The sequence below is a fragment of the Sulfurovum lithotrophicum genome (assembly GCF_000987835.1).
GTDB lineage: Bacteria > Campylobacterota > Campylobacteria > Campylobacterales > Sulfurovaceae > Sulfurovum > Sulfurovum lithotrophicum.
Genome location: NZ_CP011308.1, coordinates 519,043 through 980,415, shown reverse-complemented (window position 1 = coordinate 980,415; position 461,373 = coordinate 519,043). Strand labels below are relative to the sequence as shown.

445 protein-coding genes, 13 tRNA genes, 4 pseudogenes and 2 riboswitches (1 of these 464 only partly in view) are annotated in these 461,373 nt (G+C 43.9%); of the genes and pseudogenes, 163 read left to right on the top strand and 299 right to left on the bottom strand.

The features are described 5' to 3' along the window. The first annotated feature begins 46 nt into the window (after window positions 1-46). Entirely contained in the window at window positions 47-1,033 is a 987-nt protein-coding gene (locus YH65_RS04750) for a DUF438 domain-containing protein (protein ID WP_046550859.1), read from the top strand. 112 nt (window positions 1,034-1,145) lie between these two features. Next, window positions 1,146-2,033, top strand: coding sequence for a radical SAM protein (locus tag YH65_RS04745; protein ID WP_245609228.1), 888 nt, complete (start codon window positions 1,146-1,148; stop codon window positions 2,031-2,033). Window positions 2,034-2,082: 49 nt separating this feature from the next. Here the strand turns inward: YH65_RS04745 and YH65_RS04740 are convergent. Then, a protein-coding gene (locus tag YH65_RS04740) for an IS3 family transposase (protein ID WP_154806503.1) occupies window positions 2,083-3,173 on the bottom strand; the annotation gives its coding sequence in 2 pieces (ribosomal slippage) (window positions 2,083-2,912 and window positions 2,912-3,173; 1,092 coding nt in all). A 70-nt stretch (window positions 3,174-3,243) separates the two neighbouring features. Here YH65_RS04740 and YH65_RS04730 point away from each other — a divergent pair. Then, window positions 3,244-4,209, top strand: a pseudogene (locus tag YH65_RS04730) (radical SAM protein); the annotation flags it as partial. A gap of 22 nt (window positions 4,210-4,231) precedes the next feature. Here YH65_RS04730 and YH65_RS04725 read toward each other — a convergent pair. From YH65_RS04725 to YH65_RS04670, 12 genes are all read right to left on the bottom strand, one after another. Further along, a complete protein-coding gene (locus tag YH65_RS04725; protein WP_046550858.1) occupies window positions 4,232-5,236 on the bottom strand; it encodes an AAA family ATPase in 1,005 nt (334 codons plus the stop codon). 84 nt (window positions 5,237-5,320) lie between these two features. Next, complete coding sequence (locus YH65_RS04720; protein ID WP_046550857.1) at window positions 5,321-6,727, bottom strand: hypothetical protein; 1,407 nt, start codon at window positions 6,725-6,727, stop codon at window positions 5,321-5,323. Window positions 6,728-6,852: 125 nt separating this feature from the next. Next, entirely contained in the window at window positions 6,853-8,787 is a 1,935-nt protein-coding gene (mrdA, locus tag YH65_RS04715) for a penicillin-binding protein 2 (protein WP_046550856.1), read from the bottom strand. Then, window positions 8,784-9,245 carry a hypothetical protein gene (locus YH65_RS04710; protein ID WP_046550855.1) on the bottom strand — a complete coding sequence of 154 codons (462 nt, stop codon included), beginning with the start codon at window positions 9,243-9,245 and terminating at the stop codon, window positions 8,784-8,786. Before YH65_RS04710 ends, mrdA begins: the two co-directional genes overlap by 4 nt. Next, window positions 9,242-9,706 carry an N-acetyltransferase gene (locus tag YH65_RS04705; RefSeq protein WP_046550854.1) on the bottom strand — a complete coding sequence of 155 codons (465 nt, stop codon included), beginning with the start codon at window positions 9,704-9,706 and terminating at the stop codon, window positions 9,242-9,244. Before YH65_RS04705 ends, YH65_RS04710 begins: the two co-directional genes overlap by 4 nt. Beyond that, the gene (yihA, locus tag YH65_RS04700) at window positions 9,703-10,323 is read right to left on the bottom strand and encodes a ribosome biogenesis GTP-binding protein YihA/YsxC (protein WP_046550853.1); all 621 of its coding nucleotides are present in this window, start codon (window positions 10,321-10,323) and stop codon (window positions 9,703-9,705) included. Before yihA ends, YH65_RS04705 begins: the two co-directional genes overlap by 4 nt. Further along, on the bottom strand, window positions 10,320-10,799 hold the full coding sequence (gene lptA, locus YH65_RS04695; protein WP_046550852.1) for a lipopolysaccharide transport periplasmic protein LptA: 480 nt from the start codon (window positions 10,797-10,799) through the stop codon (window positions 10,320-10,322). Before lptA ends, yihA begins: the two co-directional genes overlap by 4 nt. Window positions 10,800-10,840: 41 nt before the next feature. Next, window positions 10,841-11,353 carry a hypothetical protein gene (locus tag YH65_RS04690; RefSeq protein WP_046550851.1) on the bottom strand — a complete coding sequence of 171 codons (513 nt, stop codon included), beginning with the start codon at window positions 11,351-11,353 and terminating at the stop codon, window positions 10,841-10,843. Then, window positions 11,344-11,841: a KdsC family phosphatase gene (locus tag YH65_RS04685; RefSeq protein WP_084722027.1), complete on the bottom strand. Its 498-nt coding sequence runs from the start codon at window positions 11,839-11,841 to the stop codon at window positions 11,344-11,346. Before YH65_RS04685 ends, YH65_RS04690 begins: the two co-directional genes overlap by 10 nt. Next, window positions 11,838-12,410 carry an imidazoleglycerol-phosphate dehydratase HisB gene (hisB, locus tag YH65_RS04680; RefSeq protein WP_046550850.1) on the bottom strand — a complete coding sequence of 191 codons (573 nt, stop codon included), beginning with the start codon at window positions 12,408-12,410 and terminating at the stop codon, window positions 11,838-11,840. The genes YH65_RS04685 and hisB overlap by 4 nt, the downstream gene beginning before the upstream one ends. 14 nt (window positions 12,411-12,424) lie before the next feature. Then, window positions 12,425-13,210, bottom strand: a complete 786-nt coding sequence (locus YH65_RS04675) for a septal ring lytic transglycosylase RlpA family protein (protein ID WP_046550849.1) — start codon at window positions 13,208-13,210, stop codon at window positions 12,425-12,427. 185 nt (window positions 13,211-13,395) lie between these two features. Continuing rightward, window positions 13,396-14,166: a TatD family hydrolase gene (locus tag YH65_RS04670; protein WP_046550848.1), complete on the bottom strand. Its 771-nt coding sequence runs from the start codon at window positions 14,164-14,166 to the stop codon at window positions 13,396-13,398. Window positions 14,167-14,318: 152 nt separating this feature from the next. On the opposite strand from YH65_RS04670, the gene YH65_RS11210 reads away from it, so the two are divergent. Next, a complete protein-coding gene (locus YH65_RS11210; protein ID WP_052746093.1) occupies window positions 14,319-15,236 on the top strand; it encodes an Hpt domain-containing protein in 918 nt (305 codons plus the stop codon). On the opposite strand, the gene YH65_RS04660 is transcribed toward YH65_RS11210, so the two are convergent. Both YH65_RS04660 and YH65_RS04655 read right to left on the bottom strand, forming a co-directional pair. Further along, on the bottom strand, window positions 15,217-16,755 hold the full coding sequence (locus YH65_RS04660) for a DNA repair protein RecN (protein WP_046550847.1): 1,539 nt from the start codon (window positions 16,753-16,755) through the stop codon (window positions 15,217-15,219). The genes YH65_RS11210 and YH65_RS04660 overlap by 20 nt on opposite strands. After that, the gene (locus YH65_RS04655) at window positions 16,749-17,627 is read right to left on the bottom strand and encodes an NAD(+)/NADH kinase (RefSeq protein WP_084722026.1); all 879 of its coding nucleotides are present in this window, start codon (window positions 17,625-17,627) and stop codon (window positions 16,749-16,751) included. Before YH65_RS04655 ends, YH65_RS04660 begins: the two co-directional genes overlap by 7 nt. Before the next feature lie 228 nt (window positions 17,628-17,855). On the opposite strand from YH65_RS04655, the gene YH65_RS04650 reads away from it, so the two are divergent. From YH65_RS04650 to YH65_RS04635, 4 genes are all read left to right on the top strand, one after another. Next, on the top strand, window positions 17,856-18,878 hold the full coding sequence (locus YH65_RS04650; protein ID WP_046550845.1) for a cytochrome-c peroxidase: 1,023 nt from the start codon (window positions 17,856-17,858) through the stop codon (window positions 18,876-18,878). Window positions 18,879-18,982: 104 nt separating this feature from the next. Then, entirely contained in the window at window positions 18,983-20,170 is a 1,188-nt protein-coding gene (locus tag YH65_RS04645) for an NnrS family protein (RefSeq protein ID WP_052746092.1), read from the top strand. A 228-nt stretch (window positions 20,171-20,398) separates the two neighbouring features. After that, window positions 20,399-21,133: a hypothetical protein gene (locus tag YH65_RS04640; protein ID WP_154806466.1), complete on the top strand. Its 735-nt coding sequence runs from the start codon at window positions 20,399-20,401 to the stop codon at window positions 21,131-21,133. A gap of 3 nt (window positions 21,134-21,136) precedes the next feature. Further along, entirely contained in the window at window positions 21,137-21,955 is an 819-nt protein-coding gene (locus YH65_RS04635) for an HAD hydrolase family protein (RefSeq protein ID WP_046550843.1), read from the top strand. A 12-nt stretch (window positions 21,956-21,967) separates the two neighbouring features. Here YH65_RS04635 and murU read toward each other — a convergent pair whose 3' ends face one another. The 3 genes from murU to YH65_RS04620 are packed head-to-tail and all read right to left on the bottom strand — an operon-like array spanning window position 21,968 to window position 24,706. Then, on the bottom strand, window positions 21,968-22,636 hold the full coding sequence (murU, locus tag YH65_RS04630; protein ID WP_046550842.1) for an N-acetylmuramate alpha-1-phosphate uridylyltransferase MurU: 669 nt from the start codon (window positions 22,634-22,636) through the stop codon (window positions 21,968-21,970). A 50-nt stretch (window positions 22,637-22,686) separates the two neighbouring features. Further along, window positions 22,687-23,634: an aminoglycoside phosphotransferase family protein gene (locus YH65_RS04625; protein WP_046550841.1), complete on the bottom strand. Its 948-nt coding sequence runs from the start codon at window positions 23,632-23,634 to the stop codon at window positions 22,687-22,689. Continuing rightward, window positions 23,627-24,706, bottom strand: coding sequence for an anhydro-N-acetylmuramic acid kinase (locus YH65_RS04620; RefSeq protein WP_046550840.1), 1,080 nt, complete (start codon window positions 24,704-24,706; stop codon window positions 23,627-23,629). The genes YH65_RS04625 and YH65_RS04620 overlap by 8 nt, the downstream gene beginning before the upstream one ends. A 140-nt stretch (window positions 24,707-24,846) precedes the next feature. Here YH65_RS04620 and YH65_RS04615 point away from each other — a divergent pair, with 140 nt between their 5' ends. Next, a complete protein-coding gene (locus YH65_RS04615; protein WP_046550839.1) occupies window positions 24,847-25,392 on the top strand; it encodes a hypothetical protein in 546 nt (181 codons plus the stop codon). Here YH65_RS04615 and YH65_RS04610 read toward each other — a convergent pair. The 4 genes from YH65_RS04610 to YH65_RS04595 form a co-directional block, all read right to left on the bottom strand. Next, window positions 25,374-26,891, bottom strand: a complete 1,518-nt coding sequence (locus YH65_RS04610) for a sodium:solute symporter (RefSeq protein ID WP_046550838.1) — start codon at window positions 26,889-26,891, stop codon at window positions 25,374-25,376. The two genes, YH65_RS04615 and YH65_RS04610, sit on opposite strands and share 19 nt — an antisense overlap. Beyond that, window positions 26,891-27,604, bottom strand: a complete 714-nt coding sequence (locus tag YH65_RS04605; protein WP_046550837.1) for an N-acetylmuramoyl-L-alanine amidase — start codon at window positions 27,602-27,604, stop codon at window positions 26,891-26,893. Before YH65_RS04605 ends, YH65_RS04610 begins: the two co-directional genes overlap by 1 nt. Window positions 27,605-27,630: 26 nt before the next feature. After that, window positions 27,631-28,179, bottom strand: a complete 549-nt coding sequence (locus YH65_RS04600) for a hypothetical protein (protein WP_046550836.1) — start codon at window positions 28,177-28,179, stop codon at window positions 27,631-27,633. A gap of 133 nt (window positions 28,180-28,312) precedes the next feature. Further along, window positions 28,313-28,621 carry an AtpZ/AtpI family protein gene (locus YH65_RS04595; protein ID WP_046550835.1) on the bottom strand — a complete coding sequence of 103 codons (309 nt, stop codon included), beginning with the start codon at window positions 28,619-28,621 and terminating at the stop codon, window positions 28,313-28,315. A 154-nt stretch (window positions 28,622-28,775) separates the two neighbouring features. On the opposite strand from YH65_RS04595, the gene YH65_RS04590 reads away from it, so the two are divergent. Both YH65_RS04590 and YH65_RS04585 read left to right on the top strand, forming a co-directional pair. Beyond that, complete coding sequence (locus YH65_RS04590; protein WP_046550834.1) at window positions 28,776-29,279, top strand: YeeE/YedE thiosulfate transporter family protein; 504 nt, start codon at window positions 28,776-28,778, stop codon at window positions 29,277-29,279. Continuing rightward, window positions 29,279-29,938 (top strand): YeeE/YedE thiosulfate transporter family protein, encoded by a 660-nt coding sequence (locus tag YH65_RS04585; protein WP_046550833.1) that lies wholly within the window; start codon window positions 29,279-29,281, stop codon window positions 29,936-29,938. Before YH65_RS04590 ends, YH65_RS04585 begins: the two co-directional genes overlap by 1 nt. A gap of 399 nt (window positions 29,939-30,337) precedes the next feature. On the opposite strand, the gene YH65_RS04575 is transcribed toward YH65_RS04585, so the two are convergent. The 7 genes from YH65_RS04575 to hemL form a co-directional block, all read right to left on the bottom strand. After that, entirely contained in the window at window positions 30,338-30,853 is a 516-nt protein-coding gene (locus tag YH65_RS04575) for a hypothetical protein (RefSeq protein ID WP_046550831.1), read from the bottom strand. Window positions 30,854-30,867: 14 nt separating this feature from the next. Further along, a complete protein-coding gene (locus tag YH65_RS11205) occupies window positions 30,868-33,573 on the bottom strand; it encodes a vWA domain-containing protein (RefSeq protein ID WP_084722025.1) in 2,706 nt (901 codons plus the stop codon). Between the two features lie 12 nt (window positions 33,574-33,585). Continuing rightward, window positions 33,586-34,242, bottom strand: a complete 657-nt coding sequence (locus tag YH65_RS04565; RefSeq protein ID WP_046550830.1) for a hypothetical protein — start codon at window positions 34,240-34,242, stop codon at window positions 33,586-33,588. Then, the gene (locus YH65_RS04560) at window positions 34,239-34,781 is read right to left on the bottom strand and encodes a hypothetical protein (RefSeq protein ID WP_046550829.1); all 543 of its coding nucleotides are present in this window, start codon (window positions 34,779-34,781) and stop codon (window positions 34,239-34,241) included. Before YH65_RS04560 ends, YH65_RS04565 begins: the two co-directional genes overlap by 4 nt. 108 nt (window positions 34,782-34,889) lie before the next feature. Continuing rightward, complete coding sequence (locus YH65_RS04555; protein ID WP_154806465.1) at window positions 34,890-35,549, bottom strand: hypothetical protein; 660 nt, start codon at window positions 35,547-35,549, stop codon at window positions 34,890-34,892. Window positions 35,550-35,728: 179 nt separating this feature from the next. Continuing rightward, window positions 35,729-36,190 (bottom strand): YchJ family protein, encoded by a 462-nt coding sequence (locus tag YH65_RS04550; protein ID WP_046550827.1) that lies wholly within the window; start codon window positions 36,188-36,190, stop codon window positions 35,729-35,731. 8 nt (window positions 36,191-36,198) lie between these two features. Beyond that, on the bottom strand, window positions 36,199-37,491 hold the full coding sequence (gene hemL / locus YH65_RS04545; RefSeq protein WP_046550826.1) for a glutamate-1-semialdehyde 2,1-aminomutase: 1,293 nt from the start codon (window positions 37,489-37,491) through the stop codon (window positions 36,199-36,201). An 86-nt stretch (window positions 37,492-37,577) separates the two neighbouring features. Here hemL and YH65_RS04540 point away from each other — a divergent pair, with 86 nt between their 5' ends. Genes YH65_RS04540 through YH65_RS04530 form a run of 3 tightly spaced genes read left to right on the top strand, consistent with a single transcriptional unit; the run spans window position 37,578 to window position 40,526 of the window. Continuing rightward, window positions 37,578-38,540 carry an energy transducer TonB gene (locus YH65_RS04540; RefSeq protein WP_084722024.1) on the top strand — a complete coding sequence of 321 codons (963 nt, stop codon included), beginning with the start codon at window positions 37,578-37,580 and terminating at the stop codon, window positions 38,538-38,540. Window positions 38,541-38,555: 15 nt separating this feature from the next. Continuing rightward, window positions 38,556-40,034, top strand: a complete 1,479-nt coding sequence (locus tag YH65_RS04535; protein WP_052746090.1) for an alpha/beta hydrolase — start codon at window positions 38,556-38,558, stop codon at window positions 40,032-40,034. 54 nt (window positions 40,035-40,088) lie between these two features. After that, window positions 40,089-40,526 carry a hemerythrin domain-containing protein gene (locus tag YH65_RS04530; protein WP_046550824.1) on the top strand — a complete coding sequence of 146 codons (438 nt, stop codon included), beginning with the start codon at window positions 40,089-40,091 and terminating at the stop codon, window positions 40,524-40,526. Here YH65_RS04530 and YH65_RS04525 read toward each other — a convergent pair whose 3' ends face one another. Then, window positions 40,527-41,231 carry a L,D-transpeptidase family protein gene (locus YH65_RS04525; RefSeq protein WP_046550823.1) on the bottom strand — a complete coding sequence of 235 codons (705 nt, stop codon included), beginning with the start codon at window positions 41,229-41,231 and terminating at the stop codon, window positions 40,527-40,529. A 42-nt stretch (window positions 41,232-41,273) separates the two neighbouring features. Between YH65_RS04525 and YH65_RS04520 the strand changes: the two genes are divergently transcribed. From YH65_RS04520 to upp, 15 genes are all read left to right on the top strand, one after another. Beyond that, the gene (locus YH65_RS04520) at window positions 41,274-42,653 is read left to right on the top strand and encodes a Na+/H+ antiporter NhaC family protein (RefSeq protein ID WP_084722023.1); all 1,380 of its coding nucleotides are present in this window, start codon (window positions 41,274-41,276) and stop codon (window positions 42,651-42,653) included. Between the two features lie 129 nt (window positions 42,654-42,782). Further along, window positions 42,783-43,712, top strand: a complete 930-nt coding sequence (locus tag YH65_RS04515; protein ID WP_046550822.1) for a hypothetical protein — start codon at window positions 42,783-42,785, stop codon at window positions 43,710-43,712. 46 nt (window positions 43,713-43,758) lie between these two features. Next, the gene (locus tag YH65_RS04510; RefSeq protein WP_046550821.1) at window positions 43,759-44,445 is read left to right on the top strand and encodes a rhodanese-like domain-containing protein; all 687 of its coding nucleotides are present in this window, start codon (window positions 43,759-43,761) and stop codon (window positions 44,443-44,445) included. 49 nt (window positions 44,446-44,494) lie between these two features. Continuing rightward, complete coding sequence (gene lpxB, locus YH65_RS04505; RefSeq protein WP_046550820.1) at window positions 44,495-45,553, top strand: lipid-A-disaccharide synthase; 1,059 nt, start codon at window positions 44,495-44,497, stop codon at window positions 45,551-45,553. After that, window positions 45,547-46,626 carry an epoxyqueuosine reductase QueH gene (locus YH65_RS04500; protein ID WP_046550819.1) on the top strand — a complete coding sequence of 360 codons (1,080 nt, stop codon included), beginning with the start codon at window positions 45,547-45,549 and terminating at the stop codon, window positions 46,624-46,626. The genes lpxB and YH65_RS04500 overlap by 7 nt, the downstream gene beginning before the upstream one ends. Window positions 46,627-46,681: 55 nt before the next feature. Further along, window positions 46,682-47,131 carry a 3-hydroxyacyl-ACP dehydratase FabZ gene (gene fabZ, locus YH65_RS04495; protein ID WP_046550818.1) on the top strand — a complete coding sequence of 150 codons (450 nt, stop codon included), beginning with the start codon at window positions 46,682-46,684 and terminating at the stop codon, window positions 47,129-47,131. A 16-nt stretch (window positions 47,132-47,147) separates the two neighbouring features. Continuing rightward, the gene (lpxA, locus tag YH65_RS04490; RefSeq protein WP_046550817.1) at window positions 47,148-47,930 is read left to right on the top strand and encodes an acyl-ACP--UDP-N-acetylglucosamine O-acyltransferase; all 783 of its coding nucleotides are present in this window, start codon (window positions 47,148-47,150) and stop codon (window positions 47,928-47,930) included. Window positions 47,931-47,956: 26 nt separating this feature from the next. After that, on the top strand, window positions 47,957-49,177 hold the full coding sequence (gene clpX / locus YH65_RS04485) for an ATP-dependent Clp protease ATP-binding subunit ClpX (protein ID WP_046550816.1): 1,221 nt from the start codon (window positions 47,957-47,959) through the stop codon (window positions 49,175-49,177). 30 nt (window positions 49,178-49,207) lie between these two features. Further along, window positions 49,208-50,242, top strand: coding sequence for a rod shape-determining protein (locus YH65_RS04480; RefSeq protein WP_046550815.1), 1,035 nt, complete (start codon window positions 49,208-49,210; stop codon window positions 50,240-50,242). After that, complete coding sequence (gene mreC, locus YH65_RS04475) at window positions 50,232-51,341, top strand: rod shape-determining protein MreC (RefSeq protein ID WP_046550814.1); 1,110 nt, start codon at window positions 50,232-50,234, stop codon at window positions 51,339-51,341. The genes YH65_RS04480 and mreC overlap by 11 nt, the downstream gene beginning before the upstream one ends. A gap of 73 nt (window positions 51,342-51,414) precedes the next feature. Further along, complete coding sequence (gene carB / locus YH65_RS04470) at window positions 51,415-54,690, top strand: carbamoyl-phosphate synthase large subunit (RefSeq protein WP_046550813.1); 3,276 nt, start codon at window positions 51,415-51,417, stop codon at window positions 54,688-54,690. A 111-nt stretch (window positions 54,691-54,801) separates the two neighbouring features. Further along, window positions 54,802-55,200, top strand: a complete 399-nt coding sequence (locus YH65_RS04465) for a hypothetical protein (RefSeq protein ID WP_046550812.1) — start codon at window positions 54,802-54,804, stop codon at window positions 55,198-55,200. Continuing rightward, window positions 55,197-55,658, top strand: coding sequence for a Sua5/YciO/YrdC/YwlC family protein (locus YH65_RS04460; RefSeq protein ID WP_342666064.1), 462 nt, complete (start codon window positions 55,197-55,199; stop codon window positions 55,656-55,658). The genes YH65_RS04465 and YH65_RS04460 overlap by 4 nt, the downstream gene beginning before the upstream one ends. Next, window positions 55,658-56,029, top strand: coding sequence for an HIT family protein (locus YH65_RS04455; RefSeq protein ID WP_046550811.1), 372 nt, complete (start codon window positions 55,658-55,660; stop codon window positions 56,027-56,029). The genes YH65_RS04460 and YH65_RS04455 overlap by 1 nt, the downstream gene beginning before the upstream one ends. A 73-nt stretch (window positions 56,030-56,102) precedes the next feature. Beyond that, window positions 56,103-56,729, top strand: a complete 627-nt coding sequence (gene upp, locus YH65_RS04450) for a uracil phosphoribosyltransferase (RefSeq protein WP_046550810.1) — start codon at window positions 56,103-56,105, stop codon at window positions 56,727-56,729. Between the two features lie 8 nt (window positions 56,730-56,737). On the opposite strand, the gene YH65_RS04445 is transcribed toward upp, so the two are convergent. From YH65_RS04445 to YH65_RS04435, 3 genes are read right to left on the bottom strand one after another with little or no spacing between them, the layout of a single operon-like run. Further along, window positions 56,738-57,643 (bottom strand): CHAD domain-containing protein, encoded by a 906-nt coding sequence (locus tag YH65_RS04445; RefSeq protein ID WP_046550809.1) that lies wholly within the window; start codon window positions 57,641-57,643, stop codon window positions 56,738-56,740. A gap of 54 nt (window positions 57,644-57,697) precedes the next feature. Further along, a complete protein-coding gene (locus YH65_RS04440; protein ID WP_046550808.1) occupies window positions 57,698-58,345 on the bottom strand; it encodes a TrmH family RNA methyltransferase in 648 nt (215 codons plus the stop codon). 8 nt (window positions 58,346-58,353) lie between these two features. After that, complete coding sequence (locus YH65_RS04435; RefSeq protein WP_046550807.1) at window positions 58,354-59,700, bottom strand: AAA family ATPase; 1,347 nt, start codon at window positions 59,698-59,700, stop codon at window positions 58,354-58,356. A 294-nt stretch (window positions 59,701-59,994) separates the two neighbouring features. Between YH65_RS04435 and YH65_RS04430 the strand changes: the two genes are divergently transcribed. Genes YH65_RS04430 through YH65_RS04420 form a run of 3 tightly spaced genes read left to right on the top strand, consistent with a single transcriptional unit; the run spans window position 59,995 to window position 61,146 of the window. Then, window positions 59,995-60,492, top strand: a complete 498-nt coding sequence (locus YH65_RS04430) for a hypothetical protein (RefSeq protein WP_046550806.1) — start codon at window positions 59,995-59,997, stop codon at window positions 60,490-60,492. Window position 60,493: 1 nt separating this feature from the next. Further along, window positions 60,494-60,694 carry a YwbE family protein gene (locus tag YH65_RS04425; protein WP_046550805.1) on the top strand — a complete coding sequence of 67 codons (201 nt, stop codon included), beginning with the start codon at window positions 60,494-60,496 and terminating at the stop codon, window positions 60,692-60,694. Next, window positions 60,691-61,146 (top strand): YaiI/YqxD family protein, encoded by a 456-nt coding sequence (locus YH65_RS04420; RefSeq protein WP_046550804.1) that lies wholly within the window; start codon window positions 60,691-60,693, stop codon window positions 61,144-61,146. The genes YH65_RS04425 and YH65_RS04420 overlap by 4 nt, the downstream gene beginning before the upstream one ends. Here YH65_RS04420 and YH65_RS04415 read toward each other — a convergent pair. The 11 genes and pseudogenes from YH65_RS04415 to glmS form a co-directional block, all read right to left on the bottom strand. Further along, a complete protein-coding gene (locus tag YH65_RS04415) occupies window positions 61,141-61,389 on the bottom strand; it encodes a hypothetical protein (protein ID WP_046550803.1) in 249 nt (82 codons plus the stop codon). The genes YH65_RS04420 and YH65_RS04415 overlap by 6 nt on opposite strands. A 21-nt stretch (window positions 61,390-61,410) precedes the next feature. After that, window positions 61,411-61,686, bottom strand: a complete 276-nt coding sequence (locus YH65_RS04410; RefSeq protein WP_046550802.1) for a DUF503 family protein — start codon at window positions 61,684-61,686, stop codon at window positions 61,411-61,413. 150 nt (window positions 61,687-61,836) lie between these two features. Continuing rightward, entirely contained in the window at window positions 61,837-62,307 is a 471-nt protein-coding gene (locus YH65_RS04405; protein ID WP_046550801.1) for an REP-associated tyrosine transposase, read from the bottom strand. Window positions 62,308-62,708: 401 nt separating this feature from the next. Then, window positions 62,709-63,774 (bottom strand): annotated as a pseudogene (locus tag YH65_RS04400) (Fic family protein). Beyond that, a complete protein-coding gene (locus YH65_RS04395; protein ID WP_046550800.1) occupies window positions 63,764-65,578 on the bottom strand; it encodes an AAA family ATPase in 1,815 nt (604 codons plus the stop codon). The pseudogene YH65_RS04400 and the gene YH65_RS04395 overlap by 11 nt, the downstream one beginning before the upstream one ends. Before the next feature lie 60 nt (window positions 65,579-65,638). Beyond that, on the bottom strand, window positions 65,639-65,863 hold the full coding sequence (locus YH65_RS04390; RefSeq protein WP_046550799.1) for a hypothetical protein: 225 nt from the start codon (window positions 65,861-65,863) through the stop codon (window positions 65,639-65,641). 192 nt (window positions 65,864-66,055) lie between these two features. After that, complete coding sequence (locus YH65_RS04385) at window positions 66,056-66,691, bottom strand: class I SAM-dependent methyltransferase (RefSeq protein ID WP_052746089.1); 636 nt, start codon at window positions 66,689-66,691, stop codon at window positions 66,056-66,058. Window positions 66,692-66,701: 10 nt separating this feature from the next. Next, window positions 66,702-68,270, bottom strand: coding sequence for an AMP-binding protein (locus YH65_RS04380; RefSeq protein WP_046550798.1), 1,569 nt, complete (start codon window positions 68,268-68,270; stop codon window positions 66,702-66,704). 2 nt (window positions 68,271-68,272) lie between these two features. Continuing rightward, window positions 68,273-69,466: a glutamate mutase L gene (locus YH65_RS04375; protein WP_046550797.1), complete on the bottom strand. Its 1,194-nt coding sequence runs from the start codon at window positions 69,464-69,466 to the stop codon at window positions 68,273-68,275. Further along, the gene (locus tag YH65_RS04370) at window positions 69,463-70,824 is read right to left on the bottom strand and encodes a methylaspartate mutase (protein WP_011980776.1); all 1,362 of its coding nucleotides are present in this window, start codon (window positions 70,822-70,824) and stop codon (window positions 69,463-69,465) included. The genes YH65_RS04375 and YH65_RS04370 overlap by 4 nt, the downstream gene beginning before the upstream one ends. Then, the gene (gene glmS, locus YH65_RS04365; RefSeq protein ID WP_011980775.1) at window positions 70,821-71,225 is read right to left on the bottom strand and encodes a methylaspartate mutase subunit S; all 405 of its coding nucleotides are present in this window, start codon (window positions 71,223-71,225) and stop codon (window positions 70,821-70,823) included. The genes YH65_RS04370 and glmS overlap by 4 nt, the downstream gene beginning before the upstream one ends. Before the next feature lie 194 nt (window positions 71,226-71,419). Between glmS and rraA the strand changes: the two genes are divergently transcribed. Further along, window positions 71,420-71,902: a ribonuclease E activity regulator RraA gene (rraA, locus tag YH65_RS04360; protein ID WP_046550796.1), complete on the top strand. Its 483-nt coding sequence runs from the start codon at window positions 71,420-71,422 to the stop codon at window positions 71,900-71,902. Between the two features lie 34 nt (window positions 71,903-71,936). Here the strand turns inward: rraA and YH65_RS11530 are convergent, their stop codons facing one another. Further along, window positions 71,937-72,104: a hypothetical protein gene (locus YH65_RS11530; protein WP_169745660.1), complete on the bottom strand. Its 168-nt coding sequence runs from the start codon at window positions 72,102-72,104 to the stop codon at window positions 71,937-71,939. 108 nt (window positions 72,105-72,212) lie between these two features. On the opposite strand from YH65_RS11530, the gene mltG (YH65_RS04355) reads away from it, so the two are divergent. Beyond that, window positions 72,213-73,250 carry an endolytic transglycosylase MltG gene (mltG, locus tag YH65_RS04355; RefSeq protein WP_046550795.1) on the top strand — a complete coding sequence of 346 codons (1,038 nt, stop codon included), beginning with the start codon at window positions 72,213-72,215 and terminating at the stop codon, window positions 73,248-73,250. Here the strand turns inward: mltG (YH65_RS04355) and YH65_RS04350 are convergent. Together YH65_RS04350 and YH65_RS04345 are read right to left on the bottom strand one after the other, a co-directional pair. Then, entirely contained in the window at window positions 73,247-73,837 is a 591-nt protein-coding gene (locus YH65_RS04350; RefSeq protein ID WP_046550794.1) for a flavin reductase family protein, read from the bottom strand. The genes mltG (YH65_RS04355) and YH65_RS04350 overlap by 4 nt on opposite strands. An 18-nt stretch (window positions 73,838-73,855) precedes the next feature. After that, complete coding sequence (locus YH65_RS04345; RefSeq protein ID WP_046550793.1) at window positions 73,856-75,451, bottom strand: ABC-F family ATP-binding cassette domain-containing protein; 1,596 nt, start codon at window positions 75,449-75,451, stop codon at window positions 73,856-73,858. A gap of 155 nt (window positions 75,452-75,606) precedes the next feature. Between YH65_RS04345 and YH65_RS04340 the strand changes: the two genes are divergently transcribed. Together YH65_RS04340 and YH65_RS04335 are read left to right on the top strand one after the other, a co-directional pair. Further along, complete coding sequence (locus tag YH65_RS04340) at window positions 75,607-76,815, top strand: molybdopterin-dependent oxidoreductase (protein ID WP_046552025.1); 1,209 nt, start codon at window positions 75,607-75,609, stop codon at window positions 76,813-76,815. Next, window positions 76,812-77,141 (top strand): hypothetical protein, encoded by a 330-nt coding sequence (locus YH65_RS04335; RefSeq protein WP_046550792.1) that lies wholly within the window; start codon window positions 76,812-76,814, stop codon window positions 77,139-77,141. The genes YH65_RS04340 and YH65_RS04335 overlap by 4 nt, the downstream gene beginning before the upstream one ends. Window positions 77,142-77,260: 119 nt before the next feature. Here the strand turns inward: YH65_RS04335 and arsC are convergent, their stop codons facing one another. The 3 genes from arsC to lolA are packed head-to-tail and all read right to left on the bottom strand — an operon-like array spanning window position 77,261 to window position 79,696. Beyond that, entirely contained in the window at window positions 77,261-77,626 is a 366-nt protein-coding gene (gene arsC, locus YH65_RS04330; RefSeq protein ID WP_046550791.1) for an arsenate reductase (glutaredoxin), read from the bottom strand. Then, the gene (locus YH65_RS04325) at window positions 77,626-79,170 is read right to left on the bottom strand and encodes a DNA recombination protein RmuC (protein ID WP_052746088.1); all 1,545 of its coding nucleotides are present in this window, start codon (window positions 79,168-79,170) and stop codon (window positions 77,626-77,628) included. Before YH65_RS04325 ends, arsC begins: the two co-directional genes overlap by 1 nt. A 1-nt stretch (window position 79,171) precedes the next feature. Continuing rightward, window positions 79,172-79,696, bottom strand: coding sequence for a LolA-like outer membrane lipoprotein chaperone (gene lolA, locus YH65_RS04320; protein WP_046550790.1), 525 nt, complete (start codon window positions 79,694-79,696; stop codon window positions 79,172-79,174). A gap of 170 nt (window positions 79,697-79,866) precedes the next feature. Between lolA and secA the strand changes: the two genes are divergently transcribed. Together secA and YH65_RS04310 are read left to right on the top strand one after the other, a co-directional pair. Next, window positions 79,867-82,506 (top strand): preprotein translocase subunit SecA, encoded by a 2,640-nt coding sequence (gene secA / locus YH65_RS04315; RefSeq protein WP_046550789.1) that lies wholly within the window; start codon window positions 79,867-79,869, stop codon window positions 82,504-82,506. Continuing rightward, window positions 82,507-83,733 (top strand): ABC transporter permease, encoded by a 1,227-nt coding sequence (locus tag YH65_RS04310; protein WP_046550788.1) that lies wholly within the window; start codon window positions 82,507-82,509, stop codon window positions 83,731-83,733. Here the strand turns inward: YH65_RS04310 and YH65_RS04305 are convergent, their stop codons facing one another. Next, window positions 83,734-86,397, bottom strand: a complete 2,664-nt coding sequence (locus tag YH65_RS04305; protein ID WP_084722021.1) for a YhdP family protein — start codon at window positions 86,395-86,397, stop codon at window positions 83,734-83,736. On the opposite strand from YH65_RS04305, the gene mltG (YH65_RS04300) reads away from it, so the two are divergent. Then, a complete protein-coding gene (gene mltG, locus YH65_RS04300; RefSeq protein WP_052746086.1) occupies window positions 86,324-87,277 on the top strand; it encodes an endolytic transglycosylase MltG in 954 nt (317 codons plus the stop codon). The genes YH65_RS04305 and mltG (YH65_RS04300) overlap by 74 nt on opposite strands. Before the next feature lie 93 nt (window positions 87,278-87,370). Then, on the top strand, window positions 87,371-89,383 hold the full coding sequence (locus tag YH65_RS04295) for a patatin-like phospholipase family protein (RefSeq protein WP_046550786.1): 2,013 nt from the start codon (window positions 87,371-87,373) through the stop codon (window positions 89,381-89,383). 45 nt (window positions 89,384-89,428) lie between these two features. Here the strand turns inward: YH65_RS04295 and YH65_RS04290 are convergent, their stop codons facing one another. The 3 genes from YH65_RS04290 to YH65_RS04280 form a co-directional block, all read right to left on the bottom strand. Beyond that, complete coding sequence (locus YH65_RS04290) at window positions 89,429-91,063, bottom strand: bifunctional protein-serine/threonine kinase/phosphatase (RefSeq protein WP_046552022.1); 1,635 nt, start codon at window positions 91,061-91,063, stop codon at window positions 89,429-89,431. 31 nt (window positions 91,064-91,094) lie between these two features. After that, window positions 91,095-93,098 carry an ATP-binding response regulator gene (locus YH65_RS04285; protein WP_084722020.1) on the bottom strand — a complete coding sequence of 668 codons (2,004 nt, stop codon included), beginning with the start codon at window positions 93,096-93,098 and terminating at the stop codon, window positions 91,095-91,097. A 66-nt stretch (window positions 93,099-93,164) separates the two neighbouring features. Next, the gene (locus YH65_RS04280; protein ID WP_046550784.1) at window positions 93,165-94,445 is read right to left on the bottom strand and encodes an MFS transporter; all 1,281 of its coding nucleotides are present in this window, start codon (window positions 94,443-94,445) and stop codon (window positions 93,165-93,167) included. Window positions 94,446-94,676: 231 nt separating this feature from the next. Between YH65_RS04280 and YH65_RS04275 the strand changes: the two genes are divergently transcribed. The 8 genes from YH65_RS04275 to YH65_RS11200 all read left to right on the top strand — a co-directional run bounded on the left by YH65_RS04275 (window position 94,677) and on the right by YH65_RS11200 (window position 105,711). After that, a complete protein-coding gene (locus YH65_RS04275) occupies window positions 94,677-96,596 on the top strand; it encodes a nitrite/sulfite reductase (RefSeq protein WP_046550783.1) in 1,920 nt (639 codons plus the stop codon). Between the two features lies 1 nt (window position 96,597). Then, window positions 96,598-98,199: a DmsC/YnfH family molybdoenzyme membrane anchor subunit gene (locus YH65_RS04270; protein WP_046550782.1), complete on the top strand. Its 1,602-nt coding sequence runs from the start codon at window positions 96,598-96,600 to the stop codon at window positions 98,197-98,199. Between the two features lie 314 nt (window positions 98,200-98,513). After that, entirely contained in the window at window positions 98,514-98,717 is a 204-nt protein-coding gene (locus YH65_RS04260; RefSeq protein ID WP_046550780.1) for a KTSC domain-containing protein, read from the top strand. 150 nt (window positions 98,718-98,867) lie between these two features. Then, on the top strand, window positions 98,868-99,800 hold the full coding sequence (locus YH65_RS04255) for a hypothetical protein (protein ID WP_046550779.1): 933 nt from the start codon (window positions 98,868-98,870) through the stop codon (window positions 99,798-99,800). Between the two features lie 577 nt (window positions 99,801-100,377). Next, the gene (locus tag YH65_RS04250; protein WP_046550778.1) at window positions 100,378-101,367 is read left to right on the top strand and encodes a PDDEXK-like family protein; all 990 of its coding nucleotides are present in this window, start codon (window positions 100,378-100,380) and stop codon (window positions 101,365-101,367) included. Between the two features lie 66 nt (window positions 101,368-101,433). Continuing rightward, window positions 101,434-101,973, top strand: a complete 540-nt coding sequence (locus YH65_RS04245; protein ID WP_046550777.1) for a hypothetical protein — start codon at window positions 101,434-101,436, stop codon at window positions 101,971-101,973. A 179-nt stretch (window positions 101,974-102,152) separates the two neighbouring features. Beyond that, entirely contained in the window at window positions 102,153-104,477 is a 2,325-nt protein-coding gene (locus tag YH65_RS04240) for a molybdopterin oxidoreductase family protein (protein WP_046550776.1), read from the top strand. 52 nt (window positions 104,478-104,529) lie between these two features. Then, window positions 104,530-105,711: a L,D-transpeptidase family protein gene (locus tag YH65_RS11200; RefSeq protein WP_052746085.1), complete on the top strand. Its 1,182-nt coding sequence runs from the start codon at window positions 104,530-104,532 to the stop codon at window positions 105,709-105,711. A 23-nt stretch (window positions 105,712-105,734) separates the two neighbouring features. Here YH65_RS11200 and YH65_RS11460 read toward each other — a convergent pair whose 3' ends face one another. The 4 genes from YH65_RS11460 to YH65_RS04220 are packed head-to-tail and all read right to left on the bottom strand — an operon-like array spanning window position 105,735 to window position 109,399. Next, complete coding sequence (locus YH65_RS11460; protein WP_154806464.1) at window positions 105,735-105,896, bottom strand: hypothetical protein; 162 nt, start codon at window positions 105,894-105,896, stop codon at window positions 105,735-105,737. Then, window positions 105,886-107,040 (bottom strand): OmpA family protein, encoded by a 1,155-nt coding sequence (locus tag YH65_RS04230; RefSeq protein WP_046550775.1) that lies wholly within the window; start codon window positions 107,038-107,040, stop codon window positions 105,886-105,888. Before YH65_RS04230 ends, YH65_RS11460 begins: the two co-directional genes overlap by 11 nt. A gap of 4 nt (window positions 107,041-107,044) precedes the next feature. Then, the gene (locus YH65_RS04225; RefSeq protein ID WP_046550774.1) at window positions 107,045-108,151 is read right to left on the bottom strand and encodes a MotA/TolQ/ExbB proton channel family protein; all 1,107 of its coding nucleotides are present in this window, start codon (window positions 108,149-108,151) and stop codon (window positions 107,045-107,047) included. Between the two features lie 57 nt (window positions 108,152-108,208). Continuing rightward, window positions 108,209-109,399, bottom strand: a complete 1,191-nt coding sequence (locus YH65_RS04220; protein WP_046550773.1) for a vWA domain-containing protein — start codon at window positions 109,397-109,399, stop codon at window positions 108,209-108,211. A gap of 69 nt (window positions 109,400-109,468) precedes the next feature. Between YH65_RS04220 and YH65_RS04215 the strand changes: the two genes are divergently transcribed. The 5 genes from YH65_RS04215 to YH65_RS04195 all read left to right on the top strand — a co-directional run bounded on the left by YH65_RS04215 (window position 109,469) and on the right by YH65_RS04195 (window position 114,999). Beyond that, the gene (locus YH65_RS04215; protein WP_046550772.1) at window positions 109,469-109,915 is read left to right on the top strand and encodes a phosphoribosyltransferase; all 447 of its coding nucleotides are present in this window, start codon (window positions 109,469-109,471) and stop codon (window positions 109,913-109,915) included. A 107-nt stretch (window positions 109,916-110,022) separates the two neighbouring features. Beyond that, entirely contained in the window at window positions 110,023-111,777 is a 1,755-nt protein-coding gene (gene aspS, locus YH65_RS04210) for an aspartate--tRNA ligase (protein ID WP_046550771.1), read from the top strand. Between the two features lie 134 nt (window positions 111,778-111,911). Continuing rightward, window positions 111,912-112,505 carry an adenylate kinase gene (locus YH65_RS04205; RefSeq protein ID WP_046550770.1) on the top strand — a complete coding sequence of 198 codons (594 nt, stop codon included), beginning with the start codon at window positions 111,912-111,914 and terminating at the stop codon, window positions 112,503-112,505. 228 nt (window positions 112,506-112,733) lie between these two features. Beyond that, complete coding sequence (locus YH65_RS04200; RefSeq protein WP_046550769.1) at window positions 112,734-113,987, top strand: OmpP1/FadL family transporter; 1,254 nt, start codon at window positions 112,734-112,736, stop codon at window positions 113,985-113,987. Between the two features lie 166 nt (window positions 113,988-114,153). Then, complete coding sequence (locus YH65_RS04195) at window positions 114,154-114,999, top strand: efflux RND transporter periplasmic adaptor subunit (RefSeq protein ID WP_046550768.1); 846 nt, start codon at window positions 114,154-114,156, stop codon at window positions 114,997-114,999. Between the two features lie 329 nt (window positions 115,000-115,328). Here the strand turns inward: YH65_RS04195 and YH65_RS11720 are convergent, their stop codons facing one another. The 4 genes from YH65_RS11720 to YH65_RS04175 all read right to left on the bottom strand — a co-directional run bounded on the left by YH65_RS11720 (window position 115,329) and on the right by YH65_RS04175 (window position 120,127). Next, window positions 115,329-117,140, bottom strand: coding sequence for an efflux RND transporter permease subunit (locus tag YH65_RS11720; RefSeq protein WP_046550767.1), 1,812 nt, complete (start codon window positions 117,138-117,140; stop codon window positions 115,329-115,331). Beyond that, window positions 117,137-118,855: an efflux RND transporter permease subunit gene (locus YH65_RS11715; protein ID WP_046550766.1), complete on the bottom strand. Its 1,719-nt coding sequence runs from the start codon at window positions 118,853-118,855 to the stop codon at window positions 117,137-117,139. Before YH65_RS11715 ends, YH65_RS11720 begins: the two co-directional genes overlap by 4 nt. 64 nt (window positions 118,856-118,919) lie before the next feature. Continuing rightward, the gene (locus YH65_RS04180; protein WP_046550765.1) at window positions 118,920-119,843 is read right to left on the bottom strand and encodes a histone deacetylase family protein; all 924 of its coding nucleotides are present in this window, start codon (window positions 119,841-119,843) and stop codon (window positions 118,920-118,922) included. After that, the gene (locus tag YH65_RS04175; protein WP_046550764.1) at window positions 119,840-120,127 is read right to left on the bottom strand and encodes a hypothetical protein; all 288 of its coding nucleotides are present in this window, start codon (window positions 120,125-120,127) and stop codon (window positions 119,840-119,842) included. Before YH65_RS04175 ends, YH65_RS04180 begins: the two co-directional genes overlap by 4 nt. A gap of 83 nt (window positions 120,128-120,210) precedes the next feature. Here YH65_RS04175 and YH65_RS04170 point away from each other — a divergent pair, with 83 nt between their 5' ends. Then, a complete protein-coding gene (locus YH65_RS04170; protein ID WP_046550763.1) occupies window positions 120,211-120,762 on the top strand; it encodes a lipid-binding SYLF domain-containing protein in 552 nt (183 codons plus the stop codon). Window positions 120,763-120,840: 78 nt separating this feature from the next. Here YH65_RS04170 and YH65_RS04165 read toward each other — a convergent pair whose 3' ends face one another. From YH65_RS04165 to YH65_RS04095, 15 genes are all read right to left on the bottom strand, one after another. Further along, window positions 120,841-121,713 (bottom strand): radical SAM/SPASM domain-containing protein, encoded by an 873-nt coding sequence (locus YH65_RS04165; RefSeq protein WP_046550762.1) that lies wholly within the window; start codon window positions 121,711-121,713, stop codon window positions 120,841-120,843. Next, the gene (locus YH65_RS04160; RefSeq protein ID WP_046550761.1) at window positions 121,710-122,759 is read right to left on the bottom strand and encodes a hypothetical protein; all 1,050 of its coding nucleotides are present in this window, start codon (window positions 122,757-122,759) and stop codon (window positions 121,710-121,712) included. The genes YH65_RS04165 and YH65_RS04160 overlap by 4 nt, the downstream gene beginning before the upstream one ends. Before the next feature lie 106 nt (window positions 122,760-122,865). After that, the gene (locus YH65_RS04155) at window positions 122,866-124,140 is read right to left on the bottom strand and encodes a TMEM43 family protein (RefSeq protein WP_046550760.1); all 1,275 of its coding nucleotides are present in this window, start codon (window positions 124,138-124,140) and stop codon (window positions 122,866-122,868) included. A gap of 12 nt (window positions 124,141-124,152) precedes the next feature. After that, on the bottom strand, window positions 124,153-125,187 hold the full coding sequence (locus YH65_RS04150) for an AIM24 family protein (protein WP_046550759.1): 1,035 nt from the start codon (window positions 125,185-125,187) through the stop codon (window positions 124,153-124,155). Between the two features lie 28 nt (window positions 125,188-125,215). Beyond that, a complete protein-coding gene (locus YH65_RS04145; RefSeq protein WP_046550758.1) occupies window positions 125,216-126,268 on the bottom strand; it encodes an SH3 domain-containing protein in 1,053 nt (350 codons plus the stop codon). Between the two features lie 408 nt (window positions 126,269-126,676). Then, window positions 126,677-130,270 (bottom strand): ATP-binding protein, encoded by a 3,594-nt coding sequence (locus tag YH65_RS04140; protein ID WP_046550757.1) that lies wholly within the window; start codon window positions 130,268-130,270, stop codon window positions 126,677-126,679. Next, window positions 130,267-130,830 carry a condensin complex protein MksE gene (locus YH65_RS04135; RefSeq protein WP_046550756.1) on the bottom strand — a complete coding sequence of 188 codons (564 nt, stop codon included), beginning with the start codon at window positions 130,828-130,830 and terminating at the stop codon, window positions 130,267-130,269. Before YH65_RS04135 ends, YH65_RS04140 begins: the two co-directional genes overlap by 4 nt. Then, window positions 130,821-131,933 carry a hypothetical protein gene (locus YH65_RS04130; RefSeq protein WP_046550755.1) on the bottom strand — a complete coding sequence of 371 codons (1,113 nt, stop codon included), beginning with the start codon at window positions 131,931-131,933 and terminating at the stop codon, window positions 130,821-130,823. Before YH65_RS04130 ends, YH65_RS04135 begins: the two co-directional genes overlap by 10 nt. Before the next feature lies 1 nt (window position 131,934). Further along, window positions 131,935-132,555, bottom strand: coding sequence for a hypothetical protein (locus tag YH65_RS04125; RefSeq protein WP_046550754.1), 621 nt, complete (start codon window positions 132,553-132,555; stop codon window positions 131,935-131,937). A 173-nt stretch (window positions 132,556-132,728) separates the two neighbouring features. Beyond that, window positions 132,729-133,742, bottom strand: a complete 1,014-nt coding sequence (locus YH65_RS04120; protein ID WP_046550753.1) for a hypothetical protein — start codon at window positions 133,740-133,742, stop codon at window positions 132,729-132,731. Further along, the gene (locus YH65_RS04115) at window positions 133,739-135,772 is read right to left on the bottom strand and encodes an AAA family ATPase (RefSeq protein WP_046550752.1); all 2,034 of its coding nucleotides are present in this window, start codon (window positions 135,770-135,772) and stop codon (window positions 133,739-133,741) included. The genes YH65_RS04120 and YH65_RS04115 overlap by 4 nt, the downstream gene beginning before the upstream one ends. Before the next feature lies 1 nt (window position 135,773). Further along, window positions 135,774-136,364 (bottom strand): hypothetical protein, encoded by a 591-nt coding sequence (locus tag YH65_RS04110; protein ID WP_046550751.1) that lies wholly within the window; start codon window positions 136,362-136,364, stop codon window positions 135,774-135,776. Between the two features lie 16 nt (window positions 136,365-136,380). Then, window positions 136,381-138,216, bottom strand: a complete 1,836-nt coding sequence (locus YH65_RS04105; RefSeq protein ID WP_052746084.1) for an ATP-binding protein — start codon at window positions 138,214-138,216, stop codon at window positions 136,381-136,383. 29 nt (window positions 138,217-138,245) lie between these two features. Further along, window positions 138,246-141,158, bottom strand: a complete 2,913-nt coding sequence (locus YH65_RS04100; protein WP_046550750.1) for a type III restriction-modification system endonuclease — start codon at window positions 141,156-141,158, stop codon at window positions 138,246-138,248. A 1-nt stretch (window position 141,159) separates the two neighbouring features. Further along, window positions 141,160-143,181, bottom strand: a complete 2,022-nt coding sequence (locus tag YH65_RS04095; protein WP_046550749.1) for a site-specific DNA-methyltransferase — start codon at window positions 143,179-143,181, stop codon at window positions 141,160-141,162. 88 nt (window positions 143,182-143,269) lie between these two features. Between YH65_RS04095 and YH65_RS11630 the strand changes: the two genes are divergently transcribed. Further along, window positions 143,270-143,521: a tyrosine-type recombinase/integrase gene (locus YH65_RS11630; RefSeq protein WP_084722018.1), complete on the top strand. Its 252-nt coding sequence runs from the start codon at window positions 143,270-143,272 to the stop codon at window positions 143,519-143,521. Further along, the gene (locus YH65_RS04090; protein ID WP_046550748.1) at window positions 143,518-143,898 is read left to right on the top strand and encodes a YbgC/FadM family acyl-CoA thioesterase; all 381 of its coding nucleotides are present in this window, start codon (window positions 143,518-143,520) and stop codon (window positions 143,896-143,898) included. The genes YH65_RS11630 and YH65_RS04090 overlap by 4 nt, the downstream gene beginning before the upstream one ends. Before the next feature lie 112 nt (window positions 143,899-144,010). Here YH65_RS04090 and YH65_RS04085 read toward each other — a convergent pair whose 3' ends face one another. The 3 genes from YH65_RS04085 to YH65_RS04075 form a co-directional block, all read right to left on the bottom strand. Continuing rightward, on the bottom strand, window positions 144,011-144,589 hold the full coding sequence (locus YH65_RS04085) for a L,D-transpeptidase (protein ID WP_046550747.1): 579 nt from the start codon (window positions 144,587-144,589) through the stop codon (window positions 144,011-144,013). Between the two features lie 96 nt (window positions 144,590-144,685). Continuing rightward, window positions 144,686-147,256: a bifunctional aconitate hydratase 2/2-methylisocitrate dehydratase gene (gene acnB, locus YH65_RS04080; protein ID WP_046550746.1), complete on the bottom strand. Its 2,571-nt coding sequence runs from the start codon at window positions 147,254-147,256 to the stop codon at window positions 144,686-144,688. A 159-nt stretch (window positions 147,257-147,415) separates the two neighbouring features. After that, entirely contained in the window at window positions 147,416-149,695 is a 2,280-nt protein-coding gene (locus YH65_RS04075; RefSeq protein WP_179944243.1) for an FtsK/SpoIIIE family DNA translocase, read from the bottom strand. Window positions 149,696-149,860: 165 nt separating this feature from the next. On the opposite strand from YH65_RS04075, the gene YH65_RS04070 reads away from it, so the two are divergent. The 3 genes from YH65_RS04070 (at window position 149,861) to YH65_RS04060 (ending at window position 150,160) form a co-directional block, all read left to right on the top strand. Then, window positions 149,861-149,945 (top strand) — tRNA-Leu (locus YH65_RS04070). A 41-nt stretch (window positions 149,946-149,986) separates the two neighbouring features. Further along, window positions 149,987-150,063, top strand: a tRNA-Gly gene (locus tag YH65_RS04065). Window positions 150,064-150,085: 22 nt separating this feature from the next. Then, window positions 150,086-150,160: transfer RNA gene (locus tag YH65_RS04060), tRNA-Gly, on the top strand. A 299-nt stretch (window positions 150,161-150,459) separates the two neighbouring features. Here YH65_RS04060 and YH65_RS04055 read toward each other — a convergent pair. The 3 genes from YH65_RS04055 to YH65_RS04045 all read right to left on the bottom strand — a co-directional run bounded on the left by YH65_RS04055 (window position 150,460) and on the right by YH65_RS04045 (window position 155,510). Then, complete coding sequence (locus YH65_RS04055) at window positions 150,460-153,039, bottom strand: M14 family metallopeptidase (RefSeq protein ID WP_046550745.1); 2,580 nt, start codon at window positions 153,037-153,039, stop codon at window positions 150,460-150,462. Window positions 153,040-153,160: 121 nt separating this feature from the next. Continuing rightward, window positions 153,161-154,591 carry an ATP-grasp domain-containing protein gene (locus YH65_RS04050; protein ID WP_046550744.1) on the bottom strand — a complete coding sequence of 477 codons (1,431 nt, stop codon included), beginning with the start codon at window positions 154,589-154,591 and terminating at the stop codon, window positions 153,161-153,163. Between the two features lie 19 nt (window positions 154,592-154,610). Next, window positions 154,611-155,510 carry an ATP-grasp domain-containing protein gene (locus tag YH65_RS04045; RefSeq protein ID WP_046550743.1) on the bottom strand — a complete coding sequence of 300 codons (900 nt, stop codon included), beginning with the start codon at window positions 155,508-155,510 and terminating at the stop codon, window positions 154,611-154,613. A 104-nt stretch (window positions 155,511-155,614) separates the two neighbouring features. On the opposite strand from YH65_RS04045, the gene YH65_RS04040 reads away from it, so the two are divergent. Further along, complete coding sequence (locus YH65_RS04040) at window positions 155,615-156,718, top strand: M20 family metallopeptidase (protein WP_046550742.1); 1,104 nt, start codon at window positions 155,615-155,617, stop codon at window positions 156,716-156,718. Here YH65_RS04040 and YH65_RS04035 read toward each other — a convergent pair. Together YH65_RS04035 and YH65_RS04030 are read right to left on the bottom strand one after the other, a co-directional pair. Continuing rightward, window positions 156,715-157,323 carry a phosphoribosyltransferase gene (locus YH65_RS04035; RefSeq protein WP_046550741.1) on the bottom strand — a complete coding sequence of 203 codons (609 nt, stop codon included), beginning with the start codon at window positions 157,321-157,323 and terminating at the stop codon, window positions 156,715-156,717. The genes YH65_RS04040 and YH65_RS04035 overlap by 4 nt on opposite strands. Before the next feature lie 34 nt (window positions 157,324-157,357). Next, window positions 157,358-158,173, bottom strand: a complete 816-nt coding sequence (locus YH65_RS04030) for an SIR2 family NAD-dependent protein deacylase (protein ID WP_046550740.1) — start codon at window positions 158,171-158,173, stop codon at window positions 157,358-157,360. Between the two features lie 46 nt (window positions 158,174-158,219). Here YH65_RS04030 and YH65_RS11705 point away from each other — a divergent pair, with 46 nt between their 5' ends. After that, entirely contained in the window at window positions 158,220-158,348 is a 129-nt protein-coding gene (locus YH65_RS11705) for a hypothetical protein (RefSeq protein WP_281175047.1), read from the top strand. On the opposite strand, the gene YH65_RS04025 is transcribed toward YH65_RS11705, so the two are convergent. From YH65_RS04025 to YH65_RS04015, 3 genes are all read right to left on the bottom strand, one after another. Beyond that, window positions 158,345-158,806 (bottom strand): hypothetical protein, encoded by a 462-nt coding sequence (locus YH65_RS04025; RefSeq protein WP_046550739.1) that lies wholly within the window; start codon window positions 158,804-158,806, stop codon window positions 158,345-158,347. The genes YH65_RS11705 and YH65_RS04025 overlap by 4 nt on opposite strands. Window position 158,807: 1 nt before the next feature. Continuing rightward, window positions 158,808-160,619 (bottom strand): translation elongation factor 4, encoded by a 1,812-nt coding sequence (gene lepA, locus YH65_RS04020; RefSeq protein WP_046550738.1) that lies wholly within the window; start codon window positions 160,617-160,619, stop codon window positions 158,808-158,810. 128 nt (window positions 160,620-160,747) lie between these two features. Continuing rightward, window positions 160,748-161,683: a ribose-phosphate pyrophosphokinase gene (locus tag YH65_RS04015; RefSeq protein ID WP_046550737.1), complete on the bottom strand. Its 936-nt coding sequence runs from the start codon at window positions 161,681-161,683 to the stop codon at window positions 160,748-160,750. Window positions 161,684-161,810: 127 nt separating this feature from the next. On the opposite strand from YH65_RS04015, the gene YH65_RS04010 reads away from it, so the two are divergent. Further along, on the top strand, window positions 161,811-162,422 hold the full coding sequence (locus tag YH65_RS04010; RefSeq protein WP_046550736.1) for a DUF2062 domain-containing protein: 612 nt from the start codon (window positions 161,811-161,813) through the stop codon (window positions 162,420-162,422). A 43-nt stretch (window positions 162,423-162,465) separates the two neighbouring features. On the opposite strand, the gene mnmA is transcribed toward YH65_RS04010, so the two are convergent. From mnmA to YH65_RS03965, 9 genes are all read right to left on the bottom strand, one after another. Next, entirely contained in the window at window positions 162,466-163,488 is a 1,023-nt protein-coding gene (mnmA, locus tag YH65_RS04005) for a tRNA 2-thiouridine(34) synthase MnmA (protein WP_046550735.1), read from the bottom strand. Further along, on the bottom strand, window positions 163,485-163,961 hold the full coding sequence (locus tag YH65_RS04000) for a FliM/FliN family flagellar motor switch protein (protein ID WP_046550734.1): 477 nt from the start codon (window positions 163,959-163,961) through the stop codon (window positions 163,485-163,487). Before YH65_RS04000 ends, mnmA begins: the two co-directional genes overlap by 4 nt. After that, window positions 163,951-165,036, bottom strand: a complete 1,086-nt coding sequence (locus YH65_RS03995) for a flagellar biosynthesis protein FlhF (RefSeq protein WP_046550733.1) — start codon at window positions 165,034-165,036, stop codon at window positions 163,951-163,953. The genes YH65_RS04000 and YH65_RS03995 overlap by 11 nt, the downstream gene beginning before the upstream one ends. After that, window positions 165,036-165,533 (bottom strand): 2-amino-4-hydroxy-6-hydroxymethyldihydropteridine diphosphokinase, encoded by a 498-nt coding sequence (gene folK / locus YH65_RS03990; protein WP_046550732.1) that lies wholly within the window; start codon window positions 165,531-165,533, stop codon window positions 165,036-165,038. Before folK ends, YH65_RS03995 begins: the two co-directional genes overlap by 1 nt. A 19-nt stretch (window positions 165,534-165,552) precedes the next feature. After that, window positions 165,553-166,572 (bottom strand): M24 family metallopeptidase, encoded by a 1,020-nt coding sequence (locus YH65_RS03985; protein ID WP_179944242.1) that lies wholly within the window; start codon window positions 166,570-166,572, stop codon window positions 165,553-165,555. Window positions 166,573-166,687: 115 nt separating this feature from the next. Continuing rightward, window positions 166,688-167,176 carry a type II 3-dehydroquinate dehydratase gene (aroQ, locus tag YH65_RS03980; protein WP_046550731.1) on the bottom strand — a complete coding sequence of 163 codons (489 nt, stop codon included), beginning with the start codon at window positions 167,174-167,176 and terminating at the stop codon, window positions 166,688-166,690. A 278-nt stretch (window positions 167,177-167,454) separates the two neighbouring features. After that, entirely contained in the window at window positions 167,455-169,332 is a 1,878-nt protein-coding gene (locus tag YH65_RS03975) for an EAL domain-containing protein (protein ID WP_046550730.1), read from the bottom strand. 175 nt (window positions 169,333-169,507) lie between these two features. Beyond that, window positions 169,508-171,325, bottom strand: coding sequence for a PAS domain-containing hybrid sensor histidine kinase/response regulator (locus YH65_RS03970; RefSeq protein WP_169745659.1), 1,818 nt, complete (start codon window positions 171,323-171,325; stop codon window positions 169,508-169,510). A gap of 514 nt (window positions 171,326-171,839) precedes the next feature. Beyond that, the gene (locus YH65_RS03965; RefSeq protein ID WP_046550729.1) at window positions 171,840-172,553 is read right to left on the bottom strand and encodes a hypothetical protein; all 714 of its coding nucleotides are present in this window, start codon (window positions 172,551-172,553) and stop codon (window positions 171,840-171,842) included. A gap of 298 nt (window positions 172,554-172,851) precedes the next feature. Here YH65_RS03965 and mqnF point away from each other — a divergent pair, with 298 nt between their 5' ends. The 4 genes from mqnF to ppk2 (YH65_RS03945) all read left to right on the top strand — a co-directional run bounded on the left by mqnF (window position 172,852) and on the right by ppk2 (YH65_RS03945) (window position 176,341). Beyond that, complete coding sequence (mqnF, locus tag YH65_RS03960; protein ID WP_046550728.1) at window positions 172,852-174,066, top strand: aminofutalosine deaminase family hydrolase; 1,215 nt, start codon at window positions 172,852-172,854, stop codon at window positions 174,064-174,066. Continuing rightward, complete coding sequence (gene sppA / locus YH65_RS03955; protein WP_046550727.1) at window positions 174,059-174,916, top strand: signal peptide peptidase SppA; 858 nt, start codon at window positions 174,059-174,061, stop codon at window positions 174,914-174,916. The genes mqnF and sppA overlap by 8 nt, the downstream gene beginning before the upstream one ends. 82 nt (window positions 174,917-174,998) lie before the next feature. Next, a complete protein-coding gene (locus YH65_RS03950) occupies window positions 174,999-175,346 on the top strand; it encodes a hypothetical protein (RefSeq protein ID WP_046550726.1) in 348 nt (115 codons plus the stop codon). Between the two features lie 107 nt (window positions 175,347-175,453). Then, the gene (gene ppk2 / locus YH65_RS03945; RefSeq protein ID WP_179944241.1) at window positions 175,454-176,341 is read left to right on the top strand and encodes a polyphosphate kinase 2; all 888 of its coding nucleotides are present in this window, start codon (window positions 175,454-175,456) and stop codon (window positions 176,339-176,341) included. Between the two features lie 3 nt (window positions 176,342-176,344). On the opposite strand, the gene YH65_RS03940 is transcribed toward ppk2 (YH65_RS03945), so the two are convergent. From YH65_RS03940 to YH65_RS03930, 3 genes are read right to left on the bottom strand one after another with little or no spacing between them, the layout of a single operon-like run. Then, window positions 176,345-177,550 carry a CAP domain-containing protein gene (locus YH65_RS03940; RefSeq protein ID WP_046550725.1) on the bottom strand — a complete coding sequence of 402 codons (1,206 nt, stop codon included), beginning with the start codon at window positions 177,548-177,550 and terminating at the stop codon, window positions 176,345-176,347. 12 nt (window positions 177,551-177,562) lie between these two features. Further along, on the bottom strand, window positions 177,563-178,816 hold the full coding sequence (locus YH65_RS03935) for a PLP-dependent transferase (RefSeq protein WP_046550724.1): 1,254 nt from the start codon (window positions 178,814-178,816) through the stop codon (window positions 177,563-177,565). 9 nt (window positions 178,817-178,825) lie between these two features. Continuing rightward, a complete protein-coding gene (locus YH65_RS03930) occupies window positions 178,826-179,239 on the bottom strand; it encodes an RrF2 family transcriptional regulator (RefSeq protein WP_046550723.1) in 414 nt (137 codons plus the stop codon). A gap of 163 nt (window positions 179,240-179,402) precedes the next feature. On the opposite strand from YH65_RS03930, the gene YH65_RS03925 reads away from it, so the two are divergent. The 4 genes from YH65_RS03925 to YH65_RS03910 all read left to right on the top strand — a co-directional run bounded on the left by YH65_RS03925 (window position 179,403) and on the right by YH65_RS03910 (window position 185,472). Then, window positions 179,403-180,602 (top strand): TolC family protein, encoded by a 1,200-nt coding sequence (locus YH65_RS03925; protein ID WP_046550722.1) that lies wholly within the window; start codon window positions 179,403-179,405, stop codon window positions 180,600-180,602. Continuing rightward, complete coding sequence (locus YH65_RS03920) at window positions 180,602-181,804, top strand: efflux RND transporter periplasmic adaptor subunit (RefSeq protein WP_052746081.1); 1,203 nt, start codon at window positions 180,602-180,604, stop codon at window positions 181,802-181,804. The genes YH65_RS03925 and YH65_RS03920 overlap by 1 nt, the downstream gene beginning before the upstream one ends. Before the next feature lie 8 nt (window positions 181,805-181,812). Further along, window positions 181,813-184,926, top strand: a complete 3,114-nt coding sequence (locus YH65_RS03915; protein ID WP_046550721.1) for an efflux RND transporter permease subunit — start codon at window positions 181,813-181,815, stop codon at window positions 184,924-184,926. Between the two features lie 99 nt (window positions 184,927-185,025). Further along, window positions 185,026-185,472, top strand: coding sequence for a hypothetical protein (locus YH65_RS03910; protein WP_046550720.1), 447 nt, complete (start codon window positions 185,026-185,028; stop codon window positions 185,470-185,472). Between the two features lie 96 nt (window positions 185,473-185,568). Here the strand turns inward: YH65_RS03910 and YH65_RS03905 are convergent, their stop codons facing one another. The 7 genes from YH65_RS03905 to trxC form a co-directional block, all read right to left on the bottom strand. After that, window positions 185,569-185,865, bottom strand: a complete 297-nt coding sequence (locus tag YH65_RS03905; RefSeq protein WP_046550719.1) for a c-type cytochrome — start codon at window positions 185,863-185,865, stop codon at window positions 185,569-185,571. A gap of 123 nt (window positions 185,866-185,988) precedes the next feature. Continuing rightward, a complete protein-coding gene (locus tag YH65_RS03900) occupies window positions 185,989-186,303 on the bottom strand; it encodes a cytochrome c (protein ID WP_046550718.1) in 315 nt (104 codons plus the stop codon). Between the two features lie 161 nt (window positions 186,304-186,464). Next, window positions 186,465-186,791, bottom strand: a complete 327-nt coding sequence (locus YH65_RS03895) for a hypothetical protein (protein WP_046550717.1) — start codon at window positions 186,789-186,791, stop codon at window positions 186,465-186,467. 49 nt (window positions 186,792-186,840) lie between these two features. After that, window positions 186,841-187,182 (bottom strand): hypothetical protein, encoded by a 342-nt coding sequence (locus YH65_RS03890; protein ID WP_245609224.1) that lies wholly within the window; start codon window positions 187,180-187,182, stop codon window positions 186,841-186,843. 239 nt (window positions 187,183-187,421) lie between these two features. Beyond that, window positions 187,422-188,540, bottom strand: a complete 1,119-nt coding sequence (locus YH65_RS03885; RefSeq protein ID WP_084722089.1) for a sensor histidine kinase — start codon at window positions 188,538-188,540, stop codon at window positions 187,422-187,424. A gap of 22 nt (window positions 188,541-188,562) precedes the next feature. Further along, entirely contained in the window at window positions 188,563-189,234 is a 672-nt protein-coding gene (locus YH65_RS03880; protein WP_046550715.1) for a response regulator transcription factor, read from the bottom strand. Continuing rightward, window positions 189,227-189,655 carry a thioredoxin TrxC gene (gene trxC / locus YH65_RS03875; RefSeq protein ID WP_046550714.1) on the bottom strand — a complete coding sequence of 143 codons (429 nt, stop codon included), beginning with the start codon at window positions 189,653-189,655 and terminating at the stop codon, window positions 189,227-189,229. Before trxC ends, YH65_RS03880 begins: the two co-directional genes overlap by 8 nt. 115 nt (window positions 189,656-189,770) lie before the next feature. Between trxC and msrA the strand changes: the two genes are divergently transcribed. Beyond that, window positions 189,771-190,298 carry a peptide-methionine (S)-S-oxide reductase MsrA gene (gene msrA, locus YH65_RS03870; RefSeq protein WP_046550713.1) on the top strand — a complete coding sequence of 176 codons (528 nt, stop codon included), beginning with the start codon at window positions 189,771-189,773 and terminating at the stop codon, window positions 190,296-190,298. Here msrA and YH65_RS03865 read toward each other — a convergent pair whose 3' ends face one another. The 3 genes from YH65_RS03865 to YH65_RS03855 all read right to left on the bottom strand — a co-directional run bounded on the left by YH65_RS03865 (window position 190,299) and on the right by YH65_RS03855 (window position 191,412). After that, entirely contained in the window at window positions 190,299-190,499 is a 201-nt protein-coding gene (locus YH65_RS03865) for a hypothetical protein (protein WP_046550712.1), read from the bottom strand. It lies immediately after the preceding gene. A 197-nt stretch (window positions 190,500-190,696) separates the two neighbouring features. Continuing rightward, window positions 190,697-190,972: an acylphosphatase gene (locus YH65_RS03860; protein WP_046550711.1), complete on the bottom strand. Its 276-nt coding sequence runs from the start codon at window positions 190,970-190,972 to the stop codon at window positions 190,697-190,699. A 2-nt stretch (window positions 190,973-190,974) separates the two neighbouring features. After that, window positions 190,975-191,412, bottom strand: coding sequence for a hypothetical protein (locus YH65_RS03855; RefSeq protein WP_046550710.1), 438 nt, complete (start codon window positions 191,410-191,412; stop codon window positions 190,975-190,977). Between the two features lie 101 nt (window positions 191,413-191,513). Here YH65_RS03855 and YH65_RS03850 point away from each other — a divergent pair, with 101 nt between their 5' ends. After that, window positions 191,514-192,299 carry a sulfite exporter TauE/SafE family protein gene (locus YH65_RS03850; RefSeq protein WP_046550709.1) on the top strand — a complete coding sequence of 262 codons (786 nt, stop codon included), beginning with the start codon at window positions 191,514-191,516 and terminating at the stop codon, window positions 192,297-192,299. 9 nt (window positions 192,300-192,308) lie between these two features. Here YH65_RS03850 and YH65_RS03845 read toward each other — a convergent pair whose 3' ends face one another. After that, window positions 192,309-193,097, bottom strand: coding sequence for a DUF7477 domain-containing protein (locus tag YH65_RS03845; RefSeq protein ID WP_046550708.1), 789 nt, complete (start codon window positions 193,095-193,097; stop codon window positions 192,309-192,311). Window positions 193,098-193,248: 151 nt separating this feature from the next. Here YH65_RS03845 and YH65_RS03840 point away from each other — a divergent pair, with 151 nt between their 5' ends. Further along, window positions 193,249-194,337, top strand: coding sequence for a tRNA pseudouridine(13) synthase TruD (locus YH65_RS03840; RefSeq protein ID WP_046552013.1), 1,089 nt, complete (start codon window positions 193,249-193,251; stop codon window positions 194,335-194,337). On the opposite strand, the gene queC is transcribed toward YH65_RS03840, so the two are convergent. Next, window positions 194,338-195,006 (bottom strand): 7-cyano-7-deazaguanine synthase QueC, encoded by a 669-nt coding sequence (gene queC / locus YH65_RS03835; RefSeq protein WP_046550707.1) that lies wholly within the window; start codon window positions 195,004-195,006, stop codon window positions 194,338-194,340. Between the two features lie 54 nt (window positions 195,007-195,060). On the opposite strand from queC, the gene ybeY reads away from it, so the two are divergent. Beyond that, the gene (gene ybeY / locus YH65_RS03830; protein WP_011980952.1) at window positions 195,061-195,504 is read left to right on the top strand and encodes an rRNA maturation RNase YbeY; all 444 of its coding nucleotides are present in this window, start codon (window positions 195,061-195,063) and stop codon (window positions 195,502-195,504) included. Window positions 195,505-195,513: 9 nt separating this feature from the next. Beyond that, window positions 195,514-196,446, top strand: coding sequence for a calcium/sodium antiporter (locus YH65_RS03825; RefSeq protein ID WP_046550706.1), 933 nt, complete (start codon window positions 195,514-195,516; stop codon window positions 196,444-196,446). 307 nt (window positions 196,447-196,753) lie between these two features. Here the strand turns inward: YH65_RS03825 and YH65_RS03820 are convergent, their stop codons facing one another. The 15 genes from YH65_RS03820 to gyrA all read right to left on the bottom strand — a co-directional run bounded on the left by YH65_RS03820 (window position 196,754) and on the right by gyrA (window position 214,869). Continuing rightward, window positions 196,754-197,545: a 3'-5' exonuclease gene (locus tag YH65_RS03820; RefSeq protein ID WP_245609234.1), complete on the bottom strand. Its 792-nt coding sequence runs from the start codon at window positions 197,543-197,545 to the stop codon at window positions 196,754-196,756. Between the two features lie 5 nt (window positions 197,546-197,550). Then, entirely contained in the window at window positions 197,551-198,021 is a 471-nt protein-coding gene (locus tag YH65_RS03815; RefSeq protein ID WP_245609223.1) for a transglycosylase SLT domain-containing protein, read from the bottom strand. Window positions 198,022-198,190: 169 nt separating this feature from the next. Further along, window positions 198,191-200,293, bottom strand: a complete 2,103-nt coding sequence (locus tag YH65_RS03810; RefSeq protein WP_046550703.1) for a helix-hairpin-helix domain-containing protein — start codon at window positions 200,291-200,293, stop codon at window positions 198,191-198,193. A gap of 210 nt (window positions 200,294-200,503) precedes the next feature. After that, the gene (locus tag YH65_RS03805) at window positions 200,504-201,142 is read right to left on the bottom strand and encodes a hypothetical protein (protein WP_046550702.1); all 639 of its coding nucleotides are present in this window, start codon (window positions 201,140-201,142) and stop codon (window positions 200,504-200,506) included. Between the two features lie 8 nt (window positions 201,143-201,150). Then, a complete protein-coding gene (locus YH65_RS03800; protein WP_046550701.1) occupies window positions 201,151-201,546 on the bottom strand; it encodes a hypothetical protein in 396 nt (131 codons plus the stop codon). Window positions 201,547-201,647: 101 nt separating this feature from the next. After that, a tRNA-Asn gene (locus tag YH65_RS03795) sits at window positions 201,648-201,722 on the bottom strand. Between the two features lie 76 nt (window positions 201,723-201,798). Next, window positions 201,799-202,713 carry a radical SAM protein gene (locus tag YH65_RS03790; RefSeq protein ID WP_046550700.1) on the bottom strand — a complete coding sequence of 305 codons (915 nt, stop codon included), beginning with the start codon at window positions 202,711-202,713 and terminating at the stop codon, window positions 201,799-201,801. Window positions 202,714-202,734: 21 nt separating this feature from the next. Continuing rightward, window positions 202,735-203,958 carry a type II toxin-antitoxin system HipA family toxin gene (locus YH65_RS03785; protein WP_046550699.1) on the bottom strand — a complete coding sequence of 408 codons (1,224 nt, stop codon included), beginning with the start codon at window positions 203,956-203,958 and terminating at the stop codon, window positions 202,735-202,737. Continuing rightward, window positions 203,958-208,265, bottom strand: coding sequence for an NACHT domain-containing protein (locus tag YH65_RS03780; RefSeq protein ID WP_052746079.1), 4,308 nt, complete (start codon window positions 208,263-208,265; stop codon window positions 203,958-203,960). The genes YH65_RS03785 and YH65_RS03780 overlap by 1 nt, the downstream gene beginning before the upstream one ends. An 88-nt stretch (window positions 208,266-208,353) precedes the next feature. Beyond that, window positions 208,354-209,214 carry a virulence RhuM family protein gene (locus YH65_RS03775; RefSeq protein WP_046550698.1) on the bottom strand — a complete coding sequence of 287 codons (861 nt, stop codon included), beginning with the start codon at window positions 209,212-209,214 and terminating at the stop codon, window positions 208,354-208,356. Window positions 209,215-209,326: 112 nt separating this feature from the next. After that, a complete protein-coding gene (locus YH65_RS03770) occupies window positions 209,327-209,611 on the bottom strand; it encodes a helix-turn-helix domain-containing protein (RefSeq protein WP_046550697.1) in 285 nt (94 codons plus the stop codon). Between the two features lie 130 nt (window positions 209,612-209,741). Continuing rightward, entirely contained in the window at window positions 209,742-210,782 is a 1,041-nt protein-coding gene (hemE, locus tag YH65_RS03765) for a uroporphyrinogen decarboxylase (RefSeq protein ID WP_046550696.1), read from the bottom strand. Next, on the bottom strand, window positions 210,782-211,303 hold the full coding sequence (locus tag YH65_RS03760) for a YqhA family protein (protein ID WP_179944240.1): 522 nt from the start codon (window positions 211,301-211,303) through the stop codon (window positions 210,782-210,784). The genes hemE and YH65_RS03760 overlap by 1 nt, the downstream gene beginning before the upstream one ends. Next, window positions 211,303-212,343: an aspartate-semialdehyde dehydrogenase gene (locus YH65_RS03755; protein ID WP_046550695.1), complete on the bottom strand. Its 1,041-nt coding sequence runs from the start codon at window positions 212,341-212,343 to the stop codon at window positions 211,303-211,305. The genes YH65_RS03760 and YH65_RS03755 overlap by 1 nt, the downstream gene beginning before the upstream one ends. Before the next feature lie 3 nt (window positions 212,344-212,346). Next, on the bottom strand, window positions 212,347-214,869 hold the full coding sequence (gene gyrA / locus YH65_RS03750) for a DNA gyrase subunit A (RefSeq protein WP_046550694.1): 2,523 nt from the start codon (window positions 214,867-214,869) through the stop codon (window positions 212,347-212,349). Between the two features lie 246 nt (window positions 214,870-215,115). Here gyrA and exbB point away from each other — a divergent pair, with 246 nt between their 5' ends. Then, window positions 215,116-215,541, top strand: a complete 426-nt coding sequence (exbB, locus tag YH65_RS03745) for a TonB-system energizer ExbB (protein ID WP_046552010.1) — start codon at window positions 215,116-215,118, stop codon at window positions 215,539-215,541. Window positions 215,542-215,550: 9 nt separating this feature from the next. Further along, entirely contained in the window at window positions 215,551-215,928 is a 378-nt protein-coding gene (locus YH65_RS03740) for an ExbD/TolR family protein (RefSeq protein WP_046550693.1), read from the top strand. Window positions 215,929-216,164: 236 nt separating this feature from the next. Here the strand turns inward: YH65_RS03740 and YH65_RS03735 are convergent, their stop codons facing one another. Continuing rightward, on the bottom strand, window positions 216,165-216,482 hold the full coding sequence (locus YH65_RS03735) for a thioredoxin family protein (protein WP_046550692.1): 318 nt from the start codon (window positions 216,480-216,482) through the stop codon (window positions 216,165-216,167). 193 nt (window positions 216,483-216,675) lie between these two features. Here YH65_RS03735 and YH65_RS03730 point away from each other — a divergent pair, with 193 nt between their 5' ends. Beyond that, window positions 216,676-217,203 carry a DUF2603 domain-containing protein gene (locus YH65_RS03730; RefSeq protein ID WP_046550691.1) on the top strand — a complete coding sequence of 176 codons (528 nt, stop codon included), beginning with the start codon at window positions 216,676-216,678 and terminating at the stop codon, window positions 217,201-217,203. Between the two features lie 5 nt (window positions 217,204-217,208). Here the strand turns inward: YH65_RS03730 and YH65_RS03725 are convergent, their stop codons facing one another. Further along, complete coding sequence (locus YH65_RS03725) at window positions 217,209-217,538, bottom strand: hypothetical protein (RefSeq protein WP_046550690.1); 330 nt, start codon at window positions 217,536-217,538, stop codon at window positions 217,209-217,211. A 60-nt stretch (window positions 217,539-217,598) separates the two neighbouring features. Then, entirely contained in the window at window positions 217,599-219,035 is a 1,437-nt protein-coding gene (locus YH65_RS03720) for a protein adenylyltransferase SelO (protein ID WP_046550689.1), read from the bottom strand. A gap of 188 nt (window positions 219,036-219,223) precedes the next feature. On the opposite strand from YH65_RS03720, the gene YH65_RS03715 reads away from it, so the two are divergent. Next, window positions 219,224-219,961 (top strand): YebC/PmpR family DNA-binding transcriptional regulator, encoded by a 738-nt coding sequence (locus tag YH65_RS03715; protein ID WP_046550688.1) that lies wholly within the window; start codon window positions 219,224-219,226, stop codon window positions 219,959-219,961. 27 nt (window positions 219,962-219,988) lie between these two features. On the opposite strand, the gene YH65_RS11370 is transcribed toward YH65_RS03715, so the two are convergent. From YH65_RS11370 to YH65_RS03675, 8 genes are all read right to left on the bottom strand, one after another. After that, on the bottom strand, window positions 219,989-221,188 hold the full coding sequence (locus YH65_RS11370; RefSeq protein ID WP_084722088.1) for a LysM peptidoglycan-binding domain-containing protein: 1,200 nt from the start codon (window positions 221,186-221,188) through the stop codon (window positions 219,989-219,991). A gap of 16 nt (window positions 221,189-221,204) precedes the next feature. Beyond that, a complete protein-coding gene (gene thrC / locus YH65_RS03705; protein ID WP_046550687.1) occupies window positions 221,205-222,671 on the bottom strand; it encodes a threonine synthase in 1,467 nt (488 codons plus the stop codon). Between the two features lie 89 nt (window positions 222,672-222,760). Next, entirely contained in the window at window positions 222,761-223,960 is a 1,200-nt protein-coding gene (locus YH65_RS03700; RefSeq protein WP_046550686.1) for a hypothetical protein, read from the bottom strand. Window positions 223,961-223,997: 37 nt separating this feature from the next. Next, a complete protein-coding gene (locus tag YH65_RS11195) occupies window positions 223,998-226,874 on the bottom strand; it encodes an EAL domain-containing protein (RefSeq protein ID WP_052746078.1) in 2,877 nt (958 codons plus the stop codon). Between the two features lie 2 nt (window positions 226,875-226,876). Beyond that, on the bottom strand, window positions 226,877-227,803 hold the full coding sequence (locus YH65_RS03690; protein ID WP_084722014.1) for a cytochrome-c peroxidase: 927 nt from the start codon (window positions 227,801-227,803) through the stop codon (window positions 226,877-226,879). A gap of 21 nt (window positions 227,804-227,824) precedes the next feature. Then, window positions 227,825-228,676, bottom strand: coding sequence for an acetylglutamate kinase (gene argB, locus YH65_RS03685; RefSeq protein WP_046550685.1), 852 nt, complete (start codon window positions 228,674-228,676; stop codon window positions 227,825-227,827). 25 nt (window positions 228,677-228,701) lie between these two features. Then, window positions 228,702-229,619 carry a tetraacyldisaccharide 4'-kinase gene (locus YH65_RS03680; RefSeq protein WP_245609222.1) on the bottom strand — a complete coding sequence of 306 codons (918 nt, stop codon included), beginning with the start codon at window positions 229,617-229,619 and terminating at the stop codon, window positions 228,702-228,704. Further along, window positions 229,610-230,422, bottom strand: coding sequence for a ferritin-like domain-containing protein (locus YH65_RS03675; RefSeq protein ID WP_046550684.1), 813 nt, complete (start codon window positions 230,420-230,422; stop codon window positions 229,610-229,612). Before YH65_RS03675 ends, YH65_RS03680 begins: the two co-directional genes overlap by 10 nt. Window positions 230,423-230,438: 16 nt before the next feature. Between YH65_RS03675 and YH65_RS03670 the strand changes: the two genes are divergently transcribed. Continuing rightward, complete coding sequence (locus YH65_RS03670) at window positions 230,439-231,044, top strand: MBL fold metallo-hydrolase (protein ID WP_046550683.1); 606 nt, start codon at window positions 230,439-230,441, stop codon at window positions 231,042-231,044. 183 nt (window positions 231,045-231,227) lie between these two features. Here YH65_RS03670 and YH65_RS03665 read toward each other — a convergent pair whose 3' ends face one another. Next, on the bottom strand, window positions 231,228-231,887 hold the full coding sequence (locus YH65_RS03665; RefSeq protein ID WP_041673031.1) for a response regulator transcription factor: 660 nt from the start codon (window positions 231,885-231,887) through the stop codon (window positions 231,228-231,230). 164 nt (window positions 231,888-232,051) lie between these two features. Next, on the bottom strand, window positions 232,052-232,855 hold the full coding sequence (locus YH65_RS03660) for a DUF234 domain-containing protein (protein WP_046550682.1): 804 nt from the start codon (window positions 232,853-232,855) through the stop codon (window positions 232,052-232,054). 205 nt (window positions 232,856-233,060) lie between these two features. On the opposite strand from YH65_RS03660, the gene YH65_RS03655 reads away from it, so the two are divergent. From YH65_RS03655 to YH65_RS03630, 6 genes are all read left to right on the top strand, one after another. Further along, entirely contained in the window at window positions 233,061-233,795 is a 735-nt protein-coding gene (locus tag YH65_RS03655; protein ID WP_046550681.1) for a helix-turn-helix domain-containing protein, read from the top strand. After that, a complete protein-coding gene (locus tag YH65_RS03650) occupies window positions 233,776-234,477 on the top strand; it encodes a hypothetical protein (RefSeq protein WP_046550680.1) in 702 nt (233 codons plus the stop codon). Before YH65_RS03655 ends, YH65_RS03650 begins: the two co-directional genes overlap by 20 nt. A gap of 105 nt (window positions 234,478-234,582) precedes the next feature. After that, window positions 234,583-235,890, top strand: a complete 1,308-nt coding sequence (locus YH65_RS03645) for an ammonium transporter (protein WP_046550679.1) — start codon at window positions 234,583-234,585, stop codon at window positions 235,888-235,890. Between the two features lie 101 nt (window positions 235,891-235,991). Further along, the gene (locus tag YH65_RS03640) at window positions 235,992-236,333 is read left to right on the top strand and encodes a P-II family nitrogen regulator (protein ID WP_046550678.1); all 342 of its coding nucleotides are present in this window, start codon (window positions 235,992-235,994) and stop codon (window positions 236,331-236,333) included. Between the two features lie 185 nt (window positions 236,334-236,518). Then, window positions 236,519-237,691 (top strand): ammonium transporter, encoded by a 1,173-nt coding sequence (locus tag YH65_RS03635; protein ID WP_046550677.1) that lies wholly within the window; start codon window positions 236,519-236,521, stop codon window positions 237,689-237,691. A gap of 12 nt (window positions 237,692-237,703) precedes the next feature. After that, window positions 237,704-238,045 (top strand): P-II family nitrogen regulator, encoded by a 342-nt coding sequence (locus tag YH65_RS03630; RefSeq protein ID WP_046550676.1) that lies wholly within the window; start codon window positions 237,704-237,706, stop codon window positions 238,043-238,045. 45 nt (window positions 238,046-238,090) lie between these two features. Here YH65_RS03630 and YH65_RS03625 read toward each other — a convergent pair whose 3' ends face one another. Genes YH65_RS03625 through hemH form a run of 3 tightly spaced genes read right to left on the bottom strand, consistent with a single transcriptional unit; the run spans window position 238,091 to window position 239,919 of the window. Continuing rightward, window positions 238,091-238,642 (bottom strand): IMPACT family protein, encoded by a 552-nt coding sequence (locus tag YH65_RS03625; RefSeq protein WP_046550675.1) that lies wholly within the window; start codon window positions 238,640-238,642, stop codon window positions 238,091-238,093. Further along, window positions 238,629-238,997 carry a VanZ family protein gene (locus tag YH65_RS03620; protein WP_052746077.1) on the bottom strand — a complete coding sequence of 123 codons (369 nt, stop codon included), beginning with the start codon at window positions 238,995-238,997 and terminating at the stop codon, window positions 238,629-238,631. The genes YH65_RS03625 and YH65_RS03620 overlap by 14 nt, the downstream gene beginning before the upstream one ends. After that, entirely contained in the window at window positions 238,969-239,919 is a 951-nt protein-coding gene (hemH, locus tag YH65_RS03615; protein ID WP_084722013.1) for a ferrochelatase, read from the bottom strand. Before hemH ends, YH65_RS03620 begins: the two co-directional genes overlap by 29 nt. A 342-nt stretch (window positions 239,920-240,261) precedes the next feature. Here hemH and kdsB point away from each other — a divergent pair, with 342 nt between their 5' ends. Next, entirely contained in the window at window positions 240,262-240,981 is a 720-nt protein-coding gene (kdsB, locus tag YH65_RS03610; RefSeq protein ID WP_046550674.1) for a 3-deoxy-manno-octulosonate cytidylyltransferase, read from the top strand. A gap of 52 nt (window positions 240,982-241,033) precedes the next feature. On the opposite strand, the gene YH65_RS03605 is transcribed toward kdsB, so the two are convergent. The 12 genes from YH65_RS03605 to rplI form a co-directional block, all read right to left on the bottom strand. Continuing rightward, window positions 241,034-242,284, bottom strand: coding sequence for a type II secretion system F family protein (locus YH65_RS03605; RefSeq protein ID WP_342666061.1), 1,251 nt, complete (start codon window positions 242,282-242,284; stop codon window positions 241,034-241,036). Further along, on the bottom strand, window positions 242,281-244,020 hold the full coding sequence (locus YH65_RS03600) for a GspE/PulE family protein (RefSeq protein WP_046550672.1): 1,740 nt from the start codon (window positions 244,018-244,020) through the stop codon (window positions 242,281-242,283). Before YH65_RS03600 ends, YH65_RS03605 begins: the two co-directional genes overlap by 4 nt. A 63-nt stretch (window positions 244,021-244,083) precedes the next feature. After that, on the bottom strand, window positions 244,084-244,830 hold the full coding sequence (locus YH65_RS11190) for a CDC27 family protein (protein ID WP_052746076.1): 747 nt from the start codon (window positions 244,828-244,830) through the stop codon (window positions 244,084-244,086). Beyond that, on the bottom strand, window positions 244,823-245,635 hold the full coding sequence (locus YH65_RS03590) for an ATP-binding protein (protein ID WP_046550671.1): 813 nt from the start codon (window positions 245,633-245,635) through the stop codon (window positions 244,823-244,825). Before YH65_RS03590 ends, YH65_RS11190 begins: the two co-directional genes overlap by 8 nt. Continuing rightward, window positions 245,625-247,220 (bottom strand): pilus (MSHA type) biogenesis protein MshL, encoded by a 1,596-nt coding sequence (gene mshL / locus YH65_RS03585; protein ID WP_046550670.1) that lies wholly within the window; start codon window positions 247,218-247,220, stop codon window positions 245,625-245,627. The genes YH65_RS03590 and mshL overlap by 11 nt, the downstream gene beginning before the upstream one ends. A gap of 1 nt (window position 247,221) precedes the next feature. Next, on the bottom strand, window positions 247,222-247,635 hold the full coding sequence (locus tag YH65_RS03580) for a hypothetical protein (RefSeq protein ID WP_046550669.1): 414 nt from the start codon (window positions 247,633-247,635) through the stop codon (window positions 247,222-247,224). Next, window positions 247,635-248,288, bottom strand: coding sequence for a hypothetical protein (locus YH65_RS03575; RefSeq protein ID WP_046550668.1), 654 nt, complete (start codon window positions 248,286-248,288; stop codon window positions 247,635-247,637). Before YH65_RS03575 ends, YH65_RS03580 begins: the two co-directional genes overlap by 1 nt. Then, window positions 248,285-249,712, bottom strand: a complete 1,428-nt coding sequence (locus YH65_RS03570; RefSeq protein WP_245609221.1) for a hypothetical protein — start codon at window positions 249,710-249,712, stop codon at window positions 248,285-248,287. The genes YH65_RS03575 and YH65_RS03570 overlap by 4 nt, the downstream gene beginning before the upstream one ends. Window positions 249,713-249,971: 259 nt before the next feature. Beyond that, on the bottom strand, window positions 249,972-250,874 hold the full coding sequence (gene era, locus YH65_RS03565; RefSeq protein WP_046550666.1) for a GTPase Era: 903 nt from the start codon (window positions 250,872-250,874) through the stop codon (window positions 249,972-249,974). A 72-nt stretch (window positions 250,875-250,946) separates the two neighbouring features. After that, complete coding sequence (gene hslU, locus YH65_RS03560) at window positions 250,947-252,275, bottom strand: ATP-dependent protease ATPase subunit HslU (protein WP_046550665.1); 1,329 nt, start codon at window positions 252,273-252,275, stop codon at window positions 250,947-250,949. Between the two features lie 11 nt (window positions 252,276-252,286). Continuing rightward, a complete protein-coding gene (gene hslV / locus YH65_RS03555; protein WP_046550664.1) occupies window positions 252,287-252,817 on the bottom strand; it encodes an ATP-dependent protease subunit HslV in 531 nt (176 codons plus the stop codon). Between the two features lie 2 nt (window positions 252,818-252,819). Further along, on the bottom strand, window positions 252,820-253,263 hold the full coding sequence (rplI, locus tag YH65_RS03550) for a 50S ribosomal protein L9 (protein ID WP_046550663.1): 444 nt from the start codon (window positions 253,261-253,263) through the stop codon (window positions 252,820-252,822). 112 nt (window positions 253,264-253,375) lie between these two features. Between rplI and YH65_RS03545 the strand changes: the two genes are divergently transcribed. Together YH65_RS03545 and YH65_RS03540 are read left to right on the top strand one after the other, a co-directional pair. After that, window positions 253,376-255,325 carry a M3 family metallopeptidase gene (locus YH65_RS03545; protein ID WP_046550662.1) on the top strand — a complete coding sequence of 650 codons (1,950 nt, stop codon included), beginning with the start codon at window positions 253,376-253,378 and terminating at the stop codon, window positions 255,323-255,325. Window positions 255,326-255,360: 35 nt separating this feature from the next. Next, window positions 255,361-255,882, top strand: coding sequence for a hypothetical protein (locus tag YH65_RS03540; RefSeq protein ID WP_046550661.1), 522 nt, complete (start codon window positions 255,361-255,363; stop codon window positions 255,880-255,882). 18 nt (window positions 255,883-255,900) lie between these two features. Here the strand turns inward: YH65_RS03540 and YH65_RS03535 are convergent, their stop codons facing one another. Both YH65_RS03535 and YH65_RS03530 read right to left on the bottom strand, forming a co-directional pair. Further along, window positions 255,901-257,244, bottom strand: coding sequence for an argininosuccinate synthase (locus tag YH65_RS03535; protein ID WP_046550660.1), 1,344 nt, complete (start codon window positions 257,242-257,244; stop codon window positions 255,901-255,903). 54 nt (window positions 257,245-257,298) lie between these two features. Then, a complete protein-coding gene (locus YH65_RS03530) occupies window positions 257,299-257,637 on the bottom strand; it encodes a thioredoxin family protein (RefSeq protein ID WP_046550659.1) in 339 nt (112 codons plus the stop codon). A gap of 94 nt (window positions 257,638-257,731) precedes the next feature. Here YH65_RS03530 and YH65_RS03525 point away from each other — a divergent pair, with 94 nt between their 5' ends. Both YH65_RS03525 and pdxA read left to right on the top strand, forming a co-directional pair. Continuing rightward, on the top strand, window positions 257,732-258,514 hold the full coding sequence (locus YH65_RS03525) for a pyridoxine 5'-phosphate synthase (protein ID WP_046550658.1): 783 nt from the start codon (window positions 257,732-257,734) through the stop codon (window positions 258,512-258,514). A 92-nt stretch (window positions 258,515-258,606) separates the two neighbouring features. Continuing rightward, window positions 258,607-259,539, top strand: coding sequence for a 4-hydroxythreonine-4-phosphate dehydrogenase (gene pdxA, locus YH65_RS03520; RefSeq protein ID WP_046550657.1), 933 nt, complete (start codon window positions 258,607-258,609; stop codon window positions 259,537-259,539). Window positions 259,540-259,642: 103 nt separating this feature from the next. Here pdxA and YH65_RS03515 read toward each other — a convergent pair whose 3' ends face one another. Together YH65_RS03515 and YH65_RS03510 are read right to left on the bottom strand one after the other, a co-directional pair. Further along, window positions 259,643-259,870, bottom strand: a complete 228-nt coding sequence (locus YH65_RS03515) for a hypothetical protein (RefSeq protein ID WP_046550656.1) — start codon at window positions 259,868-259,870, stop codon at window positions 259,643-259,645. Continuing rightward, window positions 259,867-260,508, bottom strand: coding sequence for a tetratricopeptide repeat protein (locus YH65_RS03510; protein WP_046550655.1), 642 nt, complete (start codon window positions 260,506-260,508; stop codon window positions 259,867-259,869). Before YH65_RS03510 ends, YH65_RS03515 begins: the two co-directional genes overlap by 4 nt. Window positions 260,509-260,604: 96 nt before the next feature. Between YH65_RS03510 and msrB the strand changes: the two genes are divergently transcribed. Beyond that, entirely contained in the window at window positions 260,605-261,000 is a 396-nt protein-coding gene (msrB, locus tag YH65_RS03505; protein ID WP_046550654.1) for a peptide-methionine (R)-S-oxide reductase MsrB, read from the top strand. Window positions 261,001-261,197: 197 nt separating this feature from the next. On the opposite strand, the gene YH65_RS03500 is transcribed toward msrB, so the two are convergent. Then, the gene (locus YH65_RS03500) at window positions 261,198-262,004 is read right to left on the bottom strand and encodes a DUF7477 domain-containing protein (protein ID WP_046550653.1); all 807 of its coding nucleotides are present in this window, start codon (window positions 262,002-262,004) and stop codon (window positions 261,198-261,200) included. Between the two features lie 15 nt (window positions 262,005-262,019). After that, window positions 262,020-262,286, bottom strand: a complete 267-nt coding sequence (locus tag YH65_RS03495; RefSeq protein ID WP_046550652.1) for a hypothetical protein — start codon at window positions 262,284-262,286, stop codon at window positions 262,020-262,022. 46 nt (window positions 262,287-262,332) lie between these two features. On the opposite strand from YH65_RS03495, the gene YH65_RS03490 reads away from it, so the two are divergent. Further along, window positions 262,333-262,776, top strand: a complete 444-nt coding sequence (locus YH65_RS03490) for a GatB/YqeY domain-containing protein (protein WP_046550651.1) — start codon at window positions 262,333-262,335, stop codon at window positions 262,774-262,776. Between the two features lie 90 nt (window positions 262,777-262,866). Here the strand turns inward: YH65_RS03490 and trpC are convergent, their stop codons facing one another. The 4 genes from trpC to YH65_RS03470 all read right to left on the bottom strand — a co-directional run bounded on the left by trpC (window position 262,867) and on the right by YH65_RS03470 (window position 266,149). Further along, window positions 262,867-263,661, bottom strand: a complete 795-nt coding sequence (trpC, locus tag YH65_RS03485; protein ID WP_046550650.1) for an indole-3-glycerol phosphate synthase TrpC — start codon at window positions 263,659-263,661, stop codon at window positions 262,867-262,869. A gap of 46 nt (window positions 263,662-263,707) precedes the next feature. After that, window positions 263,708-264,934 carry a tetratricopeptide repeat protein gene (locus YH65_RS03480; RefSeq protein WP_245609220.1) on the bottom strand — a complete coding sequence of 409 codons (1,227 nt, stop codon included), beginning with the start codon at window positions 264,932-264,934 and terminating at the stop codon, window positions 263,708-263,710. Window positions 264,935-264,957: 23 nt separating this feature from the next. Next, a complete protein-coding gene (locus tag YH65_RS03475) occupies window positions 264,958-265,338 on the bottom strand; it encodes a YkgJ family cysteine cluster protein (RefSeq protein WP_046550648.1) in 381 nt (126 codons plus the stop codon). Between the two features lie 61 nt (window positions 265,339-265,399). Further along, window positions 265,400-266,149: a tRNA1(Val) (adenine(37)-N6)-methyltransferase gene (locus YH65_RS03470; RefSeq protein WP_046550647.1), complete on the bottom strand. Its 750-nt coding sequence runs from the start codon at window positions 266,147-266,149 to the stop codon at window positions 265,400-265,402. Between the two features lie 63 nt (window positions 266,150-266,212). Between YH65_RS03470 and YH65_RS03465 the strand changes: the two genes are divergently transcribed. Further along, window positions 266,213-266,968 carry an arginyltransferase gene (locus YH65_RS03465; RefSeq protein WP_046552002.1) on the top strand — a complete coding sequence of 252 codons (756 nt, stop codon included), beginning with the start codon at window positions 266,213-266,215 and terminating at the stop codon, window positions 266,966-266,968. A gap of 135 nt (window positions 266,969-267,103) precedes the next feature. Here YH65_RS03465 and mnmC1 read toward each other — a convergent pair whose 3' ends face one another. The 7 genes from mnmC1 to YH65_RS03435 form a co-directional block, all read right to left on the bottom strand. Then, window positions 267,104-268,225, bottom strand: a complete 1,122-nt coding sequence (gene mnmC1 / locus YH65_RS03460) for an FAD-dependent 5-carboxymethylaminomethyl-2-thiouridine(34) oxidoreductase MnmC1 (protein ID WP_046550646.1) — start codon at window positions 268,223-268,225, stop codon at window positions 267,104-267,106. Between the two features lie 6 nt (window positions 268,226-268,231). Further along, entirely contained in the window at window positions 268,232-270,280 is a 2,049-nt protein-coding gene (glyS, locus tag YH65_RS03455; protein ID WP_046550645.1) for a glycine--tRNA ligase subunit beta, read from the bottom strand. A gap of 62 nt (window positions 270,281-270,342) precedes the next feature. Then, on the bottom strand, window positions 270,343-270,504 hold the full coding sequence (locus YH65_RS11525; protein WP_012083462.1) for a hypothetical protein: 162 nt from the start codon (window positions 270,502-270,504) through the stop codon (window positions 270,343-270,345). 1 nt (window position 270,505) lies between these two features. After that, complete coding sequence (locus YH65_RS03450) at window positions 270,506-271,000, bottom strand: tRNA (cytidine(34)-2'-O)-methyltransferase (protein ID WP_046550644.1); 495 nt, start codon at window positions 270,998-271,000, stop codon at window positions 270,506-270,508. A 3-nt stretch (window positions 271,001-271,003) separates the two neighbouring features. Beyond that, complete coding sequence (purU, locus tag YH65_RS03445) at window positions 271,004-271,840, bottom strand: formyltetrahydrofolate deformylase (protein WP_046550643.1); 837 nt, start codon at window positions 271,838-271,840, stop codon at window positions 271,004-271,006. A gap of 6 nt (window positions 271,841-271,846) precedes the next feature. Further along, window positions 271,847-272,914: a 3-isopropylmalate dehydrogenase gene (gene leuB, locus YH65_RS03440; protein ID WP_046550642.1), complete on the bottom strand. Its 1,068-nt coding sequence runs from the start codon at window positions 272,912-272,914 to the stop codon at window positions 271,847-271,849. Further along, complete coding sequence (locus YH65_RS03435) at window positions 272,914-273,408, bottom strand: 3-isopropylmalate dehydratase small subunit (protein WP_046550641.1); 495 nt, start codon at window positions 273,406-273,408, stop codon at window positions 272,914-272,916. The genes leuB and YH65_RS03435 overlap by 1 nt, the downstream gene beginning before the upstream one ends. A 150-nt stretch (window positions 273,409-273,558) precedes the next feature. Here YH65_RS03435 and rpoD point away from each other — a divergent pair. Continuing rightward, a pseudogene (gene rpoD, locus YH65_RS03430) lies at window positions 273,559-275,406 on the top strand (RNA polymerase sigma factor RpoD); the annotation flags it as partial. Window positions 275,407-275,570: 164 nt separating this feature from the next. Here the strand turns inward: rpoD and YH65_RS03425 are convergent. Further along, complete coding sequence (locus tag YH65_RS03425; RefSeq protein WP_046550639.1) at window positions 275,571-276,374, bottom strand: lysophospholipid acyltransferase family protein; 804 nt, start codon at window positions 276,372-276,374, stop codon at window positions 275,571-275,573. A 158-nt stretch (window positions 276,375-276,532) separates the two neighbouring features. Here YH65_RS03425 and YH65_RS03420 point away from each other — a divergent pair, with 158 nt between their 5' ends. From YH65_RS03420 to YH65_RS03400, 5 genes are all read left to right on the top strand, one after another. Further along, a complete protein-coding gene (locus YH65_RS03420; protein WP_046550638.1) occupies window positions 276,533-278,410 on the top strand; it encodes a TonB-dependent receptor in 1,878 nt (625 codons plus the stop codon). Continuing rightward, entirely contained in the window at window positions 278,407-278,850 is a 444-nt protein-coding gene (locus YH65_RS03415) for a hypothetical protein (protein WP_046550637.1), read from the top strand. The genes YH65_RS03420 and YH65_RS03415 overlap by 4 nt, the downstream gene beginning before the upstream one ends. Continuing rightward, a complete protein-coding gene (locus YH65_RS03410; RefSeq protein WP_046550636.1) occupies window positions 278,847-280,727 on the top strand; it encodes a bifunctional diguanylate cyclase/phosphodiesterase in 1,881 nt (626 codons plus the stop codon). Before YH65_RS03415 ends, YH65_RS03410 begins: the two co-directional genes overlap by 4 nt. A 264-nt stretch (window positions 280,728-280,991) precedes the next feature. Continuing rightward, window positions 280,992-281,744 (top strand): competence/damage-inducible protein A, encoded by a 753-nt coding sequence (locus YH65_RS03405; RefSeq protein WP_046550635.1) that lies wholly within the window; start codon window positions 280,992-280,994, stop codon window positions 281,742-281,744. Between the two features lie 8 nt (window positions 281,745-281,752). Further along, complete coding sequence (locus tag YH65_RS03400; protein WP_046550634.1) at window positions 281,753-282,937, top strand: MFS transporter; 1,185 nt, start codon at window positions 281,753-281,755, stop codon at window positions 282,935-282,937. Here YH65_RS03400 and YH65_RS03395 read toward each other — a convergent pair. From YH65_RS03395 to fabD, 20 genes are all read right to left on the bottom strand, one after another. Then, on the bottom strand, window positions 282,932-283,444 hold the full coding sequence (locus YH65_RS03395; RefSeq protein ID WP_046550633.1) for a YtfJ family protein: 513 nt from the start codon (window positions 283,442-283,444) through the stop codon (window positions 282,932-282,934). The two genes, YH65_RS03400 and YH65_RS03395, sit on opposite strands and share 6 nt — an antisense overlap. A 134-nt stretch (window positions 283,445-283,578) precedes the next feature. Then, on the bottom strand, window positions 283,579-284,352 hold the full coding sequence (locus tag YH65_RS03390; protein WP_046550632.1) for an N-acetylmuramoyl-L-alanine amidase family protein: 774 nt from the start codon (window positions 284,350-284,352) through the stop codon (window positions 283,579-283,581). 64 nt (window positions 284,353-284,416) lie between these two features. Continuing rightward, window positions 284,417-285,652 (bottom strand): N-acetylmuramoyl-L-alanine amidase, encoded by a 1,236-nt coding sequence (locus YH65_RS03385; RefSeq protein ID WP_046550631.1) that lies wholly within the window; start codon window positions 285,650-285,652, stop codon window positions 284,417-284,419. 1 nt (window position 285,653) lies between these two features. Continuing rightward, window positions 285,654-286,763 carry a nitronate monooxygenase gene (locus tag YH65_RS03380; protein ID WP_046550630.1) on the bottom strand — a complete coding sequence of 370 codons (1,110 nt, stop codon included), beginning with the start codon at window positions 286,761-286,763 and terminating at the stop codon, window positions 285,654-285,656. After that, complete coding sequence (gene tyrS / locus YH65_RS03375) at window positions 286,763-287,962, bottom strand: tyrosine--tRNA ligase (protein ID WP_046550629.1); 1,200 nt, start codon at window positions 287,960-287,962, stop codon at window positions 286,763-286,765. The genes YH65_RS03380 and tyrS overlap by 1 nt, the downstream gene beginning before the upstream one ends. 24 nt (window positions 287,963-287,986) lie before the next feature. Then, on the bottom strand, window positions 287,987-290,140 hold the full coding sequence (locus YH65_RS03370; RefSeq protein WP_046550628.1) for a RelA/SpoT family protein: 2,154 nt from the start codon (window positions 290,138-290,140) through the stop codon (window positions 287,987-287,989). A 6-nt stretch (window positions 290,141-290,146) separates the two neighbouring features. After that, window positions 290,147-290,353, bottom strand: coding sequence for a DNA-directed RNA polymerase subunit omega (locus YH65_RS03365; RefSeq protein ID WP_046550627.1), 207 nt, complete (start codon window positions 290,351-290,353; stop codon window positions 290,147-290,149). 126 nt (window positions 290,354-290,479) lie between these two features. Further along, entirely contained in the window at window positions 290,480-291,187 is a 708-nt protein-coding gene (gene pyrH, locus YH65_RS03360; protein ID WP_046550626.1) for a UMP kinase, read from the bottom strand. Between the two features lie 56 nt (window positions 291,188-291,243). Then, complete coding sequence (locus YH65_RS03355) at window positions 291,244-292,626, bottom strand: murein hydrolase activator EnvC family protein (protein ID WP_046550625.1); 1,383 nt, start codon at window positions 292,624-292,626, stop codon at window positions 291,244-291,246. Then, window positions 292,623-293,438: a hypothetical protein gene (locus YH65_RS03350; RefSeq protein ID WP_046550624.1), complete on the bottom strand. Its 816-nt coding sequence runs from the start codon at window positions 293,436-293,438 to the stop codon at window positions 292,623-292,625. Before YH65_RS03350 ends, YH65_RS03355 begins: the two co-directional genes overlap by 4 nt. Next, entirely contained in the window at window positions 293,425-294,099 is a 675-nt protein-coding gene (locus YH65_RS03345; protein WP_046550623.1) for a cell division ATP-binding protein FtsE, read from the bottom strand. The genes YH65_RS03350 and YH65_RS03345 overlap by 14 nt, the downstream gene beginning before the upstream one ends. Further along, window positions 294,092-295,279, bottom strand: a complete 1,188-nt coding sequence (trmB, locus tag YH65_RS03340; RefSeq protein WP_046550622.1) for a tRNA (guanosine(46)-N7)-methyltransferase TrmB — start codon at window positions 295,277-295,279, stop codon at window positions 294,092-294,094. Before trmB ends, YH65_RS03345 begins: the two co-directional genes overlap by 8 nt. 16 nt (window positions 295,280-295,295) lie before the next feature. Further along, window positions 295,296-295,973, bottom strand: a complete 678-nt coding sequence (locus YH65_RS03335) for a fibronectin type III domain-containing protein (RefSeq protein ID WP_245609219.1) — start codon at window positions 295,971-295,973, stop codon at window positions 295,296-295,298. Next, window positions 295,924-296,877 carry an RluA family pseudouridine synthase gene (locus tag YH65_RS03330; RefSeq protein ID WP_046550621.1) on the bottom strand — a complete coding sequence of 318 codons (954 nt, stop codon included), beginning with the start codon at window positions 296,875-296,877 and terminating at the stop codon, window positions 295,924-295,926. The genes YH65_RS03335 and YH65_RS03330 overlap by 50 nt, the downstream gene beginning before the upstream one ends. Then, window positions 296,874-297,395: a hypothetical protein gene (locus YH65_RS03325; RefSeq protein ID WP_245609218.1), complete on the bottom strand. Its 522-nt coding sequence runs from the start codon at window positions 297,393-297,395 to the stop codon at window positions 296,874-296,876. The genes YH65_RS03330 and YH65_RS03325 overlap by 4 nt, the downstream gene beginning before the upstream one ends. 20 nt (window positions 297,396-297,415) lie before the next feature. Further along, the gene (locus tag YH65_RS03320; protein WP_046550619.1) at window positions 297,416-297,745 is read right to left on the bottom strand and encodes a helix-turn-helix domain-containing protein; all 330 of its coding nucleotides are present in this window, start codon (window positions 297,743-297,745) and stop codon (window positions 297,416-297,418) included. Between the two features lie 118 nt (window positions 297,746-297,863). After that, entirely contained in the window at window positions 297,864-298,118 is a 255-nt protein-coding gene (locus YH65_RS03315) for a hypothetical protein (protein WP_046550618.1), read from the bottom strand. A gap of 67 nt (window positions 298,119-298,185) precedes the next feature. Further along, window positions 298,186-298,995: a tRNA 2-thiocytidine biosynthesis TtcA family protein gene (locus YH65_RS03310; RefSeq protein ID WP_046550617.1), complete on the bottom strand. Its 810-nt coding sequence runs from the start codon at window positions 298,993-298,995 to the stop codon at window positions 298,186-298,188. A gap of 2 nt (window positions 298,996-298,997) precedes the next feature. Continuing rightward, window positions 298,998-299,732, bottom strand: coding sequence for a 5'-methylthioadenosine/adenosylhomocysteine nucleosidase (locus YH65_RS03305; RefSeq protein ID WP_046550616.1), 735 nt, complete (start codon window positions 299,730-299,732; stop codon window positions 298,998-299,000). Window position 299,733: 1 nt separating this feature from the next. Then, on the bottom strand, window positions 299,734-300,678 hold the full coding sequence (gene fabD / locus YH65_RS03300; protein ID WP_046550615.1) for an ACP S-malonyltransferase: 945 nt from the start codon (window positions 300,676-300,678) through the stop codon (window positions 299,734-299,736). A 113-nt stretch (window positions 300,679-300,791) separates the two neighbouring features. On the opposite strand from fabD, the gene rd reads away from it, so the two are divergent. Next, entirely contained in the window at window positions 300,792-300,959 is a 168-nt protein-coding gene (rd, locus tag YH65_RS03295) for a rubredoxin (protein WP_046550614.1), read from the top strand. Between the two features lie 3 nt (window positions 300,960-300,962). Here the strand turns inward: rd and YH65_RS03290 are convergent, their stop codons facing one another. The 3 genes from YH65_RS03290 to YH65_RS03280 all read right to left on the bottom strand — a co-directional run bounded on the left by YH65_RS03290 (window position 300,963) and on the right by YH65_RS03280 (window position 304,289). Further along, the gene (locus tag YH65_RS03290; RefSeq protein ID WP_046550613.1) at window positions 300,963-302,279 is read right to left on the bottom strand and encodes a hypothetical protein; all 1,317 of its coding nucleotides are present in this window, start codon (window positions 302,277-302,279) and stop codon (window positions 300,963-300,965) included. A gap of 198 nt (window positions 302,280-302,477) precedes the next feature. Next, on the bottom strand, window positions 302,478-302,984 hold the full coding sequence (locus tag YH65_RS03285) for an FKBP-type peptidyl-prolyl cis-trans isomerase (RefSeq protein WP_046550612.1): 507 nt from the start codon (window positions 302,982-302,984) through the stop codon (window positions 302,478-302,480). A gap of 72 nt (window positions 302,985-303,056) precedes the next feature. After that, on the bottom strand, window positions 303,057-304,289 hold the full coding sequence (locus YH65_RS03280) for a glutamate-5-semialdehyde dehydrogenase (RefSeq protein WP_046550611.1): 1,233 nt from the start codon (window positions 304,287-304,289) through the stop codon (window positions 303,057-303,059). A 116-nt stretch (window positions 304,290-304,405) separates the two neighbouring features. Here YH65_RS03280 and YH65_RS03275 point away from each other — a divergent pair, with 116 nt between their 5' ends. Further along, window positions 304,406-305,164: a pyrroline-5-carboxylate reductase gene (locus YH65_RS03275; protein ID WP_046552000.1), complete on the top strand. Its 759-nt coding sequence runs from the start codon at window positions 304,406-304,408 to the stop codon at window positions 305,162-305,164. Window positions 305,165-305,166: 2 nt separating this feature from the next. Here YH65_RS03275 and YH65_RS03270 read toward each other — a convergent pair whose 3' ends face one another. Genes YH65_RS03270 through tolB form a run of 3 tightly spaced genes read right to left on the bottom strand, consistent with a single transcriptional unit; the run spans window position 305,167 to window position 307,801 of the window. Next, window positions 305,167-306,015, bottom strand: coding sequence for a tetratricopeptide repeat protein (locus YH65_RS03270; RefSeq protein WP_046550610.1), 849 nt, complete (start codon window positions 306,013-306,015; stop codon window positions 305,167-305,169). Window positions 306,016-306,021: 6 nt separating this feature from the next. Continuing rightward, entirely contained in the window at window positions 306,022-306,540 is a 519-nt protein-coding gene (locus YH65_RS03265) for an OmpA family protein (RefSeq protein WP_046550609.1), read from the bottom strand. Between the two features lie 22 nt (window positions 306,541-306,562). Then, window positions 306,563-307,801, bottom strand: a complete 1,239-nt coding sequence (gene tolB / locus YH65_RS03260; protein WP_046550608.1) for a Tol-Pal system protein TolB — start codon at window positions 307,799-307,801, stop codon at window positions 306,563-306,565. Between the two features lie 163 nt (window positions 307,802-307,964). Here tolB and amrA point away from each other — a divergent pair, with 163 nt between their 5' ends. Both amrA and amrB read left to right on the top strand, forming a co-directional pair. After that, on the top strand, window positions 307,965-308,519 hold the full coding sequence (amrA, locus tag YH65_RS03255; RefSeq protein WP_046550607.1) for an AmmeMemoRadiSam system protein A: 555 nt from the start codon (window positions 307,965-307,967) through the stop codon (window positions 308,517-308,519). After that, window positions 308,519-309,337 carry an AmmeMemoRadiSam system protein B gene (gene amrB / locus YH65_RS03250; protein WP_046550606.1) on the top strand — a complete coding sequence of 273 codons (819 nt, stop codon included), beginning with the start codon at window positions 308,519-308,521 and terminating at the stop codon, window positions 309,335-309,337. Before amrA ends, amrB begins: the two co-directional genes overlap by 1 nt. On the opposite strand, the gene YH65_RS03245 is transcribed toward amrB, so the two are convergent. The 16 genes from YH65_RS03245 to obgE all read right to left on the bottom strand — a co-directional run bounded on the left by YH65_RS03245 (window position 309,327) and on the right by obgE (window position 321,998). Further along, entirely contained in the window at window positions 309,327-310,103 is a 777-nt protein-coding gene (locus YH65_RS03245; RefSeq protein WP_046550605.1) for a TonB C-terminal domain-containing protein, read from the bottom strand. The two genes, amrB and YH65_RS03245, sit on opposite strands and share 11 nt — an antisense overlap. Continuing rightward, window positions 310,100-310,486, bottom strand: coding sequence for a biopolymer transporter ExbD (locus YH65_RS03240; protein WP_046550604.1), 387 nt, complete (start codon window positions 310,484-310,486; stop codon window positions 310,100-310,102). Before YH65_RS03240 ends, YH65_RS03245 begins: the two co-directional genes overlap by 4 nt. Before the next feature lie 7 nt (window positions 310,487-310,493). Next, window positions 310,494-311,066 carry a MotA/TolQ/ExbB proton channel family protein gene (locus YH65_RS03235; protein ID WP_046550603.1) on the bottom strand — a complete coding sequence of 191 codons (573 nt, stop codon included), beginning with the start codon at window positions 311,064-311,066 and terminating at the stop codon, window positions 310,494-310,496. Between the two features lies 1 nt (window position 311,067). Continuing rightward, a complete protein-coding gene (atpC, locus tag YH65_RS03230; RefSeq protein WP_046550602.1) occupies window positions 311,068-311,454 on the bottom strand; it encodes an ATP synthase F1 subunit epsilon in 387 nt (128 codons plus the stop codon). Window positions 311,455-311,483: 29 nt separating this feature from the next. Continuing rightward, the gene (gene atpD / locus YH65_RS03225; protein ID WP_046550601.1) at window positions 311,484-312,884 is read right to left on the bottom strand and encodes a F0F1 ATP synthase subunit beta; all 1,401 of its coding nucleotides are present in this window, start codon (window positions 312,882-312,884) and stop codon (window positions 311,484-311,486) included. 14 nt (window positions 312,885-312,898) lie between these two features. Further along, window positions 312,899-313,786, bottom strand: coding sequence for an ATP synthase F1 subunit gamma (gene atpG / locus YH65_RS03220; protein WP_046550600.1), 888 nt, complete (start codon window positions 313,784-313,786; stop codon window positions 312,899-312,901). Between the two features lie 12 nt (window positions 313,787-313,798). Beyond that, window positions 313,799-315,313: a F0F1 ATP synthase subunit alpha gene (gene atpA, locus YH65_RS03215; protein ID WP_046550599.1), complete on the bottom strand. Its 1,515-nt coding sequence runs from the start codon at window positions 315,311-315,313 to the stop codon at window positions 313,799-313,801. Window positions 315,314-315,337: 24 nt separating this feature from the next. After that, on the bottom strand, window positions 315,338-315,865 hold the full coding sequence (locus tag YH65_RS03210; RefSeq protein WP_046550598.1) for a F0F1 ATP synthase subunit delta: 528 nt from the start codon (window positions 315,863-315,865) through the stop codon (window positions 315,338-315,340). Between the two features lies 1 nt (window position 315,866). Beyond that, entirely contained in the window at window positions 315,867-316,412 is a 546-nt protein-coding gene (locus YH65_RS03205) for a F0F1 ATP synthase subunit B family protein (RefSeq protein WP_052746074.1), read from the bottom strand. A gap of 13 nt (window positions 316,413-316,425) precedes the next feature. Further along, complete coding sequence (locus YH65_RS03200; protein ID WP_046550597.1) at window positions 316,426-316,848, bottom strand: F0F1 ATP synthase subunit B family protein; 423 nt, start codon at window positions 316,846-316,848, stop codon at window positions 316,426-316,428. Window positions 316,849-316,910: 62 nt separating this feature from the next. Next, complete coding sequence (locus YH65_RS03195; protein ID WP_046550596.1) at window positions 316,911-317,783, bottom strand: ParB/RepB/Spo0J family partition protein; 873 nt, start codon at window positions 317,781-317,783, stop codon at window positions 316,911-316,913. 1 nt (window position 317,784) lies between these two features. Beyond that, on the bottom strand, window positions 317,785-318,570 hold the full coding sequence (locus YH65_RS03190) for a ParA family protein (RefSeq protein ID WP_046550595.1): 786 nt from the start codon (window positions 318,568-318,570) through the stop codon (window positions 317,785-317,787). Then, complete coding sequence (locus tag YH65_RS03185) at window positions 318,567-319,202, bottom strand: biotin--[acetyl-CoA-carboxylase] ligase (protein WP_046550594.1); 636 nt, start codon at window positions 319,200-319,202, stop codon at window positions 318,567-318,569. Before YH65_RS03185 ends, YH65_RS03190 begins: the two co-directional genes overlap by 4 nt. Next, window positions 319,183-320,097 carry a methionyl-tRNA formyltransferase gene (gene fmt / locus YH65_RS03180; protein WP_046550593.1) on the bottom strand — a complete coding sequence of 305 codons (915 nt, stop codon included), beginning with the start codon at window positions 320,095-320,097 and terminating at the stop codon, window positions 319,183-319,185. The genes YH65_RS03185 and fmt overlap by 20 nt, the downstream gene beginning before the upstream one ends. Next, window positions 320,098-320,871, bottom strand: a complete 774-nt coding sequence (gene proB / locus YH65_RS03175; RefSeq protein WP_046550592.1) for a glutamate 5-kinase — start codon at window positions 320,869-320,871, stop codon at window positions 320,098-320,100. It lies immediately after the preceding gene. A gap of 5 nt (window positions 320,872-320,876) precedes the next feature. Further along, window positions 320,877-321,998, bottom strand: coding sequence for a GTPase ObgE (gene obgE, locus YH65_RS03170; protein WP_046550591.1), 1,122 nt, complete (start codon window positions 321,996-321,998; stop codon window positions 320,877-320,879). Window positions 321,999-322,293: 295 nt separating this feature from the next. Between obgE and YH65_RS03165 the strand changes: the two genes are divergently transcribed. Beyond that, window positions 322,294-322,611 carry a hypothetical protein gene (locus tag YH65_RS03165; RefSeq protein WP_046550590.1) on the top strand — a complete coding sequence of 106 codons (318 nt, stop codon included), beginning with the start codon at window positions 322,294-322,296 and terminating at the stop codon, window positions 322,609-322,611. 103 nt (window positions 322,612-322,714) lie between these two features. On the opposite strand, the gene rpmA is transcribed toward YH65_RS03165, so the two are convergent. The 13 genes from rpmA to ileS all read right to left on the bottom strand — a co-directional run bounded on the left by rpmA (window position 322,715) and on the right by ileS (window position 334,433). Further along, window positions 322,715-322,969 carry a 50S ribosomal protein L27 gene (rpmA, locus tag YH65_RS03160; RefSeq protein ID WP_012083540.1) on the bottom strand — a complete coding sequence of 85 codons (255 nt, stop codon included), beginning with the start codon at window positions 322,967-322,969 and terminating at the stop codon, window positions 322,715-322,717. Between the two features lie 19 nt (window positions 322,970-322,988). Continuing rightward, window positions 322,989-323,294, bottom strand: a complete 306-nt coding sequence (gene rplU / locus YH65_RS03155) for a 50S ribosomal protein L21 (RefSeq protein WP_012083541.1) — start codon at window positions 323,292-323,294, stop codon at window positions 322,989-322,991. Window positions 323,295-323,378: 84 nt separating this feature from the next. Then, complete coding sequence (locus YH65_RS03150) at window positions 323,379-323,774, bottom strand: RidA family protein (protein WP_046550589.1); 396 nt, start codon at window positions 323,772-323,774, stop codon at window positions 323,379-323,381. Between the two features lie 10 nt (window positions 323,775-323,784). Next, window positions 323,785-324,126 (bottom strand): hypothetical protein, encoded by a 342-nt coding sequence (locus tag YH65_RS03145; RefSeq protein WP_046550588.1) that lies wholly within the window; start codon window positions 324,124-324,126, stop codon window positions 323,785-323,787. 37 nt (window positions 324,127-324,163) lie between these two features. Further along, complete coding sequence (locus tag YH65_RS03140; protein ID WP_425427565.1) at window positions 324,164-324,853, bottom strand: HesA/MoeB/ThiF family protein; 690 nt, start codon at window positions 324,851-324,853, stop codon at window positions 324,164-324,166. A gap of 12 nt (window positions 324,854-324,865) precedes the next feature. Continuing rightward, window positions 324,866-325,687 (bottom strand): carbon-nitrogen hydrolase family protein, encoded by an 822-nt coding sequence (locus tag YH65_RS03135; protein WP_046550586.1) that lies wholly within the window; start codon window positions 325,685-325,687, stop codon window positions 324,866-324,868. Continuing rightward, the gene (xseB, locus tag YH65_RS03130) at window positions 325,687-325,899 is read right to left on the bottom strand and encodes an exodeoxyribonuclease VII small subunit (protein ID WP_046550585.1); all 213 of its coding nucleotides are present in this window, start codon (window positions 325,897-325,899) and stop codon (window positions 325,687-325,689) included. The genes YH65_RS03135 and xseB overlap by 1 nt, the downstream gene beginning before the upstream one ends. Window positions 325,900-325,939: 40 nt before the next feature. Further along, complete coding sequence (gene metX, locus YH65_RS03125) at window positions 325,940-327,040, bottom strand: homoserine O-acetyltransferase MetX (protein ID WP_046550584.1); 1,101 nt, start codon at window positions 327,038-327,040, stop codon at window positions 325,940-325,942. Between the two features lie 327 nt (window positions 327,041-327,367). Beyond that, on the bottom strand, window positions 327,368-328,630 hold the full coding sequence (locus tag YH65_RS03120; RefSeq protein ID WP_046550583.1) for an O-acetylhomoserine aminocarboxypropyltransferase/cysteine synthase family protein: 1,263 nt from the start codon (window positions 328,628-328,630) through the stop codon (window positions 327,368-327,370). Between the two features lie 108 nt (window positions 328,631-328,738). Next, window positions 328,739-330,184: an IMP dehydrogenase gene (gene guaB / locus YH65_RS03115; protein ID WP_046550582.1), complete on the bottom strand. Its 1,446-nt coding sequence runs from the start codon at window positions 330,182-330,184 to the stop codon at window positions 328,739-328,741. Between the two features lie 18 nt (window positions 330,185-330,202). Next, window positions 330,203-331,546 (bottom strand): Asp-tRNA(Asn)/Glu-tRNA(Gln) amidotransferase subunit GatA, encoded by a 1,344-nt coding sequence (gene gatA / locus YH65_RS03110; RefSeq protein WP_046550581.1) that lies wholly within the window; start codon window positions 331,544-331,546, stop codon window positions 330,203-330,205. Further along, window positions 331,546-331,677: a hypothetical protein gene (locus tag YH65_RS11700; RefSeq protein ID WP_281175043.1), complete on the bottom strand. Its 132-nt coding sequence runs from the start codon at window positions 331,675-331,677 to the stop codon at window positions 331,546-331,548. Before YH65_RS11700 ends, gatA begins: the two co-directional genes overlap by 1 nt. Next, window positions 331,677-334,433 carry an isoleucine--tRNA ligase gene (gene ileS, locus YH65_RS03105; protein WP_046550580.1) on the bottom strand — a complete coding sequence of 919 codons (2,757 nt, stop codon included), beginning with the start codon at window positions 334,431-334,433 and terminating at the stop codon, window positions 331,677-331,679. Before ileS ends, YH65_RS11700 begins: the two co-directional genes overlap by 1 nt. Before the next feature lie 93 nt (window positions 334,434-334,526). On the opposite strand from ileS, the gene YH65_RS03100 reads away from it, so the two are divergent. The 9 genes from YH65_RS03100 (at window position 334,527) to YH65_RS03060 (ending at window position 336,014) form a co-directional block, all read left to right on the top strand. Further along, entirely contained in the window at window positions 334,527-335,009 is a 483-nt protein-coding gene (locus tag YH65_RS03100) for a CinA family protein (RefSeq protein WP_046550579.1), read from the top strand. A gap of 82 nt (window positions 335,010-335,091) precedes the next feature. Then, window positions 335,092-335,167 (top strand) — tRNA-Lys (locus YH65_RS03095). Between the two features lie 17 nt (window positions 335,168-335,184). After that, a tRNA-Asp gene (locus YH65_RS03090) sits at window positions 335,185-335,261 on the top strand. Between the two features lie 24 nt (window positions 335,262-335,285). Beyond that, a tRNA-Lys gene (locus tag YH65_RS03085) sits at window positions 335,286-335,361 on the top strand. A gap of 20 nt (window positions 335,362-335,381) precedes the next feature. Next, a tRNA-Val gene (locus YH65_RS03080) sits at window positions 335,382-335,457 on the top strand. A 27-nt stretch (window positions 335,458-335,484) separates the two neighbouring features. Then, window positions 335,485-335,560: transfer RNA gene (locus tag YH65_RS03075), tRNA-Glu, on the top strand. 23 nt (window positions 335,561-335,583) lie between these two features. Beyond that, a tRNA-Val gene (locus tag YH65_RS03070) sits at window positions 335,584-335,659 on the top strand. Window positions 335,660-335,810: 151 nt separating this feature from the next. After that, window positions 335,811-335,887: transfer RNA gene (locus YH65_RS03065), tRNA-Asp, on the top strand. Window positions 335,888-335,927: 40 nt separating this feature from the next. After that, window positions 335,928-336,014 (top strand) — tRNA-Leu (locus tag YH65_RS03060). 120 nt (window positions 336,015-336,134) lie between these two features. Here YH65_RS03060 and YH65_RS03055 read toward each other — a convergent pair. The 7 genes from YH65_RS03055 to YH65_RS11625 form a co-directional block, all read right to left on the bottom strand. Further along, window positions 336,135-336,653, bottom strand: coding sequence for a DUF805 domain-containing protein (locus YH65_RS03055; RefSeq protein ID WP_046550578.1), 519 nt, complete (start codon window positions 336,651-336,653; stop codon window positions 336,135-336,137). A 15-nt stretch (window positions 336,654-336,668) separates the two neighbouring features. Next, a complete protein-coding gene (gene hisD, locus YH65_RS03050) occupies window positions 336,669-337,961 on the bottom strand; it encodes a histidinol dehydrogenase (protein WP_046550577.1) in 1,293 nt (430 codons plus the stop codon). Window positions 337,962-338,000: 39 nt separating this feature from the next. Beyond that, entirely contained in the window at window positions 338,001-338,918 is a 918-nt protein-coding gene (locus tag YH65_RS03045) for a 1-aminocyclopropane-1-carboxylate deaminase/D-cysteine desulfhydrase (protein WP_046550576.1), read from the bottom strand. 92 nt (window positions 338,919-339,010) lie between these two features. Continuing rightward, the gene (gene fbaA, locus YH65_RS03040; RefSeq protein WP_046550575.1) at window positions 339,011-340,084 is read right to left on the bottom strand and encodes a class II fructose-bisphosphate aldolase; all 1,074 of its coding nucleotides are present in this window, start codon (window positions 340,082-340,084) and stop codon (window positions 339,011-339,013) included. Between the two features lie 21 nt (window positions 340,085-340,105). Then, window positions 340,106-340,588 (bottom strand): hypothetical protein, encoded by a 483-nt coding sequence (locus tag YH65_RS03035; RefSeq protein ID WP_046550574.1) that lies wholly within the window; start codon window positions 340,586-340,588, stop codon window positions 340,106-340,108. A 57-nt stretch (window positions 340,589-340,645) separates the two neighbouring features. Then, on the bottom strand, window positions 340,646-341,293 hold the full coding sequence (locus YH65_RS03030) for a hypothetical protein (protein WP_046550573.1): 648 nt from the start codon (window positions 341,291-341,293) through the stop codon (window positions 340,646-340,648). 34 nt (window positions 341,294-341,327) lie between these two features. Beyond that, on the bottom strand, window positions 341,328-342,176 hold the full coding sequence (locus YH65_RS11625; protein ID WP_046550572.1) for a peptidylprolyl isomerase: 849 nt from the start codon (window positions 342,174-342,176) through the stop codon (window positions 341,328-341,330). 116 nt (window positions 342,177-342,292) lie between these two features. On the opposite strand from YH65_RS11625, the gene nth reads away from it, so the two are divergent. Continuing rightward, window positions 342,293-342,943, top strand: a complete 651-nt coding sequence (nth, locus tag YH65_RS03020) for an endonuclease III (protein ID WP_179944239.1) — start codon at window positions 342,293-342,295, stop codon at window positions 342,941-342,943. A 6-nt stretch (window positions 342,944-342,949) separates the two neighbouring features. On the opposite strand, the gene ppk2 (YH65_RS03015) is transcribed toward nth, so the two are convergent. Further along, entirely contained in the window at window positions 342,950-343,858 is a 909-nt protein-coding gene (ppk2, locus tag YH65_RS03015; protein WP_084722012.1) for a polyphosphate kinase 2, read from the bottom strand. Window positions 343,859-343,931: 73 nt separating this feature from the next. Then, window positions 343,932-345,203 carry a M20/M25/M40 family metallo-hydrolase gene (locus tag YH65_RS03010; RefSeq protein WP_046550571.1) on the bottom strand — a complete coding sequence of 424 codons (1,272 nt, stop codon included), beginning with the start codon at window positions 345,201-345,203 and terminating at the stop codon, window positions 343,932-343,934. A gap of 266 nt (window positions 345,204-345,469) precedes the next feature. On the opposite strand from YH65_RS03010, the gene YH65_RS03005 reads away from it, so the two are divergent. Together YH65_RS03005 and YH65_RS03000 are read left to right on the top strand one after the other, a co-directional pair. Beyond that, window positions 345,470-345,688: a hypothetical protein gene (locus YH65_RS03005; RefSeq protein WP_046550570.1), complete on the top strand. Its 219-nt coding sequence runs from the start codon at window positions 345,470-345,472 to the stop codon at window positions 345,686-345,688. Beyond that, window positions 345,688-345,870, top strand: a complete 183-nt coding sequence (locus YH65_RS03000) for a zinc ribbon domain-containing protein (protein ID WP_084722011.1) — start codon at window positions 345,688-345,690, stop codon at window positions 345,868-345,870. The genes YH65_RS03005 and YH65_RS03000 overlap by 1 nt, the downstream gene beginning before the upstream one ends. 196 nt (window positions 345,871-346,066) lie before the next feature. On the opposite strand, the gene YH65_RS02995 is transcribed toward YH65_RS03000, so the two are convergent. After that, window positions 346,067-347,098: a phosphagen kinase gene (locus YH65_RS02995; protein WP_046550568.1), complete on the bottom strand. Its 1,032-nt coding sequence runs from the start codon at window positions 347,096-347,098 to the stop codon at window positions 346,067-346,069. A 154-nt stretch (window positions 347,099-347,252) separates the two neighbouring features. On the opposite strand from YH65_RS02995, the gene trpB reads away from it, so the two are divergent. Then, window positions 347,253-348,476 (top strand): tryptophan synthase subunit beta, encoded by a 1,224-nt coding sequence (gene trpB, locus YH65_RS02990; RefSeq protein WP_046550567.1) that lies wholly within the window; start codon window positions 347,253-347,255, stop codon window positions 348,474-348,476. 97 nt (window positions 348,477-348,573) lie between these two features. Next, the gene (locus YH65_RS02985; protein ID WP_046550566.1) at window positions 348,574-350,409 is read left to right on the top strand and encodes an ABC-F family ATP-binding cassette domain-containing protein; all 1,836 of its coding nucleotides are present in this window, start codon (window positions 348,574-348,576) and stop codon (window positions 350,407-350,409) included. Window positions 350,410-350,789: 380 nt separating this feature from the next. Here the strand turns inward: YH65_RS02985 and metH are convergent, their stop codons facing one another. After that, on the bottom strand, window positions 350,790-354,299 hold the full coding sequence (gene metH / locus YH65_RS02980) for a methionine synthase (protein ID WP_046550565.1): 3,510 nt from the start codon (window positions 354,297-354,299) through the stop codon (window positions 350,790-350,792). Between the two features lie 135 nt (window positions 354,300-354,434). Further along, window positions 354,435-354,509, top strand: a riboswitch (cyclic di-GMP riboswitch). A 59-nt stretch (window positions 354,510-354,568) separates the two neighbouring features. On the opposite strand from metH, the gene YH65_RS02975 reads away from it, so the two are divergent. Then, window positions 354,569-355,018 (top strand): PAS domain-containing protein, encoded by a 450-nt coding sequence (locus YH65_RS02975; protein WP_046550564.1) that lies wholly within the window; start codon window positions 354,569-354,571, stop codon window positions 355,016-355,018. Window positions 355,019-355,045: 27 nt separating this feature from the next. Here the strand turns inward: YH65_RS02975 and YH65_RS02970 are convergent, their stop codons facing one another. The 4 genes from YH65_RS02970 to YH65_RS02955 form a co-directional block, all read right to left on the bottom strand. Beyond that, window positions 355,046-355,276 carry a hypothetical protein gene (locus YH65_RS02970; protein WP_046550563.1) on the bottom strand — a complete coding sequence of 77 codons (231 nt, stop codon included), beginning with the start codon at window positions 355,274-355,276 and terminating at the stop codon, window positions 355,046-355,048. A 53-nt stretch (window positions 355,277-355,329) separates the two neighbouring features. Next, entirely contained in the window at window positions 355,330-356,289 is a 960-nt protein-coding gene (gene lpxD / locus YH65_RS02965; RefSeq protein WP_046550562.1) for a UDP-3-O-(3-hydroxymyristoyl)glucosamine N-acyltransferase, read from the bottom strand. Window positions 356,290-356,369: 80 nt separating this feature from the next. Next, complete coding sequence (gene ilvN / locus YH65_RS02960) at window positions 356,370-356,849, bottom strand: acetolactate synthase small subunit (RefSeq protein ID WP_046550561.1); 480 nt, start codon at window positions 356,847-356,849, stop codon at window positions 356,370-356,372. Continuing rightward, window positions 356,849-358,558: an acetolactate synthase large subunit gene (locus tag YH65_RS02955; RefSeq protein WP_046550560.1), complete on the bottom strand. Its 1,710-nt coding sequence runs from the start codon at window positions 358,556-358,558 to the stop codon at window positions 356,849-356,851. The genes ilvN and YH65_RS02955 overlap by 1 nt, the downstream gene beginning before the upstream one ends. A 142-nt stretch (window positions 358,559-358,700) precedes the next feature. Between YH65_RS02955 and YH65_RS02950 the strand changes: the two genes are divergently transcribed. Continuing rightward, window positions 358,701-360,251 (top strand): oxygen-binding di-iron domain-containing protein, encoded by a 1,551-nt coding sequence (locus YH65_RS02950; RefSeq protein WP_046550559.1) that lies wholly within the window; start codon window positions 358,701-358,703, stop codon window positions 360,249-360,251. Beyond that, complete coding sequence (locus YH65_RS02945; RefSeq protein WP_046550558.1) at window positions 360,229-360,918, top strand: response regulator transcription factor; 690 nt, start codon at window positions 360,229-360,231, stop codon at window positions 360,916-360,918. The genes YH65_RS02950 and YH65_RS02945 overlap by 23 nt, the downstream gene beginning before the upstream one ends. Before the next feature lie 205 nt (window positions 360,919-361,123). Here the strand turns inward: YH65_RS02945 and YH65_RS02940 are convergent, their stop codons facing one another. Genes YH65_RS02940 through selD form a run of 4 tightly spaced genes read right to left on the bottom strand, consistent with a single transcriptional unit; the run spans window position 361,124 to window position 365,462 of the window. After that, window positions 361,124-362,041, bottom strand: a complete 918-nt coding sequence (locus tag YH65_RS02940) for a Ppx/GppA phosphatase family protein (RefSeq protein ID WP_046550557.1) — start codon at window positions 362,039-362,041, stop codon at window positions 361,124-361,126. Between the two features lie 26 nt (window positions 362,042-362,067). Continuing rightward, window positions 362,068-363,279, bottom strand: a complete 1,212-nt coding sequence (gene ilvA / locus YH65_RS02935; protein WP_046550556.1) for a threonine ammonia-lyase — start codon at window positions 363,277-363,279, stop codon at window positions 362,068-362,070. Window positions 363,280-363,335: 56 nt separating this feature from the next. Next, the gene (mnmH, locus tag YH65_RS02930) at window positions 363,336-364,430 is read right to left on the bottom strand and encodes a tRNA 2-selenouridine(34) synthase MnmH (protein WP_046550555.1); all 1,095 of its coding nucleotides are present in this window, start codon (window positions 364,428-364,430) and stop codon (window positions 363,336-363,338) included. Then, complete coding sequence (gene selD / locus YH65_RS02925) at window positions 364,431-365,462, bottom strand: selenide, water dikinase SelD (RefSeq protein WP_046550554.1); 1,032 nt, start codon at window positions 365,460-365,462, stop codon at window positions 364,431-364,433. It lies immediately after the preceding gene. A gap of 72 nt (window positions 365,463-365,534) precedes the next feature. Here selD and YH65_RS02920 point away from each other — a divergent pair, with 72 nt between their 5' ends. Both YH65_RS02920 and YH65_RS02915 read left to right on the top strand, forming a co-directional pair. Further along, a complete protein-coding gene (locus tag YH65_RS02920) occupies window positions 365,535-365,999 on the top strand; it encodes an HAD family hydrolase (RefSeq protein ID WP_046550553.1) in 465 nt (154 codons plus the stop codon). A 39-nt stretch (window positions 366,000-366,038) separates the two neighbouring features. Next, window positions 366,039-366,467, top strand: a complete 429-nt coding sequence (locus tag YH65_RS02915) for a CoA-binding protein (RefSeq protein WP_046550552.1) — start codon at window positions 366,039-366,041, stop codon at window positions 366,465-366,467. A gap of 123 nt (window positions 366,468-366,590) precedes the next feature. Here YH65_RS02915 and YH65_RS02910 read toward each other — a convergent pair whose 3' ends face one another. Together YH65_RS02910 and trmA are read right to left on the bottom strand one after the other, a co-directional pair. Then, the gene (locus YH65_RS02910) at window positions 366,591-367,886 is read right to left on the bottom strand and encodes an SAM-dependent methyltransferase (protein WP_046550551.1); all 1,296 of its coding nucleotides are present in this window, start codon (window positions 367,884-367,886) and stop codon (window positions 366,591-366,593) included. Between the two features lie 292 nt (window positions 367,887-368,178). Next, complete coding sequence (gene trmA / locus YH65_RS02905) at window positions 368,179-369,294, bottom strand: tRNA (uridine(54)-C5)-methyltransferase TrmA (protein WP_046550550.1); 1,116 nt, start codon at window positions 369,292-369,294, stop codon at window positions 368,179-368,181. 82 nt (window positions 369,295-369,376) lie between these two features. Between trmA and glmU the strand changes: the two genes are divergently transcribed. From glmU to truA, 6 genes are read left to right on the top strand one after another with little or no spacing between them, the layout of a single operon-like run. Then, on the top strand, window positions 369,377-370,669 hold the full coding sequence (gene glmU, locus YH65_RS02900) for a bifunctional UDP-N-acetylglucosamine diphosphorylase/glucosamine-1-phosphate N-acetyltransferase GlmU (protein WP_046550549.1): 1,293 nt from the start codon (window positions 369,377-369,379) through the stop codon (window positions 370,667-370,669). Between the two features lies 1 nt (window position 370,670). Continuing rightward, window positions 370,671-371,939, top strand: a complete 1,269-nt coding sequence (coaBC, locus tag YH65_RS02895; protein WP_046550548.1) for a bifunctional phosphopantothenoylcysteine decarboxylase/phosphopantothenate--cysteine ligase CoaBC — start codon at window positions 370,671-370,673, stop codon at window positions 371,937-371,939. Continuing rightward, entirely contained in the window at window positions 371,932-372,621 is a 690-nt protein-coding gene (uppS, locus tag YH65_RS02890) for a polyprenyl diphosphate synthase (RefSeq protein WP_046550547.1), read from the top strand. The genes coaBC and uppS overlap by 8 nt, the downstream gene beginning before the upstream one ends. Continuing rightward, on the top strand, window positions 372,618-373,358 hold the full coding sequence (locus YH65_RS02885; protein WP_052746073.1) for a prepilin peptidase: 741 nt from the start codon (window positions 372,618-372,620) through the stop codon (window positions 373,356-373,358). Before uppS ends, YH65_RS02885 begins: the two co-directional genes overlap by 4 nt. After that, a complete protein-coding gene (locus YH65_RS02880; RefSeq protein WP_046550546.1) occupies window positions 373,351-374,376 on the top strand; it encodes an LptF/LptG family permease in 1,026 nt (341 codons plus the stop codon). Before YH65_RS02885 ends, YH65_RS02880 begins: the two co-directional genes overlap by 8 nt. A 10-nt stretch (window positions 374,377-374,386) precedes the next feature. After that, window positions 374,387-375,109 (top strand): tRNA pseudouridine(38-40) synthase TruA, encoded by a 723-nt coding sequence (gene truA, locus YH65_RS02875; protein ID WP_046550545.1) that lies wholly within the window; start codon window positions 374,387-374,389, stop codon window positions 375,107-375,109. Here truA and YH65_RS02870 read toward each other — a convergent pair. The 5 genes from YH65_RS02870 to YH65_RS02850 are packed head-to-tail and all read right to left on the bottom strand — an operon-like array spanning window position 375,101 to window position 381,506. Further along, window positions 375,101-378,298 (bottom strand): response regulator, encoded by a 3,198-nt coding sequence (locus YH65_RS02870; RefSeq protein ID WP_046550544.1) that lies wholly within the window; start codon window positions 378,296-378,298, stop codon window positions 375,101-375,103. The two genes, truA and YH65_RS02870, sit on opposite strands and share 9 nt — an antisense overlap. Window positions 378,299-378,310: 12 nt before the next feature. Then, complete coding sequence (locus YH65_RS02865; RefSeq protein WP_046550543.1) at window positions 378,311-379,111, bottom strand: hypothetical protein; 801 nt, start codon at window positions 379,109-379,111, stop codon at window positions 378,311-378,313. Window positions 379,112-379,141: 30 nt separating this feature from the next. Next, a complete protein-coding gene (locus YH65_RS02860) occupies window positions 379,142-379,966 on the bottom strand; it encodes a type IV pili methyl-accepting chemotaxis transducer N-terminal domain-containing protein (protein WP_052746072.1) in 825 nt (274 codons plus the stop codon). A 13-nt stretch (window positions 379,967-379,979) separates the two neighbouring features. Then, the gene (locus YH65_RS02855) at window positions 379,980-380,759 is read right to left on the bottom strand and encodes a type IV pili methyl-accepting chemotaxis transducer N-terminal domain-containing protein (protein ID WP_046550542.1); all 780 of its coding nucleotides are present in this window, start codon (window positions 380,757-380,759) and stop codon (window positions 379,980-379,982) included. Window positions 380,760-380,765: 6 nt separating this feature from the next. Beyond that, window positions 380,766-381,506, bottom strand: a complete 741-nt coding sequence (locus YH65_RS02850; RefSeq protein WP_046551994.1) for a type IV pili methyl-accepting chemotaxis transducer N-terminal domain-containing protein — start codon at window positions 381,504-381,506, stop codon at window positions 380,766-380,768. A 110-nt stretch (window positions 381,507-381,616) separates the two neighbouring features. Then, window positions 381,617-381,697: riboswitch (cyclic di-GMP riboswitch) on the bottom strand. Window positions 381,698-381,832: 135 nt separating this feature from the next. Here YH65_RS02850 and YH65_RS02845 point away from each other — a divergent pair. Further along, window positions 381,833-382,189 carry a c-type cytochrome gene (locus tag YH65_RS02845; protein WP_046550541.1) on the top strand — a complete coding sequence of 119 codons (357 nt, stop codon included), beginning with the start codon at window positions 381,833-381,835 and terminating at the stop codon, window positions 382,187-382,189. 33 nt (window positions 382,190-382,222) lie between these two features. On the opposite strand, the gene YH65_RS11185 is transcribed toward YH65_RS02845, so the two are convergent. The 6 genes from YH65_RS11185 to dsbD form a co-directional block, all read right to left on the bottom strand. Next, window positions 382,223-383,062 (bottom strand): DUF2231 domain-containing protein, encoded by an 840-nt coding sequence (locus YH65_RS11185; RefSeq protein WP_052746070.1) that lies wholly within the window; start codon window positions 383,060-383,062, stop codon window positions 382,223-382,225. A gap of 60 nt (window positions 383,063-383,122) precedes the next feature. Next, window positions 383,123-383,557, bottom strand: coding sequence for a protoporphyrinogen oxidase HemJ (gene hemJ, locus YH65_RS02835; protein WP_046550540.1), 435 nt, complete (start codon window positions 383,555-383,557; stop codon window positions 383,123-383,125). A 3-nt stretch (window positions 383,558-383,560) separates the two neighbouring features. Beyond that, window positions 383,561-385,108: an endonuclease/exonuclease/phosphatase family protein gene (locus tag YH65_RS02830; protein ID WP_245609217.1), complete on the bottom strand. Its 1,548-nt coding sequence runs from the start codon at window positions 385,106-385,108 to the stop codon at window positions 383,561-383,563. A gap of 38 nt (window positions 385,109-385,146) precedes the next feature. Then, entirely contained in the window at window positions 385,147-385,923 is a 777-nt protein-coding gene (locus YH65_RS02825) for a thioredoxin family protein (protein WP_046550539.1), read from the bottom strand. An 8-nt stretch (window positions 385,924-385,931) separates the two neighbouring features. After that, window positions 385,932-386,795 (bottom strand): CvfB family protein, encoded by an 864-nt coding sequence (locus tag YH65_RS02820; protein ID WP_046550538.1) that lies wholly within the window; start codon window positions 386,793-386,795, stop codon window positions 385,932-385,934. Between the two features lie 78 nt (window positions 386,796-386,873). Next, window positions 386,874-388,655, bottom strand: a complete 1,782-nt coding sequence (gene dsbD / locus YH65_RS02815; RefSeq protein WP_052746069.1) for a protein-disulfide reductase DsbD — start codon at window positions 388,653-388,655, stop codon at window positions 386,874-386,876. A 108-nt stretch (window positions 388,656-388,763) separates the two neighbouring features. On the opposite strand from dsbD, the gene YH65_RS02810 reads away from it, so the two are divergent. Next, window positions 388,764-390,698 carry a thioredoxin domain-containing protein gene (locus YH65_RS02810; protein ID WP_046550537.1) on the top strand — a complete coding sequence of 645 codons (1,935 nt, stop codon included), beginning with the start codon at window positions 388,764-388,766 and terminating at the stop codon, window positions 390,696-390,698. Beyond that, window positions 390,695-391,639, top strand: a complete 945-nt coding sequence (locus tag YH65_RS02805; protein ID WP_052746068.1) for an FAD:protein FMN transferase — start codon at window positions 390,695-390,697, stop codon at window positions 391,637-391,639. Before YH65_RS02810 ends, YH65_RS02805 begins: the two co-directional genes overlap by 4 nt. A gap of 25 nt (window positions 391,640-391,664) precedes the next feature. Here YH65_RS02805 and YH65_RS02800 read toward each other — a convergent pair whose 3' ends face one another. Genes YH65_RS02800 through YH65_RS02785 form a run of 4 tightly spaced genes read right to left on the bottom strand, consistent with a single transcriptional unit; the run spans window position 391,665 to window position 394,376 of the window. Beyond that, a complete protein-coding gene (locus YH65_RS02800) occupies window positions 391,665-392,108 on the bottom strand; it encodes a hypothetical protein (protein ID WP_046550536.1) in 444 nt (147 codons plus the stop codon). After that, entirely contained in the window at window positions 392,105-392,578 is a 474-nt protein-coding gene (locus YH65_RS02795) for a hypothetical protein (protein WP_046550535.1), read from the bottom strand. Before YH65_RS02795 ends, YH65_RS02800 begins: the two co-directional genes overlap by 4 nt. 4 nt (window positions 392,579-392,582) lie before the next feature. After that, window positions 392,583-393,110, bottom strand: coding sequence for an FMN-binding protein (locus YH65_RS02790; protein ID WP_046550534.1), 528 nt, complete (start codon window positions 393,108-393,110; stop codon window positions 392,583-392,585). Between the two features lie 27 nt (window positions 393,111-393,137). Continuing rightward, window positions 393,138-394,376, bottom strand: a complete 1,239-nt coding sequence (locus YH65_RS02785; RefSeq protein ID WP_046550533.1) for a hypothetical protein — start codon at window positions 394,374-394,376, stop codon at window positions 393,138-393,140. Between the two features lie 205 nt (window positions 394,377-394,581). Here YH65_RS02785 and YH65_RS02780 point away from each other — a divergent pair, with 205 nt between their 5' ends. Genes YH65_RS02780 through YH65_RS02770 form a run of 3 tightly spaced genes read left to right on the top strand, consistent with a single transcriptional unit; the run spans window position 394,582 to window position 396,867 of the window. Beyond that, a complete protein-coding gene (locus YH65_RS02780; protein ID WP_046550532.1) occupies window positions 394,582-396,111 on the top strand; it encodes a DUF1538 domain-containing protein in 1,530 nt (509 codons plus the stop codon). Next, a complete protein-coding gene (locus tag YH65_RS11620) occupies window positions 396,108-396,458 on the top strand; it encodes a hypothetical protein (protein WP_046550531.1) in 351 nt (116 codons plus the stop codon). The genes YH65_RS02780 and YH65_RS11620 overlap by 4 nt, the downstream gene beginning before the upstream one ends. A gap of 10 nt (window positions 396,459-396,468) precedes the next feature. Continuing rightward, a complete protein-coding gene (locus tag YH65_RS02770; RefSeq protein ID WP_046550530.1) occupies window positions 396,469-396,867 on the top strand; it encodes a CBS domain-containing protein in 399 nt (132 codons plus the stop codon). Between the two features lie 3 nt (window positions 396,868-396,870). Here YH65_RS02770 and YH65_RS02765 read toward each other — a convergent pair whose 3' ends face one another. Both YH65_RS02765 and YH65_RS02760 read right to left on the bottom strand, forming a co-directional pair. Continuing rightward, entirely contained in the window at window positions 396,871-398,070 is a 1,200-nt protein-coding gene (locus YH65_RS02765; protein WP_046550529.1) for a sensor histidine kinase, read from the bottom strand. Then, window positions 398,027-398,680 carry a response regulator transcription factor gene (locus tag YH65_RS02760; RefSeq protein WP_046550528.1) on the bottom strand — a complete coding sequence of 218 codons (654 nt, stop codon included), beginning with the start codon at window positions 398,678-398,680 and terminating at the stop codon, window positions 398,027-398,029. Before YH65_RS02760 ends, YH65_RS02765 begins: the two co-directional genes overlap by 44 nt. 113 nt (window positions 398,681-398,793) lie before the next feature. On the opposite strand from YH65_RS02760, the gene YH65_RS11760 reads away from it, so the two are divergent. Continuing rightward, window positions 398,794-398,997 carry a putative periplasmic lipoprotein gene (locus YH65_RS11760; protein WP_046550527.1) on the top strand — a complete coding sequence of 68 codons (204 nt, stop codon included), beginning with the start codon at window positions 398,794-398,796 and terminating at the stop codon, window positions 398,995-398,997. A 5-nt stretch (window positions 398,998-399,002) separates the two neighbouring features. Here YH65_RS11760 and YH65_RS02750 read toward each other — a convergent pair whose 3' ends face one another. Beyond that, complete coding sequence (locus YH65_RS02750; RefSeq protein ID WP_084722009.1) at window positions 399,003-399,302, bottom strand: chorismate mutase; 300 nt, start codon at window positions 399,300-399,302, stop codon at window positions 399,003-399,005. A gap of 178 nt (window positions 399,303-399,480) precedes the next feature. On the opposite strand from YH65_RS02750, the gene YH65_RS02745 reads away from it, so the two are divergent. Next, complete coding sequence (locus tag YH65_RS02745) at window positions 399,481-400,401, top strand: outer membrane protein (protein WP_046550526.1); 921 nt, start codon at window positions 399,481-399,483, stop codon at window positions 400,399-400,401. A gap of 117 nt (window positions 400,402-400,518) precedes the next feature. Here the strand turns inward: YH65_RS02745 and dnaK are convergent, their stop codons facing one another. The 3 genes and pseudogenes from dnaK to rpsO form a co-directional block, all read right to left on the bottom strand. Next, a complete protein-coding gene (gene dnaK, locus YH65_RS02740) occupies window positions 400,519-402,402 on the bottom strand; it encodes a molecular chaperone DnaK (RefSeq protein WP_046550525.1) in 1,884 nt (627 codons plus the stop codon). A gap of 190 nt (window positions 402,403-402,592) precedes the next feature. Beyond that, window positions 402,593-403,147: pseudogene (gene grpE / locus YH65_RS02735) on the bottom strand (nucleotide exchange factor GrpE); the annotation flags it as partial. A gap of 323 nt (window positions 403,148-403,470) precedes the next feature. Beyond that, entirely contained in the window at window positions 403,471-403,740 is a 270-nt protein-coding gene (rpsO, locus tag YH65_RS02730) for a 30S ribosomal protein S15 (RefSeq protein ID WP_046550523.1), read from the bottom strand. Window positions 403,741-403,909: 169 nt separating this feature from the next. On the opposite strand from rpsO, the gene YH65_RS02725 reads away from it, so the two are divergent. Continuing rightward, window positions 403,910-404,308: an RrF2 family transcriptional regulator gene (locus tag YH65_RS02725; protein WP_046550522.1), complete on the top strand. Its 399-nt coding sequence runs from the start codon at window positions 403,910-403,912 to the stop codon at window positions 404,306-404,308. Between the two features lie 97 nt (window positions 404,309-404,405). Beyond that, window positions 404,406-405,452: a DHH family phosphoesterase gene (locus tag YH65_RS02720; protein WP_046550521.1), complete on the top strand. Its 1,047-nt coding sequence runs from the start codon at window positions 404,406-404,408 to the stop codon at window positions 405,450-405,452. 187 nt (window positions 405,453-405,639) lie between these two features. Here the strand turns inward: YH65_RS02720 and recR are convergent, their stop codons facing one another. Together recR and YH65_RS02710 are read right to left on the bottom strand one after the other, a co-directional pair. After that, window positions 405,640-406,209: a recombination mediator RecR gene (gene recR / locus YH65_RS02715; protein WP_046550520.1), complete on the bottom strand. Its 570-nt coding sequence runs from the start codon at window positions 406,207-406,209 to the stop codon at window positions 405,640-405,642. 36 nt (window positions 406,210-406,245) lie between these two features. Further along, window positions 406,246-406,539 (bottom strand): Dabb family protein, encoded by a 294-nt coding sequence (locus YH65_RS02710; protein ID WP_046550519.1) that lies wholly within the window; start codon window positions 406,537-406,539, stop codon window positions 406,246-406,248. 83 nt (window positions 406,540-406,622) lie between these two features. On the opposite strand from YH65_RS02710, the gene dnaJ reads away from it, so the two are divergent. Together dnaJ and YH65_RS02700 are read left to right on the top strand one after the other, a co-directional pair. Continuing rightward, window positions 406,623-407,756, top strand: a complete 1,134-nt coding sequence (gene dnaJ / locus YH65_RS02705) for a molecular chaperone DnaJ (RefSeq protein WP_046550518.1) — start codon at window positions 406,623-406,625, stop codon at window positions 407,754-407,756. 244 nt (window positions 407,757-408,000) lie between these two features. Continuing rightward, entirely contained in the window at window positions 408,001-408,657 is a 657-nt protein-coding gene (locus YH65_RS02700; protein ID WP_046550517.1) for a ferritin family protein, read from the top strand. 10 nt (window positions 408,658-408,667) lie between these two features. Here the strand turns inward: YH65_RS02700 and YH65_RS02695 are convergent, their stop codons facing one another. Next, window positions 408,668-409,465 (bottom strand): DUF5718 family protein, encoded by a 798-nt coding sequence (locus YH65_RS02695; RefSeq protein WP_046550516.1) that lies wholly within the window; start codon window positions 409,463-409,465, stop codon window positions 408,668-408,670. 86 nt (window positions 409,466-409,551) lie between these two features. On the opposite strand from YH65_RS02695, the gene YH65_RS02690 reads away from it, so the two are divergent. Further along, window positions 409,552-409,782, top strand: a complete 231-nt coding sequence (locus YH65_RS02690; protein WP_046550515.1) for a hypothetical protein — start codon at window positions 409,552-409,554, stop codon at window positions 409,780-409,782. A gap of 4 nt (window positions 409,783-409,786) precedes the next feature. Here YH65_RS02690 and YH65_RS02685 read toward each other — a convergent pair whose 3' ends face one another. From YH65_RS02685 to htpG, 12 genes are all read right to left on the bottom strand, one after another. Beyond that, a complete protein-coding gene (locus YH65_RS02685) occupies window positions 409,787-410,068 on the bottom strand; it encodes an HU family DNA-binding protein (RefSeq protein WP_046550514.1) in 282 nt (93 codons plus the stop codon). A 184-nt stretch (window positions 410,069-410,252) separates the two neighbouring features. After that, window positions 410,253-410,337, bottom strand: a tRNA-Leu gene (locus YH65_RS02680). A gap of 98 nt (window positions 410,338-410,435) precedes the next feature. Next, window positions 410,436-410,741 carry a F0F1 ATP synthase subunit C gene (locus YH65_RS02675; RefSeq protein WP_012083643.1) on the bottom strand — a complete coding sequence of 102 codons (306 nt, stop codon included), beginning with the start codon at window positions 410,739-410,741 and terminating at the stop codon, window positions 410,436-410,438. A gap of 183 nt (window positions 410,742-410,924) precedes the next feature. Further along, window positions 410,925-413,114, bottom strand: a complete 2,190-nt coding sequence (locus tag YH65_RS02670) for a polyribonucleotide nucleotidyltransferase (protein ID WP_046550513.1) — start codon at window positions 413,112-413,114, stop codon at window positions 410,925-410,927. 41 nt (window positions 413,115-413,155) lie between these two features. After that, the gene (locus YH65_RS02665; RefSeq protein WP_245609216.1) at window positions 413,156-413,710 is read right to left on the bottom strand and encodes a phosphoribosyltransferase; all 555 of its coding nucleotides are present in this window, start codon (window positions 413,708-413,710) and stop codon (window positions 413,156-413,158) included. Between the two features lie 98 nt (window positions 413,711-413,808). Further along, a complete protein-coding gene (locus tag YH65_RS02660; protein WP_046550512.1) occupies window positions 413,809-414,078 on the bottom strand; it encodes a DnaJ domain-containing protein in 270 nt (89 codons plus the stop codon). Next, window positions 414,078-416,168: an LPS-assembly protein LptD gene (locus YH65_RS02655; protein ID WP_046550511.1), complete on the bottom strand. Its 2,091-nt coding sequence runs from the start codon at window positions 416,166-416,168 to the stop codon at window positions 414,078-414,080. The genes YH65_RS02660 and YH65_RS02655 overlap by 1 nt, the downstream gene beginning before the upstream one ends. Beyond that, entirely contained in the window at window positions 416,161-416,616 is a 456-nt protein-coding gene (locus YH65_RS02650) for an RDD family protein (protein ID WP_245609215.1), read from the bottom strand. Before YH65_RS02650 ends, YH65_RS02655 begins: the two co-directional genes overlap by 8 nt. A gap of 5 nt (window positions 416,617-416,621) precedes the next feature. Further along, window positions 416,622-417,890 (bottom strand): phosphoribosylamine--glycine ligase, encoded by a 1,269-nt coding sequence (purD, locus tag YH65_RS02645; protein ID WP_046550510.1) that lies wholly within the window; start codon window positions 417,888-417,890, stop codon window positions 416,622-416,624. A gap of 398 nt (window positions 417,891-418,288) precedes the next feature. Further along, window positions 418,289-418,945 (bottom strand): uroporphyrinogen-III synthase, encoded by a 657-nt coding sequence (locus YH65_RS02640; RefSeq protein ID WP_046550509.1) that lies wholly within the window; start codon window positions 418,943-418,945, stop codon window positions 418,289-418,291. Continuing rightward, on the bottom strand, window positions 418,945-419,883 hold the full coding sequence (locus tag YH65_RS02635) for a cation diffusion facilitator family transporter (protein ID WP_483855305.1): 939 nt from the start codon (window positions 419,881-419,883) through the stop codon (window positions 418,945-418,947). The genes YH65_RS02640 and YH65_RS02635 overlap by 1 nt, the downstream gene beginning before the upstream one ends. Before the next feature lie 86 nt (window positions 419,884-419,969). Then, complete coding sequence (gene htpG, locus YH65_RS02630; RefSeq protein ID WP_046550508.1) at window positions 419,970-421,832, bottom strand: molecular chaperone HtpG; 1,863 nt, start codon at window positions 421,830-421,832, stop codon at window positions 419,970-419,972. A gap of 144 nt (window positions 421,833-421,976) precedes the next feature. On the opposite strand from htpG, the gene YH65_RS02625 reads away from it, so the two are divergent. Continuing rightward, window positions 421,977-422,468: a SixA phosphatase family protein gene (locus tag YH65_RS02625; protein WP_046551986.1), complete on the top strand. Its 492-nt coding sequence runs from the start codon at window positions 421,977-421,979 to the stop codon at window positions 422,466-422,468. 4 nt (window positions 422,469-422,472) lie between these two features. On the opposite strand, the gene YH65_RS02620 is transcribed toward YH65_RS02625, so the two are convergent. Then, the gene (locus YH65_RS02620) at window positions 422,473-422,808 is read right to left on the bottom strand and encodes a hypothetical protein (RefSeq protein WP_046550507.1); all 336 of its coding nucleotides are present in this window, start codon (window positions 422,806-422,808) and stop codon (window positions 422,473-422,475) included. 288 nt (window positions 422,809-423,096) lie between these two features. Between YH65_RS02620 and YH65_RS02615 the strand changes: the two genes are divergently transcribed. The 7 genes from YH65_RS02615 to YH65_RS02585 are packed head-to-tail and all read left to right on the top strand — an operon-like array spanning window position 423,097 to window position 429,828. After that, window positions 423,097-423,336, top strand: a complete 240-nt coding sequence (locus tag YH65_RS02615) for a PqqD family protein (protein ID WP_046550506.1) — start codon at window positions 423,097-423,099, stop codon at window positions 423,334-423,336. Further along, complete coding sequence (locus tag YH65_RS02610) at window positions 423,333-424,346, top strand: ATP-grasp domain-containing protein (RefSeq protein WP_046550505.1); 1,014 nt, start codon at window positions 423,333-423,335, stop codon at window positions 424,344-424,346. The genes YH65_RS02615 and YH65_RS02610 overlap by 4 nt, the downstream gene beginning before the upstream one ends. Before the next feature lies 1 nt (window position 424,347). After that, window positions 424,348-425,676 carry an alanine racemase gene (locus tag YH65_RS02605; RefSeq protein WP_046550504.1) on the top strand — a complete coding sequence of 443 codons (1,329 nt, stop codon included), beginning with the start codon at window positions 424,348-424,350 and terminating at the stop codon, window positions 425,674-425,676. Window positions 425,677-425,684: 8 nt separating this feature from the next. Further along, window positions 425,685-427,718, top strand: coding sequence for an urea transporter (locus tag YH65_RS02600; RefSeq protein ID WP_046550503.1), 2,034 nt, complete (start codon window positions 425,685-425,687; stop codon window positions 427,716-427,718). Continuing rightward, window positions 427,719-428,615 carry a hypothetical protein gene (locus YH65_RS02595; protein WP_046550502.1) on the top strand — a complete coding sequence of 299 codons (897 nt, stop codon included), beginning with the start codon at window positions 427,719-427,721 and terminating at the stop codon, window positions 428,613-428,615. It begins immediately after the preceding gene. Between the two features lie 2 nt (window positions 428,616-428,617). After that, window positions 428,618-429,214, top strand: a complete 597-nt coding sequence (locus tag YH65_RS02590) for a tetratricopeptide repeat protein (RefSeq protein ID WP_046550501.1) — start codon at window positions 428,618-428,620, stop codon at window positions 429,212-429,214. 2 nt (window positions 429,215-429,216) lie between these two features. Beyond that, a complete protein-coding gene (locus YH65_RS02585) occupies window positions 429,217-429,828 on the top strand; it encodes a response regulator transcription factor (RefSeq protein ID WP_046550500.1) in 612 nt (203 codons plus the stop codon). Window positions 429,829-429,990: 162 nt separating this feature from the next. Here YH65_RS02585 and guaA read toward each other — a convergent pair whose 3' ends face one another. The 3 genes from guaA to nadB form a co-directional block, all read right to left on the bottom strand. Continuing rightward, window positions 429,991-431,532 carry a glutamine-hydrolyzing GMP synthase gene (gene guaA / locus YH65_RS02580; RefSeq protein WP_012083660.1) on the bottom strand — a complete coding sequence of 514 codons (1,542 nt, stop codon included), beginning with the start codon at window positions 431,530-431,532 and terminating at the stop codon, window positions 429,991-429,993. 134 nt (window positions 431,533-431,666) lie between these two features. Beyond that, window positions 431,667-433,010 (bottom strand): sodium:proton antiporter NhaD, encoded by a 1,344-nt coding sequence (nhaD, locus tag YH65_RS02575; protein WP_012083661.1) that lies wholly within the window; start codon window positions 433,008-433,010, stop codon window positions 431,667-431,669. A 43-nt stretch (window positions 433,011-433,053) separates the two neighbouring features. Continuing rightward, window positions 433,054-434,505 carry an L-aspartate oxidase gene (gene nadB / locus YH65_RS02570; protein ID WP_012083662.1) on the bottom strand — a complete coding sequence of 484 codons (1,452 nt, stop codon included), beginning with the start codon at window positions 434,503-434,505 and terminating at the stop codon, window positions 433,054-433,056. A gap of 124 nt (window positions 434,506-434,629) precedes the next feature. Here nadB and YH65_RS02565 point away from each other — a divergent pair, with 124 nt between their 5' ends. The 7 genes from YH65_RS02565 to YH65_RS11750 all read left to right on the top strand — a co-directional run bounded on the left by YH65_RS02565 (window position 434,630) and on the right by YH65_RS11750 (window position 442,303). Next, window positions 434,630-435,094, top strand: coding sequence for a DciA family protein (locus YH65_RS02565; RefSeq protein ID WP_046550499.1), 465 nt, complete (start codon window positions 434,630-434,632; stop codon window positions 435,092-435,094). After that, complete coding sequence (gene uvrC, locus YH65_RS02560) at window positions 435,091-436,887, top strand: excinuclease ABC subunit UvrC (RefSeq protein WP_046550498.1); 1,797 nt, start codon at window positions 435,091-435,093, stop codon at window positions 436,885-436,887. The genes YH65_RS02565 and uvrC overlap by 4 nt, the downstream gene beginning before the upstream one ends. An 84-nt stretch (window positions 436,888-436,971) precedes the next feature. Then, the gene (locus YH65_RS02555) at window positions 436,972-437,442 is read left to right on the top strand and encodes a PAS domain-containing protein (RefSeq protein ID WP_245609214.1); all 471 of its coding nucleotides are present in this window, start codon (window positions 436,972-436,974) and stop codon (window positions 437,440-437,442) included. A 19-nt stretch (window positions 437,443-437,461) separates the two neighbouring features. Then, window positions 437,462-438,739, top strand: coding sequence for an Hpt domain-containing protein (locus YH65_RS02550; RefSeq protein ID WP_046550496.1), 1,278 nt, complete (start codon window positions 437,462-437,464; stop codon window positions 438,737-438,739). 3 nt (window positions 438,740-438,742) lie between these two features. Further along, complete coding sequence (locus YH65_RS02545; RefSeq protein WP_046550495.1) at window positions 438,743-441,931, top strand: ATP-binding protein; 3,189 nt, start codon at window positions 438,743-438,745, stop codon at window positions 441,929-441,931. 5 nt (window positions 441,932-441,936) lie between these two features. Further along, complete coding sequence (locus YH65_RS11755; protein WP_342666060.1) at window positions 441,937-442,134, top strand: response regulator transcription factor; 198 nt, start codon at window positions 441,937-441,939, stop codon at window positions 442,132-442,134. Then, the gene (locus tag YH65_RS11750) at window positions 442,109-442,303 is read left to right on the top strand and encodes a response regulator (protein WP_342666059.1); all 195 of its coding nucleotides are present in this window, start codon (window positions 442,109-442,111) and stop codon (window positions 442,301-442,303) included. The genes YH65_RS11755 and YH65_RS11750 overlap by 26 nt, the downstream gene beginning before the upstream one ends. Before the next feature lie 62 nt (window positions 442,304-442,365). Here YH65_RS11750 and lon read toward each other — a convergent pair whose 3' ends face one another. The 3 genes from lon to YH65_RS02525 form a co-directional block, all read right to left on the bottom strand. Further along, complete coding sequence (gene lon, locus YH65_RS02535; protein WP_046550494.1) at window positions 442,366-444,786, bottom strand: endopeptidase La; 2,421 nt, start codon at window positions 444,784-444,786, stop codon at window positions 442,366-442,368. A gap of 149 nt (window positions 444,787-444,935) precedes the next feature. Next, window positions 444,936-445,586: an outer membrane protein assembly factor BamD gene (locus tag YH65_RS02530; protein WP_052746193.1), complete on the bottom strand. Its 651-nt coding sequence runs from the start codon at window positions 445,584-445,586 to the stop codon at window positions 444,936-444,938. 401 nt (window positions 445,587-445,987) lie between these two features. Continuing rightward, entirely contained in the window at window positions 445,988-446,656 is a 669-nt protein-coding gene (locus YH65_RS02525; RefSeq protein WP_046550492.1) for a pilus assembly FimT family protein, read from the bottom strand. A gap of 730 nt (window positions 446,657-447,386) precedes the next feature. Between YH65_RS02525 and YH65_RS02520 the strand changes: the two genes are divergently transcribed. The 5 genes from YH65_RS02520 to hpf all read left to right on the top strand — a co-directional run bounded on the left by YH65_RS02520 (window position 447,387) and on the right by hpf (window position 454,843). Then, the gene (locus YH65_RS02520; protein ID WP_046550491.1) at window positions 447,387-451,931 is read left to right on the top strand and encodes an Ig-like domain-containing protein; all 4,545 of its coding nucleotides are present in this window, start codon (window positions 447,387-447,389) and stop codon (window positions 451,929-451,931) included. Between the two features lie 50 nt (window positions 451,932-451,981). After that, on the top strand, window positions 451,982-452,707 hold the full coding sequence (locus YH65_RS02515; RefSeq protein WP_154806460.1) for a hypothetical protein: 726 nt from the start codon (window positions 451,982-451,984) through the stop codon (window positions 452,705-452,707). Between the two features lie 20 nt (window positions 452,708-452,727). Continuing rightward, on the top strand, window positions 452,728-453,675 hold the full coding sequence (locus tag YH65_RS02510) for a type II secretion system protein (protein ID WP_169745658.1): 948 nt from the start codon (window positions 452,728-452,730) through the stop codon (window positions 453,673-453,675). Continuing rightward, entirely contained in the window at window positions 453,672-454,205 is a 534-nt protein-coding gene (locus tag YH65_RS02505) for a hypothetical protein (RefSeq protein WP_046550488.1), read from the top strand. Before YH65_RS02510 ends, YH65_RS02505 begins: the two co-directional genes overlap by 4 nt. Before the next feature lie 104 nt (window positions 454,206-454,309). Beyond that, window positions 454,310-454,843 carry a ribosome hibernation-promoting factor, HPF/YfiA family gene (gene hpf / locus YH65_RS02500; RefSeq protein ID WP_046550487.1) on the top strand — a complete coding sequence of 178 codons (534 nt, stop codon included), beginning with the start codon at window positions 454,310-454,312 and terminating at the stop codon, window positions 454,841-454,843. A gap of 107 nt (window positions 454,844-454,950) precedes the next feature. Here hpf and recG read toward each other — a convergent pair whose 3' ends face one another. The 7 genes from recG to YH65_RS02465 all read right to left on the bottom strand — a co-directional run. Beyond that, window positions 454,951-456,753 carry an ATP-dependent DNA helicase RecG gene (gene recG, locus YH65_RS02495; RefSeq protein ID WP_046550486.1) on the bottom strand — a complete coding sequence of 601 codons (1,803 nt, stop codon included), beginning with the start codon at window positions 456,751-456,753 and terminating at the stop codon, window positions 454,951-454,953. A gap of 158 nt (window positions 456,754-456,911) precedes the next feature. After that, window positions 456,912-458,150 carry a M16 family metallopeptidase gene (locus YH65_RS02490; protein ID WP_046550485.1) on the bottom strand — a complete coding sequence of 413 codons (1,239 nt, stop codon included), beginning with the start codon at window positions 458,148-458,150 and terminating at the stop codon, window positions 456,912-456,914. A gap of 171 nt (window positions 458,151-458,321) precedes the next feature. Further along, a complete protein-coding gene (locus tag YH65_RS02485; protein ID WP_046551984.1) occupies window positions 458,322-459,377 on the bottom strand; it encodes a dehypoxanthine futalosine cyclase in 1,056 nt (351 codons plus the stop codon). A 71-nt stretch (window positions 459,378-459,448) separates the two neighbouring features. Next, window positions 459,449-459,841 (bottom strand): transcription antitermination factor NusB, encoded by a 393-nt coding sequence (nusB, locus tag YH65_RS02480; RefSeq protein ID WP_046550484.1) that lies wholly within the window; start codon window positions 459,839-459,841, stop codon window positions 459,449-459,451. Between the two features lie 81 nt (window positions 459,842-459,922). Next, the gene (gene ribH / locus YH65_RS02475) at window positions 459,923-460,393 is read right to left on the bottom strand and encodes a 6,7-dimethyl-8-ribityllumazine synthase (protein WP_046550483.1); all 471 of its coding nucleotides are present in this window, start codon (window positions 460,391-460,393) and stop codon (window positions 459,923-459,925) included. 45 nt (window positions 460,394-460,438) lie between these two features. Further along, on the bottom strand, window positions 460,439-461,239 hold the full coding sequence (gene kdsA / locus YH65_RS02470; protein WP_046550482.1) for a 3-deoxy-8-phosphooctulonate synthase: 801 nt from the start codon (window positions 461,237-461,239) through the stop codon (window positions 460,439-460,441). Between the two features lie 18 nt (window positions 461,240-461,257). Further along, window positions 461,258-461,373 carry the 3' portion of a DMT family transporter gene (locus tag YH65_RS02465; protein ID WP_046550481.1) on the bottom strand. 787 nt of this gene lie beyond the right edge of the window, so the window shows 116 of its 903 coding nt (coding positions 788-903); the start codon falls outside the window, past its right edge; it ends in the stop codon at window positions 461,258-461,260.

Below are 461,373 nucleotides of genomic sequence, written 5' to 3'. Positions count from 1 at the left end.
TCGCCAAATATTACTGTAGCAGTAAAAAAATCAAGAACGGAATATCATGAGTGAATTTTTAAGCAACAAGCAATCTCCTTTTGAGGGGAAATACCCTGACGGGCATCCGGTACGTACCTACCTCGAAGAGAACCTGCTCATCCGCAGTCTCATCAATGAAATGCAATCGATCAACATTCAGGAGAACTTCGAATTTTTCAAAGAACTTTTCAACAAACTGGGTAAAGTGGAACTGCATTTTGCACGTAAGGAGAATCAGCTCTTCCCCTACCTTGAAAAGCACGGCTGGACCAGTCCTTCACAGAATATGTGGGCGTTCCACGACCAGATACGTGAAGAGATAAAAGAGACAAGAAAGGCCATAGAAGCAGAGAACATGACAGCGGTCATGATGAACGCCCAGCAGGTCTTCCGTTCTCTGGAACACATTATGCAGGTGGAGGAAGGCAGGCTTCTTCCCAATGCCATGCAGATGCTCAGTGAAGAGGAGTGGAAAGAGTTCAAAGAGGGGGACAGAGAGATAGGCTGGATGTTCGATACACCACCTGCACCCTACCCTGAAGATGCCTACATCCATCCTGGAGAAGATACCCAAAGAAAAAAACTGCCTTTCGGTACTGAGGACAAAACACATTACGACGAAGGCTGGCTGACACCAGAACAGGTAAACTCCATCTTCAGGATCCTTCCTGTAGACATCACCTATGTGAACGAAAATGACCAGGTGGTCTTCTACAATCGTGGAGAGGACCGTGTCTTCCCCAGAAGTGCGGGGATCATCGGGCGGGAGGTCAAGTTCTGCCATCCGCCTAAAAGTGTCGACCAGGTACTTCGCATTCTCGAAGAGTTCAAAGCCGGCAGGCAGGACCTGGCCGAGTTCTGGATACAGTTCAAAGGAAGGTTCGTCCACATCCAGTACTTCGCTGTGCGGGACCCGGACGGAACCTACCGAGGTGTCATAGAGATGAGCCAGGATGTGACCCATGTACGCGAACTCGAAGGAGAACAGCGCCTGCTTGACTGGGACTCATAGATCAGATAATGGGCACCTCTAAAAACCCCAGATGCTCATAATGGGTTTTTAGAGGTGCCCTAATATTATTACTCCCCATTATGCACACCTGGTAACAAAGCAAAGGATACCCATGTTTTTACCTACAACCCAAAAAGAACTTGAACAGCTGGGCTGGGAACAGCTCGATGTCATACTTGTAAGCGGGGACACTTATGTGGATACCCCCTATAATGGTATCGCTATCGTGGGTAAACTGCTTGTCGATGCCGGCTACCGCGTAGGGGTGATCGCCCAGCCCGACATTGAGAGCGGCAAAGATATTACGAGACTGGGAGAGCCTTTGCTCTACTGGGGTATCAGCGGCGGTCTGGTCGACAGTATGGTAGCCAACTACACCGCAACCAAAAAGTTCAGAAAAAGCGATGACTTCACTCCCGGAGCAGTGAACAACAGACGGCCGGACAGAGCCGTGATGAAATATGCCAACCTCATACGCCAACACTTCAAGGGTACCGTACCTCTGGTACTTGGCGGTGTAGAAGCAAGTTTGAGGCGCGTAGCCCACTACGACTTCTGGACCAACAAGGTCAGACGCTCCATTCTGTTCGATGCCAAAGCAGATGTACTGGTTTACGGCATGGCTGAAAAGGCCGTACTCGAACTGACCGCTGCCTACAGAGACAAACAACCCATAGAAGAGATCCTGGGTATCTGCTACATAGCCAAAGAGCCCAAAGCGGGCTACTTTGAACTGCCAGGCTATGAGGAGTGTGCCAGGGACAAGCATGCCTTCATCTCTATGTTCCATCACTTCTATGCCAACAATGAACCCGACATCTCCAAAGGACTCTGCCAGGAGCACAGTGGACGCTGGCTCATTCAGAACCCTCCCCAGCCAAGCATAACCCAGGAAGAGATAGACCATGTCTATGACATAAGGTATGAACGTGATGTACACCCCTACTACAAAGCCCAGGGAGAAGTACGCGGCCTGCAGACCATCCAGTTCTCCGTCTGACCTGCCCCAAAAAATAGATCTATTCCCAAAGTTAGACTTTGATTGTATATCAAGCAGCATTTTGTCTGCCTGAAACTTTTGATGGTGGCTGGTTATCCAGTGCACTGTGAGGTCGTTCATGATTATAGCTGTAACGCCACTTTTCTATGATGACCTGTGCTTCTTTTCTGTTTAGGAACCACTCTCTGCTCAAACACTCATCCCGGAACTTTCCATTGAAGCTTTCAACATAGGCATTTTGCCAGGGAGAGCCGGGTTTGATGAATGCAGGACCGATATTGTGCTCTGTCAGCCATTTGATCAGTGCTTTTGCTGTAAACTCCGGACCATTGTCCGAACGGATAAACTTTGGTCTACCATACAGTGTCATCAGCCTTCCAAGGGTTTTAATGAGATGGTTGGCTCTGATCGATGTGGCTACTTCAAGTGCCAGGCATTCTCTGGTATATTCATCTACCACCACAAGGATCTTCAGTTTCTGGCCATTGGCAGCACGGTCACTGATAAAGTCATAACTCCATACATGGTTTGTATGTTGGGAGAGCAGCTTCATGGGATCGGTACCGGGTCTTTTCCTTCGTGGCCGTCTCTTTGGCAGTTGGAGGTTTAGCATCTTCCATATCCTGTATACCCGTTTGACGTTCACATGTTCTTCTGGTTGTTGCCAACCCAGCATTACGGCAATACGTCTGTAACCGAACCGTGGATAGGTTTCGCTAAGGCTTTTGACCGATTCCATCAAAGGCCTGTCTTTTGCTGGCTGCTTTGGCTCATAGACCAATAGAGAACGGCTCAGGCCGATCTCTTTGCACGCCCGCCGCTGGGATATCTGATGATCCATCATCATTCTGACAGCTTCACGTCTTGCAGCAGGCGTTACCACTTTTTTTCCGTGATCTCCTTGAGTGCTTCATTGACAAGCATCTGTTCGGCCAAAAGCTTTTTCAGTTTGGCATTCTCTTTTTCCAGCTCTTTGAGTCGTTTTACTTCGGAAACACTCATACCGCCATAGGTACGTTTCCACTTATAAAAAGTCTGTTCACTGATATTGTACTTTCGGATAATCTCTCGTTGGGTATCCGCTATCTGAGCCTCTTGCAAAATCTTGACGATCTGCTCTTCGCTGAATCGTTTCTTCATCTTGTCCTCCAGTAGTATTGACATTATAGTCTAACTCTGGTTTTGGCTCAAATTTTGGGGAGCAGGTCACGTCACCACACACCATGGCTGTTACGGAGAGTGCAACTTCTGCGCCATCACCGTGCATCAGGGGCGTACCATACGAAGCAGAAGCCAGGACTCCATCGTCAATGAGATAGACAGGTTCAAGGAACACAAGGATTTCAAAGGCATCATCAACGATGTGGGCGGAGCCACGGCAAACATGTACGGTTTCGAATGTGACAAAAAGCTTAAAAGCGGTGTCTGCCAGGACATTCCCTGCACCAGCTCACAGGTCTGCCCCATCCTGCGTCCAAACCACGGCCCGCAGATAGAGCTGCTTGGCAAAGTACGCAAACTTCCCCATGTCAAAAAAGCCTTTGTCAACAGCGGTATACGCTATGACCTCATACAGGAGGACAAGACCCATGGCAAGCAGTACCTCAAAACGCTGGTCGACCACCATATCTCGGGACAGATGAAAGTTGCCCCGGAACACATCGACGACAAAGTACTCAAACTCATGAACAAGCCGGACAAAGCCACACTCATGAAATTCAAGGCAGACTTCGATGACTTGAACAAAAAGTCAGGCAAAAAACAGTTCCTCACCTATTATCTCATCGCTGCCCACCCCGGTAGCCAGCTTGAAGACATGCAGAACCTCAAAGCATTCGCCAACCAGGAGCTGCACCTGAATCCCGAGCAGGTACAGGTCTTCATCCCTACTCCATCAACCTACTCGGCTCTCATGTACTATACAGAGATGGAGCCCTGGACAAGAGAGCCTGTTTTCGTAGAGAAGGACCCTGCACGCAAACAGAAACAAAAAGATGTCGTGACACAGAAAGAACCTGTAAAACAGAAGCATCACGGCAAAGAGCCGTTCAAAAAAGATGCACATAGAAAAAGAAAAAAAACGGCGCAGAAAAAGCAGATCAGAGAGACAAAGCCTGCCAACTATAAAGAGTATAAAACTTTACACAAGGTGAGAAAGAATTACTCAGAAGAGTGAGGCAATTTAAGGTAAATACCTGTCAGGAGAGAAGATACGCAAACTTCCTTACCCACTCGCCCCATTCTGAGGAACCCTCCACATCGATGCCGTTCTGCTGCATATCTTTGACCAGCATGATGGAGAATTCACCCGGAAGCTCCAATGAGAATTTCAGTACATTATCGATGGCCTCATCACTCTGATCTTCTTTGACGGCATTGACCAGTCCGATGGCCAGTGCCATCATCACCTTCGGGTCATCTTCTTCAAGCTCCGTCAGCGTACCGTTAAGCACTTCATTGAGATCGGGAAGCTCCTTCATTACCTTCTTGAAACTCAGGTACCCTACTGCCGCTTCACGCCCTACCGCTCCGCTGATACTATCTAATATCAATTTTGTATCTATACCCGATTTAATGATACTGTCCACATACTCCCACGATCTGGGCGTAGCGAAACTTTTCTCATTTGAAAGAGGATCGAAAGTGAAGAGCATCGACTTGTCATAGGCGAGGAATGCGATGATGGCACTCTCTATGCCTTGACTGTATGCCCAGTTCTTCCAGTCCGTAAAATCGACCTCCATCTCGAAGTGCACGAAACGGTTGGCAAGCGGCGGCGGCATTTTATAGACCACCCCTCTGTCGTTCTCCCGGTTACCGGCAGCTACGATACTCCAGCCTTTTGGCAGTTCATACTCCCCTACCCGTCTGTCGAGGATAAGCTGGTAGGCTGAAGCCTGTACCGCCGGGGGCGCCGTGTTGATCTCATCGAGGAAAAGGATACCTCTGCTCCCAGGATCGGAAGGCAGAAAACTCGGTTTTGCCCAGACACCTTCATTGGTATCGGCTTTAAAGAACGGGATACCTTTCAGGTCAGTCGGGTCAAGCAGAGAGAGTCTAAGGTCAAGGAACTCCAGCTCCTTTTCCGCGGCAATCTGCTTGACAATGGAGGATTTACCGATGCCCGGTGCTCCCCAGATAAAGACTGGCAATTGACGGTCTATGAGTTTATCGACTACTTTGGTGATATTGGATGCTTTCATTGTTTTCTAACCTTTTTGGGTGCGTGGTTGTGCACCTTACATTATTGGCATTGCATCGCAATGCAAACCTTCATTCAACATTTATCAAACGTTCATCATCACTTTATTCTGCTTCAATACCTCTTCATACGATTTCAGCAGGTTCTCATTCTTTGCCAACTCGTTCTGCAGTCGTGTATCTACTTTAAGAATATCCAGAAGTTCCAGAGGTAAAGCGGCATTGCTTGCCAAACCTTTATTGATGGAAAGTTCATCTCTCTCAAACAGTTCCCGGAGTATCCTTTCAGGCAGGGACGGGTTGTGTGCCAGTGCCGCAAGAATTTCCGGGCTCTCCATATTCTCTTCATAAAGTGCCTGAAGAATCCACAGCGGTGTGGAGGGGTTCCGTGCCAGATGCACAAAATCCTCTACCTCATCATGCTGGTAAATAAGCTCCAGAACATCAGATGATACTGCTTTGTTCCCGCTCAGGGCTTCCAACAGCTCCACATTCCCTTTTTCCAACAGTTTGCTGATCACCCTCATTGCAAGAGAACTGTTATGCCCTATCAGCACAAAAAGATGCTCGTTCACTCCATATTTTTCAATCAGTTCGAGACGCTCAGTGTCAATAGGCTGATGTATCAGCAGCAATGAAATGACCTCGTTTTCCTTCTCCAATAAAGCAGAAAAGAGCTCATTATCGATGGAAGGGTTGGTTGCCAGAGCTTTGTTTATCTGTGTATCATTCCTCTCAAGCAGAAATTTCAAAACCTCACTCCCCGCAGAATGGTTCCCTGCCAGTGCTACATTGACCTTGGTCTCTCTGAGAGAGAGCAGTTTGCGAATGAGCTCTTCACTTAAAGCAGGATTCCTTGCTATAGTCTCATGCAGTGTCACCTTCTCTTTTCCCCGTACCAGAAATTCAAAATTCGGAAAGCCCAGCAAAGCCATAAGCAGCTGGGAATCAGTTGCTTCCGTTGCAAGACGTCTGAGTGTCAGGTAGCTATAGAGTAGGTCCTCTTCATTGGGCCTGATATCGATGTAACGGCGCAGTGTATACATAATGACATCACGGTCCTGACGGTTATCCTCTTCTTCTTCATCAAAGCGGTACATTTTAAGCAGTCTGACAAAGAGTTCATCTGTAAGGTGTTCATTCCCAAGCAGCCTGATGAGCCGTTCCTGGTCATTTCCCAGCCTGATAGCCATCAGTAATGCATCATCATCTATCTCTTCAGAGAGAAGCTGCTCGAATTCGTTCAGCTTGAAAAGAGGCAGTTTGCGATCATAGGCATCGTTGGAGATATCTTCTTCGAGAGGGTTGAGCCTGTGGTATTCCACCACACCTACCACATCCTCTTCAAGATATTTGGTCGCCGTGATCTTGTACTTTTTTAGAAAACGTGCTACCTCTTTTTCAGTAAAGATCCCTTCTTTTCCAAGAAAAAGCAGTTTTTTACCTTCTGAAACTTCAAGCAGTTGTTTGAGTGTTGGTTTTTCATTCATCATGGTTTTAGTATAGCATAGTGGGTTTTAAATAGGAGTTAATTGGTCTTATTTGCAAAGATGAACCTGTACAGGTTATCACGAATCTTTTCAATGGATTTGTAAGAAATCATCCCTCCTAACAGCTTTTAAAAGAGAGACAACCCTTCACTGCTTTTCTTTCTGAGCTCTTCATTCCGCTTTCTGATCTTCTCTTTTTTCTTCTTTATTTCAACACTCTCCTGTGCTTCCATTCCAACCGCTGTATCTATGTTTTTTTGTAGTTCGCTTGTAATATATCCATTCTTGTAGAGCCACCGGTAGATATCACCTGCCATGGGTGCAGAAGTACTGCCCCCGTGCCCCCCGTGCTCGATAAGAACCGCCACAACGTACTGGGGATTATCATACGGTGCATAAGTCGTGATCCATGCATGTGAACGGTGGAAGTAGGCCAGTTCCGACTCTTTAAGACGACGTCCCATTCCCTGCGGAATAGATGTTACCTGGGATGTACCGGTTTTACCCGCTACTTTAACAGGAAGGTCATGCATCAGTCTGTACGCGGTACCGCCCAGTGTATTACAAACATCGTACATTCCTTTACGTACCTCTGAGATCGACCATGGGTTGAACTTTATCGGTACACTCGTTATATTAACATCCACCCCGTCAATACGCTTTGCCACACGCGGTGTCACAAGGTTACCTGTCGCTACTAATGCCGTGTAGCGTGCTATCTGAAGCGGTGTAACAAGGTCATACCCCTGTCCGATAGCGGCAATAACTGTCTCTCCCAGGAACCACGGCTTCTTGAAACGTTTCATTTTCCATGTTTTGTCAGGGATAACACCGTTGTACTCTCTTGGAAGGTCCACACCGGTCTTCACTCCCAGACCGAATGAGCGCAGATTTTTCGCCATAGCATCGATACCGACCTGAAGGCTTTTTTTGTAGAAGTAGACATCACAGCTCTGCATGATCGCTTTACGCAAATAAACCGTGCCGTGCCCGCTGTGTTTCCAGCAGCGGAACTTGTGTTTGCTGTTCCCGATAGTCATAAATCCCGGACAGTATTCACTCTTTTGGAGGATACCAGGCTTGGCTTTATCAAATGCCAGAGCCATTCCCGGTTTGATGGAAGACCCGGGAGGATAGGTCCCGTGGGTAATCTTGTTGGTGAAAGGGTGTGCCAGGTCTTCCTGCAGTGCTTTCCAGTCTTTAGAGCTGATCCCTCCGACAAAAAGATTGGGGTCGTAGGCAGGGTAACTTACAGCTGCAATGATCTCGCCTGTCGTTTTCATGACGATCGCCACACCGGTCGCATCACCAAAATGCTCATAGATCATCTTCTGCAGGTCAATATCGATATTGAGCTCAAGATTTCGGTTGTCTTTGGGCAGCATCTTTTCAAGCACATCGATGGCTCTGTTCCTTGCGGTCACTTTATTGATCTGATATCCCAGTTCACCTTGAAGAAAAGTGTTGTAATACTTTTCAAGTCCGCTTTTTCCCACTTTCCCAACGATATCGACCACTTCGTCCGCTTCATTCTCTTTCCTATTCGATCTCCCGGTATAGCCGATGAGATGTGCCGCATATTTTCCGTATGGGTAGTACCGTTTCGTTTCGGCTTCTATTTTAATACCGTCATACATACTTAGTTTGGGGTAGGCACTCATCATATTCGCATAGTGTATAAAGTCGACCACTTTGATATATTTGTGGTTGTAGGGAGAGCTCTTCTTCTTATAGACCTTCATCATCACCGTTTTGTTCAGATCAGGGAAAGTTTCAAGCAGAATGTCCACCGCCTGCTCCAGTTCACTCTTCTTCCCTTCTACATTCTTTGTAGAGAGATGCGGCTTGATGGAGAGTGAAAAACCGATCTGGTTCATGGCCAGAAGATTCCCGTTACGGTCGGTGATCTCGCCTCTTACAGGCTTGATGTACTCTTTTCTCTCTATATTCGCCTTGGCAAGACCTTCATAATAGAAGTTGGATTTGACGCTGACATGGTAAAGACGGATGATCATACCTGCCCATACCAGAATGAAAAGCAGCAGTGTTATCTTATATCTCATATCACCACCACTACAAGCAGATCGACGATCAGCGAATAGAGCAGGATCGTATCGAGCATGATACTGTGTGTACTGAAGATAAAATCATAGGCGAGCAGTACACCGAGATAGACCAGGTCGATCAGCAAAACAGTAAGGATCGGTATACATATCCTGCATTTTTTCAAATGGCTCAGGGTACCGTAGAAAGTCATATAAACAATAAGCACCGAAATAAGTATCAGAAAGAACGGCAGAGAAAGGTTCACCTCAAGGTTGATGAAATAGATCAGGGCAATCAGTACATATCCCCACTTCCCCCGATCGATGCCGCTGATAAAAAGATAGCCCATGACACCTATGAGCAGAGGCAGGAAAACATAAAATGAGATCAACATAGGATAAAAGAGAACGAAGAAAAGAAGCAAACCCCAGAAAAGCAGTTTCATCAGATATTTTGACAAAGTGGGGTTTCTCATGAGATTTTGTATACCAGCGCCACTTCGTTACAGACAGGGAAATGGATACATTTGATACAGTCCGTCCAGATCTTGTGCTCGGGGATCGCCTCTTTGTTGATCTCCCTGAAACCGAGTTTCTCAAAAAATCCGGGGGTATAGGTCAAGACCAATACTTCCTCCTGCACCTTCAGGACTTTTGCTTCTTCCACAGCGAATTCAACCAGTTTTTGCCCGATCCTCTTCCCACGGTACGCTGCATCGACAATGAGGCTCCGTATTTCCGCTACTCTTCTGGAGTGGATGTGCAGTGCCGTATAGCCTATCAGCTTCTCTCCCTCTTTCGCCAGTACATAGGAGCGTATATTCGTGGCCACCTCATCTTCGCTTCGGTTCAGGATCACCCCCTCTTTCACCTCTGAGACCACCAGGGCCTGCATCGCAGGAATATCTGCCAGGTTCGCTTTTACCAGAGTGATCAAACCGTTTTCTCCTCATCGACACCGAAGATCGTACTGAGTATTTCGTAATGTACCCTGTCGTGTCCGTTCTTCTTCATGTTCGACACCGTAATGGAACCGGGGAATTCCCGTTTGAGCTTGGCCCGCTCTTTCTGATTGAGTTTGTCGATCTTGGTAAAGACGGTCAGGTAACGCTGATCGGGACGGATGAACTCGGAAATGTACGCTTCCACATCATCATCTATTTTGGCATGGGGATGCCGTGCGTCACGCAAATGGATAAAAAGCCTGATGGAGACACGGTGTTCGATGAACTCGACCAGATTCTTCTGCCAGACCTCTTTAAGTGACTTTGAGACCTTGGCATATCCAAAACCAGGCAGATCGACAAAGCGTACAGGATAACTCTCTTCATTGAAAAGATAGCGTGTTTCAAAGAAGTTGATCAGTTGTGTTTTTCCCGGTGTGGCAGAGCTTTTTGCCAGGTTCTTACGCTGTGTCAGAGAGTTGAGTGTTGAGCTTTTGCCTACATTGGAGCGCCCCAGAAAGACCACTTCACTCATATCTTCAGGAAGAGAATCAGCGATACTCTGGGCAGACTTTATAAAAGATGCTTCTACGATACGTGGTGCACTCACTTCTTCTCCTTCATATCAAAAATAAACTTGACCGGTTTTTTTCTGCTGCCTTTGACTATCGCATTTCCAGTGATCATGTCCAACGTAATGACATCTCCGTTAACGTGTCGTTTATTCAGAAGGTCATCAATGACGGCTTTGCCTGTCAGGACATACTTGGACGTAACAGGATAATACTTTACATTGAGTGCACTTCCTTTGTAAAATCCCTTTTTCTCTTTAACTTCAAAGGTCACTGTTTTCTCTTTGCCTATCGCCTGGGCTTCATACATCTTCGTCTTGTTGTTCTCATCGAAATAAACGACCACTTTGTCACCATGCAGCCAACTGTCATGCTGTTTCACCTTGACATTCCCGATGAAATGTACCTCTTTTTTCATCTCTTCGGCCTTCATGGAATCAGAGGAGACTTCCACCTTTTGGGCATACAATGCAAACAGCATGAAAAAAGGGAGCAGCAGTTTGATAAAATTCACAATGTAGCCTTCTTAAAATTTAATATTTATTATACCATTTATTACTTTTCAGCCGTATAAACTACCGCATGGATCTTTTTGGCAAAAAGTATTTTTTTACGCGTATCGTACCAGCCTGTATTACCGTGTATCGTATTTTTATCCATCAGTGCAGTAAAAGTTGAAGTGATTGTGAGTATCTCCGTCTTTTTGTCATATATGACATGTTCAGCATAATAGTTAAAGCCCTCTTTTTGTTTCACACTGATATTTCCATCCAGATACGCCTTATCGGCAAAATATCGTCCTTTGTCTGCCAGCAGCAGCTCAATGGTATCGCTGTGATAGATGACATTGTCCACACTCAAGATACCTTTCTGACGGGTACCATGCGTACTGAACAGTACTGAAAGCAGTCTCTTTGTATCGACTTCGGTAAAAGTCGTATCGGTGAATTCCATCTCTTTTCGGGAACGCTCTTTCGTTGTGACATCATCGACAAGCTTCACATTATAGGCTATAGCAAGCATTACCACGATCAGTATGCCAAGCAGTAGTTCTAACTTTAATCCCATAGTCCCAGATACTCTTTTTCCAGCCCCTCTTTGACGATAAGATACTCTATCATTTCTCTCACCGCACCATCCCCTCCTTTTTTAGAGAGGACAACCGTAGCGATCCTGTCTACATGTACAGAGGCATCCCTTGGCACAAAAGAGATCTCGGCCGCCTTGAGCATACTGAGGTCATTGAGGTCATCACCTATGGCTGCTACATGCTTCATACTGATATCCAGTCTTTCCAAAAGCGCATCGAGGACCTCTTTTTTGTTTTCGACCCCCTGATAGAAATGCTCTATACGCAGCTCTTTGGCACGGCGTTCGACAATAGCCGACTTCCTGCCGGTAATAATGGCCACCTGTTTCCCCAGTTTTCTCCAGCTGGCGATCGCCAAACCATCCTTGACGTTAAAAGACTTTATTTCATCACCGGTCTGTGAATAGGTAATACGGCTGTCAGTCATAGTACCGTCCACATCGAGTACGATCAGTTCAATGCTCACAGTACACCTTTTGTACTCGGTATACCTGCATTCTCATTGATGGCTACTGCACGTCTCAGTGACACAGCCAGGGCTTTAAAAGCCGCTTCGATGATGTGGTGTTTGTTCTTTCCGCGGTTGTAGATCAGGTGCAGCGTCAATGGAAGGTTGAAGGCGAAAGCCCGGAAGAACTCTTCGACCAGTTCTACATCGAACTCTCCCACCTTACCGCCGATAGGCAGTTCAAATACAAGGAATCCGCGGTTGGAAAGATCTATATCGCAGGTCACACTTGCTTCATCCATCACGACCGTGGCATTCCCGAAACGCTCGATACTCTTGACAGGGTAGATCGCTTTTCGCAAAGCCTGACCGATCACAATGCCCACATCTTCAACCGTATGGTGGTCGTCAATATGCGTATCGCCGCTACAGGATATTTCCATATCGATGTGTGCATGTTTGGTGAATGCTTCGAGCATATGGTCGAAGAATCCGACACCCGTGTCTATCTTCGCCTGTCCCTTCCCGTAAAGGTTCAGTTTTACCGAGATCTGTGTCTCTTTTGTCTCTCTTGTTACTTCAATCATTTTATCCCCTCATCTTAATTTCGTACAATGAATGCGCCCGGCATATCATTACAGTTTTTAAAGTCACGTGCTTCTTCTTCCGAGTTGAAGCCCATCAGCCATACACGGTACAGTGGTGCACCGTCCACATCCGCAAACTTCCTGATGACCGACTTGTATTTCGGATAGCGTCCGGCATATTTCTGCCGATAGATCTTCGCGCCTTCATAACGTCTGAACGCACCCACCTGTACACCGAAGTCCGTCAGTTTCACACGCGCTTGTGTATTGGTCCTGCGCGCTCTGGAAATAGCAGCATCAGACTGCACTTTTCCGGAAAAACCGACCACTTCTATCTGCACTTTTGCAATGCCCATTCTGTCAAGACCGATCTCTTTGCCCGCTTTGTAGGAACAGTCTATGATTCGCCCTCTGACGAACGGCCCCCTGTCATTGATACGCACGATCGTACTTTTCCCGTTCTGCAGATTGTGTACCCTTACCATCGTGTCCATGGGCCAGGTCTTGTGTGCAGCCGTTCTGGCATACATGTTGTAATGTTCACCGTTACTGGTGTATTTTCCGTGAAAATTGGGCCCGTACCAACTCGAGACACCATTCATCTTCTGTCCTACTTTCACATAGGTAGGATTATAACGCTTCCCCCATACCGTATAACAGCGCATAGTAGACTTCTGTCTTGCCGCTGATGTATGGCCTGATGCTTTATAGACATGCTTTTGCTTACCGGCACATCCCGTAAACAACATAGTCGAAAAGAAGAAAACCGCAAGCAGTAGAAGTATGGAAGATCGTCTCAAACAGGTCCCCGATTATTTTTAGATATTATCTCTTTATTTCTCTTTATCTACGCTTGCCCTTTTACAGAGTACGCAGCATCTTTTCGAAGGTTTTTCTGCTGACAGGTACGAGTAGAATGGAATCGAGCTCAAGAAAATCATCTTCAAGAAAGGTAGATAAAAAGGTCGGAAAAGCCCTTTATGCCTTATATCCCAAACAACCTGACGGCATTCTCTGTCGTCAGTGTTTCCATCTTTTCACAAGGCATACCACTGAGTTCACTCATCTTTTCTGCCACAAAAGTACAGTATGCAGGTTCATTGCGTTCTCCACGGTGCGGATGCGGTGTCAGGTAAGGCGCATCCGTTTCAATGAGGAGTTTCTCCTGCGGGATCTTTGGGTAGACATTGATGAGTTTCCTTGCATTCTTGAATGTCAGTACCCCACCGATACCATAGTAAAAATTCCTGTCAGCAAGTTTCAGCAGAGATTCGTCCGCATTGTAACAATGCAGTACCCCACCCTCCTCTCCGGCATACTTTTGCAGCAGTTCGAGAGAATCTGCACTTGCATCACGGATGTGGACAATGAGCGGTTTCTTTTGCTCTTTTGCCAAAAGGATCTGGTCTATAAAAACCTCTTTCTGGCGTTTCTTTTCAGCTGTGATCTCCTCTTCAGATTCCGGAAGCCTGAAGTAATCAAGACCACATTCACCGATGGCGACACATTTGGGATGCTCAACGAACTTTTCAAGATAGCTGCGGTTATAATGTCCGGCATCATAGGGGTGTACCCCTACGGCAAAATAGACAGAGTCATGCTGCTCCGCGATCTGCACAGCACGCTCCAGGCTCTGCGGATCGGCACCTGGTATAATGAATTTCTCCACACCGTTCTGCCGGGCTCTGTGTATCACATCATCAAGATCGTCATTGTAACGCATATCATCCAAATGGCAATGTGTATCTATGATCATCGGTAATACCTGCCTTTTTAAGATGGATTATAGCAAAAAATCACAGAATCAGGGAATGGAATCCAAAAACAGAAGCGGGAAACTTTCTCTAATCTTAAATAAGATATAGTTTATATATTAAAAAGGGAATTTCTAAGTAGGAGGCTTTTCTCATGGCTGCATATATTATACTCTTTATTATTTTTCTAATCCTCGTACTACTTGTCTACAGCGAAAGCAAAACCACAAAACCCCCTGTAAACAAAGAAGAAACGAAACGAAAAATTGACAAAGCCGCAGAAAAAAGAGCAGCCAAAAAAGCTGCCAGAACCAAGGCAAAAGAAAAAGCAGAACTAAAAAAGGCTACTGAACTACAGAAAGAAAGAGCCAGACAGAGAGCTGAAAAAGAAGCTAGAAGAACTGAAGAGGCACGCCGAAACAGAGAAGAAGAAGCACGGAAAAAAGCAGAAGAAAAAGCTGCCAGAGAAGCATCTGAAGCAAAAGAAGAAGCCGAAAAAGCTGCCGAGAAGGAAGCACAAAGAGCCGAAGCAGAAAGAAAAACTCTCGAAGAGACAGAAGCCAAAAGAAAAGCCCAGAAAGAGAAAGCTGCCAGGGAGACTGCCCAGGCAGAAGCTAAAAAACAAGCCGAGGAAGAGGCGCAAAGAATTGAAGCGGCACGCAAAGCACATGAAGAAGCCGAAGCAAAAAGGAAAGCAGAAGAGGAAGAGGCAGCCAAAAAAGCTAAAGAAGCAAAGGCCCTTCCAGCCTATCCCGACTTCGATCATTCAAGACTGGTTGAGATGGGACTCTCCGATGAAGAAGCGAAAGATTTCGTCAAAGAGCTTATCCCCCAGATAGAAGAGCAGTTGCCTCTCATAGAAAAAGCCCTACAAGAGGGGGATTTTCATCAGATGGAGCGACTGACACACAGCATCAAAGGTTCCTCGACCAATATCGGTACAGGCGGTGTAGCCGATCTGCTTGTAGACTGCAACACCTATCTTAAAACAGGAACTGACCCTCTAATTGCAAAATCCTACTATAAAGAACTGAAGATTCAGCTGGGTAACCTCAAGGCGCAGTATCTCTAAGCTTCTGGGCAAATGCCACCGCCTGTTCGGTCGGTTTCTCTCCGGAGATGATACGTGCGATCTCGTCGATACGGCCTGAATTATCCAGCACTTCCGCTCTGCTTTCACTCCCTTCTTTTGTGACCACGATATGCTGATCCGCCTTTGCAGAGAGATGCGGCTGATGGGAAATGGCAAATATCTGATAGACTGACGAGAGTTGGGCAATCATCGTAGCGATGGCGATGGACTCATCTCCACTGACATTGGCATCGATCTCATCGAGTATCAGAACTCCCTGTTTCTGTGTACTCTCTCCAATACTGACTGCCATCAGTGCCAGTCGAAGACGGTTGAATTCCCCGCCGCTGAGCGTTGTGGCACTTGAAGAGCCAAGCCTCACCTCAACTTCATCCATGCCCCCTCTATTCAGGGAAATAGAGTTGAACCGCAACTGCATCGGAGGCAGTTTCAGATCCTCCAGATACCCTGCCAGCCTCTTTTCTATTGCCAAAGCTTCTTTCTTGCGTGCCTGAGATATCTTGCCTGCAAGAATACCAAGCTCACTCTCTTCAAGCATTAAAAACTGCTCCAGCATACTCTTGTCTCGTTCAATATTCTCATAACCTGCAAGCTCCGCTTTTTTGGCCTCTTTGTATGCCAGGGCTTCTTCGATCGAACCGTAACGGTTTTTCAATGCTGTCAGTTCACTCAACCTGTCAAGCACTTCTTCAACATTCACTTCTTCAAGCTCTTCGGCAAGCATCTCGGTATCTTCAAAGTCTGCTCTTAGCTGATTCATCGCTTCAGTAAAGAGGTCACTCTTTTTGTCCAGCAGTCGATAAATCTCTTCCACACTGCTTTCAAAACGGAAGATCTCAGAAGCGTTCTCAAGCGCCTCCTTTATCTTGTCTATACGTGAAAGCTGCTGTTTGATTCCAAAAAGCTCCTCTTCCTCACCCACCTGGGGATTGACAGTTTCAATCTTTTCTATTTCATAGGTGGCAAACTCTATCAGCTCCGCCAGTCTGGCCTCATCTTCCCTGATCTTTGCAAGCTCCTTTGCTTTATCCCTGTAATTACTGTAACGTTTCCTGTATTCTTTCAGGAGCTTTCTGTACGTCTTGTCTTTGCCTGTCAATGTACTGTCTATCAGTTCCAGGAGCGCTTCGGACTCAAAACCGCCTTTGTCACGAACACTCAGATAGCGTACATAGGGGGAAAAGAGTTCCGACAATGTCTTTTTGGAAATGTTCTGCCCGTCGATAAAGTAGCGCAGTTTCTCTTTTTTCATTGTCTTGACAGTAAGTTCTTCTTCAAGAAGGTATGCTTCGCTGGAGAGTTTTGGCGGCTTGAGCACATTGAGTTCGCAGAGTGCTGCCGCCCCCTGTGTGGCGTAGCCGAAACTGGAAAGAATGGCAGACATCAACACTGACTTTCCCGCACCGCTGGGCCCGGTAAAGACCACAAGCCCCTGCTCGAATTCAAGCTCGAGTGCCTGAAAGGTCACCAGGTCACGAAGATAGAGACGCTCTACCAATTTCGGTCTCCCCAGTGAAGTTTTTCACGAAGTACAGAGAAGTAGTTGTGTTCCATCCTGTGAATCAGCTTTGCACCTTTTTTGGCACCGGCAATGTAGAGCACATCCCCCTCTTCGAGTTCATACACTTCCTGTCCGTCTATAGAAGCGATGGCACGGTACTTCTCCGCATCCAGTTCAATACTGAAATCTGCCGGTACGACCAGAGGACGCTGATTGGCCAGAGAGTGTGCCAGTACAGGCGTAATGATGAATGCCTGTGTCAACGGGTAGACAATGGGGCCTCCTGCTGAAAGGTTGTAGGCCGTCGATCCCGTAGGGGTGGAGATGATAAGCCCGTCTCCCGTGTAGCTGTTGAAACGTTCCCCGCCGATCGAGGCATTGACTTTTACCATTTTGGAAGGCTCGGGAGAGGTAATGACCACATCGTTGAAGGCAATGAACTCTTTCTTTTCACCTGATCTTTTTGCAATATATCCTTTGATCATCATACGGTCATCTATCCGGTACTCTCCGGAAAGCAGGCGTCCCAGAAAGGCATCTACATCATCCAGGGTAATGTCGGCCAGAAAACCCAGATTGCCGGCATTGATACCGACAACCGGTTTATGGTAGCCGTAGCTGCGTCGTACAAGAGACAGCAGTGTCCCGTCCCCTCCCAGGGAAACAAGGAAGTCCGCCTTGGCACACATCACTTCAAAAGGCATACCGTTCAGTCCTATCATCCTTGCAGACTTTTCAGAAAGCATTACATCGATACCTTTGGCTTCAAACTGCGCTTTGATCTTCTCATAAAGCGGTTTTATCTCCGGAGAGTCAGGTTTCAGAATGAATCCGGCTGTTTTTATCTGTATAAGTTTCTCGTTGCTCATTGTTTTCCTGATAGGGTTTTGTATAGTATTGGATCTAGAGTATCATAATCTTGCTTTTGAGGATTAAAAAACTATCGAATTGTCAGGTTTATTCGTTCAGACTGTATAGAGAATAAACATTCTCTGTAAAAAACTTAAAGAATAATAATTATTATTTTATAATTTTAATTGTTATTAAGCATTTCTTCTTTATAATACGATTATCAAAAACTTTAGGAGTGTGTATAGATGAAAATCATTAAATTTATGGGAATGTCGTTGTTGGCATCTTCACTGCTGCTTGGTGCAGCATCAGTTGCAGACAAAGCCAAAAATGCAGGTCTCAAAGCGATCCCTACGGACAAAGCGGAGCTGATGAAGCTTATCGATCCAAATAAGACCATTAGCCCGGAAAGGCTTAAACTGGGTAAAAAACTCTATTTTGAACCAAGACTCTCAAAGAGCGGTATCATTTCATGTAACACCTGCCACAACCTTGGTCTGGGCGGTGTAGACGGTGTACCTGCCGCGACAGGCCACAACTGGACGGCAAACCCGCATCACCTCAATTCACCGACAGTCTACAATGCGGTATTCTTCGACAAACAGTTCTGGGATGGACGAAGCCCAGACCTTGAGGACCAGGCACAGGGTCCTATGCAGGCGGCACCGGAAATGGCTGCAGCACCTTCACTGGTAGAAGCAAGAGTCAATTCCATCCCTGCGTATGTGGATGAATTCAAAAAAGCGTACGGAAAGGATGTCAAAGTAGATTTTGTTACCATCACAAAAACCATCGGTATCTTTGAAAGAACACTTGTAACACCTTCAAGATTTGATGACTACCTCAACGGGAAAGAAGATGCGTTGAGCGATGCCGAAAAAGCAGGTCTTGCTACATTCATCGACAAAGGATGTACTTCCTGCCATACGGGTATTGCTCTGGGTGGGAGTATGCAGCCTTTCCCTGCTGTAGGCAAATTTAAATATGCCAATGTAGGTGACTTCAAGGGTGATAAGAACGGTATGGTTAAAACACCGACACTCAGAAACATTACCGAAACAGCACCCTACTTCCATAACGGTACTGTATGGGATCTGAAAGAAGCGGTCAAGATCATGGGTGAAACACAGCTTGGAATGAAGATCTCCGATGAAGATGCTGCCAAGATCGTAACATTCTTCAAGGCACTTGATGGGAAAAAACCTGAAATCGTTTACCCTCAGTTCCCGGAAAGTACACTCAAAACACCGAAGCCAGACTTCAAGTAATCTCTCCTGTCGCCCCTTTTCGGGGCAGGACCCCTTTTTTTCAAACTCTTTTGTTATGATAATGTTTTAAAATTTCTTTCCTAATAAAAACAAAAGGTATCTTCATGCATATGAAATTCTCGGAAGAGTCTGAAAACAGCTATTTCTTTTCACAGCCTCACCAGCCATTTTTTATTCTGGCATTCATCTCCGCCCTAGCAGGGATGCTGATATTCATGCTTGCCTACAAAGGTGTACTGCATATGCCTGTCTCTCCGGTCAGCTTCCATGTCTACGTATTCACTTACCTGATGTTTACTCCAGCCTTTTTCGGTTTTCTTTTTACGACATTCCCACGCTTCACAGCCACTCCGCTCATCGAAAAAAGTACCTATATGCGTGTTTTCGGTTTCTACTACATCGGCGCAACACTCGTGCTGCTTGGCAGTATCGTGACCCCTGTCTTTTCGGGTATCGGCATGGCCGTAGTGTTCATCGGACACCTGATGGGAACCGATATCCTCAGGAATATCTACAACAGAACCACTATGGATGACAAACACGATGTCTACTGGATACTCACAGCGATGAAGATGGGGGTACTGGCACATTTTCTCTTCATCATTGCTGCATTCTTCTACTCACCGCTTATGGGACTTTCCACGGAGATATCCACCTATCTCTTCCTCTTTTTTCTGACCTTTTCAGTAGCTCAGAGAATGGTTCCTTTTTTCTCACACAGCATGGCGGGACGAAATGACTACCTGATGAAGACTATTTTCGTACTACTGATCCTGCATGTATTGCTTGAAGGTATCTACACCAACAGTTCATTCATCGCAGACCTGCTGATCGGTCTATTCACAGGCAAAGAAATTCTTAGATGGAAACTGCCCTTCCCCAACCCAAATCCTCTACTCTGGATACTGCATATCGCACTCTTGTGGATACCTGTTGCATTTATGCTTTCCGCACTGGTAAATCTCACAACACTGCTAAGCGGCGTGAACTTTCTGGCACTCGATATCCATATGCTTGTTCTGGGCTTTGTCTTTACCATCATGATCGGTTTCGGCACCCGAGTGACCATCGGACACTCAGGCAATGTTATGCAATCAGACAAATGGGTTACCCTCCTTTTCTACTGGACACAGGTTGTCGTAGCCTTGCGTATACTTGTTTCCCTCACAGCAGCACTGGGATGGAACTTCATGGTCCTCTTTGACGTCTCTGCAACGGCATGGCTTATCATGTTCACTGCCTGGGCTGTGCGTTTCTTCGCCGTTCTTATCAACGGGAAAAAGCTGAGTTGAATCTTTGTGTCTAAAAGCCCAAATCTCGAAATAGAATTCTTGTAATCTTTGTCATGCTCGTGTCCATGGGATTTGTTTTCATGTTTGAGGCGCACCCGTAGGTGCGGTGATGAATATGAAGCAAAGGCCATGGGCATGATGATGGCGAGGAGTGCTGAATTTCTATTTCGGGATTTGGGAAAAGGTGCGTGGCTACGCACCCTGCATTTCTATGCTATAATCCCATTTATGAAAAAGTTACTCTATGCCATACTTCTATCGACACTGCTCTTCTCCGCCACACCTGAACAGGTAGAGCAATATCTCTCCGTCTCCTACTCCGAAGAACAGCTGCTTGAACTCGAAAAACAGTTCTCAATGATGCAGAACAACCTCAGCGAGAATAATGAAACAAGCAACTACGATATGCAAATGCTCCCCATACGGTTCAGAGAATACCTTCAGAAAAACCTGAGCGAAGATGAGATGGATGAGATCATTAAACAGTACCGCAACGTACTGCTTATGCGCTTCATCTCGGCACAGAACGATTCGGAATATGACCCGAAGCTGGCAGAGTCCTACGTGAAGCGAATACAGCAGGATTCTGATGAGTCAGCCCGTATTGAGCTGGCAGAGAAGATCGGGGAAGCCCTCTATACAAAAGATTCTATAGGCATTCTCTTTGACAACCTGATGAAACCACTGATGCAGAACAGTATCGGTGGTGCCAAAATGAATGAAGAGAGCATGAAAAAAAGCCGGGAGAGGTACATAAAAATGATGATGGAGACAGGGAAGATCGAAACAGTCTACGCTACCAAAGAGTTCACCATCGGAGAGCTCGAAGAATTGCGCAAGATCGTCAAAACACCTGTCATGGATCATGAATCAAAAGCGGTATTTGGTGCGACTGCCTATGCGCTCAAAGAGTTCTTTCTCTCCATCGCCAGCCGTTACGACCTATCCAAGCATCAAAGATAAACAATGAAACCCATCTATATTACGGACCTGGACCATACTTTTCTGCACACAGACCTGAGCATCAGCCCTTTCAGCATAGAAGCATGGAACACAAAAGCGCAAGATGCCTTCATGAGCGTGGCCACAGCACGGAGTTTCACCAAGGCAAAAGAATTGCTGAGCCAACTGCAGATCAATACTCCCATGATACTGCTGGACGGTTCCATCATCATCACTCCTGAACAGGAGATCATAGACATCAAGACCATCGGGAAAATACTGGGAGATGCCATTGTGGAAGTGGGTATGGCACATGAGATAGACCCATTCATCATTGGGATGAAGGACAGTAACATCAATGAATCTTTTTTATACCCGAGAAAGCTCAATGATTATCAGCGTGATGTCCTCAAAGGCTATAAAGATGATCCTCGTATGCAGTTCAACCCAGACAATAGAACGATGGAACAGAATCTGAAGATCGTCTATTTTGGGTATGAAAAACAGCTGAGACCACTTTATGAAGCCCTTAAAAATATATTTGGAAATGAGATAGAAGCGAAACTCTCTCCGGAGAAATACGGTGGAGGCTGGTTTCTCACCTTACTGCATCCCGAAGGTGACAAGGCCCATGCACTCAAGAAAGTTATGGAATACCTTGAGCGCGATCCTTCCGATGTCACAGTTTTTGGGGATTCCGTCAATGACATAGGGATGTTCAGGCTTGCAGGGACATCAATCGCAGTCTCAAACGCTTTGGATGAAGTAAAGAATGTAGCGGATATCGTACTGCCACACAGCAATGATGAGGATGCTGTGGCACAATACCTTTCCGGGCTGTGATATTCAGAAGATTTAATTACTATTGAAAAGCTGGGCATTCAAGAGTTCAAGTCTTTCAGGCGTACCGATGTCAAGCCACTCTCCCTCATAGAGTTCTCCCGTGACCCTTCCCTCTTTCATAGCTGCTTTGAGAAGCGGGACGATACTGCGTTTCCCATAGGGAACACCTTCGAAGAGTTTCGGAGAGTAGTACCCTATACCCGCAAAGGTATATTCTTTTGCATCGACCACTTTTCCCTCGAGCAGGGCAAAGTCTCCTTCAGGATTGTGCTCGGGGTTGGGTACCAGCACAAGATGCGCCAAAATACCTTCAGGGAGTCCTTTCCTGGAATCAAAATCATAATCGGTAAAGATATCTCCGTTCACAACTAAAAAAGTATCCTCACCAAGCAGAGGTAAAGCCTTGATGATCCCCCCGGCACTCTCCAGACACCCCTCTTCCTGCTCATCGGAGTAAGAGATATGCACACCCCACTCGGAACCGTCGCGCAAAGCCTCTTTTATCTTGTACCCCAGGTGCGCTACATTGATGACAACCTCTCTAAAACCGTCATGCTCAAGACGCTCAAGGTGCCAAACGATCAGAGGAATACCTCCTACCTCCAAAAGTGGTTTAGGGGTGTGGTCCGTCAAAGGGCGCATACGTGTTCCAAGGCCGGCTGCAAGTATCATTGCTTTCATAATATAAACTTCCTTTCAGTGCGTAGTTACGCACCCTACAATCCCATTAATCAATCAGCTAAACTCTTTAACATTGTAGCCAAATCCTGAGTCTCCGGGTACCTGGAAGCCGTTTCCAGCACATACTTCAATGTTAACGGTATATCCTTCAGATATCCGTCTTTCCCATCCCTCAGGGAAAGCCGAGAGAAGATCCCCAGTACCTTGATATGCCGCTGCAACCCCATAAAGTCGAACCACTTCAAAAATGCTGCATCATCCACATTCAATCCTGCCTGGTCTCTATAATATAGAGCCAACTCTTCCACCGCCTCTTTGGGCCATTCGATATAACAGTCTTTCAGAAGGGAGACCAGATCATAGGTGCCCGCCCCTGCTCTTGCATCCTGAAAATCAATCACACCCACTTCGTTGCCGGGTGCCAGCATGATATTCCTTGAATGGTAATCACGGTGCACAAAAACACCCTGCGGCTGTTCCAGTACCGTGTCAGCTATAATATCCAGCGTCTCTCTGATAATTTTCTGCTGATCCTCAGAAATTGATATTTGTAAATATTTACCGAGGTACCACTCCTCCATCAGATCCATTTCAAACAGGAGGAACGTTCTGTCGTACAGAGGCAATCCCTCTGTGTCTGCCCTCTGCATTTTGACGATCTCATCGATGGCTTTCATATAAAGTTCACGATAATTGTCCTCATTCAGCACATCAAGATAATGGGTACTGCCAAAGTTTTCAAGTATCAGGTATCCTAATTTAATATTCTTTACTATGATAGAAGGTACATGTACATCAACTGCACTAAGTCTTTCATTCATCTCTACGAAAGGAGGCAGGCTTTCAGGCATCAAAGAACTGTCCATAAGGATAAACGTCTCAGCATGACGTTGTCTTTTAAGCCTGTAGTAGGACCTGAAACTTGCATCGGCTGAAGCCACTTCGATCTCCCAATCCCCCCAGCCGATACTCTCGAGCCATACTTTGATCTTATACATAGACACCTCCAAGAACGGCATTTCGCCTTGCTCCCGTCACATCTTTGAGATCCACGTGTTCATTGTGCAGGCGTTTGTACGCCAGCCAGGCGAAGGTCATCGCTTCAAGTGTGTCTGCGTTTTCCATGACACCAACCTGTATATTCGGCATCAAAGCTGCCAGTCGCTCCACTAGAAAACTGTTCTTTGCACCGCCACCACAGAGCATCAGCAGGTCAGGATTGAATTTCAGCACTTCATTGGAGATGCTGATAGCGGTCAGTTCCAACAATGTACGCTGTATATCCTGCGGCTGTAATGTTGGATTTAGACCTTTTTCAAGCCAGGATTTATTGAACTTTTCTCTCCCTGTGCTTTTGGGGTAAGGCTGAGAGAAGTAGGGGTCTTCCAGCATTGCCTCCAAAAGCGGGTAGATCACCTCTCCGCTTCGTGCCCATTCACCGTTTCTGTCATAAGTAACATCTTTATGCTCTGCGATCCACATATCCATCAGCACATTTCCCGGGCCTGTATCGTAGCCCAAGAGTGTTTTTCCCAAAACAGTGATGTTTGCCATGCCCCCCATGTTCAAAATGCTTACATAAGATTCTGTGGCTTCTGTATTCCCGAAAAGAAAGGCATGGAACGCCGGAGCAAAAGGTGCCCCCTGCCCTCCAAGTGCCATATCTTTCTGTCTGAAATCTGCTACGACCTTGATGCCGGTCCTGACCGTGATCGTAGAAGGGTCTCCCAACTGCATGGAGAAAGGGTACATTCCCTCGGGTTCATGCCAAAGTGTCTGTCCGTGCGAACCGATAGCTTTGATACTTTGGGGGTCTATATGCTCTTGTTCCAGCAGGGTATTGACCGCATCGGAAAAAAGTATTGCCAGTCTGACATCTACTGTGCCGACTTCGGCAAGAGTACACTCCCCGCTGATCATCGAATGCATCTCATCTTTCAGATCAGAAGGGAACGGATACTCAAGAGATGCTTTGAGCAGGCAGGATTGCTTGTCTATTTCGCACAGCACCACATCCACGCCATCCATTGATGTACCCGACATAATACCGATATAGTGTTCTTTATTCATCTTTTTCCTGTAAGGTGATCTGTCAGTGTATTTTAGCATACTTTACGCCCTCTTCCTCTTCACAATAACTCCACGATGGCATCACAAAATCTCCACAAAGTTGTTTTATAATTGCCTATCTACAATTTAAGGAGTCAGAAATGAAACAGACCATATTCAAACTACTTGCCGTCATCGGCTTTGTTTTTCTTGGCAGTACCCTGCTGTATGCCCAGAAAGAACCGCAGCACATGAGTGAAACAAAGATTCGGCAGCTTGACAGAAAACTAACCTTGCATGAAGCAAAACAAAGGGAATTCAATTCAAAATCCGAATTTGAACGCCATAGAAGCTATTATCGCGGAAAATATCCTGGCCAACATACCCTTGGCAGATATAGTAGAAGAAGTTATTATACAGATATTTACTATTACCGTATACCTCCGTACTACGGCAGAGTATTTGCACGAGGACACAGACATCCAAAAAGAGGTTGGAACTTAGCCTATCGTTATGATCGGGCGGCTTTTTATGACCGTAACGGATTCTACTACGGCTACTTCAACCGTTACGGCTATTTCTTTGAAGGGGTGTTCTATCGTTATGACAGATTTTATACCTACCGTGACAGAGTAAGAGGAAAGGGACTGTTCGACAGACTTTTCTATCCACCGGCAAACTATCGGTATTATGGCTTCTGCAGGTAACTCCTGCCTGTCATCATAATGGCAAACGCTACGATCGTTCCTATGAGTATCTGCCATGCAAACCCAAGCTTGAAATCGAACACGGCACCCAGTACATAGGGTTGAAGCAGAAGTACGGTCATAAAACCGCCTATAAGAGAAAGCGGTACGGTTGTTGCACTGCCGCGTTTGGTAAATATGGCCGCAGCATAGACCCCCAACAGTCCGGTATAGGCAAAAGCCATGACACCCAGCGCAAAACTGAGCAGCGGCAGTTCGGTGTAGCGCTGCCAGTAGTAGCTGATCATCGCCATAGCCGAGAGGGCCACGGCAAAGAGCAATACAGCCGCCCTGCCCGCTTTGACAAAATGCATCTCATCCACATCACTTCTTTTGCGCTTCCAGGGTTTATAAAGGTCTTCAATAGCCACGGAAGACATGGCACCCAATACGGAGTTGGAGGAAGAGAGGGCCGCAGCAACCGCTCCGACCGTCACCAGTCCACGCATCCCTTCAGGCATCTCATGCAAAATATAGTACATGAATATCGTGATCTTCTCACCGTCGAATTTCTGTACCACTTCGGTATTGAGTCCAGAGAGTTCGGGGTGTTGGTAGAAGAGATAAAGCAGCAGCCCTATACACAGGAACAAAATAGCCACGGGGATCGTCATATAGATCGAGAACATCAGGGAGTTCTGCGCCTCTTTGGTATCTTTACAGGTCAAAGCCCGTTGCGTCATATCCTGGTCCAGCCCATAGGCAGCGATGTTCAACAGCAGCCATCCGCCAAGCAGTGCCCAGACCGAGAATCCGCCGCTCAAAGACCAGTCAAGCAGTTTGAGTTTGTGCTCTGCCTGCAGTGTCGAGACGATCGTACCCATATCGGCATTCATACTCATATAGAGGTAGATCAGTACCGCAATCCCTGCCCCGATGTAGGTGGCTGCCTGAATAATATCGGAAAAAATGACCGACTTTACCCCGCCAAAATAGACATAGGCCAGTGCACCCAGCATCAAAACGGCAATGGAAATGGCCACATGAGCGGCTGCAATATCCAGAAAAAGGATCATCGATATGGCCAACGCCCCTATGTACAGCCGTGCTCCCGAAGCAAACAGGCGCCCTACAAGGAACATGACACCAGCCTGCTTCTTTGCAGATGCACCGTAACGCTTCTCAAGCAGTTCATAAACTGTCACAGCTTTAATGGCATAGAAACGGGGAATGAGCACTTTGGCCACAAACACAACAGCCAAAAAGGCAGAGAGGTAAAATCCGATAAAGGTCAGATCTTTGCTATAGGCGTATTCCGGGCCGCCCAGAAAGGTGGCTGCCGACTGCGAAGTGGCCAGTACCGAGATAGCTGCAGCCCACATCGGAACGGTATTGCTTCCTACAAAATAGTCTCGGGTATTTCTGATCTTTCCTTGGCTTAAAAGAACGGATGTAACGATTAATACCAAAAAATATGAAGAAAAGACCGCCCAGTCCAGCGTGGAGAAAGCCGAATGCATTATCTGCCTCGGGGAGGCATCTTCAGATGCAGGTCTTTTACATTTTTTCGTACAGAGGACATGAACTTCCTGCCCGGGTCGTTCTTGACCGTTCGGTAGCCTTTGTCCTTCTCAAGCCAGAGAGAAGTATGCTCCATCTGTCTGTACTCATAGTGGCCTATCAGGTATTTTATAGTTGGGTATTTTGCCTTGAGGTAACGCACCAGTGCGATGTTGGAGCGCAGCTGCGCAGGGGTAAGGTCTTCTGCCTTGTTCCCCTTTCCTCCTATATTCTCTATGCCGATACTTGAATAGTTCAGGCCAATGACATGGCGCGCCATCCAGTTCTCAGGCATCAAACGGTAGATGGTCCCGTCACGGTCCACGAGAAACTGCGCGGAGACATTGAGTGCCGAAGCTTTGGCGATGTCTTTCCTGTCTGTCAGCAGTCTTTGCGGTTTAAGCCGGTTAAAGGACTTTTTGAGATCCATCTCCGCCGTCCAGTGCAGTACGATGATACGGGGGGTAATGGTAATATTCTTCACTTTTTTCCCATAATGCTGCCTGATGTACGCTTTGGTCATATTGACACGTTCTTTGCCAAAATCAATAGGTTTGTCTATAATATGCAAAGGTGGCTGGATGGGTTTTGTAGAACATTTGAAATTGTCAGACTGTACAGGCTGCAAAGCCAGTATCAACAACGCAAGTGCGCCCAATATAGTTTTTGTCATGGAAATATTCCCTTCTCTGAGATGTTCTATTCTACCGCATCTTGACTTTTATTGCGAATAAGGATCGTCACAATGATCACAGGAGGGAGTCCCAGTGCGATGACATAGCTCGGCATATGCAGCAGTCCGTGTCTGTGCAGATAGAGAAATCCCAGTATCAGCACAGCATACGCTCCGAGCCGATAGATGGAAAGCGCCGCTTTGGTATCTTTGAGTACCTGAAAGAGTGTGCGTTTATTCTCTTTGAGTTTCTTCTTCTCCTCTTTGACGACTTCTGCAAACTCCTTTTCATCACTCTCTTCAGCCTTGATCTCCTCACTGTAGAGGTCATAGGGGTCTTCAAGTTTATCGATGACATCTTTATCGATATCCGTTGTGATCACTTCATTTTCAACTCTTGTATTGACCATACGGCGGTAGCTTATCATCGAAGCGATCATCACGAGTGTTGCGGAGATGAAACCTATCTGAGTATTCCAAAGTGTTTTTATATCAAAAAATATTAAGGAGACCCCTGCAAGAAGGAGATCCGCCGTAATGAGAAGTTTGAGTATTTTTAGGTTTGTATTTTTCATGCTGAAATATATCTTTTTATTTTGATTGTTTATCCTTCGTGGCTACGCTCTGCTTCGCACCCCAAGGGCATTTCCTCCCGTTGGTCAGGGCACCACTCCGGTTCCGAACCTATAAAAGCAAAGCAGTTTGCTTTTATTTACGGTTCTCATCCTCATCATCGTCTGCCGTATATTTTTTTTGATGTCTATAGCGCGGATCGTTCGCCAGTTCATCCAGTGACCTCTTCTGCTTATCATAGGCTTTATAGACATTCAAAACCGCTGCAGCTATGCCGACAAAGACACCTATCCAAAGTGTCCACATCGCACCGGTAAGTTTCTGCAACCCCAGCCCTATACCAACCCCTATCAGCACGGCCACGACTATAGAGATACCCAGGCTCAGTCCGTCAGCGGCATCTACGATCTTTTTGAATTTCGGATCATCTTCTTTTCTTTGCATATTTTTATCCTTGTAATTGTTGAAAGTATAACAAAACCGTACTTTATATCACTCTTTCAAAAAAAATGTACATAATCATAAAATAATTTAATTTTATAAATGTGATATCTTTTTGTTATAATATTGGAATAAAAACCACAATTAAAGGATTACAATGGCTCGATTACCCTGGTGGATGGGCGGCATATTGATGTCCATGCTTCTTCTGATGACATTTTCCGTATTCGGAGCGGACAGACCTATAGGCGCGTCTACCTATGTACCTTACTTTGCAGACCTCATCTTCGATCTTGACCCCGAAAAGTACTCTTATCTCAAAGAGATACAGAATCCCGGTGCCTGGGAAGGCGTGATGCTCATGGGAGCACTCTTTGGCGGGTTCGTCACCTCTGTGTTCATTACAAAAAGTTTCAGGTTCTCCCTGATCCCGACAGGCTGGAAGAGATACAAGAACAACTCCGTACTCTCCAGACTGCTATGGAGCTTTTTTGCAGGATTTGTCATGATCATCGGTGCAAGACTGGCAGGCGGATGCACCAGCGGTCACTTTATGTCGGGCATGAGCCAGATGGCCATCTCTTCCATGATATTCGGTACCGTGGTCATGATCTCACTGCTCATTACGGGAAAACTTTTCTATAACAAAGAGGAGAAATAATGGATATCGTAGTTAAAACTGCCGGTGATGACTTTTTTTCACGCTTGGCACAAATGTTCGAAAACGTGATCCATCAGGGGCACGGTTCTCTTGCACTGGTCTTTCTGATCGGCGTAATATTCGGTGGTATCATCCAGTATACCCGTGTCGACAAATTCGAAAAGATCGCCGGATTTGCCATGCTGAAGGACACCATTGTCCCTAAAATGCTCTTTCTTGCCGTGGGCCTTACCAGTATTGCACTCTATTTCATGATAGAAGCGGGATGGGCACACTACCATGTAAAACCCATCATCTGGCAGGGGCTGATCATAGGTGGTACACTCTTCGGTATATCTATGGCAATTTTCGGAAAATGCCCGGGAACAGGACCTGTCTCCATCGCTGAAGGACGTATCGATGTTCTTATAGGCGCTATCGGCGGACTACTCGGCGGCTTGGTTTTCACCCTCTATTACGATGACTTCTTCAAACCGTTGATGGGAACAAGCGCAGGTAAACTCACCCTCCCCAAACTTTTCCCGGGACATGAACATCTTGTGGTGCTGATCTTCGGTATCATAGTGACGCTTATCGCCATAGTCATTCCAAAAGTGGAAATGTTCGACGAAGCCGATCTCTCCAAACTTCCTGACGACCAGAGACCGGACAGGGTTTAACTGTTTTTCAATACAGTGGCTTCGCTATTTGGCAGCTTACTATATTGATAGATAAATCATCTTTTACTTCATAATCCGGGTTCAAAGATGTTTTGATATACTGTATTTATGAAGTGGAATAAAGAAGCAGTGGTCATTGTCGGTATTATTTTTTTTGTCTCATACATCTATAACCTGGAATCCGACAGCAAAATGAGCCATCAAATAGAAACACAACAATTAAACACATGCCGAGCACGAAAGCAAGACCATTGTGACCTCATCGAACTCTTTCATAATACCTGCTTCAAAACAAGCTACAGAAGCTATATGAGGGCAAAACACTTTTATACAAAAGAGTACGAAGACTGCCTACAAAAAAAAATCGATGCATTTTTAAAAGAATGATTTTATGGTCTCCTACTTCTTTTTTTCAGCTCTCTGCGCTGCAAGGTCTGTTAACTTGATCTCATTATTCCAGTTCTTGCTTCCTTCTTTACTTTCCAAAGAAAGTGACATAAGCAAAACCGCATTGTTACCACTTCTGGCTATAACCTCGGACAGTTTTTTGTTCACTCCCAGAACAGCAATGGCTTCATTGGATGTTCCATTGAGTTTTTTTATTTGACTGCCGGGTAGTGCATAGTGGTCAAGGGCATACGCAGAAGTATGCAGATAGTAGGTCAGGGTCAGAAGAGGCATATTGTGACTGACCGATGTCCAGGTACAGACTGAAGCATTTGGATAGGTATGTTTTGTATCACGCTTTCCCTCATTGACCGCTTCTCCTACCAAGTTTGAGACCTCTGCCGTTGTCAGTAAGGTACAGACATCTTCTTTGGCTATGGCATTACTGTTTGACGCATCTCCTGATGCACCGCAACCTGAAATAGTTATTCCAAGCAAAATTGCTGTTATTATTACTGATTTCTTCATTTTCATATTCCTTTTTATTCTTTGGGCAAGTCGAGATCCAGCACGACATTTACAAGATTCTCATCTATGTTTTTTACTTCAAAAAGTGTTTCTTTTTTTATCCCCTTGTAAGTTGATTGCAGAAGATAGGTACCAATAGGCAAATTGATAGTACAACTTTGTGATTTTTTATCATACCAGCACATTTCTGTAATCTCCTTACGATGGTTTCTGTTATCAATATGATAAATGGTATGGTTTGCAGAGACTTTATCTTTTGTAGGCATAATTGTCACCCGGATTCTCACTGGAGCTACTGCTCCCAAAATGACATCTAATCCAGTTGTTTTAGCAGCTTCTATGGTAAAAGGAGTAGTTTTCTCTAATATATTGTATTCGCTGCGGACACTGTATTTTCCAACAGGCAGACGTCTTACACAATGAAGGTCTTTATAGCAACTAGTGATATTTTTACTCACATTACCCTCCTTTTGCATAATATAGTGAGTTACAGACTTTATGGGGTTGCCGCCCAACATTTCGTAAGCAGTTATATTAACCTTCCCAGTACCTCCCATAACAATATGTAAAGGAAGTATTTCATTTTCATGAATGTCAAAATATGTATGTTTTGTAAAATGGTTGTAAGAAGAAATTAGCAGGTATCTTCCCACAGAGAGATTTATATCACAACTATACATACCTTCAGTATGGCAGGTATAAGATACATTGCTTTCATTAATCTCATTGTTGATCACACGAAAAATAGAGTGATCTACCTGTATATTTCTTTGACTGTTCTCTTCTTCTGCACTGATTTTTACTGTCCCGATAGGATCCATCACAAAATGCAGATCGACGGTTTTCCCCTGTGTAATTTGAACATGCTTTGTTTGTTCGTATGGAGGATAGTAAGCCTTGATCGTATATTTTCCTATAGGAAGCTGCCAAAGTGTTTTATTGTTTTGTGTTGTTTCACAAGAAGAAGGGTGTGAGAGTATTTTTGTTTTATTTTCATCATATAACGTATAAGCTGCTTTGAGTGCTTTACTGTTTGTATGTAAAGATGAAGAGAGCCTGAGATACCCTGTCTTTCCTGTGTAAATTTCAATTGGAAGTTTTTTTGCAGCTTTGATCACAAAGGTAAGTTGCTGTCTATAGGTACAGTACTCGGTTATCAGTATATATCTGCCTGCAAAAAGTTCAACAGTTGCAGGTGTATGTCCGCTTGCAAGCACTGTGTTATTATTATCTGCTTTTCGAATCACATAAGCAGCATGGATCGGTTGACTGTTAATGTCTTCTTTCGCTGAAATTTCGATAATCCCAGTCGGTTTTAAAACAATGTTTTTTATGTGTTTTTTACCATAGGATACTTCTATTATGGTATCGACTGATAGGTCCTTGTATCTTGTAGTAACGCTGTAAATTCCAATAGGTAAACGTACTTTGCAAGCGGTTGTTTTTTCAGAATCACATTCCATAACAATATCTTTTTTTCTTTTCAGGGATCGGAAAGTATGGTGTGCATTGACCCACGCGGTATTTTTGGTTTCGCTTGCAGTGATTGATACTATGCCGGTTTTTCCGGTAATCAGATCAAGTTGCGTTACTTTGCCACTAAGTACGTCAAATGGAACCTCTCCACTGAGAGTAAAATGGTTGTAACGGATAAGATATTTTCCAACAGGAAGTCTCTCTATAATTGCATCTTTTTCAGTTGTGTCACCACTAACGATCAATGTACTGTCATTGGCAGAGTAGATACCGTAATGTAAACGAATATTGGCAGTTTTCTGAGCTTCTCGTGCAGATATGGAAACTTTGCCTGTTTCTCCGGTTACTACATTTACAGCAGTTATATTGTTTTCATAAACTTCAATTTCTTTTTCTTTGTGATAGCGATTATAATCAGTACTTAATTTATAGCGACCTTCAGGAAGTTTGAGGCCGCACGCCTGGTTAGGATAAGAGATACAGCTTGTAGTTTCTGTTTTTGAAATATTGGAGTCTATGGGAGAAATAATATGCAGTGCCTGTATCCAGGAGCTTTCTCGTGTTTCGCTTGCCGTGATTTTTAAATTCTTTGCAGGAGGCGAAGGAGGTTTTACTTTTTGTATCTCTTTGGCAACTGTTCTAAAAGCCTGAGTAAGCGCAGTTGCATTTTTAGCAGGTGTATAACTGCCTCCTGTTACTTTGGCAATGGATTTTAATTGTTCAGAAGTCTCTTTATCTACATCAAATCCTATGACATGCACTACTATACCCAAGCCCTGTTCTTTAAGTTTGCGTATAGAATCCAGAGAATCACTGTCACATGTTTCCTTGCCGTCACTGATCAAGATAAGTGTAACTCTATGTGTCAAATAGCCCAACTCTTCAGCAACTTTTTTCAGAGAACGGCTAATGGGTGTTTTGCCTTTAGGTCTGATATTACTGACAATATGAAGTATTTTTTCTTTATCTATCCTGCCCAGAGGGAAAACTGTCTGGATATCGCTGCAGTCGGCTTTTTTGCGATGACCATAAATTGTCAACCCTAATGGTCTATTGGGATCCCAATGTTCTATTACATCTCTAAGTGCATTTTTTGCAATTTCAATTTTGGTTTTGTTCCCGATCTTTCCCCACATACTTCCTGAAGCATCAAATATTATAGCGGTCCGTGGTACTTGAGCCGACACGGTAACTGACACAAAGAGAAACCCCAGTAATATTAGAATGTATCGGAAATAGTTCATTGTAAAACTACTTTAACGGGCGTAATGCAATGCCATAAAGTTTAAAAACATAAACCCGTACCGGCTATACCAGTCTTTATTGCCAAAGTACTGTTCCTCACACTGCGCGATCTCTTTCAGCACCTGTTCAAGCCTGCCCAGTAATTCATTGTATTTTTTTTTATAGGCTTTTTTAAATTGTTTAAAAGAGTTTTGAATTTTTTCTCGATCGTGTATCCATTGCAATCCACCGACTCCGACAGACCCGGCAATACTGTCGCCAAATGCAACACTGGCTTTTGTAAATTCATCGGTTTCCACATAGAGTGCACGTAGTTGTTCAAAGTATCGGCGTAAATCATTAACTTTTTCATAGGCATTTTTATAGCAGCTTCCACAATTACTGTTTTTCATATTTCCACATGCAATGGGCATTGTAGGCATCCCTGGAGGATTATAGTTATGTTGCGCATCTTCATCGCTAGGAGAATCCAAGGGTGCCGTTTTTTTAAAATTATCACCTTTTTGGATAAATTCATTAATTTTTCCAATATCAGGAAATGAACCCTGTAATTTTAGTACATCCTGTATCCCACCACTTGCAAATACAGGTAATATGATTAAAAGAAATTTTATTATTTTTGCATATGTAAAATTTTTAAAAAAAATGCTATTGATTGATTTCATCATTTTACACTCCTTAAATTTTGTGTTTTTATTGGATGTTTACTATCTCTGGGAATTAGAACTGGTGACATTGGAGGTGGAGTATGTTTATCTACCCATATGACCAAACGATAAGGCTGCTCACCTTTCAATGTAAATACTTTGATAAAAAGGTCACCTTGTGTTCTGAGGTATTCAACGTATTCTCCTTTTTTATTAGTCGAACCTTTCCTTCTGGGAGCCGTCCAATGATACTTGCGAAGTTCCATATTGACGGGAACAGCTGGATCATTACTTAAAAGAAGAACCATTACTTTCTGATCTATTGACAGACTGGGTACTTTGAATAAGGTACCTTCCGGTGATGCAGTTCCCTGTAGTAAAGCGATTTTTCCTCGGGAAATTGCAGGATTTTTCTCGACTTTAACAATAAAAGCATCAGGTTCTTCAATGGGATTATTTTCACTGCCTATAAGCATTTCACTTATTGCCAATATAAAAACAAACAATAATAAACTTCTATGAATATTTACAGTATACCGCCATAATATTTTTTGTATCATTTTATAATATTCCTTCCTCTCATTTATACAGGAAACAGACAGTTGGTACTGCCTGAATCATTACTATCACTATTCCCAAGATCTTTAATTTCTTTTTCTCTCCTTTTTTTATATTACTGCACATGGTGTATGTTTTGAATTTACAAGAACCTTCTTTTTGATATGACCGTTTCTGTCCATCAAAATTCTGTAAGTGTATTCACCGCACTTCTTTTTATCTGTTTCGAAATTAATACTCTCTACATCTATTACCTCGTACCCTCCCGGGACCTTACGATATTTTTTTAGTCCATAGTATGATTTCAGCCACAGGACCTCGGAAAGGTCAGCACTGTTGTCGATGGGGAGGATATATGACAGGAAGTCTTTTTTGGTATTCATTCGCCATATCTTTCCATTGACATCAATGTAAAATACATTGGCAATGAAATAATGTTTGTCCGAACCATCCAGCCTGTATGCTATACTGTATTTTACAAGGTCTGTCCCGGCAGAGAGGTTTGGGGCGGCAGACTTGAATTTTCTAACCACTTGTTTATCAAAACTTTTTAGCGGTTTGTGATAGGCCTTCCAAATGACCTTGTAACCTTTCTTGACAACCTTGTGATAACTCTTGTCCACCTCGTAGAGACGCATCTCCATATACGCAACACCCTTTTTAAGTTCATATGCTTCGGGCGAAGGATTTGAACGTCCAAAATGCTTCCAGTTTTCTGCATATATATTTACGCTTACAAACATTAGAAGTAACAGCAAGCTTTTCTTCATGCTAACCTCCCACTTAAAATCGGTACTTTCAAATTATACAAAATTATTGTGCCAAAAGTGTGCCAAATTTTTTTAGATTTGTATGTAATGTATTATTTTAGAATAAAACAGGAGGTTGAGAAGGGGCAGCTTAGAGCTTGGGATATTCAGCGAGAACCTGATCTGCTATAATACAGAAATCAGGATTTAAGCTTTTGCGCACAGCAGCGTTTATACTTCTTACCGCTGCCACAGATGCAGACTTCATTACGCTTAAAGTCCACTTTGTCCTCGTAAATATCGCCATCCACATATTTCCACATATCGTTGACCTTCATAAATGCAGACTTTTCATGGTGCATGTGCTGCACACCGTCGTAGATATAATAGGCTTTAAACTCTACCGTATCTTCGTCATGATCAACGATCTCAAGATGCTGCCAGTGGCTGTTGTCCGCCCAGTCCTGTATGAACTTGAGCTCTTCATCGCTCCAGGTATGGTCATGCGTGGTCGCCTGCAGGTAGTTGACGTCACCCAGACAATAGGCGGAGTAGCGTGAACGCATGAGCGCCAGTGCAGTGGGAGCAGGTTCGAATACACGCAGGATGGGCTCGCAGCATTTTGAAAATTCCAATCCACTTTTACAGTAACATAGTTGCATATGGAAACTTACGCTTTGATCTCTTTGAGTGTTTCATAAGCCGCTTTGACCGTCTCGTCTATCATCTCATCAGTGATGGCAGTCGAGATGAAGCCTGTTTCGAAAGAGGAGCAGGCAAGGTAGATACCGCGGTCAAGCATCCCTTTATGGAATTTGGCAAAGAGTTTCTGGTCGTTCTCCATCACGTCGGCAAAGTTCCTGACCGGCTTGTCGGAGAAGAAGAAACCGAACATGGAACCTCTCACATCCGTCACCATAGGTACATTGACGGAATCTGCCGCCCTCTTCAGTCCTTCGACCAGTTTTTTGGCCCTATTCCCCAGTTCGACATAGATGGCCGGATTGGCTTTGAGTTTTCTAAGACTGGTCAGCCCGGCCGCCATAGCTACGGGATTACCCGAAAGTGTTCCTGCCTGATAGACCGGTCCTTCGGGAGAGAGCTGCGCCATGATCTCCGCCCTGGCACCAAAGGCACCTACAGGCATACCCGCACCGATAACTTTGCCCAAAGTCACCATATCGGGTTTCACAGTCGTGATACCCTGTGCACCTTTAAGGGAAGCCCTGAAGCCACTCATTACCTCATCGAAGATCAGCAGGGTATCATGTGCATCACAGAGAGCTCTAAGCTGTTGCAGGAAGGTTTCATCCGCAGGTACAAGCCCCATATTTCCAGCGATCGGTTCGATGATCACACAGGCGATTCCTTCCGGAGAGTCCGCAAAACATTTCTCAACGCTTTCAATATCGTTATAAGTCGCCAAAAGCGTATGTTTGGTCAGGTCAGCAGGCACTCCAGGGCTTGACGGTGTACCAAATGTCGCAAGACCAGAACCTGCCTGTACCAGCAGCGAATCGGAGTGTCCATGGTAGCATCCGGTGAACTTCAAAATGTTGTCCCTTCCCGTTGCCCCTCTTGCCAGACGGATCGCCGACATGACCGCTTCGGTTCCCGAACTGACGAATCGAACCTTGTCGATACTGTCAAACATGGAAACGATCTCTTCAGCCAGTTCCGTCTCTACTGTTGTCGGTGCTCCGAAACTCAGTCCTTTTTTGACTGAATCGATAACTGAAGCTTCGATATCTGCATCGGTATGACCAAAGATCAGCGGACCCCAGCTTTGTACATAATCGATATATCTGTTCCCGTCAATATCAAAAAGGTATGCCCCTTCACCTCTTTCTATGAACGGTGGTGTTCCTTCCACTCCGCTGAATGCACGTACAGGAGAGTCTACGCCTCCGGGAATAACTTTGTAAGCCTCTTCAAATGCCGCAATACTTTTATCATATGCCATAGTATTAATCCTCATTATGTATAATTGCGGGGATTATACACTATAGGGACTTAGGACTATACCAAGCAAAAAAGGCTAAAAAGAGAATGATGATCAGAGGGAGGACTATACGCACACTTGAGGGGCTGCTGCTCTCCCTCCTGCTTCACCTGCTCATCTTTCTGCTCTTTTTTGTCTCGTTCAAAGAGATGAAGTTCCCTCCGCCACCGCCGCCGGCCAAGAAGATCTCACTGAATCTCAAACAGATCAAAACTGTACCGCCAACATCTCCGGCACCCCAACCTGCTATTCCCCCACAGCCAAAACCACAGCCGGTCCAGCCACAACCACCACATCCCAAACCAAAACCCGTTACACCCCCAAAGCCCAAGCCTGTTGAAAAAAAGCCCATAGAAAAAAAGCAGGTAAAAACGCCTACACCTGTTGCCAAGAAAAAAGTGCTTGACGAAAAAGCGCGTCTGACAGTAGAAAAAAAAGAGCATGAAGAAAACAATGTCACCAAGGTGGCCAAAAAAGAGGAAAAGCCCAAAAAAGTACTAAAAAAGAAAGAAAAAAAACCCAAAAAAAAGATAGTCAAAAAAAGCAGGCCGCAGAAACCAAGAAAGCCTTCCCGTCCCAAAAGAGGACTGGCCGGTGCACTGATGGGTTCAGGCCGTTCCGTTTCACTGGCACCAAGCACGCCTTCCGGCCCCAACTACGGTTCGCAGATGATCAAACAGCTCTACGGTTCGGAGTTCGACAGCTTTACCCCAACACAGAAAAAGTTCATCAAAAGGAATCTCGGTATCATACACCGTATTACCCAGCGTACACTCATCCAGAACGGCTACCCCGATGTAGCGGTAAGAACCCGCCAGGAAGGCACCAACGTAGTCACCTTCTATCTGCACCCCAACGGGAACATCACAGGACTGCATCTGCAAAGCCGCATCGGGTACACAGCACTGGACGAAAATACTCTGCAGGTCATACGTATCGCCTACAAAGAGTACCCTCATCCCAAAACAACAACGAAGATCACTTTCTATGTACAATACAGCATCTATTAAAAAAAGGTCCGATTTATGAGTCTCCTGCATACTATCTGGTACAAACTTCCATGGTGGATTTTACGTAAAGCAACCTGGCTGGTTTGGCTCTCTTTTCTCGGAACATTGATCGTTTCAGGCATTTTGTTGACACTATACATACAATCCCTTCCTTCTCTTTCCACATGGCACACGGTAAAACTCAAGAGTGAGTTTACAAGAAAATCGAAGGTGAATGATTTTGAATCGTATCTTGCTCTGGAGAAGAAGCTTTTCAGAGAGCTTGATGCAAAAGTGTATGATAAAATTTCAATAGAAGAACAAAGTATCATAAACCGTTACACCAGAAACAGTCTCTCCGACCCGAAACGCTGGGCGAGAAACTGGAACAGGACTTTTGAACTGCCTGTGGACGATCCCAAGATGGGGGTTCTGCTCCTGCACGGCATGTCGGATTCACCCTACAGTCTGCATGCACAGGCCAAATACCTGCATGAAAAAGGTGTCTGGGTCGTGGCAATGCGCATGCCCGGTCACGGTACCATCCCTTCAGGTCTCACCTCCATCAAATGGCAGGATATGGCAGCCGCAACGGAGATAGGTATGAAACGCCTCAGCCAGAAAGTAGGCAACAGGCCCATTCACATCATAGGGTACTCAACCGGTGCACCTCTGGCACTCAACTATACATTCAAGGCACTCAATGACGACAGACTGAGACTTCCCTCAAGTCTCATTTTCTTCTCTCCTGCCATCGGCATCAGCAAAACAGCCTCTTTTGCAGTATGGCAAAGCCGTATCGGCCACCTCTTCTCACTGCCCAAGATGGAATGGAACAGTATCGCTCCGGAGTACGACCCCTTCAAATACAACTCTTTTGCTATCAATGCAGCTGACCAGGTCTATCGTGTCTGCAGAAAGGTACAAAAGCAGTTCGATGCATACGATAAACAAACCTTACACAGTAAGTCATTCCCCTCCGTACTTACCTTCCAGTCTATCATAGACGATACCGTTACCGTTTCGGATACGGTAGACCATCTCTACAAACGTCTTCCCAAAGGCGACCATACACTTGTTCTCTTCGATATCAACAATTATTTCAGCAAAAATATGCTTGTCAAGAGAAAAACCGCCGCAAAAATAGACGTTTTAAAAAGTGCCACAGGGAACAACTATACACTCGATCTTATCTCTGATATGAATTCAAGCCGGGGAGACCTTCAGCTCATCAGAGATCATACGACACCAAAAGATCTGCCCCTCCACTGGCCAAAAAAAGTTTTTTCTCTTTCACATCTCGCGATGCCGATCCCGGCTGATGATCCTCTCTACGGTAATGAAAATGCCCCGGCAAGCCCGGGTATCCAGTTGGGACACTTGTCCAACTATGGGGAAGCTTCGGCATTGGAGATATCACCTTCTGCCCTTCTGAGGCTGAGATGGAACCCCTTTCATCAGTATACTGAAGAAAGAATATTGACATTTTTAGGGTTGGAGAGACAAAGCAAATGAAAAAATTATTTTTTTTTCTGCTATAATAAAATAAAAAAGAGAGGACACCCTATCATGTTCGGATCACTGTTTAAATCAAAGAACCAGAAGCTTGTCCATAAATGGGAAGAGGAACATAAAGAAATAGTAGCATTGGCTACCAAAGTCCTGGAAGCCTATGAAGCAAATGATGAAAAAGCTGCAAAGCAGGCACTCAAAAAACTGGATTCTCTTGCAGTGGATCATGTCATGGATGAAGACCTGAAGCTCTTCAAATTGATGAAAGAGGAAGCGGAGAAGATCGATAAAGAGACTCAGAGGATGGTAGAAGACTTCGTTGCAAGTTTTGGACAGACAAAAGTAACACTCATGAAGTTTCTGGCAAAATATTCTAAACCGGATGTACCGCTTGACAAGGAATTCCATACTACATTCAAAGAGCTTGTGGACATACTCGCCCAACGCATATCACTTGAAGAATCTAACCTCTACTCAAAGCTTAACGGTGAATAATCATGGAAAAAGACTAAGACCTTTTCCCAACCTTTTCACAACACCCTCCGTTCCCTGAAGCAACAACGGATTTTTGTTTGGGTCAAGCCATCTGATGATTTGTTTCATTTCACTTTCGTTCATAACCGTACATCCCGCAGTCGGTACCTTTTTGATATGCAGGAAGATGCAGGAGCCTGCACCGGGAACAGCACCTTCTTCGTCTATGTGGTTATGATTTACCACGATACCGTATTTGTAGTAATTTTTAGGGAACTTCATATGCTCTTTGCTCTTGTAATCAATCTTGATCTTTCTGCTATCGACGATCTTGTTATAGAACTTTGAATGGACATCGTCCACGCAATGATCTGTCTCTTTATAAACCTTATAGGGATACTTGACCGTAAAGGGATGATAGCCGAATGCCTGCTTGAGCGAGAAGATACCGGCCGGCGCCTTTCCATCCCCCTCTTTCTTGATGATCTTAGCATCCTTGGGAATGCGGTGCAGTCCCCTGCCCCATCCTATGCCGTTGCGTCCAAGCTTCACATGGACAGGCTTGCCTACCTTCTGCCACACGGACTCTTTTTTCTCATAACACTGCAGCATGCCATTGGGTGTGGACCAGTTCTTTGTCGTCACAACGATCAGCTGTTCCGTTTCGGGCAGCTTTGCCTGTAGTGTTGCGGCAAAAAGCAGCAAGGCAAGTAAAATCTTTTTCATTGTGTTATAATCCTTTCATACATTAACGATCAGGTACTTTTTATGGAATACGGAATCATCTCAATCGCAATACCCCTGCTTACGATCTTTTTGGCCATTATAACAAAAGATGTCATCGTTTCGCTCGTCGGAGGGATCTTTGCCGGCCTTTTGGTACTCAATGGCTACGATCCGCTCACGGCTTTCACAGCACTTTTTGACGGTATTGTTTCTCTTTTCTCAGAGGGATGGATCACTAAAACCCTCCTGTTTGCCCTCATGATAGGAGCCATTATCAAGCTTTTAAATCTCTCCGGAGCTGTGGACAGTTTTGTACTCTACCTCAGTCAAAAAGCAAAGAAGATAGACTCACCCAAAGGAGCGATGCTTTTGGCCTATATCATAGGGGTTATCATATTCATTGAGTCATCCATTACCTCTCTTATAGCAGGAACGGTGGCCAAACCACTCTGTGACAAAAATGGTGTCAGCAGAGCGAAACTTGCCTATATCTGCGACTCGACATCTGCACCTATCTGTTCACTCATCCCTCTCAATGGCTGGGGAGCGCTTCTTTTGGGCCTTATAGTCTCAGCTGTCGATACAAATGTTATTTCAGGAGATCCGGTTACACTGCTCATCGCATCAATTCCTTACAATTTTTATGCGATATTCACACTCATCATCGTTCTTATCGTGATATATTTCAAATTTGACATTGGTCCCATGAAACAAAGTCTGCCGCACCCGTATCATCAAAGCCAATTCCATACCGAAGCCAAACCCACACCCTACCCGATGCTGCTGCCCATTATTGTAATGGTACTGGCTGTGCCTGCAGGACTCTATCTGACCGGAAAAGGTGACATTTTCAAAGGATCCGGCTCGACATCTGTTTACTATGGTGTAATTGTCACACTCTTCTTTATGTACTTCTATTATGTTTTTGGGAGGATCATTTCGCATAAACTGTATTTCAAAGGCTTCTATGAAGGATTGGGAGAGATGATACCTGTTGTCATGATCCTGCTTTTCGCACTCTTCATCGGCAAAGTCATCGGTGATCTTGGTACAGCCAAATACCTCGCCCATCTGCTCAGCGGGAACATATCACCTGTACTCATCCCTATGCTTGTATTTCTCGTTTCGGCCATCACAGCTTTTTCTACAGGGACAAGCTGGGGTACCTTTTCCATCATGATGCCCATAGGCCTGGCACTCGGCGCAAGCATGGGAGTGGACATCCCTCTTGTTATTGCAGCAGTGATCTCCGGAGGAATCTTCGGAGACCACGCTTCTCCCATTTCTGACACGACCATCATCTCCTCCATGGCAGCGGGATGTGACCATGTGGAACATGTCAGGACGCAGCTACCTTATGCTTTGATTGGCGGTGCCCTCTCCGCCATGGCGTTTTTGCTCGCGGGCTGGATTTTGTTATAATCCATATTAAAAATCAAAGGAAACTCAAATGAAGCGTGGTATTTCGATTTTGAACTTGGGAGATATTTTGTTACCGATATGGACAAGAAGTTCTATGCGCTGTGTGTCGGAAGAGAGAAGTGATATTTAATGAAAGAATCTGAGAACATACTGCTTGATGTACTGTATAAAGTCGTCCTTTCATCAGTATTTTTATCCGTCACATTCTTGACCTCAACGGCAGCGGCGGACGCACAGGAAGAGCTGAAAAAACTTCCACCGGAATATGATATGATCCTGGCCTACTACGGACGGCCGGGCACTTCCAGACTGGGCGTACTGGGCCAATACTCCCCGGATACACTCTTTAAAAAGATCAGAGCACACGCAGAACGATATGAAAAAGCTTTGAAGCAGAAACACCATGTGACGCCGGGAATAGATATTATCTATGATCTTGCCATAAAGAACCCGGGGTACAACAGGAACTATCTCAGTACGCTTCCGAAAAAAACACTGCTCACCTATATCCGTAAGGCAAAAGAGTATGGAGCTGTCGTGATCCTTGACCTGCAGCTGGGAAAAAAAACACCTGCACAGGCAATCAGGCCTGTTCTGCATTTCCTGCAGTATGACAATGTCCACATTGCACTGGATCCCGAATTCTCGGTAGATGATCTACACGTACCGCCGGGAAGGGTCATAGGCTCCATTACGGGGGAACAGGTCAATCAAGTACAGAAACTGATGAGCAACTACCTAAAAGAACACGGTATCAAACAAGACAAAATACTGATCGTGCATATGTTTACGGAAAAGATGCTTTCCCATAAAAGTGTACTCGGGTATTATGACAAGGTTCACCTGTTGATGAACCTTGACGGACACGGCTCCCCGGCACTGAAGGTCAAGATATACAATGGAATCTACACGAAAAAACGTGCTGCACAATTTGCCGGAGGATTCAAACTTTTTTTCAGAGAAGACAAACCGCTTATGACACCCGAGCAGGTCCTTGGACTGAAACCGGTTGGAAGGTCCAGAATCAAAGTAATGCCAAGATATATTAACTATCAGTAAACTATTCTTTGTTAATATCATTTTATAATATATTAAAGAATGAATCATGAAACATCTTATCCTCTCGGCTTCTATTCTCTTCTTACCTCTTTTAGCAGAGAATCTCAGAGTATATCAATATACAGGTGTAAGAGCACAGTACACAGACAAAAATGCTAAAAACGAGAAGATCCATATAGAAAGAGAGATCGATCCTAAATGCCTCGATCTTGCGATCACGAATGAAATGATATGGGAAGGCAGCTACGCGAATCCTTCCGTTCCGAAAGAGTGCAAAGCAATGTTCGTGACCAGTGCCGGGCAGGTACAACCCATGAAACTGCACCCGGATGTTGAAACCTACGGTGAGATGGAAGTGATGAAATTCATCAAGACCATGCAGGACCGTGATGACATGCTGCTGATCGATACAAGAATGGAAAACTGGTACCGCTATCGTACAATCCCGGGAGCTGTCAACATCTCACATCTTGACATCTCCAAAGCCAATCTTTTTCCCAAAGCCTTTCAAAAAGCACTCAAAACTCTCGGAATCATCCAAAAGAATGGTCAATACGATTTTTCAAATGCAAAAATCATTGTTCTTTTCTGTAACGGAGCATGGTGCAGCCAGTCACCCAAGATGATAGAGCATCTTCTGAAACTCGGATATCCCGCAAAAAAGATCAAATGGTACAGAGGCGGCATGCATGACTGGCTGACACTGGGAATGACCTCAACAAGGGCTAAATAGAGATGCCCTGTGCTAAAATACGGCAAATCTACCCTGAGGACAGCACATCGTGAAACTACTTGTATCAGCCCTTGAGCCATCATCCAACCTGCATCTGAAAGAGGTACTCAAGCATACCCGCGATATAGAACTCATGGGTATCTTTGACAAAAGCATAGAGAACGGTACACCTCTGTACGACATCTCACAGATGGCGATCATGGGTGTGGTGGATGCCGTCAAAAAACTGCGATGGTTCTTTAAGGTAGCCGATGAAATGGTAGCACTTGCCAAAGATGCTGATAAAGTGCTGCTGATGGATGGTTCGGGATTCAACCTTCCTTTGGCAAAAAAGCTTAAAACCGCTTACCCGGACAAAGAGATCATCTACTACATCCTCCCACAAGTATGGGCAAGCCGTCCCAAACGTGTGGCAAAACTTGAAAAGTATTGTGATCATCTCCTTGGAATCCTTCCCTTTGAGATAGACTACTATAAGAGTGGTAAAGCGCAGTATGTCGGCCATCCGTTGCTTGACGAAATCAATGTAGGGCGCAGTGATGAAAAGACCAAAGGGTGCATTGCCTTCATGCCGGGAAGCCGTAAAGCAGAGATCAGCCGTCTGATGCCTGTCTTCCTGGAGCTCAGACGAAAGCTGGGCAGTGAAATCAGGCCGCTGCTCGTCATCCCGCCTTCCTTCAGCAACGAGAAGATCGCAGAACTTTACGAGGGGATTGATGCATTCGAGATCACAAGAGACACGCATGATGCTCTCAAACGTTCGGAGTTCGCCTTCATCTGTTCGGGCACGGCTACACTGGAAGCTGCACTCATTGGTACACCGTTCACCCTTGCCTACATTGCAAAGAAAATCGACTACTTCATCGCTTTCAAAATTCTGGGTATCACACAGATAGGCCTTGCGAATATCATTCTCTCGCATTACAACGGTACAACCCTGCACAACGAACTGTTGCAGGAAGAGGTCACGGTTGGCAACCTGCTCGAAGAATACTACAATACCGACCGAAAAAAATTCGCTGCAAAAGCAAAAGAGCTCAGAGAATATCTTGGGCACGGCAGCAGCGAAAATGTCGCCAAGATTTTAATGAGGAATGAAAAATGCTAGTCCACATCTGCTGCTCTGTAGACAGCCACTACTTTCTCCAGAAACTGCAGGCGGACTACCCCAATGAAAAACTCACAGGTTTTTTCTATGATCCCAATATTCACCCCTATTCCGAGTATTATCTGCGTCTGCTCGATGTAAAAAGAAGCTGTAAAATACTGGGGATCGACCTGATAGAGGGGGAGTATGATATAGAGAACTGGCTGGAGGCCGTCCGTGGACTGGAGCATGAGCCTGAAAAAGGGGCACGCTGTTCTGTCTGCTTCGACAGGCGTTTTGAAGTGACGGCGCAAAAAGCGAGCGAACTGGGTGAAAATGTGTTTACTTCCACCCTGTTGACTTCTCCCAAGAAATCCCTCAGACAGCTTCAGCATGCCGGCGATGCATTGGCAGAAAAATTCGGTATCAAATTTATTGCACCGGATTACAGAAAAGCCTCTGGAACACAGGAACAGAATATTCTGGCAAAAGAAGATGCTCTCTATCGTCAGGACTACTGCGGATGCCTTTTTGGACTGAGCATGCAACGCGATCAACAGCAGAAACTCGCTGATGAACTCTTTGTACCTGTCTCCGGACAGATACAGCCAGAATCCATCGAAGAACGCATAGAAATATATGAAAAACGTTGGGAACTTGAAGAAAAGAATATCCCTTACAAGATCATCAAACAACGTTTTCTCAACTGGCGTTTAACAATGGGTTTGCTACGTGTAAGAAAAACAGTGATACCTGCCCACTTTCTGCCCTATTCTACACTTAAAGGTGAGTATACACGAGGGAAAATAGAGTATAACATAAATCAGGTTCATCATATGAACCGTGATGAGGTAAAGTTCATAACACTTGCAGAATACAACCGGCTTTCCAAGACAGATTATGCAAATATCACTGCACTTATCTTTCATCCTCCCCACTTTGAAAAAGAGCTGAAACTACGTGCAAAACTGGGTATGACACCTTATGATCTTTCGGCTATACTGGTAGTGGAAACAATACCTCAAAACAAAATTGAAATACTTTGCCAAAGTCAAACCTACAGTGATGTAAAAGAAGTACTTATAGTACTGTAAACCACTTCTTACTAATTTTTGGATAAAATAATGAAATTTTCCAAAAAGGTTTTACGTGCAATATAATGTTATCGAAATTCAAAAAATACTACCTCACAGATATCCATTTTTACTGGTAGACAGAATTACTGACATGAAGGTGGGTGAGTATGTGGAAGGATATAAAAATGTTTCTATCTCAGAGCCTGTTTTCCAGGGCCATTTCCCGAATCATCCCATTTATCCAGGTGTCATGATCATTGAAGGTATGGCACAGGCCGGCGGCTTACTTGCTTTTGAAAGTGTAAGCAGTATCAATGCAGAGGAGATCAAAGAGAAAGTAGTCTATTTTTTAAGTATAGACAAAGCAAAATTCCGTGCACCGGTGACACCCGGTGATCAACTTGTCTACAGGATCTCTGTAATGAAAAGCAAAGGGACGATATGGCAATTTGATGCAAAAGCCTATGTAGAAGATAAACTGGTTGCCCAAGCTGAACTTAAAGCTATGCTTGTCGATCAATAATAAGGTTAAATAGATCATGCCAACTATACATCCAAGTGCTCTTGTTGAAGATGGCGCCGTACTCGGAAAAAATGTTACGATCGGTCCTTTTGCTCATATCGGTGCAAAAGTAAAAATAGGTGACGGGACCTCTATTGCCTCACATGCTGTGATAGCGGGAGATACAAGTATCGGCAGAAATAATCGTATCTTTTCCCATGCAGCAATAGGCACTATACCGCAGGATCTTAAATTTTCCGGGGAAGAAGTACAGCTTATTATCGGTGATAACAATATCATTCGAGAATTTACCCTTTTAAACCCAGGTACAAAAGGTGGAGGTTCAGTTACCAAAATGGGTAACGGAAATCTTTTAATGGGATATGTTCACCTTGGACACGATGTGATCATGGGTGACAACTGTATTTTGGCAAATGCTGCCACCCTTGGCGGACATGTTGAGTTAGGTGATCATGTCGTGATCGGCGGGCTTACTCCGGTACACCAATTTGTGCATATCGGTGATTATGCTATGGTAGGCGGGGCCAGTGCGCTGGTACAGGACCTCCCTCCTTTTTGTCTGGCGGAAGGGAATCGCGCAACATTACGCGGATTGAACCTTACCGGATTAAGAAGATATTTGAAACGTGAAGAGATCAATGCCCTTAAACTTGCTTACAGAGAACTCTTTGAAAAGGGAAATCCTTTGCAGGAAAAAGCAGAGACACTTTTTGAAACAACGACTTCAGAGAAGGTAAAAACACTGTGTGCATTTATAAAGACCTCAAAAAGAGGCATCCCTTTTAAAAGAAAAACATAAAAAATAGAAAAAAATGAGGATTAAAAATGTCAACTAAAGAATGTAGCTTCTGCTCTGCCCCTGAGAGTGAGGAAAATCCTCTTATTGCCGGAGAAAGTGCATATATCTGTTCAAACTGTGTCATCTCTGCCTACAAGATCCTTTTTGGTGAAGAGGAGCAGGAAGCCGAGATGACCAACCATGAGGCAGTGACCCTTTATACCCCCAAAGAGATCAATGCCATACTCGATGAGTATATCATTGGACAGGAGGGTGCGAAAAAGACACTGTCCGTTGCAGTCTACAACCACTATAAACGTATTTTCAGAAACATTTCCGACGACGATACGCAACTTGCAAAATCGAATGTACTTCTGATAGGGCCTACAGGATCGGGCAAAACCCTCCTGGCGCAGACCATTGCCAGATTTCTCAATGTGCCTATCGCCATTGCGGATGCAACCAACCTCACTGAAGCCGGTTATGTGGGTGAAGATGTGGAGAACATTCTGACCAAACTGCTTATGGAAGCGGACGGTGACCCGCAAAGAGCCGAACAGGGCATCGTTTTCATCGATGAGATCGACAAGATCGCCCGTATGGGAGAAAACCGTTCGATCACACGTGATGTCTCGGGAGAAGGTGTACAGCAGGCACTGCTCAAGCTTATCGAGGGTTCCGTCGTGAACATCCCGCCCAAAGGCGGGCGAAAGCACCCCAACCAGGACTTCATCCAGATCGATACGTCCAACATCCTCTTTATCTGCGGCGGTGCTTTTGACGGGCTCAATGATATCATCAAAAGAAGACTGGGTGGAAATACGCTTGGTTTCGGGCAGGAAAAACGTTCCAAGTCCGAAGAGGAAAATATGCTTCATATGGTCGAATCGGATGATCTCGTCTCTTACGGACTCATACCGGAGCTCATCGGTCGTTTACATATTCTGGCCACATTGGGTAAGATAACAAAAGAGGATATGGTACGTATTTTGACAGAACCGAAGAATTCTCTCGTCAAGCAGTACCAGAGACTCTTTGAGATCGATGACGTAAAACTGAGCTTTGAAGAGGAAGCACTTTCACTGATCGCGCAGAAAGCCATTGACAGGAAAACAGGTGCACGTGGACTACGCTCCATCATGGAAGAGATCCTTCTCAACATCATGTATGACCTGCCCGAACTGGCCGGATATGAAGTGATCATTACCGAAGAGGTTGTACAGAACGGTGCCAAGCCACTCTATATAAAGAATAAAAAAACAGCATAAGCAGCTACAGCAAAGAAAGGATAATCATCGATGTTTAAAAAACTATTAGGCCTGTTCTCAAACGATCTTGCGATCGACCTTGGAACGGCGAACACACTCGTACTTGTCAAAGGACAGGGCATCAGTATCAATGAACCCTCCGTAGTCGCCATACAGTTCGACAAACATGGACAGCAGCGTATCCTTGCTGTAGGTCAGGAAGCCAAAGACATGGTCGGTAAGACACCGGGGAACATCAAAGCGATCCGCCCAATGAGAGACGGGGTCATCGCCGACTTTGAAGTGACCGAGATGATGATCCGTTACTTCATTGAAAAAGCACATAAACGAAAAGGCTGGTTCTCACCGCGTATCATAATCTGTGTACCTTACGGCCTCACACAGGTGGAAAGACGTGCGGTCAAAGACTCTGCAGAGAATGCCGGTGCACGCTATGTCTATCTGATAGAAGAGCCAATGGCTGCTGCCATCGGCGCAGGCATTCCGGTCAAGGACCCCAACGGTAATCTTGTTGTCGATATAGGCGGCGGTACGACAGAGATCGGTGTTATCTCTCTGGGCGGCCTTGTCCTGAGCAAATCAATCCGTGTCGCCGGAGACCACTTCGACCAGTCCATCGTGGACTATGTCAAGAAGAACTTCAACCTTCTGATCGGCGAGCGTATTGCCGAAGAACTCAAGATCAAAATCGGTACGGCTATTCCTCTGGAGGAAGAATTGACAACAACCGTTCGCGGTAGAGACCAGATAGAGGGAAGTCTTGTCGCCATAGAGATTTCCTCTGAACACATCAGAGATGCCATGAAGGACTCTCTTGAAGAGATCGCCAATGCTCTCAAGACAGTCCTGGAACAGACACCGCCGGAACTTGCAGGCGATATTGTCGAAAACGGCATCGTACTGACCGGTGGCGGTGCTCTGATCAGAGGACTTGACAAGTATCTCTCCGATATCGTCAAACTGCCTGTCTATATTGCCGAAGACCCACTCCTGGCTGTGGCAAAAGGAACGGGAAAAGCACTCGATGAGATAGACCTGCTGCAACAGCTGGCATATGAAGACTAGAATAGTCATCATCATCATCCTGCTGGCTATTCTTGCAGGATTGTTGACGAAGAATGATGAACGTATCATGGATCTGCTTCTTGGTACCATCAATCCCATTAAACAAAAATACAAGAACTTCACACAGAACATTGAAGACAAAAGCCAGAGCTATATCTTTCAAAAAGAATCGATTGAAAAACTGAGCCGTGAAAACCGCATTTTACGTAAACGCCTGCTTGAACAGACACATTACATCAAGCAGGTCAAAGATATCTACGATGTCCTCCCCCAGCTCAAAAAACTACCGGCCCATAATATCTCCATTACGGAGACCATCTCCTATGTCAAACTCAACAGTTTTACCCAGATCATACTTACCAAGCCAAAAGAGGTACATGAAGGCAAACTTTACGGCCTGATCCAGGGAACAGTAGCTGCCGGCGTTGCACTCGTGAAGAATAACCAGCTCTACGGATATCTTACTTCAGATGAAAAATGCCGTTTCTCTGTCTTTATCGGCAGAAATTCCGCACCTGGTATCGCTATGGGTTTGAGCAAGAACGAGATGATCATAAAATTCATCCCGAAATGGCACAAGATCCGGAAAGGAGACAAAGTCGTCACCAGCGGTCTTGATAATATCTTCTTTGCCAATGTCCCGGTGGGGATCGTCTCCAAAATCGAGATACAGAGTGCCTATAAGGTCGCCTATATCAAAACCTACAGTGATGTATTCCATCCGAAGACCTTCTTTTTGATCAACGATCCCAAAGCGACTCTGGCACGCAACTTTGACAGATTTCTTACCAGGATACCAAAAGAAAAAGAGTGTATTCAGCCGGCTGATTTGAACCTGACAGATACAAATACTACAGATATGAATGGAATGTTTATCAACTCTGATCGGAACAGAACTTCCGATAACAGGTTGAGCGAAGGGAACCTGAGCGTACCTGTTATCTCCAGTATCCCCACCCGTATCGACCAGACCCAGGAAGAAGTCATTGAACCGGAAGTTCCGATTGAACCACATACGGAACCAGAACCGGAAGCTAAGAAAAAGCATATCATTCAGCGAAAGAAAAAACGTGTGAATCAAAGTCTGGATCTCTTCTAAAAGTGCCTTTTTTAAGGGCATTTTTTGCCTCTTTTTACTATAATATCAAACTAAAAACAAAAGGTATCTCTCCATGCCAAAACGCGACGACATCAAAACAATTTTACTTATCGGTTCAGGACCTATTGTCATTGGACAAGCCTGCGAATTCGACTACTCGGGAACTCAGGCGGCAAAGACGCTCAAAGAGCTCGGATACAGGGTTGTTCTCATCAACTCCAACCCCGCTACCATTATGACCGACCCCGAGTTCGCCCATCGTACCTATATCGAGCCGATCAACGAAGAGGTAATCTCCAAAATCATCAAAAAAGAGAATGTGGATGCTATTCTGCCCACCATGGGTGGACAGACAGCATTGAACGTCGCCATGAGCATGCATGACAAAGGGATGCTTGAAGATGTGGAGTTCCTCGGGGCCAACCCGGCAGCCATCAAAAAAGGTGAGGACAGACAGGAGTTCAAAGAGGCGATGATCAAGATCGGTATGGACCTGCCGATCTCCCAATACGCTTACAATATGGATGAAGCCCTTGACGCAGCAAAAAACATAGGTTTCCCACTCATCATACGTGCTTCCTATACACTGGCAGGTGGTGGTTCCGGCGTTGCCTATAATATGGATGAATTTAAAGAGATCGTCAAAGGCGGCCTTGAAGCCTCACCCATTTCTGAAATTCTCATCGAAGAATCCCTGCTTGGCTGGAAAGAGTACGAGATGGAAGTCATCCGTGACAGAGCAGATAACTGCATCATTGTCTGTTCCATTGAGAACTTCGATCCGATGGGTGTGCATACAGGTGACTCCATCACCATGGCCCCTGCCCTTACACTGACGGACAAAGAGTATCAGCATATGAGAGATGCCTCTTTCAAGATCCTCAGGGAAGTCGGTGTCGATACCGGCGGATCGAACGTACAGTTCTCCATCAACCCGGATACCGGCCGTATGATCGTCATCGAAATGAACCCGAGGGTCAGCCGTTCTTCCGCACTGGCATCCAAAGCAACGGGATACCCTATTGCCAAAGTCGCTACACTTCTGGCTGTCGGATTCACTCTTGATGAAATCACCAATGACATTACAGGCACCCCTGCTTCTTTCGAGCCGGTCATCGACTATATCGTGACCAAACTGCCGCGATTTACTTTCGAGAAATTCCCGATGGCCGATTCTACTCTGACTACAGCTATGAAATCCGTTGGAGAGGTCATGAGTATGGGAAGAACGTTCAAAGAATCCTTCCAGAAAGCACTCTGTTCACTTGAAACAGGTCTGACCGGTTTCAATGAGATCAAGTGTGACGGCGAAACACTGGTCAGGGAGATCCGCCGCTCCAATGCCGAGCGTATGCTTTATGTCTTTGAAGGACTCAGACGAGGCATGAGCGTCGATGCGATCTTCGACCTGTGTAAGATCGACAGATGGTTCCTTTACCAGCTTGAAGAATTGGCCCAACGGGAAAAAGAGATGGATATTGCCCTGCTCTCCGATGCTACACGTCTACGAGAAGTGAAGTCCGAAGGTTTCTCCGATGCCATGATCGCGGAGATTATCAACAAAAAAGAGGGGCTCAGCCTCACTGAGAACGATGTCTACAATGCCAGAGAAAAACTGGATATCGTACTGGAGTACAACGAAGTGGACACCTGTGCCGCAGAATTCAAAGCACTGACACCCTACCTCTACTCTACAACAAACATCACAAAGTTGCCTGACAATCATCCATCCTCCATCATCCATCCTCCATCCGAGGACAAAAAAGTCCTCGTTATCGGCGGTGGACCGAACCGTATCGGCCAGGGTATCGAATTTGACTACTGCTGTGTACATGCGGCATTCGCCCTTGAAGATATGGGTATCAAGTCAATCATGTACAACTGTAACCCCGAAACCGTTTCAACAGACTACGATACATCCGATATCCTCTATTTCGAGCCGATCGACTTCGAGCATGTAAGAAACGTCATCGAGCTTGAAAATCCGGATGGGGTCATCGTTCATTTCGGTGGACAGACACCGCTGAAACTGGCTAAGAACCTGACCGCTATCGGTGCGAAGATATCCGGGACTTCGGCAAAAGTGATCGACCTTGCCGAAGACAGGGAACTCTTCTCAAACTTCATCACCGAGCTCGGACTGAAGCAGCCTGAGAATGGTACAGCCTTTGCCAAAGATGAAGCAATGGCCATTGCCAACCGTATCGGCTACCCTGTTCTTGTACGGCCAAGTTTCGTCCTTGGCGGACGCGGGATGAGAACGGTCTATAACGATGCCGAGCTGAGAGAATATATGGACGAAGCCGTATCTGTCTCCAACGATGCACCTGTACTGATCGATAAATTCCTTGATAATGCCATTGAACTCGATGTCGATGCCATCTGTGACGGCAAAGATGTCTATATCGGCTCGGTCATGCAGCATATCGAAGAAGCCGGTATCCACTCCGGTGACTCCGCCTGTTCACTGCCTCCGGTTTCCATTTCGGATGAACTGGTTGCAGAAGTCAAAGAACAGACGGCAGAGATCGCCCTTGGTCTGGGGGTCGTCGGACTGCTCAATATCCAGTATGCCATTCACAGAGGTGAGATCTACCTGATCGAGGTGAACCCGAGAGCTTCCAGAACCGTACCGTTCGTCTCTAAAGCAACCGGTGTACCGCTTGCCAAAGTGGCTACAAGAGTGATGGTCCAGGGTGACCTGAGAGAGTCTTTGAAATTCTACGATACTTTCAATGTCGTCAACTTTGACAAAAAGATCATGGAACCGAACCTCAAAGGGCATGTCGCAGTCAAAGAAGCGGTATTCCCTTTCAACAAGCTTCCTGGTTCAGACCTTATTCTCGGGCCTGAGATGAAGTCCACAGGTGAAGTTATGGGTATTTCCGAGAACTTCGGTATGAGTTTTGCCAAGTCCCAGTTCGCTTCCAAGAACAACATTCCTCTGGAAGGCAAACTTTTCATCTCCCTCACCGAGATCGATAAACCGCATGCCGGGGAGATCGGTAAAATGTTCACAGATCTCGGATTTGAGATCGTGGCAACTTCGGGAACGCATGCAGCGCTTGAAGCAGCCGGTGTAGCATCGACCAAGGTTCTCAAGATCTCCGAGGGCCGTCCAAATATTGACGATATGATCAAGAACGAAGAGATCGCACTGGCGATCAATACCTCTGACAACAAGGCGAGTAAAGCAGATGCAAAAACAATCCGTCAGTCGGTACTTGCGAACCATGTTGCCTATTTCACCACGCTGGCAGCTGCGAAAGCGACTGCACTGGCGATCAAAGAGCTTAAAGACCAGGACGGATGCCTCGATCCAAAAGCACTGCAGGATTATCTGGCATAAAACATTCATACTCAGCAATATCTTCCATTCCCACGTATGATGTGGGAATGCTTCCTCTATAGAGAGTAATAACATCCTAATACGTTATAATAACATTTTAAAGGAGATATTATGTTCTTTACTTTACTATTGGTTACTTTCATCTTATCCGTTGCAGTATCGTACGGTGTTGTGAGAACGTTTGACAAGCCTGTAGGGGAGATCTTCAGCCGTATCATTCAAGACCCCATCAGCAGTGTATGGCAAAAATATATCAAATTTGCTGCTTATGTCGTCGGTATTTCAGGCGGCGTACGCATATATCAGCTTGAAAGATATATCAGTGCTCCTCACGTCAATATGAAGATACTTGTTTTGACCCCACAGAGATGGACTCTCGAAGTGTATCGTACCATCATAGAGACCTTGCAAAGTCTTGCCTGGATGTATTTGGTCGTTTTCATCTTTGCATTGATCGCTTTTGTTATTGTCAAAGGCTTTGAACTCAAACATCAAAAAAAAGAACAGTGAAAAGTCATAGTGGAACAGAAATGATGCTGAAAAATAAAGTTTTTCTCACCCAGACCGACACTACCATTGGTTTTGTCTCTCAAAATGCAGAGAGACTTACCGAGATCAAGCAGCGCCCTCCCCACAAATATTACATCAAAGCGGTCAATTCACTCAAAACGCTCAAAACATTCACACGTATTCCCTCTAATCATAAAAACAGAGTCAGGCGTGCAAGGAAAAGTACGTTCATCATGCCTGACGGGCATTCATACCGTGTAATCAGAGACACACATCACCTATTGCTTCTCAACCGTCTGCAATGGGCGTACACTACTTCTGCAAATTTAAGCGGTCAACCGTATGATGAGATCTTTGCCAAAGAAGCTGCTGATATTATCGTCACGCCCCTTAAGACAAAGAAGAAACCCTCCATCATCTATAAACTTGGAAAACATACACTACAAAGGATACGCTGATGTCTGTCATCTATGAAAACAAAAATATCCGCATCGAAACGGAAGAAAGTGAAATACCCTGGCTCAAGATCTTTACCCGACACCCCTACAAAGAGATGAGCGAAGTACCTTCGGAGATCAAATTCGAGATCTATGACCTTCTGGATATCATAGAGAAAGCGATGATCGATTATTACAGTCCTGAAAAAATCAATATCGCTTCTTTTGGAAACTATCTGCCGCATGTGCACTGGCATATCATGGCTCGCTTCAAAGAGGACAGTTATTTTCCTGAACCGATGTGGGGAGAAAAACAGAGAGAAGCCACGCTGAGTCTCCCCTCTTTTGATGATTTTTGTCAGAAGCTGAATAGGTTGATAAACTCAATTTAGGGCACCTTTAGTATATTGTCCCTAAAAGAAATGCTATAATAAATAATTACAAATATCTACTTGAGGGATCACAATGATACATGAACTGAAAAATCCTGTCGTAAAAACTCTTTTGAACCATTTACGTGATACGAGCACAGATGCATTTCGTTTTCGTCATATTGTTCATGAGCTTACACGTCTCCTGGTCTATGAGGCACTGGCAAATGAGCCCATGGAGGAAAGAGAGATCGAAACCTGGCAGGGTAAAGACAATTTTCACTTCCTGAGAGAAAAAGACCTTCTTTTTGTCACTGTCCTGCGTGCCGGCCTTCCTATGCTGGAAACCACTATGAACATATTTCCGGAAGCCGAAGCCGGTTTTCTTGCCATGAAACGGGATGAAAAAACACATCAGTCCGTACTTTACTATGACCGTGTTCCCGAAAGCTGTGAAGGCAGGACCGTCATCATCGTCGACCCGATGGTCGCCACAGGAGGTTCACTCTGTGATGCCATTGCCCTCATGAAAACACGATCCCCAAAAAAGATCCTTACCCTCAACCTCATAGGTGCTCCGGAGGGACTGGATATCATCAAACAGAAACATCCTGATATTGAGCTCTACATTGCCCAGATAGACGAAAGGCTCAACGATGACAAATTCATCCTTCCAGGGCTTGGAGATGCAGGAGACCGATCCTACAATACACCGGCATAGCTGTTTTCTCAGCCAAATAGTTTTCTGTAGCGCTTCTTTTTTCTCAGGAACCTTTCCAATTGTTTTTTGATCTCTTTGATCTCTTTTTTCTGATACTTTTTCAGTTCAGGCCGAAGCACCTCTGAAATAAAGATACGCAATGTCGGAGCTTCCTCAATCTTCAGCAACTGTTCGAGCAAAACATCCTGCTGGCAACTGTCATGAAAGTCACCCAGCACCTTCTGGATCTTTTTCATCTCTTTGAGAAGTTTTTTCATCTTCTTTTTTCGATACAGGCCGGCAAAGGTTTCCAGTAAATAACGAAGCTTTTTGTACGAGATACGCAGAGCATGTAACTTCTCTTCTATCTTTCCGGGCTTTTGCTCAAGTGCTTTGATCTGTTTTTTTATTTTCAGAAAACGTCTGTATATTACTTTGTCAGAAAGTTTTTTGATGGTAACATCACTGTCTGAAACAGTGTTGAAGTATTCCCGGCCAAGGTAAGCTTCCCAGGATCGTAAGATATCGCTGCAGGTTTGGCTTAGAAGATACTCCAGAATCTTCCTGTGCTCCTTTTGCAGCATCTCCTTCAGCTGTTTTTTCAAAAGATTCACTGCGTCTTTGTGGGAAACCGCTTCAGCGCTCAAAGTGCATATCCGCCCATACAGTACATCGAGATCACGTTTGGTGTTACTGATATTGATGAGTGTTTTAAGTGCTTTTCTATGCACCAGGATCTGGCCGCTTCTATCGATGGATGAGAACTCCCCCATCAGTACGACCGACCGTCTCACTGCAATCCTGAACTGGTGCAGCACTTCATTGTCATCCTCTTTCAGCACACGTTTGCGGTAGGCATAGATATCTGCAAGCAGATCCTGCAAGATATCTCTAATTATTGAAACAGCATTTTCTTTTTTGCGTATTATCTTCACGCTTGCCTCCGATAATCTATTAATCGATAAAATATTATACCACAGACATGATCCTCACTTTAGCGGTATCTTCCCTTTGCTTCTCCTGGCGATATTGTCACGATAGAGCCACCCACTCTTGATCTTCTCCCTTTCCTCTTTTGAGAGCTGCGGTGTATCATTCCTGCCTGCCTCCGCCAACTGCCGCTCTGCCTCATAGAGTATAAGTGCCGCAGCGACAGAGACATTGAGACTTTGCACCATACCCTGCATAGGGATGATGATCACTGTATCGGCCAAAGAAACTATCTCGGAAGAGACACCCTCTTTTTCATTTCCCATAACGATGATCGTCGGTTTCGTATAGTCCACTTTCCTGAAAGAGACAGCCCTTTCTTCCAAATGGGTCACGACAACCTGATACCCCTTTTTCTGCTTCTCCTGAAGAAACGCTATTTTCTCTTCTGTACCTATACGGATACGTTCAACCCAGCGGTGTGCTCCCTGGGTAATGGTCTTGTGGATACGAAGGTCTTTGTTATTTGCAGTCGTATAGTAAAGATGCTGCACCCCTACGGCATCGCAGGTACGGAGAATGGCTGAAAGGTTTTGGGAACTGTGAACGTCGTCGAGCATCACTTTCAGTACAGGCTGTTTATGACAGAGTATCTGATCTATGCGGTCTATACGGTCCTGATTCGATCGGACACACTCCTCTTTCATATCAGCTCCTACAGAGAAGCCGGGATCGGATAGGTACGTTTCACTTTTCCTACGATCTTCAGGAGCTCTTCTTCTTCGACAATCTCCTTCTCAATCAATTCAAGTGCCAGCTTTTCTATTTTACCCCAGTGTTCCCGTACCAGAGCTTCGGTACGTTCCTGTGCTACACTGGTCCAGTGCAGGAACCGCTCTTCTATCTTCGCTTCAAGGAAATCATCGGCCATCATTACAATGGATTCAATGTTGATCAGCCCCAGTTCTTTGTCCATCCCCAGCGTGGTAAGGGCTGCATAGATATTGACCGAAGCCTGGGAAAGATCGTTCACAGCGCCGCTATCCATCTTCTCTTCTCCGGCTTTGACGATCTTTGACATGCGTCCGGCCATCAGGACACATACATCGTTAAAGATCTCCTCTTTGGTAATGTTGGAGTATTCATCTTCCGCATTGTACGAAACAAACCCGAGCATCTTGCTTCGACGGGATATCGTGACCTGCTCTATCTTTACTTGAGGCATTAAAATGCATGAAAGTACAGCATGTGCCGCCTCATGATAGGCGGTCATTTTGAGTTCTTCTTCCAGATTCTTCACCATTTGTGTCTCTATCTTGTGTCCGTACTTGATGATGTTTATCTGCTCGATGAGAATATCCTCGGTGATCCACTTCTTGCCCTCTTCTATAACATTCAGTGCCGCCATACGCCCAAGTCTGTCTAGCTCCATGGCGCTCATCCCAGTGATATATCGGACGATCCGGTCCACATTGATCTTCGGATCATGCGGTTTTTCAAGTATTTTTTCTATAAAGAATTTTCTGGCATCCTTGTCCAGCTTGGAAACTTCGATGAGAAAATCAAGTTTCTGAGGCGCGGTCAGTACGGGGTCGACATCATCCAGTGATTCTGCCGTTGCGATCGTAAAGACCGTGGGGTCAGACGATTCGATCACTTTGGCGATATCGGAGAACGATACATTCGTAATGGTCCCCTGCAGAACGCCTTTGATATCGATATCTTCGAGAAGAACAACACTGGGAGCATGCCGTGAGGCAAGGTCATATACTTCCTTGATATGGTCGAGTTCAAACAGTTTTGATCCCGAGATCTCCAGATACGAAAAGCCCGCCTCATGAATGAAAGCCTTTGCCAGCATGCTCTTGCCTATGCTTGGCGGACCGTACAGCAGTGCACCTCTGGGCAGCGGTATATCGAAGTCCTTCAGCTTTTCGGGGTCCTGTATGATCTTAATGATAGACCGGAGTCTCTTCTTGACCTCTTTATGTCCCACTACATCATCGAAGGTGATATCGGACCGCTTGAACTTGAGTTTCTCTTTTTCTCTTTTGGATGACATGAGCACCCTTTTTTTTGGATTAACCCGGATTATGCATTAGAATTACTTGAAATCTGCCAAATGCTTGTGCTGTGGGTATTTTCGGAAAACTTGCACCCCAAGGGCATTTCCGTTGGGCAGGTGCACCAGTAGGTGCATCGATGGTTTCTCCGTAAGTGCCCACGGTGCAATGGTTTGCGTAGCGTTCTGTAATCTCTAATGCATAATCCGGGATTACAATTCTATCATATCCATGTATAAGAGTATGCGGGATTTAGGTATAATACGCCCAATCCATGAACGAAAGAAAAATATATGTGTGATTTCAATACTTTGAGTGATGAAGAGAAGCTTCATTACCACACTCTGCTGCTCGATGCGGCTGAGAAATTCGGCGGAAAGAACTTCTTTCTGCAGCTTCTTGAAGCAATACGTGACACCAAACCCCATCCCCTGACTGCTGCAAACCGTGAGTTCACCTTTGAGCTGGGAACGGTCAAGTGGAACAAGGTGATCTTTAACGACAAACTGCAGCTGTTGCAAAAAGCCCGTATCAACGAAGGAAAACAGAACAATCTGCTTCCTCCAAAAGACGAGAAGAGCTATAAAAAAGTCCTGAACCTTGTACGTACGCTCAAACCGATTGTATTTCATGTCAAACCAGCCCATAAAGAAGATGGCCCCGGTTTTTTCTTTCAGCCTTTTGTACGTGTAGATGACGAGACTACCAAACTCAATCCTCTCTTTGATGCACTCTTCTTCTGTGCTATTGAGACAGTGAAGAAAATACTCAACTACGAACCAAAGGCTTGAAATGGCTGACAAGGACGGCAGAAAAAGAAGCAATATAAAGTATGGGATGGATGTAGCCATTGTCCTGAAAGAGGACCAAAGCACAGGATACCTTACCTACGGCAAGGTCCAGAAGATCCTCACCAATTCCCCTACCCACCCGCACGGTATCAAAGTACGGCTCAACACAGGCGAAGTGGGACGTGTGAAAGAGATACTGTGACACTCTTCATCGACGGTGATGCCTTTCCAAATCTTCTTAAACCCATTGTACTTCGCAGTATCGAACGATTAGCACTTCCCACCAAGGTCATTGCCAACAAGAAGATCAATATAGGCAGGTCATCACATATCGAATACATCATTGTGGACCAGGGAGCGGATGAGGCGGATCACCGCATTGTGGACCTCTGTCAAAAAGATGATCTTGTCATTACCGCGGATATTCCTCTGTCCGACCGTATCATCAGTAAAGAAGGACATGCCATAGACCATCGCGGAGAGCTCTACAGTATTGAAAACATTAAACAGTATCTGGCTATGAGAAACCTGATGGAGAGCATCAGGGAGAGCGGAGAGATGACAGGCGGTCCCAAAGCATTCGGACCCAAAGATGCCCACGCCTTTGCCAACCAGTTCAATGCTTTTTTGGCTAAGAACTATCCAAAGTTATAATTGGGGTGATTCTTCTTTTATCTCCGCCCACTGGCTCAGGTCTGTTGGAACATTTTCCAGTTCGTTCTTTAATTTGTCCCACTCAATATAATCCGTATTGAAATTCGCAACATCCTCTGCTGCACGCTCAGCACTTTCGTAAGAGCCGAGCATCTCTTCATTGATCCAAAGATCGTATCTTTTATGCTCTATCTGTCTTATTTCAAATCTTCCGATCTCAGAATTATAGATATACATTTTCATTTCAAACTCCTCTTGGTAAAATCATATCTCTTCATACTCCAGATCAAAATGATACTCCGAGAAATTCCTCTCAAGCATCTTTTCAATCTTTTCGCGGTATTGCACTGCACCCAAAGTATTTTGTGACAGAAAAACAAACGCGACATCCGCTTCCTTTGCATATTCCCCACTCACATCGAGTACAGAAAGGTTAAAAACTTTCAATTTTTCCTTGATGCTGTTGACGACGCTCCTACGCCCTTTCAGAGAATGGACATACGGCAGTTCAATATGGAGTATACAGTTAGAGATAATCATGTATTATTATAGCATCATATGTGTCCCAACGGAAATACACGATCTACCTTTCAGATCTTTGTCCTCAAATATTTGGTACACGTAGGGTGTGCAACAGCACACCTTCCACACATTAGATTTTATATTTTAATCGGTGTGCTATTGCACACCCTACGCGGGTTTTTGGAATGATGAATATTTCCAATCCTCTATGGTTTCTGCCAAACCATGTTTCACGGGATTATTTTGCATATAATTTATCTTCTCCCACATATCTTTTTCATTTCGTATGGTGTGTTCATAATACCTCTTTTGCCAAATGGGTTTATGTCTTCTTTGGTATCTACTGGAAGATTGTGTTTCCTCTGCAAAATACTTTTCATCACAATGTCTGGAAAAATATGCCTTGACATACCCTATGATCTTAGGATACTCCACACTCACAGCAGGGGTGATAATCATATGCAGATGGTCAGGCAACACAACGATTTCTTCTATACGATAATCAAATACCTTCTTGCTCTGCCTGAAACTCTCTCGTAACAATGCTATATTTTCCACAAGTATAGGCTTGCGTCTGTGTGTCACCATCGTGATGTAATAGCTATAACCATCTTCAAATATTCTTCTATAATTTGCCATAAAACAATTTTATCGTATCGTATGATTCAATTTTAAAAATATGTCATATTGTCATATTCTTATTGATTTTATATTTATTTGGAATTTTGGTGTGCCAATGCACACCCTCCAGTTTGGTTTTGGATATTAGATTGCTTTATACATATTCGGTACGCGTAGGATGTGCAATTTGTTGGGGGTTTTATCGCTACATTGCATCACCGCAAATATTCGATACGCGTAGGGTGTGCAATTGCACACCTTCAATACGTTATTTTAGCATTTTTACGACATATCATTAGACCTATGTCGATATTTTCGCTTTTTTACAACATAGATTATGACCTATGTTGTATTTTTAGCATTTTTACAACATAGGTTTTTTATCCAATGTTGTATTTTAACTACTTTTACAACATTACCTATTGTATCATTAAACCTTTTTCTAATCTTTCAAAAAGTTTAGTATTAATAAAAAATTTGCTGTTTTTAATCTTGACCTCTTCAACAATACCCAATACCTCTAATTTCTTCAAATATCTTCCGGCAGTATCTCGATATACACCCAGTCCATCTACCAAAAAATCTATTTTCGTATAAGGGTGCATAAAAAGTATTTCGACGAGATCTTTACTGTAGATCTTCGGCAGTTCTGCTCTTATCTTCTCTTTCGTCTCACCCATGAGCGTGTGAATATCATTAACCAGCTCTATCGTCACCAGTGAAGTCTGCTCTACGCCGTCAAGCATATAGAGTATCCACTCTTCCCAGTTCTCTTTGGTTCGCACTTCCTGAAGCAGTCGGTAATAGTCTGCTTTGTTTCGGATGATGTAAGAACTAAGATACAAGATGGGGATGTCCAACAGCTCTTTGAGTATGAGGTACAAGATATTGATGATCCTTCCCGTCCTGCCGTTACCGTCATAAAACGGGTGAATACTCTCAAACTGATAGTGGATGATCGCCATATTGACAAGCGGATCGAGATCGTTAGGTTCATTGATGTACTGTTCGAGATTTGTCAGCAGTTCTTCTATGAGTTCATACTCCTGCGGCGGTGTAAATACTACTTCACCAGTTGCAGCATTTTTCAAAGTCGTCCCACTCTGCCGCCTAACCCCAGCATCATTCTGTTCCAATATCTTTTGAATAGTGACAATATCCCGCTTGAGTAAAAGCCCGGTATCCCGCACCAGCTCATACCCCTTGAGCAACGCCTCTCTATAATGGCTGCACCTCTTTAGTCTCATTCGTCACCGAAGCGATGTCAAGCCCTGCCCGAAACAGCTCATCATGCGTAGTGATAATATTCTCTATCTCCGAAGAGTCTTTTGCTTCCTGAAGCACCAAAGAATTGATGAGGATGTTCTGATTTGGGATGATCTGTGCTACTCCATTTAGTTTTGCTAATGCACGGTTGGCTGAGATGGTTTTTTTGAGGACTTTTTGGGTTTCAATATTAGTTAAATTTTGTAAATTATTCACTATTTTCCTCTTTTAAAAACTCTTCAAATATCTTAAATACTTTATCAAAGTTTTTGAAATCATCTTTATCTCCATTAGTGCATAACCAAGTACATAAATTTCCTTTTTCATCAGGATTTATATCATATCTTTTGGATTCGACTATCTCTTTACCTCTTACTGTTTTTTTTATTTCATCAGTAACATCAATATAGGTTTTCTCTACTTTCATTACTTTTTCAATAGTACTTTCTGAAAATAAATTTTCAATACCTCTATCGAAATAATTTTCTTTCATGTATGGAATAATTCTTTTAAAAACTCTATCGTTAGTTTTATTCTCAACCTTTGTATCACAATCATAAAGAAGAAGCATCTCTTGAGGGATGGCTTGTAAAAGATTTGTATTATGTTTCCAAATTTTATTTAAGTTTTGATAACCATCAGCATCAATAAATTTAACCTTTTCAATTAAATCTTTTTTATCAAATAATTCAGCTGCTTTTTTAATATATTTAATGTCATAGTCACCCTCTACAAAAACTAATGGCTTTGTACTATTTTTGATTTGTTCTTTTATTTCATTTTCATATCTTTCAGTCTCTTTTAAAACCTTATAAGCATTTTCAAACTCAACAAACCTTTCTGTAGTAATAAGCTCTCCATTTGGCATATTTCGAATCTCAACACCATCTACTCCAAATTCTCTCTCCATACCAAGTAAAAATAGAGGAGAATGACTTGTAATAATAAATTGTACTTTTGGAAATAGTTTTATGAGTTGTGGTAGTACTTTACTTTGTAAATTTGTATGCAAATGTATATCTATCTCATCAATAGCTACAATACCTACTATTTCATTTAAAGATTTAGAATTATATTGACATGCATGTCTTACTATATTTATAAATAGGTTCAACAAAACTGATTCACCCAAAGAAAGGTTACTTATTGGCAATAAAGTATTTGTTTCTTTATCTAAAATACTAACTCTATTTTTTCCTCTTTGTCCTATTTGAAACTCAATATGTTCATTATCTTTAACTTTTCTCAAAATTTCATTAATATTTGTCCAAAGTGTTATATCAAAAACCTTAGTTTGTACTTGCAATAAAATATTTGGATCTTTAAGACTTTCCTCAGCATTACTACCTATTAAAGATTGGATTGAATTTTGACTTAATATATAATCTAAAATTAAATCTAATACAAACTGTTTATTTTCATTATTTGAAGATATAATTTCTATCTCTTTTCTTAATTCTCCTCTATATCTAGTAGAGTCCATAAATCTTTCATCATGTCTAAATTCATCTACTTTCCAAAATGGTTCTTCATATCTATAAGCAGGCTGATAAAAATAAACTCCATTGAGCCAATTACTTTCTAAATCTTTTTTATTTTCATCATTTAAACTAGTAACTTTTTTTTCATTTTCTTTTGTCATAGATGTAAGTGTAAAGTTTGAAATATAAGTTTTTGGTTCATCTGCAATTTCTCCTACCTTATCTAAGTATTCAATTTTATTAGTACTATCTAAAAATTGTAAAGCTGAAAAACCTTTATCCTTTCCAATTTGTATATTTACTGCACCAGAAACTTTATAATATTTATGTCCCATTCCCTGAGAAACTTTAATATCATTAAATGCTGCACCACCTATTTCATAGAAACTATCAATAATTTGAGATAGCATAATAGTTTTCCCTGCTCCATTTTCACCTACAAAAATTATAGGTTTAGGATTGCCATCATCATTAAATGGTAATTCAATATTTAATTCTGAAATTGGTCCAATATTTTTAATAGCCATATGTTTTAAATACATTAATTTTCATCCTTTTTAACCTAAAAATACTTATTAGTACAATATAATAATTTAAAGTTTCTATTTCATTCCTAATCTATAAATCTCCCTCTGCAACCCAAAATACCTCTCACGGATATTGACTGCACCTTCAAATGCCTCTCTGAGTTCTGTTCTGTCCATACCAATGAACTTACGCCCATCAGTAAAATAGTATTCACGGACAATATTGGATTCCAGCCAGTTGCTGGATTTGATCTGAGGGTCGATGAGTTTGGCTCTGGTGTCTGCTTCGGTATATGCCATACGTAATTGCCCTCTCCCCCGTTGAAGTACTATATTTTAGCGTAAAAAAGTTAGAGTTGGCAAGATAAAAAAATAACATTCAGGGGTCTGTTACAATGAATGATTCACGGTCATTCGGGTGCTGTGAAAAGGTGTGCTGTTGCACACCCTGCAACAATATCATTGCGGATATCAAATTGCTATACATATCGGTTACGCGTAGGGTGTGCAACAGCACACCTTCTTACGATAAAGAACCAGCACAATACCATGCCGGCCAAAATAATACCGTTCTATTTCTCTCAGTTCAATACCCGACAGAAGTTCGGGTAGTCCGCCTTTTCGGATGTAGGACTTGAAGTTCCGGTAGTGTTCCCCACCCGCGATCCACTCGATAAAGTAGATCATCCATTTTGAGAATAGGGATGTTTTTTCACTCAGTTCGTAATCTACAATGAGAATGTCACCGCCCTCTTTTGTTACGCGTACCATCTCCTCGACAATCTTCCGGGCAGAGGTATGGTCTTTTTCATGCAGGGCAAAAGCGGTCATCGCCAGGTCGAACTTGGCATCTTCATAATGCATCTGTGTGGCATCCTGCTGTATACAGTTGGCTTTATGTTCTCCGGTTCCGGCAACTTCCAGCATCGCAGCAGAAAGGTCTATCCCCTCCCCGTAAAACCCATGCTTGCCAAGAAGTTTCAGCTGGTCACCCGTACCGCAGCAGACATCGAGGATATAAGTATACTTGTATTTTTTGACCAGTGACAACACACTTCTTCTGATAGGCTTGATAAAAGGCCCGAGAAGCCGGTCGTATATCCTGGCTGTATAGTGATATTCTTCCACTTTCCCTCTTTTAAATGAGGAACTCTTTTCTGAGTACCTCTTTGTCGATGACCTTGTCGTGCAGTGACTTCAGCGGCATACTCTTTTTGTAAACGATCTGTGCGGGGAGCATATAGTTCGGCAGGTGCTTTTTGAGCTCGAAGAGTATCTCGTTCTTGGCCAGTTCACGCTTAGCGCCGTAGACCATTACGATCTCCTCTTCGATCTGCTCGTTGGGAATGGAAAAGACCGCGCACTCCGTTATCTCTTCTATATTGGCATAGACCACACTCTCTATCTCATGGGGACTGACACGGAAGCCCTGGGTTTTTATCATGTCGTCCTTGCGTGAAACGAAATAGATATACCCCTCTTCATCGGCGTAAACATAATCGCCGCTGGCAATGACGATCTCATCGGTCAGCTGCCCCTCAGGGTGCAGTACCTTGTCCAGAATATGAATACTCTTGAAACGTTTTGCCGTCTCATCGGGTGCATTCCAGTACCCTTTGTAGATGCAGGCGCCGCGATGGATCAGCTCACCTACCTCTCTTGGCTTACACGCTTCCCCCTCCTCGTTGATGATGAAGATCTCCACATCGGGGATCGCCTTTCCTATGGAATTGGGGCGTATATGTATCTGGGAAGGGTCCAGGTATGCTGAACGGAATGCTTCTGTCAAACCGTGCATGGAGTAGAATGCCGTATCGGGGAAATGCGTCGTGATGTTCTTGACCATCAATGGGGTGATGTTACCGCCTGAAGAGGTGATCGCTCTAAGGTTTCTGAAATGTTCCGGCTGCGGGATGCGGTGCGGGTCTTCATCGAACATTTGGGTAATGTGTATAGGCATCAACGGCAGTACCGTGATGTTCTCATCGATCAGGTGTGAGAAGAAGTCTGCCGGAAGGACAAACTTATGGATCGCCAGTGTCGCTTTTTTATAGAGTGTCGTGAAGATCTGGTTCAAACCGTAGTCGAGATTGAACGAGAGGATACCTGAAATGACATCCTCTTTTTGAATGTTCAAATACTTTGAGACGATCCTCGCTCCATCGGTCAGGGCGCGGTGGTCTATGACGATTCCCCTGGGGTTTCCCGAAGAGCCGAAGCTGTAGGTAATGACGGCGTTGTCATGCCCTTTAACATCACATTTTACCTCAGCGGTGTAGCATTTGTATATCTCTTCAAAAGAGACATCACTCTGCTCACTGGCTTCATAGGAGATGATCTTTCCTCCAAAGTTTATCGCTTTGATGTTTTCTATTTTGACCTTGTCGGTAATGATACAGGAAATATTACAGTCATCGATGATGTGCTGGATCTGCTCGGGTTTGAGCAGCCTCGTGATAGGCACAAAGACATACTCAGTGGAGAGTACCGCAAGTATGGCGATGACCTGTTCGGCGCGTTTGTTCGAGTAAATGCCTATCCGGCTGCCTTTTTTCAGGCCCAGTGTCGCAAGGTAATGGGCGATCTGATCGACCTTTTTGATGAGCTGTGCATAGCTGTACTGTTCATGGCCGTGTCTGAGCCCGATCTTTTCAGGCTCACTCTGAGCTGCGATCTCCAATAGATTTCGAATACTGTTCACTGACATGACTACTCCTTTAGGGAACTTCCTGTAATACCATAGGTCCAGATCTCATAATTTTGATCAAGCAGAATTTTGGGGGCATGGTGGAAATGAAGGATCTTCTTGTAAAAGAAAAGAATGATGTCATCCACTTCTTCCTGCGTCAGTACCTTGGTGATACCACCGGTAAGCACGATACTGTTGAGGATCTCCAGATTCAGTTCTATGTAGGAAGCATGGTGCTTGGAGACTTTGTACAGTACGAGGAAGATCGCCAGCTGCATCAAAGTGCGTGTGGCCTTTTCGCTGTACTCTTCCAGGATGTTCTCCGTGACGTTCAAATGCTCCAGAAGCTCGAAAACGAACTCATTGTTCTTAGCTGTATGTACCAGACTTTCACGAGATTTGAAGACACCCAGTTTCTTGAAGACCAGTCTGTCATAACCGCTATCGGTCAGAATATTGTCGTTGACCAGGTCACGGCTGTAGTGGATGTCCGTGGTCGCCCCGCCGATATCCACAACGATGAACGGATCGGCTACATCCATATGTTCACTGATCTCTGAAAGCGAACGGTTAACGATGTAGGGTGTAGAGAAGATCTGGTTGGTTGTGATCCCATAGAGCTGCTTGATATCCTCTTTCCCCATGATATCTGCCTGATAGAGATCGGTCAGATAGGTTTTCAGCGCTTCTTCCTGGATCTTGAGCTTGTCAGAGATGACATTCTCAAGTACCACTATGTTTTCGATGTTCTCCTGCAGGAAAGGGGTACTTTTTTTCGTTCCCACATAGACGATATTCTGATAATTCACTCTGTCCAGATAGTCCAGGAGCTTTTCATCAAACACGTTTTCAACGCTGTCTATGCCCCCTACTATGATAACGACGTCGATCATCTCTGTCGGTACGGGTTCCTGCTCTATCTTTGGATACAGTACCGTATCGATGATGTTGATCCCCGAATTGAATGCAATGTTGATGGCATACTTCAGACTGAAAGAGTTTGTCAGCCCGATGATCAGCGTACTCAAGCCACCGTTGGCAGAAGAGCAGATATGAATATTTTCCTCACTATACTGTTCTATAAGGCTGGCACACTTGCTGCTGAGATCATCAAAGATATTTTTGTTGAAATCTCTGAAATACTGCTCGATCTCTCCTTCCTGGGCCACTTTGAAATAGGTACTGCCTATATCTATCATTAATTTACTACTCATAGCATGATCCCTATATCCTGAATGATCTTGTCCACCACGCGTTCTCCCTCGGCCAGTTTTATCTTCGAGCGTTCATAGGCGAAACTCTTTTCCGAAATAGGCAGTTTTCCTTTTTTCAGAATACGGATATTACTCTGCGGGTCACGGATGGTGATCACTTCATTCGCATTGATGATATGCGGTGAGAAAGGAATATCTATGTACCCTTTTTTAATGGAGTTGAAGACCTTTCTCCAAAGCGTATCCGCCCCGTCATTGAATACCGCTTCAAGGATCTCGTCGACTTCGTTAGTCAGATTCTCTTCCTCTTCCTCATCGCCGACCGTCGGCAAGCCTTTGAGCATACCCAGGGTATATTTCACATTGGCGACCGCCATGGCATTGGCCTCTTTGGTCGGGATACCGAAAGCTTCGTTCCGTGTCTTGGTGATGATCTTGTCAGCCCCGACCATCGCAGCGATCACGGTCGAAGTGTTGATAAGTGAATCGGAGTACTCTTTGTTCCTCGGGAAAGCCCCCATCCACTGGTGATAGACGAGATTGATCGTCGCATCTTCATGTCCGAACCTGTCAGCATACTTGCGGGCAAGCTTCTTGATGACATTCGAAGAGACGATGTCCTGCAGCATGGAACCTGTCTGGGAAAAACTCACAGAGAAGGACTTTACACCTTCTTCAAGAGAGAGCAGCATCTCCAAGAGCTGGATGACGATGACGATGGCCGGCGGTTGAAGCGTAGCAGAGAGCGGACCGAAAGATTCACGGTTGATCGGCTCATTGAGTTCAGAGTATTTTGCACAGACTCTCTCAACGTATTTCCAGTAGAGAAAAGCTTTGTCCATGGGGAAGTTTTTGGAATACGGAAGAAGGTAGGTAATAGGCCCGCCCTCGATCTCAAATATCCCCGATGCCAGGGCCGTTTCGACCAGCAGGCGTGCATCCGGCGTACCATGACGCAGACTGACAGGCGTATCATAATGCGTGATCATTTTCCTTGTGGTACGATATCCGTGGTTCACCAGAGGGTAGCCGTTGAGCATATCGACATCGTTCTCTTCAGAGAGTGCCAGCATCTTCTTCGCCGAAGCATAGTCATTCAGACGGGTATTGGAATCGATGGTCAGGGGAAGTACATCGACATTGGCCTCTTTAAACTCTTTGTAAAGCTGAAAGACTTTGTCGTAGGTCGGGAACCCTCCGCGCGGCTGCACCAGCATGTGGTCGGCTGTCTTGAACTTGTGGGAGATGAACAGGTTCTTACTCGCACCCCTGATGAACTCTTCCACCTCTTCAAAATCGAAACGGTCTATATACTCATTGTTGACGATGATCTCACGTTCACGCTGTAACAGACTCATTTGCGTGCCTCCAATGCGGCTTCGAGCTGATCGAGCCCCTCATTGAGATCGACCTGGTGAAAGACCAGATCAAAGCCGTAGTTCTGAAACTTCGGAACGATCAGTTCAGGATCCATTTCTCCCACACCGAGATTCCCGCCTATCATAAAAACCACATCCTTGAAATCGTACTGGCTTTTGAGTATCTTCAGGTCACGGCACCACCCTTCCGCCTCCCCATTGAGAGAAGAGATCAGAAGTACATCTGCATCGGTCTCTATCACCGCATCCATAAACTCTTCAAGGTAGGTATTCACCCCTAAATTGAAGACTTCAAACCCGCGCTCTTCCAACGAAATATCAATCAGCCTGTTGGCAACGACATGGATATCGTTCCCCACTACTCCGGTTACTACTTTCATCTATCTGCTTTATATATAAATTATTCATAATTCTATCTAATTATAGATTTTTTTTAGTATAATCATTCCAAAAAATATCTTATCGTACTACGTCATCCTGAACTCGTTTCAGAATCTCGTCGGGATTTATACGTGATTTTGAAACCGGGATAAATCCAGAATGACAGATGATCTAGTTATCCAAGGAACAAAAAATGCCCTTTTACACTGCCGACATTTCAGACGAACACCACGAAAAAGTACAGGTACTCTCCCCCGAATACCACTCTTACGGTGGTATGGAGAAATGCAAAGGCCCCATTGCCACGCTCAAACTCAAGGAAGAGAATTCCGACCTTATCAAAATGCTCAAAGAGCCCGGTGAGGGGCGTATTGCCGTAGTCGATGTCGACCGGGCACACTATGCGGTCGTGGGTGAGAACCTGATGAAATTTGCGCACGAGAACGGCTGGGCGGGCATTCTCATCAACGGCTATGTGCGGGACACGCACATTACCAAAACCATTCCCGTCGGGCTTTGGGCGCTGGGGACCTGCCCGCGAAAAAGCCATACCAAACAGCCGGGGGAACGTGATGTTACCTTCACTTTCGGTGGTGTATTTTTTAAAAACGGGGAAATTCTTCTTGCGGACCATGACGGTATCATTGTCATTGATGAAGAGAGTTTGGAGGGGTAACAGGTATCGGATAAACCGATCCCTATGCTAAGATCTATTTCTTAGACTTTTTACTTTTCTTCTTTGTTTTCTTTTTGCTGTTCTTCTTTTCAGCTTTTTTCTTTTCAGCTTTCTTCTTAGCCTTCTTTTTCTCGGCTTTTTTCTTTGCTTTCTTCAAAAGCGCTTTTTTCTCTTCTTCTTTCTTCTTTGAATCTTTAGCCATGATGACTCCTTTTTAACTATTGGAATAGTTACATCATAGCACTTTTCTCACGTATAAACTCTTAACTCCTTGATACATCATTAAGCAGATATGCTATAATCACTCATCATGAAAGAATTGTTTGCCCGGGAATACAAGCGTATCCTTCGCTATATCGAAGTTATTATCGTTATTATCTCCATCGCAGCAATCTACAATTTCGTCTCTCCTTCTTCAGAGCATAAAACCTTCTACCTCACAGGCTCCAGCTCTAAAGAGATAGCCAAAAATCTTGAAAAATATGGCTATACAGTCACCTTCATCGATCAGGTATTGATGCATTTGGGTACACTTCCCAAAGAGGGATGGTATCATGTCGAAGATACGGAGAAAAGCAGGTATTCATTCTTCTCCTCCCTGCATAAAAAAAAGGCCGATACTATGAAAGTGGTAGTTTATGCGGGGGAAACTGCCAAAGAGCTCTGCCGCCGTTTGGCGAATGACATGAAGCTTGACCCAAAGAAACTGCTTGAAGAATATGAAGCACGTTCGCGTTTCAAAGAGGGGGATATCTTTGCGCAGAGTTATACCCTTGCCAGAAAGGCGGATGCATTTGCTGTCATGCAGTACCTCTTTGATCGATCCGACAAAGAACTATTGACATTTGAAAAAGAATATTTCAAAAACAAACCGGAACGCTTCACCATCCAGATACTCCTGACCATTGCTTCCATCATCCAGAAAGAGAGCAATTCGGCCAAAGAGATGCCGTTGATCTCCTCCGTGATCTACAACCGTCTGGAGAAGAAGATGAAACTGCAGATGGACAGTACACTAAATTACGGAAAATATTCCCATATCATTGTTACTCCTGAGCGCATAAAAACAGACAATACCTACTTCAACACCTACAAATACAAAGGATTGCCACCCCTGCCACTGGGTACGGTCACCATGGAAGCACTCAGAGCAACGATGATGCCCGCAGAGAGCGAATATCTCTTCTTTATGCTTACCCCAAGCGGCGTGCACAGTTTTGCAGTCACTTATGAAGAGCATTTGAAGAACATCAGGGCATTCAGGGAGTACCAGAGAAAGAGGAAAGCGCAACAGGAGGCAGAAAGCAATGCAACGGTCAAAACCGATACAAACCGTACAAAGGTTTAGGGAATATCGGGAGGGGTGATCTTCTTTCCGAGTTTTGCATAGCTTTTGCCGATACGTGCAATGGCATCAAGTTCGAGCGTCATCTTCTCACTGTCCGTGATGATGGATTCATTGATGTAGAGGTGTTTGATCTCTATGATCACGGGGATGGTCTTGCTGCCTTTCAGGTCGACTTCCTGGAGGTATTCGCAGAAGAAAGCAGCCTTCACGCCTTTCACCATGGGAGGGAAACCTTCTACCACCTCTTCCATAGGGATATCGAAGAGTTCGCTCTCGCTGACATCGGCATCTACCCCTTTTGAGCTGAAATGCATCGCTTCAAGCTGTTCCTCTTCGATCATACAGACCACGCACTTCTTTGTTTCACGGAGATTGCGCAACGTATCTTTTGGCGTACCGTCGGGACGATGCCCTATGGAGACGATCATCGTGGGAGGGTTTGAGGAGAGTCCTGTAAAGTAGGAGAATGGTGCAAGGTTGAGAACCTCCCCCTTTGTAACGATCCAGGCAATGGGACGGGGAATGATGAGCTGGGACATCAGTGCATATTTTTCAGTCAGTACCCTGTTTTCAAAATCGATGATCATGCTTCTCTTCCCTCTCTTTTAATTTTCATGCTGTTCAACAAAATCTTCATAGTTCCCTTCGAAATCCGTCAAGGTTCCGTCCTCATTGAGTTTGATCACACGATTTGCAAATGCATCGATGAGCTCACGGTCATGGGAGACACAGATGGCTCCTCCCTGATAGTTGTGGAGTGCTTCACCCAGTGCGACAATGGCTTCAAGATCCAGGTGGTTGTTGGGCTCGTCGAGTACCAGAAAGTTGGCAGAATCCATCATCATTTTTGAAAGCATGACACGATGTTTCTCCCCACCGGAACAGGCATCTATCTTCTTCTTCTGCTCTTCGCCGGAGAAGAGCATACGCCCCAGTGTTTTTCTGATGTCGTCTATGTGCCATTTTGGGTCGAACCCCTGTATCCACTGCGGCAGTTCTTCATCGCCGACCACGACATCCGTCGTATTCTGTGGAAAATAGGTCGTAGTGATCGTCTGTCCCCAGTTGAACTTTCCGCTGTCTGCCTCAAGTTTTCCCATAAGAATTTCCAACAGGGTCGTTTTACCCACACCATTTGCACCGATCAGTGCGATCTTGTCACCCTTGTTAACCTTGAACGAAATGTTTTCAAGCACTTTTTCATCACCATAGCTTTTGCTCAGGTTCTCCACTTCAAGCACTTCGTTCCCGATCTCCCTGTGGGGCTTGAACATAATGGAAGGGTCTCTTCTGCTTGAGAGCTTGATCTCCTGTACATCGAGTTTATCGAGCTGTTTTTGTCTGGAAGTTGCCTGCTTTGCCTTGGATGCGTTTGCCGAGAATCTTGCGATGAACTTCTCCAACTCGTCCTTCTCTTTGAGCGCTTTGCTTCTGTCTGCCTGTGCCTGTTTCGATATAAGGTTCGCCGCGATATACCACTCATCATAGTTACCCGTGAATTCACGGATATTCTGAAAGTCAAGGTCCAGAATGTGTGTGACCACGCCGTTGAGGAAGTGTCTGTCATGCGAAATGACCAGTAAAGTCCCTTCATGGCGCTTGAGTTCGTTCTCCAGCCATGCGATCGTTTCCATGTCAAGGTTGTTGGTAGGCTCGTCGAGCAACAGGACATCGGGTTTGAGGAAAAGCACCTGTGCCAGAAGGATCTTGAATTTGTCCCCACCGGTAAGCGAGCTCATCAGGTCGTCATGCTGTTCTACCGGGAAGCCCAGTGTGGTCAGCAGTTTTTCTATCTTGACATCGCTCTCATAGGTCGGGTCTTCATCGGCACAGATCATTTCAAGTTCGGCCAGGCGGTTGTTCACTTCGTCACTTTCGAAGTCGCCTTCCATATAGAGCTTCTCTTTCTCTTTCTGTGCGTCATAAAGCTTTTTGTTCCCGTAAAGTACGGCATCTTTAAGCGTAAAATCCTCAAAGGCATACTGGTTCTGGCTGAGCATACCGAGTTTGAGTCCAGGCTGTAACTGTACTTCACCGTCACTTGGTTCCAGCTCACCGGCCAGGATCTTCATAAACGTGGATTTTCCCGCACCGTTGGCTCCGATGAGGCCGTAACGCTTTCCCGCATCCAGAGTGATGTTGATCTTGTCGAAAAGAACGCGTTTTCCGTATCGTTGTGTCAAATTAACTGTACTGAGCATAGTATTATCCTTCTTAATTCAGTATTTAGGGTTATTAGAGGTGCCCTTATATAATATTGATGCGATTTTACCCAAATCTTCTGAAAGTGCAAAAAAGAGTATCGAATAAACTTTTTAGTATAATCGTCAAAAAAATTTTCAGGACAGACAGATTTATGAAAAGAAGAGATTTTTTCAAAAAAGCCGCCACGGTTGCCGGGAGTGCCGCGCTTGGAGGGAGTACCCTCCTAGCAAATGAAACAGGCCACCCTGTAGACAACAGAAAAGTGTCAGACATTGCCCTTCCGCAGAAAAGACCGCTGATCACCTACTCCGACAGGCCTCCGCTGCTCGAGACACCAAGGGAAGTCTTTGCCAATGCCATTACCCCCAACGACCTCTTCTTCGTGCGCTGGCATATGCCGATGATCCCTACATACATCAACCCACACTATTTCAGTATCTCCATAGATGGTGAAGTTAAAAAGCCCATGAAAGTATCGCTCAAATCACTTAAAACGGAGTTCGAAGCTGTCGAGATCACATCCGTACTCCAGTGCGGCGGGAACAGCCGAAGCGCTTTCCGCCCGACACCCAGCGGCATCCAGTGGGGGCCCGGTGCGATGGGCTGCGCCAAGTGGAAAGGAGCCCGGCTCAAAGACGTACTGGCAAAAGTGGGCCTGAAACCGAACGCCGCATGGATCAAATTCAATGGTCTTGAAAAACCGGTTTACAGCAAAACGGACCGTTTCGTCCGTGCGCTGGAACTCAGCAAGATGCACGACGACATCATCATCGCTTACGAAATGAACGGCGAAGAGCTTCCCTACCTCAATGGTTTCCCTGTACGGCTCATTCTTCCCGGCTTCTACTCTGACAGCTGGATCAAAATGCTCTCCGATATTACCGTCACCGACACAAAACCACCGCTGCATTTCATGGACCATGCCTACCGCATTCCTGACAATAATTGCGAATGTGAAACGCCCGACCATCTTGCAAAAAAGACCAAACCGATAGAGGAGATGAACGTCAATTCTCTGATCGGCTATCCGGTGAACGGTACAAAGGTCAGAAAAGATGCAGAACTCATTGTCAGGGGCGTTGCCTTCGACGGCGGCCACGGCATTGCCAGAGTTGAGATCTCGACCGACGGCGGAACAGGCTGGCAGGCTGCATCACTCGATGACGGCAAGCAGGGGAAATACGCCTACCGAACCTTCACTTACAGACTCACACCCGACCGGACAGGCAGCCTGTCCATTATGGCCAGGGCCACCAATACCAAAGGTGAAACACAGCCTTTTGCTCACGAGGTAAAATGGAACCGAGGCGGCTACAAATACAACGGTATCGACGAAGTCGCTGTGGAGGTACTGTCATGAAAAAATTCACAGCACTCTTCATTCTCTTTGCCTGCCTGCACTCTCTGCATGCCAATGAAACGGTAAAGATAGAAAAGGGGATCAAAATACCCCATATAGAGTTCCCCATGAAAGAGGGAAAAGGCATGTACTCCACCAAAGGAAAATGCAACATGTGCCATTCTTTCGGTTACATCATTAACCAGGGGAATCAGTCCAGAAAATTCTGGCGTGACAAAGTCATCAAAATGATAAAAGTCTTCAAGGCACCTATTTATACCAAGGAAGATATAGATACGGTGACGAACTATCTCTTTGAGAATTATGGGAACGGAAAGGAAGAATAAGCAGTATTTTACCTGCCATTGTTTCGTAGGGTGCTGTCCCCTGACAGCACCATTTTCATCCTAAACACTGCAACATACATTGCAGTTTTGATTTATTGGTGCCGTGAGGACACGGCACCCTACGCGTTCAGCAATTCAACAATCTTTTCTATTGGCCGTCCGATAGCCGCTTTGCCGTCTTTGATGACAATAGGCCTTTCGATCAGCTTGGGATACTCAGCCATCGCTTCGATGAGTTTCTCTTCATCCTCAACTTCTTTAAGCCCCAATTCCCTGTAGATCTCCTCTTTGATACGCATCAGTTCACGTGCCGAAATGCCGAGCATCTTCAACACCTCTCTGATCTCCTCTTTTGTCGGCGGAGTCTCAAGATATTTGACCACTTCAGCCTCTATACCTTTTTCTTCAAGTAGCGTAGCCGCATTTCTCGATTTGCTGCATCTTGGGTTATGCCAGATAGTGACCTTTTCCTGTATTGATTCCATTATTCTTCTCCTTTTAATTCTTTGGGTATTTGCCTGTTTGTCTGTGCACCCAGCTCTTTGAGCTGCTGTACCTGACGGACCAGGTTACCTTTCCCGTCGCTGAGTTTGTTCTTCGCGGCGGAAAAACTGCTCTGTATCGCATCGATCTGTTTGGATATTTTGATAAGGTCTTCGGAGAAACGTACGAACTTGTCGTACATCGCACCTGCTCTTCTTGCGATCTCCTGGGCATTCTGGTTCTGCCGTTCATACTTCCAGACATTCTCGACCGCCCTCATAGCAACCAGAAGCGTCGTAGGCCCTACCAGAAGGATCTTCTTTTTGAAGGCATTGTCGTAAATACTGTTATCATGCTCAAGTGCTACGGCCAATGCACCTTCGATCGGCATGAACATAAAAATGAAATCCAGTGTATTGACTTCTTTAAGACGCTCATAATTCTTGCTGGAAAGCTCCTCTATATGTGCTTTGATGGAATTCAGATGCGCGGCAAGATGTTTGGCCTTGTTGGCTTCATCCTCCGCATTGACGAAACGTTCGTAGGAAATCAGGGAAGTCTTGGCATCGATGATAAGATCCCTGTTGTCCGGAAGATGCACAATGACATCGGGACGCAGTACTTCATTGTCATCCGTCCGCAAAGAGACTTCACGTTCGAATTCGAAGCCCTTGCGCAGGCCTGAAGCTTCAAGGACATGCTCCAGTACCATTTCGCCCCAGACACCCTGTTGTTTACTGTCCCCTTTGAGCGCATTGGTCAGGTTGATGGCATCCGTGCTGATCTTCTCGTTGAGCTCTTTGAGCGAATTGATCTCGTTCTTGAGAACCGCTCTATCCTGACTTTCGGCATTGTAGGTATCGGAAACCTGCTTTTTAAACTCTTCTATCTGTGTCTGCAGCGGTTTGATCATACTGTCGAGATTCTGTTTGGAGAACTCAGCGAATTTTTCCGAATTGCCGTCAAAGATCTGCTTTGCCAGGCGCTCGAATTCCGTTTTCAGTTCTTTTTTATGCTCCTGCATCATTTCCAATTTGCTGGAAGCATGCCTGCTCTCCGTCTCCAGTTTCATCAGCAGTCTTGCATTGTTCACCTGGAACTTGTTATTCTCCTCCTGCAAATGTTCAAAACGTCCCTGAAGTGCCTTGTGCTCTTTGAGCAGATTCTCGTACATCTTCTCAAGGTTCTCAAGCTGTGTCTCCGTCTGACTCAGTTCTTTTTCCAGCGTACTGTTTTTTGTCTGAAGCGTTGCGACCTGTTCGGTCTTGCTGGCTAGCTCCTCCTTTACCTGTGCAAAATGCTGCAGCTCCTGTTCCTGTGCTGCATTGGTGATCTTGACACCCTGAAGTTCTCTTTCCAGTGCTTCGATCTTGATGCTTTTGACTCTGTCGAGTTCGTCACTCTCCGCCAGCCTGTCACTCAGTGTTTTCGCTTTGGTCGAAAAGACAACCACCACGAGAACGATAATCAGCAGTACGACAAGCGCGATGCCTGCCACGAACATCAGTGTTGAATCGTTCTGTATCGATTGAAAGATCTCCTGCATTCTATCCCCTTATCATATCATACGCTTTGGGCGCAGAACAGCGCATGCTTTCAAGGCCAAGTGCGCCTTTCCCATACTTTATGTTTTTAAATACTATTTGTACTTTGTTGTCCAGTTCGTCAAAGTAGGCAATACTCTGCAAGCGTTTTTTACCATCTACCTGTATCGTATAGCTCTTTCCCTCATAACGGGCTACATAGATATTTTCACTGTGCAGTTTCGCCTTTTTTACGATCTCGTTCAGGTTGAAACCTTTTGAGATAAGGTAGATGGAGACCTGCTCAAGATCATGGTCCACTACCCGCAACTCCCTACCGTCGGTACAAACCTCTTTTCTGGTCGGCCGGGTATACTCCCACTTCATCAGAGAAGGTATGGAAAAACGTACTTTTCCACTGTATTGGATGATCTTTTTTTTCGGGTTTGTGATCATCTGGACAAAGTTTGCCTTGAAATGCTCAGGCAGAGTAATCCCATCGGCATACAGAGAGAAGCCTATGGCCATACAAACTAATATTTTTCTCAATTCTTATCCTTTTTAACTTTTGAAATATACCAAAAACTCACTTGTTAAGGGGTGATATCTGCCATTTTGTCATAAAATCGTGAAAGCGTTGTGAGCTTATCTTTACCATAACGGATTATTAATCACTTTTTGGATAAAATTAACCCAATTTATTTAAGGCAAGTATAAACATGATCAAATCCGTACTAAAAGTCTTCGGCACACAGAACGACAGAATCGTCAAAAGCTACATGAAGCGCGTCAGCAACATTAATGCGCTGGAATCAACCTATGAACCCATGAGCGATGAGGAGCTGCAGGCAGCATTCAATGCACTTAGAGAATCGGTGAAGAGTGGAGAAAAGAGTATGGAGGATGTCCTTTATGACTCTTTTGCCATTACGCGTGAAGCGAGTAAGCGTGTTCTGGGGCTGAGACATTACGATGTGCAGATGGTCGGTGGTATGGTACTGCATGACGGCAACATCGCAGAAATGAAGACGGGTGAAGGTAAAACGCTTGTCGCGACACTGGCCGTTGTACTCAATGCCATGACAGGTAAAGGTGTTCATGTCGTCACAGTGAACGACTACCTGGCCAAAAGAGACTCCGGCGAGATGGGTGAACTCTATAATTTCCTGGGTTACAGCGTGGGTTGTATCACGGCCGACATACAGGACGATGCGGGAAGAAAAGCGCAGTATGATGCGGACATCACTTACGGTACGAACAACGAATACGGCTTCGACTATCTGCGTGACAATATGAAAGTCCGTCTTGAAGAAAAGGTGCAGAGAGAGCACAACTATGCTATCGTGGATGAAGTGGACTCCATCCTTATCGATGAGGCGAGAACACCGCTCATCATCTCCGGTCCGACACAGAGAGACCAGAATCACTATGCCAGAGCCGATGCCATTGCCAAACAGATGGAACGCGGAGAGAAAATAGAGACCAAACCGGGTGAAGACGAAAAGACCACCGGTGACTTCATCGTTGACGAGAAGAACCGGACCATTGTCATGACCGAACAGGGGCTTCAGAAAGCACAGGACCTCTTTGAAGTTGACAATCTCTACTCACTTGAAAATGCCGTACTCTCACATCACCTCGACCAGGCGCTCAAAGCACATAACATTTTTGAAAAAGACGTAGACTATGTCGTTCAGAACAATGAGATCATCATCGTCGACGAATTTACAGGAAGGCTCTCCGAAGGACGAAGATACTCCGAAGGACTGCACCAGGCGCTCGAAGCCAAGGAAGGCGTAGAGATACAGGAAGAATCACAGACACTTGCAGAGATCACTTACCAGAACTACTTCAGACTCTATGACAAACTTGCCGGTATGACCGGTACGGCACAGACCGAAGCGACGGAATTCTCACAGATCTACGGGCTGGATGTCATCTCCATTCCAACGAACGTCCCTGTAGAGCGTGCCGACAGGAATGACCTGATCTACAATACGGAAAAAGAGAAACTCGATGCTGTAGTACGCAAAGTAAAAGAGTACCACAGCAAGGGTCAGCCTGTACTCATCGGTACGGCATCCATAGAGAAATCAGAAATGATCCATGAGAGACTCAAAAAAGAGAAGATACCGCATAACATCCTGAATGCGAAGAACCACGCGCAGGAAGCGGAGATCATCAAGAATGCCGGACAGAAAGGTGCGGTTACCGTTGCGACCAATATGGCGGGACGTGGTGTCGATATTAAGATAGACGATGAAGTAAGAGCGCTTGGCGGTCTGGCCATCCTCGGTACGGAAAGACACGAGAGCAGACGTATCGACAACCAGCTCAGGGGACGTTCAGGCCGTCAGGGTGACCCGGGAGAGAGCCAGTTCTTTCTTTCGCTTGACGACAACCTGCTGCGTATCTTCGGTGGAGAAAAGATCAGAAATATCATGAATAGACTCGGTGTGGAAGAGGGAGAGTACATCGATTCCAAGATCGTCACACGTTCTGTCGAAAAAGCACAGAAAAAAGTAGAGAACCAACATTACGAATCGCGTAAGCACATTCTTGAATACGATGATGTCGCCAACCATCAGAGAAAAGCGATCTATGCCTTCAGGAACCAGCTGCTTGACCCTGAATTTGATATCGATGCCAAGATCAAAGAGAACCGTACCGAGTATGTACACCATCTGCTTTCCGAAGCAGGAATCTTCGAAGGGGTGCCAAAAGAGGACTATGATGTAGAAAAGTTGGCGGCACTCATCAAAGAAGAACTGCATATTGAAGTGAACTCTGAATACTTCCAGGACAAAGAGGTTGAGGAACTCGAAGCGATGATCACCGAAATGATGGAAAACATTTATGAAGAGAAGATGTCACAGCTCATGCCGGAACAGCGAAACGAGATCGAGCGTATACTTTACCTTCAGGTACTCGACCCTCAGTGGCGGGACCACCTGTACGAAATGGATGTACTCAAAACGGGTATCGGGCTTAGAGGATATAACCAGAAAGACCCTCTCACCGAATACAAGCAGGACAGCTACAAACTCTTTACCGACCTTGTAGAACGTATCAAACTTGAAGCAGTCAAAGTACTCCATCTTGTAGAGTTCGACTTCTCTTCGCCTGAAGAGGAAGAGGAAGCTATTGAACAGATCAGAGAAGAGCTGGAGAGTGAAGTGGCTGATGCGACACTCAACCAGTCTCTTGAAGAGGGTGTGATTGCAGAGGATTCTGAAAAGCTTAAACCGATCACCGGCACGAAAAAACCGAAAAGAAATGACCCCTGTCCCTGTGGTTCAGGAAAAAAATACAAGAACTGCTGCGGACAAAGCGGACCGAAAAAAGGTCTGTTGGCTTAAATGTCCGCACCCATACGAAAAATCTTACCCAACAAGAAATTTGTTGGGCACATTATCAGGCACTATCTGAAATATGATAAAGAGAACCCCTTCATCTTCATCTCCGCCCTGCTTGCTTTTTTCGGCATCGCTGCAGGGGTGATGGTACTGATGATCGCCATGGGGGTCATGAACGGAACACAGCAGGAATTCACCAAAAAACTCTTTGTCATGAATTATCCTCTTACCGTACTCCCCATCGAGGAGAATGCCGTCAATATCGATTTGGTGAAGAAACTTTCCCAAAAATTTCCCGATATGAAATTCTCCCCCTACTACACGACGCAGGTCATCACCAAAAATGACGGTGCCGTACAGGGTTCACTGCTCTATGGTGTTGACTATGACAAAGAGAGCCGGCTCAATGATGTCTTCAGAAAGGCCCGGGGAGACAGTAAAAGCAAATTCAAGGTCGTCATAGGAGAAGGACTCTCTTATGAAATGAATGCGATGAAAGATGACAAAGTCACTCTCTATTTCTCCGAGCAGACTGCTGCAGGTTTCGGGACGATGCCGCTTCAAAAGCGTTTTGTCGTGGATGGTGTCTTCAAGTCCGGCCTGAAGGCCTATGACAAGGCGATCATGTATACAACACTCGAAGCCTTTGAAAAACTGCTCAAACGTGAAGTAGGGTATTACGACGGCCTGCATATCTACAGCAAGAACCCTGTCGATGATATCGAAAAGGTCCGCAAACAGCTGCCGCCCTCTGTTGTCATAGAGGGGTGGTGGCAGCAGAACGGCAATTTCTTTTCCGCTATGCAGATGGAGAAGAAAGCACTTTTCCTCGTTCTGCTCCTCATCATTCTGGTAGCGTCGCTGAACATTATCTCTTCCCTGCTGATGACCGTCATGAGCAGACGCTCCGAGATCGCCCTTATGCGAACGCTTGGTGCGACCAAAGCAGAGATACGTGCAATCTTTTTCAGACTGGGAGTCATCATTGGACTGGCAGGTATCGTTGCGGGCACCCTGCTTGGCACACTGGGTATCTGGGCACTGAAAACCTTTGACATCATCTCCATGCCTGAAGATGTCTATGGGACCAGCAAGCTGCCTGTCGACCTCTTGATGAGTGATTTTAGCTTCATCATTCTGGGCACTTCCGTCATTATAGTGCTCTCCTCTCTCTACCCGGCCAAAAAAGCGGCACAGACAGATCCTCTCACAGTCCTGAGAAACGAGTAGTCAGGGGGCAACTTTGTTTTTAGGGATTGTGACCTCTTCGATCACAGGGACCTTGGTCGGCTTTTTCTTTTTCCCGGTATTGATAATATGTGCCGGCGACTGTAAAGTCCGCTTGATCAGATCGAACGGCAGGGAGAGGATCTCTTTAGCCGCAGAATAGTTTACTTTGGGATCATCCAGTGTTCCTTTTATCGTAAGTCCTATAGTCACGCTATTATCTTTTCCCATTAGAATATAACCCAAAAGCGGTAGACTTCCAATGATCTTACCGAGTTTACGTACCGTCTGGACAGCCAGCTTAATATTGAGCTTTTTGGTTTTGATATCCAGCGTCCCCTTGCCCACGATCGTTGCCGTATCCCCTTTGACATAAACCGTATCAAATATTACTTTATCCTTAACTATACGATACAATATCTTCCCTTCCTGAATTTTAAAACCTTTTTTAGTCAGTCCAGGATCCTGGATCTGCGAGAGGCTCTTGTTACTTTTAATAAAATTACGTGTCTTGCTGTAGGCTTTAAAACTTTTCAGTATCCCTCCGTCAAGCAGGATCTCACCTTTCATCCGTTTTCCCGGTATGCCGGAGAGCCTGATCGTATAGCGCCCCTTCTGAAGTCCGTTGAAATTGATCAAGGGGTGCAGCATCCTGTCATGGATACGCAGAGCTTCAATAGTGATCTTTTTTCCTGTTTTTCTGAATGTTACTTTGTCACTTCCCAGTTTTCCAACAGCTCTTATTGTATTGTTTCCGGGATAGATCGTGACCGTGTAGGCATCGGTCAGCAACGTATATTTATCATAACGAATATTACTCTTTTTACCTCTGATCACCATTTTTTGACTGCTCTTCTTTTTATTTTTTATCTTTTTCAGACGCAGATTGGACTCAAGGAACTTCTGAAGATCGATATTGAGGTTTTTCAGGGTAGCAAGTGATTTGGCAGTATTGTAATGCAGACGTTTGTTAAAGGCGTAAAAATCAATGCCTTCCGGCCTTATCGTACCCGAACAAGGTACTCGGGTATGGCAGACCTTATTATCGTAGATAAAGCAGTCATATCGTGTAAGAAGACCCTTGAAGGTAAAAGTCTTCCAGTCTTTACTTTGGATCTCCATCGTACCCCCGTCGATATCGATCTCAAGGTTTTTCAGGTATGGTTTTATCTTTGAGATATCAGATGCCGTGATCTTCAGTGTCTGACTACTTTGTCTGACTTTGAGCTTGAAAGAGGGGATGTTGACCAGAACATCTTCGGCATAATCGATACTGAAAGGGATTTTTTTGTCTTTCAGCCGAAAAAGTGTTTTATTTTTCTTTTTGAATTCGATCTTTTTTAGCTGAAGAAGAAGATCTCCCTTCTTCTTTTTGGTATTGATCTTTCCATTCACTGTACCTTCATACCACTGCGATTTTAGTTTAATATTTTTGAGCATAAGTATGTTCTTGCGGAAGGCAAGGTCTCCGCTTTGTACAGGCAGTTTCAGTTTCCCAAGATAGAGGTTTCCCTTTCCAACATGTGCTTTAACATTGACATCAATATGTCTATGAGGCATCTTGCCAAGCGGGATACTTAGTTTCACCTCTATTTTCGACTTACTCTTTTTATGCAATACGGGAATATGAAGATCATAGGCTTTGAGAATTTTCTGTACGGTATCATCTACTCTGGTATTAAAATGCATATCAAGGTTGAGACGTGTATCTTTTGCTTTGCCGATATCGGTAATGGAGACTGTGGCATTGATCTCTCTCTGTCTGTATGTGGGGTTGGTCAGATCAAAAAAGAGACTGCTTTTGTCATAGTTGAGTATGATCTTCTCTGCCTTTACCGGAGGGAGCCCCTCTTTAAAGTGGATCAAAGCATCTTCGAGCAGAGCATTCCCCTTCAGGGAACTCGGGTCAAGCGTAAACTCTGTGCCGTGGACACTTCCTTTGCCCATCAGCATATGGAGTCTGTAGGCTTTTGCTTCTATCTTTTGCGTAATCCACTGATTAACCGCTTCATGCATCGGCAGTCTGTCTATGAATGTTTTTAAATCACTGAAAGTATCGCTGTTCACAACAAACTGTACTGTCTGCCCCTCTTTGATCGCTTTGAATCTTCCTGTAATATTGTACGCTTCGTATTTCCCCTCAAGGATCAACTTGTCGCTGTGCAGATCATAATTGAGTTTTCCGACTATGTTGATATTTTCTTTTTTAATATAAAAAAGTGAGATATCCGCAACAAGCACATGTCCCCTGCGCCATACATTCCCCGCAATTTCATAATCTTCATTGGCAATGTAGAGCACATCGTCTGCAAATATGACCTTGTAATGCTTGTTCTTAAAATCAACCTTGTCGAGTTCCGCATAATCGAAGAATGTCAGCAGATATTTGACACGGTCAAGTGTCTCATCCACCCTGTCGAATGAAGGTTTTTTCTTGGTTTTGGGGATAAGTATATGTTCGGCTGTCAGCGTAAGCTTTTTATCGAGTTTGATGTATAATCCGTCTACCTCATAACTGTTGAAATGAAGATGATCTATATAAATACCTGATTTCAACCAGACAAAGAGGGCACCAAAAAGGATAATAAGAAAAATGAGTGTATCACGCAAAGCAACATGGAGAACATGGATGGTATGGGCAGAGAACATTGCCGTTGTTTTGATCATCGCATTTGCCTTTTACACTACTATACCTGTCAGAACGACGCAGACACTTTTCATTCCTCAAGGCTCTATCAATAAGATTATATCACAGCTCGCTAAAAAAGGGTACGCCGTCTCCATTGTCGACAGTTATATTCTTCGTACGATGGGCAAACCTCAGACAGGTTGGATCTTTCTGGGGAAGAATAAGATGAACCGTCTTGATTTTCTCCAAAAACTCACTTCTTCAAAAGCGATGATCCACAAGGTCACGCTGATCCCGGGTGAAACTTCGGAGATCTTTTTCGATATGCTTGCAAAAGAGCTGAAACTCGACCCCAAAAAACTCTATAAATACTACCATGAATTTTCTCCCTATCCCGAAGCGGGGATCTATGCCGATACCTATTATGTCCCCTACGGTATCAAAGAGAAACACCTGATGCATTTTCTTGTACGTGAATCTGAAAAAAAATATAAAGCGATCTCAGAGAAGGTCTATGGAATATACAATACCAAACAGTGGCAGAAAGTACTGGTGGTCGCCTCTATCATACAGAAAGAAGCTGCCAACACCAAAGAGATGCCACTGGTCTCCTCTGTCATCTACAACCGTCTGAAAAAAGGGATGCGCCTGCAGATGGACGGTACGCTCAACTACGGAAAATACTCCCATCTCAAGGTCACACCGGAACGCATCAAAAGCGATGAAAGTACTTTCAATACCTACAAACACAAAGGACTTCCGTCCTCACCTATCGGTTCGGTGAGCATAGCGGCCATCAAAGCAGCCATCCGGCCGGCAAAAACAAAACATCTCTACTTTATGAAGAACAAAAAAGGTACACATGATTTCTCCGACAGTTTCAAAGCCCACAGGAAAAATATAAAAAAGGCCAAATAATTCTATTTCAATATTTGGGCTGTCAAAAAGAGTATCTGATGGGTACAAATCGTGCTATAATTGGAAATATTCATACCTAAAGAAGGAGTGAACATGGAAAAAGTTCAGGTAAAAAAATTTTCCGTGATAACCGAGAATAAAGAACAGGAAGGTTTGATCGAAGAAGAGATACAGGCTGTCAGGCTTCGGAGAAAGAAACTGGAGCTGAAAACAGAGAAAGCAGAGAGAAGCACCGAAACACAAGCGAAAACCAAAGCTGTAGAACCCGACCTTATAGAGGATGCCCCTTTTGATACCTTTGCGATCGCCCTTTCAGGCGGGGGTATCCGTTCTGCCACCTTCAATCTTGGGTTCCTAAAAGCACTGAATGATCAGGGCATCTTCAGACATGCCGACTACCTCTCTACAGTATCGGGCGGAGGATACCTGGGGAGTTTCGTACAAAACCGTTTGAAACAGACGCATAACTATGATACCCTATTTGCCAAGGAAGAGATAGATCATCTTAAAGCCCACGGGGATTACCTTCGTCCGGGGAAAGGGTGGAGAAAGGTATTTGAAAGTTTTAACTTTTATCTCAATACCCTGATACAGATCCTGCTGCACTCCCTCTGGTTCCTGCTCTTTTTCGCTTTTACACTTTTTACCTTTATCTATGTGGGAGAACAGTTGCCTGATACACCGGCTTTTCTCAATACTCTTCTGCTTTCCCTCTTCTTAGCACTCCTTGTATGGTACTACTTTTTCCACCCCTTGCGCTATATCTCAAAAGTATTATGGTCGGCAAAATGCCTGTTCTACAGTGGGACGGTCCTTGTCATTCTCATTGCAGCAGCAGGCTACAGCGGTATAAAGCTGCAAATGCTCTGTGACTGTTTTGGCTCCATGCACAGCATAGTGTATGTACTGGGTTTTGGTCTCCTGATGATCACTACAGGCTTTTTTGCCAATCCCAACATCCTCTCTTCCCACCGTTTTTACCGCTTTCGTCTGAAAGATGCTTTTCTTCATGGAAGCGACACAAAGCTCTGTGAATTGGCAGAAAAGGAAGAGGGGAAGAAATGGACGTTTGCCCCTTATCCTCTGATCAATACTACCCTCAATCTTCAGGCAGACAAAGCGATCTCTGGTATGAAGAGCTGCGACTATTTTCTCCTTTCTCCGCTTTACTGCGGTTCCAAGATCACAGGCTATATCCCTACCGACAAAGTCGAGTACAGACGCATGACCCTTGCCACTGCATTGACCATATCGGGAGCCGCGGTCAATCCGAGCATGGGGTACAAGTCCAACAGACTGCTCTCCTTCTTTATGACCCTGCTGAATCTCAGACTCGGGTACTGGGCACTCAACCCAAAGATCTTCGACCCCTCTTCTTATGAAACCTCCGGTCTTAGATCCCGCCTTTCCGCCATACTGAGGCAGATTGCTGTATGGACAGCAGAAAAATACCGCTATGCCCTGACACTGTGGCCCTATTACAATATCGCAGAACTTTTTGGAACGATGCATTCTCGCAGGATCAGGGTCAATCTTTCGGACGGCGGAAACATTGAAAACCTTGCTGTTTTTGAACTCCTCAGAAGAAAATGCAAACTGATCATCGCATCCGATGCCGGAGCCGACCCGGACTACAGCTTTTCAGACTTGCAGAATCTTCTGATCCGTGCAAGGAATGAGCTGGAGATCAGTATTGAATTTCCCGATGAGCAGGATCCTGAAAAACTGATCCATCCTGATCTCTGCACAGGACAGAGCCGGCAACACTATGCCATAGGCAGGATCTATGAATTACCTGAAGCTGGAGCAGAGAAACAATGTATTGGGTATTTTGTGTATGTCAAAGCATCTGTGACAGCACAGACAGAGAAGCTCCAAAAAGAGGAAAGGAAGAATGATTTTTACTCTTACAAGAACTATCATCCTGACTTTCCGCATGAATCAACGGTGGACCAGTTCTTTGACGCAAAACAATGGGAAGCCTACAGAACACTTGGCGAAGAGATCGGGAAAGACCTGTTCAAAACATTCAAAACGTATGAGGGGGACAAAAATACAGTATCGATACAAAACCTTATACACTATTTTGAAGATCAGTTAAAATAACGCTGCCTGCGGCAAAAGCCGTGGGAAGAGTCAATATGATAAAATTCAATGCCAAAAAAGCAGCTGCACAATATTCAGTATGAACATTGTTACAAAACCTACTTTGTAGACCATCATTTCGTTCCGTTCTATGAAAGAAAGATTCTTGTCAAAGTAAGGCCGTACTTTCTCGGGATTGTCGATCTCGTAGAGCATTTCCGAATAATTATGGTAGCGTTTATCCAGATTGGTCTCTACGGCACGGAGTATAACGCTTTCCAGCCATTCGGGTATCTTTGCATTGTACTTTGTCGGGTGTTTGGGTGTTTTGTCAAAAGAAGGATTTTGAAACGGTTCTATCTCACCGAAGGGAAACTTCCGCGTCAGTGCCTCATAAAGTGTCACGCCAATAGCATAGATCTCGGTCTGCTCTGTAATGGGCGCCTGGGCAAAACGTTCCGGTGCCAGATAGGATGGGGTACCCGCACGTGTCACATTGGAATAGGCTTCCGTAATACTGCCGAAATCGACCATTTTGAACACGATCTTCTCTTTACGTTTCGTTACGATGATATTTTCCGCTTTGATATCGCCATGCACCAGATTGAGTTTGATCAGAAACTGTGACATCTTCAGCAGGAAACGCGCAAGCTCCACGCCCAAGTCGACTGAAACCGGTTTTTTGGCAATGTACTCTTTCAGCGGCGTACCCTCCACATAACTCATGATGTAGTAACGGTGGGTACGTTTTCTGGGGATGACCGCTTTGGGGAAGAACCCTGCCTTGAGGCGTTTCGCCATCCAGACTTCTTTGACGAACAGATCCAGTATGGTCTCATCCTCCAATGCTTCGAATGGAGCGAACTTGATGACATACTGTACTCCCTTCTTTTCACAGAGCCAGGTACGGTTGTTCTGTATCAGCGGTTTGAGGAGTCTGTAGCCGTCGATCTCCTCACCTTTTTTATACTGTTCCCGGATGATCAGTTCCGTCTCTTTCAGCTTCAGCCTCGGATCGAGCTCTTTGATCTCGATAATAACCGCCGTAGTATCGTCCGGCAGATCATCATTGTGTTTTTTACTGGCCTTTTTGACCAGAAATGAAGCCCCCATCTTCAATCCGTCCGCCAATTCTTCCTGTGAAAGTTCATTGTAAAGTCCGTCACTGCAGAGCAGTATGCGGTCTCCTGCCTGAAGGTTGTTCTCAAAATAGTACGGTTCCACGTGCTCCTCGAGCCCGATAGCGGCTGTGAGCACATTCTCCATACCCTCTTCATCCATGGCATGATCCAGGGAGAGTTGTGCAAACTGACCGTTACGCGTCAGATAGATACGGCTGTCCCCCACATTGGCACCGTAAAGCCTGTCTCCCTCTATAACCACCAGCGTCAATGTCGTTACCAGCTCTTCACGCTCATATTGTTCCATCGATTCAAGGTACAGTACACGGTTGATATTTTCAATAAAATGGCGAATGGACTTCTCCATACTCCAGCTGCGCGGACGGTTCTTGAGTGACTGCATCAAAAACTGCGTGGTCCGTCTGGCAGCATCAGCACCCTGGGCCGCCGCTCCCACCCCGTCACAAACCACCGCAACGGTAATGTTCTCCATCACTTTCACCTCAAAGAAGTCATCCCCTTTAAGCTGCGTACCTTTTGCCAGCGTAAAGCCGGATGTCTCAATGTTTTGTTTTGGCATATTTGCATCTACCTCCGGTTGAAGATCATACTTATGACTCTTCGTCAATGACAAACGCAACAAACCGGTCAATCTCTTTTTGCAGGTCCATCCAGTTTTTCTGATAAAGCGCTGTATACTCCATCAAGTAGACCTTTTTGTTTATATAGACATAGTGTGTCAACTCATCCAATATCTTTACCATTTCGTTTGCATGAATATTTTTATACAAATCTCTCAGGGATCTGGCATACGCTTTCATTGCAAGGTATTCATCATCATAGATCAATTTTGACACTTGCTTTGCACTCCCTTTCAGTGTTTCCCTGGTTTCAAGCAATATTTCCATATACTGCAGCTCTTCACCTACCTCATCCAGTCCCTTCTGCACATCAAGAATGTTTCGGTCATAATCGGTATAGACGTTTCGCTTCTGCTCTTTTTTCAAACTTCTTGCCTGCATGGCAGGGGTTACTTTCAGAAATCTCTCCAACGCCCTATAGACCTCCTGCGCTGTGATCGGTTTGGAGATGGTCGCATTCATACCGGCAAGTACCATCGATCTTATCTCGTGTTTGAAAGCCATGGATGAGATCGATATGATAGGGATATTCTCCCATTTTGGATTGGAGCGTATCCTTTTCGTCATAGTCAAGCCATCGAGAAGCGGCATATTGATATCGGTAAAAATGATATCGATCTCTTTTTCTTCAAGCAGTTTGATCATATCGAGTCCGTTCTCGACAAAGAAAAGAGAAGCCCCCTCTGCCTTGTTAAGAATGTTGCGAATGACCCGCTGGTCAACCTTGCTGTCCTCTGCTACTGCAATATGCGCGCCGCTGAACTTTTTCAGATCTCCCTCTCTGACCGATCTGCTACCCTTCAGAACAAATGTCTCAGGGTCAAATACCTCCATATTGCTGATCCCTTTGACCGCCTTGCTCTTGAGAATGAACATCTGGTAGAGAATTTCTTCCACATCCCCGATAATGGCAGGATTGAAGAGCTCCGCATGTGCGATTGATTTGCCCAGAGCGATTTTATTCTCCGGTTCGAACAGTTCATGGCTGATTATGATCTTGAATTCACTCTTTGGATTCTCATAGATCCTTTTGAAGAAAGCGATATGTTTTGCTGTCAGATCCGATGAGCGGATAATAACCATATCGTACCGGCTGAGATCCGGTTTCTTCTTTTCAAAATCTTCGAGTTTCATATCACTTATTTTAATGCCGTAGGTTTCAAAAATGTATTGTACCCGCTTGGTCTCATACTTCGTCTTCCCGATAAACAGGGCTCGTTTCCCCTCAAGGAATTTTTTCAACTGCTGCTGATGGCTTCTGTTGTCTTTGTCCGGAATATAAGGGATTTTTAACGTGTAGTGTGTCCCGGAGCGCTTATTGCTGCTTAATGTGAGCGATCCACCCATGGCTTCAGCAATCTTTTTGGCTTTGACAAAGCTATTCAGCTCCTCACTCTTCTCGGTAGAGATACTCTCGGTAGTGAGATACTCCCGACAGTCTACTTTGGAAATGACCCCTTTCTCATTGCTCACATCAAACACAAGGAAGTTCTGTCTCGATCTAAATATGCTCAAAACGATCTCTGAGTCGGTACCGAGTACGATGGTATTCTTAAGAAGCGCTTCGAGTATCTGCTCAATATAATCATTGTCACCGACAATATACCGACCTACTTCACTGTCTACATCATAGTGAAGATGATGGTTGTGTGCTTTTAGCGCTTTTCCGATCTTGTTTGTAAGGATGTGCAACAGGCCGCTCAACCTGAAAGGTTGATTCTCTATCTTGATCTTTTTGGATTCGATACGATATGCTTCAAGCACTTCCGGGTTCGTACCTCTCTCCCCACTAGTCTTCGCTTCCTTTTTCGCTTTTGCTCTTTCTGACTGCATACGTTTTGCAAAAAAGAAAAAAACGAACAAAAGAAGAAGCAGCAGCAAGAGCAGGTACAAGAGTGTATTCCCCTGCCCTGAAGATGTATCACTCGCAAAAAGCAGTGTACTTGACACCATTAAAATAAAACTTTTTATCATACTGTGAATCACCTCTTTATTAAAATGACGAAAAGTATACCGAAATGATTACATCATTTCACTGTATCAGATCATTCCACCTGCATTCACTCCCCAGGTCGTTCTCCATCTGGTCTTGACAAAACTGAGTCCGGCAATGGCCACAAGTACGACAGCTGCAAAGATGAGAAATCCTGCCATATAGCCGTCAAAGGCACCTTTGGACCAACCAAGCGTTTTGATGAGCGCCGTACCTCCAAGACCTCCGGCACATCCCACGATACCGGTCATAATACCAATATCTTTGCCGAAACGCTGCGGAACAAGCTGGAAGACCGCACCGTTTGCCATACCAAGGTTTGCCATAATGAAGAAAAGCACGGAGATCGCAACAAAGAACGGCAGATCGAGCAATGCAAGGATCGCAGCCAGTACCGCAACCGCACCATAAAAGAAATAAAGCGCCTTCACGCCTCCGATCTTGTCTGCAATGTTCCCTCCGACAGGTCTGAGTACCGCACCGGCAAAGATGGTAAGGGCACCGAAATAACCAGCGATAACCTTGACGTTTGGCTCATCGAGCACATTAAGCCCGAAGGCACTCATATCTGCCTGATAAGTGTTCATTAGGTAAACCTTCATATAGCCTGCAAACCCTACGAAACCACCAAAAGAGATGGCATAGAAAAGGTTGAACCACCATGTATCTTTATCACGAAGCAGTTTAAGGTAATCGGAAACCTTTTTCGGTCTTGCTTTATAGACAGACTCAGGAGCATTTTTTGCCAGAAACATGTAAGCAATAAATACTGCAATAGCCATTATCGCACCGACACCGAATACAGACTCCCATCCCCAAAGTTCTGCGATCTTCGGAGCGAAGAGGAAGTCAAGTACCACACCGATGTTACCCGCACCGGCAATACCCAAAACCACACCCTGAAGTTTCGGCGGATACCACTGTCCTGCCTGTGGAAGTGCCACGGCAAATGAAGCCCCTGCAAAACCCAGTCCAAGCGCAACGATCAGAAGCTGGTCATATGTAATATCACCGCCTTTAAAATAGGCGAGCAGCAAAGAAGCGATAACGATCGCCTGGGCGATCAGAGCGGTCATTTTTGCTCCAAGTTTATCGACCCCAAAACCAAGTACGATACGCAGGATCGCCCCTGAGAGGATAGGAAGTGAAAGCAGTGTCGCCTTCTGTCCTGCTGTGATGATCTCACCGTGTGCCGCCAGTGCTTCCGCAATCTCCGTTGAAAGTGGTCCGAGCATCGTCCAGACCATGAAACTCATATCGAAATATAAAAAAGCCATGAACAGAGTCGGAAAGTGACCCTGTCCTTTGAGTGCTTTAAATCCAGCCATTTTTTCTCCTTTAAAACAAATGTTTGATGAAGTATACACTAAAATTATATCAATTATTACAAGCTATATGATTAATTTTTAATCAATCGTATAGACCTATCACTACTGTAATAAATAGTAATAATGACTCAAACAATACACTAATTGATTAATTTTTAATCAGTAAAATTACACTATTTTTCGTTCACTACGTTATAATAAAACCAATTATATGCAGGAGTATATTTACATATGGATGTTTTAGAGAAAGCCCTGGAGGCACGAAGTAAAAAAATCAATAAAGTAGAAACGACCAAGGCACTCAAATCCCCTATGGAGGTCTATGCACGACTTGAAGAGATCGCAGCTGCCGGGTATGAAGGCCTGGCCAAGGAAGACTCTGCCTACTTCCTGAAATGTTTCGGCCTCTTTGACAAGGGTGAGGATTTCATGCTGAGGGTGCGTATTCCTTCCGGTCAACTTATCCATGAACAGGCACTGCGGATCGGGGAAGTCGCACAAACCTATGCCAATGACTATATAGATATTTCCACGCGTATGCAGGTCGTATTGCACTATATTCAGATAGAGAACATTGCCAAAGTACTTCATGCACTCAAAGAGGTGGGGCTTAGCACATTTCAGACAGGTGCGGACAATACACGAAATACCGTTTCTGACCCTCTTGACGGGCTTGCTTACGATAACATCATTGAAACCAAACCCATTGTAGACAAACTCGAAAAGCAATTTATAGAAAATCCTGAATGGATCTCCACCCTGCCCCGTAAATTCAATACCGGGATACTCGGTTCACTCTCCAACTCCTGTAATATCTTCGGACATGACTGCTGTTTTGTCCTTGCACAAAAAGAGGGACGATTCGGCTTCAATGTCTATTTGGGAGCCAGGGTCGGTGTACAGGCGAAAGATGCCGATCTCTTCGTTACCGCAGATGAAGTTCCCGAATTTTACGCGGCTCTGCTGAGGGTATTTAAAAGATACGGTTACCGAGACAACCGGAACAAGAACCGCCTGCACTTCCTCCTGAGTGACGTGGGTGTCCCTGCCTTCATAGAGGCGGTGAAAGAGGAAGCAGGCAAAAATTATGCCGAGGCCGGCGTGACCATGGTACAGTCCCAGAACATTGCCCTGGGTTCCAACAAAATACTGCTCAAAGACAATACCTATGCCTACAAGGTCATCGTGCCTTCCGGTATCTTCAGCGGTACCGATATGATCGAAGCAGCAAAAAGTGCACAAACTTACGGCAGTGGACACCTGCGGCTCACCTATGACCAGAACCTCTTTCTTGTCAATATACCGCAGGAGGAACTGAGCGGGCTTGAAGCAAGTCCGCTTGTTGCAAAATATGCAGCATTCAACAACCTCTATTTTCAGGATATGATCGCCTGTGCCGGTACACATACCTGCAGCTTCGGCGTCATCCCCAACAAACCCGACGCTATAGAGATGGCACATTTCCTCAACTCGGAAGTGGCCATAGAGAATGCCCAGGTACGCATGAACTGGTCAGCCTGCCCCAAAGGCTGTGGCATACACGGCATCGCCGATATCGGATTTGAAGGATGCAAGGCCAAAGACGAAGAGGGAAACAGGGTTGACGGTGTGCACATCTTCATAGGCGGGAAGATTACCCGCAGGGCGAAAGAGGCTCATGTCCTGCATAAATCACTTCCGATCACAGAAGCGAAGCATCATGTAAAGTATCTGCTCAAAACATACGCCGGGTACAAAGAACGCAGCGAAACCTTCGAAGCGTTCGAGACACGTTTTTTCAGCCATAACTACAGCTATCAGGCGATCTCATTCTTTACCAAGATCAACTACGTCCTTCGTGAGAAGCTCGGCCTGAATGTGATGTTCGAACTTGACAAAGAGCCGACAAGTGGCAGAAGAGAGGAGTATGAGCTCTTCACTTTCGGCCTCAAACTCTTCAAGCTCCTTACCGGAGAGAAACGTTTTGAAGCAGTTGATGGACTTTCACCAACCCTGGCACGCCCCCGTAAGATCAAACGTGACGAAGTAAGCAAACTCAATCCCAGAGTACCACCGAAACTCTCCGAAGTGATCTACAACATGACACATGAGAACAAAAGTGAACGTGCGCAGGTATTCTCGGAACTGCTTGTGGCATTGAAGGAGGTATAAAATGGAACCATTAAGTAAACATACACCATTGGAAAGCTTCATCAACCACAAGAACGAGACCGGTATGCAGTGTGGAAATTATTCCATTGACATTCCTGACCTCAAACCCGGAGAACAGTACCGCTTTCACTTCGATGCCACTGCCTGTGTAGGCTGTCACTGCTGTGAAGTGGCCTGCAACGAACAAAATGCCAATCCTGATGAGATCAAGTGGAGACGTGTTGGAGAGATGGAAATGGGGGAATTCCCCGATACCCTGCAACTCTTCAACTCTATGAGCTGTAATCACTGCATCGACCCGGAGTGTCTCAGAGGGTGTCCTACCGAGTCCTACATCAAACTGGACAATGGGATCGTCTGGCACGATGACCCTTCCTGTATCGGCTGTCAGTACTGTACCTGGAACTGTCCGTATGAAGTCCCGGTCTTCAATCCTGACAGAGGTATTGTCACCAAATGCCATATGTGCGTGGACAAACTTGAAGCAGGGCAAACACCTGCCTGTGTTCAGGCCTGTCCCGGCGGTGCCATTGAAATAGAAGCAGTGAATGTAGAACAGTGGTTGGCCGAAGATATGGCCAAAGAAGGAGTGGCTCCCCACCTGCCGAACATAGATATTACCAAACCCACCACACGATACACACTGCCTGAAATCCCCAAGGGCGAAGAGATACACCCGGCAGACGAACATCTCCTGCACCCGGCACATCCTGAACTGCCGCTTGTTTTCATGACGGTACTCACACAGGTTTCGGTAGGTGCTTTTTTGGCGCTTTTTTTGGGACAGATGCTCTTTACCTTGGGATTCAATCTACCAAAACCCAATCTGGCAATGGCGATCCTGGCATTTTTACCGGCAGCCATCGGCCTGCCCCTTTCAGCCCTGCACCTGGGACGTCCTGCCAAAGCGATGTCCGCCATGAAGAACTGGAAGACTTCCTGGCTTTCACGCGAAGCCATTGCCCTGGGAGCCTATACCGGCCTGGCAACCATGGTAGCGGGATTGTACTTTTTGGAGATCAAAGGCTTCCTGCTGCTTCTCGTTGAAGCAATTACTTTAGCTATAGGCCTTTTCGGTATCTATGCACAGTCGATGATCTACCGTATCAAAGCACGCCCGAGCTGGAACCGCAAAAGCACTACCAAGCGATTTTTTGGCTCAGGCTATGTCGGCTTCCTCCTCATTGCAATGGTACTGCTCATCTCCAACGGTGCACAGGGGGCCATGGTCCTGCTTGCCATTACGCTGCTTGCCGGAATGGGACAGGCACTGGTCATTCTTGAAGAGGTAATGTTCTACCGTCACCTCGACAAAGAGGACCCGCTCTACTACCAGTACAACCGTACACGTATCCTGCTTCAGGAGCATTTCGCTAAAGTAAAGAAGTTCAGAGTCTATTCTCTTGCAGCATTTGCCCTGACACTGCCACTGCTTGCCATTCTCTTTACCGCCAGCGGCCTTACAGGATTGGCGATCGCAACACTGATCGTCGCAACACTGGGTGCGTTCGCCAGCGAACTGGCAGGACGCTACCTTTTCTACAGAACTGTGGTACCATTGGGACTGGCAGGAAATTTCTTTGCAGGGAATCAATGCCATTAGGTCTTGAAGTGTTCAGTGCTCTCTCGTTCCCCCTTTTTAAGTGGGAATGCATACCCTCATGTACTGATTGGAGTATGCACTCCCACGCTCAGCATGGGAGCCATACAAAAATGAATAATAAATTGCATTTATTAGAAATAGGTATTCTTAATAGAAAAAATACACCAATTAAAACATTTCAATTTGATGATATGATAAAAGGATTTTATTAATATTCAATATTTTTAAAAGTATTGCAATTTGACATATTTTTAATATAATTTATTATTTTAGTGTATACTTAAATAATTTCCAAAAATAGGAGGGAAAATATTATGACAATGATTCCAGTTAGTTCGAGTGCAATAAGTTATATAGGATATGATAGTGCCACTATGAAAATGAAAATTACTTTTAAACAAAGTAAAACTTATGATTATTGCAATGTACCACAAAATGTTTTTGATGATTTTTTAAATGCTTCATCACAAGGTATATATTATGATTTACATATAAAAGATAAATATAACTGTTGGTAAAGATAACAAATCGGAGGAGAGAAACGAGGCTATACTGCGAAAATTTTAAGCTTTTAAGTGTCGCATAAAGAAACTTGAAAGTCGAACAATTAAGTACGAAATATCGCCATCGTTCCTCATCTCAGGCGTTAACCTAACACAAGGATTAAAATGAGTAAATATAAACTTTTTAATGGTGATGAATTTGAAGGAAAAGCAGGAACACAGCTTCAACAAACTGCACAATTGATTAAACAAAAATTTGATCAAAAAAGAAACAGATACCACCAATTAAGAAATCAAATTATAATTGGTTACGATTGGGATGAGCTAAACGAAAAAATTATAGAATTTGACAATAATTATTTCAATCCTTGGAATCAAAAATGGAATACTATTTATAGAACTAATAATGCAATTCAACTAAAAACTTTTTTTGAAGAGGGTGTGAAATTTTTTGATGAAATGGATGAATACATAAACTCACTAAAAAGTATTCAAAGTAATAGTGAAGAAGTTGAAGCCTTAAAATCAGAAATCATACAACACATTGAAAAAGATATTTTAGACTTAAAAACAACTATCTCATCTGAAATTGAAAAAGGAATTAACGATTTAATTGGACTTAAAGCTGAATGGGGTTTACAAAAGAATTTTAAAGAAAATATTGATACAGAGTTGGAAACTGCAATGAAGTTTAGATTTAGATTTATGGCAGGTTTTATGGCAACTTTGTTATTTATTCCTCTATTCGTTTTATCAACATATCATTTTGAGATGTTCAAAAATATTGGAACAATAGAACTTTATGTATTGAGAGTGGGTATTACAATATCACTAGGTCTTTTTTCTTATTTTTTATATTCTCAATATAAACTTTATCAGATTATTTGCTTAAGATATTCTCATTTGCAAGGATTTTTAGGTGGTGGTGCTACTTTTATAAGTCAAATTATTGGATCAGAAAACTCTGAACTTAAACAAGATATAAATAAAAAACTTGCAGAATTGTTTATGGAACTTGAACATGTTTTTGGCTTTGCCAAAAACATGTTCTCACCCAGTAGAAATTTCAATAGAAAAAACAGGGGAATTACTCGATAAAATTGCAAAAATAACGAGCACAACTAAAGGTTAACAAAACAGAGTAGCCAATAAATTGAGAAGCATTTTCTTCCGAACAGCATCTCAAAAGATGGCCTCGCTGAAGCTCGTGAGAGTTGGCCGTTTCGTCATCGTCTCAGCTCTGTTCAGCTTGGTGGGCTTAAGCGCCAGGTTGGCCATTAGTTGAACATGGTTTAGACTGTGAGGGCGCAGCACGTCTAAGCGTGAACAAAGTTGCAATCATCACCGAGGCGACGAGTGTGCAATCTCAAAAAAGTGGTAGCAATAGTGCAGCTAACAAGTGCGTGCACGCGGATTTTCATTACGCTGCGCTCTATGAAATCCGGTGACGCTAGGCGATGCGACGTTTCCGCTTCGCTACAACATCGCATCGGCCGCGCTGATCGCTAAACGCGATCAGCGCGGCCGTTGTCTTACAAAGTTCAGATATCATTATAAAACCAAAAGAATAAGTCATTATGGAATTGCACTTATCGTTAAAATTCTAAACAAACTATGGCAACTCTACACCTTTTTTAAAAAAGGTGTCCAAAAACTAAGAAAAAAGGAATAATCATTGATTATCAAAAAAGTAGGACATTCAAAATCTATTTTAAAACCATTCGATTTATTAGGAAATGATGAAACTGCATTATCTAAAGCTTTTTCATATACACTAGCAAATGAACCTAAAGCATTATTTACTTTTTTACAGTTTTTAGGAGTCAAAAATAAGTTTACAGAGAAAAATTTAAAAGAAGTTTCTATAAATATTGAAAAAGTACGAGATGAAGGTAGAACTGATATTGAGATAAAGAACTTGAACAAATTTCATATAATCATTGAATGTAAAGTAAGAAAAAACAAAGTTAAAAAACAACGTACTCAATATATAAAGTCTTTTGATAAAAATTCTAAAATTCAAAATATTTTATGTTTTATTACACAAGAGAGAGATGCTAACATTCAAAAAATAAATGACATTACCATTATAAATTTAAGTTGGTTAGATATTATTGATATCTTTAACAATAAAAATCTAATAAATAAATCCATTGTAAAAGACTTTTTAGAATTTAGTTCAAGGAATTACAAAATGAATACACTTAAAGAAATCCTAATCCAAGACTTATCGGATAAGACTGAAATGAAAAGATTTAAAGAATTTTTTATTTACAAAAGAGATGAAACTTTTGGTACTCCTCTATATTTTGCTCCATATTTTACTAAAAATGCAGAGCAACAAGAAGGAGAAGGAATTCCTTATTTATCTAAAGTTTTAGGCGTATTGACATTAAAACCAGAAGATATTGATTTATTTGAAGAAAACTTACACCAATTTACAGATGATAAAGATCTTATTAAAAAGTGGGTTGATGGTGTTAAATTAAAACAAAGTGATAAAATACATACATATTATTTTTTAGATACACCTTTAAAACTAAATAAGAACCTAAAAAAAGATGGTGGCATAAAAACGGGAAGAGGTAAAAATTGGATAGCTGCAGCAATACCAAAAAATAGAAATGTTTCATTTGAAGAGTTTGCAAAAAGAATGATGTTATAAAAGACAACAAGTACTGATCACTGAACGCGATCCCTTGCCGGCCGTTAGCTTACAAAAGGAAATTTAATGACATACAGTGCAGTTGAAGATAATTGGTTACGTGTTGAACTAATGTATTCAGTTACCAATAAATACTTTAATTTAACAAAAGGTACTGACTTTAGAGAAAGAATAATAAATAATCAAAGTATGTTTCCTTATTGTGTAGCATCATCTCAAAATATGAGTAAGGAATCAACACTTGTAGGAATGGTAATGGCTTGGTCTGTTGTTGCATTAGAATCTTTACTTAATCACGCCCTTGCAGAAAAAGCTATATCAATAGAAATTGGTAAAAAAACAATTAATGATCCAAATAAAGTGTTAAAACAAATAGGGATTACACATAGTTATAAATCTAAATTTTCAGCAAAATTAATAATATTAAAAAATGAATCAAGCAACGTAGTAATGGATTTAGCAGATAAACTCACTATTATACGTAATACAATTATTCATGATAAACCAATTGATTATTATGAGAATGATGGAGATGTTGAAATAGAGCATTATGGTGATAGTGAAGTAAATACGTTAATAACTTATAGACATAGGGGTCAAGCATAGGAAAGCATAGGGGCCAGGTGACAATAACAACTCCTCTCATTTGTATAATCAAACCATTTTCAAAACGCTCAGTCCAGAGTACACACTGGCATGATCTGCCTATAAAATAATCACCTAATCCCCCATTTTAACCCAAAATTTGACTATAATAATTCTATTACAAAACAACGAGGAACCCCATGAGTCTCATAGACAAAGCAAAAACCTTTCTCGGCTTCGACATTAAAGAGGACAAATACGCCCTCGTCGATGACCCTATCTTCGGAAAAGTGGCCAAAGCCAAAGCCCCTGACAAATGGGTGCGATCTACCTGTGGATACTGTGGTGTGGGCTGCGGTATGTACATCGGTGTCAAGAACGGAGAAGCGGTCTACTCCAAGGGCGATCCGCTCCATCCGGTCAATATGGGAACGCTTTGCCCCAAAGGCCTGAGCGAGCACAAAATGGTACGTGCAGACAACCGTATTGCTACACCACTCATTCGCAAAGAAGGGCAACTACAATCTGTTTCATGGAAAGAGGCTTTTAGTAAGACTTCTGAAACATTCAAGCGTATTCAGTCTGAACACGGAAAAGGTGCTGTTGCCGTCATCTCTACAGGGCAGCTTCTCACTGAAGAATTCTATGCGCTGGGAAAATTCACCCAGTTGGGGCTTGAGACCAATAACTATGACGGAAACACCACACTCTGCATGGCATCAGCCGTCATGGGATACAAGCAAACTTTCGGCTCTGACGGACCGACAGGATGCTATGAGGATTTTTCCAAAGCGGATGTTATACTACTCATAGGTGCGAATATTGCTGACAATCACCCTATTCTGAAACTTCACATCGCAAAGAACAAAAAAAAGACAGGCAAAAAACCAACCATCATCGTAGTGGACCCGAGAAAATCCAAGACCTCGCAGATAGCAGATATCTTCGTACCGCTTGCACCGCGTTCCGACCTGGCGCTTCTCAACGGGCTCTGCTACATCATCATGGAACAGGGCTGGGAAGACGAGAAGTTCATCAAAGAGAGGACCAACGGCTATAAAGCGTTCAGAAAACATATCATGAACAATTACCCGCCGCAGGAAGTAGCCCATATCACGGGTATCGATGTCAAAGAGCTCTACAACCTGGCCAAGATCTATGCCACGGCAGACAAAGCCATGAGTGCCTGGACGATGGGCGTGAACCAGAGCAGCATCGGGACCGATACGGTTTCTGCCATCTGCAACCTGGCGCTCATTACAGGGAATCTTGGCAAAGAGGGAGCTGCTCCCATGTCCATTACCGGACAGTGTAACGCTATGGGGACAAGAGAATTCGGTTTCACCTCATCCATCCCCGGCTACAGAAACTATGCAAGTGATGCAGACAGACAGGCTTTTGCAGACATTCTCAATGTGCCTGTGGATCTTGTGCCTGACAAAAGAGGATATGCCTACCCGCAGATCATCGATGCGATCAACCGTGGGGAGATCAAAGCTCTCTGGGTCGTTGCGACCAACCCGCTGGTCTCTTACCCGGACCAGAACGGACTGAGAGAAGCACTCAAAAAGCTTGACCTGCTTGTCGTACAGGATGCCTTTATGTCTGACACTGCCCAGATCGCAGATGTGGTCTTTGCCGCAGCGACATGGAGTGAAAAAGAGGGATGCTATACCAACTCCGAACGCCGGTGCAACTATGCGAAGAAAGCGATAGAACCTCTGGGTGAGACCAAAAGCGATCTAGATATTGTCAGAGAATTCTCCAAATACTTCGAAGGTAAATACGAGCTGCTTTTCAAAGACCTTCACAGTCCCAGAGATGTCTTTGAGGAGATCAAAAGAGTCAGTAAAGGACAGCTGTGCGACTACAGTGGAATGGACTATGAACTTATCGAAGAACTCGGCGGCATACAGTGGCCATGCAACGAAGCAGCACCCCATGGTACTAAACGCCTCTACTCCGAAGAGATGCCCTGCCCCACACCTGACGGTACGGCGAACCTCCTTCCTGTGAACTGGGTACCGCTGAGTGAAATGCAGTGCAAAGGTCTTCCTTTTATTCTCAATACCGGAAGAACTGTAGAGCAGTTCCACACAAGAACAAAAACCGGAACTATCGGTATACTTGACAACCTGGCCCCTGAAGCATGGGTCGATATGAACCCCAAAGATGCCACCCGTCTTAAAGTAAAAAGCGGTGACAGGATCTCACTCTCCGGAACACGGGGTAAAGTGAATGACGTTATTGTCAAAGTAAGCGGTACGGTAAGAGAAGGCAACATTTTCGTACCTTTCCATTTCAATGAACAGCTTATCAACAACATTACCATACCGGAGTTTGATCCCAAATCTTTTGAACCCAACTATAAACAGTGTGCAGTGCAGCTTCACTCACAGGCAGTTCCGGAAGGCATAGCATACGAAGAAAGAGAAATATCAGGCTACCTTGAAGGCATCAATATCTCAAAAGATAAACATATGCAGGAAGAGAAATCGCCAATGATGAGTAATACCGATAAATAGGATTCGATATCTTCTGTGGTGTTCCCTAATCAAAAAAAGGATATTATTTTTCATGAAATTCATTATTCCGCTTCTCTTTTCAACACTGCTGTTCGCGTTGAACCCTGATCCGAACCTGCTGCGTTATCAGCATAGGTACAGTTTGTGTCACGGAAAAACAAATTACCAGATAGTACAATGTCTTGTCAACGGCAATCTTGACTACTCAAGATTCAGAGGTGAACGTTTTCCGAGAAAAAAGATCAGCCGCAAGGCTGTTCAGGAAGCGGAACAGTACGGTGACCTCTTCGAATATACCATGCAGTTGCTGCCACAGAGCAGACGCTATATAGAGCTTAGACGCTATCTTGACTACCTCTACTCCATTAGAGATATTTACCGGCCACCCCTTTTCAGAGGGGATCAGACAGACGACATTCTGCGTATCAAGTCGATCTTCAGACTGCTTGGAGTGGCTGACCTCCCTCCAGATCCGTATGTATCGGATGCCTTTGTCGAAGCGGTCAAAACATACCAGAGAAGATGGGGACTGGCCGTAGACAGAAAGATCGGTCCCCAAACAAAGCGGTATATGCGGCAGCCTATTTCGGCCATGATCACCAAGGTTAAAAAAAACCTGGTGATTGAGAGTATCGTTCACGAAAAGCCCGCTACCTATGTGTTGGTCAACATACCCGAATTCGCTATGCACTACTACGAGAACGGCTGGCCTGCACTGAACATGAAGGTCGTGGTGGGAAAGCCAAAGATGAGAACCCCGGTTTTCCACAGGAACATGCAGTACATAGTGGAAAATCCAAGATGGAACGTACCACCGTCCATTTACGCCAAAGAGTATGCCAACAAGTCGGAAAGCTACTTAAGAAAAAAGGGCCTGTTCTACAACAGTGACGGAAAACTCTATCAGAGACCCGGAAGGCGAAATTCGCTGGGACTGGTCAAATTCCTTTTCCCCAACAGATTCAATGTCTATATGCACGATACTCCCTCAAAGTATCTCTTCAAACGATACAGAAGGGCATATTCCCATGGCTGCATCAGACTTGAAAAGCCTTTTGCCCTATTGAATAAACTTGGCTATACCTACAGACCGGGTAAGACCAGATGGATCACGCTCAAGCATACCATTCCCGTCTATGTCGAGTACCATACTGTCTGGGTCGATGACAACGGTATCGTGCAGTTCAGGCCTGATATCTATGGTTACGAAAGAAAACTCTTTCCCCGTAGATGATCAATCGTTACCATAATAGAGCTCTACCGGAACAATCCAAGTAACTTCTGCCATACAGAGCGGCGTTTCCGCATTTCTCTGTAATATTCTTTCTCCGTTGTCAACTTTCTCTCTGCCTCATTCAAATAGCTTGACAGCCTCTTTTTTGCCTCTTGTGTCTGTACGGGACGAAAATCACTTCGCATCAAGTACCTTCTCTATCTCATGCATGGCATCTTCATTCTTGAGCCTGAACTTGATCTCGATACGTCTGGAGGCATTTTTGTCTTCCACACCGTTGACCTTGATAGCATCCAGGTAGGAACGGCCCGAAGCGATCAGGAGGGGCTTAAGGTTGTACTTCTTGGCAATATCAAGCGTCAGCAGATAGTTCATAACGGCAAAGGCCCGTCTTTGGGAAAGGTCCAGGTTGTAAAGATAGCCTCCGTCGCTGTCGGTATGCCCCTCGATGATGATCTTGTCAAGATGCGGTTTGATCTTCGGGTTTGTCACCAGCGTGCCGATGTATTCCTCAAAAGCCTTTTTCAGCTGTACTTTGGCGTCATCTTTGAGCACTGCACTTCCCTTGTCAAAAAGAATGTTCGACGAGAGCCTGAGCGAACCGCTCTTTTTGTCGATATCTATTTTGTCTCCTAAAGCTTCTTTCAGTGCCGCGATCACTTTGAGCTTGATACCTGTAAGCGATTTGATCCTGGCTTTCTGTTTCTGAAGGTTCTCCACCAGTGTATCGTACTTCGTCTCTTTCTCATCGAGTGCATTGAGCAGTTCAAGCAGTTTCTTGTTCTTCTCCTGTACGGTCTCATTCACATCACTGAGCTGATCCGAGAGAACAACGATCTGCCCTTTGTAATGCTCAAGCATCTTGTTACGTTCTTCCAGGCTCATTTTCGCCTTGTTGAGTGTACTGTTGCTCTCTTTGAGCAGATTCTGCACCAGAACGATCTTTTTGCTGAGCAGGTCCTGCTGGGTATTGGCGGCCAGCAGCATACGGTTGAGCTTTTTGATCTCATCTTCCCTGAGCTTGAGCGTGTGCAGCTGTTCACTTATCTGCTTTCTGCTTTCATCGAGGCTCTGGTCTTTCTGCAGCAGCAATCTTTGATTTTCGCTCAAGGACCTGCTCAACTCACCCAGCTTCTCCTCTTTATGCTCCAGATTGCTTGAGAGCATGGCAAGGCGGTCCTCTTTTTCATGCAGGTTGCTTTTCAGTATGATGGACTTGGAAACAATGGCACCGATGAGCAAAATGAAAACAAAGAGCAGTCCCGCCATCAGATCGGCATAAGATATCCAGAAGTTGCTGCCTTCGTCTGTAGCTTTTTTTCTAAACATCAGGTTACTTTCTGCCCTCGTTGATCGCATCGAGATTCTTCAGGATCAGCTGGTTCTGTTCAGAAAGAAGTTTGGCAAAAGAGCCAAGCTGATCAACGATCTGCCCTACTTCACCGTCTATCTTGTCAAAAGTATGGTCCACGGTACCGTCAAAACGCTCCAGGGTACGTTGAAGGTTTCTGGCATTTTCGTTAAAGCCTTCAATATTCTCTTTGATCGTAGAGACAGCATTGACACTCTCCCTTCTGTCCTGTACCTTGTCAAGCGTCGTTCTCAGCTCCACCGAAGCATTGTGCATCTGCTGGGTCAGTTCATTGAAACTCTGAGAGGTCTCGTTCATAATAGTGGTAAAATTCTTCAGGTACTGCTCGTTCAGCTCACGGATAAAGTCCATATTAAAGGTCTCCTTGAGTGTTTTGACGATCTCCTGGTCTTTGAGTTCGCTCTGCATATGTTCATGCTTGATGAGTTCCGCTTTTTTCCAGACACGGGCATCGTAGAGTTTTTCAAGATCATGCAGGTTCTTGTCAACCTTGCTGTTCCCCCGTTTCTCGAAATAGGTCCAGATCAGAGAAAGCGCGATACCGTAAATGGAAGCGTAGAATGCCGTACCGATACCCGAAAGCAGTATCGAGATCTCCTGGTCGAGAGACTCAAGGTCTTTGACTGTAAAGTCAGGCATGGAGATGGCAATGGCAATGAAGGTACCCAAAATACCCAGCATCGGGAAAACAGAGGGAGCGACACGCGCAAAATTGTCGTTACGGATATCTTTATAATACTCCGTCATGAAATCCTTGACATGCAGCGTCGATTTGGTCTTTCCCATAATGGTCAGCGCATTGGCCCTGAGCTCATGCTGAAGCTGATCTTCCATTCGTCTGAAGGAACCTCTCATATGACAGGCAGCGTAGTTGGCATTGTGACGTACAAACGCGACAAAGACCACGAAAATAAATGCAATGATGATCAGTGTATGTATCTCAACCTTAAACGGGATGATCCCTATATAGCCAAGCACAAGCCCCAGCAAAAAAAGCAGCGGCAGAAGAATGATTACAAAGGCATTTGCAAAGCAGGAACCATTGTTAGAATTGTCGAATTGCAGCATAAAATATCCTGTATAATTTAATAAATAATAGTATATCAGAACTCGTTAAATAAAATGTTAATCTCCCGTCTCCAAAACGAGTACTTCCCCAAAAGGCACTTCTTTCTCTTCCGGTATAACCCACAGGACATCATACCCCGGAGGGATCTGTGGGAAAGTACCCATACCATCCGTAAAGTAAAGCAGCAGTGTCGGGTAATCAATGTAATTGTCGATATATTCGAACACCGGACGAAAATCGGTCCCTCCTCCTCCACTGACCTCATATGTCAGAGGTTCTCCGGGCAGAATGACTTTATGTGACTGGATCTTTGCATCAGCCGTGATCAGGTCTATCTCATAATTGGGATAACTCTGCATCACGGAGTTCACTTCTCCCAGAAAGATTCCCAATAGTACTTCATCGACGGAACCGGATGTATCCACAGCGATGATGATGCGCAGAAGGTCCGAACTCAGACTTGGCAAATAGATACCGCGATAGAGGTATTTCATATTGGGAGGTACGAACGAGTAACTGCTTTTGGCATAGGAAGCGATGTATCTGTAAAGCATTTCACGCCAGTCGACCTTGTGGGAGAAATATTCCGGTACCACGAACTTCAGGTCTTTGGGTAAATTGCCCTGCCGTTTGTGCTTTTGGAATATCTGTTCGAACAGCTCCTGCAGTTCCGCTTCATCCATCTCCATCTCTGCCGCTTCATTCTCCTGTAGTGATGCCTGTTGGGGAGAAGTATCAGGGGTACTGTCATTTCCACTGTTCTCACCTTTTCCCTGTTGTTCTTTGGCGTCTTCAGACAGTTCATCTTCTGCCATGGCCTCGGCTTCGTCACGTGTATCATTGGTGATCATCTCGTCTTTGAGAACATCGTAGATCTCTTCGGCATACATCCCCTCAAAACGTTCATCATAATAGACATATGGCGGCAATTCAAAACCATTCTTTACCAGCATGGAATTGACCACCAGGTCGATCGCCGCCTGCCAGATACGGCCGACCCTTTCGTTCACACGTTCACTGTGTTTAAGCACTGCATGCATCGCACCGTTCGCCAGGGCGAACTCTATCTCTTCGAGCGCTGTCTTCTCAAAATACTCATGATTATAACGCAGCTGTTTCCCGTCACTGGTAAAGGTAAGCACTTCCTGTGTATCTTCGATCTTCAATGCCGTGGCTACCGACCCGATATAAGGATGTTCCAACATCAGTTTTGCTTTGGCTTTTTTCAGTTTCTTTTTGTGATCCATGAGGCGATTATAGCAAAGTTTATTCCACATCATGCTACACTGTTCATCAAGTTTTATTCTGGAGAAAATATGCTCTATTATCCTTACGAACAATTTGTAGAAGATGTCAAAAAAATAGTCAGGCTCACAGCAGAGTACAACCCCGATACCATCATCGCCATTGCACGAGGCGGATGGACACTGGGACATGCCTATGCATCTGCCACGGACAACAGGCAGCTCATGAGTATCAACTCCATTCTCTACGAGGGTGATCAGAAAGGCAAACAGTGCGAAGTTTTCAATATCCCTGAACTGGATAAAGCAAAAAAAGTGTTACTGATGGACGACATTGTCGACAGCGGGGAGACCATAAAAGAAGTGCTTTCCTGTCTGAAAGAGCATTTTCCAGACATCGAATTTAAAATCGCTTCGATCTTCTATAAAAAAACCGCTCTCATCCAACCTGATTTTGCACTGTATGAGACCAATGAGTGGATCGAATTCTTTTGGGAAAAAGACTATTTACTCAAATAGATAGTACAAAAGGTAGGTGAATCCACCCTACGCGTCCAGATACATCGAACGTAACCCTAAACTACTTTTAGCTATAATCGCGGCATTATTATTAGATAGGATTTTTGATGAGAACACATTATTGTGCTGACGTAAATGAACAACATATCGGTGAAACTGTCACCGTAGCCGGTTGGGTTGCCAGCCGTAGAGACCATGGCGGGGTTATCTTTATCGACCTCAGAGACAAAGACGAAGTCTTTCAGCTTGTCTGCGACCCGGCGGACAATGCAGAGGCACACAAGATGGCTGAGGAAGTCAGGGACCAGTTCGTTTTGATCGCTACGGGCAAGGTCCGTGCCAGAGGCGAAGGCCTCGAAAACCCAAACCTTAAGACAGGTAAAGTTGAAATGGTGGTGGACTCCCTGACCATCGAAAACCGTTCCAAACCGATGCCATTTGAACTCAATGACGAGAAAGTGAACGAAGAGATCAAACTCAAGTATCGCTACCTCGAGCTTAGAACACAAAAAGCATACGATACTTTCAAACTTCGTTCCAAAGCGACCATCGCAACCAGAAATACCCTCGATGAACTTGGCTTCCTTGAAGTGGAGACTCCTATCCTCACCAAGTCGACACCCGAAGGAGCAAGAGACTATCTTGTACCAAGCCGTGTGCATGGTGGCGAGTTCTACGCCCTTCCCCAGTCACCACAGCTTTTCAAGCAGCTTTTGATGGTTGGCGGATTCGACCGTTATTTTCAGATCGCAAAATGTTTCAGAGATGAAGACCTCAGAGCGGACAGACAGCCGGAATTTACGCAGATAGACGTCGAAATGTCTTTCTGTGACCAGGAAGACGTCATAACCGTTGCGGAAAAACTCATTTCCGATGTCTTCATCAAATGCGGTTTTGACGTACCGACAAAATTCAACCGTATGACACATTCCGAAGCCATGGAAAAATACGGTTCAGACAAGCCGGATATGCGTTATGATCTTGCCATGGTGGATGTCATCGATATCTTCGAGAGATGTGACAACGAGATATTCTCAGGCATCGCAAAAATGCCTAAAAAGAATCGTATCAAGGCACTCAGAGTACCCAAAGGAGACGAGATCTTCTCCAAACGCCAGATGAAGGGCTTTGAGGATTATGTACGCAAATTCGGCGCGCAGGGTCTGGGCTATTTCCAGATGAAAGAAGACGGACTCAAAGGACCACTGACCAAATTCTTTACGGAAGATGATATTCAGGCGATCATCGACCGATGCGGACTCGAAGTGGGTGATGCCGTCTTCTTCGGTGCCGGTGAAAAAAAGCTGGTCTGGGACTACATGGGCCGTTTCCGTATCTACCTGGCAGAAACCATGGGTATCATCCCTGAAGACCGCTTCGAGTTCCTCTGGGTTATGGATTTCCCGATGTTCGAAGTGGAAGACGGAAAGGTCAAAGCGCTTCACCACCCGTTCACACAGCCGAAATCACTTGATTTCAATGATATCGAAGAGATAGAATCAATCGCCTACGATGTGGTCCTTAACGGTACGGAACTTGGCGGTGGGTCCATCCGTATACACAAAGAGGATGTGCAGGAAGAGGTCTTCAAGCTTCTCGGTATCTCGGAAGAAGAGGCACAGAGCAAATTCGGCTTCCTGCTTGACGCACTCAAGTTCGGTGCACCACCGCACGGCGGTTTCGCACTCGGCCTTGACAGAATGATCATGATCATGACAGGTGCCAGCAGCATCAGGGATGTCATCGCTTTCCCTAAAACGCAAAAAGCCCAGTGTCTTCTTACACAGGCACCAAGCGAAGTGGACAATGAGCAGCTGAAAGAGCTCAGCATCCGTGTCAGACAGGCTGCACCTACAGCATAACCCGCATAGGGTACTGTCCCCCGACGGCACCAAATATATGATATACCCCTTGTTCCCACGCTGAGCGTGGGAACGAGATAAATAAAAAACAGACCTATAGGGAACCTGTAAAACTACAGAAAAGGAAAAGAGACATGAAAAAACTATTTTTGATCATCGGAGCACCCGGCTCCGGAAAAACAACAGATGCCAGCATCATCGCGGAAAAACATCCTGACAGGATCGTTCACTACTCTACCGGTGACATGCTCAGAGAAGAGGTAGCAAGCGGATCAGAACTTGGTCAGACTATAGAAAGCTACATTGCCAAAGGTGCGCTGGTACCATTGAACATCATCATAGACACTATCGTTTCTGCGATCAAACATGCACCAGTCGACACCATCCTCATCGACGGTTATCCAAGAAGCGAAGAGCAGATGACCGCCTTTGACGAACTGGTCAGCAAAGAAGAAGATATCGATCTTGTTTCTGTCATCGAAGTAAGGGTAAGCGAAGAAGTGGCCAGAGAGAGAATTCTCGGACGTAGAGCGGAAGCGGCTCCAGGCGAAGAGAGAAGCGACGACAGCGAAGAGGTATTCAACGACAGGATGAAGATCTACACCGATCCGTTGCCGGCGATCCAGAAATTCTACACAGACAAAGGACTTCTTACCATCATCAACGGAGAAAGAACACTCGATGAAGTGGTTGACGAAATGGAGAGATTCGTACTCAGCAAGATTTAAAATTATTTCTTCTTTTAGTGGTGCGTGCTTACGCACCCTAAATTTCTCCTCTCTACATTCTTCCAATAATTTTCTTTATCTTTATATATATTTCAACTATTTTTAGTGAATCACATAATAAGTTTTATGATTTTTTATTATATTATGATAATATCTATAAATATACTTGACATTAAATAATTATTAAACTATACTATTTGAAATCAAAAATATACTTCAAGGAAAATGATGAAAAAAAGTAACCTAAACCTGCTTGGAACCAGTATTGCACTGTCACTTGTGACTTCAACTCTTCTACATGCTACGAATGGGGATAGCCTCATAGGACTTGGTGCCAAAGCCAGAGGTATGGGGGGCGTCGGTATTGCTGTAGCGCATGGAGCAGAATCAGGATTGGTCAACCCTGCGCTTATTACAACGGTTAAAGGTACAGAAATCTCTTTTGGTGGGACAGTCTTTATGCCGGAGATCAAAACACAATTGAATACCAACCCTATGGCACCTCTTCCACCACAAAACAAAATGACATCCGATGCAGATTTGAACCTTATTCCGGAAGTATCTCTTGCCAGTAAGATCACTGAAAACTTTTATGTAGGTGTCGGTATGTGGGGAACCGGTGGCATGGGTACGGATTATAGTCAGGGACCTGGCATCAACCAGACTATCATGCAAGGACAATTTTCCAACTTTGATATGGTCACCAACCTTCAAATGATGCAGTTTGCTGTGCCACTTGCCTACAAAACAGAAGGCTTGAGTATCGCTATCGCACCAATCATCATGTATGGCAACCTGGACATTAGCTATACACTTCCGGCACCATTTTCTCCACCGCCTTACCCTACTGTCGGAGCAGGGCTGGCACAGGATTTTGGTTTTGGAGTCAATCTTGGCGTAATCTATGATTTTTCAAACGGTCTTACTGCAGGTGCCGTTTACAAATCAAAAATAGATATGGAATATACAAACCAGCTCAGTACGGCAACACAGCCTTTTGGTATCATTCTGCCGGATGGAGACCATCTGGAACAGCCGGCTGAATTTGGGGTGGGTATCGCATACAGCATGGAAGGACATACATTTGCATTCGATTATAAAAAGATACAATGGTCCGATGCCAAAGGATACAAGGATTTCCAGTGGGAAGATCAGAATATTTATGCATTCGGTTATGAGTATGCACAAGATAACTGGGCACTTAGACTCGGATACAACTATGCTTCCAGTGCCGTAGTGGAAACACTCAATCCGGCAATGAATATGTTTAACCTTCTTGGGTTCCCGGCTACAGAAGAGCAACATTATACGGTAGGTGGAAGCTATACTTTCAATGATCAGTTTTCTTTGGACCTGGCATATGTATACGCTGCAAAAAATACTGAAACATTTGATGTAAGCCAACTCAATATGGGTCTGGATTCAGTCACAACAGATCATAGTGAGAACAGTATTTCTATCCAACTTAGCTACAACTTCTAAAATCCGTGTACCAAACTTAGTTTTGGTACAAAAGCAATTTCATATTTTCCTATTTTCTCCAAATCAATCCAAACTTTACCATTCTCTCTTTCAATCTTAAGTCGTTTACTGTAGAATATAAAAATAACTTATTTAATTAAAACAATTTAATAAATAAAGGTGTATTATGAAAAAAACTTTAATAACTGCCCTTATTCTATTTTCCTTTCCTGCTACAGGACTTCTTGCCAATACAATCAATATTACCGGTACTGTCGTTTCCGATAATCAAAAATACATTGGTGCGCGCTATATGGGTTATGTCAAAGAGGTTTTTGTCAACATCGGGGACAGGGTCAAAAGAGAAGATGATCTGTTCAAAATGGATTCGGCTGAGTTTGACATTCTCAAGGAACAGGCAAACCTTGCACTCGAACAGGCAGAGATCCTGACTGATGTTTACCGAAGCAAACTCGATGAAATACGTCGAAACAAAGCCCTGCTTTCAAGGAACAAGAACAGCACATTCAATTTTGAAGACATGAACGAAAATCTTTCGATAACTGCAGAACATACATCATCGATGCTCAAAGCTATGAAAGCGATCGTCAAAAGCGCTTCACAGAAAGCAAAAGAAGTGAGTATCATTTCACACTACTTGGAGATCAAGGCCCCAAGTAACGGGATCATTGTACAAAAAAATCTGCATGTGGGAGATATGGTCATGCCCGGTTTCCCCGTCATGGTCCTGGTCGATCTCGATCATCCTGAAATAGAAGCCCAAGTCTCTGAAAGTGACCTGCTCAAAATAAATAAAGGAGATTTCGTCAAGTTCACTATCCCATCCATCCGATACTATGGAAGAGGACGCATAAAGTCCATTGTACCGAGTGCCAACCCTATGACACATACATTTACCATTCGCATCAAATTCAAAAAAGACAGTGAAAAGATCTATCCCGGTATGTATGCCAAGATAGAGATAGAATATGACCCCACAGTGTATGAACAGAATTTTGCTTCTTCAGACTAACAAGAAAATCCACCAGTTTTTTACCCGTCATTCTGAAACGAGTTCAGAACGATGAACAGATATGGGCACCTCTAATAACCCTAGATGCTCATAACATCACTAGCTTTTGTCTAGGCTAGGCACTCTTTTGAAGGCCTAGCCGTAGCTAAGTCAAAAAAGAGTAACGACGCATAGGCGAAAGCTAGTGATGCCCAGAGGGTGGGCTTTGCAAACGCAATCTTTCACAAGATGCTTACTTCGTCTTAGCTTTGGCTAGGACTTGAAAGCCTCTTGCAAAATCTCACATTTGCAAAACCCATTATGAGTATTTAGGGTTATTAGAGGTGCCCCTATTTATCCTCGTCACAATCTTTCTTGTGCTTTTCAGGGAAGAGGATCGTTCTGAGATTGTCCGTCAGTACACAGAGATGTTCATCTTCATCGAACTCTTCACCCTCCCCGCACTTGTTGCCTGCATGAGGGTCCATCGCTTTGGCATTGTCCATCAGTACGGGAATGAAGAAGAGTGCCACAAGTGTCGCGGCAATACTTCCAAAGATAAGCGCGATCCCCAGTCCTCCGAAGATCGGGTCAGTTGAAAGCAGCAGGGAACCCAGTATGATCGCAACGGCAGTCATGAGGATCGGTTTGGCTCTGGTCGCTGTAGCAATGGCAATGGCACGTTTCTTCGCATAACCTTCCTGCATTAAAGACTTGGAAAAGTCAATAAGCAGCAGTGAACCACGTGCTGAGATTCCCATGAGCGAAATGAAACCGATGAGAGAAGTCGCGGTCAGGAAGAAGTGAGTATCGGTAATAGCCAGAGAGATCTTGTCTGTCACCCAGTGCCCGACGATCACTCCGATGATCGAGAGGAAACTGCCCGCCAGTACGATCCCGCTGAGTGCGAACGATTTATAATACACGACCATCAGCAGGAACATCAGTATCAATGCCGCAATAAAGGCACCTCCCAGATCCCTGAAGGTATCGAGTGAAACCTTCATCTCTCCATCCCAGCGTATCAGTATCTCTTCACCTGTCAGTTTGTCTTTTGCTTTGAGATCGAACATATAAGTGGTGATACCTGGTACTTTTTCTATATAGTATTGATCCCTCAGGACTTTAAGCATTTTGTCGCGGGCATCAAGCAAAGGATAGACCTGTGAGACCATATCGCATTCTGCTGTGATGATCGCCATATTTTTCAAGTCTTTCCTGAAGATCGTAGGACTGGAGTCAACTTCTTTAATATCCACCACTTCGGTCACAGGGACCATCATTCCTTTCTGGTTCATCAGCCGCAGACTTGAAAGCTTGTTCTTCAGCGTCCTTTTGCTCTCACCGTCGATCATACGGGAATCTTTGTTCAGGCGCAGGAAGATCGGTATCTGATCCTGCTGATTCTTGGTATTTTTCTCAGCGACCGGCATTCCCTTGAATGCAAGGTAAATGATCTTGTTGACTTGGTCTACGCTCAGGGCACTGCGTATGATCTTTTCTTTATTGGGAGAAAGCATATAGGTCTTGTAAATATCATCCATCATAATATCTACATCTACCAGTCCCTCGGTCCGGGAAAGTATCTGTGAGACTTTTCCGGCCATTTTGCGCAGCTGTCCATCACTCTTTGCGTAAAGCTCCACTACAACCGTAGCCAGCGTCGGAGGTCCGGAAGGCATTTCGATGAACCTGATATTTGTCGAAGGCACCAGCGATCCGCAGGCTTTTTGTATCTTAGGGCGCAAACGGTGCACCATCATGAACGAAGGCTCGTCACGTTTGTGCTTGTCCGTCAGATTTACCACCACTTCCGCCTGGTTCTGAAAACGCTTGAATGCACTCCCTTTGACCAGTCCGGCATAGTCAAGCGGTGCCCCCTGGCCCAAAAAAACTTCCATATCGGTTATTTCAGGCTCTTTTTCCAGTTCACTGACAACACACTGGGCTACTTGCCGCGTCTCTTTGATGGATGCATTGGTCGCCGTATCTATATAGACCGTAAGCGTATTGGCACTTTTGCCCGGGAGCATTTTTGCCAATACCAGTTTGGTAGGGATCATCATCACAGATCCCATCAATGCAAGAAGTACCAGGCCTATGAGGATCCATTTGTTACGTCTGCTGTCGAGGATACGGTAGAGGAAATGCTCAAATTTCATTTGCCTTCCTCATCTTTGCCTGTTGCTTCTTCCTGTTCATCCCCATGCTCTTTTTGATGATGCGCATGTACCTCGGCTTTGATCTTCTTGAAGTTGATGAATTTCCTCGCCATATAGGGGGCAAAGACATAGGCCACAAAAAGAGATACGGCAAGTCCTACCGGGACATTGAGCGGTATGGGCTTCATGAACTGCCCCATCATCCCTCCGACGAATGCCATGGGCACCATCGTCAGGATAATGGCGATAGTGGCGATGTTGGTCGACGGACCTATCTCGTCGGTCGCCTGTACGATGATTTCATCGACACTTTTCTTCTCTATGTCCAGATGCAGGCGCCTGTGGATATTTTCTATCACTATGATGGCATCATCAACAATAAGCCCAAGGGAAAGCAGGAATGCAAAGAGGGTAATACGGTTGATGGTCTGATCGGTTATCTGTGCAATGAACAGTGTCGCAGCGAGGATCATCGGAACAGCAATGGTAACGACCATCGACTCCCTCCATCCGAGGAAAGGAATAAGGATCAGCATAATGATAAAAATGGTGATCTCCAGGTGATGTACCAGCTCATTGACCGCCTCATCCGCACGAACACCATAGTTCCGCGTAATGATAAATCCTACACCGGCATTGTTCAGTTTCTCTTTGGATTCCTGTATCTTCTCTATCGCCTCTTCCGCGATATAGACGGCATTGGTTCCCTTCAGTTTCGATACGGTCAGCGTGATCTGGTCTGTCAAACCTCTGAAACTGACCGGGGCATGTTCTTTTTCTTCGCTACTCTCCTCTTTTCCCTCATGTTCTCTGACAGCTTCAGGGTCCTTGTCCATCCCTTTTTGATAGGTGATAAGGGATTCCTGAAAATTCTGGATATCATAATTGTACTCAACATCCGCAATATTCTTCAGATAGATCGGTGATCCCATATACTGGGCGATGATCAGTTCTTTGAGGTCATCGATGGTATCGATAGCGTTCTCCACACCAAAGACGACCAGTTTTCCTTTCTTGTTAACGGTATCGATCATCGGTGCATTGGTAGAGATAGACTTGATCGCCTGCGCAACCTGGCCAAGTGATATATGATAGGCGGAAAGTTTGCTCAGGTCTATCAGTACATTGAATTGCGGGCGTTTAACTCCTTTGAGTGTGGTCTTCGATACATTGTCAAGTGCATTGATCTCCTGCTGCAGTTCACGGATAGTCTGATAGAGTTCAACCACATTGGGCTGAACATTGGGAAGCTGATAAAAGGCTGCTGTCAGTATGGGAATATCGATATCGATATCGAATGGCTTTACCAGCGGAGGCATAGTCCCTTTGGGAAGCTGGTCCATGTTCTGCATGACTTTGTCATAGAGTTTAAGATTGGAAGATTCACGGTCCTCCCCGATGAAATACTGCACATTCACGATCCCGAAGTTGTTCATGGCAGTGCCATAGACGTGCTCTACTCCCTTGATTTCACGAATACGCCGCTCCAGAGGTTTAACCACGACATTAAGCACCTCTTTGGGGGAAGCACCCGGCAAAGCGACCATGACCGCGCCGCCGCTTACCTCGATCTGCGGGTCTTCTTCTCTGGGCATCGTCTGTAAAGAGACAAATCCAAGCAGTAAAATGGCTATAGCCAGTATAGGGGTAAGCGGATTGCTTAAAAACGCTTTCGACATATGCCCGGCAATATTCTTTATCTTGTAAACTTCCATAGAACTATTATATCTTTATTAATTTATAAGTATAAATTTAATTTATCAAATAGGATAATTTTGATCAGATTGTATCTATAGTTAACATCTCCTCCAACGTCACTTTGACATTCTCTCCAAGGGCCTTCACGTCATACCCACCTTCCAGAAAAAAGAGGTACGGCACATCGGCACTTTTCAGAATGAGGCGTACGATCTGTCGTATACCTTCAGTCGTCACGTTCAACTGTGCCAGAGGGTCACTCTCATGCAAATCATACCCGGCGGAAACCAGAATGATATCGGGCTGATATGCAGTAACACAGGGAGGGAGATCATTTTCATAGATATCAAGCAGTTCTTCATCACCGCTATCGGGCATCACGAGAAAATTTGCCGTATACCCCTCTCCTTTTCCAGCACCCTTCTCTTTTTCCATACCCGTACCCGGGTAAGCAAAAGCCTGATGCGAGGAAAAATAGAAAACAGTGTCATCATCATAAAAAGTGTCCTGCGTTCCGTTGCCGTGATGCACATCAAAATCAATGATCATCACCTTTTTGTACCCCTGCTGCTGCGCATAACGCGCAGTGATGGCAACGTTGTTAAAGAGGCAGAAACCCATCGCCTGAACGGGTGTGGCATGGTGCCCCGGAGGACGTACGGCACAGAAGGCACGATCGAACTCCCCCTTTTTGATACCGTCTACAGAAACAATCCCCGCACCTACAGCTTTTATTGCCGCTTCGTAAGAGTGTTCACTGCAGATCGTATCGGAGTCTATCGCCATACTTTGTTCACTTGCTTCTATCACATTTTGAATATGTTCAGGAGTATGTACCAGTGCTAGTATATTCGGAGAAACGGCTATAGGAGAGACCTCAATGAGCCTCTCTTTAAGCGGATTCACCGTCCTTTCGATAGATTCAAGACGATAGCGGGATTCAGGGTGCGAGATACCGGTGTCATGCTCCAGGTAGACCTCATCGGTTACATAGGCTACATTCACAGTCGAGCCTTTTTTAAAGCCTCTATCTCCCTGCGGAGTGCTCTCACTTCTGCTTCAAGTTGTGTAACACGGGTTTCAAGCTCATTATCCTCATCTTTTTGTGCTTCATACTCCTTCTCTTTTGCAATAGTCATATTATTTTCATCCACTATGATGTAGATTGTCTCTTTCCCCTCTTCAGTAACGGTCTCGCTTTTTACTTTTCCGCTTTTGACAAGCTTGACAACATTAAAGAGACTCAATTTATGCTTTACCGCATAGGCTTTCATCGTCATCTTTTCCATAAGCATCCTCTCTAAAGATTTTATTTATAGTTAGTTTACACTATTTTGGTATAATTTAATAAATATCATCATAAGGACATCCCATGAGAACACATTTTTTAAGAAGTGCACTGCTGCTGCTACTGTTGTTAAGTGCTTCATTGCATGCTGAGTTCATTAACCAGCCCAAAGAGGTCATAGATGCCAATGCCGATGCTGCCATACAGCACTTCTACAAAGAGGTCAAAGGAGGAAAAGACTTTTTATCCAAAGTGAAGGGCTATCTTGTTTTCCCCTCTGTCGTCAAGGCGGGCTTTGTCGTAGGCGGCAAATATGGTGAAGGCGTACTGCGTGTCAACGGAAAGAGTGTCGCTTACTACAGTATTGCAGCAGGCTCCGTAGGATTCCAGCTGGGCGCACAGAAAGCTTCCTACATCATTGCCTTCGTCAGCCAGGATGCTCTGGACAAGTTCATAAGAAGCAATGGATGGGAAGCCGGTGTGGATGGTGCGATCACTGTAGCCAAGTGGGGTGTGGGTACAGACATCAGTACGATAAGCTATCAAAACCCCATCTATGCTTTTGTCTTTGGAGAAAAAGGCTTGATGTACAATCTCAATCTTGAAGGGACTAAGTTCACAAAACTTAATCGTTAAACCTCTTCTTGTAACTGCATTTCCTGCAAAGCTTTTGCATAAAATGACTTCAGCAGTCGGCTCACGCAACTGGTTGCGTTAAAGAGTATTAAATCGTTCTTTGTAACTGCATTTCCGGCAAAGCTCTTCAACTGCTTTGCCCTCTTTAAAACCTTCTATCATGTTGACCGTACGTTCATTTGAAAGTATGGTCTCCAGGCTCTCTTCATGCAGATCTCCAAGTTCTATGATGCCATCACAGTCCAGACAGCACGGTACCACTTTGCCGCTGGCAAGAATGGCAATATGTGACTGTAATCCCTGACATGTGCCATGGCCGTAATTTTGGTTTTCTAAAGATGGCCACTCAAAATAGTTGTCAAAATGTACAAGGACCTTATTTGCCAGACGGATGGATTTCGGTTTTTCACTGTAGATCGTTTCAAGATCAAGTGAAACATCAAATGCCTTTGAGAGGGTTTCAAAAAGAATTTCATTAAATATTCGTTCGCTCATCACCTCATCAAGATTCCATACCCGCAGATTGATGAAAAGTTCTTCTCCTCTTTCAAGTTTGGCTTGACACAGGTCTAGTACGGGAGTGATATATTGCTCGAAGGTCAGTGCCGTATCGTTCTTGTTGTAACTGTTGAGAGAGATATTTATCTGTTTGACAGCAGGGTGAAAAAGTGTTTCATAACTATGTTTTTTCAGAAAATATCCACTGCTCGTCAATATAGCTTTCATACCATGTCTATGGATAATATCGAGATATGCTGAGAGGTTTGAGAGTGTCAGGGGGTCACCTACCACATGACAGGCTATCTCTTTCGTGTAGGGCTTGAGCTGAAGCACGATAGATTCAAAGAAGTCCATATCCATTTGCATAGAAGGAAGCTCTTTGGCAGGGCAGAAAGAACAGCTCAGACCACAGACATTGGTGATCTCCACATAGGCACGGTAGAACTTCACTTACGCATGCACCCTGCGAGGTCCGTAATATTTTTGGCCATGCGTATACACGGCATTCTCGCTTCGAGTATATCAATGTTGTCATCAAATTCATCGAGTATCCTGTTCTTCTCTTTTTCATCCCAGGTATCTATACGGTTTTCACCCTCTTGTGTCTTCACCATTTTGGCCTTAAAATCACTGATCTCATCAATGCAGTCGTTGGCCTCGAGTTCATCATCTGCCCCCTGAAGACACTCCCGTGTCTCTTTCATGCTTTCCAGCATTTTAGGCAGCAACTTTTTTTGCCTTTGGAATATATGTTCTCCCAAACGATTTAGATAGCTCTCTTTCATTTTTTTAAGCCTGCTGCTTTTGATAAATACTCTTTTTTCAAGTATATCGTTCAACAATTGTGAAACTTCTTCTGGGCCTTTTTTCTGTTTGATACTTGTCTTGAACAATGCCATCTTTCGTACCGGGAAGTCTGGAATGGAACACTGCTCTGTATCGACATCGATATTCTCTTTTACAAAAAGCGCTTTCTTTTCAAAATGAATCCCGAACAGTTCCTTTTCGACTAAAAGCGGTATGCCTTTGTAGAGACAAATATGCACCCCCTCTTTGGCCCACATATTACACTTTTTCCCTGCAATCACCCTTTCACCGTGCGGCAGCATACCCTGAGTAATGTTTTTAATTTCTTTTCCTTTGGGAAGAGGACGTTCCAGAATGATCTCCTGATCATAGTCGACATCATACTGCTGTGCCTTGTCACGTTTGATGCATTTGGAAAATTTTTCACTACTCCTGAAAGCACCCGATGTACTCTCCTCTATCTCCTCTTCCGTCAAAACGACTTTCCCCCACTCTTTGAAACGCAGCCGCCCTTCCCCCACGATCGTGAGGTTAAGGTCAGGGGCCAAAGCACCACCACCATGAATACTGTAAACAATGTTACCTGATCTTAGCTGGAATTCTTTTGTCATTTGCTCCATGGCTGCCAAAGAGAGCGTACCTATACATACAAGCAGCATACCTGTTTTGAGCTTTAAAAACTTATACATCTTTCTCCTTGCTTAGCGGTGGAATTGCCTTTTTCTGCGATTATTGTAGCATAAAATTTGCTTTTCAGGCTAACACAAAAGGGGATGGCAAAAAAAGAGAGAATCTTCATCCTCTCCTTGGCGGAGGAGTACTGCTGCCCTCCTGTCGGAGGTTCTCCTGTTCTTCTTTATTCTTTTCAGATTCTCTTGAAGGTGGGGTACTTTCTGTTTTTCTCTCATGTGCAGTTGCAGGTTCCGGTGCCCCAGATGCTCTGTGAACCGTATTTTTCTTCCCGGTCTTGCCAAGTACAAATGCAATAACAAGTCCCACAGCAAGGATCATCAATGACATCATCGGCCGTGAGGAAAACCATGCTATGGCAATGACCAAAGAACCCAGTACCAAGGTCAATGCTCCTGCTACAAGAGCAGTTGCACCTCCCACCAGTGTACCCAGCATTGGTATGACATTTGCCAAAGTAGCCAAAATACCCATCATCATACTAAAGCCGATAAACATCAGCAGAAGTCCGATACCCCGCAAGATCCATGTCCACAATGCATTGGCATCGAGCTCCTCTTTGAAAATACGTTTGGCAGAAACTTTTCCATAGCGTGCAAAGAGAAAGTCTTTCCCATTCTCTGTTGTATAGTATGTCAATGTTTTTCCTGCCTGTTCCCCTGCAAATGTATAAATACCTGCAGGTGCATAAGTGTAGGTGATCTTTGTGTCACCGATCTGCGGTTTTGCAGGATTCTCGCCAATATAGAGATACGCTTTATAGTTTTTGGCATCTGCTACAGTGTCCGGCATTTGTGACAAACCGGGAAAGCCTTCTGTAGCACCTATGTGATTGATAATCTCTTTACCAAGATAAAAGTCTCCAAGCTGTGCGTCGGTACTGTATGTTGCTCCACGGTGTGTCATAGGCGGATTTTCATGTCCTTCGGGATGCTTGAAGCTCACAGAATTATTTGCATGTTCAGACCACTCTTTCGTGTAGGAATAGGTTGTGACCGTTTCGGTCCCACCGCCGAGCTTATCCTCACTTTTGCTCTGTGTATGCTCTTTCCACTGGTACATCTGCACCTTTCTTTGCAACACAAGCCCATCTGTTTTCACTCCATATTCAGGGTCTACAACCTCGTGCAAAGGCTTTACTTCCCCCTGAAGCAGCACAGCCTTGCCATCATTTACTTTCTGATAACTTGTATCCGGGAGCGTTATGATCTTCTGCTCCATCTCTTTGAGTGCCGTTGCCTGTTCTACACTCCTGTTTTCATTCCATGCAAGCAGTATGATCGCTCCGACAATAAGAAAGAACCCAATGAAAAAACCCTTGAGCGAATTGCCTATATTCTGTCCAAAACCGGTATAACTTGTTTCTGTAAATCTATCCATATCTTATTCCTCCTAAAAATTGAACCTGTCACCCATTGCCAGGTCACCTATCGCGCCCAGAACAGAGCCTTCACCCGTATCTTTTCCTCCAGCCTGAGGTGCGGCAGAAAGCATACGGCCAGCCAGTCTCGAGAATGGAAGCGACTGTATCCATATTTTGCCCGGCCCTCTGAGTTTGGCAAAGAAGAATCCCTCACCTCCGAACAAACCGGTCTTTATGCCTCCTGCCTGCTCAAGATCAAAATGGATATGGGGTTGCATAGCGACCAGACAACCCGTATCGAGATGCAACTCCTCTCCATCTTTGAGTTCTATCTCTTTGAGCATACCACCGGCATGAATGAATGCAAGTCCGTCCCCTTCAAGTTTCTGCATAATGAACCCTTCGCCGCCAAAGAGTCCCGTCAATACTTTTTTCTGAAAATAGATACCGATGGAAACGCCTTTCGCCGCACAGAGGAAACAGTCTTTCTGACAGATGAGCGTCCCGCCCATCTCATCAAGATCGACCGGAATAATACGTCCCGGATAGGGTGCACCGAAAGCCACTGTAGCCTTTCCGTTTCCTCTGTGGGTAAAGACCGTGGTAAAAAGACTTTCACCTGTGACCAGACGTTTTCCCGCGCCTACCAGCTTGTCAAACAAACCTCCCGTATCTTCTTTGGAGCCTGAACCGTCCCCAAACACTGTATCCATCACAATATGGCTGTTTTTATACATCATGGCCCCTGCTTCTGAGACAACACTCTCTCCCGGATCAAGCTCTATCTCTACATACTGGATGTCCTCCCCGTAGATCGTATAGTCGATCTCATCGGCACTGTTAAGTCTGCTTCCCCTTGCCCGGGAAGGAGGGGAAAAGGAGGTGGCTACCATCGTATCGTTTGCAGTCAGCTCCACCACTTCACTTATCGGCTTCCATCCACTGAAACCCTCTGTCCATGCATACCCTCCGGCATCATCCTGCACATATTTTCTTGCCTCTTCTATCGTTACAGGTCCGTATTTTCGCCCGTCATCATATTCTATGTACCATTGTGCTGCCATTTTTATCTCCTTGTGTTTTCTGTTTAGACTATATCGTCCACCTGTCTTTCAATAAACCAACAATATACCATTTTCCCTGATACTTCTCAAGTATCACCACCAATCCCTGCCAGTCATATTCTTTGGTATCTGAGTCCTCATTAATATGCAAAAAGGCATATCCTTTGCATTGTCTATGTTTTGGACAGGGAAATCCACGCAAAGAAGTCAGCGGTTTTACCTGGTTGATCTCAGATACAGGCAGCTGCATACTTTTCATCACATCATACAGACTTTTATATATCTTATCTCCCCTGCCTTCCGTATGCCTCCAAAAAAGCACTCGGCTTCGGTTCTTCTCCATCGTATATATCTCATGGTCGGTAAAAAGCCGGCTCTCCTTACCAAAACAGGTCCGATACGATACCTGTAAGCCAATGTTGCTGTGCATATATTTGCTAATCTTTTCCGGCCACATCACATCAAAATCTCTTATAAAATATACCGCCTTTTGGTAAGCGGAGTCATCATATTTGCTGCGCAGTGTTTTCAACGCTTTCTCTTTCAGATAATCTTCGATATACCGACCTGTCACACAATAGCCGTCCATCTCTTTGGATGCGGCACCAAAATGACTTGCTCCTTTGAGTCTGCTTCTGGCTATCTTTTGGGTTTCAATACCGACTACTTTGTCACTTCTTGTTGCAATATGGGAGACTATATCACATTTACCGTGACTGCATCCAAGTACATAGTCACAGTTTCCTTCTCCCTCAACAAGTACATAACCTCTATCGGAAAACGTTAGATAACGGGCATTGACCCACCCAGGCTTGGCACCGTATCCAAACGCGTCATAGTCATACTGAGCAAGATGAAATACCTTACACCATGTCGAATGTCCCACTTTTTTGCAGCTATCTACACCTACTCTGGCATCAAGAGGCAAAGCACCTGTTTTTTTTGCATGATAGTCAGGAGAACTCCTTACATTCAAAGTATCGTGGGGAGATAGATTTACGACATAGGCAAAGAGGGGTACCTCCCCTGTCCATCCTGAAACAGAAGAAAAAAGGAAATAGAGAATTAAAAACTTTATCATCCCTGCAACTTTCTTACAAAATTCTCTTTTTTCATATTCTCCTCACTTTTTGGGTTGTTTTTATTCCTGCAGTATACACTTATCTAATGCTTAAAACAAGAAAGCTTTTCCTATACAAAATATAACTTTTCAAAATCTACAATCCATTTCAGTACCTTTGACTTCTCTATGCTGTTCCATATACTGTGATATTCAGGGTCTCCACCCATAGCAGTTATCGCAGCTTTTTATATAGCCTCTTCCCCTTCCTCCCTTTCCACAAAGAGAGACAGTAGAGTCATTTTGGCGACAAGGATATACCCCCCCCCATTATTATTTATATAGGGGATATTTAAATATTATAATCAATTTTTGTGTAAAAAATGTGCCTAAATGAGATTTTTATAAAAATTTATGAATTATGCTAATTTACACAATATTCATCTGAGCTATTTCCAATCCACCTTTTTCATTGCCACTGTTTCTAAACATGTAATACATTGCTGCTTCAGGATCAGGGTATACTGGATCTGGGGTAATGAAGAGTGTTCTGAAGCCATGATCATTAATGAATTTCTTTAGATTCTCCTGGTTTTGGTGCTTGAGTCTTGATATCTCATCAACGATCAAAAAGAACGGCGTGTCCTTGTCTGCTTTGTTGGCAAACAGGGCTAAAATAGAGATAGTGATTGCCACTTTTAAGAGAATATTTCCACCTGAAGAGCTGTCATTTTTAAGATGGCTTAATCCCTTTTTCTTCACACCATTTTCTACATAAGAGATAGTCAGGTCAATGGTATCAAAGATATGTATTGCCCCACCCTCACTCTGCTTTTTGATCTTACCGAGTGTTTCAATAATGGCATCAATATTTTCAATTGATTTAGGCTTATCAAAAAAGAGTGATGTCTTGTCTTCAAACATCGTTCTGGCACTTACGACTTTGCTGTTTAGTGATTGCATCAAGGATGCAATAGAATTGTTATTGCCTTTAGATTTATCCATCTCTAAAGAGATCTGCTTGATAGCACCAAAATCTACCTTGTTTAAATTTCTGTTTATTCTATTTTTTTGTTGTTCAAAACGATCTTCAAGATCATTAAAAGTACCCAACTTCTGGGGGATAATGTTACTCAAGTAGTTGGTAAAGTCTGCATGTCTTGATCTCTTTTGATTATCATAAGAAATCATACTAAATTTATGTAACTCTTCAAGTGAATCTTTAATGTGCTCAAGTGACGCGATGGATGCCACTTCATCAAACTTCTCAATACTCAGATTGATATCGATAATTGCATTGTATTCCAAACTAGCCAATCTGCTGAGTAATGACTTAAAATCAATTCTGAGATTTTGATATCCTCTGTTTTGCAATTCATATGCATCTACAAGTTTGTCAAGCTCTCCTGGTTCTTCAATCTTTTCAATAGTCGATAAATCAACTTCCAATGCATCTGATTTCCCAATTCCATCTTTCAATTTTTTAAGTCTCACACTGTTTTTTTGGTGTTCTTCTTCTAAGCTTTTGGATTGTTTTTTTGATACTTCTATTTTATGATTTATTTTTCCCTTGATGTTGCTTAAAAAAGTCTCTGTTCTTTTATGCTCTTTTTTTATAATGGGTAGCGTAGCAATCTCTTTTTGTTTTTCATCATACTCATCTAAAAATGCTTCAGCACGGTAACATTCTTTAAGCTCATCTTCCTTTGCTGCTCTTTGATTCTTATACTCACTTAGTAGTTCATCTTCTGTTTTGGTCTTCTTTTCAGATTCTAATTTTTCTATCTCTTTTCTAACTTCAGCTCTTGCACTCTCTATTTCAGATTGCACTTGACTTCTCAACGCTTTAACATTAAACTCCAAATCTTTTTTACGCTGTTCTATCTGACGCTTTTTATGATTGTTTTGGATCTTCTCTTCATCTTTTTGTGTTTTCTTCTCTTGCTTGATACGGTTAATTCTCTCAACATGCTTCTTTTTTTGCATTTCAAATTGCTCTTTGAGCTTTTCTTTGTTGTCCTGATACCGTTGTTTGCGCTGTATATGCTCCTGTTTCAATTCAGAAAGTTTTACCTGTAGTACGCCCAAATTCTCCTGCTCTAACTTTATTTCGCTCTTAATATTATCTATTGTTAGATTAGCTTGATTCAGGAAATGATCATACTCAGCCTTCAAAACCCTATCTTCTTCTCTAGCTTTTACTAGGCTAATCTTTCTGTCTTCTTTATGTTGCACAATTTTTTCATGTAATTCTTCTGCTGTAGGATAAACCTTCAAAGAAGTAAGATCCATAGTCACACCAAAAAGCGTAGAGGTAGATTTAAAATCTGCTACTGGCTTTAGCACATCACGCGATTTTGAAAGCAGCTCTTTATCTATCACAGGATAGATATGTTCTTCCCATCCATCCACTTCCTCAGCCAAAAATGCTTTGAGTGTATTGGGTTCATGACTCAAAAGCGTTTGATACTCTTTTATTCTTGTATTGTTATATAGGCGTACACTATTAAGTTTCTCAGCCCTTTCAAATCGTGCTTGGAGATAATCATTTTTATATTCCTCGATCGTTCTCTCTTCCTGTACAACTTGTCTGGACGATCTATCTAGTACGGACTCTTTTTCAGCGATTTGATTTGCTATTTTTTCTTGTTCTTTACTGCTTCTTTCTTGCTCTGCTTCATACTCCTGAGACAAGCTATCACTCTGGGATTCATAGCTTTTTTTAAGTGTCTCAACATTTTCTTCTTCCACAGATAGTGCACTTTGTAACTCTTCTATCTTTTTTTCTATCTCTGAAAATATCTCTACAAATTCAGCTTCTATGATTGCAATATCGTTATCACACTGATTCTCTTCCAACTCTTTTCGCTTACGAAATGTTTCTCTTCCTTCAGCTAAGATATCTACATTTGTTTTCCGTGTTAACTGCTCTATCCTACTCTCAATCTCTTTAACGATACTACTCTGCTCTTCTTCAAGTTTTCCTATGGAAATAGTAAGTTCTTCGCTCTCTTTTTTTAGCCCATTCTTCTTTGCAGCTATATTCACAGCTTCTTCATATTGAATAGGAGAGTACTTCTCTTCCAATACCTCTAACTCTTTAATTTTAATAATAAAATCAGTAATTTGATCCCTTACCTTATTCTCCAGGACACCCAATCTTCTTTCCCAATGTTTTACCCTACGTTTGAATGCCTTTAGTGCCTCTTCTTCTGTATCATATGCAACTTTGAGCTCAGGTAGTTTCTCTTTATCCGATTCCTGGTTATATCTTATCTTTCCAAGTAGTAGTTGTATAGTCTCTTCCAGGGCGACAAGCTCTTCCATCACATCAACGGATTTTTTAATATTGTCTCTTTGCCTGTCAAACTTTTTGAAAAAGTCATAGTCTCGCTTAAAGGCTGTCATATCTGCAATATAGGTATCAAAATCCAATGAGAGGATCTCATCATCTTTTTGCAAAGATTTCTGTATGGCTTTTTTGATGCTCTTCATATCGACAATGGCTTTATCGACATTAAAGACCATGTTGTAGACTTCCAAAAATGCATCATAGTTTTTAATGGATGCAATAGAGAAGTCCGTATAGCGTCTCTCCTGCCCATAAATAATCTTCCTGTACTCAGCATTGGTTTGTGGACGATAAGAGCTTACATCTTTAAGATAAGCCCTTATAAGGTCATGTTCTACAAGTATACCGTTAGAAATAACTCTCTCCAGATCAAAAGGCTGCTTGCTAAACCATTTTTGCACCTTTCCACTTCGTTTAAATGCCATCATAAAAAAGTCATCAAATACATAGACAATATAAGAGTTATCGTAAGGAAAGTAATACTTTTCAAAAGAGTCTTTATCACTAGGGATTCCCAGTTGTCTTCCTTCTGCATTATAAAGGTAGTGAATCGCACGGGTTGTTGTTGTTTTACCTGAAGCATTGTCACCAAGAAAAAACACATCTTTAGAGAGGTCAATATCTACAAGGTCAAAATTGGCTGAGTTAATCAATATCATTCGTCTAATCATTTGCTCTCCCTACTATTAGGCTCAGAGAGTTCAATGATCTTTATATAGTAATCAATCGCATCAAGCACTTTATATTTATCCTGATCATTGTTACCTATTCTCTCTATGAGATCAAACTTTCTAAGTCGATCGAACAGTGCATCAAAAGCACTTTTAAGATCTACATTGCCTTTGCCTGATACAAGCATATTAAGTCTATTGGCGATGGAACTGTCTTCTTTCTCCTGCATTTTGTATTCATGTATCAAATCTGTATAGACAATAAAACTTCCTCTATCTATCTGTGGTCTCAATTGTCTAAGTATGGAGATAGCCAAGATTGCATCTGTATGTTTGGCAATATACGCTTCCATCTCATCTTTATTCATCTGCCCTTTTTTTGAGAGGTAAAAGTACCCTCCTTCACCATGCAAGATGTAACCTAGAGTAGATGCAGCATCATAAAACTCATCAAAGACCTCTTCATCCATAAGATGTCGTGTGTATTCACTATATTTTTTTGAATTAGATGAAATAATCTTCCCCTGAGACAAGATTTCAAAAACATTGGCTATATCCATGCTACTCTCCTTATATGATGAGATCCAAATCCTACATCTATTTTTGTATGTTCTCTATGTTCAGATACGGTCATTAAAAATGCTTTAAATGCTTCCGAACGCTTTGTTTGTACTGCATCAAATTTTTCAATCTCTTCATGGTTTAAAATAAAATCAAACAGATCTTTAGGCATATCACTCTGAATATCCTCAAGCAATTTTTGATAATTTAATACTATTTTTTCTTCGAGTTCTTGCTTTTTGTAGATTGTTTGTGGTGCTTTTACCACTTTATGAGGCTCCAGTGTGAACACTTGACGCAAAATAACAGCAAAACGTTCCTGTTCTATATCTTTTTGAGATGGTACCGTTTTGATTTTGTGTCTTTTTATATTGCCAAAAGTATGATGTAGTGTTTCATGACCACTTCTTAAAAGTGCTTCAAGCTCAGAGGCATCATCTGCCATAATCTTCCCTGCCAATGCCGCAATCTTATTGTTTTGTTCTTTCCTCTGTTTCGTTCTTAGTATGAATCCATTGAGTCGATGAATATACTTATGCAGATTATCAGAATACCGTTGTATGTCGATCTTCACATCAATGATCAAATCATCTATCTCTTTACTTAACCCTACAATCTCTTTAGAGAAGATATTATAGGTCTGCGTACTAGCATTTGAGAGCTCCTGCATTTGGAGGAGGATATGCTCTGCATCATCCAAGATCACCTCCAAACTCAAGGCATTTTCATGAACAATCCTACTTATAAGTACTGAGATATCTGAATCTCTTCGTTTAAACTTCAGATAAACATCCTCTATCCCTTTACGGATACGGTTTAGATAGGTTTTGTCTGAAGTTTCCAAAAATCTTTTTTTATACGTAACAAGCTGCTGCAACTCTTCAGCATATTTTCCAAATATCACACCATACTCTACCCGTTTGAGCATGGTATTGATAAATTGGATATAAGCTTCATTGAGAACGACACGATCTCCAATTTTGTTGAAAATCTCCGCTTCAAAGAGTGCAGTATCTATTCCAGAAGGCATCTCCCCTTTGTATGCTCGGTCAATCACTTTTTTGTGTCTATTCATCAAAGAGATAAGCTCAATATGGGTCATACTAAAATACCTCCTGTTCAATCACGGCACTGTATTGATTGATAAAATCAATAAGCCATTGTAACTCATCATGAGTAGAAGGGAGAGAGGAGAGCTGCTTACGATAAAGCTCTTCATTTCGATACTTGGCATTTGAAAAATAGTTCTCTAGTTTAGGGTGCTTAAAAAAACTTTTACTTCTACACTTAAAACTATCATAAATGCGTATCGCCTCGATATCATAGTCCAGGAAAAAGGTAACGTCTTTATCTTTGAGAAACTTCCTAGTGGCACTATTGCTCATGCCGCCCAGGTACAAGAACTGGTCATAATCAAATCTGGATGCAATATCATAGATATTTAAAAATGTCTCTCCATTCTCCACTGCCAAAATGGGAGTATCATTTACTATGATCTCATCAGAATTTTTATAGAGCCTTGGCTCTTCATCACCATGCTGAAATATCACCACACCATCAAACACTAAAATATAGCGGCTTTTACTGTCTCCAGTATTTTCTATATTCTCTTTTCTACTTTGTGTTGAGGATAGCAACTGTTCTATCTCTTCAAAAGAGGAGATACTTTTACCATTATTCCCTATTTCAGAGAGAAACAAAAAGAACTTCTCCCAGTCAAGCACTTTACTTTTTTGTCTTAGTTTTATCTCTATAAAATAAAGATCATTATCTTTTTGGTACTGCTTGGCTAATCTATTGAAGTATGGTGTTTGAGAGTATGTAGGGGTATTGTTATGAAATCTTTATGCTTGTTGTAGTAGTGTTTTATTCATATCCACTCCTTCATCATATTAATCTAAATTATTCCCAATTCGTTAGCCAAATCAATTTTTAACTTTCCTAATGATTCAGAGTCTAAATTCTTTTTATACAAAACATTACCAAATAAAAATGCTTTAACCCGAGACTCAGAATGTTTAGTGATTCTTGATAATTTAGTAATCATGTCATCAGTAAATACTTCTCTTTTTTTAACAAATTCTTTAACTTCTAATGTATGTGTTTCATACACTTCATTGTGATAAAAATCTTTTACATACTTATAACACAAAGGGTTAGATGTTACAAGTTTAACTTTATAATTAGGCATCAATTTAAAATGCACTTCATTTTCAAAATTATAGCCAGAAGAATATGGATTCATATACTGTTCAACATCGCGTGTACCTTTTATATTTGTATTACATACTGCACAAGAAGGTACGAGATTGTATAAAGACAATGCAAAAATAGGGTATTTATCTTTTTGATAGAAATGATCCAATGTGAATGTAGCTCTTTTTACTTTTTTAGTATGAAAATTAGAGATAAAATTTCTATTACAATAAATACAAACTCGGAAATCAACTTCCTTAAATCTTGGACTTATCCCTTTTAAAGATTTTTTGTATTCTCTATCACGAGTATAATCAAATATCTTTTTTAAAATATGATTTGGTTTTGGATTAGGATATGCATCAATCAAAGCTATTTTATTTTGCAGGAGGTCAGGATTAATTAAAAGAATTTCTTTTAACCTTTCTCTACTCTCACGTATATTAGTTATGGGATTAAATATAGCATTAATAAATTGTTCCAGATCATTATTCTGATTATATAACTCTAAAAATATTCTCTCTAACTTGTATTTTGGAGGTGTAGGCATATTAACATTTATATTCAAGGAAAATCTATCAATTTTATTGCCATTTTTGTTCGTTGTAATAATTTGATGTTCACGATCTAAAATATCTTCAATATATTTAGTTTCAAAATCAAGAACCCGCAAGCCTACTCTACTTAACTTTTTTTCTAAATCAATTTTAATCATTCTATATCTTTTATTAACTTAGTTGCTAAACTAGGATCTTTCTCTAATGCTTTAATTAGCCTATCTCTATCACTCAAATTATGTTCATCTGATATATTAAACAATTTATTACACTCATCTAAACTATTTTTAAATGCTATTTGAAGATATTCTTCTCCAATAATATTTTGCAAACCATGATAATATTGATAATTTTTTTCATATTTTATTTTTAAATTATCTTTATTTTCTTTGAGTCTATTTAATTTGTTTTTTAAGTTAGAATCTTTTTTTTCTGTTGATTTTTCATCTACATAATACATTTCAATTTTTTCTATTTCTTTATCATTCTCAAATATTTTTTCAAAAAAATCAAAACAGTCTCGAAGTTTATGTTCTGCAATTTTTCCCATCATCATATCCTTTTGCATGAAAAAAGAATCATTTAGTAATGTATGAATATTCTCACCAAATGTATACAGAATATCTTGTAAGTTACTAGATTTCCCTTTATCTAAAAACAAAATATTATCTTTTGGTAAATCTGAGACAATAAAAGGAGAATGTGATGTACATATCACGTGATAACTTAAATCCAATGAAGTTTCCTTCAGGGTCTCAACAATATTATATAAATATTGTCGTTGCCATTTTGGGTGAAGACCCAGATCAGCTTCATCTAGCATTATTAGAACATGATAATATGCTCCCCTTATTGTTCCCATTCTAGTAACAATATTATTAATTTGATAAATTAATGTAGTTAATAAAATATAAAATGATTTTTCTCCAGCACTTAAACTTGTAAAAGTTCTATTATGCTTATCTCTAAATTTCACTTCAAACCAGCTAGGTAAACACTGTAAGCGTTTATCTTCTATTGAAAAAGTTTTTTCTTTATTCAATAATGTTAAATTACTTTCATAACTAGGTACTATATATTCATGAAACTTTATTGCATTACGAAGTTTTAATGTACTATGTGTCTCATCCATAATTTCAGCACCTACATTATCACCTTCAAAAACTACATTTCGAATTAGTAGTTTTGAACCAATCGTCATAGCTCCAATTTTACCCTCACTAATTTTCTGACTATTAATTATATTGTATTTATCTATTTTATTAGCAATATATAATTTATTAAGAATAAATAATGGAATATTATATATCTCATCATCCAAATTATTATATAGTGTAGTCAAGTCTTCTTTTTTTGATTGAATATCAAATTCGTCAGCACTATCTTTTTCTAACTGTTGTATCAACTCTTCTTGCTTAGAAATCTCTTTGATTAAACTATAAATATCAGAAAAAATTGATTCATAATTATTTTTAATCTCATGTGTAAAATGATACTTTTTAGAATCATTTGGAAGTGTCAATATTTTTATTACTTTATTTGTATCTATCTTTACGGTTACTTCAATAGGTTCAAATATATCACTTAAAAATTTATTTTTATCAAATGATTGCTTATGCAGTATCATTCTTTGTCTAGTTAAATAATTAAGATTGTTAATATTGACATTATTATCTTTTTTGTATGGTTCAAGTAAAATTGGTACAGTATAATCATCTGACTTATGATATATGTCATCAATCCAATTTTCAGTAGAATCATCCTTTAATGAGTCTAACATGTAATTAAAATATATTGTATAAAAATTTTTATCATAGGTACTAAACTCTCTATTCTCACCATTTATTTTTAATTTAATCTGTGATCTATTATTAGTATAAATACAATAAAATTTAGTTTCAATTTCCACAATTAAAAAACTATCTTTATTTAGTTCATTTTTAGAAGAAAAATCAGCGTATAACAGTTGAATAATTAATTTCATTATACTGCTTTTTCCACTACCATTCTCTCCAATAATAGCAGTAATATTTATTTTATTTTTCTCATCAAAAAAGTTATCAATAAAAAATGAATTAGGTTCTAAATGAATTATTTCCTTTTCATATTTAACATTGTATTTTGAAGAAAGTTTATAACCACCCTCTAAATTTTTATATTTTTTTGTCCATAAATATATTAACTCCATTTCAGTACACCTTCCCTAATCTCTCCAACAAAGAATCCAAAACATCATCCACCAAGCTAATCTCTAGTCTAGAGGCTATCATGGTTTGTAACGCTATAACTTGCTTGATATACTCTTTTTGCTCTTCTATAGTAAATCTTTGCCAGTTCTTTTTATTTTTCTTTCCGTTATGGGCTTTTATGAGTAGCTGTAGGTTGTCTGGGTGGTGTTTACCTGCCTCTGAAGAGTTGAGTAAGGCAAATGCATGATCTACCTCAAAATCGAGGCTGAAGAACTTGTTTAACTGTTTGGCTATGCTTTCAAACCCTTCTATGCGTTCTTCTTTTTGGGCTTCAGAGATATAGCGTACTTTACGAGGGTGTTCGCTGTCATCTATCTCCACTTCAGGGAATCCACCTGTAGAGAGTCTGGAGCTAATACGGGCTGCAAGTTCTCTTAGTCCTGTAGTATCATTGGCTTGATTGGCTGCTTGCTCATTGGCAGCATCTAAAATATCTGGATACAGTTCGCCTACTCTTACCGCCCATGATGAGACGATGACCCAGTCATCAAAGGTTTTGAGTGCTTCTAAATATTTTTGTGTTTTTGTCATAAATGTACTTCCCCTACTAATTTACCAACTCAATAATTCTTCGAAAATGTCCTTCAATTTCTCTACCGCTATCAGCTTCACAATACTGTTCATATGTCATTTCCTTTACAACATCACTGTTGAGTACTTTTTTACAGGCAGAAATTTTTTTCTTTTTCTTCTCATCTGTCAATTCATCCCAAAGATGAGGACTTGTAGATGCTTCATGTACCTTCTTTGCCACTTCTAGTGGTACATCATCAAAATCATCAAAAGGATTTAGTCTAATTTCAATATCATAATTAGCATATGTACTACAAATTACGTCATGATGTATATAGCTTTCAAGCTCTCTTTTTGAAGTGATATAGGCTTCTTTATCCTCCTGAGTATTCAACTCATCTACAATAGTTTGATAATGAGCAGCAGTAGGTGGTTCATAATCTCTATCACATATATGGAACTCAGGTATATTTAATCCATTTAGCCTATTTATCCATAATTTAAAACTAGAGCCTCCAAGTGGTATAAAGACAATTTTTCCATCATTTTCTAATGTATCCAAATCTATTAACTCTGGATATTCTCTACTAATAACTTTTGAGAAGTTTTTCAACCCATTAATATCATTAACACCCTCTACACCAATAAATAGCTTAACTTTATGGTCAGGAAGTACACCCAAACTATTTGCTATTTCTATTTTTAATTCATCATCAAGTGTATTAATAATTTCATTATTTTTGATGTATCTAATATTGTTTTCATCAATATGATTAGTTAACATAGGCGTATGTGTTGTAAATAAAACTTGCGTATTATCTTGCTGTGACAACTCCCAAAATGCTTCAATTAACATCTTTTGATTATCAGGATGTTGTGAAGTTTCAGGCTCTTCAATAGCATAGATAATATTTGTTGAGTTTTGTTGTTCAGCCTTTACTCTAAAAAAGTTTAAAAGTATCAAGCGTCTAACACCGCTACCTCTTTTGTTAATAGGGATCTGTTCATCACTAGTCAAGCTTAATTTAAATACCTTACCCCAATCCGTTTTAAAAACAGGGTTTAATTCATTAGCCAGTTCAAGATCCATCTCTTGAAGCTTTTCTACAGTTCTATTGGCTACTGCTTCAACTTCTCTTTGTACCCTTCTGGCTATAACATTTAATCTCGCTTCTTGGGCTTTCATAGCTTCTTTAATAGCTACCTGCATAGGGTCTTGTGCTTCTGCATCTTGATCTGTACTCGGTCTATCGGATTTAAATAAAGAGTATGTAGGGTAAATGGCTTCTAATTTTTCTCCTATTTTTTTGGTATCTTCGTCTTTTACCAAAATACTTTGAAGCTCAAACTCAAGCTCAATACTTTCCCAAATCCTTTTTCGTATTTCTGATTTCATTGTTTGGTTTACACCGTCCAAGTTAACATCAAGCTCTCTTGCACGAGTCTTTAAGGGAGTTATTTTTAATTTTAATAAGTCACTAAAATTTTCATTTGAAGGATGATTGGCAATAATATATGTTTCTTTATGTGAAGGAGCTGCACCTTTATATACTTTCTCTATTTCCAAGTATCCATCAGAATTTAAAAGATACTCCTCAGCTAAATTTATCGGGTTTGTTTCATCTATAACAACTTCATCGGGTAAATTAGAAAACACTGCAGTTAAACGAATCTCTTTTGTATCTCCCAGATTAATATTGTAATCACCTGCATCCATTTTTATATTATTGAAAAATGTATCCATTGCTTCCAATACAGTAGATTTTCCAGAATCATTTTTACCAATGATTGTTGTAAGATCATTTAGATCTATACACGTCTTTTCTTGATATCCCCTAAAACCTTTGACACAAAATCGAATCAATTTCATAATACTTCTCCCTCCTTATATTTACCTACCTATGAAGCCATCACTTCCTCAATGATCTTCACAATCTCTTTACCCTTTAACTGTTTTCTAAACTCTATTTTGACATCTTCGGACATATGTGCAAAGAGTGCTTTGGCGTGAGCTATTTTTTTCTCTTCTGTTTTACCTAGATCCTCTTCCTTTTTACCTTTTGTCTCTACAATTAGATGAAATGTTCTCTTCCCTTGCTTGTCTTTGATAACATATGCAAAATCAGGGCTGTAAGTACCGCCACCTGCTACAGGGATTTTGATGGAGTTTTTAGGGATCTTGGTAAAGACAATGACTTCTTCAATATTTTTAACTATGTTTTGTTTTTCTAAATCACTATCAAAATAGAGTTCATTGAAAAAATAACTATCTGCTACTTTTTTATCATCTGCAAAGTACACACCCACTTCAGAGGCATTGATACTTTCAAGAGGTTTACCATCCTTATCTGTGAGTTTGGTTGGATGAACTTCATTTGATATCGTCTTATAGCCGATAGAAAATTTATCCATTGATTTACTTAACAAGTATCTGTTAAAGCCATTTTTTATGATTCTTACCGTTTGTATATTCAAGTATGTATTGATATCCAGCTTCTCTTTTAAGTTCAAAAATACTTGATGCAAAGTTTGTATATTGAAATTCAAGGCACGACTAAGCTCCAGTAAAAATGCCTTATAAGTCATAGTAGATATGGGTAATATCTTGTTATTTACACTCTCAACTTCTTTATAATATGCCGCACCATCTTCAAAATTGATACTACCAATTCTCGTTTTAACACCTTGTGGTTCAAACTCTCTTAGGTTATCCTCCAGATAGCCTTTAAAAAGTGTGGCAAAGCCTTCTTCTGTATCTATTTTGTACTCTAACACTACTTTTTGGTTTATCTGTTCCCAAAGGGCTTTGAGCTCACCATATTTACCAACCCTGAGCGTAACTTTCTCTTTTTCTTCTTTTGCCCCTCTTACTTTACCTTTTGTCAGCCCACCAAATGCATCTGCATACTCTGATTTAAGTTTTTCAAATCCATCATCAATAAATTTCTGTCCAAAGTCTATAATACCTGCTTCTCCCAATGTTTGAAAAAGCGTTGCCTCATCTATGGAGTATTTCTGGGTGATTTTTTCTACAAGCTCAGGCGTAAGTTTTTCAGGTACTTTATCGCTACCATACGCACCTGACTTTTCATTGATCTCCGTCACAAGTGTTTTTACAAAATCCTTCTCACTAAAATCTACAAAATAATGCAGATCAAAATTCTCATCTTTTACCCTACTCATGTATTCATTGACGGGGAGTCTGAGTCCACGTCCTACTTCCTGGAGTTTTGAAGTAGTACTTCCACTGCTTCTAAGCTTACAGATTTGAAATACATTAGGATTATCCCATCCCTCTCTCAGTGTCCATTTGGAGAAGATAAAACGTCTCGGGTTATCCAGGCTTAGTAAAGATTCTTTATCATGCAAAATCTCAGTAATCTCTTTTTCTATTTTTTCGTCTTTTTCACTGTTGTCTTTAGAGAAGTATCCTCCATGAATAAGTGAAACATCTTTGAGTGAAGCTTCAAGATATGCTTTGTAACGCTCATCTTTCACCTCTTTGAGAAGTTTTTCTATATGTGCTTTCGCCAATGTTTCAAACTTATCTTTGAGTGATCCAGCTATCTCATTTCCATCACGATACCCTTCAATATCATCAATAAAAAAGAGCGTCAGAGGTTTAATGCGAACATCTCGTGTCAGGAGTTCTTTCTCTATCTTGAAGTGATTGGCAACGGCTTGTTGTATCATCTTGTCTTGCAAAGACTGGGCATAGGAATAAGGGTTTATTTTATCTCCCTTTTTAAGCTCCAATCCGTTAGAGAGTACTACTTTTTTTGTATTTGCATTAAGTACAAAAAGATCTCGCATCTCTTCATGAAGCACAGCCATACTCTCTTTGGGTGCTATGGTATGCACTGTTTTCTTTCCTGCTTCATGTAACTCAAAGGCTATCTCTTTTGCACTGCTTGAAACTAGTTTGAAGTAAATATCTTTTCCCTCATCAAACTCTTCCACATAGGTCATCACACCCTTAACAAGGTTTTCATTAAAAGCATCTACAGCACTGAGCCTATAGATGAGATTGTGATACTGATCATTAAATGTCGCACCGAAACGGAAGATAAACTGAGATCCAAACTTCTGTATATTCCCATAAGTCACACCCTCTTTTGGAAACTTATGCGGTTCATCGATGATGGTAAAAGGATTAATCGAGGCAATAGCCCCAAAAGGAGTATTATATCTGTCAAAAAGACTCACATCAAACTTTTTACTCATGGTATCGGAGTTGATCATCCCTGCATTAATGACAAGAACATGCACATTGCCATCATCATGTGCTTCGACAAACTCTCTGACAGCTTGTGGCATATACGCTTTTTTGCTTTTTGACTTTTTCTGACTCTCTACGATATACGTTTTAATAACAGAGCCATACTCTTGCCTAAAGTGTTCATTGGTTGCTTTGGCTTTGAGAAAGTTAACCGTTCCTGCCTTAATGGAAAGTGTCGGCACTACTACAACGAACTTTTTAATGCCAAGTTGTTTGCTCAGCTCAAACATCGCTTTGGTGTATGTGTAGGTTTTTCCTGTACCTGTCTCCATCATGATGTCAAGTGTATGCAGTCCTGGAGAACTCTCTTTGCAGTCAAAGTATTCTTTGCCAGAAATGCCATTTTGTTCTTGCACAGCTTGAATATTCTTACAATAAAGATACCCAGGGTCATAATCTATAACTGGATTAGCCACAGCTGCCATAGCCTTCTCTGCCAGAGGTTTGGCTTGTGCTCCATCATACACTCTCATGATGGACTTAACCGCTTCTACCTGATGAGGCAGATTTCTCTCAAACTTAAATCCTGCCATCTTAGTATCTCACTACTACATCGAGTTCTATGGACTTTTTATTGGCATAGGAGCTGAGTGCTTCATCTAGCTCTCTTTGTGCTTTTGAGGTAAAGTTGTAACCGAATAAAACTACTCTGCTTGGCTCAAATGTTGGATCACTATCTAACTTTTCTAAAAGTGCTTTTAGCGCGTCCGTACTAAAGCCACTATACACAAGATAGAGTATCCCCTTACCCAGATGGGCTTTGTAGTCTGAGAGTTCTACACCTTGCAGTTCATAGCTAAGTTCCAAACCATCATACACTTTCCATGTAGTTAGGAGTACTTCAAGCTCTTCATTATTAAGTTTACTTCCATCAAAAAGAGTTGTATCTTCTTCAAGTTTCTCTATCTCATCCAGGTATCCATCCCATACAGGCATTGTCTCATAAATCTTGAAGCCAAGATCACCTTTACAGTTTGGATGTTCTTTTTTTATATTTTCTGATGCTTTTTTTAAACGTATTTGAGTTAATTCGGATACATCATGAGGCTTGCTATGCTCACCCAAAAATTCAATAGCATTCTTTATTGTTTTTTTTCCATCCCCTGCAGCATTGGCATATGCTTCGTCCAAATTTTCTCTAATCTGCACAAGTACAAATGATACTTCACTTCCTTCATTAACATTTAATTCCATCACAGCCTGTCCTGTAGTTCCTGAACCGGCAAAAAAGTCCAAAACAATATCATTATTGCCAACACCAATGGATTTCATTAATCTAATTAAAATACTCACATCTTTTGGATTTGTAAAATACTTGCCTCCCATCAATTTAGTCAATTGCTTCGAAGCAACCCTTCCGTCTTGATACTTTATGCTTGTTAAGCTTTGAGATTCAGTATCTTTCAGATATGTTTTATTATTTGGTACTGTGGTATGGTCTTTACCAAAATGCACAAGATTATCTTTGATTCTTTGTATCATGGTCTCTTCGGGATATCGCCATCCACTACTAGGGGCTTTGCAGACTTGTTTTGTAACAGGATGATCAACATCATATCTATACTGTCCATGATTTGGACCAGAAATATTATCAGGAAAATACACACCTTTTTCATCCATCCAAGTATAATGTTTACTTCCCATTATTGGATCTGACGCGGGAAATTGTTTATACCAAGATAAGGCATCTTTATGAATAGCACCCCAGTCATCTCCATGTTTTTTTCTAAACTTTTCAAAAGCTTTATAGATTAAATCTAGTCCCTCTTTTTTTTCTTTCCAGTCTCCACTATTATGTGCTTTACTTTTTACGTATACAAAAATGTACTCGTGCTGTATAGAAATGTATGATTGATCATTTTTACTACTATTTTTCCATACAATTTCACCTGCATAATTTTCTTCACCAAAGACTTCATCACAAAGTATTTTTAATTGTGCGTTCTCATTCTCATCAATTGAGATAAAAATCACCCCTTCCTCTTTAAGTAGCTGTCTTGCCACATAAAGCCGTGGATACATAAAAGTAAGCCATGCAGAGTGGGAGTTGGCATTACTTTGGGTAAACTCCAAAATCCTTTTGGCTTCATCCATGTCAATATCTGCCAAACGGCTAAGTTCTTGGGATGTAAATTTTCTATCATCATTATAGACAAATCCATCTGACCCTGTATTGTATGGTGGGTCGATATAGATCATTTTAATAGACTCGGCATAGGCGTTTGAGAGGTGTTTGAGCACCTCAAGATTGTCACCCTTAATGAGGAGATTTTGACTCTCTTTATTTTGCTCTTTGGTGTTGTGCTTTTTGTCTTCTTTGAGCAGTGTACGAGGGTTTTCGTTGGCAAGGAGTCTGGCATAAGATTTTCCTAACCAGTTCAGAGAATAACTCTCTTTTGAAAGCTCAAGCCCACTCTCTCCTACAATCTCCTCCATCTTATGAACGATGAAATTACCATCTTTATCAAAACACTGTGGAAAGTTTTTTTTGAGGAGTTCTACTTGTTGGCTGTTAGCAGTTACATTTTTATTGTCATTGAGGATCTCTTCTTGCATACTTCTCTACCCTTGTCAAATATTAAAATAAAATTAATATTGATTATACTACAAGCATACTTTCAAAGGATAAAGAAAAAGAACTGGGATCAAAGCCCGTGTCCTGTATAATCTAAGACATACATTTGCATCACAGCTCATAAGCAAAGGTGCTGATATAGTTTATGTGTCTAAAATGCTTGGGCACAAAGATGTTTCCATCACCCTAAAGATCTATACTAAATTCATAGAAGAGGATGACGAAATACGCTTTAAGAAAATAGAAAAAATGGGCACGATTTTGGGCACGGTGGACAGACAACACCTCTCAAAAGCCCTGTATATGGGGTTAAAAAGATGAGGATAAGAGTCTATTATGAAGATACCGATGCCGGAGGCATCACCTACCATACACGCTACATCAATTTCTGCGAAAGAGCACGTTCCGAAATATTTTTTGAACAAAACATGCTGCCTGGGGAGGGTTCCGACAGCGGTTTTGTGGTGCGCAACATCCATGCCGACTTTTTGGCTACTTCTACACTTGGGGATATGCTCGATGTTACATCGAAGATACTGAGTCAAAAAAGCAGTTCTATGGTCCTATTGCAGGAGATATTCAAAAATGATACGAAGGTCTTTTCCATGGAAGTGGTATTAGTCTATATTGAAGATGGAAGACCCAGACGTATTCCCAGAAAATTCAATACTATCTTTGACTATTTCGGAAAATACTAAAGGTCATCTCCAAGTCTGCTTCTATCAGGTTTTACAATCCTACCACACAAAAATACTGTAACAATAAACAGTGTCGGAGAATAGAAAGAGTATTGAGTGATGCAACAAAAGGCTAACGTCTTCTTCTTCGGGTATATTTCTTGTTGGTCTTGTAGATACGGAGAAGATCTGGTCTTGCAAACTGCATATAGCGGTGACGGGTAATGAGGACCGGCATGCCTACCCACGCCCAGTTGTAAATCAGCGGTATATCTTTTTTGTCCACATGGATGCAACCATGCGAAGAATAGTCGATATTCCCTTTATGCAGCGCATGCCCCCACGGTGTAAAGAAAAGACTGTAATCCATATTATTGCTGCCGTCAGGTTCAGGATATCTTTTGGAAGTATAGTAGCGTTTTTTCTGAAGTATGCTCCATTTTCCGGAAGGGGTGAATCCCATCTCTTCACCAGAAGAGATGCCGCCACTTAGCCAGACCGTGCCGTCACGGTCCACAGCATAGACCCTGCCGTCACTGTCTTCTTCCCTGACCGATACCAGGATGAAATCCTTGCCTGTCAAATCAATATCATGTTCATTTCCCTTTGTGTCTATATAGATGAATTCCGTTTTGGAAACAGGAATGAGTTCTCTGTCCCCCGCATGAAGAACAATGGAAAGGAAAAGCAAGGAAAGTACGATACGCTTCATCTAAAAACCTAATATAATGAAATTGAATATGATTATAACATAAAAGAGAGGAAATATCCTACCCCGAAACCGGGGTAGAAAGAGATAGAGAGGTACTTACTCGACCATCGCTTCAAGGTCTTCTTTGGCAACCTTGTTGAAGTTCAGGTATCTGTAGACATCATCCGTCATTTCAGGTTTGATCTTCTTGGTGACCAGTTCCATATATTCCTCGGCTGTCGGCAGTTTGCCTTTCAGGGCAACCACGGCTGCAAGCTCAGCAGAACCAAGATAGACTTGAGAATCTTTACCCAGTCTGTTGTCGAAGTTTCTTGTAGAAGTAGAGAATACATAGGCACCTTTAGCCACCTGTGCCTGGTTACCCATACAGAGTGAACATCCCGGAATCTCCGTTCTTGCACCTGCCGTACCGAAGATAGAGTAGTACCCCTCTTCGATCAGTGTATGCTCATCCATTTTTGTAGGAGGACATATCCACAGCTTTGTCGGTACCTGACCTTCACCTTTAAGGACTTCACCCAGCGCTCTGAAAAGACCAATATTAGTCATACATGAACCGACGAAGACTTCATCGATCTCCGTTCTAAGTCCCTGCTCATGGATTTCTGTCAGTGTCTTGACATCATCCGGATCGTTTGGACAGGCAAGAATCGGCTCTTTGATCTCATTCATGTCGATCTCGATGACCGCAGCATAATCTGCATCACTGTCTGCCTCAAGCAGTTCGGGATTCGCGATCCACTCTTTCATCTTGTCCGCACGTCTCTGAAGCGTTTGTTTGTCTTCATAGCCCTGATCGATCAACTCTTCTATGAGTACGATATTTGACTTAAGATACTCGATAATAGGCTCTTTGTCCAACTTGACCGTACATGCTGCTGCCGAACGCTCTGCCGATGCATCCGAAAGCTCAAATGCCTGCTCACACTTGAGGGTTTCAAGACCTTCGATCTCAAGAACACGACCTGCGAATATATTTTTCTTACCTTTCTTCTCAACAGTCAACAAACCGTCTTTGATCGCCTGGTAAGGAATGGCATTGACCAAGTCTCGCAGTGTGATACCAGGCTGCATTTCACCTTTGAATCTTACAAGTACAGACTCAGGCATTGTCAAAGGCATCATACCTGTTACCGCTGCAAAAGCAACAAGACCCGAACCTGCAGGAAACGAGATACCGATTGGGAAACGTGTATGTGAGTCTCCACCCGTACCAACCGTGTCCGGAAGACACATTCTGTTCAGCCAGCTGTGGATAACACCGTCACCCGGTCTGAGGATGAAACCTTTTCTCTCTGTCCAGAACTTCGGCAGTGTATGCTGAAGGTTGATATCTGCAGGCTTCGGGTAGGCCGCTGTGTGACAGAATGACTGAAGTACGAAGTCTGCACCAAAGCTGAGTGCCGCAAGCTCTTTGATCTCGTCTCTTGTCATAGGGCCCGTCGTATCCTGTGATCCGACCGTAGTACATACCGGCTCACAATAGGTACCTGGCTTTACGCCTTCCATGCTGCATGCTTTACCCACCATTTTCTGTGCAAGGGTGAATCCTCTGCCGTTATCTTCAGGCATTGTTGGTGTCATGAACATGTCGCTTGCACCCATACCAAGCGATTCTCTTGCTTTGGCAGTCAGGCCTTTACCGATGATCAAAGGAATACGTCCGCCTGCTCTCATCTCATCAGGAAGCGTATTTGGCTCTAGCGTAAACTCTGAAACAACTTTTCCATCTTTCTCTATTACACCTTCAAAGGGCTTCACTGTAATCACGTCACCTGTCTCAAGTTCCGCCACCGGAGCCTGGATAGGCAGACATCCACTATCTTCTGCTGTATTGAAGAAAATAGGCGCGATAATATCACCAATGACCACTCCGCCTGTTCTTTTGTTGGGAACACCTGGAATGTCATGTCCCATGTGCCACTGAACAGAGTTGATACCTGACTTTCTTGAAGAGCCGGTACCAACAACATCACCCACATACGCCAAAGGATGACCTTTTTTCTTCAACTCTGCCATTGTCTCCAGTGGATTTTCCATTCTTGACTGGAGGAAAGAATTCGCATGAAGAGGAATGTCCGCTCTTGTGAACGCTTCAGAAGCAGGAGAAAGGTCATCTGTGTTGGTCTCCCCAGGGATCTTGTAAACGGTAAGCGTGATCTCTTTTTCCAATTCAGGTTTGTTCGTGAACCACTCGGCGTTCGCCCATGATTCAATCACCTGTTTTGCGAATTCGTTGCCTTCATCCATCAGTGTTTTAACTGTCTCGAAGTCACCATAAACCAAAATAGTATTTTTCAGCTGGTCTGCCGCTTCCTGAGCGATGGCAACATCCTGGTTTCTCAACGCATCGATCAGTGGCCCTATATTGTAACCGCCAAGCATAGCACCGAGGATCTCAACCGCTTCGAATTTGGTGATAGCACTGCTCTTCGCGTCGTCCTGGACGATCGCGTTCAGGAATGCTGCTTTTACGTAAGCTGCATCATCCACACCTGCAGGTACTTTATTCTTCAAAAGATCCAGCAGATATTCTTTTTCTACGATTGGGTCTGCTTTAAGCAGTTCCACAAGTTCCGCTGTCGCTTCAGCCGTCAATGGCAACGGCGGTACACCAAGTTTCGCACGTTCTTCTGTGTGTGCTTTATATTCTTCTACTAAGGCCATAATGGTCTCCTGTTCATTTTGAATTTGTAAATAAATAGTATCGAAATGAGGTTAAATCTTATTTGAATGATAAGCTTATAAAAAGTAGTTGGTGACGGTGTAGCAAAATGTTACAGAAAAAGTACCCTCCGTCACTCTTTTGGGAAAGTTTTTAAGCATTTAGAGAATTTCTCTGTTACCTTTTGCATTCGGTGCGGAGAGTACTCCCATCGCTTCAAGCTGCTCGATAATATTGGCCGAACGGTTGTACCCTATCTGCAGTTTTCTCTGCAGGTAGGAGATGGAAGTCTTTTTGTCGCTCAGTACGATCTGTTTTGCCTCTTCGAAAAGGGGATCAAGGTCAACCTCTCCACTCTCGCCGTTCCCTCCTTTGCCTGTGGCACCTCCGGTGACCAGATAGCTTTCATCATACTCAGGTGCTCTCTGCGCTTTAATGAACTCAACGACCTCTTCTATCTCTTCTTCCGTATTCCATGGCGCATGTATACGTACCAGTCCCGTTGTACCCGGAGGCGTGAAAAGACCGTCCCCGCGTCCCAGCAGACTGTCGGCTCCCAAAGCATCCAGAATGACTTTGGAGTCAATACGCGACCCGACCCTGTAACTCAAACGGGAAGGAAGATTGGCTTTAATGAGTCCGGTCACGACATCCACCGATGGACGCTGGGTCGCCACGATCAAGTGAATACCGCAGGCCCGTGATTTCTGTGCCAGACGCGCAATAGAAAGCTCCACCTCTTTCCCGCCGTTCATCATCAAATCTGCCAGTTCATCAATGACCACAACAATATAAGGGAAGGTTTCACCCCCTGTCTTTTTAACCTTTTCATTATAGTTCTCAATATTTTTCGTGCGTGCTTCAGCCATCAGTTTATAGCGCCGCTCCATCTCGCCTACCATATTGGCAAGTGCCGCGATCGCTTTGACCGGCTCCGTGATCACCGGAGTAATAAGATGCGGAATATCTTCATAGCTCGCAAACTCCAGCATCTTCGGATCGATCAGCATCAGCTTGAGATGCTCCGGATCGTTCCGGTAAAGCAGGGAGAGGATCATCGCGTTTATCCCCACTGATTTACCCGAACCTGTCGTACCCGCGATAAGCAGATGCGGTAGTTTTTTAATATCTGTAATAAAGGGCTTTCCTACGATATCTTTTCCCAATGCAACGGTCAGAGGCGATTTCGATTCCTTAAAAAGATCACTCTCAAGGATCTCCCTGAGATAGATCGTATCGATCTTCTCGTTGGGAATTTCTATCCCTACCACATCACGTCCCGGAATGGGTGCCAGGATACGAATGGTCTCCGCACTCAGAGCCATGGCAAGGTCATCCTGCAGTCCCAGGATCTTGGAGACCTTTACATTGGGTGCCGGCTTGAATTCAAACGTGGTGACCAGCGGTCCGCTATAGGTACGTACCACATCTCCATCAACTTTGAACTGCTGCAGTTTAGAAAGGAGATCTTCTATTTTTCTGTCGATCTCCGCTTCATTGATCTTCCTGGTCTTCTTCGGAGCCTTCTGCAAAAAGTCCAGCTTGGGAAGTTTGAAGTTCTTCGGCTTTGCCACCTTCCCCTTTTCTATCTGGTCGAGCAGTTTGGAGTTCTCCTCCAGTTCCTCTACGATCTCCACACCTGTCTTACTGCTGGCACTCGGACGTTTTGTCTTTTTATCCGTCAGCGCCAAGGCTTCTTCGGCTTCATGTTCAAGTTCGAGTATCTCGTTGCGAACAGGATCGTCCATCTCGTCAACATCTTTAACCACTCTCTCTTTCGGTTTGAGCAGTGTTTTGCTCTTCGTCGCTGTCTTTCTCGGCTTACGGGTTCTTTTGGGCTTTTCTTCGATTACATCGATGATCGGCATCATCTCATCCTCGAGTTTCGGAGAGGAGAAGGGGTTGGTGAAGATCACCCTGAAGAACTTTTTCAATCCGCTGCCAATGGGTTTGAGCATATCTCCAGGCGAACGGCTTTTCTCTTTTTTTCTGCCACGTTTTTCTTTTCTTTCCGGCAGGAGCGATCTCCAGGAGAAGTCATCTTCCAGTATGAAGACCAGGGAGAGTATCATGACCATCAGCCAGAGTAGCCAGAGTCCGGCTTTTCCTATCAGCGGAGCAAGGAAAGCAACGATTTGTGTACCGATGAAGCCGATATGTTTGCTTTCAACCACCAAAGATTCGAAAAGAACGGCTCCTATAAAAAGAAGGATCCACCCCAGATAGAAATCGATCTCCTTTCTTACCTTTGGCTGGCTATAGAGTTTATAGAGCGGATAAAAGAGTATGATAATATTGATATAGGCAAAGTAACCAAAAAGATGCAGATTTGTATCTCCAATGAGTTTTCCTATATTCCCGACCAGTGCCGTTTCATGAAAAAGTGTAGAAAAAGCACCATACATAAACAGTATAGCCGTAATGATAATAGCAATTTTCACTCGTTGTCCTAATTTCATATTAATTAATGAAGATATTATAACGTATAAACTTTAGTCATCTATAAAAAAATGGCAAATTGTCATAAAAGCCTCTTTTTTAAGACCCCCTAAACAGTATTTAAGCGATGCGGGGGTAGAATTCTTTCTACATTTCAGGATGTACAGGCCGCAGTGATGGAACTGGTAGACTTGGTAGACTCAAAATCTTCTGCCTTCGGGCGTGGCGGTTCGAATCCGCCCTGCGGTACCACCTAATGTTAATAGCCTGTCTGCTTTCAGACAAACTCTTTTGCGGGAGTAGCTCAGTTGGCTAGAGCGTCAGCCTTCCAAGCTGAGGGTCGCGGGTTCGAGTCCCGTCTCCCGCTCCACTTTAACGACACATGGATAGTTGCGGGCGTAGCTCAGCGGTAGAGCATAACCTTGCCAAGGTTAGGGTCGACGGTTCGATCCCGTTCGCCCGCTCCATGATTTTTCATTCATTTTTCCCACTAAAATAAAATTACTTATACCTGTTAATATCCCTGTTCTTTTCATCCTGCCTCTTTGACTTCAACATATTTTTTTATAGTTGGAGTAGTATTGCCTACAAGAACTGTGGAGACTGGGTAGAGGAGTCCTGCCGTACTGCCTTAACAGAGAAAGAGGACAGAACATGGGAAGTCATAACGTGGGAAAGTCGAGCCAGGGATCTGCACCTGCATTGACAGATTTCAACCCCCGAAACCAGGGGATTAGCCTCCCATAACGGTCATACGGGAGGAACGCTAATACTTCTCCAAGGGGTCATAGCGTACGATGGCCGGTTTGGAGAAGTTGGGTACATCGTCGTAGGAGAATACCGCATAGTACTTCTCTTTGTCGAAGGAGGCAAAGTTGTCGTAGGTCCAGGTGTCTTTTCCACCGTAGAGCTTTACACCGTCCATAAAGTGCTTTGGCGGATGAAAGCTGTTACGGACTACATAATAACCAGCCAGTGCCTCATCTTCCACTTTGTTCCAGCTCAGTTTGATCATCCTGTTCTCTTTGCTGATCTTGACATTCTCAACTGCTGCGACAGGTGTTCTGCGTTTTTCAATGTATTTGACGACAAGCTCGACATCTTCATGCCACTTGGTAATGCGACTCTTCGCACCCAGTGCAGATGTCGGTTTGATGACCAGTTTGAGTGTTTTGCCTTCCTGGTGCAGTTCATCGAGTACCTGCTTTGAAAGCGTATCAAAATTAAAGTACTGGTACTCTTTGGCATTGAGGTCAGACTCTGCCACTTCGTAACCGATATATTCGATCTTCTCACGGTTCTTGATATCCTCATACGTTCCTGCTTCACCGATCTCCACCAGTTCGACATAGAAACGGATGTCCGTCTTCTTTTTAAAAGTATTCTTGTTGCGTATTTTCAAAGCGCACTGTATGATCATCGTTTTGTTATGTTCCGGCAGCTGTGAAAGATCAAAATCAAGATAGCCGTACACTTTGTCACCATTGGCATCGAAACCGCTTTGCAGCACAGACTCCTCGACACCCTCTTTTGAAATAGTCGTGAAAGTCTGTACCGGAAGGTTTATCTTTTCATTCTTAATGGTATATTTAATATCAAGCATCGGACGGTAATGGATCCCTCCGCCAAACTGTCCGTAACCGATATCGAATTGCATCATCTGGCTGTCTTCACCGTCCGGCAGGTATTTAGGCCCGTCGATCCTGAATACCGCCTCTTTATTCTCTATCTCTTCCTGTAGCATTTCACACTCTCTCTGGGAGAATTCCCAGAAGTTCCAGATACCCTGTGTCAACTGGCGTGACTTGATCGCCTGCCCGATGATCCCTTTGGACTCGGCATTCTCTATCTCATTAAAATCAGTGATCTCGGAGAAACTGCCGTGTTTGAGCAGGGAGAGGTCCCATTGGCCGAACTTTTCGATCTTTGCACCTACCCTGTTCATTGGATAGAGGTAGAAACGAGCCGATTTGATTATGGCATTTTTCGGCAAGGCACTCAGGTCAATCGTGGCAACCGCATCACAGATACCTTTGGATTTGTTGATACCCACAAAAAGCGAGTTGAGCCCAAAGTGTGAACGGTTCTGCTCCTGAGTATACTGTCCGACATACCCTGTTCCCTCTTTGGTCGCGAAGATCAGCTTGAAGAACTCGTCTTCATCAAGTTTCGTTCTTACTTTGACCACCGGCGCGAAGGGTGATTTGTAGGAAGTCGTCTTGCTGACGGCACGAATGGTATAGTGATAGTTGGTCGAACTCTCAAGGTCAGTATCGACAAAACGATTCTCCCCTGCTATACCGATCTTTGTACGCTCGTTGCAGGCATCCTTGTCTTTGGTACTTCGGTAAATTTCGAAGAAAATGTCATCACGCTTTTCATACTTCCATACCAATGTAACCGTACTGGATGTCCTGTCATCAATAGTAAAGTCTTCCACCCTTCCCGGTGCATAGGAGGAGTAGTTGATGACTTCGGAGAAAGTTTTAATAAGTGCCGGAATATTCTCATGTATACTGCTGCTCATACTTTTCATATAGTCAGGAATATTCTTCGTTCCTACTTCCACAACCAATGCTATGATCCCTCTGGAGTAGTAGTACTCCCGTCCGCTTCCACTGATGAGATGTGCAGGTGGCTTGCCACGGTGGATACCGTACTTTCTTCCCGTGATCTTGACGAATTCATCGTTCATGTTCGCAGCGATCACGTTCATATCGGTACCGTCGATCTCCGCTTCATGATGGAACTTGTGTGCCGGGAAGAATACGTTCCCCTGGGAGTGGTAATCGAGCGCAATGGTGATATTGTCATGTGTATCGACGAACTCTTTGATGGCCCTGGTCTCTGCCTCGGAAAAGGGTTCTTCTCCGCCATAAACATTGGAACTTGTGTCTTTCTGCTTAACAAAACCTATGGAGAAGTTCCTGTTCAGGTCTACGCCGTAAGTACCGTCATGGTTCTTGCGGCGGTTCTTTCTCCAGAAAGAAAAGTGTTTACGCGAATACTCATACCCGTCAGGGTTCAGACAGGGAACCATATAGAGGGTGGATTCAGACAGTGCTTTTTCCAGTACCGGGTCCACAGTCCAGTTCTCAGCAACATGGCTAATGAATTTAAGTGCCAGCTCATGCCCGATCCACTCTCTGGCATGAATACTCCCCGTATAGAGCAGTGCCGGCTTTTCATCTGCCGTTTCAACATTGTTTGATATTTTCGCAAGGACAATATCACGCCCTTCGTAAGTGGTACCTATCTTGATGATCTCGATGAGGTCGGGGTACTGTTTCTCCATAATATGAAGAAATTCCAGACTCTCCTGGTATGACATATATTGGTTTTTCATTGATGTTAGTTCTCTTTAATAAATTTTAGAAGTTATTTGATGCATAAAACAGGCCAATAGTATATTGGACTGATCTATAGACCATTGCAGAGTGCTTTGATGCACCTGCAATCATATAGCCCTAGAGTTTCTTTTTGAATTCTTTCCACTCTTCCTGAAGTTTGGTCAGGAACTTTTTCTTGAACCATGATATCTCTTCTACAAGCTTTTCAGGAGCAGTTTCAAGGGCATGTACCAGTTCTGCGGTATCGAATTTGTCCATGATCTTTTCGGCTTTTTTCTTGCCTATCCCCTCAACGGAAGTCAGAAGTTTTTCCACTTTCTTTTCTGTAAGTTCAATCATATTCTCCTGTTCGGCAGACTCTGCATTCTCATCTTCATCATTGTAGTGGGGATTGCTCTGGGCATGTACTTTTCGGATGGTCTTACCGTAATTATCCTGGAAATTCCACTTTTCACTCGGCCACTCCTCTTTGGTCCTGTCCTCTGTAAGCAGTATCGGGTAAAGTGAATCCAACTCATGAAGATACATTTCTCCCTCTTCTGTCTCTTTGGTCTTGCTGTCAAGGAAGAATGCACCGTCATAACTCGGTGTATAACGTCCAAACGTGATGTAACGCAGTGTTCTGAGTACTGAAGCATCCATCTTTCCAAGCTCTTCCCAGTTATACAGAGGAATATTCGGTAACGGGAATCTTCCGTTGGAGAACTTCCACATGAGGTACTGTCCTATCCAGTCCCTGATGTACGGGAAAGCGGCAAATGCCGTTGCACACTCAAGGATACGGTATTTACCATCTTCGCCTACAGCAATATCACAGGCCCAGTACTCGGCATTGGCAGCTTTGGAAACTTTAACGGCAAGGTCAAGCAACTCTTTGGGTACATCCATATAGTCCATGCTTCCACCCTGTGAAGTGTTGGTCAGCCACTCACCTTCAGGCGGTCTTCTCCAGAAAGCACACACAGGCTTGTGCCCGATGAGCATCACACGGACATCGGCTTCCATAGGAACGAAATCCTGCATATAGACCGGGTGATATTTCTTCTGTGCAAGAAGGTTGTGTGCTTCCTGGGCAGAGTCCACTTTATGTACGAAGTACCCACCGTAGTTTGACGGGCCATAGGATTTTTTGATGATCTTTGGGAAAGACGTTTTGTTAATGAATTTTTCCGCTTTGTCATGATCGTAAAAAATATATGTTTTAGGGATAGGTATATCGTATTTCCATGCAAAACGTGTAACATTCTCCTTGGACTTGTTCGAGAACTGTGTGTCCATAGAAGGGATGAACTGCACATGCGGCAGCTCTCTGGCGATCTCTCTGAACGTTTCATACGCCGTCGCGGGAATGTTACCGATGAGCACATCGATCTTCTTTCTCTTCACCTCTTTGACAAATCTGTCCTTATCGTTCTTCCAGTGGTACGTTACCGTTTCAATTTTGTCCGGCCATCCTTTAAAGTTCGATTTGTCAAAAAATCTCAATACGTAATCAAGATAGAGTAGTCCCAGTTTCGGTAGTTTTTGCTGTTTGTTTTTTTTTGCCATTTTTTCCTCTTTTAAGTTTTTATTTTTTTGTTTTTCTGTCGATCAGATCTACGATCAGGTCGATCTTTTTATCATTGAAGTTCAGTCCCATCTTCTCCTGTTCCGGTGTCGCAAACGCGGGAATGCCATTCACTTCCAGCACCACGTACTCTTCACGTTCAAGATCATAAATGATATCCACTCCTGCAATATCGGTACCGCAGACCTTTGCAGCCTTTTTCGCAAGATTGATAATATCGTCGTTAGGCTCACGCATAAAGACAGAACCACCGCTTGTCACGTTCGTACGCCAGTCCGTTCCACTTGCTTTTCTTCCGTAACATCCCACAAACTCTCCATCTACAATGTCTACACGGAAATCGGTATTGTCATACTTGACGAATTTTTCCACATAGAAGAAACGAAGGTCCATCTGGTTGAGGAAGGGAAGCAGGGTATCAAGTGTCGCTTCACTTTCGATCTTGGTCAGCCCTACACCGCCCCAGCCGTCTGTAGGCTTATAGACCATTTTGTCCCACTTTTTGATGATCTTTTTGAGTTCATGTCCGTCATCTCTGTGGCAGAGCTTGAAACTCGGCGTAGCAACACCATGCTGTCTGAGAAGAAAAGAAGTTTGGAACTTGTCTTCTGTCAAAGCAAAGGCATCATACGTATTGATCATAGGCATCACCCTGTTGAGTGCCTGGTAAAGAAAGACCTGGTACTGTGTCTGTTCTCCGGCATTATAAGAGAAAAAGAGATCAAGTTCATCTATTTTTAATTTATCATGAAGGATATGCCCGTTCTTCGCAACTGCATGTCGCAGATTTATATCTGTTACCGTCTCAATATCCCTCTCTTTAAGCTTTTTTACGATCTTTTTCTGGATCTTGTCGCCACCGCCATTACTGTACAACCACATACCGATTTCTCTGGCCATCTCTTCTCCTGCACGTTCCCTGAAATTAATGTATAATTTTACTATAATTTACTAAAATATCTTCAGAGATTTATTACATTTCAATTACAGAATATGGAGTAGCAATGGGCAGCATCGATTTTACAGAACTCAAAAAGATCATCGAGATCAATTCCTGGACCAAAAACAAAGAGGGTGTAGACCGTAACGGAGAGATCTTCGCCTACTGGCTGGAAGAGCTCGGATATACCCTGACAAGGTACCCCCGCGAAGAGATAGGCGACCACCTGCATCTTACTTCCACACGAAAAGAGGGAAAGAAACTGCTGCTGCTCGGCCATCTCGACACCGTATTCCCTCCCGGTACATTCGAAAAATTCAAAGAAGATGAAGCATGGATATACGGTCCGGGTGTCTGTGATATGAAGGGCGGGAACTATGTAGCGCTTGAGGCACTGAGAAATGTTCACAGAAAATTCGGAGAGATACACAATATCGACTTCCTCCTCGTCAGCGATGAGGAAACAGGCAGTGACGACAGTAAACATCTCTCTGCCAGACTCGCAAAGGATTATGACTACTGTATGGTCTTTGAGGCAGCCGGTCTCCATAATGAAGTTGTAGTGGGAAGGAAAGGGGTCGGTACCTTTTTCATAGACATAGAAGGGGTTGCGGCACATGCAGGAAACAATTACAGCAAAGGTGCCGATGCCAACCTTGAAGCAGCGATAAAACTGCAAAAACTCGTAGCCCTGACAGACCTGGAAAAAGAGACCACAGTGAATGTCGGAAAGATCAGCGGCGGCATAGGTGCCAATACCATATCGCCCCATGCTCATCTGACATTTGAACTGCGCTATACGAATACCCATGAAAGAGACAGAGTACTCAAGGCAATCGATGAAATCGTCTCGTGTGCCTATGTGGACGGTACAGAATCGATACTTTCCGGTGGCATACAAAGAGATGTTATGCAGCCCTCTCCTGCACAAATGACTTTCATAGACAATATCAATGATGTCTGCGATATCGTGTTACCTACAGAAAAACGCGGCGGTGTCAGCGATGCGAACATCATCTCCTCTCAGGGAGTTGCCACACTGGACGGCTGGGGTCCTTACGGTGACGGTGACCATACCATTCACGAGAGGGCTTCCAAAAAGAGCTTCAAAGAACGCATCTCACTTGTAACGGAGATATTTCAACATTTCCTTGAGGGTAAGATCTAACTTTTATGGTGCGTGGTTATGCACCCTTGGGACTCTTCTACATCAGCAAGAGTCAGAGCGAACAATACATTGACATCATGTTGTATCAGCACCTTTTGTGCCTCCTGAAGTGTTATCCCCGTAGTGATGATATCGTCCACCAATATAACATCCACACCTCTTTTCCCGGTATAGACAAAATCCCTGGGGTGGTCCAGACGGTATTGCAGTGGCTTCCCCGAGTAGTTTACCCTGTTTTTTGCCAACAGTGAAGCATGCTGTGGCAAAGCCTGTTTACATTTCATCGCCCGTGTCAGCAATGCAACGTGCGAATAACCATTCCTGACATATTCATCTATACCGACAATAAACACTCTCCCCTCATCGTTTTCAATGAACTCTTTGATAAAAGGCCTAAAAAAGAGTTTTCCCAGTTTTTTAAAAATACGGTAGCCTTCGGGCTTGTGCTTGGTATGAAGCAGGCTCTCCAGTGTGGCATATCTGAAAAAACTGATGACATCCAGCGTGCCGACCGTTCTGGTCCTGACTGTAGGAACGAACAGCGTCTCCCGACACTGTTTGCAAAGAATATCGAGACTGAGTTTTGAACAGCTATAGCAACGCATGATACTCCTTTGTAGATTTGGTCATACCACAAACCTACGGTATGATCCGATTTAGAGCCTCAAGCGCACCCATAGGCAATGCTATCTGTGCACCAATGCTCTCTCTTGGGTTGATACGTATGAGCGGAACATCGAATCTGTCTGTCATCTGTTCGGAAGTGTTCCTCACCGTGGGGACGGCTGTTCCGGCACCCATTTCGATGATCGCCGGTTTTCCACCTTCTTCCAGTCTGTCAAGCCACAGGGCCAATCGTTCTCTCTGTCCATCCGTCCGGGCATACTCCCAGCCATAATCACCGAACATCAGGATATTGGGCCGTGCCATAGTGCCACAGAACGGACAGACCGGCAGAGGATCTTTCGCTCTGAAATCATCCGTGATCTCTATCTGTATATCCTCGGCACTCCATATCATTCCCTGACAATTGTCTATACATTGCAGATGATGAATGGAACCGTGACACTCCATAATCCGCTCTTCGGAAAAGCCTGCTTTCTGGAACTGCCCATCGACATTGGAGGTAAAAACAAAACTTCCATATTTTTTAGTATTAGACAGATGAAGCAGTTTTTTGAACCCTTCGTGCGGCTCGGTCTCACGGTAAAGCTGGAGCCTGTGTCCGTAAAATGCCCAGGCCAGATGAGGATCGTTCTCAAACCACTCCGGATTGGCCATCTCCTCAAACCGTAAGCCCAGTTCTTTTACCTTCGGATAAGCATTCCAGAAACCTTCCACTCCTCTGAAATCCGGCAGGCCGCTGTCCACACCCATCCCGGCACCGGCAGTAATGAAAAGTGCATTGGCATCATTCAAAATCTTTTTTGCTTCTTCAATCTCTTTTTCGTACATCCGGAAATTATAGCATATGATTATCATATATAAATAGTGATTTAGAATGTTACAGAAAGGCCAACATACCGATGCTGATCTATTTGTACGTTCCGGTATTTATCTGGAGTATGCCAAAGCCTATCTCGAAGATGAACAGATAGACAATGTGGATGAGGAATCACTGCTGGGTTAGAGGATATTCCTCAGTACGATGGCATAGTGCATCACAAAGAGATTCAAAAAGAATATCAGCAGACTCGAACCTCTGGAAAGAAACTGCTGAATCGGCGTTCTTTCCCTGCCGTTCGTTTTGTATGCGATGATGAAGTGTATTACCGTCGCTACGGTAAGGATCGCAACGAGAATGACCTTCATCTGCAGGGCATTCGATATAGGACTTCCGTTGGGATGCAGCATGATCTCAAAGAGATGGAAGTTGATCCCCATGATGAATCCCGTGCTCAAGAGGAGTATCAGGGCTACCACTTCGAACCATCCAAAGATAGGCCCTACGTGCGGGTAAACTTCCTGCTGCGCTTTCTTATCCCTGAGCGTGATACCGAGGACGAACATGAATACCGACCCGCCGATCCAGCTGATGGCCATGATCAGATGGATATGAAATGCCCATTTTGTGATCCACTCCCACATCTTAGCTGTCCAGCTTCAGGACAGCCATGAATGCCTCCTGCGGTACCTGTACCTTACCGATGGCTTTCATACGCTTCTTACCTGCTTTCTGTTTCTCAAGCAGTTTACGTTTACGGGTGATGTCCCCTCCGTAACATTTGGCGGTCACGTTCTTGCCCATGGACTTGACGTTGGAGCGCGCGATGACATTGTTGCCGATACTCGCCTGGATCGCCACTTCAAAAAGTTGTCTCGGGATGAGTTCTTTTAGCTGGCCGACAAAAGCCAGGCCTCTGGTTCGCGCTTTGTCCTCGGGTACGATGATCGAGAGAGAGTCCACCACTTCTCCTGCTACCCTGATGTCAAGCTTCACCAAATTTCCCGGCCTGAAACCGATGGGTTCATAGTCAAAACTTGCATAGCCTTTGGTGGTGGATTTGAGTTTGTCATAAAAATCCATTACGATCTCGTTCATGGGGATATCATACTCCATCAATACACGCGTCTCGTTCAGATAATCCATTTTTATCTGTATCCCGCGACGGTCGTTCAGCAGTTTGATGAGATTGCCCACATACTCCTGCGGTGTCAGAATGGTCGCTTTGACATAAGGTTCGTAAATCGTATCGATCTTTTGCGGTTCAGGCAGTTCCGAAGGGTTCTGTATCTCAATCTCTTCACCGTCGGTCTTCTTGACCTTGTAAACGACCGTAGGAGCCGTAGCGATGAGCTCGAGATTGAACTCTCTCTCCAGACGCTCTTTGATCACTTCCATGTGCAGCATTCCAAGGAAACCCGTTCTGAAACCGGAACCCAGTGCCATGGAACTTTCCGGCTCAAAGCTCAGTGAAGAGTCATTGAGCTTAAGTTTGTTGAGTGCATCACGAAGGTCTTCGAACTTGTCCGTTTCTATCGGGTAGATACCTGCAAAGACAAAGGGTTTGGCAGGTTCAAAACCACCGATAGCCTCTGCCGTAGGGTTCTTGGCATCCGTAATCGTATCACCCACCTGAAGTGCTTCGACCGTTTTGAGTCCTGTCACGACGAGCCCTACCTCTCCAGTGGAGATCTCGTTGGTCTTGACAGGTTTGATCGGGTTGGGATACATCAGGTCAAGTACCTGATGCTCCTCTTTTGTTCCCATGATCTTTATTTTCTGCCCCTTCTCTATTTTCCCTTCAAAGACGCGTACCAGTGCCAGCGCACCCAGATAGTTGTCAAACCAGCTGTCATAGATGAGTGCTTTGGTCGGTGCATTGATATCGCCCTTAGGTGCCGGAATACGTTCCACGATCATATCGATCAGTTCCGGGACACCCTGCCCTGTTTTGGCAGAGACCAGAGCATGCTCCGTTGCATCTATGCCTATGGCTTCTTCAAGCTCGGAGAGTACTCTGTCAGGATCGGCTGCAGGCAGGTCGATCTTATTCACGACCGGCAAAAGTTCCAGGTCATTCTCTATGGCGATGTAAACATTGGCAATGGTCTGTGCCTCCACCCCCTGTGCCGCATCAACAATGAGAAGCGCCCCTTCACACGAAGCCAGAGAACGGCTTACTTCATAAGAGAAGTCAACGTGGCCCGGAGTGTCAATGAGGTTAAGGATGTAGTGCTCACCGTCTTTGATATAGTCCAGACGTACCGACTGTGCCTTGATGGTGATACCACGCTCTTTCTCTATATCCATCGTATCCATTACCTGCGCGGACATCTGTCTGTCAGAGACCGCCCCGCATTCTTGTATGATACGGTCAGCCAGGGTGGATTTACCATGGTCGATATGAGCGATGATGGAGAAGTTACGGATATTCTCCTGTGGTACTTTTTTTGTCACTTTTTTCCTTATCTGACCAAATAAAAATTCTTTTTCATCCGGTGTTGTAGGGTGTAGTCTCCCGACAACACTCTGTTTGGTTTATGCATTGTTTTTTGGTGCTGTGAAGGCACAGCACCCTACAGTATTTAGTTCGTCTCAAAAAGAGAATTAACACTCTCATTGTTGTGTACTCTTCTGATCACTTCCCCGAGCATGGAAGCTGTAGAGAGCATCTTGATCTTCGTACAGGGTCTGGTCATCGGTATGGTATTTGCCACAACAAGCTCATCGAGCTCACCCTTTTCAAGGCGATCGAATGCCGGCCCGGAGAGTACCGGATGCGTACAGCAGGCCATAACAGAGGTCGCACCAAGATTCTTCAGTGCCGCTGCCGCTTTGACCATAGTCCCTGCCGTATCGACCATATCGTCGATAAGGATAACATCTTTACCTTCCACATCACCGATGATGTTCATTACTTCGGACTCGTTTGCCTTTTCACGACGTTTATCGACAATGACCATATCGAGTCCCAGCTTATTGGCAAAATATCTGGCTCTTGCCACACCGCCGATATCCGGAGAGGCAATAATAGGATTCTTGAAATTCTTCGCTTTGATGTAATCCATAAACAAAATCGCTCCATAGAGGTTATCTACCGGAATATCGAAAAAACCCTGGATCTGTGAAGCATGCAGGTCGACAGTGACCATACGCGTGATACCCGCTGTCTCCATCAGGTTCGCTACCAGTTTGGCAGAGATAGGTACTCTCGGTGCCGCCTTTCTGTCCTGTCTTGCATAACCGTAATACGGAACGACCGCCGTGATGGATTTGGCTGAAGAACGCTTCAATGCATCCGTCATGATAAGCAGTTCCATCAGATTCGCATTGGCCGGTGCTGAGGTTGGCTGGACAATGAAGACATCCTTCCCGCGTACACTTTCAGATATCTGAACATTGATCTCACCATCAGAGAAACGATTGATCTTTGCCTGCGAAAGAGGCATTTCAAGGTAATTGGCTATCTCTTGCGAGAGTTCAGGGTTCGCTGTTCCGGAAAAGATCATATATCCGCTCATTGTGCACCTTTTGTAAATAAATTAGTAGGCGTATTTTACACAAAAGTTGATAAAAAGGGGATTTAAAGCTCCCGAATACTAAACTATTACCGCACTAACTAAATAATTAATATAAGTACGGTTTTAAATGATAAGAAAAGTTTTTAGAAAGAAGAAGAATACGGGCGGAAAGCAAAACAAGATCGATGCCTTTTTGGAAAAATACCATCTTCCCAAAGACTATCTTGGTATCAACCGCCGTTCGGTCACACGCGGTGTAGGCATTGGGCTTTTCTGGGGCTTCATTCCCATGCCTATGCAGATGGCCGCCGTACTGGCCACGACACCGTTCATCCGTTTCAATGTACCCATCGCTATCTCCATGGTCTGGCTCAGCAATCCTTTTACCATGCCGCCGATGTACTACATGGAGTACCTCACGGGAAACTTTTTGCTCGGACGGGAAGGGATACACAATGTCGAACTGACGGTAGAGTGGTTCAAGAACAACCTTGGCGATATCTTCTTACCCCTCTATGTTGGTACAGCATTCTACTCCATTGTCGTATCGGGTTTGATCTACCTTGGATTGAACTGGCTATGGATACACTCAGTCAGAAAAGAGAAAGCCGAAAAGGATATTGCACGCAAAAAGCGCAGGGAAGAAAAAAAGCGTAAAAAACAGGAAAAGTCTAAAAATAAACGCTTCTGTTTGACCTCATCACAGGAACATGACCCGCAGATAAAAAAGAAACCGTAGGGTTTGTAATGCCCCGCAGGCTAGCCCGGGTGCATGCACCGTCTTAACAGATCACTCCGCCGCCCAATAGTCTTCTGCCATCATAAAATGCTGCGACCTGCTCTTTTGCCAGTCCAAAAACCGGTTCAGTCAGTACAACGGTGGCTCGCTCTCCCTTTATCTTGACATGACAGGGTACTGCTCTCGTACGGTAACGTACCTTCACTTCGCAGTCGAACTCTACAAGGTCTTCAAAAAGGTTGATCTGCTTGACCTCGAAGGCATTCTCTTCCAGTTTTTCACGTGTACCCACCACGATCTGGTTGCTTTCGGGTTTGATGTCTATAACGAAGTGCGGATCATGGGCGCCGTTGACAAAAAAGCCCCTTCTTTTGCCGATGGTATAGTGCATGTAGCCTTTATGTGTTCCGACGACATTGCCCTGCGTGTCAACCGTTTCTCCGGGCATATCTATATCCATATGCTTTGCCAGCACTTCGTCATAGGTATTTTCCACAAAACAGATCTCACTGCTTTCCGCCTGTGTCGCGAACTCTTTGAGTACGTCAATATTGGCAGCATATGCTTTGACATCATCCTTGATCCATGTACCAAGCGGGAAGAGAAGCCTTGGCAGGACCTCTTTTTTTACTTCCGAAAGAAAATAGCTCTGATCTTTACCTGCATCTTCTGCCGCATATATATAATTTCCATCACATTGCAAGTAATGTCCCGTTGCAACAAATTCAATACCCAATGTGTCGGCGAACTCGACCATTTTCCCAAATTTGATGGTACGGTTGCACATCACGCAGGGGTTGGGTGTCAATCCCTTTTTATAGCTCTCTACAAAATACTCATAGACATTGGCATTGAATGCTTCGCTCAGGTCATGAAAATGCACTTTGATCCCGAGATAGTCGGCGACCTTTTGTACTTTTTCCCAGTTATCTTCATGGTACCCGGGCTTGTCATGCAGTCTCATGTAGACACCCTCAACCTCATAGCCTTCTTTTTGCAGTAGCACGGCTGTCACAGTAGAGTCCACCCCACCGCTCATTCCTACCAGAACTTTTCCTTTTGTCATATCTTCTTTACCTCTTTTATCTGCACCGCGATCTCATCATCTACCATGACAAGTCTGGCAGTTGCAATCTTTTTTTTCTCAACAAAAAGTGAAATATCATCCATATCTACTTGGGTGGTTTCCACTTTATGTCCAGCTTCAAGTACCCTGCTTCTTAAAGTAGCCAATGAAATTTCCACTTCTTTATATTTTTTATTATCAATTTTGTTTACTATATATTTTACTGGTTCAACTATCTGAATCGTCATACTTTCATCATAAGAAACAAGCACCGCTTTTGCACAGCCATTCTCCTCTGAAACAAGTATCATTTCCATCTGTTGCATTCCAAGAAGAAGTACATCACCCTTGGACAACTTTTTGAGTAAACTCTTCTTGAGCGTGACGGAGGGCAGACACAATTCATACTCTGGATAGACCTGGTGTTTCTGCATCAGTCTTTCCAGACGAAGCGCCTGATTCTCATCCTTCATGCACATCCCCGATGAACTTTTCAAGCAGATACTCCTTGCTTGCCACCAGCAGATCATCCGGTACTTCCTGTCCAGTCGAGAAGTAGCTCATCGGAAGGTCATAGAGCAGCATGAAATTAAGCAGTGTACCGAAATGTTTCGTCTCATCGAACTTGGATATGATCACGGAGTCCAGGTTCAGAAAAGAGAAGTTCTCATGGATATCTTCCATATCTTCATACTTCACCGTTGCTGCAAGCACCAGTGCCACTTCGATCTTTTTAGGTATCTTTGTATTGACGAACTCGATCGTCTTGACGAATTTCTGTGTATCATAGGGAGACATGCCGGCAGTATCGACCAGGATAATATCATAGGAACTCAGTGCTTCTATCTTTTCTCCAAACGCATCGGCAGAGGCGATGGAGTAATGTTCTATCTGCATGATATCCGCATAATGCGCCAACTGTTCGATGGCACCGACCTTGTAGCTGTCGAGGTTGATAAGCGCCACTTTATAGGGCCGGTCCAGCAGGTAGGCATACCGGGCAGCCAGTTTGGCGATCGTGGTTGTTTTCCCTACGCCTGTCGGCCCGACAAGCATCATGATCTTTGAGTGATCCAGATCTTCCTCTTTAACCTTGAGGGTTTCATCGATCTCTTCAAGCAGATAGGAGACAAGCAGCTGTGCATCATCCATAACCGTTGTACCGATAAGGGGGATAAGTATACTGTCAAGCCATTGTTCGGCGATACCTTTTTGCATGAAAAGTTTCTTGACATCGTCTGCAACCGTACCGAACCTGCCTTTTTGCAACAGCCCGTTATGCATCTCTTCAAGCTGTGTCTTGAGCTCACCGATCTCATCCAGAAGTGTTTCTTCCTCATTTTCAGGGCCCGTATAAAGTGCCTGTGTACCGAACGACTTCTCCATAAAAAGTGCTTTGGGTACGGCGATGACCACTTCGGAACGCAGTTCATCGTCATCGTACTTCACCTGCTTTGCAGAAACGATCTTGATATCGGTACCGTATTTATCCACAGCCTGTTCATACGCACTTTTGGGATCGGCGGCTACAAATGTTTCATTGATCATTATCTTACCTTTTCTTTCATCATTGACAGAGGGATCAGCACTGATGCTCTCTGCATCCATGAGGGATGCGGAAGTGTCAATTCTCTACTCTCCATCCTGATATCCTCATAAAATATCAAGTCTATATCCAGTGTTCTTGGTCCGTCTTTAAACAAACGTTTTCTGCCAAACTTCTTTTCTACCCGAAGAACATAACGCAGTAATTGCTTTGGTGTCAGATCGGTCTCTACAAGCAATGTCGCGTTCAAAAAATCATTCTGTTCCAGAAAACCGAACGGTGGATTTTTCAGTATCGGTGAGCTCTCCAGTAAATAAACAAATTCGGAATCTTTCAGGTACCAGTAAAAATGCTCGAAACGACGGAGTACATCACCTACATTCCCGCCGATCCCCAGAAGCGCTCTGTAGCGCATACGGGATTTTCTCTTTGCATTATAGGGAAAATGAGGGGTAAAAATCAATGTCAAGTCTTTGTTCAGTTTTTTTCTTTTTACCATTTATTCCCCAATATAAAAATCAGAGCACCCGCGCTCTGCCGTCCACCATGGCCACCATATCCTCAATACGAATACCGAACTCTCCGGGGATGTAGATACCCGGCTCTATGGTATAAACCATCCCGTCTTCGATGACAGTGTCTGAGCGGCTGGAGATGTAGGGCATCTCATGAATATCCAGTCCTACACCGTGGCCTGTCGAGTGGACATAGTACTCTCCAAAACCTGCTTTGGTGATGAGATCGCGTGTGAGGGCATCGACCTCTTTGGCTTTCATGCCTGAACGGGCTTTGGCTATGGCCCTGTCATGGGCTTTGAGCACAGTATCGTAGGCTTTTTGTACCTTCTTCTTTGAGAAGCTCTGTTCAGTCTTGAACATGAAGCCTTTCTCCGCAAAGACCGTACGTGTCCTGTCAGAACAGTAGCGTTTGTACTTCAGCCCCGCATCTACCAGCAGAAGATCACCTCTTTTAAGCTTTCTTCTGCTTGGTGTGGCATGCGGTTTGGCGGCATTGGCATTGATGGCCACGATCGGATCGAAACTGAGATCATACTTTCCCAAACCACTTAGAATACTCTTGGCTCGGTATGTCAGTTTAAATTCATTTTCACCAAAACCCTTCTTGTTGAACTCTTTGGCAAGCACAGAAAAGGCTTTGGCACCAAGCTTGGCCGCTTTGGCTATGATCTTCAACTCCGCATCACTTTTGATGATACGTTTTTTATGGGAAAAGTCCGGCATTGCCTTGAAATGCACTTTGGTTTTGGTACTGATGGCTTCAAAGCCGGCAACACTCCACTCTTTTGGATCGAAGATCACCTTTCTGACTTTTGCCTTTTTCAGCAGCTTCACCGCGCTTCCGTACAGGTCTCCGTCTATCACTACATTGGCACCCCTGACATGATCCTGCGCATCTATCGTATATCGGCTGTCGGTAATGAAGAATGCCTCGGATCCCAGTGAGAGATAGAGTGCATTGTCACAACTGTAACCGCATTCATAATAGATGGCATTTTCATCTTTGAGCATGTAGTTCATAATTAAGCCTTTTAAGATAAGAAGATGACCGTAGGGTGCGGGTGCGATATTTCGCACCGCCTGACCAATACGAGGTATGAATGTCTTCTGCGACGGACACAGAAAACAGAGAAAATTACTTCTGCTGTGCTGCTGCCTGGGCTTTGGCCTGCTGCTCTCTCATTGCCGCTACTTCAGAAAGGATCTGCGTCATACCGACCATTGCAAGATGGTAACCAAAAGGTCCCATACCCACGATCTGTCCTGCACATACAGGCGCGATGAGCGACTTGTGTCTGAACTCTTCTCTCTGATGGATATTGGAAAGGTGTACTTCCAATGTCGGAAGCTGTACTGCTGCGATCGCATCACGGATAGCGATGGAAGTATGCGTATAGGCTGCCGGGTTGATGATGATCCCGTCTGCATCACCGATGCACTCCTGGATACGGTCTACGATCTCACCCTCGAGGTTGCTCTGGAAAAATTCGATCTCGAGTTTATTCTGGTCTGCAAAACCTTTCATCTGCTTATGAATATCTTCGAGTTTCATCGGACCATAGATATTCTGTTCTCTGATTCCGAGCATATTGAGGTTTGGACCCTGTATTACAACTATTTTCATTTTCTGCCTTATTTAATATAATTTGGGTTTTATTTTATCGAAATTGCTTTAATGTTTTCAGAGAGTGCCCTCAATGAAGCTACATGTCCAAAGGGCTCACTACCCTGCCCCTGTTCATCTCTACCACCATATGCATATAGATCATGGTTGTTTCTACAGATTTATGTCCTTTATAAAAAGGGTCTTGAAGTGCAAGTAAACTAGCGCAATAAATTCTTTTAGTAAAAACTGGTAGAATTGTTATCTTTTTTAGGGTCTTTTAAGGTGGCAACTGAGCTTTAAGCTTCCTTTGGCATTAACGCGGGACTTGGTTTACCTACATAATAACCTTGCGCATAATCTATGCCCATCACTCTTGCCTTCTCCAGCAATGTTTTGTTCGAGATCCATTCTGCTATTACTTTTGATCCTGTTTCCTTGGCAAGCGATACAATAGATTCTACCATGATCTGGGATTTATGGTCATTCTCAAGGTTTTGTACCAGTATGCCGTCAATTTTGATATAATCTATATCAAAATTAAAGATCACATCATAATTTGAATACCCCGAACCAAAGTCATCGATGGCGATTTTTGCCCCATAGCTGTGTACCATCACAAAAAAATCATTCACCTCCTGTAAATTCAGGGCCGCTTCACTCTCAAGCAGTTCAAAAATACAACGTTTGGCAATCTCGGGATTATTTTTCAGTATGGTTGAAATAAATATTTTGATTTCAGTATCAATAATATCCAGATAAGAGAGATTGATAGAAAATTTATAAGGCTTGTCTTTAAAGAACTCAAACGCTTTTTTAATGATAAGCTTGGTCACTTCAGGATAAATGTACATCTTTTTCAGTATATCCAAAAAATCAGAGGGAAGCAGTATCTCTCCATTCTCATCCTTTATACGCATAAGTACTTCGTATTTAATGATCTTATTGCTCCTAAGGTCCAAGATCGGCTGAAAATAAAGCAGGATCCGGCTATCCATAAATGCCAGACGTAATTTTTGCTGGAAGGTAATATGTTTTGCAAAATACTCGATCTGGTCTTTGTCTATTTTCTCCGATTCAATAATGGATCCATGCTGCTCTTTTGAAGCCATCATCCCATACTCGCAGAGCTCCAGTACCTGTTCCCCAAATGAGGCAACACATCCGTATATTCTTAGGGTAATTTTGTTTTCAGGCACGCTATACAGTTGTTCTTCTATTTCTTTTTTCAATTTTGAAGCAATGCTTTTCCGATCTTTGGTATCGATCACAACAGCAAATTCATCTGCGTAAATTCTAAATACAGACTCTGCACCGACCTCATCCAGTAAATAGTTCGCCATCTCTTTTAATATCTTATTGCTTTTTTTATGCCCGTATACAAGGTTTATCTTGCTGAATTCGCTGATATTGAAAATAAAAAGGCTCATCTTTTTATTACAGGATTCGATATATTCTAAAAGCTGCAAATAGTTTGACAGGCCTGTCAGCGGATCGATATAGATAGAGTCCAAATGCTCCACCATATAAAAATTCATCAGCATATCACGTATATTATACGAATAGGTTAATATGTTATGATAAGGAAGAAGAAAATAGGCATATTCCTTCTTCTCATACATCCGCATGGCACTTTGTGCAAGTGCATGCAGACATCTATGTTTTTTGTCAATCTCCTCATAATCACTGTCTCCTTTGTAGGTAAGCAGCCATTTGCCTATTTCACAATATTCAGGATCAAGTTCCAAAGGTTTTTTCTCTCCTTTGATATTTGCTATGAAAGCCTGCATCCAATGAAGGTGTGCATTGATCAATTTACGATTTTTTTCAAGTGTAGGTAAAAAAATTTTTTCAAGCTCAATCTGAATATGCCGGCTGTCTTTCTCAATTTTTTCAGCCAAAAAAGCTTCAGAAATATAGTTTTTGATCCTGTGTCCCTCTTTTTCCCTGTAAAAGATACAGCGAAAAAACTCATCGACATAGTCTGATACAATAACAAAAGGTACACCGGAGCTATAAAAGTATTCTCCAATTTCACTGCATACTTTTTTATCCGGATCTTCCCATCCTACCCTTTTCCAGTATCCTGCTGCCTTTTCAGTAAGCAATATTTCTTTCCAGGGTGAAAAATAACCCAAATGTATAAGATCATCAATGGCTTTTTTAATCTTTCGCATAGAAAATACCCTTCACTTATTTTATTAGATTAAATTATAGTAAAAAAATACTAAAAGCATAGAAATTACACTTTGGATTTAAATTCGGGATCCTTCCAAGAGAGGAAAAAAATATGGCGGGGGAGGGTCATGGGGCATGAAGTATAGGGGTCAGTCGCCACCTATACTTCCTTTCTTACCTGACTCCTATTTCTTTGCTGTTCAGATATTGATACAGTATTGGTATCAGGGTATCGGGTTCGATCGGTTTTGCAAGATAATCATCCATACCGGCATTAATATATTTTTCCCTGTCACCCACAAGGGCATTTGCCGTTAGGGCAATGATCGGTGTATATCCACGCTTTTTTTCTTTTTCGATAATGCGAATTTTCTGCGTTGCACCCCTACCGTTAAGGCGTGGCATATTTTCATCCATTAATATCAGGTCGTAGTTTCCGGCTTCAAACTTTTCAACTGCTTCAATACCGTCAACGGCCTCATCATACGTCAAACCGCTGTTTTTCAATAACAGAGAGATAAACATTCGGTTGGCGGCTATGTCTTCAACTACAAGAATGTTCCCGGTTAGCGGAATGTCTCTGTCATGCAACGGCTTTTGTTCCAACTCCTCCATTTCACCTGTCTCAACGGGGATAAAAAAGGAAAAGGTGCTTCCTTTGCCTAGGGTACTGGTCACATTGATCTCACCCCCAAGCAGCTGTACGAGCTGTGATGAGATCGACAGTCCCAGACCGCTTCCGCCATATTCTCTGACAGTAGATTCCTCTGCCTGGGAAAATGATTCGAAAATATAATCTAACTTATCTTGCTCTATTCCTATGCCGCTATCTGCCACTGTGATGTGCAATCTGTGATCTGCATACTTTATATTTATACTAATGGCACCGTTTTCCGGCGTAAACTTGAGTGCATTGGAAAGCAGGTTATAAATAACTTGCTTGATTCGCAGTATATCGCTATAAAGCACTTCGGGTATTCCTGGGATATAGTTGACATTGAGCGTAATGCCTTTCTCGGATACCTTTGCCTGGAACAGTTCTGCCGTCGCCATAATCTCCTTATAAGGGCGAAAATTGACTTTGGAAATGTTCAGTTTACCACTCTCTATCTTGCTGATATCCAAAATATCGTTTATTGTATTGAGCAGCGTGTGTGAAGCATCCTTGATGACCTGCAAATATTTGAGCTTTTCGGGGTCATATTCCTCTTTTGCCAACAATCCAATAAAACCGTTGATCGCATTAAGCGGGGTGCGGATCTCATGCGACATATTGGCCAAGAAGATACTCTTCACTTGAAGCGCTTTTTCGGCAGTCTCCTTTGCTTGTGCCAACTGCTCTTCAAATTGTTTCTGCTCGGTAATATTCGTGTGGATTCCTGTCATACGGACAGGGATGCCGTTCCTGTCATACTCAATATATCCTCTGCCAAGAATCCATATCCATTGCCCGTTTTTATGTTTCAGACGGTGGATCGTCTCTACATACTCTTTTTTGGCTTCGAGCGTGACTCGTACAAGTTCCATGACATTGTCAATATCGTCTGGGTGGACACGATCTTTCCAAGTAGACAGATGGTCAGGAAATACAATATCTTCATCATATCCCAGCATCCTTTTCCATTGTGGCGAGAGGTAGGCGCTGTTATCAACCATATTCCACTCATAGGCACCAGCATTGTAGCCTGTAAGTGCACGTTCCATACGCTCTTTTAGCTTTTTGGTTTTCATGCTGTTTTCATATTGCCGGATGGAGCTGACATCAAAGTACATTTTTTGAAAATAGTATGCCATGAGCGATATGGTAAGTAGAGCCAAATAGCTTTGCAGCAGTGCATAGTCATCTAAAGCAGCAGAAAAAATCCCTGTTGTGATCAGTAGAAAAAAAACAGTGATGATGAACAGCAGACTTCCTACCCAGACGCGTCCTTTTTCATACCCGATGAGATAGAAAATAAGTACCGGGTAAAAAAGCATCCATAAGTAATACATAATGTTAATATAGGAACCAGCATAAAAGACCAGGACCGCACTAATGTAATATACAACGGCAAGATATTGAGACGTCTTGTAGATATCTCTGAAAATATAATAATATAATACCAGCATAAAGGCCATAGAACATAATATGGTATCAACCACAAGCACTCGTTTATAAAAGATCAATTCCGTGAGTACTTGAATGATCATTAAAAAAGCAGTTAAAAAGAGAATAGTAAGTGTGAACTTTTTTTTGTATTGTTGATAAAAACCGATTTTATTCATTTTTTATCCTATATTATTATACTGAAAATCAAAGTGTTTCTAAACTATGATATAAAGTTAATAATGGAGTATTATTTCTTGAATAAAACTTAATTTTAGGTATTATTTCGGATATTCTAAATAAATTTATTCCAAATCACCAATCAAGTGATTCTTTCGTACAGTGTCTTTCGTCAATTCTAGATCGAGATGGGTTTGATAGGGTTACTGATGGCGGGTATAGCTGCTATTAAATATTTGATTATTTGCTCTTAAACATATTTTTCATCATCTCCTGCATCTGTTTTATCTCTTCAGGACTTGGCTGATGCCCTCCTCTGCCGGGTGTACTCATCTGATGCTGCATCATCTCTTCCAGGGACTGAATTGGATAATCAGGCAGTTTTAGCTTATCGGACGGAATGGAAACACCGAACTTTGCCTCTGTTGCCTCCTCTTTGTGTGTCATACCCATGATATTGCTTTCAATCTTCAGGGTCACCCCTTTATGCATCCATATTTTACTTCCCATAACTTCCCAAACCTCACAGGGAAGCCCTAACACTTCACCCTCACCTACCTTCTTGCCACCCATATTTTTGAGCATCTCTTTACCCATTTTGCTCATATCTTTTCCGTTCATCAACTCAGACATATCCTGTTTGGTGATTCTTTTTTGTTTATAATCAACAGAATAAACCATACCGTCCTGGATCTTCACCAGTTCATGCCGTGTCTCAGTACGGCCCATTGTTGTAGTCGTTTCCTCTGTTTCCTGCACTTGCACATTGCCATAGTCTTCAAAATAGAGAGTTTTGTGCCCATGTGTCTCATGTTTCATACCCATAATATTTCCACTGCCCGTAATCTTGTAAGTTACCATACCGGACTCTACTTTATAGCGCTTCGTTTTGGCATAAAGAACCTGTGTTGATATAAATATGAACGATAGGCTTAAAAACAGTAGCTTTTTCATCATGACCCCTTAAAAGTTAATATGTTTAATTGTAACATATTTTTTTCTTTCGTTCTCATCCGTCCCCAGTAGAAACGAAAAAAATAGAGCTTATTGAAGCCCAATCGCTTGGTATTACCTTTTTTTGAAACTCCGATTTTCGGTTAGTTATTCTCTGCTCCAGTCTCTTTTGACAAGGCGGTTACCTTTCCGGGGTACCACATCTGCATGAGTAAAAATAACTCCCACTTGGATATAATACTGTCTATATGTTCGGTATCTAAAAATACAAAACAGTATCTACACAAGGACAAACGCAATGAAAATACTCGTAGCTGACCATATCTATACACCTAATGGCTTCGTAGAGAACCAGGCTGTAGCCTTTAACAACGAGATCCACGGTATCGGCCCTCTTGAAAGCCTGCTGAGCATTTATCCCAAAGCCGAGATCATCAGAACCGCACCCTACTCTGTTATCTACCCCGGTTTCATCAATACCCATGTTCACCTTGAATTCTCCGCCAACAGAACCTCTTTGAAGTATGGCTCCTTCATGCCGTGGCTCGACTCGGTCATAGAACACAGGGACGATCTCGTCAATGCCTGCGACAATACCATGATGCAAAAAGAGTGTGATGAGATGCTGCGTTCTGGCATTACTACATTCGGTGCCATCTCCAGTTTTGGTACGGAACTTGAAGTGTGTGAAAAAGCAGCCCAACGTGTCGTTTTTTTCAATGAGGTTATCGGTTCCAACGCCGCTACTGCCGATATGCTCTACGGTGATTTTCTTGAACGCGTCAAGGCTTCTCAAAGCTGCGATGAATCTGCCAAGATCACACCAGCCGTGGCCATCCACTCCCCCTACTCCGTTCATCCCATCATTCTTCAGAAAGCCGTGACACTCGCCAAACAGAACAAGATGCCGCTGACTGCGCATTTCCTGGAGTCACAGGCAGAGCGTCAGTGGCTGGAAGAGGGAGAGGGAGAATTCAAAAGCTTCTTTGAAAAATACTTCAGCACTTCCACTCCGGTCACGAACATCCAAGAGTTCATGCATGCCTTCGACACCTACCCGACCCATTTTGCCCATGCAGTCCAGGCCACTGAAGAAGAGCTGGAGTACCTGAGTCAAAAAGGCCATTCTATCGCACACTGTCCCCGTTCCAACCGCTACCTTGGCTGTGGACGCCTAAAAATCGAAAAGCTCAAGCTGCCTTTCTCTGTTGCCACGGATGGACTGAGCTCCAACGATTCACTCAGCATCTTTGACGAGTTCAGAGCAGCTCTGATGCTGCATAACGACATACCTATCCATGAGCTTGCAGAACAACTCATCACAGCAAGTACGCAGGATGCCGCAGATATCCTCGGACTCGATTGCGGGAAGATAGAAGTGGGGGCCGCAGCAGACCTTGCAGTACTTACCCTGCCGGCTATGCCGCAAAGCAAAGAAGAGGTGGCGTTGTGGAGTATCATTCATACCAAACAGGTCTCACATGTCTATATAGAAGGAGAAAAATATGTTTAAAAATCTAAGCGACTTCATCAAATGGCTCGGCGATCACTTCAAGGGAATGCTTTTCCTGCTTATCCTGCTGATCGTCTTCATGCCTACTTCAGAATCGAAACTGAAACCTGCCAACCTGCAGGAGATCAGGCTCACCGGTCCCATCATGGATGCAGATAAGGTCCTCAAAGAGATAGACAAAGCAAAAAAAGATAACGATATCAAAGGAGTACTTTTCAATGTCAACTCACCCGGAGGCGCCGTACCTCCTTCTATCGAGATCTGCCATGCTATCAAAGAGCTCAAGGAAAAGAAACCTGTCATCGCCTATGCCAGCGGCATTATGGCAAGCGGAAGCTACTATGCCTCTATCTATGCCAACAAGATCATCGCCAATCCCGGTTCGATCGTGGGTTCCATCGGTGTGATCATGGAGGCACCCAATCTTCGGGAACTGATGGAAAAGGTAGGTGTAGGAACGCAAGTCGTCAAAGCAGGAGAATATAAAGAGGCCGGGACACCGACAAGAGAGTGGACCCCCAAAGAGAGAGAAGAGCTTGAAAGGCTGACCAAAGATACCTATGAGCTATTTGTTTCGGATGTAGCCAAGGCAAGGGGACTGGATGTGAACAATTCATCAGCCTATGCCGATGCGCATATCTTCTCTTCCAAAAGAGCCAAGGAGACTGGCCTCATCGACGAGATCGCAACAAAAAGCCGTGCAAAAGAGGAGATCACCTCATTGGCAAAGGTCAAAAATCCGATCTGGAAAGAGAAAGATAAACTGGAATCTTTCTTTGAAGAGTTGAGCAGCAAAAGCATTCTGAAACTGCAAAGTTACTTTTACGGCTTGAAGTCAACGGTTTTCTAATCATTTGTCTTGATCTAAATCAATTTTATTTCATATAAAATAGTTATACTATAAATTAATTTTTTTATATTGGAGGAAAAATATGCTTGATGAGATCAAAATGATAAAAGCGAAGTTCGAAATGATAAGGATAATCGTCGGTGATACCCTTACACTAGAAGACCTGTCCAATCCCAAATATCTCAAATCACTGATCGATGCTACAGAAAACACCTATGTACACCTCAATGATTCCATCTGTGAAGATCTGCATATGTGTCGGGAATGTGCCCAAAAACGTGAACTGCTCAGTAGCTATTTGCACCTCTTCGATGACCTCGAACTTGGAAAAACAGTCCACGATGCCCATGATCAGATACATGCTTTCCCCGAAGCGATCAAACAGGTTATAGACAGAATCAATACCGTACTGGTCGATCTTAAAAAATAACTCCGACACGGGTATACCTTCCCTCCTGCAACAAATAAATAGTGTATAATATTTAAAAGGACAGTCGGTTACCTCTCTGTCACATCACTTGCAAAAGGATATCATGTATGGGAAAAAAGAAACAAAATAAATTTATCGAAAAATGCATTGGCAAGTGTGAAAAAGAAGAGGAAAGGGTTACCAAAGGGAAAGAGCCCCGTCTGCCTGTCTGGAAAAAAGAGTGTACCCTCAACTATGAAAAAGAGTTGAAAACGCTTCAAATGGAGCTACTCAAACTCCAGAACCATGTCAAAAAGAAAGGTCTGAAAGTTCTTATCATCTTTGAAGGACGTGATGCAGCCGGAAAAGGCGGAACCATCAAAAGGATCATGGAGCATCTCAATCCCCGTGGTGCCAGGGTCGTTGCTCTGGGCATTCCTTCCGATGTTGAAAAAACACAATGGTATTTCCAGCGCTATACGACCCATCTTCCCAGCGGAGGCGAGATCACCCTCTTTGACCGTAGCTGGTATAACCGTGCCGGTGTCGAACCGGTGATGGGCTTCTGTACGGAAGAAGAGCATGCCCGATTTCTGCATGAAGTGCCCTTTTATGAGGAGATGCAGGTAGGTTCCGGTACACACCTGATCAAGTTCTATCTTACCATTTCGAAAGAGGAGCAGGCAAAACGCTTCCATGAGCGGCAGGTCAATCCTCTCAAAAATTACAAGATATCCCCCATAGACATCAAAGCACAGGAGTTGTGGGACAAATATACCATCGCAAAATACGCTATGCTGCTGGCATCACATACCGAAGCTGCTCCCTGGACCATTGTCAATTCTGACATTAAGAAAAACGCCCGTATCAATGTGATCAAACATATTCTCTCCTCTTTCGAGTATGAGGGGAAATCTTCCAAGATAGACTTGACACCTGATCAAAGCATTCTTTATGATGGTGGTAAAGAGATTATCAGGCTTGAAAAACTGATCTCCGGCAAAGAAAAGACCTAAGCATCATTCTTTAAGGGTTACACTTCTTCCCCCTGCATTTAAAGTGTACTCCGAAAAATATCTGTTCTTGGGTACAGTGACTAAAAGCGTATTCTGGTCATGGCAGGTGATATGCAGTTTGTCCGTATAGTTGATACATTCCAGCACATCTTGATTGGACCGCGGTTCAAAGAAAAGAACGATCTTTTCCCCTTTTTTTACGTTCACAGTGGTGTTTCTTTTTGTTATTCTGTACAGTTTCTGTTTAAATCCTTTTGTCCTGAACTCCCAACGTTTTTGAATGCGCTTTTCATCTGCCATAGCTTCAAATTCTACCTGGTAAGTCTGATCGTAATCCAGTCTTTTCAAAGGCATGAAAGCAAACTGGAATGGTGTAAAACGTTGGTTGATATCAGTACTGTATGTGAGAATCTTCCGTTTTTTTATCTCTTTCCCCTTTGCATTGAAAAGACGGAATTTTTTCAATTTTATGTTGTTGTAATATGCAGGATTGAACTGAACCGATATTGGGTATCCGCTCACTTTGGAACCAGGAAGAGGATGTGGGTGTTCAGTATAAAAAACGGGAGGTGATCCTGTGGCATCAGGGTAAGGATAGACAATCAAATCACTATTCTTTCGTCTGATCATCTCACACCTCTCCTCATAAAGATATTGCGGTACAAGATGGGCAGGGTCTCTACACAGTTCATTCATATAGGTTAATCCGTTTTGCAGAAAAAAAGTTTCTTTGCACAGTTTGGAGACTTCACTGGAACCCAGAAGATAGACAAATGTTGACACGATCCTCCTCTTTTTTTTACTATAAGCACTACCTATACCTATTTCATTCTTGTCAAAATTCAAAAAGACAAAACGGTGATAGATCGCAGCGAAAAGCGTATCGATGGACTGCCGGGTATTTTTGGCATTTACAGAGACATTTTCCATCACATCTCTCGCAGGATAACCCGCATGAAGTACTCTGTCGGAAGGAGTCCTTCCCGTATAGCCTTTTCTCCCTTTTTTTTCATAATGACCATACTGCTGCTGGAACAAAAGGTATTTTGCATGTGACTTTGCCGCTTTTTCCAGTACAGTATTGGATCTGAGTTCGATCAGTCCTGTATGTTGTCGGATCGTATTGAGATATCGTAAGGCGTCTTCTTTATGCCCTGCCTGAAGCAGGACAAATACAGAGTACATGAAGATCACAAGTTTAAGTAACAATGTATCGTATCCTTAAAGAGCAGCAGCTGCCTGAAGAAAGTCTTCCGCGATCACTTCAGGGTCTTCCAGACCAATGGAGACACGGATAAGTCCTTCGTGTACACCAAGGGACTTTCGAGTTTCTTCATCAAAGTCGCTGTAGATCGTACTGGCCATATGAAGGGCAAGTGTTCTGTTATCCCCGATATTCGCTGTTTGTATGACCATTTGAAGAGCGTTTAGCAAGGTGAAGGCCTTTTCTTTCGTACCACAGTCCAGTGTCAAAAGAGGCCCGCAACCCTGTGCATAATCTTTCATATATCGTTCATGATCCATACTCGAAGTCAGGCTTGGATGATTCACACTGACACCGTCAGGAAGCTTTTCATCGAGTATCTTGGCAATTTTTGCTACGGAATCGTTAACACGTTCCATTCTGAGCGCAAGGGTTTCAAGTCCAAGCATCGTCAGGAATGCCCCAAAGGCATTGGCTGTCATACCCATGTCCCTTATCGCCCTTTTCTTGCAGATAGGAATAAAGGCTTTCTTTCCCATTTTATTCACGATTTTGTGGAGGTCCGCATATTTTTTATGATGCAGTTTGTCACTCTCTTCCTGCACAGCTCTGAAGACAGCAACACCACCAAGCGACGCCGAGTGTCCGCTCATGTTTTTGGTCGAAGAGTGCACCACGATGTCCGCACCCAGTGCCAATGGCTGCATCAGAAGAGGTGTGGCTGTATTGTCTACCATCAGAAGTGTCTCATAGGTATTGCACAGTTCTGCAATCCTTTTAATATCAGGCAGTCTGAGGCTCGGATTGCCCACACTCTCCATGATCACCATCTTGATACCGAGTTTGAGTGTTTCTTCGATTTGAAGGAAATCATCTACCTCACAAAAGGAGTTACCGATACCGAAACGCCTCATCGTTTCATTGATCAACGTATAGGTCCCTCCGAAAAAACCACCGATACAGAGCACTTCATCCCCTGCTTTCAGGAAAGCTGTGGTCACCATGGAGATGGCACCCATACCTGAAGCAGTAGCGATGGCACCGACTCCACCTTCCATTTTTGCAACGATCGATTCAAGTTTTGCATTGGTCGGATTACCTACTCTCGCATAAAGCGGAAGGTTCACCTCTCCGGCGAATATTCCTTCTGCCTCCTGTGCATCTGCATAACCATAAGCAGCGGAAGGAATTATAGTGGGAGCAATAGGTCCTGTTTTAGAACCTACACTCTGGACAAGAAGTGTATTGAAATAGTTAAAATCTTTTGTCATCTCATTTTCCTATATGGAGTAATTAAGTGTATCGTTGGCTTTTTGCTGATAGCTTTTCAATTCGGAAAGCGGAATATCGAACACGTTCGCCACCCCGTCTCTGATATCTTCCCAGAAGAGTTTCAGTGCCGGGTTATTCGTCCTGCATACTTCGGAGAGCGCATCGGTCTCAAGTGCCATTACGATATCTTTCAGTGTGATGTCCTTAAGCTGCTTTGCAAGCCTGTAGCCGCCATGGGCTCCTTTGATACTGACAAGAATATGCTGTTTTTTGAGTTCAAGCAGTATCTGCTCCAGAAAATTCTGGGGAACATTCGCACGTGCAGCAATCTCTTTGATCTTGAGCAGCGCATCATCCTGAACCTGACTTAGTTCATGAAGTGCCGCAACAGCATAGATCGTCTTAGTTGAAATTCCCGTCATATCTGATCACCTTAAACTCGGATTAAAAGAACAGTTTAACCTAAAACATCTTTAATATAAAGTAAATCTATAGAACTCATTGTATTTTAATTTAAACACCATATACACACTTCTTGCACATAATTTATGTAAAATATGTTTATCTACAATTTAGGGACGAACCATGCGACTTTTCCTCTTCATTCTTGCAATAGCAGTTACACTGCTGCAGGCACAGAGCATTAACCAACTTATAGATTACTCACTGAAAAAACACCCCTCTCTTCAGACGATCCAACATCTACTCTCAGCGATGGATGACCGTATAGCGAAAAGCAGGAACTGGTCCAACCCGGAGATGCTACTCAACATGAGCGATATCCAGTTCGATGATCCGACCAACAGAGGCATCGAACCCATGCAGTATCAGGCGATCAATGTGAAACAGCGTTTCCCCTGGTTCGGCAAGATCGATGCAAGGGAGCATTTCACACGTGCACAGAAAAATGTCATTCTGGATTCTTATGACATTGCAAGGATCAAGCTGGCAGAGGAGATCCGAACGACCTCCTATACCATTCTTGAGATCAGGGAACGGCTCCGTATCATCGGACAATATAAAAAGCTTACAAAACAGAACATTGCACTCTATGATGCCTATACCGCCACAGACAGCATGAGCCACTCTAACAGTATGGCAGCGGAGTTGATGCTCTCACGACTGCATATTCGGAGTGAAAGATACAAGGCGGTGATGAAAAGCCAGGAAGCCAAACTTGCCTACCTGGTACAGAAGAAGAACATATCTATTTCCGACAGACTGCATCTAAAAAAACCGAGATCACTAAGGTTTTACCTCTCAAAGCTTGAGCACAATCCAGCCTATCATAAAACCCTTTCACAAATCAAAGTGGCAGATGCCAACCGAAGAATAAAAGAGCTCGAAAGTAACCCGGACCCTTTCGTTCAGGTAGGCTATTTCAACCGTAAGGAGTATGAGGACTATGCCAGCGTCGCCGTAGGGTTCACCCTGCCTATCCTCGGTTCGGAAAAGCTTGAAACGGAAGCGGCGCGCAAAGAAGTCCTGGCAGCAAAAAGCGCGGCACTGGATTACCGTGCAGCACTTGAGAGTGAAATACGGGTGAACTATGCACAGATGAAAGAGGCATACCACATCTACCAGATCATTCAGAACGACAGTATGCCCAAGCTTCAACATATGTTTGAACTCAATGAAGCTTCCATTGAAAGCGGTGAAGACCTCTTTACCTATACCAATCTGCTGGAACAGAAACTCGACCTCGATGAAGAAAGGATCGTTGCCAAGGCGCAATATCTCAGAAGCGTAGCCAAGCTCAAATCACTGATAGGAAACATAAAATAATGGAAAACAAAATATTCAAAACCTTTATACTTACTCTTGTACTTTTCACCATCTCGGCACAGGCAGAGATGAAATGTGAATCCGGAAAATGCAGTACAGGCAAAGAGGCAACCCAAAAAGCTATTCCCAAAAAACCTGAACCGGCCAAATCGGAAGCGATGCCCGATATGACAACCGAAGAGCATACTGCCATGCTGAAAAAAGAAGCAGCACAGGCAAAGAAGCCTGACCCCAAAAAGGCACATGAGAAGAAGAACCGACGTATCATCGAACAGCTTTTTAATGTCAGGACCGTGAAAGTCAAACGTCTGAAAGCGGCAAAGGAGCAAGTTAACTACGGCTATATCGTCGTGGAGGATTCACGCAGGGTCGATGTCGTGGCCTGGTATGAAGGCTATGTCGAAGCGCTGTTTGCAGACACACTCTACAAAAAAGTCAAAAAAGGAGATGCGCTTGCAAAAGTCTATTCTCCGGAGGTTTATAAAGCCAAGCAGGACTACCTGAATTCGCTCAAGTTCAATGCACAGCGCTCATCGCCAGGTATGCTTAGAGGGGCCAGAGAGAAACTCAGACTGCTCAACATAAGTGATAAAGAGATCGAGCAGATCAGATCAACACGGAAGATCAATCTCTATACGACTATCTACGCACCGATGTCAGGCTGGATCTTTTCCAAGAAGATCAATGAAGGATCAAGTTTTAAGAAGCAGGCGATGCTTTTTGAGATCGTCAACCTTGAACAGGTTTGGCTCGAAGCGAAACTCTTTCAAAAAGAACTCGCCAAGCTCAACACACTTCAGCACTTTACTGTAAAGGCAGAAGGTATCCCAACCGTATTCAAAGCCAGAAAAACCCTGCTCTACCCAAGACTCGACCCCAAAGAGGCGACAGCGACACTGCGCCTTGTTGTCGACAACCCAAACGAAGAGCTTAAACCCGGTATGTATGCCAAAGTACATGCTTCCGGCAAGAAACAGACCGACCTGGTGATCCCGCGTACTGCTGCACTGAGAAAAGACGGCAGGTGGTATGCCTTTATCGCCACGGAATTCAAAGGAGAGTATGAACCAGTCAAGATAGAACTCGAACCGCTCGACAACCAGTACTTCGTCGTCAAAAAAGGCTTGTCTGAAGGAGAATCCGTTGTAAACAATGCACTCTTCATGATGGACTCAGATGCCCAGATCAACAGTATATATTAGGACACACTATGATTGAAAAACTAATCTCCTTCAGTGTCAAGAACCGTTTTCTGGTCCTGATGGCTGCCCTCTTCATCGTAATGGGGTCCATCTGGTCCATGAGGAACACCCCTCTCGATGCTCTGCCCGACCTTTCTCCTCCGCAGGTAATCGTCCAGGTCACATGGAAAGGACAGAGTCCGGAAACCATCGAAGATCAGGGTACCTACCCTCTGGTCTCCCAGTTTCTTGCCGTGTCGAACATCGAGACAGTGCGTGGATTCTCTACCTATGAGAATGCGCTCATTTACATTATTTTCAAAGAGGGAACGGACCTTTACTGGGCAAGATCACGTGTACTCGAGCAGCTCGCTTCCATTCAGAGCCAGCTTCCCGATGACATGGAAGTGACACTGGGCCCCGACGCATCCGGTGTAGGCTGGGCCTATGAATATGCCCTGACCTCCAAGACCAAAAACCTTGAAGAGCTGCGTACCCTGCAGGATTATTACTATAAATATGCCCTCATGGGTGTGGACGGTGTCTCAGAAGTGGCAACGATCGGCGGATTCATCCCTACCTATCAGGTGACGGTCAACAACGATGCACTGGTGCAGTACAATCTCTCCATTAAAGATGTGGCACGCACGCTCAAAGAGAACAACAACGACACCGGCGGGCGGATCATTATACAGAACGGCTATGAGTGGATGGTACAGGCAAAGGGATACATCAAAGATCTCGACGAGATACGAAATCTCGTTATCACCACCAAAGGCGGTGTACCCCTGACACTGGGAGACATCGGTCGTGTGGAAAAAGTACCGGCCGCAAGACGCGGTATGGCGGACCTGAACGGTGAAGGTGAAGTGGTCGGCGGTATCGTGATGCTGCGTTACGGCGAAGATGTCTACTCTGCCCTGCAGCGTATCAAAGCCAAAATGAAAGAGCTGAAAGTGGAAGGGGTTGATGTGGTCACTACCTACGACCGTTCCGAGCTCATCGGCAAAGCGGTCAATACCCTTAAAAGCACACTGATCGAAGAGAGCATTATCGTGGTCATCATCATCGGGCTTTTCCTGATGCACCTGCGTTCTTCTCTCATTGTCCTTATCGTCCTGCCGCTTACCATAGGCCTGACCTTCCTTCTTATGAAACTCTTCGGTATCGGATCGAACATCATGAGCCTGGGAGGTATCGCCATTGCCATCGGTGCCATGGTCGATGCCTCCATCGTCATGATAGAAAATGCACACAAGGCCATACACAAGGAGGAGAAAAGACGGGAACGCGACCTGACAAACAAAGAACGTATCGAGGCGATCGTCAAAGCTTCACAGGTCGTCGGCCGTCCGATCTTCTTTGCGCTGGCACTGGTTGTGGTCTCATTCCTGCCTATCTTTGCCCTTTCCGGACAGGAAGGACTGCTCTTCACGCCGCTGGCCTTTACGAAGACCTTTGCCATGACAGCAGGAGCACTCCTCGCCGTCACACTGGTTCCTGTATTGATGATCTATTTCGTCAAGGGAAAGATCATCCCTGAGTCAAAGAACCCCCTGAATCGTTTTTTCATTTGGCTCTACCACCCGATCCTGATATACGGACTGAAATTTAAATACCTGGTCATCGCGATCGCTGCGGGGCTGCTTCTTTTGGCCGTACCGCTTTACCAGAAGCTCAACTGGGAATTCATGCCGATGCTCGATGAGCAGACGGTCATGTATATGCCTGTCACGCCTTACGGGATTTCCATAGACCAGAGCAAGGCACTGACGCAGAAAACGGACAAGATCATCAAAAGCTTTCCTGAAGTGGCGACGGTATTCGGTAAAGGCGGACGTGCGAACTCCGCAACCGACCCTGCACCGCTGGGGATGATAGAGACCATCATCACCTTCAAACCCAAGGATCAGTGGCGTCCGGGAATGACCACGGAGAAACTGATGGCGGAAATGGACAAAGCCCTGCAGGTCCCAGGCCTTGTCAATTCATGGACCTACCCTATCCGCGGGCGTATCGATATGCTGCTCTCGGGTATCAGGACACCACTGGGGATCAAACTCTACGGAAAGGATGCCAAAGGACTGCAGGAGGTCGCGCTTAAGATCGAGAGTACGCTGCGTAACCTCAAAAGTACGCAGTCTGTCATATCCGACCAGGCCAGTGCCGGTTTCTTCATCGATATCAATATAGATACCGAAGCACTCAAGCGTTACGGCATAAGCAAATCCGTCATCCTCGAGTACACTTCCGCAGCCATCGGCGGCAAGAAGATCACTACTATGTACAAGGGCCTGGAGCGTTACCCCATCGCGCTGCGCTTCGAAGAGGAGGAACGCCGCAATCTCGACGAGATACGTAACATCCAGGTCAAGACACCGCTGGGCTTTGTTCCGCTTTCGACCTTTGCCGAAGTGGAGTACAGACAGAGCGCTTCGGTCATCAAGAGTGAAATGGCAACGCCGGTGACATTCATTTACATTACACCTCAACTCGGAATGAGCGTCGTGACCTACAAAGAAGAAGCAATGAAAGCCTTGAAAAATCTCAAACTGCCTGCAGGCTATTACATCGAGTGGGCAGGACAGTCGGAATATCTTGCATCGGCGATGAAGAAGATCAAGTGGATCATCCCGACCGTACTGCTGGTCATTCTGGTACTCATCTATTTCGCACTCGGTGAAATGGTACCTACACTGATCGTATTCTTCACACTGCCCTTCGCTCTGCTGGGAGGATTCTTCTATGTGGATATACTTGGTTTCAACATGAGTATCGCAATTATCGTCGGTTTCCTTGCCCTTCTCGGGGTCGCGGCTGAAACGGCCATTGTAATGATCGTCTATCTGCAGGAAGCCGTTGAGGAAACAGAGGCGAGGCTGGGTGACAAATTCGATCTGAAGCATTTGAACAATGCCATCTATGAAGGGGCTGTACAGAGGGTCAGACCCAAACTGATGACCGTCTTCGCGATTCTGGCCGGTCTTCTGCCTATCATGTACACGCACGGTGTGGGTTCAGAGGTCATGCAGCGTATCGCCGCACCGATGATTGGCGGGGTTGTAAGCTCCGCTGTGTTAAGCTTGCTTTTGATACCGATCTTTTATGAGATGTATGAGAAGCATAAGCTGAAAAAACAATAAAGCAACACACCGCGTAGGGTGCTGTCCCCTGACGGCACCAAAAACCAACATCATATAAATGGTGCTGTGGGGACACAGCACCCTACACAAGGAAAGACAATGCAGACATTTGAAACAAAAGCTTTTCAAAAGAAAAACATGCCGACACTCCTCATTCTATCAGCAGCCATACTGCTGCTAACAGGTTGTTCCGACAAGGAAAAAAACAAATCCCTTACCGAAGGCGGCATGAAATGCGGTGCAGGAAAATGCGGGTCGAGTATGGTGGACGGTTCTGCCGTACTGGTCAAAAAAAAGATGAACATTCTTGACCAAATAAAGAAAGAGGACAAACGGCGAGACTGTGTACTGAAGGCCAAGACAACCAAAGCGCTTTACAACTGTGTACGTGACCCTGAAACAGGCAGGTTAACCATCCGGGAAAATAATAAAACTGAATCTTTTGAGAATAAGATCACTCTTGAAAAGAAAGAGAAAAAAGTACCAATAAAAGTAAGTAACGGCAGTATGAAATGTGAAGCGGGGAAATGTAGTAGTGGAAATTAAGAATGCTGTATGTAGATTTTGGGTTTGTGTAAAGGAGCTTACTATAATGTAAGTGACTGCACACATCCCAAAAAGATGCGTGCAAATCAACAAAAATTATTTCATTGCAGCGATATGATCAGCTACAGCTTGAATATCAGCATCGCTCATAGAAGCAACCTGACCTTTCATAAGTGCACCCATACCATGTTGGTTAAGTGTACCTGCTTTGTAACCTTTAAGTTGCTCTACTGTTTTAGCAGCATCTTGACCTTTGATGATTGCTGATTTACCAAGAGCAGCTTTTTCACCGTTTTGTCCGTGACACCCTGCACATTTAGCAAAAAGTGCGGCACCGTCTGCCATAAGTAGAGTTGATCCAGCAAATAATGTTGCAATTACGATTTTTTTCATTGTTTCTTCCTTTTAGTAAAGTTTGTTTAAGCGATCTAAAGAAAGTATATCCACACTTCCCCGATCGATTGGAACATATGATATACTTCCAAAGCTTAATATTATATTAATAATAACGCTGGCTTAACAGCTTGGTACGTTACCTGAATCAGATGCATACTCATGTGCAAAGTCATATACATCATTGATGTATTTTTCTTTCAACTTAAGTCCCGGACAGATCTTTGCAGCTTCACCAGCAAACTTACCGGCATTCTTGATCTTCTCCCACTCATCCTGAGTATGCTTGGTAGCAAATTTGGCACCTGAGAATCCACATTTGGCTTTCATTTTCTTCATGTAGATCTTTTTACCTTTGTTTGGATTGGCAGAAGCTGTTGTAGAAAGTACAGCCATACCAAGAAGTGCGGCCAGAGCCAATTTAGTCATTTTTGTCATTGTTCATCCTTTTATTAATTTCAAGACAAAGAGATGATACCATGGAATTGTGAAAAGATTGTGAAGGGCATGTAGAAAAAAAGCAGCTTTTTTTAAAAACTGCTTCCTGAAGTTACATATATGACTAAAATATACTTATTATTTATATGAGTATACCTATTTTAACATTTGGGAACAATGCCATCGCTTGCATATTTGTGAGAGAACTCATATACATACGGCCACCATGACTTTTTGATCTTCTTAAGTTTGAGTCTGGGGCAGATCTTTTTTGCTTCATTCTGGAATTTACCTTTTTCGTAAATTTCCTCCCACTCTGCCTGTGTATGATTCCTTGAAAACCTCACTCCGGAAAAACCGCAGGCTTTACGGAATTTCTTTTTAAATATCTTCTGGCCTTTTTTTGCTTTGGATGCGGCCATGGAAACTGTCGGTACAGTCATTGTTACGAGCAGCGCAAGCGCTACCGTTCCCATCAGTTTTTTCATTTATACACTCCTTTTTTATATAAACTAATATAATATAAAAACATTGTATCTACTTCAACTTATTAAAAACCTTAAACTTTTCCCAGTAGATATCGACAGCTCTGTTCAGCTCTTCTGGGGAAAGTGTCGTTTTCTTTTTAATACCGAAACTCTCAATAAAAAGTTTCGACATCACAGAGATACTTCTGTTGGGGTATTGCAGATAGTGTATGATACCCGCTTTGACATTCTGTTCTCCACTATAGACCAACAGATACTTTTTAAACATCTGCTGCAGCGAAGTCGACAGATCCTTATGGCATGGGACACAATTGCGCTCATAGACGTTCTGGGCAGACAGTATGGCTGTAAACAGCACGACAATAAACAGTAATTTTTGTATCAATCTCATTCTCCTATTAATTTTGTTTTACTTTGACTTTCCTACGGCGGTCTTTGTAAGACAACGCCTTCGGTTCCAAGCCTATGAACGAGAAACTCTTCTCGTTCATTTAACGGCTTTCACAGTTTCAAACCTAAAAATGTGAAGCAGTTCACATTTTCTTACGGTTGGCCTGTACGGGTCGCTTTGCTCCACCGCTCCGGTTTCGAACCTAAAAATGTGAAGCAGTTCACATTTTCTTACGGTTCTCACCATGTGAGTACCATTTTGGTTCCTTTATTTATTGTTGAGTATACCTCTATTTTGATATGATACTCATCGAGTATCTTTTTAACAATACTCAACCCGACGCCGAATCCCCCTTCGCTCTGGTTAAAGCGCATGTAGCGGTCGAAAATGAACGGTATCTTCTCTTCATCTATACCGACACCCGTATCACTGACCTCCAGGCTGCCGATACGCAATTTGATACTGATAGTACCACCTCTTTTATTATATTTGATCGCATTGGAGAGGAGATTGTCTATCACACGGGTGATCTTCTGTTTGTCGGCGTGGATGATCACATTTTCCGTATCGAGTTCAAAATACAACTGTTTGGTATTTGCCAATGCCGTAAAATATTCTATTCGGTCACGTATAAGCCCCTGAAGTTCTATCTCTTCTTTATGATCCTTCTGTTCCTGTTTAAGGGTCAGGTAGGTCAAGTCTTTATAGAGTTGTGAAACGGTCTTGGCTGCAATATTGATACGGTTGAGTTTCTTTTTGTTCTTCTCCGCCATCACATCTGTATCCATCATCTCTATATTGGTCAGAATAGCGGAAAGCGGCGTATTGAGTTCGTGGGTCGTATCCTTGATAAATCGGTCCAGCAGTACGATGGAGTCACGCATCGGTTTCAGAAAGAGTCGTGCCAGGATAAGCCCGAAAACCATAAAGAGTATGAAAGCCAATACGCTGCCAATAGCGATCTGCTTCCAGGCTTCCTTTTTCCAGGCCATATCTTCCGGTACTTCTATAATAAGGTATTTGGTCCCAAGATAATAGGTATCAAGAAGTTTGACAAAATGGATATAATTGCCGGCCCTGTATATCTCTTCATTAAAATGGATATTCTCATTTTCAAGAAGAGAAAATATTTTCTTATATTCAATATCGTAAATGGCCGATTTAAAGCGTGGATCCCGGGGATAGGTGGTACGCTCAGGAAAAAAATAGTGCAGAACCTTCAGACGCTTGGTCTGTATGTAGGCATATTTGGAAAGCTCTGCACGCTGATTGGAGAACATCAGCTTCTCCTGGCTCTGGTAGTAGAAGATGGACAGCAGTGTGATAAGCAGGATCACCAGGGACGTATAGAGTGCCAAGAACCTTAAGAGGGATTTTTTTTCACTTTTTAGCAATGAATTTGTATCCCTGTTTCTTGATGCTAACAATTCTTTCCTTACCGATGATCTTGCGAAGATTTTTTATATAGGTTCGAAGTGCCGTATCGCTCGGCTCTTCATCATAGTCCCAGAGATGCTCATAAATACGTTCATGCGCCAGAACTTCTCCCTCTTTTTTGACAAAGAGTTTGAGCAGGCGGGACTCCTTATTGCCCAGAGAAACACTCTCACCGTCGATGATCAGCTCTCCGTTTTTGCTATCATAAGAGATGTTCTCATCGATGGCTATCAATTCTTTGGATTCATGAAAGAAACTGCGTTTGAGTAGGGTCTCAACACGGATCTTCAGTTCTTTTAGTGCAAAGGGTTTACGAATGTAGTCATCACAACCGCTTTGAAACCCTCTCTCAAGATCATCAACCGAATCCATCGATGTAATGAAAATAGCCGGTGCTACCACACCTTCTTCCCTACTCTCCTTAAGCAGTTCAAGACCATCAATACCCGGTACATTTATGTCAAGAAGTAATAAATCATACTTGCTCTCATAGAGCTTTTCCTGGGCTTCATAGCCGTCATAGACAGAGACAACTTTATGCCCTTCCTCTTCAAGAAACTCCGTTACGGTCTCATTGAGATTGGCATCATCTTCAAGGAGCAGGATCTTAGACAAACTGTTTTACCCAGCTTTGCAATCTTCCCGCACTCAAGGCTCCACTGACCTGATCGATCTGCGTACCGTTCCTGAAGACGATCAGCGTCGGAATACTGCGTATACCGTACTGTGCACCCAAGGACTGCTGTTCTTCGGTATTGACCTTCAGGAACTGTGCCTGAAGCGGCATAGCCAAAGCAGCCTCTTCAAATGCCGGCGCCATCTGCAGACAGGGACCGCACCATGGTGCCCAGAAATCCACGACCACCGGAATATCCGAATTGGCAAGGAATATCCCCAGTTTATTCGTATCGACAGAGACAGGTTTGCTGTCCAGCAACGATTTTTTACATGCCCCGCAATTGGCTTTGGTATAATGCTCTTTCTTGGGAATTCTGTTTACTTTGAGACAGTGGGGACATACTACATTTATATTCATTGTAAAAGCTCCTATATTTTATGATAGTTTTTATTTTCTTGGATATTATAACACATCTTATACATATGAATGTGACTTTTGTCACATTTATTAGCGCTCCCCTAAAGGAATAAAAATGGCACAAAAAGAATTGATTGTAGGCGGCGGATGTTTCTGGTGTACTGAAGCGGTATTTGAACTGCTTAGAGGGGTCAGTGATGTGGAGAGCGGCTATGCCAACGGTGACATACCCAACCCGAACTACCGCATGATATGCGGAGGCGACACAGGCTATGCGGAAGTCATCAAGATCACTTATGATAATGAGATCATCGACCTCGACACCCTCTTCGATGTCTTCTTTGCGACACACAACCCAACCACACTCAACCGTCAGGGTGCCGATGTCGGCACACAGTACCGTTCCTGCATCTGCTATCAAAATGATGAAGAGCTCGAAGCGGCAAAAAAAGCTATCGAACGTGCACAGACTGACTATAGTACTCCTATTGTCACCACACTTGAAGCACTGAAAAACTATTATCCGGCAGAAGCCTATCACCAGGACTATTACAGACAGAACCCGATGCAGGGCTACTGTAATGCAGTCATTCCACCAAAGATCGCAAAGCTGATGGAAAAATTCTCAGAAAAAGTAGACTGATCAACGCTCCCCCAGAGGATTGTCGCTGCGTTTCTTGGCTTTTTTTTCCTGTTCCTCATCTACCTGAGGCTGGGAGAATTCTACCTGTCCGTAGATAATGCAACCTTTGCATCCCGGATCACAGGGATGGTGTAGTTTCATGCACCAATCTTTAATATCACCGTTCTTTCCCATAAACTGGCATCCCCATCCGCTTGCCATCTGCTACTCCTTTTAATTCATTGTCTGCTTTAAGGCTTTCGCTATAAAGTCTGTTTTTATGCCGCTTTCCTTATGCGGTGGGCAATGCCCACCCTACGGGACTGTTTTCCTCATGTGGTGGACATGAATGCGCCACCCTACGACAACAAATCTTTTTTTCTGAAAAACATACCAACATCCTCCATCTTCCATCGCATTCAATACCTTATCTCAAAACCATCCGTATTAAATTCTGCATCATCTATGATCTCATAGCTTATCTCTTCGACAATGCTCAGAGGCGAGCCCTCTTTTAGTATTTTCATGACACTGTCGAAATCATCATCAAAGATCTCAACTACCACTTCCACGGTACCATCAGGCAGGTTTTTCATGTACCCTTTTATCTGTTTTCTCATCAGGGCCTGTGAAACGAACTTTCGGTAGAAAACTCCCTGCACCCTCCCGTAAATGATAAATCTGTACCACTCCATCTTTATACCTTGCACTCCTCTTTTAAACTCTGAAGGAATTCAATGATACGCATTTGAAAGAGTGCTTCATCATCTTCATCCTCTACACATTCATGCAGCTGCATCAAAAGGCCGATATCGATCTTATTGCAGAAGCGTTTTACCTCTTTGACCTCTCTGTTGACCTGTGCGACAAGGTGTTCAAAATCCAGACCGTTATCAGTCATGATCTTGGTGTGAAACTCATAAACTGTATCGATCAGAAGTTCCGCACGCTCCTGATCGTCATGATAGATCGTATGGGCGATCTCTTTGAGCTTCTGCCGTTCACATTCGTTTATCTCCCCATCCGATGTGATCATCAGTGTCAGCAGCTTTGCACGAAACTCCAGAGAGCTGTTGTGGTAGACCAGCACCTCCCTGAACATTTTCATGACATTTCTTTTGAATGTTTTAAGCATTATATTCCTTAGAGTATCACTTGTTATTAGAGGTTAACTTAACACCATTTTAACAAAAAAAGACTATAGTTTTATAATTTTTAAACCAAAGCGAGATAATAATGAACAATATTGATCTGCTCATCATCCTGAGTACGGCTTTTCTCGGCAGTGTAGGACACTGCATCGGTATGTGCGGAGGAATCGTCGTTGCTTACAGCTCAAGCAAGATTGATCATAAGGCTTCATGGGTAAGACAGACCATCTCACATCTTGCCTACAACTTCGGAAGGGTTACCACCTACAGTATATTGGGAGCTCTGTTTGGTCTAATGGGAAAAGCCATAGCCTTTACCCCGACGACCAAAGGAGTGCTCTTTGTCATTACCGGTATCCTGATGGTGGCTGCCGGGCTTTCCCTGCTGGGAAATCTCAAGTTCCTCAATTCGGCAGAATGGTCTGTCTCGAAGAACAGATGGTACCAGGACATGTTCAGGAAACTCATCAGCAGCAATTCTCTTTCAAGTTTCTACCTGCTCGGGATGCTCAACGGTATCATCCCCTGCGGGCTGGTCTACTCTTTTGCCATCTTTGCGGCAGCTACGGCCAGTCCGCTCTGGGGTGCCATCGTCATGGCTACCTTCGGTCTTGCAACCATTCCGGCACTCTTCTTTTTGGGAACAGTCACGAAGTTCCTTCAAAAGGGCTCCTTGAGAGGTACTATGATGAAACTGGCTGCTATGCTTGTGGTTTTTTACGGATTCTACACACTCTATAAAGGCTACAAATTCATTGCACATCCCAAAGAGATGCAGCAAATGATCGACAGTATGCAGACAGGAAGCGTGAAAAGCAAACTGGAAGGAAAGTGCGGAGGCATGAAATGTGCCCCCGGGAAATGCGGATGATCCCGGTGATCAGTCCCTGCCGCTGGCAAGATCGATCAGGTAATAGCCTTTTTTCCAGTTTTTACGGATCGTTTCCTGGAAATCCTCAATATCTTTATTGTTGGCGAAGAGTTCTTCTCTCTCTTTGGGATAGACAGCAAAAATAAGAAACCATTCGCCTGCAGTGTATTCGATGTTCACCAGTCTGTAACCTGCTTTCCAGCGTTTTTTGATCTGCGGACTGACAAGTTCCCACTCATCGACCATGGTATAGGCCTGATCCTTGAACCCGGTATTCTTGGCAAATATACCTGTCCAGTAGCCCTCGGCAGCTTCCACATCTATGAGCATATAGCCCTCTCTCCAGTGTTTGACAATGATTTTTTCAAAGTCATCGCGGTATCTTGTCGATTCGAACAGAACATCTTCGTACCTGCTTCCCTGCGCAAAGATCCCCAGCCAGTCACCTGCCCCATACTCGATATTGACCAGTTTAAATCCTTTCGCCTCATATGCTTTGACCGCCTCTTTGAACTTTTGAATATCACGTCTGTGCATGTAGGCCTGCTCCTTGTAGTCCGTACCTTCTGCATAGAGTGCCATCCAGGCATCATGTCCGTAGGAGACGTCGATAAGGTCATAGCCTTTTGCCCATTCATTCTCAATGTTCGTTTTTAAATGTGCAAGACTTTTGCTGGTCGTATAGGACTGGCCGGTAAAACCTGTATCTTTTGCAAAAAGCCCCACCCAGAATTCTGCTGCCATGACGCTTGCCGGTACCAGCAATGCCAGCACTGCAATTTTCAAAATCTTTTTCATCTATTCTCCTCAATAAAATTATAAAACTGTATAAGTTCAACTGAACTATATTGTATCGAATATCTGATAAAAAATGGAGTGGAATGGGATGACTTCCCAGCGTGACACGACAGATGTATCATACGGTGATAGATTTGGCTATAATTCCGGTATGAATCATATTAAGACCTATGCCTACGACCATTCACCGCTTCACTTTGACTTCAAGCAGACCATTGAACGTTTTTTCGTTGAGGAAATACCTCTCTATGATTTTACGGGAATAGGAAATTTTCTCATTCTCAAGATCAAAAAGACTGATATGAGCACCTGGAAACTCGTGACCGTTCTGGCAAAAGCAACCGGACTTCAGGAACGCGATATCGGGTATGCGGGTCTGAAAGACAAAAATGCCACAACCATACAGTACATCTCTTTGCCTAAAAGATATGAAAAAGAGCTCAACAAAAATCTGACGACCGAACGCGTGGAAATACTCGAACGTACCTATAACAAAGCTCCCATCAAAATAGGCCATCTCAAAGGAAACCGTTTTAGCATTGTATTGCACAAGATCAACGAGAAAGATGCGAAGTTCTTCAACACCACTGCCAAGAAAATGCAGGTGGACGGTATACCGAACTATTACGGCTACCAGCGTTTTGGAGAGGACAGCCAGTCCTACCTTCAGGGCAAGGAGATCGCACACAGCGGAAAAAAGCTTAAAGGGAGCAAAGAGAAACTGCTTGTTTCCGCCTATCAGAGCCACCTCTTCAACAAATGGCTCGCTTCACGCGTCAAACTTTCTGCAGTCATTGCCAAAGAGAAGCCTGACAGCGCTGCCAAAAAACTCAAATATCCTCCTGAGCTGGTCAAAGTACTTGCCAAACAGCCGCAGTTCTTCAAACTCTTTCTGGGGGATATCATCATGCCCTACCCTTACGGAAAACCCAACTATGTCAAAGATATGATGCAAAGCGCCCTGGCATTCAAACAGGCAAAAATCTCTCCGACAGGACTGCTCTGCGGTGCCAATGCCATGCGTGCCAAAAGTGACGCCTACCATCTCGAAGAGCCTTTTGACGATACGGAACTGAGTTCACTCAAGGGAGACAGACGTTTTGCCTGGATCTGGCCCAAAGAGGTCGAAACAACATATCAGAAAGAGCAGCAGAAACTTACCGTGGACTTTTACCTTCCCAAAGGCGCTTATGCCACAACTTTCCTCGAAGAGATCGGGAAGTTCTCACTTAAATCCTAATCATTTTTTGTAGGGAATGGGGTCTTTCACCCCGGCCAGCCCAAATCCGCGCAGGCGCAGGCGGCAGCTGTCGCAGACACCGCAGGCTGCATCTTCCGCCTGATAACAGCTCCATGTATCTTCAAGGGGAACACCCAACTCAATGGCTTTTTGTACGATCTGGCTCTTTTTCAGTGAGACAAGAGGCATCTTTATCTCGATGTTCGTCTCATCTTTCGTACCCAGGTTGATCGCTTTCTGCATCTGTTCAATGTAGCTTTCACGGCAGTCCGGATAACCGGAACTATCCTCCTCAACCACACCGATGAAGAGTGCTTCAGCCCCATGTTTCTCTGCAATAGCCGCAGCAATGGAGAGGAAGATGCCGTTCCTGAAAGGCACATAGGTCACCGGCACACCTTCTTCCAACCCTCCGGTAGGAACGTCAATACTTTTGTCCGTCAGTGCCGAGGCACCAATCTGTTCAAAGAAATCAAGATCGATCTCGTAAGATTCCGAGGCATTCAGCTCCTGAGTGATCTTTCGGAAACATTCCAGCTCTTTGTTCTGGGTACGCTGTCCATAGTTAAAATGCAAGGCAATAATCTCATAGCCCTCTTTCTGTGCGATCTTTGCACTTAGAGCACTGTCCATGCCTCCCGATATAATACAGACTGCTTTTTTACCCATTACGATATCCTAATTTTTAATACCATTTTACCAAGATTTGGGTAAACTTCGGGCATGCATACTATAATAGAACTGGATAATCAGACCACTTTAAATGTCGATATCGAAGCCCTCGAGAAGATCGCGCAGTCTTTGACCAACAGAGAGATAGAACTCATCATCACGGACAATGAGAACATACAGGAACTCAACCGGGAATACAGAGACAGGGACAATCCCACCGATGTTCTCAGTTTTCCGCTGGAGACACCCTTTACTGAACAGAGTGTCTTTGATATACCGCTGGGGACGATCGTCATCTCGGCTGATTTTGTGAGAGAAAGAGCAAAGACATACGGCCATACAGAGCAGGACGAACTCAAACTGCTCTTCATACACGGACTCTTGCATCTGCTGGGATACGACCATGAAACGGATGAGGGCGAAATGCGCCAGAAAGAGCGGGAGATCATTGAAGAATTCGGTCTGCCTTCCAGTCTTATCATACGAAACGATTAAAGGAAACCGATGAATTTTGTCATTTTTGTCATCGCAATGGGTGCGCTCATCTGGGGTGCTGAACTCATCATCAAACAGAGTGAGAAGATCGCACTGAAGTTCAACATTCCCGAATTCATCATCGGGGCGACACTGATCGCACTTGGAACTTCCCTGCCTGAAATGGCAGCGAGTGTCGCTGCAAGCATGAACCATAAACCGGAGATCGCCATCTCCAACGTGATCGGAAGCAACATACTGAACATCACGCTGGTACTTGCCAGTGTATTTCTCATTGCCAGAAGCATCAATCCCAAACGTGATTTCTTTGCCAAAGACAGTACCTGGGCCCTGGTTCCCGTTCTGATCTTCATTCTGATGATCCTCGACGGTGTCATCTCCCGTTTCGATGCCATCCTGCTTCTGCTGCTCATGGGTGCCTACCTGCTCTTTTTACTGCAGGATGCCAAAAGCATCCCGCTTGAGGAGCTTGACGATGTTGATGTAAGCCACTTCTCATGGGTTATTGTCATTCCCATACTCATCGGAGCCTTCATACTGGTGATCGTCGGTGCGCATTTCACCGTAGAGAGCGCTTCGGAGATCGCCAAGAGTTTCGGTATCTCCGAGTGGATCATCGGTATCGTCATGATCTCCCTGGGAACCTCCATGCCTGAGCTCGTCGTCAGTATCTCCGCTGCGGTAAAAGGGAAAGTCGATATGGCTATTGGTAACATCATCGGCTCGAACCTCGCCAATACAACCGTGGTGCTTGGCTCAGCAGCGCTGGCAAACCCCATGCCCATCAATGCACCTGCCTACCTTTTTGACATCGCGACGATGATCGTTGCGACACTGATACTCGTATTTCTTACGGCGAACAAACTCTATACAAAATCGGCCGGTATCAGCCTCATAATTATTCTGGGACTTTTTCTGAACAATACAATACAGAGTATGTAATATTCAGATGTATTTTTATTAACAATGGATGCTTGAGATCTTCCCCAGTATCTCTCTATATATGCCAAAATATGCCAAAGCACCATAAAATCACTCACAGGATAGTGCCCTTCACCACTGAAACGACAGAACGCACAGATATATTGCTGGCAGAGAGTAAGCACATCGTCGTCAGCTGTAACCCCACCATACTCGATCGGACAGCACACTGGTGTAATTTGGCCCGTGAAGTCATTACGTGTTCAGTTGCGGATGCATGAATGGTCGATCTGAAGGGTTAACCCTGGATTATACTGTTCGTTTATTATCAGAACCGGAGAAGTTCCGCCTCTTTTCTCTCCTGCTGAGCCTTGTTCCAAAAAAATTCTTTCTGTTTCAGCCAGTGGGTGAGCGTATACTCCAGGTCGGGCCAGTCGGCTGCCATATTGGCATACATCCAAACCAGATCGAGAGGACTTTTTTCAGATATCTCTTCAAAGCTCTTCCCTTTGTATTTGCCAAACGTGATCTTCTCCAGCATCATAGGTTCTACCGTAAGAGTCACCAGAGCATCTATGTCACCACCTGCCTTTTCAAGAAGCAGTTCAAAGAGAACATAGTGCCACAGGGCATCACTCAGTGCATCATGCGCATCGATATCTTCCAGGCCGATCTTTTTAGCTATGGCTTCCGCTTTTGAAGTGAGCTTGTAGCCGGTAATGAGATCCCCCAGTTTATAACTGTTCGCCTCTTTCAGCAGGAGTCTCGCACATTTGTCCGTGTCGATCTTTTGCATCTTCAAAAAAAGCTCTTCATGCTCAAGCATTGCAACATCAAGCTCATTTCCGTGCGCAATGAAATAGTTGGAAGGTTTGTTTCCCTTCTCAAGTTCTATGAAAGCATCTGTCTCATAGGGCCAGTATTTGTCTTCAAGCATGGCATTGGTAATATTATGTACGGCTATCACCGTGTCGTTCATCTCTATATCGGTATAACACAGATCGTTGAACGCTTCTATCTTCTCACCCTGCACTTTCAAAAAAGCAAGTTGGATAAGTCTGTCGTTCTTCAAGTCGACACCTGTAGATTCTACATCGACGCAATAGAGTGTGGGAGTCATAGGTTTCACACTTCCCTCATTCTATTTTTCCAATACTCTATCCATGTTTCTCTTAATTCATTTTTATTTACGTTTCTGTATTTCTTTGGCAAGTTTCTTCTCAATCGCATATAGGCTTTGTTGGAAAGGTTTTTATTTGTCATTATACACACAAAACCTGTCGCTCCCTGCTGATGACAGCCATAAACGGTAAAAGCATCTGGCTTGAAGCCATATTTTTTGAGGTTGTTTATGTTGTCTTCCAGCAGCGCGGTAAAAATCTTGTCCTGATTTTCAGGTTTTTTCCATTCCCTGTGAGGTATATTGAGTTTTCTGGTGTAATGTTTTGCGGTTTTCGGCATGATCTGGTATTTCCCGTATGCCCCGGAACTTTTGTTCACCGTGGTATATTCCCCATGGGGTGTTTCAACCTTCACGATCTTTGTTTTGATCTTCTCAAGTGAAGGCTCCCCACAGCCCTGTAACCCTATTGCCAAAAGGCTCCCTGTGATCATAACCAGATATTTCCTCATATTAAAACAACTCTCACCTTCATTATGAATAATCTCTCTCTTTGTTGAGAGTATTATAACCCTGGAAGATGAATGTATTAAAAATAATGATTAATCAATGGATAACCGGAATAAATGCTTAGTGCGTGGAGGTTTATAAAATGCTCTTCAAACTCAACCTCACCTTCCCCTTCTCCACATCGATCGAGATCACCTCAATCTGAGGCAGATACTGATTGACCGAAAGCACTTCAAGCGGATGGGCAATACGTTTATCACTCATTTGGGAGATATGGATCATCCCGTCATTCTTCAGTCCTATATCCACAAAGGCGCCAAAGTCGGCAATGTTCCTTACCACACCTGAAACGATGCTTCCTTCTCTAAGCATGGAAATATCTGTCATATCATCTTTGAAAGGAATGGCCGGAAGCTCTTCCCTGGGATCAAAGCCGGGTTTTGCAAGTTCTTTGATGATATCTTTAAGTGTCTCTTCTCCCACATTCAGTTCCTGTGACAGAGCTTTTGTGTCGATATCACCGCTGATCTTTTCCAGTGCTTTGGCAACACTGTAACTCTCCGGGTGGATACCGGTATTGTCAAATATACTTTCCCCGTCACGTATACGGATGAACCCGGCCAGCTGCTCATAGGCTTTGGCGCCAAGGCCTTTGACTTTCAGAAGCTCTTTTTTGCTTTTGAAAGGTCCGTTCTTTTCTCTGTAGGCTACGATGCTCTTTGCCAATTTCGGCCCTACGCCTGCTACAAAGGAAAGCAGGGAAGCTGAAGCGGAATTCACATCGGCCCCTACCCTGTTCACCAGGTCTTCTACACCTTCATGCAGTTTTCTCTCAAGCAGTTTCTGGTCAACATCATGCTGATACTGCCCTATTCCCAATGACTTGGGATCTATCTTCACCAGCGCAGCCATCGGATCACGTACACGTCCTGCTATGGAAATGGCTCCTCTGATAGTTACATCCAGGTCGGGATATTCTTCTGCCGCCACTTTGGAAGCCGAATAAACAGATGCCCCTGCTTCTGATACGACCGTATATTTCAACTGGCCGTTTAGCTCTTTGTTGATCTTTGCAAAGAACTCCTGCGTCTCTTTGGATGCCGTACCGTTCCCTATGGCTATCCCCTGTATATTGTATTTTTTTACCAGGTCCAGTACTGTTTTTCTGGAACCCTCATAATCACTCTTCGGAGGTGTAGGAAAAATCAAGGCATCATCCAGGTACTTTCCGTTCTTATCGAGTACAGCCAACTTGCATCCTGTCCTGTAGGCAGGGTCAGCTCCAAGAAGTACTTTATTGGTCACTGGCGGAGTCATAAATAACTGTATCAGGTTCTTTCCGAATACCCCGATAGCAGCCAGATCGGATTTTTCTTTGAGCAGAGCGAATACTTCTCTTTCAATGGAAGGAAACAACAGCCGTTTGAAACCATCCTTGTAGGCTTCCAGCAGCAATGTTTTAGAGCTGTCCATGTATTCTTTGAGTTTGTAGCGTTTGAGCGTATCGAAGTATCGTTCTGTATCCATAGTGAGTTTGACAGATAGCTGCTTCTCTTTCTCTCCTCTTTTGATGGCAAGGTAGCGGTGCGAGGGAATGAAAGCCACCTTCTCTTTATGGTCTTTGTAGTTTTTATAGACACCCTGTGCTTCAAACTCTTTTCCGGTTTTGACTTCCAGCATCCCGTGTTTGAGAAGAAGGTCTCTAAGAATGGTACGTTCTTTGGCTGTATCAGCGTATCTTTCGGCAATAATATCCTGGGCTCCCTTGATGGCTTCGGGAACATTCTTCACATTCCCTCTGGCAAACTGTCCAGCCTTCACTTCAAATTCTTTCCTGCTCAGCTTTGCCGACTGGAGTATATTTGCAAGTGGTTCCAGGCCGTTTTTGACGGCAGTTGATGCTCTGGTATTTTTTTTCTCTTTATACGGTCGATAGAGGTCTTCAAGGATTGTGAGGGTGGCAGCTTCTTCTATCTGGCCACGGAGTGCCGGGGTGAGTAGTTCCTTTTCCAAGAGAATATGCAGAATCTCTTCTTTGCGTTCAAGCAGCCTTTTGGATGAAAGATAGGCTTCGTAGAAATCACGTAACTCACCATCACTGGCACCGCCGGTCATCTCTTTACGGTAACGGGCAATGAACGGGATGGTGGCGCCCTCTTCCAGGAGTTTGAGAATATTGCTGATGACTTGGGGTTTGAGATTTGTTTTATTTGAGAGGAGTGTGACGAGGGTTTGCATGGGTTATGGATACTTTGTATATTATTTGAAGGAAACCTCTAATAATAGAGGATATCCTTTAGGGATATTATAGCGCAAAGGTTATCGAAATCATAAAGTAACGTTCGCAATATATGCTTTTATCTGGCTTTCAGGAAAAGAGGTGAGTATTGCCTGCCACCTCAAAGGTATCAGGATGACAACACAATAGAAAAATTCGTCATCAGCTTCTTATATGGCGGCAGGCGGCAGTTTCGACGGCTGTATAGATGCGACCTGTGTAATGCGGTGCAGGTAAGCCGATTCGATATAGCGTTTTTTGGATTCAAGCTCCCGGATCTTCTGTTCCAGTGAGGAGATCTTCCGTGTGATAGGTTCGGTCTTGAGCAAAAGGTTCTGTTTTTCAAGTTCATGGTTCAGGAGTGTCAGCTCAAGATTCCCTATCTCCGCTTCCAATCTGTCCAGTTCTGTATACCTGTTTTGAAGAAGACTTTCACTCTCTTTGGAGTGGCCCAGATTCTTCAATTCATCTTCAAGTTCGGAAACGACCACTGTTTTTTGGATGTACTGATCCGTCAGACGCTGCAGAAGACGCAGGGTATACTCTATCTCTTTTTCCACCGCCGTCAGGGTATCATCATACGGTTCTTTTTGTTTAAACAGCATCTCAAGCTCAATGCGGGCACTGTCGATCCTGTGTGTCCAGCTGTGAAGCTCCTGGGCGTAATCGGCTATATTTTCTTTGTAGCGGCTGTCAAGCGCACTGAGTGCCATGGCTACTTTAGCCGCGGTCTGCCCGGAGAGTTCATCATGCTCTTCCATGGAGGAGGCAGTATTTTTTTGAATGGACATATGTTCATGCTGTGCCATAGTCTCTCCTATGCATTTTCAGCAAGCCGGTTTTGTACCGTCTGACGTTTCTTCTGAAGTTCTTCGATCTTGCTGACAACCTGATTTTTTGTTCCCTCTTTCAGTTTGAGCTCCAGGTTTTCGATCGTATGTGCCTGTTTCAATATCTCTTTTTCAAATTCCCGCTCTCTTTGCAGATGACGCTGTTCATTTTCCATATTGTCCTGGCTTAACTGTAGTATCTTCTCTTCTTTTTCCTGCAACAACTGTCTGTCTCTGGCCCTTCCTCTCATCAGTATGATACTGATGCCCGCCAGCAATAAAAACAGAGAGACCGTACCTGTATAGAGTGAAGTCTGATAGATCGGTGTTTCTGCTGCCTGTACCGTATGTACAACAAGAAAAAGCATAAGTAGTTGTTTCATATATCATTCCTTGGAATTATAGTAAGGTATATAGTAAGATATAACTACTTAAGGAGACCTCTAAAATAGGTGATATGATTGATATTTGAAGATTTTTGAAGTGGCTCCGGCACGAGGATTCGAACCTCGGACCAAATGATTAACAGTCATCTACTCTACCGCTGAGCTATGCCGGAACAATGATTGAAAGAAGCGAGTGCTTGTTTCGTGGGTGAGATTATAGACAAAAAGTCCTTTAATGTCAAGAGTTTTTTAAACTTTTTTGTAAAATTTTACACCATTTGTCTCTACAAGCTTTATTTTGTGTTTATGCAGAAGATTTTCAACCCGTTTTTGGCTCTCTTCATCAAAAAGTACTTCTATATCTTCCTGTGTCAGAGGGCGTTTTGAAAGGGTTTCGAGTATCTCTTCATAGGAGTAGCTCTCCGGGGAAGCATCTGTTTTTTTGCGTGAGGCGATGTAGACCGGCAGACTGCTGTCAAAGAGATGACTGATCTTCAGGAGTTCTTCGTAACTTACCGGTTTGACATCGAATGCCGGAGGTCTGTCTATAGTGCCTATGTCGATGCGGGTCGGTCGAAGTTTCAAAAGGAACTCATTAAGCTTGGCAATCTCCTCTTGGGAGTCATTGAGTGTCTTGACGATAAGTATCTCTATGACCAAAGGACCTTTATACCTCTTTTTGAATGTCAGCATTCCCGCTTTGATATGCTCTACATCGATACCCAAATGGGAACGGTCCAGTTTTTTGAGGCACTTCTGGGTCGCGCAGTCCAAAGAGAGCTTCACCTCATCGAGCTTCAGCAGGGCATCCTGTACTTTGGGGTCATCGATGCTTGCAGCATTGCTCAGGATAAGTGTTTTGGTATGACCTTTGATCTTGTTGATCTCGTCTATCAGTTCTGAAAGGTGAGGATACAGTGTGGGCTCACCATTGGCTGTGATGGTCAGAAAATCAATATCTTGATGTTCCTGCAAACCCTTTTTGATCGCATCAATGATCTCTTCGACACTCAATACCTCATCCTGTCCCACCATAGTCTTTGCGGGGTCCAGCTCACAGTAGAGACAGTCAAAGTTGCACTGCTTTTTGCCCGGGCTCAGATCAACACCGAGCGATTTGCCGAAACGGCGGGAGTGGATGGGACCAAAGATGATATTGTTCATAGGTTTCCTTTATAACTGCTATTATACTCTCAATGTTTTTAAGTTCTTTTCTATAGTCTCTATTGTCTTTTTTAAAATATCCAACTCTTTGGCTATCTCTTGCCATCTGCTTACGCCGTAGCGTACTTCTTCATAAATCTGTGGTGCTTCTTTAATGCCATGCTTTTTGCCCATCTCCAGCAAATCTTTTTTTGCAGGGTTTTTCCCATTTCCAAGATACATCGTGCTGTGCTCGCCACCGGGACCATAGGAGAAAGTGGCATCATAGAGCGGTGAGAGTCTCCATCTTCCTTTTTCATCCATTAGAAATGAGAAGTTCTTGGCATGGTCATCACGGTTATGGCTGAGTAGGTTAAAACATGCCAGGCGGTACATCTTTTTTTGCTCTTGTACATTTTTGGTGAGGTGTAGTGTCAGACTTAGCAAGTCATCATAGTCAAGTGTCGGGTACCTAAAGTCACTGTGCGTCAGCCCTGCTACAGAGTGCATATGCACCCTGTTGTCTCCTACCCTGTCAAATCGCTCACAGGCAAAGTAGCTTCTGTTCTTACCTTGAAGCAGTGCCGTTTTTGGTACTTTAAGCCCGGCCTCTTTTGCCATACGTGCATAAGCATATTCTATAGCGCCTATCTCACGGCTGTCTGTAGAGGAAGCAAATTTCACCATGTAGTGAGAAAACCCCTCTCTCAGTTTTTGTCGCCCATGGATGATCTGCTTTTTGTCGTCACTGAGCTGTACCAACACCTTAGGTCTTGCCCCTGCTGACGAGCCTCCCAAAAGAAGTAGCTCATCGACCATCTCATCACTCCTGCCTTCGAGTATGATATCTGCATGTTCTGCCAGTGTATCTAAAACTATCTCATCAGGCAGATGTTCCATATCTTGGTGTGGTTCATAACTCAATGCTCCCATGGCATGAGAGCCTACATAAGTCAGTCTATCTAACGGAGTCAAAGCATTGGGGTTCACATCCATCCCCACCAAATGCCTATCCATCAACAACCGTCCCCACCCATCAGGCAACGAATCTGAAAACACACCCCACAATCCCTCAAAAGGGCTGTCATCACATCTTTTCAGTCCTGCTTTGAGTGGTAGTTTATAGGGTGAGAGTTCTAATCCTGTTTTTAAGAACTCTTTATCGTATTCGAAGTAGATTTTTTTGTCTTTTATGGCTAGGGTGCCGACTTTCTGAGTTTTTTGTTGGGTTAGGTGGATGGTTAAGGTTTGAGTATTTTTCTTCATTAAACCATATCTGCAATATTAAGTTTGATATTGTATCTTTCAAATTCATGCTCTGCGTCTTTAATATTCATAATACCCGTACCATCTAAAGCAACATATCCACTCATTTGCATAACACCAAAATTATCATCCCTACCAAAAGATGGTGTAATGACTTGTTTTTCACCTAATAGTGTCCAACAAATAGTTAAATTATTTTCTGAAAGGAACTGTAACAGCTTGTCTTTTCTAACCATTAAATATGGATTTGATTCATGATAGATACTTGGATCAAAACAGATAATTTCTCCATCTTTGTCTATAAAATGACCCTCTTTTTCTGAGTATCTCATTTTCAAACCTTCAAAAAGTATATTAGATGGCTTATTCATCCCCAATGAACCCTCTTTTGAATAATCAAACTCCGATTCCCAATAGTATTGTGAAGTTGTCAAACCAATTTTATGTGGATATTTTGCTTTTAATTTATAACTATCTATTTCTGACCACTCTTCATATCCATAATATGGGTTTTGAAAAAAAGTATAGGTGTCAGACCAGTAGAATTCTCTATTAAACATTTGATAATGTTCTTTAGCATCAGGCATCCAATTGTTCCAAAAACTTTGATTTTCAGCCCATGTTTTAAATTCATCAATATGTTCATTTGGAATTAAATAACCATGTAAAATATACCAAGCTTTTTTATATACTATATCAGATTTATTAACCCCTTTTTTAATTGGTTCTATCCAATTAGGTGTAGAATTTAAAGCAACCCACTCTTGACCACCATCATCAGTAAAAAATATTGAACTTTTCGGGTTTGGTATATCTTCTGTAGAATTTATCCACTCTTTATTATCCATTTTCCATTGAAAGTTTGTTTTAACACTCCACCAAAGTTTACTATCGGTCTCTATATACCAATTAGATTTAGTCTCTTTCAATAAAATTGTAGGGTCTATATCTCTAACATAAGGTTCATATGTTCCTTGATAATCAACATATTTTTTTTCTTCACCATTCCATCCACTACTTGGGTCTACTATCCTAAAATTATCTGTTATCCTAGCTAAAGTATCATGCATCGCTATCCACTGATACTTTTTACCTATCCTCTCTATCTTATGACTATGCCTATCATAGCTATATCTATTTTTCTCTTGGATAGATTTTTCAGCATCATTAAAAAAACTTCCATCATATCCATATTCTTCAAATATCTTTCTAGTTGCATAATTGCTAATTAACTGTTCATCTTTTTTACATTCAAAGTAATGTAAATTACTACCGAATACATACCTACCAAAATCTCCATATCCTCCATATCCCCTACCATTACCATATTCCGTCATCATTGATGATATTATTATACTCTGATGATAACCTTCTTCATCATCCTTATATTTATCTAAATCCTCATTTGTTGGCAATTTTTCTATCTCTGGGAAATAACTTTTATATGGCGGTTTTATCTTTTCTAAATCTACATCTAATTCAATGCCTAAATACGCCATATAGTCAATTGTACTTTTAGCATAATCTCTTAGCAAAATATGTGGAATAACTTCTTCTTTATCAAAAATGGCATGATAGATATACTCTCCTAACTCTCTTAATCCTTCATTATTTTCTGTCCCAACCACAACACCAAAAGCAACAGCAAACAGTCTCTCTTGTATATATAATTCATCAATATCTTCAAATTTTTTCAAAAGTTCTAAAAGAACGGTAATCCTACCTTGTAATATTGAGATTAATGCTTTTGTTGAGGAGTCCCTTAATTGTCTATTAGATGTTGTCAAAAACCAAGATAATGTTATTGAAGTCAAAAGCAAAGACTCATCTGATACATAACTTTTATCTTCATCTGACCATGACCAGTCAATGAGCCTTTTTATAGGATTTATCCCATAATCTAAATAAATTTCATTCAACAAAGGTATAAACCAAACATCCCTATCTTTCATAGAAAAGTCTTTTAAGTATTTATGCATTAAATTTGCATTCAAAGGATGATTGGCATTAGAAGCAACTAAAAAGAATGTTTCAAAAATATTTTTTTGTATATATTGGTTGTCTATATTTTTTACTATTCTTTCTACTGTATGTTGAGAGATACTATCTACTTTTCTCCACAGTAAACCTTCAAAAAAACTTTCAACTAAAACTTGATTTTGATCTACCATATCTATAAGTTCTACCTTACAAACCTCAGGAAGCTGGATACTCATAGCATCGATGATGCCTCTGTTATAATACATCTTATCATCCTCAAAATAACTATTGAGAGGTTCTTTTTCAAAAGACTCTTTAGGGTTATCTCCATCTAAAAATTGTTCAAATAAATATTTTACTTTTAAATGATCCTCAAATCTTTCATATGCAAAATAGACTGTTTCATGATACTCTTTTATTTCATAATCATATTGGAGATTTTGTGTTAAGAGACCTTCTGAAATCAAGTCATCTAATAATCCACTATTTAGGCCATATTTAAATGAAATTTCTTCAACTTTTTCATACGCTGTAGCATATAGTATAACTTGATTTTCAAGACTTTGGATAATTAAACTATTTATAATTTTACTTAGAAGTTTTAATCTTTTTAAAGGTGGATATGTACGTATTAATTTATCTTCAACACCCTCTATAAAAAAATTTATAATATTTGATATGCCTTCATATCCTTTAGGCACTTGGACAAGTCCTTTTTTTTGTAATCCCTCACAAAATAATTTTAGAAATAAAGGATTTGAAAACTCAGGATGAAGTAATGGTATAGCGGGCTGCTCAATATTATAGTATTTAAAAAATATTTTTGAAGCATCATATTCCATCTCATCAAAACCATAATGTGTCATAATCGCTATACTTTCATCATTTTTTATTCTTTCTGGTATAACTAAATTAAAATATGAAGAACGAATACTCAAAACCAAACCTAACCATTCATATTTTTTTATAGACTCTACAAAGCTTACTAAATAGTCACTCCAAAAATTTCTACCCTTTCCTTCATTAATCGCATCTATAAAAATAATTGTTCTTTTTTGATTAACTTCTGCTTTAGCATTTAAAGCCCCTAGAAATTCATCTTCATGACATTTGAGTCTTAATAAATCATCTAAAATTTGACTCCATGGAGATTTTTCTTGCATAAAATGCTGACCTAATAAAAATATAGAATCACTTCCATCTTCTAGTCTTTGATTTATGATATCCGCCAATAAATGGGATTTACCAATTCCTGCTTCACCCTTTAAAATCATATAAGGGTTATTTGCTAATTTAACAAATGACTTATTTAGTGTGTATTTAAAATTATAGAGAGAATCATTAGCATTTCTTAAATCACGGATATAGCCATCGAAACTAGTTGACGTTCTATAATTTCTTTCAGTTTTTATATTTTTTTCTTTAATCTCTTTTTCGTTTAGACCTTCTAATAATTGAAAAATCTTTTCTGATATTGATTCTACGTTATTCAGATGATTTTTAATTATTTCAAAATCAATTTTTTCTATTCCTATTAGATTTAATTTAAAATAGTCTGATTCAAAATCCAATAAATTATTATTTAATGTCTCAAAATTAACTATCAAGTTTTTATTAACGTGGTGACGATTTAATAATTTTCTAAAATTAACCATCATATCATGATAAAGGTCATCTATTTGTTCTTTAAAAGAATTATTTCTACTTAGAGCATTGAAGTTTTCTATAATCTCTAATTCCACATTAATTTCAGGAGTATATCTAGCACCAAGATCACTTATAGCTAATTCATTTTGATTCTTAAACCACTTATCAGACAAATCAATTTCACTAAAAAAGAATTTTTTCAAGCCAGCATTTTCTTCTTTTACTAATCTCTCAATAAATTCAAAACTTCCCCAATAAACAATATCTATTTGTCTACCATAAGTATCTAATGCAAACTTTTTCCATTGCTCAACTTTTTCATTCCACTTATCCATAAACCATTTTTGATTATCAATCCGTGGGTCTGCTCTATCTAATGGAATAGCTACATAATACTGAATCATATTAGGATGTTTCGCCAAAGCAGTTTTAAATGACTTTTCTACTTGATTCCATTGTGTATCTCCAGGAGTTGATAAAAACCATTTTGCCTGAAAACCTATTTCACTATTATCATCTAAAGAGATATAACATTCAACACCACCATCAGGATTACCGACTTTTATAAACTCTTTTTTATTTTCGATAGGCTCTTTTTTTACTAATTGACAAAGGAGTTCTTCAAATGCATTATTTTGAGAACTTTCTAAGCTTATTATATTTGTCCAATTAAAACTCATACTAATACCTCATCCATATTCTTAGGTAAATCCTTACCAGCACTACAAATAGTAGAAAAATCCCAAAAACACTCCAAAACAAACCCCATCACTTCAACCTCTCCAAAAGCCCCAAACTATCTTCATCCATCTTACTAAAAGCAAACCATTTCTTACCCAAATCCTTTAGACTTGCTCCTATGTGATAAATCTCAGTATCATCAAGTATCAAAAACCTATCATGTGAGACATCAAATTGTTTCAGTTCTATATGGTGATATTGGGAGTTGTACTTTTTAAGGTCAAGTTTGAGTTGCTTAGTGATATTTTTGGTATATACCGTGACTTGAATATTCTGATTTTTACTAAAATGAATTAGAACACTTTCATCTATGTAATTGTCTATCAGCTTAATGGAATCCTTCGCACTTTTGATAAGGTTTGCAATAAACACATAAGCATCAAATACCTGCCCATCATAAAAAATACCCTGTGTGGGTTTTAAGGATTTGTCTTGTAGTTTTGTATCAATATCGGTTACTTTATTTTGGAGAGAAAGCACCTCTTGTTCTAGTGCTACGAATCGTTCATTGGTAATCTTGTCTGTGTTTATAGTATAACCATCTCTAATGTACTGTTTTAGTACAGAAGTAGCCCATTGTCTAAACTTTGTAGCTTTGATAGAATTTACTCTATAGCCCACTGATATAACCACATCAAGGTTATAATGTTCTATATTTCGTGCAACTTCTCTTCCGCCTTCATTTTGAACTGTTCGGAATTTCCGAACAGTTGAACTTCTGTTCAATTCATCGCTATTGAAAATGGCTTTAATATGCTCACTAATATTTGCTTTACTCGAATCAAACAGCTCAACTATCTGTTTTTGTGTAAGCCAAATAGTCTCTTCCTGGATAGATATATCAAGTTCTATTTCTCCACTTTGATATATCGCTATATGGTTATTCATATTCTTATCTCCAATTTACACACTTGTACAAAGAGTATCATATATTTTTCAAAGTCTTACAAAATATAGCATATTGCACCCCAAGGGCATTTCTTTCAGGCACATGTTTTTACTATTTACCACTTTCTAGCACCTCTACAATACTCCCAAACCTCTCCTCCTCAACCTCACACAAAGAAGAGAAATCCCCCAAACAATCCAAAACAAAAGCCAACTTCAAAAGCGATTCCAAAGATATCTGTCCAGAACGCTCAAAGCGTTTGAGTGACCCAAGGCTCACACCAGAACGCTCAGAGAGTTCGGTTTGTGTATAACCCAAAGCTTTTCTACGTTGTCTAAATTTGCTTTTGAGAGTATCCATCATATCTGATGGCGCAGGAGGAAGAAAAGATAACATATTAGCCCTTATTGGTTTATATACTACAATATAGCTAAAATATTATTTATTGTTCTTAAAGAATGGAGGTCAACCCCAAAAAATCTTTGGGGTCAAAATTGGAGTCATTTTGAGGACAAATGGAGGTTTATTACTTTTTACCGCTCACTCTCTGACACTCACTTACAAAGTGTTTGGCATTCTCAACAGGCACATCCGGAAGTATCCCATGCCCGAGATTGAAGATGTGGCGTTTACCACCCATGACTTTTTGAATGGCTTCTACACACTCAGTGGTCGCTTCTTTGCTGTAGAGTCTACACGGCTCCATGTTGCCCTGGAGGACGTATTGGTCTCCCAGTTTCTCTTTGGCCAGTGCCATTGGCGTTCCCCAGTCTACACCGAAGACATCGAAGTTTCCGTATACAAGCCCTCTTTCAATGAATGCAGGGATGCCCTTAGGGAACATGATAATAGGAGTATCCGGGTATTTTGATTTCAGATGATCTGCTATCTCTACCATATATTTCCAAGAAAATTCATCATATTTACCCGGTTCAATAGCAGATGCCCATGAATCAAATATTTGTACTACATCAATCCCTGCTTCGATCTGCTTCTCCATATAATATTTGACGACTTCGGTCACTTTAGCAAGAATGTTATGCAGCAGTTCCGGGTTGGAATACATCATCTTTTTACAAATGTTGTAGGTTTTGGTTCCCTGTCCTTCTATCATGTAGGTTGCCAGCGTCCATGGTGCGCCGGTAAAGCCGATCAGGGCCTTGTCCTCTACCAGACGTTCTTTAATGAGCTTAATCGTATCGTATACATAAGTCAGTTTGCTTGCTGCCTCTTCACCGCCGATAAGCCTGTCCACATCGGCCAGTGTCTTGATAGGGTCGGAGAACTTTGGCCCTTCTCCCTTGACAAAACTCAGATCCATTCCCATCTCATCGGGGATAACCAGAATATCGGAGAAAAGGATCGCGGCATCCACACCAACGATATCGACAGGCTGGAGTGTGACCTCACATGCTTTTTCAGGGTCGTGGCACAAGTTGAGGAAGTTTCCTGCTTCTGCTCTTACTTTCATATACTCTGGCAGGTAGCGTCCTGCCTGTCTCATCATCCATACCGGTGTGTACGGTGTCTCTTTGCCTAAACAGGCATCTACAAATATTTTAGACATTAATGTTTTCCTACCTTACTTAAAAAATATAATCCTACAGAAACTGCAGTGATCGAAAGTGCCAGATAAAACAGCTCCAAGGGCTGTGTGTATTCTGCCAAACCTACTTTTTTGAAAAAACCGACCACAAGAACCATCACGATCACTTTGGAGATCTTGTCCTTGAGCTGGTCGAGCGAGTGGATCGAGAGGATCTTGTTCTGTCTCTCATCATCCGTTTTTGCCACATCTATATCGGAGATAAAAAGCTCATAGAGCCCAAAAGAAAAGAGCAGCATTACCACTCCGATCAGATAGAGGTCCACTGCTCCGATGATCTCACCAACAACTTTCTCGTGGAACTTGTTCGGATGCAGATGGTTAACATAAACATCAAACACAAAGGTCGATACATGATAGACATCGAAGCTGGCTACGATGAAAAGTACCACTGCACCTATCAGACCAAAGATGACAGCCAGAAGGACCATGAAACGGGTCGCCCATAGGCTCCACTCGAAGCTTTGTTCCAACCATTTCATCAAACAGCTTCCTCCAACTTGATCCACTTCTGCGCGATCCGTACTGCATTGGTCGCAGCACCGACACGTACCTGGTCAGCCACACCCCACATATGCAGTATGTTCTCGGCAAAGATATCTTTTCTAATGCGCCCTACATAAGTATAATCCGTATCTGTCGCTATGATCGGCATAGGGTATTCACCTTTTTCAAGGTCGTCTATGACTTTGACATTCTCGAAGTTCGCCAATGCTTCCCGTGCCTCTTCCACACTCACGTCTACCCCTTCTCTGAAAGTGATCGTGATGGACTCGGAGTGCGAACGAAGCACCGGTACTCGCACACAGGTCGCCGAAACGGCAAAGTCTGAGTGCATGATCTTGTTGGTTTCATTGACCATTTTCATCTCTTCCTTGGTGTAACCGTTCTCCTGGGGTACATCGATCTGGGGAATGACATTGAGAGCAATTTGATGTGAAAATGCTTTGATCTCCGTCTCATCAAGTTTGAATGCGAAGAAGTCCTGCATCTGCTTTACCAGTTCTTCCATCCCCGCTTTTCCTGCACCGGAAACCGCCTGGTAGGTACTGACATCCACTCTCTTGATCCCGTACAGGTCATCGAGCGGCTTGAGCAGCTGGACCATCTGTATGGTCGAACAGTTCGGGTTTGCTATGACCCCCGTATCCTGCCAGAGTTCGATATCTTCAGGATTCACTTCAGGTACGACCAAAGGCACATCCGGGTCCATTCTGAAATGCGAAGTATTGTCAATGACCACTGCCCCTGCTTCTACTGCAAATCTGGCGAATTGTGCCGAAATGCTTCCACCTGCCGAGAAGAAAGCGATATCAATATCTCTTCCCTCAAATACTGTTTCAGTCAACTCTTCTATCTTGTAGGCTTTCCCCTGGCATTCTACCTCGATACCTACCGAGTTTGCACTGGCAAGCGGCAGAAGATCTCCTATGGGGAACTTCACCTCTTCCAATACTCTGAAAAGCTCTTCACCTACGGCACCCGAAGCGCCAACCACTGCTACATTGTATTTTCTTTTCACGTTCTATACCAATCCTAATGTATTATCGTTATTGTCATCTTTTGTTTCACTGCCTGCTTCATTTTCAGAAGGTTCCTCTTCAGGCTTCTCCTCTTTCTGGCATTTAGCCATACTGACTACTTTGTCCTTTTTTTCTACAGAAACCACTTTCACACCGGAAGTATTTCTTCCCGCTTTACGGATGGTCTCCATATCGACACGTATCATTTTACCGACAGAAGTTAAACACATCAGGTCTTTGTCCTCTTCCACCATGACTACACCGACCACATCACCGGTCTTAGGCGTGAGTTTCATCGAGATGACACCTTTACCTGCACGGTTCTGTTCACGGTATTCGCTTGCTGTTGTACGTTTGCCGAGTCCTTTTTCAGAGAGCATAAGGATCTCATCATCTTCACTTTCCAGCGTAGTCGCACCACAAACATAGTCACCGTCGATCTTGAACTTGATCGCCGTCACACCACGCGATACACGTCCGATCTCTCTTGCATCTTCCACTTTGAAGCGGATACAGAGACCTTTTTTTGTCGCCACGAAGAGCCATTTGGTCTCAGGCTTGACGATCTTGGCTTCTACCAGTTCATCATTTTCATCAAGGTTGATCGCCCTGACACCGTTACTCCTGATGTTGGAGTATTCGGAGAGGTTCGTTCTCTTGACGATACCATTTCTCGTAAAGAAGACCAGTCCTTTCTCTTCAGAGAAGTCTGTTGTCGGAATGATCGCCATGATCTTCTCGTCAGGCTGAAGGTTGATCAGGTTGACCACCGCCTTGCCTTTTGCCGTACGCGAACCTTCCGGAATACGGTAAACCTTCAGCCAGTAGAGCTGTCCTCTGTCAGTGACGAACATCAATGTATCGTGCGTATTGGAGGTAAAGAAGCTCTCGATGAAGTCGTCGTCATAAGTAGTAACGGCTGTTTTGCCTTTACCGCCTCTGTGCTGCTTCTCGTAAAGCTTCACAGGAACACGTTTGATGTACCCTCTGTGCGTGATCGTCACGACCATCGGCTCGTTGGGAATAAGGTCTTCAATGTCGATATCGTCATAATCATCCACGATCTCGGTACGTCTCGGTGTACGGTATTTCTCACCGATCTCGATAAGTTCTTCACGGATGATCTGGTTGATTTTCTCTTCACTTTTGAGAATACCTTCAAGGTAGGCAATAGTCTTGAGAAGTTCTGCCAGTTCATTCTCGATCTTCTCGATCTCAAGTCCGGTCAGACGTCTCAGGCGCATCTCGAGAATGGCTTTTGCCTGAATCTCGGAAAGCTTGAAACGTGACATAAGGTTCTCTCTCGCCTCCACATCATCCGAAGAGGCACGGATGATCTTGATGACCTCATCGATGTTGTCCACAGCGATCTTCAAACCTTCGAGTATATGGGCTCTCGCTCTCGCTTTTTCAAGATCGAAGATCGTTCGTCGAATAATGACCGTTTTCCTGTGGTTCAGAAAAAGGTCGAAAAGTTCTATCAGGTTGAAGACTTTCGGCTCTTTGTTGGTAATCGCCAGCATGATGATACCGAAGGTCACCTGCATCTGCGTACTTTTGAAAAGGTTGTTGAGTACGATCTCGCTCATCGCATCACGCTTGAGTTCCATCACGACCCTGATACCCTCTCTGTCCGATTCGTCACGGATCTCGGAGATCCCTTCGATGTGTTTGTCACGCACCAGCTGGGCGATGTTCTCGATGAGCCTTGACTTGTTTACCTGGAAAGGAAGCTCATCAATGATGATGATCTCTTTGTTACCCTTCTGCTCGATATGCGTCTTTGCACGTACCTTGATACGTCCACGACCTGTCGTGTAGGCATCAGTAATCCCCTTGCGTCCGAAGATGATACCGCCTGTAGGGAAATCCGGACCCTGAACGATCTTCATCATATCTTCAATGCTCGCTTCAGGATTGTCAATACGTACTACCAATGCATCGATCAGCTCATTGAGCCTGTGCGGAGGGATGTTCGTTGCCATACCGACTGCAATACCGCTTGAACCGTTCAGAAGGAGATTCGGCACACGTGAAGGAAGTACATCCGGCTCGGACATGGAGTCATCATAGTTGGGAACGAAATCAACCGTATCTTTTTCCAGATCACTCAGAAGTTCTTCTGCGATCTTCGTCATACGCGCTTCGGTATATCTCATCGCAGCCGCATTGTCACCGTCAACCGAACCGAAGTTACCCTGTCCGTCCACAAGTGGTGCCTGCATGGAGAAGTCCTGCGCCATACGTACCAGCGCATCATAGACCGAGTTGTCACCGTGCGGGTGATACTTACCGATCACATCCCCGACGATACGCGCCGATTTCTTATAGGGACTTCGGTGCGAAAGACTCAGATCGTTCATCGCATAGAGAATTCTTCGGTGTACGGGTTTGAGTCCGTCACGCGCATCGGGCAGCGCCCTACCGATGATAACGGACATAGAGTAGTCCAGATAGCTTGATTTGATACTGTCTTCGATCAGCACCTCTTCAACATTATTATTATCGTCAAACAGATCAGACATTTTTATCCTTACTTGTAAAGTGGAATGATTTTATCCAATGGAGACAGTGAAAAGGCTTAAAAAGCGCTCAAAATCGCATTTAGACGCTTTAAAACGGATTTTTGTAATTCTTTGTAATTTTTGATTAACATAATATTTTTCTTTTAAGCGCTCATTTTCCCGTTTTAATAACACTCTCATTTATTAACATTTTTTAGGCTATAATGCATCCAAAAAAACAAGGACATTACTGTGCCCATAGAACAGATAAAGAATATCGTTGACTACGGGATCATCGGCCTTCTGATCTTCCTCAGCTTTATCACTTTTGCATTTGCCATAGAAAGAGTGCTTTTTTACCGGGGTATCAAAGTTGAGGACTACAAAAACAGAACCGCTATGGAACTTGATATTATGAAGCGTCTTCCCACCATTGCTTCCATTGGCTCCAATGCCCCATATATCGGTCTGCTCGGTACGGTACTTGCGATCATCCTTACTTTCTATATCATCGGCGAACAGCAGGAGCATGTCAATGCCGGGGATGTCATGAAACACCTGGCACTGGCACTGAAAGCGACTGCTGCCGGTCTGGTAGTAGCCATCCCTGCAACTGTGATCTACAATGCCCTCCTCGCTAAAGTCGATACCCTGCTCGCCCAGTGGGACATCGCCCATGATACACAGAAGTAAAGCATCCTCATGAGACGCGAACGCTTTGACAAGATGAATGTCGTCCCCTTCATCGATATTGTACTGGTTCTGCTGGTCATTGTACTGGCAACAGCAACTTTCGTGACCAATCAGACCGTCAACGTCGATCTTCCTACAGCTTCATCCAAAAAAGCCGAAGAGAAAAAAAGTATTGCAATTTCGGTAGATAAAGAGGGAAAATATTATTATAATAAAGATGAATTGCCACTTGATGCTATTAAAGAAAAACTGATGAAGCTTGATCCCAAAAAAGACCTTATTTCTCTGCATATGGACAAGACCAGCCAGTTCCAGTTCTTTGTAAACATCATCGATATTCTGAAGACCAAAGGGTTTGAGAATATTTCAATCATTACGAAGAAATAATACAGAATCACTGTATCCAAATAACACATTCATATTTCCCACGTCATCCTGAACTTGTTTCAGGATCTCCCCGTGACTTAAACCGAGGCGTAGTTTTCCTTTCATTTTTTTTAGAAAAAAACGAAACAAAAAAATCGTTGTAACTCTCGAATCGCTTCGCTTTCAAGGTCGTTCGTTACAACAGTGCACACTGCGTGTGATTAATTTAAATGCTGTCCTATAAAATCGGACCGGTACTATTCCGTCATCAAAGTATACGGCCGTTTAAGTTGTTCCGTCATCTGATGCAGACTCACCGCCCTTCCCTCCCGAACAAACTCCCTTCCGTCCAGAAATACGATCATCGTCGGTACCGAGAAGACCTGGTAGTGTGCCGAAATCTCGGCATTTTCATGGGCATCAAGATAAATCTGCTTGATGAGAGGAAACTCTTTGTCGAATACCTCTTTAAATTTGGGACGCAGTGCGTGGCAGACATTGCATTTCTCTCCGGAGAAGTAAAGCAGTACCCCCACTTCCGATCTGATGGTATTTTGTAGTTCTTCCAGGGTCATAAAATTACCTTCTTAATGTGTTGTTTTGCAAATCAAAAAATACAATATTAAATTTCAGAGATTCATTTTGATTTTTCCTGTAGTAATTATATCGATTGCCTTTTAAACTTCATCGCACAATAATTCAGACTCTTGACTTCATAAACCTATGCTATACTTCTCTATCTTACAATCCAAACGGAGAGAGGACATTATGCAGGAAAACAGACCGGAAGCGGAAGCAAACAGGCTGATCGAGAAAATCGACGATCTTTCCAGGAAAATGGGTTTTGAGGATCATGGGAAAACGGTCTTTGAAATGAGTAGTACCGATGATCCTGAGATAAAAGAACTCATTCATAAAAGCGGAGAATGGAGTGAAAACAAACCGATGTTCATTTATGACAAAGAAGACCCTCATCATGCCTATGTATTTATCTCTGCCGAGCGCTTTGCGAACCTGCTCAATACACTGCAGGCAACTAATCAGGAAAACTTCGACCTCAAACTTGAAAAATCGATCTTAAAACAGACACCTGTTGACTTTCATGATGTCTGGGTCGTAGCAATGGACAGGATCCAGAAGATCATCCAGGAACAGAAAGAAAAGGGAGAGCCGCACACGATCAATCTTGATCAACTCATCTCCGATATCAAGCGAGAGTATCCAGCTCTTTTTATCAACCTCTCCGAAGTGCTGAATGACACCGGACAATATGTTCTCCCCTCCAGCCGTACTTGATTACATTACAGTGCAAGGAACATGGAACGGCAGCTGATCGTCTCCTGTCCGAAAGTATGCATCAGTCTTTCCTGGTCTAGTTTGACGAAACGTTGTACCTTTCGGTAGAGATGCCTGATATCTTCTTTGTGACTCAATGCATAAAAATCTCTCTCCATCACTTCAAGATCAAGAAGATTCTGCTTGCACCTGCTTCTTTGGATACGGTTAAGCGATAAGGCGGAACGTTCCTGATTCAACCGGCGCCTGACCTGACGCAGACGGTTGAAAAAATATCTCAGTTCATTCTCAAGTTCAGCATGGCCGCAACCATCAATAGATGTTAAGTAATACATCACCGACTCCTTTAATTGGTTTGTTCACATTATAAATGGTCTTTACTTAAACAAATACCTTTAGGAACTACAGCTTAACTTATTATTCTTGTACACTTCGGGGGTCACTCCGGCCCATCGTTCATACTCCGGATGTTCATCAAATGGATTCCGGGCAATCCTGAAAAGATCGTCTATCAGAGCGTATGTCCCCTCAACCGCCGCATCGATCGCTCCCTGAAGCATATAGTTCTTCAAGACATATTTCGGATTACTCATGAGCATTTTTCCTTCCCTCTCCTCCTGTGTCGAGCTGTTCTGTGCCAGACGTGCATCATAATCATCCAGCCAGTCATGCATCGGCTGATGGTAGAGGCCAAGCTTCAGGATAGCTGCCCTGTCACCGTCATACCGGCTCAAAGTCCTGAAGAAAAGTGTATAGTCGATATGCAGTCCCTGCAGTGTACCGAGCATATGTTGTATCAGAGCAAGGTCTCCTTCAATTACCTCATCAAAACCCATTTTTCTACACATAAGCTCTGTATAGTGTGCCTTGTATATTTTCCAGTACCCTGCCATACTCTCTTCCATTTTTTCCGTATGTATCAGAGGAGAAAGGGCTGCCATCAGCGCACGGAGGTTCCACTCTCCGATGCTTGGCTGATTACCGAAGCTGTAGCGTCCGTACTGGTCCGTATGGTTACAGATGTATCCTGCATCGTAATCATCAAGAAAAGCATAGGGACCGTAGTCAATGGTCAGGCCGGCAATAGACATATTGTCCGTATTCATCACACCGTGGTTGAAGCCGACGGCCTGCCATTCAGCCATCAGTCTGGCCGTTCTTTTCACTACTTCTCCAAAAAAACTTGCATAGGCATTCTCTACATCTATCAGATGTGGATAGGATTCTGCAATGGCATAGTCCGTCAGTGCTTCAAGTTCTTTAAGTTTCTTTTTATGGGCAAAATACTCAAAAGTACCGAAACGTACCCATGAGGGGGAGACGCGTAACACTATTGCACCCTTTTCCCATTCTTGGCGGAACACCGAATGTTCCGAACCGATCAGAGCCAGCGCTCTAGTGGTCTCTATGCCCAATCCATGCATCGCTTCGCTCATCAGGTACTCACGTATGGAAGAGCGCAGTACGGCACGTCCGTCACCTGAACGGGAATACTTGGTCTGCCCCGCCCCTTTGAGCTGCATATGCAAGCCGTTGAGTGTTCCAATATTGATAGCACGCCCATCTCCAAGACGGTCCACATAAAATCCAAACTGGTGCCCGGCGTAGCACATGGCAAAGGTATCGCTGCCTTCAGGCTGGTACGCACCATTGACAAAGTCCACAAACTCCTCTGTGTAAAGTTCTTCTTTATCGATACCCAGCATCTCTGCAACAGCCTCATTGGCATGTATGAGAAACGGTTTGGTCAGCGGTGCCGGTTTGACACGGTCATAACATTCCGCCGAAAGCTTTAGATAGGGATTGGTAAGTTTAAGTTCATTCAGTTTCATAAATTAATAATATCAACACTTTCTTAAAACAGTGAGGTAGGGTGCGTAATCACGCACCAAAGATAAAATTTGCATAAAATAAAAAGTGTGCCGAAAGGCCATCAAAAGGTGCGTGATTACGCACCCTACATAGATAATTAATTGATTTCGGAGTATAATCACACAATTAAATTTCTAAGGAAACAAGTATGGGTAGAGCGTTCGAATACCGCAAAGCAGCAAAAATGAAACGATGGGGAACTATGTCACGTGTTTTCCCGAAACTGGGAAAAATCATCACGATGGCGGCCAAAGAGGGCGGCCTTGACCCGGACATGAATCCAAAACTTCGTACGGCCATTCTCAATGCCAAAGCGCAGAATATGCCAAAAGACAACATCGATGCCGCGATCAAAAGAGCCGCAGCCAAAGATGCTGCGGACATCAAAGAGATCACCTACGATGTCAAAGCACATTACGGTGTACAGATGATCGTCGAGTGTGCCACGGACAACCACACAAGAACCGTTGCCAATGTCAAGGCGATCCTCAACAGGAACGGCGGAGAAATGCTTACATCGGGATCACTCAACTTCATGTTCACAAAAAAAGCGGTATTCGTGTTTGACAAGACAGACGACATGGACCTTGAAGAGCTTGAACTCGATCTCATTGACTATGGACTTGAAGAGATAGAAGAGGATGTTGAGCCCCAGGAGAACCATGACGATAAAGCCATTGTTAGGATCTTCGGGGAATTTACTTCATTCGGGGAACTCTCCAAAGCTCTTGAGGACAAAGGTATTGAAGTGAAAAAAGCGACCATCGAATATATCGCGAATACCCCTGTCGAACTCGATGAAAAGCAGCTCGAAGAGATCGAAACACTGATCGACAAATTAGAAGAGGATGAAGATGTCCAAACTGTTTATACGAACATTAGTTGACTCTCAAGTGGGAGTTGTTTCCCTTCACTACCAATAGAGCATTACACTCCGCCTTCCCCAGCGGAGAGCTTTTCTTCTATTTATACCCATATAGATATCGATACGCTTCCTAAAACGTTTGTTCATCTTGTCACGTACTCTGTAGATACCGGGTAATCCACCAATACGTACTCTTGAACCGTTACGCAATCCGTATTTTGTCAGAAGGTCCCTCGAGACTGCAATGATCTTCATTCCCGGTCGTATATGATTGTTCCAGGCTGCAAGGAACGGCGTCTTGTCCGTTTGACCCCGATGTGAACTGTAAGCGGTTGCTGTAACTCTCAACTTGCGTTTTCCAAACCCCCGGATCAGTTTGGAGCCTTTACGTTTTTTCAGTGCCTTGGCAAGTTTTCGTTTCTTCTCCTCGGCTTTTTTCTTCGCTTCAAGTGCTTTGAGTCTGTAAGGAAGAGGCAGCTGTATTGTCTTGCCGACGCGTATGAGTGCAGTCGTTTTTAACTCATTGAACTTGGCTACGTCTTTAGGCTTGAGATTGAACTTGCGTGCAATGGAGATAAGGGTGTCTCCCTCCTGTACTTTATATTCTCCCGAAGCTATGGCATCAATGATATTCTGGGGATAAGGGAGCAGAAGTTTTTTACCAAGCCTGATCTTTGCATCTTTTTTGAGCTGGTTCAATTCCAGTAGTTCCCTGGTCTTCATACCGTACTTTGCCGCAATGGTACTGAGTGTATCCCCTTTGGCAATTACATAAAAACCCTGTTGAACTTTTTGCTCTTTTAGGATCTTTTCTTTTTGAATCTGCTCTTTTGCTTTTTGCGCGAGGCGCTCCTCTTCCAACCTATCTAATCTTTGTTCCTCTTTTAGTCTTTTTATCTTTTTAAGCGCTTCCTGTTTTCTGATTAATTCTTTTTCTTTTGACGTCATCTCCTCGGAACCCCGGTATCGCATGGAATCTGATATATGTATATACTTCTCTATCATATCAGCTACGGAAATGACTTTCAGTTTGGGTTTTTTGACAGGAACGGGAAGGGTTTTTGTTACGATAAGTTTCTGTTTATCGATATCATAGGAGACCTCTTTTGCCACAAGCAGTCTCTTACTGTAAGGGTTACACTCTGTCGTACCACCGGTAATGACACGGCACTCCACTATACCTTTTGCAGACAAAGAGCTCACCGTAATACTGGCAAAAAGCAAAAAAGCCGAATATTTTCTATACATAACTGCTTGCATTGAACTATAGGAAGTTCAACATCTCTCCTTTTATATCCTCTTTATCTACAATTGTATCATGAATCACCGGTTTACCGAAAAGCGCGCTGATCATAAAAGGCACAGGTACATTGGCCTTTTCAGATACCCACTTCAGGGCTTCAAGATCGTTTTCTGCTACATGGCCGAGCGCCTTGGAGACTGTCGTACTGAACTTCGTCCATTCCGCCGTGGAGTAAAGGATAGTGGGGATCTTTTCTTCTCTGAGATCCCTGTATGCCTTGAAACAGGTTGCCGTATGCGGATCCATGATGTACCCTTTTTTAGCATATTCAGCAATCACTGCTTCGCCCTCTTCATCATTTGAGAATGTCGCTGCAAAATCCTCCTGGAGCGAAGCAAGCTCTTCAGGAGTCAACTCAAATCTTTGGTTTGCGTTCAGCGCTTCCATCAGTTCTTTGGTACGCTCGGCACCAAATTTATCGAACATGACACGCTCGATGTTGGAACTCTTCAAAATATCCATGGCAGGCGATTCGGTCAATACCAATTCTCTGTCACTAATATCATAGATTCCCGTATTGATCCAGTCACTCAAAATGTTGTTAATATTGGAGGCAATGAGTATTTTTTTGACCGGAAGTCCCGCTTTTTTGGCATAGTAGGCACCAAGTGCATTACCGAAGTTCCCGCTTGGAACGACCATGTATACCTCTTCACCCATGGCAATAGCCTCCTCTCTTACCAGTGCAAGGTAGGAGTGGATATGGTAAATGATCTGGAAGATGATCCGCCCGAAATTCACCGAATTGGCTGCGGAAAGTTTGATACCACGTGCTTCGAGCTGGGCTTTAAAATCCTCGGAAGCCAGCAGTTCTTTGAGCGCATGCTGTGTGTCATCGAAGTTTCCTTTGACCCCGATCACCTTGAGATTTTCGGCATCTTCGGTGACCATTTGCAGTCTCTGGACATCAGAGGTCCCTCCATCCGGGTAGAGACATGCTACCTTGATATTCGCCTGGTTCTTGAATGTCTCAAGCGTTGCAGGCCCTGTATCTCCACTGGTGGCCGCCATGATCAGATAGTTTTCACCTCTCTGCTGTGCCGTTTTGCTTAGAATGTATCCGAAAGGCTGCAATGCCATGTCTTTGAAGGCACGTGTCTGCCCATGGTAAAGCTCAGAGACGAAACAGTCATTTTCGATCTGAACAACCGGTACAGGGTTTTGAGGATTATCAAATCCGTCATAACGATCTACGGCTGCTTCAAGCACCTCTTTAGAAATATCGATACCGAATCTGTCGAGAAAATCAAGCGCCAGGCTCTTGTAGTGGCTGGAAAGGTGGCTGGTTAAAAAATCTCTATCTAACTCCGGGAGGGTCTGGGGAACATAAAGCCCCCCAAAACTGGCACTCGGGCTGAGTATCGCTTCCGAAAACTGTACGGATGAGGGTTTCTTCCCGTCATTTCCCCGTGTCTCAATAAATTGCATTTAAATTATCCTGTTATTTTTTGTATATTAAAAGTAATAATTATAGCCAAAAAAGGTAACAAATTCTCTGAAAATGTACCCCTTCCATATTACTTTGTTTTACGCAATTTAATGATAAAGAAATTCTTTGCAGGTTTGAAACTTTCCGTTTCACCTACAACAATGATACTCCCGTCACTCATTCTTGCTACACCGTGAGCTACATCTTTGCGTTCACCGCCATAGACATGAGACCAGATCAGCTCACCCCGTCTGTCCAGTGCCAGAAGGTACGCACTGTGGTTTCCTTTTCCCAGCGTATTGGTACCGCCGACCAGCATAAAGCCACCATCACGTGTCGTGGCTACCGCTTCACCGTACTCATAATATTTGAACCCGTAGATCTTGTGCCAGATCGTCTTTCCTTTTCCATCGATCTTCATGACTGTCAAGTCACTTTGCGCACTTCCGTACGAGCGTGTACTTCCGATCGCAACGATACCGTTGTCTACGGTTGCTGTGACACCGAAAAGCATATCCTCATAGGGACCGCCGAAGGTCTTCACCCAGCGCTGTTTGCCATTCTGGTCCAACTGCATAATGAGAAAATCGCTATTCCCCGTACGTGATGCTTCTCTATATCCTACCAGTACCATCTTCCCGTCACGGGTACGTGTCAGTGCCGTGGCGACATCTTCTTTTTTCCCTCCGACCGTATGGGCGGAAACAAGCTTACCCTCTTTGGTAAGCTTGGCAATATAGATGTCTTTATCCGCTTTTTTACCATAGGATTCACTGCTGCCCACAACCAGTACACCACCGTCATCGGTACCGGCAATCCCACCCGCATATTCGTCACGTTCACCGCCAAGACTCTTCTCCCAGATCTTCTTGCCATCCAGTGATATCTTGGCGACATAGAGGTCATAATCATATCTTTTTCCGAATTTCGAGCGCCCAAGTACCAAAATGTTCCCGTCCGCTGCCCTGGCAATGGCCTTGCCTTCATCTTTTTTCTTTCCGCCAAGCCAGAGACGCCATTTCATAGCGCCGTCCGCCGACATTCTCGTTACACAGATATCGGTACGTTGCGCGCCATAGGATTTGCATGTACCCACAATAGCACTATCTCCATTTTCAAGGGCTACGACACCATAGGCAATATCATCTTCTGTTCCACCGTAAATTCTCTGCCATACAGCATGATAGGCCTCTTTTTTGACAACCTTCTTCACTTTTGCCTTATCGGCATTGATAGTTATGGAAAAGGCTAAGACTCCCAATAGGGCATACCATAATTTATTTTTCATGATTTATTCCTTTTATATAAAATTTTTTTATTATACTCTATTTTTTTATTTTATTTTGCTTATGCGCTTTATAAAAACCGATAAAATCATCTGCCGACATAGGTTTGGCGAAGTAAAAGCCCTGGCCTGTGTCACATCCGTGTTCTTTTAAAAATGCTTCCTGTTCCTCCGTCTCTATGCCTTCCGCTATAACCTCATACCCCAAACTCTTCGAAAGTGCGATGATCGCTTTGGAGACTTCTGCATCATTGGAATTGTGAGGCAGGTCCATAATGAAGGATTTATCGATCTTGATCGTATCGATCGCCAGGCTTTTGAGGTAGCTCATGGATGAATAGCCTGTCCCAAAATCATCGATAGAAATCTTACAGCCGATGTTACGCAGCTCTTCAAGAATGGTAAGGTTGGTCGTCGAATATTCCATAATGAAACGTTCCGTGATCTCTACCTCTATTTTATCTGCAGGGATACCCGTACGCAGAATGATCTCCTGGAGTCGGTCAAAAATATGCTCTTCTCTGAACTGTATACTTGAGAAATTAATGGAAATACTGTCGATCTCAACTCCCTCTTTTTTCCATTGCATATAGGTTTTGCATGCTTCTTCAAAAACAAAATATCCGAGATCAATAATGATTCCCGTCTCCTCGGCAACAGAGATAAACCTGTCAGGAGAGACAACACCGAGATGTGTATTCTTCCACCGCAGGAGTGCTTCTGCACCGTTCACTCTGCCACTTTTGAGTGAATACTGGGGCTGATACTGAAGAGAGAATTCATTTTTGCCCAGTGCATGCAGCAACTCCTGTTCAAGATCCAGTCTTGACTGAACATCCAGTGACAACTGACCGGTATAGAACCGGTAAGTGTCTTTTCCTTTTTCTTTAGCATGATACATTGCCGAATCTGCATGCTTGACAATCTCACTTCTGTCTTCACCGTCATCGGGATAGACGGCAATACCGATACTTGCTGTCGTATAGAGATAGTAGTCCTGTATTCTGATAGGCTCACGGATAACTTTCAGTAGGCTTTCTGCCAATATGCCTGCCTCTTTCCTGTGCTCTTTCAGGTACATGACCACCACAAACTCATCGCCTCCTATGCGTGCAAAAAAGGCATTGCTTTCCAACTGATTCCCGATACGACGGGCAAGCCGGACAAGCATTTCGTCACCGATTTGATGCCCCAGTGTATCATTGATCACTTTGAATCGGTCCAGATCGATAAAAAGTACCGCTATAGTCTGTTTATCTCTTTTTGCCAGGGCCAGAGTATCGGCCATATAACTTTCAAAACGTATACGGTTGGGCAAATCTGTCAGACTGTCATGGTAGGCAAGATAGTTGGCCTTTTCTTCCATTTCGATAATCTCTTTGAGATTCGTATAGATGGCAATATAGTTTTGAATTTTTCCGTTCTCATTTTTCACTGCCGCAATGGTAAGCCATATAGGGATAAGCTCTCCGTTCTTCGCCCTGTTTTCAACTCTTCCTGACCATCTTCCCTGAGACAACAGCTTTTGCCACATATTTTTATAAAAAACGATATCTTTTTTCAATAACATAATGACCATAGGTTCTTTACCTAACAGCTCCTCTTCCCTGTAGCCAAACAGATCACAAAAGGCAGGATTGACAGAAACAATATTTTTATGCTCGTCGGTAATGACGATACCGTCTGCGATATTCTCATACACTGTTGCAGCCTGCTGCAGTATTTTCTGCTGCCGGATATACTCTGTGACATCAAGCTTGATGGCCAGATACTGTTGCAGTTCACCATCCATGAATATAGGAACGATGGATGCTCTCTCGTAAATGAGAGAGCCGTCTTTTCTTTTGTTGATCAATTCCCCCTCCCACTTTTCTCCCCGGTCAAGTGTCTCATTCATCTCTTTATAGACCTCTGGACGTACAAGACCGGATTTAAGAATATTGGGGTTCTTGCCGTACACTTCCTCTTTTTTATACCCTGTTTCTAACTCAAAAGCATCATTGACATACTCTATGTACCGACCTGCATCGGTAATCATAATCACATTGTCACTGTTCTCTATGGCATAACGGAAAGCCAGCAGCTCTTTTGCCGCTTTTTTGACCCGGATATAATTAAAGACCAGAAGAAACAGCATGAAAAAGGCCAAGCCAAAGAAGCCTAATCCTATCATTTTTTGCTCTTCTCGAACCTGGTTATAACGTAGATTCATCTCATTCGAAAGGTGAATAATCTTCTTGGAAAGCCCTATGTGTGCATTCTCTTCTATGATTGCATCGAGTTTTACAGTATTGGCAACAAAATTTTCAAGATGCAGACAGAGATACTGAAGCAGTTTGTCTTCATTACCGCACACTTTAAGCAAAGAGAGCGATCGCTTGAATGCTGCTTTGTCATAAGGGAGTCCCATATAGATCTGTCCTACCTGAAAAAAAAGTGTATTGATCAGATCAAGATTTTTGGCATCGTGCTTATGACGATTGTTGATCTCCCTTTTGAGGTCGTACATGCTATGTATGGAATTGGTCAGGTTTGCATTCAATGCCTCAAAGCGTATCAGCAGATCACTTTTTTGTTTAAACACCTCTTCTACAGTCCTGAAATCATCATAGATATGTTCCCCGAACTCCTCTCTCAGCGCACTCTTCTTGAAAAAGGCTATCTTCTCTTCAAATGCTTTGGAAAGGTGACTTGTTTCATCATAGTCCAGGAATTGGTATTTTTTAAAAAAGATCGAATCCAGTTGGTGTTCAAGTGCATCCATTTCCTGAAGGACTTGCCGATACTCGTCATAATGCCGTATCTTTCTGTCGCCATGAAGCAGATAGAAAAAGAGGGAAATGAGGAGTATGGCAAAAAATACAAAAAAAAGATAAAAACTGTCTACCCTCTTTTGCAGTGTTTTTATCAGTTTCATGCTCAGTTCTTCCTGGCACTTTTGGGTAGCTCACCCGTTAATGATTCGAGAAAGGCAACGATCTTCCTGATCTCATCCTCCGTTATATACCTTCCAAGCTGGTGCTCCGACATGATCCCGACAGCTTCCTGAAGCGTCCGGGCCCGGCCGTCATGCATATAGGGTGCGGTCAATGCTACATTCCTCAGGGAAGGTACCTTAAAGACATATTTGTCTTCTTCACGTTTGGTAATATTGAAACGTCCCAGGGAGCTGCTGTTGGCATCTTTAAAAATACCGAACTTGTTGTAAAAATTCCCTCCCACATTAACGCCATTATGACAGATGATGCATCCCTTGGATGTAAAGAGCTTGTATCCCTCTTCAGCCTCTCGGCTTATGGCACCCTGCTTTCCTTTCAGATAGCGGTCAAAAGGTGCATTGGGTGTAATAAGGGTTTTTTCATACTCTGCAATGGCATCGGCAACATTCTCCTGCGTAATGCCGTCGGAGTATATTCTTGCAAACTCAGATACATACATTGGATCTTTTTTCAATTTATCCACAGTCTGTGCCATAGTCATGTTCATCTCTACGGGATTCTCAATGGGACCGAAGACCTGTGCTTTGAGATCTTCGGCACGTCCATCCCAGAACTGCCTGAAATTAAAGACGGCATTGTAAACGGTGGGTGCATTGATATTCCCTTTTTTTCCACTGACACCGACGGAGTACTTCAAGCCATCATCTCCCCCTTTCTCAAGATCATGACAGCTGGCACAGGAAACCGTACCATCTGCTGACAGGTGGGGATCAAAAAAAAGCTTTTGGCCTAACGGAACTTTTTTCCAGTCCGCTTTCACGCTTTGGGGGAGTGGTTTTATGGGAGCAGACAAAGCCGTACCTATGTATACTGACATCAGGAAAAAAACATATGTAAACAGCTTCATACTTTCTTTCCCCCCTCTTTTTTACAACTCTATACAGGTTCCCACACCTGTACTTGTCAATATCTCCAGCAAAAGTGAATGTTCTACGCGTCCGTCGATGATATGTGCTTTTTTTACACCGCCTCTGAGTGCTTCGATGCAGGCATCGACCTTGGGAACCATGCCGCCCTGTATGGTTCCGTCCTCTTTCAGGGCTTCCGTTTGCTCGATGCTCAGGTTGGTGATCAGTTCCATCTCTTTGTCCAATACGCCGGGAGTGTCCGTCAGAAAGAGTATTTTTCTGGCTTCCAGAGCCACAGCAATCCTGCTTGCCGCAAGGTCCGCATTGATATTGAACCCGGGATGTCCCAGAATATTACTGCCTGCAATAGGAGCGATCACAGGAACGGCATCGTCATCGATGATATTGTCAACGATCTCCGGGTCGATATCTTCTATCAAACCGGTATAACCAAAGTTCTCAAAATCCTTTGGCATACCTTTGAGAAAGCCACCGTCCTTTCCGGAGATGCCTATAGCTTTGGCCCCATGATTGTCCAGAAGCGAGACGATCTCTTTGTTTATCTCACCTGAAAGTACCATTTCGACGATACGCATCACCTCTTTGGTCGTTACACGCTGCCCGTCTACAAACGTGGTATCTACGCCCAGGTCCGCCAAAAGCCGGGTAATGCTTTTACCCCCGCCGTGTACGATAATGGGTTTCATTCCAACTAGATGCAACAGTACGATATCCTGTGCAAACTGTTCTTTAAGCTCGGCACTTGTCTGCGCGGCACCGCCGTATTTGACAACGATCTTTTCATTGGAGAATTTCTTGATGAACGGAAGGGCATCCAATAGTGTTTTGACAACATCGATCTTATGTTTCATTTTATAGATTCCTTTTTAAAGAAGTTTATGAATGATAGGTTTGAATATATCTTTCGATTTTTGTAAAGACCTCATCTTTTATCTTTAATTCTAACTTAATTTGGGAGACAGGCAACTTAAAGCCCGCCATTTTGACATGATCCTTTTGGGTGACCAACAGACTTTGTGCCTCATACTTTTGCATCAGCCTTTCAAGCATCTCTTTTTCAAAATAGGCATGATCTTTCAGGTAGACTTTTCCTACTACTCCTGTGGGAAGATAACGTTCCAGGCGTTTGGGGTTGGAGATGGCTGTGACAAGAACCATTCTGGATGTGGGATCTCCATAGCTTACCACTCTTTCAAAATCCCTTTTCTCCTTGAGTACCAGGTCTGCATATTTTTTGGTGAAAGCAAACTCTCTGAAAGGACCGGATGGGAACGGAAATGGATTTTTGATCTCTTCGGGCTCCAGAAGGATCTCATACTTCTCTATCTCAACCCGGTTGAAACCATCATCAAGAATGATGAGCTTCGCCCCCTGCCCCTTTGCCAAAGCGATCGCTTCATGCCTATCCTCACTTACAATGACTGAAGCATTGGGGAGGGAAAGTGCCATCAACATTGCTTCATCCCCACTCTGCTCGACGGAAACAAGTATCTTTCCCCTCCGGCTCACCTCGACCAGTCCGTTGCTCTTCCTGCCGTATCCGCGTGAAATGACCGCAACGTCACTGTAACGGGATGCAAGCGCAATGACAAAAGGGGTTTTACCGCTTCCTCCGACAATGAGATTTCCTATACTGACAATAGGAATACCAAAATCTTTTTTATAAGCAAGTATTCTACGGAACAGCATCCAACTTCCATACAAAATAGAGAGCGGAAGCAATAGCAGGATGACAGGATAGTGGTACCATCGGGGATGAAAGAGCATCTGCTCATAGGCTTGGGTCACTGACACTGTTTCGCACCCAGTTGCAGTATTTCACTGCAGGTGAAGCCCGCCTCTTTCCTTGCATTCACATTAATGTGGGGACGGTGTTTGCCCAAAAGTTTGTAGCGTTCGAGTATTTCAAAATAGACACTCTCATCCAGTCCGTTCTTTTCGCAAAGGTATTTGAACCATTTATCCCCTTTATGGACATGGACGATCTCTTCATCATAGATCACATCAAGTACTTCTATGAGTCTTGCTACCACAGGATTTTTCCGTTTGTTCTCCAGCTTTTTAATGATCTGCGGATTGACATCCAGCCCCGAAGCCTCATAGTATCTCGGAACAATCGCCATTCTGTCCAATACGGAATCTTTTGTATGGTTAGCTGCATCAAATAGTCCGCAGTGAACAGGGAAGTCCCCGTAACGGTACCCTACCTCATCCAGTAGTTGCCTGAGCATTTTGTAGTGGCGTATCTCATCCTGGGCCACCTCCAGCCAGTCTATTTTGTAGGCAACAGGCATCTCGGGGAAGCGGTAGACCGCATCGAGTGCAAGGTCTATGGCAGAGTATTCAATGTGTGCAATGGCATGGATGAGTGTAGCCAATCCTTCGTTCGTATCAAAATCTTTTCGTGCAGGAAGTTCTCTGGGGTCGACGATCTGACATTTGGAAGCATAGGAAGGGGTTTCAAACAGACGGGGAGTGAAATCAACATCATTCACTTCATTTTTGGTACAATACGCCAAACACTGAAGTGTCAACTCCTCTTTCAGGGCGATATCGTCAGTGAGGATGGCTTCTTCGAGGAGTTCATAGATATTCATAAGGAGATTATAACCGATGGAGATTAAAATACAACCCATGGGGGTCTACCAGACCAACTGCTATATCGTCACTGTGGACGGGAAAGATTTCATCATAGACCCCGGTGTCGATGCGACAGAGTGGGTGCTGAGCAATGTTACCAATCCCATAGCCATCCTCAATACACACGGTCACTTCGACCACGTCTGGAGCAATGCAGAGCTCAAAGAGAAACTTGACATCCCCATCTACTGCCCCAAAGACGATGTTTTTATGCTCACCGACGATCCTCTTGGACAGGGCACGCCCAAAAGTGTACCAGACTACGAAGTAGAAGGTGACAAACTTCTCGAGATTGCAGGCGTGAAGATACAGTACAGACACTTTCCCGGACATACCCCGGGATGCTCCGTCATAGAGATAGGCGATGTCTGGTTCAGCGGTGACTTCCTTTTCCAGCAAAGCATCGGACGCTGGGACTTCCCGGCCTCAAGCGGTGAAGATATGATCAAAAGCCTGGAGAAAGCGCTGAAAATAGAAAGAGACTATACCATCTACCCCGGTCATGGCCTCAGCACAACTCTGAAAGCGGAGCAAAGGGTTATTCCTTATTGGATTGAACAAGTGCAGAGTACACTCTAGGTTTTGGTGCTGTGAGGGCACAGCACCCTACAATGTCCATACTGATATAAAAGTTATGCTTCTGTAGGGTGTTGTCCCCGACAACACCAATCAAAATTAAAAAAGAGAAAAAAAGTTGCTTGCAACAATGAAAATATAGAAGTCTGTATAGACAAGACATGTCTTGTCCCTACCAAAGAAATTTTAATACGAGAACTTATATCCACGTCTTCTCACAGTATGGATCACCTGGAATCCAAGTATACTTTTAAGACGCTTTCTAATCTGGTTAATAGCAACTTCCACAGTGTTGTCAGAAACATACTCCGGCTCTTCCCAAAGCGCATTGATGATCTCATCTTTCGAGAAGACCCTCTGTTTACGCAGTGCCAAATAGGCAAGTATGTCAAAGGTCTTGCCATTGAGGGAAACGATCTTCTCATCGTATTCGATCTTTTTGTTGGAGATATCAATGACCAGCTTGCCGATATCAACCGTTGTACCGAAGAGATGTCTCATGTTCGCAAGGACCCTTGCCGCAATAAGATCAGGATGTTCGCAATGGTTGTAAATGACATCATCCACACCCAGAGCAAAGAAAGATTCCTGCTGACGGTAATCATCCGTCAAGATCATGATCTTTGTTTCACTCTTTTTCTTTTTCACTTCATTTACATAACGCTCAAGAGAGAACTTCACTCCCTCATCAACGATGATTACCAGCTCATAATGTCTAAAGTCCGTAAAATTCGTTGCGTCGTACAGGTCTTTGGCATTGTCTACAATACAAATAAAATATTTGTCCAATTCTTTTTCGAGCTCTTTGACATACTCGTCATCGAAGCCTACAGTTAATATTCTCATCTTTTTACGGTCCAATCATAATTAGAAAAACCCATAGAACCTTAAATTTTATCGGCTTTTCTATTTTTTTAATGTATTTATAGCCAAAACAAGCTTATTTAAAAATAAAACGGGTCTTCTTTTAGGTTATTTGGGTATTTTAATGCAAAACTGTTCTGTGGGGCTTAGAGAAGCATCTTTAGATCTTTCAGGTCGAAGAGCAGCAGGCTGTCATCTTTACTTTGCATCAGTTCGTTGGAAAAACCGTTTTTGGAAAAGAGAACATATATATCTACCGCTATCCCGGACTTCTGTGCTTTCGCCTTCAGTTTGGATAGTTCGTTCCTGCACACTTTACGCTCTTTGTATTTGCATTCTCCGAGTATCACTTTCTTGTCTGAAGTGACTGCAAGCAGATCGAATTCGCTGTACTGGTCCCAGTAGCTTCCATTACTCAACAGCGGCGTTTTCTTACTATAATACTGCCAGAACATATCGTTACACAACTGTTCATAGACCAGAGAACGCAGACGCTCGTAATGTTTCTCGAAATTCTCCAGAAAGGCACTGCCCTCTCCATGTAACAACTCTTCACGGTACGGAGTAACAAACCCGAACCAGAAACGCATGAAGGGTATGCCAAAACGCAGCTTGTCTTGTATACGGTAGGAACGCAACTCTTTTTTGATCTTCTGTTTGGGGTGTATGCGCAAAGGTTGTTCACGTGAAGGTTCTATGTAGAGGATACCTTTTTCAACAAGTTCCCGAACAATCTCTTCTCCCGCACCTTCACTCAAGCGTGCTTTTCGTAATACCGAGTAGAACTTCCCGTCACCTCTGGCCACGGCAGAGAGCACTTCCCTGTAAGGTCTTTCAAGCAGGTAGGAGGGAGAGACAAGAGACTGGAACGTTGCAAAATCATCTACAAAGTTCTTTTTGACCATAGAAAAGATATCTTCAAAGAAATCCAGATCAATACACTCTTCCATACCGCCAAGTATGGAAAAATACTCAATGGATTGTTCCAGTGAGAGATGGGGATTGTAAATACAAAAATGTCTGAACGTGTTTTTTATAATTTTACCTTGCTGACGTAAATAAAATGATTTTATTAGTTTAACATAGATTGGTTATAATAACTTTAGAGAAAAATGATTATTTTTTAATCATTTATTTATATTTTAAAGTGCGTCTATGGAACAGTTTTTTACCACATCAGAGCAGGTACAGCAGATCATCAAAGGTTTCAACCTCACCAAAACCCTTTTTGTCTCTTCTATCATCATAGGGGAAGCCCATACAGGGAAAAAAAGTCTGGCACGCTATCTTTTTCCTCAGGCCCCTATGGTCTCCGGAAAAGTGCAGAAAGAGGTAGAACAGGCTCTTGAGGAACAGGATGAACTGATCATCACTGATTTTGAAATGCTCAGCAATCAGGAAGCGCTTGACTTTGACAACAAACGTATCATTGCCACTGCCAACTTTGCCGGTAACTACAGTACCATAGATACACTTTTCGCATTTATCTATACGATGCCTTCTTTCAAAGAACGGCCGCAGGACGCTCTCTATATCAGAGACCTCTTCTTCCAGCAGGCGCAGCATGACCTGATGATTGAAAAACTGCCTGCCGACCTTTCAGAATTCAAAATGGATCTCAGTGCTAACAGCAAAAGCCTCAAAAGAGCCATTTATACTTTCCTAACCATACGTACCATGGATAAAAAAAGTATTGAGGAGGCTGTTTACTATTATATAATGGAACATATTACGGGCAACAATGCCTATAAAGAGTATCTTGAACTCTACGAAAAACCCCTCATCGAAGCCGGACTGAAAAAATACGGCTCCCAACTGAAACTTTCCCAGGTATTGGGCATTAATAGAAATACGCTCAGAAAGAAAATACATGAACACACTATCGATTGATTTTCAGCCTTTTGTCGAATGGGACAACAGTCCCTTCATCCTTTTTAGCAACCAGGGAAAAATACTCTACCTCAACAATGCAGCCGAAATTCTCTTCGGGTATGCTTCCAAACAGGAGCTCTACGACATTGCACTCTCTTATGCGCCACAGTCATTCGGCTACAAGACCACTGCCGTCAATTTAACCTATGAGGCTTTCAATTTCTACTCCATTACTGTAGGCTATGAGAACGAAGAGCAGATCTTCATCCGTTTTTACAATGCCCCGCGGGTCAAATCTACGGTGCCTCTTGATACAGACAAACTCATCACGACAGACATCAATATACTGCTAGAGGCGAACATTGCACTTTTCAAAACAAAGAATCCCAATCATCTGCAGCTTCTGACCGACCAGGACATACCTCCCTTCCAGGTAGATCAGAACACCTTTTCCAAACTCCTTCGCAAAACACTTAACGCCTTCAGGTCTTCGGACTCCATCAGTATTACACTGAAATTTCTCATTGGTGAGCATGTGGTCATCTCCGGGAAAAAAGAACCTCTGATACAGCTTACCGTCAAAGCGAACGGCAGATACACAGATGCCGACAATGAGATCAGGACACTTGCAAACAAGATACATATCTCCGTACTCCTCAATGAGCATAATATCAAACTGGAGATTCCTCTCATCCAATAAACCGGCATTAACGCTCATTGCCTAAAAATTAATCACTAAACCGGACCTCAGAATGATATGGCCATGTTATCATTGCTCCTGTAATTCAAATTAAAAGGAAACAGGATGAAGTTAAAACTTTTCGCTCTCTTGGCATCATTGATGCCTATTGCCGCTTCGGCAGCAGACAAACTCGATTCGGGTGATACAGCATGGATGATGATCTCCACCGCGCTTGTACTTCTTATGACACCAGCAGGACTCGCACTCTTTTACGCTGGTATGACAAGAAGCAAGAATGCACTGAACACTTACGCAATGGTCATGGGTGCTTTCGTACTCGCATTTGTTGTATGGATCGTTGCAGGATATTCCATTGCATTCGGTACAGCTGAAAGCGCAGGCATTCAGAAATTCATCGGTGGTCTTGGGAACATTCTTCTCAGTGAAACAAAATGGACAGACCTGAGCGGTACCTATCCGACTTTCGTATTTATCGCATTCCAGGGTACCTTTGCCGCTATTACAGTAGCAATTGCTTCAGGTTCGGTCATCGGACGTATGAAGTTCTCTACATGGATGATTGTTGTAGCCCTTTGGGGACTCGTAGTTTATGCACCTATCACACACATGGTATGGGGTGGAAACGGTGCCCTTCTTTTTGATGCAGGTGCACTTGACTTTGCCGGTGGTACTGTTGTACACATGAACGGTGGTCTGGCAGGACTTGTACTTGCTATCCTTGTAGGTAAAAGAGCCGGATATCCAAAAGTCGCTATGAAGCCATTCAGCATCATCTTCACTGCAGCGGGTGCAGCTATCCTGTGGTTCGGATGGTATGGATTCAACGCCGGTTCTGCATTCGGTGCGAATGCTATTGCAGGTGTAGCATTGCTTACTACGACTGTTGCAACTGCCGCTGCCGGTCTCACATGGTTGCTCATCGAGTGGGTTGTCTATAAGAAGCCGACACTTCTTGGTATCGCATCAGGTATCGTTGCAGGCCTGGTTGCCATCACACCGGCAGCAGGTTTTGTAAGTGTCGGCGGCGCATTCATCATCGGTATCGGTGGTTCGCTCATCGGATTTTTCGGTGTTGTCAAACTTAAAAAAATGTTCGGATACGATGACTCTCTTGATGCATTCGGTATCCACTTCCTTGCTGGTCTCTGGGGTGCATTGATGACTGGACTTCTCGCACTGAACGACAAAGCACTTCTCTGGGACGGACCGATGAAAGAAAGTGGAGACAGAATGGGACAGTTCATGGTGCAGGTCGAGTCTGTTGTGGTTGTTGGTCTCTGGACACTGATCGGTACGGTCGTGGTCTACTACATTGCAAGTGCACTTACTGGTGGTGCAAGAGTCACTGCCGAGGACGAAGAGATGGGTCTTGATGAATCCGTACACGGTGAAAGAGGGATGAACGTGTAAGCAGAATATGACGCAGGGCTTAAGCACTGCGTCATCACACCTGCTTTGAAGCGAACAGTGAATACATTTGTATATGATATAAAAATACAGAAGGGAACAAAATGAAAAAAATCGAAGCGATCATCAAACCATTTAAACTGGAAGATGTAAAAGAGGCATTGGTTGAAGCGGGTATCGAAGGTATGACCGTATCTGAGGTAAAAGGTTACGGAAGACAACAGGGTCATTCAGAGCTCTACCGGGGTGCTGAGTATGTAGTCGAATTCATTCCGAAGATAAAGATAGAGATCGTAGTGAGTACTGATGAGTATGCGGACATAGCCGTTAAAGCGATAAACGGTGCAGCCAAAACCGGAAAAATCGGTGATGGTAAGATCTTTGTCAGTACGATCGATTCTGTACTCAGGATCAGAACCGATGAGCGAGACGAGGAGGCACTCTGATCTCTTTTCTGCAGGGATCTTTCCCCTGTGTTATTTATATTACTGATTAAAATTTAATCAGTAATCCCTAAAAAATTAAAATATTTTTCTACAATATGACTACTTATTAATCACTTTTCCCTATCTTTTCATTTTATTACTTGATACACTTACTCACACCATTTTCAAGTTTCAAGGAGATTTCTATGGATATGCATTATGTAATAGATACATTTTTTTCACTCTTTGCCATGACACTCATCATTTTGATGGTACCCGGCTTTGCCATGCTCGAAGCGGGACTGGTTCGAACCAAGAACGTCACTTCTGTACTCACGGTCAATACAATGATCTATGCTGTTGCCTCAATGTCCTTTCTACTTATCGGCTACCAGTATGCCTTTGGGAGCTGGGACCACCAGGACAGCATTAACAAATATGCCTTCTTTCTGTTCCAGATGGCCTTTGTCGGAAAGGTCATCAATATTATGAGCGGCGGGGTAAGTGAACGTTCACGCATTATTCCACTAGTGATTTTTACGGTCATTATAGGCGCCTTCCTCTACCCCACCATCGTCAACATCACCTGGGGAGCCAATTTTCTTTCCGGCACTTTCCTTGATATTTCGAGTATGCACGATCTTGCAGGATCGACCGTTATTCACTCTACGGGCGGATGGGCACTGGTAGCGGCCATTCTTATTATGGGTCCAAGACGCGGACGTTACAAAAAGAGTGGTGCCATTCAGGTCATCCCCGCTTCCAACATTCCACTGGTCGTACTGGGGGCCTTTTTGCTTTGGATAGGATGGTTCGGATTCAACGGCGGTTCCGTGGGAGCCATCTCTACAAAAGAGAATGCCGATGCTGTAGCACTGACCATCATGAATACCAATACAGCCGGCCTCTCCGGTGCCATTACAGCGTGGCTGCTCACCTACTTCCGTTACAAGAAGTTCGATATCACAATGATCCTCAACGGTGCGCTTGGCGGCCTGGTTGCCATTACAGCTGGCCCAGACCTTTATAACATTTACACTCCTATTCTCATCGGAGCCATCGGTGCGGCACTGGTCGTACTCTTCGTACCGATCTTTGACAGACTCAAAATGGACGACCCCGTGGGTGCACTATCTGTCCACCTGGTCAACGGTATCTGGGGAACACTTGCCGTGGGCATCTTCACTGAAGTCAGCTTTTTAACCCAACTCAAGGGCGTAGTGGTTGTAGGTGCTATTGTTTTTCCACTATCATTTGCTATAATCTACAGTATCAACAAGGTCTTCCAGCTACGTGCTGAAGATGATGAACAACTCGAAGGTATCGATGCCATCGAATGCGGTATGGAAGCCTACCCAGAATTTAAACGCAGTATATAAGGAGTATATTAAATGAAAAAAATTGAAGCAATTATCAAACCGTTCAAACTGGACGATGTCAAAGAGGCGCTTGTCGAAGCGGGAATTGAAGGAATGACCATTTCCGAGGTTAAAGGTTACGGAAGACAGCAGGGGCACTCGGAGCTCTACAGAGGAGCAGAATATGTCGTCGAATTCATTCCGAAAGTAAAGATTGAAATAGTGGTAAGCTCGCAGGAGTTCGCAGACAAAGCCGTTGAAGCTATTATGCACTCTGCAAAAACAGGTAAGATCGGTGATGGAAAGATCTTTGTCTCGGACATCTCCAAAACCATCCGTATCAGGACAGAAGAAGAGGATGAGGACGCTCTATAGTGACTAAATGTTTTCAGGAGGCACTCTCATCTTTTTGCCCAACCCTTAGCGTTGGGTGAATCCTTTGATCTTCTCTTCACTTCCGTAAATTTTCCACTTCACACTATCAACACCATAATCACGCTCGATCCGCACAATACCATACTGTTTTAATACATAAAGCGTTTTATCTATCTGACTGTAAACGGTCTCAAATTCGTATGAGGTCTCTTTCTCATACACTGCAACTTCAGCATTTTTTACTACATTCTTAACTGTGAGAGCATACGCTCTGGCCATCCCACCGGTACCAAGTTTGATACCGCCGAAATAGCGCACGATCAAAACGGCACAATTGATGAGTTCTTCACCACGCAATACATTCAAAGCCGGTACACCCGCGCATCCCTTCGGCTCTCCGTCATCTGAACTGTTCTCAATGACCTGATCGTATTCATTCAGATACCGCAGTGCATATACAATATGATTGGCTTTAGGATGCTCCTTCTTCAGCTGTTCCTGCAAACCGTCATACTCGTCAATAGGCACGAGGTAGGCAATGAACTTTGAACGGTTCACTTCAGTAGGATGGATGCAACTCTGCCTAACGGTCTGCATCACATACCCGCTCCAATCCGGCGTAGAGCAGAAGTCCAATGGCGATACCGATGGCATCCGCGGCCACATCAAGAAATTCTGTACTGCGATTGGGTGTGAAATACTGAGAGATCTCGATGAATACACCATAAAAGAGCATCATCGCTACTGTCGATAAGACTTTTGTACGATAGGAGAGACGCAGCAGCAGCGTCAACACGGCAAATGCCAGAAAGTGGGTCCATTTGTCCGAAAGAGGACCCAGTGTCGGCGCAATCTCCTGCGGCACAATTGCAGCGATATAGGAACCGAAAAGTGCGATCCAGAAGAGGATCTTCAAATGAAGTCTATCTTCGTAAAGTTCTGACTTTATCAACGATCATCTCCACAAATCTGTCGCTGTCATTCATACACGAAGCGACGATATAGTCTTCATATTTTATCTTCTCCGCGATCTCTCTGTGTTCTATATCAAGCTCGAACACGGTTTCAGAGTTGTCAAGCGTAAATGCCAGCGGGTAGATCAGCACTTTTCTATGTGTCGGATTACGCAATACATCCACCAGATTCGGCTCCAACCATGCTGAGGAACCTACTTTTGACTGATAGACCAGTTTGATATCGTGGAATTCAACCCCTTTACAGGCCAGGTAGGTTTTGATCGCCGAAGCATTCCCCTCCACCTGATTCTGATAAGGGTCTCCCGCCTTGATAATACTCATAGGCAGCCCATGTGCCGAAAGCAGAAGATCATATTCTTTGGTCTCTTTGCCTTCCGCCGCCTCAAAGATCTTCTCACAGCAGGCTTCGATATAGGTGTAGTCATCATAGTAGGGATCGATCAACGTGATCTTCGGTGTATACCCCATTGCTTCACAGCGTTCTTCTATATCTTCAATCGAAGAGAGTGTCGTGGTTGTAGAATACTGGGGATACATTGGAAAGAGTATCAGTTCTTCCACTCCATCTTTCTGACAGGCATAGAGTGCTTTGTCTGCAAAAGGAGGCACATAGCGCATTGCCGGGTAGACAGGAAGGTCCAGGCGGGTTTTCAGCTTTGCAATGAGCTTTTCCGTCAGCTCCGGCAGAGGAGACTTTCCGCCAAGCAAACGATAATTCTCTTTGACGTCCTCCAGTCGCTTGGAGATAATGATATTGGCGATGAATTTTCTCATGTAAGGATTCATCGTAAGGATGTTCTTGTCCGCAAACATATTACGCAAAAAGAGTTCTACCTCTTCAATATTGTTAGGGCCGCCCATATTGAGAAGCAACAGTGCCTGTTTCATTTTTTCCATTCCAAGGCACCCCTAATAATAGGTGACACTCACAACATCTTCAGCTTTTGTCTAGGCTAGGCACTCTTTTGACGGCCTAGCCTTAGCTAAGTCGAAAAAGAGTAACAACGCATAGGCGAAAGCTGATGATGCCCGAAGGGTGAGCTTTATAAACGCAATCTTGCACAAGATATTTCATTGTCTTAGCTATGGCTAGGACTCAAAAATCTCTTGCACAATCTCACATTTGTAAAACCCATTGTGAGTGTCACCTATTATTAGGGGTGCCTTATAGTAATAAAGTCCCGTATTTTAGCATAGAGAGTGTAAAATCATACATAAATACATACAAAAGGTTTTACCATGATCATCATTCCCGCACGTATAGGTTCCAGCCGTTTTCCAAACAAAGTACTTGCCGATATAGGTGGCATACCCATGGTGGTCAGAACAGCCATGGCCGTACAGAATATCGATACCGCGGTCATCGCTACCGATGCACAGGAAGTGATCGATATAGCCAGAGACCACGGTATTGATGCCGTAATGACATCCGATACCCATAAAAGCGGTACAGACCGTATTTACGAAGCGGCACAGAAACTCGGCCTTTCCGATGATGAGATCGTGATCAATGTGCAGGGAGATGAACCCTTTATCGAACATGAAGTGGTACAGGCTATCTACGACCTGAGCAAAAAGAATGCCCGCAATGACAGGATCATGATGAACTCCTGTTATAAACGCATTACCAATCCAGAAGCAGATGACCCAAATATCGTCAAAGTGGTTACCGATACCGACAATATGGCACTTTACTTCTCACGAGCCAAGATCCCCTACCCGAGAGACCATCATTTCGACAGCTACAAAGGCCACCTGGGGATTTACGGATTTACCGTACGTGCACTGCGACAGTTCTGCATATTGACACCGGCACCGCTGGAAGATATAGAGAAGCTCGAACAACTGCGTGTCTTACATCACGGTTATGCCGTCGCCATGGTAGAAGTGGATACAAAAAGTTTTGGTATCGATACCCAGGAGGATCTGGAAAAAGCCGTGAAGTTCCACCGGCTTTAGAAAGTAGGACAGAAATATATGCCTGTCACGCAGAGAGGGCTATGCTTAAGCCCTACCCTTTAACCGCCTTACCAAGATCCCACATCGGCATGAATATCCCCAGTGCCATCAAAAGTACCAACCCCGCAATGAAAAAGAGCAGTACTGGCTCAATATAGGCTGCAAGGTTGTCAATAAGATCCTGAAACTCCATATCGTAATAATCTGTTACTTTCTCCAGCATGGCATCTAGCTGACCACCGGCCTCTCCCGCTTTGATCATTTGAAGAAGCATATTCTGGTAGAGCCCTGTCAGAGCAAAGGCTTCGGCCAGGTTCATACCACGGCCGATGTTGGCATTGACTGTCAGCAGTTTCTCTTTGATCGCAAGGTTGTCCACCATTCCTACTGCAGTCTCCAAAGCTTCAGAAACGGGGATACCTGACCGCACCAGCTCACCGAATACCAGATTATATCTATGCATTGTCGAAAGAAAGATCGCTTTATTGATCAGATAGAATTTGGGATGGATCATCAGCTTATCCATCTTATATTTGAAATCCATATTATTCTGATAAAAATACTTGATGGCAAAAATACCACCAACTAAAATAGCAAGGATCAGTAAGCCATAGTTATTGAGTGCCCACTCCAGTTTCAGTAGTATCTGAGTTGGGATAGGAAGATCTGTTTTGAACTTATCGAAAATATCCTTGAATTTAGGAACAACTACCATAATAAGAATAGTAAATGCTATAGCCATTGCAGCCAGAGTGATCAGCGGTGTACGGATCGCTTTTTTGAATTTTCTGGTATTGTCCCGGATACTCTCAAGAATCTTTGCCAGTTTAAAGTACGATTCCGAAATGTTACCCGTTCTCTCACCCAGCTTGGTCATAGCCAATGCAACCTGTCCAAACTCCTCTACATAAGGCTCAATAGCATCCGACATACTGTTACCCGCATTGATATCACTGTTCATTTTATAATAGATTTCTTTGAGTCTCGGATTGTCCGTATTTTCTGCCACATCTTCCAGGGTATCGGTAATAGGAATACCTGCATCTGTCATAACGGCAATCTGTCTGATGGTGGATATTTTATCATTGATGGGAATTTTTGTTTTAAAAGTTTTTTTGATCCTACCAAGAATACCTGAAAGAGTCTCTCCAACAGGTGCAGCAGTCTCTACAGCTCTGGATATGATAGCTGCAGGGAATTTATTCTTTGCAATCCTTACTGCATTCATTTTACTCTTTGCTTTAATCAATTCAGATCTTTTCTGCCCACGTTCCATTACTGTTACATTAAAATACTTCATCATAATCTTGCCACCCTGTAAATTTCTTCAATCGTTGTTTTTCCTTCAAGTGCTTTATGAATACCATCTTCGAACATACTGACAAAGCCCTCTTCCATTGCCTGTCTGGTCATTTCCTCTTTTGACGCATTTCTGGCGATCATTCTGGTAAACGTCTCGCTGATCGGTAGAACTTCCGAAATCATTTCCCGTCCAAGATATCCGCTGTAATCACACTCTTTACATCCCTCGCCTACATAAAATTTCGGATTTTCCGGCAAATACTGTTCTATATCTTTCAAAAGATTAACCGGCAGTACCGTCTCTCTTTTACAATGGGTACAGATCTTTCGAACAAGTCTTTGTGCCTGTATGGCAACCAGCGCACCAGAGACAAGATACTCTTCTATACCCATATCCAGAATTCTCGTTACTGCTGAGATCGCATCATTGGTATGCAGCGTTGAAAGTACCAGGTGTCCGGTAAGTGCTGCCTGAATAGCAATACGCAATGTTTCCTGATCCCGGATCTCTCCGATCATGATCTTGTCAGGATCCTGTCTTAAAATAGACTTCAGTGCTGTTGCAAATGTTAAACCTACGTTCGGATGTACTTGTACCTGCTGTAGTCCCGTCATCTGATATTCCACCGGGTCTTCAACCGTAATGATCTTGTCTTTGACATCTTTGATCGCATTCAAGGCACCATAAAGCGTAGTTGTTTTACCGGAACCGGTAGGTCCCGTGACTAGCACGATCCCGTAAGGTACCTTGATTGCTTCTGAGAACCTGTCATAACAGAACTTGCTCATACCAGCCTCTTCAAGCCTGATCATTGCTTTTGTTTTATCCAAAATCCTTAAGACAATGGATTCTCCATAAATAGTCGGCAATGTCGAAACCCTGAAATCAAAATCTCGTTTGGATACCGTTGCGGAAAAACGTCCATCCTGAGGTTTTCTCCTCTCTGCTATATCCAAATTTGAAAGCAGTTTCATACGTGAGGCCAGAGGGTTAAAAATATCTTTGTCAAAAATAAAACTCTGTCGCAGCATACCGTCAACACGTTCTCTTACGATACAGCTTTTTTCCGTTGCTTCTATATGAATATCACTCGCACGTATAAAAATTGCTGATTTTAGAATGATATCTATCAGTTTTAAAACAGCCGGTGACTCTTCACTGTTCTCTTCAAGACTGCCTTCCTGGCTCAGGTCCTGACGGATCTCAGCTACAAGACTCTTGATACTCTCATTGATTTCAAGTCTGTGTAAATGTTGACGTATCTGACTGGGCTTTGCCATAGCGATCTTAATCGGTTTTTTCGGGAAAAGTCTTTGTACGGCATCCTGTGCAGCCATATCGAGGGGGTCATCAAAGACAACAAGAACATTCAGGTCATTCTCTTCTATAGGAATGACGTTATACTTCAAAAGCTGCTTATAGGGAACTTTGGAAAAGAGCTTCATATCGATCTCAACAGAATCCAAATCCACATATTCGACATTCAGCTGCTTTGCAACCTCTTCAAGGATAGGTGTTATATCTATACCCTCTATCTTCTCAAGATGGGAAAGAGTGATAACCCCCTGTCTGATCTTCTTGGCAAGAAAGATCTCTACTGTATGCAGATCTATCATTTTTTCTGCTACAAGATTGGCAAAAGATATCTTTTTGGGAGGTCTGCTCTTTACCAAAGCGGAGATAGCCTCCTTCGTTATCAATCCTTCATCCAACATTATTTCTATCAATTTAACCATTTGATGACACCGCCCCTTTTTATTCGTTTATTATAATATAAAAATTATAAATATAATATATAGTTATAATTTGCCTTTTCTTATTTGCCCCAGCAATATTTTTGCTTCTAATGAATCTGTCTGCTTGATGTACTTAGATAAAATACGAATAGCTTCATGTTTTTTGCCCAGTTTCATTTTTGCTTTGGCAAATATCAGAACACTCTCTTCGATACTGTTATTGACATTATTGGTCTGAAACGCCCAATAGGCAGCTTTTTTATACTGTCCCTGATTATAATATGCTTTGGCTAAAAAAAGTGAATCATCCGGATCCTGTGTCTCCTTGAAACGCTTTGCCACCTCTTTAAATGCATTTCTGCCCGATGACTCTGTAATCGTAAGATGTACTTTTTTATGCTGCTTGTCTTCTTTGAAACTCTGACTCTTGACCGTAGGCATTTCTGTAGTAACAATATTCATTTTTACTTTTGGCCGTTTTCGTTTCTGCCTCTCTTCGGAAATAGGGAGGTTTTCCACTATTTCTGAAGAATCTTCAGTTATTTCATCAGTCGGTATTTGTGTTCGTTGAGGAACTTGTTCCACTTCCAAATTGCTTATGGGTTTATTTTCAAGAAAATTGATTGGTCCTACTTTGGTTTTCTGTGTCGCATTCTCATCGATCACAAGCAAACCTCTCTCTTTCATATAATACAGGAACACTCCGCCGGCCCCAAGCACAATAATAGTAAGCAGCAATATGAAGAAAGGTTTTCGTTTTTTTCTTCGGTACCTTTCCCACTCCTCTTCCAGAGGTTTAATATCATACATTTATATATCCTAGTTTGAGCGCAGCCATTTCAATAATCCGTTTTGGCACTTTGTCATAATTGATCTTTGCAGGCTCATTCATATCATAATATTCACAGATTTCAAATATCGTAAACAGAAGTTTGTTGCATTCGCGAAAATTCCCTTTGGTAAATGTATGGATCATTTTCATATCTCTTGCTTTAATACTGTTTGCAATCTCGAAAAGATTCTTTTTAAGCAGTTTTTTGTGTATATAGTTTGTCAGATCTTCATGGTTGGCATTTTTCAGCTCAATCACTTCCCAAATACGGGATTGAAAATGCTCTTTTGCGATCAGGTCTTCATTCTCTGTTTTGTGCAGAGACACAACGAATTTTACGGCTCTGCTGTCAGAGAGAAGACGTATCTTCTCCATCATATCCGGACCATACATCTGTGCTTCATCCAGCAGGATGATGATCTCTCTTTCACCTCTTAAATTCTTGCAAAAATCAACCAAAGCAGAAAAATTCACCTCTGTATTCCGGGGCAATTCTTTTCCTGTCAATACTTTAAATAATTTATGAAAAAATTCTTTTTCACTAAGAGAAGGTGTATCAAAGTAGTGGATCTCTTTTTGATATTTCAGTTTTTTCTGGATACGGTTGAGCAGAATACTCTTCCCCGTACCAGGACGTCCAAAAAGAAGAATCATTTTTAAAGGTTTGTCAATGCTGTGTTCCAACTGTTTATAGGCATTAACAGAAGTACTTAGTTCAATGTAATCATCGATATCAATTGAATCGATGAATACATTTTTGGCAGATTCGTATCTACTTTTCATTGAGTTTTGTATATCCAAGGTCTTTCAGTGTGACAGACTTGGAAGATCTTATGATATGCGGTGTAAGGATGAGGACCAACTCTTCTACCTTGTTGATCTTCTCTTCATGTGAGAAGACATACTTCAATAGAGGTATATCGCCTAACAGTGGTATTTTATTAACCTTTGTACCAGTACTGGACGTGATCAAACCACCAAGGATCGCATGCTCACCGTCTTTGACTTTCACTACAGAAGCAATTTGTCTTCTAATAAGGTCAGGTGGAATATTTCTTGTTCCTATTCCAGTAGATACCTCATCTACCGGTTCCGAAATTGATGGATTGATCTTCAATGTGATAATACCATTATTTCCTATTTCCGGAGTGATATCCAGCAAAATACCTGCAAAAACAGAATCAACAACTTCACCCTGAGCTGTATTAGCATTATTTCCGGTACCAAGTGCGCTGGTAGACTTGATCTTATAGAAAAGCTCTCTACCCACTGAGATCATTGCCGGCTGATTGTTAAGGGTCATGACCCTTGGGCTTGAGATCGCTTTGACATCTCCCTGTGTAGCAAGAAACTTCACGACTTCATTGAGATCTGCCTTCCCCGTCAGCTGAACAATGTTTCCATTTCTTGGTTGTGTCCCAGGGGCAAATTCTGTATCAGTGATACCCTGGAGAGCGTCGAAAGTATAGGATGCAACATTTTTTTGTGCCATCATCAAAGAATTGACAGCAAAGTTTTCCAGACCATAAAGCTGTGACCAGTCGACACCTGTCGTCCTACTGTCATCAAATTTGACAGCCAGGATACGCACATCGATAAGTACCTGTGTTTTGATCTGTCTGCTCAATGCGTTAATGTATCTCGCTACTCTGTTGATCTGTCTTGCCGTACCGGTTACCGTTACCATACCTGCTTCCGGATTGACAATCGGCTCAAGCGGATTATATTCCCATACCTGGCCATCAGGTCCTGTCCAGCTGTCTCCTGTTCTTGAATAGTGTGTACTTCCATCACCCGCACCGATCAGGATACGTTGAATCTCTTTCTGCACCGTCTGCCAGAATCTAAATTCATCATTACTTTCAATGGAAACACCTGTTTTTGTGATACTGCTTGCGCTTTTAGCGCCACCGCCACCGCCACCGCCCTGGGCACCAACGGAAGAATCTGCAGAACCTGCAATGGTAATATTCGCATTACTTTTTCCTATTCTTTTTCCGGAAATATAGTGTATCTTGAATGTTCTGGTGATCAGATAGGAGATCGTCAGCTTGTTCCCTTTTAGCGTATAGTACAGGTCATTGTCTTTCAGGATTGTATTCAAAAATCCTTTCAAAGTACTGTTTTTCAGCTTTACGTAATAGAGTTTTTTGTTCATTCTTTTTTTGGCAGCATCATCTTTGACATTTACCGTCAGGTCACATGTATCCGCCAGATTCTCTATGACATCACCAATGCTGAGTTTACTGTCAATGGTAACACTAAAAAGTTTTGTAGAACAGCTTCCTGCCGTTGATGCTTGTGTCAATCCAATGAATATTGCACATGCGACAATGAATTTCATTCCCCTGTTTCGTATTGTTTTCATTTTATTCCCCTTCTGCTATCTTGATGAAATCATTTTTGTTTTCATGAAGAAACAATTTTTTGATTTGGTTGCCATTCTTAAGTACGACTCCTCTTTTACCAATGTACTCCACTGTATAACCTAAAATCTTATCACCGACACTTTTCCATGCATCATTGATAAATGCCTTGTCGTTCATAATAGCATGCAGTGACATTTTGGCTTCTACTTTCACTATTGCAGGTGGTATATAGACAGTCTCTTTTTCCTCTTTCTGCCTGACCACAAATGGTTCTTTGGTCTTTTCAAGCGTAGTAAGGTCGGTTCCTTGTCTCTTTTCATGGATCTTGATAACCATATTTCCTATCTGCTTGACAGAAAGGTCTGCATTCAATGAAAGCACAACAAGTCCAGGAATTAATAGTAATTTTTTCATTAGTGGTTTATCCCCCATACCGAAATATTGATATCTGCTACGATCTGTGAACCATTGGCATCCACCGACATATTTGTACCATAAATATCGGTCACGAGCGTATTTTGCTCCAACTCATTCATGAACTTTACAATATTTTTGTAATTTCCTTTGCATCCAACCCCTATTTCAAGTACATGCCCGAAGCTTCCCTTGTTATCAATATAGTCATTGGAGATATAATTGATATCCACATTCTGTACTTCAGCCCTGTCTGTAATGGAGTTCAAAAATCGTGACCAGCTTTTCTGGTTGAATAGCATATCAGAAAGTTTTTGGAGACTACTGTCAATAAACTGTATTTTCTTATCCAACGCCACGATATTCTGTTTCTTTCTGGCAATATCATTGTCATATTTCTTGACATAATAGTTTCTGTCACCGCGGACTGTGATTGAATTCAAATAGGTATTATTATCTGCAATACTTTTTTGAATGTTTTTCTTGGTGATCTCACTCTTTTTATATCTCTCTTCCGCATAAGGAAGGAGGTAAGCATAAGCAAGATAAGCAATGATCCCGGCGACCCCCAGAATGATCAACCATTTTTCACTCTCCTTCTTAGGAGCAAAATAATTGTCCAGCTCTTCAAGTTTGTCCTCTATAAATTTCATCTTAAATCCACCTTTAACAGACCTTTATAGTATGCACTATCAGGATCTTTTTTAATCAATTCAATATCAATGGAGTTTATCTCGTCAAAATGCTTGTCAGAGATGTACTTGATAAGTTCTGTCAGCTTTCTGTCATCTGAACTTACCAGTGAAAGCCATATAGTATTCTCTTTACTATAGACCCTATCTACATTGACGTTATTTTTTTCCAGGTCTTCTGCAATACTATAGAATATTTCAGATTTGAGACGATAATTCACTTTCTTGTCATAAATTGAAGTCAGCGTTTTTGCTTTATTGTTATAGGTTTTGGAGAGTGTTGCAATCCGTTTGTCAAGTCCGGTAATGATCTTTTTCTTTTCACCTAAAATCTTTTTATACTTGTTCGCTTCTGCCGTAAGCTGGTCATTCTGTATCTTCAGCGCATATATCTTTGCCTCGTTGGCATAGGAACCGACGAGATAAACCAATGGATAGGCTAACCCCACTGAAATAGCCGCAACAGTTGCAATAATGAACTGCCCGCTCGCACGGTTCAGAAAAGATGGCGGGCGAGGGAACATCGTCAGGTTTACGACAGAAGCTTCATCTTCCAGATAATCCAGGGAAGAAAGCAGCATCAAATACTGAAGCTGGTCCGTATACCATTCATCACTGCTAATATGGTAATCGAAGTTAAAATCTCCTGACTGCAATCCCAGATAATTCTCGCTGTAATCATCCAGGCCGATTATCGGTCCCTGGACACTCCCGATATACATATTATCTATTGTTTCAAGCTTGAATGCCCGTTTGATATAAATAATGATATCGTTGATCGTAATGAAAACTTCACCGAAAATCTTCATGAGATTTTGCTGATAAGCACTGTCTGTGGCCTTTAAGCCTTCAGACTCCAAAATAGTAAAGAACTCTTCCTCATCTATTTTTTCTCCGACCAGTTCACAATATTTGTCATATATATGCTCCAGTGAAAAATCGATAGACTTGGAATAAAGATACTCACCATTATTATAGAACGTGACCGATGCATCAAATGTGTTGAAGTAAAGAAAACAGTGGATACCGCTATCCTGCAGAATATCTCTTTTGTATATGGTTTTATATAAAAGAGGTGCAGGTACGATCAGGTCAAGATATTTGGTCTCTTCCTTTGCAGGAAGAAAAAGAGATTCCAGCACTTCAGGCTGTGCAACGAAAATATGAAACTCTCTCTCCTCTGCTGTAGTATTTACTTCCTCATGGGAGATTGCATAGTCAGTGGCCTGATCAAGCCCAAGCTCTTCATAAGCTTTGATATCCAGAATATCCTGAACATCCTCCTCGGGAATACTTCGGCTCAGGTGTACTTTTGCCGTGATGATATCTTTATTACTTACATAAGAAGCAATAAAGTTAGACTTATTGTAACTGAGCTTTTTCAAAGATTCAAACTTATCACCTTTGAATATATACTTTTTATCAGTATATGCATCAAGTGTTACAATATTTCTTATATCCGATCTTGACTTATTTGATGAATTTTTTTCCAAAAACATTTTCCACTTCCTTGTTTGTTAACCAATTATATATGTTATAATATTAAAATAATCTTACAAAGTTATATTTCTAAGGAAAAAGATAACTTTTTTTAATTATATGTTATTTTAATGGCCATAGGAAAGTAGTAAGAAAGTGTCTTTCTTAGGAAATATAGCCAAACTCTTCGAGACTCTCTCTATTCTTGCTCCACCCTTTTTTCACTGCCACATGCAGATCCAAAAAGATCCTCTTTCCCGAAAAGAATTCCATCTGTTCGCGTGCAAGTTTTCCCACACGCTTGATACCCGAACCTTTCTGTCCGACAATCATCCCCTTCTGGGTCTCTTTTTCCACAACTATCGTTGCATACACCCTGTCCATGGTATCATCCTCTTCTATCTTTTCAATCGTTACATCGCTCTCATAAGGTATCTCGTCACTCAGGTTCTCAAATATGGATTCACGTATCAGTTCTTTATAGATATCACGAATATTCTCTGTCGTCAGTATCTCTGTATCATAAAGGAAAGGAGATTGGGGCAAATATTTCACGATCTCGTCAAGCAACTGTTTCCTGCCTACCTTTTTATTAACTGAAAAAGGAATGATTGCTTCAAAACGGTCCTGATATTTCTGGTACTCACCCAGTTTTTTAAGAATATCTCCCTGTTTGACATGGTCCATTTTTGTAAGTACTACGATATGTTTGGTGTTTTTGGATTCATTCAGCGATAGAAATTTTTCATATTCCGTAAGTTTGTCCGTTACCGGGGCCAGGAAAACGATCAGGTCCGCATCCCCCATTGCTTTGAGTGCTTCATCAAGCATAAATTTGTTGAGCAATCTCTCTTTTTCATGTATCCCGGGAGTATCCACAAAGATAATCTGGGCATTCTCATGCATCACTATGATGTTCATACGTTTACGTGTTGCTTGCGCTTTCTTGGAAACCATTGCCAGTTTTTCACCCACCAGATAATTGAGAAGGGTACTCTTCCCTGCATTGGGTCTTCCCACTACTGCAACAAATCCCGCTTTGGTATCTTTTTTTCCTTTATTAAACATTTTGCTCCATTTATTCTGTTTCTTTCATGGTGCATGAATACGCACCCTCCGCTCAACTCTCAACATTCAAAATTAAAGAATGTATCTCGTCGTATCCTCATCTTCCACAACCTGGCCTATCTTATCTTTGACCAATAATCTGTCGATAACTACTTTCTCTCCACTGTGTTCATCCGCCGTAAAGCTAATCTCTTCGATGATCTTCTCCATGACTGTATGTAGACGTCTTGCGCCGATATCTTCCGTTTTCTCATTCGCCATCAGAGAGTAGTGTGCAATGGCATGCAGTGCACTCTCCTCAAATTCCAGTTCCACACCTTCAACCGCCATCAATGCCTGATATTGTTTGACCAGCGAATGCTTCGGTTCGGTCAATATGCGGTAAAGCGCCTCCTCGTTCAATGAGTTGAGCTCTACCCTTAAGGGGAAACGTCCCTGTAGTTCCGGAATGAGATCACTTGGTTTACTCAAATGAAATGCTCCCGCCGCGATGAAAAGGATATGGTCGGTTTTGACCTGCCCCAGTTTGGTTGCTACAGTTGAACCTTCTACAATAGGAAGCAGGTCTCTCTGCACCCCTTCCTTGCTCGGGTCCTGTCGTCCCTGTGAATTTGAAGGGACAGCGATCTTGTCAACCTCGTCAAGAAAAACGATACCGCCCTTCTCCACTTTCTCCAGTGCCAGTTCTTTCAGCTGCTCTTCATCCAGCAGCGTTTCACTCGCTTCCTGTGCCAGTATCTTCCTGGCCTCTTTGACCGTCACTTCTTTTTCCGGCCCTTTTTTTCCCATCCCGCCAAGTACTTTGACGATGGACTCCTGTACCTGTATCATTTGCGGCGGCAGTCCCTCTTCAGGCATTTGCGGATTGTTCGGCATGGTCACTTTGATCTTAAGATGGTCCAGTTCCCCTTTGGCGAACTTCTCCTGCATTCTGGCAAAGGAGGCATCATACTCGGCCTGCTTCTGCTCGCTGGCTCCTGCAGGAAGCGGCGGAAGCAGTTTCTCGATGATCTTGTTCTCTATATAATTCTCGATCTTCTCCGCATTCTTCTCATTCTCGCTCTCACGCACGATCGTCATCGCCGTTGCTGCAAGATCACGTATCATCGACTCAACGTCTCTCCCTACAAAGCCCACTTCGGTATATTTGCTCGCTTCTACTTTGATGAAAGGCAGGTTCATCATTTTCGCCAGTCTTCTGGCAATCTCCGTTTTACCCACACCGGTACTGCCGATCATCAAAATATTCTTCGGCGTGACATCCTGCTGCATCTCATGGTCGAGCTGCATACGTCGGTAACGGTTTCTCAATGCTACAGCAATGGTCCTCTTGGCATCATCCTGTCCTATGACATAGTTGTCAAGATGTGCTACGATCTCTTTTGGTGTCAAATTCTCCAATTCAAAATTCCTTACAGTTCCAATATCTTTATATTTTTATTTGTATAGATACAAAGGTCACCAGCTACTTCAAGTGATTCCTGCACAAGTTCCCTCGGTTCCAGATTTGCATGTTTGTCCAGTGCTCTTGCAGCTGAAATGGCATAATTTCCTCCCGACCCTATCGCCGCGATCTTCCCGTCCTGGGGTTCGACCACATCACCGGTTCCCGAAAGAATGAAGATATGCTCCCTGTCCAATACGATCATCATCGCTTCGAGCTGGCGCAAATGTTTGTCTTTCCGCCACATTTTGGAAAAACCGATCACCGATTTGAAAAGATCCCCTCTCTTCTCTGCCAGTATCCCTTCGAACATATCGAAGAGGTTGAAAGCATCCGCCGTACTTCCGGCAAACCCTGCCAGGATCTTTCCCTCGTAAAGAGTACGTATCTTCGTGGCATTGCTTTTGAGTACCGTATCGCCGAAAGTCACCTGTCCGTCACCGCCTATGACCGCTTTGCCGTCCGCCTTGTACCCCAGTATCGTAGTAGCGTCAAACATGTTTAGACACCTACCACTTCCACTTTCAGCGTGGCATGAATACCGTGTCCGAGTTTGGCATCCACTTCATGGACTCCTGTGGATTTCAATGCTTTTTTCAGATTGATATGCTTCTTGTCAAGATCGATGTCCAGCTGTTCTTTAATCGCTGCGGAGATATCGGAATTCCCGACCGACCCTTTAATCCCTACCGGAGCGGACTGTTTTTCAATGCGGATCGTATGCGCTTCGAGTTTTTTCTTTTCCGCTTCAAAACGGGCGATCTCCTCTTTAAGTTCTTTTTCCTTTCGGGCCTGTTCCGCTTTCCAGTTCTCTACTACATCCGGTGTTGCCAGTTTTGCAAGACCTTTGTTAATAAGGAAGTTCTGTCCGTATCCGTCTTTTACTTCTTTGATCTCTCCAGCTTTGCCTAGTGACTTTACATCTTTTATCAATAATACTTTCATTCTTTTTATCCTTAAGTAGCGTAATAATCCTATTATTTTATCCAAAGTTTGTTAATACTAACACGCGATGTGCTACAATCACGAAAATAATAAATTGGATATGAAAACCGTTATGTTTAAAGAATTTAAAATAGACCATTTGGATACCTTTCCCCAGAAACTGGAGACACTGCTTGACAGACAGAGAGCCAAAATAGACGAGATCACAAAAAACAGCGAGACGAGTTATGAAAAAATTCTTAAACCCATGCAGGATATGGATGAGGAACTCGGACTCTTTTTTACCCCGCTCTCACACCTCAACTCAGTTATGAACTCTGACGAGACACAGAAAGCCTATGAATCCTCCATCCCCCTGCTCTCCAAATTCTCTTCCGAGATCGCACAGAACGAAGCACTTTTTCATAAACTTGAAAAGATCAGAGCCGAAGATGAAGAGGCCAAGACCGTTGTCAGGAACGAAGTAAGAGATTTTGTACTTTCCGGTGCCAAACTTCCCAAAGACAAAAAGAAAAGAATGGAAGAGATAAACCTGCACCTCTCTGAACTCTCCAACAGCTTTTCACAGAACCTTCTCAATGCCACCAATGTCTATGAGCTTATTATAGAAGATCCAAAAGATGTGCAAGGAATGCCGCAGACCGATATCGATGCTGCCACAGAGAAGCTAGAGGGAAAGACCATCTACAAATTCACTCTGCAGATCCCGAGCTACATGGCTTACATGACTTACGGGCCAAACCGTGAGTACAGAAAGGAGCTTTACAAAGCCTACAATACACGGGCACCTGAAAATGCCGAAGTGATCGACCAGATCCTTGCACTCAAGCAGGAGAAGGCCCGACTGCTCGGCTTTGAGAACTATGCCAAGTATGCACTCGAGACACGTGATGCCAATACAGAAGAAGAGGTTCTCGGTTTTCTCGATACTCTGGCCGATGCTGCACTGCCTCAGGCAAAAGAAGAACTTGAAGAGCTGAAAGCCTACGCGAAAAAAACAGATGGCATTGACGATCTTGCCTCCTATGATGTAGGGTATTACAGTGAAAAGCTCAAAAAAGAAAAATTCGATTTTGACGACACGATGACCAAACCCTATTTCGAACAGGAAAAAGTCCTCAACGGTATGCTTGACATCGTTTCAGAGCTCTTTGACGTGACCTTCAAAACTGCCAATGTTCCAACCTGGCATGCCTGTGTCAAACCCTTTGATATCTATGAGAACGGTGAGCTGTCGGGACGCATTTACTTTGATCTGGAAGCACGCAAAGAGAAACGCGGCGGCGCATGGATGAATGACTGGGAGACCCATTTTACAGACAGCAAAGGCATGCCCCACCTCGCTTCGGCCTTTGTCGTATGTAATTTCTCTCCCAAAATAGAAAATGCGCCTTCTCTGCTCAGGCACGACGATGTCGTCACTCTTTTCCATGAAATGGGACATGCTATTCACCATCTCTTCGGAAAGTGCCATGAGCGTGCTGTCTCAGGCATCAACGGGGTTGCCTGGGATGTGGTAGAATTCCCCTCGCAATTCCTGGAGAACTTTGCCTATGAAGCAGCAATACTCAAGCGTTTTGGATTCCATTATGAAACGGGGGAACCCATTTCAGGGGAACTGATGCGAAAAATCAAAGAAACCAAAAACTTTCAAGCGGCACTAGGTATCCTCAGACAGGTCGAGTTCTCTCTCTTCGATTTCAAACTGCACCAGAAGCTCTACCAGGGAGAAAAAGTACAGGCGCTGCTTGACAGCATCAGAGATAGGACCTCCCTGCTCAGACCACCAAGCTACAACAAGTTCCAACACGGTTTTGCCCACATCTTTGCCGGAGGATATGCAGCAGGCTACTACAGCTACAAATGGGCGGAAGTCCTCTCGGCCGATGCTTTCTTTGAATGTCTCGACGAGAAAGAGGGGTTTAACAAAGAGCGTGCCAAAGGATACAAAGAGATCATCCTCGCCAATGGTGGCGCCAAAGAGATGAGTGAACTTTACAAAGAGTGGCTGGGACGCAAACCTGAAGTCAATAGTCTCATTAAACTCTATGAAATCGCATAAATCTGTATTTGTACGACATATAATGGAGAATTGATATGAAAGAATACCGTTCACTTGCACTGATTATTATTGCTATTTTTGTTATTTTGCTTGCGGGCGCCTGGTTCAGTCCAACTTTTGAAGAGCAGAAAACCTACTTGGAACTTTTCATCCTTATGGGTGCACTGCTTTTCATTTTCTCCGTTCTGGTAATCTTCGCTACCATCGGCTTTGGCTCTTTTACCCTCTATATGGCCGTGTTCCTGGTCATTGTGATGCAGATGTACGGTATCGAGGGGGCAGTGATTGTTGTAGGGATGAGTTATTTCGTATGGGGATCCATCTTCGCTATGGAAGTGCTACTTTTTTACAACGGTCTTAAAAGCGCCCATGAATGGTTCAAACAACGATACACGTTCAAATCATTTAAATATGAATATTATGCCTTCTACCCAATGTTGTGGATTGCTTCTGTATTTTTGGAATGGATACCAAGTATTTTATACAGAGAAAGTTTTCTGAAGTTCTCACCCCCCAAAGTTTTGGAAGAGATGAAGGAGATATTGCCTGAAAGGTAGGGTGCGTAACCACGCACCCTACACGTTCTTGTCAGTTTTCTTCCCAAACCCGAAGAAACGTTTGATACGCTCACAGATCGTGACGGACCCTGTTTCTATGCGGCATACTTCTGTCTCTTCATAGTCAGCAACCAATGACTTGATGCGCTCCGGCTGTTTTTTGCCTTCGATGATGAATCTGAGTGCATTGAGTCTAATGAACCCTTCTGCATCTTTCTGGTTATAGACATCATCCGCTTCAAAAGTAGAGTGCTCTTCAGAATAGAGAGACACATCCGATTTTCTTCCGACAACAATGACATTACCTTTGTAGAGTTTCAGCTTGACAGTACCTTCTACATTCTCCTGGGTTGCATCAATGGCTGCCTGAAGCATTTTACGCTCGGGAGACCACCATAACCCGTTATAGATAAGCTTTGCGTATTTCGGCATCAGCTCATCTTTCATATGCGCCTCTTCCCTGTCAAGCGTGATAGACTCGATAGCACGGTGCGCTTTGAGCATGATCGTTCCACCCGGTGTTTCATAACACCCTCTGGCTTTCATTCCCACCATACGGTTCTCGACGATATCGATACGGCCGATACCATGCTTTTTCCCGTAAGTATTCAGCGTCTCAAGAATCGTTGCCGGACTCATCTCTTCACGGTTAATGGCGATCGGGTCACCATTCTTGTAGGAGATGGTAATATACTCCGGCTCATCGGGTGCATTCTCCGGGCTGACAGACCAGAGCCACATATCTTCTTCCGGTTCGGCATACGGATTCTCAAGGTGTTCACCTTCATAAGAGATGTGAAGCAGGTTCGCATCCATGGAGTATGGTTTCGGTTTCCCCTTATTGTCAATATTGATACCGTGTTCCTGTGCATAGGCAAGCAGCTTGGTACGGGAGTTAAGGTCCCATTCTCTCCATGGTGCGATCACGGCAATATCGGGATCGAGTGCTAGATAACCCAATTCAAAACGTACCTGATCATTCCCTTTGCCTGTCGCACCGTGTGATACGGCATCGGCACCCGTCTGATGTGCGATCTCGATCTGCTTTTTGGAGATAAGCGGTCTTGCAATAGAGGTACCAAGCAGATACTCACCCTCATAAATGGCATTCGCTCTGAACATCGGAAAAACAAAATCCTTGACGAACTCTTCTCTGAGATCTAAAATGAAAATGTTCTCCGGTTTTATACCCATATCAAGTGCTTTCTGACGCGCAGGTTCCACTTCTTCACCCTGTCCGAGGTCTGCCGTGAAAGTGACCACTTCACACTCATACTCATCCTGAAGCCATTTGAGAATGATACTTGTATCCAATCCGCCGGAATACGCCAATACCGCTTTACTGATCTTTCTTTTTGCCATAATGATAGCCTTTAAAATAATATTGCCGCGATTTTAGCGTAATTTTGGTTAATACTACACAAAACCGTACTTTTTCAGAATGATATCAAGCACCGGCTTTTTATAGGCTCCCGTATGTCGGAACACTTCATTGCCTGCTGCATCGAAAAAGAGCTGTGTCGGCATCTCTTTGAGCCGGTAGACATCACGGCTGATAATGCGCTCTTTCTGTCCGTCTATGGTATAAATCTGAAATTCAGGATGCTCCTGCAGTACCTGGGCAAATACCTTTGACATCGCTATACAGCTGTAACAGTGGGCCATACCAAATGCCAGAATCGTCGGCCTGCCGTTACCGATGTTGTGTTTGATATCGGCATACAGACTGACAGGAAGCGGTTTTTTTTCTGACATAAGTACTCCGTACAGGAAAATTTTAACGATTATACAAATCCTATCTTAAAAACTTTTGCTATAATCGTTTCAAGACAAAACCGAAGGATCTTCTATGTTACTGGGTGTCAATATCGACCATATCGCCGTTCTGAGAGAAGCTCGCAAAGTAGCCGACCCTGACCCGCTGGATGCACTGGGCATCTGCAGACGTGCAGGAGCAGACCAGATCACCATCCACCTGCGTGAAGATCGCAGACATATGCATGACATCGATGCGAAGAACATCATAGAACTCTCTGCCTTACCGGTCAACCTGGAATGTGCCACGGAACCTTCGATGATAGACATTACCTGCGGCCTCAGACCCCACCGTGTCACACTGGTTCCTGAAAAACGTGAAGAGGTGACCACCGAAGGCGGCTTGGCAGTCACGGGAGAACAGTCAAGACTCAAAGAGGCGATCAGCCGGCTGCAAAAGGAAGAGATAGAAGTATCACTATTCATCGACCCAGCCTCCAATGCCGTACAGGCCTCTGCAGATCTTGGCGTGGAGTGGATCGAGTTCCATACTGGCAAATATGCCAACATCTACGCCATGCTCTACAGCAATCTCACTAAAACACATCACAGCATCCCCGAACTGAAACTTCCCAGAAGTGTACTCAAAAAAATGCTCGAAGAAGAACTTGAAAGCCTGAGTGCTCTCTCTGCCGAAGCAAGGGTACTTGGGCTCAAAGTGGCAGCAGGACACGGACTCAACTACCACAACGTTCAGGCAGTAGCCAAAATAGAAGAGATCGAAGAACTCAACATCGGGCAAAGCATCATTGCACGTTCGGTCTATACAGGCCTTGAGCAGGCGATTTTGGATATGAAAGCTGCACTAATAAAGTAATATATCGCGTAGGGTGCTGTCCCCTGACGGCACCTTTGATGCGCAATAGAATAATGGTGCTGTGAGGGCACAGCACCCTACAAGGCAAACAGATGAAAAAAGTTGCAATATCCATCGGCGATCTCAACGGCATCGGTATTCAACTCGCACTTGAGAACCATGGCAAAGTTGCCAAACTGATCGACCCTATCTACTGCATAGACAAAACAATGCTGACCCAGGCGGCCAAACTGCTCAATATCGGTATACCTGACAATTTCCAAACCATTGAAAACGTTGCACCCTCCTTCCAGATCGAAGCAGGCACAATCAGTAAGGAGAGTGGCAGATATGCCTATGAGTCTTTTAATAAAGCTGTCATCATGGCTGACCTCAAAAAAGTCGATGCCATCTGTACCCTGCCTATCCATAAAAAATCCTGGGAACTTGCAGGCATACAATACAAAGGCCATACCGATGCATTGAGGGATTTCTTTGATGCCGAAGCCATCATGATGCTAGGCTGTCCCGAGATGTATGTCGCACTCTTTACCGAACACATACCGCTTAAAGAAGTAGCGCCCAGCATTAAAGAAAAAGAATTGACCCGTTTTTTACTGGATTTCTACAAAACGGCAAAACCGGACAGAACCGTTGCCGTTCTGGGTCTGAATCCTCATGCTGGAGACAACGGTGTTCTTGGAGATGAAGAAAAAATCATCAGCAAAGCTATAGAGAATGCAAATGCATTCGTATCATGGTGCGGTGAGGGCACAGCACCCTACGAAGGACCTTTGGTGCCCGATGTTGCCTTTACACCAAATGTGCGTAAGCACTACACTTATTATGTCGCCATGTACCATGACCAGGGATTGGCACCGCTCAAAGCACTCCATTTTGATGAAGGGATCAACGTTTCACTGAACCTACCGATCCTGCGTACTTCCGTAGACCACGGAACAGCATTTGACATTGCCTATAAAGGGGTGAAACTGGACAGTCTTAGTTACCTGAATGCAATAAAATATATTGTGGATAACGCGTAGGGTGCGTAATACGCACCAAAATCAAAGCTGTATACCATTAAAGTTGTTCCGAAATGACCTAGAAAAGGTGTGTGTTACGCATCCTACACGAAAAGACAGATGGTCAGCAGAACAGACTCGGTTCCGCCTCATCATACACGATCTCACATTCCTCATTCATCATGGTGCAGAGCTTTTCCTGGCAGCAGTTACACAAGAATCGGTAATTCTGTGTATCGTAATGGATCGTATCGCCTTCATGCAGGTCAGCATAGCATTCCCCGCATACATTTGTGACACGCAGGAGTATCTCCTTCGTAGCCTCCTGCGTGACAAAACAGATACTGCTCATGATTCTCCTCCCAACTCTTCGATCATCTTTTTTGCCTCTTCCAAACTACTGTCAAGTTCAAAGGCTTTTTTGTAATTCTCCAGCGCTTCTTCTTTTCTGCCAAGGTCGTACAGTGTATTGGCATAATTGTAATAATGCGGTGCATATTCCGGGTCGAGCTCTATCGCACGCTTGTGATGCATGATGGCTTTTTCATCCTCTCCGAGTTTGTGCAGGACATTTGCCAGCGAGTCGTGTGCCACGTCATCATTCTTATCAAGAGAGAGGATCTTTTCGTAACTCTCTTTCGCTTCATCATAGTCTTCAAACTCGATCTTCAGGTATCCGTTGCGTCTGAGAGCATCAATATTGTTCTCATCAAGGATCAGCGCACTTTCAACCGCCTTTCTCGCTTCCAGCATATCACCTTTTTCCACGGCTTGATCCGCCATTTCCAGAAGTTCATCGATCCTGTGGGGTTTGATTGCAGGTTTGGAAAAGGTCTTGTCCGGACGGTTGACACCCCCTATCTGCTCATCGGGAAGTTTGGCTTCGAAGTCCACTCCTCTTTTGGGATATGAACCCGAAAAAAGCTGCTTGAAAAAAAGGTAAAAAACACTTCCTGCCACTATGAGTAAAAAAAGTTGAAACGTTGTCATGAAATCTCCAAATATTTATGGGGAATGATAGGATAATCTAACTTAAATCCAAAGAAATTTGGCTATGATATTTTCAAATCAAAAAAGGAATACCTTATGTCTTATAAAATAAAACTGGATAGAGAAAGAATGAAAGAAGAACTGACACCGTTGGAATACAATGTCTGCCTAAACCACGGGACTGAACCACCATTCCAAAATGCTTTTTGGAACAACAAAGCTGAAGGTATCTACAGCTGCAAATGCTGCCATACACCTCTTTTCTCTTCCGATACTAAGTTCGATTCCGGTACCGGGTGGCCCAGCTATTTCAAACCGCTAAGTGATGATGTCATTGAAGAGATAGAAGATGCCTCTTTGGGAATGGTAAGGGTCGAAGTACGCTGTGCGAACTGCGGCTCACATCTGGGGCATGTTTTCCCCGACGGACCGGCACCGACCTACTTACGGTACTGTATTAATTCGGCTTCACTGGATTTCGAAGAGAAATAGATATGAATCTCGAAGGGAGAGTGGATGAATCCAGCCTCCACGGCTACGCTTTGCTCCGACTTTGCCTGTGGTGGTGCGTTAAACGCACATCACCTACGGTTCCGTCGCTAATAAGAGCAAGCAGTTGCTCTTATCTTTACACTCCTCATGGTTTCGAACCTACAAACGTGAAGCAGTTCACATTTGCTTAACGGTTCTCACCATCCTTCCGCCATATCAACCATTTCATAGCCTGCTTCCCGACGTTTCTCGAAGATTTTTTTGAATGCTTCAATATTCTCCGCTGTTTCAAACCCCTGATTTTTCGCATTGTCAACTTTTGAAAAAAGAGTCATCCATCTTCCCAGCGTGAACTCTATATTGCTTATGACATATCCCTTTTTCCATTTTGATGCTATCACTTTTGCCATATCGTACCATCGGGAACGTACGGTCAATGCCTGGCCTTTATAGGAGCTTCCTTTTACAAAAATACCGCAGTAATTCCCTTCACCATACTCAATATCTATCAGGTCGTACCCTGTTTTCCATCGTTTGTTCACCACCGCAGTAAAGTCATCCAGGCTCTTTCTTCTCTCGTATGCCTGAGAGGTGAATGGGGTATTTTTTTCAAAAAATACGATCCATTTTGAGAGGCCATGCTCCGCATTGGTCATATAGTACCCTTTCTGCCAATAACTGTCGAGTTCATTGCTTATCGCTTCCCATCGATCCGATACCAAATAGGTCTGATGACTATCGGGGGAAGCTTTTTTAAAAAGAGTGATCCAGTGTCCGTTACCATACTTGATATCTGCCACATCATATCCCCTGTCCCACTCTTCTCTGATGATCTTTCGCATAGCATTAAGATCCATGGTTGTACGCATTTTCTGGTGTGTTCTGGTTTTTTCGAATACCCCAATGTATTTGTAGTTTGAAGCGGCATATTTTACACTTTTTGCCTGTAGCACTCCTGTCATCAGTAGCATTACCAAAGCAATCACCTGCATTGTCATTCTCATTCTGTTCTCCTCATTCTATGCCTGTAACTGAGAGGCGATTCTGCCTATCTCTTCATCCATCTCATCTCTGGTATCGAACATGAACGTATGCTTTTCATTCTCACCCAAATGGATGAAGATACCAAATCCGACCACCTCAACCTTTCCCTGCGCTTCCACATCCAGCCACTCGAGACTGACCTGTGTCGTTTCATCTTCATATCCCGTTTTGATCACCCCTGCCGGATAAAGCTGGGTTATCTCTTTCGTATCGAATTCTTTGTCTTGTATTGTAATAATCATACGTTCATTATAGTATAATCAGATAAAAATATATTGGAGAAAACCTATGAGTTTAAAAGAACAGATAAAGAATGATATCAAAGAAGCAATGCGTGCCAAAGAGACAGCTAAAAGAGATACACTCAGAAACATCCAGGCAGCCATAAAGCAGATCGAGGTCGATGAAAGAAGAGAATTGAGTGATGCCGATGTCGAAGCGATCCTGATGAAATACCTCAAACAGAGAGAAGATGCCAAAGGACAGTTTGCCGATGCCGGCCGTAACGATCTCGTTGAAAAAGAGGAAGCGGAGATCACCCTTGTCAAGAGCTATCTGCCCGAGCCGATGAGTGATGAGGAGCTGGAAAATATTCTGAAAGAGATCATTGTCAAGACAGGTGCCCAGAATATGAAAGATATGGGTAAAGTAATGGGTGCAGCCAAAGCAGAAGTGGGAAGCCGTGCGGATGGCGGAAGGATCAATCAGATTGTGAAAAGATTATTGGGTTAAATGCGTAGGGTGCGTAACACGCACCCTCTCATACATAAAATGTATGCCGAAAGGCCCTACAAAGATGCGTGTGATACACCCTACAGGAGATCATTCACCGTATTTCACCGCTTTGATCGCCGCTGTAATATCGTCCTGTCTCATAAAATGTTCCCCGACAAGGAATGCATCCGCACCCATTTTGGAAAGTTCGACCACAGTTTCATGATCATTGATACCACTTTCCGCCACAATGATCTTTCCATTTGGAATGAGAGGGATCAGCTTCTCGGTCAGCTTCATATCCATCTCAAACGTTTCAAGGTTTCGGTGATTGATACCGATGATATTCGCACCGGCAAACATCGCCTTGACCAGATCCGTCTTGTCGTGTACTTCTACCAGGACGTCCAGCCCCAGATGCAATGCATAGTCATAAAGTTCTTTGAGCTCTTTGCGTGAAAGCGCCTTGGCGATCAGAAGAATATAGTCCGCACCAAATGCCAGCGCCTCCACAATCTGGTATTTGTCTACAATGAAATCTTTTCGAAGCAGGGGAATACTCACATAACGGCGTACCATACCGAGATATTCTTTGTCACCTTTGAAGAAGTGCGGTTCAGTTAGAATGGAAAGTGAGTCCGCACCGCCTTTTTCATAGGCCTGGGCAATGACCACAGGGTCGAAGTCTTCACGGATGATGCCTTTGCTCGGACTTGCCTTTTTCACCTCTGCAATAATACGGTAGGGGTTCTCTTCCGTAGCACGAAGTGCCGACTGTACATCTTTAGGTACAAAAGGATTGAATGCCAGTGAACGCCCCAACCACTCTACGGGGTAATCCACTTTTCTTTTTTCCAGATCTTCTCTGGTTTTTTTGATGATCTCATCTAAAATCTGTGCCATAGACTCTTCTCTTTAAAATTTTTACCGCATTATACCTGAACACTACTTATTGACACTTCTGTATCGTATTCCAGTGTTCGGCGATCTCAGTCTCTTTCAAACCTTCCTTGTCGACCACTTTTTTCATAAGGTCATATGCTTCGCTGCATCTGTGCTCCTTGTAATAGCCCCATGCCAGAGAATCCAGGTAATACGTATTGTCAGGCTGTTGTAGCAGGGCATCTTCAATGATCTTGATCCCCTTTTTCACATCAATATCTTTATCGATAAGAGTATAGCCGTAATAGTTGAGATAGATACTGTCATCCACACCCATATCTATTGCTTTTTCAAAATAACCAACCACATCATTGATCATTTTTTTGTCATTTTTGTTTTTGGACTTCTCAAAAAGCAGTATCCCTTTCTCTGCAAGCCATTTGGGATCTTTCTGTTCTTTGTAAAGTTTGTCCGTCAGCAAAAAAGCTTTGTCAAAAAGTTTTTTCTGCTTGTAGAGTTCATACAGTATATAGTCTCCATCCTTCACTTTTTCAAGATAGGCTATCGCACCGTCAATATCTCCTTTGTAGGCATAGGCATCGATCACTTTCTTGAGATATTTGTCCTCTTTGTCTTTTTCATACAGTGCTTTGTAGGTACTGATAATCCCATTAACATCATTGTCTTTGACATAGAGATCCAGAAGTTTAAAATAGACTTTGTTAGAAGTAAGTATATTCATACGTCGGTGCGTTTCAAGAAGCTGGATCGCTTTTTCTCTCTCCCCTGTATACGCATCCATAATACTGCTCATACGCAGCAATACATTTTCATTGGAAGTCTCTTTGTACACTTTCTCAAGAAGCGATACTGCCTTTTTAAAATTACCAGTATAGAGATAGGGATTGGCCGCAAGATCAAGATCCGCCGGCTTTGTGGAGTGTTCAAGCAGAATATCCGCTTCCTGTTTGGCCTCTTTGGCCCTATTGGCAGTCAGATAGAGGGGAATGAACAGACGTCTGGCTTCCAATGTATCCGGATGCGCCTCATCCCATCTCTTCAGTCTTTTGATACTCTCGTCAATATAGATCTTCCCCATCAGAGAAGAAGCCACTTCCCTGAAAAGATACGCCTTTTCACCCGTTCTGTCATACAGTGTTTTGAAAACCTCTCTGCTCAAATCATAGGCCCTGTACTCTTCGAACAGAAGCCCCTGTATGATGAGAGTATCGTCACTGACGACCTTCAATTCCTTTGGCTGCTCTTTCGCCGCTATGACACCCGTCAGCAACATAAGCGAGAGAACAATGGATTGGATTATATGATTCCAGGACACTCTTTTCTTACCTCATCTTCATTATTTTTGAACTGCTCCCAAAAGGGAAAGGTACGGCACTGCAAAGGCCGCACAGGATATATTGTACACCGCTTCATCGTTTCATCAAAGAAGATGCAGGCGTAATTGTCTTCCGCAAGTTTCTTCTCAATGAGTGAATACCGGTGTTTCACTTTTTTCAGATACATTGTAGCAAAATCTTCTACACTAAGGTTAACGAACTCCGCCATCTTGACGATCTCATCATATTTTGCCCAAATATATCCGCTCTCTCCTGTACAGCAATGTCCGCCGCATTCTTCACAGGCTGAAGGGGCGAACTTGTAGTTGTATCCTTCTTTTTCCATTAATTCATTGTCCATTTACATAACCTTATCAGTAGATACACCCAAGGGCATTTCCGTTGGGCAATCCACCCTACATTTATTCTATAGGTTCACGTAGGGCGGGTTTAGCCACCTTCTCATTCCTATCGCTCTCAAACTCCCCTTTGATGCTGTGTGTATTGGCCTTTTCAAAGGCCTGCATCGCTTTGGGGGTATAGCGATTTTCCTCATCGAATACGATCAAAGGCGGCAGCACCTGTGTCATCGACTTCGAATTGTTCCTGGCCGCGATAAATACCAGTTTGGATTCCCTGTCCACCTTGGAATGAACGAACTGTACCTTTTCAGGGTTTATACCATTATTTTTCAAATGATGCAAGAGAAGGTCAATCTGCTTGGCATCATAACAGAAGATGAACCACCCTTTTGGTTTGAGAAAGGTCTTGACCCTCCTGACAAAAGCTTCGATGGGGAGATGGTGCGCATAGCGGGCAATATTCAGATGACTGTCCTTACTCTGTGTGACCCTCGGATCATAAAACGGAGGATTAGAGACAATATAGTCGAAACGCTCTTCTGTTATCAGTTCGGTAAAGTCTCCCAGATAGCTTTTTGCCGTCAATCCGTTGAGCAAGAAATTGTGTCTGGCATACTTCAGCATCTTTTCCTGCTTGTCGATGATACTTGTCTCGACATTGAAATCCCGTGTTAAAAGCAGAGAGATGATTCCCACACCGCAGCCGACATCAAGAAGTGAGCCTCTGGGCTTGAATGAAGCGATAAAGTCATACAAAAAGATTGAGTCACTGTTGTAACAGTAACCTGATATCGGCTGATAGAGGAACAAAATAGAAGCCTTGGTGGAATTGAAATTATGCAATTTTACAACAATTTGAGTATAATCGCGATTATGAACGAAGAACTCGACCTACTTAACCCGCCATCGACAGATTTTTCCATGCTGGACTACGACTGTGCCTATCTTCCCGGCCACAAGGTCCGCATGCATTACAAATATATCGAGAAGGCAAATAAGCAGTTCGCCACTGCCGTGATCGCCAGGGGATGGAGACGTTTCGGGAAGTACTACTTCCACCCCATCTGCAACGGCTGCAATGAGTGTAAAAGCATCCGTATCGATGCCGAAAACTACCACTACAGCAAGTCACAAAGACGTGCTATCAAGCGGAACAAAGAGACACAGATACTGGTCCAGAAGCCCTCCCTGACCGCTTCGCATATTGAACTTTACAACAAATACCATGCTTTCAAGCACCAGAAAGACGGCTGGAGCCACCGTAACATCTCCCAGAGAGAATACAGTGAGAACTTTGTGGAAGGAGCGCATGATTTTGGGAAAGAGGTACTCTACATCGTCGACGGTAAACTTGTCGGTGTCGACCTCATCGATATCCTCGATGATGGTATTTCTTCGATTTATTTCTATTATGACCCGGACTATGCCCACCTTTCACTGGGGACATTCTCCCTGCTCTACCAGATCAAACTGGCAAAAATTCTCGAACTCCGCTGGATCTACCTTGGTTACTGGGTAGAAGGCTGCAAAGCATTCGCCTATAAACCGAATTTTCAACCGCAGGAGATTTTAGACAGTTTTCCGCATATCTCGCAGATGCCCAAGTGGGAGCCATGGGGCAATCCGTAGGATGCACCACGCATCATATAACAAAATTGGCACGATATAAAATTTTTACCGAAAGAATTATCCAAATTTAATTAAGCCTTTCGGCAATAGTGTGATCATATTATATGTTACCCCATGCGGTGCGTGGTACGCACCCTACAGTTTGCGACACCATTTTAGGAAAAGCCTGTCCGGATCTACCCTTGAATCCATCTCTTTTCCTGTCATAATGAAACCAGCCAGCCACTCAGCCATCAGCGGGGCAAAGACAAATCCGCGTCCACCCAGGCCGTTGCAGATATAGAGGTTTTCCAGATATTTCAAGGGCGGTTTTGCACCACGGACAATATTAGGGTACGCCTCAAACATGAACGGTACGTCTATCACCCTGCCAACCAGCGGAAAATAATCCTTCGAGCCCGAACGCATACCGCAGAAGGTCTCTTTAAGTTTGAAGTCAACGGTATCGACCATTTGTGCCGCTTTCTCCTCCAGTGTCTGAAGCGGCTTTCCGTTACAGACCATACAAGGCTCTTTGGATTTGACATGCGTCGCTCCCAGCTTGACAATACCGTTGATGTTGGCAGAGACAGAGATACTTTTGTGCATACTCACTTTCAAATCCAACCTGCTCTCATAGTCTCCACGTGATCCCCACGTACCTCTGACCCCCATATAGCGCATATCAAATAGGCTGTTTTGGTAGCCGGTAGACAAAACAATGTTTTGGGCGCTGAGTGTTTCGTGTTTCGTGTTAAGAAGCGTCCAGTGGTTGCCATTGTATATGAGTTGTTCAACATCGAACTGTTGAAAAGGTACCTGTTTCATCATAGCATTGCAAAGTTCCGGTGCATCACACACCCCTGCTTCTTCAAAAAGAAAACTCTCTTCACAGTTATGAATACCGAGCCTTTCCAGCTCTTCTTTGCTTACCCGCCTATAGTGTGCTTCATTGAATGCTTCATACAGATGAAACTTCTCGGCATCCTCTGCATCTTTTGGTATGCGTATCACCCCTGTCTGGTGAAAATAGTCCGGAAAATTATCAAGGTAGAAATCTTTGGAGAAGTGAAAGGCTTCGTTTGTCAGTTTCTGAAGCGGGGAACCTTTACCGATCTTGGGAGAGACAAAAGCTCCGGCCGCACCAGAACCGCCGCTTGCAGCTACAGAACTCCTGTCAATCAAAAGTACTTTTTGCCCTTTTGACTGTAAAGCGTAGGCAGCACAACATCCTGCTATCCCTGCACCTATTACAATGCTATCATAGGTATTCGACATAAAAAATTAAACTGAAATCTCTTTAATATCTGCAATATCCTTGAAAGTCTTATAGACAGACCCGATCGTATGTAGTCTGTTTGTCTTCAGTGCTTCATCCTCCGTATTGACCATGACATCGTCAAAATAGGCATCCAACTCACGTTTCAGGCCGAAAAGTGCTTCAAGGCGTGTTTTATAGTCAGGAAAATCCTGGTGGATCACTTTTTCATAGGCTGTGTAGAGAGCAACTTCCGCCTCTTCATTGAAAAGAGAGATATCGATGCTCAGGTCACCGTCAAGATCCACGTCTTTGGAGATGTTCGCTACACGTTTGAAAGTGGAGAACTGCTCTTTAAATGTATCGGCAGAAACGATCTCATTGAGTGCCGTCACTTTCTTGGCGATCTCGTTGATGTCACGTTCACCGCTTGCCAGTACTGCGGCGATGACTGACGGATTGGCATCAAGTGATTTGTTGATACGCTCGATGATGAAGTTTTTGAGTTCATCCGTATTGAACTCTGTATATTCTGCTTTGAGCAGCTCGATGATATCGTCGATATTGAAAGGGATATCGTTATCGGTAACGATACGGACGATACCGTTCACTGCACGTCTCAGTGCGAACGGGTCTTTTGAACCGGTCGGGATCTTGCCGACAGAAAAAAGCCCGAAGAGGGTATCGAGTTTGATGCTCATTGCCACGATGGAAGAGAAGAGTGACGACGGAAGCTCCGCACCCTCACCTACCGGCATATACTGCTCTTTGATCGCATTGTAGACCAGGGGGTCTTCTCCCAGAGCTTTGGCATAGTAGTATCCCATCAGTCCCTGAAGCTCGGTGAACTCGTAGACCATTTCGCTCATGAGGTCCGCCTTGGCAAGCTCCACTGCCCTGTCCATCAGCCTTTCAAGCTCTGCTGAACTTTTACCCGTTCCTGCTTCGAGTCTATCCATATAGAGTGCAAGCAATCTGACAGCGATACTCTTTTCCCTTTTGATCTTGTCTGCAAGAGAACCAAGTCCGTCAATGAACTGAACTTTTTCCAGGCCATCTGTGGAAAGTCCATTCCTGAGGTCGTTTTTATAGAAGAAGAGTCCGTCAGCAAGGCGGGGTTTGAGTACCCTCTCGTTCCCTGCGATCACTTTTGAGTAGTCATTGGTATAGGCATTGCTGACCACTACGAACCTGTTGGTGATCTTCCCATGTTCAAACACCGGGAAATAGCGCTGATGCTCTTTCATTGACGTGATGATCACTTCCGGCGGGAGTTCAAGGAAAAGTTCATCGAAACTTCCCACCAGTGCTTTGGGGTTTTCCGTAATGGCAACAACCTCTGCAAGCAATGCCCTGTCTCTTTCGATGATAATATTGTGTTCCGCTTCCAAAGCATCGAATTCTGCCAGGATGAGTGCTTCTCTCTCTTTGGGATGCAAGAGTACCGCCCCCTCAGCCAATATCTTTTCATACGCATCGATGACTGGTACTTCGACTGGATCGTAACTGACCATTCTGTGTACATAGGTCTTTGTACCGGACTGCACGCCAAAAAGTTCTACAGAAATGGACTCATCGCCCATTCTTGCCTGCAGCCACCTGATCGGCCGGATAAATTCATCGCTTCTGTTTCCCCAGCGCATCATTTTCCCAAAGGACATAGATGCGATCCACTTCTCCAGCATCTCCTGAAGCAAAGCAGCCGTCTGTGCACCCTTCTCTTCCTTTTTGAAATAGAGCACTTCCCTGCCGTTGTTGTCGGCACGTCCGAGTTCTTCAAAAGGCACACCGCATTTTCTGGCAAAACCTTCTGCCGCTTTGGTCGGCACACCGTCTTTGATGGCAGCTGCAACCGGAGGGCCCATCAGTTCAATGGTCTGGTCCTCCTGTTTTTCAGGCATGGCTGCATGTTTGAGTACCAGGCGTCTGGGAGTATAGATAAATTCAAATTCATTGTCGAGTTTGTAATTCTTTAGGATATCTTTCCATGATCTTTCAATGTTGGATACGATCTTGAGCAGTGGGATGGCAGGCAGTTCTTCTACGCCGATCTCTATAAGTAGTGGTTGTGTCATATGGATAATCCTGTGCGAATAATAATAGCACTTATTTTATCCAAATGTTGGTAAATAGGGGTTTAGTCCTTGTCCTCAGTATAGTCATCTTCATACTCATCTACAAGGTCTTTCCGTCTCTGCTCTTCATCGAATTTGGAACGGAAATTGTTTCTGATGATGACAAAGGTCATGTAAGCAAAGAGGATAGCAACAACAATATACAGAATATCTCCAAAAGACATATCAGGATTCCTTGAGGGTATTGGGGATCGTGATTTTCTCGAATCCCTCATAGTTCTGGCGCAGTGCGTCATAGATGACCACCCCCACACTCACACCGAGGTTGAGACTTCTTCCTTTACCGCCCATGGGAATGGTAATGCACTGCTCAGGATGGGCCAGAAGCACTTTTTCATCGATCCCTTTGGTCTCGGAACCGAAAAGGATGTAATCCCCTTTTTTAAACGGAGCATTGAAGTAGAGATTGTCCGTTTTCGTCGTTGCCATGTAGCTGTGTTCATCAATGGGATGTTCTTTCAGGAATGCCTCGAAACTCTCCCAGACCACCAGGTCAAGATGTTTCCAGTAGTCCAGACCGGCACGCTTGACTGCTTTGTCATCGATATCAAACCCAAGAGGTTTGATGAGATGCAGTGTTGCACCAAGATTGACACAGAGACGTCCGATTGTCCCGGTATTCTGCGGTATCTGGGGTTCGACCAGTACTATATTGAACATGGTTTAAAATATGATCGTTTTGTTTCCGTTGACGAAAACACGGTCATGCAGCACAAGGTTGAGTGCACGGGAGAGGACCACTTTTTCCACATCGCGTCCGGCACGCTGCATCTCTTTCCAGTCAAAACGGTGGTTCACCGGAATAACATCCTGTGCGATGATCGGTCCTTCATCCAGGTCGTTCGTAACAAAGTGTGCCGTCGCACCGATGATCTTCACCCCTCGCTCATACGCCTGTTTGTAGGGATTTGCCCCAATGAATGCAGGAAGGAACGAATGGTGGATGTTGATGATCTGCTTCGGATAGGCCGCGACGAAAGAAGGGGTCAATATACGCATGTATTTGGCAAGTACAATGAAGTCAAAGTCATGCTCATCGATCTTTTCCATAATTCTGGCTTCATGCTCTTCCCTGACCAGGCCTTCGGCAGGCACATGGAAGAAAGGAATGTTGAAGCGCTCTACCAGCTCACGAAGTGTCTCATGGTTGGCAATGACACATTCGATACTCGCACCCAGTTCGCCTGCTGCATTACGAATAAGAATGTCTCCCAGAGCATGGGATTCTTTCGTTGCAAGAAGCACTACTTTCTTGTCTTTGGGAGCGATCACCCGAATATGTGCATCTATGGGTGCCACTTCCCTGAGCGCCACATCGAGTTCATCTATCTCGAACGTCCCGGAGACAACGGTACGCATGAAGAATCTTTCTTTCTCTTTGTCGACGAACTCGCGGTTGGAGTCAATATTCAGATCCCGCTCATAGAAGATTTTGGAGATCTTGTAAACCAGACCTTTGGCATCGTGACAGTCAATGAGTACGCGTGCTTTAGTTTCCATCAGATCTTATCGGCTCGCATAATCGGCGATAATATCACCCATTTCTGTACATGTACAAATCTCTTTGGCATCGTAGTCACCGATATCACCTGTTCTATAGCCTTCCGCAAGTGCTTTTCTGATCGCCTCATCTATCCTGTCTGCTGCAACTGTTTCATTCAGGGCATATCGCAGCATCATACTGGCACTCGAGATCGTTGCAAGCGGGTTTGCGATCCCCTGGCCTGCGATATCGGGTGCAGAACCATGTATCGGCTCGAACAAGCCTACTCCTTTACCGGTACTCGCGCTCGGAAGCAGCCCGATGGAACCTGAAAGCATGGAGGCTGCATCAGAAAGGATGTCACCGAAGATATTTCCTGTCAGAATCACATCGAACTGTTTGGGGTCACGGATGAGCTGCATAGCGGCATTGTCCACATACATATGGGAAAGTTCCACTTCTGGGTAGTCTTTGGCTACTTCTTCGACGATCTCTCTCCAGAACTGGCTGACTTCAAGCACATTGGCTTTGTCAACGGAACAGATACGTTTGTCCCGCTTCATAGCGATATCAAATGCCACGACCGCGATACGTCTGACCTCTTCTTTCGTATAGATCATGGTATTGAACGCTTCGTCCTCATGCAGCTCTCTTGGCTGCCCGAAGTAGATACCGCCTGTAAGCTCACGTACCACCATGATGTCCACACCCTGGATCACGGCAGGCTTGAGGCTTGAAGCATTAACCAGTTCGTCATAGACCATTGCCGGCCTGAGGTTGGCGAAGGTTCCCATCTCTTTTCTGAGTCCCAGAAGGCCTGTTTCAGGTCTCAAATGACGCTCGAGATTGTCCCACTTTGGCCCGCCGATCGCACCGAAAAGTACGGCGTCGCATTTTTTGACCCCCTGGATGGTCTCTTCCGGAAGAGGTACGCCTGTCTCATCAATGGCTGAACCACCAAGCAGCATTTCATCATATTTAAGGTTGAATCCCTGTGCTACAGAGACCGCGTCGAGTACTTTGATCGCTTCATCTACAATTTCCGGACCGATCCCGTCACCTTTGATCACACCTATTTTATATGTTTTCATTACTTTGCTCCTTCCTGGATTTCCTGTTTTGCAAATTCTATCAGCCCTCCGGCATTGACCAACTCCTGCATGAAGTCGGGGATCGGGGTGAACTTATATGTCTTTGCCTGTGTCACATTGATGATCTCGCCTGCATCCATATCGACCCTGACCACATCACCTTCATTGATCTCTTCGGCTTCGGGAAGTTCAAAGATAGGCAATCCCATATTGAAGGCGTTTCTGTAAAAGATACGCGCGAAAGTAGGTGCGATGATGGCATTGATCCCAGCTGCTTTAAGCGCGATAGGCGCATGTTCACGGCTCGAACCGCATCCGAAGTTCTCACCCGCTACAATGATGTCGCCTTCATGCATTTTGGAAACGAACTCAGGGTCCGCATCTTCCATAACGTGTTTAGCCAGTTCTGCAGGCTCACTCGTATTCAAGTATCTTGCTGCGATGATCAGATCCGTATCGATATTGTCACCAAATTTCCAAACTTTACCTTGCAAAGTTCATCCTTTAACTGGAATTGAATTCCATAAAAATTTTCGCGATTATAGCCAAAAAACTGAAATTTAACAAATTTAACGGTAAAAATGAAGAAAATTTCGGTATAATCCACCTTAATTAATTTTTAAACCTCATCTTCTGAAAAATCAAGGACAAACATGGCAGCAAAAGACAGTATGAAAAACGTGGAAACATTATTAAAGTCCAAAAAGAAAGGGGATGTAGTCACTTTTGAGAATATCGCCAAAGAGTTCAACAAGCAGATTACCGCTGCCCAGGCAAAGAAGATCTATAAGCTTGCCGAAGAGAACAAGATCAAGATCATTTCCGCTTCCGAATATGCCAGTTACCTCATAGAAAAAGAGAAAAAACGAAGAGAAGATGCCCGTAAAAAAGGCTCATCAGAGGAAGATGAATTTGATCTGCACAAAGAGAAAGAGCTTCTCGAATGGAGCCGCTCCGACTCTCCGGTCAGAATGTACCTGCGTGAAATGGGCAAGATCCCTCTTCTGACCAAAGAAGAAGAGGTCGACCTTTCCAAGCGTATTGAGGAGGGAGAGGACATCATCATCGATGCTATCTGTTCCGTACCCTACCTCATCGGCTATATCCTCAACTACAAAGAGCCCCTGCTCAACCGGGAAAGACGCGTCAAAGAGCTTTTCAAAAGTTTCGAAGATGACAAAGGGGATGCAGACGACGAAGCTGCAGAAGGTGAAAGCGGAGAAGCAGGTGCACCCAAGAATGACAAAAGGGTCAAGCAGGTCGTAGAGAGCTTCAAAAAACTCGAAAAGGCCAAAAAAGAGTGGATGAAAGCACGCGAGGATCTTGAGAAATTCATGGAAACAGAGACCGATCCTGTCAAGATCACCCACGAAAGACTCAAGATTGCCTTTAAAAAAGAGCAGCTTAAAAGAGCACTGCTTGATCTCGGGCCGACATCCAAACTGATCAACGAACTGGTCAAGGCGATGGAGACAGCACTCAAAAGTGACGACAGTTTTGACAAAGAGCTTAAACGTCTGGAGTACAAACTCCCTCTCTTCAACGATACGCTCAGAGAAAACCACCAGAAAATACTCGACAATATTATCAATATGGACAAAGAAGATATCATCGATGCCGTACCGGAGACCACTATGGTCAGTACCTATGTGGAGATCAAGAAACTTTTTGAGACCAGAGAGGCAAGTAAAGGCGGATTCGACCTGAGTGAAGAGAAACTCAAGGCCATTCTTGAGCAGATCCGTCAGGGTAAGGCCAAAAGCGAAGTAGCCAAGACACGTATGGCAAAATCAAACCTCAGACTGGTCGTCTCCATCGCTAAACGCTACACGAACAGAGGTCTGCCTTTCCTCGACCTCATTCAGGAGGGAAATATCGGCCTGATGAAAGCCGTCGATAAGTTCGAATATGAAAAAGGGTACAAATTCTCCACCTATGCAACCTGGTGGATCCGTCAGGCAATCAGCCGTGCCATCGCTGACCAGGCAAGGACCATCCGTATTCCTATCCATATGATTGAAACGATCAACCGCATTAACAAGATCATCAGAAAGCATCTTCAGGAGACAGGAAAAGAGCCCGATCTTGAAACGATCGCCAAAGAAGTTGGCCTGACCGTGGACAAGGTCAAGAACGTCATCAAAATCACCAAAGAACCTGTTTCACTTGAAACACCTGTAGGGGACGAGGATGACGGAAGATTCGGTGACTTCATCGAGGATAAAACAACATTGTCACCGACAGATTCCGTACTCAAAGATGACCTGAACAACCAGATAGACGAGGTACTCGATCAGCTTAACGAAAGAGAAAAAGCCGTCATCCGGATGCGTTTCGGACTGCTTGAGGATGAAAGCGACAGAACACTTGAAGAGATCGGGAAAGAGCTCAATGTCACCCGTGAACGTGTCAGACAGATTGAATCTTCAGCCATCAAAAAGCTCAAACACCCTAAAGTGGGCAGAAAGCTCAAGAATTATATCGAAGAGTGATTCGCAGGGTGCATTTCACGCACCTTTCATGTTTTCAATCTCCGCCCTATAACTCATCACTTGTATCATTGGTACCGAAACTCTCAACTGTAGACATCTGCACAGATATTATGTTTCATAGACCCCAAATCCAACCTTGATCATGTTGACAGAAAATAAAGCAATTATGTACCTATATAGAGTGACGGTATACTGACCGGTTGTGTCGCTTTCTCAAAACATTGACAGATTTTTGAAAGATGCATGTTGGAACGGTCGAGATAGGGATGTCTGTCAACAAATGCCCAAAACCTGTCCGGATCTTGGCAAAGTTTGGAAAGATAGTGGAGAGTGATCTCTCCGAGGATCTCTTTTGACCCGAAGATCAAATCTTTTCTCCCGATCATGTGAGGAATACGCTTCCCATAATACTCAACTGCCGGACCAACCGGTTCGAAATCAATCCCCTGTCGTTTTAAAATACGGTACAGTGCAGGCTCCATAATGGCAAAAATAGAATTGCACGGGTAGAGAAATGCATTAATACCAATGGCCGACATCAATCCTACGGTCAGGTATGTACGCAAGCGCAATCCCGAAAGCCCTTCATACGGTTCGATAGAACCGGAAAGTGCAAGTCTTGAAACTTCACAGACGGGATGTTCGGCTACGTAGGACTCTATCTCTTTAACATGACCGTATATCTGCATGGGGATCTTCTGGATGGGTGTGGCGTCATTAACAAAAAAAACCCGTATGGTACCCACATATTTTTGGGTAGCGTTATGCTGAAGCAGATAGATAAAAGACTGTTCATCATCCCGGTTATAGAGAAAAGCAGATTCATCTTCAATATCCGCATAGGTCTGATATGCCGGCAAAAGTGCTTCTTTACGTACCTGTTTTACTGACTCAATATCTTGTTCGGTCACAGCAAGATGAAGCGAGTACACTTCTGTCAAAAGGTGAAAAATAGAAGGTTCCGTCATGCTGCTCTCTGTTAAATCAAGATATATTCCAAAGTGTAATAGTAAGTATTAGTATAGAATAATAAATATTATAATCTTTTGAAAAGGAAATTTTATGAGTGAAAGGATATAATAAATGCATGTATTTAAGGAGGTTGAATATTGAAGGAAGAAATACAATGCCATTGAAATATATACTGTTAACTTTTGTTTTTTTTGTATTTACAGAGGCAGGGGATATCAACAGCTTACTTAAAGAGTATGACAGACAAAATGCATTGAGCCAGAAAACGATCGATGCGAATAAAGGGCATCTTGTTCTTTTTACCAGGGAAAAACTTGAAAGAATGCATGCAAAAACACTGAAAGATGTTTTCAAGACCACCCCAGTTATCTACTATCATGAGAACCGGTATGCCTTACCCGATCCGCTTACGTCTGGAAGCTTTGAACCGTACAGAAGCAACTTTATCAGACTTTTTATTGACGGAGTAGAGATTACGCAGGGATGGCTTGGGAGCGGACTGGTACTTTACGGAGATGTCAATATAGATTTTGTAGACCATATCGAGTTTTATTATTTGACACCCTCTTTTGAAACATCGGTCGAGCCGGCTTTTTTGACAATTTATCTTTACTCCAAAGACCCCAAGCGTGACAGTGGCGGGAAAGTAAGTCTCATTCAGGGAAGTCGTGGCTACAATATGCAGACTGCCAGTTATGGAGAGCAGAGAGAAAACTTTTCATACATGGTCAATCTTTCGCATACCAATGCGATACGCGAGAAGGTCGATAACGGTACACCGGTCCCTTTGAGTCGTGACTTTGAACGTACACAGATATTTTCCTACATTAAAACAGATACACAGATTTTTCATCTTCAGATCATGGATAAACGTACAGATTCATTTGCCGGACCCAGCTGGGATGCTACACCGATTGAGTCCAATACGAATTATTTGAATCTACACATGGATTACGGTATTGATCTTTCTTCCGTATTGCATGCTCAGATATCGTATGATTGGTTAAAAACCGATATGAACTATATTGATGACAAACCTTTCGCCTGGTGGAATGGTGTAAATCAAAACAATACTTTCATCGGAGAAAGTAAAAACAGTACTTATACAGCTGATCTTACCTATAACGATGTTTTTAAAAATCACCATATTACAGCAGGTGTAAAAGGACGGTACAAGTCTTTTGACTCCTTAAAAAGTGAAAATATGGGAACAGATGCTTTTGACTTTTCACATGAAATAATCGGTTCACTCTTTTTTCAGGACCAATATATGCTGACCGAGGATCAATTGTTGAGTGCTGGGCTCTCCTACAACTATATTGTACGCAATGGTGGTGTGACAAATGACTCCTTGCTTCAGTTGAGATTAGGGTATATCTTTACGGGTGATGAATGGGGCTACAAAGCGTATCTTTACCGAACACAGGTCGCACTTGAACCTTTGATGCGCTATTTTTACCCTGAGCAGACTTTAACGGCGGAAGCACAAACCACACTTGGTTTCACTCAGGAGGTCTCCTTTCATACTAAGAATCAGCAAATACGTCTCATTTTACATATGATGAAAGATGAGAATGGGCTTTTGAAGAACTCACTTATTGCCAATACGGGGGAAACAGAGTACTATACAGCCATTTTGAATTATGATTATGCATTCGACAGAGACAATAAATTAAATTTACAGCTTTACTATGCACGGTACAATAATATTTTTAACCTGGACAACCTGGATGACATCAGCGGATATTTCAGCTTCTTCAATAGTTATGGAAATTTTGATTTTTACAATGGACTTGTATGGCATAGAAACAGTTTGGACTGGAAGAATTATCTTGACTGGACAAGTACTGTTTCATGGAATCTGACAGAACAGTTGAGTATTACGTTAAAGGGTGACAATATACTCAATAGGGCAAAAAAGACAAAACTATATCGGCTTGATGTCACCACCCAGCCGCCTACAATAATGGAACCGCTCTCCGTTACACCGATAGACAGACGTTTTACGATTGAACTGGAGTACCTGTTTTGATTAGAATACTGCTCTTTTTAAGCTTGCTATATGGTCATTTGTATGCTTGGGAGAAGAAGAGTACACTGCAAGTGTATCGTGAGCTGTTGACAAGTTTGGCAGGAAGTGATACCGTCAAAATATATACGGCTGATCCGGAACTTCACTCTATCTTTGCAAGATCACATGAGATTAAAATTGTCAATGTACCTGAGGCATCGGATATTATCATCGTATCGAATGAAAACGCATATGAACGGCTTCATGATGTATTGCAACGTAATAAGCAGATATTGGTATTTGCTACAGACTATCATTTACTGAAAGATCACGCTGGTATTATCGGAGCGCTATATTGGAAAAAAGGGCGTTCGCAGCTTCTTTTCATTGATTCAAGATTGAAAGAACATCATATTGAACTGCCGCAAGAGTACCGTCCTTTCATTGTGGAGAGCTTATGAGACTCAACCATCTCATTACAACAAGGGCTACTGCACTTTTATTGACCTTGATGATCATATTCGCTGCCTATATGCAGTATATGGTCACTGAAAGTACTAAAAAGCTGCGGCAACAAGAGATACACAAAACAGAAGTCTATGCAAAAAATATTGCTGAGTGGATCATACGAAGAGGCGGAAAGAATCTTTCAGAACGTCTTGCATCTGATCCCGCATTGAGAAAAGAGCTCAATGAGATGCTCGAGGCATTTATCATACCAAAATACCAATATATATTTTTACTCAAAAAAGACAAAAAAAACCATTACCGTTTTTTACTTGACGGCTCAAAAAAGGATAAGGAGGAATACAATACCCCTTTCTTTCCGGGGAGTACGCTCTTTAATGACGTTTACCGCACACAGCAAGTAAAGATCATCAAGCAGAAAGATGATGTCAAGGGTGTCTGGCTCTCTGTACTATATCCGGTGGTACTGAATGGAAAAACAGAAGCGCTACTTGTACTTGATCTTTCTAAGTGGTACGGAGAGTACATTGATGATTTCAATTCACCTCTACACAGTGTGATCATTTTAATACAAGTATTTCTTGGAGCCAGTTTTCTCTTTTTAATTATTGTCACATATAAGTACTATATGTTCAGAAAACAAATCCTTATCGACCCATTGACCTTTGCAAAAACAAAACTCTACATGGAAGAGTTCTTCAACCGCAATCCTGTTGACCGGTATAATGCTATATTGATCGATATTGACGAATTCAAGGAGATCAACAGAACACTAAGTTATGAAAAGGGTGATATAGTACTCAAAAAGTTTGTCCAGACACTTACATCACTTCTGCCTGAAGATGCATTGATTATTCGGATCGGTGGGGCAGAATTTTTTGTGATCATGAATAAGGGTGATTCACTGAATATGATTACACAAAGAATCTTTGATACGATAAATGAAAAACGTTATCTTGTAGAGAACGAAGTCGTTCGCATGACGCTTTCAATGAGTGCACTTAAGATCCCTGAAGGAACGGCCGATATACAGCATGTATTGCGTCTGCTTGATGAAGAACTGTTTAAGATCAAGAGCAGAGGCAAGAATGATCTGAAGATATTGGAACTTCAAAGCTATCGTGAGATGAAGCATCGCGATGTAGATGATATAAAGAAAGCACTTGATGAAGAGCGTCTGGTGTGTCTCTATCAGCCTATCTATTATGCGCAAAGCAAAAAGATTGCAAAATTTGAAGCCTTGGTGCGTCTTGTCGATAAAGAGGATGAATCTTTTCTCATTGTACCCAATAACTTCATCCCGATCATCAGAGGAACAAATTACTATATCAAGATGAGCAAACTCGTACTCAGAGATGTTTTCAGGATGCTTGAGAAATATGAAAATACAGAGTTTTCGGTAAATATCGATCTTGATGATCTTTACAATCATGATATGATGCATATGATCATGGAGTACCTTTATACCCATAAAGAGCTTGCCAACCGCTTGACTTTTGAAATTCTTGAACAGAATGAAATACGTGATTATGACAGGGTGAACTTTATTTTCAGCCAACTAAAAGAGCATGGTTCAAAGATCGCTATTGATGATTTTGGAAGCGGGTTTGCCAACTACAGTTACCTTATTCGTCTGAATGTTGACATACTTAAAATAGACGGCAGTTTAATACGTGAACTTGAATTGAACAACGTGAAAGCACGTGAAGTCATCGGTTCCATCAAGATTCTTGCTGAAAAATTCGGTTATGATCTTGTTGCCGAATATGTTTCAAACCAAAAGATCTATGATGAGGTATGCAAACTGGATATCACCTTTATACAGGGCTATCATCTTGGTATGCCAAAAAAACTCGATGCCTATATATAGTCGCTCCTGAAAGTATAAGAAGTATAAGGGTCTGTCATTAATATTAGCAAGAGATAAAGTAATTCTTAGCTATACTCACTGGCTATTTGACTCATTCAATAGCTCCAGTTATTGTCTTTTGGTATCCATTTTTCTATAAGAAGGATAGCTGCAAAGTCAGGTGAAATTAGATAAAATACATTTATATAAAAGTGACGGATTTTACTTACACAAAATATGGGGCAGTCTCTTTTAAACACTCTACAGATTCCACAAGGATACAGCATGTCGTCCACCCCGCACTTCTTCACTCTCATTATCGGTACCGAGATCCTCAATCGCAGACGTCAGGACAAGCACTTTGATTTTGTTACAAAGATACTGGCAAAAAAAGGTGCCAAACTCACCGGCTCTTTCATCATAGAAGATGACCCGGCACTCATTGTACAGACCATTAGATTCATCGCTTCACAACCCAATCCTGTACTTTTTTCTTTCGGAGGCATCGGCTCCACACCCGATGACCATACCAGAAAATGTGCGGCTATTGCACTACGCAACGGCGTACTATATGAACATCCAGAAGCCAAACAGATCATAGAAGAGAAACTGGGTGAAGCCGCCTATCCACACCCCATTAAAATGGCGGAACTTCCCAAAGGGGCAGAACTGCTTGATAATCCCGTCAACAAAATGCCGGCCTTCTCTCTGGACGAGCGCTATTTTTTCATGCCGGGTTTTCCCGAAATGAGCCATCCGATGCTTGAAGAGATCATGAAAAAACTGCTGCCAGAGAGCAAGACTTATTACCGTTATACTCTTACGGCCCTCTGCAAAGAGAATGAACTCATCGAAGTGATGGAACAGATGCCCAAAGAGGTGGAGTTCTCTTCGCTTCCCAAACTCTACTCTGACGGATGGCGTGTTTCCATCTCTGTCGCTTCACATGACAAAGCCAAAGCCAAAGAGTCCTTCCAGAAGTATATAGACCTCCTTGAAAAAAAGCATATCCGCTACGGCCTGAACGACGAAGCCTGATACTCTCCATGACCTATAGAGAAACCCTGAAACACCCTATTGTAGCAAGGCTTTCCGCTATTCAGCTTATCTCCTATTTTGGCACATGGTTCTCACAGGTCGCCATTTTCTCCATGCTCGTCTTTTTCGACGCCGACGAAGTCACCATTGCCCTCACCGCTGCTATGGCAATGCTTCCCGCCGTCATACTCGCACCGATCATCGGCATTATCATTGACCGTATCGACTTCAAGAAACTGATGCTTGTACTTCTATGCACGGAGATCTTCGCCACCATCGGGTTCATTTTCATCGACTCGCTTGCCTATGTCTGGGTACTGATGCTGCTTATCTTCCTGCGTTCTGCCGCGGCATCCGTACTCTTTTCGGCTGAGATGGCACTGTTTCCCAAACTGCTCAAAGGAAAAATGCTCAAAAATACCAATGAGATCCACTCCATTATCTGGTCCTTCACCTACGCCGCAGGTATGGCCGTTGGTGGCATTATAACCTACTATATCGGTTTTGATGCTGCTTTTATGATGGATGCCCTCCTCTATGCAACCGCTCTTCTCTTGCTGCTCGGCCTGCAGGTCAACCTGGAGCAGGCCATCCATGTCGGTTCCAATTGGCAGATGCTCAAAGAGGGTTTTTTCTACCTCAAGTCACAAAGAAAACTGCTGCATCTCATCTTCTTCCATGCTGCCATCGGTCTAACCAGTTTCGATGCGCTCATCACCCTGCTGGCAGACTTCCGGTACAAGGAACTTATCGCCGTGCCTCTTGCCATCGGGCTCATGAATGCCACACGTGCCCTGGGACTGATGATCGGCCCTTTTTTCATAGGAAAGGTCATTTCCAGAGAGAACCTACACTGGTTCTTCCTGCTTCAGGGTGCCTCCATCATCCTCTGGTCACAGCTTGAGTACAGCTTCTACCTTGCGCTGTTTTCCCTGTTTGTGACAGGATTCTTCATTACCACACTCTGGTCCTACACCTACCTGCTCATACAGGAAGAAACAGAACAAAAATACATGGGCCGTGTCATTTCCTACAATGACATGTTTTTCATGCTCTCCAACGTCACTACGGCTCTTTTCATCGGGTATGCTTCAAAATGGAATTTAAGCCTGGAGAGCATCACTGCCGTCTTGGGGACAGGTTTCATATTTTTCACTCTTTACTACGTATGGTTCAAAAAAAGATATCTATAGATTCTTTTCGATCAACGCAAGTACGTTTCCTATCTCTTTATCCGACAGTTTTCCATATTTCTTATAGATCAGCCTACCCTTTTTGTCAAAAATCAGAATATCCGAATTGTCATCTGCAAGATCCCACTTTTTCAATACAACCTTTTTCTTGTCTTTGACATAGATCGTATCGGGAAATTCTTTCTGCTTGGCTTTGAGTTTGGACTCCAAAATAACATTGGGCAGCCAGGTCGCTGCCAGGTTTATCATGGCAACAGAGGCATACTTCTTTCTGTTGAAATGGCGTTGCTTGAGTGCCTGTGTCAAAGCTTTGTTCAGGTCACGCTCGTCAGGGTCCACATAAAAAAGAATGTGCACTTTTCCTTTCAGCATGGAAGAGCTCCAACTGCCTCCACCGACCTTGCCGCCGTTCACTCCGCTCAACGTAACACTAGGCGGTATTACCCCTACTTCAATAGCCATACAGCTTCCCACTGTCAGCAGGCTTCCCACAATGATCTTTTTCATAGCCTCACCTTCTTTTTATAAATAGTACCATGCTTTTATGAATAATAAATGAACTGGGACAAAATATAAAGAAAATATTCGATTGGAAAATATAATTGGCAATAGTGCTGTCATGCGACAGCACCCTGCTTCATTTAAACCCCGCTGTCTGCTTTTCGGTTATCCAGGTATCTGCCTACCCCCGCTACGATCCCTTGAGCGATACGCTCCTGATAGTCAGCTTTAAAAAGCCTTGCTCTTTCTTTGGAATTTGTGATATACCCTACCTCGACAAGAATTGAAGGACGGCTGGCTCCTACAAGAACATAAAAAGGTGCCGGTTTCGCCCCGCCGCTTCTGGCATCTTTGTATTTGCTCCTTACCTGTCTCATGATACCGTTCTGCACATCGATAGCCAGCTTGTTGGACTCAACGATCTTCGGACCGTTCAGGACCGAGTCAATGATGACATCTTTACTGAGCGCATCCGCTCCCTGCAGCACGGCGACATTTTCTCTTGCTGCTACCCTTTGGGAACGTGCATCCCGTGTTTTCTGCAGGAAGTAGGTCTCGATACCCTCCACCGCTTCAAATCTGCTTTTGTCCGCTATGGCATTGGCATGGATGGAGATAAAAACCTTCGCATCCATCTTGTCGGCAATGCGGGTTCGCTCTCCCAGTTTCAGGAACTTGTCCTTACCCCTGGTCAAATAGACTCTGTAACCTTTTCTTTTGAACTCTTTTGCCAGTTTTTTGGTAATCTGCAGCACAAGATCTTTTTCCTGTTTCCCCGCACAAAGAGCACCGCAGTCATGCCCGCCGTGACCCGCATCGATAACTACAAGATCATCCGATCTGTCAGGGCCTACACATCCCGTTACTATCAGGACTAAAAGTATTCCCAGTAAAAAATATTTTATATATCGCATTGTTCTTCTCCTATAATAGTTTTACTCAACTTCATATAAATCTTCCATTCTATTTTGTAAAAAACTAGTCAAAATCGATCTCTTTTCTTCGGTTGTCGAGGTAATTGCTGATTCCTTCGGCAATACCTTTGGCGATCAGCTCCTGGTATTTTGGAGTAAAGAGTCTTTTTCGTTCTCGGGGATGGGAAATATAGCCCACTTCGACCAGTATGGATGGTCTGCTTGCCCCTACGAGTACCCAAAAAGGTGCGTAGCGTACCCCACCATCCTTCACCCCCCTGTAGTTGGCACGCAGGTTGGTCATGATACGCCGCTGTACATCGATGGCCAGTTTGTTGGACTGAACGATCTTCGGACCGTTCAGTACCGAGTCAATGATCACATGTTTGCTGAGTTTATCTCCAGCCCCTTTCAGGACTGCCTTGTTCTCACGGGCTGCAATACGCTGGGATTTGGCATCTCTTGTCGTCTGCAGAAAAAAAGTCTCTATTCCATGTACCTTGTTCTGTTTTCTTTTTGGTACCGAGTTGGCATGGATAGAGACAAAGACTTTTGCATCTTTTTTGTCTGCGATCTTCGTACGCTGTTTCAGTTTTATAAAACGGTCACTGCGCCGGGTCATCGAGACAGCATAGCCTCTTTTCTTTAACTGCCTTTCCAGACGTTTGGCGATCTGAAGCACAAGATCCTTCTCTCTTTTCCCCCTTGCAATCGCCCCTGTATCATGTCCTCCATGTCCCGCATCGATCACGATACGCTCTTTTCTGTGCAATGCATATGAAGCTCTTTTGTCAAACTTTTCTAAGACACTTTTTTTAGGACGATTATAGACCACAGATACTTTTTTGACGTTTTTGGTACCGGATACCTCTTTTTTCTTATTGACATAATGTTTATTTTTCAGACGTGTAGGGTGTGTTACAGTGAATTTCGGCAGGGGTATGTGATAACTGTTAAAACTGAACAGCGGCTGATAGGCATTGCAGACATACTTTTTCTCTGTTTCAATCACGATACGGACCATCTTTTTCCGGTACTGTGAGACCCTGATCGATTGGCAGTGCGGCGTGGAAAGGTTCTTCCCTACTCTTTGGTTTGCCAAACGTACATTTTTGAGATCGAACACTTCCCGATAGGGTGTTTTCAGCATAAAATGTCTGATATTGCTTTTACTGTAGGATTTGCTGAAGAAGAGGTGTAGTTCGCCTTTTTGAAGTTCCGCTTTTTTCAGCAGTGTCGGCGACGAAAAAAGCAGAATGGGACTAAGCAGAACGGCAAAAAATATCCCAAGCAATTTCACTCTATTTCTCTTCTCCGTTCATCAGTTTATCCATCAGTTTTTTGACAGTGATGATCTCATTGAGTCTATAGCCGTTGGCACCGGTAAAGAAAAGTCCCGTCTCTGCGATACCATCGTAAGCATCCGAAAGCCTGTCGGCGATACAGTATCCCACGATCTTCGCTTCCTCACCACGATGGCAAGGCGTGACACAGTTGGAAATACAGGCAATTTTTGGTGCCGTTCCCTCTTCAATACGCTTATGGAGTTCCGTTCTCACACCGCGCGCAGGGTAGCCTACAGGCGATTTGAACAGTTTGATCGTATCTTCAGTAGAGTCTATAATAACCTGTTTCATGACCTGACTGGCATCACACTCTACCGTACCGATGAAACGTGTCCCCATCTGCACCGCAGACGCACCGAGTTCCATCATTCTTACGATATCATCATGATCCCAGACACCTCCGGCAGCGATTACAGGAATATCACCCCACTCTTTCGCCTCTTCCACTACAGGAGGGAGGATCGCCTCAAGCTGGTTCTCAGGTAGAAAACACTCTTCGTATTTAAAGCCCTGATGCCCACCACTGAGCGGCCCTTCTACAATAACCGCATCGGGTAACCTGTTATGTGTCTTTTTCCATCTTCTGCAGAGAATACGAAGTGCCTTGGCTGTAGAGACAATGGGCACAAGTGCAACCTCCGGGTAATCTTTGGCTGCATCCGGCATGGTCAAAGGCAGACCCGCACCGGTGATAATAATATCGGCACCGGCTTTGCAGGCATCCTGTACCACACGGTCATACTCGCTCTGTGCGTACAATATATTTGCAGCCAAAGGTGCATCACCACATATCTCTCTGGCATTCTCAAAAATATGTTTAAGTGCATTGAATGAATAGAAATTGATCGCTTCAAGCGGTCTGTGATCTTTTCCAACCATCTCATTTCCATGCAAATACTTTCTGTTCTTGTATACCCCTGTTCCTACAGCAGAGATCACGCCGAGTCCTCCCTCTCTGGAGACGTTCCCTGCCAACTGGTCCCAAGAGATACCTACACCCATTCCACCCTGTATGATCGGTTTCTCGATCGTATACTTTCCGATCTTAAATGGTTTGAACAACATTACTTCACCTTCACTTTCGCAAATTTTCTTTTTCCTACCTGGAGGATATACTCTCCCGCTTCCAGGTTCATCTTCTCATCGGAGATCTTCTCCTGATCTATCCGTACCGCACCCTGTTTAATATCTCTTCTTGCCTGGGAAGTAGAAGGTTCTATACCCGCATCCACCAGGGCTTTACATATCCAGATCCCCTCTTCCGCCTCGATCTCGTTTATATCAGAAGGCAGCTGGTTGGCTTTGAAGACATTGTCAAACTCTTCTTTGGCAAGTGTAGCCAACTCTTTATTATAGAATCTTGTGACCAGTTCGAGTGCAAGATTCTCTTTCGCTGTTTTAGGGTGGAGTTTCCCCTGAGCTACATCCTGCTTCATCTGTGCAATCTCTTCAAGTGGTCTCTCACTCAGAAGCTCGTAATAGCGCCACATCAATTCATCGGAGACAGAAAGCGTCTTGGCATAGATATCTTTTGGTTCTTCCGTGATACCGATGTAATTGTTAAGCGACTTGCTCATCTTCTGTACACCGTCAAGCCCTTCGAGGATCGGCATCATCAGGACAGCCTGTTCTTTATCTATCTCATAGGCACGCTGAAGGAATCTACCCATCAGCAGGTTAAATTTCTGGTCCGTTCCGCCGATCTCAATGTCACTTTGCAGCTCTACAGAATCATAGCCCTGAAGCAGAGGATAGATGAATTCAGAGATAGAGATGCTTTTTCCGCTCTTATAGCGTTTCTCAAAATCATCACGTTCAAGCATACGTGCCACATTGAAAGTCGTTGTCAAAGAAACCATACCCGCCGCGCCCAGCGCTTCAAGCCAGGTCGAGTTGAATACCACATCTGTTTTACTTTTATCAAGTATGTTGAAGACCTGGTCCTGGTAGGTCTGTGCATTCTCAAGAATTGTCGTTCTGTCAAGGACCTTTCTTGTTTCACTCTTCCCTGTCGGGTCACCGATCATCGCAGTAAAATCACCAATGAGCAGCTGTATACGTGCGCCGTGCTTCTGGAAGGCTTTGAGCTTTTGCAGGAGGACAGTATGCCCAAGGTGCAGATCGGCTCCGGTAGGGTCAAAGCCTGCTTTGACCGTATACGTTGTACCGTCTTCATAATACTTCGAGACCAACTTTTCGATACGCTCCATATCGATAATCTCCGCGGTACCTCTGCTTATCTCTTCCAACGCCTGCTCTACCATTTCTTTCCTTCTTCTTTTGATCTTTTATTTATTGTACGCATCGTCAAGACTGACGATGTCGATGAGTTTGAATTTCTGTGTCAGTTTCTCTTTGAGAACACTGCGTTTGCTTTCACTGCTTTCCACTTCGAGCTGGCAATACTCGGCACTCTCGGAACTCTGTATACCCAGTTCAATACTGATGACATTTAAGTCCAGCCGTGTCAGTTTCGTCAGCATATCCGCAAGCGCGCCCTTCTGGTTCTGCAGGCTGATGATCAGCCTGTAGCGCGACATCTTGGAGAAACGCCAGTCCACATGGACCATCGCCTCGCCCGCCTTGATCTTGGCATAGGCATGCTTGCATAATTTATGGTGTATAATAGCCTTACTGTCCTTATAAAACGCAACAATCTGGTCCCCTACTTTTGGATGGCAGCAGTAATCGAACTCTACTCCGTCCAGCGGCTTGTTGGTATAGAACCTGAAATGCTCAATCTCTTTGAGTTTCGGTACCTTGTAGCCCCGTTTCAGCAGCTCCCAGAAACGTACCTCTTTTTCTCCCATATAGTCAGCGACCTTATGGATCACATCTTTGTAGTATGAAAGGTGCGAAGGAAGTTTATGTATCGAATCCTGCAGACCCATACGCTGTATCAGCAGTCTGATCTTATCGGGATGCCGCGAGAAAAGTGTCCCCAATATATTATAAGCACTGAGAGTATCTACCTCTTTGATCCGCGCCCTGCAGTGACTGCGTATCCCCTCTTTGGCTTTGGAGGTCTTGACCGTATCGAGCCAGGAGCAGTGCAGGTGTGGTTCATCATCTTTCAATATCTTGACAATATCACCATTCTTAAGTACCGTCAGAAGCGAAGACTTGTGCTTGTTAACCAGAGCACCGGTCGCATTGGCCCCCACTTCCGAGTGTATGGCATAGGCAAAATCAAGTGCCACGGAACCTTTGGGAAGAGTGAAGTAGTCCCCTTTGGGAGAAAAGACCGTAATATCTTCGGAGAAAAGGTCCGATTTGGCCAGTTCATAGAACTCTTCGATCGATTCATTCTGGAAATGCAGACTCTCCAGCCATTCAAGGTTCACACTGTCCGCACCGTCCTTGTACTTCCAGTGTGCTGCGACACCGTACTCTGCCAGTCTGTGCATATCTACGGTACGTATTTGTGCCTCTACGATCCCCTCTTCGTTGAAAAGTGTCGTATGTATCGTTTTGTAACCGTTCTCTTTTGGAATAGCGATATAATCTTTAAAACGGGAGATCAGCGGTGTAAAGTTCAGGTGCATCAGCCCAAGTACCCGATAACACTCGATAGGTTCTTTGACAATAATGCGGATTGCCAGCAGATCAAGTACCTCATCGATGCTCACACCCTTGCGATGCATCTTCAGGTAGATAGAGTAGTAGTGCTTGACCCTGCCGATGATCTCGAAATCCTTGTCGGAGAATCCGTCTTTGTTCATGGTGTCTTTCACTCTGTGGATGAATGCATTAAGTTTGAATTGCAGGTTCTGTGCATTGTTTTGAATATAGGTATCGATTTTTTTATAATCATCCGGGTAGATGTAAAAGAAGCTCAGGTCTTCCAGACTGTTCTTCAGACGCGAAATACCCAACCTGTGTGCAATAGGTGCATAGACCACCAGTGTCTCTTCAGCAATACGTTTCTGTTTTTCGGGAGGAAGGGCATCCAGGGTTAGCATATTATGCAAACGGTCACAGAGTTTGATGACCAGCACCCGTATATCTTTGATCGAAGCGATAAGCATCTTTCTGAAGGTAAGTGCAGAGTTGATCAGCCGCTCATCGGATCCGAACGGTACCAGCTCTTCATCACGTATTTCAACGATCTTCGTCAATCCCCCGACCATATGGGCAATATCGTCTCCGAACTGCTTTCTTATGTCCTCGATGTCAAATGGAGTATCTTCCACTACGTCATGCAGCAATGCCGCCTGTACCATGGTTTCATCATTGGAAAAAGCCGCAGTGATAGCTGCGACCAGAATGGGGTGTACGATGTAAGGCTCACCGCTTTTTCGCTTCTGTCCGTCATGGGCCGTCATTGCAAGCTCAAGGGCTTTGATTGTGGAAGGGAGGGGATGTGGAATCTGTGCCCACAGAAGTGCTTTCGCTTCTTCTATGCTGTGTATGTTCTTAGCTTTCGATAAAAAAGCGTCCAAGGTGTTTTAGCCTTCTAAACTTACAGTGATCTTACCTTCAGCAATCTCTCTGAGTGCGATGTCGGTATATTTCATATCACTTGTATCGTAATCCAACAGCACCTCGGCACCGTTGGCGATCTTCTCAGCTCTTTTACCTACGGCATTTGCCAAAAGATATTTGTCGAAATTTACTTTTTCCAGTGCTTTCGCAGTCAGTTGTTCTGTTCTCATTTTAATCCTTCAAAAAATATTTTGTTTTAATTCCTGTCTTCTGTGTAATGTGACACGTCGCATAAGTCAACTACTGAAGTTGATACAGCATCAGCATAGTCAATATGGGGGTTTTCCCATTTGGCGCTATTTTACAATAGAACAGAGGCTCATGTCGCCTTTCATGATCGCAAGGAGATTTCCCTCTTCGAACATATTGCATACCACGATAGGCAGGCTGTTCTCTCTTGCCAAAGCAATAGAGGTATCGTCCATTACCTTGATATCTTTGGTCAAGGCCTGCTCATAACTCAACGTATCAAGCTTGACAGCATCGTCGAACTTGTTAGGGTCCCTGTCGTACACACCGTCCACTTTGGTCGCTTTGATAAGCATCTCAGCCTCTATCTCGGATGCCCTGAGCGTTGCAGCCGTATCTGTTGTGAAGTACGGGTTACCTGTACCGCCTGCAAAGATAACGACACGCCCTTTTTCAAGGTGTCTTCTCGCACGTCTGACGATGAAGGCTTCACCTATCTCATGCATGTCGATCGCCGACTGCAGCCTCGCCTCAAGCCCGATATGCTCCAAAGCTTCCTGGATCGCCACTCCGTTGATCACGGTCGCAAGCATACCCATGTAGTCCCCGGACGTTCGCTTGATAATCCCGTCAGCCGCCGCACTCACACCGCGAATGATGTTTCCACCGCCCACAACGATCGCCACTTCCATGCCGGCATCTACCAGTGCCTTGATCTCGTTAGCAATGAACTTGAGGATCTTGGTATCGATACCATACCCCTCTTTACCTGCCAATGCTTCACCGGAAAACTTTACCAATACTCTTTTTGTCACAAGCACACCCCTGTATATAATTTCGCGATTATATCCAAAAGAGGTTTAGGAGGGGGTTAAAGTCGTATCAGCTTGAGAGGATTGATATGTTTGGAATTCTTAGTCGCCTGGAACATCAGTTTTTTACTGACTTTTCCGATCACATATCCCTTTTTGATCTTACGGCCCACTTTGATGTTGGGTGCGATCTTCGAAAGCCCGGCATAGACTGTGTGCATCTTGCCGCTGTGTGCTACAACGACCACTTTCCCAAGCATACTGCTCTTCCCGGCGAACACCACTTTTCCGTTAAGAACATTCTGAACCTTCGCTGAGGAACCTGGTGCCTGAAGTGTAATACCTTCATTGAAGATCTTGATCTTGTAAACCGGATCGACATAGGTTCCGAACTTCTTGATGACCCTTGCACCCCTAATGGGAGGGATTGTCTTCCCGCCACGATAGGCCGCCACTTTTTCCTGCTTGTAGGAGGAGTTTACCTGACGTACCCGTTCACTCTGTTTTTTGGATTTCAGCTCAACCTCTTTGACCTCTTTTGCCGCATTTTTGGCAGCCAGGCGTGCCTGCTTCTTCGCTTCTTCCGTTTTAGCTCTTTTGAGCGCTGCTTTGGCTTTTCTGGCCTTGGCACGTGCCAGCTCCTTCTCTTTTCTTATGCGTCTTTTTCTCTCTTTTTCCAGACGGATGGCCTCTTTTCTTGCTTCGGCACGCCTGCGGGCCTCTTCCACCTCTTTTTTATGCAAAATATTCAGTTCGGCCAGCGTCGCACGCAGGTTATTCTGCCTGTCTTCAATCTTTGCGAGCCTGGCATTGTATTTCTCTTCATCGGCTGCCAGCTTTTTCAAGAGCTTCTCTTTTGCCTTTTTTTTCTGCGTATACAACTTGCGTTTTTTGATGATGCGCGCTATCTCACTCTGTGTCTTCTTTTGGAGAGCAAGTTTTTCTTTTTTCCGTTTGCGCAGTACCGAAATATCTTTTTTCAGTACTTCCAGTTCCTGATCATTGAGCTTTTTGTATGCTTTGTATATCTCCTGCGAAATAATGGAATCACGCGTTGGTTCATATTTGGCCTGCTTCATGGCAAAGATGACGGAAAACTGTTCGGAAAGCAGTGAAATGAACTGTTTGTGTTTTTTTTCCAATTCTTTACTGGTCTTCTCAAGCGCTTTTTTCGATGAAACAAGCTCTTTTTGGAGTACTTCATAGCGTGTCTCGTTCTTACTCTGCTCCACTTCGAGTTCCTCTATTTTTTTGCTCAGTACAGCGATCTCTTTTTCTGCCGCCTTGATATCCTGGGCAATTTTCCCAAGCCGTCTGCTGGTCTTTTTTTTATTTTTGACAATCGTCGTAAGGTCTTTTTTGGATTTTTTAATCTTCGTTGTCGTAGAAGCACCCCAAAGCAGTGCTGAGATAACGAAAAAAGAGAGCAGTAGAAGTCTCACTCCTCCACTCCACTACTTGAGAATACGACAGAGTAGACTGATATCAGTACAATGATCAGTGCAGACCCCAGCAGGACAGCAAGGTCGCTCAACCTGAAAAGATCTTCCTGGTTCTTCATCATAATATCTATACCGCTTTTTGCCGCCCACTCAAACTTGATATACAAAAAGATCATTGCAGTGATGAATGTTGCCACAATAGCATCGGCGATAGCTACTTTAAAAAGCACACCCGAACGCAGCATCAGCGGGGCACCGAAGATCTCCATGACCTGCATACGGCGTTTGTGTGCATATTTCCATATCTCCATCTGCTTGATGATCAGGAGTAAACTGACCACTCCCATGAAACCGATAAAAAGCTTCAGTGTAAATTTGATGAAAGAGAAGAGACGATATGCCGAACTGTAACTGCTTCCGAATGTCTCCACCCTTTGAATATCGTTGCTTGATTCAAGGTCATTCTTGATCTTGTCAAGTTCGGATGTGTGCAGGTAGGAATCAAGCCCGATATTGTAAAAATACGGCAGGGCTTTGAGGATCTCTTTTTTGTTACTGTTATTGATCCCCTTGACAATGTCACTGACCACCGCTTCACGCTTGATCTTCTCGGAACTGGCGATATGCGCATTGAGCGCTTTGAAATCATTAAAAGTCATAGGCTTTTTGGAGACAACGAACATCGTATACCCTTCTTTGAGCCCTTTTTCATAGGAGTCCGTCGTTCTGTCAAACACAAGGTAGAACTCTATACCGAGCAGAATCGCCATCAGCGGCAGTATGAACATGAGATGGTTTTTAATGAACTTCATAAACACCCTTGCTTTCGATGATGAAATGTCTGTACGGCAGAGAGAAGATCGTCGGAATTTTGTGTGTCACAACCAGCACGGTCGTCTCAAGCTGCTGGCAGGCATTCTCCATAAGGTCCCAGATCACGTTGGAAGAGTAGTCGTCAAGGTTGCCGGTAGGCTCATCGGCAAGTATCACGACCGGGTTCTTCGCCAGTGCCCTTGCCACCCCCACACGCTGCTGCTCACCACCGCTCAGCTCCAAGGGGAACTTGTCGGCATGTTCGGAGAGTTTGACGTGTTTGAGCAGCCTTTGCGCCTGAGTATTCTGTACATCTACAGAGTAACCCGCAATCATCAGGGGCAGTACCACGTTCTTCGCCACCGTCCACTCGTTGACCAGTTTATAGTCCTGAAAGATGATCCCCAGGTGAGTGCGCAGTTCCTGAAGTTTCCCTGTACTGATATTGGCCAGGTCAAGCCCTCCGACAATGAGATTTCCCTCTGTAGGCTTCAGCGCACCGTAAAGTGCTTTGAGCAGTGTCGATTTCCCGGAACCGCTCGGACCGGTAATGAAAACGAACTCTCCCTTTTTAATGCTGAAACCGGCATTTTTAATGATCTCTTTTTTGCCGTCGTCATACGCCAGTGTAAGATGGGAAGCATTGATGACATTAGACATTGTTTTCCTTTTGTGTCAAGAGTTCTATGATCTTCTGATGTGCGGCATAATTGACCGTGGTCTTTACCGGTTGGGAGGCAAAATATCTGCTGTCATTCTCTTCGACCAGTATGTATTTGTGTTCAGGCCTGTCGAAACTGCCGAAGGCACATTTGACAAGCAATGCGTTATTCCCCACCTTGTAGCTGCGTTCGAAATGCACGAAATACCCATCGAAGACCAAAGCTTTTTTTTGCAGGAATTCTTCCAGATTTGGTGTATATTTTACACTAGTAAAATTAAAGTCTATGCGCAGGTCCCTCTCGTCGGAATCTTCACTGCATTTTACATAGACATCGTAGATGTCCTTCTCCTGTTTCCGCCATCTCGCCTCATATTTGCTGGTGACTTCAAGGGCTTCATTCTTGCGTATCTCCACCTCGGTCTTCGGTACGGCAAAAAAGGTTTCAAGCGCATACCAGAAATACTTGTCACTGTCAGTCCTTAGTTCCAGTCTGCCGCCTCTGCGCAGTACCCGCATCGACTCGGCAAGGAAACTCGGAGAGATCACACGTCTGTGCGGTTTTTTGTCCCATGGTACGGGAAAGTGGACGAAGATCTGCTCACATTTGTTGGATGGCAGCATTTCCAGAAAGAGCCTGGCATCATAATTGACCACCCAGATATTCTCCAGTCCCTGCAGTTCTATCTGTCGCAGTACCTGCTGCGCGGAAGGGGTATGTATCTCAAGCCCTATGAAGAGCGTATCGGGGTTTTTCTGTGCCTGATAGAGCAGATGCCGCCCCGAACCGAAACCCACCTCAACGGAGATCTTCTCTTTGGGATATGCGATCGTTTCAAAATCCTCGATCTTTTTGAAGTACTCCGATGCCAGAGGCGGTTTCCCGTTTGAGAGTGCGATATTCGAGCTGAGAATTTCCAGCCCAAGTTCCTTTGAAACTTTGTCCAAAGCCTCTTTGAGAAGGTTAACCTTCAAAGGACGTGTCACTTTGTCGTATTTGACCAAAGTAGCTTTATTGTCAGGTTTTATCTGAAGCAGAAATTCTTCTCCCCCATGCTCCACGCCGATGATCTCATCGTCCCCTTTCAAGGCCTTGGCACGAAAGGTCATGATGGAACTGTCGGGCAGTTTTTCTTCTATTGCTGCACTGTCGAAAGGTTTTACTTTTAAATGTGGCATGGCTTTTCCTGATGTTTTAGAGTGTTATACGGGCGACCTGGCTCGGACTGGACTTGATACCCTCATAGCTTTTGGCGATGATGCGGTAGGCATAAGTGTTGCCTCCGCGTACCAGTGTATCGATATACTCCGCCATCAGCACGCCTTCAACCTGCGCCATGAACCGCCACTCTCCGCCATTGACCGATCTTTCAATGATATAACTGCTGATCTTGTCACTGGGGTGCGGTCGCCAAAGCAGTTTGACCGCTGTCGGTCCTGCCTTATATGCTTTCAGGAACGAGACCGGTGCAAAAGTGGGTTTCGTCCGCACTTCAACCCTTGTCCCCGGTGTGGATTCTTTTCCAAAAGAGAAGGTAGTGAACTTGTAGACATATCGTCTGTCCGGTTTTACATGCGTATCGACAAAATGCGTAGCATACCGATTGCCTATGCTGCCGACTCGCCTGAACTCCCTTCCTTCGGGGTCTTTGGTGTCGGGAGATTTTCTGTAAACATTGATGCCGTGTACCTTGTCATTTTTGATCGTATCCCATTCGAAACCGACGGAACTCATCATCGGAAGCGTCCGTACGGTTCCGAGCGAGGGCAGGCTGGGGTCTTTGCCGTAGACCATCAATCCCTTGATGGCGGAACCGCAGCCGCTAAAGGTCAGTAAAGCGAGAGCCCAGAGTAAGAGGATCGATTTTTTCATCTATATCACTTTGATCAAAATATTTGGATAAATACAGTTTCATATCGTCAAAAAGCGGAGCAACGAACTCCATTCTTTTACCGGTGACCGGGTGGATAAGATACAACAGATATGCATGCAGATAAACTCTTGGAATTTTATCTCTTTTGCTCTTAAAACCGTATAAATCATCGCCCAGTATGTGCCGTCCCAGCGTATTGAGGTGAACACGTATCTGATGGGTTCTTCCCGTAAAAAGTTTTGCGGCGATCAACTCAACATCATGCATGGATGTCAACAGTTTTTTAAAAGCCGTTTTCGCCGGTTTTCCATGCGGTACAACATCCATTTTCAGTCTGTTATGCGGGTTGCGTCCTATGGGCTTGTCGACGACCACATCCTCTTTGAGAAAATGGTCTATCAGCGCCAGATAATACCGCCCCATACTCTTGTCCTGCAGCTGCTCGCTGAGCATCTCGTGCACTTTATTGTCCTTGGCAATCACCAGCGCACCCGTCGTCTCTTTGTCAATGCGGTGCACGATACCGTGGCGCTCTTCCCCCGAAATAGTAGAGAGCGAGATCCCCTTTTTCACCAGCCAGTCCACCAGTGTAGGCTCTTTCACTGAAGGAGCAGGATGCACCACCAGTCCACTGGGCTTGTTCACCACCATGAGATACTCATCTTCATACAGTATCTCGACGTCAAAGTCTATCTCAACAGGCTCACGTTTCTCAGCCTCTTTGAATTTATATGAAATTTCATTACCCTCTACAACCTTGAAACTGGTTTTAGTGACAACTTTTCCATTCACTGAAACCAAACCATCTTTCACAAGTTTTTCAACCTGGTTGCGGCTTACGTCTAATTCTGTAGCTAGTATTTTGTCTATACGACCTGAGGTTTTTATTTTAAATAAATTCATTTTTCTTCTTTTGCATTATTTTCAAATATAGTGTATTTCTCATGCATACCTTCATTCAAAGACCACACTCTAATAGACTCCATATCAAAATCATTTGCCTGTGCCACCCATACTGCTTGTTCTAAAGATTGTGTATCACCCCAATGATAGTAAGCTGCCAATCTATCTTTAATACAATCAGTCGGTGTCAATAATTTTAATATACCCGTTTCACTTTTTCGTGTAGCAATCTTTTCAACAGGTGCATCCTCTACCCCTAAAGGACCTCTGGGGAATTCTATGAAAAAAGATGTATCATCATGAACAAAATAACGCTTCATACTATATTCTCTAAATCCTAATTTTTCCATAATTTCTTTTATTTTTCTATGTCCCCCGTTATATCTATCGATAAGATCAATATCATCAGAAGTATATCGTCCATGACTATAGAGTTCAACACAGCAACCGCCGGAAAGTACTGTATCTATCCCTTCATTTTCCAAAGCTGTACATACATATGCTGCCAATTCTTCCATGTTCATCTCTTTTACAGACTTCATAAAGGCTTGCCTGTACGCCTGGGTCGTTTACGTGAGATAAGAAGTCTCTCTTGCTCTTTCGGCTCATAGTATGCTCTTGCTTTTTCAAGCAGAGAAATGAGTTCATCTTTAAAAGCATAACGTGGGTTCATCATAAACAACCTTGTTCTACCCACTGTCTTACTTACCAAAACACCACCCAGTTCTAGTCGTTCAAGTTGTTTTTGTATTGGGTCTATACTGCTCTCATAAAAATCTGCTATCTCTTTAGCATACCCCTCACCTCTAGCTAAGATATATTGTAACACACGCTCACGATTCTTAGAACCAAAAAGTTCTTCTAACATTTTATCCTACTTTATAGGTGTTATAACCTACTAACTATATTTTATTACCTATATTATAGGTTTTTAATATTCTTTTGTCAAGTTATTTATAGAAGTATATTGTTTTAAATAGCTTCTTTCATTCATTTTCTTCATTTAGATACACCAAACATAAATCAATCAAAGTCAACATTCTAAAAAAGAAATAATTAGTATGATTACTAGTTAATTCAAGTTTGTTTTGTTCATGATGACGAATACGATAATCGTTTCCTATGCTCGTCAATTTCTTAAATTCATCTTTTATAAAATCTTTATCAAAATCTTTAGAAATTATCTCAACTATTTTAGCTGCTGATTTATTTTTATCATTTTTGGAAGTTGTGTAGAACAAGATAATAATTTGGACTTTTAGTGGGACTGAAAGTCTCCACTTCCGGAGAGCAACATAGGTAAAGAGCTTAGTCCTCTTTATCTATATCATTCCTATCCCAACGCTCTGGGTCAAGAAAAGTATCATCATGGATATGTTTAAACGAAGCTTTGAACATTTTAAAAATGTCTTTATTCTCAGCTTCAAGTCCTGCCAGCCATGCTTTTGTTGAAGCTCTGGCATGCGGCATTTTCACATCTTTCAGCATGGCAGGGCAGGCTTCGTCTCCTATGACTTGAAGGTTATTGTCATCCGCGAAAGCTCTTAGCTGTGATTCCCTGGCTTGAATGAGTGGCCGTATAAGATGAAAGCCTCTTCCCGTCTTGTAAATGGGGGCCAGGGCCCTCATGGTACCGTTATAGAACATATTCATAAAAAAACTCTCGACCGTATCGTCAAAATGATGCCCGAGTGCCACTTTGTTGAAGCCTCCCTGCTCCGCAAAGGTATACAGAGCCCCTCTTCTCATACGGGAGAAGTAGGAACAGAAAGAGGAATTTTCACGGATGGTATCATGTGAGATCTCAAAGATATTGGTATCGTACACCGTATGTTTAATGCCGTACTCTTCACAGTGTTTTGAGAGAAATTCGTAATGTTCATCTGGCATACCGTACTTGACGGTACAGGCTTCAAACTCAAAACGGAAAGGTGCATGCCTCTGTATATGCTTGAGCCCATGGACCAAAGCCAGAGAATCTTTTCCTCCGCTCAGGCCTACAAGGACCCTGTCACCTTCACCTATGAGTCTGAACTCTGCATTGGTCTTTCCGATGACCTTGAGGAGTTTTTTGCTCATTTTGAGCTGTGGTGTAAATCTACTGTCTCTTTGGGACATACTCATGCCTGTTCAGCTACAAGTTTTTCCAACATTGCCATAATGAAACTACTGCTAACCTGTGAAGAATGTTTGAGGAATTCATCGAAATCAAAAGTTGCATCGGTATCGGCTGCATCGCTGATAGCCCGAAGGACAAAGAAGGGAACGTTGAGTGCGTCACATACTACAGCAACCGATGCTCCTTCCATTTCAAGTGCATCAGCATCAAAGGTTTTAGCTATCCACTCTTTTCGTTCGCTGTCCGCAATGAACTGGTCACCCGTTGCGATCACACCTTTTTTCAGATCAATACCTTTTTCATCAGCCACGCTCTTGGCGATACGTATCAAGTTTCTTGAAGGCTCAACATACACCTTGCCTTCAGGTACGTACCCATGGGGATGTCCAAAGGCCGTAATGTCCAGATCATGCTGACACAGTTGCGTCGCAACGATCAGGTCACCGATCTTCAGATCGGGTGAGATCGCTCCGGCCACACCGGTAAAAAGTACCATATCACAGCCGAAATGTTCTATCATCGTCGCTGCGGTCAATGCGGAATTCACTTTACCGATCTTGGAGTATCCAAGTACAATATCAAGATCTTTGTATTTTGCTTCATGGTAGAGATTGTTTCCGTATGTCACATCATTGTGCTTCTTAAAGTATTTCAGCAGCGGTTCATGTTCATTCGTACCCAAGAATGGGTCGACTTCCTCAACCATTGCTCCCATGATTGCGATCTTTTTTGCCATCCTATGCACCCAGCTTTCTGATCTCATCGATCGTTGTTGCAAGGGAGGCCATGTCAGAGACCACAAAATGCGGTTTTTTTGTCGCTTTTCTGTTCAAACCTTTAAGTACCCCGCCGTGACCGAATTCGATATAACAATCAACTTCATCATCAAACTTGGAGATGGACTGTTTGTAGAGTACAGGAGAGACAAGCTGCCTGGGTAGCAGTTCCAACGCCTCTTTTTTGCTGCTGTACTTCTCTGCTGTGACATTCGAGACCACAGGTGCGGTGAACTCGTCTCTGAGTACTTCCTGCAGTTTTTCTGCCAACGGTGCCGTCGCACTTTCAAGTAATGGACAGTGTGATGCCACGGACATATTGAGCAGCATTGCCCTTCTTGCCTTCGCCTCTTTAAGGATCGGCTCAAGTCTTTCCAGATCAGGCTTGATACCTGCTATAACGATCTGACCTTCGGCATTGTAATTGACCGGCCATACTTTCATGCCTGCCGCCCTCTGCTCTTCACAGATCTTCTCTACCACATCATCGGCAAGCCCCAAAGAGACCAGCATACCCACATCCTGACCGGCACAGGCTTCCGCCATGAGTTTACCTCTGAGGTTCACCAGTTCAACTGCATCCGTTACATTTAAAGCACCTACCGATACCAGTGCAGAGAACTCTCCAAGCGAATGTCCAAGCGCATAAACCGGTCTGATAGGCATTTCATCTTCAAACAGCTTATGGGCTATAGAAGATACAAGCAGAATAGCAGGCTGTGTAAATTCTGTTTTCTCAAGATCATCATTCTCTGTAAAAAGCAGTCTCTCAAAATCGATACCCGTTCTGCGGCCGGCATCGGCCACCATCTGCTTTGCTACATCTGAATTGTTAAAGAAATCTTCTCCCATACCTACAGCCTGGGAACCCTGTCCCGGAAATAAAAACGCACATTTTGCTGACATCATAATCCTTTGGATCGAAGTTCTGCACTACACACTGTATCCACAGAGACTTCGTTAAAATATTTAGGTATTTTACCATCTTTTATTGAGAAATCATGCAGAAAGGAATAATTATGAATCAAAAATACATCTGTACCGTGTGTGGCTACATTTACGATCCTGCACTTGGAGATCCCGACTCCGGGATTACTCCGGGAACTGCTTTTGAAGAGTTACAGGATGATTGGGAGTGTCCTGACTGTGGTGTCAGAAAAGAGGATTTTGAACCATACGAGGAGTGAAGATTAGCCTTTAAGGTATTTGTTTATCTCCTTAACAAGTCTCACCAGTTCAAGATGATACTTGTTGACATAGAGCGGCAGGTCTTCCAATTTATCGTACACAAAAAGCATACTGGCCTGTTCTATCACGGCTGTCAAACGCAGTGCACCGATAAATCGTGCCTCTTTCTCCACATCGATAAGGAATTCTTTGGTCTTCCAGATCAATTTATCCTTGACATTGTCCCTGAAAAAGATATCGGAACGTTTGAAATCATCAAGAAAATTTCTTAGCTTTTGTTTGTAATCCATCCCGACTGTTTTTGCATTCTTTAATCCAACTTCAGTATCCAGGACAGGCAGAGAAGGTGTATCTGCCACCTGCTCTGTCACTTTTTTTCTTTCATGCTCTTTTTTCGCCTGCAACACATACTTCTCTGCCTCAAGCAAGCGGTCATAGTTGATATATTTTTTCATATCAATGATTGTTTCAATCGAATCGGAGCGAATCGTTCTATCTAGAACATCATCCTTAAAAAGTTCTATGATCAATTCAAAAATACTCTCCTGCATCACAGGCTTGATCAGGTAAGCCGTTTGAACCTTCGGATGATTGGCTTTTGCCATATTAAAGTTTGCATTCTCTATAATAACATATTTCAAAGAGTGTTTTTTCTGGACACGTTCAATAAGTTCTTCAAGCTTTTCCGTTGCCAAAGCGGCTTCAATAGCCACAATATCATAGCGTGAAAGGTTACTGCCCTGTTTTTTATAGGCTTCCAATCCCACATCCACTTCATAGAGAAAATACCTGAACATTTTTTCGATACTCGCCGCTACTCTTTTTTTGGCACAGATCAGCAATACTTTTTTACCAAGCATTGAGATATCCGGCAGTCTGTAGTGGCGTTGGTTTCCTATATCATCTACCTTCAGAGGCATTTTAATGACAATATCTTCACCTTTCGTTTCGTTCTTATCTATCTCTGCAGAAAGTACTTCAAGACTTTCAGTTAGGCGGTTCTCGATGAAAGTATCTATTTTCATCTCATTGATACCACTTTCCTTTACTGCAAAAGTAACAAGCTCTTCATAGAGGAAATCTTCAGGTGCACTAATAGAAAGGACAACCTCTTTGTTCTCAGTATTCTGTAAAACAAAAGTAAGTACCTGTGTCAAAAGATGCAGAAGAACGTCACTGTTACCTTTTAACTCTTTAGGAACGGTGAGGTCTACATCATAAACAAGTTCTATGTTCTTTTCATTACGTATGACTTCCAGGGAGGAAAAGAGTGTCATCAACAGCATACTGATATCAAACACGTTATCATTTTTTGACATATATTTCCTTTTTCACACGCAATTTTTTATAAATTGCAGGGCATATATAAAGTTAATGATAACAAAAATAGGTGTAAATATCATTGAGTTTTATTCATTTTGAAAATATATTTCGAAGCTTTGCCTGTAAAAAGCTGAAGGTTTTGCAGTGTTCAGTCCGTCTGGCAGAAATGCTTGACGGACTTCTTTATACGGAAATCAGTGTCCGCAGCCACAGCTGCCGTCATCACATTGTTCACCGCCAACCTGACCGGTAGCAGCTTCTTCATCTGTTGCATCTCTTACGTCAAGTACCGTTACTGAGAACATAAGGTCTTTACCCGCCAAAGGATGGTTGAAGTCAACCTGCACTTCTTTGTCGTTGAATGAGGTAACGGTTACCTGTACTGTCTGACCATCTTCGCCTTGTCCGTAAAGTGTCATTCCCTCTTTAAGATCCACACCCTCGAACTGCTCGATAGGCAAAGTTTGTTTCGCTTCAGGGTTCACTTCACCATACGCGTCTGCCGCTTTGACCATGATGTCTCCGCTTTCGCCTTTTTCCATACCTACAAGCGCATTCTCAAGACCCGGGATGATATGCCCTTTACCTGTAATGAACTCGAGTGGCTGTGCACCTTTGTTCGTATCTACGACTTCTGATGAGCCTGCTTCTTTTACTTCGTATTCAATGCCTACGACACTGTTTTCATTTGCAATTGCCATTTATTTTCCTAATATTGAATTTGTGGTATTGTAACCAAGCAAACTTTAGAGGTGCTTAGCTTTTTGGTATTTTTAACGAATTTGTCCCGAACCGTAAATTTTGAATTTGTAAGTTGTCAATCCTTCTATGCCCATCGGTCCCCGTGCATGGAGCTTATTGGTACTGATACCAACCTCCGCACCGAAACCGAAAGCACCGCCATCCGTGAATCGCGTGGAAGCATTCACATAGACCACTGCCGCATCGATACCGTTCAAAAAGGCTTCTGCCGTAGTGATATTCTCCGTGATGATTGCTTCGGAGTGTCCCGAACCATAGCGGACAATATGGTCTATGGCACCCTCGACACTGTCTACCACCCTGATATTGAGTATGTTTGCCAGGTATTCGGTATCGAAATCCACTTCCGTAGCCGGTGCTACTTCTATTATCTCCTGTGTTTCACTGCACCCTTTAAGTTCGGTATGTGCTTCATCGAAAGCTTCTTTCAGCAGAGGCAGTACCTCTTTGGCAATGGCAGCATCGACCAGCAGTGTTTCCATCGCGTTGCAGACTCCCGGTCTCTGTACTTTGGCATTGATGGCGATCCTGATGGCATTCTCCACATTGGCATCTTCATCGATATAGGTATGGCACTGTCCTTTGTCATGCTTGACAACGGGCACGGAAGCATTCTCCGAGACATAACGGATGAGCCCTTCTCCCCCACGCGGGACGATAAGATCGACATACTTGTCCATCTTGATCAGTTTTGCCACCCCTTCACGCGAGGCATCGGGGATCAGGGAAATGAGTGCTTCAGGCAAACCGTTTTGCTTGAGTACTGCTCTTAGGACCTTTGCAATGGCTTCATTGGAATGTTGCGCTTCCTTCCCACCTTTGAGCACACATACATTGGAACTCTTGAAACTCAAAGCTGCCGTATCGGATGTGACATTCGGGCGTGATTCATAAATGATGCCGATCACACCGATAGGCACGGAGACCTTCTCGATCTTTAAACCATCCTCTGTTACCCAGCCGTCAAGTACACGGCCTACAGGCTCTTTGAGTGCAGCTATCTCCTCAACGGCAACCGCCATCCCTTCGACCCTGCTCTCGTCGAGCAGCAGTCTGTCTTTCAGTGCCGGAGTGAGATCGTTTCTGTCCGCATCTTCCATATCCAGTGCATTGGCTTTGAGTATCTCTGCCGTACTGGCTCTGAGTGCCTGCGCCATCTCTTTGAGTATCCTGTTCTTGTCCGCTCCACTGATGCCGGCAAGCACACGGCTTGACGCTTTGGCTTCTTCTAAAAATGCTTCCATTTTTTTGATTCCTTATAAAATAATTGCGGTTATTATACCAAATAAAGATGTGTTGGCAAACGCACCCTACAATTTTATGTGTTATAATTGATCCAATTTAATCTAAGTGAGTTATGATGCAAACAATCACATTCATTGGTAACGGCAATATGGCGCTGAGTATCGCCAAAGGCCTCAAAGGAAAATACAATATCGAAGTAGTAGGCAGAGAGATGGAGAAGCTCGACCGTTTCGAATCCGGTCTTGAGAGCCGGATCGACAAATATCTTCTCGATGGTTTCGATATAACGGATAGAACCATTCTGCTCTGTGTCAAACCTGCCAATGTCGAAGAGGTTGGGAAACAACTTAAAGGAAAGGCCAGAGTACTCTTCTCTGTTCTTGCAGGAACTTCGTTGGAGAAACTGAAAAAACATATTAAAAGCAAAGCGGTCGTCAGGGCTATGCCGAACCTCGCCGCCAGTGTCGGTGCCTCTATGACCACACTGACAGGAGACCACCGCTTCCAAAGAGAGGCGGAATCCCTCCTTGGCGCCGTAGGTGATACTCTCTGGCTCAATTCTGAAAAAGAGATAGATATTGCCACGGCACTGGCCGGTTCCGGACCTGCCTATCTCGCGCTCGTTGCAGAAGCACTGGCCGACGGTGCAGTCAAGCAGGGGCTTAAAAGAGAAGATGCTATGGCTGCCATGCGTGGACTCTTCAACGGATTTGGAAAACTGATCCAGGAAGTACACCCTGCTTTGCTGAAGGATGGCGTGATGAGCCCGGGAGGTACCACTGCTGCAGGCTACGGGGCACTGGAAAAGGGAAATGTACGCTCTGCCTGTATGGATGCCATTGAAGAGGCATACAAACGCACAAAGGAGTTATAGGTTTATAACTTCTCGAGCCTCTTTTTAGCGATCTTCGCACTTTTCTTTCCGCTGTAATTTTCTATGATATTCTCATAAAAAGCTTTTGCCTGTGCTTTATCTCCTGTTTTTTCAAGGGAGACACCGGTATGCAGCAGGAGTGTATCAATGTAGCTCGCCTGGTCGTACAGACCGGCACTCTTTTTAAAATAGAAGATCGCATCATCATACTTTTTCGTATAGTAGGCGATCTCTCCGAGGTAGTAGTTCGATGCGGCAGGCTTGTACCCTTTTGTATCGGTAATCGTGAAACGTTTTTTGGCTTCGTTATAACGTTTTTTATTGAAAAGCCTTACTCCTTCACTGTAAAGTTTGGCATTGGAACTTTTCCCAAGAGAATCACTTTCTGTTGACACGGTACTTTTCTCTTTTTTAGGGGCAACATAACTCCCTTTTGACTTGAGGATCCGCTGTAATTCTTCTTTACTCACATAATTTTCATTGATCCGATCAATCATCGCTCCAAGTTCTTTGAGGAGTGCCGTGTTATCTGTATTGGGAGTATTAGTTTGTGACTGCTGCAGTCTTCCCGGAGCCTGAAGTTCATTAATGGTGATACTCAGCCCTTCCACCAGAGAAGAGAGGCCGTCCATACGCTCTTCAAGCTCTGCTATCCGATGTTTGAGACGGACAATACTGTCCCGGTTTTCGGTGATCACCACTTTAGCCGGTTTTTTACCACGGTTACTGTAACTGTCATCATAGTTTGGTGCATTGTCACGGTTACCATAGACTGACGGCTCTGCCAGGAGCATACCTGTCCCTGCAAGCAAAAGCAGAAGAGAACGGTAAAAAAGCGTATTGTGTCTCATCCCTGATTACCTTGCCAGCCTGAGGTCAACTCTTCTGTTCCTTGCATAACAGCTGTCCGTCGGAGAAGAACATACCGGGTTGCTTTCACCGTAGCTCACCATGACCATTCTTGCCGTATCAACCCCTTCGGCACGCAAAGCATCTTTGACCGCTTTGGCACGCTTGAGGCCCAGTGCATAGTTGTACTCATCGGTACCGAACTCGTCACAGTTCCCCTCTATCTTTATCTTCCCTGATGTTTGGGCCGCTCTGGAGGCATCCGCCGAGATCTTGCTCTGCATTGCTCCCGATATACTGTAGTCGTCAAAAGCAAAATAGACAGAACGAAAGCCATCGGCACTACTGTTGCCCAAACTGCCTTCAGCTCCGCTCTCATTGACTGTCACCGTATCTCCCGTAATTTCCGTAGCGTCCGTAAAGTTATTCTTGCCGCCTGAAGTGCTATTCAGTGTCGGTGCCGTCTGTCCGCACCCGCTCAAAAGCAGTGCCGCAAATACACTTGTTATCCATAGTGTCTGTTTCATTACATATTATCCTTTATTCTCTCTACCAATCAATCGATTGTATCTTTCTGCCGCCCAGAGGGAAAAGCAGACTCTGTGCACTCTCCAAATTGATGTAACCAATCGATGAACTGCTTCCCTGTTGTTTAATATAGAGTACTACCGAGCCGTCTGTCGAAAAACGGGGAAACTGGTTGCTGCCTGTGGTCGTCAGCGGCCGTGAACTGCCTCCATTGGCGGAAGTCAGATAAAGGTTGAATCTGTTCCCTCCAAAAGCATTGCTGCTCTCTCTGCTCGAATAGACTATTTTCGAACCATGCGCATCAACCGCATTGTTGTTACGTCCGTGAAAGACAACCTGCTGTACTGCGGCTGAGCTGATGGATTTCTTGAAGATATTCGCATACCCGAGCCGGTTGGACACAAAGACGATCTGACTGCCGTTGCCTAGATACTTTCCGCTGACATCAATACCGTTGAATTTCGTCACCTTAGTCTTGAAACCCGTAAAGAGACTCATCTCGTAAATATCAGGCTGTCCTTCCGGAGACATGGTCAGGAGTACTTTCCCTCCATCGGGACTGACATCCGAACAGACAATCATCCCCTCCGAGGAAGCGATCTTGCTTTTGGATCCGTTATAGATATTGATCTTGTTCAGTATCGGGACCAATCCGGCATAGGAAGTGTAGTAGAAACTCTTCTGTGTACTGTCTGCCCATTTTGGGAAAAGGTTCAACCCTCCTCTTATGATCACTTTCTGATAGGTAAAGGTATAGTCCGCCAGAAGTATCTCACTGCGTTTAGGTGCCGTATATCTTGCAAAGACCACATATCGGTTGATCCAACCGATATCCGGGTACTTCAGCACCCTGTTGATATCATAGACGGCTTTGTGTACCAAAAAGGGCATTTTCCTGCTATTGTGGATAGCATAACTCTTCTCGAATAGCTGTGAACCATCTGAAGCCTTCAACAGGCGTACTTCGAGTTTCACTCCAGCAGGCTGTGTAAAACGGTACTTGACGATATACTCTTTACTTTTAAGTTCAGGAGAAATGAAGCCTGAAGCAAAATCACCTTTGCGCGGTCTGCTGTCAGCCAGGAAATGGCCGGAGATCTTGAAGTCCGAAAGCAGTATTTTGAAAAGTTTCCCGTTCGAAACCGACGAGCCGTCCACCAGAGCGATACGCGAACGGTGCTCCACATCCTTCTCTATTTTCATGGAAGCATCGACCGCAAAAAGATGCAGGGAAAACAACAGGATCAAAAGATATCTCAAAATTGTTCCTTTTATATAATGTTAAAGTATTTAAAAGTGCATTGTATCAAGGCAGACTTAAAATCTTCATTAATTAATATTAAAGAAAAACTTTAACCAGGTTTCCGGTTATTCTTTTTATGTTAAAATAAAATGTAAAAGATAAAATAAATGGAGGCGAATCATGCAAGAAGTACTAATAGGGCTGGCAAAAGCTGCTATACTCGTTGCACTTAACCAACCTGAGAATTTTGATCTTGAAGGTGTATTAAAAAAATACCCGGAACTCTTAGAGAACGGGGCGGCCTTTGTGACCATCAACAAACGACCCAACGATCAGCTGAGAGGATGCATCGGTTCACTGCAGGCATACCGTCCGCTCTACAAGGATATTATCTCCAATGCGCAGGCGGCAGCCCTGCACGACCCGCGTTTTCCACCGTTGACCCCCGAAGAGCTGAAAGATATCAAAATAGAGGTTTCCATACTCTCCGAGCCCAAGCCGCTGCAGTACAGGGATGTCGAAGACCTCAGAAGCAAGATCGTTCCCATGAAGGACGGTGTTGTTCTCCGTTACGACGGATACCAGGCCACCTACCTGCCGCAGGTATGGGAGCAGCTGCCTAATTTCGATGCTTTCTTCTCTTCTCTGTGCATGAAAGCCGGACTGCCGGGTGACTGCCTCAAACACCATCCCGATATCGAAGTCTATCACGTCACCAAGTATGAGGAGGAGTGATGCCTCAGGGCATACGCAAAGCTGCCGTTGCCGGCTCTTTCTATCCTGAAAGATGCAGAGAGGTCAAGCGTTACATACGGGGATTCAATGCAGCTTTTGACAGGCTCTCCATCAAAAAAGAGATACTTGATATCAGACCTAGAACCGTCATTGTTCCCCATGCCGGCTACATTTACAGCGGTTTTACCGCCAACTTTGCCTACCGGTTCCTGAAGCACACTAAACCCAAACGCATCATTGTCATCGGCCCGAGCCATCACTACTACTTCAAAGGTGTCTCTGCAAGTTATTTTGAAAATTATGAAACCCCCTGCGGTGATATCAAGATCGATACCCCATATCTTTTTGCACTGGCTAAAAAATTCAACATAGGTTTCGACCCTAGAGCACATGAAAAAGAGCACTCCACTGAAGTACAGATGCCTTTTATCAAACACTACTTCCACCAAATAAAGGTCATTGAACTTATCTATGGTGATGTCTCTCCAAAAGAACTCACAATGATCATCACAGCACTGTTGAACAATCCAGACAATGCCGTTGTCATCAGCTCGGACCTGAGCCATTTTTATCCGTTGAAAAAAGCAAAAATGCTGGACAGACATTGCCTGAGAGCCGTAGCCAAGCTTGATCCAAATGAGCTGAAGCAGTGTGAAGCCTGCGGGATCACGGGCATTACAGCAATGATACTTGCGGCTAAAAAACTTGGTCTTTCTTCAAAGCTTCTGGATTACAGTACTTCTGCCAATACAACGCATGATGAAAGTTCGGTTGTGGGGTATATGTCGGCGATGTTTTACAAACCGATCAATCCTTAGCGATGAATTCCGCCTCGAATCTGTAAGGCCGTCCTGCATGGTGCGGGCCGAAACCAATTTCCTGTAACTGTTCGAGGAATTCCCTCAAGCCATGGTTGAAAGCGGGAATGTTAGACTGGGAAACAATACGAAACTCGAAATACCCGCTTGGCTGTATCGTAAGAATGACGGTGGCTTTCTCACCGGCATAGTTACTCTGTGCCGGCCATTCTTCAAGCATTCTCTGTACATGGGCAAAATAGGCATTCTCAACCCCTCTGTCACTCTTTTGCTTTGACTGCAGTGAGGCATTGATACGTTCACTTGCACTCATACTGCTGACCTTGATAAGATCGTTCTTGGATTTTGTTTTAATCGGTTTGTCCGAAACCCGTATGTTCAGTTTTTTCTTTTTGCTCGTCTTTACATTCTTGAAAAGATCTCTTGCCTTCTTTTTAGGCTTGGTAGCATTGATATCTTTTTTTCTGACGATCTTTTTTTTGACCACTTTTTCCTTGATCACTTTTTTATGGGTTGTCTTCTTCTTTTTAGGTTTTGTTTTGGGTTTATGTTTTGGCTTCAGCTTTGGTTTTGCTTTCTTTTTTGGCACAGTCACTTTTTTGGGCGAAGCAAGTGCCACCTGTATGCGGTTTTCATTTTTTTTGACGAAATGCTCTTTTTTGGTCTCATCACGTGTATTGAAATAGAAGATCAACAGGGCGATAACAGTGAAATAGGCAAGAAAAGCCAGTACTCCGGAGATAACGGTGAAAGAGTACTTTGTCATAACGTGATCAGGGAGACCTTCTCGAAGCCTGCAGCCTTGACACTTTTGAGAAGGTACATCACATCTTTGTACTTAAGCTGCTCGTCCGCCCGGATGTAGACTTCGGAGTTTTTATCCATTTTAGCCGATTTGTTGACAAAGTCATCAGCAAAAGTATCCAGGGCATAGGTATCATTGTTCAGATAGATCTTCTGTTTCTTGTCCATTCTGATCGTCAAAGTTCTGGGCTTGTTCACCTTGACTGTCTTGGAACCCTGGGGAAGATCGATCTGTTCCTGAAAATTGATAGTAGGAGCCGTGATCATCAAAATAGCCATTAGTACCAGCATCACATCCACCAGTGGCGTGATATTCAGGTCCGGGTTGTCATCCCAAGAAAACATACGGCTCTCACTCCTCTACCTGGGAAAGGATCACCTCGGATTGTGAGGCAAGCAGTGAGGAAAGTTCATAAGCCTTGCGTTTCAGCATGAGATGAAAGGTATAAGCGAAGATCGCAACAGCGATACCAGCCGCCGTAGCAATGAGTGCCTCAGCGATGGCAGGAGCAACGACTGAAAGCGATGCGCTGGACTGATCTCCCAACTTAGAAAATGTTTCAAGTATACCGATGACCGTACCGAACAGTCCTATGAAAGGCGCAGTCGATGCAATGATGGAGAGCCAGGTAAGCCCTTTGGTGGAGACACGTATGGCATCTGAGGATGCCGCTTCAAGTATCGCTTTGTTAGGTGTGTTCACACGGCTCAAATAAGTAAAAATAAGTGAATTGCTCGCCACTGATTTTGACTGACCTGAATAGAGTGCTTTAAGTGATCTTGATTCTGATTTGATACGTGAATTTAAAATGTAGTACCTGTCCAGAAAGATCCAGAAGGTTATAATGAAGTATCCGGAAAGCAACAGCAGTACGAAAATAGTGATCGCACTGCTGCCAATAAAATAATCAAGGAGAGATCCCAATTTAAAAAGACTTTCCGATCTGTTCAACTTTGCTGACCGCTGATGCGATAGCGACACTTGAGGACTCCGCTTTTCTGATAAGTTCTTTCGCCTCTTCAAGTGCTTTGGCAAGGTCACTGTCCTCGCCGGAAAGAGCCACAGCTCCATCTACGATACAGGTTGTCTTCTCTTCATCGACTTTTACATAACCGGAGTTGATGGCAACAGCCACTTCACTTCCGTCCGCTTTTTCGATCACAATCACACCCGTATCGAGCAATGAGACCAAAGCAGCATGTCTTGGGAGTACCCCGAATTCACCTTCGCTGCCTGGAAGCGTTACCTGTTTGACTTCGTCATCAAAGATCACACCGTTGGGTGTGACGATTTCAAGCTTCATTAGTTCCATATATATCCTTTGTCAGACAAGAACTAAGCTTACTTAGCGTTGATCTTATCGTTTTTCGCAATAGCCTCAGCCATATTTCCTACCATATAGAATGCCGCTTCGTTCATGTCGTCGTATTTACCTTCAAGAAGACCTTTGAACCCTTCGATCGTATCTTCAAGTGTGACATACACACCAGGGCTTCCTGTAAATACTTCAGCAACGTGGAATGGCTGTGAAAGATATTTTTCGATCTTTCTTGCTCTTTCAACAACAAGTTTGTCATCTTCTGAAAGCTCATCCATACCAAGGATCGCAATGATATCCTGGAGGTCTTTGTACTTCTGAAGGATCTGCTGTACACCAGTTGCTACATTATAGTGCTCTTCACCGATAATTTGCGGATCAAGCATTCTTGAAGTTGAATCCAGTGGATCAACCGCAGGATAGATACCTTTTTCCGCAATAGATCTGTTAAGAACAGTTGTCGCATCAAGGTGTGCAAATACCGACGCCGGCGCCGGGTCGGTCAAGTCATCGGCAGGAACGTAAACAGCCTGAACTGAAGTGATCGAACCTTTGGTTGTCGATGTAATTCTTTCCTGGAGTGCACCCATCTCACGGCTAAGCGTCGGCTGATAACCAACCGCGGAAGGAATACGTCCAAGCAATGCAGACATTTCTGAACCCGACTGAGCGAAACGGAAGATGTTGTCGATGAACATAAGAACGTCAAGACCCATCTCGTCACGGAAATATTCAGCCATTGTAAGACCTGTCAGGGCGATTCTGTTTCTTGCTCCCGGAGGTTCACTCATCTGGCCGTAGCAGAGTGCAACTTTGTCAAGTACGTTGGACTCTTTCATTTCGTAGTAAAGGTCGTTACCCTCACGTGTTCTTTCCCCGACACCGGCAAATACGGAATAACCGCTGTGTTTCATTGCAACGTTGTTGATAAGTTCCATGATGATGACTGTTTTACCGACACCGGCACCACCGAAGAGTCCGACTTTACCACCTTTTGAATAGGGTGCAAGAAGGTCAACGACCTTAATACCTGTTTCAAAGACTTCTGTTTTTGTACTTTGATCTTCGAACGGAGGTGGATCTCTGTGGATAGACCAGTGTGTTTTCGCTTCGACAGGGCCTGCCTCGTCAATCGCTTCACCGATCACATTGAAGATACGTCCAAGAACCTCTTCACCTACAGGCACCTGAATAGAGTCACCAGTCGCTTTCACTTCCTGTCCTCTTACCACACCTTCACTCATATCCATAGCAATTGTTCTAACTCTGTTGTCACCAAGCTGTGCCGCTACTTCCAAAACCAATCTCTGTTCTTTACCCTCGAACATGAACGTAGTCTCTAACGCTTCATTGATCTCCGGTAGGTAGTCTGTGAAATCCACATCGATTACTGGACCCAAGACTTGTACTATTTTACCTGTCATTTCTTCTCCTCTAATTATTTCATTGATTCCATACCACTGATGATCTCGATGAGCTCAGTCGTAATCGCTTCTTGTCTTGCTTTGTTATACTTAACATTCAGATCTTTTACCATTTCTTTGGCATTCTTCGTTGCCGCATCCATTGCCTGCATACGTGCCGAGTGTTCAGCGGCAAGTGAGTCTATCAGAGCATAATAGATACTGTATTCTACATATCTCTTGACCAAGGCATCAAGCAATGTATCGTCATCATCCGGTTCAACTTCCATTTCTGATGTCGAGACTGCACTGAGTTCGAGCTGTGATGCATCTACAGGCAGAACCTGAGCTTCCCTGATCTCCTGGGTGATCATGTTGACATATCCGTTATGGATAAGGACGATCCTGTCCGTATCGCCATTGACATAAGACTCTACCACTTCAGAAATGAACTCTGAAGACTGCTTGTAATCCGGAGCTGCACTCAGGCCAACGATAGCATCATCAAGTTCAATATTGTTAAACTTGAAGTAGTCGATACCTTTTCTGCCGATCGCTCTGAGTCTGACCTTCGCACCTTTACTCTGATAGTCGGTAATCATCTGACTCGTTCTTTTGATTGTTTGGGAGTTAAATCCGCCACAAAGACCTTTGTCTGCCGTAATGAAAATAATGTCTACTTTTTTAGGATCGTTATTTTCCTGAAAAAAGATATTGTCAATGCCATCCACATTTGCATGATGCATCTTTTGAGCAATCTCTTCAATGAGCTCGGTCAGTTTTGCTGCATATACTCTGGATCTTTTGGCAAGCTCTTCTGTTCTTTTTAGTTTAGCAGAAGAGACAAGCTTCATGGCGTTAGTCGTCTTTTGTGTATTCTTTACACTGCTGATCTTACGCTTTATCTCTTTTAAATTAGCCATATTTAGCCTTTCTTAGCCAGCGAATGAAGTTTTAAAATCTTCTATAGCTTTTCTTAGTTGAGCATCTGTATCATCAGAGATCTTTTTCTCATTTCTGATAGCATCAAGTACAGATGCATATTTTGCTTCCATGAATGGCATAAGCTCTGCTTCGAACTTGGTAACAGAACTTGCTGCAATATCATCAAGGTAGCCGTTGGCACCGGCAAAAATAATCACAACCTGCTTTTCAACCGGAACCGGAACATAAGGCCCCTGCTTCAAGACTTCTACCATTCTCTGTCCACGCTCGAGCTGGCTTCTTGTATAGTCATCAAGATCAGATGCAAACTGTGCAAATGCCTGAAGTTCTCTAAATGAAGCAAGGTCAAGTCTCAATGTACCGGAAACCTGCTTGATCGCTTTGATCTGTGCAGCACCACCGACTCTCGATACAGAAAGACCAACGTTGATCGCAGGCCTGATACCAGAGTTGAAGAGGTCCGTCTCAAGGAATATCTGACCGTCAGTAATAGAAATAACGTTTGTTGGAATATATGCCGCAACGTCACCCGCCTGTGTTTCAATGATAGGGAATGCAGTAATAGAACCCGCACCCAACTCATCTGAAAGCTTTGCCGCTCTTTCAAGCAGTCTTGAGTGTAGATAGAAAACATCGCCGGGATACGCTTCACGGCCCGGAGGTCTTCTAAGAATAAGTGACATCTCTCTGTATGCAACCGCATGCTTGGAAAGGTCATCATAGAAGATAACCGCATGTCTACCGTTATCTCTGAAGTACTCAGCCATTGTTACACCTGCATATGGCGCAAGGAACTGAAGTGCGGCAGAGTCGGATGCACCGGCATTCACTATGATCGTGTAATCCAATGCTCCGTGCTCTTCGAGCTTCTTCACTGTTGCTGCAACTGTTGACTGCTTCTGGCCGATAGCAACATAGATACATACGACATCCTGACCTTTCTGGTTGATGATCGTATCGATCGCCAAAGTCGTTTTACCCGTTTGTCTGTCACCAATGATAAGTTCTCTTTGACCTCTACCAACCGGTACAAGGGCATCGATCGCTTTGATACCTGTCTGAAGCGGCTCATGCACTGATTTTCTCGCCATGATCCCTGGAGCTTTTTCCTCAACAAATCTGTGTTCTGCTGCTTCAATTACACCTTTTCCGTCAATCGGCTCACCCAGTGGGTTCACAACCCTACCCATCAGATTGTCACCTACAGGTGTTTTAAGAAGTTCACCGGCTCTTTTGACACTCATGCCTTCAATGATTCCCGCACTTGAACCAAGTACAACAACACCGACGTTTGCTTCTTCAAGGTTGAGGACCAATCCTTTTGCACCATTGTCGAACTCTACAACTTCTCCGGCCATAACGTTGTTAAGACCATACACGGTTGTAATACCATCCGCAATACCTACTACTTTTCCTACTTCATTGATGTCGACATCAATCTCAAAGTTCTCGATTCTCTCTTTGATGATCGAACTAATCTCATCTGCTTGCAATTTAACTGCCACTGATACTCCTTTACTGTTAGATAACTATAGAGATTTCTTAATGAAATCAATTAGCTGTTCTTTAACTCTCTGCTTGGAGAAGTTAACCTCAATACCCAAATCATCAACTGAAACACGCAATCCTTCCAGATCCGTTTTTTCCTGCTTTAGCTTTATCTTCGATCCTGTATATTTTTCCAGTGTCTTTTCAAGCTTTGCCAACTCTTCTTTTCCAAGTTTGTTGCTACTCTTTAATACACCTTCATACTGATTCGACTCTTTTTGAAGGTCTGCATTGAGCACCTTTGCAATTGCCGGGATCAGATCGAGTCTTTTGTTCTCGCCAAGGATCTTGATAAAATTCACCAGTGTACTGTCTGCCTCTTTTCCTATAGCCGAAAGGATCATATCCGTCTTTTTCTCCGCGGTTACGATGGGAGAGGTCAGTGCTTCATGTACTTCAGGTACCGAAATAGCTTCGGTCAGAACATTCAGAATAGAAACGATACTCTGCACATCTTGACTCACTGAGGAGAGCGCTGTCGCATAACGTTTTGCTATTAACTCTTCCATATTATGCCACCTTCTTTGATATGATATCGACTACTTTGGTTTCATCGAGCGTAATATCATCCACTGTGATATTTTCAGAAAGAACTTCGTCGATCACATCTCTTGCCGCTTTTCTCTCTTCAAGCATAATCTTCTCTTCGAACTGCTTTTCAAGAACAGCCAACTCGTTCTCTGATGCTTCAGTGATCTTCGCCGCAAGGATCTCAGCCTCTTTTTTTGCATCATCGATGATTTCGGAAGCTTTTTTCATACTTTCATCCAAACGAGCCTGCGCTTCTTTCTTTTCATCTTTTGCAGCCTGAAGCTTTCTTTCGATCTCTTTAAGCTGTCCTGCAATCCCTTCTCTTCTCTCTTTAAAAAAGTTCTTGATGGGGTTTGCCAGTAGATAATAGAGGATCACCGCAAAGATAGTGAAGTTGATCACCCTGGGCCAAAAGTCACTCTCTCTTCCTGTCTGCGCCAGGTAACGAGACTCTTCTCCATGTCCGCCACTTGCCAGAAGAATAGCAGGAACCATGAGCAAAGCGAATAGTGCTAATTTTTTCATATTCATCCTTTCCCTATAGTTTGCTAAACTTAGCTTTGAGGCTCTCTTTGAACAGAGGCATTTGTGAAAGCAGTGAGTTTTTAAGCTCTTCTTTGTCGGAAGCCAGCTTCTGGGCAAAGCTTTCGTATTTTTTGTTCAACTCTTCCTGCTTCGCTTCAACTTTACTCACAGCCAATGATTTCTCTTCATCGATCGCTTTCTGTCTTATCGCTGCAGCTTCAGCTTTGGCATTGTCAATGTTTTCAGCTGCCTTGGCATTGAGTTCGCCACTGTTACCACTGAGTCCTTTTGCCGCTTCCAAATCTTTTGCTATCGAGCTGTCTCTGTCATCCATAAACTTCAAAAGAGGCTTGAATAGCATATTATTTAAAAGAACAAGAAGGATCAGAAATAACACTAAGACGAACAACATCAATGGTAAATGTATGTCAAGCATTAAAACTCCTCATGTAATTTCGCAATATTTTACCATTATGGAAATGAGATGTTGGTTAAAATTCAGTCTTTTTTGAGGAATGTTAAAAAGTTTTCGATATCTTTCTCATTAGAAAAGCTTATCTCAATACTCCTGGCTTTGATCTTGTGTTCAAATGGAAGAAGCTTTTTGAGGGTCTTTTTATGTTTTTCAAGCAATTTGGATGTGGAGGGCTTGTCAGCCGGGGATGATTTGCCTTTTTTATAGCTCTTGACCATCTGCTCGGCATCACGGACAGAAAGTTTCTGTCCGATGATACTGTCAATGATGATCTTCTGCTTCTTCTCGTCAAGCCCTACAAGTACTTTGGCATGCCCCTGCGAGATCTTTCCCGATGCCACTTTTTTCTGTGCATAGGAAGAGAGGGAAAGCAGACGCATCGTATTGGTGATCTGCGAACGGCTTTTATGCACGATAGCTGAGAGTTCATCATGAGTGATCTTATGCACTTCTATGAGTTCGGCATAGGAATTTGCCAATTCGATGGCATTGAGATTCTCTCTCTGGATGTTCTCAATGAGTGCCAGTTCCCGCAGTCTTGCCTCGTCGATCTCCACATTGGCAATGATCGCTTTGATGGTGGTGATCTTTGCCAGTTTATGTGCACGGAGACGACGTTCTCCCGCAATCAACAGGAACCCGTTTTCTTTTTCAATGACAACGATCGGCTGCAGCAGTCCATGCTCTTTGATCGACTGGCTCAGTTCTTTGAGTGCCGATTCGTCAAAATGCTTTCGCGGCTGAAAGGGGTTTGCCGAAATACTTTTGACAGGCAGTTCTTCCACACGCGCACCCTGCGCTTCAAGTTCGGAACTGTCTATACTGCTGAGATCTTCTTTTTCATAGGCTTCTTCCACTTCGGAGAGTATCTCTCCCAGTCCTCTTCCCAGTGCCATGTTAACCTCTTACGATCACTGTTGCAAGATCTCTGTAGGCCAGAGAACCTTTTGAACTGGCTGCATACTGCGTTACCGGCTTGCCAAAGCTCGGAGACTCGGCTATCTTGACATTACGGGGTACCACAATACACTCTTTACCTTTTCTGATGTGGAAAAGCTTGTCTTTGAAATGGTAGCTCAGATCCGCCAGTACCTGCTTAGAGAGATTGTTCTGCTTGGAGTACATCGTAGGCAGGAAGCCTTTGATCTTCAGTTTCGGATTGATGGTCTTTTTTAATAGACTGACCGTATTCAAAAGCTGTGCCAAACCTTCAAGCGCAAAGAATTCGCACTGGATGGGAATGATGACGGAATCCGAGGCACTCAGCGCATTGATGGTAATAGGTCCCAGCGCCGGAGGCGAATCGATGATAATGTAATCATACACTTTCTTGATTTCTTTGATCTTCTCTTTGAGGATCAGTTCCCTATTCTTCTTTCTGCTGTTGTAGAACTCTTTTTCTATACCTACTAGACCGATGTTGGAGGGAACAAGGTCAAGCTTTTTGATCTGTGATTTGAGAATGACTTCGGAGAGTTTTTTACTGCCGATCAGCACATGATAGATATTGTATTCATAATCGTTTCTGTTGAAACCGAGACTGGTCGTTGCATTGGACTGGGGGTCGATGTCCAGAAGCAACACTTTCTTGCCCCTTTCAGCCAAAGAGGCTGCCAGATTCACTGCTGTCGTCGTTTTGCCTACGCCACCCTTCTGGTTGGCTATGCTTATCACCTCACTCATCTTGAACTGTACACCTTTTTTCCCCCTATTATCAAAGAGCCATCCTCGCACAAAGCGGCGTCTGCAAGGCTCTTTCTCTCGTTTTCAATATGGACTGAAAAACGTCTGCTTAATTCAAATTCTATCTGATATTCACTAAAAACCTGCTTCCATTTTGGAAATTTCAGGAGGCTTTCGAGGTACTTATGAAGAAGATTTTCAGGGCTTATATCGGACGGCAGGGAGCTGTAGCCGTTTTGGGATTTTTTCAGATTGATCCCGATACCGCAGACCAGTATATTTTTCAGTTTTCTGGTGATCGTCCCCCCTACTTTTGCTTCATCCAGATAAAAATCATTTGGCCACTTCAACCAGACGTTTTCACCCAGTGCTTCCAGGGTCTTTTTCATAATGAAAGAGAAGTAGATGGAAGCCGAAGAGAGAGGGAGGTCAGAGGGAAGATCACTTAACGAAACGGCAACAGAAGCGAAAAAATTCCCTTCGCCCCCACTCCACTCATTGTCACGGCTTCCTATACCTGAACTCTGCTCCATGGCAATCACTGCCACAGGTACATGAAGCTCTCCTTTTTCAATCTGTTCTACAAGATATTTCTGTGTTGAAGGCAGGCTTTTAAAGGATATTATCTCCAATTTTCTTCCCCCTTCCTACACAGTAGGCCTTGGCAGTCATCGCTTTTTTGGATGCCGGCTGCAAAATACCTATTTTCAAAGCACCTTTACTGCATCCCACAACAACACTCTCTTCTTCAAAAGAGAGTATCTCCCCAGCCGTATGTGTTTTATCGTTTTCAAGCAGTGCCACTTCATCAAATTTCGTTCCGTTGGCGGCAAAAATACCTGGCCACCCCTCAAATGCACGGTATTTGTTGTAAATGATCTCTGCATCCTCAAAATCGATCTGGCCGTCACTCTTCTTGATCTTTTTACAAAGACTCGCCTGACTCTCGTCCTGCACTTCCGGCGTGATCGTTTCAAAATTGCGTACCGTACTCAGAGTCAGCATACAGGCATCTCTGGTCAGCTGTTCCATCAGGGCGAACAGGCGCATCTCTTTTGGGATGACGAATTCGATCTTTTCGAGCATCGGTCCCGTGTCAAGCCCGGCTTCCATCAGCATTGATGTCACACCTGTCTTCTCATCACCGTTCAGCAAAGACTGCTGCACAGGAGAAGCACCGCGATACTGCGGCAGCAGCGAGGCATGCAGATTGATACAGGGAGCGATATCGAGAATAGATTGCGGCAGTATCTGCCCGAATGCCGCTACGATAATGAAATCAGGATTCTGGCTTTTGATCGCTTCTTCAATCCCCTCTTCACTCAAACGGCTGGGTTGGAGCACGTCAATACCATGTTCCTGTGCCAACACCTTGACAGGAGGAGGTGTCATCACCTTTTTTCGCCCTACGGGCCTGTCAGGCTGTGTCAGAACCAAAACAACATCCATATCTTCCGCATCTATAAGTGTCTTGAGTATCTCTCTGGCATAGTGGGGTGTCCCCATATAGACTATTTTGTATTTCATTTATGACCTCGTTGTGGGTGTGAACAATGTCCCGCCTTTATGTACACCTTCAATAAGAAATGCTCGTACATCAGTGAGATCAAATCCACTCGCAAGGAACATCTCCCGGTCATGATTCATCAGAAAATCGGCCGCCTGAAGTTTTGTGACGATCCCTCCCGTAGCGAATTCATTATTCGGAGTATGCTCAGCAGCGAGTTCTTCTTCCTCTATCTCGTTGACCACGGCCCTGCGTTTGGCATCTTTATGGCAGTTGGGATCTTTGTCATAGAGTGCATCGATATCGGAGAGTATTACCAGAATATCTGCATCGAAATAGTGTGCGACGTGCGCAGAGAGCCTGTCGTTGTCTCCAAAGACAAGTTCCTCGATACTCACTGTGTCATTTTCATTGATGATCGGCACGACATTGTTGGCAAGCAGTGTATCAATAGCCACTTTAGCATGGGAAACATGTTTATCAGATTCAAATACATCCGCACTAAAAAGAACCTGTGAACAAAGCAGGCCGAATTTTGCAAATTTCTCCTGATACATCTTGAGAAGTAACGGTTGGCCGATGGCAGCCAGGGCCTGCCTGTTGGCGATCTTTTTTCTGTCAAGTGGGAGTTGTGTATAACCTGCAGCAACCGCACCCGAACTTACCAGAGCCACTTCATAACTGTGTTTCTTCAAGTCGGCGATAAGTCCGACCAGTGCCATCATTCTCTCTCTGGCAATACTCCCGTCTTCCGTCAGGATATGGGAACCTACCTTAATCACGATCCGCTTCATCTTACCTACTTCTCTTCAGCTTCTGTTTCTTCTTTGACATTTTTGACAAAATCACCCAGTGCATAACGCAGTGCTTCTGTATTGAGGTGCGCTACTGACGAGATAGGCAGAACGAACAATGGTTCTTTTTTAGGCAATAGTACACCAAAGTCCGTTTTGAAGCCATAAGAGAGATAGTTCATATCCGCTTTATACTTCTTCAATGTATCATTGGCTTTCAAACCTATGTCATCCAGAAACGTCTCTGTCAGAGTATTAACTTCATCCTGGCTCAACGAATCTATCTTGGTGATGGCAATAGCATGTTTCCTTCCGGCGAGTGTTTCGGAATATCTGTCCAACTCTACCAGCAGTGTTTCGTACTGGTACTTCATCTCACGGTAATTGGCCGCATCGATCATCAAAAGCAGTGTTTTCGTCCTTTCGATGTGCTTGAGGAATTCCAGTCCCAGACCACGCCCGTCACTGGCGCCTTCGATGATACCCGGAATATCCGCCATCATAAAGGAGTCATAGTCACTGATATGTACGACTCCGAGTTTTGGTGTCAATGTAGTGAATTCATAGTTAGCTACCTGTGGCCTTGCATTGGAAAGTGTTGCAATGAGTGTTGATTTACCCACATTCGGATACCCAACCAGTCCCACATCTGCAATAAGCTTCATCTCAAGTCTGACCTGTTTAGTGATACCAGGGAGTCCGGGCTGTGCATAGGTCGGTCTCTGGTTCGTCGAACTCTTGAAGTGCATATTACCCAGACCGCCCTTCCCGCCTTCAAGGAATTTGACGACTTGTCCTTCTTCTGTAAGGTCCAGCAGCTCTTCTCCTGTCTCCATGTCTACAACTGTTGTCCCCGGAGGTACGATGATCGTAGTATCCTGGCCTTTTCTTCCATATTTCTTACGCCCTTCTCCAGGACGGCCATTCTCCGCTTTAATATGGTTACGGCCTCTGAGACCTGAGAGCGTGTCGGTATTGTTGTCTACCTTGAAAAATACCGAACCACCACGGCCACCGTCACCGCCGTCTGGGCCACCTTTGATGACGAATTTCTCCGTCCAGAATGAGATGGCACCTGCACCACCTTTACCTGAGCTGATCAACAGCTCTACACTATCTACGAACATATATTAAACCTTTGTTATTAAAAAAAACCATCCAACTGCATACAGTGATGGTAAATAAATTATGGAATTATACCCAAATCCTGAAGTAGAATTCTTTCAATCTTTACAATGCTTGTGTTTAAGGTTTTTATATCAAATTTGAGTCGAACCCATAGGTTCGGTGATGATTTTACATGAAGACCTTGAATATAATGATTGTGAAGAGTGTTAAATTTTATTTCTGGATCTGGGTATAACCCAAATCCGGAAAATACTCGCTATAATTTTCCTATCAATTCTTTATGGGGTATATACAATGAAATATCTTAAGTCCATGACACTGAGTACAACGGCACTGCTACTGCTTACTGCCTGCGGAAGCGTACGTCATGTACCGGAAAGTAAAGGCGGTTTCTACTACAGCGGTATCTATTTTGGCAAAAACTTCTCGCAAACACTGAAAGAAGGTGTAGAAGACGGTTGTGATACATCCAAAGGACACTATACAAAGAATCATACACTCTTCAACAACGACAGAGATTACAATACCGGATGGTTCCTCGGACGCAGCAGATGTATACCGCTATTCAAAGTCGAAGAGGATGAAAAACCCGTCAATACACCTGATGTATAGTCAAAGCTATCCAGCTTAATTATTTTACTTCGAACAATATCAATGAATTTTGATAAATTTAGAAAAAAACCCTTCTCGCCAGAGGAGAAGAGTTGGTGGGGAATTACGCAGGAACTACAGAAACTCTTTTTTGGCTTCTTGATCTGTTCTCGAATTTTACTACACCTTCAACCATTGCGAAGATCGTATGGTCTTTACCCATACCTACGCCGTTACCTGGGTGCACTTTTGTTCCTCTTTGTCTGATGATGATGTTACCGGGGATAACTTTTTCACCACCGAACTTTTTAACGCCTAGGCGACGTCCAGCTGAATCACGGTTATTTTGAGTGGATCCTTGACCTTTCTTGTGTGCCATATCTTGCTCCTTCTGTTACTTATGCGATTTTAGTAATTCTTACTCTTGTAAAGTCTCTTCTGAAACCTCTTTTGAGTTTTGAATCTTTTCTTCTTCTTTTCTTATAGATGATCACTTTCTTGTCTCTACCTTCGTTGATCACCTCACCTTTAACAACCGCACCCTCTACAAAAGGAGTACCGACTGTTAATTCACCGTTGTCTACTGCAAGAACTTCTTTGAATTCTACTGCTGATTTTGGCTCAAGACCCATATTGTCAAAACAGATGATATCACCCTCTTGAACTTTGAATTGTTGGCCACTTGCTTTAATGATTGCGTACATTGCAAACCCTTTACTATCTGTGTATTTTAAAAAGTTTGAGATTATACCCAAACAATGTTTAATATTTTTTTAAAGTATTATATATTATCCGAAATCGACATGACGGTCTGCGAACGCAATACATTCTATCTCGACCAGAGCATTCATAGGCAGTGATCTGACAGCCACCGTACTTCGTGCAGGCTTATGTGTGCCGAAATAGTGGGCATAGACCTTGTTCACTGTTTCAAAATCATTCATGTCTGCCAGATAGATCGTTGTCTTGATCACATCGGAGAACTCGGCACCTGCCGCGGCGAGGACATAAAAAAGATTTTTAATGACCTGATGTGTCTGCTGCTCTACTCCGCGTGTTTCCATATTACCGTCAGGCATCAGTGCGATCTGTCCTGAAGTATAGACCAGTCCGTTTGCGACGATAGCCTGTGAATAGGGCCCTATTGCTTTTGGTGCTTCATCTGTTGCTACAATTCTTGCCATGTATTATCCTTTATTTTGTATTTCTCTCATAAAAAATATAAGAAGTCGAATAGTCTGAAAATTCAAAATAGACTTTCTTTTCACCGGGATCCACTTTCCCGTTTAAATTAACGTCATCTATACCGTAACCGTAGCGGTAAGGTCTCATTTTGCCGTCATTGGTTCCATATGCCGTGGAAACTTTGTCGATCTTGACGAATTTATGTACCAGTTTGTCCCCGGCATAAATGTCAAGCACTCCATTGGTCCCTGTCCAGTTCTGCAGTGAGCGGCTGAGTGAGTTCTGCGTCTCCTGCGTACACCCGGCAATGAATAACATACCCAGAATAGACAATGCTATTTTGTATCTCATGATGCTGTCCTTTTCTTTTTGTATAATTGTATCACTACTATACTTTTGGCATGCCAAATTTCTGAGTGATCAATTCACCCTCTTCATTGAAATAGAGATAATAGAGCTTGTCTTTCACAACAGGCAGACCGGCAAGGTAACGCAGTGCCAAATTGGCCTGGAGCGAACCGATATGCATCACGATCGGTGCAGCGATACCTCCCGGTTTATGGTCGGAGATATTGAAGACCTGAAAATCAGCCACATCAAAGAAACAGACCTGTCCGTTGAACTCTTCAACAGAAGCATAGATCCAGGGAGTCTTGCTTGTTTTAGCATACTTGTCTATCTCTCCTCTGACAGGAAGATTGTCCGTGGCATCGAGGATGAGGTCATAACGGTTCCCCATCTCTTTGAAATCATCGAAGGGCATATCGAAAGCCACGGCTTTCACAAAAGGATTTTTCACTTCGATGAGTTTGACAACCGCCTTGGCTTTGTTCTTTCCTTCATCCTCAAGCGTAAAAGCGATCTGCCGGTGGATATTGTGTATTGAGACAGTATCAAAATCGACCATATGTATCTCACCGATACCTGAAGTACCCAGAGCCATGGCCAATGTCGATCCCAACCCGCCCGAACCGATAATGGCAATCTTTTTGGCTTGCAGGGACTTTTGTGTCTGTTCTCCCCAAAGCTGTATCTGTCTGTTGAAATACTCTTCGGGTGTAAGTATATTGTCTGTCATCTGCATCTTTTCCTATTTACTTAGATCTTCACGCTGTTTCAGTTCTCTTTCAAATCCCCAGCTCTTTCGGTGTTCTGTGACCTGGGCTTTGTCTATGACCTCAATGAGCATGGACTCCTTGTCCTCAAGCATCATCTCCACTTCACCTTCGGGAGAGACCAGCATCGTGTCACCATAGAACTTCCATTTCACCTCATTATCGCTGTATTCTCCAAGACGGTTGGCCCGAAGAATAAAACAGCCGTGCAGAAAGGCTTTGGTCTTGATGATCTCTCTCCAGCGGTTATGCGAACCGAATGTGGAAGCGGTAGGAAGCAGTACGAGGTCAATCTTTTTCTGCGTCACAGCCTGCCAGAAAGGATCAAAGTGCAGTTCAAACCCGGCCATGACCATGACCCTGAAACCTTTAATCATAAATGTCATCGGTGCTTTGAGTGGAGCGACTTTGTTTGTAAAGAACTTCTTTTCATTCCAGTGCGCATAGGGAAGCAGGATCTGCTGTTCATAATATTTGGTATATTTTGGTGTCACCTTTACGATGGTTTTGTGGTAACCATCTTTCTTGGTAACAATGATGGGTGCAATGAAGATGATGTCATACTTCACGGCAAGGCTTTTCAAGAGTTCCATATGTTTTCGGCTTTGCTCTTTGACCATATTGGGTGCCATCGTCGTGAACTCTTTAAAGAAATGGTTTAGTACATACTCACCAAGCAGCATCAGATCGGCACCCCTGCTGTGGGCCTGTTTGAGATAGAACTCAAGGCGTGTCGCGTTCATGCCCAGCGTCGGCAGCTGCAGTGCGGCAATGACAAGCTGTCTGGAAGAAGCCATTAGAAGTCATCCTCGGAAAGATGCTGGTTTTTCTGATCGATCACAGTGATCTTTGTTTTTGCCTCTTCAATGAGTTTTTGAGCTTCTTTGATGTTCTTCAGGCCTTCTTCATACAGTTTAACGGACTCTTCCAATGTGATCTCAGGGTCCATCAGCTTTTCAAGCAGCTCTTTGGAATATGCCAGTTTCTCTTCAAATGTTTTGTTTTTCATTCATATATCCTTTGTAGTGCGTAGTTACGCACCCTACAGTTTAACACCGATTCAGCACTTCAGCTATATGTTGTTCAAATTTATCCAACTCAACCAGGAAAGCATCATGCCCATAGTCACTTTTTACTTCCAGATAGGTATGTTTCTGTCCGTTTCGCTCCATCATTCTGGCGATATGTGCCATCTCCGATGGGAAGAAGAGATAGTCCGAAGAGAAGGAGATCAGATGCACGTTCGACTTGATCCTCATGATAGCCTCATGCAGCGAATCATACCCTCTGCTCAGATTGAAAGTATTAATTGCCTTGACGATATAAAGGTAGGAAAGAGGGTCAAAGATACGCGAAAAATTGTTGGTATTGTATTCCATATAGCGTTCCACTTCATAGCGTCCAAAAAGTTCGAAAAGGCCGTCATTGCTGACATAATTCCTTCCAAATTTTTCATCCATAGATATCGGAGAGAGATAGGAGATATGCCCGGCAATACGCCCGATCGCCAATCCATCCATCCCCTCCTCTTTAAAGGCATCCTTATCATAGTTTCCATGTTCAAAACGGGGATCTCTCCGGATCGCCTCAACCGCTACCTTGTTGAATGCAATAGTCCAGGGACGTGTTGCATAGGTAGCTGCCAGTGAAATGACATGGTCTGCAAGATTGGGATAATCCACTGCAAACTGAAGTGCCTGCATACCGCCCATTGAACCACCTACGATCGCTTTGAGATGATAGATACCAAGGGAGGAGAGCAACTGCATCTGTGCTCTGATCATATCTTTGATGGTCACTACGGGGAATTTCAGCCGATAGGGTTCCAGTAAAGGGTAACTTTCACTCATCGGCCCCGTACTGCCAAAACACGAACCCACCACATTGGTACAGATGACAAAATGTTCTGTCGTATCAATTGCTTTTCCATCACCTATAAGACCGTCCCACCAGCCCGGTTTCCTGTCACCCTCGTACGTTCCGGCAGCATGATGTGAACCACTCAACGCATGGCAGACAAGTACAACATTGGACTTGTCTTCATTCAGTTCACCGTAGGTCTCATACGCTACTTCGTACGGTTCCAATATACGCCCGCTTTCAAGGTACAGGGGTGAAGAGAAATGTGCTGTTTTCGTTTCGATTTTCATAGACGGCTTTTACGGTTGGATTTGAATGGTAGTATTTTATCCAATTTGCGCTTTTGTTTCGTAGGGTGCGTAAACACGCACTTTACCTTAAAATCACACAAAGTGTGCTCTGTCTCTGCGAACGACCTTGAAAGCGTAGCGATTCGAGAGCAGAGACGATTTTTTTGCTTCTGCCTACATGGCTACGTTATACTTCGACCATTACGGTTCCGAAACTATAAACGACAAGCAGTTGTCATTTACTTTACGTTTCTCATCTAAAAAAAATGAAGAGGGCAGCACCGCCTCGATTTAAAACAAGAGGATATTTTGGCAAAGGAATATACCCTAAGCCAAAGCATTCTCAAGATCGTCAATAAGATCCTGCGTATCTTCCAGACCGACACTGAGCCTAATGAGCCCGCCCGGCACACCTGCAGATATAAGCTCCTGTGCCGAAAGTTGCTGGTGCGTCGTACTTGCAGGGTGAGTGATGATGGACTTACTGTCACCGATGTTCACCACCACAGCAAAGATCTCTGTACTATCAGCGATCTTCTGCGCCATCTCCCTGCTTTCCACTTCAAAAGAGAGCAGACCACTTGCCATACCGTCCTTAAAGTATTTTTCTATCAGGTAATGCTGCGGTGAACTTTTCAGTCCCGGATAGTTCACTTTTTTGACTTTGGGATGCGCTTCGAGGAATTCCGCGATCGCCAGTGCCGAAGCCGAATGCTGTTTCATACGAAGCGGCAGATGCTCCAGTCCCTGAATATGCAGCCAGGAGTTGAAAGGGCTGGGTGCACCGCCAAGGTCACGAAGCAATGCCAGTCTAACCCTCAACGTAAATAATGGAAGGTGAAGATCACTGTAAACAAGTCCATGATAACTGGCATCCGGTTCATTGAAATGATAATAGCGGTCATTTCCCTTAATCTTCTCTACCAGATTTTCCCTCTCGACAATGATACCGCCCAGAGCAAGCCCCTGCCCCGTCGTATATTTGCTTGTACTGTGTACCGAGAGGTCAACGCCATGCGCAAGCGGCTTGCAGATGATCGGTGTTGCTACGGTATTGTCCACACAGGTCAAAATACTGTGTTTATCAGCAATAGCCACGATCGCATCGATATCGGCCACATCGATGCTTGGGTTGGTGATACTCTCAAAAATGATCAGTTTTGTCTTCTCATCGACCAGCCCTTCAATCTGGGAAGGGTCAGTCACATCAAAATAACGTGTCTCGATACCAAATCGCTTGATGGTATGTCCTGTCAGTGTCGTCGTTCCGCCATAGACCTGTTTTGCCACAATGATGTTGTCGCCCGCTTCCGCCACATTGGCGATCGCATAGAAGATCGCTGCCATACCTGATGCCGTTCCTATGGCCGCTGCACCGCCTTCCAGTGCGGCAAAACGCTTCTCGAACACGTCGGTCGTTGGGTTCATTAAACGTGTATAGATATTGCCAAGCTCCTTGAGGGCAAAAAGGTTTGCCGCATGTTCCGTGTCTCTGAACTCATAGGCTGTTGTCTGGTAGATTGGTACAGCCATGGTCCCCATGGCATCTTTGTCGTATCCTGCATGGATCGCAAGTGTCTGTTCGTGCATTACTGTTCCTTATTAACTTTTATTGATAAATTATAGCTTGTGCTTGCTTGAAGTTTGAGTGAAATGGAAGATCCACCTTAAAAAAGGTGGAATAATGAAATAAGGATATTACCCGTGATAGTTAGGACTTTCTTTCGTAATGGTTACATCATGCACATGTGACTCTTTCAATCCGGCAGAGGTGATCTCGACGAATTCCGCTTTCTCCCAGAACATTTTGATGCTCTCCGATCCACAGTACCCCATGGATGAACGGAGTCCGCCGATCATCTGGTGTACCACATCTGCGATCTTTCCACGGTAAGGTACACGTCCTTCGATCCCTTCGGGAACGAGTTTGTCCGCTGCGGTTCCCTCCTGGAAGTATCTGTCTGTACTTCCTTTGGTCATCGCACCGATACTGCCCATACCACGGTATTCCTTGAACTGTCTTCCGTTATAGATGATCATTTCACCCGGAGCTTCGTATGTTCCTGCCAGTGCAGAACCGAGCATGACACAGCTTCCGCCGACTGCAAGCGCTTTGGCAACGTCACCGGAGTATTTGATACCGCCGTCGGCGATCACCGGGACACCCGCTTTGTTGGCAACTTCTGCCACTTCATCGATAGCGGAGATCTGGGGTACCCCTACACCCGCAACGATACGTGTCGTACAGATGGAACCGGGCCCGATACCTACTTTCACACCATCCGCTCCGGCTTCAATGAGATCCAGAGCCGCTGCACCGGTTGCGATGTTCCCTGCGATCACATCTACATCCAACTCTTTTTTGATGATCTTGACCGTATCAATGATACCCTGGGAGTGTCCATGCGCAGAGTCAAGCACAATGACATCTACACCTGCTTCAACCAGTGCTTTGGCTCTGTCAAGCTGTCCGACACCGATGGCGGCTGCCACTCTGAGACGACCGAATTCATCTTTGTTCGCATTGGGGAACTGTACTTTTTTCTCGATATCTTTGATCGTGATCAGGCCCTTCAGTTTGCCATCATCATCCACGATAGGAAGCTTTTCGATCTTGTGTTTTTGCAGTACCTTGGCCGCCTCTTCGAGGGTCGTACCTTTTTTGGCTGTCACAAGCGGAGCCGGTGTCATCGTATCTGCCACTTTGAGGCTCATATCGGTAATAAAACGCATATCACGGTTGGTGATGATACCGATGAGTTTCTTGTTGGAATCCACTACGGGTACACCTGAAATTCTGTATTCGCCCATCAACGCATCCGCTTCGCCTACCGTTGCATCCGGACTGATATAGATAGGGTCTATAATGATCCCGCTCTCTGACTTTTTGACCTTTTTGACTTGAAGTGCCTGTGTGGCTACATCCATATTTTTATGGATCACACCGATACCGCCCAGTCTTGCCATCGCAATGGCTGCTTTAAACTCTGTTACCGTATCCATTGCGGCAGAGACAATAGGAATATTGAGAGAAACATTACGTGTCAATTGTGTCTTGACACTAACCTCTTTGGGAAGGACCGTTGAGTGCTGCGGGACCAGTAGTACATCTTCGAATGTAAGTGCTCTTTTTTTAATGTTCATTATATATTCCTTCGTAATTTATTTTGTATAGTTAACTGCTTTTTCCATACTGGCAGCACCGTTAAAGAGAGTTTTTTCATCAAAAGCTTTTGCGATCAGCTGTAGGCCGATTGGCATACCTTCGTCATTTTTTTCCACAGGGAGCGAGATACCGGGAAGCCCTGCAAGGTTCACGCCCAGCGTATACATATCGCTCTTGTACATTTCGAGAGGATCATGGATCGAGCCGATCTTTGGAGCCACGGACGGAGCGACCGGAGAGAGAATGAGGTCTGCTTCCTCAAAAATACTGTTGTACCCGTCGCGGATCAAGTGTCTTACCTTCTGTGCTTTGACATAGTAGGCATCGTAATATCCAGAAGAGAGCACGAAGTTACCAAGCATGATACGTCTTTTGACCTCTTCACCAAAACCTTCGCTTCTTGTGTTAAAGAAGAGTTCTTCGGTGTTCTTCGCTTCCGCTCTTCGTCCGTAGCGTACTCCGTCATAGCGAGCAAGGTTCGTAGCGGCTTCCGCTGTGGCAAGTACATAATATGTGGCAATGTCATACTTGGTCTTTGACATCTCTTTGTGTACAATAGTATGTCCTGCTGCTGCAAGTTTTTCTACGGTTGCGTTAAAAGCACTTTGTATATTTGCATCCGCAGCCTCGACATGTGAATCTATGACAGCAATGGTCAGTTTCACATCGGGGTTGAGATTGTTGGCAATATCTTCTATCTCGAAATCTGCAGAGGTGGAGTCTTTCTCATCGTGTCCCTTGATCGCATCATACAAAATAGCCGCATCTTCTACGTTCTGGGCAATAGGCCCTATCTGATCAAGACTTGAAGCATAGGCGGAAAGTCCAAAACGGCTGACCCTTCCATAAGTCGGTTTCATCCCCACAACACCGCAGTAAGCCGCCGGCTGGCGGATGGAACCGCCCGTATCGGAGCCCAGTGCAGCAATAGCGATACCTCCGGCAACCGCTGCCGCAGACCCTCCTGAAGAACCACCGGGGACTCTGTCAGTTCCGTGGGGGTTTTTCGTAGGACCATAGAAAGAGCTTTCCGTGGTCGACCCCATGGCAAATTCATCCATATTGGCACGTCCGAATGCCATCATCCCCTTGGCTTTGAGATTCTTGATGGCTGTCGCTTCATATGGGGCAACATAGCCCTGAAGGATCTTTGAACCAGAAGTGACAGGCCATCCTTTGACCTGTATGTTATCTTTAATGAGAATGGGAACGCCTTCTCCCGAACTCTCATAACCGACATAGGCATTCAGGTCCGACACCTTTGCCTTCTCTTCAAGTTCAGCCCTGAGTGCAGCCAATTCTTCACTGGATTTCGTCAATGCTTCTTTTAGTGTGATCACTACTCTTCCTTGCTCTTTTCTTTTTTCTTATAATAGGCCACTACGGCCAGACCGATTCCCACCAGACCAAAAATAAAAATGATCGATCCGACGATCACTTCCATCGGTACAGGCTGGGAGAGATCGAACATCAGGCACCTACCACTTTGGCACAGCGTTCACAAAGACAATCTTCCAATGTGCTGGTAAATCGCCAGCATCTCGGACATTTTTCCATAGTCGCTCTGTGTACGGTAAAGGTCTTTCCTTCCACTTCAAAAGAAGCAAGCTGTTCACCGTCACTGCTCTCTTTCACGGCAGAAACTACGAACCAATCTTCAAGGTCTTTATCGTCGCTGATAGAGAGAAGGTCTCTATCTCCTGCAATCTCAAGCTCCAGTGTCGCCTTGATGACCTTCTCTTTTTTCAGAGAATCAATCTCTTCTGAAAATTTCTCACGCGCTTCCAAAAGGATCGCATCATCGAAACTTGCCGCTGTTTCAGGTACCGCTTCATAGACAAGGTCAAAGACATTTTCCATATCGCCTTTGAAAATGGCCGGCGCATATGCCAGGATCTCGTCTGCAGTATAGGTCAGTACCGGTGCAATCAGTCCCAGCATCGCTTTGGAAATCAATGCCATGGCCGACTGTGTCGCACGTCTGACATCCGAATCTTTCGCTTCACAGTAAAGCCTGTCTTTGGTAACGTCCATATAGATACCGCTGAGCTCGTTGGTAATGAAATGATTCAGTGTCGCAAAGCCTTTCAGGAAGTCATAGGTTTCAAAAGATTCTTTGACGGAAGCGAAGACATCACCTGCTTTGTTGAGTATCCATCTGTCGAGTTCGCCATAGGCATCTGCAGAGACCAAAGCATCCAGGTCATTGACATTTGCCAGCAAAAATCTGAATGTATTTCTGATCTTTCTGTACTGCTCCGCAGTCTGTTTCAAAATATCATCGGAGATCTTCTGGTCATTCTGATAGTCCGAAAGTGCGACCCAGAGTCTCAATATTTCAGAACCGAACTGTTTGACCACTTTTTCAGGCGCAACCACATTTCCTTTGGACTTGGACATCTTCTCACCCTTGGCATCCATGGTGAAACCGTGGGTGATGATGGTCTCGTATGGCGCAATACCGTTGATCGCGGAGGAGAGCAGCAGGGAGGACTGGAACCAGCCTCGGTGCTGGTCTGATCCTTCAAGGTAAAGTGATGCCGGGTAATTCCCCGCATCATAGTTGCCTGAACTCAAAACCGAATTCCATGTGGAACCACTGTCGAACCAGACATCGAGGATATCTTCGATCTTCTCAAGGTCATCAGGATCGTATTTGCTTCCTGACGGAAGAAGTTCGGCAATGCTCATCGAATACCATGCATCCGCACCGTGTTCGTCGAAGAGGGATGCCACATGTTCAAGTACATCTTCGTCGAAGATGACCGCTTTGGTGCTTTTTACCCTGAAAAAGGCTATCGGCACGCCCCAGCTTCTCTGACGCGAGATACACCAGTCCGGTCTGCCCTCAACCATCGGCTTCAGTCTGTTCTTTGAAGAAGCCGGATAGAAATCAACACTGTCTATGGCATCTACCGCTGCCTCTCTCAAAGTCTTGTCGGCACCTTTGGCAGCATCGTCGATGGAGATGAACCATTGATTCGTCGCTCTGTAGATCAGTGGTTTCTTTGTTCTCCAGCAGTGCGGGTAGGAGTGAGTGAACTTGCTGACCTTCAAAAGGTTATCCCCCAGGAGCTCCAGGATCGGCTCATTGGCTTTGAAAATGTGCATACCTACGAACTTTTCTGCATCCGGAAGCAGATCAAGACCAACTACAGACTCGTCATAACATCCGCGCTCATCCACAGGCATCACTACTTCAAGGCCGTTCTTTAATCCTACCTTATAGTCATCTTCACCGTGTCCAGGAGCGGTATGTACACACCCTGTACCACCATCCATCAGGACATGCTCTCCCAGTACTACTTTGGAAGGGCGTCCATTCAACGGATTGATCGCCAGCAGTCCGTCAAGTTCCGTTGCAGCGATTTTGCGTGAAGCATGTCCTGAGACCACTCCCTCTTCTATCATTGCATCGTAACGCGCATCTGCAACGATGTGTCCGTCATCGGTAAGCACATACATTTCATCAGGATTGATGGAAATACCGGTATTGGCAGGCAGTGTCCAGGGTGTCGTGGTCCAAATGACCAGTCCCGCTTTCCCCTCCAGTCCCAGCTTCTCTTTGGCTGCATCCGAGAGTTCGAAGTGTACATAGATGGAGTAATCTTCTTTATCTTCATACTCTACTTCTGCATCGGCCAAAGCCGTTCTCGCCGCCCATGACCAGAAGATCGGCTTGTGTCTCTCGACCAACAGTCCCCTTTTTGCCACTTCACAAAGTGTGCGGTAAATATTTGCTTCGAATTTGAAATCCATAGTCACATACGGGTTCTCCCAGTCGGCAACCACACCCAGAGATTTGAATTCGTCTCTCTGGATATCGACGAACTTGGCAGCATGTGCTCGGCAAAGTTCTCTGAACTTTTCTGTCGGCATCGCCTCTTTCTTGCTTTTACCGAGTTTCTCCTCGACCTTCTGCTCGATAGGAAGACCGTGGCAGTCCCAGCCCGGCGTCATACGGACCGCTTTACCCTGAAAATAGTTGTACTTCAGAATGATATCTTTAAGGATCTTGTTGAGTGCATGTCCAATATGGATGTCGCCGTTGGCATACGGAGGTCCGTCATGCAGCGTAAAGAGTTCTGCCCCTTCACGTTTGGCTTTCATCTGCTCATAAATATTGGTATCAAACCATGTTTTGTATTGTTTAGGCTCATTCGCCGGAAGATTTCCACGCATCGGAAAGTCTGTTTTTGGGAGGAGGAGGGTTTCTTTGAAATCCATTGTCGATAACACCTTCTTAGGGTTGCCCCTGATATATTATCCCGTGATTGTATCGAAATCCCGTTTAAAAGGTACTTTCGATACAATTTTCTTATGAAAGAGATTAGAAAAAAGACTGAGCAGATCATACATATACTCACCGAAAAGAAACAGACCATCACTTTTGCAGAAAGCTGTACAGGGGGTCGTATCGCAGCCGAATTTACCGCTGTCTCCGGCGCTTCCAACGTACTGCACGGCTCGGCCGTGACCTATTCCAACAAGATCAAACACCGGTGGCTTGGCGTAGATAACGATATACTGGAAAAATTTGGTGCAGTAAGCAGGGAATGTGTATCACAGATGCTTGACGGCATTGCTAAAATGGCAAAGGCGGACTATGCCATTGCCGTATCCGGCATAGCAGGTCCTACCGGCGGTACAGAACTCAAGCCGGTCGGCACTGTATACATAGGCATTAAAACACCTTCTGGTACAGAAATATATCACTGCCTTTTCCATGGGAACAGAGAAGAAGTGCAGAAGCAATCTGTCATCTTTGCTATTGAGAAACTAAGTCAGGCTATAAATTTTTAAATAATTTCAGAAATCTCTTGACAATCAAAGGTTTCTGAGCTATAATTCCGTCCACTTATTGCAAGTTAAACCTGCAAAATGTGACCCGTTAGCTCAGTTGGTAGAGCAACTCCCTTTTAAGGAGTGGGCCCTAGGTTCGAATCCTAGACGGGTCACCACTAGTATATATAAATGTGCGGCGGTAGTTCAGTTGGTTAGAATACCTGCCTGTCACGCAGGGGGTCGCGAGTTCGAGTCTCGTCCGCCGCGCCATTTATTTACAATTTTATCATCGTTGACCCGTTAGCTCAGTTGGTAGAGCAACTCCCTTTTAAGGAGTGGGCCCTAGGTTCGAATCCTAGACGGGTCACCACCACAACAGTTTCATAATTTGGTCGCTTAGCTCAGTTGGTAGAGCGCTACCCTTACAAGGTAGATGTCACAAGTTCGAGTCTTGTAGCGACCACCATTCAAATATGACTGTTTGGATCTAGATGACCCTTTCATCTAGTGGCCAAGGATGCTACGTTTTCATCGTAGTCACAGAGGTTCAAATCCTCTAGGGGTCGCCAACCTATCGTATGGCTCGATAGAAGGTCGCTTAGCTCAGTTGGTAGAGCGCTACCCTTACAAGGTAGATGTCACAAGTTCGAGTCTTGTAGCGACCACCATTTGAAAGAACGCGAAATGAGCAAAGCTCATCTTCAGCTACGTTAACACTGGGTTTTCTTCAGCAGAAAGCTTACAAAACTAGTTTTGTTCTGAAAGTCTTTTTTTAAAGAAAAAAAGATACAATATTTTTCAACCTTTTAAGGTTCAGGTGCGGCGGTAGTTCAGTTGGTTAGAATACCTGCCTGTCACGCAGGGGGTCGCGAGTTCGAGTCTCGTCCGCCGCGCCACTTCTTTACATTATAATCATAAAAATCCAATGATAAACACGCGGACATGGCGGAATTGGTAGACGCGCTAGATTCAGGTTCTAGTGGGAGCAATCCCGTGGAGGTTCGAGTCCTCTTGTCCGCACCACACTTGTTCAATTAGCAATTCCCATCACTAAAGCATTTATACTTTACAATACATATGTACGTTAAAAAATCAGGTATCTCAGGTGCGTGATTACACACCCTACAAAGAGAAGGGAAAACGCTATCTGTTCTTTCTGAAAGCATCACTCGGGATAAAAACCAGACAGAGGAACACGACCATATCGAACAGTTGAACGACCATGCTGCCGGTATTGGCATGTGTACCCGCGGTGCTGATCACTGTGCTCTCTGCCGTTTTGACAATGGCTGTGTTCACTTCCATAGACTGTACGGGGAAGAGTATGTTGAGTGTGATCGAGATGGCAATGAGCCCAAGGATCGTCCATACTGCAGGCAGGCCCATATCACGTATGCGCTTTGCCAGTATATTGACCTGCGCGACTATCATGGCTATGAAAAAGACCATAAACCCTGCCATGACGGCAAAGCCAAAGTGATCCATCAGCATTGCCTGAATTGCAAGGACATCTCCTCCCATGATCTTCTCTGTAGCTCCCACGGCGATTATAGCACCAAGAATAACGGCAACAGAGAGTACTATCAGCAAAAAATAATACCCGAGATACGCCAGCCTTTTCAGTCTTCCGTCAGCCCACTCTCCAAAATAAACTTTTAACATAATACGCCCTTTTATTTAGTTTCTTAAACGGATACGTACTGACTCTTCATGCGCAGTCAAACCTTCCGTATTGGCTATCATAGCACATTGTCCACCTATGTCGTCCATTCCCTTTTTGCTCATCATGATGATCGAGGACTTTTTCAGGAAATTTTCCACACTCAACGGCGAATAGAACTTTGCTGTTCCTCCCGTAGGCAGTGTATGGTTTGGGCCTGCAACATAGTCACCGATAGGCTCCGGTGTATTTTCGCCAAGGAAGATGGCCCCTGCATGTTTGATGCTGTCCAGCAGAGACATTGGATCTTTCGTCACCACTTCCAAGTGCTCTGGCGCGATCTCGTTCATCAGGTCGATCGCTTCGTCCATATCTTTTGTGACAATGATCGCTCCACGCTCTTCGATGGACTTTCTGGCAATCTCTTCACGAGAAAGTGTCCCGAGGAACTCCTCCACCTTGTCAGAGACCCTGTTCGCCAGTTCACTGTCTGTAGTGATGAGTATGGAGCTTGCCATCTCATCATGTTCCGCCTGCGAAAGCAGATCGATCGCAAGATAATCCTCTCTTGCGCTTTCATCCGCCAAGATGCCGATCTCACTCGGTCCCGCTATCATGTCGATATTCACTTCACCGTACACAAGCTTTTTGGCCGTCGCTACAAAGATGTTACCAGGACCCGTGATGACATCCACTTTTGGTATGGTCTCTGTTCCGTATGCCATCGCACCGATCGCAGAGGCACCGCCTACTCTAAATACTTTGGTGACTTTACAGAGGTGGCAGGCGGCAAGCAGCAGTTCATTCAGCTCATTGTCCGGAGCCGGTGTACAGACTATGATCTCCTCTACCCCGGCAACCTGGGCAGGAATGACATTCATCAGCAGGGAAGAAGGGTATGCCGCTTTTCCACCTGGGATGTAAAGTCCTGCCTTGTCCACAGCTGTCACCTTTTGACCCAGTATCGTACCGTTTTCCTCTTCATCCATCCAAGTCTTCGGCATCAATTTCTGGTGATAGGCCTCGATACGGTCATACGCCAGGTGCAATGCACCTCTCAGCTTCGGATCGATATTTTCATAGGCTTTTGCCATATCATTTGTCGAGACCAGAAGCTCATCATCACTTTGCGGCTCCCATCTATCAAATCTCGCGATCTGGGACTTTAATGCTTTGTTCCCATCTGTCTGTATCTCCTTTAGAAGGCCGGAAACGATACCAGTTACACCCTCTATATCCATTTTCCCGCGTTCGAGAAGTTCATTGAAGTTTCCTTCAAACGTGTCGTCGTTGCTGTAAAATATTTTCATTATCTACCTTTTTAGTACGTAATTACGCACCCTACAGTTTTATTTCCGGTATTTCCGTTCATACCTCGGGAGCATGCTTTCATTACCCAACAAACCGCCCTGATGAATATACAAAGTCGGCTTTGTAGTATATACTTCAGAATGCGCAAGTAACGTCCGCCATCCCAAAGGATCGTAAAGGAGATCGAACTCCACTCCCGTTTGTTGTTGTAATTTTAGCCAAATTTCGTAATTTTCTCTATAGAGTTTTCCAAAATGGTGTTTTTTATCCAGTGTAAGAATTCGAGGATGGTATTTTTCATCCTCTTCAAGCATAGAAAACTGTTTTTTCAGATAGGTACTGTCACCAACACAGGGACAGGTAAATACCTGGATTAATGATTGTCCTCGTTCCTGCGAGACTTCATGATGATTGATGATTGATAATGATTTTTGAAGATACAATGCTGTCGTACCTGTGCCAGACGGTAAAAAAACATTGAGTTCATCAATATGCTGTTCTTTTTGCCATTCAATGATCTCTTCAGCCAAAAGTCTGATGCCAAATGCTGCTTCTTTCTGTCTGCCACCCTCTGCAATGAAAAGCGTATTTTCTTCATCCTCCATCTTCCATCCTCCATCTTCCATCAAACGGCATTGCATACCGTTATTCAGTGCGGCTTTGTAGTTACCGTGAGGATTCTCTTTCAAATAATCTGCAATATGATCCACAAAATACTCAAACTCCCATCCTTTCATCTTTGCAAGAACGGAGAGTGAATACATCGCATTGGACTGGGATGAACCGTAGGAGACTGCTTTTTGGACATGGGGAAGATTATTTTGGAGAAAATAGTGGAATTTACGGGCTTTGTTACCGGAAAAATCCGGATGGATGAGATCATCTCTTTTGAGGTAGAAATGTTTGTTTTCAACAGTAATGGATTGGATTGGGGAAGGTAAAAAGAAGTGATTCATGATTTATAATGCTTGTAAGGTGCTGTCTCCAGACAGCACCATGAAAAATTATCGATTTTGGTGCCATGAGTGCACAGCACCCTACATGTCTCTCAATTGCGTCCCACGCAATTGAGATCTTCAAAGGCCTGTTCAAGACGCTTCACCATAGAAAGCTCACCTTCCCTCAGCCATTTTCTCGGGTCATAATAGCTCTTGTTCGGTTTGTCTTCTCCCTCTGGATTCCCGATCTGTCCCTGAAGATAGTCATGGTATTTCGCTTCATACTTACGCACACCATCCCAGAAAGCCCATTGGGTATCCGTATCAATATTCATTTTGATCACACCGTAGCCGATGGCTTCACGTATGTCGGAAAGTTCAGAACCCGAACCACCGTGGAAGACGAAATTGACAGGTTTTTTGGAAGTACCGTACTTCTCTTCGATATATGCCTGGGAGTTATCAAGAATCTTTGGTGTCAGTTGGACATTGCCCGGTTTGTAGACACCATGTACGTTACCGAACGATGCGGCGATCGTGAACATGTCTGAAACTTTCATAAGCTCTTCATAGGCATAGGCCACTTCTTCAGGCTGCGTATAAAGCAAAGAGTTGTCGATGTCCGTATTGTCTACACCGTCTTCTTCTCCACCGGTCACACCCAGTTCTATCTCAAGCGTCATACCGATCTTGCTCATTCGCTCAAGATAGGCTTTACATGTAGCGATATTCTCTTCGATGGGCTCTTCGGAAAGATCAATCATGTGTGAAGAGAAAAGCGGTGTACCGTGTGCTTTGAAATGTGCTTCACTGGCATCAAGAAGTGCATCGATCCAGGGAAGCAGTTTTCTCGATGCATGGTCCGTATGCAGGACTACCGGTACGCCATAGGCCTTCGCTACTGTATGCACATGCTGTGCACCGGAGATCGTACCCAGGATCGCAGCTTTATCAGAAGAAAGTCCTTTCCCTGCATAGTAGGCACCGCCACCGTTCGAGAACTGTACAATGACAGGAGAATTGACGTTTTTGGCAGATTCCAATACCGCGTTGATCGAAGAGGTGCTGACCACATTTACTGCCGGAATAGCATATTCTTCTTTTTTTGCGATCCTGAAGAGTATTTGAAGGTCATCACCCGTAACGACACCCGTCTCTAGAATATCCAATACTTTTGTAGGCATATTACATTTTCTCCAATAAGATTACTTTAGTTTGATTTTTGCATTTTTCATCAAGTCGGCAACAACCTTTTCCTGAGCCACTTTCATCTTGATATTTTTCTCTACGGCATCAAATGGAGGGAATGCTTTTTTTGGATTCGCTTTTTCCGCTGCTGCTTTCAGTTTTTCATACGCGTCTTTCACCTCTTTGTCTGAAAGCTTGACCTCAGACATCTTTTTTTGTATCCAGAGGTTACTGAGCGCTACATCTTTTTCTTTCTGTGTCAACTCTTTTTTTGCTTTGACCGCTGCAAGCTTGCTCGGTGCAATCATTTTGAGTACCTGTTCTTTCTGCTCTTTGTTAATTTTATCCCAGCTTGCCTGACCTCTGCTGATCACGTTGAGTGCTTTATTTGCTTCTGCTACTGAGATTTCCATGCCGTTTACTGTTCCTGCTGTTTCGGCAGACAGTGTCAAAGTAGTCAATACCAAAGCAAGCCCCACCGTTTTTAGTGTTTTTTTCATTTTATACCTTCGTGATTTTTTGTATATATTCTACCGTTTTTTATCTAAACCGGGGTTTTAAGGCTTTCGTATCATCATAGGCGGCAGTGCTGTAGGTGCAGCCACTTCGATTTTGACATCTTTCATCAGACCGTCCATGATCTTCTTCTCAAGTATCTGACTTTTCATCTTGTTCTTGACACTCTCGAACGGAGGAAGGATAGTGTTGGTAGCATTACGTTCCATTGCCTTTTGTTTCAATTGATTATACAGCATTTGAACTTCTGCATCTGTTACAGTGACTTTTGCAGCCTGTTTGCGTATCCAGGCACTGACATAAGCCCCTTCCTTTTCCTGCTCGGAGAGTTCTTTTTTAGCCTGACTTGCCATCAATAGAGGCAAACTGAGTTCCCTGACCAATCTTAACTGCTGATCTTTAGGGAGAGCATCGAAATCCGTAATTTTACCTTTGGTTCTCGATTTAATGTAGGCATCCGCCTCTTTTTTACGGATCTTGTAACCGTCAACAGTAGCAATAACGGCATGGGAAGATCTTGATTTGACCGGTCCACCTATTGGCATGTCAAGTCTGCTGAGATCCACCATACCCGGTGTTGCATCTTTTTCATGTACCATGTGTGACAGATGAGTCTTCAGTATGTCGGCAGACAGTGAACTTACAAGTATCCCAAACGACATACCTGCAGCTACAGCAATTTTTCTCATATTTTTCCTCCCCTTTTATATGATTGACGTTACACTATTTCTTTGCAGCATCTGCCTTTGCCATATTTTTTACGATCTTCGCTTTGCTCTTGAGCTCTTTTGCGATCGATGCCACTTTTTGGGAAAACTGCTGCTGTTTCAGAGAAGCGATGATTTTGTCTTTGACCTTTTCGTAAGGGACTGTCTGTGCTTCTATTTTGTCTTCAAGTAGGATAATATGATAACCAAACTGTGTTTTTACCGGCTCCAGTGTGATCTCGTCTTTTTTCAGTGACCACACTGCTTTGGAGAATTCAGGTACCATCTGACCTTTGCTGAATTTTCCAAGTTCTCCACCCTTTGGTGCTGAAGGACCTGTCGATTTTTCTTTTGCCAACTCAATGAATTTTGCTTGAAGCGCCTCACCTTTTAATGGTTTCAACTCTTTGATGATCTCTTTGGCCGTTTTTTCATCTTTGACCAGGATGTGTCTTGCCTGTACCATCTCTTTTTGAATGAACTTGTCTTTGTTCTTTTCATAGAACTCTTTGGCTTCACTGTCAGAAACGACAATACTGTCAAGCTGTTTTTTCATCCAGAGGTTGACAGCGAGCTCATCTTTGATCTTCTCAAGTGCCACTTTAAACTCGGGATCATTTTCAATCCCCTCTTTTTGGGCCAATTCCTTAAAAAGCTCTTTTTCAATCAGTCTCTCTGTAATCATCTTCTTCTGTGCTGGCGTAAGCTGTGAAAAGTGTGCATTCTGTGCAGTTGCACTTACAAATGCCTCTGCATCCTGCTTTGTGATATTCTTACCGTTGACTGTTGCAAGAATGTCCGATGCTATGAGTGATGATGTCATGAAAGCTGCTGCTACGAGTGATGTTTTAATGATTTTTACCATTTATGTATGTATCCTTGTATGTATTGAAAATTTATTAAGATTATATCTCTCTTAGGTAAATCATTCATTAATGTGATAATATTGCAGCATAATTCATGCTAAAGGTGAACTTTATTATGGTCAAAGTGAAAAAAGCGACAAAAAAAGAGATCGAAGAGATCAAAGCACTCTTTTTGGAACACTATCCCGATTCGGTCACTGAACTGGAGTACAGGAATCTCTATGAACTTCTTATCTCAGTGATGCTCTCTGCACAATGTACCGACAAGAGGGTCAACATCATCACCCCTGCCCTCTTTGAAAGATACCCGGATCCGGTCTCGCTTGCCAATGCTGACCTGGATGAAGTCAAATCCTACATCAACACCTGCTCCTTTTTCAACAACAAGGCGAAAAATCTCATCAAGATGGCACAGTCCGTGGTGGAGAATTACGGCAATGAAATACCACTTGAGAGAGATGAACTTGTCAAACTTGCCGGTGTAGGACAGAAAACCGCAAATGTCGTGATGATTGAGTATACCGGAGCCAACCTGATGGCAGTCGATACCCATGTTTTCAGAGTGGCACACCGCCTGGGACTCTGCGATGCCAAAACCGCAGTAAAATGCGAAGAGGAGTTAAGCAAAAAATTCAAGACCGACCTGCATCGGCTCCACCAGGCGATGGTACTTTTTGGACGTTACAGATGCAAAGCAATCAAACCGGAGTGCGACGACTGCTTCATGGCAGCACATTGCAGAACAAAAGAGAGTTTCAAAGTTTAAAAAGCTCTAATTCTCGCTATGTGTTCTTCTGTGGTAACGCTCAACGACCTCCGGATCATGATGCAGGTTGATCTTTGCATCTTCTTTCCCTTCATATGGGATCTGTGAGAGTACATAACGTATTGACTCCAGTCTGGCTTTTTTCTTGTCGTTACTGTCCACGATGATCCATGGGGCATAGCCTGTATGTGAACGGGAGAACATCTCCTCCTTGTAGTAGGTCACCTTGTCCCACATCTCCTGGGCTTTCTGATCGACCGGGCTCAGTTTCCAGTGCTTCAAAGGATTTGTCATACGTTCCTTGAATCGTTTCTGCTGATTCTCTTTGGTGATGGAGAACCAGAATTTGATCAGAATGATCCCGTCATCTATGAGGGCATGCTCTATCTCCGGCACTTCCTTCATAAACTTTTCATACTGTTCAGGCGTACAGAAATCAAAGACGGGTTCTACAATGGCACGGTTGTACCAGCTTCTGTCAAAAAAGGTGATCTCTCCAGGATTGGGAAGATGTTGGAAGTAACGCTGAAAGTAGAACTGACCCGTTTCTACCTCGGTAGGTTTCTGCAAAGCGACCACTCTGAATTTTCTGGGGTTAAGATACTGGGTAAAACGTTTGATGGAACCACCTTTCCCTGCAGCATCACGCCCTTCAAAGATGATCATCACGCGTTTCTTGTTCTCATAGACCCAGTTTTGCAGCTTGATAAGCTCTACCTGAAGTTCTTTAAGTTCATTTTCATACTCGACATTGCGGGTGATCTTTGCCAGTTTTTTCTTGTTCATCAGCTGGGTAAGCCCGCTTTTGGTTTTGAGAAGATGGATGTTCCCCTCAAGCTCTTTAAGTATATTTTGTGCTTTTTTGTCTTCGACATTCTTTTTTAAGTATTCCAAATCCTGAAAGATCGTTTTCATAGCTTTCCTTTAATATGTGTATCTTTAAATTTTACTCCTTATTCTCTTAAGCTCGATTAATTTTCATCATCATTTAGACTGATTGAATAATTTTATCCAAAACAGTAAAGGTCTTTTCCACAGAATCAAGTTTTACTCTCTCTCTGGTCGAATGCGGATAGCGTATGGTCGGACCGATGGAAGCGAACTTCATCTTCGGATATTTCTCGGCGATCACACCGCATTCCAGCCCGGCATGGATCGCCATAAGTTTACTTTTTCCAAAGACCTCTTTCATCTTTTCGTCCACCAGTTTGGTAAAGTCGGTTATATCAGGTTTCCACGCAGGGTATTTATCTTCCACTTTGCTCTCGAAGCCGTACATTTCAAAGAATGAAACTGTCTCATAGGTCAATGCATCTAGAGAATCTGCATCCATCGCTCTTGCACTGGTTTCAATAGTGACCCCGCCCCGTTCATCGGCATTGATAATGGCCAGGTTGATACTGACATCGGGAATACCTAATTCTCTGTTCTCTTTTCGTACCCCATGTTTAAAGGCATTTATAAGTGCAATGAGCTTATCGCCCTCACTCAGAATCATTGGAGATTCTCTGAGCTTGCGAACCTGCACCCCTCCCTCATTCTCCAACAGCTTTTCACATCGGACGATCGCCACGGCATTGGCAGGAATGGAATTTCGACGCTCCCCGGCATAAATACTCGCGAGCTGTGTGACATCTTTTTGCGCCAGGTAGCGCCCCAACACTTTGATGGCAGAGGGGATCCCCTTGTTGATATCCACACCGGAGTGTCCACCAGCAAGCCCTTTGACCGCCACTTCGTAACAGTCTCCTTTCCCTTCGGCATAACTGTCCTGCTTGAAGGCCGTGATATCCGCCCCACCGGCACATCCTATATAGACTTCTGCCTCATCTTCGCTGTCCAGGTTGAGCATATAGGCTGCCTTGAAATCAAAGGCCACTTCATTCGCACCGATCAACCCTATCTCCTCATCAGAGGTCAACAGAAATTCCAAAACCCTTCCCTCATCCATCAACTGCATCATCATCGCGATCGCCATACCGTTGTCCGCACCCAGAGAGGAGTCCTTCGCCTTCATCCAGCCCTCTTCTTCATACGTCTCTATCTGCGGTGCCTTCCCCATACAGACCATGTCGTAATGCGCCTGAAGACAGAGTGAAGGAGTTCCCTTGTGAATGTAAATATTCTTTGTGCTATCCACTTCAACCTCATATCCCCTCTCCTTGGCAAAATCCACCAGAAAATCACACAGTTTGTCTGCATCCTTTGAACAGTGCGGTATCTGCGTTAACGTTTTGAAATGTTCTATAATATTTGACATGTTTAAATAACCTTTCGTTTTAACAGTGCTGTGAGGACACAGCATCCTACAATATATTTTATTTGTCACTGAACATGGGCATGCAGGTTACGAAGGCATCCACATTTGCGGAGCAAGATGCCGAAGTCACCGTCCACATGCTTGTGAAGTGACGATTTTTTGCGATACTTTTTTTAAAAAAAGTATCAAAGAAACCCAAAATAACATAAAAGTTGGATACAACAAAAAGAAGTATAATACAATCATATAAAAATCAGGATATCATTATGTGCCTCATCATTACCCTCATCATGCTCGTCCTCAGCATCCAGAACCTCATGGAAGGTTACTACAACATCGGCATCCTGCAACTTGTGATCGCCCTCGGTTTTGCTTTCATGCTTTGGAGGAATATTCAAATCACACGTTGTGAGAGATCGGGAAACTGCAGTGGGTGTACACTGCCGGAGTGGCTGACAAAATGGTTCAAAAAAGAGGAAAAGTGATGGAACATTTTTTTACCTGTCCCTACTGCTGGGAACAGATATCCATGGTACTTGACTCCTCCGAAGAGGAGAGTGAATACATCGAAGACTGTGAGGTCTGCTGCCGGCCCATCGAACTCTTCTTCAAGTTCTCAGGTGACAGGCTTGTCTATTTTGAAGCACGAAGGATGGAGGGGATATAAAAAAATACTATCTATTTTTTTAGGATCAAAGATATCCATAGGTGCGTAATGCCCGAAGGAAATGCCCTTGGGGTGCATGCACCTTTCATAAGGCCTTTTGACAAAAACTAGATTGTATACCAATTCTATCAAATGGTGTGCTATTGCACACCCTACGCATAAAGAAACTCGAAAGAGTGTATCACAAAAGAGTAACTTATCCCAAGGCCTTTTCTGCATCGATCAGCGCAACGACACCGTTGTACATATCCTGTACCGCCCGTACTTCGGTAATACCTAAACGGCGGCGGTTACTGATGTCATAGATACCGCCTTCACTTTCACTGTGTTCTCCGTGAATGCCTCGTATCTGCAAATGATACTTGTCTGTAATGGCTTTGAAAGCCTCCATATTCTGCGAGAGTTTCGGCAGAGCTATATGGACACTTGCCCGCATGGCAGTACCGAGATTGGTAGGACAGGAAGTGATGAACCCCAGATGATAGCTGTAGGAGAAAGGAATTTTTGTTTCGATGCTTTTGACCGCATTGACCAGGCGGGTAAAGACTTCTTTGATGTCTCCCCCCTTCTGCATGGAGATGATGCGCAGCTGATCTTCCTCATTGACCCATACCAGAAAAGTCTTGTCGTTGTTATGGTATATCCCCCTGCCTTCAGGCCAGTCCCGGTTCAGCCCGGCAGCATTAAGGAAACGGTCACCCTCTTTGAATAAAAAGTGATCTTTGATCAATGCATCCTGTACCTCTTTGCTCATCCCAAGGATCGGATAGTACTTTCCGGCTAGTTCTCCTTCAAGCCGGGAGAGAGCCTGGATCACATCGGCCTCTACCTTGTTTCGCTGTTCTCTTGAGATAGCCGGACCCAGGGGCATATTATCGACATTGCGTCCTACCCTGATCCTTGTTGAGAGAATGAATTTTCCTTCCGGGTCCGGATTGGGAGCTTTCAGCAGATCAGGTTCCATACAACTGTGGTGGGAATCATCTCTGGTAAATCCATGGTACTCTTCTATGATCGGATCGAACAGGGGTGCAAAGACTCTGTACGATTCTTTGTCCCCTGCATAGACACCGATATTGCTGTCCGGGTTCTTTACCCCGGAATTGATCGCCTGTTCCAGGGTAAAACCATTGGATGTTTTCCTGTCTTTTAGCAGATCAAACACTTCTGGCGTCAGGTACTTGCAAAGCAATGATTTGCAGTTTTCTGGAAAATTCGGATAGTTCACTCTTAGCCTCCCCCATTCCAATATATAATTTTTACTTTTGATTATTATAACCAAATCATACTTTTACAGAGCTCTTTAAAGGTATCCTGAATTCAGTCACTCAAAAACCCTTTTTAAGTACAATATTTTAATCAACTATTTCAAAGGATATTTTATGGCAACAAACATTTTCAACTGTCCGCTACCGGATGAAAAAGGATATTTTGGGGAATACGGCGGTGCATTCATTCCTCCTGAACTACAGACGATCATGGATGAAATCACCGCATCCTACGAAGAGATAAGACAGGATCCGGAATTCCTTGAAGAGCTTGCAGACCTTTACCAGCATTACGTTGGCCGTCCAAGCCCGATCTTCCATGCGAAACACCTTTCCGAAAAATATGGTGCCGATATCTACCTAAAAAGGGAAGACCTCAACCACACCGGTGCACACAAGATCAACCACTGCCTGGGAGAAGCACTGCTTGCCAAGAAAATGGGGAAAAAGAAGATCATCGCAGAGACCGGTGCCGGACAGCATGGAGTAGCGCTTGCCACTGCAGCCGCTCTTGTCGGACTTGAATGTGATATTTATATGGGTGAGGTCGATATGGCAAAAGAACACCCCAATGTGGTCAGAATGCACATTCTAGGTGCAAACGTCATTCCTGCTACACATGGCAGACGTACCCTGAAAGAGGCCGTCGATACGGCATTCGAGAATTACCTTAAAGATCCGGTGACACAACTTTACGCCATCGGTTCGGTGGTAGGGCCCCACCCTTTCCCGCGGATGGTAAGAGATTTTCAGTCCATCGTAGGGGTGGAAGCCAGAGAACAGTTCCAGCTAATGACAGGAAAACTCCCTGACAATCTTGTCGCATGTGTAGGCGGCGGTTCAAATGCCATGGGGCTGTTTACCGCTTTCATCGATGACGAATCCGTTGCCATGCATGGCGTAGAACCTGCCGGTAGAAGCCTCGATATCCCTGGAGAGAATGCCGCAACAATCACTTTGGGAAAACCGGGTGTCATGCATGGCTTCAAATCCTATATGCTTCAGGATGAAAACGGTGAACCTCAGGAAGTCTATTCGGTTGCCAGCGGACTGGACTACCCTTCCGTAGGACCGCAGCATGCCTACCTCAAAGATCTCGGCCGTGTCAACTACGGTTCCATCAATGACAAAGAGGCGATTGATGCATTCTTCGAACTTTCAAGAGAAGAAGGGATCATTCCTGCCATCGAATCGGCACACGCGGTCGCCTATGCGCTCAAGCTCGCACAGGAGCCTGATGTCGGAACGATACTTGTCAATCTTTCCGGACGCGGCGACAAAGATATCGATTTTGTTGTGGAGAATTACGGAAAAGACTACGGCATCCCTCAAGATTGATCAAAGATGCCTATGCGCTATCCTATCTAAAAAAGCATAGGGAACCTCTATGGCATTTTCGCTATACTTCGTCCAATATTTCACAATTGGACGATAGATGATACAGCTCACAAACCTTTCCAAAAGCTTCGGTGGTCAGACACTTTTCAAAAATCTCAACCTTAAAGTCACGGCCCATCAGAAGATCGGCCTTATAGGACGTAACGGTACAGGTAAATCAACCCTTTTCAAACTGATACTCGGAGAAGAAAGTTATGACGAAGGGGAGATCAGCATCCCGAAAAATTACCGTATCGGTACCCTGCGGCAGCACCTCGAATTTACCAAGCATACTGTTGAAGAGGAGTGCGCACAGATACTCCCCGAAGATGAACAGTACAACTTCTACAAGATCGAAAAGATCCTTTTTGGTCTGGGCTTTACTGCAGAGGACCTTCAAAAAGACCCTTTGAGTTTTTCGGGTGGGTACCAGATACGTATCAACCTTGCAAAACTCCTGGCGACCGAGCCCAATATGCTGCTGCTGGATGAACCGACCAACTACCTCGACCTTCTCTCACTGCGCTGGCTCAAACAGTTCATACGCGAATTTGACGGAGAGGTCGTTCTCATCACACACGACCGGGAATTCATGGATGCCGTGACCACACATACGATGGGCATACAGCGTAAAGGTCTTTTTATGGTCCAGGGAGATACACACAAGTACTATGAAACACTTGCACTGCAGGATGAGACCTATGAAAAGACCAGACTCAATCAGGAAAAGAAACGAAAAGAGCTTGAAGATTTCATTGCACGCAACAAAGCCAGAGCATCCACTGCTGCCCTGGCACAGTCCAAGGTGAAAATACTCGAAAAAATGGAAGAGATGGATGAGTTGGAGAGCGAAAACTCCCTCTCTTTTCACTTCAACTACAAAGAGACACCTGCCAAGATACTTTTCAGGGCAGAGGACCTCGGTTTTGGATACAAGGAAGATCAACCGCTTTTTGAACATCTCACTTTTGCGATGGAGAACGGAAAGACACTCGCTATCATAGGGAAGAACGGCAAAGGTAAATCTACCCTGCTCAACTATATCGCAGGGGAACTGCCCCGGCAGCAGGGTACCCTTTCTTTTCACCCCTCCACCACCATGGCACACTTCGGACAGACGAACATCGAACGACTCAACACCCAACATACCATCATAGATGAGATCACCTCTGTCGATAAGAAAATCGGCATGGCCGAAGTGCGTGCCATCTGCGGAACGATGATGTTCTCCGGCGAACTGGCGGACAAAAAGATAGAAGTGCTTTCAGGGGGTGAACGAAGCCGTGTCATGCTGGGTAAGATCATAGCAACACCTGCAAACCTTCTCCTGCTCGATGAACCGACCAACCACCTCGACATGCAGTCCATCGATTCGCTCTGTGATGCCATAGCCTCTTTTCAGGGCTCGACCATCATGGTCACTCACTCCGAAATGCTGCTTAGGCGGCTGGCTGACGCACTCATTATTTTTCATAAAGGCGGTGCGGAATATTTTGACGGCAGCTACGATGACTTTCTCGAAAAGATTGGCTGGGAAGAGGAAGAAGGTACAGTCAAGCCTAAAAAGAGCAAACCAAAGCTTGACAAAAAAGAGCGTAAAAAGAGACGGAGTGCCATCATAGAAGAAAAAGCCAAAGAGGCCAAATCTGTCAGAGAAGAGATCAAATTCTGCGAAAAGAGGCTCGAAGAGCTTGAAATCCTCGAAGAGGAGCAAAATACAGCCCTTGAGACTGCTTCAAATTCCGGAAACAATTCCGCAATGATAGAACATTCCAAAGCTGTTGCTGAGACACAAACAGAGATAGAAGCGCTCTTTGAAAGGCTGGAAGTGGCTACCGAAGCACTCGAAGAGATCAATGGGAAATATGAGATAAAGTTGGCTGAGTTGGCATAAATTACTGTGTATATTGATATACATACACTTATATGCCAACAAAAAAGTAGTTAAAGAATATTAATTTTGTATCACCTGCAAAATAAAATTCAACAGATACAAGACAGCAATGACACTTAATGTCCAGATAAGTGCTCGCTTAACGCCGATACTCGGATTGTGTGTTCCGCAGTGCGGACATCGTTTCACACCATCTTCTACTTCCTGCTTACAGTATCGGCAGGGAACTTTTTTATTTGTATCTTTTTTTTCCAATTTCTTCTCTTTGATATTCAATTTTATTGGGCTTTCGCCATAATCATTGTTTTTATGACTATTTCCCTTTGTAGTGGGGCAATTCCCACCCTACACGCGCAGGAGGTAGCCAAATGTGTATATTTTTATACGGCGTAGTAGCTCGCTTTGGGGTGGTGCACCACCAAAGCCGTCGTACTTTGTTCCGGATGTATCTGGAAGGTTTCACTCAGCTCAATACCAAACTCTTCAGGCTTTAGCAGATCAAAAATGATACGGCTCTGCTCAAGGTCCGGGCAGGCCGCATAGCCAAATGAATATCTTGCACCCCGATAGCGGTTCATTCGGACATCCCTGAGCGTAGCACCCTCATCTTCTTTGAGAATACCGAGATCCATACGTATCTGTTTATGTGCTACTTCGGCAAGGGCTTCGGCAAGCTCTACCGAGAAACCGTGTACCATGTTGTACTCAAGGTATTTACCCGCATCGTAAAGTTCTTTCTCGTAGGCTGAAAATTTGGAACCGGCACTTACACAGGTGATACCCAGCACATCATGCCGCTCATGCCTGAAAAAGTCACTCAACGCCCTGTAGGGTTTTCTTCTCTGTCTCGGGAATGAAAAGACATACTCCGCCCGGCCTACTACTTCTTTGAAAGGTTCCCTGTCGGCATTTTCATCGACATTCCATCCCTCGTTCTCGGAAAAAACCAGCAATTCACGGTCGTTACTTCGTACGGGATAATAGCCGTAAATGATCGTCGGGTCGAAGAGATCTTTATCAATGAACTCATGCTTAAGACGTTCATAGGCAGGATAAACTGTTTCATCCAGCAGTTTCTGATATGCCTCCTTGGTCATCCCTTTGCTCTTGTAACCCCAGTGCATCTTGATGACCGACTTTTTGTTCACCCAGTCAAAGACCATGCTCAGATCAAGATCCTTTTTTTGAAGTACCCGTCTACCCCAGAACGGCGGCGTGGGGATATCAACCGGTTCAGGCATCTGTATCTCTTCAAAAGGCGGAATAACCACCTCTTTCTTTTCTTTCTTCTTTTCTCTTTTTACCATATCAGCAGGCAGACGGGTATCAAGACCAACAGAAGGATCTTCATTGTATTTTTCGATACGACTCATTGCGATCACCCCGTCAAAAGCATCACGGCAGTAGAAGATGGGCCCTTTGTAGATAGGTCGGCAGAAGTCATCGACAAATGAGCGTGTCAGTGCCGCACCACCCAGAAGGATAGGTATGGTCATACCCATTTCTGCCATGGTTTCCAGGTTGTCTTTCATCACCGCTGTGGATTTCACCAGCAGTCCGCTCATGCCGATCGCCTGCACCTTGTGTTCTTTATGGGCTTCAAGATAAGTATCAAGTTCAGTTTTGATACCGACATTGATGACTTTGAACCCGTTATTGGAGAGGATAATATCGACCAGATTCTTACCTACATCGTGTACATCACCTTTGACCGTTCCGATCACCAGTGTCGTATCGGTTTCCTTCTCCTGCTTTGTCAGGTAGGGATTCAGGTAATCGACTGTCGCTTTCATTGTTTCTGCCGACTGCAGAACAAAAGGAAGCTGCATCTGACCTGAACCAAAGAGTTCACCGACTACTTTCATCGCATCAATGAGGATTTCGTTGACGATCCTGTCCGGATCGATCTCTTTTCTTGCTTCTTCGACTAGAGGAATCATACGCTCTTTGTCCCCGTCCAGCAGCAGTTTGGCGATCTTCTCCTCGCTGTTCATCGCCTCATACTCTTCATCAGTCCCGGAATCATCTACCGTTTTATCAGAGAAGTGTTCTATGAACTTGAAAAGCGAATTGTCATCAGGATTGAAAAGCAATTCTTCACAGATATCGATATCTTCACGGCTCATCTTCGCCAGGGGTATAATATGTTTGACGTTGATGATCACCGAGGTCATACCCGCCTGTATACAGTGATGCAAAAAAACCGAGTTAAGATAGACTCTTGCATTCTTGTCGAGTCCAAACGAAATATTCGAGAGCCCCAGCGTTGAACCTACTTCAGGATGCCTTTTATGCAGTTGTCTGATCGCTTCAAGTGTCTGGATGGCCGCATCACGGTACTCAAGGTCACCCGAACCGACCGTAAAAGTCAGCATGTCAAAAATAAGGTTTCTCGGATCGATCCCATGACGGTTGACACAAAGGTCATAAATACGTTCGGCGATACGTAATTTTTCCTCTGTGGTCTTTGCCATTCCTTTCTCGTCGATGGTCAGACAAACAAGTGCGGCACCGAACTTTTTAGCAAGACGACAGATGTCATCGAGCTTCTCTTCTCCATCTTCCAGATTGACCGAGTTGATGATGGGTTTTCCGCCAATGCATTTGAGCGCAGCTTCCATTGTGTTCACACGGGTAGCATCCGGCATCAGGGGCAGCGGTATCTTCTGGTTATAGAGCTCCATCACCTCTTTCATATCCGCCGCACCATCACGTCCTGCAAACTCCACGTTCACATCGAGACAGTGTGCCCCGTCACGTACCTGTGCCTGGCCCACGGTCAGTGTACCTTCATAGTCACTCGCAATAATGAGCTCCCTGAATGCTTTGGATCCCGTCGCGTTACTTCGCTCCCCAATGAGCAAAGGTGCAGGTTTCTGGAAAAGTTCTGTCGTATTGAAAAGCGATGCGATGGAAGGCTCGATGGTTCCTGTGGATTTCTTTGGTATTATGGTCTCTACGGCTTTCTTGAGTGCCTGTATATGCTGCGGCGTCGTACCACAGCAGCCGCCAAGAAAACTTACACCGTCAAACTCCGTAAATTCCAGCTGTTTTTGCGTGAATTCGTCCGGTCCCATCGGATAATAGGTATACCCCCCGCGGTTTTGCGGCAAGCCTGCATTGGCATGTACGGAGATAGGAATATTGCACAGTTCACTCAGCGTTTTGAGATGTTTCTTCACCTGATCGGGACCGGTTCCACAGTTGAAGCCAAGAGAGAGAATGTCAAACGGCTCCATGATCGTCACAATGGTGGCTGCATCCGTACCGATGAGCATGGAGCCGCTCAGTTCAATGGTCACAGAAACCATAACCGGCAGTTCAGCACCACGATCTTTACCGGCATCCTGACAGGCATGCAGTGCTGCTTTGATCTGAAGAGGGTCCTGACATGTTTCAAGTAAAAATACGTCGCATCCACCGTCGATCAGCCCCAAAGCCACTTTTTTGTAGCCCTCATACATCTCGTCATAATGAATATGTCCAAGGGAAGGCAGTTTGGTTCCCGGGCCGATGGAGCCGAGTACGAATTTCGGTGAAACCTCTGTCCCATACTCCACACAGATCTCTTTGACCAGTTCCGCCCCTTTTTTAGAGAGCTCATAGGCACGCTCACCCATCTGGTATTCATCGAGTACCCAGGGCATGGTACCAAAAGTATTGGTTTTTATCAGGTCAGCACCCGCCATCGCGTAGCGTTTATGGATACGTTTGATCAGGTCGGCTGCAGTATCGTTGAGCAGTTCGTTGCAGCCTTCCTGCTCTTTGCCACTGTGATCGATCCACGCTTCTTTTGGTACGTCAAGATCCTGTATCTGCGTACCCATAGCACCGTCTATGACCAAAATACGCTTTTCCAATAGTGAGTTAATTGTTTCGGTAACAGACACACGCTTCCTTTTATCGCGTATAATACGCATAATCTTTAAGTGCAATTGTAGCAAAGTATCGTTAAAGTCATTGAAGTCATTTTTAATACTTTGTTAATATATTAAAGTAAATCAGTGATATAATCATCTAAAATAAATTGAAAAAGCCAAACCTGTTGCAAAACAGGGACGGAAAGCCATGGGACTCATGAAGTTTGCCAGGTTATCATGCCTCCCTGATACGCCTTTCAAACCGGTTTTATTTTTTCTAAAGTCATACAAGGAAAAAAATGGGAAGAACAATCAAAAACATTATTACAGATAAAGAGATCGTCAAGCCTGATCCCGTCGATGAAGAAGTTCCTTTCGACGGCGGTGTCATGATCACGGAAACGGATACAGCCGGTATCATTACCTATGCCAATCGTAAATTCAGAGAGCTGACAGGATATACAAAGGAAGAACTGATCGGTTCACCGCACAGCATCAATCGACATCCGGACATGCCAAAAGCTGCGTTCAAAGGTTTATGGGAGACGATCAAAGGAGGAAACTACTGGGAAGGCTATGTCAAAAACATGACAAGTGAAGGCAAATACTACCTTGTCGTGGTCTGGATCAAACCGAAATTCGATGAAGAAGGGAATATTGTAGGTTATATTGCGGGACGTAAGATTCCCGACCGGGATTCTATGAACAAAGCACTTGCCCAGTACAAAGAGATGAAAGCCGCTGAATAAAAATTGCGGACTTTCAATACTGTATTTTTATAACGTTTTTTTAGCTTCCTGAAGTGCGGCGATAACCGCATCGATATTCTCTTTTGGAATATGTACTTTCCAGTCCGGTTCTTCGGTACCTGCCTGAAGAGAGATCCCTATGCTTGCCACACTTTCACTTCCTGCACCGTAAGGCTCACTGATCGTTGTTATCGTGATCTTTCCGTCCTTTGTGCCGCTCAATACCAATTCGTCTATTTTAGTTATTGTTCCGCTCATAAAAACTCCTAAAAAATAATTTTATAGAAACGATTATAGCACAAATACTCTAACTATTTTTTCTTTTTGATCAATCCGGATATTTTAGCCTGCAGACGAAGCCACATTCTATGTTCGATCGCCGGGAAACCGCCATAGGTCTTACCGCCTTCAAGTGACTTCGTCGCCACACAACGTCCCACCAGTGTCGAGAAATCACCGATACTCAAATGCCCGGTGGTGGCACTCTGTCCTCCCATGACCACATTCCTGCCCAGTGTTGAGGAACCGGAAAGCCCCACCTGAGAAGCGAACAGACAGTGTTCCCCTACATCACAGTTGTGTGCGATCTGTATGAGGTTGTCTATCTTGGTGCCTTTTCGTACATAGGTCGTACCAAATACCGCTCTGTCGATCGTACAGTTCGCACCGATCTCGACATCATCTTCGATGACCGCATTGCCGTTCTGATAGATCTTGACATGTTCTCCTGTTCTTGTATGGGCAAAACCGTATCCGTCAGAGCCGATGACCGTACCGCTGTGAATGATGCACCGCTCCCCAATCTGCGTACCGTGGTAGAGTGTTACATTGGGATGCAGGAGCGTGTTTGAGCCTACAGTCACATTGTCACCCAGGTAACAGCCAGCCAGAATGGTCACATTGTCACCCAGGGTCACATTTTTACCGAAACGCACCTGTACATCAATATCGCAATTTTTACCTCTCTTGGGGACATCTCCCTTTGTCGTGATCTTCTGCGTGAAGAGCCTGGATGCCAGTGCGAGTTTCAGGTAAGGTTCATCCGTGATCAACGCAATACTCGTTTCAGGCAGCAGTTTGGCATGCTTGGCATCGATCAATACAGCACCTGCTTTGGTCTTAGAGAGTTGGGAGGCATACTTTGCATCGTTAAAAAAACTGAGTTGGGAAGGAGAGGCTTCACTGAGCGTATGGATACCATCGATATCGATATCTCTGCCCTGATAATCCAGTCCGATCGTTTCTGCAATTTGGGAAAGTTTGTAAGTCATATCGATCCTTCTGTAGGGTGTGCAATTTCACACCATATATTCATCATATTTTTGGTGTGAAATGCACACCCTACGGGAAATTACCGTTCTATGGCAACCACACCGCCTCGTACGATTTCGCAAGGGTTGTAACGATGTGCCGCTTCGATGAAATGTTTGATACGTTTGGGTTCATCCGCTACCTGTGCGATGACCATCTCTTTACCCACATTGACGATACCGCCGTTATACGCTTTACAAAGAGCCTGAATGTCACTGAGGTTCTCGGCAATAGGGAATTTGATAAGAACCATCTCTTTTTCCACCATCTCCTCATGCTCGATGACCTTGTAGACCGGAATGAGTTTATGCAGCTGCTTGGTGATCTGCTCCATCACCTTTGCATTCCCTTTGGTCGCAATGGTGATATGCGACATGTCACTCTCGGGGATGGGCGCAACGGTCAGAGACTCGATGTTGTACCCCCGTCCGGCAAAGAGTGCCGTTACCCTTGCAAGTACCGAACTTTCATTCATGACAACGACAGAGATAACGCGTCTTTCATTGATATTTCCACTCATTACTTCTCCTCCCCATGTGTTTCGGTTTTCTGAGGCAGCATCATGTTGAAAAGTGCCCCGCCTGCAGGCACCATAGGCAGTACATTTTCAAAGCGGTTGACCGCAACGTTCATGAAACAGACCTTGTCCTGTTCAATTGCATCTTTGATCGCCGCATCGAATTCCTCTTTTGTTGTGACATCGTACCCTATACCACCGCAGGCTTCAGCAAGTGCTTTCCAGTTTGGTTGAAAACTCAAGTCTGTCTCGGAGTAGCGTTTTTCATAAAAGAAGGTCTGCCACTGTCTTACCATTCCGAGGAAATGGTTGTTGAGGATCATATTGATCACCGGTGTTTTATACTCGGCAGCCGTCACAAGTTCCTGCATATTCATCAGGATCGATCCGTCACCGGTCACATTGATGACCGTCTTCTCAGGAAAAGCCCTTTTGGCACCAATAGCTGCGGGAAAACCGAAGCCCATCGTTCCCAGACCACCTGAGTTGATCCACTGGCGCGGCCTGTCAAACGGATAGTGCTGTGCCGCCCACATCTGATGCTGGCCGACATCAGAAGTGATGATGGCATCTTCACCGATAAGTTCTCCGATACGTTCAATAGCCCACTGCGGCTTGATGACCTCATCCGAATCGACATAGGATTGTGGATGCAGTTCATCGTAACGCTTGAGGATCTCCCTCCAGGCATGATACCGCTCGGTATTCACATCGTCAAGCAATGGAAGCATCTGCTCAAGTACCTGTGTGATATCACCAACGATCGGGTAGTCCACATCGACCAGTTTTGCAATATTTGCGGGATCGATATCCACATGGATGATATCTGCATATTTGGCGAATTCGGAAAGTTTTCCCGTTACCCTGTCATCGAATCTTGCACCCAGAGAGATGACAAGATCCGTCTCGGACATTGCCATATTGGAAGCATAGTTTCCGTGCATCCCGAGCATTCCGAGCAAAAGTGGATTCTTCGCACCCATGACGCCTCTTGCCATCAGTGTTTCCACTGCAGGTATCTGTGTTGTTTCAGCCAATTGGCGTACCAGTTTATAGGCGTTGGAAAGCACGACACCGCCACCAATATACAACAGTGGCTTCTTCGCTTTTTTGATCGCTTCGACCGCTTTTTCTATCTGTCTTTTATTCCCTTTGTAGGTCGGTTTGTAACTTGGGATATTCACAGAATCCGGATAACTGAATTCACCGATCTCTACTGTGATATCTTTGGGAACATCCACCAGTACAGGCCCCGGTCTTCCGCTTCTTGCAATGTAGAAAGCTTCTTTGAGTATACGAGGGAGCTCTTCAAGTGAACGTACCAGAAAATTATGCTTCGTACAGGGTCTGGAAATACCTACGGCATCGATCTCCTGAAAACCGTCCGTACCAATAAGTGACAAAGGTACCTGCCCGGAGATCACGACCATAGGGATGGAATCCATATAGGCTGTCGCCAGTCCGGTGACTGCATTGGTAAAGCCCGGTCCCGATGTCACCATGGCAACTCCGACCTTGCCTGTCGCTCTTGCATATCCGTCCGCTGCATGTACCGCTGCCTGCTCATGACGATTGAGAATATGTTCAAAACCGTTCTGCTTGTAAATTTCATCGTAAACGTGCATGATCGCACCGCCGGGGTAACCAAATACGGTCTTCACACCCTCGGCGATGATCGCCTCACACACCATTTGTGCACCACTCATCTGCATGGTCTACACTCCATTAATTTTTTACTGATTATAGCAAAATAATATTAGAGTGGATACAAATTCGTATAAAATCAGATAAAAATAGTCCTTTTTTATTGATTAGAATCATCAAAATACTCAGCTGATTTCATTATACTCTTCTATGGATTTTACACAAGCCGTAGAGATAGCGAAACATATTTACTGGATAGGAATGTATCTGGAGAATGATCCTTTCCAGTGTCACCCCTACTTCATAGAGAATGGTGATGAATCAATATTGATAGACCCCGGTTCCATGCTTGAATTTGAAGCAGTTGTCAGGAAGGTCAACACGATCTCCTCGATGAAAAACATCAAATATATCATTTTGCACCACCAGGATCCCGATCTTGCCGCAGCCGTCCCGGAAATGGAAAAACTGATAGACCGCTCCGATCTTCTTGTCATTACACACAGTAGGATGGTCCCGCTGGTCAAACACTACCTTATCAGGTCAGATTACTACGAGATAGACAAACACGGCCATCAGCTTGTAAGCGGTGATCTGCACCTACAGTTCGTCACCACACCTTACTGCCACTCTCCCGGAGCCTTTGTTACCTATGAGCCTTTCACCAAAACACTTTTTTCAGGTGATATCTTCGGAGGTATCGAAGAATCATGGGAATTTTTTGCAGGTAAGGACTACTTCGAGAAAGCAAAGCCCTTTCATGCCGAATATATGCCCAGCAGGGACATCTTTAACTATGCTCTCACCAAGATCGAGAAGCTTGAGCTGGAAATGATAGCACCGCAGCATGGGTCGATCATACAAAAAGAGAAGATCGCAGGGCTGATCGAAAAAATGAAAGCGCTTGAGTGCGGCCTGTATATTGAAAAGGAGTACAAAGACCGGCTCATTCATACCATTGAAGAACTCAAGGAGAAAGACCTTGCCCTGCGTGCCTCCATGCAGGAGATCAAAGAGAAAGAGGAACTGCTGTTTCAGAAGGCCAAAATGGCAGATATGGGGGAGATGATAGCCAATATCGCACATCAGTGGCGTCAGCCTCTGGCATTGAACAATACACTGATCTCCATTCTTAAAGAGAAGAATCAGCAGGAGGCCCTGCGAAGCACTGAACTGGCCGAAAAGCTTCAGGAAATGGAGAACAATATCCAGTATATGTCAAAGACCATAGATGACTTCATGCATTTCTTTCATCCAAAAAAGGAGAAAAATCTTTTTCTCATTTCCGAAGTGGTCAGACATACGCTTGAGATCACAGATCCTATGCTGAAAAAAGCGGGGGTCTCCCTCACATTCGAAATCAGTTCCGAAGAGGCTGTCGAAGGATACATGAACGAATACATGCAGGTAGTCATCTCCATTCTGCACAACGCAAAAGACACCCTTCTTCATAGAAAGACAAAAGATCCCGATATATCGCTTAGACTTTACGAAAACGGTAAGGATGTGGTCCTCGATATCGGCGACAATGCGGGAGGCGTGCAGCAGGAGAATATACACCGTATCTTCGACCCCTACTTCACAACCAAACACAAATCACTCGGTACGGGACTGGGACTTTACATTTCAAAAATGATCATAGAGAAGAACATGGATGGAACACTCTCTATCTCCAATACCCAGGATGGTGCACTGTTCAGGATCACTCTTCCCCGCCAATCTAAAACAGGAAAAACAGATGCCACACAGCCAGATCACTGATGTCTCCATTCTGATCGCCGAAGATGAAGAGGCACTTCTGGATTCCATGACGGAGTACCTTGAACTCTTTTTTGAAAAGGTGTACAGGGCGAAAGATGGTCAGGAAGCGTACCAAAGCTACTTAAAACACCATCCCGATATTATTATTGCCGATATCAACATGCCACGTCTCGACGGACTTGCTATGATAAGAAAGATCAGAGAAAATGACCGAAAAACAAAGATCATCATCACTTCGGCACACTCCGATCAGGAGAGACTTTTGCAGGCCATAGAACTGCATTTGGTCAAGTACCTCATCAAACCTGTACAGAGTGACCGGCTCAAAACCCTTCTCTTGTCACTGGTCGACGAGTTGAGGTCCCAAAGGCATACACTTGCATTAAAAGAGGCTTTTTACTGGGATACTTTGAATCAAAAACTGTTTCATGATGCTGAAGAAATAGTGCTGAAACCCAGGGAACGCAAAGTCATGTCACTGCTCTGCTCACATCCGAACCAGAGTGTTTCAGCCATAGACATATACAATCACCTATATGAAGACCAACCGGAACGGGACTTCTCCTCCCATGCTATTGCTTCCCTGATGAAACGGCTGAGACAGAAACTGCCCAAAGATACGATTAAAAGTGCCTACGGGGTAGGTTATATTTTACAAACAAAATAAAAGTAGAGAAAAATCTCTTTTTGACAAGATTTGACAAACTCTTTGTCTATAATTTTATTCAAGAGGTGGAAAAAGTATATCTCCCCCCCCTTGTATATATGACAAAGACACCTCTGAGTACCACACTAACCAAACTGTAAGAAAGAGTGTTGCAAACAAACTCTATTCTTTATTCCTTTTGTTCACAACGGGAAGTGTGGCTATTTTATTCTTTACAACTATCCAGTGCAACACCCTCACGCAACCCATCATCGATCACAATACATGATTCAAATTCCACAATATTGTAAATCTCTTTAAAGATCAGTATACCTGCGGCGATCAGATCGCTTCTGCCTGTACCGACCATGATCTCCCGTTCTTCAAAAGGCATGGAGAGGAGTTTTTTCAGATAGAGGTCCAGCTCCTCCTGTTTGAGTGAAGTCCCATTGATCTTTTTGGCATCATAGTTCTCATAGGTCTGCCCGAGTTTCATGGCTGCTACCGTGGTAGGCGTACCTGCAGTCGCAATGAACGCTTCCGGCCTTCCTTTCGTCGCATAGACCTCGGCGCAGTACATCTGTATATCGAGCATCACTTCGGGGAGAGCAGTTTCTATCTGTTCAAGTGTTTCATAGCGCTGGGCAATCGTAACAATACCGACAGGGAAGCTTTTGGAGAATACCTCTTCTCCATAACGGAAGATCAGTTCCGTTGACCCTCCGCCGATATCGACAAGTACGAAATCTTTGGCGGCAAAATGCAGTTTTTCCAGGCGATGCTTTACCGCAAGCAGGGTAAGACGTGCCTCTTCCTCTCCCAAAATGATCTCAAAGCCTATCCCTGTCTCTTTTTTGATCCTGGCAAGGACATCTTTACTGTTCAGCGCCTGGCGAATTGCTTCAGTGGCAACCGCTCTGACCTTTGCATCGGAGAAATTGATCTTTTGTTTCGCCTCTTTAATCGCATAGATCACACGGTCTACAGCTTCATGATGGATCACTCCCGTACGCTCCAGCATATCGGCCGTTTTGACGATCTTTTCATAGGCAGCAATAAACCTTCCGCTCCAACACTCCAGTTTCGTCACACGAAGGGTATTGGACCCGAGATCTAATGCAACAACATATTCCTCACTCCCCACTCTTCACTCCTCACTTTACACAGTAATCAGTGTTCTTCTCTGAAGGCAAAACCGCCCTCTTCAAGCTTTTTGCGTATCAGGGCCTGATGCTCCTCGCCTTTGGTCTCAAGTGCTACGGAGACATGCGCATCTCCAAATTCAAGATCGATCGAAGTTCTGTCGTAACCTATCTGTACGATGTTGGCACCCACCTCGGTAAGTATCTGAGTAAATGACTGAAGGGCTCCCGGTTTGTCGACCAGCGTGACCATCAGCTTCATTTTTCTTGCAGACTTCATCAGACCCTTTTCAATGATCAGTGAGAGCATTGTGACATCGATATTCCCTCCGCTGAGAACGATTCCCACTTTGGCACCCTTTGACAGATCGATCTTGCCGTGCATCAAGGCAGCCACCCCGACCGATCCGGCACCTTCGACCAGTACTTTCTGTTTTTCAAGCAGAAAGAGAATGGCTGAAGCGATCTCGTCGTCACAGACAGACTCAAAACTGTCCACATTTTTCAAAATATACTCCAACGTGATCGGTGACGTGTCACGTACTGCGATCCCGTCTGCAATGGTCCGGACCGAAAGCGTATCCAACGGCCGTTTGGCATCGTAGGAGTTCTTCATGGCAGGTGCTCCTTCGGCTGAGACCGCGATGATCTTCATGTCGGGTTTCAATGCTTTGGCCGCAACGGACATTCCGCTTATCAGTCCGCCGCCACCGACCGGAACGATCATAGCATCAAGGTCTTCAACATCTTCAAGCATTTCAAGCGTAATGGTCCCCTGGCCTGCCATCACCTCTTCATCGGTAAAAGGGTGCACGAAGGTAAAGTTGTTCTCTTTTCCAAAGGTCACGGCATAGGCATACGCTTCATCATAGTTGCTTCCGTGAAGAATGACATTGGCACCGAATTCCTTGACACCCTGCACTTTGGTCAGCGGAGTGGATTCCGGCATCACGATCGTTGCTTCTATACCGAAATGTTTAGCAGCAAAAGCCACACCCTGGGCATGGTTCCCCGCCGATGCCGCTACCACACCGCCTCTGTCACCTTTCTCGACAAGAGAAGCGATTCGGTTGAAGGCACCCCGCAGTTTGAAGGCACCCGTACGCTGAAGGTTCTCCTTCTTGAGGTAGACTTCATATCCGCTGATCTGTGAAAGGATGGGGGCATAGGAGAAAGGGGTACGGTGTACGACACCCTGCACCCTTTCATAGGCCTGTCTGATGCTTGCTAAATCCAACATAATATTTCCTACGTTATAAATTGGCGAAATTATACCTAAAAGAAAGCTAATTCATCCTATCTGTAATCTTTCAAAAACGCTTCGATCTCCTGAGCATTTCCCCGGAACAGTATTCTCGAGGCATTCCTCTCTATCTGGTAATCATACATCGGGTCATAGTATTCGCTTAGAAGATAGGCGATCCACACTTTGTATTCCTCAAGCGAACCGTTCTTCTTCTGCTCTTTCAATGCATCCTCGAATATTTCACAGACGATCTTGTAGCGCTGTCCACCAAGCCTTTTCTGTATCCTTTTCATCGCCTCATGCATATCTTCGGTCCAGACTTTCAGGTAGTCAAAAGGATAGACCTCTTTGTATTTTTCATGTGCTTTGGAGACATACTCGTCAAAGGTGATCTCTATCCGCTCCTCTGTCGGTGTTTCAAGCACCACAAGCGGTGCCTCGGAGAGATGCTCCACCAGTGTTTTGGGTAGATAGATCCGCCCAACACACTTTCCTTCATCTTCAAAGACCAGATGTTCAAATCCCTGATCGAGTTTCTGTATCAGGTCATAGGCCAAAGCATTCTCAAAATCAATCAGTGTAGGCTGCGGTGTGATATCACGCCCAAAAGATGAGCCTCTATGATTCGCCAGGCCTTCCAGGTCAATAGCATTCTGCAGTTTTTTCAGAAGTATGGTCTTCCCCGAACCTGTACGGCCACCAAGCACGATGGGTTTGAACTGCTCCACAGCTTTTTCAGTCTCCTGCATCAGCCAGTTCCGGAATGCCTTGTAGCCACCTTTGAGCCGTACGATCTCCCTGCCGTTTTCAGCGAGCCACTCCTGTGATATCTGTGAACGCTGCCCTCCTCTGAAACAGTAGAGCATTGCATCGGGATGACTTGCGATGAAATCCGTCCATGCTTTAATGCGCGCCTCTTTTAGATCACCTCTTACCAGAGCATGCCCCAGTTTGACCGCTTCGGCGTTCCCCTCTTCTTTGTATTTGATGCCCACGACATGCCGTTCTTCATCGTTCATAAGAGGCAGGTTCACGGCATGGGGGAAAGCACCTTTTGCGAATTCGACGGGTGCCCGGACATCTATGAGCGGTATGTTGTTCAAAACGATCGATCGGAAATCGCTGCTTTGCGGAAGTTCCTCCACCTAGAGAACCTCGACCAGATGCCGGCTTTTTGCTATGGTCTCTCCGATAGGCTCAAGCATCAGTCCGGCAGCTTCAGTCACCTTTTTGAATGCTTCAATGCCATCTTTTTTAACGATCACAAGCAGTCCGCCGGATGTCTGTGCATCACAGAGTATCTCTCTTTGCTGCTGTGTCATCTCACTTATTTTGTCTCCGTAACTGGCAAAGTTCTTACGCGCTCCGCCGGGAATACAGCCAAGCTGTCTGTACTTTTCCACATTGGGAAGCAGCGGTACCTTCTCGAACCAGACCTGTGCACTGATGTCGCTGGCTTCACAGATCTCGCTCAAGTGGCCCAGCAGTCCGAAACCGGTCACATCCGTCATCGCAACCACAGATTCCAGCGGGGCCAGGTCGGCGCCTATTTTATTGAGCGTGGTCATTGCCTGGATCGCCGGGTCTATGTGCCCCTCTTCGATCTTTTTCTGTTTCTGCGCCGTGGAGAGGATGCCTATACCCAACGGTTTGGTCAGGAAAATGTAACATCCTTCTTTGGCACTGTCATTCTGCATCAGGTTGGCATTGTCCACCAGTCCCGTCGCCGCCAGCCCGAAGATAGGCTCGGGTGAGTCAATGGAATGACCTCCCGCCAACGGTATGCCGGCATCTTCACAGATGGAACGTCCACCGTCTATCACTTCTCTTGCCACATCTGCTGAAAGTTTGTCTATAGGCCATCCGAAAATGGAAATAGCCATTAGCGGTTTGCCTCCCATCGCATAGATGTCACTCAGGGCATTCGTTGCCGCGATCTGACCAAAAGTGAAAGCATCATCCACGATGGGCATGAAAAAATCCGTAGTCGAAAGGACGGATGTTCCATTGCCAAGGTCATATGCCGCTGCATCGTCTTTGTTCGCATTGCCTACGAGAAGCTGCGGATAGACACTGGTCTTTTGTGTACTCTCCAAAATCTCATCGAGCAGCATAGGTGAGATCTTGCATCCGCATCCTGCTCCGTGACTGTACTCCGTTAATTTGACTGATGACATTTAGCAACCTTTATTTTGATATAATATTACCGTACCAAGTAAATAAGCCAAATTATATCACCGAGAGATTAAATGATAGAGATACCTAATTACAAAACCCTGAATATTATACATATTGTCTGCGACTACAACGGCACTATCGCCAAAGACGGCATGGTCCATCCCGAAGTCAAAGTACTCTTCAAGACACTTGCCCAAAGCTACACCCTGCATGTCATCACCGCCGATACCTTCGGCAGTGTCGCTGCACAGCTTGCCGATAGCCCGGTGACCATCAAAGTGCTTTCCGGAAGCGACCATACACAGGAGAAAGCCGACTTCATCGATAAATTGGGGGCGGAGAGCTGTGCAGCGCTCGGCAACGGCAACAACGATGCGGCCATGCTTCAGACCGCTACACTGGGCATTGCCATTTTCGGAGAAGAGGGATGTGCAAAAGATACGCTGATTGCTTCTGACATAGTGTGCAAAGATGTCACAGATGCCCTGAGCCTCTTTCTTCACCCCAAACGGCTCATTGCAACCTTAAGGAAATAGAGGTTACAGTAGTAAAGAAAGTTAATAAAGGAGTTTTTTATGGAATGTGAATTTCCCACAGTCAACAGCAATCAGGAAGAAATCAAAGAGATCTTCGACACAGTAAAGACCATCGCGGTCCTCGGCCTCTCTCCGGACCCGACCAAAGCCAGCCACCGTGTCGCCGCCTACCTTCAGGAGGTAGGCTACAAGATCGTCCCGGTCTACCCAAAAGAAGAGACCATACTGGGAGAAAAGGTCTACCGTTCTCTCGCAGAAATACCGTTTGAGATCGACATGGTGGACATTTTCAGGAAACCTGCCGCTTTCGATGCCATTGCGGATGCCTGCATAGAAAGAGGCGATGTCAAAGTCTTCTGGGGACAGTTGGGGCTGGTCAACAATGCCGCTGCCAAAAAAGCAAAAGATGCAGGGATGAAAGTGGTGCAGAATGTCTGTTCCATGGTGGCGCATAGAAACCTGACATAAAACAGATTGGGGAGGGAAAATATTATCTTGTGGAACTGAAGTTTTATTCAATGACGTATCAAAAAGAATGGAATACTTCCTTTTCTGGTCCATTTCTCCAGATCGTTTAAAATTTCAGACAAATCAATATAAATTTTTCCGGGTCAAAGGCAGACCGGAGGGTCCTACACGTCTTTTTGAGGAAATTGTCTGATACAAATTGTTTGTACCCCGGTCAAATGAAATGGCAAACAATGATAGATAAAGCAACCAAAGTTTCATTTTTGAAACCCCTACTTCCTCTATAGCTTTTTCTTTATTATTCCAAAGGCGATCTACCCAATGTTCCAAAGTCATTTTGTAGTGTTCTCGCAAATTTTCCACATCATGCACTTCAAATCCATGACGTTCAAGATTGGTTACCGTTTGACCAATGTGGTCAAGTTCGGCACCAGGAAAAATATATTTAGTAATGACTTTTTGATAGGCTGTCGGTTTTTTAAATTTCCTGATGTCCCATGTCACCCGCCTTGTAATAGCATGGTGAAGATACAATCCTCTGGGCTTTAACAGTTTATTCATCAATTCAAAATACGTATCATGGTTTTTAAAACCTATATGTTCGAACATTCCTATTTGTGCTATTTTGTCAAAATACTCCTTACCCTTAATATTTCGATAATCACTTAATTCAACTTTTACCTTATCCTTCAGGTCCAATCGTTTGATCTTCTCCTGAGCATAATCATATTGTGCCTGGGAAAGGGTAACTCCGTATGCCTCCACCCCATAGTATTGTGCCGCATGGCAAACAAGACCACCCCACCCACATCCAATATCAAGAAACTTCTCACCTTTTTTCAAACGCAACTTTTTACAAATATAATCAAGTTTATCAATCTGTGATTGATCTAAAGAGGTATCAGGTGTTTTAAAATAGGAACAACTGTAGATCATATTTTCATCTAAAAAAAGTTTATAAAATGTATTGGAAATATCGTAATGAAACTGGACAAGCTCCTTGTCATCCCGACTTTCACTCACATTTTTGCTATAGGCATGTTCATCGTAAGTACCTTTTTTAATTTTAAAAACAAAAGGCCAAAATGTCTTAAACAAGTCAAACTTACTCATTGAGCGTACAATATTTAATATGCCAATATGATCCCACCGTTTAAGCATTTCCAGTGGTGTTCCACCTTCTACTTCAATAAAGCCCTCATAATAAAGCTGAAATACCGTTTCCAGTTTTGGTCTATAAATAAGTCTGGTAACCGCTTCTTGGGAATTGATAGCGAACAATATATCATCTTTTGCATTTTTTCCAAGAGGAATGATCTCCCCATCCCATAATTTTACAGAAAGTGTGGAATCAAGTTTTGTTGCTATCTCCAAAAGCCACTTTTTAAACGTACTTAACTGCTTTTCATACCTGTTCATTGAGATATCTCTCCATCCATGCTAATTTCAACTATATTGATTGAATGATCCATCTGATTTCAAATAGTATAGCACTTAAAAAATGAAATCTCCGCTTTGTTAGCTATTTTTCTTTGAAATTACTTTCCATAAATATGATATATTTTATATTTTTTAACTCGCTCCAAATAAAATAGAAAATAGAAAATAGGATTAAAGGTGAAATTTCACTATGGGTTTAAATTCAAGCTATCCTCTACCTCTATAGCTCCGGCTGTAGAATACGTGAATTTTTGATAGCAAAAAAGCTAACTTATTTCTTCTGTAAAAACACACCGCTTTCCACATGTTCCGTATGCGGAAACTGGTCAAAGAGTGCTGCTTCTATGACAGTGTGTGTTTTTGTCAATGTCTCCAGGTCTCGTACCAGTGTCTCCGGGTTGCAGGAGATATAAACAATATTGTCTATATTTGAAATAAGACCTATCGTTCCCTCATCCAGACCAGCCCGCGGCGGGTCCACCAGTACCGTTGAGAAATCATAGGATTTCAGGTCTATCCCTTTAAGCCGGCTGAATTCGCGTACACTATTCAATGCTTCCGTCATCTCTTCTGATGCCAGTCTGGCAAAGGTAATATTCTTCACACCGTTCAGTTCACAGTTCTGTAGTGCCGCGTGGATGGAACGTTTGGAGATCTCCGTTGCCAGAACCTTGTCGAAGTAGTGTGACAGAGGCAGCGTGAAGTTCCCCAGACCGCAGTAGCTCTCCAGGAAGTCCCCGTAACCCACTTTTTTGGCCTGCCTGATCGCCCACTCTATCATCTTGATATTGACCGCCGGGTTGGGCTGGGTAAACCCGCTTTCATATTGCACATAGGTAAATTCCTTGCCATCGATTTTCAGTGTTTCGGTCACGAACTCATCGGAGAGGATCACTTTCTGCTTCCGGCTTCTTCCCATAACCTTGCAGTCCAACTCTGTTTCCAGTACCTTTGCTTTTTCTGACCAGACATCATCGAGTTTTCGGTGATACAGCATGGTAATAAGACATTCATCCGTAGTTGTTGCCAGAAATTCAACGGCAAAAAGACGTTGTTTCAGTACTTCCTGTGAGGCATTGATCTTCTCTATCAGTTTCCACATACGCTTTTCAATCGCTATGATCACTTTGGGACACTCTTCTATGGTGACGGCACCCTTTTTTTCAATGTTCCCCATCGCATAGTCACACCTGTCACCCTCATGCCAGATACGGAATTCCGCCCTTGCACGATAGTGTGAATCGGGTGAATCGAAAACCTCGAGTTCTCCTTCATAGAACGGTGACAGAAGTTCTGACACACGGTTTTTTTTCAACGCAAGCTGCCCGGCATAATCAAGCGCATACAGGCTGCATGAACCGCAGCTTCCAAAATGTTTACATACCATATTTACACTCACTTAATTTCAATTCGATATAATCACAATAACTATTAATATAAATGCAATTTTATCCAAAAGGTTCTCAAACATGTCTATATCTGTCGTAATTCTTGCCGCTGGACAAGGTACCAGAATGAAATCTTCCACACCCAAGGTCCTGCATACCATTTCAGGCAAACCCATGCTCTTCCATGCCATCGATGCCGCCAGAGAGATCTCCGATGATATTACTGTGATACTCCACCATCAGGCCCGGCGGATACAGGAAGAGATAGAAAAAGAGTACGAGAACATTCTCTTCCACAAGCAGGATGCCGAAAATTTTCCCGGTACAGGCGGAGCGATGAAAGGGGTACACACCAAACACAGCCGTACCCTCATCCTCAACGGCGACATGCCTCTGATCACCAAGTCTTCGCTGGAAGCACTTACTTCCGGTGATGCCGATATTAACATGTCCGTCATCAGGCTTGAAGACCCCTCCGGCTACGGCCGTGTGATCATCGAGGATGACAAGGTCGTGGAGATCGTTGAGCAAAAAGACTGCAGTGAAGCACAGCTTTGCACCCGAACGGTCAATGCCGGTATCTATGCCGTCGATACAGCGCTGCTGGAACGCTATATCCCACTATTACGCAACGACAATGCGCAAAAAGAGTACTACCTTACCGATATCGTCAAAATGGCGGTCGATGAAGGCAGAACGGTACATCCCGTCTATGTGGAAGAGGAGGAGTTCAAGGGGGTCAACTCAAAACTCGACCTTGCCCAGGCCGAAGAGATCATGCAGCGGCGTATCAAAGAAGCACTGATGATGTCCGGCGTGACCATGCGTCTGCCCGAGACCATTTACATCGACTGCCGCACCACATTCGAGGGAGAGTGCGAACTGGAGAATGGTGTCCGCATACAGGGGGTCTCACAACTTGTCAATGCCCATATTAAGGCACATTCCGTCATCGAGGATTCCTACCTTGAAAATTCCGATGTGGGGCCTATGGGCCGTGTCAGGCCGGGTTCGAGACTTGTCGATACGCATATCGGCAACTTCGTAGAGGTGAAAAAGTCCATTCTCAACGGTGTCAAAGTGGGGCATCTTGCCTACATCGGCGATGCTGAAATCGGCGAAGGCTCCAACATCGGTGCGGGGGTCATCACCTGCAACTATGACGGGAAGAACAAATTCAGGACCATCATCGGCAAAAATGTCTTTGTTGGTTCGGACACACAGCTTGTGGCCCCCGTATGCATAGAGGACGATGTCATCATCGCTGCAGGGACCACCGTGAACAAAGATGTGGAAAAAGGCGTGCTTGCCATTTCAAGAACCCCTATGAGAACGGTCAAAGACTTTTTCTACAAATTCTTCGGAGACAAATAATATGCAGATCAATCTCAACGGAAAATCCGTACTTCTCGGTGTAACAGGAAGCATTTCGGCCTACAAGGCCTGTGACCTTGCCAGGCTTTTCGTCAAGGCAGGTGCTAGGGTGCACGTGGTGATGAGTCCAAGTGCCGAACGTTTTGTCTCGGCCCTGACCTTTGAAGCCCTGACACGCAACCCGGTACTGACAGAAAACTCCGAGAGCTGGAGTTCGGAACTCAACCACATCGAGATCGGCAAGAAGTGCGATGTTTTTGTCATAGCCCCCGCCACAGCCAACACACTCAACAAATTGAGCAAAGGGATCGCCGACAATATTCTGCTGCAAACGGCCCTGGCCTATGCCGGGCCGATGCTGGTCGCTCCGGCCGCCAACACGCAGATGCTCAAAAACCACTATACCGCCGGCTCTCTGAAAATGCTGACTGTGAACGACTATACTATTATCGAGCCCCAGGAAAAACAGCTTGCCTGCGGCGATGTAGGGAGCGGTGCACTGGCAGACCTGCAGGAAATCTTTTTTGCAACAGCCAAAGCCCTTTTCAAAGAACCTTTCTGGGATGACCGCCGCATCGTTGTTACGGGCGGGGGTACCAGAGAGAAGATCGACGAAGTGCGCTACCTCTCCAACTACTCATCTGGAAAAATGGCACAGGCACTCTGCCTGGCGCTCTACCTGAGGGGTGCCGATGTCTGCTACATCACTACGACTGGTAACGAAGGCCTGCCCAAAAGTCTCTACACGATCGAAGTCGAAAGCGCCAAAGAGATGCTCGACTTTACACAGGATGCCGTACGCGTCGCCAAAAAGGGCAAGATGAGCAGAGCCAGCATGAACAGCAGTGACCCTGTACACCTCATACAGAAAGAACCCTACCTCTTCATGGCAGCCGCGGTAGCGGACTACACACCGAAATTCCCACAGAAGGGCAAACTGAAAAAAAGTATGTTGGGAGAGAGCTGGGTGCTCGAACTCGTTCAGACAGAAGACATCCTCTCTGTACTGAGAAAAGACGGGATCAAGACCATTGCATTCAAAGCGGAGATGGATAAAGCAAACGGCCTTGAAAATGCCAGAAAACTGTTAGCCGAGAAAGAGGTGGATGCAGTCTGCTACAACCTCCTGAGTGATTCGGGGAGTTTTGGTACCGAAGAGAACGAGATCACTTTCATTACCAAAAAAGGTGAGACAGCGCTTGGCAGAGCCACCAAACTGATACTCTCCGAAAAGATACTGTCAGAAGCCAAGGCACTTTGCGATGCCTAAAACCAAGCTGAAGAATCTTGCCATCATCATGGACGGGAACGGTAGGTGGGCCCGGCAGCGTGGGCTTAACCGTACCAAGGGCCATGAGAAAGGTGTAGAGATCATCCGCGACGTTACCCTCTACTGCGCCAAAGCACCGGACATCGAAACGGTGACCTTCTACGCCTTCAGTACTGAGAACTGGAAAAGGCCCAAACTCGAAGTGGAATTTTTGATGAAACTGCTCGACCGCTATCTGCAAAAAGAGCTTGAGACCTATCAGAAGAATAATGTACGTTTCATGGCCATCGGTGATATTACGGCTTTTTCGGACAAACTGCAGAAGCGTATCAAAATCACGGAAGAGGCAACACGGAACAATAGCGACCTGACCCATATCCTTGCTCTCAATTACGGAGGAAGAGCGGAAATAACAGCTGCCGTGAACAGAGTGATCGCCGAAGGGAAAAGAACATTGACGGAAGCCGATATCTCTTCTTCCCTGCAAACCCCCTACAGCGACATTGATCTGCTGATACGAACCAGCGGCGAGGAGCGGATTTCCAACTTTCTTCTCTGGCAGCTCTCTTATGCCGAACTCAACTTCACCGAGACTCTCTGGCCGGACTTCACCGCAGAGGAACTCGATGAGATCATTACAGATTTCGAGCAGCGTACCAGACGATTTGGAGGATTGGCATGACAGAAACCCTTACTATGGCCTTTTTGGTCTTTATTTTCGGAGCAATGATCGGTTCTTTTCTCAATGTAGTCATTTACCGTATCCCCAAGGGAGAGAGCATCGTCTTTCCCTCTTCCAAATGCCAGAGCTGCCAGACAGCGTTGAAGTGGTGGCACAATATTCCCATCTTCTCCTGGCTTTTTCTCAAGGGGAAATGCTATTTCTGCCATGAGAAAATCTCCGTGCAGTACCCTGTCGTCGAATTTCTGACCGGTGTCATCTTCCTGATGCTTTACCTGAAACTCGGGCTGGTCTGGTACCTGCCTTTTGTTGCAGCTTCTTTTGCCGCACTCTTCGCCCTGGTGATGATCGACTTCAAATATATGGCCGTTCCGGACAACGTGAACTTCGCCGCACTGCTTTTCGCACTGGTACAGCCTGACTTTCTGCATGCCGCACTCTATGCAGCTATGGCCGCAGGAGGACTCTACCTTATTGGCCTGCTCTCCTCCTTTATCGCACGGAGACAGGCAATGGGCGGCGCAGATGTCATTGTGGCAGGCACCATGGGTGCCCTGCTCGGTTTTCCCAACTTTTTCGTTGCTATTTTCCTCTCGGCTATACTGGCGATGGTCCCGGCATTGATCTACCGTGAAAAAGGGGTTCCGTTTGTGCCCTTTTTAGCTATGGCAACCTTCATTGTCTACCTCTACGATACACAAGCCGTCCAACTGCTGGAGAAGCTCATTTATGGTTAATGTCAAAGGGTATATCTCGTCAAATTTCACCAAAGCATTCTTGACCATATTCATCCCTTTTTTTCTTATCATATCCCTTGTATATTTGGTCAAGATCTCGGCACTGACCGCACAGATACAGATAAATTTTCTAGAATTGCTGCTGCTCTACAGCTATTCACTGCCCAATATCATTTTCTATACCATTCCCCTCTCTTTCATCGCTGCAGTGACCAACACATTAATGAAACTCTCACAGGACAATGAACTCATTGCACTCTATGCCCTGGGCCTCAAGGCAAAAAAAGTACTCCGAAGCATACTGCTGCTTGGTGTTTTGTTCTCTATACTGCTTGCCACTCTCTCCTTTCTGGGTATTCCTATGAGCAAACAGCTCTACAATGCATTTAAAGAGAAGAAAAAAGCAGAGGCGACACTCAACATCGTTCCGGGGAAACTCGGGCAAAAGTTCGGTGACTACTACATTTATGTCAAAGGAAAAGATGACAAAAGTGGACTTTTTCATGATATGGTCATTTACAACCGGACCAAAAAGGATGAAGAGCAGTTCTTCTCCTCCAAAGAGGGACAGCTCAACAGAGGCAAACAGGTCGCCTCTCTACTCCTGAAGGATGGCTACGGCTACACTTACAGCAAAGAGAAACTCCAGCAGTCTAAATACAAGACACTGGAAGTCTTTGACAGCAAACAGAAATACCGTTTCCATTTTCAGGATATCCTCTCCTACTGGGCAAAAATAAAAACAGATAAAAACAGAATGGGAAGAGCACTTTTTTACCTCTTTGTCAGCCTGATCCCTCTCCTTTCGGTCTATCTGGTCGCTGCCTTTGCCATGATCAATCCACGCTATCAGGCAAACTACTCTTTCATTATCATATTTTCAAGTACACTTTTCCTCTATCTTGTTGCTTCCTCTCTGGAAAAATGGGGGAATATCCCGGCATTCATCATTTCAGCTATTGCGGTCTACCTTCTTGGCAGAGCTGTTTTTGAGAAACGTGTAGCCAGGTATTTTTAAAAGGATGACCATGAGAGTAAAAGCCGTAGTTGCCTATGATGGAAGTGCCTATCAGGGATTTCAGAAACAGACACGTACGAAGCAGACCGTGACCACTGCCATAGAAAATGCCCTCAGGGATCTTCAGATTATCTCACCCGTCACAGGCAGTGGGCGTACCGACGCCGGCGTGCATGCCAGCGGGCAGGTCATCCATTTTGACCTGCCTGAGTTCTGGGACGACCCGGACAGACTCAGAAAGAGCCTCAACAGAAAACTCTCTACGATATCTTTTAAACACATTTCTGCTGTGCCCAAGGACTTTCATGCACGCTTCTCTGCTAAAAAACGTATCTACAGATATGTATTCAAAGAGAGTGAACCCTCCATATTCGAAAGAAAATATGTCTCACACTACAGTGGTTTTGATGCGGATATCCTTCGTAGCGCACTGTCAATGTTCGAAGGTGAGCATGACTTCGCCTATTTTCACAAAACTGGTTCCGACATACATTCAACGGTCAGAATGATCTATGCTACAAACTACAGGCAGGAAGGGACATATCATTTCATCTATTTTAGTGCAAACGGATTTTTACGCTCACAGGTAAGAATGATGGTAGAGTCTGCCATGCTGTGTGCACAAGGGGTACTTTCACTTAAACAGTTGCAAAAACAGATAAATACGGAAAAGAAATACCACAGCAGACTGGCCCCTCCGCAGGGGCTTTATCTGGCAAGGATCCTATACTGAAGCTTCCAGCTTCTCCCTTATCTCCTCAACATCAGGCTCCATACCTAATGTTTCACAGCATATATTCCCGATCTCTTTCTCAGAAATGAAAAGGAAAGGTCTTGCACCTGCATCATGCACGATATCGGCTATCAGGCAGTGTATCTGCATAAATGAATCGGCATCAAAGAGTACAAAGCGGTACTGGTTGTTCTCCACTTTGTCCATAAAGTCTATGGTTGAGTCCGCTATATCTACACTGTAGCCCAGATTTCGAAGCATGGTTGCATATATTTTTGATGACAAAGGCTCTTCATGATGTAACAGTATATCAGCCTTTATGACGATTTCTTCCTTCATAACGATCTCTTCTTGCACTGGCTCTAGCTCTTCTTTCTCGACAGAAGGTACTTCAGCCTTAACTACTGCTTCTTCCTGCACGTTGTTTGTTTCAACTGTTTCTTCCTCTCTACCTATATCTGCTTTGGATGCTGCCGCTACTTCTTCATCCGTGCCTTGTTCTTCTGGGGGCCTTTGCTCTTCCTCACTCTCGGAAAGCACCATCTTATTTGTGAAATACTTCTTCAACAGTTGTATTAACTGTTCAAGTACAAGCGGTTTGGAAAGGTAGTCATCCATCCCTGCGCCGATATACTTCTCCCTGTCTCCCTGCAGTGCATTCGCTGTCAGTGCAACAATAGGAATATGATGTTTACGGTGCTTCTCTTCATATACTAGGATCTCTTTTGTCGCTTCGATCCCTCCCATCACGGGCATCTGCACATCCATAAAGATCATATCATAGTCATTCTCCTGACGCAGATGCAGTGCCTCTTCTCCATTGTTGGCAAGCGTCACATCCAACCCAAGTTTGTTCAGAATGTTCAAAACGAGTTTTTGGTTGATCGTATTGTCTTCGGCTACCAATACATTAAGACCTTTGAACTGTGCTTTTTCACTCTCTTCTTCATGGCGTGATACGTCTGCAGTATTTATCTCACTGTAAACAACTTCAAGTGCCTTGAACGTTTTGCTAAGGTTGATCGGTTTATAGACGATCTTGTCGATCCTCTCCATCAGTGATTCAATTTGTCTTTTCTTGTCACTTGTGGTAAAGAGTACCGTTCTTGTATGAAGATCCAGATACTTTTCAAGTTCGTTGCCATGCTGACAATATGCATGGTCTATGAAAAGAAGGTCAGGCATTGCATTCTTCTGTTCTTTGAGCAATTCATCCTTGCTGTAAATCACAAAATTTGCATCTGTCGCACCCACATAGTCATGAAGATTGCGTACCAAAAGACTCTCTGTCTCTTTCTGCGGCAGTACCGCCGCTACAGTAAAGCCGTTCATTTTTGGTCTTGGCAGCACTGAAGCAAGTTCACCTTTTGGCAGAGTTAAAGAGAAAAAGAATGTCGAGCCTTCTCCTTCTTTACTGTCAATATCAAGTTTACCGCCCATAAACGCGGTCAATTTTCCGGAAATGGCAAGCCCCAGGCCTGTACCGCCGAATTTTCTGCTGGTACTGACATCCGCCTGGGAAAAGGCATCGAATATTTTACCTTTTTGCTCTTCTGTAATACCGATACCGGTATCTTTGACCGAGAATTTCACAGTCACATCTTTCTCTGTTTCCCCTGTCTTTTCCATACGAACATCAATGGTCCCGTGTGCACTGGTGAATTTGATGGCATTACTGATAAGGTTGACAAGTATCTGGGAAATTTTTGTCGGGTCACCGATCAACGGGGTAGGAAGGTCCGGATCTATAAAGACACCTAATTCAATATCTTTTTCCGCTGCTCTGGCTCCATAGGACTCTATGGCAGACTCAAACTTCTCTATAGCATTGAAAGGAATGCTTTCAAGCTCGATCTTGTCCGCTTTGATCTTTGAGAGATCCAAAATATCATTCACGATCGCGAGCAGGTTGTCTGAACTGTTCTCGATGACCGTAATGAACTCTTCCTGGTCAGGTGAAGGATTTGTAGACTTCAACAGCTGGGTAAATCCGACGATCCCGTTCAGCGGTGTACGGATCTCATGAGACATATTTGCCAGGAAAAGGTCTTTTGCCTGATTGGCCTCCCGGATCGTATTGACAAGAAATCTGTAGATATTGTTTACATCATGTCTGTCGATAAGCTCCTGCAGCTCTTTTTGCTGCTCTTTGTTCAGAACAGCTTCTATATCTCTTAAGGTATCATCAAAGAGCTGCTTGTCTTTGTTGATGTTGTGATTGACTATGAGCATGACCAAAAGTACGAAAAGTGCAAAAAGTGTTCCCGCCCCATACTGCATCAAACTGTTTTTGCTTTCTATGCCACGGTCTTCTGCTTTGACCTGCACAGTCCCTAACAGAATATGCTGTGCCCGTGTCAGATAGCCGGTTTTCTTTTCACTCTGCTTCATCCATTCTTTTGGCGTGACTTTATACTCTCCCGTATCCGCATTGTAAAGCACTTTAATACGCTCCGGGTTCCCTATTTTCTCATAGGCATCTGCCGAAACGATCGATGCAAGACTCTTCATGAGGTCATAATCAGGAATTTGTTTCAAAGAAGGTAGGGCATCATGCAAAAGCAAGCTGTCCCATGTTTGAAGATCCTCATCCTTCATCGGGTATCTTCCATTGAGCACATAGAGGATCCCGCTGTCTTCCAGCAGTACATTACCACTGGTATTCAAATAATCGGTATAGCTGGAAAGATACGCTTTCATGGCGGGGTCTTCTTCTCTCGCCACAACAATCCTGATCGCTCCGACAAGAGGTTGAAATATCTCTTGGTGATACAAGGTATAAAAAATATCTTTATAGTCGGACCCCAGGGTATCGATCTTGTTCCTGACCTTTGAGAGCTTCTTTTTAACCATGACAATTCTTTTGTCATGTAGTTTCAGGTTTGTATTTTGTCTGACATAGCTTTCCAAAGCATCCACCGTATGGTCCACTATTTCACGGCTGGCTTTCAATTCACTGCCGGCAGCGGCACCTCCACTACCCATATAGTTTGCACTCTCCAAACGCTCTTTGGCTATGGCATCGACTGTCTGGCTAAGCAGTTCGACAAAACGGACTTCTTTTTTACCCTCTTCTGCTTTTTGGTAGTCATTGTATGCAAAATATGTCTGGTAGGAGATGGCCCCAAAAACCACCAGGACCAGTACGATTAGAAAGGAAAAAATATTTTTATTGTTTAACAGATTCATTCTTATTCTCCTTTACTGATTCTGGTTATGATATAAGGCGATCTTGACAATGAGATCTTCCAGATGTGCTGTCGATATCAACATAAGCTTTGGAATGAAAAGCGTTTCAGATTTTCCAAGATAAAAGCCATTCGCATACCATGATTTCAAAATCTTGCTTTTTACACCACCAATCTCTTTAGGATAGGTATAGGCTTCAATATCCTGCAGCTTGTTACCAAACTGCGCGATAGACTTATTCATCTGGTTTTGATTTGTAGGATTGTCAAAACCTACATGCAGTGCCATATAGTATTTCATGATACGCTCTATCAGATACTCCATCTGCTTGGTGGCCATCAGCATACGCTCTTCACTACTGAAATCATAGGCATGTGCCGCTGCAATGGAGTCAGCCCCTTCCAGGAGTGTTTCGCTGTAGTCAAGCATCAATGCCGCATTCTCTTCCGTAATCTCTTCGGTCAAAGTCTGTGCGATCTGGTCTTTACTGTATGCCAGGAATTCCAGAATATCTTTTGAATCAACATCTTTTGTCGTGGCCGCGATCATTCGTATATTGTTACTCAGTGTGACCAGCCTCTTCTTCACTTTTGCTTTCACTGCTTCTTTCTGAGGCGTAACAAACAGAAAAAGGTACTCTTTTACGATCTGTTGACTCAAAAAACGTATATTTTCCGTCGCTTCAATAATCTTGACGTCACCTCTCGTTACTGTAGCGATCCTCTTCTTCTGCACACTTTGTCTACTGTTCATATCTGTTGTGGCATAGGACAAACTCCCTGCCAACAGACATATGCATAAGATCTTTTTCATCTGCAATCCTTCCTGATGCTGCAAGTCATCTTACTTATACAGTTCGACATACATTGCTGTGATCGTATTCATTTTCTTCGTAATGTCATCCGTGGTATTGAAAACGATCAGAGGCAGTCCGCCTTTTTCAATATTGAGGTAGAATTTATAGACGATCTTCCACAATCTATCTATCTGATTGAGTTTCCTGTTGATCTCCGGTGTATTGGCGGGGTTTGCCATCAGTGCTTTGTGTGCTTCCGAGAATTCTGCAACGGCTGCTTTCATCTGATCGACCGTATTCTTATCTTTGATCCCTGCCTGATAGGCGATATAGTATTTTGCGATACGCTGTGCAAGCATTCTCTGCTTACCTGATTTTCCAACAATAGCCGATTCCTTCACTTTTACTTTCTCTTTGAGGGAATTAACAACATACTGGCTACCTTCCAGCATCGATTCGCTCAAGTCGATGATCAGCTGTGCATTGTCAAGTGTGAAAGGTTCATTCGCCGTCGCTTTGAAATCTTCGATACTCAGTTCAACGAATGAGAGCAGGTTTCTGATCTCAGGATCGTTAATGGAGTCGACCAGCACCTTGTGCGCAGCGATCATCTCTTCAATGGACTTCTGCTGCTGCTTGCTTGCTTTGGATACCGCTACCTTTTTTCCGACATACAGATAATCTTTTGCAATCCTTTGCGAGAGCATACGCTGTTTTCCCGCAATATCGATCAGTTTGACAATATCTGCGATCACCGCTTTGTTTGTTGCCACTGCAGGTGCCTCTTCCGCCTGTACGACACAGACACTGCCCGAGAGCATCAAAACAGCCGCTACCGCCATACTTATGTTTTTCATCCATACATTTTTCATCTTCATCTTCCTTTTATTTTGATTCAATTTTGACATAAAGTTCTGTAATACTGTTCATATTTTTCAAGATATCATTTGACTTCTTGTAGATCAGCGTCGGAACGAATTTTGACTTTGACCGGTTCATCATTTCAAAAAAGACGAATGAACGCTTGACCTTTGCCAGCAAAGCATTGATCTCTTCATTGTTCACCGGAGATTTTTCCAGCTTCTCCAAAGAGCTTTTGAAAAGCATCAATGCATCATCCAGTTTTAGTTTGAATTTCGGGTCTTTGACACCCCACACTTTCAGCATATAGAGACTTGCCATTCTTTGGGAAAGCATACGCTGACGTCCTGCCATATTGACAATTTCACCAGAGTTTTTCCCCGTCTCTTTTGCAAACAGCTTTGTTGCTTTGTCCGATGCCGTCAAGAGTGCTTCCAAATCCCCCTGCAGCTTTTCTACTTTGCTGAGATTTGGGGTTTCCTGTAGTATTTTCCGAAGAGGCTTCCACTGTACTTCTATCTCATCCAGACTCTTTTTAATTGCATCATTTTTGGCATATGCTTTCAACAACTTCAGATGGTCTGTAAAAGCATCTATAGTCTGCTGGAGATCTTTGCCGGGAGTGCCGAATGTATTTCCCATCCCGACCATGGCATAATCCTTCAGCATACGCTGGGTAAACATTCTCTGCTTGCCGGCTATATTGACCGCATCTTCCGTATTTTGAATCTCAACTGCCGCCAATGATGCTGTCAGCAGGAAAAAGATCCCTATCTTTTTTATTCTTTTTTTCATTCTATTCATAATATACTATTTACCTTCCTGTGCAGCATACAGTCCTGTAGCAGTATTCATGTTTTTAAGGATCTCATTGGATTTTTTGTAGATCAATGCCGGAATAAATTTTGACTTTGATCTGTTCATAATCTCAAAGAACTTGAATGCTCTTTCCGCCTTTTTCAAGAGTGCCGTAATCTCCGGTGTATTCATATCTGATTTCATAAGGCGGTCAAGAGAATCTTTGAAAAGCTTCATCGATGCATCCATCTTTTTTTTGAATTGGGGATCGTTCACACCCCATACTTTCAGCATGTACAGACTCGCCATTCTCTGGGAAAGCATACGCTGACGGCCAGAGATATTGATGATCTCACCCGACTCTTTTCCTGTCTGCTTGGCAAAGAGGCCGACCGCCTCATTAGATTGCTTCAAAAGTGCCTCAAGGTCTTCCTGCATCTTTCCTGCCTTATCTTTGCTGGGCGGCTCATTCAGTGCCTGCTTAATGGGAACCCACAACTTCTTTACTTTCAAGAGACTCTCTTCTGTTTTGGGCTCCTTGTTGAACGCGATCAGCGAGTCAAGGTGGTTTTCAAAATTTGCCATTATCTTCGTCAGATCTTCTTTTGGATTTCCGAAATTATTCTGCAAACCTATCATTGCATAATCTTTCAGCATCCGCTGGGTATACATACGCTGTTTTCCGGCTACATCCACTGCCTGCGAAAGGTTAGCGATCTCAATGGCATGCAAAAATCCGATTGAGAAACACATTATTAGAAAAATTTTTATCCAGTATTGGAGAGGTTTATGCATTTTAACTCCTTTTTTTGTATTGAAAAAGGAACCAAAATAAAGTAATAAAAAGTATAGATACTACTTTACGCGGCGATCTGGCGAACTTAATTTTATCAAGTCCCATGACTTTCCGTCCCTGCTTCACAACAGGTTTGGCTTTTTCATTTTCAGACAATCTTTAATTTTGTCTTAATTAATTATACTTGTCATAATATTAAATTAACGTTATTTTTCTCTCTTTTTCTTTTTGTATTGATTTTTCATCATTTTATGAATATAATAACCTAAAAAAAGTACTTTGGATGAAAAAAAAGATATTACTCGGACTCTTTTTAAACCTTATACTGCATGCCGAAACGATGTCGGAAGTCTATTTGAAGAACGGATGTCATGGATGTCACGGGCTTTACGGTGAAGGGATCGGTGCGACTCCCAGACTGCAGGGACAAAGAGAAGAGGTACTGCTCAAAAAGCTGAAAGACTTGCAAAACGGAAAAACACGAACGGCATTTGGAAACGTGATGATATCTTTTGCCAAAAACCTGGATGAGAACCAGACCCTTGAAATGGCAAAATACCTCTCTACTCTCAAAAGAACGGAGCAGGACGAAGTATACGAGTTGGATTACGATGACAATGCAGGAGACGGGAGCTCCTGATCACTGTCTTCCACTGGTTTAGACAAGACAGTACTATTCTGCAGGAGCAAGCTCTTTTTTCTCGTCTGCCTGGGCTTCATTTTTGAAATTTGCACTATCCTCTTTGGTTTCAAATGCCTCTTTTGATGCACTCTCCTCCACTTCTGCAGCGGCTGCCGCATGATCTTTTACAGCTTCAGGAGCATCTATCGCAGCAGACTCCTCTTTTGCAACACTGTCTTCCGGTTTTGCAGATTCTTCTGTCTTTTTGACCTCTTCAGCTTTTTTGGCCTCTTCAGCTTTTTTTGCTTCTGCCACCGCCTTGGCTTCCTCTTCAGCCTCTTTCTCTTCGGCTATATAATCACTCAAGTCATCTTTACAATCAAAGAGTTCGTCATCTTTAATCTTTACGATCTTGACATTGGCACCGTAAGTATAGACCAGTTCTCCACCTTCTTTGCCCTGCTTTAGGATACCTGCAACAAAAAGAACGAGGATCAGAAGGTAAAGTGCCTTCATCATTCCTCTCTGGATCATTGAGGAAAGTAGTTTGAACACAAGCACAATGACAGATGCCAGCATCAGGTAGGTACCGAGCAGCTTATGTGCCTTCAGGTCCGCCTGTCCCGCTTCCGAGAGAAGATCCCATGCATGTTTTCCATCGGCAGATCCGGTAAGATATGCAGCAATTGCCGCCACAACGGTCAGTATCAGTAAGAAGAAAGAGATCACTCCGATCGCTCTTTTTTTTGTAAAAAGATTGATGATCTCCAATAAAAGCACCACTATCGGCAATGCAATGATAAAGTGGTCGACCGGCGGGTGCATAAGTGCCGGTATATCGAACGGTAGTGGTATCTCAGGTATTTTAAACGGTAGTGCTGGTAATTGCATAATTCATTCCTTAAATGTTGATGTGTAGAGATTATAACACAAAACTATTTAGTTTTATGACTAGAACGGTTTGACCACGACCATGATGACAATGAAGATCATCAGCAGTGTCGGTACTTCATTGTAGAATCTGAAATACTTCCCACTTTTGTAGTAGGGATCAACGATCAGCTTTTTACGTATCACATTGAGTGAAAAACTGTATGCGATCAGCAAAGCAACAAAGAAGAGTTTTGCATGCATCCATCCACCACTTTGAAAAATACCGGGATTCAGATAAAGCATAAGTCCACCCGAAAGTATCGTCGCCCACATCGCAGGTACACCGATGTAGTTATAGAGCTTGTACTCCTGTACCTCGACTACTTCTCCAAAAGCCTTGTTGTCAGCATGCTCCCTGTGGTAGATGAAAAGTCTCGGCAGATAAAAAAGCATTGCCATCCAACTTGTAAAACTCATGACGTGAAATGCCAGTATCCATGTATAATATGCCATCTTTCAATCCTCCAAAATCGTAAAATCTTTTTTGCTGTAAATGACCAGCTGTAACTTCTTATAATACCCAAGATGTGCATAGTCTATCTTGATTTTTGACCCGTTTTTGGGTGTAAGTTTCCGGTTTTTGAAATAGAGGGGTATCTTTTTACCATTGACATATACATACCTGTTTTTAACCACACCGACCAAATTGCGTACGACCTCATTCTGTCTCATCATATCCAGTGAAGCATAATAAGGTATTAGATCAGCCGTACCTTTTTCCCTGAGTTTGACCAGTGCCGTGATCTCTTTAAGTCCTTGATAGGTCGAGATTTCCTGTACACGAAGGTCAAGCTTCCTTCCTTCTTTCATACCCTTTACTGCACCAAATATAAAAATACCCCGTCCTTTTGGTGACTGCTTGACCACGGCATAACGCCCCCGTTTCAGGACGACGACAACATCCTCAAGTACAACAGGATGGTCCAGTTGATCCATTTTGTAAAGATCTTCGATACTGCCCACTGTTGCTTTTTCGGGTGCAGCTTTCGGGGAGGCTCTATACGGTTTTGTATCAAAAACCGCATAGACCGGCAGATGGTCGGAATACCCCTTGCCGGTATGTTTCCCGTTCTTTATCTGCCATCGGTTGATATACCCTTTTGAAGTGAACAGCCTGTCTGATTTGAAGACCCCGAAAGAGTTGTTGACATAGTCGATCCCTTTGCCGTCGAACATTGAAGGAGGTAACAAGATATGGTCAAGTGTACTTCTATGCCCATAGAATTTATGACTCCATCTCTCCTTGAAAGGCACTTCATTCCAGGTAGAGTAATGTATTCCTTTGGGTGCTTTTCGTATCTGGGATTTACTGATAAGCTCATTATTATCAATCGTTTTCAGTATGTGATTGATCCCGGTCCTTCCCTGTGTATCATTCAGTTTTTTTGGCAGTGTCAGGTAGGCATCGTAATTGGAGTTGAGATCTCCGAGGATTATGTATTCTTTGCTTGCCGGCATGGATAAAATACGTTTTTCAAGTGTCCTGGCATAGGCGATCCGTTTGCTCTCAACCCCTTTCCTGCTTTTGGACTTCCAGTGATTGGCAAAGATCGTCAGAGGATACCCGTCGACCTCTGCTTCCACTTCCAGGATGTTACGGACATAGGGAGAAAAGCTTACCTGAAGGTCCCTATGCTTTTTGAGAGGAAAATGAGACAGAAGTGCCACCTGGATAGGTGCACCTTTTTTATGGGTAATCGCGCCGTAACGGTAGGGGCAGCCTACTCTCTTAAGTCTTTTCTGTAAAGCATTGAAAACACTTTCATTCTCTATCTCCTGCAATGCCACGATATCGGCATCGAGATCGCAGAGTACTTCGGCCGTATGGTCAAGTTTGATCTCGGCCATACGTTTCGTCCAGTTGTGTTTCTCCGGGATATACTCTGCATACTCTGTTCCCTGGTAGTCTGCATCAAAAAGATTCTCTACATTATAGGAAGCCACTTTGAAGGGGTTGGCAAAAAGCAGCAGGGGCAGAAGCAAAAAGAATACAAAATGTATCATAGCTCTCATTCTTTAGCCTATACCCTGCTGGAGATCGATCACTGGTTCTCCGCCATTTTTTTGACATTTTTCAGCAATTCCAGGAATTCATCGGCAGTACCGAAACCCTGTACCATTTCTATCACCTTGTCTCCATCCGAATTGATGAAATAGAACGAAGGCGTTCCCAGATGTTTGATCCCCAAAGGCAGTTTTTCGATCAGAAAGTTTTTCTTGACAAAAACAAAATCTTTGTTAAGCACCTCCTTGACCTTATCTTCTACCATCACTTCTCTGTCCATGCGTATACATCCGCGGCAGAAAGAGATGTAACCTTCGATCAGAATGATCTTGTTCTGCTCCTTGGCGATCTTTTTGGCTTCCTCATAACTGTAACGTTTCACACTGTGGGCCACAGTCATTTTCTCGGAATAGACATAGATGAAATCCGTCAATGCTTCGACCTCATCTTCGTTAAGCTGCCCTTTCATACTTGGCATCACCTCGAAAAAACGCGTAAATTCATCAGGTATGACACCTTTATCTTTGGTCGGGGCATTCAGATAGTCGGTCAGCCACTCCTCTATCTGGAATTTCTGCCCCTCCGCATCAAGCGCACGGTCACCGACCTGGTCTTTGATCATGAACGACATCTCTGTCAGCGTGGGCGCTGCAAGGTTCAAGTCTTTGTTGTCATGTTTTGCATTGGCTATGATTTTGTTCTGGGGAACATAGTATTGGTGGCAGGAAGCGCACTTCTGCTTGAACACTTCTTCTCCCGACAGAGCAAAAAGGAAGCTGTTCAGTAATATAAATGTTATAAAAACCGATCTCATTGTGACGCCTACACTAATTTGATACTGTCTTCAAGCAGAACGATCTTTTTGGCTTCTATCAAAGCGGTCAACGTACGTTTGAAGTTCTTCTTGCTCAAGCCGAACATTTTTTTTATCTCTTCTGCATCACTCTTATAGGTAAAAGGAAGCTCACCATCCGCCTCTTTAAGAAGTTCTAAAATACTTCCTTCGGCTTCACCTATCTTTGCCTGTTTGCCTATGGGCTGCAATGAGAGGTCAAGCTTTCCGTCTTTGCGGACGGTCTTGATATAGACTTTTTTACGGTCTCCCACTTTCACGGGCTCAAAGATCTCATTGGAAAAGAGCATCCCTTCATACTGGTTGTCAGCGATCACCTTATAGCCAAGCGGTGTCTGGGCCAGGACAATAGCATCAAGCACTTTGTTTTGATGCAGCCCTTTCATTTCACGGTTGAAATACTTGCCGATCTTCTGTGTTCCGTAAAGCCGTCCGGTCTGCGCATCGAGGCAGACACGCAGCAGATATTTCTTACCGATATGAAAATGTTCTTTCTGCTGGGAGAGCGGTACAAAGAGGTCTTTGGGGAGCCCCCAGTTGACAAAGGCACCGTAGGGCTTATAGTCTACTACGGTAAAGTAACCGTACTCGCCCAGTTTCGCATACGGCATCTTCGTCGTCGCTACGGGACGGTCCTCGCTGTCCGTGTAGACAAAGACATCCAGAAGCGAGCCCATAGGCATCTCATCTTCCATGATGTAGACATTGGGGAGCAGTACCTCTTCATAGTCTTTGGCAGCAAGATAATACCCGAAGTCGGTATCACGTTCTATCTTGAGGGTATTGACCTCACCTATTTTTATATGTTCATTCTGGATTTTTGTTTCTGTCATGGGTTATTCCGTTCATTTTTTTGTTTTATGCTATACGCATAAAGTTTCTATAGATACCATTATAGCCAAAGATCAGATCTATTTCGCTATCTGATCCAAATGCTCGGCAAACTTTTCCGGTTCTATGAAACCTGTCAGGCTCTTCTCCGGCATATATTCGTTGTCTTTGTCAAAAAAGATGATGTTGGGTGTACCAAAGAGTTCAAACTTTTTAAGCAGTGCTTTGTCATCCTCGGTATTGTCCGTCAGGTCCACCTTGATGAAGGTGAAATTCTTCAATGCTTCCTGTACTTTGGGGTTGGGAAATGTGATCTCTTCGAGCTCTTTACAGGCTGTGCAGGAATCTTTCCCAAAATCGACGACCACTGGTTTGTCCGATGCCGCCACCTCTTTGAGAAGACGGTCGATGCTGTAGCCACGGTGGCTTGATTTGTCTTCTTTTACAACCGCGGTGACCGTACCGCCACCCGCAGTGAATTTCTCAAAAGGCCTCAACATTGAGTCGGCACCGCTGAGTGCACCGACAAAAAGAGAAGCACCGTACAGCATGAAAACGACCGCCAGCAGCTGGATAAGTTTTTTCATCCCTTTCTTGGCACTGCTTGGATCGAACACACCCATATAGAGCGCCGAACCCATAAAAAGTAGAGACCAAAGTACCAAAGTAATACTGTCGGGAAGAATACGTGAGAGCATAAAGATACCCAGCCCCAGCATCATCACACCGAACACCTGCGACACGGCCGTCATCCATCCACCCGGTTTCGGCATGAATTTACCCGCACCGATACCCACAAGCAGCAACGGCATACCCATTCCCATACTCATGACGAAAAGTGCCGTTCCGCCCAGCAGGGCATCACCCGTATGGGAGATGAAGAGTACAGCCCCGCCCAGCGGCGGAGCGACGCATGGTCCGACGATGAGCGCGGAGAGCAGACCCATGACCGCTGTACCGACAATACCTCCCTTCTGTCCGGCTTCATCACTTATCGAAGAGAGTTTGGACTGCCAGGAGGCCGGGAGGCCTATTTCGTAGTAGCCGAAGAGTGAGAATGCCAAAGCAACGAACATCAAAGCAAAGATTGTCAGTACCCAGGGGTTCTGCATGGCTGTCTGTATGTCGGCTCCCAGAAGTCCGGCGATCACGCCGACAACCGTGTAGGTCAGTGCCATGGCAACTACATAGACCAGTGAGGTAAAAAAAGCTTTCCCCACACTCGGTTTTTCATTGCCTGCCTGGGAAACAATAATAGATGAGAGGATAGGGATCATCGGGAATACACAGGGAGTCAATGCCAGCAGCAGACCGAAAATGAAGAAAAGAATAATGATAAAAAGAGAACTCTCACTTCCCAGAACATCAGCGATCTTGGCGGTGTTCCCCTCCTGTGTCAATGAAGAGATCTTGTCAAAGAATCCGGCTTTAGCGCCTTTGAAAGTGAAAGATTTTCTGAATGGCTGATAACAGATACCTTTGTCAGAACACCCGACAACCTCGATCTCGAGGGTATAGTCGCCTTTGACCTTCCGGGTGATCTCTTTTACCGGGATATTAACGACAAGTTCTTTTTCATAGACCATGTCACCGTCCAACTCATGTGCGGGGGGAAGTGCGGGTTTGAGGTCTATCTTTTTGGGAGAGACGATACGGTACTTCAGATCATTTTTATAGATATGTATCTTGTCCGCCAGGGTGATCTTCGTTGCGATCACATCGTCTTTTTGTACCGCAGAGATATGAAACGCCTCTTCTGGCTGTAAAAACTTGTTTTTCTTCAGTGCCGAACTGAAACCGCCAAATACCAAACCACTAAAAAGTACACTCAAAATAAGTAACTTTTTGATCAAATGCTGCATTTTCTCTCTTTTATGGTGAATTATTATAGTATTCTATTGTACTATTTGTGTATAAGCTGTGTAATAATAGCAAAAATGGATTAATCATTTATCAATAACGAGGACAAAATGGCCAATCATCTCAAGAATGAACACTCCCCCTATCTTCAACAACACGCCGACAACCCTGTAGACTGGTACCCCTGGGGTGAAGAAGCTTTCAAGAAAGCACGTGACGAGCACAAACCTGTTTTTCTCTCTATCGGCTACAGTTCCTGCCACTGGTGCCATGTGATGGAAGAGGAATCATTTCGTGACGAAAAAACTGCCAAACTTCTGAACAAGTATTTCATACCTGTCAAAGTAGATCGGGAAGAGCGCCCTGACATTGATAAACATTTTCAGAGCGTTTACCAGCTGATGAACGGCCGTCCCGGAGGATGGCCCACATCCATCTTCCTGACCGAAGAACTCAAACCGTTCTACTCGGCGACCTACATCCCCGATGAACCCAAGTACGGTATGATGAGCTTCTCTTCCCTGCTTGAAGTTATCGCAGACAAATACAAAAATGAGAAACAGGTGCTGGTCAACGAAGCGGACAAGATACTCAAACACCTCAACCCTCAGGAGAAGAGCATACAGGCGACCAAACTCGATGAGAGCATCATGGCAAGGGTCCTCAAACAGGCTGAACAGCTTTTCGACAGCAAAGAGGGAGGTTTCAACAAAGCCCCCAAGTTCCCCCAGGCTTCCACCCTTGAACTTCTGCTGAACCTCTACCGTATTACAGCGGAAAAAGAAGCACTCAACATGGCTGCCCAATCTCTCTCCTCTATGGCAAGGGGCGGACTGAGAGATCTTGTGGAGGGCGGATTCTGCCGTTACTCCACCGACAACGAGTGGCTGGTACCCCATTTTGAAAAGATGACCTACGACAATGCGCTGCTTGCCTCTGTCTATCTTCAGGCCTATCATGTGACACACAATGAGTTCTACAGAGAGGTTGCTTTTGAGACCATTGATTTCATGCTCAGTAAAATGTGCGAGAATGATCTTTTCTACTCCGCTTCAGATGCCGATACCGAGGGTCAGGAAGGGAAATATTTTGTCTATACTTACGAGAAGGCGCTCAAGTCATTCTCCAAAGCGGGCATCCCCGAAAAGGCCCATGCCAAACTGGCCAAAGCACTGCATATCACACCGGAAGGAAACTTTGAAGGCAAGAATATCGTCAGAGTGGATGACCCTGCGAAGATAGACATTCCCTATTATGAAAAAGCCATAGAGGCTTTGCAAAAAAGAAGGGATGAAAAACGTGTCTACCCTTTCATCGATACCAAAGTGATCGTCTCGTGGAATGCGATGATGATCAGTACTCTTTTCAGAGCGGGAAGAGTGGAAAAGAAGTACCTCAAACAGGCAAAAAGATCTCTGGAGAAACTGCTCGATACCATGTATATCAACTCACAGCTCTTTCACTCGACACTGATAGGCAAAGAGCCGAAGATTCAGGCATTTCTCGAAGATTATGCCTATCTGGGAGAAACACTTATCGAAGCCTATGAAAGCACACTGGACGAAAGCCACCTTGTACTGGCAACCAAACTGGCGAACAATGCCATAGAAAAGTACTATCAGCATGGAAAGTGGAAATTCTCCAGAGGCGAGTTCGAGACAGACGCCGACATTTACGACAGCTCCTATCCCTCTTCTGTTGCCACGATGACCTCCGTACTTCACTCTCTCTCCTCACTGGTCGATACGGTATACAAAAAATTCGTTTTCAAAACACTCGAGATCCATTCCTACGACATTATGAGACAGCCAATCTCCACCCCAAAAATGAGCCTGATGGCCATCCGTTACCTCAAGGACGACATCATCATCAAAGCGCAGACCGATGCACTACTGCCGCATATTTCACAACTTGATGAGATCACCTACCCTTTCACCTTTTTCAAGAACGATACCAACAACGGTTTTATGCTCTGCAACTCCAACAGCTGTTTCGGACATGAGAAGGACTTTGAAAGTATCGTCAAGTTCTTAGAGAAGAGATGATACGTACGCTTCTTCTTTTCCTCCTTCCGCTTTTCCTCTTTGCGGAGAAACCCATGCTCACACGCATGCAGATGCTTATGGGTACCTATGCGACCATCACCCTTCCCAAAAACAGCAACCAGGAGATCAGTAAAACGTTCGAACTGATCGGAGAAATAGAACATTCACTCTCGACCTATAACCACACAGCCATGCTCTATCAGTTGAATGTAACACACAAAGTTCCCTATGACAGCTATCTTGCAGAGGCACTGAGGCTTTCAAAACATTATTACAAAGATACTGACGGGTACTTCGATGTAACTATCGGCTCCATTTCCAAAAATCTCTATCATTTCGGTGAGGAAAAACCGTTATCACCCGACAAAAAAGCACTGAAGAACGCTCCATTGAATATCAACAGCATTCATATAGGCCAAGCATTCATCACTACCGATAAAAACATTACCCTCGACCTTGGGGGTATAGGGAAAGGATATGCAGTCGACAAAGCTGCTGCATATTTGTCTGAAAGAAATATCACTGGCGGCATCATGGCACTCAGCGGTGACATACGCTGTATTGGTACCTGCGAGATATACCTGCAATCCCCTTTCACTGAAGAAACATTTGCAAAGGTAACCTCCAAAGTACCCGACCTCTCCGTTTCGACCAGCGGGACCTACCGGCGGTACGCCACCAAAAAGAGCGAACACCACCTCATCGACCCCAAAACGGCTTCACAGGGGAAGGCATTCGTTTCAGTCTCGCTCTTTACCAGAGCGAATAATAGCAGGATCGATGCCTATGCTACCGCCGTCTCTGTCATGCCAAAAGCCAAAGCCCTGCAGTTCCTGAAAGAGCACAATGAAATTGGATATGTTCTAGTAGAGCCTGACGGAAATATCATTGATGGGAATTTGGAGGGGTTAATAAGGTTGAAATACAACAAACCCGCGTAGGATGCATTCCAATGCGCAACATATTTTATAATGAAACCGCTACCATTCCAAGCAACACCAAAAACACCCCGACAAACACTCCCATCGTAAGCAGCTTGATCCCTCCTGATGCCACCAGACCAAAAGCGATGGCACCATAGGAGAGAATATTAAAAAATGCAAGTATGAACAGAACCATTGCCACGGCCAATGACACTTTCTGGGAGATCTTCGTACTGAAAAGCATAAAATGCGCAACAACAAAAATAAGCATGCCCATAGCAAAGAGATGGGGTGTTGCTACCTCTACCAGATTATGCATACTTTTGGGCTCAGGGGTACTGATCACTTTCTTCAGGGCACCAGTGATCCCTTCAACACTGTTCAGTCCCTGTGAGAGCAAAAAGAGCCATACACCCGTAGCAAGTATCACTACCGTATAGAGCAGCAGATAGGCAATGGGTATATTGAAATAGCTAAGCTTTTTCATCTGAACTTTAAACGTGGGAAAATGGAAAGGCAGACCCAAAAAGCCAAAAGATGCCAAAGCAGGAACGATCCTGCCCAGACCAGCACAAAGGCTTCAGCCCAGAAATAGGCTCCCAGCAGTAGAAGTGGTGCTGCCAACCCCAGTATAAACAGGGTATGTAGTATCCACTTCATACTTACCGTTGCGTTATGCAGCCGGATGTAAATGGCAGCGAGTATCACCAGTACAAAGATGGTCATGAAAAGATCTATGTGCACCTGAAGCAGTAAGGAGTCAATTAGGATCGGCTCTTCGAACGTTTCTTCATTTCCGAACAGTGTGGTATGGATTTCCGTCATGTCAGTACCTATCACATAAGAGTGCAGCACAACATCAAGACACAGGTAAAGAAATATCGCAATCAGCACCCCGGCCATCAGGTAGGCCAGCAGTTGCGAGTGCGCCAAGTCTTTAGTGATGAGAAATTTCATTGGCTTATTTCTTAGATGCTATCTCAAACAATGCCCTGGCGATCCTGGCACCATCGGAAATATTGCGTGCAGAAAGCGTTGCCCCGCTAATAGTAGGGATATCCTTTCCCATCTTGAGCGGCGCATTGCGGCCTTTGTTCTTGAACTGTCCCATCCAGGTATCGTTAGGGATAAACTCGGGTGGTTCGCCAAAGGCCATGATCTCGGAGAACTTCAGTGTACCAGCAGGCGTGAATCCATATAGTACTGTTGCCATCTTCGTTCTTACTTTTCTGCTGATCAGTATGCCGTACCCTACGGTTTTACCTCCGCTCTTGAACAGATAGTAGCGATAGACTTTAGTAGTTACTTTAGCCCTAGCACGTTGCTGCACCTGCTTGTGCTGCTCTTTGGTCAGGATGATCCGTTTGGCCTCGATGTCACTCACCGAAGCAAATGAACTCTTGGCTACCTGTTCTACCTTGATATTGGCAGAAAGTGGTGATGCCCAACAAAAGCCGAATAAGCACAATAATATAGAAAGAGTTTTCATCACGCTCCTTTCAATAAGAATGCCTTCCTAAAAGACAAATCCAAGTCCCGCAGAGAAGACATTCTGGTCTTCGTTATTAACTTCTTTCATCACATAGTCGGCCTTGAGAACAACCTGATCTACCGGGAAGAAATTCATACCGATTGTAGTCGTATTTGTCTTATATTTCTCTTCATTCAACCCGTCTACTGTTGATGCGACCGGGTTAAAGTCCTCATACTGTACAAAGACCGGAATCTTATACTCGAGTCCTGCCAAAGTACCTACATCATATGAAAGGTTCACATAGAAACCATTCGCTTCCTCTACTGCGGAAGTACTGATCTTCTCTGCACCGTCAAGTGTTGTCTGTGTATAGAGTCCGTACGCTCTGAACGGCCCATTCTCATAATTGGCATGAATATCGAACATTGTAGTGTTCAATCCGGAAACATCGTTGGCAGGATCATCTTTCAGGTTAGAGGCACCACCATAGTAAATTGATGCCCCTATAAGCAGACCATTGATGCCAGTATAATCAACCCTGCCGACAAATGCAGGATCAAATGCTGCTGTTGCTTTGGATCCCTGTCTGCCGCTTCGGATCCATCCATTGCTCGCGTTGGCGGTTTTCTCATTGTTGAGATTTAGCGCATTGATTACTCCTGCGGTATATTCCAGACCGCTATCACCAAATCGACCGTAGACAAGCGCACCGTTCTCATGCCAAGTACTAGGCAGCAGTTTGTTCTCCACTTCTGGTCTCTGCACCGTATTGAAAAGAATCGGTTCATGCCTAAGATTGACCAATCCCATAGGTACCAATACATTACCTAGTCTGAAATTAATCTCCTCTTTCCATAAAAAATCCAGATACATGAACTCCACCGCTATCTCTCCACCATCTTCTGCATTGGCACCGTGTTCATACTCGATCTCTGCATTAAGAATCACATTGTCCGAGAACTTGTAACCAAAGTAGGTGACAAATCTGTAAACATCCGCATAGTCGTCGCTTCCTTCCGGGTTGGCATAGTACATCTCACCGTAACCACCGATCGAGAGCGGGTTCTTTGCAAAGTAGACCTTTGATGCTGCAGGTCCCATACCGTTGTACTGTTTTGCCGTATCAACCAGCGTAAATCCTCCTGTCTGTGTGGCAAGGACCTCTTCGGTCAGCGTATCATTCTTCTCTTCAAGTGCTGCCACTCTTTCTTCAAGAGATGCCGCTGTAGCTCCTGTAGCCAGTACAGCCGCCATACTCGTTATCCACGTTAATTTTTTCATATTTTTTCCTTGTTTATAATTTTGATATTTATTATCGTATTTGTAATGTACCCATTATTTTCTTAAAAAATAATTAAATTGATAATTATTATTAATTTAATAGATTGGCTCCAGGAAGAGTAGAAAGTAACATTCCGTTAAAGAAAGACAGGACTTCTCTATTAACATAGCACAAGCAGAAGTTCTCTTGGTTATAATTCTTTCCATGAAAGAAAGCCTGAAGATATTTGCCGGGGACCTGAAGAACTCCTTTATGGACCTGCTTCCCATCATCATTGTCGTGGCACTGTTCCAGGGAGCGATCATCCGTGCGGTACCCGACAACCTTCTCTCCATCGTTATCGGCCTGACCATTGTCGCCGTGGGGCTGGCGCTGTTCATCAGGGGACTGGAACTGGGGATCTTTCCCATCGGGGAAGGGCTGGCTGTGGACTTTGCAAGAAAAGGTTCCATCTTCTGGCTTTTGACCTTCGCTTTCACCATAGGCTTTTCAACAACTGTCGCGGAACCGGCGCTCATCGCCATCGCCAACAAGGCCGCCATGATCTCACACGGTCTCATAGACGCCTTCTGGCTGCGTATGACAGTAGCCCTCTCGGTAGGCTTTGCCATTGCGCTGGGTGTCCTGCGTATCCTGCTGGGACATCCCATCTCCTACTATATTATAGGAGGGTACATATTGGTGGTTGCCATTACCTTCTTTGCACCACCCGAGATCATAGGTCTGGCCTATGACAGCGGAGGAGTGACCACTTCGACTGTAACCGTACCTCTGGTTGCGGCCCTTGGTATCGGGCTGGCTTCAAGTATCAAGGGGAGGAATCCTGCCATCGACGGTTTCGGACTTATCGCGTTTGCTTCGCTCACACCGATGATCTTCGTTCAGCTCTACGGTATACTTGCCTATTCATCTGCAGATCCCGCTGCTGCGGTACAGACAGCCGTCCAGACTGCAGCAGAACATGCACCAACAATAGACCATTTTGTATGGAGCGATCTCTTTTTTGACCTCATAGGTACTATAAAAGATGTGGCTCCCATCATCGCTGTCATCTTCTTTTTTCAGTACGTTATCATCAAGAAGCAGGTGGCGCATTTGCACCGTATCATTACCGGTATCCTTATGGTGATACTCGGACTCTATGCGTTTATCGTAGGTCTGGAAATGGGACTTTTCCCCATCGGTGAAACGATCGCATACCAGCTGACCGACATGAACAACAACCTGCTTATCTATCTGTTCGCTTTCCTCATCGGTTTTTCGACGACCATGGCAGAACCGGCACTTCTTGCCATTGCCATCAAGGCCGAGGAGATCAGTGAAGGGAACATTAAACAAAATGTACTTAGAATGGTGGTAGCGTTAGGTGTTGCCATAGGTATTGGTCTGGGTGCCTACCGTATCGTCGCAGGTGATCCGATACACTACTATATCATCGCAGGGTATATATTTGTAATCATCTTTACCTATTTCGCACCAAACTATATCGTACCCATCGCCTATGACAGCGGTGGGGTGACCACTTCGACCGTGACCGTTCCCCTGGTTGCGGCGCTGGGACTGGGGCTGGCAGAAAATATCGAGGGACGTAATCCGCTTATCGATGGTTTTGGCCTCATCGCCTTTGCTTCCCTCTTCCCTATGCTGACGGTTATGGGGTACGGAATACATGCGGAATATTACAAAAAGCGTCTTTTGGCGCAAGAAAAATCAACAGAGCAGGAGAAGAAATGAAATTCACAGCACTCATAGCCATCATCCAGGACAAGGATGAGGAAGATGCGATCAAAGTGGCCAAAGAAGCCGGTGCAGGAACGGTCACCATCGTACACGGGAGAAATATAGGATTGCAGGAGAAGAAGGTATTTTTCGGGCTTACGCTGGAAGAGAATGTTTCCGTTCTGCTTTTCATCCTTCCCAAGCGGCTCTCCATGCGGGTCATGAAAGCCCTTCGCCTTGCCTTCGATCTGGACAACCATGAGAACAGCGGCCTTGCATTTACCCTTCCGCTGAGCCATGTGGCAGGACTGGACAATGATGAACTTCACAAATTTGAAGACGATATCAAAATCACACTATAGGAGATAAACAATGTTAGTAGAAGCAGTTATGACACCCAAAGAGAAACTGGTCATAGTCTCACCCATGGCTCCGGTAAGAGAAGCGCTTAACCTTATGAAAAAGCACTCCGTACGCTCGGTCATCGTAGACAAAACAAAACCGGACAGCGCATATGGCCTGGTTACTTTTAAGAACATTCTACAAAGTATTGTTGCAGAAGACGGTGATATCGACCTTCTCAATGTCTACGATATCGCTTCGACACCGGCCTTCTCTGTGTCTGCAAAGCTCAATGTCAAATATGCCGCACGAATGATGGTCAAAAGCAGCATCAAACGCCTTCTCGTACTTGACAGCAATGAACTTCAGGGTATCCTGACCATGACCGATATCATCGGTATACTGATGGAGACGGTCGAAGGACAGTAGCTTTTACTTTGAAGGGAAAGTGAGAATAAATGTACTCCCCTCACCTTTTTTAGAATCAAGTTCCAGTTTGATCCTGTACTTCCTGCAGATGGAAAGTACGATGTCAAGCCCTATGCCGAAGCCTCCCCGCTCTTCATTTGCCCGGTGGAACCTCTTGAAGATATCCGCCTGCTTTTCCTTGTCTATTCCAATACCCGTATCTTTAACCTTTAAAACATTGTTCTTGAGTGTGATAGTCACACTGTCACCCGCATCCGAGTATTTGATGGCATTGCTCAAAAGGTTGTCTATGAGCCTCTCTGCACCCTGCCTATTCATGTGAATCAGAGTAGGTTCAAGATCTATTTTCACTCCAAGACGCTTGGATGCAGTCAGATCACGCACATATTCTAAGCGTGCCTCTATGATCTTGTCGAGTCGAAGCCATTCATCGGGCTCTACCTTCCCCTCAAGCCTGTACGTCAGAGAACTGTACATGACACTCAGACGCTTGGCACTTGCTTCAAGCCGTTTTCGTTTTTTTTCATCAATACCCCTGAGACTCTGTACTGTCATCAGTATGGCTGAAAGTGGAGTATTGAGTTCATGGGTCGTGTCAGCAATAAATCGGTCGAGAGACTCTATCTGCTCCCTGACAGGCTGAAGGAACAGTCTTCCAAGGAAATAGCCTACGACACCCATCAGAATGAATGAAAGAACCAGATACCCGATGATCTTAATACGCAGTGCCTGTATCTGCGCAGAAAGAGCACCCTCCTTCAATACAATATACTTGATCCCCAAATGCACACTTTCATTGCGTGTCACTGTATAGCATTGGCCGTTTTCAATGTAAAAATCTTTCGTGAAATCTACAGGCTCCGGTATCTCCGTATAGATCGCTTTTCCATCTTCATTGTAATACCCCACGTCAAAACGGCAGTGTTTCAGACCTTTCAGGAACCGATCACGCTCCCTCACTTTCATCCCGCCGTTAACATGCAGCATTGCTTCAAGAACGATCCTGGAAAAGATCATGCGCGACTGGTACATCATCTCGAATTTGGTCGCCGACTGCATGGCAGCTTTGTTATTCTCAAAGAAGAGATAGCCGATAATAGCCAGCAGGACAAAAACCGATCCGAGATACAGTGTCAGGAAGCGGACCAGCGATCTGCGCTCATACGATGTTAAAACGATATCCCTCTCCTTTGATATTCTCAAAATACTCTTTTTTAAACATCTTTCTCAGGTTTTTGATGTAAGTCCTAATGGTCGCATGGGTAGGTGCACTATCATCACTCCATACATTCTCTATGATCTCGTCACAGGAGACGATCTTTCCGGCACTGCGTATAAAATATTCAAGTACCTGTGCTTCTTTCTGACGTATTTCTGTCACTTCATCACCTATGATGATCTGATGTGCTTTAGGAATGAACTTCATACCGTCAAACTCTATCTCTTCCTGAAGACGGTAGAGTCTTACGATATGTTCTATACGTGCACGCAGTTCTTCAAGTTCAAATGGCTTTTTCAGGTAGTCGTCCGCACCCAGCTCGAACCCTTTTTTCAGATCAGCAATGCCTGAGAGAGATGTAATATAGATAGCCGGCGTCGTATTGCCAATCTCGCGAAGATAGGAAAGGATCTCAAAACCATCGATATTAGGAACGTTGACATCGAGAAGGAGCATGTCGTACCGGTTCCCACCAATGGCATCCAATGCCTTTTCTCCATCATAGAAACTCTCCACCTCATACCCGTTCTCAGCCAGGAACTCTTCTATGATCTCCTGTAAAATAATATCATCCTCAAGCAATAAGATCTTCATGCTTTATCCTTCTGAAGTACACCTCTGAACTTAGGTACCCTATACTGTTTACGGATATTGTACCATACTCTCTGTGTACTCCGATACACAAAAGATTTGGCTATAATATCTTTATGAAAAAATTTACTCTATTAACTATACCGATTTTGATGTTTCTATTTTTGATGTTTCTATCGGGGTGTACGCAAGTTGTGACAGCACCCATCTCCGTTGCAGGTTCCGTGGCAGGTGCCACCATCGATATAACCGGCTCTGCCGTGGGTGCTGCCGTAAATGTCGCCACATCCGGCAGCGACGACGAAGAAGATGAAAAGTAAAGAGGTTAAAAACTTTTTGCGTTGTTGAACTCAGCGATCTCACTCTCTACCATCGCATCGATCATACGGACATAAAGATCATTGATAAGGTTGGGAGAAAGGCCCAGGTCTATAGCCTGATGGCGTACACGGGAGATCACGTCATTGATACGCTCTTCGGCCTTCACCTCTTCCACACTTGTTTTGAAATGGGCGATCTGCTTGATATAGTCATTTCGCTTTGCGATCAGTTTGACGATCTCATCATCCACTTCATCTATCTTTTTTCTCGCTTCTTCCAGTGTTGTACATTTATAAATTTCCATTCTACTCTCCTTAACTCCGATATTTTTTAAATTATTATATCCTAAAAAATATAATATACTTTGGCTATAATAGTTTTACAAACACGGACACTAAAAGCTTATTTGCAAATAAAATGTAAAAGTGATATACCTGCTTGGGCTTTTACATTATAGTTTATAAAAAACGCAAAGGATACAGATGTTTAAATCTCACTATTTCAGTATGGCAGCCATTACGATAATGGGCCTCAGCTCAGTGGCCAATGCCGGGGCAGAATCGAATTACTATAAACAGTTGACAGGTACCAGTATATACAGTGCGAATAACCGTTACCTTCAGAGTGGCTGGTATGATATGGATGGGGGAGATACCGGGAATAATCCGGAAATGACCAATAGCAATTTTGTGGGAAGCTACATCTTCGGTCAAAATAATGATACCTTGCGTCCTTTTGTAATGGGAGGCTTTGGCTTCACCAAGATCCAGCAGGACCGTTCTACTGTCGGTAACAGTGTGGGCAATATTGACCTGGACTCTACTTACTACCAATTGGGTGGGGGTATCGACTATAATCCAACATCTAATATTAGCTTGGCTGTTGGGGCTACAGGCCTTTGGATGAGCACAGATGGAGACTATAATGGTGCATCAGACAGCATGCAGTACTATTTCAATCAAGAGAGTGACACTTCTATCTATGATCTCTTTGCTGTTATTGGTTACCATACAGAGATAAATGGATATAAACCCTATGCCGAATTAATGCTGCATTACTTATCTATTCATTACGATTTTGGCCTGTCCGATACAGACGGCTGGAGTACTGACCTCGAGGCTGGTGTTTATACACCTACTTTAACTACATGGCTTGATCTCCCTGTACGTGCCAGATTTTTTGCTGCGGCTACATTGCTTGACAATGATCTCTCTACCGATGTACTCTTCGATAATGCTTATAGTGGCGGAGCAAGACTGCTCTGGAAAGTTGGTCCTTTGATTCCTATTTTCAACAATGCATTTAAAGAGACAGAACTTGGTTTCACTCTACAAGGTACCATGGGAGACAATGATCTAAGCGGATGGAAAGCCAGTCTCGGATTCTATATCGCAAAATTCTAATTTAAGCATTCCATATTTACTACTCAAAAACCACAAAAATAATTGCATAAAAAAAGCCCGGCTCCCTTTCGGGAAACCGGGCTTTTAGGTTTGAAAGTTTAAAGCTTTGCAACGGTCTTATTCAACCTCGGCATCGATGACATCGTCATCGTCAGCTTTCTTTCCTGCGTCTGCAGCACCCTGCTGACCACCCTGCTCTTTGGCATACGCCGCTTCGGCAAGTTTGTGGCTCTTCTCAGTCAAGGCTTTGACCTTCTCATCGATCTGCTCTTTGGTGGCATTGTCATCTTTGAGAACTGTCTCAAGATCAGAGATCGCCGCTTCAATGCCCGCTTTTTCATTCGCATCGAAGTTCTCACCAAGATCGTCAAGTGATTTTTTGGTCTGGTGGATCAATGCATCCGCCTGATTCTTCGCCTCAACAACTTCTTTGCGTTTTTCATCTTCCGCTTTGTGCGCTTCCGCATCCTGAACCATTTTTTCGATCTCTTCATCAGAAAGTCCTGACGAACCTGTGATCTTGATCTCCTGAGATTTACCTGTACCCTTGTCTACTGCCGATACGGTCAAGATACCGTTCGCATCAATATCGAAAGTTACTTCGATCTGTGGTACACCTCTTGGTGCTGCCGGGATGTCTCTCAGTTCAAACATACCAAGTGACTTATTGTCTTTGGCGAATTCACGTTCTCCCTGGAGAACATGAATACTTACTGCCGGCTGGTTGTCTTCCGCTGTAGAGAATATCTGTGATTTCTTCGCAGGGATGGTTGTACCTTTTTCAATGACTTTTGTCATCACGCCACCCAATGTTTCGATACCAAGGCTCAATGGTGTCACATCAAGAAGCAATACATCTTTGACATCACCTGCAAGAACACCACCCTGGATCGCCGCACCAAGTGCAACAACTTCATCCGGGTTCACAGACTTGTTAAGTTCTTTGTTGAAGAATTTCTTCACTTCTTCCTGAACCAACGGTACTCTGGTAGAACCACCGACCATAACCACTTCTTTGACATCGTTCTTGCTCAGACCGGCATCTTTCAGTACTGCTTCGATCGTTTTTATCGTCTTTGCTACAAGGTCAGAGATGAGTGATTCGAACTTCGCTCTTGTAATTTTTGTCACAAGGTGCTTTGGCCCGCTTGCGTCTGCCGTAATGAACGGAAGGTTGATCTCAGTTTCAGTTGCAGAGGAGAGTTCTTTTTTCGCCGCTTCTGCTGCATCTTTTACCCTCTGAAGCGCCATGACATCCTCTTTGATATCGATACCACTTTCAGATTTGAACTCATCGGCTACATAGTCAATGATCCTGTTATCAAAGTCGTCACCACCAAGAAATGCATCACCGCCGGTTGCCAATACTTCGACAACCCCATCACCTGTTTCAAGTGCTGTAACGTCGAACGTACCACCACCAAGATCGTATACCACGATCTGCTCGGCATCTTTTTTATCAAGGCCGTAAGCCAATGCTGCCGATGTAGGCTCGTTGATGATTCTCAATACATTCAAACCTGCGATCGTACCGGCCTCTTTTGTCGCTTTTCTCTGCGCATCATTGAAGTATGCAGGTACTGTAATAACCGCATCGGTTACCGTTTCACCCAGGTATGCTTCCGCATCCTCTTTCATCTTCATCAATACTTTTGCAGAGATCTCCTGAGGCGTATAGGTTTTACCCGCTACCTCAATCGCACACGCACCGTTTCTGTCTATAATATGATAAGGAAGTCTCTCTTTTGCTTCATTCGCTTTTTCCTCTTCACACATAAGACCCATAATCCTCTTGATAGAGTAGATCGTCTTTTCCGGATTCGTTACCGCCTGTCTTTTTGCAGATTCACCGACAAGGACTTCACCTTTGTCTGTAAATGCTACGATGGAAGGTGTTGTATTTTTACCCTCTTTGTTGGCGATGATCGCTGCTTCGCCGTTTGTATACACTGCCATTGCAGAGTTTGTTGTTCCTAAGTCAATTCCTAATACTTTTCCCATTTCTGTTCCTTTTTGTTGTTTTTACGTTTGATTTTTATTATTATACTTGATCCTCCAGTGATCCCGATGCTACTTTAGTTGCATTGAGTCACTTTATATCAAGTTTTATTTCGCGGTGCTCTCCAGCCTTCGCGGGTCGCTTCACTCCACCGCTCCGGTTTCGCACCTATAAACGTGAAGCAGTTCACGTTTACTTAGCGGTGCTCACCATTGCCGGACGGAGTACTCTGTCCTTGATGGTGTAACCCTTTTGCATGACCTGGACGATATCATCTGTTTTATGCTCGTCGCTGTCCACCTGCATGATCGCCTGATGTACTTCAGGGTTGAACTCGCCTTTGCTATCTATCTCTTTGATACTGTTCTTTTCCAGTACTTTCTTGAGCTGCTCATAGGTCAGCTTCACACCTTCCTGCATCTTTTCAAGTACTTCGGTTGTATTCTCTTTATCCGCACCCTCAATGGCACTGAGCGCATTCTCAAAAGAATCCAACACTGAGAGAATATCTTTGGCAAAACTCTCATTTGCATATGCCACCGCGTTCATCTTGTCTTTTTCCAAACGCTTTTTCGCATTTTCGAAATCGGCATGGGCTCTGATATACTTGTCTTTATATTCCGCGGCTTCTGCCTGGGCTGTCGCCAACGGATCTACCTCTTGATTCTCCTCATCACTCTGAGCTGTTTGGGTCTGCTCTTCGTTCTGGGTTTGCTCAAGATCTTTTTCTGTCTCTTGACTCATTAAAGACCTCCTTTTTTTCTTGACTTTTGCACCTACAAATTAAATGCTTAAAATTATTATACAACATTGAGTGTATCTTTGTCAAGTATTATACTTATTATCTTCACATAGAAAACTTTAGTCTATATGACTAAAGTTTTAAACGGGATTAGGGATAATAAGAAAATCTTTAAACAAGTATAACTATATTTATTAAGAATTTATCTAACTTGCCTGCAGAGGTTTAAATTTATATTGTGCTGTAAAAAATGTATTTGTTCGGGGAGTAGGGTCGAGAAGAAGTTCTAAACGCTAAGCGCCTAACGCTTAACGCTTATTGAAAAAGATTAGTTTCTGATGCCAAGATCTGCTTTAATCGTATTCCATCTGCTAAGATCTGTGTTCTTGAGATATCTCATAAGTCTTCTTCTCTGACCTACAAGTTTAAGAAGACCCAGTCTTGAAGAGTGATCTTTCTTGTTCGTTTTAAGGTGATCTGTCAAGTATTTGATTCTCTCTGTTAAAAGTGCAACCTGTACTTCTGTCGAACCTGTATCGTTTTCGCCTCTTGCGTATTTAGCAATAATTTCTGCTTTCTTCGCCTGATCTAAAGCCATAATGACCTCCTGATTGGTATTTAAATTCTCAAAATGAGTGCGAAATCATATCATATTAAACTTACTTGAGACTTATAGAGAATATCAATCAAATATGCTAACCCCTTTATAATGATAATTGGAGTAAAATACTCCTAATTAATCCGGAATATAAAGAAGGTAACCTATTATGCTATTAACCCGTGCAACCGAATATGCCCTGCTCTCACTCGACAGTATCAGTAAAGCCGACAAACCTGTCGGCGCAGAACAACTGGCAAATGAGCTGAGTATTCCTAAAAGTTTTCTTGCCAAAATACTACAAAATATGGCAAAACAGGGTATTTTGGAGTCACGCAAGGGTGCCCATGGTGGGTTTGTACTCGCCCGGGATATCAACGATATCACGATCAACAGTATCATCTTTGCCGCAGAGGGAAAACTGCCGGCGGTATTTGACTGCTCAAGTTACTCGGAAACCTGTCCCAACGGTGCCATAGGGACCTGTGTCATCTCTCCTTTTATTGCGAACTTCCAGACAAAGATCAACAATTTCCTTGAAGGGCTCACGCTCGGAGACATATTCTAACTCTTATCTTTTATATATTGTATAATACGGCAAAGATTGCAGGGAAATCACACTCCATGCAGTACACATAAAGATCAAAATCAACAAGGCACTTTTTATGCAACAACATGTTTACCACCTCTCCCATATCGACCTTGACGGTTACGGCTGCCAGTACCTGACAACAAAATGTTTTGACAGGATCGAATGTTACAACGCAAACTACGGACCGGAGGTGACTGCCCGTCTTGCAGAGATGGTCAAAAAGATCGAACAGGACAAATTCATCCATGGCGACAAGATGGAACCTCTCATTCTCATTACCGATCTCAACCTCACGACCAAAGAGGGGAACTGGATAGAAAAAGAGGCCATACGTATCGGTGCAAAGCTGCAGCTGCTTGACCATCATGCTACAGGGAAATCGGCGGCGGAACGCTTTGCATGGTACAAACTCGATACGACGAAATCCGCTACGCTCATCACGTACGGATGGTTGCAGCAGCATTACGGTTTTGACAAAAAGAATGAATACGCGCAGATCGTCAAAGCAATCAATGCCATTGATATCTGGTTATCGGATGATCCGCTTTTCGAATACGGCAAAGTGATGCTGGGGATGATCTCAGGCGCCAGAGAAATCAACCGTATCCTTTTCCCTGCCGAAGACAGAGCCTTCAAATTTTCGCTGATCGAAGCGGCAAAAGCGCGTATAGACTATGAAAATGCACCCATCGTACTCGATGATGATCTGCACCAGGTCAAAAAAGCTTTCTTCAAACAGAAGCAGAACAATACCAAGGACAACCTTGTCGCCTTCTTTGTCACAGACCTACTCACCAAGGACAAGCAGCGTCTTACCATCCATTACAAAGGTTACAAGGGCATTTTGGGCTACAATGTGGGCAACACTTCCATTATTGGTAATACCTGCATGCTCAACAACCCGGACTACGACTTCTACATGGATGTCAATTTCAGGGGACACTTCTCACTGCGGAGCAACAATAAAATGGATGTCTCCACCATGGCGGCACACATCGGGAACGGCGGCGGACATCCCAATGCCAGCGGCGGGAAGATAGAAGGCTACAAAGACTCATTCGTCTATGCGGATGTACGCAAGTTCATACAGAATTATATAGACGAAAAAACCAAGCAATAATCACACGAAGTGTGCTCTGTTGTGGTGAACGACCTTGAAAGCGAAGCGATTGTCCTCGTTCCTGCGGGATTGCATCGAGAACACAAACGCCTCAGTATCAACAAAGGGGTAATTTAAAAACATAGTGTAGATTATCACATTCTATATACAAAAAATTTCAACTAAAAAGAACCACTTTAGGGAACCTTTATATCTTCACTCTCGCCTCAAGCGCACGCGAGAGTGACATAATATCTATATTTTCCAACTCCACACCCGTAGGCACCCCCTGTGCGATCTTCGTGAACCTGATGGGCAGTCCCTGCAGTTTATCCTCGATATAGAGTATCATCGTATCCGTAGCGATACTCGGTGGGAAAGCGAAGATGATCTCTTCTACTCCCTCGACCGCATAGAAAAGATGCGCCTCATCCAGGTCACGCACTTCGGAGATGACATAATAAACCCCGTCGAACTGCCCGCTCTCTTCAATGGTCAGAATATCCTTGGCACTCTGCACGATACAGAGTTTGGCCGTATCACGATAAGGGTCCGAACAGATACTGCAGAGCTCGTCTTCGCTCATGTTATGGCATTTGCTGCACTTGTGTATACTGTTGACCGCTGTCTCTATGGCATGGGCCAGCTTCATTGCGGCAAAGCCGTCTTCCATCACAGAGTGGTAGGCCAGACGGATAGCGGATTTCTTCCCTATGGACGGGAAAGAACCAAAGGCTTCCACCAGGTTCTCAAAGGCTTCTATTTTATAGTTTTTCATTTTTATTCTTTTTGGTGCGTAAATACGCACCCTGCATTATTCTCTATGATAATCCACAACTTTGGAGTATTCAACGACCTCTTTAATGAAATCGACCACTTTAAGATGTTCGGGATGTATGGCATAGGCATTCAACCCCTCTTTGCTCTCAAAGGAGGTGATAATGCTCATATCCATTGCACGTTCCTCTTCGGAAAAGTTCACACCGACATCGATACTTCTCAGACTCGGTATGGCACCCATCAGGTTTTCAAGCATCTGTTTTGCCTGGATGATATTGGCTTTTTTATTCTCTTCTTTGAACTTGAACATTACAATATGTACTATCATGCTATCTCACTTCTATTTATTCGGCATTATAACTAAATTATGGTAGAATTCGCCAAAATTATTCCTGAAAAGGAGCGTTACCCATGAGTGAAATGGATTATTATGAAGTACTTGAGGTCAGTAGAGACTGTTCAGGTGCCGAACTTAAAAAAGCCTATAGAAAACTGGCGCTGAAGTACCACCCGGACCGCAATCCGGATGACCATGAAGCAGAAGAGAAGTTCAAAATTGTCAATGAAGCCTATCAGGTACTCAGCGACGACGAGAAGCGTACCATCTATGACCGTTACGGTAAAGAGGGTCTTGAAGGACAGGGGATGGGCGGCGGCTTCGGCGGTGCCAACATGGACGATATCATGGATATCTTCAACTCTATGTTCGGCGGTGGCGGTGGAGGCTTTGGCGGTTTCGGAAGAACACGCAGAGATCCAAGTCAGAAATATACCCTGGATTTCGAAATAGAACTTCCTCTTGCTTTCAATGAAGCGGTATTCGGATGTGAAAAGAAAATTGACATCACCTACAAAACCCCTTGCGAAGAGTGTGGCGGGACCGGTGCCAAAGACGGGAAGATGGAAACCTGTGATTACTGCGGCGGACAGGGACAGGTCCTCATGAGACAGGGACCGATGCAGTTTGCACAAACCTGTCCGAAGTGTCATGGCGAAGGCAGAAAGATCGCACAGAAATGCCCAAGCTGTCAAGGTAAAGGATACCATGAAGAGTCAGAGAGCGTTACCATTAATATCCCTGCCGGTGTCGACAGCGGCAACCGTCTGCGTGTACCGGGACACGGAAACGAAGCAAAGAACGGCCAAAGAGGTGATCTCTACCTGACTTTCTATGTGGAAGAGGATGAGCATTTCATACGTAACGGAAATGACATCTACATCGAAGTGCCCGTGTTCTTCACACAGGCAATCCTTGGTGAGACCATCTCCATCCCGACACTCGACGGCGAACTCGAACTCGAACTCAAACAGAGCACCAAAGACAAAGAGCAGTTTATTTTTGAAGGCGAAGGGGTACCGGATGTCCACAACGGCAGAAAAGGCCGCCTCATCGCACAAGTGAGAATGATCCTGCCAAAGAAGATCAATGACGAGCAAAAAGAACTGCTTGAAAAGCTCCAGGAAAGCTACGGCGTAGAAAGCCGTCCGCATAAGAGTACTTTTGAATCAGCCTTTGACAGGGTCAAGAGCTGGTTCAAAAACTGATCCTCATATCATTTTCTTCAATCTACTTCTAGAGTATGCGGGCATAGAAACATATGCATACTCTTTTCATTAACTATTCTTTCCTATACTTATACTTAGAGCTTTTATGTATTTAAAAGATAATTATTTTCTTTTAATGCTAAAAAGCTATACTACCATATGGATAATTGTTATCCTTTTAAACTAAAATGAGCTAGGATATCACTACAGATATCAGAAAAATCTTAACAAAAAGGAGAGTAGAATGAGACAATATGAATCATACATATGTAACAAATGCGGAAATGTTGTAGAGGTATCACATGTAGGTGGCGGTACACTTGTATGCTGTGGGCAGGAAATGGAGTGTATTACAGTTGACCTTACACTTGTCAACCTCATGAAAGCCTTTGCCGGTGAAAGTCAGGCAAGGAACCGCTATGAGTATTACGCCAAAGTGGCGCAGAAAGAGGGTTACCGTGACATCGCTGCCCATTTCCAGAGAGCTGCGAACAACGAAAAAGAACATGCCAAACTCGAACTTGCCCTTCACAACCGTATGAAGAACAGCAGTGAGGAATCATGGGGTGATACTATTGCCAATCTGGAAGATGCCATAGCAGGGGAAAGCTATGAGAACCTGACTATGTATCCTGATTTTGCGGCCATAGCCAAAGAAGAGGGACACAGCGAAGCAGCACGCCTCTTCAAAAATATCGGACAGGTCGAAGTAGAACATGAAAAAATGTACAGAGAACTTCTCAAACGTTTGAGTGAAGGGCATGAATTTGCCAGTGATGAGGAAGAGGTTTGGATCTGCGAAGTATGCGGGCATGTCCACTACGGAAAAAAAGCACCTAAAAAATGCCCTGTATGCGGCCATCCGGAACCTTACTTCTCACGTAAAGTAGAATCCAAGTAACCCGTAGAGTTTACTGTACCTTCTGGTGCAGTATCGCCTTGTTTTTCCCCCTTGTAAGATCACCTTTTTCTTTACTTGCATCATACGCGATCACATAGACTTCATCTCCCTGTTGCAGATAATTCTTCTCCCCGAATTCCGCATAGGCAGTGGCCCCTATAGAGATCAGGGCCTGCTTGGGGTATCCGCAAGCCTTTAAATGTTCGGCAATATTCTCAAGAGGTCCGAAATCTTCCTGTATGTTCATCTTCTCAATCAGCCAGTTTTTCAGTTTTTCATAAAAGTAGGAATATCCAGGCAGCGGAGCATCTACACCGTAAGGATGCAACACACCGTCACGTTTCACAAAAGAACAGAGATGGTATCGGTCCATAATACCGCCCTTTTCGAACCTGTCAATATCTATCCATTTGTCACCTATCCCTTTGGAGTTTGGGCCCCATGATTTCTTTTCGGATATCTTTTTAGCTCCCTCTTTACGAATGGTACAGTCGTTGAAGGTGGTAAACTTTTCAGCTATGAGGTCTGTTACTTTATGCTCTGCATCATAGACAATGGTAAAAAGAACTGCTATCTCAGGTTCGACCTGGGCATTGGCATCATAATTGGGTAGGTCAAGCCTCTCTGTCCCTATGGAATAGACTCCCAGAAACGTATCGCTTCCGGGAAGATAAAAAGGAAATATTCCTTTGGGCGCATCCGGCTCAGCCGTGACGACATTTTTAAAATCTTCCAACTCTCCTGCCTGTTCCAAATGGTGTGCAAAATTTCCTGCAACACCCAGTCCGATCACATTTTTTAAAATCATCACTACTCTTTTTTATTATATTATACCATATTGAGTACACACAAAGTACACAAAACGGTTTTATACTGCATTTGAAAGGAACCAAGATGGCAGACAAAAAAAAGGACAGCAAGAATATGTTATTCGTTTCAATCTTTATAGGTACGATGCTGATCTTTATGGTGGGAACAGTCATTTATGTTACCAGTCAGGTTGCGAACTGTTCAAGTGCAAAAAAAGCTCAAAAGCTCTGTTATCAAAGTAAGAAAATAGATGTAGATGAAAAAAAGATTGTTTTAATGAAGAGAAACAGGTTGCACGGCAACCTGTTGGTGTAGAAACTTAGTTACCTGCAACTGCGTCTTTGAGTGTCTTACCGATCTTGAACTTAGGCGCTGTATGCGCTTCTTTTGTATATGTTTTGTCGGTTCCCGGAACCTTACCCGATTTTTCCGCTACCTCTACTGTAGAGAAGGTTCCAAAACCTACCAGTGAGACAGTCTCTTTGTTTACAAGTGCCTCAGTTACCGCTTCAATGAATGCTTTCACTGCTCTTTCTGCCGCTGCTTTACTCTCAAAGTCACCTTTTTTCTGTACCAACTCTACAAACTCTGCTTTTGTCATTCTTCTTCCTTTTTTATATTAAGATGTACCTATTATAACACAACTTAATCTTAGAAAAAGCTAAAAAACCATTAAAAAGCCCTATTTCAGGGAGGTTTTGGGCTAGTTTGTGAAATTTTGATATTACTTTTTAAAAACAAATAATATTATATAATTTAGTACTATGAAGATTATTAAGGAAGGATGGTGCGTCAGAGAGGATTTGAACCTCCACACCACTAGGGCACTACCCCCTCAAGGTAGCGTGTCTACCGTTCCACCACTGACGCACATAGACTTGATAGTTTAAGACTATCAGACTCAATATTGAGGGATAACAAAAAGTTGTAGCGGAAGTATACCGCTACAACTTTAAAGTCTCTTTAAATTAACCGATAAAAGGGTTAGCGTAAAGAGCGATAAGTGCAATTACCAATGTATAGATAACCTGTGCTTCGATCATCGCAAGTGCAATGAACATTGTAGTCATCAGCTTACCGCCAAGACCTGGGTTTCTAGCTGTACCAGCGATTGTAGCAGCAGCAGTATGACCCATACCTACCGCACCACCGAGTGCAGCAAGACCAAGACCGACACCCGCAGCAACTACTGAGTACGCTTTGATCATAGATTCGCCTTCACCGGCAAAAGCAACAGCACCAAGTGCCAAGAAAAGTAAGAAAAACTTTTTCATATTATATCCTTTGAATGAATAGAGTTTGAGTCTCTTCGACTGTTTTTCCAAAGCCCGTTCGGATAGCGTAACTGTACCCATAAAGCATACAGCAACCCAGACATAAATGCCAGGATTTCCCTACTTGTCACTTCGTATAAACGGGGGGATTATAACTAAAATCATTTTAATTTATGCTAAAATTTACGCAAGATACTCCGGCGTAGCCAACTCTACTTTTTTTCCCTTCTGCTCCATCACAACGACCTCTATGTCATCACCTTCATGGTAACGCTCATTCAGATCATTCACTCTCTCTTTGGCGACTTTGGAGATATGCAGCAGTGCATCGAATCCGTCCGGCATTTCAACGAATACACCGAAATCGACGATACGTTTCACTTTACCAACATAGCTTTTGCCTACTTCATACTGCATTTGTTTGCGTACCGGTGCATTGGCGATCTTCTCTATATGTTCTTTAGCAGCAGTAACTTTCTCTTTGTCGTGTCCTGAAAGTTTTACCCCGCCTTTGTCACGGTCAAGGTCAATGCTCACTTCAAACTTTTCGATAATATCACGGATCGTCGCACCTGCTTTACCAATGATGTCAGCGACTTTCTGGGGGTTGATGCTGAAATGCTCGGTACTCGGCAGTGCCTGGCTCGATTCCATTTCCTTCTCCGCCTCTTCCATAAGGTCGAGAATATGCTCTTTCCCCTGCGCTGCTTTTTCCAGAGCAACTTTGAGTGTGATTAGGTCAATACCGCCCAGTTTGATATCCATTTGAAGTGCCGTAATGCCTTTTCGTGTACCGGCTATCTTAAAGTCCATATCACCGTCATGATCCTCAAGTCCCATGATATCGGTCAGTACTGCCACCCTTTCTCCATCTGTCACCAAACCCATGGCGATACCGGCGACAAGTTCGATCATATCGACTTCTGCAGCACGAAGTGCCAAAGCGCCACCGCAGATGGTCGCCATGGAAGAAGAACCGTTACTTTCCAGTACTTCCGAAACAAGACGGATCGTTCCGTCATAATTGATGGGGATGACCGGTTCAAGCGCCCTTTTGGCCAGATTGCCATGTCCCAACTCCCTACGGCCAGGTGCACCGATGAACTTCGCTTCCCCTACAGAGTACCCAGGGAAATTGTAATGAACCATGAAATTCTCCGACTGGGTATTTTTGTCGGTAATGAGTTCGAACATCTGTGCATCTTTTTTATCTCCCAGTGTGGCTGTCACCAATGCCTGTGTCTGTCCCCGTGTAAAGAGACATGAACCGTGTACCGAAGGAAGGATATTAGTCTCGATGGTGATCGGTCTGACCTCATCGAGCCCTCTTCCGTCCGCCCGGATCCCTTTGTCCAGTATCATATCACGTACGACCGTAGTTTTGTATCTATCAAGCACTTTGGAAACCAGCTCTTTATCTGCCTCTTTCCCTTCCGATTCCAGAGCTTCCATAATCTGGGCACGTACTTTTTTCAATTCAGTAGAACGCTCACTCTTTGCCATATGTGAAATTGCTTTGGCTACAGCTTCACTGTAGTTTGCTTTTATATATGCATACAGCTCTTCATCCACTTTTTCTTCAGATAACGAAAGACCAAGCTGTGTTCTCATAACAGGTGTGAACTCTTTTTCATAGATACCACTTGCCTCTTCAATGGCCTTAGCCGCAAATGCAATGGCATCCACCAACGCTTCATTGTCCACCTCATTACACTCCTGATGCTCCAGGATCAGCGGTACACCGCCCATCATAGGATCGATCATATCCATTTCGATATCGTCGATCTTCTCCGAAGCGATAGCACGCATCTCGATCATTATGATATCTTGTTCAGAACCTACCACAAGCAAGTCCAGTACACTTTCATCCTGTTGGCTCAGGGTAGGATTGAGTACCAGTTCATCTTCTATTTTTCCTACCCTGACCGCTGCGATGCTCCTCTGCACAGAAATATCGGAAACATACAGCGCAGCATTGGCTGCATGAAGTGCTGCCACCTGCATATCGACCTCAGAGTCGGAACTGACCACCATTACCGAAATCGTTACCGGATAATGAAATCCTTTGGGGAAGAGCGGGCGCAATGAACGATCCACAATACGGGAGGTCAATGTCTCGAAATCACCGGGCTTTGTCTCTCTTTTGATGAAACCCCCGGGTATCTTCGCCGCCGCGTAGGCACGCTCCATATACTGCACTGTCAGGGGAAGAAAATCTTCATCCACCGGTTTTTCATCGACCGCGACCGCTGCAATGAGCACAGCTTTTCCCTGTCTGTACATCACTGCACCGCTTGCCTGTTTTGCTATTTTGTTAAATTCATATTTTTCGTCAAGATTGTTCAGGTTGATCCCGATGGTCTGTTCGTTCATTTTCTCTGTTTCCTTTTACATTTTTACTGTATGATGTTTTTTTATTTATTTATCTCTTGCTGTTCTACGATCTGCATGACATCTTCATATCCCAACGGACCGAACTCTTTATAGTAGTATTCTATCGAAACATAGTCCTGTATCTTATGCGGACAGAACACACCGTCACAGACAGAGAGCAGATTCTGATAGACAGCCGTATCCAGGATCGGTGTGGCGATATAGATATTCTTTGCGCCCTCCCCTATGACCGACTTGAGTGCTACCATCATCGTAAGCCCTGTTTCAATACACTCATCTGCAAGTACGACATACTTGCCTTTCAAGGAAGCGAGTTCCTTTCCTTTTCTGTATTTATAGACATAGGAGAGTACTTCCTCCTCGTACTTCCTCTGTGCCTCGGCATAGACATAATCATCATTGATACCGAAAGAATCGATCAGTGCTTTATGCATGACCAGGTCTTCCGTTTCCGAAACCATGGCAATGGCCAGCTCATTATTGTTGGGAGCCATGACAGGTTCCGTGAGAAGGATATCCATTCTGGCACCGGTCGCTTTGGCAATCTGGTCCGCAAAGAAAACACCCCCCCTCACTTACACCGATCACAACGGTCTCATTCTCCCGAAGCAGATCGAGAGGAAGTACCTCTATAAGTTTGTCTGCGGCATTTTTTCTGTTCTCGAAATAGATATCAGGGTTTGAACTGTTCTGCATGTTGTGCTCCAGGAAATTGTTTACTGATCTCATTCTCATCAAAAGTATAACGAAACTCTTCTATATACTTCATCAAAAGCCTATAGGCATGGTTGATCTCTTCCATCTTTTGAGAATCACCTCCGATGTCGGGATGATGCTTCTTGGCAATATGCCTGTACTGTCGTTTGATATCAGCTTTGGTGACCAGTTTGGGAAGGTCCAGTACTTCCAGTGCTTTTTCGATCTCATCTTTGGGAGACAGCATTACTGAAGACTCCCTGATCCCAAACTGACAAAAGGGGTAAAATCAAACTGTATGTAGAAACTGTTCTCCGTAGTCGCTTCACCTTCCGGCCTTGGAGTGATATCCTGTCTCAAGGCAACACTCACCCCCCAGCAGTCCTGCTTGTACTGTCCCCCAAAAAGCCACTGTTTACTTTCAGAAGTGTCTATATCGTAGGTCAATCCGCCATGCAGACGCAGGTGATCATTCCAACTGTATCCGAAATTGAGATTGATATCATTGGCTGACACATCGATCAGCGTATCTGAAAGTTTCTGTTTGTATGTATGACTCAAAGAAAAGTTGTAGCGTCTCCCATTGAGTGAAACCCGGGTAGATGACTCTCGTATCTCACTAAACTCCCATGCATAGGTAATATCACTGTAGAACTTCCACTTTCCCCAGTTGTACTGCATTTCATTGTTCAGGTCGGCATACTTATACGGTCTGTCTATATAATAACGCTGCGAAATCCTCTGAAAAAATTTTAAGTGCATAGCCTTGTCATAAAAATAGTGACTAAGCGCAAAGGCATAATATTCTTCCCTGGGGCTAAGCACAAACAACTCTTTCTGTTCCTGGCTCAAGTTCTCAAAATCAACTGGATCCTGGGATTCGGATCCAGGCAAAAAATATTCGATCGAGGGTTGCAGCACATGGATGAAACTGTCATATTTTTTGGTCAAGTCGGAAAATATTTTGGCATGATGGTAATTGTTATAGAACTGAAAATCATTGTAAGCATAGTCACCATTGCCAAAGAAGGACTTGTTGTAATAGAATGTCTCTCCCAATGAGAGATTAACGAAATCATCCAGAAAAGCAGTTGTAAATTCAAACGGTATCTTCATCTCGGCCTGTTTCATGGTCGAACCTTCGATACGGTCAAAATTTTTCAATTGCATATCAACGGAATAGGTCAGATTGTCCCAGATCAGACTGTTCAGATATTGGTGCAGCTGCAGGGCAGGAAGCTGCTGAATGGTCTTGTCATTGTTCTCAAGTCTGGTATCAATGAAGTATTTGGCATTGAGTCCCAGATAGTACTCATCATTGGCTAAAAAATAATTCAGTCTCGATTCCTGAATGGGTACCTGCCCGAAATTGCTGAAACTGCTCTGCTGTAGATTCAGGTATTCGATATCGTTAAGGTAGATCGCGTTGAGATAGAGTTCATCCTTGAATCCACCGGGTACAAGACCGCTAATCAGTCTGCTTGAATCATATCGTATCTCTGCACCGTAATGTTCGCGTTCTTTGGTATTTTCCCTCTTACTGTAAGCTTCACTGTCCTGAAAATATCCTGCCCGGATCTGCCCTGAGGAGTGGTCAGTATCTACGAACCGGAAGGTACCGTACATCCCGAAGCTCCTCTCGGTACGGATCTGGGGGTTGAGTTCAAGGTCCATACTCTCCGAAATCGCCCAGAAGATCGGCTGTTCATAAATAAATCCTTCATTTTCTCTGTATCCCATAAAAGGGAAAAGCAGTCCGGACTTTCTCTGTCTGTCCGTCGAAAATGCCATATAGGGCGTATAGAGGATCGGCACATTCTTAAAATACATTTTGGCATCGTAGGCTCTCATATATTTTTCCCGGCTGTCATAAGTTGCACGTGAAGCCACCATCTTCCAGGCAGGATTTGTCACTTCACAACTCGAAAGTATCGTCTCTCCAAAAGTATAGTTCCCATCTTTTTTATTCGCTTTCTGCGTAAAGAGCCACACATCGTTCTTACTGATAAAAAAGAGCTCTTTAAAGGTAACCTCTTTTGTATCGGTATGTATTTCAAGATGTGATGTATGTTCTTTGGTCCCCTGATAACCGATCATCTCTATATTGCCGTCAAGTTTCAGCAACTGTGTCTCTTTATTGTACAATGCCCTGTCAGCCCTGATAACAGAGTCCTGATAATAGACTACCACGCCATCGGTAGCAGTAACGGTCGTTTTGGTAGAGTCAAGATGTTTGGCCGTAATCTCGATCTTGTTGTGGAGAGAATCATTCGATACACCTTCTGCCAACAGTATTGACATCAATACCAATAGGACAGAAAGAGACTTTTTAAGCATCGATCACCACGATGTTGGAGAACTTGTCATGCATTGTTTGATGCAGGGGAGAGAAAAAAGCAAACAGAAAACCGATATAAAAGATCATCTCGGAGATCAAACGTACCGACGCACGCCAGAGCGCCTGTACCAATGTAGGGGTTTCACCGCTAAGCATATCGACAGCTTTGATCTTCATGACATATTTACCCACTGTCATACCGCTCTGCCATATCAACACACCATGATAAAGTACTTTGACCGCAAGGACAATGGCAATGTTGTCCATGATGAATTGGTTGACAAGTACAATAGATTCCTGATTCACCTCAGTGACACCTGACATCAGAGCTGTCAGCTGTGAAGAGAAGATGATCATCAGAAAAAGATTGATCACCATATCATCTATCACAAAAGACCAGACACGTTTACCGTTGGCCGCGATCGGCAGTGATATTTCCTCCATCATTCTTCTCAGAGTGCCTGATAGGCAATATCGGTACGGCACTGTTTTCCGGCGAAATGGACCTGGCCTACCAGCATATAGGCACGCTTCTGCGCCTCGGCAATGCTGTCACCCAGTCCCACACATACCAGGACCCGTCCGCCTGTCGCATAGAGTTTGCCATCTTCTCCACGGCTCACACCGGCATAAGAGATGTGGGCATTGCCTTCAAGATCGGGATGATGTATATCGTCCACAATGATCTCGGCAGGTTCTGAAGATTTGTAAGGGTAGTCCTTGCTTGCCATGACAACACCTACGGCATATTTGTCATAAAATTCGATCTTGGCTGACTTGAGGTCACCTACGGCCGCTTTGTAAAAGAGTTCACTGGCCGGTGACTTGAGCAATGGCATCAACTCTTCACATTCAGGATCACCGAAACGTACATTGTACTCAAGAATGATCGGCTCGCCTTTGACCACCATCACACCAATGAAAAGTACACCCGTGAACGGCATCCCCTCTTCTTCCATCCCTTTAAGCGTCGGCTTGATGACCCGCTCATCCAGTTTGGCATAGATCTCATCATTGACAAGAGGTGTCGGCGCATAGGCTCCCATACCACCGGTATTGGGACCTTCATCATTGTTCAGCAGTCTCTTATGATCCTGCGCAGCAGGCAGGACCACATAATCCTTCCCGTCACAGATCGCAAATACAGAGAGTTCATACCCGTCAAGGAATTCTTCGACCACTATGGAAGTTCCCGCTTCACCAAAGGAGTTGCCTGAAAGCATTTCTCCTGCCGCTTTTTTCGCTTCATCACGGCTTTGTGCGATGATCACCCCTTTACCGCCGCAAAGTCCGTCCGCTTTAACTACGATAGGTGCTTCAAGCGTATTGATGAACTTGTATGCTTCTTCAAGCAGGTTCGTTTCAATATATCGGGCCGTAGGTACATTGTGGCGTGCCAGAAAATTCTTCATGAAAATTTTAGAACCTTCCAGCTGTGCCGCCTTTGCCGTAGGACCGAATATTGTCAATCCTCTGGCTTTGAATACATCGACGATCCCTTCGACCAGCGGTGCTTCGGGCCCCACGATCGTCAGATCCACTCCATTGGCTTCGACAAAGTCTGCCAAGGCATTGAAATCGCTGATATTCAGGTTTTCACCCAGCTCATCTGTCGCTCCGTTGCCCGGTGCAAAATAGATCTTCTCTACCTTCTCATCTTTTTTAAGCGCCAAACCGATAGAGTACTCTCTACCTCCAGAACCTATGATCAATACATCCATGATTTTCTCCGAAAAAATAAAAGTTTGCTATACGTTTCAGTCAGCAGTGGTTAGTAGTGGTATTTATTGTGCGTAGAGGGTTTTCCAAAGTGCTTGAAGGCGAACTCCCTGTTCGTCGATGGCATTTTGGGAAAGCCTATGCGTGCAAAAAATGCCGCTAATAAAGAACCCGAGTGGCCGTTCTGTCAAAGTCGGCCCGAAAAAGCCAACGGTGCAGGAGAGAGCGGACCTTTAGGAGGCAAATTCTCGCGGGTTACCCCGCTCAAACGAAAATGTCTACACACCAGCCCGACTACATATCCCACTAAGATTAATGTTGGACCCCATATACAGTTGTCGAACCACTCAGGTTAAATATATTATATCCTATTTGCTTTTAGAAGTGAATGATATTGGGCTTAAAAAGTATTTTCTTGAAGAAATTTCGCTTTTTTAATACAGGAGGAGATCAGAGGCTCTTCCGCCACAGCATAGGTAGCATTCTCCGGTAGATGCACTTTTGTTGCCCTGCCTATGACCACTGCGATATAGCTCTCATCCCAATTGAAGCTTTTGAGAAAACAGTGAATGGTAGAAGGGGAAGTAAAAATGATAATAGCGTTCCTGACAGGCTTTTCTGCTTCATTGTAGGAGATACAGCCTGTTTCATAAATGACCTGTTCCTGTAGATCAATCCCAGCTTTTTTCAAAAAACTTTTAGAATCAAAAGAGACCTCCTTAGGACGCAGATAAAGAATCTTTCTCCCTGAGAAACGGGTAATGATATCTCGACTGAGTGTTTCACCGTAATAGGATTGGGGATAGTAGATCACCTTCCCTCCCAGATCTTCGATCTGTTTTTTGGTTGCGGCACCAATAGCGATAGAAGGATACTCTTTCCAACCTGTATCGATTCTGTCTGCCGTGACCACCGCCTGTTTAGAAGTGAACATCAGAGTATCACAGCCCTCAAGCTCCAAACGATCCGCCACGGTAGAAAAGTGAATCATCGGCATGGGGATGGTACCTGATCGGTGTGTCGGCGACAGAAGGTAGATCGCTCTTTGCTCTGACATTACTGGCTTACTTTTTCCAGATCCATCAGAGGTTTGCCATGCAGCATGGCCACATTGATATCTTCATCATCATAGGGATCAAAGTGTGGCGTGATCAGCCAGCGTCTTTTATCATCGAGCTTCATAATCTTCTCTTCAACCTCATCGGCAATACGGTGTGCTTCAAGCAGCAGCATATTGGGACGCAGGACCATATGGAACTCCACAAAGTTCGTGCTTCCGTCCGTCCGCGTCTTGAGCCAGTGATAACTTGTCACTTCGGGATGATTGGAAATGATCTCACCTATTTTGGCAACCATATCGCCGTCAAGTGACTTGTCAAGCAGTATTTCAATACCTTCAACAATGATCTCGTAGGCCGAATAGATGATGTAAAATCCAATTCCCATACCGAAAATCGCATCGACCTCATCCAAGCCTGTCAAGGCAACCAAGCCCAATGCAACAAGCACTGCCGCATTGCTCCAAAGATCCGTTTTGTAATGCAAAGCATCTGCCTTGATGACAAGATTGTTTGTCTTTTCGGCAATATTGATCAGATAGCGTACCAGAAGATAGGTAACCACAATAGAGAAGAGCATTGCCATGATGGAAGGGGTCAACAGCTTTGTAGGATTTCCCTGGATCAGTTTTTCGATTGCCACATAGATAATATATATTCCTGATATCGTAATGACCGTACCTTCTATAACCGAAGCGATTGCCTGTATCTTTCCTTTTCCATATTGATAGATATCATCAGGGTCCTCTTCTGATTTCTTGATGGCAAAAAAGTTGAACATGGAAACTGCCATATCCAAGAGTGAATCGATTGCGGAAGCAAGTACAGCCACCGACCCGCTGGCGATCCCGATAGCAAGTTTTACAACAAGCAACAGTGTGGCAACAGATGTCGATACGACAGTTGCTCTCTTTTGTGGTGACATGAGTGTACTCAAATCGGGATCCTTTAATGGTAATATTATTTTGATTTTAACATAAAATGGATAAATGGAGAGAGAAAGAGCCCGATGGCTCTTTCAAATTAGAGTGCTTTGGTAGCCAGACTTGCTACTCTATGCGCAAAGGCACCTTTGTCTTTTGGCTCCAGACCTTCAGAGAGTTTTGCAGAGTCTAGCAGGATCCATGAAAGGTCATTGAAAAGAGATTCATCTTCCACTTTATCGAGTTTTTTGATCATCTCATGCTCAGGATTGATCTCAAGAATCAGCGGTATCTCAGGCATCTCCTGTCCCATCTGTGCGAACATCGCCGCCATACCTGCCATCGGGTCGGAAGCATCTTTAATGACACAGGAAGGACTTTCGGTCAGACGTGTAGATATCTTCACCTCTTTAACCTCGTCGCCCAGCACTTCTTTGATCTTATCGGTCAGAGGTTTAAATTCTTTACTGATCTCCTCTTTTTCCTCTTCGGTCTTGCTGTCAGGTGCATCGATGGTCGTAATATCTTTGAAGGTCCACTCTTTGTAAGAGCCGATCATCGGTGCAACAATACTGTCTACCTCTTCATCATCCATGATGAGTACTTCAATATTCGCCTTTTTATAGGCTTCGAGCAGCGGAGAATTTCTCAATACCTTTTCATCAGCACCCACGATATAGTAGATCTCTTTCTTCTCGGAATCCCCGCGTGAGATGTAATCATCAAGAGAGACCATTCCCTCTTCGCTCGAACTCTTGTATCTGACGATCCCAAGCAGTGTCTCTTTGTTGGTATGGTCGGTGTAGATACCCTCTTTGATCACCCTGTTGTACTGCTCGGTAAAGATTTCCATCTTTTCACTGTCCAGTTTTTTGATCGCTCCAAGGATCTTCTTTACGGAATTCTGCTTGATATTGGCAAGGATCCTGTTCTCCTGAAGCAGCTCACGCGACACATTCAGAGGAAGGTCTTCGGAGTCAATGATACCTCTGACAAATCTCAGATAAGGCGGCAGAAGCTCTTTGTCATCATCGGTAATGAAAACACGCTTCACATAAAGCTTTACACCCGGCTGATAGTCTGCTCTGTAAAGATCCATCGGTGCCTTTTTTGGAATATAAAAGAGTGTCGTAAATTCATTGGCACCCTCTACTTTGTTATGCAGATAAGTCAGAGGTTCATCATCGCCATGGGAAATGGTTTTGTAGAACTCGATGTAGTCTTCCTCTTTCAGTTCCGACTTCGGAAGTGTCCAAAGTGCCGTTGCCTCATTGATCTGTTCAGATTTTTGAACCGTTTTGGTCTCTTTTTCATCCCCTTCGCCTGTCGTTTCCTCTTCCGTATAGTTCAGTATGATCGGATAAGCAATATGATTGGAGTACTTCTTGACAACTTCCTGTACTCTCCACTTGTCAAGGAACTCTTTTTCATCTTCTTTGAGTTTGATGTAAATGACCGTTCCGTGTTCATCTTTCGTGACCGGCTTGACCTCATATTCACCTGTACCGTCCGTAGAGAACATATAGGCCTGTTCCTCTCCGGCTTTCTTGGAGATGACATCCACTTTTTCAGCTACCATGAATACCGAGTAGAATCCTACTCCAAACTGTCCGATAAGATTGGAATCTTTTTTCGCATCACCCGTCAAATTTTCCATAAATGCTTTCGTACCTGATTTGGCGATGGTACCGAGGTTGTCCATCAAATCTTCTTCATTCATTCCAATACCATTGTCACCGATCGTCAGTGAATTGTCGTCTTTGTCAAGTTTGATGGAGATTTTGCCGCTCCAGTTCTCCTCTTTGAACTTTTCATCCGTCAGAGAAAGATAATTGAATTTGTCCAACGCATCGCTTGCGTTTGAAATCAATTCTCTTATAAAAATCTCTTTGTTCGAATAGAGCGAGTGGGTCATTAGCTTTAAAAGCTGTCCTATTTCTGTTTGAAACTGATGTTTTGCCATGTGTTTCTCCTAAATTGTCTTAATTTTTTGGAATTATAGTATATTTTTAAATAAATTTCAAGTTTTTTTGAAAGATACTTTAGTGAAAGTGACTAAAGTATGATCATTTATTGTGATTTATTGTACTTTTGCTATACTGTAGAAATGAAAAAACTATATTTGATAAGACATGCAAAATCGGACTGGAGCGACCTGAGCAAAAATGACTTTGACCGCGGGCTCAACAAAAGAGGCAAACGCTCCATTCCTGTGATGGCCAAAGCACTGCAGGAAAAAGGAATCATGCCTGACCTCATACTCTCGTCATCGGCAAAACGGACAAAGAAAACGGCAAAAGGATTGGCAAAAGCACTGCACTATGAAGGAAAGATTATTTTCCAAGAAGGACTCTATTTCACTGAACCCGAAGAGATGATCGAAATGGTCCGAAATGTGGATGACCGTTACCAGAGTCTTTTTTTGATAGGCCACAATCCGGAGATGACGGAACTGGCCAACATACTGACAGAAGTCTATATAGACAATATCCCTACACTGGGAATCGTCTCTGTCACTTTCGATGTTCAAACATGGAATGATATAGAGAGAGGAAAAGGGAAGATGGAAGCATTCATCTTCCCCAAGATGTTTTCATAGTGAACTATTTTTTAGCCTGGACCTCACATCCTAACTGCTGCTGTTTTGCCTTGAGCTGATCTTTCCGTGCATTGGCATCTCTCAGTACCGGACGTTTTTCCGAACTGTTGGTGATATCCGGCGCAGGCAGTGCGGCAATATACTCTTCAACCTGTGATGCAGGCATTGCATTGATCTTACTGATGAATTCATCGACTTTGGCTAGATCTTTCTCTGTTTTGGCACACGCACTGACTTTATCCGTAGCGGTAAAAGGCACATCAATATATTCATTCGCACAGCCTGAGAAAATACCTGCCAATACTACAGCGGACAATGCTATCGTCAATCTTCTTTTCATCTCTTCTTCCTTTTTGAAAACAGTATAGCAGAAATAGAGTTAAGAGTTAAGAGTTAAGAGTTAAGAGTTAAGAGTTAAGAACTTTTTCATATTGTAGATTGTATGTACCTTAAAGGCCAAACAAATAATTTTTCCTATTTGGCGTCATCTTTGAGGGTTGTCGCGAAGGAGCTGTTTTTGATTGATCTAGGTTTGACTCATAGCATCATTCTTATTCTTCCACCTCATTAACAATTTACTAACACTTATAGCTTAGACTTCTATAATTAAAACTCACAAGGATGCGTGATGAATACGATCAATCAATTAGTAGTAGATGAAAACAATATTGTGTTTTATCCAATGATGGGGAACAGTTACCAGCTTAATGGCACGGGAAAAGAGATTGTCACTCTCCTAAAGCAACATAAAACAAAAGATGAAATTATTGAAGAGTTAGCTTCAAAATATGAGGTTCCTAAGCGTGAGCTTTTTATAGATGTGAGTGATTTTTTGTCTAAATTAAAAATTTACGGATTGCTCTCATGAAAGTTGCTGTCAGTGGACTTAACAATACAGATAATCCTGCACCAGGAATTCCTGTCATAAAAGGAATTCAAGTAAAAAATGAGATTGTTGGCTTCTCTTATGATGCGAATGAACCTGGAAATTATATGCACATGACAGGAAAAACCTATCTGATGCCTTACCCCTCTTTAGGTTTTCATGAACTCAAAAATCGCTTAGAGTATATTCAATCACAAGAAGGTTTAGATGCGGTGATTCCTTGTTTGGATGCAGAACTTCCATTATATATAAAGTATCAAGATGATATAGAAGCGATGGGGATAAAACTCTGTTTACCCTCTTTAGAGAACTTTGAACTTCGCAATAAAAACAAACTCGATGGACTCTCCGAAAAACTAGGGATTACCTATCCAAAAACCTATGAAGTGAGTAGTATTTCTGAGCTTGTTGAGTGTACAAAAACATCCAATTTTCCTCTTATGGTTAAAGGGAATTACTACAAGGCTTACATGTCGTATAACCTTGAGAGTGCCATAGATAATTTTTACAAAATTTCAAATGAGTGGGGATTTCCTGTACTTGTTCAAGAAGTGGTCACGGGAGAAGAGCTGAATCTTGTTGGCGTTGGTGATGGTAAGGGAGAGCTCAAAGGTGCTGTTGCTATTAAAAAGTTAACAACAACGGAGATTGGGAAAATTTGGACGGGTGTTACGATTCAAAATGATAAAATGATGCAAATGGCAAAAGACTTTGTAGCACTTACAAAATGGAAGGGTCCTTTTGAGTTAGAGTGTATTGTCAATATGAATCAAGTCTTTATGATAGAGATCAATCCGCGTTTTCCAGCATGGGTACATTTTGCAACAGAGATTGGTGTGAATTTGCCACAGATGGTCGTCGATATTATGCAAGGTATTGATAATGAGCCTGAACTAGAGTATCCACAAAACAAGATGTATGTCAGATACACACAAGAACTTGTGACTGATTTTACAGATTATATGCAACTATTATCAAAAAAGGAATTATAAGATGAGTGATGTAAAGTATGAAAAACCAACAATTAATAAAATAGAGTTTGCAATGGCTTCAAAATATGGGAGTCCTCTAAAAACACAAAATATCCGTACAGAGATAGATGGAGTGAGTGTTAATGAATTGACAGAAAAATATGGAAGTCCAATTTTTGTTTTTTCACAAAGACAGATAGAAGAGAAGTACAACACACTCTACTCTGCTTTTAGTTCTCGTTACCCTGATGTCACTTTTGGCTGGAGCTATAAAACAAACTATCTTAATGAGATTTGTAAAGTATTTCACAATCTTGGCTCTATTGCAGAGGTGGTAAGTGAGTTTGAGTACCAAAAAGCAAGAGCTTTAGGAATAGAAGGAAAAGATATTATTTTCAATGGCCCCTATAAGCCTTATGAAGATCTGAAAATTGCTGTGCAAGAGGGTGCAAAAATTCATGTGGACAACCTTTTTGAACTTAATGATTTAGAAAAAATTGCAGATGAGTTAGGTATGAAAATCCCTGTTGCCATCCGTATCAATATGGATACAGGAACCTATCCACAATGGTCTCGTTTTGGATTTAACTACGAGAGTGGGGATGCCTATGAGGCGATAAAACGCATGTATGATGGTGGGAAAATGTACTTAAATGGTATTCACTCACACATCGGAACTTTTATGCTTGATGCCAATGCTTATAAGGTGGCAACAACAAAAATCATGCAACTCAAAGCACAAGTGGAAAATGATTTTAATGCTGAGATAGAGTACATTGACCTTGGTGGTGGATTTGCAAGTAAATCTAACCTCAAAGGCGTCTATCAATCAGCAGATGTTATTGTCCCAACAGCCGATGATTATGCACAGGCAATTACCGATGCGATTTATGTAAACAACAAAAGTGAAAAACTACCGAAACTCTACCTAGAAACAGGACGAGCGATGATAGATGAAGCGGGCTATCTACTCACTTCTGTGCACGGATATAAAAGATTTCCAGATGGCAAAAAAGGGTATATCTTAGATGCTGGTGTCAACCTACTTTATACTTCGACATGGTATAACTTTAACATTGAACTTGATAAACATTATGAGGGAGAAAATGAGCCATCTATGCTCAATGGTCCTCTTTGTATGAATATTGATGTGATTGAGGAACATTTGATGTTGCCAGCCCTTGATAGAGGCAGTGTGCTTACTATCTCTCCAGTGGGTGCTTATAACTATACCCAATCAATGCAGTTTATTCGCTATAAGCCAGCAGTGGTACTGATAGATACTGAAGGTAAAGCACGTCTGATTAAAGAAGTGGATGATTTGGCAACAGTCAATTATAAAGAGGTATAAAAAAGAGCATGGAAAATTATAAAAGTCTTTTCTATAGTGCGCTTAAACCCTACAGTGCACTGTTATTTTTAAATAACAAGTATGCAGGTCTTGCACTCTTAGTCATTACTTTTATAAATCCATCTGTTGCTATTAGTGGGCTTGTTGCCGTTGCTTTTGCCATTGCATTTGCTGAGTATCTAGAGTTTAAAGAGGCCTATTTGGCTCAAGGATTCTATATCTATAACTCTCTATTGGTAGGGATGGGGATAGGGTATATCTTTTCCCCTTCGCTGATGAGTATCGCACTCATTGCGATTGTCTCCTCTTTTACTTTTATGCTTTCCTTTATGCTTAATCGCCTTTTTAGTCTCTATAAAATCCCTATACTCTCTCTGCCTTTTTCTATTGTGACAATGTTTGTTTATCTTGCATCACTCAAATACTCTGGGCTTCTCTCAACACTTGTCAACAATAGTGCTAGATTTGACCTAAACTTTCCTCTTGCTATAAGTGCCTTTTTTAAATCTTTTGGCACCATTTTTTTCTTACCCTCAAACATAGCAGGCATAGCGATGTTTGCACTCGTGTTATACTTTTCTCGTATTACTGCGATTATGGCTTTAGTTGGTTTTTATGCAGGAGTGGGGATTCATAGTTTTCTACTTGGCTCTTTTACACAGGCATTATATGATGGCTATGCATTTAACTATATTTTAGTAGGTATTGCTTTATGCGGGGTATTTCTTTTGCCGACACTCAAGAATTTCATTTTGGCTTTGATTGGTGTTGCAATGAGTGTTGTTTTAACCGATGCTATTGGTATATTGTTTAATTACTATGCTATTCCTGTCTTTACCCTCCCTTTTAACATTACTGTTATTGTTTTTATTTTTATGCTCTCTTTGATCTACTATAAAGAGTTTAATACAGAGATAAAAGCAACACCGGAAGAATCTCTTTCCAATTATCTGAGTAAAATTTTTCGTTTTGGAGAACTTGAGCCCAAAATATCTCTGCCATTTTCTGGAGAATGGAAGGTCTATCAAGCTTTTGACGGTAACTGGACACATAAAGGAAAGTACAAATATGCTTACGATTTTGTCAAAACAAAAGAGGGGAAGAGTTATAAAAACGAAGGTCTAAATATCCATGATTACTATGCATTCGGAGAATCAATTTTGTCACCGGTGAATGGCTATGTTGTCGATATCAAACAGGACTTGCCTGATAACACGATAGGCGCAGTAGACAGAATAAACAATTGGGGTAATTATATTATTATAAAAAGCGATTTGGGTTTTTATGTTGAAATTAGCCACTTAATGCAGTATTCCGTTTCAGTGGAAGTAGGTAGCTATGTCCAGGTAAATACTATCATTGCCAAGTGTGGCAACAGTGGTTATTCCCCAGAGCCTCATATACATATTCAAGTACAATCTGTGGGAATTATTGGAGGATTTACGCAAAGATTTACCTTCAATGAATTTTTAAAAGACGATAGATTGCTCTTCAATACCCTGCCCCAACCCGAGGAATGCATTCATTCTGTCCTGATAGACAAAAGTATAAGCTCCCGTTTTTTGTACATTTTGGATGATACCTTTACATATGATGTTTTCTATAAGGGGGATAAAACAGGAACAGTAAGTTTTATTGTTAAAATGGATGAATATGGTTCATTTTATTTACAAGATGACACTCACAACAAACTCTATTTTTATAATGATTCCAATGCATTTTATTTTTATAAATATGAAGGAGGTGAATCACACTTAAAATGGCTGTTTATCTTGGCACCGCGTACACCTTTTATACAAACACACGGTATCAAATATATTGACTATCTTCCGGTTTACTTGATCAAAAGTAAATTCAGTCAAATCTTGATAGAATTGACTGCAACCATTAAAAAAGATGTTTATAAGCTAGAATGTGAGTACTTTTTTAACTCAAAAACAATTGTTTCAACTTATGGAAAGATACATTTAGATATTACCCATAAAGGTCACACAAACATCAAATACAATGATGTTGAATTAAAATTAGTTAAAGGACAATGAATGAAAAAAATAATTTTAACAGGTTTGCTTGGTATAAGCGCAGTTATGGCAGATGTAAAAACAGTAATACCTTATGTAGGTACAGTCAATTATGATTCAAATAACGCAAAATCACTTAAAGATAATGCCAAATTTGCAGGTTTCTATACAAGTGTGGGTAATTTGAATTATCTTTTTGAGTTTGCTTATGGTTATACTGATATTACGTACAAAAACACCACTGTACCAAACTTAAAACAGCACGATATTACACTCAAATATGGCAAATATTATAAAAATTTTGCATGGCATGCAGGGTTGCATTATGTGAACAACAACGAACAAGGAGCTATTAAAGACTTAGGTGATGGATATATAGCAATTATCGGTGTGGAAGGATACAAATGGCTAGATTATAACAAACTCACTTATGGTATAGATGCATATTACTCATACTATACCGATGCATATACCGATACTTCATTAATCAAGACAACAAATGTTAGCCTATTGCAGCTAAGTCCCAAACTCACCTATTCAAAAGCAATAAACCTCAATACAAGAAATACAGTCACGCTCATTGCAAACTTTATTCATGCCTATGATTATCAAGATTCAAGCTATTGGTCCTATGAAATCTCCGATACTTTAGGATATAAAAAATTTTATGCAACTTTAAAATTCAATGCTGGTAAAATGAGAAGTGGTGTAAAAGATGCCGGTTTTACCGTATATAATACAAAGGACTTACTCAAAAACGCCTACTCTGTGAAACTGGGGTACTACTTTACACCAAAATTGGAGGTAAACGTTAGTTATATCAAAAATGACTATGAAGAGTATGATGCAGCAAATTTAGCATTACTGCCTGAAGGAAGTAATACTATTGCTCTTATCTCCATGAGTTATAGTTTCTAATAATGGAAAAGGTGCTTCTACTTTTATTAACAAGCTCATTATTATTTTCAAGTGGGACATTTGAAAAGATCAAAAATGCTTATTTTAAATCTTATAGTTATGAGCAGATAGCTAAATATAAAGAGGCTGTAAAAACTTTGGCCCCTTTATCTAAAAAGTATCCTAATAACTACTTACTGAATTTACGTTTAGGGTGGTTATTCTACTTACAAAAAAAGTATGAGAACGCTACTAAATATTATAAAAAAGCAGCACTTTTAAATACACAGGCACTTGAACCAAAACTTGGATTAATTCGTATCTATTTGGCAACATACTCTTTTGAAGATGCACAAAATGTTGCCACAGAACTTTTAAAAAAAGATTATTATAACTACTATGCAAATCTCTATATGGCAAAAGCATTAAATGCACAACAAAAGTACACAATCGCGAGTGAAGTAAGTAAAAAAATGTTACAACTCTATCCTACAGATATACTCTTTTTAGAACAACTGTTAATAAGCTATAAAGCTGCACACAATAAAGATTATAAAAAAGTATATCAAAATATTCTCCTTCTAGATCCTAACAATATTATTGCTAGAAGCACCAAGTAACTATGTATAGAATCTTACTTGCTGACTTAGATTTGACTCCACTCATCAGTAACGAACTTATTTCCTATCAAGTTGATATTGCCTATGATATAGAAGACTTTTACAATGCAACTTACAAAAACAAATATAACATTTATGTACTGAACTATTACTATTACGATATTTGCAAGGAACTGAAAAAGACAGGAGATACAACACCTACACTTTTTATAGATGAATATTATGATATTCATCATCTTAAAAATGCATTTGAAATTGCAGATGACTACATCATTAAACCAATAAATTTTCAAGAATTAAAAATACGGATAGAGTACCAATTTAAAAAACTTTACAATAGCAAAAAAAAGGTTGTGGTTTACAAAGATTTATACTTTCATTTAGAGTCTAAACAGTTATATAAAAAAAATACAAAAATAAAACTCTCTCCAAACGAAGCAAAGCTTATAGGGTATTTTCTATCTCAAATAGGCACTCCTTTATTAAAAGAAGATATTTTAGATTACCTGGAAAGTTCCAGTGATGGTACACTGCGTGTTTATATATCTAAACTCAATAAAATAGGTTTTAATATTAAGTATGAAAGAGCAAGTTTTTCATATATATTAACTTAAGATAACAACTTTAGCCTGTTTTTCATTATTACTTTGATAGGTTTGGTTCTGTGCTTGTTTGCCCTTAGTTTGTATCAGGTTTGGAAGTTTATGCGAAAGAGCTTACTATAAAGTAAGTGACTGAGCCACATCATCCAAAGATGATGCAAAATAAGGAGCAAGTTATTCCCATTCTATTGTGGCTGGGGGCTTGGAAGATATATCATACACCACCCTGTTGATCCCGTCGATCTCATTGATGATCCGTCTGCTGATCCCTTCAAGCACATCATGAGGGATATGCGCAAAGGTCGCGGTCATACCATCCACCGATTCTACCATACGTACACAGACAGTATTGTCGTAGGTTCTATTGTCTCCCATGACACCGACAGACTGTACATTAAGCAGTACGGTGAACGCCTGCCAGACCTTATCGTAATAACCGGTCGATCTGAGTTCTTCCTGCATAATGGCATCTGATTCACGCAGTAGTCTGAGCGCCTCTTCATTCACCTCTCCCATGACGCGTATTGCCAGTCCGGGTCCGGGGAAAGGGTGACGGCCGATCATATGTTTGGGGAGACCGAGTTCAAGCCCAAGCTTACGTACTTCATCCTTAAATATCTCACGAAGCGGTTCGACCAGTTCAAAGGTCATCCAGTCAGGTAATCCTCCTACGTTGTGGTGGGACTTGATTGTTTTGGAAGGCCCTTTGACGGAGACCGATTCAATTACATCCGTGTAAAGCGTACCTTGTGCAAGGAAGGAGACATCGGTATGTTTACCCGCTTCCTTGTCAAAGACTTCAATGAACTTCTCGCCGATCGCTTTACGTTTCTGTTCCGGGTCGGTTACACCGGCAAGTGCTTCCATGAACTCTTTTTTTGCATCGATGGTAATAAGGGGGATGTCAAGAAGCTTGAACATATCCTGAACCTGTTCTGCTTCATCTTTACGCAACAGCCCCTGGTCGACAAATACGCAGATCAGCTGTTCTTTGGGCAGTGCCTCATGCAGCATGGCAGCCACTACGGATGAATCTACACCGCCGGAAACGCCACAGAGTACTTTCTTCTCACCGACCTGTGCTCTGATCTGTGCGATCTTTTCTTTGGCAAAAGAGCCCATGTTCCAGGTGCTTTCGCATCCGCAAATATATTTGGCAAAGTTCTTCAACATATGTGTACCCTCTACAGAGTGGTGTACCTCAGGGTGGAACTGGAAGGCATAGATATGTTTTGATTCATTGGCAATAGCTGCATAGGGAGAGTTCTCACTCGTACCCACAACTTCAAAACCTTCAGGCAGTCTCTCTGCCCTGTCGCCATGACTCATCCATACGATAGAATCCTGTGCCACATCTTTAAAGATGGGGGAATTCTCATTCTCGATATGTAGTTTTGCTTTGCCGTATTCATGATGATCCGCAGCGATTACCGAACCGCCGAAGTGCTGAGTGATTAACTGCATACCGTAGCAGATACCTAGAATAGGTAAGCCAAGATCCCAGATGCCCTCATCTGGTTTGTAAGCATCTTCCGCATAGACCGAAGCCGGCCCTCCCGAGAGGATGATTCCCTGCGGCTTTCTTGCTTTGATATCCTCAATGCTTTCACGATACGGCACCACTTCCGTGTAGACACCCGATTCCCTGAGTTTTCTGGCAATGAGCTGTGTATACTGGGAACCGAAATCCAAAACTAAGATAGGTACTTGCTTCATAAATAATATCCTTCTATTTATATGAATAAATCTTCTGTTAAAAACTTATTCATAGAAAAAGTGTTCGGAGGTGAAGGCTTTAGCCTCACCTTTTGAATGTGGGACTAAAGTCTCCACTTCCATTTTTACTGTATTTATCCGATATGCAGCACAATGAACTGCATATACCATACGGCTACGGAAACAATATACCCGACCAGTACCGTCCAGGCATATTTCATATGGGCAGAGAACGTATAGATACCGTGCAGTTTTCCCATGACACCGACGCCGGCAGCAGAACCGAAGGAAATCAGTGACCCTCCTACTCCTGCCGTCAGCGTAACCAGCATCCACTGTTCCTGTACGAATTTACCCATATTCGGATCAGACTTGAGTACTGCGGACATGACCGGTACGTTATCGACAACGGCGGAGAGGAAACCGACACCTATATTGACTGCTGTCGGACCGAATTTGTCGTAAAGTGCAGTAAAGTACTCAAGGTATCCCAGGAAATGCAGTCCGCCAACCGCGGCAAGGATACCGAAGAAGAAAAGCAGCGTATCATTCTCGATCTTTGCGATCCATGAGAAGGCATTCAGCTGGGTCGGCCCGGCATTCTGGTTAATATAGTAAACATACATCTTTAAAAGAGCAAGACCAAACATCATACCCCACATCGCAGGCAAATGCAACAGCTGATGAGAGAGCACTGCAAGAACGATTGTCAGAGCAAACAGTCCGATGATCTGCTTACCGCCTTCCAGGATGACAGCTTTTTCTTCACTCGCATTGAAAGGAGGCTGTCCGTCCGGAACGAAACGGCTCAGGAGGAAAGCGGTCACATACCAGCCCAGGATCGACGCGGGGAAAAGGAAAAGGAACTCGGAGAAGGCACCTTTCCCATCTACCCATACCATCAGTGTCGTAATATCTCCAAACGGCGACCAGGCTCCTCCGGCATTGGCTGCAACAACGATATTAATAGCACCCGGCACAAGGAAAGATCTGTTCTCCTTATCGATCGTGATCAGTACTGTAGATAGGATCAGTGCAGTCGTAAGGTTGTCCGCCACAGGGGAAATGAAAAAAGCAAGCAAACCGGTCACCCAAAAAAGCCTTTTATAGGTGTATCCTTTTGAGACCAGGTTGTATCGAAGCGCGGAGAAGACACCACGGTCGATCATCGCTTCAATATAGGTCATTGCCACCATCAGGAAGAAGAAGATACCTGCAATCTCATAGATCAGTGCTTCCACTTCTTTCTCAAGATGGTGCCCATCCAGTCCGTTCATCGCAAAATAGACACCGATCAACATAAAAATACCGGTACCCGCAAACAAGGCAGGTTTCGCTTTGTTAATATGGTATTTGTCTTCCGCTGCGATGAAATAATATCCCACTACAAAGATAATAAGTGAAAGTATCCCCACCCATGTTGTTGTCAGGTCCAAATGTTGTGCTGCTGTTCCCGCCGCCGCTGCCGCTTCTGTCATTTCTTCTCCTAAATGTAATATATTACTATACATACCTTGAAAGCTAATCTGCTTCCATATAGTGTGATCCCAGGGATTCTGTGCGTGCCAATGCCGCCTCAACGATCGCCGAAGCCGTATTGAGACGCAGCTGAAGCAACCGCCCGATCTCATGGTTTTTCATATCATAGATCAGGTTTTTCGCTTCATGAAGCCCTTTGGTCGTCCTGATAATCCCTATATCCTCCCACATCACCTGACGCAGTCTCTGTTTATAGGATTTATCGTTTTCTTTGTGCAGAATATTACCGTAATCTTTCTCAAATTCAGGTGTTTTGATCTGCTGATGTCCCCTGTCTAGAAGATGATCAACAGCACGCTTGGCAAAGACCACTCCTTCAAGCAGAGAATTCGAGGCAAGACGGTTCGCACCATGCACACCGGTACATGCTGCTTCTCCGATGACATAGAGGCCTTCCATACCGGGAATACAGCCGTTCACATCACACTTTATCCCTCCATTGGCATAGTGGAATGCGGGAGATATTGGTACCCTATCCTTGGGGAAATGGTACCCCAGCGCCGCAAAGGTACGGGTAATGTTCGGAAAGCGTTGTTCGAACCACTTCTCCTCAAACATTGAGAAGTCAAGATAGGCCTGCTTACCCGTATTGCGTTTGTGTTTGAAAATGCCACGCGCCACGATATCCCGGCTGGCCAGTTCACCGCGTTCGTCATACTCAAAGAGGAAACGTTCGCCATCCTCATCGACCACATGAGCCCCTTCGCCTCTAAGCGCTTCGGTCAACAAAAGCTTTCTTGCATAAGGGGTATCGACAAAAACCGTCGGGTGGAACTGCATGAATTCCATATCGCTCAGTTCGATCCCTTTTTCAACGCAGATACCGTGAATATCGGCTGAGACGGTCCTGGAGTTGGTATTGTAGGCATAGAGTGACCCGACACCGCCTGAGGCGATGATCACATCATCCGCGTAAATGGTCGTGGGTTCATAATTGACCGTCGCTTTGACACCGTAACATCTGCCGTTCTCAATGAGCAGATCGTACACCAGTGTATTTTTCTGTAACTGGTGTCTGTTCTGCACCATCATAAAGTAATGCATATAGCGTCCCGTGGCATCCCCTCCGGCATGAATGATACGCGGAACCGAATGGGCTGCCTCTTTGGTGTAGAGGATATGCCCATCCTCCGCACGGTCGAATTCCATACCTTTTGCAATGATGTCAGGCGTGGTCTCCAGAGAAGTTCTGGAAAGGATTTCAACGGCTTCTTTCACATTGTGGTAGGCACCGGCAGCCATGGTGTCTGAAACATGCAGCGGTACATCTTCCTCATTCAGGGCCGTAGCCATCCCTCCCTGGGCATAAAAGGTATTACACTCCCAGGGAATATCCTTACAGACTACCAGTACTTTTTTACTTTTAGGCAGCTGCATGGCTGCATACAGGCCCGCAATTCCCGCACCGATGATCAATACATCATACTTTTGCACATCATTCCTTCATTATGAATTATTTGCCCGAATGCGATGCATTCGTATCGGCTACATAGACCGGATTGGTCTTGTACCCACATCCTGACAATACGATACAGCAAAGTGATGCTATAATAATTGTATGAAAAAAGTCTCTGCGATTCTCTCTCATCTTACCAACCAACCTCAGTTCAGATCTTTGAAGCAGCATGCCTGTTACAAAAAGTATATCTCGCTGCTTGGTGCAAAATGGCAGAAGGCCATCGCCTTTGTCTATATACAGAACGATACACTTTTTGTCGCCGTGACACATCCCGGCTTCAAAATGGAACTCAATTATAATAAAGATATATTAAAGGGCGTATTAACCCAGCTCGCAAGTCATGACAAAAGCTGTGAAATGCTCCAGCAGGCAGGAAAGATCGTCATTTTTCACAGCAAGTACCGTTCTGCCATGACTGAGGAAACGGACAATGCAACCGTTCCCTACTATAATGAACTCGCCTCAGCCGATTTCATTATTGAAAGTCAGGATGAAGAACTCAAAGAAAAATTCGAAACGATCAAGAAACGGATCAAAACACAGAGGGAAGCAGAGCAGTCATGATATCCACGGTTAGATCACTGCCGGATTCCCCCGGTGTCTATCAGTATTTTGACGACAAGGATAAGCTGCTCTATGTCGGAAAAGCCAAAAGCCTCAAGAACCGCATCAAGAGCTACTGGCGTTTTACACCGACATTCATTCCCAATCCCGGCCAGAGCCCCCGTATCATCAAAATGCTGCATGAAGCCGTACGCCTTGATTATATCATTGTAGAGAGTGAAGAGGATGCCCTGATCCTGGAGAATTCTCTGATCAAACAGCTCAAACCCAAATACAATATCCTGCTTCGGGATGATAAGACCTACCCCTACATCTATATTGACGAATCAGAGGCCTATCCCCGTTTCGAGATCACCCGAAAAGTAGTCAAGGGTAAGAAGATCACCTACTACGGCCCTTTCCCCAATGGCGGCAGAGCCCTGTTCGATGCGCTCTATGAAATCTTCCCCCTGGTCCAGAAAAAATCCTGCCTTCACAAAGGGAAAGCCTGCCTCTTCTACCAGATCAAAAAGTGCCTGGCTCCCTGTGAAGGCAAAGTCTCGAAGGATGCCTATGCCGAGATCGTTAAAGAAGCAAAACAGGCGATCACCAAACGCAGTATACTTACTAAAACACTGCAGGAGAAGATGCAAAAACTAGCCGTACAGGAGCGCTTTGAAGAAGCTGCCGCCCTGCGCGACAGTATAGAAGCAATCTCTTCCCTGCACATCTCCTCGAATATCGATCTTGCCAATCAGATGGATCTGGATATCTTTGCCATCCTCAACGGTGACGAACGTGGGGTCATTGTCAAGCTCTTCATGCGCAACGGAAAGATCATCTCGAGTGCCTACAGCTACTTCAGGCATACGCATATTTTTGACTGCAACGAGGCATACAGACAGGCACTGCTGGAATTTTACACCATCGACACTCCCTATGTCAGCAAAGAGATACTTACCGCACACCACTTTGAAGATGCCCTCCAGGTCGCCCGGACGCTCAGCAGCCGTTTTGAAAAAAAGATCAGTATTGAAACACCGCAGAGAGGTCCCAAGGCAAAACTGGCAAAACTGGCCCTCCAGAACTGTAAGGAACTCTTGAAGAAAAAAGACAATGACACGATCATGGAACAAAAGATAGCCGATCTGCTGGAACTCTCAACCATCCCATACCGCGTTGAGAGCTTTGACAATTCCCATATGATGGGTGCCGCTACGGTAGGAGGAATGGTTGTATGGGATGAAGGAAAATGGGACAAACACTCCTACAGGCGCTACGAACTGCATGCACGGGATGAATATGGCCAGATGAAAGAGATGCTCACTCGGCGCATAGCCGACTTCAAGACACAGCCTGCTCCGGATCTATGGATACTCGACGGGGGACAGGCCAACCTCAATCTTGCACTCTCCCTCCTCAAAGACGCACAGATAAACCTGGATGTCATCGCCATTGCCAAAGAGAAACTAGATGCCAGGGCACATCGCGCCAAAGGAGCGGCCAAAGACATTCTTTATACTGCAGCCGGCATCATTGAACTCAAACCCAATGACAAACGCCTGCAGTGGATTCAGAAGCAGCGTGATGAAGCACACCGTTATGCCATTACCTACCACCAGAACAAAAAGCGCAAAGAAGATACACAGGTCTCACTTCTGAACAAAAAAGGTATCGGCAAAGCAACGATAAAAAAACTCATAGACTACTTCGGCACATTCGAAGCCATTGCCCATGCCAGCAGTGAAGAGATAGAGAAAGTTACAAATAAGAAAATTTCCAATATTATCAAAAATAATAATGGTGAAATGTAGCCCATTTGATATTTTTTACTAAAAAAGCACTCTAAAACCATTCTTTTCAAGGCATTTTCAGATTAATTGTTATAAAGTCTTATTATGGATTTTAGTCGTCTCTACAGAGAGGCTGCTTCAGTCAAGGGAGGAAGATTCATGCAAAGACCAGATCCTGTAGATCAAGAATATAAATTCGAGGACGGATTGATCGTAAGTTCAACGGACCTCAAAGGCATTATCACTTATGCCAACCGTACATTTTGCAACATTGCCGGATATACCAAAAAAGAACTGACAGGCAAGAACCACAATATCGTTCGGCATCCGGACATGCCCAAAGCCGCTTTCAAAGAGTTATGGGAGACGATAAAAGCGGGGAAAGAGTGGACAGGTATCGTCAAGAATCTCAGAAAAGACGGAAAATACTACTGGGTTTATTCGCATATTACACCTATCATGGACAAGGAAGGTGAAATAACCGGATACACTGCGGCAAGAAGACCCGCCACCACTGCAGAAATCGAGGAAGTCGTGCCTGTCTATAAAAGAATGGTAGAAGAAGAAAAAAAGTAAACAAGGAGTTGTTCATAACATGTACTACATAACAAACCAAAACGGCCAAATTATCGCTGCAAGTTCTGACTTGTTGGCACTGCTGCAGGTCGACAGTATCGAGGTACTTTACAAAAAAATAGCCCTCGATGCCATCGAACTCACAGCTGAGGAAAAAGACATTATAATCAAAACTCCTCTGGATGAAGCACATTACAAGAAAGAAGAAGAGATACTTTTAAGTCTTCTTGGAGAGATGACACTTATTCGCCTTACTGAAAAAATTTCAGGAGAAATCGGCATAGCGGAGGAGTTGCCTTCTTCTGTCGAAGAAAAGGAAGAAAAACTCTTACTTTTGGAAAAAGAGTCAGTTATACCTGAATCGAAGAGTAAAGAGAAAGAGGAAGAAGCTCTTTTCGAGATCAGGGAGCCAGCTGATGAGCAAGAAACATCAGTTCCTGAAGCTAAAGCCAAAAAGCAGGAAAAAGTGCCGGAAGACGATCTCTTCGACCTTATCCTGCCAGACAATGCAGAAGAGACTATCGGTGAGATAGAAGACAAAGCAGTACTCGAAAAAGCTGTCGGCCCTATCTATATCGATGTAAAAGAGATTGCCCAAAGCATCGGCATCTCACCCGAAGACTACAACACTTTCCTCACAGAGTACATCGATACGGCACTTTCCCTCGAAGATGACCTCAGAAGTAAAGAGAAAAGCAAACGCACCGCTGCGACACATACCCTCTTCCATCTCTCCAACGTACTGCGTTTACCTGTGGTCACAGAGATCATTGAACAACTCAAATATACCGAAGATGAAGATATTGAAAGTTCCATCCAGAGTTTCTACAACACACTGAGCAGGCTGACTACTACCAAACCAAAAGCTGCTGCAGGAGAAAAAGAGATTCCTATCAAGAAAGAGATAAAGCCTTCTGAAGGGTTTGGTACCATCGATCTTTCCAATGTCAAACCGATCTATTTCGACTTCCAGGTAGAACAGGCGGCAAACGAGCTCAGCCTTCCTGCTGAGTTGATCGAAGAGTTCATCCACGATTTCATCAAGCAGGCACATGAAGAGACGGACAAAATGCTCAAAGCCTATGAAAAAGGTGACCTGGAAACGATCAACAAGATCGGCCACCTGCTTAAAGGGACAGCAAGTAACCTGCGTATTACGCCGCTTGCAGATACTCTGTACGAGATACAGTTCTGTGAGGACAGCAGTCAACTGGAAAAACTAATCAAAGAATACTGGGGGCATTTCATTGCTTTTGAGACCCAGTTCGAGCTCACATCAAAAAACAAAGGAAAATAGACAATGACTATACGTAACAGACTCAAACTCGTAGCGATGGTACCTATTGTACTGCTCCTCCTGCTTTCAAGTTATTTCTTTATAACTTCATATGTCAACTTCGAGAAAGCAAATGCTCTTAAGACCATATTGACAAACAATGCCATATTGGGCAAGTCACTTACAGCCGTGGGTAAAGAACGTGGTCTTACCGCTCTTTACATGGGAAGCGACAGAAAAAGCTTCAGTGAACCGCTTATAAAACAGCGCAAAAGTACAGATACTGTTTTTGCAGAGCTCAAACGTTCTCTTAAAACTTCCGACACGACCTATCTTCCTTTTCTTCTCAGTCTAACGGGGGAAGGGAAGCTTCTTGATTCGCAGAAATACAATCAACTACTTACAAACCTGCCTAAAGTTGACAAGATCAGAAAAGAGGCGGATACACAGGGCAGTGATTTCAAGAAAGTATTTTTTGACGGCTATACCAAAACACTGGCCAGCCCTATCTATAGCAACCTTATCCAAATCAAGAACTTCTCCCTTGACAATGAAATCTCTTCACTGATCTCTACACTGACACAAATATATACGGTCAAGGAGAATGCCGGTCTTGAAAGAGGGTTTGTTTCCTACTACATGACCAAAAGAGCTTCCATGTCATTCGAAGAAATCGCTCTCTGGGACAATTTCAAGACAAAAGCAAATATCTTCGATATCAATGAAATAACCGACCCGCAACTGCGTAAAGGGGTCTTTGCGATCCTTAACTCACCCAAAGCGAAAGAGATCCTGACCGAGCTGGCTCAGACATCTTCAGCTATTCAGACCGATGTCGATAACGGCGACTATGCGGAAGAACCTATTGACTGGTTCAGACTACAGACACAGAAGATCTCACTCTTTGCCAAAGCGGAACTTGTCGTCTCAAGCACACTGTGGAAAAAGAGTGAGGCATACCTGCAGGAGCAGTTGACACTTCTCGCGATTGCATCGGCTATTCTGATCCTCAGTTTGATTCTTGCCTATCTCGGATTCTCAACGACTCGTGATATTACAAGAAACATCGAAGAGCTTGAAGACGTACTGAACAAAGCCGTTGATGAAATGAAGAGCAGTGACCACTATCTTGCATCCGACACCTCTTACATCGAGAACATTGATCTCGATACTCACGAAGGTACTAAAGAGGCTTACCGCTTCCTCGAAACACTGGTCGAAACTGCCAAGGAAGACAAACTCACAGCACTACAGGCCAATGAAGCCAAGTCACTCTTCCTTGCCAACATGTCACACGAGATCCGTACACCGCTTAACGGTATTGTCGGATTTACCGAGATCCTCAGAAGTACCGACCTTGATGACGAACAGAGAGAATTCCTCTCCATCATTGACAAGAGTTCGGAAAATCTTCTAAGCATTATCAACAATATTCTTGACCTCTCCAAGATCGAGAGTAACAAGATAGAGATCGAGAATGTGGTATTCGATTCTGCCGAAGAGTTTGAAAGTGCTGTTGAAACCTATGCGGTAGGTGCTGCTGAGAAAAATATCGATCTCAACTTCTATATGGATCCAACCATCAGTCCCAAACTTAAAGGCGATCCGACCAAGATCAAAGAGATCCTTATCAACCTTCTGAGTAATGCAATCAAATTCACTTCTTACGGCGGTGAGATCAACCTCGAAATACACAAGGTACAGGACGAAGACGACAGAATGCCGCGTATCAAGTTCTCCGTGCAGGACAATGGTATCGGGATGACCAAAGAGCAGCAGGAGCGTATCTTCGATGCCTTCTCGCAGGCGGATGTATCAGTCACACGTAAATACGGCGGTACAGGTCTGGGTCTGACCATTTCAAGCCAGTTCGTCGAACTCATGGGTGGTACGCTTGAACTTGAGAGTGCCAAAGACCAGGGAACGACATTCTTCTTTACCATTCCTTTTGAAGAGGTCATTTCAACAGAAACGAACTATGCGCATGCCTTTACAGATATGGTCATCGGAAAATACCAGCAGGAGATACCAAGCAAACTTGATAGCTATCTTGCTTCATACTTCGAATACTTTGGTCCGGAGGTCAAACGCTTCGAAACGATCGATGAACTTAGAGACCTCAGCCAACTTGATGAATGTAAAAGCTACTGGATCGATATCGACAAGGCAAAACAGAACATTATTGATGCCGTCTCCAATATAGACAGATCCAAACTGATCGTTATTGCCAATGTGACCAGCCGTAACAAGATCGAATCTATGAATATCGACCAGGGTAATGTCATCTTTAAACCGGTGACACTTACCAAGCTCAAAGAGGCTCTGATCAAGAGTGCAGAGAGCTTACCGCAACTTGCAGAAGAGGCACTGCCGACACATGCAACGATGTTCGACGCAGATGTACTGGTAACCGAAGACAATATCATCAATCAGAAACTGATCAAGCGTATTCTGGAAGAACACGGCATTACCGTCGACCTTGCAAACAATGGTCTGGAGGCCTTTGAAAAGAGAAGGAACAACAACTATGACCTGCTCTTCATGGATATCCAGATGCCGGTCATGGATGGTATCGAAGCAACTCATGAGATCCTTGACTACGAAGAGGACGAGGAGGTACCTCACGTACCGATCGTTGCTCTGACCGCCAATGCACTCAAAGGGGACAGAGAGAGATTCCTAGGTGAAGGTATGGATGAGTACATTACCAAACCAATCGAAACAAGTGAACTGCTTTATATTCTGAACAAATTCCTGTCCGACAAAGCAAAAACAGTCACGGCAGAAGAGAAGAAAGAGCAGATTGAAGAGACAAAAGCGATACAAAAGGAATCAGCCAAAGAGGTAGCCGCTGCCAAAGCTGAAGCAGAAGAGGAAACCATCTCACTTGATGATGTAATCGCACTTGACAGTATAGACAATGAGGCTCCGGCAGAAAAAAGTGAAGAGAAAAGTATTCTCGTAGCCAAGAAATTCATTCTCGAGAAAAGGGTCCTCTCCAAAGTTCTCGACAACCTGGGATATAAGTACTCCATACTTGACGATACAGATGCATTACAATCTGAGATCAGTTCAGATAAATACGATATTGTCTTTGCTGACGAAGATCTTATCGATGAGAGTATCAGTAAGAACAATGAAAATATCGCTATAATCACGTCCGTGAATTCCAAAGAAGAGATAGAATCTCTGATCAAAAAATATAGAGGATAGAAAAGATGGGATTAAAAGTATTAGTGGTTGATGACGATTTCATCAACAGAAAACTGTTGCAGACTCTTTTAAAGAAGAACCCTAAAGTGACAGATATCATTGAAGCAGAGAATGGTTCTGATGCTCTGGAAAAAATGAAAAAAGACCCCAGTATCAACCTTATTTCTGCTCGATATCATGATGCCGATCGTAGACGGAATTGAGTTCCTGAAGATCTTCCGGCTGGACATGGCAAACGCCCATATTCCCGTTATCGTACTCTCCACAGATGATACGAGAAAAACGGAAGTCTTTGACAATGGTGCCAACGACTTCCTGAGAAAACCGGTCAAAGAGGAGATGCTTACTGCCAAAATAGAGCAGTGGTCTTGACTAAATACTAAGTGCTATTATGAGAAGATTTTCCCTATCTTCTCTTTCGTACCACGTAACTTCTATTTTACAAATACTTCTGACAATACGTCATCCACATTCGAAACACCGATTATCTTGATGTTGTTCTTGACCTCACTGGGGATATCGTCCAGGTCACGTTCATAATTTTTCTGGGGAATAAGTGCTTTGGTCACCCCCGCTTTGTAAGCAGCAATGAGCTTCTCTTTCAGACCGCCGATAGGCAGGACCTTCCCTGTCAGTGTCACTTCACCCGTCATAGCTACCCTGTTATCTACTTTTTGGTTGCTTAGAATGGAAGCGATCGCCGTTACCATAGTAATGCCCGCACTCGGCCCATCTTTAGGTGTAGCCCCTTCCGGCACATGGATATGCAGGTCATAGCGTTTATAAACCTCGCTTGGATCAACAGAGATACGCTCCTCTCTCTCTTTCGCTGTATGAGGGATACACGAAGGGCTGATCTTCAGTTTCTTCTCGTCAATGAGTATCTTCACTACAGAATGGGCGATACGTACAGACTCTTTCATTACGTCGCCGAGACTTCCGGTAAGCTGGAGCATCCCCTTTCCTTTGATCTTGATAGCCTCAATGGTCAGTACATCTCCTCCAACAGCTGTCCAGGCAAGCCCACTGACGACACCCACCTGCGGTTTTTTGTCCACAAGTGATATTTCAAATACCTTCTTGTCGACAAAATGTTCCAGATTCTTTTTCGTTATGGTAATATGGTCTTTAGTACTGTCTTCAAGCAGCATACGTGCACTTTTTCTCATCAGTCCCGCAATGCGTCGACGCAGGTTTCTCACCCCCGCTTCTCTGGTATACTCATCGATGAGTATCTTCAAAGCCTTGTCAGAGATAGAGAATTCTCTACGCTTAAGGGCATGCTTCTTCAACTCCTGCGGTATCAGGTAGCGTTTGGCAATCTCGAATTTCTCTTTTGGCGTATACGAGTTCAAGCCGATGAACTCCATTCTGTCACGCAGCGGTGCGGGAATACGTCCCACATCGTTGGCTGTAGCTATGAAGATTGCTTTACTCAGATCGATGTTGAAGTTCAGGTAATAATCCCTGTATTTACTGTTCTGTTCGGGGTCAAGTATCTCCAGCAGTGCCGCAGTCGGGTCTCCCCGCATACTGCGCCCTACTTTGTCTATCTCGTCGAGAACGATGACAGGGTCCATGCTTTTGGCCTCTATGAGCCCCTGCACCAGACGCCCGGGCATCGCCCCGACATAGGTTCTTCGGTGTCCGCGCAGCTCATTTACATCTTCAAGACCACCCAGTGCAATGCGCACAAGCGGCCTGCCCAGTGCCGTAGCAATGGAGTTTGCCAGTGAGGTTTTTCCCACACCCGGAGGCCCTGCAAAACAGAGGATGACACCGCCTGTTTCTTTCTGCTTGACCCCTCTGAGTTCCGCCAATTCTCTTACCGAAAAGAACTCGATAATACGCTCTTTGGGTTTTTCCAGCGAGTAGTGGTCCTTGTCAAGCTCATTGGCGACCTCTTTGACACTCAGGTTCTTCTTGGTCAGTTTCCCGAACGGTACTTCAAGTACCCACTCCAGATAGGACTGAAGTACATTGGCATCGGCAGAATCCGGATGCATCCTGGCAAGGCGGTCAAGCTGCTTGCTGATCTCCTTGTAGGCATCCTCGGTCAAATGCGGTTTGAGCGCTTCCACTTTTTCCCTGAAAGCGGCTATCTCCTCTTCACGCTGCGTATCCATACCGAGCTCATGCTGTATCTCTTTGAGCTGCTCTTTGAGGAAATACTCTTTGTTGGTCTGTTCTATCTTCGTATGTACCTTGGTACGTATTTCCCTCTGTACCTTGGCAGACTCGATCTCGGAGGTCACAACATCGATGAGGCCGAGCAGTCTTTTCTCGATGTCCGGTTCGATGTAAAGCGCATAGGCAACTTCTTTGTCCAGCTTGAGCATGGAAGAGACAAGGTCTGCAATGCGGTTGGGTTCGTCATTCTCTTCGATGGTACGCACCAGGTCTGCAGGAAAGTGGCTGCTGAGCGAAGAGAGTATCTTGATCTTGTCACGCAGCACACCCATAAGCGCATCGACTTTGAGCTGATCGTAGCCGTCCTGTTTGACGATATCGATGACCGCTCTGTTGAACTCACCCTCCGCCGGTTCGATGATCTGCCCGCGGGCCAGTCCCTGAAAAAGTATCTTCACTCTGCCGTCGGGGATGTGTACTTTACGCATGATGGAACCGACCACCCCCACTCTGTACATTGCATCAAAGTCACGACTTCCCTCTTTGCCAGGAACAGAAGAGGTTACGAAAAGAAGCGAGTTATTCTCCATCGCATCGGTAGCCGCATCAATGTCTTTCTGGTCGGAAAGAAAGATCGGGCTGATCATAAAGGGGTAGAGAAAGAGTTCATCCTCTACCACGATCGGCAGTATCACCGGAAAATCATCATAATCGCTAAGTTGCATAGTAATTATTTCCTTTTGAATATTGGTTTGAATTATTAATTATTTATAAGTATATCAACAGAGGGTTAACATCCGGCAATTTCATGGATATCGAATGATTTTTTCTTGTTCCAACGCCAAGCATTGGAACGAGTTAAAAAGCCAAGGTTTTAGTCGAAGATCTTCCCGATAATCCCTTTTTCAGGCGGGGTGATGTCCGCCATCTCCACGACAGAGCCTTTGTTCTTTTCTCTGTATATCTTGGCCGCTTCCGGTTTTCCGGTCCTGTCATACAACGCTGCAATATTCTCATTGAGCAGATACTGGGCCATATGCAGTCTGACCAGTATGGTTTTGACAAGTGGCGTATAGGTAGAACCCGGATAACGCAGCAGGTAACTCCCCGCCCCCTTGATACTGTCCATAATGAGCTTCTGGTCTTTATAGACATCTTTGATCCCGAGGAAAGCTGCTTTGAGTTTCATATATTCTATGTATTCACGGTTCTTCTCTCCCCCAAAACGCTTGTTGTACTCATCTAGGTAGTAGCCGGCAAGCAGATACTCCTCATTATCCATATGTGCGACGGCAAGCATCATCATCGCCGTCTGCATCAGTGGAGAACGCATATGCTCACTTTTCAATGAAATGTAGTAGGCATCCGCCTTGTCCATATTCCCCGAAGCGATGCTGTCCCCGATCTTCTGGTACCAGTAGAGCGCAGGCTTGTTGAACTCCGCAACTTCGTCGTCGTCCTTGGAACATCCCGCGAACACAAATACCAATGCCAGAGCGATCAAAATACTTTTCTTCAAATTCATATCCTGTTTCAAGGGCACCTCTAATAAGCCTAGATGATCATAACATCTCTAGCTTTTGTCTAGGCTAGGCACTCTTTTGAAGTCCTAGCAGTAGCTAAGTCAAAAAAGAGTAACGACGCATAGGCGAAAGCTAGTGATGCCCGCAGGGTGGCTTTTGCAAACGCAATCTTTCACAAGATGCTTACTTCATCTTAGCTTTGGCTAGGACTTGAAAGCCTCTTGCAAAATCTCACATTTGCAAAACCCATTATGAGTATCTAGGCTTATTAGAGATGCCCTTATGTTATCTTAACTATTATCATATCTTAAAGTGTGTAAAAAACGTATTAGTCTGCCAATGATGCGGGCAGCAAAGCACCTTTTATGCCATAATCATTTCATGTTATAATGGTTTTCCAGATCTATGAATCATTTTGTCCTACTATATAGGCATGTCCGGTACCTTTCTCTATCCTGATGACAAGATCGGGTATACTTGTATCGTCAAATTTAAAGGTCAGATCACAGTTTGATGTCAGAACGGTACTGTAGTCAGGAGTGGAAGAACCGCTAAATCCGGTATGCGGTCGTCCCATATGATCAAAGCCTACATATCTGGCAGCATCGGCATCTCCTCCCCCGCAACCAGTGAACATATTGGTATTTTTAATGCCATATTTATGAGAAATGAAAATATTGGGAGAAGCGCCATTATTGACACCGCTGGCACACGATGTACCGGCAGCTCCCAGCATTCTCTTACCATTCAAAGGATCCACAGCTGCTTCTGCATTGTCAATATTTCCCCCTCTGTTTTCATCGGATCCGACATAGTAAAAAACATCCCCTTCCGCAGCAAGACAGGTACGGACTCCAAAACGCCAGAATGCTTTTTGCCAGTCTGCATTTCGCGGATCGGTTACATCATCCAACAGTGCCATATGTTTTGTATAACGAATGGCAGAAAGAATATTGTCAGCAGCTTCCTGCCTGATATCCCGTTCCATTCTCGGTATGGCCAGTGCTGCCATAATTCCCAGCACAACAATAACAAAAACCAATTCTATCAAGGTAAATGCTTTATACTTCATAATTTGATACATCCTAAACTTGAACTTCAATTTGATTATTATAACATAAGTTTTTTCAACTGTATATTTCACATACTAACAGATAGAAATAAGAGAAAGTAATTTTATATTTGTTTTATCTAAAATATGCTATTCTTTAATATAAAAGTATTGCACTTTAAAAGATGGGTTTGCTGCAAAAGAAAATGGAAGATTATGTATCTGTGAGCAGAAACTATTAGATTGAACATAAATTATACTAAATTAATGTTCATGTTGCCGTTTTAAAGTGCATATCAATTTCGCTCAGTATTGATTGGGCAACAAAGGTGTTATGATGAAATATATAGAAACTATTTTTGTCTTTCTGCTCTTTCCGCTGTTTTTTTTGAATCGATTATTATTACGGAAAAGTTGTGAAAAAACAAACAAAAAAAGCAATTATAACTTATTATTGGCTTTGCTAATTTTACCATTACTCCCTAATTCGTTAAATGCTGCAACCGGAGATGGCTGCAGCACCGCTGAAAACATTACTACTATCCCTTCAAGTTTTACCGTTAGTCTTTCTCATTACTGGCGCTCAGGTCGGCGCTCAGGTCGATACTATTATTACCAATTCACCGCGCCTTCTGATGGAACTGTTCATATATACACTACAGGAGCTAACACCAACACTAATAGTGCATTGTACAATTCGGACTGTTCATCAACATTGACAAATGACGTAGCATACGATAATGATATTGATATGAGCTATTCTGTTAATAGTGATACAATTTATAAAATATTATTATATAACTATAACTCGCGTAATTATGGAAACTTTACACTTCATATAGATTTCACCCCGGCTGCCAATCAACCACCTGTCGCTTCTGCAACCGTTTCACCGACAATTGGACCGGAAGGAACGAACTTTGCCTTTGATGGTTCTGGCAGTACAGACGATAGAGATGATCCCAATGATCTTACTTATGTCTGGACAGAGGGTGGCGAGATTTTAGACAACAATATCAGTTTTTCAAAAAGCAACTTTTCTTTAGGTACGCACACCATTAGACTGACCGTTACAGATACAGAGGGATTGTCCGATTACGCAGAAGTAACCATCATAGTTTCAAACGAACCTTTAACAGATATTGTAGCTACCGACAACAGCTATAAAGTAAGCCCCGGCAATACAGTCAGCGGCAATATGATGACTGATGACACAGGTTCCGGAGTTGATCAGGGAAGCGGTATAACGGTGACTTCTGTAACTGAAGTAACTACTCCAAGCAAAGGTTCCATTGTGTGGAATTCAGACGGTTCTTTTACCTACACCCCTACTAATGGAAAGGTCGGGGTAGATACACTCACCTACACCATTACAGATACAGCAGGACAAACTGCATCTGCAACCTTAAGCTTCAATATACTTGACTTCAGCCAAAGCAATCCACGCGATTTTACAAAAGTGTGGATCAATGGCAAGGAAGATACAAATATTTATGGTGATTTGACCGTCATCGGAAATCAGTCTCTATGCTGGAAAAGCAATTCCAATACCTGTCAGAACCCACCATTCACTGCATCAAACAATAGCTATTCTCAAGAAAATATCAATGAAGATCCCAATGCCGCCAATGCCGGTTATGCCAACTCAACATCAGCAGACCTGACACTGGGACCAAATGACGAAGTTGTCGATGCATGGCTCTATTGGATTGGTCGTATCTATACCATCAATAACACTGAAAGGGCAAAAAGAAACAATGCAGACAGAATTTACCTGAAAACACCGACAACCAATGGGAACTATATCGAGCTACACAGCCAGGCAGACAAATTTGCCTGGATGGTAGGGAGTGACAGCGTCTTTGACTATGGAGGAGCCATCAACATCAAACAATACGTACTGCAAAGCGGTACATACTGGGTTGCAGACCTGCAGGCGACAGAAATGTCAAACCAGGGGTCCGGATGGGCGATTGCCGTTATCATTAAAGATAAAACAAATGGGAATGTAAGAAGTATCAAGAATATTTCTCTATTTGACGGCTTTACAGGGGTTTATAGTCATGATAATAATTACCCGGACGAAATCACCCAGCATATCGCGGGATTCAAAACACCCCGGGAGGGTGATGTAGATGCCAACCTTATCTTCTTTGGTGGAGAAAGTGACCGTGCCCTGGATGACAGAATGAGTCTGACTGACAAAAGTGGTACAGAACATTTTTTGGAAGACAGTCTCAACGATACACATAATGTACAAAATGGTACTATTTCACGTAATGGACAAAATGTAACGGACAGAAATCCCAATTTTGCAAATACACTGGGGGTCGATATTGATGAGATCGATGTAAGTACTGTTATCCAGAACAATCAAACCCAAACAGACATTACACTGTACTCTGAAGATGACCGTATTTTCTTGTCGATGTTCGGTTTTGCGACAGAGCTGTATCAGCCAAATGTTTGTTATGACTATGTTCTCAAACGAAATGAGTTTCTTCTTCCTTCCGATAACGCTGCATATAATATCCCTTTTGTACAAAAAGATGATCAGATAAGTTTTACAGTCGCCATTTGGGACATATCGGGAGATATTGATCCTAAAAAGGTAACGGTCGGTTTGGGATTGATGCAAACTGCAGGCAATCTTTCAGCCATGTTCAACCCTGATAAGGCCTATTATACACTGCCAAACGGTAATACCCTTCTTCCTACTAATTATGCCGACCCCATGAGTACGCCATCTCAGCCTTTCATAGCCATAGGAAAAGGAAGATCAGCTGATGGCAATACAGGAGGAACAATCAGTCCAAATGAAAGATACTATACCAAGTTTTATTTTAAAGCAAATACTTCAGATAGTGCTATAGGTAATTTTAACGTCGATGTGAATGTGACACTAAACTACGGTTCCGGTGATTTTTGGCAGTTTCTGGCTGTTGATCGCTGTCCTCAAAGTGCAGTATATAGTCCGAACTGGTATCGTTTTAATATTGAAAAGGTTTTTAGTAGTGTTCCAAGTGATCCGACTGAGCACTATTCTCTTCCTACACGAATCGCAGGGAAGGACTTTGATTATTCCGTTGCATCCTATATCAAGGACAGTAATGGAGAGTATACAGATGCCAATGCATCCAATGGAATCACAGTCGATGTCGAAATGATCAACATCGACGCTTTTGATGACAACTCCTCCTACTTCAAATGTGGTAATGCCGAACCTTCGATCATTGTTATGCCAGGAAGGTTTGTACATTTCAATGGAGAGGAGCGAATTAACATTACCGATCCTAATGATCTTGTAAATACCTACGCCATTCGAAGTGCCACATTCCGAATGTGGTTTCTAATAGATGAAAATGGGACTATAATACCGAATACAAATCATCGTAAAGATGAGAATTATTATTTTGACGGGATCTATACAACTACATTCCAAGCACAGGACCCTACAGGTTTATGCTCTAATGCATGTACTCCTCCATATAGCTATACCAGTCCACGCTATCCAGATTATGATCAACAGGCACAGGGGTGCTATGCCTGTTTGCGTGACTTTTTTGCGCAGCCGATCTGTGCAAGGGACAACTTTGCTATTCGTCCTAAAGCAATAGAGGTAAGACTTAGTGACAGGGGTCAAGATGCCAATTTGACTGCATCTTTCATTACACAGAACAATGATGCTGCTACCTTCACCAACATAGCAGCAGAATACCCATACGAACTGAATCTTACTGCTGTTCGTAATGCCAATGACCTTGCAGAAGGCTACTACAGCTATATTTTCAAGGAAGAAGACGATATTCAGCCGTCTCCGACAAAAACAGGTGTAAACGCTGCAAGTGCTGCACTGCATAAATTTGAGGATTCGGTCACTTGTGCAGATGACAGGAACAAAACGATTGAAGTTAATTTTGAGAATGGAAATGCCATCAGTCAACTCGATCATGACAATGCAGGAAAATACAGTTTTGAAATATGGGATATCAACTGGACCAAAGTAGACAATGCCTCGATCAATCCTTACAAAACTATATTTGACCCTAGCTGCGAAAACAGCAGTGATCAACGATGCAGTGACTGCATACTCGGAGCAACAGCGGACGATATGACAGGTAACGAAAAAACCGGTTGTCTTTTCGGATCAGAGCTTACCAGCCTTGACGGCACACTCAACAACAACTTCACAAAGCTGAATGTGTTTTACAAACCTTATCAGTTTGATCTTAATTCCATTACTTTACATACCAGACCACATGACGGTATCAATTGGCTCTATATGAATGACCTGATCCAAGACACGACCATGGTCGCTACACTGGAAGGCAATATTACTGCTGAAGGGAAAAACGGTACAGCACTCTCCAACTTTGCAAACGGATGTGCGGCAGAAGATGTGGTTCTATGGCTGGACAGAACAATGCAGCCTGTTCAGGAAAGCGATATTAACGACAGTAACCTTACTCCGGTACGCTTCCAGCAGGGGCTTCAGGATGTAAATGGATGGACCCTGCAGGATAACAGCGGCGGTTACGATATGAATGCATCTCTTGTTGCTGCCAACTTTGTCAATACAAGCGATCTGAATGGTAGTGCAGACGTCAACCTCTCTTACAACTTCAAAAAACCTTATGCTGCAGTTGTCAATCCGATAGATGTGAACTTCTCTATGCTGAGCGGCGCATCACCCGATGCAAAATCATATGCAAACCAGGTAGGCAATTATATACCCGATGGCAATGTCAGCATCAATGCAGAACACTGGTTCTACTTTGCAAAAGTCAAAGAAGCTGATGGCACCGATGGAAAACAGGAGTATGGTACTTTGGTCAATACGACTATCCATGTCATGTCATACTGCGACACAGCCGTAGTGCCCTGTTCCATCCTGCCAGGATTCGCGACCATTCCGGATGAGATTCAAGGTACAGAGGGTTGGTACCGCATGAAAGATCATCTTTCATCAAACGGTGACGGGCAGATCAGCTCTCTTGCTACAGCACAGGCCGGGGTTAGCATTTCACCAAACAGCAATATCACCTTTGACACAAACGGAACAACCGGAACTATTACCATTACGTATCCGTTGAGCAGCACGCGTCCTGTACATCCTGTTTTTCAAATCACTCCTGATGAATGGCTGAAGTATGACAGCAACCCTGCAAATAACGGCATACCTGAATTCATAATACATTTTCTTACTCAGGGATTAAAATGGAAAGGAAAAGGGGAGACAGGACACGTTATGGAGACTGAACCCTCTACACAGTCGAGTGGGAGATTGAATTGGTAAGAAAAACTGAAATACTGCCCAGGTTTACAAGGCAGAGAAAAGCAATCGCGATGATTGAACTTATATTTGCCATAACGATCATGGGTATTGTCATGATGAGTGCGCCCAGGCTGATAGAGCGTTCGACAGCAAGTACCTATGTTGCCTTACAGCAGGAGTCCATAGCCGCAGCAGCCACCCAGATGAACATGATCATGACCACAGAATGGGACCAGGCAGACACCAACTCCACACTGGGTGCACCTGTGCTTCAAACGGGAAGCGGTACCATACCAAACTGTACCACAGACAAACCTGTCGGCGTTACCAGTGCAAGCGGAAGATACTGTAAAGATGCTCTTGCAACCAATTCAGTTTTTTTAACTGCTACCGCACCGGGATCTCTCGGGACCGAAGAAGTGAATGCAACAGTTTACAACGATATAGATGACTACAATGGCCAATCCTATACGGTGAGCGTCTATAATTCCGAAAATTATGAGACATATCAGGGTGACTACCTTGATCAAAATATTACTGTCTCATCTAACATTTACTATGGAGACGATACACCAAGAAATGTTTCAGATACTGCCGGAACCTATCAGACCAGTACAACATTTGCAAACCCTTTCAGACATATCATCACCGCTAACAGCACAAATATCAAACTGATCCAGGTTACACTGACTTCAGGCAACACGGCTGGAGAGATAAATGATAAGCAGATCGTACTTACTGCATTCATGTGCAATATCGGTGCACCGAAACCAAAATATTATAACAACAGGCCTTAATGATGGGATATAAGCATACTTTGAAAAACACAAACGCATTTACACTTTTGGAGGTAACAATAGTTATTGTTATTTTGGGCATAGTCGCTTCGATCGGCTCTGAGATCATTGCCAATGTCTACAAGAACTACCTTTTACAGCGTGCTACATACAGCGCCAGTCTGAAAACAGAGCTTGCGGCACAGCAGATAGCAAATCTGCTAAGCCATAGAATTCCTCATACTACCATTGCAAAAAACCCTGATAACCTGTCCGATTTCCTGTTAGTCACAGACCCTACCAATAATTCGGACTATACCCATACACAACTTGAATGGATAGGTGCGGACAATGACGGTTTTTCAGCTTCCATACGGCCGCCGTGGAACGGGTTTGCCGATGTTGATGCCTCTGATCAGACAAAAGTCATTACTCCCGGCTCAAAACTTTCCCTCACCGACAGTATTATCTCCAATCTATCAAATTCCCAGGTTTCTCTGAGCGGTCCCCAATATCCGGCAATTTTTTTCAGAGATATGAGATATACAGATGATGGTTCAACTCCAAAACTGTATGACATTTTGACCTGTATGGGCGTAACCTCAAATGACAACACATGTATATCTGCTGTCAGCCGGACAGGAGAGGAACAGCTTGATTTTCAGACACCGGGTTCAGGGGTTGCCAACAAGGTCATTTCGGAGCATTATAAACTGGCATGGAGTGCCTACTCCATCTGCCCTAAAAATCGGGGAAACAGACATTATGACCTTGTATTGTTTTACAATTATCAACCTTGGGAGGGCGAACGCCTGAATGGTACTGATTGCAGTTCGACAGTAGGAGAGCATGCAACAGTGATCACCAATGTCACCGTCTTTAAATTTGCTGAATCAGGCAATACTTTCAGATTCAAACTCTGTGCCCAGGAAAATATCGGCGGTGACTACAATATCACCATATGCAAAGAAAAGGCAATAATACTATGAGACAGGCATTTTCACTGATCACTGCTGTTTTTGTGATCATCATTATGGCAACTTTGGCAGCTTTTGTCTTCAATACCTCCGGAAAGATCGTACAACAGACTTCTGCTCAATACCGCCAGGAACAGGCAGCACTTTTGGCAAGGAGCTATACAGAACTTGCAGTACTGGCCGTCATCAACCATGACAGAAACCAGACGACACCAAGCTGCATAGAGGACATTGACGGCTCTGTAAATGGACTGGTCCCGGGTGGAGCTGTATCAGGGAACAGTGGAAGCAGCAATGGCGGATACCGTGTAGAAACCCGCCTCTATTATATAGGCAATGGCCTGCCTTGTTCTCCAACACGAAAATTGAATGACAGCAATAATACAATGAACAGTACAACAACCCTGACAACAGACTATAACAATACAGGTGCGAGCGATGCCATTGCAGCCATTCTGGTAGATGTATTTGTCAGCTATAAAAACCCTGATGCCCCCACACATGAGATAAAATACCACCGAAGAACATTGCAAAAGATTTAAACTATTTTACATTTACCCTTTATTAAGCCTATTAAGTTACAATTAAGTATGGAGAATAAGGGGTCTCTTCGACTTTCTCCGTATCTAACATTAAAGGATTTATCATGAATAAAAGTATTACAGGAAGACACTTCGAACTGACCGATGCCATCAAAGCGTATGCAGATGCACTGCTTGACGGCCTCAAGAAATATAATTTGGACATTACCTCGGCAAACATTGTTATTTCGGCAGATGAGAAGAACGGGAAAAAAGGTTTTCATGTAGAATTCATTGTAAATCTCAAAGACAAGAACACCATCGTCATCACGCAGGTTGACAAAGATGTCTATGCCGCGATGGACCTTGCCAGTGAAAGAGTAAAAAAAGGTCTCAGAAGACACAAAGAGAAGATCAAAGACCATAAGGTCATGAGCTTTAAAGACATGGGTGAAGAAGCAGAAGCCGTTTCAGAGATCGCAACTGAAGATATTGAGATCGTACCTATGGATCTAGAACTGCACAAGCCTCTTGACTTCGAAGAAGCCATTGATGCACTGAGAGATGAGAAGAAAAGACAGTTCATTGTCTTTAACGACTACGATGGCCATATGCGGGTCATGTACAAAAGAGCTGACGGCAAATTCGGGCTTTATTAATAGAAAGCGTTCAGCACCCCAAAGGGCATTTGTCTCTTTGGTTGGGTACATTCAGTGCTGAACGTCCAAAATATCTTCTTTACACTTTTTCCCTATAATCATACTTATTATGCATTTTTAAGACGTACTTTGGCGTATGATATAACTGCTTCATCCTCTGCCATATCCAGCCATTTGAAACGCTGTCCGCTCTGGATAGTACCGTCCAGTATATCTCCACTGTCACGAAATTTCAGGTCGAGTTTGGCTATCTCGAAGCCATTGGCGGTCTGTGCAAACTGTTCGAGCCTGTAGTTCTCTTTGCTGTTCGAGAAAAGGTAGCACCAGCTCTTCAGGCCGTTACGCCCTACCCGTCCCCTTAGCTGGTGCAGTGTAGCCAGACCAAGACGCTCCGCTCCCACGATGACAATGAGCGTGAGTCTGGGCAGAGAGATACCGACTTCCACAACTGTGGTTGCAAGAAGTATATCTCCCTTTTCCCTGAATGCAAGCAGCACCTCCTCTTTCTGCTTATCCTTGCCATGCGTCACATAGACATTGTCAAACCTGCTTTCCCAGAATCCTCTGCTCTCATCCAGGGATTGGTAAGGGACTTCGGAACTCTCTTCCACCAGCGGATAAATGATGAGCACCTGGTGCTGCTGTGCGATCTCCTCTTTGATATGAGTCATCAGGTCAGGAAATTCCTCTCTGCCGATGGTTTGTGTCAGTACCTCTCTTTTAAAAGGCGTTGTGGTGATGAGGGAGACATCGAGCAGTTCGGACTCCATCATCGCCTGCGTTCTGGGAATGGGTGTAGCCGAAAATTGCAGATAGTGCGGTTTTCGCTCACCCGAACTCACCAGTGCCTCAAGACTCTGGCGCTGTTTGGTCCCGAAGCGGTGCTGCTCATCCACCATGACCAGCGACGCTTCAGGAAGGTCCTCTTTGAACAGAAGCGCATGCGTACCTATGATGAAATCCGCTTCCCGGTAGTTCCCCTCGTCTTTCCCCTGCATGACCAGAGCGATCCTGACAGACTTCGGTAAATGTTTACAGGCCTCTTCATAAAGCTGAAGTGCAAGAAGTGATGTCGGCGCCATTAAAATGCTTTTATACGGCAGAGCCATCATCACCGAAGCAAGGATCACCATTGTTTTCCCGGAGCCTACATCTCCAACGATCATCCGTTTTGCTGCTTTGTCCTCTCTTGCAAGGTCCTTCTGTATCTGCACTATGACATTCTGCTGCTCCTCTGTAAGCGTAAAAGGGAGATTTGAAACAAAGGGTTCCATCTCTCCGTTAAGTGCACGCAAAGCAGGAAAGTCCACTTTCTTCCCACGCAGTTTTCTAAGGTGGTTGTAGGCTTCAACGAATTTCAGTACTTCTAAGATCTCGGACTTGTAGCCACCGTTCTCATACACTTCATCTAAACTTTTGGGGAAATGTACACGCATCAGTGTCGCCACTTCTTTGGAATCCAGACCTTCGTTGAAGAGATTCTTCTCTGTAATGTACACTTCCATCAAAGAAGCGATTTCGCTCTCCTTGAGTACGGTTTTGTATTTTGGAGTGATCTTCCCTACCTGTTTGATGGACTTTGGCTGCGGCATCTGAAGATAGCCCTTGTACTCTTCAAGTCTGCCCTGAATATAATGGGTTGAACCCACTTCAAAGAGTTTGTGGTGGTAAGGGGTAACACGAAAAAAAGTGGATGAAATCCTTCGCCCTGACTGTGTCAAGAGGAAGCTCACTCTCAGTTTCCCTCCATAAATGCTGCTCTCGATCACTTTGGCTTCAAGTGTATGGATCTTTCCTATTTCCAGCGTTGTTGAAAGGGTAGTGTCGTTGTAGGAGGTCGGTACGATGAGCGCAAGATCGAGCAGAGAATAGATCTTGAGTTTTTTAAAAAGTTGTTTGGCTTCTTCCACGCTGAACTCCGTTCAGAATTAATAATTCGAGATTGCATTACGCTGCAATGCTTTTGTAGAACGATTATAACGAAGGTTAGGAATAAAAAGAAGAAAATATGTCAGATTGTCATGTTTATCGCGCAGGGTGGGTTCATCCACCTTACACGAAATAGATATTATTTTTTCGTCACGATAGAGAATGAAAGATCTGACAACTCCTTATGTGATGTAATGAAAGCGTTCATCTCATCCAGTGTCACGGTCTCGATCTTTTTGAGTTGTTCTTTGGAGAAACCAAGCGGCCTGCCATAGTAGAACTCGTTGTAGGCACGGTTGAGTCTCTGACTGAGTGTTTCCATTCTGAGCGGTTCGCTTCCCACAAGGAATTTTTTGGCAGCTTCAAGCTCATCAGCCGTAATCCCTTTGCCAACAAAATCATCCACAACCTTCTGTACCAGCGCCTTGGCTTCATCCTGTGTACTGAGTTTCGTTTGGAGATAACCGCTGAGATAGGAAGCGTATTTGGTACGTCGCAGCATTGAGTATGCACCATAAGTCAGCCCTCTCTTGACGCGTATCTCTTCCATCAGTCTTGAACCAAACCCAGCCCCGCCGAGAATATACTCTGCGATCTTTGCTTTGTACTGGTCTTTCTCTTTGTAAGTGTAGTTAAACGGTGCTCCAAAATAGATATACGCCTGCTGCGTATCTTCAGGGATGAACACTATTTCTCTTTTATCGGAGGCGGTAAACCAGGGAGTCTTCACTTTTTTTACCTTGGGTAACAGTGGCAAAAGTTCATTCACATATTTTTCTGCCTCATCGAAAGAGATATCTCCTCCTATGACAGCTATAGCATTGTTGTAGCCCAAGTGTGTAGAGACGAAGCCTTTGATATCATCAAGAGAGATAGACTTGATACTCTCAAATGTCCCATCATACGGCCTGGCCAGCGGCGTATCTTTGAACAGTATTTCTCTTAGTTTCGTTGCTGCAATGTAGTCGAAATCACTCTTCTTCTGTGTTAGCCAGCCGATCTTCTGGCGTTTCACCTGCTCAAGCGCTTCAGAGGTATAGTTGGGGTCCTGCAACAGCTCTTTGAGCCTCTCGATGGCATAGGGAAATTCACTTTTAAGCGCAGAGACTTCAAAAACGAAACTCTCACGTCCGACATGCGCAGAAACATCCACGGCATGGTCATCGAGCTTTTGCGCAAATCCCACACTGCCGTCTTTTTTCGTACCCTCATTCAGGAGTTTAGCCGACATATCTGCCAAACCGTCCTTGGTATTGCTCAAGTGACCCGCATTGGTAAATACAAGCTGTAACGAGACAATGGGAATAAAATTCCCCTCTTCAAATACTACAGGAACCTGCGTATCTTTAATTTTAACCTCTTTTACCATCTCTGCCATCAGCACTCCTTGCAATAATACAAATAATAAAACAATTTTTTTCATAAGAACCTCGTAGGGTGCTGTGTCCCCACAGCACCATGTATATAAACTGCAAAGGTGCCGTCAGGGGACAGCACCCTACGCGTTAAACCCGAAACATGATAAAATAAATATCATCAATATTTCGAATTAAAATCTTTCCAAAATCTCATATGCCGTATTCCGCTTTGCCGGTTTTTCACCGATATCCCTGATGAGACGCACCATCTCTTCCTGGTTCATCTCGTTCTTTGCTCCTGCTGCGGAAACAACGTTCTCTTCCATCATGGTAGAGCCGAGATCGTTCGCACCAAAAAGCAGTGCCATCTGGCCGATATAGGAACCCTGTGTTACCCATGAACTCTGGATGTTGGGGACATTGTCCAAAAAGAGCCTCGCCACGGCCAGGTAACGCAGATACTGGTTGGATGTTGTCTTGGTTATGGTCGGCAATTCTCTTTTGAGCTGTGTATGGTCACTCTGGTAGGACCACATAATGAAAGCCCTGAAACCGCCTGTCTCATCCTGAAGCTGACGCACGTAATCCCAGTGCTCCACGATCTCTCTGGTCGTCTCTACGGTCCCGTACATCATGGTCGCTGTCGATTTGATGCCCAGCTTGTGAGCTTCCCTATGCACTTCCAGCCAGGTATCCTTGTCAAGCTTCTTGGGCGCGATGATGTCGCGTACCCTGTCGGAAAGTATCTCCGCTCCGGCCCCCGGGATGGAACTGAGCCCTTTGGCCTTGAGGCGTGCCAAAACTTCGGAAATACTCAGGTTGGAACGTTTTGCAATATAGTCTATCTCAATGGCAGAAAAACCGTGAATGGTGACCTGCGGGTATTTCTGATGGATATGCTCCACCAGGTCCTCATACCATTCGATCTCAAGTTTAGGGTGTACCCCACCCTGAAAAAGTATCTGCGTTCCGCCTATGGCGACAAGTTCGTCGATCTTCTGGTCTATCTCATCAAAAGAGAGGATATAGGCATCCTCCTTCTTTTCATGCGTGTAAAAGGCACAAAATTTACAGTCGACCCAGCAGATATTGGTATAGTTGATGTTCCTGTCCACGACAAAAGTGGTCACCCCTTTGGGATGCATTTCTTTTTTGCGTGCCAGGGCCATTTTACCCAGTGTTTTGAGATCGGCGTTCTCTATGAGATCGATGGCTTCATCAATGGTCATGCGTTTTGTTTTTGGCATTGTCATATCATTCTCCGTAGGGTGTGCAACAGCACACCTTTATTAATGGTGTGCTGTTGCACACCCTACCATTATTTCCCTATCGCATCCAGCACGCCGTTGATAAACTGCGGTGATTTTTCGTCTGCAAGCGATTTCGCAAGCTCCACCGCTTCGTTGATGATAATGGCCCTGTCTGTTTTGGCTACGAGTATCTCATAGGCCCCCAGACGCAAAATGGCCTTTTCCACTCTGCCGATAGCATCATAATCCCAATCGGTCAAATGTTTCTTTATCTCAGCATCGAGCATTTCGAGATTTTCTATGGTCCCGTCAAAAAGGTCATGCGAAAAATCTCTCTGCTTGTTGCGTATCTTGTCCTCTTCGAGTATCTCGTCGGAGAATTTGGCGATGTTCTCATTGCCCAGGTCATAAGCGTAAAGCAAACCTACGACTGCTGTTCTTGCCTGATGTCTTGTTGCCATCTGTTTCCTTTGTAGGGTGTGCAATTGCACACCACAATATTTACAACGGTGTGCAATTGCACACCCTACGTCATTGACATATTATTTTTCTAATGATCCGTAAAGATTGATAAGCTCGATCAGTCCTACCATCGCTTCAGCACCCTTGTTGCCAGCTTTGGTTCCGGCTCTTTCGATCGCCTGTTCAATACTGTCAACGGTCAATACGCCGAAAGTTGCCGGTTTTCCGTACTTGAGCGTGACGTTGGCCACGCCTTTTGTCGCTTCAGCAGATACATAGTCAAAATGCGGTGTCGCACCTCTGATCACGGCACCGAGACAGCATACTGCATCGTATTTCCCTGATGCCAAAGCTTTATCCAGAGCGAACGGGATTTCGAAAGCACCCGGTACGAGGATCAGGTCAAGATCATCAGGATTCCCACCATGTCTTGTATAGGCATCTTTTGCCCCTTCTACCAGTCTGTCTGTAATGAAGTGGTTGAATCTTGCATTGATGATCGCTACTTTTTTGCTTTTGTCTACGGAAAGATTTCCTTCTACTATTTTCATTTTTGTCCTTCTTTAAATTTGTTTATCTCTTAAGCACTTTTGGTACTACTCTACAATCGACCTGATCTCATCAATCTGCTCGATCAACCCGTCAAGTTTTTGCAATTCTATCATATTCGGACCGTCACTCAAAGCGATGCTTGGATCAAAATGGGTCTCAAAGAAAAAACCGTCCACTCCAACTGCTGCGGCCGCACGTGAAAGATATGGCACAAAAGAACTGTCTCCTCCACTGCTTGCTCCACCTGATGCAGGCATCTGTACCGAATGTGTCGCATCGAAGATCACCGGTGCAAATTGCCGCATAGTGACCAGTCCGCGCATATCGACCACCAGGTTCCCGTACCCGAAGCTCGAGCCTCGTTCAGTCAGCCAAACATTGTATTTTTCGGCATTCTCGTAATTCACCTCGCCGTCAAAGCCTCTGGTCTTGAGTACTTTGGCCACGGAGTGTTCCATAGCAGCCGGTGCCAAAAACTGCCCTTTTTTGATGTTCACTACAGCAGAGGTCTTTGCCGCGGCTACCAGCAGGTCTGTCTGACGTGAGAGGAAAGCCGGTATCTGCAAGACATCTGCCACTTCTGCCGCAGCTGCGGGCTGTGTATAGTCATGCACATCGGTCAGTATCTTGTAACCGAACTGATCTTTGACTTCCTGCAGCATTTTGAGCCCCTCTTCAAGACCGGGGCCTCTGAAACTGTCCAGACTGGTACGGTTTGCTTTGTCGAAGCTAGCCTTGAAGTAAAAATCTTTTGTACAGTCATCATCGTATTTTCCCAATGATTCGGCAATACGCATCACATTTTCACGGCTTTCAAGAACACAGGGCCCGGCGATCAGTATCATATCAACTCCATTCTTTGCTTACGGCTTCTCTTTGGCCAATGCGACCATCAGCCCTGAGACAATAACAAGGATTATACCCAAAATTGTCCAAAAATCAGGAATGGGGTCCCCCAGCAGTGTACCGATGATCAATG

Coding starts and splice junctions, on each gene's coding strand:
- YH65_RS02690 (WP_046550515.1), top strand. CDS start 409,552: ATGGCAGACAAAAAAAAGGACAGCAAGAATATGTTATTCGTTTCAATC.
- truA (WP_046550545.1), top strand. CDS start 374,387: ATGAGAGTAAAAGCCGTAGTTGCCTATGATGGAAGTGCCTATCAGGGA.
- YH65_RS11715 (WP_046550766.1), bottom strand. CDS start 118,855: ATGGAAGTTTACAAGATAAAGAATATTGCCGGGCATATGTCGAAAGCG.
- YH65_RS04105 (WP_052746084.1), bottom strand. CDS start 138,216: ATGAAATTGATTCGATTTTGTGTCAAAGGTTTTAGGGGATATCAAGAA.
- YH65_RS03100 (WP_046550579.1), top strand. CDS start 334,527: ATGAAAGAGATTAGAAAAAAGACTGAGCAGATCATACATATACTCACC.
- nhaD (WP_012083661.1), bottom strand. CDS start 433,010: ATGACAGAAGCGGCAGCGGCGGCGGGAACAGCAGCACAACATTTGGAC.
- recR (WP_046550520.1), bottom strand. CDS start 406,209: ATGAAAAACTATAAAATAGAAGCCTTTGAGAACCTGGTGGAAGCCTTT.
- YH65_RS03325 (WP_245609218.1), bottom strand. CDS start 297,395: ATGGAAGAATTGGCAGCATATGTATGTACAGCTTTGGAAAATGAAGGG.
- mltG (WP_046550795.1), top strand. CDS start 72,213: ATGAAAGAATTGTTTGCCCGGGAATACAAGCGTATCCTTCGCTATATC.
- YH65_RS02490 (WP_046550485.1), bottom strand. CDS start 458,150: ATGGCAGAGATGGTAAAAGAGGTTAAAATTAAAGATACGCAGGTTCCT.
- thrC (WP_046550687.1), bottom strand. CDS start 222,671: ATGCAATTTATTGAGACACGGGGAAATGACGGGAAGAAACCCTCATCC.
- hpf (WP_046550487.1), top strand. CDS start 454,310: ATGAATAAAAGTATTACAGGAAGACACTTCGAACTGACCGATGCCATC.
- YH65_RS04325 (WP_052746088.1), bottom strand. CDS start 79,170: ATGCAGGAGATCTTTCAATCGATACAGAACGATTCAACACTGATGTTC.
- YH65_RS03245 (WP_046550605.1), bottom strand. CDS start 310,103: ATGACAAAGTACTCTTTCACCGTTATCTCCGGAGTACTGGCTTTTCTT.
- YH65_RS03675 (WP_046550684.1), bottom strand. CDS start 230,422: ATGAATATCTATGAACTCCTCGAAGAAGCCATCCTCACTGACGATATC.
- YH65_RS04720 (WP_046550857.1), bottom strand. CDS start 6,727: ATGATGAATGAAAAACCAACACTCAAACAACTGCTTGAAGTTTCAGAA.
- YH65_RS04635 (WP_046550843.1), top strand. CDS start 21,137: ATGAAACCCATCTATATTACGGACCTGGACCATACTTTTCTGCACACA.
- YH65_RS04195 (WP_046550768.1), top strand. CDS start 114,154: ATGAAAAAAACTTTAATAACTGCCCTTATTCTATTTTCCTTTCCTGCT.
- YH65_RS03305 (WP_046550616.1), bottom strand. CDS start 299,732: ATGGCAAAAAAGATCGCAATCATGGGAGCAATGGTTGAGGAAGTCGAC.
- YH65_RS02810 (WP_046550537.1), top strand. CDS start 388,764: ATGGCCAATCATCTCAAGAATGAACACTCCCCCTATCTTCAACAACAC.
- YH65_RS02845 (WP_046550541.1), top strand. CDS start 381,833: ATGAAAAAAAAGATATTACTCGGACTCTTTTTAAACCTTATACTGCAT.
- tyrS (WP_046550629.1), bottom strand. CDS start 287,962: ATGGTAGAGCAGGCGTTGGAAGAGATAAGCAGAGGTACCGCGGAGATT.
- coaBC (WP_046550548.1), top strand. CDS start 370,671: ATGCAGATCAATCTCAACGGAAAATCCGTACTTCTCGGTGTAACAGGA.
- fabD (WP_046550615.1), bottom strand. CDS start 300,678: ATGTCAGCAAAATGTGCGTTTTTATTTCCGGGACAGGGTTCCCAGGCT.
- YH65_RS04555 (WP_154806465.1), bottom strand. CDS start 35,549: ATGAAGAAAAGCTTGCTGTTACTTCTAATGTTTGTAAGCGTAAATATA.
- YH65_RS02650 (WP_245609215.1), bottom strand. CDS start 416,616: ATGATGGAGGAAATATCACTGCCGATCGCGGCCAACGGTAAACGTGTC.
- YH65_RS03820 (WP_245609234.1), bottom strand. CDS start 197,545: ATGACTCCCACACTCTATTGCGTCGATGTAGAATCTACAGGTGTCGAC.
- hisB (WP_046550850.1), bottom strand. CDS start 12,410: ATGATTGAAGTAACAAGAGAGACAAAAGAGACACAGATCTCGGTAAAA.
- mltG (WP_052746086.1), top strand. CDS start 86,324: ATGAGTGTATCACGCAAAGCAACATGGAGAACATGGATGGTATGGGCA.
- YH65_RS04225 (WP_046550774.1), bottom strand. CDS start 108,151: ATGCTGCAATTCGACAATTCTAACAATGGTTCCTGCTTTGCAAATGCC.
- trmB (WP_046550622.1), bottom strand. CDS start 295,279: ATGCCACATTTAAAAGTAAAACCTTTCGACAGTGCAGCAATAGAAGAA.
- YH65_RS04425 (WP_046550805.1), top strand. CDS start 60,494: ATGGCTGACAAGGACGGCAGAAAAAGAAGCAATATAAAGTATGGGATG.
- YH65_RS04405 (WP_046550801.1), bottom strand. CDS start 62,307: ATGGCAAATTATAGAAGAATATTTGAAGATGGTTATAGCTATTACATC.
- YH65_RS02860 (WP_052746072.1), bottom strand. CDS start 379,966: ATGAAAAATGTATGGATGAAAAACATAAGTATGGCGGTAGCGGCTGTT.
- YH65_RS03850 (WP_046550709.1), top strand. CDS start 191,514: ATGAACAATATTGATCTGCTCATCATCCTGAGTACGGCTTTTCTCGGC.
- uvrC (WP_046550498.1), top strand. CDS start 435,091: ATGATATCCACGGTTAGATCACTGCCGGATTCCCCCGGTGTCTATCAG.
- YH65_RS11750 (WP_342666059.1), top strand. CDS start 442,109: ATGATGCCGATCGTAGACGGAATTGAGTTCCTGAAGATCTTCCGGCTG.
- YH65_RS04500 (WP_046550819.1), top strand. CDS start 45,547: ATGCTAGTCCACATCTGCTGCTCTGTAGACAGCCACTACTTTCTCCAG.
- YH65_RS03660 (WP_046550682.1), bottom strand. CDS start 232,855: ATGGAAGAGTGTATTGATCTGGATTTCTTTGAAGATATCTTTTCTATG.
- YH65_RS02885 (WP_052746073.1), top strand. CDS start 372,618: ATGACAGAAACCCTTACTATGGCCTTTTTGGTCTTTATTTTCGGAGCA.
- YH65_RS03495 (WP_046550652.1), bottom strand. CDS start 262,286: ATGATTATTACAATACAAGACAAAGAATTCGATACGAAAGAGATAACC.
- YH65_RS02590 (WP_046550501.1), top strand. CDS start 428,618: ATGGAAAAGGTGCTTCTACTTTTATTAACAAGCTCATTATTATTTTCA.
- YH65_RS04140 (WP_046550757.1), bottom strand. CDS start 130,270: ATGATTAGACGAATGATATTGATTAACTCAGCCAATTTTGACCTTGTA.
- YH65_RS04270 (WP_046550782.1), top strand. CDS start 96,598: ATGGAACCATTAAGTAAACATACACCATTGGAAAGCTTCATCAACCAC.
- YH65_RS03280 (WP_046550611.1), bottom strand. CDS start 304,289: ATGGAAGCATTTTTAGAAGAAGCCAAAGCGTCAAGCCGTGTGCTTGCC.
- YH65_RS03120 (WP_046550583.1), bottom strand. CDS start 328,630: ATGCACGAACAGACACTTGCGATCCATGCAGGATACGACAAAGATGCC.
- YH65_RS02720 (WP_046550521.1), top strand. CDS start 404,406: ATGCAACAACATGTTTACCACCTCTCCCATATCGACCTTGACGGTTAC.
- YH65_RS02910 (WP_046550551.1), bottom strand. CDS start 367,886: ATGAACAGGTATGAAAAGCAGTTAAGTACGTTTAAAAAGTGGCTTTTG.
- glyS (WP_046550645.1), bottom strand. CDS start 270,280: ATGACACAACCACTACTTATAGAGATCGGCGTAGAAGAACTGCCTGCC.
- YH65_RS03330 (WP_046550621.1), bottom strand. CDS start 296,877: ATGAATTTATTTAAAATAAAAACCTCAGGTCGTATAGACAAAATACTA.
- YH65_RS03640 (WP_046550678.1), top strand. CDS start 235,992: ATGAAAAAAATCGAAGCGATCATCAAACCATTTAAACTGGAAGATGTA.
- YH65_RS03785 (WP_046550699.1), bottom strand. CDS start 203,958: ATGAAGAAAAATACTCAAACCTTAACCATCCACCTAACCCAACAAAAA.
- YH65_RS03860 (WP_046550711.1), bottom strand. CDS start 190,972: ATGGAGTGGTACAGATTTATCATTTACGGGAGGGTGCAGGGAGTTTTC.
- mreC (WP_046550814.1), top strand. CDS start 50,232: ATGAAGACTAGAATAGTCATCATCATCATCCTGCTGGCTATTCTTGCA.
- YH65_RS04150 (WP_046550759.1), bottom strand. CDS start 125,187: ATGGCAGCACAATGGTACATAGAATATGATGACGGGCGAAAATACGGA.
- YH65_RS04610 (WP_046550838.1), bottom strand. CDS start 26,891: ATGCATTCGGCTTTCTCCACGCTGGACTGGGCGGTCTTTTCTTCATAT.
- YH65_RS03535 (WP_046550660.1), bottom strand. CDS start 257,244: ATGGCAAAAAGAAAGATCAGTAAAGCGGTATTGGCGTATTCCGGCGGA.
- YH65_RS11185 (WP_052746070.1), bottom strand. CDS start 383,062: ATGCAATTACCAGCACTACCGTTTAAAATACCTGAGATACCACTACCG.
- YH65_RS04455 (WP_046550811.1), top strand. CDS start 55,658: ATGTCTGTCATCTATGAAAACAAAAATATCCGCATCGAAACGGAAGAA.
- YH65_RS03930 (WP_046550723.1), bottom strand. CDS start 179,239: ATGACGGGAATTTCAACTAAGACGATCTATGCTGTTGCGGCACTTCAT.
- YH65_RS03825 (WP_046550706.1), top strand. CDS start 195,514: ATGAATTTTGTCATTTTTGTCATCGCAATGGGTGCGCTCATCTGGGGT.
- YH65_RS03285 (WP_046550612.1), bottom strand. CDS start 302,984: ATGGCAATTGCAAATGAAAACAGTGTCGTAGGCATTGAATACGAAGTA.
- htpG (WP_046550508.1), bottom strand. CDS start 421,832: ATGGCAAAACATCAGTTTCAAACAGAAATAGGACAGCTTTTAAAGCTA.
- YH65_RS11760 (WP_046550527.1), top strand. CDS start 398,794: ATGAAAAAATTTACTCTATTAACTATACCGATTTTGATGTTTCTATTT.
- YH65_RS04055 (WP_046550745.1), bottom strand. CDS start 153,039: ATGAAAAACCAATATATGTCATACCAGGAGAGTCTGGAATTTCTTCAT.
- YH65_RS03405 (WP_046550635.1), top strand. CDS start 280,992: ATGTCGTCCACCCCGCACTTCTTCACTCTCATTATCGGTACCGAGATC.
- YH65_RS04240 (WP_046550776.1), top strand. CDS start 102,153: ATGAGTCTCATAGACAAAGCAAAAACCTTTCTCGGCTTCGACATTAAA.
- YH65_RS03740 (WP_046550693.1), top strand. CDS start 215,551: ATGAGACGCGAACGCTTTGACAAGATGAATGTCGTCCCCTTCATCGAT.
- YH65_RS04205 (WP_046550770.1), top strand. CDS start 111,912: ATGAAAAAACTATTTTTGATCATCGGAGCACCCGGCTCCGGAAAAACA.
- YH65_RS04645 (WP_052746092.1), top strand. CDS start 18,983: ATGCATATGAAATTCTCGGAAGAGTCTGAAAACAGCTATTTCTTTTCA.
- mshL (WP_046550670.1), bottom strand. CDS start 247,220: ATGAAAACAATACGAAACAGGGGAATGAAATTCATTGTCGCATGTGCA.
- YH65_RS04260 (WP_046550780.1), top strand. CDS start 98,514: ATGACAATGATTCCAGTTAGTTCGAGTGCAATAAGTTATATAGGATAT.
- ribH (WP_046550483.1), bottom strand. CDS start 460,393: ATGAAAATAGTAGAAGGAAATCTTTCCGTAGACAAAAGCAAAAAAGTA.
- YH65_RS04280 (WP_046550784.1), bottom strand. CDS start 94,445: ATGGCTGGATTTAAAGCACTCAAAGGACAGGGTCACTTTCCGACTCTG.
- YH65_RS02485 (WP_046551984.1), bottom strand. CDS start 459,377: ATGCCAAAAACAAAACGCATGACCATTGATGAAGCCATCGATCTCATA.
- YH65_RS03600 (WP_046550672.1), bottom strand. CDS start 244,020: ATGGTTAAATTGATAGAAATAATGTTGGATGAAGGATTGATAACGAAG.
- argB (WP_046550685.1), bottom strand. CDS start 228,676: ATGAAACATAAGATCGATGTTGTCAAAACACTATTGGATGCCCTTCCG.
- rpsO (WP_046550523.1), bottom strand. CDS start 403,740: ATGGCTTTAGATCAGGCGAAGAAAGCAGAAATTATTGCTAAATACGCA.
- aspS (WP_046550771.1), top strand. CDS start 110,023: ATGAGAACACATTATTGTGCTGACGTAAATGAACAACATATCGGTGAA.
- rpmA (WP_012083540.1), bottom strand. CDS start 322,969: ATGGCACACAAGAAAGGTCAAGGATCCACTCAAAATAACCGTGATTCA.
- YH65_RS04255 (WP_046550779.1), top strand. CDS start 98,868: ATGAGTAAATATAAACTTTTTAATGGTGATGAATTTGAAGGAAAAGCA.
- YH65_RS03725 (WP_046550690.1), bottom strand. CDS start 217,538: ATGTATTACTTAACATCTATTGATGGTTGCGGCCATGCTGAACTTGAG.
- hemH (WP_084722013.1), bottom strand. CDS start 239,919: ATGGAAAAAATGAAACAGGCACTGTTGCTTCTCAATATGGGCGGCCCT.
- YH65_RS03410 (WP_046550636.1), top strand. CDS start 278,847: ATGAGACTCAACCATCTCATTACAACAAGGGCTACTGCACTTTTATTG.
- YH65_RS03450 (WP_046550644.1), bottom strand. CDS start 271,000: ATGTTCAATATAGTACTGGTCGAACCCCAGATACCGCAGAATACCGGG.
- trmA (WP_046550550.1), bottom strand. CDS start 369,294: ATGGTATGTAAACATTTTGGAAGCTGCGGTTCATGCAGCCTGTATGCG.
- YH65_RS11195 (WP_052746078.1), bottom strand. CDS start 226,874: ATGAAACTGATAAAAACACTGCAAAAGAGGGTAGACAGTTTTTATCTT.
- YH65_RS03005 (WP_046550570.1), top strand. CDS start 345,470: ATGTGCCTCATCATTACCCTCATCATGCTCGTCCTCAGCATCCAGAAC.
- YH65_RS02880 (WP_046550546.1), top strand. CDS start 373,351: ATGGTTAATGTCAAAGGGTATATCTCGTCAAATTTCACCAAAGCATTC.
- YH65_RS04085 (WP_046550747.1), bottom strand. CDS start 144,589: ATGAAGCGTATCGTACTTTCCTTGCTTTTCCTTTCCATTGTTCTTCAT.
- atpG (WP_046550600.1), bottom strand. CDS start 313,786: ATGGCTAATTTAAAAGAGATAAAGCGTAAGATCAGCAGTGTAAAGAAT.
- YH65_RS02505 (WP_046550488.1), top strand. CDS start 453,672: ATGAGACAGGCATTTTCACTGATCACTGCTGTTTTTGTGATCATCATT.
- YH65_RS04515 (WP_046550822.1), top strand. CDS start 42,783: ATGAAAGAATCTGAGAACATACTGCTTGATGTACTGTATAAAGTCGTC.
- YH65_RS04410 (WP_046550802.1), bottom strand. CDS start 61,686: ATGATTATCTCTAACTGTATACTCCATATTGAACTGCCGTATGTCCAT.
- YH65_RS02515 (WP_154806460.1), top strand. CDS start 451,982: ATGATTGAACTTATATTTGCCATAACGATCATGGGTATTGTCATGATG.
- YH65_RS04390 (WP_046550799.1), bottom strand. CDS start 65,863: ATGGCATATACCGAAGCAGACACCAGAGCCAAACTCATCGACCCTCAG.
- YH65_RS11700 (WP_281175043.1), bottom strand. CDS start 331,677: ATGTTCGATCTCTCCCAGCCTGTACCGATGGAAGTGATCGTCGGATCG.
- atpC (WP_046550602.1), bottom strand. CDS start 311,454: ATGGAACTAATGAAGCTTGAAATCGTCACACCCAACGGTGTGATCTTT.
- YH65_RS04295 (WP_046550786.1), top strand. CDS start 87,371: ATGGAAAAAGTTCAGGTAAAAAAATTTTCCGTGATAACCGAGAATAAA.
- hisD (WP_046550577.1), bottom strand. CDS start 337,961: ATGAAAATATTTTACAGCAACGACGACACGTTTGAAGGAAACTTCAAT.
- YH65_RS02565 (WP_046550499.1), top strand. CDS start 434,630: ATGAAAAAAGTCTCTGCGATTCTCTCTCATCTTACCAACCAACCTCAG.
- YH65_RS04430 (WP_046550806.1), top strand. CDS start 59,995: ATGTGTGATTTCAATACTTTGAGTGATGAAGAGAAGCTTCATTACCAC.
- YH65_RS11370 (WP_084722088.1), bottom strand. CDS start 221,188: ATGTATAGAAAATATTCGGCTTTTTTGCTTTTTGCCAGTATTACGGTG.
- YH65_RS02820 (WP_046550538.1), bottom strand. CDS start 386,795: ATGACAGAAACAAAAATCCAGAATGAACATATAAAAATAGGTGAGGTC.
- YH65_RS03770 (WP_046550697.1), bottom strand. CDS start 209,611: ATGTTATCTTTTCTTCCTCCTGCGCCATCAGATATGATGGATACTCTC.
- YH65_RS02600 (WP_046550503.1), top strand. CDS start 425,685: ATGGAAAATTATAAAAGTCTTTTCTATAGTGCGCTTAAACCCTACAGT.
- lpxA (WP_046550817.1), top strand. CDS start 47,148: ATGCCAACTATACATCCAAGTGCTCTTGTTGAAGATGGCGCCGTACTC.
- fmt (WP_046550593.1), bottom strand. CDS start 320,097: ATGAAATACAAAATAGTCTATATGGGGACACCCCACTATGCCAGAGAG.
- YH65_RS02790 (WP_046550534.1), bottom strand. CDS start 393,110: ATGAAAACTCTTTCTATATTATTGTGCTTATTCGGCTTTTGTTGGGCA.
- mnmC1 (WP_046550646.1), bottom strand. CDS start 268,225: ATGTCGAATACCTATGATAGCATTGTAATAGGTGCAGGGATAGCAGGA.
- obgE (WP_046550591.1), bottom strand. CDS start 321,998: ATGTTCGTAGATAGTGTAGAGCTGTTGATCAGCTCAGGTAAAGGTGGT.
- YH65_RS04395 (WP_046550800.1), bottom strand. CDS start 65,578: ATGTATTTAAAACATATGGCTATTAAAAATATTGGACCAATTTCAGAA.
- hslV (WP_046550664.1), bottom strand. CDS start 252,817: ATGTTTGACGCTACTACGATACTGGGGTACAAGGCGGACGGCAAAGCG.
- YH65_RS03420 (WP_046550638.1), top strand. CDS start 276,533: ATGCCATTGAAATATATACTGTTAACTTTTGTTTTTTTTGTATTTACA.
- YH65_RS03515 (WP_046550656.1), bottom strand. CDS start 259,870: ATGAGCAGTATCTGTTTTGTCACGCAGGAGGCTACGAAGGAGATACTC.
- YH65_RS04335 (WP_046550792.1), top strand. CDS start 76,812: ATGAAAAAATTCACAGCACTCTTCATTCTCTTTGCCTGCCTGCACTCT.
- YH65_RS03035 (WP_046550574.1), bottom strand. CDS start 340,588: ATGAAAAAAACACTAAAAACGGTGGGGCTTGCTTTGGTATTGACTACT.
- arsC (WP_046550791.1), bottom strand. CDS start 77,626: ATGGAATCAATACAGGAAAAGGTCACTATCTGGCATAACCCAAGATGC.
- YH65_RS02555 (WP_245609214.1), top strand. CDS start 436,972: ATGGATTTTAGTCGTCTCTACAGAGAGGCTGCTTCAGTCAAGGGAGGA.
- YH65_RS03995 (WP_046550733.1), bottom strand. CDS start 165,036: ATGATCAATGAAACATTTGTAGCCGCCGATCCCAAAAGTGCGTATGAA.
- YH65_RS02865 (WP_046550543.1), bottom strand. CDS start 379,111: ATGAAAAAGATCTTATGCATATGTCTGTTGGCAGGGAGTTTGTCCTAT.
- selD (WP_046550554.1), bottom strand. CDS start 365,462: ATGTCATCAGTCAAATTAACGGAGTACAGTCACGGAGCAGGATGCGGA.
- YH65_RS04620 (WP_046550840.1), bottom strand. CDS start 24,706: ATGAATAAAGAACACTATATCGGTATTATGTCGGGTACATCAATGGAT.
- YH65_RS04220 (WP_046550773.1), bottom strand. CDS start 109,399: ATGGATCACAAAAAGAAACTGAAAAAAGCCAAAGCAAAACTGATGTTG.
- hemJ (WP_046550540.1), bottom strand. CDS start 383,557: ATGGCATATTATACATGGATACTGGCATTTCACGTCATGAGTTTTACA.
- YH65_RS02950 (WP_046550559.1), top strand. CDS start 358,701: ATGGATTTTACACAAGCCGTAGAGATAGCGAAACATATTTACTGGATA.
- YH65_RS02795 (WP_046550535.1), bottom strand. CDS start 392,578: ATGAAATTTCTCATCACTAAAGACTTGGCGCACTCGCAACTGCTGGCC.
- YH65_RS11530 (WP_169745660.1), bottom strand. CDS start 72,104: ATGGCTAAAGATTCAAAGAAGAAAGAAGAAGAGAAAAAAGCGCTTTTG.
- YH65_RS04120 (WP_046550753.1), bottom strand. CDS start 133,742: ATGATTAAAATTGATTTAGAAAAAAAGTTAAGTAGAGTAGGCTTGCGG.
- YH65_RS03480 (WP_245609220.1), bottom strand. CDS start 264,934: ATGTTGCTGACGGGTGTCATAGCGGCGAAAGAGCAGCCAAAGGAATTG.
- amrB (WP_046550606.1), top strand. CDS start 308,519: ATGCCTCAGGGCATACGCAAAGCTGCCGTTGCCGGCTCTTTCTATCCT.
- YH65_RS03630 (WP_046550676.1), top strand. CDS start 237,704: ATGAAAAAAATTGAAGCAATTATCAAACCGTTCAAACTGGACGATGTC.
- YH65_RS04175 (WP_046550764.1), bottom strand. CDS start 120,127: ATGGAAAAGATGACGATGAAAGCCTATGCGGTAAAGCATAAATTGAGT.
- secA (WP_046550789.1), top strand. CDS start 79,867: ATGATCAAATCCGTACTAAAAGTCTTCGGCACACAGAACGACAGAATC.
- YH65_RS04345 (WP_046550793.1), bottom strand. CDS start 75,451: ATGCTCAGTACAGTTAATTTGACACAACGATACGGAAAACGCGTTCTT.
- YH65_RS02615 (WP_046550506.1), top strand. CDS start 423,097: ATGAATACGATCAATCAATTAGTAGTAGATGAAAACAATATTGTGTTT.
- nth (WP_179944239.1), top strand. CDS start 342,293: ATGGTCAAAGTGAAAAAAGCGACAAAAAAAGAGATCGAAGAGATCAAA.
- YH65_RS11755 (WP_342666060.1), top strand. CDS start 441,937: ATGGGATTAAAAGTATTAGTGGTTGATGACGATTTCATCAACAGAAAA.
- fbaA (WP_046550575.1), bottom strand. CDS start 340,084: ATGCCTACAAAAGTATTGGATATTCTAGAGACGGGTGTCGTTACGGGT.
- YH65_RS03635 (WP_046550677.1), top strand. CDS start 236,519: ATGGATATGCATTATGTAATAGATACATTTTTTTCACTCTTTGCCATG.
- YH65_RS02915 (WP_046550552.1), top strand. CDS start 366,039: ATGGAATGTGAATTTCCCACAGTCAACAGCAATCAGGAAGAAATCAAA.
- msrA (WP_046550713.1), top strand. CDS start 189,771: ATGGCACAAAAAGAATTGATTGTAGGCGGCGGATGTTTCTGGTGTACT.
- YH65_RS03865 (WP_046550712.1), bottom strand. CDS start 190,499: ATGGCAAGCGGATGGGGATGCCAGTTTATGGGAAAGAACGGTGATATT.
- YH65_RS03715 (WP_046550688.1), top strand. CDS start 219,224: ATGGGTAGAGCGTTCGAATACCGCAAAGCAGCAAAAATGAAACGATGG.
- hemL (WP_046550826.1), bottom strand. CDS start 37,491: ATGGCATATGATAAAAGTATTGCGGCATTTGAAGAGGCTTACAAAGTT.
- lpxD (WP_046550562.1), bottom strand. CDS start 356,289: ATGACTTACAAACTTTCCCAAATTGCAGAAACGATCGGACTGGATTAT.
- YH65_RS03540 (WP_046550661.1), top strand. CDS start 255,361: ATGAAAGAATACCGTTCACTTGCACTGATTATTATTGCTATTTTTGTT.
- YH65_RS03845 (WP_046550708.1), bottom strand. CDS start 193,097: ATGAAAAAGATTTTGAAAATTGCAGTGCTGGCATTGCTGGTACCGGCA.
- YH65_RS11460 (WP_154806464.1), bottom strand. CDS start 105,896: ATGCGAAGTGATTTTCGTCCCGTACAGACACAAGAGGCAAAAAAGAGG.
- YH65_RS03135 (WP_046550586.1), bottom strand. CDS start 325,687: ATGGCTTCTTCCAGACAGCTTGTCATTGCCGCACTGCAGCTGCCGACG.
- purU (WP_046550643.1), bottom strand. CDS start 271,840: ATGGAAACTAAAGCACGCGTACTCATTGACTGTCACGATGCCAAAGGT.
- YH65_RS04130 (WP_046550755.1), bottom strand. CDS start 131,933: ATGACCCATATTGAGCTTATCTCTTTGATGAATAGACACAAAAAAGTG.
- YH65_RS04115 (WP_046550752.1), bottom strand. CDS start 135,772: ATGGAGTTAATATATTTATGGACAAAAAAATATAAAAATTTAGAGGGT.
- kdsA (WP_046550482.1), bottom strand. CDS start 461,239: ATGATACTGATCGCCGGGCCCTGTGTTCTTGAAAGCCGTGAAAATGTG.
- YH65_RS03915 (WP_046550721.1), top strand. CDS start 181,813: ATGATTGAAAAACTAATCTCCTTCAGTGTCAAGAACCGTTTTCTGGTC.
- YH65_RS03365 (WP_046550627.1), bottom strand. CDS start 290,353: ATGAGAACAGAACAACTGACTGCGAAAGCACTGGAAAAAGTAAATTTC.
- YH65_RS02675 (WP_012083643.1), bottom strand. CDS start 410,741: ATGAAAAAGTTTTTCTTACTTTTCTTGGCACTTGGTGCTGTTGCTTTT.
- sppA (WP_046550727.1), top strand. CDS start 174,059: ATGTTTAAAAATCTAAGCGACTTCATCAAATGGCTCGGCGATCACTTC.
- YH65_RS04170 (WP_046550763.1), top strand. CDS start 120,211: ATGAGAACACATTTTTTAAGAAGTGCACTGCTGCTGCTACTGTTGTTA.
- YH65_RS02520 (WP_046550491.1), top strand. CDS start 447,387: ATGAGCTATTCTGTTAATAGTGATACAATTTATAAAATATTATTATAT.
- YH65_RS02725 (WP_046550522.1), top strand. CDS start 403,910: ATGCTATTAACCCGTGCAACCGAATATGCCCTGCTCTCACTCGACAGT.
- nusB (WP_046550484.1), bottom strand. CDS start 459,841: ATGGCAACAAGACATCAGGCAAGAACAGCAGTCGTAGGTTTGCTTTAC.
- ppk2 (WP_084722012.1), bottom strand. CDS start 343,858: ATGAAAACGATCTTTCAGGATTTGGAATACTTAAAAAAGAATGTCGAA.
- YH65_RS03150 (WP_046550589.1), bottom strand. CDS start 323,774: ATGGCAAGAATTGTAGCAACAGATGAAGCACCAAAAGCAATAGGGCCC.
- YH65_RS04560 (WP_046550829.1), bottom strand. CDS start 34,781: ATGATACAAAAAATATTATGGCGGTATACTGTAAATATTCATAGAAGT.
- YH65_RS02955 (WP_046550560.1), bottom strand. CDS start 358,558: ATGCAGATGAGTGGTGCACAAATGGTGTGTGAGGCGATCATCGCCGAG.
- YH65_RS03545 (WP_046550662.1), top strand. CDS start 253,376: ATGTTTAAAGAATTTAAAATAGACCATTTGGATACCTTTCCCCAGAAA.
- YH65_RS03935 (WP_046550724.1), bottom strand. CDS start 178,816: ATGACAAAAGATTTTAACTATTTCAATACACTTCTTGTCCAGAGTGTA.
- YH65_RS04010 (WP_046550736.1), top strand. CDS start 161,811: ATGATAAGAAAAGTTTTTAGAAAGAAGAAGAATACGGGCGGAAAGCAA.
- YH65_RS03975 (WP_046550730.1), bottom strand. CDS start 169,332: ATGCGAAAGATTAAAAAAGCCATTGATGATCTTATACATTTGGGTTAT.
- YH65_RS03625 (WP_046550675.1), bottom strand. CDS start 238,642: ATGCAGACCGTTAGGCAGAGTTGCATCCATCCTACTGAAGTGAACCGT.
- YH65_RS03655 (WP_046550681.1), top strand. CDS start 233,061: ATGGAACAGTTTTTTACCACATCAGAGCAGGTACAGCAGATCATCAAA.
- YH65_RS03890 (WP_245609224.1), bottom strand. CDS start 187,182: ATGAGATTGATACAAAAATTACTGTTTATTGTCGTGCTGTTTACAGCC.
- YH65_RS03985 (WP_179944242.1), bottom strand. CDS start 166,572: ATGAACTACATGCTCAAAGATGAAAATGCCATCTATTATGAATGCGGT.
- YH65_RS04745 (WP_245609228.1), top strand. CDS start 1,146: ATGTTTTTACCTACAACCCAAAAAGAACTTGAACAGCTGGGCTGGGAA.
- YH65_RS02700 (WP_046550517.1), top strand. CDS start 408,001: ATGAGACAATATGAATCATACATATGTAACAAATGCGGAAATGTTGTA.
- msrB (WP_046550654.1), top strand. CDS start 260,605: ATGTCTTATAAAATAAAACTGGATAGAGAAAGAATGAAAGAAGAACTG.
- YH65_RS04380 (WP_046550798.1), bottom strand. CDS start 68,270: ATGTCAGTGAACAGTATTCGAAATCTATTGGAGATCGCAGCTCAGAGT.
- YH65_RS02805 (WP_052746068.1), top strand. CDS start 390,695: ATGATACGTACGCTTCTTCTTTTCCTCCTTCCGCTTTTCCTCTTTGCG.
- YH65_RS02605 (WP_046550504.1), top strand. CDS start 424,348: ATGAGTGATGTAAAGTATGAAAAACCAACAATTAATAAAATAGAGTTT.
- rplI (WP_046550663.1), bottom strand. CDS start 253,263: ATGAAAGTATTATTGATAAAAGATGTAAAGTCACTAGGCAAAGCTGGA.
- YH65_RS04595 (WP_046550835.1), bottom strand. CDS start 28,621: ATGCAAAGAAAAGAAGATGATCCGAAATTCAAAAAGATCGTAGATGCC.
- YH65_RS04565 (WP_046550830.1), bottom strand. CDS start 34,242: ATGATGAAATCAATCAATAGCATTTTTTTTAAAAATTTTACATATGCA.
- YH65_RS04590 (WP_046550834.1), top strand. CDS start 28,776: ATGGCTCGATTACCCTGGTGGATGGGCGGCATATTGATGTCCATGCTT.
- YH65_RS04110 (WP_046550751.1), bottom strand. CDS start 136,364: ATGACAAAAACACAAAAATATTTAGAAGCACTCAAAACCTTTGATGAC.
- YH65_RS03400 (WP_046550634.1), top strand. CDS start 281,753: ATGACCTATAGAGAAACCCTGAAACACCCTATTGTAGCAAGGCTTTCC.
- YH65_RS03790 (WP_046550700.1), bottom strand. CDS start 202,713: ATGAACAATATCATCTTTGGTCCCATCCACTCCCGCCGTTTCGGCAAA.
- YH65_RS03240 (WP_046550604.1), bottom strand. CDS start 310,486: ATGTTTTCTTGGGATGACAACCCGGACCTGAATATCACGCCACTGGTG.
- YH65_RS03965 (WP_046550729.1), bottom strand. CDS start 172,553: ATGAAAAAGCTACTGTTTTTAAGCCTATCGTTCATATTTATATCAACA.
- YH65_RS03265 (WP_046550609.1), bottom strand. CDS start 306,540: ATGAAACAGACACTATGGATAACAAGTGTATTTGCGGCACTGCTTTTG.
- YH65_RS03205 (WP_052746074.1), bottom strand. CDS start 316,412: ATGAAAAAATTAGCACTATTCGCTTTGCTCATGGTTCCTGCTATTCTT.
- YH65_RS02785 (WP_046550533.1), bottom strand. CDS start 394,376: ATGAAAAAATTAACGTGGATAACGAGTATGGCGGCTGTACTGGCTACA.
- YH65_RS03895 (WP_046550717.1), bottom strand. CDS start 186,791: ATGAAAAAACTGATGGGAACGGTAGCGCTTGCGCTGCTCGTAACAATG.
- YH65_RS03475 (WP_046550648.1), bottom strand. CDS start 265,338: ATGGACAATGAATTAATGGAAAAAGAAGGATACAACTACAAGTTCGCC.
- mrdA (WP_046550856.1), bottom strand. CDS start 8,787: ATGAGATATAAGATAACACTGCTGCTTTTCATTCTGGTATGGGCAGGT.
- YH65_RS04550 (WP_046550827.1), bottom strand. CDS start 36,190: ATGCAACTATGTTACTGTAAAAGTGGATTGGAATTTTCAAAATGCTGC.
- YH65_RS03510 (WP_046550655.1), bottom strand. CDS start 260,508: ATGACAACGTTTCAACTTTTTTTACTCATAGTGGCAGGAAGTGTTTTT.
- YH65_RS03000 (WP_084722011.1), top strand. CDS start 345,688: ATGGAACATTTTTTTACCTGTCCCTACTGCTGGGAACAGATATCCATG.
- YH65_RS04050 (WP_046550744.1), bottom strand. CDS start 154,591: ATGGCAAAAAAAAACAAACAGCAAAAACTACCGAAACTGGGACTACTC.
- YH65_RS04370 (WP_011980776.1), bottom strand. CDS start 70,824: ATGAGTCTGTTACAGCGTGAACGTGAGATCATCGTCAACAATGAGTAT.
- YH65_RS02985 (WP_046550566.1), top strand. CDS start 348,574: ATGATACAGCTCACAAACCTTTCCAAAAGCTTCGGTGGTCAGACACTT.
- YH65_RS04340 (WP_046552025.1), top strand. CDS start 75,607: ATGAAAAGAAGAGATTTTTTCAAAAAAGCCGCCACGGTTGCCGGGAGT.
- YH65_RS02595 (WP_046550502.1), top strand. CDS start 427,719: ATGAAAAAAATAATTTTAACAGGTTTGCTTGGTATAAGCGCAGTTATG.
- YH65_RS03335 (WP_245609219.1), bottom strand. CDS start 295,973: ATGAAAAAATCGATCCTCTTACTCTGGGCTCTCGCTTTACTGACCTTT.
- YH65_RS04030 (WP_046550740.1), bottom strand. CDS start 158,173: ATGTACGAAAAAGAGATTGAAGAAGCAAAAAAGATTTTGAATGATGCC.
- gyrA (WP_046550694.1), bottom strand. CDS start 214,869: ATGTCTGATCTGTTTGACGATAATAATAATGTTGAAGAGGTGCTGATC.
- YH65_RS02545 (WP_046550495.1), top strand. CDS start 438,743: ATGACTATACGTAACAGACTCAAACTCGTAGCGATGGTACCTATTGTA.
- acnB (WP_046550746.1), bottom strand. CDS start 147,256: ATGGCCTTAGTAGAAGAATATAAAGCACACACAGAAGAACGTGCGAAA.
- YH65_RS04750 (WP_046550859.1), top strand. CDS start 47: ATGAGTGAATTTTTAAGCAACAAGCAATCTCCTTTTGAGGGGAAATAC.
- trpC (WP_046550650.1), bottom strand. CDS start 263,661: ATGGCACAGATTTTAGATGAGATCATCAAAAAAACCAGAGAAGATCTG.
- YH65_RS03800 (WP_046550701.1), bottom strand. CDS start 201,546: ATGAAACAACTACTTATGCTTTTTCTTGTTGTACATACGGTACAGGCA.
- YH65_RS03720 (WP_046550689.1), bottom strand. CDS start 219,035: ATGAAACTGAATGAACTTAAACTTACCAATCCCTATCTAAAGCTTTCG.
- metX (WP_046550584.1), bottom strand. CDS start 327,040: ATGAAAATCGAAACGAAAACAGCACATTTCTCTTCACCCCTGTACCTT.
- YH65_RS03200 (WP_046550597.1), bottom strand. CDS start 316,848: ATGCTTGACATACATTTACCATTGATGTTGTTCGTCTTAGTGTTATTT.
- YH65_RS02745 (WP_046550526.1), top strand. CDS start 399,481: ATGTTTAAATCTCACTATTTCAGTATGGCAGCCATTACGATAATGGGC.
- YH65_RS03310 (WP_046550617.1), bottom strand. CDS start 298,995: ATGTCCCAAAGAGACAGTAGATTTACACCACAGCTCAAAATGAGCAAA.
- YH65_RS04215 (WP_046550772.1), top strand. CDS start 109,469: ATGCTCTATTATCCTTACGAACAATTTGTAGAAGATGTCAAAAAAATA.
- YH65_RS04540 (WP_084722024.1), top strand. CDS start 37,578: ATGATGATCAGAGGGAGGACTATACGCACACTTGAGGGGCTGCTGCTC.
- YH65_RS03775 (WP_046550698.1), bottom strand. CDS start 209,214: ATGAATAACCATATAGCGATATATCAAAGTGGAGAAATAGAACTTGAT.
- YH65_RS04575 (WP_046550831.1), bottom strand. CDS start 30,853: ATGAAGAAATCAGTAATAATAACAGCAATTTTGCTTGGAATAACTATT.
- YH65_RS02710 (WP_046550519.1), bottom strand. CDS start 406,539: ATGATAGTACATATTGTAATGTTCAAGTTCAAAGAAGAGAATAAAAAA.
- YH65_RS04535 (WP_052746090.1), top strand. CDS start 38,556: ATGAGTCTCCTGCATACTATCTGGTACAAACTTCCATGGTGGATTTTA.
- YH65_RS04690 (WP_046550851.1), bottom strand. CDS start 11,353: ATGGGATTAAAGTTAGAACTACTGCTTGGCATACTGATCGTGGTAATG.
- YH65_RS03910 (WP_046550720.1), top strand. CDS start 185,026: ATGCAGACATTTGAAACAAAAGCTTTTCAAAAGAAAAACATGCCGACA.
- YH65_RS11525 (WP_012083462.1), bottom strand. CDS start 270,504: ATGTCTTTTGGAGATATTCTGTATATTGTTGTTGCTATCCTCTTTGCT.
- YH65_RS02550 (WP_046550496.1), top strand. CDS start 437,462: ATGTACTACATAACAAACCAAAACGGCCAAATTATCGCTGCAAGTTCT.
- YH65_RS03350 (WP_046550624.1), bottom strand. CDS start 293,438: ATGAAGTTCATTAAAAACCATCTCATGTTCATACTGCCGCTGATGGCG.
- YH65_RS03730 (WP_046550691.1), top strand. CDS start 216,676: ATGCAGGAAAACAGACCGGAAGCGGAAGCAAACAGGCTGATCGAGAAA.
- rplU (WP_012083541.1), bottom strand. CDS start 323,294: ATGTACGCAATCATTAAAGCAAGTGGCCAACAATTCAAAGTTCAAGAG.
- YH65_RS03055 (WP_046550578.1), bottom strand. CDS start 336,653: ATGTTAAAAGTTTATTTTGGAGAGTGGGCTGACGGAAGACTGAAAAGG.
- YH65_RS02850 (WP_046551994.1), bottom strand. CDS start 381,506: ATGTGTTTCTCAATCGGATTTTTGCATGCCATTGAGATCGCTAACCTT.
- YH65_RS03810 (WP_046550703.1), bottom strand. CDS start 200,293: ATGCAAACCCTCGTCACACTCCTCTCAAATAAAACAAATCTCAAACCC.
- YH65_RS11210 (WP_052746093.1), top strand. CDS start 14,319: ATGGCTGCATATATTATACTCTTTATTATTTTTCTAATCCTCGTACTA.
- YH65_RS03970 (WP_169745659.1), bottom strand. CDS start 171,325: ATGTATTACTTATGGATGCTTTTTTACCCGGTACTTATTTTCTATCTC.
- YH65_RS04415 (WP_046550803.1), bottom strand. CDS start 61,389: ATGAAAATGTATATCTATAATTCTGAGATCGGAAGATTTGAAATAAGA.
- YH65_RS03855 (WP_046550710.1), bottom strand. CDS start 191,412: ATGCTTAAAACATTCAAAAGAAATGTCATGAAAATGTTCAGGGAGGTG.
- YH65_RS02620 (WP_046550507.1), bottom strand. CDS start 422,808: ATGAAAAGAAGATTGACGATAGCATTGTCCGCTGTAGTATTGGCAGGT.
- YH65_RS04640 (WP_154806466.1), top strand. CDS start 20,399: ATGAAAAAGTTACTCTATGCCATACTTCTATCGACACTGCTCTTCTCC.
- YH65_RS11625 (WP_046550572.1), bottom strand. CDS start 342,176: ATGGTAAAAATCATTAAAACATCACTCGTAGCAGCAGCTTTCATGACA.
- YH65_RS02610 (WP_046550505.1), top strand. CDS start 423,333: ATGAAAGTTGCTGTCAGTGGACTTAACAATACAGATAATCCTGCACCA.
- YH65_RS04655 (WP_084722026.1), bottom strand. CDS start 17,627: ATGAGCAACGAGAAACTTATACAGATAAAAACAGCCGGATTCATTCTG.
- YH65_RS04045 (WP_046550743.1), bottom strand. CDS start 155,510: ATGGCCAGAGAAATCGGTATGTGGTTGTACAGTAATGGCGGTGGCGAC.
- YH65_RS04230 (WP_046550775.1), bottom strand. CDS start 107,040: ATGTTTAGAAAAAAAGCTACAGACGAAGGCAGCAACTTCTGGATATCT.
- YH65_RS11205 (WP_084722025.1), bottom strand. CDS start 33,573: ATGAACTATTTCCGATACATTCTAATATTACTGGGGTTTCTCTTTGTG.
- YH65_RS03920 (WP_052746081.1), top strand. CDS start 180,602: ATGGAAAACAAAATATTCAAAACCTTTATACTTACTCTTGTACTTTTC.
- YH65_RS02975 (WP_046550564.1), top strand. CDS start 354,569: ATGGGAAGAACAATCAAAAACATTATTACAGATAAAGAGATCGTCAAG.
- mqnF (WP_046550728.1), top strand. CDS start 172,852: ATGAAAATACTCGTAGCTGACCATATCTATACACCTAATGGCTTCGTA.
- YH65_RS02660 (WP_046550512.1), bottom strand. CDS start 414,078: ATGCTGTCTCCCAAAGATGAGATCGAAAAAGCACTGGAAGTACTGGAC.
- YH65_RS03490 (WP_046550651.1), top strand. CDS start 262,333: ATGAGTTTAAAAGAACAGATAAAGAATGATATCAAAGAAGCAATGCGT.
- dnaK (WP_046550525.1), bottom strand. CDS start 402,402: ATGGGAAAAGTATTAGGAATTGACTTAGGAACAACAAACTCTGCAATG.
- YH65_RS02945 (WP_046550558.1), top strand. CDS start 360,229: ATGCCACACAGCCAGATCACTGATGTCTCCATTCTGATCGCCGAAGAT.
- YH65_RS04710 (WP_046550855.1), bottom strand. CDS start 9,245: ATGAGAAACCCCACTTTGTCAAAATATCTGATGAAACTGCTTTTCTGG.
- YH65_RS02640 (WP_046550509.1), bottom strand. CDS start 418,945: ATGTCAGAGCAAAGAGCGATCTACCTTCTGTCGCCGACACACCGATCA.
- YH65_RS03010 (WP_046550571.1), bottom strand. CDS start 345,203: ATGTCAAATATTATAGAACATTTCAAAACGTTAACGCAGATACCGCAC.
- YH65_RS04095 (WP_046550749.1), bottom strand. CDS start 143,181: ATGCAAGAAGAGATCCTCAATGACAATAAAAATGTAACTGCTAACAGC.
- kdsB (WP_046550674.1), top strand. CDS start 240,262: ATGATCATCATTCCCGCACGTATAGGTTCCAGCCGTTTTCCAAACAAA.
- YH65_RS03425 (WP_046550639.1), bottom strand. CDS start 276,374: ATGACGGAACCTTCTATTTTTCACCTTTTGACAGAAGTGTACTCGCTT.
- guaA (WP_012083660.1), bottom strand. CDS start 431,532: ATGAAGCAAGTACCTATCTTAGTTTTGGATTTCGGTTCCCAGTATACA.
- YH65_RS02585 (WP_046550500.1), top strand. CDS start 429,217: ATGTATAGAATCTTACTTGCTGACTTAGATTTGACTCCACTCATCAGT.
- ileS (WP_046550580.1), bottom strand. CDS start 334,433: ATGGATTTCAAAGAAACCCTCCTCCTCCCAAAAACAGACTTTCCGATG.
- mnmA (WP_046550735.1), bottom strand. CDS start 163,488: ATGACAAAAGGAAAAGTTCTGGTAGGAATGAGCGGTGGGGTGGACTCT.
- YH65_RS03320 (WP_046550619.1), bottom strand. CDS start 297,745: ATGTTAGAAGAACTTTTTGGTTCTAAGAATCGTGAGCGTGTGTTACAA.
- YH65_RS03145 (WP_046550588.1), bottom strand. CDS start 324,126: ATGAGATACAAAATAGCATTGTCTATTCTGGGTATGTTATTCATTGCC.
- YH65_RS03900 (WP_046550718.1), bottom strand. CDS start 186,303: ATGACAAAAATGACTAAATTGGCTCTGGCCGCACTTCTTGGTATGGCT.
- YH65_RS02780 (WP_046550532.1), top strand. CDS start 394,582: ATGAAAGAAAGCCTGAAGATATTTGCCGGGGACCTGAAGAACTCCTTT.
- glmS (WP_011980775.1), bottom strand. CDS start 71,225: ATGAAAGTAGTAACCGGAGTAGTGGGGAACGATATCCATGTCGTTGCC.
- glmU (WP_046550549.1), top strand. CDS start 369,377: ATGTCTATATCTGTCGTAATTCTTGCCGCTGGACAAGGTACCAGAATG.
- YH65_RS04145 (WP_046550758.1), bottom strand. CDS start 126,268: ATGATAAAGTTTTTAATTCTCTATTTCCTTTTTTCTTCTGTTTCAGGA.
- YH65_RS03395 (WP_046550633.1), bottom strand. CDS start 283,444: ATGAAAAAGATCATTGTGGGAAGCCTGCTGACAGTGGGAAGCTGTATG.
- YH65_RS02870 (WP_046550544.1), bottom strand. CDS start 378,298: ATGAATCTGTTAAACAATAAAAATATTTTTTCCTTTCTAATCGTACTG.
- rraA (WP_046550796.1), top strand. CDS start 71,420: ATGCCCTTTTACACTGCCGACATTTCAGACGAACACCACGAAAAAGTA.
- YH65_RS03580 (WP_046550669.1), bottom strand. CDS start 247,635: ATGAAAAAATTACTATTAATTCCTGGACTTGTTGTGCTTTCATTGAAT.
- YH65_RS04275 (WP_046550783.1), top strand. CDS start 94,677: ATGGATGTTTTAGAGAAAGCCCTGGAGGCACGAAGTAAAAAAATCAAT.
- hemE (WP_046550696.1), bottom strand. CDS start 210,782: ATGTCTAAAATATTTGTAGATGCCTGTTTAGGCAAAGAGACACCGTAC.
- YH65_RS03760 (WP_179944240.1), bottom strand. CDS start 211,303: ATGAAATGGTTGGAACAAAGCTTCGAGTGGAGCCTATGGGCGACCCGT.
- YH65_RS03390 (WP_046550632.1), bottom strand. CDS start 284,352: ATGCGATATATAAAATATTTTTTACTGGGAATACTTTTAGTCCTGATA.
- carB (WP_046550813.1), top strand. CDS start 51,415: ATGCCAAAACGCGACGACATCAAAACAATTTTACTTATCGGTTCAGGA.
- YH65_RS02825 (WP_046550539.1), bottom strand. CDS start 385,923: ATGAGATCGGTTTTTATAACATTTATATTACTGAACAGCTTCCTTTTT.
- YH65_RS03575 (WP_046550668.1), bottom strand. CDS start 248,288: ATGAAATTTATAGAGGACAAACTTGAAGAGCTGGACAATTATTTTGCT.
- YH65_RS03590 (WP_046550671.1), bottom strand. CDS start 245,635: ATGAAAAGTAGATACGAATCTGCCAAAAATGTATTCATCGATTCAATT.
- YH65_RS04015 (WP_046550737.1), bottom strand. CDS start 161,683: ATGAGCGGATATATGATCTTTTCCGGAACAGCGAACCCTGAACTCTCG.
- YH65_RS04100 (WP_046550750.1), bottom strand. CDS start 141,158: ATGGCAGGATTTAAGTTTGAGAGAAATCTGCCTCATCAGGTAGAAGCG.
- YH65_RS03605 (WP_342666061.1), bottom strand. CDS start 242,284: ATGATGAAGTATTTTAATGTAACAGTAATGGAACGTGGGCAGAAAAGA.
- uppS (WP_046550547.1), top strand. CDS start 371,932: ATGCCTAAAACCAAGCTGAAGAATCTTGCCATCATCATGGACGGGAAC.
- YH65_RS02830 (WP_245609217.1), bottom strand. CDS start 385,108: ATGATACATTTTGTATTCTTTTTGCTTCTGCCCCTGCTGCTTTTTGCC.
- YH65_RS03805 (WP_046550702.1), bottom strand. CDS start 201,142: ATGGCACAGCATGAACATATGTCCATTCAAAAAAATACTGCCTCCTCC.
- YH65_RS02625 (WP_046551986.1), top strand. CDS start 421,977: ATGAAAAAACTATATTTGATAAGACATGCAAAATCGGACTGGAGCGAC.
- YH65_RS02760 (WP_046550528.1), bottom strand. CDS start 398,680: ATGAAGATCTTATTGCTTGAGGATGATATTATTTTACAGGAGATCATA.
- YH65_RS02750 (WP_084722009.1), bottom strand. CDS start 399,302: ATGGAAATTTATAAATGTACAACACTGGAAGAAGCGAGAAAAAAGATA.
- YH65_RS03030 (WP_046550573.1), bottom strand. CDS start 341,293: ATGAGAAAAATTGCTGTAGCTGCAGGTATGTCGTTTGGGATACTTGTA.
- YH65_RS04285 (WP_084722020.1), bottom strand. CDS start 93,098: ATGATAAAAAGTTTTATTTTAATGGTGTCAAGTACACTGCTTTTTGCG.
- YH65_RS03905 (WP_046550719.1), bottom strand. CDS start 185,865: ATGAAAAAAATCGTAATTGCAACATTATTTGCTGGATCAACTCTACTT.
- amrA (WP_046550607.1), top strand. CDS start 307,965: ATGCAAGAAGTACTAATAGGGCTGGCAAAAGCTGCTATACTCGTTGCA.
- YH65_RS03140 (WP_425427565.1), bottom strand. CDS start 324,853: ATGACAGACAATATACTTACACCCGAAGAGTATTTCAACAGACAGATA.
- YH65_RS04155 (WP_046550760.1), bottom strand. CDS start 124,140: ATGGATAGATTTACAGAAACAAGTTATACCGGTTTTGGACAGAATATA.
- clpX (WP_046550816.1), top strand. CDS start 47,957: ATGTCAACTAAAGAATGTAGCTTCTGCTCTGCCCCTGAGAGTGAGGAA.
- YH65_RS03840 (WP_046552013.1), top strand. CDS start 193,249: ATGAATCATATTAAGACCTATGCCTACGACCATTCACCGCTTCACTTT.
- YH65_RS11190 (WP_052746076.1), bottom strand. CDS start 244,830: ATGTATGATATTAAACCTCTGGAAGAGGAGTGGGAAAGGTACCGAAGA.
- ppk2 (WP_179944241.1), top strand. CDS start 175,454: ATGGGAAAAAAGAAACAAAATAAATTTATCGAAAAATGCATTGGCAAG.
- YH65_RS04525 (WP_046550823.1), bottom strand. CDS start 41,231: ATGAAAAAGATTTTACTTGCCTTGCTGCTTTTTGCCGCAACACTACAG.
- YH65_RS04615 (WP_046550839.1), top strand. CDS start 24,847: ATGAAACAGACCATATTCAAACTACTTGCCGTCATCGGCTTTGTTTTT.
- ilvN (WP_046550561.1), bottom strand. CDS start 356,849: ATGAGTGGAAATATCAATGAAAGACGCGTTATCTCTGTCGTTGTCATG.
- YH65_RS04135 (WP_046550756.1), bottom strand. CDS start 130,830: ATGGATATAGCCAATGTTTTTGAAATCTTGTCTCAGGGGAAGATTATT.
- YH65_RS03290 (WP_046550613.1), bottom strand. CDS start 302,279: ATGTCAAAAAATGATAACGTGTTTGATATCAGTATGCTGTTGATGACA.
- rd (WP_046550614.1), top strand. CDS start 300,792: ATGAATCAAAAATACATCTGTACCGTGTGTGGCTACATTTACGATCCT.
- YH65_RS04375 (WP_046550797.1), bottom strand. CDS start 69,466: ATGAGTAGTAAATTAATGATAGATATAGGCAGTACCTATTTCAAAGTG.
- YH65_RS03380 (WP_046550630.1), bottom strand. CDS start 286,763: ATGTTGTTCAAACCATTTAAGATCGGAAAGTATACGATCGAGAAACCG.
- YH65_RS04435 (WP_046550807.1), bottom strand. CDS start 59,700: ATGTCATCCAAAAGAGAAAAAGAGAAACTCAAGTTCAAGCGGTCCGAT.
- YH65_RS04000 (WP_046550734.1), bottom strand. CDS start 163,961: ATGAAGGATGAGAATCAGGCGCTTCGTCTGGAAAGACTGATGCAGAAA.
- YH65_RS04670 (WP_046550848.1), bottom strand. CDS start 14,166: ATGATCATAGATACACATTGCCATTTGGATGATATGCGTTACAATGAC.
- YH65_RS02655 (WP_046550511.1), bottom strand. CDS start 416,168: ATGCTTAAAAAGTCTCTTTCTGTCCTATTGGTATTGATGTCAATACTG.
- YH65_RS04520 (WP_084722023.1), top strand. CDS start 41,274: ATGGAATACGGAATCATCTCAATCGCAATACCCCTGCTTACGATCTTT.
- YH65_RS03925 (WP_046550722.1), top strand. CDS start 179,403: ATGCGACTTTTCCTCTTCATTCTTGCAATAGCAGTTACACTGCTGCAG.
- pdxA (WP_046550657.1), top strand. CDS start 258,607: ATGAAAAAAGTTGCAATATCCATCGGCGATCTCAACGGCATCGGTATT.
- YH65_RS02970 (WP_046550563.1), bottom strand. CDS start 355,276: ATGAGCGGAACAATAACTAAAATAGACGAATTGGTATTGAGCGGCACA.
- YH65_RS03700 (WP_046550686.1), bottom strand. CDS start 223,960: ATGAAAAATAAATTATGGTATGCCCTATTGGGAGTCTTAGCCTTTTCC.
- YH65_RS04040 (WP_046550742.1), top strand. CDS start 155,615: ATGGGCAGCATCGATTTTACAGAACTCAAAAAGATCATCGAGATCAAT.
- YH65_RS03780 (WP_052746079.1), bottom strand. CDS start 208,265: ATGAGTTTTAATTGGACAAATATAATAAGCTTAGAAAGTTCTCAAAAT.
- proB (WP_046550592.1), bottom strand. CDS start 320,871: ATGAAGCGGATCGTGATTAAGGTAGGTTCCCATATCCTGACGGAAGAC.
- YH65_RS04310 (WP_046550788.1), top strand. CDS start 82,507: ATGTCCGCACCCATACGAAAAATCTTACCCAACAAGAAATTTGTTGGG.
- YH65_RS02920 (WP_046550553.1), top strand. CDS start 365,535: ATGATAGAGATACCTAATTACAAAACCCTGAATATTATACATATTGTC.
- YH65_RS11200 (WP_052746085.1), top strand. CDS start 104,530: ATGAAATTCATTATTCCGCTTCTCTTTTCAACACTGCTGTTCGCGTTG.
- YH65_RS04290 (WP_046552022.1), bottom strand. CDS start 91,063: ATGCCAAAACAAAACATTGAGACATCCGGCTTTACGCTGGCAAAAGGT.
- YH65_RS03650 (WP_046550680.1), top strand. CDS start 233,776: ATGAACACACTATCGATTGATTTTCAGCCTTTTGTCGAATGGGACAAC.
- YH65_RS04305 (WP_084722021.1), bottom strand. CDS start 86,397: ATGATCAAAACAACGGCAATGTTCTCTGCCCATACCATCCATGTTCTC.
- YH65_RS04160 (WP_046550761.1), bottom strand. CDS start 122,759: ATGTATAAGTTTTTAAAGCTCAAAACAGGTATGCTGCTTGTATGTATA.
- YH65_RS11720 (WP_046550767.1), bottom strand. CDS start 117,140: ATGAAATTTGAGCATTTCCTCTACCGTATCCTCGACAGCAGACGTAAC.
- folK (WP_046550732.1), bottom strand. CDS start 165,533: ATGGTAAAAAGAAAAAAACTGAACAAAGACTTGACATTGATTTTTACC.
- YH65_RS02670 (WP_046550513.1), bottom strand. CDS start 413,114: ATGAACGAACAGACCATCGGGATCAACCTGAACAATCTTGACGAAAAA.
- YH65_RS04650 (WP_046550845.1), top strand. CDS start 17,856: ATGAAAATCATTAAATTTATGGGAATGTCGTTGTTGGCATCTTCACTG.
- YH65_RS03500 (WP_046550653.1), bottom strand. CDS start 262,004: ATGAGAATGACAATGCAGGTGATTGCTTTGGTAATGCTACTGATGACA.
- upp (WP_046550810.1), top strand. CDS start 56,103: ATGATACATGAACTGAAAAATCCTGTCGTAAAAACTCTTTTGAACCAT.
- YH65_RS03165 (WP_046550590.1), top strand. CDS start 322,294: ATGAAATATCTTAAGTCCATGACACTGAGTACAACGGCACTGCTACTG.
- YH65_RS03690 (WP_084722014.1), bottom strand. CDS start 227,803: ATGAAGCTGTTTACATATGTTTTTTTCCTGATGTCAGTATACATAGGT.
- YH65_RS02525 (WP_046550492.1), bottom strand. CDS start 446,656: ATGAAGTATAAAGCATTTACCTTGATAGAATTGGTTTTTGTTATTGTT.
- queC (WP_046550707.1), bottom strand. CDS start 195,006: ATGGGTAAAAAAGCAGTCTGTATTATATCGGGAGGCATGGACAGTGCT.
- YH65_RS04625 (WP_046550841.1), bottom strand. CDS start 23,634: ATGTATAAGATCAAAGTATGGCTCGAGAGTATCGGCTGGGGGGATTGG.
- YH65_RS04480 (WP_046550815.1), top strand. CDS start 49,208: ATGTTTAAAAAACTATTAGGCCTGTTCTCAAACGATCTTGCGATCGAC.
- trxC (WP_046550714.1), bottom strand. CDS start 189,655: ATGAATATAAATGTAGTATGTCCCCACTGTCTCAAAGTAAACAGAATT.
- YH65_RS03735 (WP_046550692.1), bottom strand. CDS start 216,482: ATGACCCTGGAAGAACTACAAAATACCATCAGATCGGAAGTGGGGGTA.
- trpB (WP_046550567.1), top strand. CDS start 347,253: ATGGCAACAAACATTTTCAACTGTCCGCTACCGGATGAAAAAGGATAT.
- ilvA (WP_046550556.1), bottom strand. CDS start 363,279: ATGTTGGATTTAGCAAGCATCAGACAGGCCTATGAAAGGGTGCAGGGT.
- YH65_RS03530 (WP_046550659.1), bottom strand. CDS start 257,637: ATGTCAGAAAAAAAACCGCTTCCTGTCAGTCTGTATGCCGATATCAAA.
- YH65_RS04200 (WP_046550769.1), top strand. CDS start 112,734: ATGAAAAAAAGTAACCTAAACCTGCTTGGAACCAGTATTGCACTGTCA.
- YH65_RS02685 (WP_046550514.1), bottom strand. CDS start 410,068: ATGACAAAAGCAGAGTTTGTAGAGTTGGTACAGAAAAAAGGTGACTTT.
- YH65_RS11620 (WP_046550531.1), top strand. CDS start 396,108: ATGAAATTCACAGCACTCATAGCCATCATCCAGGACAAGGATGAGGAA.
- YH65_RS03345 (WP_046550623.1), bottom strand. CDS start 294,099: ATGTCTAATGTCATCAATGCTTCCCATCTTACACTGGCGTATGACGAC.
- purD (WP_046550510.1), bottom strand. CDS start 417,890: ATGGATGTATTGATCATAGGTTCTGGAGGTAGAGAGTACTCTATCGGT.
- YH65_RS04530 (WP_046550824.1), top strand. CDS start 40,089: ATGTTCGGATCACTGTTTAAATCAAAGAACCAGAAGCTTGTCCATAAA.
- atpD (WP_046550601.1), bottom strand. CDS start 312,884: ATGACAGGTAAAATAGTACAAGTCTTGGGTCCAGTAATCGATGTGGAT.
- lon (WP_046550494.1), bottom strand. CDS start 444,786: ATGCAACTTAGCGATTATGATGATTTTCCGGTGATACTGCCGATCGTG.
- YH65_RS04350 (WP_046550794.1), bottom strand. CDS start 73,837: ATGATCATCGATTTTGAAAACAGGGTACTGACTGAAAAATATGCACTG.
- YH65_RS04440 (WP_046550808.1), bottom strand. CDS start 58,345: ATGAAAGAGGAGTGTGTCCGATCGAATCAGGACCGTATAGACCGCATA.
- YH65_RS03465 (WP_046552002.1), top strand. CDS start 266,213: ATGAACGAAGAACTCGACCTACTTAACCCGCCATCGACAGATTTTTCC.
- YH65_RS04605 (WP_046550837.1), bottom strand. CDS start 27,604: ATGACAAAAACTATATTGGGCGCACTTGCGTTGTTGATACTGGCTTTG.
- YH65_RS04245 (WP_046550777.1), top strand. CDS start 101,434: ATGACATACAGTGCAGTTGAAGATAATTGGTTACGTGTTGAACTAATG.
- YH65_RS03045 (WP_046550576.1), bottom strand. CDS start 338,918: ATGAATCACTTCTTTTTACCTTCCCCAATCCAATCCATTACTGTTGAA.
- YH65_RS02855 (WP_046550542.1), bottom strand. CDS start 380,759: ATGAATAGAATGAAAAAAAGAATAAAAAAGATAGGGATCTTTTTCCTG.
- murU (WP_046550842.1), bottom strand. CDS start 22,636: ATGAAAGCAATGATACTTGCAGCCGGCCTTGGAACACGTATGCGCCCT.
- YH65_RS04600 (WP_046550836.1), bottom strand. CDS start 28,179: ATGAAAAATACAAACCTAAAAATACTCAAACTTCTCATTACGGCGGAT.
- YH65_RS03195 (WP_046550596.1), bottom strand. CDS start 317,783: ATGGCACTGGGAAGAGGACTGGGAGAGATACTCTCCGAAGTGGAAGAA.
- leuB (WP_046550642.1), bottom strand. CDS start 272,914: ATGAAAACATATAAAATAGGTGTGATCAAAGGTGACGGGATCGGTCCG.
- YH65_RS04035 (WP_046550741.1), bottom strand. CDS start 157,323: ATGCGTTGCTATAGCTGTTCAAAACTCAGTCTCGATATTCTTTGCAAA.
- dsbD (WP_052746069.1), bottom strand. CDS start 388,655: ATGCAGCATTTGATCAAAAAGTTACTTATTTTGAGTGTACTTTTTAGT.
- YH65_RS03665 (WP_041673031.1), bottom strand. CDS start 231,887: ATGAGAATATTAACTGTAGGCTTCGATGACGAGTATGTCAAAGAGCTC.
- YH65_RS04585 (WP_046550833.1), top strand. CDS start 29,279: ATGGATATCGTAGTTAAAACTGCCGGTGATGACTTTTTTTCACGCTTG.
- aroQ (WP_046550731.1), bottom strand. CDS start 167,176: ATGAAAATAGTTGTAATACAGGGTCCAAACCTCAATATGCTCGGAATC.
- YH65_RS04025 (WP_046550739.1), bottom strand. CDS start 158,806: ATGTGGGAGTGGATCACAAAATGGGCATTTCATATCCATCTGATCATG.
- ybeY (WP_011980952.1), top strand. CDS start 195,061: ATGCATACTATAATAGAACTGGATAATCAGACCACTTTAAATGTCGAT.
- YH65_RS02770 (WP_046550530.1), top strand. CDS start 396,469: ATGTTAGTAGAAGCAGTTATGACACCCAAAGAGAAACTGGTCATAGTC.
- YH65_RS04465 (WP_046550812.1), top strand. CDS start 54,802: ATGTTCTTTACTTTACTATTGGTTACTTTCATCTTATCCGTTGCAGTA.
- dnaJ (WP_046550518.1), top strand. CDS start 406,623: ATGAGTGAAATGGATTATTATGAAGTACTTGAGGTCAGTAGAGACTGT.
- YH65_RS03525 (WP_046550658.1), top strand. CDS start 257,732: ATGTTACTGGGTGTCAATATCGACCATATCGCCGTTCTGAGAGAAGCT.
- YH65_RS11705 (WP_281175047.1), top strand. CDS start 158,220: ATGTTACAGAAAGGCCAACATACCGATGCTGATCTATTTGTACGTTCC.
- YH65_RS02530 (WP_052746193.1), bottom strand. CDS start 445,586: ATGAATTTGAAGAAAAGTATTTTGATCGCTCTGGCATTGGTATTTGTG.
- YH65_RS03645 (WP_046550679.1), top strand. CDS start 234,583: ATGAAGTTAAAACTTTTCGCTCTCTTGGCATCATTGATGCCTATTGCC.
- era (WP_046550666.1), bottom strand. CDS start 250,874: ATGTTTAATAAAGGAAAAAAAGATACCAAAGCGGGATTTGTTGCAGTA.
- YH65_RS04090 (WP_046550748.1), top strand. CDS start 143,518: ATGAGGATAAGAGTCTATTATGAAGATACCGATGCCGGAGGCATCACC.
- xseB (WP_046550585.1), bottom strand. CDS start 325,899: ATGAAAAACAAAACATTTGAAGAGAAACTGGCATATTCCAAAGAGCTG.
- YH65_RS02695 (WP_046550516.1), bottom strand. CDS start 409,465: ATGATTTTAAAAAATGTGATCGGACTGGGTGTTGCAGGAAATTTTGCA.
- YH65_RS04725 (WP_046550858.1), bottom strand. CDS start 5,236: ATGAAAGCATCCAATATCACCAAAGTAGTCGATAAACTCATAGACCGT.
- YH65_RS03190 (WP_046550595.1), bottom strand. CDS start 318,570: ATGAGTGAGGTGATAAGCATAGCCAACCAGAAGGGTGGCGTAGGCAAA.
- YH65_RS03670 (WP_046550683.1), top strand. CDS start 230,439: ATGGAGATTAAAATACAACCCATGGGGGTCTACCAGACCAACTGCTAT.
- YH65_RS04510 (WP_046550821.1), top strand. CDS start 43,759: ATGAAACATCTTATCCTCTCGGCTTCTATTCTCTTCTTACCTCTTTTA.
- YH65_RS03210 (WP_046550598.1), bottom strand. CDS start 315,865: ATGGAAGAGTTAATAGCAAAACGTTATGCGACAGCGCTCTCCTCAGTG.
- guaB (WP_046550582.1), bottom strand. CDS start 330,184: ATGAACATTAAAAAAAGAGCACTTACATTCGAAGATGTACTACTGGTC.
- YH65_RS02800 (WP_046550536.1), bottom strand. CDS start 392,108: ATGAAAAAGCTTAGCTATTTCAATATACCCATTGCCTATCTGCTGCTC.
- YH65_RS03950 (WP_046550726.1), top strand. CDS start 174,999: ATGCTTGATGAGATCAAAATGATAAAAGCGAAGTTCGAAATGATAAGG.
- YH65_RS03270 (WP_046550610.1), bottom strand. CDS start 306,015: ATGAGACACAATACGCTTTTTTACCGTTCTCTTCTGCTTTTGCTTGCA.
- YH65_RS03275 (WP_046552000.1), top strand. CDS start 304,406: ATGCAAACAATCACATTCATTGGTAACGGCAATATGGCGCTGAGTATC.